General features: G+C 51.4%; 399 protein-coding genes, 4 tRNA genes, 1 other RNA gene, 4 pseudogenes and 5 riboswitches (2 of these 413 only partly in view). Of the genes and pseudogenes, 121 read left to right on the top strand and 287 right to left on the bottom strand.

Going from position 1 to position 461,373, the window contains the following annotated elements; all coding sequences use genetic code 11:
• Both B9T62_RS34770 and B9T62_RS34765 read right to left on the bottom strand, forming a co-directional pair.
• Positions 1 to 473, bottom strand: the 5' portion of a protein-coding gene (locus B9T62_RS34770) for a TrmB family transcriptional regulator (protein WP_087919429.1). Its footprint begins 358 nt before the window's first position; 473 of the gene's 831 nt are visible here — the first part of the coding sequence; the start codon lies at positions 471 to 473; its stop codon lies off the left edge, out of view.
• A 37-nt stretch (positions 474 to 510) separates the two neighbouring features.
• On the bottom strand, positions 511 to 1,338 hold the full coding sequence (locus B9T62_RS34765; protein ID WP_087919428.1) for a zinc ribbon domain-containing protein: 828 nt from the start codon (positions 1,336 to 1,338) through the stop codon (positions 511 to 513).
• 295 nt (positions 1,339 to 1,633) lie between these two features.
• Between B9T62_RS34765 and B9T62_RS34760 the strand changes: the two genes are divergently transcribed.
• The gene (locus tag B9T62_RS34760; RefSeq protein ID WP_245864211.1) at positions 1,634 to 2,359 is read left to right on the top strand and encodes a GTP pyrophosphokinase; all 726 of its coding nucleotides are present in this window, start codon (positions 1,634 to 1,636) and stop codon (positions 2,357 to 2,359) included.
• Between the two features lie 186 nt (positions 2,360 to 2,545).
• On the opposite strand, the gene B9T62_RS34755 is transcribed toward B9T62_RS34760, so the two are convergent.
• The gene (locus B9T62_RS34755; RefSeq protein ID WP_087919426.1) at positions 2,546 to 3,322 is read right to left on the bottom strand and encodes a hypothetical protein; all 777 of its coding nucleotides are present in this window, start codon (positions 3,320 to 3,322) and stop codon (positions 2,546 to 2,548) included.
• Between the two features lie 40 nt (positions 3,323 to 3,362).
• Positions 3,363 to 6,449, bottom strand: a complete 3,087-nt coding sequence (locus B9T62_RS34750) for a DEAD/DEAH box helicase (protein ID WP_087919425.1) — start codon at positions 6,447 to 6,449, stop codon at positions 3,363 to 3,365.
• Positions 6,450 to 6,782: 333 nt separating this feature from the next.
• Here B9T62_RS34750 and B9T62_RS34745 point away from each other — a divergent pair, with 333 nt between their 5' ends.
• Positions 6,783 to 7,514: a hypothetical protein gene (locus B9T62_RS34745; protein WP_087919424.1), complete on the top strand. Its 732-nt coding sequence runs from the start codon at positions 6,783 to 6,785 to the stop codon at positions 7,512 to 7,514.
• Between the two features lie 751 nt (positions 7,515 to 8,265).
• Here the strand turns inward: B9T62_RS34745 and B9T62_RS34740 are convergent.
• Complete coding sequence (locus B9T62_RS34740; RefSeq protein ID WP_087919423.1) at positions 8,266 to 10,713, bottom strand: glycoside hydrolase family 31 protein; 2,448 nt, start codon at positions 10,711 to 10,713, stop codon at positions 8,266 to 8,268.
• Between the two features lie 200 nt (positions 10,714 to 10,913).
• On the opposite strand from B9T62_RS34740, the gene B9T62_RS34735 reads away from it, so the two are divergent.
• The gene (locus B9T62_RS34735) at positions 10,914 to 11,675 is read left to right on the top strand and encodes a TspO/MBR family protein (RefSeq protein WP_087919422.1); all 762 of its coding nucleotides are present in this window, start codon (positions 10,914 to 10,916) and stop codon (positions 11,673 to 11,675) included.
• A gap of 476 nt (positions 11,676 to 12,151) precedes the next feature.
• Here the strand turns inward: B9T62_RS34735 and B9T62_RS34730 are convergent, their stop codons facing one another.
• From B9T62_RS34730 to B9T62_RS34715, 4 genes are all read right to left on the bottom strand, one after another.
• Positions 12,152 to 12,532, bottom strand: a complete 381-nt coding sequence (locus B9T62_RS34730; RefSeq protein WP_087919421.1) for a RidA family protein — start codon at positions 12,530 to 12,532, stop codon at positions 12,152 to 12,154.
• 82 nt (positions 12,533 to 12,614) lie between these two features.
• Positions 12,615 to 13,280 (bottom strand): NAD(P)H-binding protein, encoded by a 666-nt coding sequence (locus B9T62_RS34725; protein WP_087919420.1) that lies wholly within the window; start codon positions 13,278 to 13,280, stop codon positions 12,615 to 12,617.
• Positions 13,281 to 13,300: 20 nt separating this feature from the next.
• Entirely contained in the window at positions 13,301 to 14,575 is a 1,275-nt protein-coding gene (locus tag B9T62_RS34720; RefSeq protein WP_087919419.1) for an MFS transporter, read from the bottom strand.
• Positions 14,576 to 14,694: 119 nt separating this feature from the next.
• On the bottom strand, positions 14,695 to 16,092 hold the full coding sequence (locus B9T62_RS34715) for an ATP-binding protein (RefSeq protein ID WP_087919418.1): 1,398 nt from the start codon (positions 16,090 to 16,092) through the stop codon (positions 14,695 to 14,697).
• Between the two features lie 288 nt (positions 16,093 to 16,380).
• Here B9T62_RS34715 and B9T62_RS34710 point away from each other — a divergent pair, with 288 nt between their 5' ends.
• The 5 genes from B9T62_RS34710 to B9T62_RS34690 all read left to right on the top strand — a co-directional run bounded on the left by B9T62_RS34710 (position 16,381) and on the right by B9T62_RS34690 (position 22,448).
• Positions 16,381 to 17,592 carry an IS701 family transposase gene (locus B9T62_RS34710; RefSeq protein WP_087913645.1) on the top strand — a complete coding sequence of 404 codons (1,212 nt, stop codon included), beginning with the start codon at positions 16,381 to 16,383 and terminating at the stop codon, positions 17,590 to 17,592.
• A 371-nt stretch (positions 17,593 to 17,963) separates the two neighbouring features.
• Complete coding sequence (locus B9T62_RS34705) at positions 17,964 to 18,881, top strand: FMN-binding protein (RefSeq protein WP_087919417.1); 918 nt, start codon at positions 17,964 to 17,966, stop codon at positions 18,879 to 18,881.
• A 46-nt stretch (positions 18,882 to 18,927) separates the two neighbouring features.
• Positions 18,928 to 20,808, top strand: coding sequence for an FAD-dependent oxidoreductase (locus B9T62_RS34700; RefSeq protein ID WP_087919416.1), 1,881 nt, complete (start codon positions 18,928 to 18,930; stop codon positions 20,806 to 20,808).
• 191 nt (positions 20,809 to 20,999) lie between these two features.
• A complete protein-coding gene (locus tag B9T62_RS34695) occupies positions 21,000 to 21,449 on the top strand; it encodes a hypothetical protein (protein ID WP_087919415.1) in 450 nt (149 codons plus the stop codon).
• Positions 21,450 to 21,467: 18 nt separating this feature from the next.
• Complete coding sequence (locus B9T62_RS34690; protein WP_087919414.1) at positions 21,468 to 22,448, top strand: polyprenyl synthetase family protein; 981 nt, start codon at positions 21,468 to 21,470, stop codon at positions 22,446 to 22,448.
• A gap of 1,075 nt (positions 22,449 to 23,523) precedes the next feature.
• Here B9T62_RS34690 and B9T62_RS34685 read toward each other — a convergent pair.
• From B9T62_RS34685 to B9T62_RS40335, 10 genes are all read right to left on the bottom strand, one after another.
• Positions 23,524 to 24,405 carry a UbiA-like polyprenyltransferase gene (locus tag B9T62_RS34685; RefSeq protein ID WP_087919413.1) on the bottom strand — a complete coding sequence of 294 codons (882 nt, stop codon included), beginning with the start codon at positions 24,403 to 24,405 and terminating at the stop codon, positions 23,524 to 23,526.
• Positions 24,392 to 25,693 (bottom strand): aspartate aminotransferase family protein, encoded by a 1,302-nt coding sequence (locus B9T62_RS34680; protein WP_087919412.1) that lies wholly within the window; start codon positions 25,691 to 25,693, stop codon positions 24,392 to 24,394. The genes B9T62_RS34685 and B9T62_RS34680 overlap by 14 nt, the downstream gene beginning before the upstream one ends.
• Positions 25,694 to 25,832: 139 nt before the next feature.
• Positions 25,833 to 27,758 carry a peptidase U32 family protein gene (locus B9T62_RS34675; RefSeq protein ID WP_087919411.1) on the bottom strand — a complete coding sequence of 642 codons (1,926 nt, stop codon included), beginning with the start codon at positions 27,756 to 27,758 and terminating at the stop codon, positions 25,833 to 25,835.
• A 38-nt stretch (positions 27,759 to 27,796) separates the two neighbouring features.
• Positions 27,797 to 28,588, bottom strand: a complete 792-nt coding sequence (locus tag B9T62_RS34670; RefSeq protein WP_087919410.1) for an energy-coupling factor transporter transmembrane component T family protein — start codon at positions 28,586 to 28,588, stop codon at positions 27,797 to 27,799.
• Entirely contained in the window at positions 28,585 to 29,484 is a 900-nt protein-coding gene (locus B9T62_RS34665; protein ID WP_087919409.1) for an ATP-binding cassette domain-containing protein, read from the bottom strand. Before B9T62_RS34665 ends, B9T62_RS34670 begins: the two co-directional genes overlap by 4 nt.
• Positions 29,475 to 30,332 carry an ATP-binding cassette domain-containing protein gene (locus tag B9T62_RS34660; RefSeq protein WP_087919408.1) on the bottom strand — a complete coding sequence of 286 codons (858 nt, stop codon included), beginning with the start codon at positions 30,330 to 30,332 and terminating at the stop codon, positions 29,475 to 29,477. The genes B9T62_RS34665 and B9T62_RS34660 overlap by 10 nt, the downstream gene beginning before the upstream one ends.
• A gap of 16 nt (positions 30,333 to 30,348) precedes the next feature.
• Positions 30,349 to 30,912 carry a Gx transporter family protein gene (locus tag B9T62_RS34655; RefSeq protein ID WP_087919407.1) on the bottom strand — a complete coding sequence of 188 codons (564 nt, stop codon included), beginning with the start codon at positions 30,910 to 30,912 and terminating at the stop codon, positions 30,349 to 30,351.
• Positions 30,896 to 31,285 carry a NusG domain II-containing protein gene (locus tag B9T62_RS34650; protein WP_087919406.1) on the bottom strand — a complete coding sequence of 130 codons (390 nt, stop codon included), beginning with the start codon at positions 31,283 to 31,285 and terminating at the stop codon, positions 30,896 to 30,898. Before B9T62_RS34650 ends, B9T62_RS34655 begins: the two co-directional genes overlap by 17 nt.
• 791 nt (positions 31,286 to 32,076) lie before the next feature.
• Positions 32,077 to 33,057 (bottom strand): alpha/beta hydrolase, encoded by a 981-nt coding sequence (locus tag B9T62_RS34645; RefSeq protein WP_211296388.1) that lies wholly within the window; start codon positions 33,055 to 33,057, stop codon positions 32,077 to 32,079.
• A 607-nt stretch (positions 33,058 to 33,664) separates the two neighbouring features.
• Positions 33,665 to 37,207: a choice-of-anchor A family protein gene (locus B9T62_RS40335; protein WP_211296387.1), complete on the bottom strand. Its 3,543-nt coding sequence runs from the start codon at positions 37,205 to 37,207 to the stop codon at positions 33,665 to 33,667.
• A 101-nt stretch (positions 37,208 to 37,308) separates the two neighbouring features.
• A riboswitch (cyclic di-GMP riboswitch) is annotated at positions 37,309 to 37,398 on the bottom strand.
• Between the two features lie 601 nt (positions 37,399 to 37,999).
• On the opposite strand from B9T62_RS40335, the gene B9T62_RS34610 reads away from it, so the two are divergent.
• Positions 38,000 to 38,401 (top strand): YhjD family protein, encoded by a 402-nt coding sequence (locus B9T62_RS34610; protein ID WP_087919404.1) that lies wholly within the window; start codon positions 38,000 to 38,002, stop codon positions 38,399 to 38,401.
• Positions 38,402 to 38,539: 138 nt separating this feature from the next.
• On the opposite strand, the gene B9T62_RS34605 is transcribed toward B9T62_RS34610, so the two are convergent.
• The 60 genes from B9T62_RS34605 to B9T62_RS34340 form a co-directional block, all read right to left on the bottom strand.
• Positions 38,540 to 39,409: a family 43 glycosylhydrolase gene (locus tag B9T62_RS34605; RefSeq protein WP_087919403.1), complete on the bottom strand. Its 870-nt coding sequence runs from the start codon at positions 39,407 to 39,409 to the stop codon at positions 38,540 to 38,542.
• Between the two features lie 13 nt (positions 39,410 to 39,422).
• Positions 39,423 to 40,301 carry a carbohydrate ABC transporter permease gene (locus B9T62_RS34600; protein ID WP_087919402.1) on the bottom strand — a complete coding sequence of 293 codons (879 nt, stop codon included), beginning with the start codon at positions 40,299 to 40,301 and terminating at the stop codon, positions 39,423 to 39,425.
• Between the two features lie 36 nt (positions 40,302 to 40,337).
• Positions 40,338 to 41,228: an ABC transporter permease gene (locus B9T62_RS34595; RefSeq protein WP_087919401.1), complete on the bottom strand. Its 891-nt coding sequence runs from the start codon at positions 41,226 to 41,228 to the stop codon at positions 40,338 to 40,340.
• A 40-nt stretch (positions 41,229 to 41,268) separates the two neighbouring features.
• Positions 41,269 to 42,909: an extracellular solute-binding protein gene (locus tag B9T62_RS34590; protein WP_087919400.1), complete on the bottom strand. Its 1,641-nt coding sequence runs from the start codon at positions 42,907 to 42,909 to the stop codon at positions 41,269 to 41,271.
• A gap of 166 nt (positions 42,910 to 43,075) precedes the next feature.
• The gene (locus B9T62_RS34585; protein ID WP_169834481.1) at positions 43,076 to 44,215 is read right to left on the bottom strand and encodes a response regulator; all 1,140 of its coding nucleotides are present in this window, start codon (positions 44,213 to 44,215) and stop codon (positions 43,076 to 43,078) included.
• The gene (locus B9T62_RS34580; protein WP_157794129.1) at positions 44,193 to 45,989 is read right to left on the bottom strand and encodes a sensor histidine kinase; all 1,797 of its coding nucleotides are present in this window, start codon (positions 45,987 to 45,989) and stop codon (positions 44,193 to 44,195) included. The genes B9T62_RS34585 and B9T62_RS34580 overlap by 23 nt, the downstream gene beginning before the upstream one ends.
• A 310-nt stretch (positions 45,990 to 46,299) precedes the next feature.
• Positions 46,300 to 46,386: transfer RNA gene (locus tag B9T62_RS39730), tRNA-Leu, on the bottom strand.
• A 138-nt stretch (positions 46,387 to 46,524) separates the two neighbouring features.
• Positions 46,525 to 47,232, bottom strand: coding sequence for an N-acetylmuramoyl-L-alanine amidase (locus B9T62_RS34575; protein WP_087919397.1), 708 nt, complete (start codon positions 47,230 to 47,232; stop codon positions 46,525 to 46,527).
• A complete protein-coding gene (locus B9T62_RS34570) occupies positions 47,232 to 47,498 on the bottom strand; it encodes a phage holin family protein (protein WP_087919396.1) in 267 nt (88 codons plus the stop codon). Before B9T62_RS34570 ends, B9T62_RS34575 begins: the two co-directional genes overlap by 1 nt.
• A gap of 4 nt (positions 47,499 to 47,502) precedes the next feature.
• The gene (locus tag B9T62_RS34565; protein ID WP_087919395.1) at positions 47,503 to 47,787 is read right to left on the bottom strand and encodes a hemolysin XhlA family protein; all 285 of its coding nucleotides are present in this window, start codon (positions 47,785 to 47,787) and stop codon (positions 47,503 to 47,505) included.
• Between the two features lie 83 nt (positions 47,788 to 47,870).
• On the bottom strand, positions 47,871 to 48,074 hold the full coding sequence (locus B9T62_RS34560; protein WP_087919394.1) for a hypothetical protein: 204 nt from the start codon (positions 48,072 to 48,074) through the stop codon (positions 47,871 to 47,873).
• A 64-nt stretch (positions 48,075 to 48,138) separates the two neighbouring features.
• The gene (locus B9T62_RS34555) at positions 48,139 to 48,696 is read right to left on the bottom strand and encodes a hypothetical protein (RefSeq protein ID WP_087919393.1); all 558 of its coding nucleotides are present in this window, start codon (positions 48,694 to 48,696) and stop codon (positions 48,139 to 48,141) included.
• A gap of 45 nt (positions 48,697 to 48,741) precedes the next feature.
• A complete protein-coding gene (locus tag B9T62_RS34550) occupies positions 48,742 to 50,451 on the bottom strand; it encodes a phage tail protein (RefSeq protein ID WP_087919392.1) in 1,710 nt (569 codons plus the stop codon).
• A gap of 182 nt (positions 50,452 to 50,633) precedes the next feature.
• Positions 50,634 to 51,239, bottom strand: a complete 606-nt coding sequence (locus tag B9T62_RS34545) for a serine O-acetyltransferase (protein ID WP_157794128.1) — start codon at positions 51,237 to 51,239, stop codon at positions 50,634 to 50,636.
• Positions 51,226 to 53,235 carry a glycosyl hydrolase family 28-related protein gene (locus B9T62_RS34540; RefSeq protein WP_087919390.1) on the bottom strand — a complete coding sequence of 670 codons (2,010 nt, stop codon included), beginning with the start codon at positions 53,233 to 53,235 and terminating at the stop codon, positions 51,226 to 51,228. The genes B9T62_RS34545 and B9T62_RS34540 overlap by 14 nt, the downstream gene beginning before the upstream one ends.
• Positions 53,236 to 53,250: 15 nt before the next feature.
• The gene (locus B9T62_RS34535) at positions 53,251 to 54,054 is read right to left on the bottom strand and encodes a distal tail protein Dit (RefSeq protein ID WP_087919389.1); all 804 of its coding nucleotides are present in this window, start codon (positions 54,052 to 54,054) and stop codon (positions 53,251 to 53,253) included.
• Positions 54,054 to 58,616 (bottom strand): phage tail tape measure protein, encoded by a 4,563-nt coding sequence (locus B9T62_RS34530; RefSeq protein ID WP_087919388.1) that lies wholly within the window; start codon positions 58,614 to 58,616, stop codon positions 54,054 to 54,056. The genes B9T62_RS34535 and B9T62_RS34530 overlap by 1 nt, the downstream gene beginning before the upstream one ends.
• An 11-nt stretch (positions 58,617 to 58,627) precedes the next feature.
• Positions 58,628 to 58,768, bottom strand: coding sequence for a hypothetical protein (locus tag B9T62_RS39725; protein ID WP_169834480.1), 141 nt, complete (start codon positions 58,766 to 58,768; stop codon positions 58,628 to 58,630).
• A 29-nt stretch (positions 58,769 to 58,797) separates the two neighbouring features.
• Positions 58,798 to 59,112, bottom strand: a complete 315-nt coding sequence (gene gpG, locus B9T62_RS34525) for a phage tail assembly chaperone G (protein ID WP_087919387.1) — start codon at positions 59,110 to 59,112, stop codon at positions 58,798 to 58,800.
• A gap of 75 nt (positions 59,113 to 59,187) precedes the next feature.
• Entirely contained in the window at positions 59,188 to 60,072 is an 885-nt protein-coding gene (locus B9T62_RS39720; RefSeq protein ID WP_157794126.1) for a major tail protein, read from the bottom strand.
• 2 nt (positions 60,073 to 60,074) lie between these two features.
• On the bottom strand, positions 60,075 to 60,449 hold the full coding sequence (gene gp17 / locus B9T62_RS34515; RefSeq protein ID WP_087919386.1) for a tail completion protein gp17: 375 nt from the start codon (positions 60,447 to 60,449) through the stop codon (positions 60,075 to 60,077).
• Positions 60,446 to 60,835 carry an HK97-gp10 family putative phage morphogenesis protein gene (locus B9T62_RS34510; protein WP_087919385.1) on the bottom strand — a complete coding sequence of 130 codons (390 nt, stop codon included), beginning with the start codon at positions 60,833 to 60,835 and terminating at the stop codon, positions 60,446 to 60,448. The genes gp17 and B9T62_RS34510 overlap by 4 nt, the downstream gene beginning before the upstream one ends.
• Positions 60,828 to 61,148 (bottom strand): phage head closure protein, encoded by a 321-nt coding sequence (locus B9T62_RS34505; protein ID WP_087919384.1) that lies wholly within the window; start codon positions 61,146 to 61,148, stop codon positions 60,828 to 60,830. Before B9T62_RS34505 ends, B9T62_RS34510 begins: the two co-directional genes overlap by 8 nt.
• The gene (locus tag B9T62_RS34500) at positions 61,145 to 61,417 is read right to left on the bottom strand and encodes a hypothetical protein (RefSeq protein WP_087919383.1); all 273 of its coding nucleotides are present in this window, start codon (positions 61,415 to 61,417) and stop codon (positions 61,145 to 61,147) included. Before B9T62_RS34500 ends, B9T62_RS34505 begins: the two co-directional genes overlap by 4 nt.
• Complete coding sequence (locus tag B9T62_RS34495) at positions 61,417 to 61,701, bottom strand: hypothetical protein (protein WP_211296386.1); 285 nt, start codon at positions 61,699 to 61,701, stop codon at positions 61,417 to 61,419. Before B9T62_RS34495 ends, B9T62_RS34500 begins: the two co-directional genes overlap by 1 nt.
• Positions 61,702 to 61,739: 38 nt before the next feature.
• Positions 61,740 to 63,026 carry a phage major capsid protein gene (locus B9T62_RS34490; protein WP_087919382.1) on the bottom strand — a complete coding sequence of 429 codons (1,287 nt, stop codon included), beginning with the start codon at positions 63,024 to 63,026 and terminating at the stop codon, positions 61,740 to 61,742.
• 11 nt (positions 63,027 to 63,037) lie between these two features.
• A complete protein-coding gene (locus B9T62_RS34485; RefSeq protein WP_211296385.1) occupies positions 63,038 to 63,688 on the bottom strand; it encodes an HK97 family phage prohead protease in 651 nt (216 codons plus the stop codon).
• The gene (locus B9T62_RS34480) at positions 63,672 to 64,925 is read right to left on the bottom strand and encodes a phage portal protein (RefSeq protein WP_211296384.1); all 1,254 of its coding nucleotides are present in this window, start codon (positions 64,923 to 64,925) and stop codon (positions 63,672 to 63,674) included. Before B9T62_RS34480 ends, B9T62_RS34485 begins: the two co-directional genes overlap by 17 nt.
• A 10-nt stretch (positions 64,926 to 64,935) precedes the next feature.
• Positions 64,936 to 66,648 carry a terminase large subunit gene (locus B9T62_RS34475; RefSeq protein ID WP_087919381.1) on the bottom strand — a complete coding sequence of 571 codons (1,713 nt, stop codon included), beginning with the start codon at positions 66,646 to 66,648 and terminating at the stop codon, positions 64,936 to 64,938.
• Positions 66,645 to 66,971 carry a hypothetical protein gene (locus tag B9T62_RS34470; RefSeq protein ID WP_087919380.1) on the bottom strand — a complete coding sequence of 109 codons (327 nt, stop codon included), beginning with the start codon at positions 66,969 to 66,971 and terminating at the stop codon, positions 66,645 to 66,647. The genes B9T62_RS34475 and B9T62_RS34470 overlap by 4 nt, the downstream gene beginning before the upstream one ends.
• 139 nt (positions 66,972 to 67,110) lie before the next feature.
• Positions 67,111 to 67,794: an HNH endonuclease family protein gene (locus B9T62_RS34465; protein WP_087919379.1), complete on the bottom strand. Its 684-nt coding sequence runs from the start codon at positions 67,792 to 67,794 to the stop codon at positions 67,111 to 67,113.
• Positions 67,794 to 68,540 carry a phage terminase small subunit gene (gene terS, locus B9T62_RS34460; RefSeq protein WP_157794125.1) on the bottom strand — a complete coding sequence of 249 codons (747 nt, stop codon included), beginning with the start codon at positions 68,538 to 68,540 and terminating at the stop codon, positions 67,794 to 67,796. Before terS ends, B9T62_RS34465 begins: the two co-directional genes overlap by 1 nt.
• Before the next feature lie 243 nt (positions 68,541 to 68,783).
• Positions 68,784 to 69,344, bottom strand: a complete 561-nt coding sequence (locus B9T62_RS34455; protein ID WP_087919377.1) for a tyrosine-type recombinase/integrase — start codon at positions 69,342 to 69,344, stop codon at positions 68,784 to 68,786.
• 422 nt (positions 69,345 to 69,766) lie between these two features.
• Positions 69,767 to 70,144, bottom strand: a complete 378-nt coding sequence (locus B9T62_RS34450; RefSeq protein ID WP_087919376.1) for a hypothetical protein — start codon at positions 70,142 to 70,144, stop codon at positions 69,767 to 69,769.
• A 93-nt stretch (positions 70,145 to 70,237) separates the two neighbouring features.
• The gene (locus B9T62_RS34445; RefSeq protein ID WP_087919375.1) at positions 70,238 to 70,447 is read right to left on the bottom strand and encodes a hypothetical protein; all 210 of its coding nucleotides are present in this window, start codon (positions 70,445 to 70,447) and stop codon (positions 70,238 to 70,240) included.
• Complete coding sequence (locus B9T62_RS34440) at positions 70,444 to 70,839, bottom strand: hypothetical protein (protein ID WP_087919374.1); 396 nt, start codon at positions 70,837 to 70,839, stop codon at positions 70,444 to 70,446. The genes B9T62_RS34445 and B9T62_RS34440 overlap by 4 nt, the downstream gene beginning before the upstream one ends.
• A gap of 271 nt (positions 70,840 to 71,110) precedes the next feature.
• The gene (locus B9T62_RS34430) at positions 71,111 to 71,602 is read right to left on the bottom strand and encodes a hypothetical protein (protein ID WP_087919372.1); all 492 of its coding nucleotides are present in this window, start codon (positions 71,600 to 71,602) and stop codon (positions 71,111 to 71,113) included.
• A 24-nt stretch (positions 71,603 to 71,626) separates the two neighbouring features.
• Positions 71,627 to 71,779, bottom strand: a complete 153-nt coding sequence (locus B9T62_RS39715) for a hypothetical protein (protein ID WP_157794124.1) — start codon at positions 71,777 to 71,779, stop codon at positions 71,627 to 71,629.
• Positions 71,766 to 71,918 (bottom strand): hypothetical protein, encoded by a 153-nt coding sequence (locus B9T62_RS39710; protein ID WP_157794123.1) that lies wholly within the window; start codon positions 71,916 to 71,918, stop codon positions 71,766 to 71,768. The genes B9T62_RS39715 and B9T62_RS39710 overlap by 14 nt, the downstream gene beginning before the upstream one ends.
• A complete protein-coding gene (locus tag B9T62_RS34425) occupies positions 71,908 to 72,216 on the bottom strand; it encodes a hypothetical protein (protein WP_087920540.1) in 309 nt (102 codons plus the stop codon). Before B9T62_RS34425 ends, B9T62_RS39710 begins: the two co-directional genes overlap by 11 nt.
• Positions 72,217 to 72,514: 298 nt before the next feature.
• Entirely contained in the window at positions 72,515 to 72,991 is a 477-nt protein-coding gene (locus B9T62_RS34420; protein ID WP_087919371.1) for a hypothetical protein, read from the bottom strand.
• Between the two features lie 170 nt (positions 72,992 to 73,161).
• Entirely contained in the window at positions 73,162 to 73,596 is a 435-nt protein-coding gene (locus tag B9T62_RS34415; RefSeq protein WP_087919370.1) for a hypothetical protein, read from the bottom strand.
• 67 nt (positions 73,597 to 73,663) lie between these two features.
• Positions 73,664 to 73,978, bottom strand: a complete 315-nt coding sequence (locus tag B9T62_RS34410) for a hypothetical protein (protein WP_087919369.1) — start codon at positions 73,976 to 73,978, stop codon at positions 73,664 to 73,666.
• A 90-nt stretch (positions 73,979 to 74,068) separates the two neighbouring features.
• Complete coding sequence (locus B9T62_RS34405; protein WP_087919368.1) at positions 74,069 to 74,533, bottom strand: hypothetical protein; 465 nt, start codon at positions 74,531 to 74,533, stop codon at positions 74,069 to 74,071.
• A gap of 169 nt (positions 74,534 to 74,702) precedes the next feature.
• On the bottom strand, positions 74,703 to 74,942 hold the full coding sequence (locus B9T62_RS34400) for a hypothetical protein (protein ID WP_087919367.1): 240 nt from the start codon (positions 74,940 to 74,942) through the stop codon (positions 74,703 to 74,705).
• Between the two features lie 2 nt (positions 74,943 to 74,944).
• Positions 74,945 to 75,310, bottom strand: coding sequence for a hypothetical protein (locus B9T62_RS34395; RefSeq protein WP_087919366.1), 366 nt, complete (start codon positions 75,308 to 75,310; stop codon positions 74,945 to 74,947).
• Positions 75,307 to 75,456, bottom strand: a complete 150-nt coding sequence (locus B9T62_RS40090) for a hypothetical protein (protein ID WP_169834479.1) — start codon at positions 75,454 to 75,456, stop codon at positions 75,307 to 75,309. Before B9T62_RS40090 ends, B9T62_RS34395 begins: the two co-directional genes overlap by 4 nt.
• Before the next feature lie 79 nt (positions 75,457 to 75,535).
• A complete protein-coding gene (locus tag B9T62_RS39705) occupies positions 75,536 to 75,703 on the bottom strand; it encodes a hypothetical protein (protein WP_157794122.1) in 168 nt (55 codons plus the stop codon).
• A gap of 26 nt (positions 75,704 to 75,729) precedes the next feature.
• A complete protein-coding gene (locus B9T62_RS39700; RefSeq protein WP_157794121.1) occupies positions 75,730 to 75,906 on the bottom strand; it encodes a hypothetical protein in 177 nt (58 codons plus the stop codon).
• Complete coding sequence (locus B9T62_RS40085; protein ID WP_169834478.1) at positions 75,906 to 76,064, bottom strand: DUF6906 family protein; 159 nt, start codon at positions 76,062 to 76,064, stop codon at positions 75,906 to 75,908. The genes B9T62_RS39700 and B9T62_RS40085 overlap by 1 nt, the downstream gene beginning before the upstream one ends.
• Before the next feature lie 11 nt (positions 76,065 to 76,075).
• Complete coding sequence (dnaB, locus tag B9T62_RS34390; protein WP_087919365.1) at positions 76,076 to 77,446, bottom strand: replicative DNA helicase; 1,371 nt, start codon at positions 77,444 to 77,446, stop codon at positions 76,076 to 76,078.
• Positions 77,412 to 77,759 (bottom strand): hypothetical protein, encoded by a 348-nt coding sequence (locus B9T62_RS34385; RefSeq protein ID WP_087919364.1) that lies wholly within the window; start codon positions 77,757 to 77,759, stop codon positions 77,412 to 77,414. The genes dnaB and B9T62_RS34385 overlap by 35 nt, the downstream gene beginning before the upstream one ends.
• Complete coding sequence (locus B9T62_RS34380; protein ID WP_087919363.1) at positions 77,737 to 78,546, bottom strand: DnaD domain protein; 810 nt, start codon at positions 78,544 to 78,546, stop codon at positions 77,737 to 77,739. Before B9T62_RS34380 ends, B9T62_RS34385 begins: the two co-directional genes overlap by 23 nt.
• Positions 78,547 to 78,550: 4 nt before the next feature.
• Positions 78,551 to 78,775, bottom strand: coding sequence for a hypothetical protein (locus B9T62_RS34375; RefSeq protein WP_169834477.1), 225 nt, complete (start codon positions 78,773 to 78,775; stop codon positions 78,551 to 78,553).
• Positions 78,776 to 78,801: 26 nt separating this feature from the next.
• Positions 78,802 to 79,104, bottom strand: coding sequence for a hypothetical protein (locus B9T62_RS34370; protein ID WP_087919362.1), 303 nt, complete (start codon positions 79,102 to 79,104; stop codon positions 78,802 to 78,804).
• Between the two features lie 254 nt (positions 79,105 to 79,358).
• A complete protein-coding gene (locus tag B9T62_RS34360) occupies positions 79,359 to 79,580 on the bottom strand; it encodes a hypothetical protein (RefSeq protein WP_087919360.1) in 222 nt (73 codons plus the stop codon).
• Positions 79,577 to 79,867 (bottom strand): hypothetical protein, encoded by a 291-nt coding sequence (locus tag B9T62_RS34355; protein ID WP_087919359.1) that lies wholly within the window; start codon positions 79,865 to 79,867, stop codon positions 79,577 to 79,579. Before B9T62_RS34355 ends, B9T62_RS34360 begins: the two co-directional genes overlap by 4 nt.
• On the bottom strand, positions 79,864 to 80,118 hold the full coding sequence (locus B9T62_RS34350) for a helix-turn-helix domain-containing protein (protein ID WP_157794120.1): 255 nt from the start codon (positions 80,116 to 80,118) through the stop codon (positions 79,864 to 79,866). Before B9T62_RS34350 ends, B9T62_RS34355 begins: the two co-directional genes overlap by 4 nt.
• Positions 80,119 to 80,272: 154 nt before the next feature.
• Positions 80,273 to 80,485 (bottom strand): hypothetical protein, encoded by a 213-nt coding sequence (locus tag B9T62_RS39695; protein ID WP_157794119.1) that lies wholly within the window; start codon positions 80,483 to 80,485, stop codon positions 80,273 to 80,275.
• A 27-nt stretch (positions 80,486 to 80,512) separates the two neighbouring features.
• A complete protein-coding gene (locus B9T62_RS34340; RefSeq protein WP_087919356.1) occupies positions 80,513 to 80,782 on the bottom strand; it encodes a transcriptional regulator in 270 nt (89 codons plus the stop codon).
• A 186-nt stretch (positions 80,783 to 80,968) separates the two neighbouring features.
• Here B9T62_RS34340 and B9T62_RS34335 point away from each other — a divergent pair, with 186 nt between their 5' ends.
• Together B9T62_RS34335 and B9T62_RS34330 are read left to right on the top strand one after the other, a co-directional pair.
• Complete coding sequence (locus B9T62_RS34335; RefSeq protein ID WP_087919355.1) at positions 80,969 to 81,706, top strand: type 2 periplasmic-binding domain-containing protein; 738 nt, start codon at positions 80,969 to 80,971, stop codon at positions 81,704 to 81,706.
• Positions 81,707 to 81,909: 203 nt separating this feature from the next.
• Positions 81,910 to 82,125: a helix-turn-helix domain-containing protein gene (locus B9T62_RS34330; RefSeq protein WP_087919354.1), complete on the top strand. Its 216-nt coding sequence runs from the start codon at positions 81,910 to 81,912 to the stop codon at positions 82,123 to 82,125.
• Positions 82,126 to 82,292: 167 nt separating this feature from the next.
• On the opposite strand, the gene B9T62_RS34325 is transcribed toward B9T62_RS34330, so the two are convergent.
• Complete coding sequence (locus B9T62_RS34325; RefSeq protein WP_087919353.1) at positions 82,293 to 82,622, bottom strand: LytTR family transcriptional regulator DNA-binding domain-containing protein; 330 nt, start codon at positions 82,620 to 82,622, stop codon at positions 82,293 to 82,295.
• Between the two features lie 105 nt (positions 82,623 to 82,727).
• On the opposite strand from B9T62_RS34325, the gene B9T62_RS34320 reads away from it, so the two are divergent.
• The gene (locus B9T62_RS34320; protein WP_087919352.1) at positions 82,728 to 83,960 is read left to right on the top strand and encodes a tyrosine-type recombinase/integrase; all 1,233 of its coding nucleotides are present in this window, start codon (positions 82,728 to 82,730) and stop codon (positions 83,958 to 83,960) included.
• Positions 83,961 to 84,041: 81 nt separating this feature from the next.
• On the opposite strand, the gene B9T62_RS34315 is transcribed toward B9T62_RS34320, so the two are convergent.
• The 4 genes from B9T62_RS34315 to B9T62_RS34300 all read right to left on the bottom strand — a co-directional run bounded on the left by B9T62_RS34315 (position 84,042) and on the right by B9T62_RS34300 (position 86,115).
• Positions 84,042 to 84,113, bottom strand: a tRNA-Thr gene (locus tag B9T62_RS34315).
• Between the two features lie 500 nt (positions 84,114 to 84,613).
• Positions 84,614 to 85,468 carry a beta-ketoacyl-[acyl-carrier-protein] synthase family protein gene (locus B9T62_RS41390; protein ID WP_087919351.1) on the bottom strand — a complete coding sequence of 285 codons (855 nt, stop codon included), beginning with the start codon at positions 85,466 to 85,468 and terminating at the stop codon, positions 84,614 to 84,616.
• Entirely contained in the window at positions 85,446 to 85,802 is a 357-nt protein-coding gene (locus tag B9T62_RS41385; protein ID WP_087919350.1) for a beta-ketoacyl synthase N-terminal-like domain-containing protein, read from the bottom strand. The genes B9T62_RS41390 and B9T62_RS41385 overlap by 23 nt, the downstream gene beginning before the upstream one ends.
• 4 nt (positions 85,803 to 85,806) lie before the next feature.
• On the bottom strand, positions 85,807 to 86,115 hold the full coding sequence (locus tag B9T62_RS34300; RefSeq protein WP_087919349.1) for an MTH1187 family thiamine-binding protein: 309 nt from the start codon (positions 86,113 to 86,115) through the stop codon (positions 85,807 to 85,809).
• A gap of 336 nt (positions 86,116 to 86,451) precedes the next feature.
• Positions 86,452 to 86,686, top strand: a riboswitch (cobalamin riboswitch).
• Between the two features lie 192 nt (positions 86,687 to 86,878).
• On the opposite strand from B9T62_RS34300, the gene B9T62_RS34295 reads away from it, so the two are divergent.
• The 4 genes from B9T62_RS34295 (at position 86,879) to B9T62_RS34280 (ending at position 93,068) form a co-directional block, all read left to right on the top strand.
• The gene (locus B9T62_RS34295) at positions 86,879 to 88,864 is read left to right on the top strand and encodes an anaerobic ribonucleoside triphosphate reductase (protein ID WP_087920538.1); all 1,986 of its coding nucleotides are present in this window, start codon (positions 86,879 to 86,881) and stop codon (positions 88,862 to 88,864) included.
• The gene (gene nrdG, locus B9T62_RS34290; protein ID WP_087919348.1) at positions 88,861 to 89,376 is read left to right on the top strand and encodes an anaerobic ribonucleoside-triphosphate reductase activating protein; all 516 of its coding nucleotides are present in this window, start codon (positions 88,861 to 88,863) and stop codon (positions 89,374 to 89,376) included. Before B9T62_RS34295 ends, nrdG begins: the two co-directional genes overlap by 4 nt.
• A gap of 56 nt (positions 89,377 to 89,432) precedes the next feature.
• Positions 89,433 to 91,766 carry a ribonucleoside-diphosphate reductase subunit alpha gene (locus B9T62_RS34285; RefSeq protein ID WP_087919347.1) on the top strand — a complete coding sequence of 778 codons (2,334 nt, stop codon included), beginning with the start codon at positions 89,433 to 89,435 and terminating at the stop codon, positions 91,764 to 91,766.
• Between the two features lie 270 nt (positions 91,767 to 92,036).
• Positions 92,037 to 93,068, top strand: coding sequence for a ribonucleotide-diphosphate reductase subunit beta (locus tag B9T62_RS34280; RefSeq protein ID WP_087919346.1), 1,032 nt, complete (start codon positions 92,037 to 92,039; stop codon positions 93,066 to 93,068).
• A gap of 611 nt (positions 93,069 to 93,679) precedes the next feature.
• Here B9T62_RS34280 and tnpC read toward each other — a convergent pair.
• Complete coding sequence (gene tnpC / locus B9T62_RS34275; protein ID WP_245864716.1) at positions 93,680 to 94,954, bottom strand: IS66 family transposase; 1,275 nt, start codon at positions 94,952 to 94,954, stop codon at positions 93,680 to 93,682.
• On the opposite strand from tnpC, the gene B9T62_RS41050 reads away from it, so the two are divergent.
• Positions 94,841 to 95,167 (top strand): hypothetical protein, encoded by a 327-nt coding sequence (locus tag B9T62_RS41050; protein WP_245864746.1) that lies wholly within the window; start codon positions 94,841 to 94,843, stop codon positions 95,165 to 95,167. The two genes, tnpC and B9T62_RS41050, sit on opposite strands and share 114 nt — an antisense overlap.
• Before the next feature lie 543 nt (positions 95,168 to 95,710).
• On the opposite strand, the gene ssuE is transcribed toward B9T62_RS41050, so the two are convergent.
• Positions 95,711 to 96,265, bottom strand: a complete 555-nt coding sequence (gene ssuE, locus B9T62_RS34270) for an NADPH-dependent FMN reductase (protein WP_087919344.1) — start codon at positions 96,263 to 96,265, stop codon at positions 95,711 to 95,713.
• A gap of 413 nt (positions 96,266 to 96,678) precedes the next feature.
• Here ssuE and serS point away from each other — a divergent pair, with 413 nt between their 5' ends.
• The 3 genes from serS to B9T62_RS34255 all read left to right on the top strand — a co-directional run bounded on the left by serS (position 96,679) and on the right by B9T62_RS34255 (position 101,524).
• A complete protein-coding gene (gene serS / locus B9T62_RS34265) occupies positions 96,679 to 97,977 on the top strand; it encodes a serine--tRNA ligase (RefSeq protein WP_087919343.1) in 1,299 nt (432 codons plus the stop codon).
• A gap of 1,080 nt (positions 97,978 to 99,057) precedes the next feature.
• Complete coding sequence (locus tag B9T62_RS34260) at positions 99,058 to 99,978, top strand: ArsR/SmtB family transcription factor (protein ID WP_087919342.1); 921 nt, start codon at positions 99,058 to 99,060, stop codon at positions 99,976 to 99,978.
• Positions 99,979 to 100,243: 265 nt separating this feature from the next.
• Positions 100,244 to 101,524, top strand: coding sequence for an MFS transporter (locus tag B9T62_RS34255; protein WP_087919341.1), 1,281 nt, complete (start codon positions 100,244 to 100,246; stop codon positions 101,522 to 101,524).
• Positions 101,525 to 101,589: 65 nt separating this feature from the next.
• Here B9T62_RS34255 and B9T62_RS34250 read toward each other — a convergent pair whose 3' ends face one another.
• The 9 genes from B9T62_RS34250 to B9T62_RS34210 all read right to left on the bottom strand — a co-directional run bounded on the left by B9T62_RS34250 (position 101,590) and on the right by B9T62_RS34210 (position 115,327).
• Positions 101,590 to 102,231 carry a histidine phosphatase family protein gene (locus B9T62_RS34250; protein WP_087919340.1) on the bottom strand — a complete coding sequence of 214 codons (642 nt, stop codon included), beginning with the start codon at positions 102,229 to 102,231 and terminating at the stop codon, positions 101,590 to 101,592.
• Between the two features lie 33 nt (positions 102,232 to 102,264).
• A complete protein-coding gene (locus B9T62_RS34245) occupies positions 102,265 to 103,815 on the bottom strand; it encodes a response regulator (protein WP_087919339.1) in 1,551 nt (516 codons plus the stop codon).
• Positions 103,812 to 105,713 carry a cache domain-containing sensor histidine kinase gene (locus tag B9T62_RS34240; RefSeq protein ID WP_245864210.1) on the bottom strand — a complete coding sequence of 634 codons (1,902 nt, stop codon included), beginning with the start codon at positions 105,711 to 105,713 and terminating at the stop codon, positions 103,812 to 103,814. Before B9T62_RS34240 ends, B9T62_RS34245 begins: the two co-directional genes overlap by 4 nt.
• A gap of 90 nt (positions 105,714 to 105,803) precedes the next feature.
• Complete coding sequence (locus B9T62_RS34235) at positions 105,804 to 107,483, bottom strand: type 2 periplasmic-binding domain-containing protein (RefSeq protein ID WP_087919337.1); 1,680 nt, start codon at positions 107,481 to 107,483, stop codon at positions 105,804 to 105,806.
• A 110-nt stretch (positions 107,484 to 107,593) separates the two neighbouring features.
• Complete coding sequence (locus B9T62_RS34230; protein ID WP_087919336.1) at positions 107,594 to 108,484, bottom strand: carbohydrate ABC transporter permease; 891 nt, start codon at positions 108,482 to 108,484, stop codon at positions 107,594 to 107,596.
• A gap of 18 nt (positions 108,485 to 108,502) precedes the next feature.
• Positions 108,503 to 109,492, bottom strand: coding sequence for an ABC transporter permease (locus tag B9T62_RS34225; protein WP_087919335.1), 990 nt, complete (start codon positions 109,490 to 109,492; stop codon positions 108,503 to 108,505).
• Between the two features lie 531 nt (positions 109,493 to 110,023).
• On the bottom strand, positions 110,024 to 113,248 hold the full coding sequence (locus B9T62_RS34220) for a cellobiose phosphorylase (protein WP_087919334.1): 3,225 nt from the start codon (positions 113,246 to 113,248) through the stop codon (positions 110,024 to 110,026).
• 527 nt (positions 113,249 to 113,775) lie between these two features.
• Positions 113,776 to 114,792 (bottom strand): LacI family DNA-binding transcriptional regulator, encoded by a 1,017-nt coding sequence (locus tag B9T62_RS34215; RefSeq protein WP_087919333.1) that lies wholly within the window; start codon positions 114,790 to 114,792, stop codon positions 113,776 to 113,778.
• A gap of 52 nt (positions 114,793 to 114,844) precedes the next feature.
• The gene (locus B9T62_RS34210) at positions 114,845 to 115,327 is read right to left on the bottom strand and encodes a hypothetical protein (RefSeq protein ID WP_211296383.1); all 483 of its coding nucleotides are present in this window, start codon (positions 115,325 to 115,327) and stop codon (positions 114,845 to 114,847) included.
• 418 nt (positions 115,328 to 115,745) lie between these two features.
• Between B9T62_RS34210 and B9T62_RS41045 the strand changes: the two genes are divergently transcribed.
• On the top strand, positions 115,746 to 116,588 hold the full coding sequence (locus B9T62_RS41045; RefSeq protein WP_245864209.1) for an HNH endonuclease: 843 nt from the start codon (positions 115,746 to 115,748) through the stop codon (positions 116,586 to 116,588).
• Positions 116,589 to 116,784: 196 nt separating this feature from the next.
• On the opposite strand, the gene B9T62_RS34200 is transcribed toward B9T62_RS41045, so the two are convergent.
• Positions 116,785 to 116,979 (bottom strand): YwbE family protein, encoded by a 195-nt coding sequence (locus tag B9T62_RS34200; protein WP_087919331.1) that lies wholly within the window; start codon positions 116,977 to 116,979, stop codon positions 116,785 to 116,787.
• A 552-nt stretch (positions 116,980 to 117,531) separates the two neighbouring features.
• On the opposite strand from B9T62_RS34200, the gene B9T62_RS34195 reads away from it, so the two are divergent.
• A complete protein-coding gene (locus tag B9T62_RS34195; RefSeq protein WP_087919330.1) occupies positions 117,532 to 117,834 on the top strand; it encodes a hypothetical protein in 303 nt (100 codons plus the stop codon).
• Between the two features lie 36 nt (positions 117,835 to 117,870).
• Here B9T62_RS34195 and sdaAA read toward each other — a convergent pair whose 3' ends face one another.
• The 3 genes from sdaAA to B9T62_RS34180 form a co-directional block, all read right to left on the bottom strand.
• Positions 117,871 to 118,752 carry an L-serine ammonia-lyase, iron-sulfur-dependent, subunit alpha gene (gene sdaAA, locus B9T62_RS34190; protein ID WP_087919329.1) on the bottom strand — a complete coding sequence of 294 codons (882 nt, stop codon included), beginning with the start codon at positions 118,750 to 118,752 and terminating at the stop codon, positions 117,871 to 117,873.
• Complete coding sequence (gene sdaAB, locus B9T62_RS34185) at positions 118,749 to 119,459, bottom strand: L-serine ammonia-lyase, iron-sulfur-dependent subunit beta (protein WP_087920537.1); 711 nt, start codon at positions 119,457 to 119,459, stop codon at positions 118,749 to 118,751. The genes sdaAA and sdaAB overlap by 4 nt, the downstream gene beginning before the upstream one ends.
• A 163-nt stretch (positions 119,460 to 119,622) precedes the next feature.
• Complete coding sequence (locus tag B9T62_RS34180; protein WP_245864207.1) at positions 119,623 to 120,042, bottom strand: GNAT family N-acetyltransferase; 420 nt, start codon at positions 120,040 to 120,042, stop codon at positions 119,623 to 119,625.
• Positions 120,043 to 120,259: 217 nt separating this feature from the next.
• Between B9T62_RS34180 and B9T62_RS34175 the strand changes: the two genes are divergently transcribed.
• Positions 120,260 to 121,159: an SDR family oxidoreductase gene (locus tag B9T62_RS34175; RefSeq protein ID WP_087919327.1), complete on the top strand. Its 900-nt coding sequence runs from the start codon at positions 120,260 to 120,262 to the stop codon at positions 121,157 to 121,159.
• A gap of 69 nt (positions 121,160 to 121,228) precedes the next feature.
• On the top strand, positions 121,229 to 121,693 hold the full coding sequence (locus tag B9T62_RS34170) for a hypothetical protein (protein WP_087919326.1): 465 nt from the start codon (positions 121,229 to 121,231) through the stop codon (positions 121,691 to 121,693).
• Between the two features lie 8 nt (positions 121,694 to 121,701).
• Here B9T62_RS34170 and B9T62_RS34165 read toward each other — a convergent pair whose 3' ends face one another.
• From B9T62_RS34165 to B9T62_RS34150, 3 genes are all read right to left on the bottom strand, one after another.
• Complete coding sequence (locus B9T62_RS34165; protein WP_087919325.1) at positions 121,702 to 123,678, bottom strand: NAD(P)H-hydrate dehydratase; 1,977 nt, start codon at positions 123,676 to 123,678, stop codon at positions 121,702 to 121,704.
• A 337-nt stretch (positions 123,679 to 124,015) separates the two neighbouring features.
• Positions 124,016 to 124,648: an NAD(P)-dependent oxidoreductase gene (locus B9T62_RS34155; protein WP_087919323.1), complete on the bottom strand. Its 633-nt coding sequence runs from the start codon at positions 124,646 to 124,648 to the stop codon at positions 124,016 to 124,018.
• Between the two features lie 48 nt (positions 124,649 to 124,696).
• Positions 124,697 to 125,134: a GNAT family N-acetyltransferase gene (locus tag B9T62_RS34150; RefSeq protein ID WP_087919322.1), complete on the bottom strand. Its 438-nt coding sequence runs from the start codon at positions 125,132 to 125,134 to the stop codon at positions 124,697 to 124,699.
• A gap of 252 nt (positions 125,135 to 125,386) precedes the next feature.
• Between B9T62_RS34150 and B9T62_RS34145 the strand changes: the two genes are divergently transcribed.
• Positions 125,387 to 125,695 (top strand): hypothetical protein, encoded by a 309-nt coding sequence (locus B9T62_RS34145; RefSeq protein ID WP_087919321.1) that lies wholly within the window; start codon positions 125,387 to 125,389, stop codon positions 125,693 to 125,695.
• Positions 125,696 to 125,767: 72 nt separating this feature from the next.
• Here the strand turns inward: B9T62_RS34145 and B9T62_RS34140 are convergent, their stop codons facing one another.
• The 4 genes from B9T62_RS34140 to B9T62_RS34125 form a co-directional block, all read right to left on the bottom strand.
• Positions 125,768 to 126,001: a YezD family protein gene (locus tag B9T62_RS34140; RefSeq protein ID WP_087919320.1), complete on the bottom strand. Its 234-nt coding sequence runs from the start codon at positions 125,999 to 126,001 to the stop codon at positions 125,768 to 125,770.
• Between the two features lie 101 nt (positions 126,002 to 126,102).
• Positions 126,103 to 126,966: a sulfate ABC transporter permease subunit CysW gene (gene cysW, locus B9T62_RS34135; protein ID WP_087919319.1), complete on the bottom strand. Its 864-nt coding sequence runs from the start codon at positions 126,964 to 126,966 to the stop codon at positions 126,103 to 126,105.
• Between the two features lie 668 nt (positions 126,967 to 127,634).
• Positions 127,635 to 128,474 carry a sulfate ABC transporter permease subunit CysT gene (gene cysT / locus B9T62_RS34130; protein WP_087919318.1) on the bottom strand — a complete coding sequence of 280 codons (840 nt, stop codon included), beginning with the start codon at positions 128,472 to 128,474 and terminating at the stop codon, positions 127,635 to 127,637.
• 93 nt (positions 128,475 to 128,567) lie between these two features.
• Positions 128,568 to 129,680, bottom strand: coding sequence for a sulfate ABC transporter substrate-binding protein (locus tag B9T62_RS34125; RefSeq protein ID WP_087919317.1), 1,113 nt, complete (start codon positions 129,678 to 129,680; stop codon positions 128,568 to 128,570).
• A gap of 1,440 nt (positions 129,681 to 131,120) precedes the next feature.
• Here B9T62_RS34125 and B9T62_RS34115 point away from each other — a divergent pair.
• Positions 131,121 to 133,448, top strand: coding sequence for an alpha/beta hydrolase family protein (locus tag B9T62_RS34115; protein ID WP_087919315.1), 2,328 nt, complete (start codon positions 131,121 to 131,123; stop codon positions 133,446 to 133,448).
• Positions 133,449 to 133,595: 147 nt separating this feature from the next.
• Here B9T62_RS34115 and B9T62_RS34110 read toward each other — a convergent pair whose 3' ends face one another.
• A complete protein-coding gene (locus B9T62_RS34110; protein ID WP_087919314.1) occupies positions 133,596 to 134,645 on the bottom strand; it encodes a lactonase family protein in 1,050 nt (349 codons plus the stop codon).
• A gap of 403 nt (positions 134,646 to 135,048) precedes the next feature.
• Here B9T62_RS34110 and B9T62_RS34105 point away from each other — a divergent pair, with 403 nt between their 5' ends.
• On the top strand, positions 135,049 to 135,309 hold the full coding sequence (locus tag B9T62_RS34105; protein WP_087919313.1) for a GlsB/YeaQ/YmgE family stress response membrane protein: 261 nt from the start codon (positions 135,049 to 135,051) through the stop codon (positions 135,307 to 135,309).
• Positions 135,310 to 135,643: 334 nt separating this feature from the next.
• Here the strand turns inward: B9T62_RS34105 and B9T62_RS34100 are convergent, their stop codons facing one another.
• The 7 genes from B9T62_RS34100 to B9T62_RS34070 form a co-directional block, all read right to left on the bottom strand.
• On the bottom strand, positions 135,644 to 137,167 hold the full coding sequence (locus tag B9T62_RS34100) for a S8 family serine peptidase (RefSeq protein ID WP_087919312.1): 1,524 nt from the start codon (positions 137,165 to 137,167) through the stop codon (positions 135,644 to 135,646).
• A 28-nt stretch (positions 137,168 to 137,195) separates the two neighbouring features.
• Positions 137,196 to 137,456 carry a calponin homology domain-containing protein gene (locus B9T62_RS34095; protein WP_087919311.1) on the bottom strand — a complete coding sequence of 87 codons (261 nt, stop codon included), beginning with the start codon at positions 137,454 to 137,456 and terminating at the stop codon, positions 137,196 to 137,198.
• 79 nt (positions 137,457 to 137,535) lie between these two features.
• Complete coding sequence (locus tag B9T62_RS34090; RefSeq protein WP_087919310.1) at positions 137,536 to 138,633, bottom strand: TIGR04066 family peptide maturation system protein; 1,098 nt, start codon at positions 138,631 to 138,633, stop codon at positions 137,536 to 137,538.
• Entirely contained in the window at positions 138,630 to 140,054 is a 1,425-nt protein-coding gene (ccpM, locus tag B9T62_RS34085; protein WP_087919309.1) for a Cys-rich peptide radical SAM maturase CcpM, read from the bottom strand. Before ccpM ends, B9T62_RS34090 begins: the two co-directional genes overlap by 4 nt.
• An 84-nt stretch (positions 140,055 to 140,138) precedes the next feature.
• A complete protein-coding gene (locus tag B9T62_RS34080) occupies positions 140,139 to 140,282 on the bottom strand; it encodes a CLI_3235 family bacteriocin precursor (protein WP_087919308.1) in 144 nt (47 codons plus the stop codon).
• Positions 140,283 to 140,343: 61 nt separating this feature from the next.
• Positions 140,344 to 142,047 carry an ABC transporter ATP-binding protein gene (locus B9T62_RS34075; protein WP_087919307.1) on the bottom strand — a complete coding sequence of 568 codons (1,704 nt, stop codon included), beginning with the start codon at positions 142,045 to 142,047 and terminating at the stop codon, positions 140,344 to 140,346.
• 111 nt (positions 142,048 to 142,158) lie between these two features.
• Complete coding sequence (locus tag B9T62_RS34070; RefSeq protein WP_087919306.1) at positions 142,159 to 142,539, bottom strand: hypothetical protein; 381 nt, start codon at positions 142,537 to 142,539, stop codon at positions 142,159 to 142,161.
• A gap of 338 nt (positions 142,540 to 142,877) precedes the next feature.
• On the opposite strand from B9T62_RS34070, the gene B9T62_RS34065 reads away from it, so the two are divergent.
• Positions 142,878 to 143,627, top strand: coding sequence for a LytR/AlgR family response regulator transcription factor (locus tag B9T62_RS34065; protein ID WP_087919305.1), 750 nt, complete (start codon positions 142,878 to 142,880; stop codon positions 143,625 to 143,627).
• A 181-nt stretch (positions 143,628 to 143,808) separates the two neighbouring features.
• Positions 143,809 to 144,315: a CcdC family protein gene (locus B9T62_RS34060; protein ID WP_087919304.1), complete on the top strand. Its 507-nt coding sequence runs from the start codon at positions 143,809 to 143,811 to the stop codon at positions 144,313 to 144,315.
• A gap of 200 nt (positions 144,316 to 144,515) precedes the next feature.
• Here B9T62_RS34060 and B9T62_RS34055 read toward each other — a convergent pair whose 3' ends face one another.
• Positions 144,516 to 145,526: an NADP-dependent oxidoreductase gene (locus tag B9T62_RS34055; protein ID WP_087919303.1), complete on the bottom strand. Its 1,011-nt coding sequence runs from the start codon at positions 145,524 to 145,526 to the stop codon at positions 144,516 to 144,518.
• Between the two features lie 247 nt (positions 145,527 to 145,773).
• Here B9T62_RS34055 and B9T62_RS34050 point away from each other — a divergent pair, with 247 nt between their 5' ends.
• Positions 145,774 to 146,742 (top strand): L-lactate dehydrogenase, encoded by a 969-nt coding sequence (locus B9T62_RS34050; protein ID WP_087919302.1) that lies wholly within the window; start codon positions 145,774 to 145,776, stop codon positions 146,740 to 146,742.
• A gap of 116 nt (positions 146,743 to 146,858) precedes the next feature.
• On the opposite strand, the gene B9T62_RS34045 is transcribed toward B9T62_RS34050, so the two are convergent.
• On the bottom strand, positions 146,859 to 149,135 hold the full coding sequence (locus B9T62_RS34045; RefSeq protein WP_087919301.1) for a heavy metal translocating P-type ATPase: 2,277 nt from the start codon (positions 149,133 to 149,135) through the stop codon (positions 146,859 to 146,861).
• Positions 149,136 to 149,380: 245 nt separating this feature from the next.
• Between B9T62_RS34045 and B9T62_RS34040 the strand changes: the two genes are divergently transcribed.
• The 6 genes from B9T62_RS34040 to B9T62_RS34015 all read left to right on the top strand — a co-directional run bounded on the left by B9T62_RS34040 (position 149,381) and on the right by B9T62_RS34015 (position 156,786).
• Positions 149,381 to 150,406 carry a cation diffusion facilitator family transporter gene (locus tag B9T62_RS34040; RefSeq protein ID WP_087919300.1) on the top strand — a complete coding sequence of 342 codons (1,026 nt, stop codon included), beginning with the start codon at positions 149,381 to 149,383 and terminating at the stop codon, positions 150,404 to 150,406.
• Between the two features lie 94 nt (positions 150,407 to 150,500).
• A complete protein-coding gene (locus B9T62_RS34035; RefSeq protein WP_169834476.1) occupies positions 150,501 to 151,046 on the top strand; it encodes a PadR family transcriptional regulator in 546 nt (181 codons plus the stop codon).
• The gene (locus tag B9T62_RS34030) at positions 151,027 to 151,788 is read left to right on the top strand and encodes a CPBP family intramembrane glutamic endopeptidase (RefSeq protein ID WP_087919299.1); all 762 of its coding nucleotides are present in this window, start codon (positions 151,027 to 151,029) and stop codon (positions 151,786 to 151,788) included. Before B9T62_RS34035 ends, B9T62_RS34030 begins: the two co-directional genes overlap by 20 nt.
• 241 nt (positions 151,789 to 152,029) lie before the next feature.
• Positions 152,030 to 153,463, top strand: coding sequence for a 6-phospho-beta-glucosidase (ascB, locus tag B9T62_RS34025; RefSeq protein ID WP_087919298.1), 1,434 nt, complete (start codon positions 152,030 to 152,032; stop codon positions 153,461 to 153,463).
• Positions 153,464 to 153,783: 320 nt separating this feature from the next.
• On the top strand, positions 153,784 to 154,614 hold the full coding sequence (gene licT, locus B9T62_RS34020) for a BglG family transcription antiterminator LicT (RefSeq protein WP_087919297.1): 831 nt from the start codon (positions 153,784 to 153,786) through the stop codon (positions 154,612 to 154,614).
• A gap of 234 nt (positions 154,615 to 154,848) precedes the next feature.
• A complete protein-coding gene (locus B9T62_RS34015; protein WP_087919296.1) occupies positions 154,849 to 156,786 on the top strand; it encodes a beta-glucoside-specific PTS transporter subunit IIABC in 1,938 nt (645 codons plus the stop codon).
• Between the two features lie 85 nt (positions 156,787 to 156,871).
• On the opposite strand, the gene B9T62_RS34010 is transcribed toward B9T62_RS34015, so the two are convergent.
• From B9T62_RS34010 to B9T62_RS33970, 9 genes are all read right to left on the bottom strand, one after another.
• A complete protein-coding gene (locus B9T62_RS34010; RefSeq protein ID WP_087919295.1) occupies positions 156,872 to 157,582 on the bottom strand; it encodes a DUF421 domain-containing protein in 711 nt (236 codons plus the stop codon).
• 117 nt (positions 157,583 to 157,699) lie between these two features.
• The gene (locus B9T62_RS34005; RefSeq protein ID WP_087919294.1) at positions 157,700 to 158,206 is read right to left on the bottom strand and encodes an SRPBCC domain-containing protein; all 507 of its coding nucleotides are present in this window, start codon (positions 158,204 to 158,206) and stop codon (positions 157,700 to 157,702) included.
• Between the two features lie 263 nt (positions 158,207 to 158,469).
• A complete protein-coding gene (locus B9T62_RS34000; RefSeq protein WP_087919293.1) occupies positions 158,470 to 158,835 on the bottom strand; it encodes an ArsR/SmtB family transcription factor in 366 nt (121 codons plus the stop codon).
• Between the two features lie 200 nt (positions 158,836 to 159,035).
• Complete coding sequence (locus B9T62_RS33995; RefSeq protein WP_087919292.1) at positions 159,036 to 159,770, bottom strand: ABC transporter permease; 735 nt, start codon at positions 159,768 to 159,770, stop codon at positions 159,036 to 159,038.
• Position 159,771: 1 nt separating this feature from the next.
• Entirely contained in the window at positions 159,772 to 160,488 is a 717-nt protein-coding gene (locus B9T62_RS33990; RefSeq protein WP_087919291.1) for an ABC transporter permease, read from the bottom strand.
• Complete coding sequence (locus B9T62_RS33985) at positions 160,485 to 161,399, bottom strand: ABC transporter ATP-binding protein (RefSeq protein WP_087919290.1); 915 nt, start codon at positions 161,397 to 161,399, stop codon at positions 160,485 to 160,487. Before B9T62_RS33985 ends, B9T62_RS33990 begins: the two co-directional genes overlap by 4 nt.
• A gap of 59 nt (positions 161,400 to 161,458) precedes the next feature.
• Positions 161,459 to 162,865 (bottom strand): sensor histidine kinase, encoded by a 1,407-nt coding sequence (locus B9T62_RS33980; protein WP_169834474.1) that lies wholly within the window; start codon positions 162,863 to 162,865, stop codon positions 161,459 to 161,461.
• Positions 162,866 to 162,879: 14 nt separating this feature from the next.
• Positions 162,880 to 163,554, bottom strand: a complete 675-nt coding sequence (locus B9T62_RS33975; RefSeq protein WP_087919288.1) for a response regulator transcription factor — start codon at positions 163,552 to 163,554, stop codon at positions 162,880 to 162,882.
• Between the two features lie 269 nt (positions 163,555 to 163,823).
• The gene (locus tag B9T62_RS33970) at positions 163,824 to 164,264 is read right to left on the bottom strand and encodes a pyridoxamine 5'-phosphate oxidase family protein (RefSeq protein WP_087919287.1); all 441 of its coding nucleotides are present in this window, start codon (positions 164,262 to 164,264) and stop codon (positions 163,824 to 163,826) included.
• A 178-nt stretch (positions 164,265 to 164,442) separates the two neighbouring features.
• Here B9T62_RS33970 and B9T62_RS33965 point away from each other — a divergent pair, with 178 nt between their 5' ends.
• Positions 164,443 to 165,894, top strand: coding sequence for a hypothetical protein (locus B9T62_RS33965; RefSeq protein WP_087919286.1), 1,452 nt, complete (start codon positions 164,443 to 164,445; stop codon positions 165,892 to 165,894).
• Between the two features lie 28 nt (positions 165,895 to 165,922).
• Here the strand turns inward: B9T62_RS33965 and B9T62_RS33960 are convergent, their stop codons facing one another.
• Entirely contained in the window at positions 165,923 to 167,674 is a 1,752-nt protein-coding gene (locus B9T62_RS33960; protein ID WP_087919285.1) for an ATP-binding protein, read from the bottom strand.
• A riboswitch (TPP riboswitch) is annotated at positions 167,671 to 167,782 on the top strand. Its footprint overlaps the gene before it by 4 nt.
• Before the next feature lie 178 nt (positions 167,783 to 167,960).
• Between B9T62_RS33960 and B9T62_RS33955 the strand changes: the two genes are divergently transcribed.
• From B9T62_RS33955 to B9T62_RS33940, 4 genes are read left to right on the top strand one after another with little or no spacing between them, the layout of a single operon-like run.
• Positions 167,961 to 169,025 carry an ABC transporter substrate-binding protein gene (locus B9T62_RS33955; protein ID WP_087919284.1) on the top strand — a complete coding sequence of 355 codons (1,065 nt, stop codon included), beginning with the start codon at positions 167,961 to 167,963 and terminating at the stop codon, positions 169,023 to 169,025.
• A gap of 30 nt (positions 169,026 to 169,055) precedes the next feature.
• Entirely contained in the window at positions 169,056 to 169,349 is a 294-nt protein-coding gene (locus B9T62_RS33950; protein ID WP_087919283.1) for a thiamine-binding protein, read from the top strand.
• Positions 169,346 to 170,107 carry an ABC transporter permease gene (locus B9T62_RS33945; protein ID WP_087919282.1) on the top strand — a complete coding sequence of 254 codons (762 nt, stop codon included), beginning with the start codon at positions 169,346 to 169,348 and terminating at the stop codon, positions 170,105 to 170,107. Before B9T62_RS33950 ends, B9T62_RS33945 begins: the two co-directional genes overlap by 4 nt.
• Positions 170,108 to 170,125: 18 nt before the next feature.
• Entirely contained in the window at positions 170,126 to 170,953 is an 828-nt protein-coding gene (locus B9T62_RS33940) for an ABC transporter ATP-binding protein (protein WP_245864205.1), read from the top strand.
• An 805-nt stretch (positions 170,954 to 171,758) separates the two neighbouring features.
• Here the strand turns inward: B9T62_RS33940 and B9T62_RS33935 are convergent.
• Positions 171,759 to 172,190 (bottom strand): anthrone oxygenase family protein, encoded by a 432-nt coding sequence (locus tag B9T62_RS33935; protein WP_245864203.1) that lies wholly within the window; start codon positions 172,188 to 172,190, stop codon positions 171,759 to 171,761.
• Between the two features lie 124 nt (positions 172,191 to 172,314).
• Positions 172,315 to 173,202 carry a MerR family transcriptional regulator gene (locus B9T62_RS33930; RefSeq protein ID WP_157794116.1) on the bottom strand — a complete coding sequence of 296 codons (888 nt, stop codon included), beginning with the start codon at positions 173,200 to 173,202 and terminating at the stop codon, positions 172,315 to 172,317.
• A 169-nt stretch (positions 173,203 to 173,371) separates the two neighbouring features.
• Here B9T62_RS33930 and B9T62_RS33925 point away from each other — a divergent pair, with 169 nt between their 5' ends.
• Positions 173,372 to 173,914, top strand: coding sequence for a hypothetical protein (locus B9T62_RS33925; RefSeq protein WP_087919279.1), 543 nt, complete (start codon positions 173,372 to 173,374; stop codon positions 173,912 to 173,914).
• An 18-nt stretch (positions 173,915 to 173,932) separates the two neighbouring features.
• On the opposite strand, the gene nfsA is transcribed toward B9T62_RS33925, so the two are convergent.
• The 8 genes from nfsA to B9T62_RS33885 form a co-directional block, all read right to left on the bottom strand.
• Entirely contained in the window at positions 173,933 to 174,688 is a 756-nt protein-coding gene (gene nfsA, locus B9T62_RS33920) for an oxygen-insensitive NADPH nitroreductase (RefSeq protein WP_087919278.1), read from the bottom strand.
• A 120-nt stretch (positions 174,689 to 174,808) separates the two neighbouring features.
• On the bottom strand, positions 174,809 to 176,041 hold the full coding sequence (locus tag B9T62_RS33915) for a polysaccharide deacetylase family protein (protein ID WP_087919277.1): 1,233 nt from the start codon (positions 176,039 to 176,041) through the stop codon (positions 174,809 to 174,811).
• A 130-nt stretch (positions 176,042 to 176,171) separates the two neighbouring features.
• Positions 176,172 to 177,335 (bottom strand): hypothetical protein, encoded by a 1,164-nt coding sequence (locus B9T62_RS33910; protein ID WP_087919276.1) that lies wholly within the window; start codon positions 177,333 to 177,335, stop codon positions 176,172 to 176,174.
• Positions 177,317 to 177,865 (bottom strand): RNA polymerase sigma factor, encoded by a 549-nt coding sequence (locus tag B9T62_RS33905; RefSeq protein WP_087920534.1) that lies wholly within the window; start codon positions 177,863 to 177,865, stop codon positions 177,317 to 177,319. The genes B9T62_RS33910 and B9T62_RS33905 overlap by 19 nt, the downstream gene beginning before the upstream one ends.
• Positions 177,866 to 178,744: 879 nt before the next feature.
• Positions 178,745 to 179,962: an IS4 family transposase gene (locus B9T62_RS33900; RefSeq protein ID WP_087919275.1), complete on the bottom strand. Its 1,218-nt coding sequence runs from the start codon at positions 179,960 to 179,962 to the stop codon at positions 178,745 to 178,747.
• A 668-nt stretch (positions 179,963 to 180,630) separates the two neighbouring features.
• Positions 180,631 to 183,081, bottom strand: a complete 2,451-nt coding sequence (locus B9T62_RS33895; RefSeq protein WP_087919274.1) for a heavy metal translocating P-type ATPase — start codon at positions 183,079 to 183,081, stop codon at positions 180,631 to 180,633.
• Between the two features lie 143 nt (positions 183,082 to 183,224).
• A complete protein-coding gene (locus tag B9T62_RS33890) occupies positions 183,225 to 183,425 on the bottom strand; it encodes a copper ion binding protein (RefSeq protein ID WP_087919273.1) in 201 nt (66 codons plus the stop codon).
• Positions 183,426 to 183,519: 94 nt separating this feature from the next.
• Complete coding sequence (locus tag B9T62_RS33885) at positions 183,520 to 183,867, bottom strand: metal-sensitive transcriptional regulator (protein WP_087919272.1); 348 nt, start codon at positions 183,865 to 183,867, stop codon at positions 183,520 to 183,522.
• Between the two features lie 261 nt (positions 183,868 to 184,128).
• Between B9T62_RS33885 and B9T62_RS33880 the strand changes: the two genes are divergently transcribed.
• From B9T62_RS33880 to B9T62_RS33855, 6 genes are all read left to right on the top strand, one after another.
• A complete protein-coding gene (locus B9T62_RS33880; RefSeq protein WP_087919271.1) occupies positions 184,129 to 185,649 on the top strand; it encodes an MDR family MFS transporter in 1,521 nt (506 codons plus the stop codon).
• A gap of 12 nt (positions 185,650 to 185,661) precedes the next feature.
• On the top strand, positions 185,662 to 186,219 hold the full coding sequence (locus B9T62_RS33875; RefSeq protein WP_342746134.1) for a PadR family transcriptional regulator: 558 nt from the start codon (positions 185,662 to 185,664) through the stop codon (positions 186,217 to 186,219).
• A gap of 548 nt (positions 186,220 to 186,767) precedes the next feature.
• Entirely contained in the window at positions 186,768 to 187,745 is a 978-nt protein-coding gene (locus B9T62_RS33870) for an aldo/keto reductase (RefSeq protein WP_281257663.1), read from the top strand.
• Between the two features lie 212 nt (positions 187,746 to 187,957).
• Complete coding sequence (locus B9T62_RS33865; protein ID WP_087919269.1) at positions 187,958 to 188,551, top strand: RNA polymerase sigma factor; 594 nt, start codon at positions 187,958 to 187,960, stop codon at positions 188,549 to 188,551.
• A 91-nt stretch (positions 188,552 to 188,642) separates the two neighbouring features.
• Positions 188,643 to 189,701 (top strand): DUF4179 domain-containing protein, encoded by a 1,059-nt coding sequence (locus B9T62_RS33860; RefSeq protein ID WP_342746133.1) that lies wholly within the window; start codon positions 188,643 to 188,645, stop codon positions 189,699 to 189,701.
• Between the two features lie 22 nt (positions 189,702 to 189,723).
• Positions 189,724 to 190,026, top strand: a complete 303-nt coding sequence (locus tag B9T62_RS33855) for a hypothetical protein (protein ID WP_087919267.1) — start codon at positions 189,724 to 189,726, stop codon at positions 190,024 to 190,026.
• A gap of 121 nt (positions 190,027 to 190,147) precedes the next feature.
• Here B9T62_RS33855 and B9T62_RS33850 read toward each other — a convergent pair whose 3' ends face one another.
• Positions 190,148 to 190,909 (bottom strand): hypothetical protein, encoded by a 762-nt coding sequence (locus B9T62_RS33850; RefSeq protein WP_087919266.1) that lies wholly within the window; start codon positions 190,907 to 190,909, stop codon positions 190,148 to 190,150.
• 852 nt (positions 190,910 to 191,761) lie between these two features.
• Between B9T62_RS33850 and B9T62_RS33840 the strand changes: the two genes are divergently transcribed.
• From B9T62_RS33840 to B9T62_RS33820, 5 genes are all read left to right on the top strand, one after another.
• Positions 191,762 to 192,994, top strand: a complete 1,233-nt coding sequence (locus B9T62_RS33840) for a hypothetical protein (RefSeq protein WP_169834297.1) — start codon at positions 191,762 to 191,764, stop codon at positions 192,992 to 192,994.
• A gap of 3 nt (positions 192,995 to 192,997) precedes the next feature.
• A complete protein-coding gene (sipW, locus tag B9T62_RS33835; protein WP_087919263.1) occupies positions 192,998 to 193,585 on the top strand; it encodes a signal peptidase I SipW in 588 nt (195 codons plus the stop codon).
• Between the two features lie 96 nt (positions 193,586 to 193,681).
• Positions 193,682 to 194,263: a TasA family protein gene (locus B9T62_RS33830; protein ID WP_087919262.1), complete on the top strand. Its 582-nt coding sequence runs from the start codon at positions 193,682 to 193,684 to the stop codon at positions 194,261 to 194,263.
• Between the two features lie 50 nt (positions 194,264 to 194,313).
• Complete coding sequence (locus B9T62_RS33825) at positions 194,314 to 194,913, top strand: TasA family protein (protein WP_087919261.1); 600 nt, start codon at positions 194,314 to 194,316, stop codon at positions 194,911 to 194,913.
• Between the two features lie 269 nt (positions 194,914 to 195,182).
• Complete coding sequence (locus B9T62_RS33820) at positions 195,183 to 195,515, top strand: helix-turn-helix domain-containing protein (protein WP_245864714.1); 333 nt, start codon at positions 195,183 to 195,185, stop codon at positions 195,513 to 195,515.
• Between the two features lie 194 nt (positions 195,516 to 195,709).
• Here the strand turns inward: B9T62_RS33820 and B9T62_RS33815 are convergent, their stop codons facing one another.
• Positions 195,710 to 195,865, bottom strand: coding sequence for an anti-repressor SinI family protein (locus B9T62_RS33815; protein ID WP_087919259.1), 156 nt, complete (start codon positions 195,863 to 195,865; stop codon positions 195,710 to 195,712).
• Between the two features lie 27 nt (positions 195,866 to 195,892).
• Positions 195,893 to 195,977, bottom strand: a riboswitch (cyclic di-GMP riboswitch).
• A 311-nt stretch (positions 195,978 to 196,288) separates the two neighbouring features.
• Here B9T62_RS33815 and B9T62_RS33810 point away from each other — a divergent pair.
• The 3 genes from B9T62_RS33810 to B9T62_RS33800 all read left to right on the top strand — a co-directional run bounded on the left by B9T62_RS33810 (position 196,289) and on the right by B9T62_RS33800 (position 201,807).
• Positions 196,289 to 199,156 carry a 2-oxoglutarate dehydrogenase E1 component gene (locus B9T62_RS33810; RefSeq protein ID WP_087919258.1) on the top strand — a complete coding sequence of 956 codons (2,868 nt, stop codon included), beginning with the start codon at positions 196,289 to 196,291 and terminating at the stop codon, positions 199,154 to 199,156.
• A 53-nt stretch (positions 199,157 to 199,209) separates the two neighbouring features.
• The gene (gene odhB, locus B9T62_RS33805) at positions 199,210 to 200,520 is read left to right on the top strand and encodes a 2-oxoglutarate dehydrogenase complex dihydrolipoyllysine-residue succinyltransferase (protein WP_087919257.1); all 1,311 of its coding nucleotides are present in this window, start codon (positions 199,210 to 199,212) and stop codon (positions 200,518 to 200,520) included.
• Positions 200,521 to 200,829: 309 nt separating this feature from the next.
• Positions 200,830 to 201,807 carry an aldo/keto reductase gene (locus B9T62_RS33800; protein ID WP_087919256.1) on the top strand — a complete coding sequence of 326 codons (978 nt, stop codon included), beginning with the start codon at positions 200,830 to 200,832 and terminating at the stop codon, positions 201,805 to 201,807.
• 785 nt (positions 201,808 to 202,592) lie between these two features.
• On the opposite strand, the gene B9T62_RS33790 is transcribed toward B9T62_RS33800, so the two are convergent.
• The 4 genes from B9T62_RS33790 to B9T62_RS33775 form a co-directional block, all read right to left on the bottom strand.
• Positions 202,593 to 203,846, bottom strand: coding sequence for an L-lactate MFS transporter (locus B9T62_RS33790; protein WP_087919254.1), 1,254 nt, complete (start codon positions 203,844 to 203,846; stop codon positions 202,593 to 202,595).
• 125 nt (positions 203,847 to 203,971) lie between these two features.
• Positions 203,972 to 204,700 (bottom strand): LytR/AlgR family response regulator transcription factor, encoded by a 729-nt coding sequence (locus tag B9T62_RS33785; RefSeq protein ID WP_087919253.1) that lies wholly within the window; start codon positions 204,698 to 204,700, stop codon positions 203,972 to 203,974.
• Positions 204,697 to 206,358 (bottom strand): sensor histidine kinase, encoded by a 1,662-nt coding sequence (locus B9T62_RS33780; protein ID WP_169834473.1) that lies wholly within the window; start codon positions 206,356 to 206,358, stop codon positions 204,697 to 204,699. Before B9T62_RS33780 ends, B9T62_RS33785 begins: the two co-directional genes overlap by 4 nt.
• A 251-nt stretch (positions 206,359 to 206,609) precedes the next feature.
• Positions 206,610 to 208,040, bottom strand: coding sequence for an NAD(P)/FAD-dependent oxidoreductase (locus B9T62_RS33775; protein WP_087919252.1), 1,431 nt, complete (start codon positions 208,038 to 208,040; stop codon positions 206,610 to 206,612).
• Between the two features lie 458 nt (positions 208,041 to 208,498).
• Positions 208,499 to 208,598: riboswitch (purine riboswitch) on the bottom strand.
• A 213-nt stretch (positions 208,599 to 208,811) separates the two neighbouring features.
• Between B9T62_RS33775 and B9T62_RS33770 the strand changes: the two genes are divergently transcribed.
• The gene (locus B9T62_RS33770) at positions 208,812 to 209,906 is read left to right on the top strand and encodes a GGDEF domain-containing protein (RefSeq protein WP_087919251.1); all 1,095 of its coding nucleotides are present in this window, start codon (positions 208,812 to 208,814) and stop codon (positions 209,904 to 209,906) included.
• A gap of 123 nt (positions 209,907 to 210,029) precedes the next feature.
• On the opposite strand, the gene B9T62_RS33765 is transcribed toward B9T62_RS33770, so the two are convergent.
• Positions 210,030 to 213,161 (bottom strand): EAL domain-containing protein, encoded by a 3,132-nt coding sequence (locus tag B9T62_RS33765; RefSeq protein ID WP_087919250.1) that lies wholly within the window; start codon positions 213,159 to 213,161, stop codon positions 210,030 to 210,032.
• A gap of 301 nt (positions 213,162 to 213,462) precedes the next feature.
• Between B9T62_RS33765 and B9T62_RS40080 the strand changes: the two genes are divergently transcribed.
• Positions 213,463 to 213,606, top strand: coding sequence for a hypothetical protein (locus B9T62_RS40080; protein WP_169834472.1), 144 nt, complete (start codon positions 213,463 to 213,465; stop codon positions 213,604 to 213,606).
• A gap of 171 nt (positions 213,607 to 213,777) precedes the next feature.
• The gene (locus tag B9T62_RS33760; protein ID WP_157794113.1) at positions 213,778 to 216,066 is read left to right on the top strand and encodes a TPM domain-containing protein; all 2,289 of its coding nucleotides are present in this window, start codon (positions 213,778 to 213,780) and stop codon (positions 216,064 to 216,066) included.
• A gap of 163 nt (positions 216,067 to 216,229) precedes the next feature.
• Here B9T62_RS33760 and B9T62_RS33755 read toward each other — a convergent pair whose 3' ends face one another.
• The 26 genes from B9T62_RS33755 to B9T62_RS33630 all read right to left on the bottom strand — a co-directional run bounded on the left by B9T62_RS33755 (position 216,230) and on the right by B9T62_RS33630 (position 245,812).
• Positions 216,230 to 217,018, bottom strand: a complete 789-nt coding sequence (locus tag B9T62_RS33755) for a formate/nitrite transporter family protein (RefSeq protein WP_087919248.1) — start codon at positions 217,016 to 217,018, stop codon at positions 216,230 to 216,232.
• A gap of 595 nt (positions 217,019 to 217,613) precedes the next feature.
• The gene (locus tag B9T62_RS33750) at positions 217,614 to 218,711 is read right to left on the bottom strand and encodes a toxic anion resistance protein (RefSeq protein WP_087919247.1); all 1,098 of its coding nucleotides are present in this window, start codon (positions 218,709 to 218,711) and stop codon (positions 217,614 to 217,616) included.
• 11 nt (positions 218,712 to 218,722) lie between these two features.
• Positions 218,723 to 219,442, bottom strand: coding sequence for a hypothetical protein (locus B9T62_RS33745; RefSeq protein ID WP_087920531.1), 720 nt, complete (start codon positions 219,440 to 219,442; stop codon positions 218,723 to 218,725).
• Between the two features lie 34 nt (positions 219,443 to 219,476).
• Complete coding sequence (locus B9T62_RS33740; RefSeq protein WP_087919246.1) at positions 219,477 to 220,532, bottom strand: ATP-grasp domain-containing protein; 1,056 nt, start codon at positions 220,530 to 220,532, stop codon at positions 219,477 to 219,479.
• Complete coding sequence (locus tag B9T62_RS33735; protein WP_087919245.1) at positions 220,529 to 221,365, bottom strand: HAD family hydrolase; 837 nt, start codon at positions 221,363 to 221,365, stop codon at positions 220,529 to 220,531. The genes B9T62_RS33740 and B9T62_RS33735 overlap by 4 nt, the downstream gene beginning before the upstream one ends.
• Entirely contained in the window at positions 221,362 to 222,516 is a 1,155-nt protein-coding gene (locus B9T62_RS33730; protein WP_087919244.1) for a cysteine protease StiP family protein, read from the bottom strand. The genes B9T62_RS33735 and B9T62_RS33730 overlap by 4 nt, the downstream gene beginning before the upstream one ends.
• Positions 222,503 to 223,807, bottom strand: a complete 1,305-nt coding sequence (locus B9T62_RS33725) for a phosphoribosyltransferase family protein (protein WP_087920530.1) — start codon at positions 223,805 to 223,807, stop codon at positions 222,503 to 222,505. The genes B9T62_RS33730 and B9T62_RS33725 overlap by 14 nt, the downstream gene beginning before the upstream one ends.
• Positions 223,808 to 223,883: 76 nt before the next feature.
• On the bottom strand, positions 223,884 to 225,092 hold the full coding sequence (locus B9T62_RS33720; protein WP_087919243.1) for an HpcH/HpaI aldolase/citrate lyase family protein: 1,209 nt from the start codon (positions 225,090 to 225,092) through the stop codon (positions 223,884 to 223,886).
• A 222-nt stretch (positions 225,093 to 225,314) separates the two neighbouring features.
• Complete coding sequence (locus tag B9T62_RS33715; RefSeq protein WP_087919242.1) at positions 225,315 to 226,055, bottom strand: TerC family protein; 741 nt, start codon at positions 226,053 to 226,055, stop codon at positions 225,315 to 225,317.
• Positions 226,056 to 226,081: 26 nt separating this feature from the next.
• On the bottom strand, positions 226,082 to 227,380 hold the full coding sequence (locus tag B9T62_RS33710; RefSeq protein WP_087919241.1) for a TerD family protein: 1,299 nt from the start codon (positions 227,378 to 227,380) through the stop codon (positions 226,082 to 226,084).
• Between the two features lie 244 nt (positions 227,381 to 227,624).
• Positions 227,625 to 228,206 carry a TerD family protein gene (locus B9T62_RS33705; RefSeq protein ID WP_087919240.1) on the bottom strand — a complete coding sequence of 194 codons (582 nt, stop codon included), beginning with the start codon at positions 228,204 to 228,206 and terminating at the stop codon, positions 227,625 to 227,627.
• A 53-nt stretch (positions 228,207 to 228,259) separates the two neighbouring features.
• Entirely contained in the window at positions 228,260 to 228,835 is a 576-nt protein-coding gene (locus tag B9T62_RS33700) for a TerD family protein (protein ID WP_087919239.1), read from the bottom strand.
• A gap of 30 nt (positions 228,836 to 228,865) precedes the next feature.
• Positions 228,866 to 229,462 carry a TerD family protein gene (locus B9T62_RS33695; RefSeq protein WP_087919238.1) on the bottom strand — a complete coding sequence of 199 codons (597 nt, stop codon included), beginning with the start codon at positions 229,460 to 229,462 and terminating at the stop codon, positions 228,866 to 228,868.
• 125 nt (positions 229,463 to 229,587) lie between these two features.
• Positions 229,588 to 230,034: a tellurite resistance TerB family protein gene (locus B9T62_RS33690; protein ID WP_087919237.1), complete on the bottom strand. Its 447-nt coding sequence runs from the start codon at positions 230,032 to 230,034 to the stop codon at positions 229,588 to 229,590.
• A gap of 155 nt (positions 230,035 to 230,189) precedes the next feature.
• Positions 230,190 to 230,912 (bottom strand): amino acid ABC transporter ATP-binding protein, encoded by a 723-nt coding sequence (locus B9T62_RS33685; protein WP_087920529.1) that lies wholly within the window; start codon positions 230,910 to 230,912, stop codon positions 230,190 to 230,192.
• A gap of 14 nt (positions 230,913 to 230,926) precedes the next feature.
• Positions 230,927 to 231,574 (bottom strand): amino acid ABC transporter permease, encoded by a 648-nt coding sequence (locus B9T62_RS33680; protein ID WP_087919236.1) that lies wholly within the window; start codon positions 231,572 to 231,574, stop codon positions 230,927 to 230,929.
• An 85-nt stretch (positions 231,575 to 231,659) separates the two neighbouring features.
• Complete coding sequence (locus B9T62_RS33675; protein ID WP_087919235.1) at positions 231,660 to 232,475, bottom strand: transporter substrate-binding domain-containing protein; 816 nt, start codon at positions 232,473 to 232,475, stop codon at positions 231,660 to 231,662.
• 241 nt (positions 232,476 to 232,716) lie between these two features.
• On the bottom strand, positions 232,717 to 233,592 hold the full coding sequence (gene aguB / locus B9T62_RS33670) for an N-carbamoylputrescine amidase (RefSeq protein WP_087919234.1): 876 nt from the start codon (positions 233,590 to 233,592) through the stop codon (positions 232,717 to 232,719).
• 42 nt (positions 233,593 to 233,634) lie between these two features.
• The gene (locus B9T62_RS33665) at positions 233,635 to 234,663 is read right to left on the bottom strand and encodes an agmatine deiminase family protein (RefSeq protein WP_087919233.1); all 1,029 of its coding nucleotides are present in this window, start codon (positions 234,661 to 234,663) and stop codon (positions 233,635 to 233,637) included.
• A 106-nt stretch (positions 234,664 to 234,769) separates the two neighbouring features.
• Entirely contained in the window at positions 234,770 to 235,315 is a 546-nt protein-coding gene (gene yfcE / locus B9T62_RS33660) for a phosphodiesterase (RefSeq protein WP_087919232.1), read from the bottom strand.
• Between the two features lie 98 nt (positions 235,316 to 235,413).
• Positions 235,414 to 236,898: a glutamate synthase subunit beta gene (locus B9T62_RS33655; protein WP_087919231.1), complete on the bottom strand. Its 1,485-nt coding sequence runs from the start codon at positions 236,896 to 236,898 to the stop codon at positions 235,414 to 235,416.
• Between the two features lie 286 nt (positions 236,899 to 237,184).
• Positions 237,185 to 238,162: a permease prefix domain 1-containing protein gene (locus B9T62_RS33650; RefSeq protein WP_087919230.1), complete on the bottom strand. Its 978-nt coding sequence runs from the start codon at positions 238,160 to 238,162 to the stop codon at positions 237,185 to 237,187.
• A 5-nt stretch (positions 238,163 to 238,167) separates the two neighbouring features.
• The gene (locus B9T62_RS33645) at positions 238,168 to 238,494 is read right to left on the bottom strand and encodes a PadR family transcriptional regulator (RefSeq protein WP_087919229.1); all 327 of its coding nucleotides are present in this window, start codon (positions 238,492 to 238,494) and stop codon (positions 238,168 to 238,170) included.
• A 1,031-nt stretch (positions 238,495 to 239,525) separates the two neighbouring features.
• The gene (gene pulA, locus B9T62_RS33640) at positions 239,526 to 241,481 is read right to left on the bottom strand and encodes a type I pullulanase (protein ID WP_087919228.1); all 1,956 of its coding nucleotides are present in this window, start codon (positions 241,479 to 241,481) and stop codon (positions 239,526 to 239,528) included.
• 207 nt (positions 241,482 to 241,688) lie between these two features.
• The gene (locus tag B9T62_RS33635; RefSeq protein WP_087919227.1) at positions 241,689 to 242,300 is read right to left on the bottom strand and encodes a C39 family peptidase; all 612 of its coding nucleotides are present in this window, start codon (positions 242,298 to 242,300) and stop codon (positions 241,689 to 241,691) included.
• A complete protein-coding gene (locus tag B9T62_RS33630; RefSeq protein ID WP_157794112.1) occupies positions 242,297 to 245,812 on the bottom strand; it encodes a PAS domain-containing hybrid sensor histidine kinase/response regulator in 3,516 nt (1,171 codons plus the stop codon). The genes B9T62_RS33635 and B9T62_RS33630 overlap by 4 nt, the downstream gene beginning before the upstream one ends.
• Before the next feature lie 292 nt (positions 245,813 to 246,104).
• Here B9T62_RS33630 and B9T62_RS33625 point away from each other — a divergent pair, with 292 nt between their 5' ends.
• A complete protein-coding gene (locus B9T62_RS33625) occupies positions 246,105 to 246,920 on the top strand; it encodes a hypothetical protein (protein ID WP_087919226.1) in 816 nt (271 codons plus the stop codon).
• Between the two features lie 22 nt (positions 246,921 to 246,942).
• Here the strand turns inward: B9T62_RS33625 and B9T62_RS33620 are convergent, their stop codons facing one another.
• The gene (locus B9T62_RS33620) at positions 246,943 to 247,719 is read right to left on the bottom strand and encodes a YheC/YheD family protein (RefSeq protein WP_087919225.1); all 777 of its coding nucleotides are present in this window, start codon (positions 247,717 to 247,719) and stop codon (positions 246,943 to 246,945) included.
• Positions 247,720 to 247,897: 178 nt separating this feature from the next.
• On the opposite strand from B9T62_RS33620, the gene B9T62_RS33615 reads away from it, so the two are divergent.
• Complete coding sequence (locus B9T62_RS33615; RefSeq protein ID WP_087919224.1) at positions 247,898 to 249,010, top strand: glycosyltransferase family 4 protein; 1,113 nt, start codon at positions 247,898 to 247,900, stop codon at positions 249,008 to 249,010.
• Between the two features lie 213 nt (positions 249,011 to 249,223).
• A complete protein-coding gene (locus B9T62_RS33610) occupies positions 249,224 to 249,550 on the top strand; it encodes a P-II family nitrogen regulator (RefSeq protein ID WP_087919223.1) in 327 nt (108 codons plus the stop codon).
• Between the two features lie 119 nt (positions 249,551 to 249,669).
• Here B9T62_RS33610 and B9T62_RS33605 read toward each other — a convergent pair whose 3' ends face one another.
• A complete protein-coding gene (locus tag B9T62_RS33605) occupies positions 249,670 to 250,911 on the bottom strand; it encodes a DUF445 domain-containing protein (RefSeq protein ID WP_087919222.1) in 1,242 nt (413 codons plus the stop codon).
• A 394-nt stretch (positions 250,912 to 251,305) separates the two neighbouring features.
• Between B9T62_RS33605 and B9T62_RS33600 the strand changes: the two genes are divergently transcribed.
• Positions 251,306 to 252,184: a Cof-type HAD-IIB family hydrolase gene (locus tag B9T62_RS33600; protein WP_087919221.1), complete on the top strand. Its 879-nt coding sequence runs from the start codon at positions 251,306 to 251,308 to the stop codon at positions 252,182 to 252,184.
• Positions 252,185 to 252,320: 136 nt separating this feature from the next.
• Here the strand turns inward: B9T62_RS33600 and B9T62_RS33595 are convergent, their stop codons facing one another.
• Entirely contained in the window at positions 252,321 to 253,676 is a 1,356-nt protein-coding gene (locus B9T62_RS33595; RefSeq protein ID WP_169834470.1) for a sugar phosphate nucleotidyltransferase, read from the bottom strand.
• Positions 253,677 to 253,757: 81 nt separating this feature from the next.
• Entirely contained in the window at positions 253,758 to 254,570 is an 813-nt protein-coding gene (locus tag B9T62_RS33590; protein ID WP_087919219.1) for a DUF6492 family protein, read from the bottom strand.
• Between the two features lie 1,045 nt (positions 254,571 to 255,615).
• Between B9T62_RS33590 and B9T62_RS33585 the strand changes: the two genes are divergently transcribed.
• Positions 255,616 to 256,215, top strand: a complete 600-nt coding sequence (locus B9T62_RS33585) for a hypothetical protein (protein ID WP_087919218.1) — start codon at positions 255,616 to 255,618, stop codon at positions 256,213 to 256,215.
• 99 nt (positions 256,216 to 256,314) lie between these two features.
• Here the strand turns inward: B9T62_RS33585 and B9T62_RS33580 are convergent, their stop codons facing one another.
• From B9T62_RS33580 to B9T62_RS33565, 5 genes are all read right to left on the bottom strand, one after another.
• On the bottom strand, positions 256,315 to 256,899 hold the full coding sequence (locus tag B9T62_RS33580) for a lysozyme (RefSeq protein ID WP_087919217.1): 585 nt from the start codon (positions 256,897 to 256,899) through the stop codon (positions 256,315 to 256,317).
• A gap of 150 nt (positions 256,900 to 257,049) precedes the next feature.
• Positions 257,050 to 257,247 (bottom strand): helix-turn-helix domain-containing protein, encoded by a 198-nt coding sequence (locus tag B9T62_RS33575; protein WP_087919216.1) that lies wholly within the window; start codon positions 257,245 to 257,247, stop codon positions 257,050 to 257,052.
• Between the two features lie 4 nt (positions 257,248 to 257,251).
• Entirely contained in the window at positions 257,252 to 257,410 is a 159-nt protein-coding gene (locus B9T62_RS33570; protein WP_081758636.1) for a YvrJ family protein, read from the bottom strand.
• Complete coding sequence (locus B9T62_RS41965; protein WP_144424572.1) at positions 257,411 to 257,506, bottom strand: hypothetical protein; 96 nt, start codon at positions 257,504 to 257,506, stop codon at positions 257,411 to 257,413.
• An 11-nt stretch (positions 257,507 to 257,517) separates the two neighbouring features.
• The gene (locus B9T62_RS33565; protein WP_087919215.1) at positions 257,518 to 257,805 is read right to left on the bottom strand and encodes a hypothetical protein; all 288 of its coding nucleotides are present in this window, start codon (positions 257,803 to 257,805) and stop codon (positions 257,518 to 257,520) included.
• 1,856 nt (positions 257,806 to 259,661) lie between these two features.
• Between B9T62_RS33565 and B9T62_RS33560 the strand changes: the two genes are divergently transcribed.
• Complete coding sequence (locus B9T62_RS33560) at positions 259,662 to 261,983, top strand: ATP-dependent helicase (RefSeq protein WP_087920528.1); 2,322 nt, start codon at positions 259,662 to 259,664, stop codon at positions 261,981 to 261,983.
• Between the two features lie 95 nt (positions 261,984 to 262,078).
• Here B9T62_RS33560 and B9T62_RS33555 read toward each other — a convergent pair whose 3' ends face one another.
• From B9T62_RS33555 to B9T62_RS33545, 3 genes are all read right to left on the bottom strand, one after another.
• Complete coding sequence (locus tag B9T62_RS33555; RefSeq protein ID WP_157794111.1) at positions 262,079 to 262,678, bottom strand: 50S ribosomal protein L25; 600 nt, start codon at positions 262,676 to 262,678, stop codon at positions 262,079 to 262,081.
• A 68-nt stretch (positions 262,679 to 262,746) separates the two neighbouring features.
• Positions 262,747 to 263,694, bottom strand: coding sequence for a DUF1861 family protein (locus B9T62_RS33550; RefSeq protein ID WP_087919213.1), 948 nt, complete (start codon positions 263,692 to 263,694; stop codon positions 262,747 to 262,749).
• A 27-nt stretch (positions 263,695 to 263,721) separates the two neighbouring features.
• Positions 263,722 to 263,979: a helix-turn-helix domain-containing protein gene (locus tag B9T62_RS33545; protein WP_211296382.1), complete on the bottom strand. Its 258-nt coding sequence runs from the start codon at positions 263,977 to 263,979 to the stop codon at positions 263,722 to 263,724.
• Between the two features lie 210 nt (positions 263,980 to 264,189).
• Between B9T62_RS33545 and B9T62_RS33540 the strand changes: the two genes are divergently transcribed.
• The 3 genes from B9T62_RS33540 to B9T62_RS33530 are packed head-to-tail and all read left to right on the top strand — an operon-like array spanning position 264,190 to position 267,552.
• Positions 264,190 to 265,371: a glycosyltransferase family 4 protein gene (locus B9T62_RS33540; RefSeq protein ID WP_087919212.1), complete on the top strand. Its 1,182-nt coding sequence runs from the start codon at positions 264,190 to 264,192 to the stop codon at positions 265,369 to 265,371.
• Positions 265,371 to 266,480 carry a glycosyltransferase gene (locus B9T62_RS33535; protein ID WP_087919211.1) on the top strand — a complete coding sequence of 370 codons (1,110 nt, stop codon included), beginning with the start codon at positions 265,371 to 265,373 and terminating at the stop codon, positions 266,478 to 266,480. The genes B9T62_RS33540 and B9T62_RS33535 overlap by 1 nt, the downstream gene beginning before the upstream one ends.
• The gene (locus B9T62_RS33530) at positions 266,473 to 267,552 is read left to right on the top strand and encodes a mannose-1-phosphate guanylyltransferase (RefSeq protein WP_087919210.1); all 1,080 of its coding nucleotides are present in this window, start codon (positions 266,473 to 266,475) and stop codon (positions 267,550 to 267,552) included. Before B9T62_RS33535 ends, B9T62_RS33530 begins: the two co-directional genes overlap by 8 nt.
• Positions 267,553 to 267,884: 332 nt before the next feature.
• Here the strand turns inward: B9T62_RS33530 and B9T62_RS33525 are convergent, their stop codons facing one another.
• The 9 genes from B9T62_RS33525 to B9T62_RS33485 all read right to left on the bottom strand — a co-directional run bounded on the left by B9T62_RS33525 (position 267,885) and on the right by B9T62_RS33485 (position 278,662).
• Positions 267,885 to 268,121 carry a DUF6953 family protein gene (locus tag B9T62_RS33525; protein ID WP_087919209.1) on the bottom strand — a complete coding sequence of 79 codons (237 nt, stop codon included), beginning with the start codon at positions 268,119 to 268,121 and terminating at the stop codon, positions 267,885 to 267,887.
• A 114-nt stretch (positions 268,122 to 268,235) separates the two neighbouring features.
• Positions 268,236 to 269,111 carry an alkaline phosphatase family protein gene (locus tag B9T62_RS33520; protein WP_087919208.1) on the bottom strand — a complete coding sequence of 292 codons (876 nt, stop codon included), beginning with the start codon at positions 269,109 to 269,111 and terminating at the stop codon, positions 268,236 to 268,238.
• Between the two features lie 51 nt (positions 269,112 to 269,162).
• Positions 269,163 to 270,194, bottom strand: a complete 1,032-nt coding sequence (locus B9T62_RS33515; RefSeq protein WP_087919207.1) for an ABC transporter ATP-binding protein — start codon at positions 270,192 to 270,194, stop codon at positions 269,163 to 269,165.
• On the bottom strand, positions 270,187 to 270,993 hold the full coding sequence (locus B9T62_RS33510; RefSeq protein WP_087919206.1) for an ABC transporter permease: 807 nt from the start codon (positions 270,991 to 270,993) through the stop codon (positions 270,187 to 270,189). The genes B9T62_RS33515 and B9T62_RS33510 overlap by 8 nt, the downstream gene beginning before the upstream one ends.
• A complete protein-coding gene (locus B9T62_RS33505) occupies positions 270,990 to 271,916 on the bottom strand; it encodes an ABC transporter permease (protein ID WP_087919205.1) in 927 nt (308 codons plus the stop codon). The genes B9T62_RS33510 and B9T62_RS33505 overlap by 4 nt, the downstream gene beginning before the upstream one ends.
• A gap of 13 nt (positions 271,917 to 271,929) precedes the next feature.
• Positions 271,930 to 273,039, bottom strand: a complete 1,110-nt coding sequence (locus B9T62_RS33500) for an ABC transporter substrate-binding protein (protein ID WP_087919204.1) — start codon at positions 273,037 to 273,039, stop codon at positions 271,930 to 271,932.
• A gap of 2,214 nt (positions 273,040 to 275,253) precedes the next feature.
• On the bottom strand, positions 275,254 to 276,369 hold the full coding sequence (locus B9T62_RS33495; RefSeq protein ID WP_087919203.1) for a hypothetical protein: 1,116 nt from the start codon (positions 276,367 to 276,369) through the stop codon (positions 275,254 to 275,256).
• A 134-nt stretch (positions 276,370 to 276,503) separates the two neighbouring features.
• On the bottom strand, positions 276,504 to 277,970 hold the full coding sequence (locus tag B9T62_RS33490) for a sensor histidine kinase (protein ID WP_087919202.1): 1,467 nt from the start codon (positions 277,968 to 277,970) through the stop codon (positions 276,504 to 276,506).
• Positions 277,967 to 278,662 (bottom strand): response regulator transcription factor, encoded by a 696-nt coding sequence (locus B9T62_RS33485; RefSeq protein ID WP_087919201.1) that lies wholly within the window; start codon positions 278,660 to 278,662, stop codon positions 277,967 to 277,969. The genes B9T62_RS33490 and B9T62_RS33485 overlap by 4 nt, the downstream gene beginning before the upstream one ends.
• 200 nt (positions 278,663 to 278,862) lie before the next feature.
• Here B9T62_RS33485 and B9T62_RS33480 point away from each other — a divergent pair, with 200 nt between their 5' ends.
• On the top strand, positions 278,863 to 279,252 hold the full coding sequence (locus tag B9T62_RS33480; protein WP_087919200.1) for a hypothetical protein: 390 nt from the start codon (positions 278,863 to 278,865) through the stop codon (positions 279,250 to 279,252).
• Positions 279,253 to 279,560: 308 nt separating this feature from the next.
• On the opposite strand, the gene B9T62_RS33475 is transcribed toward B9T62_RS33480, so the two are convergent.
• Both B9T62_RS33475 and B9T62_RS33470 read right to left on the bottom strand, forming a co-directional pair.
• Positions 279,561 to 280,571, bottom strand: coding sequence for an AI-2E family transporter (locus B9T62_RS33475; protein ID WP_087919199.1), 1,011 nt, complete (start codon positions 280,569 to 280,571; stop codon positions 279,561 to 279,563).
• A 115-nt stretch (positions 280,572 to 280,686) separates the two neighbouring features.
• Positions 280,687 to 281,232, bottom strand: a complete 546-nt coding sequence (locus B9T62_RS33470) for a GbsR/MarR family transcriptional regulator (RefSeq protein WP_087919198.1) — start codon at positions 281,230 to 281,232, stop codon at positions 280,687 to 280,689.
• A gap of 165 nt (positions 281,233 to 281,397) precedes the next feature.
• On the opposite strand from B9T62_RS33470, the gene B9T62_RS33465 reads away from it, so the two are divergent.
• The 6 genes from B9T62_RS33465 (at position 281,398) to B9T62_RS33435 (ending at position 290,252) form a co-directional block, all read left to right on the top strand.
• Positions 281,398 to 282,276: a carbohydrate ABC transporter permease gene (locus B9T62_RS33465; protein ID WP_087919197.1), complete on the top strand. Its 879-nt coding sequence runs from the start codon at positions 281,398 to 281,400 to the stop codon at positions 282,274 to 282,276.
• Positions 282,277 to 282,322: 46 nt separating this feature from the next.
• Positions 282,323 to 283,165 carry a carbohydrate ABC transporter permease gene (locus B9T62_RS33460; RefSeq protein WP_087919196.1) on the top strand — a complete coding sequence of 281 codons (843 nt, stop codon included), beginning with the start codon at positions 282,323 to 282,325 and terminating at the stop codon, positions 283,163 to 283,165.
• A gap of 54 nt (positions 283,166 to 283,219) precedes the next feature.
• The gene (locus B9T62_RS33455) at positions 283,220 to 284,581 is read left to right on the top strand and encodes an ABC transporter substrate-binding protein (RefSeq protein WP_087919195.1); all 1,362 of its coding nucleotides are present in this window, start codon (positions 283,220 to 283,222) and stop codon (positions 284,579 to 284,581) included.
• A 52-nt stretch (positions 284,582 to 284,633) separates the two neighbouring features.
• Positions 284,634 to 286,589, top strand: a complete 1,956-nt coding sequence (locus tag B9T62_RS41040; protein WP_245864200.1) for an HAD-IA family hydrolase — start codon at positions 284,634 to 284,636, stop codon at positions 286,587 to 286,589.
• Between the two features lie 768 nt (positions 286,590 to 287,357).
• A complete protein-coding gene (locus B9T62_RS33440; protein ID WP_157794110.1) occupies positions 287,358 to 289,169 on the top strand; it encodes a glycosyltransferase family 2 protein in 1,812 nt (603 codons plus the stop codon).
• Positions 289,170 to 289,412: 243 nt separating this feature from the next.
• Positions 289,413 to 290,252: an SDR family oxidoreductase gene (locus tag B9T62_RS33435; protein ID WP_087919194.1), complete on the top strand. Its 840-nt coding sequence runs from the start codon at positions 289,413 to 289,415 to the stop codon at positions 290,250 to 290,252.
• 309 nt (positions 290,253 to 290,561) lie between these two features.
• Here the strand turns inward: B9T62_RS33435 and B9T62_RS33430 are convergent, their stop codons facing one another.
• The 5 genes from B9T62_RS33430 to B9T62_RS33410 all read right to left on the bottom strand — a co-directional run bounded on the left by B9T62_RS33430 (position 290,562) and on the right by B9T62_RS33410 (position 295,517).
• Complete coding sequence (locus B9T62_RS33430; protein WP_087919193.1) at positions 290,562 to 291,116, bottom strand: GNAT family N-acetyltransferase; 555 nt, start codon at positions 291,114 to 291,116, stop codon at positions 290,562 to 290,564.
• 295 nt (positions 291,117 to 291,411) lie between these two features.
• A complete protein-coding gene (locus tag B9T62_RS33425) occupies positions 291,412 to 292,521 on the bottom strand; it encodes a GerAB/ArcD/ProY family transporter (protein ID WP_087919192.1) in 1,110 nt (369 codons plus the stop codon).
• A gap of 21 nt (positions 292,522 to 292,542) precedes the next feature.
• Positions 292,543 to 292,785 (bottom strand): hypothetical protein, encoded by a 243-nt coding sequence (locus tag B9T62_RS33420; protein ID WP_087919191.1) that lies wholly within the window; start codon positions 292,783 to 292,785, stop codon positions 292,543 to 292,545.
• A 17-nt stretch (positions 292,786 to 292,802) separates the two neighbouring features.
• Positions 292,803 to 293,972, bottom strand: coding sequence for a Ger(x)C family spore germination protein (locus tag B9T62_RS33415; RefSeq protein WP_087919190.1), 1,170 nt, complete (start codon positions 293,970 to 293,972; stop codon positions 292,803 to 292,805).
• A gap of 30 nt (positions 293,973 to 294,002) precedes the next feature.
• Positions 294,003 to 295,517 carry a spore germination protein gene (locus tag B9T62_RS33410; RefSeq protein ID WP_087919189.1) on the bottom strand — a complete coding sequence of 505 codons (1,515 nt, stop codon included), beginning with the start codon at positions 295,515 to 295,517 and terminating at the stop codon, positions 294,003 to 294,005.
• Positions 295,518 to 295,811: 294 nt separating this feature from the next.
• Between B9T62_RS33410 and B9T62_RS33405 the strand changes: the two genes are divergently transcribed.
• A complete protein-coding gene (locus B9T62_RS33405; RefSeq protein WP_087919188.1) occupies positions 295,812 to 296,006 on the top strand; it encodes an aspartyl-phosphate phosphatase Spo0E family protein in 195 nt (64 codons plus the stop codon).
• A 62-nt stretch (positions 296,007 to 296,068) separates the two neighbouring features.
• Here B9T62_RS33405 and B9T62_RS33400 read toward each other — a convergent pair whose 3' ends face one another.
• From B9T62_RS33400 to B9T62_RS33385, 4 genes are all read right to left on the bottom strand, one after another.
• Positions 296,069 to 296,986, bottom strand: coding sequence for a DNA-3-methyladenine glycosylase family protein (locus B9T62_RS33400; RefSeq protein ID WP_245864198.1), 918 nt, complete (start codon positions 296,984 to 296,986; stop codon positions 296,069 to 296,071).
• A complete protein-coding gene (locus B9T62_RS33395; protein ID WP_087919187.1) occupies positions 296,949 to 297,512 on the bottom strand; it encodes a methylated-DNA--[protein]-cysteine S-methyltransferase in 564 nt (187 codons plus the stop codon). The genes B9T62_RS33400 and B9T62_RS33395 overlap by 38 nt, the downstream gene beginning before the upstream one ends.
• On the bottom strand, positions 297,499 to 298,080 hold the full coding sequence (locus B9T62_RS33390; RefSeq protein WP_087919186.1) for a bifunctional transcriptional activator/DNA repair enzyme AdaA: 582 nt from the start codon (positions 298,078 to 298,080) through the stop codon (positions 297,499 to 297,501). Before B9T62_RS33390 ends, B9T62_RS33395 begins: the two co-directional genes overlap by 14 nt.
• A gap of 86 nt (positions 298,081 to 298,166) precedes the next feature.
• A complete protein-coding gene (locus B9T62_RS33385; RefSeq protein ID WP_087919185.1) occupies positions 298,167 to 299,126 on the bottom strand; it encodes a helix-turn-helix transcriptional regulator in 960 nt (319 codons plus the stop codon).
• 113 nt (positions 299,127 to 299,239) lie between these two features.
• Here B9T62_RS33385 and B9T62_RS33380 point away from each other — a divergent pair, with 113 nt between their 5' ends.
• The gene (locus B9T62_RS33380; RefSeq protein WP_087919184.1) at positions 299,240 to 299,659 is read left to right on the top strand and encodes a VOC family protein; all 420 of its coding nucleotides are present in this window, start codon (positions 299,240 to 299,242) and stop codon (positions 299,657 to 299,659) included.
• 996 nt (positions 299,660 to 300,655) lie between these two features.
• Here B9T62_RS33380 and kdgT read toward each other — a convergent pair.
• From kdgT to B9T62_RS33365, 3 genes are all read right to left on the bottom strand, one after another.
• Positions 300,656 to 301,663: a 2-keto-3-deoxygluconate transporter gene (kdgT, locus tag B9T62_RS33375; protein WP_087919183.1), complete on the bottom strand. Its 1,008-nt coding sequence runs from the start codon at positions 301,661 to 301,663 to the stop codon at positions 300,656 to 300,658.
• A gap of 171 nt (positions 301,664 to 301,834) precedes the next feature.
• Positions 301,835 to 302,797 (bottom strand): tripartite tricarboxylate transporter substrate binding protein, encoded by a 963-nt coding sequence (locus B9T62_RS33370; RefSeq protein ID WP_425436716.1) that lies wholly within the window; start codon positions 302,795 to 302,797, stop codon positions 301,835 to 301,837.
• 189 nt (positions 302,798 to 302,986) lie between these two features.
• Complete coding sequence (locus B9T62_RS33365) at positions 302,987 to 305,305, bottom strand: helix-turn-helix domain-containing protein (protein WP_087919181.1); 2,319 nt, start codon at positions 305,303 to 305,305, stop codon at positions 302,987 to 302,989.
• Between the two features lie 330 nt (positions 305,306 to 305,635).
• On the opposite strand from B9T62_RS33365, the gene B9T62_RS33360 reads away from it, so the two are divergent.
• Both B9T62_RS33360 and B9T62_RS33355 read left to right on the top strand, forming a co-directional pair.
• Positions 305,636 to 307,285: an SWIM zinc finger family protein gene (locus B9T62_RS33360; RefSeq protein ID WP_087919180.1), complete on the top strand. Its 1,650-nt coding sequence runs from the start codon at positions 305,636 to 305,638 to the stop codon at positions 307,283 to 307,285.
• Positions 307,282 to 310,308: a DEAD/DEAH box helicase gene (locus B9T62_RS33355; protein WP_087919179.1), complete on the top strand. Its 3,027-nt coding sequence runs from the start codon at positions 307,282 to 307,284 to the stop codon at positions 310,306 to 310,308. Before B9T62_RS33360 ends, B9T62_RS33355 begins: the two co-directional genes overlap by 4 nt.
• Before the next feature lie 257 nt (positions 310,309 to 310,565).
• On the opposite strand, the gene B9T62_RS41960 is transcribed toward B9T62_RS33355, so the two are convergent.
• The 3 genes from B9T62_RS41960 to B9T62_RS41950 are packed head-to-tail and all read right to left on the bottom strand — an operon-like array spanning position 310,566 to position 311,603.
• Positions 310,566 to 310,964, bottom strand: coding sequence for a methyl-accepting chemotaxis protein (locus B9T62_RS41960; RefSeq protein WP_245864196.1), 399 nt, complete (start codon positions 310,962 to 310,964; stop codon positions 310,566 to 310,568).
• Positions 310,898 to 311,335: a hypothetical protein gene (locus B9T62_RS41955; RefSeq protein WP_157794108.1), complete on the bottom strand. Its 438-nt coding sequence runs from the start codon at positions 311,333 to 311,335 to the stop codon at positions 310,898 to 310,900. The genes B9T62_RS41960 and B9T62_RS41955 overlap by 67 nt, the downstream gene beginning before the upstream one ends.
• On the bottom strand, positions 311,319 to 311,603 hold the full coding sequence (locus B9T62_RS41950; protein ID WP_157794107.1) for a hypothetical protein: 285 nt from the start codon (positions 311,601 to 311,603) through the stop codon (positions 311,319 to 311,321). Before B9T62_RS41950 ends, B9T62_RS41955 begins: the two co-directional genes overlap by 17 nt.
• A gap of 486 nt (positions 311,604 to 312,089) precedes the next feature.
• Between B9T62_RS41950 and hflX the strand changes: the two genes are divergently transcribed.
• The gene (gene hflX / locus B9T62_RS33345) at positions 312,090 to 313,358 is read left to right on the top strand and encodes a GTPase HflX (protein WP_087919178.1); all 1,269 of its coding nucleotides are present in this window, start codon (positions 312,090 to 312,092) and stop codon (positions 313,356 to 313,358) included.
• A 1,088-nt stretch (positions 313,359 to 314,446) separates the two neighbouring features.
• Here hflX and B9T62_RS33335 read toward each other — a convergent pair.
• From B9T62_RS33335 to B9T62_RS33305, 7 genes are all read right to left on the bottom strand, one after another.
• Entirely contained in the window at positions 314,447 to 316,660 is a 2,214-nt protein-coding gene (locus B9T62_RS33335) for a hypothetical protein (protein WP_087919176.1), read from the bottom strand.
• Entirely contained in the window at positions 316,660 to 318,381 is a 1,722-nt protein-coding gene (locus B9T62_RS33330) for a glycoside hydrolase family 3 protein (protein ID WP_087919175.1), read from the bottom strand. The genes B9T62_RS33335 and B9T62_RS33330 overlap by 1 nt, the downstream gene beginning before the upstream one ends.
• Positions 318,382 to 318,472: 91 nt before the next feature.
• Positions 318,473 to 322,255 (bottom strand): hypothetical protein, encoded by a 3,783-nt coding sequence (locus tag B9T62_RS33325; RefSeq protein ID WP_157794106.1) that lies wholly within the window; start codon positions 322,253 to 322,255, stop codon positions 318,473 to 318,475.
• Positions 322,256 to 322,428: 173 nt separating this feature from the next.
• Positions 322,429 to 323,976, bottom strand: a complete 1,548-nt coding sequence (locus B9T62_RS33320) for an ABC transporter substrate-binding protein (RefSeq protein WP_087919173.1) — start codon at positions 323,974 to 323,976, stop codon at positions 322,429 to 322,431.
• A gap of 50 nt (positions 323,977 to 324,026) precedes the next feature.
• Positions 324,027 to 324,920 carry a carbohydrate ABC transporter permease gene (locus B9T62_RS33315; RefSeq protein ID WP_087919172.1) on the bottom strand — a complete coding sequence of 298 codons (894 nt, stop codon included), beginning with the start codon at positions 324,918 to 324,920 and terminating at the stop codon, positions 324,027 to 324,029.
• Positions 324,921 to 324,956: 36 nt separating this feature from the next.
• Entirely contained in the window at positions 324,957 to 325,943 is a 987-nt protein-coding gene (locus B9T62_RS33310; RefSeq protein ID WP_425436619.1) for an ABC transporter permease, read from the bottom strand.
• A gap of 650 nt (positions 325,944 to 326,593) precedes the next feature.
• Positions 326,594 to 328,066, bottom strand: coding sequence for an ABC transporter substrate-binding protein (locus B9T62_RS33305; protein ID WP_087919171.1), 1,473 nt, complete (start codon positions 328,064 to 328,066; stop codon positions 326,594 to 326,596).
• A 133-nt stretch (positions 328,067 to 328,199) separates the two neighbouring features.
• Between B9T62_RS33305 and B9T62_RS33300 the strand changes: the two genes are divergently transcribed.
• Entirely contained in the window at positions 328,200 to 330,053 is a 1,854-nt protein-coding gene (locus B9T62_RS33300; RefSeq protein WP_087919170.1) for a cache domain-containing sensor histidine kinase, read from the top strand.
• Positions 330,028 to 331,680 (top strand): response regulator, encoded by a 1,653-nt coding sequence (locus tag B9T62_RS33295; protein WP_087919169.1) that lies wholly within the window; start codon positions 330,028 to 330,030, stop codon positions 331,678 to 331,680. Before B9T62_RS33300 ends, B9T62_RS33295 begins: the two co-directional genes overlap by 26 nt.
• A gap of 68 nt (positions 331,681 to 331,748) precedes the next feature.
• Here the strand turns inward: B9T62_RS33295 and B9T62_RS33290 are convergent, their stop codons facing one another.
• From B9T62_RS33290 to B9T62_RS33270, 5 genes are all read right to left on the bottom strand, one after another.
• Positions 331,749 to 332,471, bottom strand: coding sequence for a protein-glutamine gamma-glutamyltransferase (locus B9T62_RS33290; RefSeq protein ID WP_087919168.1), 723 nt, complete (start codon positions 332,469 to 332,471; stop codon positions 331,749 to 331,751).
• 75 nt (positions 332,472 to 332,546) lie between these two features.
• Entirely contained in the window at positions 332,547 to 333,800 is a 1,254-nt protein-coding gene (locus B9T62_RS33285; RefSeq protein ID WP_169834469.1) for a PucR family transcriptional regulator, read from the bottom strand.
• Positions 333,801 to 334,534: 734 nt separating this feature from the next.
• Positions 334,535 to 335,470, bottom strand: coding sequence for an Rpn family recombination-promoting nuclease/putative transposase (locus B9T62_RS33280; protein ID WP_157794104.1), 936 nt, complete (start codon positions 335,468 to 335,470; stop codon positions 334,535 to 334,537).
• A 189-nt stretch (positions 335,471 to 335,659) separates the two neighbouring features.
• Entirely contained in the window at positions 335,660 to 336,793 is a 1,134-nt protein-coding gene (gene ald, locus B9T62_RS33275; RefSeq protein ID WP_087919165.1) for an alanine dehydrogenase, read from the bottom strand.
• A gap of 346 nt (positions 336,794 to 337,139) precedes the next feature.
• Positions 337,140 to 338,387, bottom strand: coding sequence for a Zn-dependent hydrolase (locus tag B9T62_RS33270; RefSeq protein WP_087919164.1), 1,248 nt, complete (start codon positions 338,385 to 338,387; stop codon positions 337,140 to 337,142).
• Positions 338,388 to 338,685: 298 nt separating this feature from the next.
• Between B9T62_RS33270 and B9T62_RS33265 the strand changes: the two genes are divergently transcribed.
• From B9T62_RS33265 to B9T62_RS33245, 5 genes are read left to right on the top strand one after another with little or no spacing between them, the layout of a single operon-like run.
• Positions 338,686 to 339,600, top strand: a complete 915-nt coding sequence (locus tag B9T62_RS33265; RefSeq protein WP_087919163.1) for a glycosyltransferase family A protein — start codon at positions 338,686 to 338,688, stop codon at positions 339,598 to 339,600.
• A 33-nt stretch (positions 339,601 to 339,633) separates the two neighbouring features.
• The gene (locus B9T62_RS33260) at positions 339,634 to 340,686 is read left to right on the top strand and encodes a glycosyltransferase family 2 protein (RefSeq protein WP_087919162.1); all 1,053 of its coding nucleotides are present in this window, start codon (positions 339,634 to 339,636) and stop codon (positions 340,684 to 340,686) included.
• Complete coding sequence (locus tag B9T62_RS33255; RefSeq protein ID WP_087919161.1) at positions 340,683 to 341,813, top strand: polysaccharide pyruvyl transferase family protein; 1,131 nt, start codon at positions 340,683 to 340,685, stop codon at positions 341,811 to 341,813. Before B9T62_RS33260 ends, B9T62_RS33255 begins: the two co-directional genes overlap by 4 nt.
• A complete protein-coding gene (locus B9T62_RS33250) occupies positions 341,788 to 343,335 on the top strand; it encodes a lipopolysaccharide biosynthesis protein (RefSeq protein WP_087919160.1) in 1,548 nt (515 codons plus the stop codon). Before B9T62_RS33255 ends, B9T62_RS33250 begins: the two co-directional genes overlap by 26 nt.
• 32 nt (positions 343,336 to 343,367) lie before the next feature.
• Positions 343,368 to 344,684, top strand: coding sequence for a glycosyltransferase family 2 protein (locus B9T62_RS33245; RefSeq protein WP_087919159.1), 1,317 nt, complete (start codon positions 343,368 to 343,370; stop codon positions 344,682 to 344,684).
• Positions 344,685 to 344,738: 54 nt separating this feature from the next.
• Here B9T62_RS33245 and B9T62_RS33240 read toward each other — a convergent pair whose 3' ends face one another.
• Positions 344,739 to 345,833, bottom strand: a complete 1,095-nt coding sequence (locus B9T62_RS33240) for a threonine aldolase family protein (RefSeq protein ID WP_087919158.1) — start codon at positions 345,831 to 345,833, stop codon at positions 344,739 to 344,741.
• A 175-nt stretch (positions 345,834 to 346,008) separates the two neighbouring features.
• On the opposite strand from B9T62_RS33240, the gene udk reads away from it, so the two are divergent.
• The 4 genes from udk (at position 346,009) to B9T62_RS33220 (ending at position 350,026) form a co-directional block, all read left to right on the top strand.
• Positions 346,009 to 346,644, top strand: coding sequence for a uridine kinase (udk, locus tag B9T62_RS33235; RefSeq protein WP_087919157.1), 636 nt, complete (start codon positions 346,009 to 346,011; stop codon positions 346,642 to 346,644).
• Positions 346,645 to 346,837: 193 nt separating this feature from the next.
• Positions 346,838 to 347,488, top strand: a complete 651-nt coding sequence (locus B9T62_RS33230) for an N-formylglutamate amidohydrolase (RefSeq protein WP_087919156.1) — start codon at positions 346,838 to 346,840, stop codon at positions 347,486 to 347,488.
• A 1-nt stretch (position 347,489) separates the two neighbouring features.
• Positions 347,490 to 348,623: a hypothetical protein gene (locus B9T62_RS33225; RefSeq protein WP_087919155.1), complete on the top strand. Its 1,134-nt coding sequence runs from the start codon at positions 347,490 to 347,492 to the stop codon at positions 348,621 to 348,623.
• A gap of 14 nt (positions 348,624 to 348,637) precedes the next feature.
• Entirely contained in the window at positions 348,638 to 350,026 is a 1,389-nt protein-coding gene (locus B9T62_RS33220) for a bifunctional folylpolyglutamate synthase/dihydrofolate synthase (protein ID WP_087919154.1), read from the top strand.
• On the opposite strand, the gene B9T62_RS33215 is transcribed toward B9T62_RS33220, so the two are convergent.
• Positions 350,021 to 350,827, bottom strand: a complete 807-nt coding sequence (locus B9T62_RS33215) for an ATP-grasp domain-containing protein (RefSeq protein WP_087919153.1) — start codon at positions 350,825 to 350,827, stop codon at positions 350,021 to 350,023. The genes B9T62_RS33220 and B9T62_RS33215 overlap by 6 nt on opposite strands.
• 1,407 nt (positions 350,828 to 352,234) lie before the next feature.
• A pseudogene (locus tag B9T62_RS33210) lies at positions 352,235 to 353,520 on the bottom strand (Gfo/Idh/MocA family protein).
• A gap of 128 nt (positions 353,521 to 353,648) precedes the next feature.
• Between B9T62_RS33210 and B9T62_RS33205 the strand changes: the two are divergent.
• Positions 353,649 to 354,473, top strand: a complete 825-nt coding sequence (locus B9T62_RS33205; protein ID WP_087919152.1) for a helix-turn-helix transcriptional regulator — start codon at positions 353,649 to 353,651, stop codon at positions 354,471 to 354,473.
• 1 nt (position 354,474) lies between these two features.
• Here the strand turns inward: B9T62_RS33205 and B9T62_RS33200 are convergent, their stop codons facing one another.
• Complete coding sequence (locus B9T62_RS33200) at positions 354,475 to 356,232, bottom strand: sensor histidine kinase (RefSeq protein WP_087919151.1); 1,758 nt, start codon at positions 356,230 to 356,232, stop codon at positions 354,475 to 354,477.
• Complete coding sequence (locus B9T62_RS33195) at positions 356,229 to 356,984, bottom strand: response regulator transcription factor (RefSeq protein WP_245864194.1); 756 nt, start codon at positions 356,982 to 356,984, stop codon at positions 356,229 to 356,231. Before B9T62_RS33195 ends, B9T62_RS33200 begins: the two co-directional genes overlap by 4 nt.
• Before the next feature lie 250 nt (positions 356,985 to 357,234).
• Here B9T62_RS33195 and B9T62_RS33190 point away from each other — a divergent pair, with 250 nt between their 5' ends.
• From B9T62_RS33190 to B9T62_RS33180, 3 genes are read left to right on the top strand one after another with little or no spacing between them, the layout of a single operon-like run.
• Positions 357,235 to 358,578 carry an ABC transporter substrate-binding protein gene (locus B9T62_RS33190; protein ID WP_087919150.1) on the top strand — a complete coding sequence of 448 codons (1,344 nt, stop codon included), beginning with the start codon at positions 357,235 to 357,237 and terminating at the stop codon, positions 358,576 to 358,578.
• Positions 358,579 to 358,616: 38 nt separating this feature from the next.
• On the top strand, positions 358,617 to 359,528 hold the full coding sequence (locus B9T62_RS33185) for a carbohydrate ABC transporter permease (protein WP_087919149.1): 912 nt from the start codon (positions 358,617 to 358,619) through the stop codon (positions 359,526 to 359,528).
• Positions 359,525 to 360,370: a carbohydrate ABC transporter permease gene (locus B9T62_RS33180; RefSeq protein ID WP_087919148.1), complete on the top strand. Its 846-nt coding sequence runs from the start codon at positions 359,525 to 359,527 to the stop codon at positions 360,368 to 360,370. The genes B9T62_RS33185 and B9T62_RS33180 overlap by 4 nt, the downstream gene beginning before the upstream one ends.
• A 104-nt stretch (positions 360,371 to 360,474) precedes the next feature.
• Here B9T62_RS33180 and B9T62_RS33175 read toward each other — a convergent pair whose 3' ends face one another.
• The gene (locus tag B9T62_RS33175; protein ID WP_211296381.1) at positions 360,475 to 361,872 is read right to left on the bottom strand and encodes an MATE family efflux transporter; all 1,398 of its coding nucleotides are present in this window, start codon (positions 361,870 to 361,872) and stop codon (positions 360,475 to 360,477) included.
• Positions 361,873 to 363,036: 1,164 nt separating this feature from the next.
• On the opposite strand from B9T62_RS33175, the pseudogene B9T62_RS33170 reads away from it, so the two are divergent.
• The 5 genes and pseudogenes from B9T62_RS33170 to B9T62_RS33150 all read left to right on the top strand — a co-directional run.
• Positions 363,037 to 363,198, top strand: a pseudogene (locus tag B9T62_RS33170) (helix-turn-helix domain-containing protein); the annotation flags it as partial.
• 69 nt (positions 363,199 to 363,267) lie between these two features.
• Entirely contained in the window at positions 363,268 to 363,654 is a 387-nt protein-coding gene (locus tag B9T62_RS33165; protein ID WP_211296380.1) for a BlaI/MecI/CopY family transcriptional regulator, read from the top strand.
• A gap of 2 nt (positions 363,655 to 363,656) precedes the next feature.
• Positions 363,657 to 365,105, top strand: coding sequence for a M56 family metallopeptidase (locus tag B9T62_RS33160; RefSeq protein ID WP_087919146.1), 1,449 nt, complete (start codon positions 363,657 to 363,659; stop codon positions 365,103 to 365,105).
• A 368-nt stretch (positions 365,106 to 365,473) separates the two neighbouring features.
• Positions 365,474 to 365,836 carry a BlaI/MecI/CopY family transcriptional regulator gene (locus tag B9T62_RS33155; protein WP_425436715.1) on the top strand — a complete coding sequence of 121 codons (363 nt, stop codon included), beginning with the start codon at positions 365,474 to 365,476 and terminating at the stop codon, positions 365,834 to 365,836.
• Positions 365,833 to 367,491 carry a M56 family metallopeptidase gene (locus B9T62_RS33150; protein WP_087919144.1) on the top strand — a complete coding sequence of 553 codons (1,659 nt, stop codon included), beginning with the start codon at positions 365,833 to 365,835 and terminating at the stop codon, positions 367,489 to 367,491. The genes B9T62_RS33155 and B9T62_RS33150 overlap by 4 nt, the downstream gene beginning before the upstream one ends.
• Positions 367,492 to 367,731: 240 nt before the next feature.
• Here the strand turns inward: B9T62_RS33150 and B9T62_RS33145 are convergent.
• The 3 genes from B9T62_RS33145 to B9T62_RS33130 form a co-directional block, all read right to left on the bottom strand.
• A tRNA-Leu gene (locus B9T62_RS33145) sits at positions 367,732 to 367,815 on the bottom strand.
• A 480-nt stretch (positions 367,816 to 368,295) separates the two neighbouring features.
• A complete protein-coding gene (locus B9T62_RS33135) occupies positions 368,296 to 372,639 on the bottom strand; it encodes a bifunctional 2',3'-cyclic-nucleotide 2'-phosphodiesterase/3'-nucleotidase (RefSeq protein ID WP_087919142.1) in 4,344 nt (1,447 codons plus the stop codon).
• 412 nt (positions 372,640 to 373,051) lie between these two features.
• Positions 373,052 to 373,945 carry a GNAT family N-acetyltransferase gene (locus B9T62_RS33130; RefSeq protein ID WP_169834468.1) on the bottom strand — a complete coding sequence of 298 codons (894 nt, stop codon included), beginning with the start codon at positions 373,943 to 373,945 and terminating at the stop codon, positions 373,052 to 373,054.
• A 180-nt stretch (positions 373,946 to 374,125) separates the two neighbouring features.
• Between B9T62_RS33130 and B9T62_RS33125 the strand changes: the two genes are divergently transcribed.
• Together B9T62_RS33125 and B9T62_RS33120 are read left to right on the top strand one after the other, a co-directional pair.
• Positions 374,126 to 374,404, top strand: a complete 279-nt coding sequence (locus B9T62_RS33125) for a helix-turn-helix transcriptional regulator (RefSeq protein WP_087919140.1) — start codon at positions 374,126 to 374,128, stop codon at positions 374,402 to 374,404.
• Between the two features lie 128 nt (positions 374,405 to 374,532).
• A complete protein-coding gene (locus B9T62_RS33120) occupies positions 374,533 to 375,177 on the top strand; it encodes a GyrI-like domain-containing protein (protein WP_087919139.1) in 645 nt (214 codons plus the stop codon).
• Between the two features lie 62 nt (positions 375,178 to 375,239).
• Here the strand turns inward: B9T62_RS33120 and B9T62_RS33115 are convergent, their stop codons facing one another.
• Positions 375,240 to 377,603 (bottom strand): PEP/pyruvate-binding domain-containing protein, encoded by a 2,364-nt coding sequence (locus B9T62_RS33115; RefSeq protein ID WP_087919138.1) that lies wholly within the window; start codon positions 377,601 to 377,603, stop codon positions 375,240 to 375,242.
• Between the two features lie 404 nt (positions 377,604 to 378,007).
• Here B9T62_RS33115 and B9T62_RS39655 point away from each other — a divergent pair, with 404 nt between their 5' ends.
• Entirely contained in the window at positions 378,008 to 378,259 is a 252-nt protein-coding gene (locus tag B9T62_RS39655) for a hypothetical protein (RefSeq protein WP_157794100.1), read from the top strand.
• Here the strand turns inward: B9T62_RS39655 and B9T62_RS33110 are convergent.
• Positions 378,237 to 379,280, bottom strand: a complete 1,044-nt coding sequence (locus B9T62_RS33110; RefSeq protein WP_087919137.1) for a LacI family DNA-binding transcriptional regulator — start codon at positions 379,278 to 379,280, stop codon at positions 378,237 to 378,239. The two genes, B9T62_RS39655 and B9T62_RS33110, sit on opposite strands and share 23 nt — an antisense overlap.
• A 122-nt stretch (positions 379,281 to 379,402) precedes the next feature.
• Between B9T62_RS33110 and B9T62_RS33105 the strand changes: the two genes are divergently transcribed.
• Positions 379,403 to 380,674, top strand: coding sequence for an FAD-dependent oxidoreductase (locus tag B9T62_RS33105; protein WP_087919136.1), 1,272 nt, complete (start codon positions 379,403 to 379,405; stop codon positions 380,672 to 380,674).
• A gap of 101 nt (positions 380,675 to 380,775) precedes the next feature.
• Here the strand turns inward: B9T62_RS33105 and B9T62_RS33100 are convergent, their stop codons facing one another.
• Positions 380,776 to 381,654, bottom strand: a complete 879-nt coding sequence (locus tag B9T62_RS33100; RefSeq protein ID WP_245864707.1) for an SDR family oxidoreductase — start codon at positions 381,652 to 381,654, stop codon at positions 380,776 to 380,778.
• 299 nt (positions 381,655 to 381,953) lie between these two features.
• Here B9T62_RS33100 and B9T62_RS33095 point away from each other — a divergent pair, with 299 nt between their 5' ends.
• On the top strand, positions 381,954 to 382,322 hold the full coding sequence (locus tag B9T62_RS33095) for a hypothetical protein (protein ID WP_087919134.1): 369 nt from the start codon (positions 381,954 to 381,956) through the stop codon (positions 382,320 to 382,322).
• Between the two features lie 957 nt (positions 382,323 to 383,279).
• Here the strand turns inward: B9T62_RS33095 and B9T62_RS33085 are convergent.
• From B9T62_RS33085 to B9T62_RS33035, 11 genes are all read right to left on the bottom strand, one after another.
• On the bottom strand, positions 383,280 to 386,072 hold the full coding sequence (locus tag B9T62_RS33085) for a glycoside hydrolase family 3 C-terminal domain-containing protein (protein ID WP_087919132.1): 2,793 nt from the start codon (positions 386,070 to 386,072) through the stop codon (positions 383,280 to 383,282).
• Between the two features lie 205 nt (positions 386,073 to 386,277).
• Complete coding sequence (locus tag B9T62_RS33080) at positions 386,278 to 386,688, bottom strand: hypothetical protein (RefSeq protein WP_087919131.1); 411 nt, start codon at positions 386,686 to 386,688, stop codon at positions 386,278 to 386,280.
• Positions 386,685 to 387,131, bottom strand: coding sequence for a LytTR family DNA-binding domain-containing protein (locus tag B9T62_RS33075; protein ID WP_087919130.1), 447 nt, complete (start codon positions 387,129 to 387,131; stop codon positions 386,685 to 386,687). The genes B9T62_RS33080 and B9T62_RS33075 overlap by 4 nt, the downstream gene beginning before the upstream one ends.
• A gap of 183 nt (positions 387,132 to 387,314) precedes the next feature.
• Positions 387,315 to 387,701, bottom strand: a complete 387-nt coding sequence (locus tag B9T62_RS33070) for an OsmC family protein (protein WP_087919129.1) — start codon at positions 387,699 to 387,701, stop codon at positions 387,315 to 387,317.
• Between the two features lie 17 nt (positions 387,702 to 387,718).
• Positions 387,719 to 388,702 carry an ABC transporter ATP-binding protein gene (locus B9T62_RS33065; protein WP_087920519.1) on the bottom strand — a complete coding sequence of 328 codons (984 nt, stop codon included), beginning with the start codon at positions 388,700 to 388,702 and terminating at the stop codon, positions 387,719 to 387,721.
• Complete coding sequence (locus B9T62_RS33060) at positions 388,683 to 389,708, bottom strand: ABC transporter ATP-binding protein (protein WP_087919128.1); 1,026 nt, start codon at positions 389,706 to 389,708, stop codon at positions 388,683 to 388,685. Before B9T62_RS33060 ends, B9T62_RS33065 begins: the two co-directional genes overlap by 20 nt.
• Positions 389,709 to 389,733: 25 nt before the next feature.
• Positions 389,734 to 390,639: an ABC transporter permease gene (locus tag B9T62_RS33055; RefSeq protein ID WP_087919127.1), complete on the bottom strand. Its 906-nt coding sequence runs from the start codon at positions 390,637 to 390,639 to the stop codon at positions 389,734 to 389,736.
• A 13-nt stretch (positions 390,640 to 390,652) separates the two neighbouring features.
• Positions 390,653 to 391,603 (bottom strand): ABC transporter permease, encoded by a 951-nt coding sequence (locus B9T62_RS33050; RefSeq protein WP_087919126.1) that lies wholly within the window; start codon positions 391,601 to 391,603, stop codon positions 390,653 to 390,655.
• 192 nt (positions 391,604 to 391,795) lie between these two features.
• A complete protein-coding gene (locus tag B9T62_RS33045) occupies positions 391,796 to 393,376 on the bottom strand; it encodes an ABC transporter substrate-binding protein (protein ID WP_087919125.1) in 1,581 nt (526 codons plus the stop codon).
• Between the two features lie 228 nt (positions 393,377 to 393,604).
• Complete coding sequence (locus tag B9T62_RS33040) at positions 393,605 to 395,989, bottom strand: phosphoketolase family protein (RefSeq protein ID WP_087919124.1); 2,385 nt, start codon at positions 395,987 to 395,989, stop codon at positions 393,605 to 393,607.
• Between the two features lie 250 nt (positions 395,990 to 396,239).
• On the bottom strand, positions 396,240 to 396,962 hold the full coding sequence (locus B9T62_RS33035) for a GntR family transcriptional regulator (RefSeq protein ID WP_087919123.1): 723 nt from the start codon (positions 396,960 to 396,962) through the stop codon (positions 396,240 to 396,242).
• A gap of 181 nt (positions 396,963 to 397,143) precedes the next feature.
• On the opposite strand from B9T62_RS33035, the gene B9T62_RS33030 reads away from it, so the two are divergent.
• The 6 genes from B9T62_RS33030 (at position 397,144) to B9T62_RS33005 (ending at position 401,490) form a co-directional block, all read left to right on the top strand.
• The gene (locus tag B9T62_RS33030; protein ID WP_157794099.1) at positions 397,144 to 397,596 is read left to right on the top strand and encodes a DUF3788 domain-containing protein; all 453 of its coding nucleotides are present in this window, start codon (positions 397,144 to 397,146) and stop codon (positions 397,594 to 397,596) included.
• Between the two features lie 348 nt (positions 397,597 to 397,944).
• Positions 397,945 to 398,208 carry an AbrB/MazE/SpoVT family DNA-binding domain-containing protein gene (locus tag B9T62_RS33025; protein ID WP_087919121.1) on the top strand — a complete coding sequence of 88 codons (264 nt, stop codon included), beginning with the start codon at positions 397,945 to 397,947 and terminating at the stop codon, positions 398,206 to 398,208.
• Positions 398,205 to 398,606 carry a type II toxin-antitoxin system death-on-curing family toxin gene (locus B9T62_RS33020; RefSeq protein WP_087919120.1) on the top strand — a complete coding sequence of 134 codons (402 nt, stop codon included), beginning with the start codon at positions 398,205 to 398,207 and terminating at the stop codon, positions 398,604 to 398,606. Before B9T62_RS33025 ends, B9T62_RS33020 begins: the two co-directional genes overlap by 4 nt.
• A 308-nt stretch (positions 398,607 to 398,914) precedes the next feature.
• Positions 398,915 to 399,499, top strand: coding sequence for an RNA polymerase sigma factor (locus B9T62_RS33015; RefSeq protein ID WP_087919119.1), 585 nt, complete (start codon positions 398,915 to 398,917; stop codon positions 399,497 to 399,499).
• Complete coding sequence (locus tag B9T62_RS33010) at positions 399,460 to 400,446, top strand: hypothetical protein (protein ID WP_087919118.1); 987 nt, start codon at positions 399,460 to 399,462, stop codon at positions 400,444 to 400,446. Before B9T62_RS33015 ends, B9T62_RS33010 begins: the two co-directional genes overlap by 40 nt.
• A gap of 102 nt (positions 400,447 to 400,548) precedes the next feature.
• The gene (locus tag B9T62_RS33005) at positions 400,549 to 401,490 is read left to right on the top strand and encodes a hypothetical protein (protein WP_087919117.1); all 942 of its coding nucleotides are present in this window, start codon (positions 400,549 to 400,551) and stop codon (positions 401,488 to 401,490) included.
• Between the two features lie 736 nt (positions 401,491 to 402,226).
• Here the strand turns inward: B9T62_RS33005 and B9T62_RS32995 are convergent.
• Positions 402,227 to 403,186, bottom strand: a complete 960-nt coding sequence (locus tag B9T62_RS32995; RefSeq protein WP_087919116.1) for a GNAT family N-acetyltransferase — start codon at positions 403,184 to 403,186, stop codon at positions 402,227 to 402,229.
• A gap of 202 nt (positions 403,187 to 403,388) precedes the next feature.
• On the opposite strand from B9T62_RS32995, the gene B9T62_RS32990 reads away from it, so the two are divergent.
• Together B9T62_RS32990 and B9T62_RS32985 are read left to right on the top strand one after the other, a co-directional pair.
• The gene (locus B9T62_RS32990) at positions 403,389 to 404,231 is read left to right on the top strand and encodes an AraC family ligand binding domain-containing protein (protein WP_087919115.1); all 843 of its coding nucleotides are present in this window, start codon (positions 403,389 to 403,391) and stop codon (positions 404,229 to 404,231) included.
• Positions 404,231 to 405,133 carry a DMT family transporter gene (locus B9T62_RS32985; RefSeq protein WP_087920518.1) on the top strand — a complete coding sequence of 301 codons (903 nt, stop codon included), beginning with the start codon at positions 404,231 to 404,233 and terminating at the stop codon, positions 405,131 to 405,133. The genes B9T62_RS32990 and B9T62_RS32985 overlap by 1 nt, the downstream gene beginning before the upstream one ends.
• A 303-nt stretch (positions 405,134 to 405,436) precedes the next feature.
• On the opposite strand, the gene B9T62_RS32980 is transcribed toward B9T62_RS32985, so the two are convergent.
• The 6 genes and pseudogenes from B9T62_RS32980 to B9T62_RS32955 form a co-directional block, all read right to left on the bottom strand.
• The gene (locus tag B9T62_RS32980; protein WP_087919114.1) at positions 405,437 to 405,709 is read right to left on the bottom strand and encodes a DUF6809 family protein; all 273 of its coding nucleotides are present in this window, start codon (positions 405,707 to 405,709) and stop codon (positions 405,437 to 405,439) included.
• A gap of 225 nt (positions 405,710 to 405,934) precedes the next feature.
• Positions 405,935 to 406,321 carry a retropepsin-like aspartic protease gene (locus B9T62_RS32975; protein ID WP_087919113.1) on the bottom strand — a complete coding sequence of 129 codons (387 nt, stop codon included), beginning with the start codon at positions 406,319 to 406,321 and terminating at the stop codon, positions 405,935 to 405,937.
• The gene (locus tag B9T62_RS32970) at positions 406,318 to 406,575 is read right to left on the bottom strand and encodes a hypothetical protein (RefSeq protein ID WP_087919112.1); all 258 of its coding nucleotides are present in this window, start codon (positions 406,573 to 406,575) and stop codon (positions 406,318 to 406,320) included. Before B9T62_RS32970 ends, B9T62_RS32975 begins: the two co-directional genes overlap by 4 nt.
• Before the next feature lie 56 nt (positions 406,576 to 406,631).
• Complete coding sequence (locus tag B9T62_RS32965) at positions 406,632 to 406,973, bottom strand: recombinase family protein (protein WP_245864191.1); 342 nt, start codon at positions 406,971 to 406,973, stop codon at positions 406,632 to 406,634.
• Positions 406,974 to 407,165: 192 nt separating this feature from the next.
• Positions 407,166 to 407,941 (bottom strand): annotated as a pseudogene (locus B9T62_RS32960) (Rpn family recombination-promoting nuclease/putative transposase).
• A pseudogene (locus tag B9T62_RS32955) lies at positions 407,925 to 408,425 on the bottom strand (Rpn family recombination-promoting nuclease/putative transposase); the annotation flags it as partial. The pseudogenes B9T62_RS32960 and B9T62_RS32955, both read right to left, overlap by 17 nt.
• Before the next feature lie 121 nt (positions 408,426 to 408,546).
• On the opposite strand from B9T62_RS32955, the gene B9T62_RS32950 reads away from it, so the two are divergent.
• Positions 408,547 to 410,991 (top strand): TOTE conflict system archaeo-eukaryotic primase domain-containing protein, encoded by a 2,445-nt coding sequence (locus B9T62_RS32950; protein WP_087919110.1) that lies wholly within the window; start codon positions 408,547 to 408,549, stop codon positions 410,989 to 410,991.
• A gap of 257 nt (positions 410,992 to 411,248) precedes the next feature.
• Here the strand turns inward: B9T62_RS32950 and B9T62_RS40330 are convergent, their stop codons facing one another.
• Positions 411,249 to 412,454 (bottom strand): SEC-C metal-binding domain-containing protein, encoded by a 1,206-nt coding sequence (locus tag B9T62_RS40330; protein ID WP_211296379.1) that lies wholly within the window; start codon positions 412,452 to 412,454, stop codon positions 411,249 to 411,251.
• Positions 412,455 to 413,071: 617 nt separating this feature from the next.
• Between B9T62_RS40330 and B9T62_RS32940 the strand changes: the two genes are divergently transcribed.
• Entirely contained in the window at positions 413,072 to 413,560 is a 489-nt protein-coding gene (locus B9T62_RS32940) for a TroA family protein (RefSeq protein WP_087919109.1), read from the top strand.
• 215 nt (positions 413,561 to 413,775) lie between these two features.
• On the top strand, positions 413,776 to 413,949 hold the full coding sequence (locus B9T62_RS40070) for a hypothetical protein (RefSeq protein ID WP_169834467.1): 174 nt from the start codon (positions 413,776 to 413,778) through the stop codon (positions 413,947 to 413,949).
• Positions 413,950 to 414,101: 152 nt separating this feature from the next.
• Here the strand turns inward: B9T62_RS40070 and ssrA are convergent.
• The 10 genes from ssrA to B9T62_RS32890 all read right to left on the bottom strand — a co-directional run bounded on the left by ssrA (position 414,102) and on the right by B9T62_RS32890 (position 426,278).
• Positions 414,102 to 414,466: a transfer-messenger RNA gene (ssrA, locus tag B9T62_RS32935) on the bottom strand.
• A gap of 186 nt (positions 414,467 to 414,652) precedes the next feature.
• Positions 414,653 to 415,132, bottom strand: coding sequence for an SsrA-binding protein SmpB (gene smpB, locus B9T62_RS32930; RefSeq protein WP_087919108.1), 480 nt, complete (start codon positions 415,130 to 415,132; stop codon positions 414,653 to 414,655).
• A 305-nt stretch (positions 415,133 to 415,437) separates the two neighbouring features.
• Positions 415,438 to 418,305, bottom strand: a complete 2,868-nt coding sequence (gene rnr, locus B9T62_RS32925; RefSeq protein ID WP_087920516.1) for a ribonuclease R — start codon at positions 418,303 to 418,305, stop codon at positions 415,438 to 415,440.
• 379 nt (positions 418,306 to 418,684) lie between these two features.
• Positions 418,685 to 418,918, bottom strand: a complete 234-nt coding sequence (gene secG / locus B9T62_RS32920; RefSeq protein ID WP_087919107.1) for a preprotein translocase subunit SecG — start codon at positions 418,916 to 418,918, stop codon at positions 418,685 to 418,687.
• A 207-nt stretch (positions 418,919 to 419,125) separates the two neighbouring features.
• Positions 419,126 to 420,412 (bottom strand): phosphopyruvate hydratase, encoded by a 1,287-nt coding sequence (gene eno / locus B9T62_RS32915; protein WP_087919106.1) that lies wholly within the window; start codon positions 420,410 to 420,412, stop codon positions 419,126 to 419,128.
• A gap of 55 nt (positions 420,413 to 420,467) precedes the next feature.
• Positions 420,468 to 422,012 carry a 2,3-bisphosphoglycerate-independent phosphoglycerate mutase gene (gene gpmI / locus B9T62_RS32910; protein WP_087919105.1) on the bottom strand — a complete coding sequence of 515 codons (1,545 nt, stop codon included), beginning with the start codon at positions 422,010 to 422,012 and terminating at the stop codon, positions 420,468 to 420,470.
• Positions 422,013 to 422,014: 2 nt separating this feature from the next.
• The gene (gene tpiA, locus B9T62_RS32905; protein WP_087919104.1) at positions 422,015 to 422,767 is read right to left on the bottom strand and encodes a triose-phosphate isomerase; all 753 of its coding nucleotides are present in this window, start codon (positions 422,765 to 422,767) and stop codon (positions 422,015 to 422,017) included.
• 25 nt (positions 422,768 to 422,792) lie between these two features.
• Positions 422,793 to 423,974 (bottom strand): phosphoglycerate kinase, encoded by a 1,182-nt coding sequence (locus tag B9T62_RS32900; RefSeq protein WP_087919103.1) that lies wholly within the window; start codon positions 423,972 to 423,974, stop codon positions 422,793 to 422,795.
• A gap of 124 nt (positions 423,975 to 424,098) precedes the next feature.
• Positions 424,099 to 425,109, bottom strand: coding sequence for a type I glyceraldehyde-3-phosphate dehydrogenase (gene gap / locus B9T62_RS32895; protein ID WP_087919102.1), 1,011 nt, complete (start codon positions 425,107 to 425,109; stop codon positions 424,099 to 424,101).
• Positions 425,110 to 425,225: 116 nt separating this feature from the next.
• Positions 425,226 to 426,278, bottom strand: coding sequence for a sugar-binding transcriptional regulator (locus B9T62_RS32890; protein ID WP_087919101.1), 1,053 nt, complete (start codon positions 426,276 to 426,278; stop codon positions 425,226 to 425,228).
• Positions 426,279 to 426,505: 227 nt separating this feature from the next.
• Here B9T62_RS32890 and B9T62_RS32885 point away from each other — a divergent pair.
• Positions 426,506 to 426,580: transfer RNA gene (locus B9T62_RS32885), tRNA-Arg, on the top strand.
• 193 nt (positions 426,581 to 426,773) lie between these two features.
• Positions 426,774 to 427,370: an ATP-dependent Clp endopeptidase proteolytic subunit ClpP gene (clpP, locus tag B9T62_RS32880; RefSeq protein WP_087919100.1), complete on the top strand. Its 597-nt coding sequence runs from the start codon at positions 426,774 to 426,776 to the stop codon at positions 427,368 to 427,370.
• A 160-nt stretch (positions 427,371 to 427,530) separates the two neighbouring features.
• Here clpP and B9T62_RS32875 read toward each other — a convergent pair whose 3' ends face one another.
• The 27 genes from B9T62_RS32875 to B9T62_RS32740 form a co-directional block, all read right to left on the bottom strand.
• A complete protein-coding gene (locus B9T62_RS32875; RefSeq protein WP_245864190.1) occupies positions 427,531 to 428,169 on the bottom strand; it encodes a GDSL-type esterase/lipase family protein in 639 nt (212 codons plus the stop codon).
• Between the two features lie 126 nt (positions 428,170 to 428,295).
• On the bottom strand, positions 428,296 to 429,390 hold the full coding sequence (locus B9T62_RS32870; RefSeq protein ID WP_087919098.1) for a PdaC/SigV domain-containing protein: 1,095 nt from the start codon (positions 429,388 to 429,390) through the stop codon (positions 428,296 to 428,298).
• Between the two features lie 242 nt (positions 429,391 to 429,632).
• Positions 429,633 to 430,388: an SIMPL domain-containing protein gene (locus B9T62_RS32865; protein WP_087919097.1), complete on the bottom strand. Its 756-nt coding sequence runs from the start codon at positions 430,386 to 430,388 to the stop codon at positions 429,633 to 429,635.
• A gap of 148 nt (positions 430,389 to 430,536) precedes the next feature.
• Entirely contained in the window at positions 430,537 to 430,806 is a 270-nt protein-coding gene (locus B9T62_RS32860; RefSeq protein WP_019914358.1) for an HPr family phosphocarrier protein, read from the bottom strand.
• A gap of 99 nt (positions 430,807 to 430,905) precedes the next feature.
• The gene (gene whiA / locus B9T62_RS32855) at positions 430,906 to 431,835 is read right to left on the bottom strand and encodes a DNA-binding protein WhiA (protein WP_087919096.1); all 930 of its coding nucleotides are present in this window, start codon (positions 431,833 to 431,835) and stop codon (positions 430,906 to 430,908) included.
• A gap of 40 nt (positions 431,836 to 431,875) precedes the next feature.
• A complete protein-coding gene (locus B9T62_RS32850; RefSeq protein WP_169834536.1) occupies positions 431,876 to 432,811 on the bottom strand; it encodes a gluconeogenesis factor YvcK family protein in 936 nt (311 codons plus the stop codon).
• A gap of 54 nt (positions 432,812 to 432,865) precedes the next feature.
• Positions 432,866 to 433,768 carry an RNase adapter RapZ gene (gene rapZ, locus B9T62_RS32845; protein ID WP_087919094.1) on the bottom strand — a complete coding sequence of 301 codons (903 nt, stop codon included), beginning with the start codon at positions 433,766 to 433,768 and terminating at the stop codon, positions 432,866 to 432,868.
• Positions 433,769 to 433,815: 47 nt separating this feature from the next.
• Complete coding sequence (locus tag B9T62_RS32840; RefSeq protein WP_087919093.1) at positions 433,816 to 434,766, bottom strand: ROK family glucokinase; 951 nt, start codon at positions 434,764 to 434,766, stop codon at positions 433,816 to 433,818.
• Positions 434,767 to 434,981: 215 nt separating this feature from the next.
• A complete protein-coding gene (locus B9T62_RS32835; RefSeq protein ID WP_087919092.1) occupies positions 434,982 to 436,241 on the bottom strand; it encodes a DUF438 domain-containing protein in 1,260 nt (419 codons plus the stop codon).
• A gap of 29 nt (positions 436,242 to 436,270) precedes the next feature.
• Positions 436,271 to 436,498, bottom strand: a complete 228-nt coding sequence (locus tag B9T62_RS32830; protein WP_087919091.1) for a DUF1858 domain-containing protein — start codon at positions 436,496 to 436,498, stop codon at positions 436,271 to 436,273.
• Between the two features lie 321 nt (positions 436,499 to 436,819).
• Positions 436,820 to 438,310: a UxaA family hydrolase gene (locus tag B9T62_RS32825; RefSeq protein ID WP_087920515.1), complete on the bottom strand. Its 1,491-nt coding sequence runs from the start codon at positions 438,308 to 438,310 to the stop codon at positions 436,820 to 436,822.
• Between the two features lie 38 nt (positions 438,311 to 438,348).
• Positions 438,349 to 439,818, bottom strand: coding sequence for a tagaturonate reductase (locus tag B9T62_RS32820; protein WP_087919090.1), 1,470 nt, complete (start codon positions 439,816 to 439,818; stop codon positions 438,349 to 438,351).
• Positions 439,819 to 439,925: 107 nt separating this feature from the next.
• Positions 439,926 to 440,930, bottom strand: a complete 1,005-nt coding sequence (locus tag B9T62_RS32815) for a LacI family DNA-binding transcriptional regulator (protein WP_087919089.1) — start codon at positions 440,928 to 440,930, stop codon at positions 439,926 to 439,928.
• 61 nt (positions 440,931 to 440,991) lie between these two features.
• The gene (gene uxaC, locus B9T62_RS32810; RefSeq protein WP_087919088.1) at positions 440,992 to 442,416 is read right to left on the bottom strand and encodes a glucuronate isomerase; all 1,425 of its coding nucleotides are present in this window, start codon (positions 442,414 to 442,416) and stop codon (positions 440,992 to 440,994) included.
• A 952-nt stretch (positions 442,417 to 443,368) separates the two neighbouring features.
• Entirely contained in the window at positions 443,369 to 444,160 is a 792-nt protein-coding gene (locus B9T62_RS32800) for a class I SAM-dependent methyltransferase (protein ID WP_157794098.1), read from the bottom strand.
• 140 nt (positions 444,161 to 444,300) lie between these two features.
• Complete coding sequence (trxB, locus tag B9T62_RS32795) at positions 444,301 to 445,254, bottom strand: thioredoxin-disulfide reductase (RefSeq protein ID WP_087919085.1); 954 nt, start codon at positions 445,252 to 445,254, stop codon at positions 444,301 to 444,303.
• Positions 445,255 to 445,290: 36 nt separating this feature from the next.
• Positions 445,291 to 447,036, bottom strand: a complete 1,746-nt coding sequence (locus B9T62_RS32790) for a tetratricopeptide repeat protein (RefSeq protein ID WP_087919084.1) — start codon at positions 447,034 to 447,036, stop codon at positions 445,291 to 445,293.
• Positions 447,037 to 447,302: 266 nt separating this feature from the next.
• The gene (locus B9T62_RS32785) at positions 447,303 to 448,250 is read right to left on the bottom strand and encodes a ribose-phosphate diphosphokinase (protein ID WP_087919083.1); all 948 of its coding nucleotides are present in this window, start codon (positions 448,248 to 448,250) and stop codon (positions 447,303 to 447,305) included.
• Between the two features lie 36 nt (positions 448,251 to 448,286).
• Entirely contained in the window at positions 448,287 to 449,114 is an 828-nt protein-coding gene (gene hisJ / locus B9T62_RS32780) for a histidinol-phosphatase HisJ (protein ID WP_087919082.1), read from the bottom strand.
• 15 nt (positions 449,115 to 449,129) lie between these two features.
• Positions 449,130 to 449,837 (bottom strand): bifunctional phosphoribosyl-AMP cyclohydrolase/phosphoribosyl-ATP diphosphatase HisIE, encoded by a 708-nt coding sequence (gene hisIE, locus B9T62_RS32775; protein ID WP_087919081.1) that lies wholly within the window; start codon positions 449,835 to 449,837, stop codon positions 449,130 to 449,132.
• Positions 449,834 to 450,592 carry an imidazole glycerol phosphate synthase subunit HisF gene (hisF, locus tag B9T62_RS32770; RefSeq protein ID WP_087919080.1) on the bottom strand — a complete coding sequence of 253 codons (759 nt, stop codon included), beginning with the start codon at positions 450,590 to 450,592 and terminating at the stop codon, positions 449,834 to 449,836. The genes hisIE and hisF overlap by 4 nt, the downstream gene beginning before the upstream one ends.
• A 1,845-nt stretch (positions 450,593 to 452,437) precedes the next feature.
• Positions 452,438 to 453,175 (bottom strand): 1-(5-phosphoribosyl)-5-[(5-phosphoribosylamino)methylideneamino]imidazole-4-carboxamide isomerase, encoded by a 738-nt coding sequence (gene hisA, locus B9T62_RS32765; RefSeq protein WP_087919079.1) that lies wholly within the window; start codon positions 453,173 to 453,175, stop codon positions 452,438 to 452,440.
• A 142-nt stretch (positions 453,176 to 453,317) separates the two neighbouring features.
• Positions 453,318 to 453,941 (bottom strand): imidazole glycerol phosphate synthase subunit HisH, encoded by a 624-nt coding sequence (gene hisH, locus B9T62_RS32760; RefSeq protein WP_087919078.1) that lies wholly within the window; start codon positions 453,939 to 453,941, stop codon positions 453,318 to 453,320.
• Between the two features lies 1 nt (position 453,942).
• Complete coding sequence (hisB, locus tag B9T62_RS32755; protein WP_087919077.1) at positions 453,943 to 454,551, bottom strand: imidazoleglycerol-phosphate dehydratase HisB; 609 nt, start codon at positions 454,549 to 454,551, stop codon at positions 453,943 to 453,945.
• The gene (gene hisD, locus B9T62_RS32750; RefSeq protein WP_087919076.1) at positions 454,541 to 455,848 is read right to left on the bottom strand and encodes a histidinol dehydrogenase; all 1,308 of its coding nucleotides are present in this window, start codon (positions 455,846 to 455,848) and stop codon (positions 454,541 to 454,543) included. Before hisD ends, hisB begins: the two co-directional genes overlap by 11 nt.
• 50 nt (positions 455,849 to 455,898) lie before the next feature.
• Positions 455,899 to 456,546 (bottom strand): ATP phosphoribosyltransferase, encoded by a 648-nt coding sequence (hisG, locus tag B9T62_RS32745; protein WP_087919075.1) that lies wholly within the window; start codon positions 456,544 to 456,546, stop codon positions 455,899 to 455,901.
• Between the two features lie 81 nt (positions 456,547 to 456,627).
• Complete coding sequence (locus B9T62_RS32740) at positions 456,628 to 457,845, bottom strand: ATP phosphoribosyltransferase regulatory subunit (protein ID WP_087919074.1); 1,218 nt, start codon at positions 457,843 to 457,845, stop codon at positions 456,628 to 456,630.
• Positions 457,846 to 458,181: 336 nt separating this feature from the next.
• Between B9T62_RS32740 and gnd the strand changes: the two genes are divergently transcribed.
• The 3 genes in view from gnd to gntK are tightly spaced (at most 35 nt apart) and all read left to right on the top strand, a layout consistent with a single transcriptional unit that may run on beyond the window.
• Entirely contained in the window at positions 458,182 to 459,102 is a 921-nt protein-coding gene (gene gnd / locus B9T62_RS32735) for a phosphogluconate dehydrogenase (NAD(+)-dependent, decarboxylating) (protein WP_087919073.1), read from the top strand.
• Between the two features lie 25 nt (positions 459,103 to 459,127).
• Complete coding sequence (locus B9T62_RS32730) at positions 459,128 to 459,805, top strand: GntR family transcriptional regulator (protein ID WP_087919072.1); 678 nt, start codon at positions 459,128 to 459,130, stop codon at positions 459,803 to 459,805.
• Positions 459,806 to 459,840: 35 nt separating this feature from the next.
• A protein-coding gene (gntK, locus tag B9T62_RS32725) for a gluconokinase (RefSeq protein WP_211296378.1) crosses the window boundary here: on the top strand, positions 459,841 to 461,373 show its 5' portion. It continues 15 nt past the right edge of the window; only the first 1,533 of its 1,548 coding nucleotides appear in the window; its start codon is at positions 459,841 to 459,843; its stop codon lies off the right edge, out of view.

Raw genomic sequence — 461,373 nt, 5'->3', positions numbered from 1 at the left:
CACAGCAGCCGCACTCCGCGCAGCTCGGCCTGTTCCAGCTCGCTGCGAAGATGAGACGCCTCCTCGCGCCAGACATCGACCACAACCTCCTGCCCGGCCAGATTAAGCTGGCGGACCAGCTCACCCATCACGTTGCGGTCACCCTCCACGTTATAGAAGGAGGGACTTACCGGTCCTCCGCGCGGCATTTCATTCTCCATGTAAGCCAGAGAGGCCTGAACCCGGCCGGAGATCATGGTTGCCAACTCCTCCGGCTCCAGCACGCTGTAGCGCGCAGGCTCACCTTCCCCACATCTCACATAGCCCTGCTGTGTAAGTCGCTGAAGCGCAGCATATACATTGGACCTTGATACACCAAGCTGTTTCGCTACCTCGTAGCCAGAGGCCTGGCCTTTGGTTGCCAGCTCCACCATGATTTTGGACTCCATCTCCGTGAAGCCCAGATTGCGCAGATGCAGCAGCAGCTGTTCCATCCTGTTGTCCCCCTAGCTGACTGTTCTCTATGACTGACTAAATTTGCTCGGATCCGCAGCGCGGGCACCACATGGAGCCTTTGGGCAGATCGGCGCGGCAGATCTGGCATTTCACCATATCCCTCACCCCGTCCTGCTCATTGCCTGCCGCTTCTTCGTCATGCCCATGTTCACTGTTCTTCCAATCACGGATGCGGCGGTCCAGCTCCAGCTGTCTTTCCCGCTCCCGTTCCAGCTCATCGGCATGGCGGCGTTCCCGCTCGGCATCTGTTGGCTGGTTATCCACTGAGCCGTTATATTCTTCCGGCAGAAGCATATCCTCTTCATGCACGGCTTCGGTATATCCGCTCCGCTGTGACTGCGCGGACCGCATGGCCAGTTCTTTCTCAGCCTCGGTAAGCTCTTCAGCCCCATAATATTGGTCTTCATCCTCTTCCTCGATGGGCACATGCTGCACCTGCACGCTGGCAGCGGCAACCGGTGGCTGCTGAGAGCTTCTTCTGGCGGCCGAAGGCGCCTCCAGCTTACGTCCGCAATGCGGGCAGAAGTTGGCTTCCAGGGCAACGACGTGTCCACATGGACACAGGCGTTCATTCTTCAGCTCGGCAATCCGTGAACGCAGGTCGTCGATCTTCTCCTGAAGCTTGATGCAGTTGCGTGACAGCTCAATCATCTGGCCTTCAGCAACCGACATATCCCGCAGACGGTACCCTTCATAGAACAGCTTCCCCATTTTGGCAAATTCAATCTCCATCTCACGTTCGATATCGGTAATATGCCCGTTCAGCTTGCCGATCTCTACAGAGCTTTGTGCTTTCTCGGTAACCTTGCTGGCACCCTGTTTAATACGCTGGATTAAATTCATTGCAGTTCCTCCTTCTCAGGCTGTGCCTGAAACGTGACTCTATCATACCAAATGTCCCGAACAGATTCATTATTTGTCGTTCTGTGAACCGTTCTACTCACCCATACTTACGTGTCCGAGTACAGCTTTATGTGCGTTTATACGCAGCTTCCGCAGAAATGTTCCCTTAAATGTGTCTACCCACCATATACTTTCAGAGGACAACGAAGCCGTTTTTTCTTGCGTTTTTTTGCTTCCGGGACCTCCTATCGGTTAAAATAGAGAAGTCAAAAATAACGAAACCGGGAGAGTATCAGTGGAAGAAGAGGATAGTACAGATATGACGCTGAAGCAACTGCAAGTACATGTGAAGGATCTTAAACAGTGGCAGACGGATGAAGATTTCGTCCAGCAGATCAATGAATTCAAGGCGTTGCCGGCGCTTTATCGCCATGCTCTCAATGAGCTTGAGAATAAAATTGATGTGATCAAGACCGAATGGGCGATCCGCGACGGCTTCAGTCCGATCGAGCATGTGAAGTGCCGCATCAAGGAACCCAAGAGTATATTGCAAAAAATGCAGCGCAAGGGCCACAAGTTCAGCCTGGAAAATATGGAGCAGCATATTCACGATATCGCGGGCATGCGGATCGTTTGTGCTTTTGTGAAGGACATTTACCGCCTCGTCGACCATCTGTCCTCGCGTGAGGACATGCGTGTGCTGGAGATCAAGGATTACATCGCCCATCCCAAGCAGAACGGTTACCAGAGCCTGCATGTTATCGTAGCGGTGCCGCTGGTGCTGCTGGACGGAACACGCTGGGTGAAGGCCGAAATCCAGCTGCGGACCCTGGCTATGGATTTCTGGGCCAGCATGGAGCATATCCTGTATTATAAATTCGATAAACAGCTGCCCGCACATGTCGCCGCAGAGCTGAAGGATGCAGCCCGGGCTGCCGATGAGCTGGACCAGAAGATGCTGCGGCTGCGCCGCGAGATCCTGGAGCTCTCTGAAGGCGACACGGCCGGGAGCGGCGCATAATAAACAGATCAGGCACAGAAGGTCGCTATCCAATATTTGTTTAGCAGTAAGAAGAAGCGGCTTCCCCGTCCTATGCAAGAGGCGTTGCGTTATCCGTTTCTGCGATATGTTCTTATCTTTTCAAAAAGGCAGTCCCGCGATCAGCCAATGCTGTGCGGGACTGCCTTTATTGTTCCTCCGGCGCTGTCAGCGCTGCGGCTTGCCTTCTTTGCCCGCCCGCCTTGCGGCGGCTTGAGCCACCCGCTGCACGATCAGGGTCAAGCCCTGGCGGGCCTTCGGCGTGTTGGGCAACAGTTCCTCCCAGCCTTCGCTCACAGGAGCCACAACGGGTGAAGCGGGGAAGGGACGGGCCGCAATCTCATGAAACTGCGGCCCCGGCTGATGAAGCGAGCCTTCGGCAGCTGCCTCGGCCAGCCATTCCCCCGAGGAGACAGCCGGGCCTTTGCGTTCCAGCCGGGCCAGTTCGGCTGCGAGCACCCCGGTTCCCACAGTGGCAGGGTTTCCTCCCTCTGCTTCGGCCGCTTCATCCTCGGGCTCTGCCCACAGGGCAAATATACCCTCCAGCAGCTCCCCTTTGCCAAAACCTCTTAGCGAAAGAGCCAGCATCGGCTCCTCCGCCAATCTTGTTCTCACCAGCTTCGCAGTTTCTCCATCGTCCTTATGCCCCTTGTCCGCAGTCCCTTCACGAAGCTCTGCATCGGTAGGCAGCAGATCAAGTGCCGCAAGGCCTCCGGTCAGGCGGCCCTGAAGCAGAGCATAGACTTCCGCCGGGGATAAGGCCAGGCAGCGCACTACCTCCTGCTTGCGGCCGGCTTGCCACACCGGAACATTCAGCGAGAATAGGTTTGGCTGCTCTTTATCAAGCTGCTTTCCGGCTGCTTTCCCGGATGGCGGCAGCGGCAGCCAAGCCGCCCGGACCACACCGGGAGCAACCTCCAGCCGAAGCTCCGACCGTTCACTCATGGTTACATCGCTCCCTTAAATTCTGACTCCACTTCTATCCTTACATCCAATCCTGTCCCTGCAGCTCAATCAGTTCCTTCAGCTCATGGTTGGACATTTCCGTCAACCAGGTTTCACCGGAGCCGACTACCTGCTCCGAGAGGCTTTTTTTGCGCTCGATCAGCTCATCGATCCGTTCCTCAAGTGTTCCTTGGCAGATCAGCTTGTGCACCTGCACATTCTTATGCTGGCCAATCCGGAAGGCACGGTCGGTGGCCTGATTCTCGACGGCCGGATTCCACCAGCGGTCATAATGAATCACATGATTCGCCTTGGTCAGATTCAGCCCTACACCGCCTGCCTTCAGTGACAATACGAAGAACGGCGGACCTTCACCTTCCTGAAAAGCATGCACCATCTCATCGCGTTCCCGCTTGGGAATGCCGCCGTGTAGAAACAGCGGCACCGTGCCGTAGCGCCGGGACAGCCTGCTCACCAGCAGTTCTCCCATCGCGACATATTGCGTGAAGATCAGTGCCGACTCTCCAAGCTCGGCAATGCTGTCCAGCACTTCGTACATCATATCCATTTTGCCCGATTGCTCGCTGCGCAGCCCCCTGCCTTCTTCCTTGCGGAACAGCTGCGGATGATTGCAGATCTGCTTCAGCTTAGTCAACGAAGAGAGCACCAGCCCGCGGCGGGCCATTCCCGAACGCTCGCCGATCACGCCGAGCATTTCATCCACCACACCCTGATACAGCGCAGCCTGAGTTTCCGTCAGCGTACAGTAGGCCTTCAGCTCCAGCTTCTCCGGCAGGTCCTTGGAGATGTCCGGATCACTTTTGAGCCGCCGCAGCAGGAAGGGCGATACCAGACGATGCAGCTCACGCAGCCGCTCGCCCGCTTCCCCGGACACATACCTCTGGCGGAAAGAGTGATACGTACCGAGGTAACCCGGGTTGAGAAAATGAAAAATCGACCATAACTCGCCGAGCCGATTCTCCACCGGCGTGCCTGTCATGGCAATACGGTGCGGCGCTGACAGCTTCATCACGCTCTGCGCCTGCTTCGTGCGATGATTCTTGATGTACTGGGCTTCATCCAGCACTACGGTGGACCAGGACACCGCCGCCAGATCCTCGCTGTCCCGGCCTGCCAGATGATAGGTCGTCAGCACAATGTCATGGCTTCCGGCCAGCTCCAGGAAGCTGCTGCCGCGCACGCGGCGGCCGCCATGGTGGATATGCACCGCAAGCGAAGGCGCGAAGCGCTGCAGCTCCCGCTGCCAGTTGCCCAGCAAGGAGGTCGGGCACAGGATCAGCACAGGCTCCTGCTTCTCCTCTGCAGGAGCCGCCATGGCGCGGTCAAGCAGGCAGGTAATGACCTGCACCGTCTTGCCCAGACCCATGTCATCGGCCAGGCATACACCGAAGCCCAGGCCGCTGAGCACCGACAGCCATTGATAGCCCCGCTCCTGGTAAGGTCTGAGTGTGCCTTGCAGGCTTTCCGGCACAGGGCGTATTGGAAGATTGCGCAGCACATCCCCCTTCATCAGCGAAGCCATCAGACCGGAGGTCTCCATCCCTGTGACCGATATCCCTTTCCAGAGGCGCTCCTCGCCATCCTCTGCCTCCAGGCGCATCCATTCGGCGGCCGTCATCTCTCCGCTCTCATGCCGTTTCATATATCTCAGCACCTGGCGGATCTCCTTCGGATCCACCTCGATCCATTCTCCCCGGAAGCGGACTAACGGGACGCCCGCTTCAACCATCGCATTCAATTCCTCTTCCGTAGCTGAGCTGTCTCCGAGCGAGGCTTCCATCCGGAAGGAGATTAGTTCCTCCATCCCGAGCGCCACCGGAGCCGGGCCTTCCATGGTGCCCGCAAGCGTCTGCATCTTCATCTTCAGGCCAATCCGGCGCCGACCTTCCCGGCTCCAGCGTGACGGCATCTGCACCGTGAACCCGCTCGAGGTCAGCTGCTGCACCGTTTCCTTCAGGAAGTAGTAGAGCTGCTCAGGCGCTAGCTCCGCACCGGAGGGGGCCGGCTCCGCAAGAGCACGCCGAATATCCGCCGAGAGCGCCGCCGCCCTTCCCAAGGCCGTCAGCAACTGCTGCTGGATATTACGGTAGCGGATTCCCCATAGGGTGAACTCCCGCTCTCTGCTGTCCCATATTGCCTTCGCCGGCAGCCAGAAGCCGCCCTCTTCGCTGCCTTCCGCCCAGAAGGTCAACCGCCAGATCTCATCCTCTTCCGCAGGCGGCTCGAGACGAAGCCCAAGCGCCAGCTGCCCGCTGCGCTCCTCCTCCGGTTCGGACAGCGGCATTTCACTTCCGGCCGTTTTGTTTACCGTCTCCAGCAGTTCAATGACCTCGGCCGGGGTTCCCTGAACGGGAATATCCCGGCTACCCGTTAGCAGACTGTTCCACCATAGCTCAGCGAGCGGCGAATAGCCGCGCCGGTAGGCCGTTTTGTAAGGAGACAGCTCCCCTTCGATCCCGGCGGTCACCTTCTTAATCTCCGCGCTCATCACAGCCTGCAGGAAGGAATACAGCACATAGGCGCCCGCTTCTTCACGTGAAGACGAATCTCCCGCTTCCGCAATATGCGTACCCAGTGCAAGCACCGGCATCGAAGCCGCCAGCTGCAGGAAAATCTCCTGGTCCTCCGGTTTGCGGAAGACTGGCGACCAGCAGACCGCCGCCGCCTGTTCACCGCCGCGGCGGCGCGAACCTACCGGCCGCGGCGGCAAGGCTCCCGGCGCAACTGCGCCGGTGCCCATCAGCTCCAGCGCAAACCGCGCTGCCGCCGCCCAGTATCGCAGCTCGCCGCCCGGCTCTATCTCTTGGCTGCGGCAAGCCTTCTCATCCCACGCCAGCAGCAGCTCATAAGCATCTCCCGGCTGCAAGGCCAGCCCTTCGAGGGTACGCCCGGGCATCCCTCTGCGTGCCGTCTTTCCCTCTACTGGAGCAACGGGGTATTTCACTTCCGCCAATCGCAGCGCTGCCCCAGCGAAAGGGCGCATTCCTCCCGTCAGCTCCATCCGCTTGACCACACGGGTCCACGCGTCAACCTTAGGCTCCGAAGTTTCGCCTGAGAAGCAGAATAAAACGTCCCCTAACCATATTGCATACAGATGCTTAGTCATTGGTGATCTCCTGTCTATATAGCAAGTAAGAAGAAACGGCTTCGCCGTCCTCTGCAAGAGGCGGCATCCGTTTCTGCGAAAAATAGAAGGATAAAGTATCAAATGAAACTTATACTTTCTTATATTTTAAGAAGAAACGGAATGGCGCCCCTTTGAAGGAGGGTATCCGTTTTTGGTGAAAATTCTATTTGATACCCGCAAGGCCCGTCCCTATAGAACGTCTGCGGTTATTATTACAAGCTCAATCTTCATCTCTTCATCTTATACGAAAAACCGCGGATTTAAAAACGTTTCTGCGGATTTTCTGCAGTTTTTAACGTAAAAGGGAACGAAATGGAAATATTCCCTATCTCCTATGCTATAATTGAGATCATTTGGAAGGAGGTAAGTAGGATTAAACCACCTGTTCCATTCATCCAGAGCAAACGTTCTTTCGTCCTTGTCCTTGGTCTGCTGGCTCTGTTTATCGTATTATTCATCCGATATCCGGGTCCCGATCCATGGATCGACGTATGGATGCGTTCCATCGGCCTGCCGCTGTACTCCCGTCCGGAGACTGAGTCGGGCTTGCAATATTCCGGAATATTGGCTGCGGTATTATTGATCTTTTTATTCACCAATTTCACCCTGGCCTTTTCACGGCACCGGTTCATTCTCTTCTTCGTTATAATTATTCTGATTGCACAGACACCCGGATGGCTCACCACTGGCTATCAGCGCCTGTTCGCGTCTGGAGTGTACGCGCTGAAGCTTGATCCTCAGCAAGTCCGTTGTAGTTATGCCTACCTAAAAGATAACTATGAGGGCAACTGCAGTCTTCAGATGACGAACCATAGCAGCCAACCTGTAACGGTGGATGCTGTTCTGGAGCGGCCGTCCTATACTAGACACCCGCTGTCAACAAGGCCGATCACTCTGTCCGGGCTGGTTCTGCAGCCGCGCACGCTTAATTCGTTCAATGCCACTTTTACGCTGCCAGCAACCGGAGCCGAGGGTGACAATGGGAATATTAACGGCTTTGTCATAACCTTAAGCGACGGCAGCAACAGCCGCTCTTGGAAGTAGGCTCTACTCTCTGGAGATCGGATAAAGTCGACGATTTAGTTGCGAAAACGCATCTAATTAGCGGATTTTTTCCGTTTTAGAAGAAATAAGTGCCAAAAGGCATCTAATTTAGGCTTTTGAGTGTAAGATTCCTGTTTTACTCGAAATTAGTTGCACAATCGCACTTATTCCCCATTTGTTAACGTTCCAGCTGAAATTAGTTGCACTTTCGGTTACTACTCAGGACCCTGCGAGGATATAGAAGGTTTACTTGCGAAGGTTAGGGGATCGCACTACCGTAATCCAAACCCTCCCCACCCGAACTTCAGGTAACCCACGTGCTAACGGACCGTATAGCTCCAATTTCCGCATTCCTGCGATGGTTTGGAGTCTAGCGGACCGCATAGCCTCTATATTGGAAAAACAGGCCCTAACTAGTGGGTTTTTGCCTGAATAGAGGCTCCTGAGTCCGTTAGACCTACAAAACAGCCTTTTTTCAGCAAATAGAGGCTCCTGAGTCCGTTAATAGTCTGAAAGTTAAGCGCTGGTTACCGGCGACAGCCTTCCTTTGGTATGCTTAGCCCTTGTCGCGCGGTGTGGTAGACAGGCTCGGACGAGTAATACATGGAGAACAAGGGGGCTCTAAGTAATAACCACTTTCGCATCTATTTGCTCCGAACGCTCCAGTAAATACAAAAGGAAAAGGTGCCTCACCATTGAAGTAATCCATGGTGAGACAGCTTTTTTTACTTGTTTTATTTTACAAATAATACTATTCCTCCGCTTCAATCACCAGTTGCCCGCCCTCGGACACATCCTGCACCTGCACGATGATCGCCCCGTTCTTCCCGTTGCGGCCCCAGCCTTGCTGCCCCTCCTCCAGTTGCTCCATGCTGATCTCGGAGAGTCCGCTTATCCGCGCAGGCTGGAAGAATGGATAACACAAAGCAAAGCGCAGCCGCTCCCGTTCAGGCTCATATTCCCGGTAGGCATACGTCCAATTGATCTTAAGGCAGCCTGCCTCGCCCGCAGCTGTAACCACCAGCTCCGAGTAGCTGCCCTTCCGGTAGTTGAAGCTGTGGCCGTCATCCTCATACAGAGTGTACCCGGCTTCAAAGCCCTTCCGCGCCTCTGCACCGTAAAGATGGAAGGTCACCATCTCCTCAACCTCTTCCTGGGCATATTGCTTAAGCGGTCCTTCGGCCACGAAGGTGCCCGCCTTCACATACATCGGCATAATATGCAGCGGTGCAGCGTCCAGGATATGACGCCCGCCTTCCTGAACCGCCCCATCCCAGTAATCAATCCAGCAGCCTTCCGGCAAATAGATCGAGCGGTGATCTGTATCCGGCCGATAGACCGGAGCAACCAGCACATTCTCACCCAGCAGAAACTGGTCGCACAGATTAGTCAAATGCGGGTCGCGCGGATACTCCAGAATCAGCGGACGAATCACCGGTAGGCCACAGTCCTCCGCTTCATGGAACAGGTTGTACAGATGCGGCATCCAGCGGTACCGCAGTCCGATGAATTCACGCAGAATGTTCTCAACCTCCTCTCCGAAGGACCATGGCTCCTGGCGCATGGTGCCGATGGAGGAGTGGTTGCGGCAATAGGGGAAGAACACTCCCATCTGCGTCCAGCGGACCAGCAGCTGGGCCGAGGTATGGTGGGCGAAGCCGCCGATATCCGGTCCGGCAAAAGCAAGGCCGGACAAGCCCATATTCAGCGTCATCGGAATCGCCATCGCCATATGCTCCCAGAAGCTGCGATTGTCGCCTGTCCACACAGCCGCATACCGCTGGATACCGGCATATCCCGCCCGGGTCAGCACGAAAGGGCGCTCCCCTTGCAGATGCTCCGCCATTCCTTCATAGGTAGCCTTGGACATCATCATTCCGTACAGATTGTGATACTCCTCATGTGTGACCGGACGACCATTGTTAAAGTGCATCACATCCAGGTCCATCGTCTTGCTCTCATTGAATACCGCCGGCTCATTCATATCATTCCAGATTCCCTGAATGCCGAGGTCCGTATAATATTTGTGGAGATCGCCCCACCATTCAGAGGTCCGGCTGTCACTGAAATCAGGGAAGGCGCTGATTCCCGGCCACACTTCGCCGAAGAAAATATCCCCCTCCAGCCGGCTGCAGAAATGCTTGTCCAGCACACCTTCCTTGTACACCTTGAACTTGGGATCTTTTTTGACACCGGGATCTACAATCGGCACAATCCGCACACCCAGCTCTGCCAGCTCGGCAATCATCTTCTGCGGCTCAGGGAAGTTAACAGGATCAAAGGTAAACACCCGGTATTCATCCATATAGTGAATGTCCAGATAGATTACATCGCAGGGGATCTTCTTCTCTCGGAAGGTCCGTGCCAGCTGCAGCACCTCCTGCTGATTCATATAGCTATAACGCGATTGATGATAGCCTATGGACCATTTGGGTGGAAGGGCAATCCGTCCCGTCAATGCCGTATAACGTTTCACCACGTCCTTCATCTCCGGACCATTAATGAAATAGACATCGTATGCCCCCGTATCACAGCCAATGGTAAAAGCTACCCCATGCGAACGCATGTCGAAATCACTGCGCCCCGTATTATCGAGAAAAAGACCGTAGGAGAGGTCACCGTGCATATGGATCAGAAGCGGGATCGTAACATACAGCGCCTCAATTTCCGGCAGATGGGGAGCGAAGACATCGGTATTCCAGTTGGTATAATGCTCTCCGCGTTTGTCGAGGAAACTCGACTTCTCTCCCAGTCCATAGAAATGAGACTCCGACTGCATATCATACTCCGTATGGCTCGCTCCGCGCGGGCTCCAGCTGATCAGATTCTGCTGCATAATGACCTTGCCCGTCATATTCTCTACCTTGATCCCAAAGGAATGTTTGTCCAGAATCAGCCGGATGGTGCTCGTAGTGAAGATCAGCTGCTCCTCCGTCTCCTCCACCGGAAACAGGTGCGGCACACAGCTCTCCAGCATAATGGCAGCGGTGGTAGTCAGATCCGGAATCCGGTTCTGGAATACCTTCATGCGGAACATCTCGTCATTCAGAAACACGATCACAATGCCCCCGCGCTCTCCTCGGCAAATATAAATATTGTCCGCACGTTCCCAGGTAACCAGACTGCCCGGGGTGTTCCAGGTCTCCTTCATTACAATCGGTCCCATCTTCTCGGGACGTATGGCCTCACTGCTCTCCATCTATCCTTGCCCCCTTCGGCTTGTTAGCATTCGTTAATAATACATATTACCCCGCAGCACGCTTCTGCTATCCAGCAAGCTTATGACCCGCAAGTCATTTTTTTGGCAAATAGCGTCTTATCTCCAGAGAATGAGGGTATATTCTATTTAGGCAAACACATAACTTAACCAAGTTACTATAAATCTGGGGAGTGAATTCGATGAGTCGCAATAATCCTTATAAGTGGTGGAATCTTCTGTTCTATCTGGCTATGATCGCTGTCAACGCACTTTCTGTTCTGCTGCCGCTCGGCGGGAACAGCACCGCGGAGATATCAGACAGGTATAAGACCTATCTGACGCCTGCCGGTTATGCTTTCTCCATCTGGTCACTGATCTATGTGCTTCTGGCCGGGTTTGTGATCTATCAATTCCGTTCAGATACAAGCCCACGGGGTTCTGTACAGTCGATTGGCTTCTGGTTTATCCTTAGCTGCGCATTTAATATGAGCTGGCTGTTCCTCTGGCATTACCTGTACATTGAGCTATCCTTTGTGGCCATGCTGCTGATGCTGGTCACTCTGATTGTCATCTACCTAATCACGCGCCGGATCCCGGACCCTACGACAGGTGAGAAATGGCTGATCAAGCTGCCCTTCAGCATCTATCTGGGCTGGATCTCAGTAGCTACTATTGTTAATTTCAGTGTAATCCTCAAAAAGAACGAGTGGGACGGCTTCGGCCTCAGTGACACCACCTGGGCCGTAATTATGCTCTGTGTCGGCGCCCTGCTTGCCATTCGGGTCAGCTATCCCTTCCGGGACAGCATCTATCCGCTGGTGTTTGTCTGGGCTTTCATTGCGCTTGCCCTTGAACACAAGGACGCGGGCAATGTATACCTCACGGGTCTTATCACGGCCGGACTGCTGCTGCTCTACAGCATCTGGCTGTTCCTGAGCCCGCGCCGCCGCCGCGCCTACTGAACTGCGGGGTGATTCTTTATCAACGGAGAAGAAACAAGAATAAGACAAGCCGCATAAATATCGGCTTGTCTCTTTGCTACATATTCGTTACTAACCTAGTCCCAGCAAGGATTTGGAATGTTACACTGGAACGTTCGGAGCAAATAGATGCAAACTGGTTACTACTTAGGTTCCAGCCAGGATTTAGAGTGTTGCCCTGGAACCTTAGGAGTAATTAGATGCGAAACTGCAACTAAATTCAGTAGAAACGTCCATTAGCAGGCGAATAAGTGCAAATCTGCAACTAATTTCGAGTAAATCACTCCTGAAACGCCCAAAGGTCCAAAATAGATGCGTATTCGCACTTATTTCCTCCAAAACGGAAAAAAACTGCTAAATAGATGCATTTTCGCAACTAATTGTTCGGCTCCCTAATGATGGAACTGAGTCTGTATAGTTCCTATTATAAGAGTCCTAAGTATTAACGTATAATCAAGCTATTTCTTGCGCGCTACAGCCTCAATCTCCACCAATCCGTCTTTAGGCAGACGGGCAACCTCAACGGCACTGCGGGCCGGATAAGGCTCAGTGAAGAAGCTGCTGTAAATTTCGTTCACAGCGGCGAAATCGTTCATATCCTTAAGATATACCGTAGTTTTCACCACATGATCCAAGGAAGCGCCTGCCTCCTCCAGAATCGCCTGAACATTCTGGAGTGCCCGGCGTGCCTGCTCCTGCACACCCTCCGCTAATGTTCCGTTCTCCGGATCAAGCCCCAGCTGGCCGGAGGTATATACCCAGTTACCTGCTGAAATGGCCTGGCTGTAGGGACCGATAGCCCCCGGTGCCTGTTTTGTTGCTACTTGCTTCTTCGTCATGATCTTGCTCCTCTCCACCTGTAGCGCTTTTACTGCTTATTGTACATCCTGCTCTTCGGCCTTTGCAACTATATAAAAGGATTCAGCCTTTGCCGATCACATGGATGACATCGTTGCTGTAAACATGAACGCCGCGTGTATTCGCCAGCGAGATGTTAACCATCGCCCTGGCAACCACTTTATCCGAAACAGCCCGGTACCGGGCTAGCTTGCCCACCAGCATGAAATCCAGCGCTTTCATTACCACGGTGCTGATCCGCTCAGCAAGCCTGAACTCCTCCCGCTGGCCCAGCAGCAGCGAAGGCCTGAACAGATGCAGGCCTTGAAAATCAGCGGCAATCAATCCCTCCTCAGCCCGTCCTTTGGTGCGAATATAGAAGTTGCGCGATTTCGCGCTTGCTCCCATGGCCGTGACGGCCAGAAATTGGCTTACGCCGGATCGAACCGCAATAGCGGCGGCTGCAAGCGGATAATCCAGATCCACCCGCTCGAACTGCTGCTGGGACCCCGCTTGCTTAATCGTTGTGCCCAGACAGCAGAAGACCGAATATACTCCGGTGAATTGATCCTCAGCCTGCTCCAGCTTCTCCCAATCGATAATCGTCTGTTTCAGTTTGGGATGCTCCAGGGTTAGCGGCTTTCGCACCAGCACCCGTACCTCCTCCCATTCCTTGCGCCGGAGCAATTCTTCCGTAAGAGCACGGCCTACCAGTCCGGTCGCTCCCAGCACTAATGCTACCTTAGGCATTCAATGGCCCCCTTTGCTTTCTATTGATCCTTCAGGATACGTCTGCCGAGCAGGAAGGCCAGCAGGATCATGAGTGTACCGACGAGCAACTGCATGCCGTACACCTGAACCCATTGCGGCCAGTGCTCAATTCTTTCGTAGATCTGCCCTCCGATCAGAGGGCCAAAAAACGAAGCCAGACCTGTAAGCGCGGCATACATAGCCATATACATCGGGCGTTCCTTCTTAGGGGTGTCGCCAATAATGAAATTGAAGGCAAGCTGGTTAAAGCCCCCCACACCTACACCGAACACGATATGAGCCGCGAACAGCACCAGCAGCAGCGGCAGCACCGATATGAGCCCCCATAGCAGCGAAGAAGCCGCAATAATCGGCAGCGTGTAGAAAAGCAGTCTTTTATTGCTGTATTTCGCATTCAGATTGCCCCAGACGTAGAAGCTGGCCATCATAAAAATCGTCTGGGAAACATTCAGCAGCGATAACGTTTCATAATTAATATCGAGCAGCTGCAGCATTACATACGAATACAGGGGAACCGTCAGATTCTGCAGCAGCAGCCAGCCGGACAGAAATAGCGTCGATTTCATAAACAAGGTGTCATGGAGCGGCTTCTTGAACATCGGCAGGAATTTGCGCTCCTCCGACTTCTCGAAATGAACATCCGGGTAGAAGAAGAAGACAAGCACATTGCAGGCGGAGAATATCCAGACCACAATATAAAGGATCAGGAAGCCGTCTCCACCCGGATAACGGTCCAGAACCACCCCTCCTCCGTACATCACCAGACTGCCCAGTGCGTTCAGAAAAGTATTGCGGATGCCGAAATACCGTCCCCTGACCCGCGGCGGAACCAGGTCGCTGATTACAGAGTTCCATAATACCCCGCCTGCGGTATTGGCAATAAATGCAGCCGTATACAATCCGATAAAGGCTATAACCCACTGCTCCTTGGGGAACAGAAAGGGGACAAGCCCTGTGGAAGCCCACAGAATCCGGTGCAGGCCGATAAAAGTAACCATCGCCCACTTGCGGCTTGGCAGCTTCTGAATCAGAAAGGCTACACCGATCTGTCCCACGTTGACCAGGGTAGTAAGCGCTAGCACAAAGCCGATTTGGCTTGAGGTTGCGCCCAGATACAGCAGAAAGCCTGTAAGAAACTGCCCCTGGAGCAGCACCTGGAAGATCGTTGAAGGTATCCCCTCCAGTGTAGCAATCTGTAAATTTTTGCGGTGTAATGAGGTTCTACGGATACGCTTGGGACGAAGAGCCGGCGGCCGGTTTCTCATGATGTTCATCGGGCAAAAACACTCCTTAGATGCGGCATTGGCTCTATTCTACTCGGCATCAACCTGCTGTCAATACGGTAAAATCACAAATAATGTTGGAGCTGCCCGCCTGCTATGCAGCTGCGCTGCTAAACAGGCAAATAAAGGGAGAACACACTGCCGTGGCCTACTTTGCTCTGAACCGTAATATACCCGCCGAGCAGTCTGGATAGGTCATTGCTGATCGACAGTCCCAGCCCGGTTCCTCCATAATTACGGCTGATGGTGGGATCAGCCTGACGGAAGGCTTCAAAGATCACCGCATGCCTCTCCGGCGGGATGCCCATGCCGCTGTCCTTCACCTCAAAAACCAGCCAGTCCTGCCTGATTCGGTCCGAGCGCTGCTGTTCCAGACGGACATTCAGAGAAACCCGCCCTTCCTTAGTGAATTTAAACGCATTGGAGAGCAGATTGCGCAGAATCTGCTGAACCCGCTGCGGATCAGAATGGAGCGTGGGCGGTAGCGATTCACCAAGGGAAGTGGTAAATTCAAGCCCTTTTTGCCTCGCTGTCACCGCGAACTGCATAGCAAGAAGCAGCGGAATCTCGCTGACATTAAGCTCTTCCTTGATAATGTCCAGCTGGCCCGCCTCCACCTTGGACAAGTCGAGAATATCGTTAATCAGCGTCAGCAGGTCTTCGCCCGAGCGGTGGATAATCGCTCCGAATTCACGCACCTCCGGCTGGCTGAGGGAATCTTCATTCTCTTCTATTAATTGCGAAAGATTAATAATGCTGTTCAGCGGAGTTCTAAGCTCATGCGACATCGTCGCCAGGAATTCCGACTTGAACTGGGAGGCGATCATCAACTGCTCCGCACGTTCTTCCAGCACGATCTTATTCTTCTTCAGCTCCTCAGTCTGGGTCGACAGCAAGGCATTGGCCCTTTTGATTTGTTCATTGCGCAGCAGTTCCTGCTGGAAGTCAAGGATAATCAGAGCGAAGACCACGCTCAGCAGCAGCCCGGCGGGCAGTGTAACCGGCATAATCTCCAGCAGATATTCCCTGTAAGGAATTACACCAAACACAGCAATATTAATGGCATTTATCAGGTTTACCAGCAGAATAACTACCCCACCCTTGAAGCGTACAGATGCGGCTGAGCGCCGTACCCAGAAGCTGAGCGCCGCGCAGCAGATACCCAGTAAAGATAAATTGATGACGCCCGCCCAAGCAGCTTCAGTGATTCCGAAGGTTAACCGCAGCAGCCCTGTCGCCACACCAATTAAGACAAGCACCAGCGGCTGCGGATAAGCCAGCGTTGCGATAATAAGCGGCACAAACCGCAGGTCAAAGATTACATGCTCACCCAGCCGGTAACCAAAAAAAGAACTGATCCATCCGGCGAAAATCGCCAGCACGATCCAACTCAGCCTTTTCAGGTAATCGGGTGCATGTGTAATCGTATGTTTATAGATAAGATTAGCCAGATAAGCCACTGTGATCAGCAACGCCGTATTTACAAAAAACATCTTGAGATAATCCATAGCTTCACTCCCGCAGCAATCCCTAATATAAAAAGGCTTAATTTCTTCTATATTATCATAGAGCACCGGCAAAAAAAGCATCCGTCGGTGCGGTTTATCACTTTTTGAGACAGCGAAGATTTAATATGATAAGAAGTAGAATACAGTCGTATCTTGTCACATAATAGCTATAAATGAGCAAATTCGCTTCCAGTAAACTGTAAAATCAAAAAGAATAGAGACAAAGTGCTCTCCTTGTGTTAAAAAGTAGTCACCACAACACACTTTTTAGCCGAAGGAGAACTCACAATGTCCCATACCGCCATCGTACCTGATCATCAAATGCTTCGCAACTATTTATTGCAGCACCGGTTGCCTTTATATTTCTCTAAACCCGTGATGAATCATATCCTATCTTACATGGCAGCAGCAACGTCCAAAGGATTTCGGGGTAAGGTCGTAGATCTAGCCGATTATAGCCCGTGTCACCGCACTGCTCTCGGGCACTTTTTGACTCACGGGCACTGGGACGAAAGGATTCTTCAACATAAAGTGAAGCAAGAATCTATTCGTCATGTACTCCGCGAGTCCACACAAACGGCGGAGCCTCTATTTGTGATTCATGATGATTCGATTTGCAAGAAGACCAAGCCTTCGTCACAGGCCAAGTCTCCCATCGAACAGACTGGATATCATCATTCGCATCTCGAAGGTAAAACCGTCTGGGGCCATCAGGTTCAGGCCACTATCGTACAATGTGGTGCAGCGGCATTGATTCATTCTATAGATCTATACGACAGAAAAAAAGTTCATCCGGATGGCTCCGTCTATACTAAAATCGATCATGTGTGTGACATGGCTGCGACGATGCCTTTGCCTCCATATGGGGGATATGCGCTTGTCGATTCCTGGTTTACTTGCTCCCGGATCATTGACAGCTACGCGACTGCAGGATACCACCTGATTGGCGCTTTAAAAACCAATCGTATTCTCTATCCGCAAGGCATCCGGATCTCGGTTCAGCATTTTGCCGCGCATGTGTCCAAAAAAGACGTTCACCTCGTGACCGTGAATGGTTCTTCGTACTGGACGTACCGATATGAGGGAGCCTTAAACGACATCCCGAATGCAGTCGTACTTCTCTGTTGGCCTGAGCAAGCCTTTGGTCAGCCGAAAGCTTTACGCGCCTTTTTGTGCACGAATGTGTCTTTAGAGACAGAGACGATTTGTACGTATTACAGCAAAAGATGGCCGATTGAAATCTTCTTTAGACAATCCAAAGGTAATTTAGGATTCGAGACGTATCAAGTTCGCTCGGCCACTGCGTTTATTCGTCTATGGGCACTACTCGCCTGGACACATTTGTTCTGTACCGTGGGGCTTGAACAGCCTTGTTCCTTTGGCGATGGGCTACGCACCGTTCGCAAGCAAGTCAAACAAGATATCGCCCAGTTTATCTATGACTGCGGCCGAAAGAACATTCCTTTTCAAGTGATTCAAAAACGATTAAAATTAGCATGATCTTTGATTTGGAATTTTTTGTATCCGTTTTTGCTCATTTATAGATAATAGTCTATTAAACTAGGTATCTATATATTTAAAAATTTGATATAATTCAACTGAGAAATAACTTTTGGTGATATTAGTGATTATTTTCACGTAATATAACGTTAGGTTGTGTTAGAATGCCATGTAGTAACAAACGAAATAATTAAATTTTTTCCTATGTACTACCGATATATGTCATGTGCTTGCTACAAAAAGCCGGACGACGCCTTGACAAATGTGATAAATATCATTTATAAAGTGATAAAAATCACTTCCAATTAATATTAAAATGTTTTACATTTTAATATATATATTTTAAACTATATTTTTGGGGGTTATATCAAATGAAAAAAGCTTCTGTGATCTTGTCGAGTGCTCTGCTTCTTGGGATACTATCAGGTTGTGGCAACAACGCGAACAATGAAACTGCCGCAACCAATGCTCCAGCTGGAACCAATGCCGCTGCTGAAACTGCTGTTCCTGCAGCAACCGATGCTCCTGCAACAGACGCTGCATCCGAGTACAAAGACGGAACCTACTACGGCACGATCGAAGCTGACCCGGAAACAGGCTGGCAGACTTATACCCTGTTGACTGTAGAAGGCGGTAAAATCACCAAGGCTGACTGGAATGCCTTTAACGTCAAGAATGCTGGAGATCTGAAGAAGAAATTCTCCGAAGACGGTAAATATGGCATGAAGGAAAAAGGCGGCGCTCAAGCAGAATGGCACGAGCAAGCAGCTACAGCTGAAGCTTTCCTGATCGAGAAACAGGATCCAGCGGCGATCACTTTTGATGCTGAAGGACATACAGATGCTATTTCCGGCGTATCTGTACACGTTAATGATTTCGTTGCCTCAGCTCAGGCAGCCCTGGCTGCAGGTCCGGTAGAAGCTGGTGCTTATAAAGACGGCGGATACCATGCTGAAGGCGAAATGGATGCTGAATCCGGCTGGAAATCCACTGTTGATCTGACTGTTGCCAACGGCAACGTAGTAGCTGCCAAGTTCAGCGGTGTCAATGCTGCTGGCGACGACAAACAGCAGTTCTCAGTTGATGGTAAATACGGCATGAAAGAAAAAGGCGGATCACAGGCAGAATGGCATGAAGAAATCGCCAAGGCTCAGGATTACTACCTGCAAAACAAAGGCGTAGCACCTGCTATTGATGCCGAAGGCAAAACCGATGCCATCTCTGGGGTAACAGTCCACGTTGGCGAATACTTTACACTGGCAGAAAAAGCACTCGAAGGCGCGAAGTAAATCGCACACCTCTTGCAGCTAAACAGATGAATGGAGTGAGTTTCTCTTGAAGAAAATAGTCATTTTGGGCGGCGGCTACGGCGGCGTACTCACGGCTAAGAAACTGGCAAAGAAATTTAAAAACAACAAAGATGTAGAAATTAAGCTGATCGACCGGAATCCCTACCACACTCTATTAACTGAGCTGCATGAGGTTGCTGCAAACCGCGCCCCTGAGGATTCAATTAAGATCGATCTGAAGAAAATCTTTGCCGGTCTTAAAGTAGATGTTGTACTTGATGAAGTCAGCAATATTGATTTCAAGAGCAAGAAGCTTAAATCCGAAAAAGCTACCTATGCTTATGATTACCTTGTAATCGGCACAGGCAGCAAGCCAACCTTCTTCGGTATTCCGGGCGCGGAAGAGAACACCTTCTCCTTCTGGTCCAACGACGATGCTGTTGCCCTGAAACGCCAGATCCGTGACATGTTCACTCTGGCAGCCAAAGAGAAGAACCCGGCTGTACGGCGTTCGATGTTGACCTTCGTTATTATTGGCGCAGGCTTCACAGGCGTAGAGCTTGTTGGTGAAATGGCAGAATACCGTGAAGAGCTGTGCAAGGAATTCTACATTGCCCCATCCGATGTGCGGCTAATTGTTGCCGATATGGCGCCGAAGATTCTGCCTATCCTGCCGGATAAGCTGATTCAGAAGGCTGAAGCATACCTGCGCAAGCTGAACGTAGAGATCGTTACCGGTGCCAAGATTACCGAAGTAGGCAAAGGCAGTGTGGCTCTTGGCGAGAAAAATGTCGTTGATGCGCACACGGTTGTCTGGACTGCCGGTGTTGAAGGCTCCGAAATCGTGGGCAACCTTGAAGTTGAACAGCAGGGACGCAAACGTATCGTTACCAATGAACACCTTGAAAGTGTTGATCATAAGAATGTATATGTAGTCGGAGACAACATCTTCTTCATTCCTGAAGGCGAAACCCGTCCTGTACCGCAGATGGTTGAGAATGCCGAACAGGCTGCTCCGGTAGTTGCCGGCAACATTGCCGCAGATATCAACGGCACAGCCAAAAAAGCATACAAACCAGCTTTCCATGGAACAATGGTATCTATCGGCAGCCGCTATGGTGTAGCGAACGTTGGTCTTCCAGGCAAACTGTTCATGCTTACCGGCTTCATGGCTATGCTGTCCAAGCATGCGATTAATATGTTCTATCTGTCCCAGGTTGTTGGCTTCAACAAAGTATGGACATATATGATGCATGAATTCTTCCATGTAGAGAACCGCAAGAGCTTCGTTGGAGGTTACTTCTCCAAGCGTTCCCCGAACTTCTGGCTCGTTCCGCTGCGTATGCTTCTGGGGGGAATGTGGCTGTATGAAGGGATCGACAAGATGAAGAAGATCTGGGAAGACCCGGATAAGATCTTCCTGATTCCTGCCGCCCCTAATGCTACAGATGCCGCATCGGCAGCCAGTGTGGCCGTTGATGCTGTAAAAGATACGGTAGATGCACAATCTGCAGCGTCGGCAGTCGTTACTGCCAAAGAAGCGGTTGAAGCTCTTCCGGTTCCAGGCTTCGTTTATGATGTCACCAACTGGTTCATGGATTTGATGTTCTACAACCCGGATGGTACTTATACCTTCCTGGCGAAATGGTTCCAGATCGGTATGGTATGTGCCGAGATGGTGTTTGGCGTTATGCTGATCGTTGGTCTGTTTACAGCACTGTCCTCTATTGCTACCATTGGTATGGCTGTAATGATCTGGTCCACCAAGATGGCTTCGACCGAAATGCTCTGGTATGTTGCAGCAGCTATCGCTTGCATCGGCGGATCGGGCAGCGTGTTTGGTCTCGATTATTATGTTCTGCCATGGCTCAAGAAGCAGTGGAAGAGAATTCCTATTGTCCGTCGCTGGTATCTCTACACCGACTGATAAGACCTCTACAGCTAAACTGCATTTCATATCATGTAATTTAAATAGGTTCCACTTAAGAGTAATGTGTCCCCGGACACATTACTCTCCTTATTTATCAAGAAGAAAATGTTTCTTCTGAACGAATGGTTTTGGAGGGACGATCAGGGAATGGTGTCTTCCGGCAAAACCGACAAGAAGGAGAGAATCATATGAACAGAACTCTCATCGTAGATACCCTCCGGTTGCTGCAGGCTGAAATGTCACCCATCGCCGGCATCGAGCTTGACCTCATGCCTTCCGATTGGGAGCCGCTGCTCACGGTACTGGAGCGCCATGATCTGGAATACGACCGCAAAGTCCATTTGCTCGGTATATACACGATCCTCACTGTGGCCGCGAAACGCCACATGGAATGTGTCCCGCATCATCAAGACCTTACGCGCAGCATTCTGGATGGAGACTATTTGTACAGCTTTTACCTTCAATTTGCGGTGAAATGCCGTGAGCTGGATCTGGTTGCTTATTTGGCTCCTTCAATCAAACAGCTGCAGATCAAACGGGCCAATGGAGATTTAACGGAACATCAGCCAGCGGCCGGAATCGATCAGTTCCTGCTGCAGGAGCGCAAACCGCAGAGCCGTACAAGCAAAGCCATTTGACAGGTGGGAAACCATAACATGAAGCTGCATGAAGTCTTAACGATTGACCTCGCTCAGATTAATAAAGAAATAGAACAGCTGGTGACCCGTGACAAAGATGTGCCCAAGGATTCTCAGCTGTCGCACAGCATTCTGCAGCTGATCGGCTCCGGCGGCAAGCGGCTGCGGCCGATTATGGTCATGGTCGGCAGCCGTTTCGGGCGTAAAGCTCCCGGCCGCCGGACCTACCAATTGGCTGCGGCGGCTGAATTTATCCATGCCGCTTCCCTGATTCATGATGATATCATCGATGATGCCGAGCTGAGGCGTGGTGTACCTGCACTGCATATCGGAACAGGCACTCTTGCTGCCGTTCATATCGGCAACTATATGTCCGCCCGGGTCATTGAGCTGTTAAGCAAATATAGAGGTGACAAGAACCGCTATGTCCATGACCTGTCCTCTGTGGCAACCGCCCAGCTCTGCCTGGGTGAATACCAGCAGCTGGAGCAGGCATTCAACTACGATATCTCCATGGCGCAGTATCTGGAGAAATCACGCAACAAGACGGCCCTCTTGATGGCAACCTGCCTGCGGGTAGGTGCGCTGTCCTCGGAGAGCAGCAGAGAGCTTGCCGATCTGCTGTACAGCTTCGGCGAAGCCTTGGGGATGTCCTTTCAGATTCAGGATGATCTGCTGGACTACACCCAGGCTACGGACGTGCTGGGCAAGCCGGCTGGCAGTGACCTGCGCCATGGCCAGGTCACGCTGCCGGTGATCTTCGCGCTGCGGGACCCGGAGCTGGCTCCCGCCATCCGCGGTATTACCCCCGGCTCCTTCAGCGCCGAGGTGGGCCATGTGCTTGAGCTGATCAAGCACAGCACGGCCCTTCAGCAGGCGGAAGCGGTCAGCCGGGATTACCTGGAGCAGGCTGCGGCGATAGCCGGCCAGCTCTCCGCTTACCCGGCCCACGCCGATCTTCAGACGCTGCTGCAGTATTTCGCCGCGCGTGATCACTAGGCGCGGCGAAATGGGCCTTGGCCCATAAGCAAGTAGAAACGGCTTCACCGTCCTCTGCAAGAGGCGGCATCCGTTACTGCGAGAAATAGAAGGATAATTTATAGCGCGAAGCATATAAATTCTTATATTTTAAAATATTCATCCAATCTACTGAATTAGTTGCGAATCTGCATCTAATTTGCCGTTTTTTTCCGTTTTAGAGCAAATAAGTGCGAAAACACACCTAATTTCGGATTCTGAGCGTTAAACAAACGTTTTACTCGAAAATAGTTGCAGATTCGCACTTATTTGCCCGATAACAGGCATTCCAGCTGAAATTAGATGCACCTTCGCATCTAATTTCTCTGAAAGCTCTAGTGTAGCATTCTACATCCTTCAGTGGGACCTAAGTAGTAACCAAAAATGCATCTATATAAGATGAACTTAAGAATGTTACATCAGGAGTTGGCAGAATGCCTTATACACTTGGCTTTATGCCAACTCCGCTGCTTCATTCTTAAGTTCACGTTCTATATTTACTCGAAAAATACAAAAGAAAATAAATCAGCGCTTCTCCAATAAATGGAGAAGCGCTGATTTATTTTCTCGGTTCGATTAGGAACTTGGTCCACCCAAAAGCGCGGAGAGAACGAAAGCGATTGTGGAACAGCGGAGCGGTCACCTGGGTCTGACGGACAGCGATTGGAACGACGGTTCGTTCGCGCAGCGTCCACACAAAGTGCCCCAAGTCTGTCCCCTCCAAAAAACCAAGGCTGTCCCAGCGGCCATTTCACGGCTTTACGGGACAGTCTCTTGTGGTGAACACTCTGCTTATTTCAAAGCTCTGTTACGTTGTTGATTCAGGAGCCATAAGGAAGCTATCATCGTCGTAAAGAACGCAGACAGCTCTACTATTTCGGTGCCTGATTTGATTATGGCTCCTAAACTTACCACATTTAGAACAATAAGCAGCCTAATGATCCATTTGTAACTCAAATCACTCACCTTCCGCTTGTATTTTCAATATTATTCCACAAGCTAGGAGATATAACCATATGAAATATCACTTTAATGTCTTAGATCAATCATGCTGCAGTTATAGATAGAAATAATCCAGCAGCGTACAGAGCAAGATAACCATGCTGATCACCTGATTGAGATTATAGGAGGCTACCTTCATCATCCGCCGGTTGGCAGGCTTGATGATCTTGTGTTCGGTCATCAGAAGCAACGTCGCGATTCCGATGCCCACAAGATAGATCCAGCCCAAATCGCGCCAGAGGTACAGGAACAGCAGCAGCATAACCATGATGAAATGCAGTCCTTTGGCAATCCGCAGCGCATTCTCCAGTCCGAAGAAGCTCGGGATCGACCAGAGGCCATGACGGCGGTCGAATTCAATATCCTGGGTGCCGTAAATAATATCGAAGCCGGCGATCCAGAGCATCACTACCGTACCAATCACAAACGGCGTGAAGGCGATATTGCCTGTAACGGCGAACCATGCCCCAATCGGTGCAGAAGCAATCACAAAGCCCAGATACAGATGGCTGAGAAAAGTAAACCGTTTCGTATAGGAATAACTGGAGATCAGTGCAATCGCTACCGGTGAGAGCAGCAGACAGAGCAGATTCAGCATCCCTGAAGCCACAATGAAAATGGCATAGTTGATGATAACGAACAGCACCACTTCTTTCTCCGCAAGCAGGTGCTGCGGCAGGTGGCGGTGTGCCGTGCGCGGGTTCAGCCGGTCGAAGGTACGGTCGGCCAGGCGATTGAAGGCATTGGCCCCATTGCGCGCCCCAATCAGCGCGATTAGACCCCAGAGCATCACATGGCCTGAAGGCCAGCCACCGGCTGCCCATACCATAGAGATGATAGCAAAGGGTAAAGAGAATAAAGTATGGGAGAACATCACCAGCTCGCTGAACATTTTTAGCTTCAGGGCAGCTTGCTTGAACACATTATAGAGGACCATCTGTCTTGTCCTCCTCCGCCAGAACCGAATCCAGTACGCCCAGCATACCGTCAATATCGGCTTCCGTAATGATCAGAGGAGGCTGGAAGGCCAGCACGTTGCGTCCTATTCCGTTTTTGCCGATCAGGTATCCGTGATCCTTCATCGCTTCCAGCACCCGGTCCGTGAGCTGAGCCGCTTGATCAGCGGACGCCCCGGACAGCTCGGCACCCAGCATCAGACCCGTTCCGCGCACATGGGAGATTACTGCCGGATAACGCTGCTGAAGTTCCAGCAGTCCGGCTTTCAGTCGCTCTCCGAGCTGTGCTGCCCGTTCCGGCAGCTGCTGATCGCGGATATAATCCAGCACAGCCAGTGCTGTGGCCGCTGATACGGGATTGCCACCAAAGGTCGAAGCGGAAGGCCGGTTCAGCGAGAGCGCAATCTCGTCCGTGGTGGCAAAGGCCGCTACCGGTACCCCATTGCCCAGCGCTTTGGCCATGCTGACGATATCGGCGGTCACGCCGTAATGCTCCATGGCGAACATCCGGCCGGTCCGGCCGAAGCCGGTCTGAATCTCATCGGCAATCAGCAGCACGCCGTATCTTTCCAGCAGCACCTTGACCTGCCGGAAGTAATCCGGCGCAGGCATAATCATTCCGCCATTGCCCTGGATCGGCTCTACAATCATGGCTGCGATCGTATGGCCCTTCTCTTCAAGCACCCGCTCCAGTGATTCCAGCGACAAGGAAGCTGCTTCCTCCAGGCTTAGATCCTCCTGGTACGGCCGCGGGATAAACACCACGTCCTTATCCAGATATTTATCGGTCCGCCACATCGGCAGGCCGGTTACGCTCATGGTCAGATTGGTCCGTCCGTGCAGACCGCTCTCCAGGGCAATGAAGCCTTTGCGGCCGGTATGCATCCGGGCCAGCAGCAGCGCGCCTTCATTGGCCTCAGAGCCGCTGTTTACGAAAAAGGTCCGTCGCAGATCACCCGGCAGCACCTCTTCCAGCCGCTCTGCCAGATCTACGGCAGGCTGGGTCAGATAGACGGTTGTGGTATGCTGCAGCTGCTGCAGCTGCGCGATTGTCCGCGAGGTAATAGCCGGATTGCAGTGACCGCAGGCGACCACGGAGACACCGGCGAAGAAGTCGGTGTACTCTTTTCCCAGCTCATCATATACATATTGCATGGAGCCGCGCACCAGCTGGGGAGAATTGCGGTAGAAATGCTGTGTACAAGGATAGAAATATTGCTGCCGCTTCGCCTCAACCTGCGTGCGCCCGATAAAGAGTTCAGTTTTCATGTAGAATGCCTCACTTTCCTTGCTTCCATCATAAACCTGATGGTTATATCTTGGATAGAGTCTGATGGATTGTGAAAATAATAACTTAGTATCGCGTAAAAATATCCTTTTTCAAGTCGCGTATATATTTAAAATTTAATTAATTGAATTGCAATGCGCCCAGCGTATATCCTGCGTACAGAGGTTTCATTCCACCCAGCAGGTCTTTCTCTTCCGCACCACCGTCCAGCTTGTGCTGATACGCTTTGATGATCTGTTCCAGCTGATCCACGGTATAGGTAGCCGCTTCAATCCGGAAGCTGGATATCCCCCGCCCACTCATCTCTCCCAGCATCGGCAGGAAGCATAACTCCTTGGCAAACAGCAGATGGCAGCGGCCATGCTGGTCACGGTATACGGGATTCTCACCTTTGTCGGTCTTCAGTACCAGCACTCCTCTCGGAGCATACAGGTTGTCCTCTTCGGCAATCGGCTCCATCACTTCGGTGTTCTCATACAGGTCATGCTCCATGTACATCAGCGCTGGTGTGCCATGAACAACAACCTCCAGCGGACCGTCATAATGGGCGGTGAACTCGGCAAAGTGCTCCATCGTCATTTCCGGTGATACTGTAAGCCGCTCTACTCCCAGGCCTGTATAGAGTGCAGCTGAAAGATGGTTGTATACGTTAAGGCTGGCATCGCCTATCATCGGATATCCCGAGGTTCTATAGCGGCGGATTGCCCCCAGATTGGTCACCAGCAGTCCGTCAATCGGCAGGCGTTCTCCGCTCAGCAGCTGATCATATTGGTCAAAATGCAGCTCTGTCATCATCCGCGGCATGCCAAGGTACAGTTTGGTCTCGCCCTTACGCTCACCCAGCTCCTGAATATCCGCCTTCGAGAACGGACGGTCCGGCTCAAACACATCGCCTGGCAGATACAGATTCTCCACGCCCAGCTCCAGCACCAGTCGCGCCTGCTCCATGTTGTTCACACGTACGGCAAGCTCCGGCTTATGCTGCCCTACACGTCTGTCCCGTGACAGCCGTTCCCGCAGTTCCGCCACACGCTGCTCTGATAGCTCCCGCTCTGCGGTCGGTGTACTGAATACCTTGCCTGTACTGTAGAATTTGCCTGTCCCCTCATAACGGCGGTTAATATTGGACAATCCCGGTTTGCCAAAAGCATACGCTGTGGAGAAATCGCGTTTCCGGCTGCGGTACAAGGCCTTGGAATCCACTGTACGATCGAATCCGATCGGGTCTGCGATGTAACGGTCAATTGCAGCGCCGTAGCTGTTCACCAGTGATACAATAAATTCTTTATCCCGCATCCGGCCTTCGATTTTGAATGAGGTAATTCCCGACTCAATCAGCTCAGGCAGATGCTCATACATAGACATATCTTTGACAGCCAGCGGATATTCGGCTGGGAAGACATACCCGTCCTTCTTGATCCGGTAATCCCAGCGGCAAGGCTTCATACATTTGCCCCGGTTGCTGCTCATGCCGAAGACCTGGGAGCTGAAGTAGCAATTCGCCCCGTGCACCGAGCACATATCCCCATGAATGAAATATTCCAGCTCCATGCCGCTGCGCTGTCCCAGCAGCTTCGCAGTCTGCAGATCCATTTCACGCGAGGTGACTACCCGGCTGACGCCAAGCTCCCCAAGCGCATGAATCATCTCCAGGTTGTGCACGTTCATCATCACCGAAGCATGCACAGACAGGGTGAGATCCAGCTCACGGATCAGCTCCAGTACAGCCATATCCTGCACAATCAGCGCATCCGGACGCACCCCGTCCAGGAAACGCAGATATTCCTTGGCTTCTTCCACATCCTCTTCGCTGAAGAGGTTGTTGACGGTGATATATACCTTTTTGTCCAGCCGATGAGCTATATCTAGGGCCTGGACAATTTCCTCATGAGAAAGGTTGTAACCCTTGCGCATCATCCGCATATTTAGCACCGGACCGCCGAAATAGACCGCATCACAACCGGAAGCAATCACTTCTTTGAAGATTTCAAATGTCCCCGCCGGAGCGAGCAATTCAACCTCTTTACCATTAAAATAACGTGCCATTACTGTTTCCCCCTACTAAATTACAACTTGAGTACCTTTTATAATAACGCTACAGCGATACCTATCCCCACGAACAGGCAGATAAAAACAGTATCCGTCCCGCCCCATTTCGGAGTATGATACCGGCTGCGCGGAGCATCCATGCGGAAGCCGCGGGCTTCCATGGAGTAGACCAGGTCCTGCGCCCGCCGGAAGGCACCGGCAATCACCGGGACCAGCAAGGAAACCAGCAGCCTTCCCTTCTCCTTCAGCGGCAGCTCCTGCAGATCAGCCCCCCGCGAGGCTTGGGCCTTCATAATCGTCTGCGCTTCTTCGAGAATGGTTGGAATGAAGCGCAGGGCAATGCTGATCATCAGCGTGATCCGATCCGGCGACAGACCCAACTTCTTGAAGGGTGCAAGAATGCCCTCCAGGCCTTGATTGAGCTTGCCAGGCGTAGTTGTGAAAGTCAGCAGCGCGGTAAAAGTGATTAGAAAGAACATCCGGATGACCGAGAAGGCCCCCAGCCGCAGACCGCCCTCATACAGATTAAGCGAACCCAGAGACAGCCAGACCGCCCCCTCCTTCACAGACAGCAGCTGGACGATGAAGATAAACAGCATCAGATACCGCAAGGGTTTTGCCGCTTTGAGGAAATATTTCAGCGGAATCCGGGTGGATGCCATAACCGTCACAGAGAAAAGCGCCAGCAGCGCCATGTCCGGCCAAGTGCGGGACATTAGAATCACGGCGACATAGAACAGCATGCCGATAATTTTGCCCCTGGCATCCAGCTTATGAACCCAGGAGCCGGTTTCAATGACGCGGCCAATCACCAGCTTCTCATTCATCGGCAGCCCTCTTCTCTCGCGGATGCCGAATTGCCGGCTCCTGCCGGTGAGAGGGCGGCAATCCGCGCCGCCAGACTGGCGGCGGTCAGGCAGGGCCGCTCGTGCTCCAGACCGAAGCGGCTGGCAAGAGCATGCCAGTAGCGCAGCGATTGCGGCACAGTCAGGCCGCACCGCTCCAGCACAGAAGGGTCCTGCCCCAGCGCCTGCGGACTGCCCTCAAAGGTGATCGCTCCATCCTTCAGCAAGAGCCAGCTGTCGGCAAAAGGCAGCAGCTCATCCATCCGGTGGGTTACGATGATGATCGTCCGCCCCTGCTCGCGGCACAGCCGCTCCAGCAGGGTAATCAGCTCGCCGCGGCTGACCGGGTCCAGGGTGGCCGTCGGCTCATCAAGCACCAGCACCTCCGGGTCCATCGCGAGCACGGAGGCAATGGCTGCCTTGCGCATCTGGCCGCCGCTCAGCCGAAAGGGATTCCGCTGCAGCAGCTCCAGCGGAAGACCCATATCCTCCATCGCCTGGGCCGCACGCTGCTTGGCTTCCTCAGGGCTCATCCCGAAGTTCTGCGGGCCGAAGATCAAATCCTTCTCCACCGTATCTTCGAACATCTGCTGCTCGGGAAATTGGAACACCAGCCCCACCCGGCGGCGCAATCCCAGCAGCTTCGGCGATTTCTCCCCTGCCTGAATGGTCACATCCAACACCCGGACCTTGCCTTCGGTCGGCTTGAGGATACCGTTGAACAGCTGCAGCAGCGTTGACTTGCCGGAGCCGGTAGCTCCGGCGATTCCGACCATGGTGCCGGGCTTGATATGAAGATCAAGCTTATGAAGCGCGGTATGCCTCCATAGGCTCCGGTCAGCATAGGTATAACTTACTTGTTGAAGTTCTACGGCCATAACGTTTCTATAAGCTCCTTTTCACTCGCAGGCACATCTGCCCGAATGCCCAGGCTGCGCAGCTCACGGGCAAGCTGCCAGGTGTAAGGATCCCGCAGGTGGCATTTCTCCAGCAATAGGGCGTCCTGGAATAGCTCGGCAGGGGTCAGATCTGCCGCAAGACCACCTCCATGCAGCGCCAGCACCCGATCGGAGGCCAGAATCTCGTCGGCATCATGGGTAATCATCAGAATCGTGTATTTCCCTTCCGCCTGCATGCCCTTCAGAATAGCCAGCAGGTCATTTCGACTGCCTTCATCCAACATTGAAGAGGCCTCGTCAAAGATGACGATGCCTGGCTCCATAGCAAGAATGGACGCAATGGCCACCCGCTGCTTCTGGCCTCCCGACAGCTCGCCGGGATGCTTGGACATCAGAGAGGCAATCCCCAGTCTATGGCTATATAATTGCAGGCGCTGCTCCATCTCGGCGTAAGGCAAACACATCCCCTCCAGCCCAAACAGCAGATCCTCCTCTACCGTTGCCCCGATAAACTGGTTGTCCGGATTCTGGAAGACCATACCGATGATCTGGCGGATACTGCCGATATTGGCCTCCATCAGCTTAAGGCCGCAGATCTCAATCTCTCCGCTACTAATCGGCAGCAGCGCATTCAGCAGCTTCACCAGAGTTGATTTGCCGCAGCCATTCGGACCGACTACACTCACCCACTGTCCCTGAGGAATCTCAAGCGAGATATCATGCAGAATCGGCTGTGTGGGATCATAGCCAAACGATACTCCATTCAGTGCAATTACCGTCTGCGCCTTTCCTTGCCCGTGATCTTCTTGTGTGTGCAATTCATTCATGTTAGTCATCCTTCCGCTATTGTGACCGGGCGTCCAGGAATTCTTCAAACAATGATATTTTGGATAAAGAATCTACCAAATAACGGACCGCAAAACCAACGGCAATCCCCGTGACCACACCGCTAATCAGCAGTACCGGCAAATAATACAGAATGCTCGCGGAATCAAACACCATAGCTGCACCCAGCAGTTGTCCCACATTATGAGCCAGGCCTCCGGCAATGCTGATCCCGATCAGGCTGAATTTCTTGCCGAACAGCTTCAACAGCAGGAACATAACCACGAAGCTCAGCAGGGAACCTAACAAGCTGAACAGCAGGCTGGAGAAGGTACCCAGCAGGAAGGCGGTGAGCAATGTCTTGAGGATAACCAGGACTAACGCATCCCGGCCACGCAAAAAATAAATGCAGGTCAAAACCATAATGTTGGCAAATCCCAGCTTCGCACCAGGCATGAAGCCCATGCCCACCAGTGGAATCTGGGCTTCTATAAGTCCCAGCACTACGGCAACTGCAGCGAAGATGGCGATAATTACCGTTCTTTTGAGAACGGTAGCCGATTCACTACTGGACATAGGCATCTACATCATCCTCCCCCGACGCACTCGCAATCTCCACCAGTACCCGATGCGGCAGACATACGATCGTCTGCTTGGGCAAGGTAATAAATCCAAAACCTAAACATACTTTATCCGGGCAGTCGGCATCATACATCTCAACACCGTAATCATACACCTTCAGAATGTTATAGCCCTGATCCGTGCGGATCTCAATAGTTTGTTCTTCTTCAGTCAGTTCAATCGTCCGGAACAGCTTGCCGTCCACCGTCACATTGGCTACAAGCTTGTTGTCGGGCCCACCCTTGTTGCTGTCGCCAGCTAACCATCTCGGTGCGAGAAAAGCAAGCGCAGCAATCAGGACGATCGAAATCAGCAGCACATCTGCGCGTTTCATAGAAATCTCCCTTAAGTTTTAATTAAAATCCAGACTTATTAATTATAACGGTCTGCCTGGAATCCTTCAATCAATGTAGTCGTTAATTGTCGCTTTTCAAGAGCTGTTCACAAAATAGGCACGCAAAACAACCTCCACATCTTACAGCCTGTCGAAGCTGGAACATTACGGGCTGTATGCGGAGGTGCTTCAGCATATAATCTGGAAATTCAGCCCGTCTGACTGGTGTAGTCGGTATGGCTGACGGAGCTGGGCCTGCCGAAATAGTCGAGTCTGTTTCTTTAGAAATGTTGCATATAATCCCATGTTTGCCCCGATCCGTCTGACTGTCTGCTGTCTGCCACAATCAACAAATTTGCTTTTTTGATGATTATATGTTATATTATAATAATATTTGATTTCCCGTATATACATCCCCATCAAGAAGATGTCAAGCCGATGTTTCACTCTTACTTTTTTATCGGCATTTTGGACACAAAATCTTACGTTTTCTTGCAGTACTCTTCCTTTTTATGAGATGAAATTCAAACATAGCATTCCGATTCACACTGGCGCGGCCACGGAGCCGCAAGGGCAAGAGAGAGGTAGGGTTCTTGTCGTTTTGGAAGGATTACTCTCGCCACACGGCTGCTGGAAATAAACAAGGAATTATGACACCCGTCACTCACGGACGGCGGGGGATAACGATACAGGAACCGAACTATGGTGGACCTTAAGGTTCGTCTGCCATGTGTGGAAATATAAGCGCCCGGGTAACCGCAATACTGCGGATACCCGGGCGCTGTCTACATTTAAGGGCTACTTTTTACATATTGATTCACAAAAGAAGTTACTTTGCGGGCATATTCCCCTTTATCCGTATCATAGGCCAGACCATGCCCTGCGCCCGCCACCGTATATTTCTGTTTAGGACTGTTGCAGGCCTCGTATAACTCATCCATCATCTCATATGGCACGAATGTATCCGCGTCCCCATGAATAAATAGAATCGGAACTTTGGCCTTGCCCACCTGCTTCATGGCAGAGGCTTCACCGAAGAAATACCCTGCCTTCAGACGGGTAACCAGGCTTGCAATCTGCACGAACGGAAAGCTTGGCAGACGATACATTCTTTTCAGCTGATAGGCAAGCTGCGCTTTCACCGAGCTAAAGGCGCAATCCGCCACAATAGCCTTCACCTGCGACGGCAGCGATTCACCCGAGGTTGTAAGCACCGTCGCGCCTCCCATGGATACCCCATGCAGTACAATCTGCGCCTGTGGCCCCGTACGTTCCATCACATAATGAATCCATTGCAGATAATCCCGGCGCTCCGGCCAGCCAAAACCAATATAATTGCCTGCGCTTTCGCCATGCCCTCTGGCATCCGGCAGCAGCACATTATAGCCAAGCTTCTCGTAATATAGCTTCGCGTACGCCCCCATGTCTTTGGCTTTGCCGGAATAGCCGTGGGCCACAATCACTGTACGTCCCTTAGCCTGTTCCGAAGCGATAAAATAGCCCTGCAGCTTCAAACCGTCCTCCGAGATCAGCTCCACCTTATCCAGGTCATGCCGGGCGACCCAGTCCTTGCCTTCCCCCCACGATGCACCCGCTACCGGAGGGTCAACCTTTAAATCCGGAGTTTTGCTGAGAAATTCCTTCGGCGCCCGCTTTATAGCTACCCCGTAGAAGAAAAATCCCGCATACGTGACCACTCCGGCAAGAATAACCAATACCGCTATTAATATAATGCTCCATATCACTGTCTGCTTCACCCGGCCTTCCGGCATATTTCAACTGCTCTATGGCAGTATAACACGGCTATACCGATATCAAGAAGAAACGGCTTCGCCTTCCTCAGCAAGAGGCGGCATCCGTTTCTGCGAGAAATAGAAGGATAATTTATGGAGTTAAACCCATGCAAAAGACCAGAAAAAGTTTATTATTTAGACCTTAGTATGCTACCCCCATGGAAGTTCCAGCTCCATGGGAGTTCTCTAAATTCGAACCATTGATTTAGTTGCAAAAGTGCATCTAATTATCCGTTTTTTTCCGTTTTGGAGCAAATAGTTGCAAAAAGGCACTTAATTCCATCGTTTGAACGTTGAGAACTTGATTTACTCAAGATTAGTTGCAATATCGCACTTAATCGCCTTCTGACAGAGGCTTCAGCTGAAATTAGTTGCACTTTCGCATCTATTTGCTCCGAACGTGCCAAAGCAATCTGCTAAATCCTCACCGCGACCTAAGCAGTAGCAGAAAAAGCCGCTATACGGAGGACAACTCTTCCATATAACGGCGCTCTAAATGATTCTTATTTCTCGCAGAAACGGATGCCTTCTCTTTTAGAGAAAGGCATCCGTTTCTTCTTGTCAGCAGCCAAGCTGCTTTACCTATTTAGCGTCTGCGTCTTGCAATTCCAGCTTTTCTGCGGAGCAGCAAGCCGAAGCCAACAATCGCGAGACCAGCGGCATAATAAGGAGCCGGGCTGGACTCTCCAGTCTGTGGCAGTTTGTCGCTTACCGTTACTGTTCCCAGAGGAATCTCCTCGTCAGGGATGAGGATTTCCGGCTCAGGATCTGCAGCCGGTGTAGGCTGTGGCGTGACAGCTGGCGTTGGCTTAGGTGTTGCAGTAGGTGCCGGTGTCGCTGTAGGTGCAGCCGTGGCTACAGGTCCCAGTGGCACCTCTTCATCCTCAATCAGGACTTCATCGTCAACAATTGTTCCAATTGTAGTCAGACCTGTAGGGGCTGGCGGTACAAATGGTGTGAATCCAGGATCATTTGTTGGTGCTGGTGCAGGTGTTGCTGTTGGTGCAGGTGTTGCCGTTGGTTCTGGTGTTGCTGTCGGTGCTGGTGTTGCTGTTGGTTCTGGTGTTGCTGTCGGTGCTGGTGTTGCTGTCGGTGCTGGTGTTGCTGTCGGTGCTGGTGTTGCTGTTGGTTCTGGTGTTGCCGTTGGTTCTGGTGTTGCCGTTGGTTCTGGTGTTGGTGTTGCTGTCGGTGCCGGTGTTGCTGTTGCTGTCGGTGCCGGTGTTGCTGTTGGTGCCGGTGTTGCTGTTGGTGCCGGTGTTGCCGTTGGTTCTGGTGTTGCTGTCGGTTCTGGTGTTGCTGTCGGTTCTGGTGTTGCTGTTGGTTCCGGTGTTGCTGTCGGTGCTGGTGTTGCTGTCGGTTCCGGTGTTGGCGTTGCTGTCGGTTCCGGTGTTGGTGTTGCTGTCGGTTCCGGTGTTGGTGCTACCGTCGGTGTCGGCGTTGGTGCTACCGTCGGTGTCGGCGTTGGCTCTGCCGTCGGTGTCGGTGTTGGTGCTACCGTCGGTGTCGGTGTTGGCTCTGCCGTTGGCGTTGGTGTTGGTGCTACCGTCGGTGTCGGTGTTGGTGCTACCGTCGGTGTCGGTGTTGGCGTTGCTGTCGGTTCCGGTGTTGGTGTTGCTGTCGGTGTTGGTGCTACCGTCGGTGTCGGTGTTGGCTCTGCCGTTGGCGTCGGCGTTGGTGCTACCGTCGGTGTCGGTGTTGGCTCTACCGTCGGTGTCGGTGTTGGTGCTACCGTCGGTGTCGGTGTTGGTGTTGCCGTTGGTTCTGGTGTTGCTGTTGGTTCTGGTGTTGCTGTCGGTTCTGGTGTTGCTGTCGGTGCTGGTGTTGCTGTCGGTTCTGGTGTTGGTGCTACCGTCGGTGTCGGTGTTGGTGCTACCGTCGGTGTCGGTGTTGGTGCTACCGTCGGCGTCGGTGTTGGCTCTGCCGTCGGTGTCGGCGTTGGTGCTGCCGTCGGTGTCGGTGTTGGTGCTACCGTCGGTGTCGGTGTTGGTGCTACCGTCGGTGTCGGTGTTGGCTCTGCCGTTGGCGTCGGCGTTGGTGCTACCGTCGGTGTAGGTGTTGGCTCTGCCGTCGGTGTCGGCGTTGGTGCTACCGTCGGTGTCGGCGTTGGTGCTACCGTCGGTGTCGGTGTTGGTGCTACCGTCGGTGTCGGTGTTGGTGCTGCCGTCGGCGTCGGTGTTGGCTCTGCCGTCGGTGTCGGCGTTGGTGCTGCCGTTGGTGTCGGTGTTGGTGCTACCGTCGGTGTCGGTGTTGGTGCTGCCGTTGGCGTCGGCGTTGGTGCTGCCGTTGGCGTTGGTGCTACCGTCGGTGTCGGTGTTGGCTCTGCCGTCGGCGTCGGCGTTGGTGCTACCGTCGGTGTCGGTGTTGGCTCTGCCGTCGGTGTCGGCGTTGGTGCTACCGTCGGTGTCGGTGTTGGCTCTACCGTCGGTGTTGGCTCTACCGTCGGTGTCGGTGTTGGTGTTGGTGCTATCGTCGGTGTCGGTGTTGGTGCTGCCGTCGGCGTCGGTGTTGGCTCTGCCGTCGGTGTCGGCGTTGGTGCTGCCGTCGGCGTCGGTGCTACCGTCGGTGTCGGTGTTGGCTCTACCGTCGGTGTCGGTGTTGGTGCTACCGTCGGTGTCGGCGTTGGTGCTACCGTCGGTGTCGGTGTTGGCTTTACTGTCGGTGTTGGCTTCACTGTCGGTGTTGGCTTCACTGTCGGTGTCGGCTTCACTGTCGGTGTCGGCTTCACTGTCGGTGTCGGCTTCACTGTCGGTGTTGGCTTCACTGTTGGTGTCGGCTTCACTGTCGGTGTTGGTTTCACCGTCGGTGTTGGCTTCACTGTTGGTGTCGGCTTCACTGTCGGTGTTGGCTTCACCGTTGGCGTTGGCTTTACTGTCGGTGTTGGCTTCACTGTTGGTGTCGGCTTCACTGTCGGTGTTGGCTTCACCGTTGGTGTTGGCTTCACTGTCGGTGTTGGACACGGCGTAGCCGTTGGCTTCGGCGTGGCCGTTGGTTTCGGCGTAGCCGTTGGTTTCGGCGTAGCCGTTGGTTTCGGTGTTGCCGTTGGTGCTGGTGTTGCTGTTGGTGCTGGTGTTGCCGTTGGTGCTGGTGTTGCTGTTGGTGCTGGTGTTGCCGTCGGTTTTGGTGTTGCTGTTGGTGCTGGTGTTGCTGTTGGTGTTGCCGTCGGTTTTGGCGTTACTGTCGGTTTCGGCGTTACCGTTGGTGTTGCCGTCGGTTTTGGCGTGGCCGTTGGTTTTGGTGTTACTGTCGGTGTTGGTGTCGGCGTTGTTCCCGGATCATCGCCATCATACGGGTGATGGTGGAACTCTCCGTAGGCTCCTTTTATTGAAGCGGCGACCATCGTGCCATTAATCTGTCCATTGTTGAATTCAACCGCTGCACGCGGAGCAAGCATACTGCCCATAATATTGATGCCGCCTAATTCCATCTGGCTGGCCTGGTACACATTAAACAAGATTTTTCTGCTGTTGAGAGTGTTGTTGGGAAGAAAAGCAAAATTCTTCATATTTACGCTGGAACCGCTGATATTAATAATTGCTGTAGAACCTGAAGGAATGTTGATGGTGAAGCTAGTACTGCTGGATACATTGCTGCCCAGTACATCAAAGACATTAACACCTGGTTCGGTACCCGTTAAGGTAAGACCGCCATGTTTGAATTCAGTGCTGCCCGTTGCGGGATGAGCTGCAAGCTCATCTGACTTCGCACGCAAGGATTGGAAGGCAGCGGAGAAATCAATCGGGTAGCCCGTCGTCCTCGTTCCACCCTTCATAAGCGTTACATCACCGCTAAACTTCCCCCCATGCACAATGTTTCCATACACAGATCCGCCATTAAAAGCGAGATCCCCGCCTACAACAAGTGTGTGTGCCGATGGAATCTCGCCATCTGACAACCTGTCGCCCACGCTATAATTAGAAACATGCACATTGCCACCCGCAGCCATCCTCCCCTCTGTGTCTGAAAGGGTGGTGATATCCCCCAGCACAAACACATTGTATTTGCCGGCGATTCCCAGCAACGAAGAACCGCTTGCTCTGACAACACCATTACCCAGAGTGAAAAAACCACTGGTCGCCAGAACTATAGCCAGCGTTAACGAGAGCGCCGCTTTCAATTTTTTTCTCAGCATGAACACCTCCTAATAAAATATAATATTCGGAACAATGAATAGAACCGCCCGTCTCTTAAACTGCAAAATAAAAAGACTGCCACGAAGTAGATTTCTCTCTTCATGGCAGTCGGACGATCATTGCGCTAATACGGCGCTTTAGACTCCTGGCTTTGCGTCCCGTCCTTTCGAACGGTTTGCGATTATACATGATTATGTTATGGAGTCGCTTCAATTATGTATGAAATCATCGGGTCTATGACATTTGTTACTTTTGAACTAAACATAGTGTATCTGCTCTCCCCATGTATTGTCAATCTATTCCTTTTAAAACTTTTTCGCAGGTGTAATCCTTGCTCCCTCGGAAAATAAAGCGCTTCCAAAACTATCGCTGAATCCTTATTATATCCCTATTACCCTGGAATTTCGTCAGCGTCCTACAGCATGAGCAGGAGTCAACAGGTCCAAAGTCTCATCCAATTAAGTGCCGCCCACTTCCCAAGCGAACTGCTTATTAGAGCAGCTGGAACCAGCCAATCAACGACATCCACAGCGGAACGCTCAAGCACAGACCAAACATTAATCCACGGCGAAGGTTGCCTTCATGATTCATCCTCATTTTCTTTTTGCTCCTTTGGCCCATCAGCCCGATATATATTACTTTTTATTATTTCAATTTTAATATAAATGTATTCAACACTATTTGTTGTGAACAATGTCACATTATTTGAACTGTTTAGAAATACCATTGATTATTTTTCAGCAAAGAGGTTATGATACGAATATACGTTCGTATATTAGGTGGTGAAGGTTATGCACAGAGCAGACAGCAGGGACCATATGCTCGTGAAGTCCTATATTCTGCTTCCGCTGATCTTAAGTGCTTTTGAGCGGGATAGCGCCATCATGTCGGCACATCTGCGTACACCCGCCCCCTACCTGGAAGCCCTGAAGATCGCATCGTCCACAGCTACGGTAGACCTAAGAGACGTCCGGCAAGAAATGAGAACACGCGGAATCAAAGTATATGAGCAACATCGGCTTAAGATCGGCATTGAAGCAAAGTTTATCTGCAGGGGGTACCATGACCGCATGCTGCTGCTGAACGATATTATCGCCGCCCAGGCCGCAATCCATATGCGCCGCTATCTGGGTCTGGATATTTCTTCTTACAAGAGCTATGAGGAGCAATATCAGCTAAAGTCAAAAAAATAGGCCCCACCTTCTCCGGCAGGACCTGTCAACTATATACAAAACACTGGGGGTGTTTGGTAGTTCTTAGTATATCCCCCTAACCTGAAAACAAGCTGATTATCACATGAAAATAACATTAATTTTTTGAGTCCTAATTACCTAATCCACAGCTACAAAAGGACGTCCATCAGCAAACTGCACCACTGCCACACAGGTTTCACGCATCAGGCTGTGCTCGGGATCGGCAAGCCGGTGGTAGACCAGGTACCAGTCCTCTCCATGAGTGGTTAGTGAGGCATGTCCTGTACCCACCGCCTGCTCTGAAGCGAGCGTCAGCCGATTATTCTCGGGAACCTCGTAAGGACCGTAGATATGGCTGCTGAACGCATAAGCAATCTGGTAACGCGGATCACGGGTATCGTAATTGCTCCAGGTCAGCCAGTATAATCCGTCTTTTCTCTGCAGATGCGGCCCTTCATTGTAGATGGAAATGTCGAATTGTGCCGGATCGGCGCCCTTCGCCCGGTAGATCTGGTCCGAGAGCGGCAACGGCTCGCCTGCAAAAGAAATCATATCCTCCGCCAGCGGCGCAATCCAGCATTTCCCCTGGCCCCAGAGCAGATAAGGCTGTCCGTCCTCGTCCACGAACAGATCGGCATCAATGGATTGGCAAGCGTATTGGTCCTTGGTAATCAGCGGACGCCCCAGCAGATCCTTGAAGGGACCGGTAGGCGTATCGGATACGGCCACTCCTATCTGTGCTTCCGCCGTGAAATACATATAATATTTGCCCTTGTATTTGTTCACCCCCGGCGCCCAGGCCTGCGAGGAGGCCCAACTGACCTCCTGCAGATCAAGCGTTACCTGTGGCCCCTCCCAGTGGATCAGATCGCGGCTGTGGAACACATGAAACTTCTCATACTGCCAACCGTCGCTGTCCTTGGTCGGGTACAGATAATAATCGTCACCGTCACGCAGAATGAATGGGTCCGCCCAATAACCGGGTAAGACGGGATTATGGATATCCAAGTTGAGGTCCTCCTTATTCTTTCACCGAGCCCAGCGTAATGCCGGATACGAAATATTTCTGCAGGAACGGATAGATCACCAGGATCGGCAGCATGGTTACGACAATTTTGGCGGCATTGAAGGTGCGTTGCGAGAAGTTGATCAGATCCTCCGCCCTAGTTGTCGATGAAACGACCGGCTGCACCACCAGCTGCTGGATATACGTCTGCAGGGGAATGTTGCTCTGCTTGTTCATCAGAATCATTCCGTCAAAAAAGGCATTCCAATGGTTCACCACACTGAACAGCGTAACTGTGGCAATCGCCGGCAGCGCCAGCGGCACGGAGATGCGCAGCAGCATCCGCCAAGGACCGGCCCCATCCACCGTCGCCGCCTCCGAAATTTCTTTAGGCAGATTGCGGAAGAAGTTCATCAGCAGAATGACATTGAAGATCGGCACGGCCGTTGGCAGCGTAAGCGCCCAGATGGTATCGGTCAGCTGCAGATTCTTGATCACCATATACCAGGGAATCAGACCGCCGTTGAACATCATGGTGAAGACGATAATCCAGATATAGAGGTTCCTGCTCTTGAATTCCGAACGTTCCTTAGCCAGTGGGAAGGCCATCAGGATCGTAAGCACGAAGTTGATCGCTCCACCGATCAGCACCCGTTTGACCGAAACGCCAAAAGCATCAAAGAACCGGTGGTCGCTGAGCATATATTTGTAGGAATAGAACGTGAAGTCCACTGGAAACAAGGTCACCTGGCCGGCCGCCGCCGCCGATTTCCCGCTCAGCGAGAGCGAGACAATGTACACCAGCGGCAGCAGGCAGAGCAGTGTAATAACTATCATTAGCAGCAGCAGCAATACGTCTGTTGTTCTTATACGCCGTTTGACTGAAGGCAGCATGAGCGAACCCTCCTTTCCCTGCAAGCATAGCTTGTTCTAAAAAATACGATAGTTGGCATACTTGGCAGCCAGGCGGTAGGAGATGAAGATCAGCACAAAGCCGACCAGTGATTTCATGCTGCCGACGGCAGTAGCAAGCCCAAATTGGTATTGCACCAGCCCTATCCGGTACACATACGTATCAATAATATCGCCCGACTGGTAGACCAGCGGATTGTACAGGTTATAGATCTGATCGAATCCGGCGTTCAGCACCTGGCCGATATTCAGGGTAGTGATCAGCACAATCGTCGGCAGGATGCCGGGCAGCGTGACACTCCACATTTTGCGCAGCCGTCCGGCCCCGTCAATCTCTGCTGCTTCATACAGCGAGGGGTTGATCGCAGTCAGCGCGGCCAGGAAGATGATCGCATTGAAGCCAAATTCCTTCCACACATCACTGAGCACCACGACAATCGGAAACCAGAAATTGCTTCCCAGGAAAAATACCGATTCGCCGAACACCCCTTTTACCAGCTTGTTCACAATCCCCTGTGCGGACAGCATATCGGTCAGAATGCCGGCCAGAATGACCCAGGACAGAAAATGAGGCAGATAAATAATCGTCTGGAACCAGCGCTTCATGCGGTTGAACATCAGCTCATGCAGCAGGAGCGCCGTTCCTACAGGCACGATCACCTGCATAATCATTTTCAGAATCGAAATATACAGGGTGTTGAACAGAATTCGCTTGCTGTCATCCAGCTGGAACATATAGACGAAGTTATCGAATCCCACCCATTTAGAGCCTGATATGCCTTTGACCGGAATAAAATCCTGGAACGCGATGGCGATGCCGAACAAGGGGATGATGCCAAAAATGATAATAAACAGCATTCCCGGAGCAAGCATCAGGTGATAATGCAGCGCATTGCCCTTCTTCCCCATGTTTTCCCTCCATTCCTTACTCTATTTAATGGTGCGGGGTCTACTTCTCAATTTCGGCCTGAACCTCTTCGGTGATCTGATCGCCGCCTTGGGATTTCCACTTCTCTACGAAGCTGTCGAAATAATCGACCGATTCCGAGCCCATAATAATCTTCAGCATGGTTTCGTCCTCAAGCTTCTGCAGATTGGCCCATTTGCCCCGCATCGTATCGGTCTGGTCATAGAAGACACCCTGCTCCTGATGAACCCCGTCTCCGGCCAGCACCAGCGCTCCTGTCAGGAAGGCGTGGCGTTGTGACCAGGCAGCCATATCCTTTTTGGGTGTTTCCTTGTCCTTCAAGTAAGACTCGTATATCTGCTTGGCTTCACCCTGAAGCGTATCGGCGGCCGCACTGCCGTCAATAACGGCTTGAACCGCAAGTGCTTTTTTCTCCTTGTCGTCATAATTGCTGAGCAGCAGCGAGAACGGCATATTTATCCATTGGTACGGGTCCTGGTCCACAATGCCTTCGCCTTGCAGCTGGTCCACGTCAAACTGCAAATTTAAGGTTTTCAGCACGGCTTCGGGATGCTCATATCCTTTGCGGACGACCAGGTAGCTGCTGCTGGCGGCGCCCATATGGGTGTTAAGCTTGCCCTCCGGTCCGGCAGGGGCGAGATAGGCTGTCCATTCTGCTTTGGAGTCCTGGCTGACTGCATCATTCAGAGGCGAAAACGGCAGCCACCACGGTCCGAAGAAAATTCCCGCTTGCCCGTTGACCACAAGCTCTGTTGCCTGCTCCGGCTTCTTGACGGCAAATTCCGGATCGATCAGCCCTTCCTTAACCATGCTCTGCAGCTTGGCGAGCGCTTCCTTCATCTGCGGCTGAACAGAGCCATAGGCGGCTTTGCCCTGCTCGTCCCTCATCCACAGCTCAGGGTAGGCACCGAAGGAGCTGAAGATGGTGTCGAAGCCATATTGGCTGGTGCCGACATTCACTATCTGCTGGGTGCCGAGAATACCGGATGCCCCTTTTTTATCCTGAAAAACCTTGGTTACGGCAATAATGTCATCCAGCGTCTTCGGCGCTGTCAGGCCCAGCTCATCGAGCCAATCCTGGCGCACCCAGAGCAGATTCTCGGCATCGGCGCCGGGGCTAACGTTCGGGAACGCTCTCAGCTTGCCGTCGAAGGTTGCCGAATTCAGGCTGTAGCCATTCGTTGAGTCATACGCAGCCTTCAGATTGGGGGAGACATAATTCTCATAGACCGCTGTCAGGTCTTCCAGCATGTCCGCGTTCACCAGTTGAACCAGTTGCTGCTTATCGACCACCATCACGTCGGGAAGATCGCCGCCGGTAAGGCTGAGGCTAACCTTCTGTCTGTAAGCATCTCCCGAGTTCGTTGCCTGCCAGGCATTCTCATATTTGACGTTCAGCTTCTCCGAGAAATAACGGGTCAGCTCGTTGTCCTCCACCGTTGAACCATCCGGCAGTTTCGGGTCCACCGCCGCCTCTTTGCCGATGGTTATCGTCACCGGCTCCGCCATGGGCGCATACGGATCTTGTTTGCCTACAACGTTCTCTTTTCCATCATTGCCGGAATCGGCTGTATTGCTGCCCGAATTGTCCGCGGCATTGGAGCAAGCCGACAACACCAATATGGAGCCTAGCAGAATCGCAGCCAGCCTATGTTTTTTCATGATTTGTCTCCCCCTGTAGCTTATTGAGATTACTCTTCAAGTATAAAGTCAAACCCCCGAAAGCCGGGTCAGAAACGCGTTCCCGGTTCGAGGGTTATTGTATCCGCTTTCAATAAGATCAGCTACCTCCCTCTGACCATTTTCAGAGGTGCAGCTTACCAGATTCCTACTCGACACGCAGCGGGTTCTGGTTTCTGTAAGCCGAGGGCAGCATTCCGTATTGCTGCTGGAACATTTTGCTGAAATATTTCTCGTCTTTGAAGCCAACCTGCTGGGCGATGCTGTAGATCGGCTTGCTGCTCTGCAGCAGCAGCTGGCGCGCCTTGTACAGGCGCAGTTCCTTCACATAATCCTGGAAAACCTTGCCGGTAACTCCCTTGAAGCTCTGGCTGAAATAGGTGCGGCTCATATTCGCTACATCCGCCACTTCATTCTGGCTGAAATCCAGTTCTTCCTTGCCATGCATATATACGACAGCCTGCAGAATGCCCTGAACTACCTCAGCCGCGTGTTTCTCGCGGAACAGCAGGTTGCGCAGATAACTCCGCTCCTCCTGCAGCACCTCGCGCCATTCCTCCCAGCGCCGGCTCTGCTCCAGCCGCGAGATCCAGCGCAGCGAATGCTCCAGTGACAGCAGCAGATAACCGGACTTCAGCAGCACCGGGAACACCATGTCCTTCAGCTGCGACTGCGGCAACCGCAGCTCAGCGGTCAGAGTCAGCAGCTGCTCAAACGATTCGTCCTCATACAGCCAGCGCATTCCTTGCCACAGGGCTTGGCAGACTTCTGCGGAAGCCTGCTGCGCGCTGTCGCCATGAGGCATAAGCTGTGCTTCAGTGCCGGGAATCCCGTGTAGGCGTACCGGTGATTCCCCCTCATAGAACAGCGGATGCAGCGAAGCTTCCTGCTGCTCCGGCCGATTGTCCGCCCGGCTCCGCACACTGGCCGCAATCCGTTCCAGCACCTCGTCCATCACATCGGTCTCCAGATCATTTTTGACCACATAATCGATGGCACCGCGCCGGATCGCCTGCTGGGCGAAGGCAAATTCCTCATGGCAGGACAGCACCACTACGGCAGTCCGGGGATACTGCAGCTTCAGCTGCTCCATCAGCTCAAAGCCAGACATTTCCGGCATCATTAGATCGGTGAACACGATGTCCGCCGGCTCAGCGGCCATACATTCCAGCGCTTTGGTGCCGTTCATCGCTTCCGCGATTACCTTCATCCCATATCTGTCCCAGGGCATCATCGAGATCAGCCCTCTGCGCACCAGCTTCTCATCATCCACGACCAAGACCTTCATGTCCTGCACCATCCCTTCCTCTGTCTGCATCCAGCTTCGGCAATATGATCGATACGGTGGTTCCGCCCGGATCTGCGCTGGTAATGGCAAGCTTGCTGCGGCCCTCTGTGAAGCTGCTCAGACTGCGGACGACATAATTCAGCCCGATCCCCATACCTGACGATTGGTGGCTGTCCTTGTCACCACTCAGCATATCTTCAATCTGAGCAGCCGTCATGCCTTTGCCATTATCCCTGACCTCAATCACAATATGGTCCAGCCTGTCTTCTGCGCTCACCACAATCACGCCGCCCGTCTCGGGAAGGCCATGATAGAGCGCATTCTCCACAATCGGCTGCAGAATGAAGCGCGGCAGCACCACCTCCATAATCTGCTGCGGAATGTCGTAGCGCACATCGAATTCATAGTCATACCGAATCTGCTGCAGCTCCACATAGTCGCGCAGTGACTGGATCTCATCCTGCAGGGTGACAATTTTGCCCGATTTGGCCAGGTTGTATTTCAGCACCTTGGTGAACAAGGAGAGGAAGCGGTCAATCTCCTGCTGCCCGTTCATCCGCGCCAGCCACTGCGCCGTGTTGACTGTATTATAGAGAAAATGCGGATTGATCTGCGCCATCAGCTTCTCCATCTCGATCTCCTGCTGCTCCTTGACCTTATGCTCCACCTCCAGGATCAGCTCGCCGATCTGATGCTGCATGCCATTGAAGCGGTCAATCAGATAATCGAACTCCTTCAACCCTGTGGCCGGAAGGCCCACCTGCGCACGCCGGTTCGTCAGATCACGCAGCCCCCGGTGCATGCCCTGCAGCGGCCCAAGCACTACCTTCCAGATACGCAGCGCGAGCAGCAAGGAGATAATCAGCGCCAGCCCGGCCACCAGGGAGAACCCGACCATCCAGGTCCGGCTCTCCCGGTGATAATCCTGCTTACTAATGAAGACAACCAGGTTCCAGCCCTGCTGCGCCGTCTCCTTGAAATCATAATAATCCTGCCGCTGCTGATCGTGGTACACACTTCCGTCCGGGAACCACTCCGGCTTGTCGCTGTAGAGCACAACCCCGTTTTTGTCCGTTAGCAGATGGAAGGCATTCATCCCGTATTGCTCCTTATTCAGCACCTGCTGCAGCACTTTTGAATTCGTTTCCACATAGGCATAGAGCGGATGCTCGGCATCGCCCATTTTGCGTACAATCGAGAACACCGGGGTATCGTTGTATTTATATAGGGTCAAATGAGGACTGTTATAGGTGATATCCCCCCGTACAGCCATCACGGGAAGCTTCGATAGATCGGGCTGCTTGTCCCGGGTCAGCAGGGTCTCATACCGCAGCCGCTGCTCTTTGCCGTCGTAATAGAACATCAGGCCGGTATTGAGGTTGGAGGCGTTCAGCAGATTAACATTGCGCTGGATATCGTTGTTGATCTGGGCTGCTTCAAAAGGGTCATTCGTCTCCAGCAGCCGTTTCATATCGGCTCCGACGAACCCTTCAAACGACATTTGCTGGGATACATCATACAGATTGCTCAGCGTGGTCTCCAGTGTCTGCAGCACGCGCTGCAAATTGCCTTCGATCCCCTTTTCTATTTTGTTGTCGAGAATCGAAGTCATAGAGTACAGCGCAAGCGTACCTGTCATAATCAGCGGAATCATGGCGCTGGTCAACAGCGTCCAGTACATCTGCCCGCGCAGCGTATCCCTGCCGAAGGACTTGCGGAGGGGTCCGGTGTTTAGCTTCATCTCTTCATCTGCCTTCTGTGATTTCTGCCTCAATGATCATTAGCCTAAAGCGTTTATCCAAAATATAAGCGTTACCAACAGACTCAATCCGGCTACCGGAAAGACGATCTTTCTGCTCACCCTATCTTTGAACGTATAGATCCAACATGCTATACAAATCCACGCAATACATAAATTTGCAAATCCCATCGAGAATCCTCCTCCTTACAGGTAAACTTGACTTCACACTTTTATTATAACAATGAATTATAGATATATCTTTACTTAGGTGGGTAATGGATATGAGAAAAAGGCGAGGCCCCCGAAATCCCGGAAAGCCCCGCCATGATTGAGTTGTTAAGGATGCTGGTGAAGGGAATTGAACCCCCGGCCTACGCATTACGAGTGCGGACAATGCGGGTTTTTTATGGTTTTATAAGGTCACATTAGCCTTCAACCCCTTATGAAACCTACGTTTAAGGTTCCGCAAGTTGTTGTTAGGTATTTCATGACGGTAGAAGAATCGGTAGAAGCGCAGGCTATGAGAAATAAAAAAAAGCCTCTGCGCTTGGCAGAGACTTCGCAATAATTACTTGGTTACACTGGCCGTCTTTGTAATGTTGTCCCATCCAATCTCAGCACCTAACGCTTCGGTTACGGCACGCAAAGGAATATAGGTTGTCCCGTCAATCAGCAGAGCATCAGCCTTCAGCTTCTGGCCGTTCACAGTTACTTTCGCTTTAGTCGCTTTCACTTCAAATCCCTCCTTCGCTTTCAAATCGCCGTACAGCCGCGCCCATGGAAATTTAGGTCCAGGACAATAGGGCTTACGAATTGGGTCAATCTGAAAATGGCCGACTATATGCTTGCGGTCCAGCGTGATAGGCTTGCCATACAGACGTTCTACCTCGTTGCTAATGAATGTGTGTAACCAGACCGTTGCAGCATACTGAGCCTCCGTAAGCATACCGTCCGTGCCTTCATGCTCAATACTGACACTATACTTGTTCGGATTGACCGGAGCCATTTCCTTAACAAGCGCTGATGGGGCCTTGCGTGTGTCAGCAGCCACTAATCCGTTTCCCCATGCCATTCGCTGGATATCGACGTACTGGTGGATTGCTCCGGCTTTGGATACACCAAAATGGGCGCTGCTGACCTCGTTGCCTGAAGACTGGAACCAGTTGTCCATGCTGCCCATTGACCCGCCGCTGATATGATCCACTATCATGATAGGTATATGGCCGTCTCGGCTGCTGCTGTTGGTGTACTTATTCCCCTTTTGGATAATCTGCATTACTCATCAATTCCTCTCTTGGTCTGCTGGACAAGCTGATTACCATATACGGCTACTGCGCCGCACAAGATGCCTTGCAAGAAGCTTTCGACAGTGAACCCCAGCATAAAAAATACAATGATGATGGACACCAGCGTAACAGCATAGATGATTGTCCAGTTCGGCACTCGCGGCGTTTGCTTCAGGATATATCCAATAATCCAGCATGCCGCCACTACCATGAGCAATTCAGGCTTAATAAATTCAGATACAATGTTCCATTCCATTCGACTAACCTCCAGTAAGTTTAATAGCTGCAATGATAGCAGCAATAACAACGGTAATGATTGATCCCCCAATAGTGCGCCACAGCCATCGCTGGCCGTCCTCGATCCGATCCAGCCGGTGATGCGCCGATTTAGTAGACTGCATCGCCTCACGAGCTAGATCGCGTGTAAGCTCAATTGTCGTTGTCAGTGTCGGTACTACTTCAAGCGTCTTTTCCATTCGCGCCAATTGAATCTGAATCTCAACCAGCTTATCCTCAGCAGCCACTGTTCCTCCTCCTCCCGGCATTATCCTTCCCCCTCTCTTGTGATCTCCCTGAAAAGCAAAAGACACGCCTACTTGGGCGTGTCCTCTATTTTGTAGTATTCAATTCAGGCTTCCACCTCCTTGTCAGAATCACCTGAAGGCTCCAAGGAATTAATCTCGGCTATCCGCTTACTCAGTGACTCCCTGATGCCTTCTAAGACCTTGACTTCTTGCCCTGGATAATAAGCCATCACCGCTGAGATCACCGCGCATACCTCCGGGACGGTTGGTTCAATTTCAATGGATAGCTTGTTTCTGATTATGGCCATCTTTGTTTTCCTCCTATGGACAAAATAAAAGAGCCTCACGATATCGAGACTCTTTACTGAACATTTATTTTTGGACTTCGGCAATTTGGGCATCGAGATCGGATAGTTGCTGCTGAAGACTGGTCAGTTCAGCTTTTATCTCTTCCAGTCTTGTGTTTCCTTTTTTCTCAGCTGCCTGCCAATCGGGAATCGATTTAGAATTTGGGTTTTCTTTGATCAGCGTTGTATAAAAATCCACTTGATGATTTCTGTATTCCTCCACATGGGCTTGTTTCTTGTCAATGGCAGTAACCAACAATTCCCGCTCTGCACTTAATCCCTCCGCTGTTGTAGGGGTTGCAGTCGCTGTTGGAGATGACTCGCTTGTTAAAGGTATTTTTTCCTCCATGATAATTTTCTTCCCCTCCAGGCTCAGTGTAACTCCAGCAGCATCAGATACGGCTCTGACCGGAGCATAAGCCGATCCATTAATAACTACTGCATCAGCCACTTTCTTACCATTCTTCTCGACTGTAAACAGACCCTGCACCTTCTGCCCGATGAGACTTGTTGGTGCGGCAAAGGCTGATGCACCAGCGAACAGCATAACGCCGACGATTATGCCAGATACAAACTTTTTCATAATATAACAACCTCCGATGGTATTTTACCCCATCATACCATTACGTCATGATACTGAGAAGGTGCCACCCCAGTTAACTGCACCAGCAATGCCATGGTTATGCGATCCAAGATTTACAGTGTGAGAATGGGATATGCTCGCCTTATTACTTATTGCTGCATATAGGTCATCTATTACATCCTGAAGGCTCATTGCTTCGTTATCGCTACGAAATTGTGACCATGAGGGAATAAAAACGTTGCCGGAAGGGGCTAGAACCACTTTTGGTCCAGCTAGCCTTGTCTCGGCAAAACCGGATAGCACCAGCCCAAGGCTCGGTGAATTATAAATGGTGGACTCGTTGCCATTTGACAGGAATTGAATCTTGCTGACTCCCCCATCAAACGCAGGGATCAATACACCGTTGTTCTCATCTGCGTAAACCCCGAACGCAACGCTTGAAGGGTCAATCTCCACTCGTGGGTATACCCCATTCAAGCCAGTCCGTATCAACGCGCCTGTCACTCGGCCGCCGTTAATATCCGTCCCGTTGATCTCGCCGCCATTAATCTCTGACGCTGTGATCGTACCGCTGAACTCAGCGCCAACCGCCTTCATGTGACCGGCAGGGTTGACGCTGAACGGCGCATTCGCGAATGCTTCATTCCCTAGCCATATGCCCCAATCACTGGCGCGGAAGGCGTTGTGTCCGCTGCCGATCATGATGGTGCCGCCTTCGAAGGACGATGCAATGATTTTACCTGAAAATACCCCATTTCCTTCGGTGTCCAGATATATAACATCTGTCCAACCAGACCCACTTCCGTTGCCCTTCTGAATCTTGATTCCCTCGGTGGCATTCATCACGGTCCGGGCCATCTTGTCGCTGCGGATCGCCTCGAATCCAACCTCCGGGCCGATCCGGGTACCGTTATACACTTTGTCTTTGACGATGGTTGTCTTCTTCAGGCTGACTACTGCGTCCTTAATGCCGGTGATCGCATTGGATATGACCACTTTACTGTTGATCCGGCGGCGCGGGCTGTACGTGTACCCGATGATCCGCTGCTCCTCATCGATCCCAAGCTCCGGGTCCACGATAAACACGGAATCCCCCAAGTCGAACTCTTCCAGCCCCGCGAACTCCGGCAGCTCCCGCAGCTCCTGCACATCCACCTCATAGGCTGTGATGATCTCGCCGGAACGGGTGTCTACGTCTTTGATAATGCCCTTTAGGTTTTTGCCAAGCAGGAATTGAACACCTCTTAGCTGCCCACGTGGAGCCAACAGCGATATCGTGTGGCGTTCAAACAGTAGCTCCCCACCAGATAGCGCCGCAATCTCCATCATAATGGCCCTGGCGTTGATATTCTCCTCAGCCAGATCCACAGAGATATAATTCCCGACCTCCACGGTACCAACGGTGAATCCGGTACCGTCCAGGATCATCGCCAGCAGATCCGCAGGCGTTCCCGCGTGAACGAATCCGTCCGCCCACTCAAACCGCAGCAGATTATAGGCCACCTGTTCACAGTCCACTGCAACAATTAAGGACCCGCCTCCATCGCGGGTCCTTCGGTGATGAACTATGTTAAATAATTGATCTTCTACCTCAACCAAATTGCCATCGACTAGGTACTCGCTTTTGCCATCCTCATCAATTATCGCCGTGAAGGACAGTTTGTATTCGCCGTTGATTGTCTCCTGAATGGAGTCGTTCAAGTAATGGTCTATGATAGCCAATGCCCCATGATCAGGGCCTAATATTGTAAGCAAGGGTTAAACCTCCTTTGCTGCGCAGTATGCGGCGTTCTGACTATTGTTCTGATTTATACCTAATCCAAGCATTTGAAAAAACGGACTTAGCTGCTTTCCAATATGGCGAGAGAAAATAGCCTAAAAAAATACCGCTCAAAAACGTTATCATTTTCATCCTCCCTTTGTTGCGCAGTATGGTCCTACTCCGTGACATCATTTCCAATAACTACACCAGGATTTCCGACAACAGTACTATTGCCAGGCACATCCTTAGTAACAACGCAGTTGGCACCTATTTTTACGGAGTTGCCAATTGTCACCCCTCCGATAATCACAGCTCCTGCTCCTACTATGCAGTTGTCACCGATAGTCGCAGCTTTACGGTCTGCTCCCTCCGCAATTGTGACACGTTGGTATATGGTGCAGTTTTTCCCGATTTTTGCAAAATGAGAAACTACTATCCCATTTAGTCCATGATAGAGCGTAGGTGGTCCAGAAAACTGCGCACCAGAACCTAAGTCTGTTCCCATAGATGCATTGTTAAAAGCATCCATACGTTTTATTCTCAGCAAGTAAATTAATCTGGTAATTTTCGAACGATTTGATGTTGAGCTAACCACTTCATTTCTCATGCGCCAGTATTGCTTATGATTATATCGTTGAACAGTATTAATAACTGACCTAACAAATGGATGACCCATATCTACGTTCACAAAGACCACCGCTTTCCAAAAGGTATAATGTATCACTACAAGTCTATAGTTTACTTCATGGTAGGTAGTTTTGGGAAGATTAAACTGTTGCACCACTTGCATCCTTCCATACTGTACCATTGCCACATATCTGTTTTTGCAGAGTATCGTCGAAATATTGAAAACCTTTGATTGGTTCGGGTCTTGCTGATGTGGCACCACTCAATATTACATTTCCCCCAATAGGAGTAATTCTCACATACTTCACTATTAAATACGAGCCTGCTGGGAGGCCGTTTTCGTTATTAAGGTACATCTGAAGTCGACGAGTACCTTTTTTCATCTGACCACTATTATAAACATATTGTTTTTTGATAAATGTCAAAGACTCTGGAAGTGACGCGGAAAACTTTGCTCCTCCGTCAGTGTTTGGAAGTTGTTCTTCGCTGTCCAAACCTAGGCGATTAAATTGGAACACTGCCTGGCCTGCTACCCCACCCTTGTTACATTTATACTCGATCTCTATTAGGTAGTCCAAATACGGGTTAATATACGTGTAGTTATTGTCTCCATATTCCAGGAAACCGCCTAATTCTGGATTTATAATGAGGCATTTAAAACCCTCGCATTCCGCAAGGTCGCTCCTCACTCTTGCGGACGAATAAGGGTAATAATTAAAGTCAAAAGTTTCGTTTGGCTTAATAGATACGCGTGAGTACCCTATCTCTGCCTTATTATTTGTGATGTCATAAATTCCGTTAATGTTAATTGTTGGTGACAGGGGCACTCTTTCAATGACAGCAGTATTACCGTAAAGTGGGGTGAGCGAATTACTTGGGAGTGGGTAAGGATCTGAAAATGATGAACCAGATACACTAATATTATCCCATGCAGCGCCCCCCCAATTAACTACAGTTCGTGCGTATTTGTTTTGCTCATAATACCCTCCCTCAACCACTAAACCTCTGAGTGTGTAGCCTGTAGATTTATCTAAATATAGGCCAGCGCCTGTGTTATACTCGAACACATAATCCCGTATCCTGATCCCTAAACCCCCGTCAATATACATTGCGTGCCCACTAGAGGGAGTAGCCTCGGACGAAAGATTATCTGCATCAAACCCATTTTTTGCGATATATAAGCGATTTAAACTCACATCATTGATTTGTGAAATTCCGGTGCTTTTTAAATAAATCCCCCCCAGTTTGTTATATGCAATTGTTACAGAATCAAGATGGGTAGTAATAACATGATTAGTCGTACAGAACTCGACCCCATACCCTGCGGAAGTGTATAAATGTATATTTTCAAGATTACAACCGTGCTTAATGTACACATTGCTCCCGGTGCCATCGTATTTACTCTTTATAAGTAAATTTTTAATTGTTGCGCGAGCTTCAACCGAAACAGCATGACCGGCTCCCTCAAACAAGAGTATAGTATCTGGGCTTGCTCCCGATAATATAAATTTATCCTTACTTAACACAAGCGTAGTGGTGTATCGATACGTCCCAGGAGGCAGGTATACGTACATCTCACTGTCGCACATAGCCTGCAACCCAACTGAGTTATCATATACCCCATCGCCAACTAACCCATAGTCGTCAATTGACACGGATAATTGAGCTGTAGTTACCTTCGCAATATCCGCCAACTGCGCAGTATGCTTCTCGTACTCATCGTTCAGCCGATCTCCCAAAGTAGAGTAGGTTTCTCCAGAAACACTCACCCGGGCTGCAGCAGCTTCAGGTCCGCTGTCTCCCGATATGATGGCTTGATCCAACTGATCCTTCACGATATCTACAGCCTGCTTCAGGTTGTCGGTTCCAGTTACCGCGCCCTCATAGGTGATGTGCTCGGCAGCATGCGCCACACCTGAAGCTTTATGCTGGTCAATATCCCCCTTAGCCTGTGTAATCCGTACCTCATGATTGTCCAGCTCGCCCTGCGCGGACAAGATCCGCCCTTCATGGTTTGTAATGTTTTGACCGTGCACCGCCAGTTCACTGTTCGCCCTTTGGAAGTTCCGGTTGATCTTCGGATAGGCGGCAGACAGTTTGTCCGCCACATTCCCGTTGTCCGCGCCTTTGATTAACTCAATTTCTGCCATCACATTCACCTCAATTTATGCATATTTCGCGTGCAGACCAATGGACAGAGAGCAATTTATTCCGCTGCCGTTCACCACGATGATCGAATCGCCTACCGGCAGCGCCCCAAACCTCCGATTGGTATTGCGCAGGACATTCGTAGATCCAACCCGCGCTGTCTTCCGCGCGAAGTCGAGAACCAGTGTGCCGGACAAAGCCGTGTTATAGATTGTCTCCACTCCGCCGATAGTAATGGACAAATAGGAGAACGCCCCCGATATCTGAAGCACCGGTGCACCGTTCAGCGTCCCGAAATTTGTAAACGGGATCGCCATCGGCCCCGTCACCGAATACGTGGAAGCTAGATCCACTGATACATCCATGTCCACCGGGATCAGGCTATCTACGTCGATCTCATCCAAATCATAGATGCTGTAGGCATATGGATCATGTGCAATCAGCGGCAGCATGAAAGGGCCAAAGCCTGCCACACGGTCAATCGGCAGCGAACCTGAATACCGGACCATATACTGCCTGTCCGGCTGTGCGCTGAAGATCAACGGCATTGTTCGCGGCCTGCCGAATCCATCCAGTAAATAAGCAGCAAAGGCGGATACCCGCTCCTGCAGTTGGATGGAATTCCGGGCCACGAACGCACACTCTATGTTGAATGGTTTCGGCCCCAAGTCTGCACCAAAATCATAAGCACCGGGCATATATGGTACAGCGGCCGTCCGATCTACCGTCGAAGAGAGGATAGGACGGTCCGTCTTGCGGAATGTCCCGAATCCCAGCTCTCGCGGTGTTTTATCGCCAAAATAAGCAACGACACTCATCATTACACCCCCGTACCGCGTAAAGCATCTGTAATTTGCGTACCGATCAGCTGTCCTATCTTCACTGCCTCATTCTCATCCCGGACGTTGAAGGTTGATCCCTCGAATAGTCCACGCATAATGATTTGGGTAATAGCAGCAGCCGGAGCCGATGCTGTCCCGCCACCGGCGAAAGTCGCCCCACTAATGGAAGGCGATTGAATAGCGGGCATAGCTGCGGCTGCCATCGCCGCCGCCTGTCGCTGAATGCTTGCCATCGTCCCGGCCAGCCCCTCGACCAGTCCGGCCCCGGCCATTCCGCCAATCCACGACAGCTCACGCGAAGGCGAATGAATATCCAGTGCCTTCTGCATCGTCTTGGTGACCGATTTGGCAATCTCATTGGCTTTTGCTGTGACCGCCCCCTGCATCCCGGCCATACCGTCAATCAACCCTTGCATGGCCTGTTTGCCTATCGTGGGCAGATCCGCCTTCATAGCGTTGAACTGTTTTGTACTGTCGCCGCGAATGGCCTTCACCTTGGATTCGAAGTCTATCCGCAGCTTATCCAGCTCTGTGACAGCATCCGTATGCAGCAGGCCAATTTGAGTATTGGTGTCCTGACGTAATCCGGTCAGCTCTGTAACGGCTGCGGTCCGGGCAGCGGAAGCCTTCGTTTTCCACAGTCCGGAATACTCCTGCAACTGCTCGTCGGTGAGTTGATTCAGCGCTGCGAGTTCAGGTGCCGCCTGCGGACCCATCTGCCGCAACTCTTCCAGCAGCCCTTTGTCGATTCCCTTGGCCGATAATGTGCGGATATTGTCCGCCCACTTGTCCAGGTATTCGACTTGGCCGCGAAGGTTGTCCAGCAGATCCTGCCCGCTGGTTTCCGAAGCAAGAGTAACCTGGTCAAAGAGTCCAGCAAAGTCATTGATCGACTTGGCACGCTGTACCACTGCCGCTTCATACTCTGCATTCAGGCGCTTTTCCTCAGCAGCCACATTTGCATTGATCTCCTTGGTCTTCGCAAGGAATTCTTCGCTGGCTGTCGTCAGTTGAGTATAAATCGCAAGCCGAACCTGACCGGCTGCTTCGTCTGCCGCTACGCGTTGCTCAGTACCAACCTTGTATTTTGCTTGCACCCGTTCCCATGCCGCAAGCTCCTCGACCAAGGAAAGCTCCTTCGCCTGCTTGGACTTCTCAATCCATGTCTTGGATGCGTCGAACCCAGCCTTGGATATCTCTTGCTGCACGCGATAGACCTCTTTGTCTGCCGCAATACGCTGGGCACTGCCAGCCTTGTACTTCGCTTGCACCTGCTGCCACAAGGACAGCTCCTGCGCCAGGGAAGCCTTCCCAGTGGAAACGCGAGCATCAATGTAGGTCTTGGATGCGTCGAATACTTCTTTAGCCTTCTTGATCTGATCCGCAGCCAGCGCCTTGTTATTCTTACTGATCTCCTCCGTCACCTTTCGGCGTTGATCCGTTGTCTTGGCATATTGTGCCTGAATGGTCTTCAGAGACTTCACATATCCAGTCGTGTCCACAGCACCGATTTTGTATTGATGCTGCGCAGCCGCAAATGCTTCTTTAAAAGCAGAGTCAACGCCCTTAGCAGCCGTTGCAGCTGCCTTCTTCGCTTCACCGCTTTCATTATCCATTCCTTTTGCAAGACCTTGGATGATGTATTCGCCGTATTCGGTGGTTAGTCGGGACGGTGAATGGATGCCGAAAAAGTCACGAATGGATTCCCCGATTTTTGACGATATGTCCTTTGCGGCCTGACCCAACTCATTCGCTTTGCTCTTAATTCCATTCTTCAAACCATTCATGATATCCGCGCCGATTTGGGTTAAATCAATGTCCTTGAAGAATTGAATCATTTCATCCCATTGCCGCTGTACATCCACCTTGATTGTTTCGGTAACATCGGTGATGGACTTCCACATATCCCCGAATACTTCAGCAGCCCACTTTTTAAGCTCATCCCATTTCGCCTTCACGGACGTTTTGAAGGTATCCCACTTGGTGAGGATTTCTCCGGTTTCCCAATCGACCTGATTAATATGCTCCCCGGCCTGCTTCTTGGCAGCGTCCACCACATCGGTATACATACCATTAGCAGCGTTTACTGTATGGTCACGCTGCCGCTTAGCTTCGGAGATCAGCTTGTCGGCCTGTTCGGCAGTAATGGTTCCCGCTTCATCCCGCTGCTGAATAATAGTCTTAATGACATCGTTGTACTGCTCATCGGCGGCGGCGATGGACTCGTCCCGCTGCTTCACGCTATTCTGTACAACTTCGGCAGCTTGTCTGGCGGATAGATCTCCAGCATTCTGGCGCATACGCTCCATGATGGCCTTCTGCTCTAACTCATTATCAGACAGGTGTTTGATGCCCGTCTCAACCATCTGCTGCTGAATGCGATTTATCTCCAGCCGCTCCCATTCGGTAATTCCACGCTTCTCTTCCCGGGCCGTTTGCATGATCGCTGCAATCTTCCGCTGAGACTCGCCCACATATCCTTCCTGTGCGGCTTGGTTAGCCTTCATCTTCTCCAGCGCTGCCGCTTCTTCCTGGTCAGTCAGTGACTTAGAGGATGCAAAGAACTGCCCCATGGTCTGTAACTGAGCAGCGTGGTCTTCTTGCATTGCAGTAAGGACTTGATCCCCCATGAGAGAGAATGTTTCGGTAATGCTTGCCGCCATTTCTCCAGTTATCGTCTGGCCGGACCAACGCAATTGATCTAGTGCAACGGTGGCCTTATCGTTTAGATCCAAAAATCCACCTACGGCCTTCTGAGTATTGGCAGAGACTTCGCTACCAAATCGCTGAATTTCAGGAATCATGTCGGCGCTGAAATGCTTGTACAGCGCGACACCAGCCACTGTAAGCCCCCCAATTGCTGCCACAGCTATTCCTATAGGTCCTGTTGCTACGGCCAGCAAAACAGCCCCTAGGCCTCCAGCTGCACCAATTGCCACGCTGACCGCGCCCACCGCAGAGACCACCGTCCCAATTGCGCTTACTACAGCACCGAGTCCGATAATCACCGGACCTGCTGCTGCAGCCGCCAAACCAAATGCCACCGCTGCTTTGATCTGTGCCGGAGACATATCGTTGAGAAATCCTGTCAGCTGCTCGACCTTCGCGCCGATCTTCGGCAACGCATCCTCTGCGATACTGACCAACTGCTGACCAAGGGGCAGGAGGGATGTTTGCGCATTGCGCACCAATGATGACCAACGCGCCCCCAGGTTGTCCGACAAGGCGGCTCCGGCCTTGTTGGCCGCGCCCTCAAAGTCGCCCAGGTCAGTATTAGCCGTGGCGAAGAAGTCCCGGAACGATGGCCCTAGATCCTCCAGCGGAGATCCCATTAATGCCAAGGCAACCTGTGATTGCTTCGCAGGGTCCTTGATGGCGGCGATGGACGATACAACAGCCATAAATGCACGCTGTGTCGATTCCCCACCGGCAGCAATATCCGCTTCCACCTTTTTGAAATCCAGATTCATGGCCTTCAGCGCATCGCGGGAACTGGCACTGCCGTCCCCTACACGCAGGAACGACTCTTTGGCTGCATCCCCGATTTTATCCAGGTTGAACGCACCTTTTTCAGCCCCGGATATGAGCAAGGCAGTAAATTCGTCCGCAGAGTATCCAAGACCCTTAAATTGAGGTGCATACTCGCGCAAGGTGTCCAGCAGCTCATCACTGAAGTTACCTCCGCGCTGGAATCCGACCGTAATCAGATCCATAGCCTCGTCGCCTTCGATGCCAAATTGCTTCATGAGTACGCTGGCCGTCCGGGTGGTCTCATTAACCTCAGCGTCGAAAGCATCCCGCAAAATGAGTGCCTGAGTCGTCAGCCCCTTCAGTTCAGTATCATTTAGGCCCCGGACGTTCTGCGCGGTGGTGATCAGTGCGGCATTGACGTCCTCCAGGCTTTCGCCCCAGTTATCTGCCCAAATGGTCTTGGAGGTTCCGGCCATCTTATCCGCCTGCGCCTCTGTGACTCCCAAGGCAGCCTGTATCTTGTCGGAAGCACTCTCTACATCAATAGCCGCTTTCGCAGCCGCTACGCCAATTCCAATGATCGGAGCCGTTACACCAACGGACAACCCTTTGCCGACACTCTGCATTTTACCGCCGACAGCTTTGATCTTATCTCCGGCTTCTTGCAGCTGGCGCCCCAGAACCTTCCACTTATTGGTTTGGTCCTCGATCTGGTCATTGGTAGAATCTAGATCCGTCCGCATCCGCCCGAGAGCAGCACGGGCATTGTTGAGCTGGATCTGCAGCCGCTGCGTGGCCGCTGCGTCCTCACCATTAGCCGCAGCAGACTGCGCATGGGCTTGGGTCAGTGCATCGATGCGCTGCTCTTGGATAACGACCTGATCCGCGAGTGAGGACGACCTCAGCCGCAGTTGCTCCGTGGAGTCACCAAGCCCACCCGCTTCAGCAGATGCCGCTCGAAGCGAACTTTGCGCCAGTTGCATCTGCCGGTTTAAATTTTGCATGCCTGCTTTGAAGGAGGTATCCTCCATACCTATTCGGACAACTAAATCACCAACGTTATCAGCCAATTCCTCACCCCCTATAAGACCTGATCAATATATCCAGTGACAACGCCGTCTGCTGCCTTCCCCTTACCCTTGCGCTTGATCAGCCTAAAATATAGACCAATATCCATATCCTCGATCTGCTGCAATGTCATGCCCTCTTCCAGGCGAATCACATAGAACTGCTCCAAAAAATCAAGAGGGTCTATGCCCTCGCTCTCACGTTTGGGTCCTCATTACCGCCAGCATCATCATTCACTTTGGATACAGCCGCGTTCATCAGGTACATTACGGTTGGGATGAATTCATGACTGGACAGCCCGTCATAAACGTTGTCCCGCGTGAATTGTGCACCGAATAAATCAACCGTGTAGTCTGCCATTTCATCCAAATCTTCAGGACTCAAATCTGAAGTGTTTCTTGTCTTGCTAAATTCCACCGATTTACGCAGCATGCGAGCAGAGACGAACGGGACCGTGAATGTCTTTTCCTTTTTATCTATAACTAACTTAATTTCCAACGTAATCACCCTCTCATTTTGTTAAACCATGAAAAAAGAGCACCCCTCGCTGGAGTGCTCCATGAACCGGCTAATCTATGCCGTTGTAAACTTGGTAATGATCGGCGCTGCCAGCGCATTGCCGGATTGATCCCGAACACCCACGCCAGCCAACGCCAGATACAGCGTAGCCGCCGAGAGATTGGCAGCAGGGGTAAACGTGACCACCTTCTTAGCAGAATCCAGAGAGAGCGCCCCAGCCACCACGCCGCTGCCGTCCGCCTTTTGGACGACAAAGTTTGCAGCATTGACTGTATTGTCAGCCAGTGTTTTGTTGAATGTCCACTTCTGAGCTGCCGTAACCGCAACGGCCGTGGCATTGTTTGCCGGTACAACCGTAGCCGTTGGAGGCGTGCTGTCCGTGCTAATCGTCGGAACCGCATCAAACCACGTTTCCGCAGCTGTGAAGCCTGGAACATCTTCATCCCCGGTAAGCCTCCAGCGTCCATCGGAATCGCGAATGACAAAGTTTCCTGTAATTTCCGGGGTCTGGAACGCCGGGGTGTCTCCTTTGGTTTCGTAGGAATCCTCTGGAAGTGAGAACTTCCCTTTCAGCAGCCAAACGAAACGGTATTTCCCATTTGATTTGAGAGAACGGAAGCCGATAGCCACATAGGGGGCAATATCATCCGCTCCGTCGATTAGTACGCCGTTGACCAGTTCCTTGCCAAGCATATCGGACTGAATCGGAAGATCCAAATCATCCACGCCCAAAGCAACCTCAATCCCCCCAATAGACGATGCTGTTTCTGCTGGTCCGTCATCCGCAAACAGCGTTTCTGTATTCACTGTCGGCGTAACTGTACCGGAGATGGCCTTCGCAATCCTTTTCGGTGTCTCATATGTGGTCGTTCCTGACGCGAGATCCTCGATCAACTTTGCATAGAACAAATCTTTAAAACCAATACGTACTCCTGGCATGGTTAATCCTCCTCATACCTGCGGACCGTCCGGTACCGCAGGGCTTTATGATATATTTTTGTGTCCTCTTCGAACAGGTCCGCACCCGAATAGCGAGCGAAGCCAGATGCCTTCATGGCAATATCTACTTCAGTGCCCAGCGCTGCGGTAGCCGCCTTATGCCAAACGTCAACCTGAAAGTGAATCTCACTGGAATCTGCAGCATCTTCGGCATAACGATTGTCGTTGTTAATCATTTCAAAGAATGTAATTCGCGGAAACTGTTCAGCATAATCTTCAGGTACGAAATGCCGCCAGATATAATCCCCACCCAGCAGATCAATCAGCTCCGGTCTGCCACGCAAGGCAGATACGACCTCGGGGATCAGATCAATCATCGCATCTCCCTCCGTACGGCTTCGGCCATGGCTGTAACCATCTGAGGAGCACCCTCAACAGCAGCCGGACCCATGAAGGGGCGAGCTGCCATCTTCGATGTGCCAAATTCTTGGAACTTCCCGTAAAAAAATTTGTTATTGTCGCCCCGCTGCGGACCAACCAGGATATACTTGGCTCCAGCATCGGTTCGCACATTAGTGACCACGATGTTATCCGCCAGATGCTCCTTTTGGCTGCGGCTTCGGGGAGCACGCAACTCGGCAGCGTCCTTGATCACCAAGGCACCCGCTCGCAAGGCCTTGTTCTCGGCCTTGCCCTTCTTCTCAGCAAGTCCCTCCAGCATGCGGCGGATCTCATCCATACCTTCCAGTTGCAAGCTAACCACTAGAACCACCTCCATTGAACCGGCTAGTGCAGACAAGCTCCGTCTCCTTGCCATTTTTGTTAAACGTCCGAATGATGGAATAGGTCAGTCCGTTATATTCGAGCTTGGTTTCGCTTGCGTATTCAATAGTCCAGATAACAAACACCAGCTCCGGGTTAAGCTTTGCAGCAGCAGCTTGATAGAACTCGGATTGCCTTACAGACTGCTTCTCGCCCAATATGCGCCGCCGTAGTATCGTGATGATCGGATCGCCATTGACATCCTTGCCTGTCGTCCCGCTCTTCAGCAAATACAACTCACTGTCCATCCTCATGATCTCACCGCCAATTGGTAAGCAAGCGTGAAAAAAGCCGGGGAAAATTTAACCTCCCCCGACTTCACTTCCCATAGATCACTGACACCCATGACAATAACACCAACAGCAAGTGGATCTTGCAACATCTCCTCAGACACACCCGCACCGCGAAGATATGACTTCACCGCCAGCAGCTTCTGCTTCATCGGCTTATCAACCGTCTCATTTACATCACTGGAGTAACCAAGACCAATTTTGCACTCGATCAGCAGCTCCGCATCCGTCATTACTCATCCCCGCCTTGATCCGGTTCGGTTGGCGGATCCGGTTCTACTGCTGGTTCTATAACTGTCTCTGCCGCCAGCTCTTCAATCACTTCTGCATCAATGGACAACGGCACCAGCACGATTTTAATACCTGCATGCTCCTGCTCCTGCCGCAGTTTAACAGATAGCTGATCATGCTCCTCAGCAGACAATTCTCGTGTGGCTTTCCAGAGCAATACGGATTCACCCACTTTGTTGTTAGCCTCAACGCCGTCAATCTTTGCAACCTGTGTTTTCTTAGCCATCGTTTTCACCACCTTCATGGGCCATACGACCCCGTTTATTAGGATGCTGTACCCTTCTTGACAATGACCACACCGTTAGGGTCGATTAGCTTACCATCCGCGATCAGGATAGCCTTGTCCACCCATTCATTCGTATCGTGGTCAAAGTAACGAAACATTGTCATTTGCATGTTGGAGTTCCAACCGAAGTTTTTCAGGTTGAGCAAAATCGCGACAACATCTCCCGCCGCCGCCGACTCATAAGGTGCAATCACATCGTCCTCAACTTGAATAACTTCCTTTCCCGCGAACCTTTCCTGTGGTCCGTCTGCAATACCGTAGTTTACCCGACCGATAGGCTGGCCGTTATCATCAACCATGCCGTCAATGTATCCCTCGAACGTACCGGAAGCCATCAACCAAGTTGCTCCTGCTTTATAAGCAAGGGGAAGTTTTGAGGTGACTTTCTTTTTCCAACTCTCCCAAGAAGCAAATTCAGTTGGTGTCATTGTTACGATTTGTCCAGCTGGCACACGATCGTCAACGGTGATACCTTTTGGTTGTCCGATCCCAGTACCTTTGATGACAGACATATCAATGGCTTTGACCATAGCTTCCACGATTAGATCCGTGATTACCGTTTCAAATCCAGCAAGCGTCACCGTGTCAGCCAGGAGAGAAATGGCCACTTTGCATTCCAGACCGAAATAGGTAAAGGTCAGCTTTGTATTAGCTTGAACTTTTTGTTTGTCAGAAACTGCCGCCTCCCCGATCCATGTAGCCACCGGCTTCAGCGCCAGAATGGGAACCTCTACCCCACCCTTGATATTGAGCTTCCGAACACGACTGAATACTTGCCCATAAACGGTGACCTTCTTGATAATCTCATTCAAGATGGTTGTCGGGATAACCGCAGATACGTCTGCCGTGGTTGTTGTCGCATTAGCCCGAAGCTCCGGTTTGATCTCACCCGTTTTGGCATAGATCATAAAAGCATTCCGGTATTCAACTGTGCCGTATGGGTCAGCCGGTTCCTCGGAACGTTCTTGCGATTGCCCTCCGATGCCGAAAGACTTCAAAAACTGAGTCATCGCCGCATTTCCGACAGGTGGTTGTGCACCCCGTTGTTCTGGTGGTGTAGCGCCACCGGCAGGCGGTTCCTCTTCTTCATCTGGCATAGATTCGACGATGCCACGCAATTCTGTGATTTCGCCGTTCAACCCCTCCAGTTCGGTGTTGATACTGCGCAGTTCTGCTACGGCCTCCACAGTCGCGGAACGGGATACTAACCCCGCTTTCTTTGCTTCCAATTTCGCCAGCAGCTTCTGCAATTTCTTTTTATTCATATTCTTTCACCTTAACCCTTCGCTAAAATTTGGTTACGCAGTTTCAATACTTCAAGCTCGTCCTTCGAACTATCCAGTCCGGACCGCGCACTATCCAGTGCGGCGCGGGCGCTCTCCAGTGCCTGCTGGTCACGAGCATTTATATCAGTCCCGTCATAGGCCGGGAAGGATACCGCAGAGATTTCAATCACTCGACCAATGTCTTTAATGCGGCGAACGGGAAGTTCTGTATCAAGCCCTTCCCAGGACTCATCACGCACCGTGAAGATAAAGGACATTCCTGAAATGTCGCTCCGGCCTACAGCACTGTAAAGCGCCTTGGCCTCCATATTGTTTTCCACATCTAATTCAGCGCGTGTGGACAGCCCTTGCTGATCCACCTGCAGTTGAAGGGTAGAATTCGCATTGTTGTTCCGGCTGCGAGCCAGCGGTATCCGCTTCAGGTCATGGTTCACACTTAGAATCACATCCTTGAAGTCGGTAGAATCAAAAGCCCCCCGCTCAATAATCTCCTTGAACCAACCGCCTATAATCGTTTCCTGTTCGAATACGGCTGCATGTCCCTGAATGATATTGCCTGCCGGATCAGCCTGCAGATCGTTCATGGCAAAAGCCCGGCGCTCCGGCTCATGCATGGCCGGCAGCTTATTCTTCAGCATCATCTTTCACCGCCTTTCCAGATTTCGGGTTCGCTCCATTGAGCTGGTATATGTTGATGATGGATCGGTCCACGTAATTCAGAGATTGCGTGATCCGGTTACCATCCGGCAAAGGTGGGTATCCCAACAGCGCCAGCTTCTGGTTGTCACTCAGCAGCCCCTGTTCCCCAGCTGTCTTAATCAGGTTAAGTTTGGCCGCTGTACTGAGGTACATCATGTCCCGTTGAAAAAAAACGATCTCATTCCCCATATCCAGCTCGCGGGGCGTGAAGATCGTCTTGGTAAAGGCTTGGCTAAGCCCGATTAAAATAGGCTCCAGGGTACTCTCGTAAAACGCCTGGTACTGCTCATCATTGTAATCCCGCGCGAGCATCGGCAGTGAGACACCGAACCATTCCTGCACGCCCGTCTTCAAAAAGTCGAGCGTGTCTTTGTCCACCATTTTGGGATCAATGGAAATCGGCGTGAACTCGCCCTTCAAGTCAACCGGCAGGATGCCGGAGTCACCGGAGGACATCAGCTTCTCGAAGCGCTCCCGCTCCTTACGCTGAGATTCATCATCCATCATGGTTGCAATCTTCAGCACCCCACGAATCGACATGCTCGTCTTGATCCCCTTCTCAATCCCCTGGAGAACGGTATCGTTGATCCTCAGCATCTTTAGCAGTGCTTCGTTGTCCGGCTGTCCATTCGATCCGCCGCCCATGATCTCATTCACTGAATAACGTTTTCGGATATGGATCAAATCAGAATACGGCACAGTAAACTGATCCCCTGAGGCAAAATACATCTTGACGTACAATCGGCCTGTCGGGTCCTGTAGATAATCAACCTGATAGGGATTTAACGGGTATAGCGCAGTATAGCTGCGGATCTCTGATCCGTCTTCCCGTAGCTGCACGGTGTACACCGGATAAATGAACACGTTGAAGTTCATGTAAAGCAGCCAGATTATTTTCTCTAAGAAGTCCCGTGTGGTCATAAGCTCATTTGGGCCAAATTTAAAGAGACGGTTCAAGTTTCCCCGCGGCGTGGTCTGCATGCCGTTTCCGTCTGTCCGAATGTGCCGGGGTTGAAGCTTGCTGATCTCCGTAGCGATAATATCAATACAGTTCTGCACAATATCTGATGCATAAATGCTATTACCGAACTGGCTGAACACCGGCATGTAACCGCCCAGCATCTTCGCACGGACAAATTCTTTCGTTTTGGAGAGCAAGCCCTTAAAATTGTCTATCAATGCCACTATCTCACCCCGCTCTCTTCACAAGATCAAGGAATTCGGTTCGGTTATCGATGTACACCTTGTACACAAAGATCAAAGTAACGGTACCGTCGATCTTCTTCTCATCCTTGCCCTGAACCTTAACGGGCCGAATCTCCATCTTGCTGTTAATCTCAAACGCTGTATTCTCCAGGCACCAGCGGTCCATCGGATGCTGGTTGTAATTGATCAACTTGCTTTGCAGATCCGCCTTGACCAGCTTCATCGGCTCCGACAGGCTGCCATACTCCTGGCTAATCCGCACCATATCAAATCCGTACTCTTCCATTTCCTTCACCCAATAGGTAGCCGACCACTTATCGTAGCCGACCTTATAAAACCGGATGTTATAGTCTTTGAACAAACGAACAAACCAAGCTGTGACATGGCGGAAGTCATTCTCATTTCCATCCGAAATCGTAACTAGGTCGAGCGCTGTCCATTTCTCAAACTTCTCACGATCATCCTTAGAAAGTGTCGGGATCTTGGAAGCCGGGACAAAATACTGTTGACAGGTGAACTTCTTCCCGTCCTTCATCATCAGCGCCCTGGCGCATGCCAAGTCTCCAGACTTGGAAAGGTCAACACCTCCGATAGCAAATGCGCCACGGAACAGCTCAATGTCGAACACATCCTCGCTTGCAATATCCTGATCCATGAGCCAGGCAGCAGCATTATTCTGTTTGATGTTGAAATCCTTAGAAAGTACAAAGGCACGCATTTCCTGATTGGTCTTGGACTCCTCGACCATGCGCCGTAGGAAGCTCCACTTCTTGATGCTGCCCAGTCCGGGATTGCTCTTTGTCCAGGTCTTCTCATCCCGCCAGATCTCTTGCTCATTGTCCTGGGTATACATCCATACCAGCCAGCGCCGACGATCCAGCTCCCGGTTCAGCACCTGCCGCGCCTCACGCATGCGCCCGTCCAGGTATCCCTCATTGGTGAATCCTTCCGTGGTCAACTCAATATAAAGAGGCTCATCCTGAGTGGATAGAGCCTGGCGGATAGGCATGGTGCTGGTGTTGTCCTTCATTTCGTGAACTTCGTCCACTGCACCCACGCCGATATTCCGGCCTTCCTTGGCGCCGGTCTTAGCAGAGATTTTGCGAATAGATCCTTTGTTCCGGTATGAGAACTTTCCGGTATGAGTCGGCTTCTTCGGATTTCCGAAGTAAATGCCCTTGATGTTCTTCCGGGTCTTCCGCTCCAACGACTTGCTCTCTTCCCGCATAGAATTGATGGCCTGAAACATAAGGTCAGCCTGTTCATAGTCATTTGAGGAACAAAGCGCCTTAAGTCCCTCTGGCCCACAGAAGAACTCTGCTAGAATCAGAGCAGACACAAGTGGGGTCTTGCCATTTTTACGCCCAACCAAATACAGAATGTCCTGGTACAGCCGGACCATACGGCCAATTTCATCATCAAAGATTTTAAAACTGTAAATGGCCTCAATGAAAGCCTTCTGAAACAGCTCCAGTAGGAAGGGCTTGCCGGAGAACGGAGCTTCATAGTGCTTGCATTTGGTTTCAATGAGTTTAATTCGCTTATGGGCATCTGCTGTATCAAACTGGATGTCAGGATCACGCAGATTCTCCTCAAGGATGTCAAACATCTGCTGCAGTTCCTGCCCGACAATAATCTCCCCGGCCTTACATTTCGCAATATACTCATGTAGGAAGGAAGCATATGGAGCACTCATTCGAATTCATCCATATCATCTTCAGGATCAAGTGCATTCTTCGACAGCACCCCGTTCAGCGTCTTCACGACAACAGCATAAGCATTCACATTCTTAAGGTACTGCCGCGCTGCCTCCACCGGCTTCTGAAGATCAGGATTGCTCGGGTGAATCTTAACCATGCCCGTAGTCTTCAGCGCCTGCTTCAGAACAGAGTTTTCAGCCTTTAGGAAAGCGGCGTCCTCCATTAGTCCTTCCACAAGCTGAGCCTTGGCCGGATCAACGTCGGTGAAGATGGCTTGCAACTTCGCCAACTCTTGACTGTAGACCTCCGACTTTTCCATAGAATTCAACACCTCGATCCGATTTCAAATTTTTCGGTGTGTAACAAAAAAGGGTGCCCTCCTCGGTTCCCTCGGAAAAAAATATTTTATTTTTCTGGGGGGGTTTGGAAAAAAAATAAAAAATAAATTTTAAAAAATATTAATTTTGAAATTGTTCAAACCATTTTTCGATATAACCGCGCCATTCATCCTTCCGGTAGCGAAGCGCCTCTTCACTCTCTAATCGCGATAGACATTCCTCTCGACTCACTGAGCAAAAGATCAGTTCAGCACCAGTCTCTTCAGCCAAACGTTCTCGCTTAAACTTCTCGGCATACCCGCCGATGATCCAAGCTGTTCCCCATTTGCCAAGCCTGGTCTTGATGTTGTCCAGAAGAAGGTTCTGTACCCCTACCACGTTGGAATATAATGCATCCGGCTTATCATAATCCGGTAGGCCAGACAGCGCAGAGTATAGCAGATCCATGTTGACGATCAGATCACCTCTACTTATCTGCTGCCGCACAAGATCCATCATCCCGGCCAACGGCGGACCATATACCAAGTACACCTCTTTGGTATGCTGGTAGCCAAATCGCTTATGCTCCCTGTTATGACAGTCATAGCAGATCAGCTCAACCATTTCCGGGTTAAGACTGATTGCATGATCATGCACATTCTCCGGTGTTAGTTCTACCTTATGATGGCCGATGATATCAATGGACCTTGCAATGATCCCGCCGCAGTGCTGGCAACGGTTCCCCCGTTCGAGGATCAAGCCAAGCCGGAAAACTCGCCACTTCTCCGATGTATAGAACGTCTGGAGTATTGCATGCCTTGCCATCACCACGCCTCCGTTCTAAGCTTATTCACTTCAAGCTGCATGCGCTCGATCTTCAAGCGCAGTTCTTCATTGGTTAGCTCGTTACGATCAAACTGGTCAAGCAGCGCGATACACCGCATCTTCCTGCCCTGAACCGCCGTAAGCGCGTTATGTATCTGTAGGATACGTTCCAACTGCTGCGGCTCTTTGGTCTTCTCTTCAACGATCTGCTTGGACACAACCTTAACCGGCTTAAACTGCGGAACACCTTCCACAAACCTGAGCGACTCAGCGTCGCCTTCGGCTGCTTCTTCTTCGAAGAACTGGTACTTCCGCTCAATACTCAGCCGATCCTTGCCCTCTTCGATATCCTTCATGTTCTTCATCATCATGTACTCACGATGTTCAAGGAGCATGATTTCATTCAGCAGGATCTGGCGCGGATCTGTCTCCATCTTCATCAACTGTAGCTTATGCTCCACGGAAATCTGACTCATCCACATGGACTCATAGTTGCCGTTCCTCCAGCCATTCTTATTACCTGGAGGAGCACCGCCGCCTTTATTTCCTACGGCATTCTTGTTCCCCGGCTGACCGCCACGCTTACGACTTGGCCGCGCCTCCCATGCATCCTCATACTTCCACTTACGAACCAATGATGCCGATACACCCAATTGCTTGGCAATCTCGACCAGCGGCAAGGTTCTGCCACTCTTTTCCCACATTTGAAATGCTTTGTCGCGGTTCTCACTTCTGCCCCTGCTCACCTCATCACCACCACCTCCGCACGGCATTCGTGTTTGCGCAGTACACTTTTAACATTTAATTCCATGTGTAACTTTACTGTGCTAAAGGCTGCTGCTGCTAAACTGCTAAATACTGGGTTTTGAGTGAAACACAATGGTAATTCTGTTGCACTCATTCTGCTGCTCTAAAATCACGTTTCTTCATATATGCATTCCCCTGCTTAAACTTGACTTCGATAAAGTGCTGATTATGTTTCACTGAAATTAGCGCAAAGACATGATCGCCTTATCCATCATGTCTTGTGTGAGGCCAATATAGTCCAATGTGTCCGACGGATTGGTATGTCCGAACATCTCCATTAGTAACGCTAGGTTCTTTGAATCCTGCATATATAATCGATAAGCCCATGTCTTCCGCAAGGTATGGCACCCGATCTCTCTCAATCCAAACTCATGAGCTGCATCATTCAAGAATCGGTAAGCCGTTGTTCGGTCAATCGGCTGGTACTTGATCCGGCTAACCTTCTTGCGTTGCCTGCTGGCGAACAGATAATCTGAATCGCTCATGCCAGCAATGTATCGATTTAGATCCTCACGGATGCTGGGATGGATCACAAATTTCTTTGCATGCTTATTCTTCTGTTCTACCAGACTTACATGTGTACCCCGTACCTCGCCTACACGAAGCGTACATAAGTCGGATACCCGCAGGCCGGAATAAATCCCGATGCAGAAGAACAGGTAATTTCGCAAACTGCGATTTCTAAAGTAATACTTCATACCATCAATGATTCGCTCGTCCCGAATCGGCTGAACCTTCTTCATATCACCACCCCGATATTCTTCACAATAAAAAAGCCGCCCAATGATGAGCGACCCTGACTGGTTAACTTATTCGGCCTTGATGGATTCGAACCACCTTCACCATTAGGCCATGATATAAATGCCCGTACTTGCATTGGAATATCACAATGACCATAAATATGCGCCCGGGCGGAGCGCATTGAGAGCATCTTTAACTCTCATTCCCCGCATCCATACCGCCGCAACGTCTACTTGCTACTTGTGCTACAGCTCCGCCCTCTTGTCAGAAGTGCATCATCACCGCTCAGCATGGCCGAGTCCTACCGTGATAAGGGTCAGTAGGGACACCCGGACGATGTTTCCGTCCTATGTCCCTACTTTAAATCCAATATACAGACGCAATGTTGACGCTGAATAGACCCAAAGTAGACGTAATGTAGACATTAAATTATGCCGAGAAGCTTAAGTGTACCGGCCACTGCTTCCGTCCCCTCGTCGATCTTACGATCAAGTGAGCGGCCTGTGAAGGAACTCCACTTGATAACCGCCGCTTTTCGAGGGTGCCGAAGAATGAACCGGTACTGCATGATTTCTCTTATTTCTCTATCTATTATAGAATTTATCGCTAACTCAACATTTTGAACAACTGGACCCCACTTTTTAAGACATGCTGCTTCATCGGCTGTCAGCTCCGTTCTCTCCGACAGCGCTTGGACGATTTTAACCATATCGGGTTGTTTGCGAAGCAGCATCTTGGTCACCTGAATGTCACCCTTATTTGCGCGTGGAAACAGTTCCCCTTGCTCCCATACCATTGCCATTCCCCTCATTCCCCTTTGTGTTATAATGGGTTTGAGGGATTATTTACCGTTCATCGACCCCGCCCGGCCAAGGATTAGGGGTCTTTGATTTGCTTAGGCATATCTTCCGTTTCGCGGGATCTTGCCGTCCTCATTTAGTACAATGTCGCTTAATATGATTGCCGATTCCGCTGGAATGAACTGCCCTCTGAATTCTCCGAATGTGATGCTGTACCCGCCCCGTTCACGCTGCGCTCGGAATGAAACCCCCGAAACAATGCAGCCAACTTCTGAACTGATATTCTCTACTGTCTTGATGATCACACTTTTTCGCTCCTTTCCTCTGGATCAGTTAATTTGTTTTCTTCTAATAATCTCCTCAATCTCTCATTATCCGCCGTTGCGCTGTTCGCCAGCGTTACCCATTTATTCGTTTCTTCAACGGATAAATCCAGAGCTATATCCAATTCTTCGACGGTCTGCTGCACTTCTGCCAATGCAGATCCGCTGAACATAAATGATTTCCTCATTACGCCTAGTTGATTGTGGGCATCTTCCAGAGCCAGGAGCATATCGTCCATAATCGTATCTGCTTCCACAGCAAGCGGTATGGCTCCGGGCCGGGATGCTTGGAATAGCACTCTGTCTCCCGTATTCATTAATACCTCTGATCCATCCAACAGGGTAACCTTGATTTCGCGTTCTGGTGTACTCATATCGCCTTACTCTCCTTTGGCTGTCTAATTGTGACCCATGAAAATGCCTTGCCTGGATATTCTCGGATATAAGAGTATCCCTTTGGAATATAGTAGCTAGGTCGAACATGTAACTTGCCAAATGCCGTTTCGATGGCATCGTGTTGGGCAATCTCTGACTGGTAGCAAACGTAAAGGTGAAGTTCTGCGATTCTGCACCCTCTATATAGAAGAGGACGGATCGCTTGATTAATCAGGTCAATGGCTCGGGGATGGATTGGTACTAATGTGCTCATAAAGGTTTTCCCTCCTTCGCAGATTCTTCGTACTCAACAGCATCTTTGTATCGGTATTTCCGTTCCCCCACGAAGAGAAGTTGCACAATCATATGTTCATGAGGATCTACCACGTTGTTGGCTGCGTGAAGCACAGCGTCTGTCACTCGTTTATAGAGCATGTAGTTAAGATGGCGTGTCTCTTTTGCTATGAGTACGTTAGCCGGTAGATTGGAGATGTGGTCGCTTGTGCTAAGGCGTTTGACGGCTCCCTCAACTCCGGCCATGTCGAAATCGTTTAGACCGTTCTCTTGGGGTTGCTTGAGAACAAATTCATAACTGTCTACCAGCCCCTTGATGGTCCGATAACTGTTTAGTAGCCATAAGGCTTTCCGTATATCCTCTTCATCCGCATTCTTGAAGAATTGAACCTGATAGGCTCTCGTTATATCATCTAAATCATTCTTGGGGGTAAAGTCGTTTTGCGGCGCTGGAATCAACTCGATCATGGGCGTTACCTCCTTGCGGTTATCTTACATATTTACGATTAGTATAGAGTGGATATCGTGCGGTGTTACTACGGATATTTGGGTATCAGTAATGCCGAAGGATTCAAGACCCCGGCGCTGGAATTCTTCGAAGTCTTCGTCAATCAAGTCGAAGTCGCTTATATCACTTCTTTGCATTCTTCTTCACTTCCTTGTGTTGGTATGCTGGTTGAAGGATGTATATACGGCCATCCATGGAGATTACTGTTGGGAGACCTTTCTTGTTTTTAATGGTCATGATCTGCGCTGTATAGATGTCTCCTGGTTTAGTCTCCATCTTTTATTCCCTCCCCGGTGTCTGATTGTACTGGTGTGGGGTCAGCCAGTTCATAGGTCAGTTCGAAGATATCTGGTTTGCATGGGTAACGTTCACCTTGGACGCCAGTTATGATCCAGTCTCCCGGACTAACCTTCATCATGCCTTCCAGTGTGTTAACGACATATCTGCCATCTGCAGCCGTTTTGCTGTACCACGTTTCTGAGAGCGTCGCTAGATCCTGCACGCCTTCCACTTGATCACCTTCGAACCATTGCACGGCTTCGATCTCTACTGGCTTCTTTCGGTATTTAGGCATTGTCTGTTTCCTCCCCTGGTAGGTTGATGGGTGCCCAATGTGTAACACCAGTAATGCGATAACTACCACGAACATGCCATCCATAGCCATCCTTGCCGATCAATTTAGCGTGACATGCAAGTTCTCTCCTCACGCCATCTGTAACCAAATGCGGGACGTGACTTTCGATTTCTCTGCTATATGGGTCATACTTTATCCAAGGTATCATGTGGGTTGTTCCTTTCTTTATGGGGAGCAGATATCATATATCGGCCCCCGTAAACTGGGTAATTCGGTCGAATCGGAGCCCTTCGGCCAATCAAATCACTTCGAACTTTAACTTCTGCCTTTTCGCATCCATCAACTTCGTTTTTGCCTCTTTACGATCAATCGGATAAATAGGATACGCCAGCATTGAAATATATAAATCAGTGCTTTTCAGGTCAATCTCTGTGTACTCCATAATCTTGTAGGCTTCTCCGTGAACATGCACGGTCCGTCCGGGGATAAGAGTTCTGATATTTAAATCATCATGCTTGGCCTTGGCTTCGAGTTCTACCGTATGCGGCGGTCTGTACAACTTTCCTTTGCTCACAAACTCTGTAATCTCCAGCCTCTGAACCGTATACCAGACTTTAATAGTGTCATGCCTTACCTCGAAGCGTTCTATCCCGATTATCAGCAGCAACTCCCCATCTCGGTTCTCAATCGTTTCACCAATTTGCTTAGGCTTCCGGAACAACCGGGTTTCCATGGATACTGAGGTGATCAGGTTTGGGCGGGTCTTTTCGGTCATATCCTCTTCTCCCTCTACTTCTTATCATCCTTTTGGATGTCCTGATAGTTGTGATAGTGCTTATGGATGGTAATAAAATTGAACCCGTGAAACATGAACGCTACTCCTACCAAGCACGCCGGTATCATTAGCCACGCTGCAGCTGCCATTCCTCTTCTCCCCCTTATACCTCAGTCATTGAATTCCTTGATTAGATTGCCTTTGCGGTCAAAGTATTTTGTCTTCCACCATGGATGGCAGTTTTCAGCATAGTATCTTCCATCAAAGCACACATCCAGATTCATAGAGTTGTTAGCCCCCACAATTACTCCCGGCTGTCCGTTAACTTCGATCTTCATCCCTTGATATGCGAAGTCAATCGCACGGCGTTCGCATACCTCCCGGAAAGTAACTGGGCTGGTGAAAAGGTCGCTTACTTTGAACCCGCCGATCTTCCGGCAGCGCAATTTCTTGACCACTTCACCGAAAGGTTCTTCCCACAATCCATCCTGCAGGTATTCCCAGAACGAATATTTAGCCTTCCCAGCAGTTTCACCCTGTACCGTCTGCCGGCACCATGGATCGTCCCATTCGTTCCACTGGACCCAAACCTCATAAGTATTCACGTTGTATCCTCTCCCTTTGGGGTGTACCATATCGAGGATGTGCTCGGTATGGTATCTGCCCCCTAAATTATCGTTTTTGAGTGACTTCCACGTAACTCAGCAATGCATCATAGGCGGCGTCTGCGTCTTTCATATCTTGGTCAGTCAGTTCTCCCCGCCGAGTGATTTGATACAACGATTCGATGGTTTCCCGCGCAACCACGTAAATCCTTTGGAGTCTCATAATCTCAACAGCGAAGAGATCTGCCTTGGTTCTGCTTTCTATCAAAAGCGCTTCGCAATCCTTCAGATTGTAATAATTGTCCTGAGCCGTCTTCTCCAGTTCATCGTGTGAGTTCTGTAACTGCTCATATGTCATTGGTGGATATTTTGATTCTGGCATTGTCTCTGCCCCCTTATAAGTTAAGTACCAGACCTTATACGGCCTCCGCTACGCTAAGCTGATTCGGTCGAATCGGAGGCCTGACGGCCGTTATAAGCCAAGTACTGCCATTAGAGCAGCCTTACACCGTTGTTCAGGCGTTGCGTGTGCCAGTCTAAATGCTGGGCTGAATCCATGCTCTTTTCTAATCACGTCCATTAGGCTGTCTATATAATCATCAATAAGTCCTGGTTGTTCATTCAGATATAGTGCAAGGATTCTTTCTTCTACTTCCCATGCTGCGGATATGTCAGTTGACCAACCCTTGTCTCCGTAAACAGCATGAACCATTTCGTCGATATCAGAGTAAGCGATGATTGAGTATCTCTCTTTGGCGGTCTCCCAACGCTGAGTCCTCATGTATGGTTCACGTTCTCCGGGATTTTGGTATACGATCGCCGTATAATCGCCACGTCCCTCCTGCCAAGGGATCCATTTTAGAATGTGTTCCTGTACCAACCGATTCAGTTGTCTGCCCGGCTCCATCGCCAGTATCTCTTCCCTTGTGAGTGTCATTGTGCAGCCTCCTGTGCGCTTGTGGCCGGTTTCAAGTGCTTATCTGGGTCCGGCACTCTCTTTGACCAACTTCCACACCAAACATCTGCCCAACTTCTGTCTTTTGCCATGCGAGTGATTTTCCCGACTCCTCCAGCCTGAAATTCTATCCAGTCGCCTTTCTTGAGTGTCATTGGTTATCTCCTTCCTCAGACTGCTTCAAAATCTCGCGTTTTAAATCTATCAATTGCTGCCGGGCAAGCTTTTTCACATCGACAGAACGCCAGCAGTATTTGTTCTCATAAACGTTATCGCAAAGAGGTATTTGGATTACGATGTTGGCCTGCTCATAGGTCCTGTAATTGGCTGTTTGCTTGTTACAGACGACACATGGCTTTGATTCGGACGAGCTGCAGAATCCTTGTTTCACGACTATTCACCCTCCTTGGGTGCTGGGGTATCTGGGTAAAGGGTGTCAAGGATATCATTTAACACTTCGTCAATCTCAGTCATATTGGCTTCACTGCTGCGTCTGCGCGCGCCGTGCTTGTCTCTGGATGCACATGCCGCCTCGTAGGCTTCTGGTGTTGGGTATTGGCGTAACGCTTCCTCGCGCCATTTCTCAGCCTCAGCTTTCCAGTTGACTCGCCGTAGTTGATCTATTCCGTATCTCCACCCACTAATTCCCTTGAGTTGATAACGATTGTGGACATACTGGATATCTGAAATTTCTTGAATAACACCAGATGGCAACATAACGGATGATCCCGCTTTAAACCTCTTGGTTGTTTGTGTCATTGGGCTTCCTCCCCTACCTTGAAATGTTCTGAACGATACAATACTCCGTCAATCAGCAGCCATCCGGGCTTGTAACGGCTTGCCTGATACTCTTCGCCAACCACAAAATCGTAGTTGTTATGCCATTTCTTATATCTGACTTTCACGGCTTATATCCTCCCTTAGTGGGAGAGGAGGGCTGTAACCTCCTCTATCCCCTGATGTCATGTATCTTCGGAATACGCACTACTTTGACCTTTGTTTTTCTTCAAGTGTTCGAGCTTGTGCGACTAAACTTAATGCCTTTGTTTGAAGTCTCCCTGCCCGATTAAAGTCTCCCTTTGCGGCAGCTTGCTGTGATCTGGTCTGCCAAAGACCAGCTCTGTTATACAACTCGGTTACTTTGCTTGCCATTGCTCTCACTCCTTCATAGTTTGCGTCTACTGTTTATCCCTACCCACCACGAATTCATATTCCGCAATGGCTTCATCGATCTCCGATGCTCCCAATTCCTTGAATTCCTGCAGCAGTTCGTTCCGAACTGGCGCAGTGCCGGTATGCAGGAACGTTGTCACCATGTAGTGGTAGACATGCCAGTAATTCCAGCGGGTACCCATTAGACATTCCCGCGAAGATCCCGATCCTTGCCTGTCAGACGATTAATAACGATGAATTCAGTGGCGCAGTCCTTAGACACCAACCAGTTTTGCGGATTAAGTCCGGCTGCTGCAATCGTCTCCTGCTGGCGGCGGGTTGGTCGTTTTCCATTTTTCATGTAAATTCCTCCTACACCAATTGGCGTTTATCTATAAGATGAGCACGTTCATAGTTGACGAATTTATTGAATTGCTTCAGGAATACCAACTCCACCGTGCCCACCGGGCCGTTCCGCTGCTTAGAGATGATGATCTCGATGATGTTCTTTTTCTCGGTATCCTGATTGTAGTAATCGTCACGGTACAGGAAGGCTACGATATCAGCGTCCTGCTCAATGGAACCAGACTCGCGTAAGTCGCTCATTATCGGGCGTTTGTCCTGGCGTTGCTCAACATTCCGGCTGAGCTGGGACAGGGCAATCACCGGCACATCCAGTTCACGGGCAATTTGCTTCAGCACACGGGAAATTTCGGATACCTCTTGCTGCCGATTCTCACCACGCTTACCGCTGCTTCCCTGGATCAGCTGCAGGTAATCAATGATGATCAGTCCAAGCCCTTGTTCCCTCTTCAATCGGCGGCATTTAGCGCGAATGTCATGCACCGTGACAATAGGATCGTCAGCGATGTGAATGTTCTTGTCCGCAAGAGAGGATATACCTATCGTCAACTTTCCCCAATCATCATCACTCGTAATGTCGCCCATTCTTAGGTCGTTTGCATCAAGGTTGACTTCAGCACACACCATGCGTTGCATTAGCTGTTGCTCTGACATTTCTAAGCTAAAGACGGCTATAGGCTCTGTGCTTCGTGCTGCTGCATTCTGCGCTATGTTAAGAGCAAAAGCTGTTTTCCCCACAGATGGCCGGGCGGCTACGATGATCAGATCCTGCTTCTGGAATCCGCCAGTTAGCTTGTCCAGATCGGTAAACCCTGTTTCCTTCCCGCTGGTCGTGCCGTTCAGCCGATTGCTTACACGCTGATCTATCGTGTCAATGTATTCAATCCCAATTTCCTTGGTGGTTTTAAAATCCTTCTTAGGTGCTGTCTGATCAGACAATGCAGCGGATTTAGTTAAGGCGTGAGCAACAACTGTTCCTGCATCATCACTGGCATACACAAGGTCGATCTGAGCCTCTGCGTCCCTTATTGCCTGCCGCAGTGTGAATTTGTCTTTGATCGTTCCAATGAAAAATTCAATGTCGGCAGCAGTCGGTGAAGCGGAAGCTATTCGGGACAGATAATAAGTGCCGCCGATCCTCTGCAGACTCTTGTTATGATTGAGCATCACCACCAGTGACCGGATATCAACCTGCTCCCCAGCCTCGCGCAAGTCCCGCATGCCGGAGAAGATTGTCCGGTTATCGGAGTTGTAGAACATTTCAGGTAATACTGACATCGCCGTATCTATGGCATTTCCTGTTTCGTCCACCAGAATAGCGCCAAGCACAGCCAGTTCAGCCTCTTCATCGTGCGGCAGTTCCCTTATTGAGCCTTGCATACAGTTCCTCCTTCCAACCCGGAGGTACTGGCTTAGCAGCCGCTCGGGCCTTATCTCTCTCAGCAAAATAATCTGTTGTCTGTGATTTTGCGCGACCCTTTTCCCGTTGATCTCCTGCCCCACCACGGATCTGTGCGATCTTCGGAGGCCATGGGTTTGTAAGCATGTGCTGCCGGACGTTTTCACACGCGACATCAAATGGGAAATCTTTAAGATTTTCGTAGAGTCGGTCAACTTCTGGATCGCTTATGTCAATGTTGGCGTATTCCTCCGTCAACTTTGCCAAAAGGTCAATGACTTGCGCTCTCTTCAAGTTGCCTAGCCTCCTCTGCTCTGCGTTTTAATTCGGCAATTCTTGCCTGCTTGTCCGTCTGAGCTGGTGCCTTTTTGACCTTCGACACCTTAGCTGCCGACTGCTGGGAAGCATCAAACGCATTATCCAGCGCAATTGCCGCAACCAGTGTATTCGCACCAGCGTGAAAGTAATCATCCAGAATTTTGGTAATAAGTCCAAAGCTATAACGGGATGTTGCAAGCCCTGCACGTTCAATTGCTCGTATAACCACAGGCTCTTCAAGACCATCCTGGTCGATGTATACGCCTAGCTTGTTTGCCTGGATAGGGTTGCACTCGAACCCGAACACTCTCCTGTGAGCTTGGTAAAAGGACTCATATTCCGATTCGCCATCTGCAGAAGATGATGAAGATGCAGAAGAAGAATTAAGGTCTTTAAGATCTTTAAATAATACTGAACCTTTTACCGCACCTTTTACCTCATACTTTACCGCACCTTTTACCTCATGCTTTACCGCATTATTTGAGGTAAAGAAGGATAATCGGTACTTTCCAGCCTGCTGCTTGCCTTGATTCTTGTATTCGATCCGACCTTTTTGGATCAGCGTGTTCCTGTGCTTGGTCAGTGAGTTTTCGGAAATGCCCACCTTCGCCTGCAGGAGGGGATTGGTTACGGCAAACCACTCTGGATATCCACTCTTATTTGCAATCACCATGAGGTGCACCAGCAAAGTTTGTGCGGATGGCTCCAACGGATTTGTTTCGAGCCAATCTGTGAAGGCGGTCATTTCTTCCGCAAAATCCATAATCTCACCTCTGCTGTCGCTGCTTGTCTTTAAAATAAGGCTTCAACGGCCTGTCGTCCCGTAGGTAAAACGTTGGATTATCAAACCGCACGATAGTGCGGCCCGGATAACCAAGAGCAAAATACTCGATGGCCTCCTGCTCGAATGCCTCCGGGTCGCTGTCCAGCAGCGCCATGATACGGGGGCCGATGAGGCTCTGCGTCAATGGCCTGTCGTTAAATATGCTCACGGACTGGTTCTTGCTGAATAACGTACTCACCCCGCGTACCGAAGCCGGAGCGCCTTCAGGGCAATTTCTGTGTTGTTATCGTCCAGGCGATCAGCCTCAGACATGTCAACCTTGTTGCGCCCATTGAACAGGTGAAGCGCAAGAGCCAGCATGAATTTCTCGGACGTACTCCATCCAGCTGCAGCCTTCTTTAGCTTGGCTGTGTGGACAGTCATTTCTTCAAAATCAACATAATCCGGTGTCAGATAGCGCTGGAGCTTGGCGTGATTCTGAAAAATGTAAATAAGCCCTCTCCAGTAACGGTCTTTCTTTAACTCAGCAGGAATCATAGTGGTTACCTCCTTCAAGTTATTGCGGATATCCGCGACCCCTTGCGGGGTTTCGGCCCGTATCCCTCGGGCCATCATCAGGCGGTTATAGTGTGTTTCTGATTTTATCCAAAGCACTCCTGGTGCTATCGATCATTGTTTGAGTATGATTCGATGGCATTCCGCGGTCTTCAAAACTCTTCAGCCGTTCTTCTAGATGTTCTAATGAGTAGATCAAGGCGATCTGAACCGATACGCTCTCATCGGGAGTGAAATTATAGGGCATGATTACCCTCCTCTGAAATGAACGATTTAGTGAGAATCTTTATATCCTCCGGCAGCGTCTCGATCACTTCGGTCAGCTGATCTAGCTTAGCAGCCGCAATTTGTTTAAACGGGAACAAACCACGATCAATCGACGTAAACCATTCACTCCGGCGTAGCACATACATTACAGCCAGTTTTCTAGCCCAGGCTTCCTTCTCTTGATCTGTCAAACCGTTTCCCCCTTGCGCTTTTGCTGATCCACGGTTAAAATGGACGACAAGAGACTCTTTAATCGGGATCTCAACGAGGTCCGCCCAGCCAGGCGGGCTTTTTTCTGTTGTTCTTTGGCAAATGCCAGTTCGTGATTGTTCAGATCTATCATCATTTCTAGCCATTTAATGTTCCGGCTCAGTTTAACCGGGTCAATAAGACTCGCTTGATTATTGATCATTATCAAATTCTGTTTTGCATTGGAAGCTATGAATTTCGCTTCACCTATCCAATCCTCATTATTCAAATCGAAACCTCCCTTTGATTCATAATGTGCTGCATAATCTTTATTCCTTTTATCCCGTAAAGATAGGCCACAGCAACTTCCTGCGATTCGGTTTGATCCACCCACTCAACGAAAGTGGTCAAATCAGGCGTTTGCCGCCCGTTTTCAAAGCGGCTTATCGTTGCCTGATCCACTTCCATTAATCCCGCCATGTGCTCTTGCGTGTAGCCTTTTCGTTCACGGCATGCGCGCATTATTGTTCCAACTTTCATTTCCAGCCCTCCATCATGAGATATTCGCATATGCCGTATTCTCATGGATAAGGCGGAGCCTCTATGCTATTCTTTAGATAAGAGGTCACCAACCCTTATCCCCCATACGTTCCACCCCATCCCGCCGAAGACGGTACCGCTCGGCGGGATTTCCTCAACCTGCTGTTGCCTTAAAATTTGTTCTAAACCACACCAGAAAATCTCCCCAAATAATTCTTTTCTGCCTTTCACCGCCCAAGTCGTATACTGGACATCCACGAATAGAAACAATGTCATAGGCTTGCCCTTTAGCAACCTTCAAGCGCTTCGCTAACTCAGGTATCGTGATTACATCCGTTTCTGAAAATGGAACATCTACCGATTTCATGTATGGAACCACCCTTCTTAGCTAAAATTAAGCTGAACCTCTAATTCGTTCCAATACTTCTGCAGGAATTTTTTCTCTATAAGCAGCGGCCATCAGCTCTACCGGATCTACCGACAAAACCTCTGCCAATGCTTTATTCATCATGTCACTTGCTGGAGCTAACTTTCCATTTTGTAATTTACTCAAATATGATTTTTCTGTCTTCAACCCTTTGCTTTGAAGAAGCTTGCAAATCTGAGAAAGAGAAAGTTTAGAGTCCCTTATATACTGCTGTAGCTTCTCAGTATAAGTATTCATTCGGCACCTCCTTGACTCTATAATCACTAGTGACCTTAAAGGCACTAGTTTTGTTGACTTCATAGTACCAACGTGTGACTTCATTGTCAACACTTTTTTGGTACTCATTAGTCAAAACGTTGTATTTAAAGTCAACACTATAATATGATTGAGAATGAAAGTTTAAAATGAAAGGTAGGAGTGAGGGTGAAATATTCTGAACTATTATCAAAATACATTGAAGAGAGCGGTTTAAGCTTAGGGGAGATTGCAATTAGGCTTTCGAACAAAAACATTAAAATTGATCGCTCCTATATTAGCAAGCTCAAAAATGGAAACAAACCACCAGCATCAGAAGACATTAGCCGTGCATTGGCTGAAGTCACAGGAGGGAAGTCCCAAGAGTTACTAATGGCCTCCTATATAGAAAAAGCTCCTGAAGAAGTCCAACCGGCTCTTCAGGAGTTTAATAAATTTAGAATACTATTTTCAATTATTAGAAAATTGACTGAACTTTTAGAGTTTTATTGGAATTATGGTTTTGTTCAAAAAAACATTTTAGAAGTTATACTAAGCCTTGCCGATGATGTTAAAGACGAATTAAACATCTACATTCTTACAGAACACTTAGAAAATGACCCTGAATATGCTGCCGATATTATTGCTCAACTCAAACATAGTTTCTTTCCTTTTTCCGAATCCCTTGTATTCGGAAATTTCGAAATAAAATTTTCTGATTATGTAGATGAATATGGAAATGGAAAAAGAAAAAAGAGCAATAAAATTGTGTATGATGTTGAAGAACCTGTGATTGTTGAGTTTGCAACTGATCAAGTCATAAGAGAAGCAGAAGAAGAATATGGCGTTAATCTTCGTGATGATCCAGAAGTAATGTCTGCTGTACGTGAGATTGTACGTTCTTTTGCGAGAATGAAAAAGAAGTAACTCTAGAGATTAAAGACAAAAAATGTTCTGGTGTTTCATTGATGCCAATCTTTTTAATGATAAATAAGGATAACTCAGTAAGACGCTTCTGTTCATTATTCATAACCTCACCGTCCGATTCATGTCGAGTTATTAATCATATTAACATAGGAACTTATGTTCGTAAACGTTCCAGAAAAATAGTATAATGAGGTGGCAGTGCGATGGAGCTTGTTCCCATTCGCTGTCGCATACCTGAGTTACTGGTGCGAATGGGAAAAAATCAACAATGGTTGGCGGATAAGCTTGGTATCGGTAAGCAACAGATGTCTGACATCATTAAGATGAGATATCCCGATATGACCTTAAGCAGGGCGGCTAACATTGCCTATCATCTGGACTGCCAGATTGAAGATTTGCACCAATGGGATCTGCGATAGCGGGAGTAGCTATGCTGCTCTTGGGAATAAAGTAATGTTGTACACGTACTAGATGCCGATCCAGTTTGTTGATATACATAATATAGCAGGCTGTGTTAGAAAACGCTGTCGTAAAATGGCGAACGAAAGCGACCCTTCAGCACCAGTGAAGGGGTTGACAATTTAATTCAAACTTGCTTTAAAACATATAATTTCACTCCATCCTTGAATGTAATCAATGACCCATTGTTCTCTATGGATGTTATATCTTTGATTTTAGATTCTTGAACCAGCGCTGTCCTGCCGATAAGAACAAATCCATCCTCTTTGTATGCTTCTGCTGCGTCTGCCAAAGTATCTAAATCGTGAAATGATCCATCAGCATTATGATAAGCTAGCTTCGTGTTCGAGTTCTTCGTGCGATGCCATAGATCAATATAATTGACGTCCGCCAGATCTACTTCCATTATTTCGCCCACACCTGATCCTGTGTCTAATGTTTTCATTTTACGTTTCATGATGTCTCCTCTAAGGTGTTTTACAAAAAATCATACGACACAGATCGCAGCTTGGCATTGCATAAAATATTACAGTCTCAGTTAATTACAACTAGGAGGGGTACTATGAGAGGGCATATTGCACAAAAAGGAAAAAAATATTATATCGTGATCGAGACTAAACATGAGGTGACTAACAAGAGGGTGCGCAAATGGATTTCAGGACCGGATGGCGGCTTTGACAGAAAAAAGGATGCCGAAAGAGCTATGCCGGATATTTTAAGTGCCTTTCAAAAGGGGAAATACGTTGAGCCAACCAAGAAAACGTTCGGAGAGATTATGGAGAAATGGCTTGAAGATAAACGAACAGTAGTCAAACATAATACCTGGAAATCCTATGAATGGCTTGTGACTACTCATATTGTTCCGGCTCTCGGTAATAAAAAGGCTATTAGCCTAAAACCCCAGGACTTCCATGATCTATATCACAAGACATTGCTACCCAAACTAGCGACAGGATCTATCAAAAAAGCTCATGTGTTAATCATGGATGCGCTGAACAGAGCAGTAGTATGGGGAGAAATTAACCAGAACGTTGCCATGGCAGTCAGCCTGCCGCAGAGCAAGAAGGTTAAATTTGAAGTGTGGGATGAACAACAACTCAATCTTTTTCTGGAATATGCAGCTCAGGATCAGTATCATGTTGCATTCGAACTGGCCGCATCAACCGGAATGCGCCAAAGTGAAATTCTTGCGGTCAGACGCAAGGATGTAGACTTGAACAGGAATATGCTATCCGTACGTCAAGCTTATACGCTGGCTGAAGTTGGACATGACTTCGATGATACCAAAAATGAGAGCAGTCTGCGCTCCATAGCGCTATTCAAAAATACAGTCAACATGCTACGGGATCATTATGTCCGAATTGATGAATTATCGAAAGATAATCCCCTATACCATGACAGTGGGCTTGTGGTTCAGAGTGGTGTGGGCTCACCTCTCAATCCCCGGAATCTCATGCGTAATTACTATTTGATTATAGAGAAAATTCAGAAAGAACAGCAACAGCTTAAAGATGCTGGTCAGCCCTATATTGATTTCCCCCGCATCCGTTTCCATGATCTGCGGCACACTCATGCCACACTGCTGCTAAAGGCTGGTATACACCCTAAGATCGTCCAGGAGCGCCTAGGGCATTCATCAATCAATGTTACCCTAGACACATACTCCCACGTACTGCCGAATCTGCAGGAGGCAGTTTTAAGGAATATCGGCGACTCCATCACAGGAGATCGCAAGCCTGTTTTGGCGCCTGTTCTGGTAGAAGAATCTACCCCGAATGATACTTTAGTTGAATAAAGGGTAGAAGAATGGTAGAAGAACAAAAATGGCGCGGCCTCCAAAATGCTGGAAAGCCGCGCCGCATAAGGGATTTCAGTATGCTGGTGAAGGGAATTGAACCCCCGGCCTACGCATTACGAGTGCGTTGCTCTACCCCTGAGCTACACCAGCATGAATCTTGCTTCCAGATCAGGACTCCAATCTGCCAAGCAAAATCCATTATACTCCGTTCGGCGCAAAAGGCAATTTTTTTCTTGCAGCTGAATACGCAGAGCGAAACTGGTTACTGCTTAGGCCTCCGTATAATGAGAATATCGAAGATTTAACTTCGAAGTGGTTTCCTAAGCCCGAGCCAAATAAATTAGTTGCAAAAGTGCATCTAATTAGCCGATTTTTTACGTTTTGGAGCGAATAGTTGCAAAAAGGCACTTAATTCCAGCTTTTGAGCGTAGAAAACTTGATTTACTCGAAATTAGTTGCAATATCGCACTTAATCGCCCCTGATAGAGGTTTCTGCCGAAATTAGTTGCACTTTTGCATCTATTTGCGTTGAGCGTTCCGGAGTAACCTTCTACATCCTCGCTGACACCTAAGTAGTAACCGAAGCTGCAACTAAATCAACGGCTCCAACTATAAAAACTGCCTCCCCAAACATCCTTGTTCTATTGAATCTACTCCCGCGTCAGGTACACACAGGCATTGTTGCCGCCGTAACCGTGGCTGGTCACCAGCACTTCATTTGTTGCTTTATGTATAGTATCTAGGATGAGGGGAACCTGCTCGTAGCCATATTGATCGGTTCGGATCGTCTTGGGGATAAATTCATGCTGAAAGCCCAGCAAGGTGGCGATGATCTGAGCTAACCCGCTGGTGCTGAAGGGATGACCGATCAGACCTTTAATGGAGGTTACCGGAACCTTGTCCGCAAAAAAATCTGCCGAGAGTTTCGCTTCAATCTCATCATTGGAAGCATAACCCAGAGCCTGGCTGTTGTAATAGTCAGGGGTTCTGCCCTGCAGCACGGCCTCTGCCGCCAGCTTCATGTTCTCGCCGTGCTTGTCCTGGCCATTGATGGATTCGGCATCATTATTGGAGCACACTTCATCGACCACGCCATAGATCACCGCCCCGCGCGAACGCGCATGCTCCTCGGTTTCCAGAATCAGGGTCGCCGCACCTTCCGACAGAATAAACCCTTTGCTGCGCTTGCTGAACGGCGATCCGGCCTGCTCCACGCTTTGGTTAAAGGGCAGCCCGCGGATTTTGCCGAAGCCAAAGATCGTCACCTTGTTATTGCTGCTGTCCGAGGAGCCTACAATGGCCTGATGTATGCGGCCGGCGCGCAGATACATCATGGCGTCCTCCATCGCTTCGATCCCGGCAGTGCAGCCGGTCGTCAGTGTCTTGCTGATTCCTTTTAGCTGAAAAAAGCTTGAAATCGAGGAAGCCAGACTATGATAATGCACCAGTCCGCAGCAATACACCGGCATCTCGCGGAATCTGTCATTGGCGGAGTATTCGATCATCTCTTCCAGAGGCGTAGTGCCCCCATTGTAGTCCCGAAAAAAACACCCGTCCGCCGGTCCACCCCCCAGGGTCCAGACCGGCCATCGCAAGCGCTTCTATAGTAGTAGCTATTGCCAGCTTGGAGGTGCGGGGAAGCGTCCGGTACTGCTTCTGATCCAATTCTCCCAGGCCTCCTGTAACTTCTCCCAGCAGCAGAGTCTCTCCATGGGGAGTCAGATGGTCTGTGGCGGTAAAATGATAGCTTCCGCTCAGCAGATGCTGTAAATAGTCCTCATGGTCGTCCCCACCCGGGACCTTGATCCCGAACCCAGTGATTACTATCCGCTGTTCCATGACCCTAGTCCTCCCTCAGCTTACGTTCCACCGCTTCCAGCTTCCCGCGGCTGGTGGACGGTTTGTCCCGGCGGTCATCAATCTTCAGCGAGGTCGATACGCGCTGCGCACCGGCGGTGAACGGAGATTCATGGAGCGCCTCAGCGGCGGCCAGGATACGCGGGAGCGGCCCTTCGATTATGGTACCCATCGACGTAAGCTCATACGTAATTCCTTCTATGGTCTTCAGCACCCGCTGCATATCGGCAACATAGCTGCTTAGACTGGTGCTGCCCGTTCCAATCGGTATAACCGTAACTTCAGCAATCGCCATTATAATTCCTCCTGCTTTCTGAGTCTTTAGACCCTTCTATTGTAACAACTCCCATGCTCTCCCACAAACAATGATTCTGCGCAGACAGGCGAACGCTGTCGTTTGGTGGCAAGCTGCCGCTCAAGTGTCAGCCGTCACTATAATTATGGACTCTTTGTGGCATATTTTCAGAGAATTCATGAACCTTTCAGACTGTACTTGTGGATACATTGTGGATTACTCCGGGCTGCGCTGTGGATCAATTGTGGAGGATATACAGGGAACCCGCGCCAGACATGGGATTGCGAAAAAATGATGGACAAACACTATATATTGGGTTATCTTTATCAAACGACAACAAAATATAGTGAAATAGGTGCTCTGCTTCTGTAAGAGATTCAGAGCTTAATAGGGAAGCGCGGTGCGAATCCGCTGCGGTCCCGCCACTGTAACCGGATGGTTTCAGGGGAGCCTCAGCGGCTGCTCTAAGACCCCTTCTGCCGGCCAGGGCCACTGAGGGCTGTCAGCCCCTTGGGAAGGCGCCGGACAGCATGCCGGAAGCCAGGAAACCTGCCTGTTTCACCGACACCTATACGTTAAGATTAATCCTGCGAGGAACAGGGAAGGTGTCCGCATGCGGCCAGCTTCACCTGAAGACCACTGCAAATATCCGAACCGGGTATTTCTGCTGCGCATACGGGCATTCTCTGCTACCTCGGCAGAGGGTGCCTTTTTCTATGATTATATAGATGTTTGTTATATACCGAGAGGAGAGAGCAGAGTTATGACGTTGCTGGAGAAACGGTTAGGCGATACGAAGAATGTACAGGAAGTTCTATTGGAGGAAGTTATTGAGCTGGGACGCGGTATTATCGACAGTACGGATCTGGATATGCTGCGTGAGAACGCCAATTTGAACGGGGAAAGCTTCTCCGGTAAAATGAGCAAGTTCGGCAGTGAATACTCCAAATGGTATGCACGCAACTTCACCATGCCTCCACAGCTGGTGCAGGCGACACTCGATAATGTCGTTTATGTACATGACCTGGATCAGTACGCCATCGGAACGACCAACTGCATCTTTATACCGTTTGAGCGTCTGCTCCGTGAAGGCTTCAACACCGGCAATGGCAGCGTCCGGCCTCCGAACTCGATCATGACCGCCATGTCGCTGGTGGCGATTATTTTTCAGTCCCAGCAGAATGCACAATACGGCGGCGTATCGGCCAATAAGCTTGACTATGATCTGGCGCCGTATGTTACTAAATCCTTCGCCAAGCTGTTCCGCAAGGGTCTCGACTACTTCGAAGAAGGACAAGTCCATGACGTGACGGGCGAGATCTCCATGAGCCGCAGCGATCTGGCGGAGCAATATCCGCGTGCCTTCCGCTATGCACTGAAGGAAACGGAAAGTGAAACGCTTCAGGCAGCGGAGAGCATGATACATAACCTGAATACGATGTCCAGCCGGTCCGGTGGACAGATTCCGTTCACCAGCATCAACTACGGCACCTGCACCTCACCCGAAGGGCAGATGGTGATCAGCTCCCTGCTGAGCGCAACCATGAACGGGCTGGGCAGCGGCGAGACGCCGGTGTTCCCGATTCAGATCTTCAAGTGCAAGGAAGGGATCAACCAAAGACAAGGCGATGCCAACTATGAGCTGTTCCTGAAAGCAGCAGAATGCTCTGCGCGTAGACTCTATCCCAACTTCGCCAATCTGGACGCTCCGCTGAATATCCAGTATTATGATCCAAGTGATCCCGATACGGAATTCGCCACTATGGGCTGCCGCACCCGCGTGCTGGGCGACCGCTTCGGCCGCAACCACTGCTCAGGCAAAGGCAACCTGTCCTTCAATACGCTGAATCTGGTGCGTCTCGGGCTGGCCCACGGCACAATTACCGGCCGCCGCAGCACTGCCGACGAAGACGGCTTCTATGAGGACCTGAATTATTATATGGACATTGCCCTGGAAGGTCTGCTTCACCGCTTCCGCATCCAGGCGGCACAGAAAGCCAAAGCCTCCGACTTCATGATGCGCGAAGGTGTCTGGGAAGGCGGCGAGCAGTTAGCCCCTGAGGACAGCGTCGGCGAACTGCTGAAGCACGGCAGCCTCTCCATCGGCTTCATTGGGATGGCCGAATGCATGAAAGCCATGTACGGCAAGCATCATGGCGAGGATGACAGCATCCATGCCAAGGCCGTAGCCATCGTGCGCCATATGCGCGAATACTGCGACCGCAAGAGCGAAGAGCTGGATCTGAACATTACGCTGTTCGCCACTCCGGCTGAAGGCTTGTCCGGCAAGTTCACCAAGGTGGACCGTAAGCTGCTTGGCTCCATTCCGGGTGTAACGGACCGTGAATATTATACGAACTCTTTTCATATCCCGGTCTATTATGACCTCCCTGCAGCCCGCAAGATCAGCCTGGAAGCTTCGTTCCATGAGCATTGCAACGCAGGCGCTATTTCTTATGTTGAATTAAACGGCAATGCCCGCAGCAATCCGGCTGCTTTTGTCAAAATCATTAAGTATGCCCTGGAGCAGCAGATCAGCTACTTCAGCATCAATCACCCCATCGACCGCTGCTCGGCCTGCGGACATGAAGGTGTCATCGGCAGCCACTGCCCTTCCTGCGGAGCGGACGAGAACAAGGTTCATATCCGCCGCCTGCGCCGGGTAACCGGTTATCTGACCGGGGATTACCAGACCCGCTTCAATGCCGCCAAGCAGGCTGAGGTGCGGGACCGGGTCAAACATCTATGAACATCTGCGGTTATTATCCGGAATCCATTAATGAGGGCGAAGGCCTCCGGGCCGTCGTCTTCATCAGTGGTTGCCGCCACCGCTGCCCAGAGTGCTTCAACCCGGCAACCTGGAACTTCAACTATGGTGAAGTGTTCACCCTGGAGCGCCAGCGGGAGATCATCACCGAAATAGCTGCCAATCCCCTGCTGGACGGGCTGACCCTGGCCGGCGGTGACCCTTTTTTCTCGGCAGAGGAGACGGTAGAGTTCATTCATGAGCTGCGTACCGCGCTGCCGGGCTTCCCGATCTGGATTTACAGCGGCTACACCTATGAAGAGATTACCGCCGTTCCCGGCTCGCCCGAAGGGAAGCTGCTGGCTGAGTGCCAGGTGCTGATCGACGGACGTTTCGTACAAAACTTGAAGGATACCACCCTGCATTACCGGGGAAGCAGCAACCAGCGTATTATTGATATTCCAGCCAGCATAGCCTGCCATGAAGTCATTCATTGGCAGCCTTCTGCGCTGTGATAGATCAATTTTTGATATTGCAAATTTAGCCCACATCAGAAAGGATGAACTAACCCATGCCACAACTCGTAGTGAAACCCGACAACCGCCAGCTGGCCTTTGATGAAATCCGCCTCTCCGTGTACGCCGACCGTGTCCTCTCCGGCCTTGATCAGCTAAGCAAGGAAACCCTGCTGCGCGGGGTGAATTCCAAGCTGCGCCGCGACGAGGTCAGCGGAGAAGAGATCAGCACCGCTTTTACGATGAGTGCCCTGGAGCTGGTTACCAAGGAGGAACCCGACTGGAAGTTCGCCGCTGCGCGTTCCCTTCTGACGAATCTATATAAGAAAGCCGCCGTCAACCGCCGTTACAAAGCTTATCCCGACGAGCCATACGGTGAGCTGTACCCGCTGATTGCCGATATGGTCAAGAAAGGCATCTACCGCGAGGAGTTGCTGACCCACTACACCAAAGAGCAGATCGCCGAACTGGGCGGCTGCATTGACTATACCCGTGACCTGCTGTTCGATTACATCGGTCTGCTTACGTTGTCCGACCGCTACCTGGCCCATGATTTCGATGGCCGTGTGATGGAGCTTCCGCAGGAGCGTTACATGGTGATTGCGATGTATCTGATGCACACCGAGCCTGAAGCACGGCGGATGGAGCTGGTGAAGGAAGCCTACTGGGCAATGAGCAACATCTATATGACCGCAGCCACACCAACCATGTCTAATGCAGGTAAAAAAGTCGCCGGACAGCTGTCCAGCTGCTTCATTGATACGGTCGACGACTCGCTGGAGGGTATCTTCGACTCCAACACCGACGTAGCCCGCCTGAGCAAGATGGGTGGCGGCATCGGCGTCTATCTCGGCAAAATCCGGGCCCGCGGCTCCGATATCCGCGGCCACAAGAATACCAGCTCCGGCGTCATCCCGTGGATTCGCCAGCTGAACAATACCGCGGTCAGCGTGGATCAGCTGGGCACGCGCAAAGGCGCTGTCGCGGTCTACCTCGACGTGTTCCACAAGGATATTCTCGCCTTCCTCGACCTTAAGCTGAACAACGGCGACGAGCGGATGCGCGCCCATGACGTCTTCCACGGCGTCTGCCTGCCGGACCTGTTCATGGAGGCCGTGGAATCGCGCGGCCACTGGAGCCTCTTCTGCCCGCATGAAGTCAAGAAGGTCATGGGCTGGAAGGACGCGAGTGGCCGTCCGCTGGGCCTGGAGGATTATTATGACGCTGAGCTTGGCAACGGGGAGTTCCGCAATAAGTATGCGGAAGCCGTAGCCAATCTGGAGCTGTCGCGGATCACAGTTCCGGCGATTGATATCATGAAACGGATTATGAAATCGCAGCTGGAGACAGGAACGCCTTATATGTTCTACCGCGATACGGTTAACCGCGCCAACCCGAACCGCCATCAGGGAATGGTCTTCTCCTCCAACCTCTGCACGGAAATTATGCAGAATCAATCAGCTACCGTGATTGAGAGTGAGGAACTGGTTACGAAGGATGGCCAGACACGCATCATCATCTCCAAGGTGCCCGGCGATTTCGTTGTCTGCAACCTGAATTCGATTCACCTGGCCCGCGCTATTCCCGCCGGTGTGCTGGAGCGTCTGGTGCCGATCCAGGTCCGTATGCTGGACAACGTCATCGACATCAACAATATCGAAGTGCTGCAGGCGCAGTACACGAACAGCCAGTACCGCGCAGTCGGTCTCGGCACGTTCGGCCTGCATCATCTGCTGGCGCTCAAAGGCATTCGCTGGGAGTCCGAGGAAGCGGTGGAATACAACAACCACCTGTATGAGCACATCAACTACCTGCTCATCCGCTCCAGCATGGAGCTGGCCCGCGAGAAGGGCAAGTATCCGAAATTCGCCGGCTCCGATTGGGAGAACGGCAGCTATTTCACTTCACGCGGCTACACCAGCGGAGAACAGGAAGGCAAATATGTAACAGCTGAGCAATGGCGCCAGCTGCAGCAGGAAGTCGCCGAGGATGGCGTGCGCAACGCCTGGCTGTTCGCGATTGCACCCAACGGCTCGACCTCGATCATTGCCGGCTCTACAGCGAGCATTGATCCGCTGTATGAATTGCTCTCCTATGAAGAGAAGACAACCTATAAGATCGCCAATCCTGCCCCGGATCTGTCCGAGAAGACGATCTGGTATTATAAAACGGCCTTTATGATTGACCAGAACTGGTCGATCCGCATGGCCTCTGCCCGCCAGCGCCACGTGGACCAGGGCCAGAGCTTCAACCTGTACGTGCGTCCGGACATCAAGGCTACCGAATTTCTGGAGCTGCACCTGCACGCCTGGAAGGGCGGACTGAAGTCGACGTATTATGTACGGAGCCGGGCTTTAACGATAGAAGAATGTGATTCCTGCGCCAGCTGACGCTTGATAGATTTACAGTGATCAGCTGTCATTGCGAGAAATGTTTGGACTTCCGGTCGCTGTTGTCTCCAGATTTATTGATTTTGTACCGCTCCTAGCGGATTAAATCCGGAGACAGCTTATGCTTACGATGCGAGCTTTCCTTCAGAAAGCTTTAGGACGAACGCTAACGCTCCTACAGTTCCAAACTTCCTCTCCATGACTCTATCACTGGACAAGCAAAACCAACCAAGCAACTCTGGCTTGGCACAATAATGGAGGTAAGCAGATATGCAACTGCAAAAGATTTTTAATACGGAGGCCCCCAACCAGTCCACCCGCATCATCGACGGGGAGTGCTCGGGGATACTCAACTGGAACGATATCCGCATGCCGCATATGTACAAGCTGTACAAGGTGCTGCTGCTGAACCACTGGATCGCCGATGAGATCCCGATGTCCAAGGATGCCCAGCAGTTCCCGCAGCTGGACGCGGAGGAGCAGCGTGTGTTCAAAATCAACATTTCGCTGCTGGCGGTGCTGGATTCGATGCAGACGATGTTCGTCGGCGACGTGAAACGTTATTTCACCGACTCCTCGCTGGAGGCCATCTCGGCGATTATCGGACAGCAGGAGGTTGTGCACAACCAGTCCTATTCGTATGTGCTCTCTTCGATCGTATCGGACAGCGAGCAGAAGGAGATTTTTGAATACTGGAAGAAGGACCCGGTGCTGCTGGAACGCAACCAGTTCATCTCCGACATCTATCAGGAGTTCCGCGACAACCCGACGCATCAGACGTTTTTCCATGCGCTGGTGGCCGATCTGATCCTGGAAGGAATCTTCTTCTACAGTACGTTTGCCTTCTTCTACAACCTGGCCCGCGACCAGAAGATGATGTCAACCAGCCAGATGATCTCCTATATCCAGCGTGACGAGAACCAGCATTGCTACTTCTTCGCCGAGGTATTCAAGCAGCTGCTGGCCGATTTCCCGGAGCTGAACACGCCGGAGAACATGGATTACGTGTACCGTACCATTGACCGCGCCGTGGAGCTGGAAACCAACTGGGCGCATTACACGCTCACCAACGTGCGCGGCATCGACCTGAATGAACTGAGTGACTACATCAAATACACCGCCAACAAACGCCTGACGCTGATGGGAATGGAGAAAGCCTACGCTGGTGTGGACGTCAACTGCATGCCTTGGATCAAGCCGTTCTCCGATGATGCGCTCAATTCGACCAAAACCGACTTCTTCGAAGCCAAGTCCCGCAACTACGGCAAGGTCGGCGACGATAACGGGTTCGACGATTTGTAGGAAGCTTGTGATATAGCACATTTGGGCATTTGAGCGTAACAGGCCCGATTTACTCGAGGTTATAGAACGTGAACTTAAGAATGTTACACACGAAGCGGCCAGAAAGCCCTATGCATCAGGCTTTCTGACAACTCGACTACTCCATTCTTAAGTTCATCTTATATAGTTGCAGATTTGGTTACTACTTAGGACCCGGGTTTTTCCCATATAGATTTGAGCGTTCTAAGCCCAAACACATAGGTGGCTATGGGGAAAATCTACCGTTAACTCCCAGCTAGTGTTTGGTTTTCATGACATATAGGGAAAAGTTACCACTAAATTGGCTTTCGAGGGCATTATGAAGCGGATAGCACGTAATTAGCGGTAGAAACTCCCTATAACTCCATCGAATCCCCATTCTGAGACCAACTAGCGGTAGATTTTCCCTATAATTTTTCGTTAGGCCTAAGTAGTAACCAGATTTGTACTTATTCGCCTCCTGATAGGAGTTTCGGCTGAATTTAGTTGCCGTTTCGGTTGCTGCTTAGGCCTTCGTATGATGAGAGCATAGAAGATTTAACTTCGTAGTGGTTTCCTAAGTCGAGCCTTTGATTTAGTTGCAAAAGTGGTTACTACTTAGGACCCTCATCAGGAGTAAAGGAAAATGAGCCGGAAGAAGCCTGCACTAAGCTAGCCAGAACGGGACGTCCTTGCTTGGTCAAGGTAGAGATGAAACTGCGGATGGCCGCAAACCACTCGGGAGAATCGGAGGTACGGAAGCAGCCAGAGATTTTTTGTTTGACGACCACCATGCGTAAATCGCGCTCGGCTTGGTTGTTGTCAAACGGAACCTCGGGGTTGTGCAAGAACTTTAGCATCGCTTCCTTGTGTTTTATGAAGCGAGCGGCTAGATTGCCCGCCTTACTGTTGCTCTTGCGTCCTCGCGGACCCGTCTTGGCCGGGATCGGGACGTTCGCCAGTTCCTCCTGACTCTGCCCCAGGATCTCGTCGTAGCGCTCTTCCAGCTGGCGGATCGTTTCTTGGCTGAGCCGGCGATTCGTCAGACGCGCCTGTTCTTCCATTTGCCAGCTTCCCTTAAGGAAATCCAGCATCTCGCTCGCCCACTTCTGCTTGTCGTACAAGGCAATTCCCTTGCATTCCCGCATCAGGTGGGCATTGCACAAGGCATGGTCAAAGGCAAAGGTGTCTTGCTTGAAATAAGAGCCGTAGCAGTCATGAACCACCGTTCCCTGATACGTATCCAGCACCCGGAGGGTTTTCATGCCTTCGCTTCCTCGGCTGGTGGCTACGCCCAGGAGCGTCCATTCGGGGGTGCTGTTGACATGGACCCATTTCTCCTTCTGCTGGACTCGGGCGCCCGTTTCATCCGAATGAATGACGGGGCTTCCCAGCACGGCTTCCCGAATCTGCTCGATATAGGGTGACAACGTCCCGGACGTGGCTTCAATCTGTCCCAGCAGGGTCCTCTCACTCGGTTTGCATCCCGTCAGGACATGCAAGAGCTCGCTTAAACGAGCGAGCGGTAACAACTGGTATCCATGCAGATAGGCCGAAAAAGCCGTCAGCCGGGGGCCATATTGAACATACGCCCGCACGCCCTCTGGAAAAGACGCCTGTTGCTTCTTGTGGCAGCAAGGACAGCGCTTTTGCTCCACCCGATGCTCCGTGATATGGATTCTCGGCTCTGGCATCTCAAAGACCTGCCGCGACTGGTAGGTGGCAGAGGGGACGTCTGCTAAAGACGTTTGGCAGTCCGGGCATACCGTCAAGGGATGAGTGAGCGTTTCATCTGGTGTGGAAGAGAACTTCAGGGTCTGTCCGGGATGTCCTTTGGGCGCTCCTTTTTTCCCTCCCGGCGTGCGGTTGTTCTGTGGTTTGCGCTTCAAATCCCGGGAAGAGGGAAAGTGGCTGTTGGTCGAGTCTTGCCCGAGCCGCCGCTTCAACTCTTTGTTTTCGATCTCTTGTTCCTTGATTTTGGCATCCCGTTCTTGGAGCTGTGCGGTCAGGGTTTCAACTTTCGCAGTGAGGGCAGCGATGCGGACTTGCTGTTCGTCCAGTCTGACGAGAAGCTCGGCGATGGTACGTTCGGTACGTTCTAAATTATCTTGAAGAATCCGTTCCCTTCGTCTAGCGCCCAACATGCTCCCCTCCTTTCTTATGTATGAGTACTATTCATTACCCAGTTTTTAGGGCATGATATACATCGAGAAAAAAAGGGGGTCCTAAGTAGTAACCAAAAGTGCATCTATTTAGCCGTTTTTTTCTGTTTTGGAGCAAATAGTTGCAAAAAAGCACTTAATTCCGGAGTTTGAACGTTGAGAACTTGATTTACTCGAAATTAGTTGCAATATCGCACTTAATCGCCTCCTGACAGAGGTTTCGGCTGAAATTAGTTGCACTTTCGCATCTATTTGCGTTGAACGTTCCGGATTAACATTCTAAATCCTCGTTGGAACCTAAGTAGTAACACATAAGGGTACCATTATAAACAAACAGGCTGCAGCCACCTTGGGGGTGAGTGCAGCCTGTTTGTTGTGGGGTGAGGTCTGGTGCGCTGTCGGTAGAAAAAACGGCTGGGATGCGGGCGCGGATCGCGCAGATTCAAAGGCATTTTTGCCTTTGATTTCGGCTGCGGGCGAGGCTTACAGCTGCTCCTTGCGGGCCGCTTTATGGGCGGTTTCTTCCGCCAGCTCCTCCAGCACGCTGTTCAGCCGCAGCTTCAGCTCTTCTGCGATGGCAACTTCGCCTTGATCGCCCCGCACCACCTGGGAGTCCACGGTGTAGACGCCGCCGAGAATATGACGCGCGCCCAGCGCGGACAGCACCGGCTTCAGCGCATAATCAATCGTCAGCAAATGTGCCAGACTGCCGCCCATAAAGAGTGGGAGTATGATTTTTCCGGCCAGACCTTTTTGTGGGATTAGATCAAGAAATGTCTTCAGCACTCCGGTATAAGAGGCCTTGTACACCGGACTAACCACGATAACCGCATCAGCTTCGGCCACCAGGCCGTTCGCCTTGACGATATGTTCACTCTCGAATTTGGTGTGAATCAGATCCTCCGGCGGCAGCTCCGCGACATTAATCCGTTCCACTTCAAACCCGCGGCCGCTCAGATCGGCCTCTGCATATTCAATAACGGCATTGATTCGTGACACCAGGGATGGTGTTCCGTTGATTACAACAATTTTGGCCACTTCTCCACCTCTTCCATCTGCTTCAGCTTGTGTATCTGCTGCTAATGACTAATTCCGACATAAATACTTTAAATTATTAATAATCCTAACAAAGAGACAATTCCCTTGTCAAACCTTATTCTGCCTTGCATGAGCCGGCATCTTGCGTTATACTAGGCAACAATATTAAATCCAGATCAGGCCAATGACCGGCATCCAACCATGAGGCGTCTGCGACCGGAGGCTATTCGTGCTCCCTAAGTTCACCGGGTTTCGCCCGTTACCGCGAAGACCAAAGAGGATCGGATGATTCATGCAGCTGTTAGCTTCATGATATCCGGTCAACCTGGGTGGCACCGCGAGCTGACGCTCCTCGTCCCATGGATGAGGGGCGTCTTTGTGTTTTTTTAGAAGACAAAAAGGAGCGAAAACGGATGCTGGACATGAACTGGATTAGGGAAAATGAGGAATTGGTGCGGAATACCGCAGAGTGGAAACGGGTAGCTTTCCCGCTGGAGGAGCTGTTGGAGCAGGATGACACCAAGCGGCGACTGCTTCAGGAGACGGAGCAGCTGCGGGCTCAGCGAAACGCGCTGACCAAAGAGGTCGAGCAGGCTTTGCGCGGCGGTGATTCGGCTGCCGGGCAGGCCGCCAAGGAACAAGTGCGGGCGCTGAACGGGCGGCTCAGCAGCCTGGAGGCGAAGCTCGCCGAGGCACAGCGCCGCTGCGGCGAGCTGCTGCTGCTCGCGCCGAACCCGGTCTCGGCGGATACGCCGATTGGCTCGGGCGACAGCGACAATGTGCTGTTGCGTCTGGAAGGGCAGCCGCCGGAGTTCGGCTTCGCGCCGCGTGACCATGTGGAGCTGGGCGAGCTGCACGGGATTATTGATCTTCCGCGCGGCGTCAAAGCCGGCGGCCCCCGCAGCTATGTGCTGAAGGGGGCCGGGCTTGACCTCCACCTGGCTGTGCAGCGGCTGGCCGTGGATGTGCTCACCCGGCGCGGCTTCACCGTGATGGACGTGCCGGTTATTGTCCGTCCGGAGGCTCTGGAGCGGACGGGGTTCTTCCCCGGCGGCAGAGACCAGACGTATGAGCTGACCGGAGAAAACCGCTGGCTCGCCGGAACTTCGGAGGTCTCGCTGGTCTCGCTCTACAGCGACGAGATTGTGGAGCTGGAGACGCCAATGCGGCTGGGCGGCATGTCGGCCTGCTTCCGCAGTGAGGTCGGCTCGGCGGGCCGCGATGTGCGTGGCCTGTACCGGGTGCACCAATTCTCGAAGATCGAGCAGGTAGTCTTTTGCCGGAGCGATCAGGGAGCTTCGGAGCGTATGCTGCAGGAGATTCTGGCGAATGCCGAATACATTCTGCAGCTGCTGGAGCTGCCTTATCGCGTAATGGCGGTCTGTACGGGTGATATGTCGCTGAAGACGCACAAGCAATACGACATTGAGACCTGGATGCCCGGCCGTGAGGCCTATGGCGAGACGCATTCGGCATCGAATCTGCTGGACTTCCAGGCCCGGCGCTCCAATATCCGCTACCGTGATGAGCAAGGACGGCTGCAGTATTGCCATACCTTGAATAATACGGCGGTAGCTACACCAAGAATTCTGATCCCGCTGCTGGAGAACCATCAGCAGGAGGATGGCTCGATTTATATTCCACAGGCATTGCGTCAATATATGAACGGCAAGGAGAAACTGGACCTACCTCCCGCACAATATGAGCTTTAATTCGCCGCACTGGAAAAAAACACGTTAGTCGACAAGCAAGCCCCGAAGATGGGGCTTGCTTGTCTTAAGTTTCGGGCATTGGATATACTGCTGCGGTGATGAGAGCACTCCAGCCCCCGAGTAAGCAACCGAACAACTGCGATTCTGCAACTAATCTCCAGCAGGTCCGGCCAAATATGCTCGAATACCGCAATCTACTCGCTCTCTCCCGAAGTCTGACTGGTGCGTAGGAATGTGACTACTTAGGTTTACGAGGATGTAGATTGTTGCCCTGGAACGTTGGGAGCAAATAGATGCGAAACTGGTTACTACCTAGGTCCCCTAGCCCTCTTCGCTCGTAACCCTCGCTTCGATTTCAGACGGTTGCGGACTCAGGAGCCTCTATTTGCTGTACATAGGCCGTTTTGCAGGATTAACGGACCCAGGAGCCTCTATATCACAGAAAACCCTCGCTTTGAGCCTGTTTTGACGACTTAGGGGCTATACGGTCCGCTAGAATGCAGGTTACCTAGTTCAAGGGCTTGGAGTGTCGCAGGGTCCTAAGTAGTAACCGAAACTGCAACTATTTTCAGCTGAATTGCCAACTATGAGGCGAATAAGTGCGATTCTGCAACTATTTTGAATAAATCAGTCCAGTAAAACTCAAAATTCCAAATTAGATGCCTTTTTGCATCTATTTCCTCCAAAACACAAAAAATCAGCAAAATAGTTGCACTTTCGCAACTAAATCCGCAGATCAGTTGGGAAGCGTGCTGCCCCACCTCGGCAAGGCATTTATTCCATTTCTTTCGGCCGCAGAATCTGCAGAGGAGCAAGCAGCCTGAAGTCGAGGCATTATCCAGACGCAAATATATATTGAAATCACAAATCAGTTCGTATATGATAAAACCAGATATAGGTTCTATATTTATAGAACACAATATTATTAACAACATACTAATTACACCGTCCGCTCGTAGCAGCCAGTCCAAACCATAGTCATACCGAACCCACCCGGTGTTTCTGCGAGAAATAGAAGGTTAACGTATCGGATCACACTTATACCTTCTTATAGTTCAAGGATAGAAAGGATTCGTACCCATGGAATATACTCTTGAAGTTGATTTTGCACCAATTTATGAATGTGTAAGCAGCATGTCTGTTTTTATGGCGAAACAGAATCATAACGCGCTGGAGGCGGGCAAGCTCTGGGTGCGCGAGGTGCAGGACCGGTTCGCGCCGGTTACCCTGCAGAAGATGCGCAATAACATCAAAGCAGCCAATGATTACTCCCTCTCCCCCTGCATCTGGCGCTGTCCGGGAGAACGTACAGTTTCGGGGTTCCTGGATTGGTTCGAGGATTTGTCCGCCGGCCAGCTGTATGAAATCTATGCCGAATGCGGCCAGACCATCCCGGCCAACCTTCCCGAGCTGCGGGGGCTGGTATCTGAGGTGCTGCGTGAATGGGATGCGCATTATTTCAGCAGCGTCAACCCCGCTATTCTGGAGGGTCTGCAGCGGGAAGCGGATAACCGCAGGCTGCAAATACACCCAGGGGGCGTCATGGAGCTGTATGAGGAGGTTACCGGCGGCATGCGGCTGTATCCGAATGACAAGCTGAAGCATGTTGTCATTACACCTCAATACCATGCCCGCCCGCTGGTTACCTCGTCCTTCTTCGACGAAATGGCCTTTACCAGCTACTCTGCGGACGTAATCACTCCGGAGCCAGGCCGTCCAGCGCCGGGTCTGCTCCGGCTGACACGTGCTTTGTCGGATGAGACAAGGCTGTGCATTCTGCGTCTGCTGGCCCAGGAGCAGCTGACGTTCACCGATATCGTCCGCAGTATCGGCCTCTCCAAGAGCACTATCCATTATCATCTGATCGCATTGCGTTCAGCCGGATTGGTTATTGTACATTACAACAGCAGAAGTATGGAGTCCCGTAATATTGAATACAGCCTGCGGCTGGAGGCGTTGCAGGGATTGCCCGGACAGATGGGCGACTTCCTGCAGAGCTGATGCCCGGCTAAGTCTTTAGAACGGCTCTTCCAGACCAGAACGGCCCCCTCCAGGCCGTTCTGGTCTGGAAGGGTCTGAATTCTCCTCTCATGGAGGTTCAGGCCTGACCGGTCCGAATCTCAATCAGAGACTTCCCGGCACTCTCTAATCCGTAATTATAACGCAGCAAATTTTAAAATTAAAAAATGCAGATAACAACGATACTTACACTTTCGCAGGATTACATACTTAAGCACTACCAACTTAATTAAGGAGATGATTTCCCGTGCACAAACGCAGTTATTACAGTCTGCTTACTACGATTACCCTAAGTTCCTTTGGAGATACCTTTGGTCTGCTGGCCATGGAGTGGATGGTGTATGAGATCACCGGCTCCAAGCTGGCGATGGGCGCGCTGGCGCTCAGCTCTACCATTCCCGAGCTGCTGCTGCGCCTGCTTGGCTCGCCGCTGTCAGACCGGCTGCACCGCGGACGGCTGATGGCCAGCCTCGCGGCCGTGCGCCTGCTCGCCCTGGCGCTACCGCTGGCCATGGGGCTTGCCGGACAGCTCCAGCTGTGGCATCTGTTCGTGGCCGCTGGACTGAGCGGAGCCTGCTCCGCCCTGTTCATGCCGACGGCCATGGCCGTCCTGCCCGGCATTGCCGGCGAAGAGCGGCTGATGCGGGCCTTCGCCGTTATCGACGGCTGCAGGAATGCCGCCGCCCTGCTGGGCCCGGCGCTGGCCGGAACCTTGATCGCAGCTACAGGCGCGCTGCCCGCAATGGGGATTAATGCAGTCTGTTATACAGCAGCCATCCTCACACTGCTGTACCTGCCGAACCAGGACAGACCCGCCAAATCCAGTTCTGCCGCCTTCTCCATCACAGCGTATATCGGAGAGATTGGCGATGGTCTCTCCTTCTATAAGCAATTCCCGGCAATGCTGCTGATCATGGGCATGGCCGCTGTCAGTAATATGAGCTCTTTTGCCATCTGGACCCTAATGGTCCCTTATGTCAACGAAGTCCTCCACCGGGATGCCGCAGCGATGGGGACGTTATCCTCGGCCTTTGCGCTGGGTACCCTAGCCGGGCTGGGCATTGTCTCCTGGGTAGGCGAGATCAAGCAGCGGACTCCTGTCATGCTCGGCACACTGGCAGCCACCAGCCTGTCCGTCTCGTTCCTGGGCCTGACCGACAGCTACCCGCTGGTGCTTACTGCGTTGTTCCTCTCGGGAATTACCACCCCCTTCTTCAGCTCACTAAGCTCTTCCTTGCACGGAAGACTGGTCCCGAATCACCTGCAGGGCCGGGTGAATTCCATCCGTTTCCTGCTGTCCAGCAGCCTGCTTCCGGTTGGTGCACTGGCGGGAGGTGCAATTGCCCAGCATTACGGCGTACGGATCCTGGTTCTCTCTGCCGGCCTGATGCCCGCACTCTACTGTACAGCCGCATGGTTTGTTCCGAACCTGCGGATGCTGAATGGAGATCTCTCCGCCCTGAAGGCGGAAGTCCGGCGGAAGCTCCCTCCCGGCCCAGCTGCACCAACAGGCGATATCCCTGCTTGAAGGATATCGCCTGCCCAATACTCTATTGATCTTTCGCGATCCTTACACCATGCGCAGCGCAGTGGCTACCCCTCCATTCCGGCTTCACTCTCCTCATAATGGCTGGTGTCGCCGTGGAGCAGAATTCGCGGAGTCCCACCGGCGAATTCGATTTGGCACAAGCAGGTTGGGTAGATGTAGGGCAAATCCCAGAGCTGCAGCAGGTTCCGCTGTTCCCAGTACGCCATCAGCAGCTTGATTACCACCGTATGGGTAACAATCAAGACCGACTGGCCTTCATGAGCCAGCAGAATCTCCTGCAGCTTCTCCAGCGCCCGGGCCTGTACCTGCGCGAAAGTCTCTCCGCCCTCCACCTCGAATTTCCCGGGATCTTCCCAGAAGTTGCGGTATGGCTCAGCATATGCTTCCCTCAGTTCCGCTGTATTCCTGCCTTCCCACGGGCCCATGCCTATCTCCATAAAAGCTTCCGCCGGATACACCGGAATCTCCCGCTCCCCCCGTATAATTTCGGCCGTCCGCTGCGTGCGGCGGCTCGGGCTGGTATAGATCACGTCGATCGGCTCCCGGAGCAGCCCGCGGCTCAGCCACTCCGCCTGCTTCACTCCAAGCGCGGTAAGCGGTGAATCCTGATGGCCTTGCATACGCTGCTGCACGTTCCATTCCGTCTCCCCATGGCGGGTCAAATAAATGGTGGTGGTTAGATTCATTGGTCATCTTCCTCCCGTCTGAATATGCCGCCATTATAACATTAATTTGGCCCGGTATTCAGCGGGCGAGATGCCCTCCAGCTCCCGGAAGACGCGGGCGAACTGCTTGCTGTTCTCGATGCCTACCGCTTCCGAAACCTCTGCCAGCCGATGACTGCCTTTAGCCAGCAGCTGCTTGGCGTGCTCTATACGCACTTTTTTGAGATACACCACGAAGCTCTCTCCCGTGTAGGCCTTGAAGGCCTCACTGAAATAGGAATAATTCAGCGAAACATGATTGCTGACCATCGCCATATTCAGCGGCCGGGCATAGTGGGTGTTGATATAATTTAGCGCCTCCTTCATATCCGCATGCTCGGTATGCACCGATCTTACGCCCATAATATAATCGCCCACACTGATCAGCAGATGTTCAAGCGCCCGGTAGTAGTCATGGAAATGGCGAAAGTTATACATATTGCCTACGGTACGGTACAGCTTCAACACTTCAACCGAAGCCTCCCCATGAATGCGGAACACTTCATCCAGCACACGCTCATTCATACTGCGGCCCGCCGCCTCCAGGTAGGAGAGGTCCAGATCGTTCAGGTGCTCTGTCTGAAAAATCACCGCCAGCAGCTGCTTCATCTCCTTCTCCCGGCCGGTGCCCAGCATATTCAGCAGCTTGCGCAGTTCCTCCTCGGGCACAGGAAACCTTAGCCGGTTCTCCACAATCTCCTCGAAGTCGATAAATCCCGCCTGAGGGTACAGAAAAGCATATTGTAACGCCCGGCAGGCTTCCTTATAGCAGGTACGCAGCTCTGCCGGCAGCAAGCCCGTTCCGCTGATCCCGATTACAAGCCCCTTCAATTCCCTGGCTTCAGCCTTAGCAGCCAGCTCAAGGAAGCAGGTCTTGTCTTGCCCGATCAATACCAGCTTGCCCTCCCAGTCTGTCAGGATCTCCGTAAACCTCTGGTCGAGGCGTCCGGACAACCGCTCCAGCATGCCCTGCACCTCTCCCGGCTTCATGCGGGTGCCGTCAGTATAATGATAATTCAGCACGCCTACGATAAAAGGCAACCGAAGCTGCTCCAGCTCTGCCTGCACCTCAGGCTCCGGCTGGCCCTCACCCAGCATCAGCAGGCTGCGCAGCCTGCTGGTCCGCAGCTCCTTGCGGTAGCTCTCCGTCTCCAGTTCCATCCGGCGGGCCTCAAGTCCCTGCTGCTCCCGCTCCTTGATGATCCGTTCCAGACTGCCGAACAGCTCATCGCGGCGGATCGGCTTCAGCAGATAGTCCTTCACCCGGTAACGGATCGCGCTTTTGGCATATTCGAAATCATCATAGCCGCTCAGAATCACAACTGCCGGCTCCACTCCGTTTCCCGCCCCGGCAGCCAGACGTTCCAGCAGGGTAATTCCATCCATAACCGGCATCCGAATATCCGTAATCAGGATATCTGCCGGCTCTTGCCGGAACCGCTCCAGCGCCTCCGCGCCGTTTCCGGCCATCTCAATCCTGTACACACCGGGATATTCCCGCTCAATCATGGTTTTCAGACCCTGGCGGATCATTTTCTCATCATCTACAATCAGCAGTTTAATCATCGCTCTGGGTCTCCCGTCAAAAGAACTTTGGGCAGGGTCATAAAGACCGTTGTCCAGCTTCCCGCTTCGCTGTGTATTTCCAGCCCATAAACCTCGCCATAGAACAATTGCAGACGCTGGTGCACATTCCGTAGTCCAATGCCGCCAGCCCGGCGTCCGCCCTCCCGTGATCCGCTGAAATCGTCCGCCTGTTCCTCGGGAGCATAGAGCGTGGTGCGCAGCGCTGACAATTTCTCAGTCGCAAGACCGGTGCCGTTATCATGAACGGCGATGACAATCTCGCCATCCGCCTCTGACACCTCAATCCGAATCATCCGGTTCTCCGCTTCCTCGTCGCCCGTGGACCAGGCATGCTTCACACTGTTCTCCACAATCGGCTGCAGAGACATCTTCAGCACCTCCAGCTCCAGATAAATGGCTTCAATATGAAGCTTCAGCTGTACCGGATGTTCGAAGCGGATATTCATAACCTCAATGTAATTCTCGATATGGCGGATCTCATCCCGCAGCTTCACATATTCCCCGGACCATTTGAAGTTATAACGCATCATTCCGCCCAGAGAGGTGAGCGCATCGGAAATCGCCCGTTGATCTTCAATTTCGGCCTTCATCTTGATATTCTCCAGGGTATTATACAGGAAGTGGGCATCAATCTGATTATGCAAGGTCCGCAGCTCGGCTTCCTTGGACAGCGCCTGTTTGTGCACCGCCTGGGCTACCAGCGTGTTGATCGTATTCATCAGCTTCGAGAAGTGATGGGCCAGCTCGCCCACTTCGCCCCCGCCTTTAATCAGAATCCCGCTGTAGGCCTCTCCCCGGCGCACTTTTTTCATCGTATCAGTCAACAGACGCAGATTCTTCAGAATAAAAGCATTCAGCACATAGGCAATCACACTTAACAGCACAATAAATCCGACGTTGGCCCCGATAATCAGATTCCTTGTGTTGGAAATATCCTTCATGATTTCTTCCATGGAAACTACATTGAGCAGATACGCATGAATTCGATCCAGCGGGGTGAAGAGCAGCAGAAACGAATGGCCGTTCTCCGTATAGTGAATGTTCCATTCTCCGGTTTCCCTGTAGGCCTGCAGCCGGGTCTGGATCGCTTCAGCCATCCGTGGGTTATCCTTGAGAAAAGAAGGGTCCCGCCTGGTAAATATCTGCTGCTCCTCGTCCACCAGGAACATCTGAGTCTGGTTATCCTGTGCTGCAGCATACGTCCTCGGTGTAAACCGCTCCAGCAGCATGTCGACCTGAAACATGCCGATATGGTTGCCTGTCGGCCGGTTCATCTCCCGCAGCAGCGATACTTTGGGGGTGGGTCTGGACGTCTGACCTATGAAGCGCTGCATCAGATCGGGATCATTACTCAGATACGACCAGGACTGCCGCCCCTCCAGTTTCATCGCCTTCTGAAACCACGGCTCACCCGCTACACGCTCTTCCCGGAACACAATCGGTGAAATCTCATGCAGCTTCGTGCTTTTCGAATACAAGCGTAAATGCTCAATGTTGGGATTGTTATATTGGATGCGTGCCATATTTACTAGAGTTCCGGTGTTGAACTCCACCAGCTTCTCCAGTTCAGGCTCGCTTGCATTCGTAAGGTAATCAACAACTTCCTTGTCTTCATAGGCCATCTGCACGGCCCGCTCCATCGCTTCAACCTGATTAAAAATATGCTGCTTCTCCATGTCCAGCACATAGCTGTTCTTAGCGATCGCATCACGCATATACGTGTTATTAATCGCCTGGTAGGAATAGACCGACACCATCAGGCAAGGTCCAAGAACAATGAATATATATGCGGCCAGCAGCCGGCTCTGCAGGGAACGCCTCCCCCACCAGTACATAAATGAACTCCATACGGCGGCTCTGTCTTTGTTCGATTTCACGCTTCTGCCACCCCCGCTGTACCTGTTACTTCTGCATGTTACCCAAGAACCCAAAAGCCCGCGGGCAGCGGGCGTTTGGGTGAAGCTATATTACATACCGAGTTTCTTCTTGTTCTCTTCGTATTTCGTCTGTTGGAATGCCTGGAACTTGGACAGCCCCAGATCCTCTTGCTTCTTGATATATTCGGTCCAGATCTTGTCGAATTCCTCGTCGGATGCGGACATCAGCAGCTTCGGCAGGGTTTTGCCGCGCAGCTCTTTAATTTTAGCACCAATAATACCTTCAGGGGAATTGCCAAGTGGATCAATCTGGTCAAACTCGGAATTACTGTGGGTCTTGCCTTTCGTCCAGTCTTCCAGCTGTTTGAAGGGCTCCACCGATTTAGGTGCCCATTGATCGGTAATATTGGTATTCTGCAGCATCCAGAAGGTGAACGAGGAGCCATATTGCTTGTCGAATGCGGAGCGGTCTTTATTCATCAGCTCGAAGACTTCCGGCTTAAATTGGTCCTTGCCGTCAATCGTATCATAGCTGACGCCTTTTTCGCCCAGGTACAGGTCTTTATTGCCCTCTTCACTGTTCAGATAGCTGAGGAACTTAATGGCCCGCTCTTTATCCTTCACATCCTTGGAGATCAGGGTTACCGTCCAGCCGGAGATGCCGGGGCCGTTCAGACGTGGCGCATCCAGATTGGCGTTGGCCGGCCCGTCGACAGCGATATACACCTTATTCGGGTCTTGCTGATGCAGCGTTCCTAGCTGTGCTGCAAAATCAGTCCGTTGATACAGCATGGCGAAGTAGCGGCCTTGGGCAATCTTCTCTTCCATCTGCGGACGTTTGTCAATGAAGATGTCCTTGGCGAGCAGCCCATCCTGGTTCGCCTGGCGAAGCGTCTTCATCCAGCGGATATACTCAGGATCGGTCTCACGGTTATACAGCTTGCCGTCCTTCTCACGCGGAATAGCCAGATAGTTCTGAATATAAGCTTCCAGCGAGTCGTTGCCGGTTGCTGTGAATTCATGCAGGGCGAGCGGAATCATCGGCTGTCCATTAATATCCGGGAATTTCTCCTTCGCCAACTTAAGCGCATTCACAAATCCTTCCGGAGTGCGCATGTCCGGGCTTCCAATCGCTTCATAGATATCCTTACGGACCACGAAGGTCTGGTTGGATACATAGTTCTCACCGTATTTCTTATAATCTGCCGGAGAGGAAGAGGAGTTTGGATAAGCGTATACGTTACCATCCGTTTCAGTATACCAGCCCAGCTTGTCGGCATCGGATACCTTGAAGAAATAGGGATCATATTCTTCAGCCAGCTTATTGAGCGGCAGCACCAGCTCGCCTTCAACCATCTTCTTCACGGCATCTTCCCAGAAGCCCAGCGTGATGAAATCGGGCAGGCTGCCGGAAGCAATCAGCGTGTTCAGCTTCTCATTCTCATTGCCTGCAGGAACGATGAAATTCAGGTTAACCCCTGTTTTTTTGGTGATGTATTGGGAGGTTGGGTCCACTCCCCATTTGTTCGGGAACCAGGCGAAGTTCAGGTACCAGTCAAAAGTAATCGGTGAAGTGTCGGATTTCCAGCCAGGCTCATCTGCGTTAACCGGTGCAGCTGTAGCGTCAGCCGCTGTGGTAGCAGCAGGCTCATTGCTTGCCTTCGCTCCGTTATTCGTGTTATTGCCGCTGGAGCAGCCTGCTGCGCTCAGCGTCATCATCAGTGCCAGCAGTGTCACCAGCATTTTTTTGGGCTTACGATTTATCCCCATCTTTTTTACCCCTTTTCGTAAGATGTTTACTTTATAAGTTATAACTCCAGGACCGCTGCAATACGGCTGGAGGAGTTACCTTGTATGGAGGGAGGCCGGCTGGCCTCCGATTACCCCTTGATTGAACCAATCATCATCCCTTTGACGAAATAACGCTGCAGGAACGGATAGACGAAGACGATTGGCAGCGTGGTGACCACCATGGTCGCCAGCTTGATCGATTGGGAGGTGACCGTCTTGGTAGCGGCGCTGCCCTGCACAGCCACCATCATCTGGGACGAGCTGGACTGGGCCACAACGCGGTAGAGATAGGTCTGTATAGGCTGCAGACTCTCGTTGTTGATATAGATCATCCCCGTGAAATAATCATTCCATTGATAGACCCCGTGGAACAGCGCAATTGTGGCAATTACCGGCATCGACACCGGCAGGACCACCCGCAGAAAGATCGACCAGTCATTGGCCCCGTCAATTCTCGCTGCTTCCTCTAGTCCATCGGGAATCTCACGGAAGAAGGTCATGAAGATAATGAGATCAAAGAAACTGAACAATACCGGAATAATATACACCATGAAATTCTCCAGCAGGTGCAGATCGCGGATCAGCAGGAAGGAAGGGATCAGCCCGCCGCCGAAGAACATCGTAATCGTTCCCAGGATCATATAGAATCTGCCGCCGATCAGATTTCTGCGGGAGAAGGCATAAGCAACCATTGCCGTGAAAAATACATGGGCTACTACGCCGATCAGCGTCTTAGCGACCGTAATCCACATGGACTGCATAATGCCGGGACTTTCGAACACAGCCTTGAAGTTCTCCAGCGTAAACATCCGCGGCCACCAGTAGATGCCCCCCTGCATGGCATCATTGCCGTTGTTGAAGGCATTAACCAGCACATACCAGATCGGGTATAGCGTAATGAAGCAAATACATAACATCAGGATATTATTGATAATGTCAAACAGCGCTTCGCCTTTAGTCTTACGGTTCAGTGCAAACATGTGCAAGTCCTCCTATTCCTAGAACAACGAGGTGTCGTTGATTTTTTTGGATACCTGGTTGGCAATCACCAGCAGAACCATCGCGATCACCGACTTCAGCAATCCAACAGCGGTGGAATACGAGAAGCGGCCGTTCAGAATCCCGGTATAATACACGTAATAATCAATTACATTGCTGGCACTGTCATTCAAGGAGTTGCGCAGCACCAGAATCTGGTCGAAGTTGGAGTTCAGCACACCGCTGACCGCCAGAATGAACAGAATGCCGATGGTCGACTTGATGGAAGGCAGCGTCACATAGAACATTTTCTGAAAACGTCCGGCTCCGTCAATCGTCGCCGCCTCATACATCTCGGGGGATACCCCGGAGATGGCCGCCAGATAGATGATCGCAGACCAGCCCAGCTCTTTCCAGATATCCGAGGAAATCACGATCGTCCAGAAATAGCTCGGTTCGGCCAGATAGGATATCGGCTGATCAATCAGATGAAGCGCCAGCAGAATATTGTTGATAATTCCCACATCGGCCAACCACGTGGCCAGGATACCGCCAAGCACAACCCAGGAGAGAAAATGCGGCAGATAGGAAATTGTCTGAATACTTTTTTTGAAGCGCACATTACGGATCTCATTCAGAAACAGGGCAAAGATGATCGGCAGCGGAAAACCGATGAACAGCTTGATCAAGCTAATGCCCAGCGTATTGCGGATGACATTTACCAGATTATCATCGTCGAGAAATTCCCGGAAGTGTGTGAGCCCTACCCAAGGCGCTTCCGAGATGCTCTTGACGATGTTGAATTCCTTGAACGCGATGATGATCCCGTACATCGGAATGTAGTTGAATATAATCATCCAAACTACGCCAAGCAACGCCATGATCTGCAGATGCCTCTGGGCTACGAGCCTCTTCCACAGCGAACTCCGTTTACCTGAACCGGTTTCGAAATTAGGCGAAGTCAGCGGCGCCAGAGCCGGTTGTGCCCCGGCAACTTTTTTATTCTCCATCGTATGGACCTCCAAGCTCTCTCTGTCTTTTGTATATAAAGCGTTTACAATCTTATGTATTTATTGTACGGTGTTCCCCCTTGGGACGTAAGGCGGCAAATTTCGGTTTTGGGTCACATTATTTCGGATCGGGGCCAAGAAGAACTGGCTTCGACGTCCTCTCCAGGAGGCGGCATCCGTTACCGTCTCTGCTACAACAGCTATATCGCAATCATTAGAGGTATATCTGCAAGGGATGGAGATGATTTTTCAATCTTGCGATAAGAGTTCTCTAGTAGGAAAGTGGTTACTGCTTAGGTCCCAACGAAGAATGATAGGGAAAATCTACCGCTAGTTGGTCTCAGAATGGGGATTCGATGGGGTTATTGGGAGTTTTCTACCGCAGAGTTAGTCTTCGCTGTTCGCTATCTCTTTTGTTCATCTTACATAGCCATTTTTAAAAAGGCAGCGACTCCCGAAGGAATCCGCTGCCTTATCTCACCTTACATACGCTTCAGAGAATTAAGGTGAACAGTACACTTCCTTACACTCTTAGCCCAGCACTGCCATAATCGCCGCCACCTCACCCCGGCGCACAGCCTCTGCCTCCGCTCCACGAATTACGGCTCCGCTTACTTCAGTATGGCCCCCATCGCGGTAGCTCAGCTTCAGACTCTGAATAACGGCTCCATTCTCGCCGAAGGTATCAGCATGCAGCGCATTCTGATAGGTTACCTCTGTTCGACCAAGAAGCATGAAGGAGACGTTTCCTTGTTCGTCGAACAGCCAGCCTGGCAGCGCCGGGGACAGGGACAACACCAGTTCTCCGTTCTCCACCGTGAACAGATGGCTGCCCGCCATCATGCTCCGCCACATGCTGAGGAACTCTGCGGTCGAGCCGCTAAGTCGGGCTACGAATCCTCTGCCGTGGTTCCCCGGATCCGGATTGCCACCGGTTGCAATGAACGAGGAGTTCTCCAGCGTGCTGCGTCCGTAAACGGCCGGGTCCAGGAAGGGAATCAACGATGTCTTCATTTCAGCGTAGAACTCCTCATACAGTCCCGACTTCAGCAGCGCCAGCAAATATTTATAGGACATATGCAGGAAGTTGGATTCACGCTCCTGCCAGCCGGCGGTGAAGGCACGTATCCGTCCAATCTCGTTCGTCTCCTCATCCAGCGGCACAGAGGTGCGGTACATGGAGGTAACCGGATCAAACAGCTCGCTTCTCTTCACCCGCTGATAGATTTCTTTCGCCTGCACAGGATTCTTGAGTGTCTTCAGCCAGCGGGCCGGCCCCTCCAGGAAATACGGCAGCGCACGCACCTCAAATTCCTCAACCACAGCCTTCGGCAGGCCGTATCCGCTCAGTACCGGCTCTCCTTCAGCGTCCACCACCGGCTGGAAGCGTACAGCCTCGAAGCAGAGGTAGGTCGGCGCAAGTCCGTTGCCCAAGGCTACCGCACGCGTAATTCCCTCTTCAATCCGCTGCAGGAACCGTGACAGAATATCGCGGATCTTCCCAAGCTCCACTTCAGCCGTCACTCCGCTAATGCCGAAGCGAATCTGCTCCCGGTATATTTCGCGGGCGGAAGCTACGGTATCCCAATAGCTGAACTGGGCAAGCTCGCCGTCCAATACTGCGGATACCGCCTGATCCACCTGCTCCAGCAGCCGGGCCATCTCCTCTGGCATTACCGCTGCTTGCCCTCCTGCCGCAGTGTCCAACACATCCAGCATAAAGACGATCATCCGCTTCAGCTCAAAGGTTTCGCTCATCCCCGAGCCGAACAATCCCGGCAGTCCGTTCATGGCATCGTTCCAGCCCGGCTTATTGCCCTCCATCTCCACACCCATGCCATAAGGATCAAGAGTGGCGAATTTGGCTAGGGCAAGCGACAGCATCTTGACGAACAGATTCGTCTGATAAACAGCGCCATGTCCGCCTTCCGTACGCAGCCAATGCGTCTCGCTGGCCTTGCGTTTCAGCCGGTGCAGCTTCTCCTCATCCTCCAGCAGCGCCCCGTACTGGCGGACCTTCCCGCCGCTGATTACATACTTCTCACTGCGCGGCAGCACATAGGCCGGGCTGTCATAGAAAGTATAAGTCCCGTCTCCAAACAGCAGTTCCTGCTTCAACTCGGGGTAGATATCCAGATACCCTTCAATCAGATCCATGTTATAGGTCCAGTGATCCGACCAGAACCCCTCGCCGAAGGCGGCTTCGATATTCTGCTCGGAGAGGGACAGGATGCCAGTGAGGAATTCCTGCTCCTCCACCAGCAGCGCTATGCCATGATCGGCGATATAGTTGACCAGCGCGCCTGGCGTGAACCGGGAACCACACAGCTTCTCCAGCTCTTGCTGGTGATCGGCGGCCGAGTGGCCGATCCACTCCTTAAGCGCTGCCTGCTTGCCCGGCAGAATGGAGAAGGTCGTGCCCTGCACACTCAGCGGATTGTAGCCGTCCAGCTGGATCAGGCTGTAGAACATCCTGATATTGAAGCTGCCGACCTGCGGGTTGAAGAATACATCGTTGCGGCGGTTCTGGTTCATGTCCCTGAAGTTGCCATTGCCCTGCGAATAATATTCAGGGGCCAGCGAGAAGAAATTATAATCCCGTTCCATGTCGCCATGCTTGCGTGAATAGAGGTGAACGACGAAACCTTCGCCCCCGTTGTCAAAAACAAACGGGTAACCCCCGCGCAAGAAATTGTCTAGGTAGGACTGTCTGCAATAAGCATCGAACAGGGCTGACGAGGTACGGGTTGCAATGTCCGTGGTCAGCTCCTCCGTCAATTCAGCCGCCTCGCGGGCCTTCAGCGTGATGTATTCGTCACGGCAGAGGAAGTCTGCTTTGCGGTTGATCTTCTCGATGTCATTAACATGACCAATCAGGCTGTTAATGACCAGCTTGCCGCCCGGAGCCAGCTTGCGTGCCGTGCCGCTGAAGCCGCAGGGCACCTTGTTCACGGGATATTGCGGCAGACCGATAAGCTCTGCAAGCGGCAGAGCGGCGAAGCCGTCCGGGTAAGCGAGCGAGGTATTGCCGCCGAAGACCAATTCGAAATCTACCAGCGGCGTCAGCCGTTCGCCCTCCGCAGTAAACGGCAAATAGAAATGTCCATTCGTAATGGCATGCATCTCCGCCTCATCATTGGTACTGGAACGCAGCTTGTAGAAGGGGATGCCCAGCTCCAGATTGTACACATCCATCCAACTGCGCAGCAAATTGCCCATTTCTTTATATCCGCTGTTCTCCACGCCGTAAGGAAGAATCTCCGGCAGTCCGTCCAGCAACTCCAGCTCAATATCCGCTCCGCCAATATTCTCAACCTCCACCCGCCGTACCAGCGCAGCAAAATCCTCATGCGGCAGATTAAAATAATGAACGGTTGTTCTCAGCCCATGTCCTGAGTGGGTTTCTTCAATGGTCAGACCATTCTGCAGAATCGTCATCCGCCGTAGGGCAGACGGGTCTGGCCGGGCCGACTGGAACGGCTCATAGATTTCGGACTGCCTGGCAATTTTGATGAAGCTTCGGAAGCCGGAGGATGCCACATTCTTGTAAGAGATATTGGCGGGGGAGAATTCCATGATCGGCGAGTTCTTATCCCGCACGCCAAAACCGCATACACCCTGACCCCGGTTCACATAGAACGTCCACATCGGAATCCCCTTCAGACCGGCGATGCCCGGCAGAAAGCTGGCGAACGGCTTGCCTTCATGGAATTGCTCCATCACAAATGAACCTGAATCAAAATAATAATTGCTCATGCTTCATTCCTCCTCTTGTATTAGGTTCCGAAAAATCGAAACCGGTTTCGATTTGGTCTAAAAAAATAAGCCAAGTTGAAAATGCCGCTGCCAGTGCTGCTACTTGCTACTTAGGTTCCAGCGAGGATTTGAAGTTTACTCCCCAACGCTGATCCGCAGATTAGTGCTGTTTTATAGGATCAGCTAATGTATGGGGAAAAGCCTAGCATCAATCACCTATCACCTAAGCCCCCCGTCGTCTGTCCCCATCCTCCTGCTGCGAAATTTAGATGCGATTTCACACTTAATTTCAGCCAAATCGGGGTACAGAAGGCACTTAAGTGCGATTCTGCAACTAATTTCCGTCTTCAGAGCGCTGATCCGATAAATCGGCGGAATTAAGTGCCTTTTCGACAACTATTTACTCCCAAACCGTGATATCCCGCAGATTAAGTGCTGTTTCGCAACTAATTTCTGATGGAGCGTGATCCAGCGGGTGGATAAAGTGACTCTCTGCAACTCACGCCGGTAACTCAGGCCTCTTCCGCTCATTCCGCAGCCGGAGGCGCACAGGATTCTCTGACAACGACCTCTACCGGCAATACAACAGCTGCCTTCTCCCCGCTGCCCCCCTCAATCGCCGCCAGCAGCAGCTCCGCAGCACGGCTGCCCAGCAGCTCCGTATCCTGCCGCACCGTTGTCAGCGCTGGTGTAACATATCCGGCAAGCTCAACATCGTCATAGCCCATGACCGAGATATCTTCCGGAACACGCAGCCCCTGATCCTTCGCCGCCCTTACCGCGCCGAGCGCCATCAGGTCTCCTGACACAAACACTGCAGTCGGGCGCTCCTCCAGCTGCAGCAGCTTCAGCATCGCGCCATATCCGCTCTCCAGTGTGTACATTGGACCGATTACAGTATAATCGGCGTTCACCTCAAGTCCTTGCTGCTTCATGGCCATCTGGTAGCCGGATATTCTTGACCGCCCCGGAGCGGTATGCTCATCGCCGGAGATATGGGCAATTCTGCGATGTCCGAGCGCTGCCAGATACTCTACGGCAAGCCTTGCCCCCGTCTCATTATCCGAGGAAATGGTATGCGCCAGCGGGGAGTCATAATCAAGAATAACCGTGGGAATATCACTCTCCAGCAGCTCCTGGAAATACGGATCATTGTAGTCCGACAAGAACACAACCACTCCGTCCACTCCGCGAATCCGGCAGTTCTCCAGATAACCGCTCTGCTTGCCGCCGACATCCTTGGAGATGAACATCAGCGCATAACCCTTGGCTACAGCAACCTGCTTGAAGCTCTCAATCACACTGCTGAAGAAAGGATGGCGGATTCCCGCACCTGTCCCCTCAACGAACAGAACACCCAGGGTCCATGATTTCTTGGTCGTCAGCGTCCGGGCATGGGAATTGGGGACATAGCCCAGCTCCCGGGCTATCCGGAATATCTCCTGGCGCGTCTTCTCGCGCACATCGGAGTAGTTGTTGAACGCCTTGGACACGGTTGTCGGAGAGTAACCGGTTCGTTTGGCAATATCATAGATGGTGATCAACCCGCTCACTCCTTAGTTCCTAAATTGGAAGCCCTTTCTGTTCACAGACATTCTAATCTTTTTTGACCACACCGTCCAGCAGAAAATATCTTTGCACCACCGGCAGCAGGGTAACCACCTGGATCAGCAGCCCAAGGCTCATATAGACCAGATGAATCACCGATACAGAATTAAGCATATAAGTCTGCACCATGATCCAGATAATCTGTCCAAAACCGATATAAAGCGACAGCGCCCAAACGCTGTACAGCTCCTTGAACGGGTTCAGCAGGTCCGCCCAGCGCCATTGCTTTCTAGCGACCAGACCATATAATACAAGCAATGGCAGCAGGCCAAACACAAGGAATAGCAGAATACCGGGTATGAAGAAGTTCGGGAACGGCGATCTCTCTAACACGGAAACAGGTATCCCAATCGCCTCTCCGCTGGGATCGATAACCAGTCCCACTCCGCCAGCAACAGCACCGATTCCCAGAAAAGCCTGTAAAATGTAAAGAAGAATAACGGCAAAAGGTCTTGCTTGTTTGCGAACCATTCCCATTCCTCATTTCTGTTTAGGATAAACAGGGCATCGGGCATGCCGCCCGGCTCTGCTTCAGAGTTTACAATGCTGTCCTGCCTTTCTCCAAGGGCACAAATCACACCCCGGCCGGTAATTCAGCTTTTGGCGCTGGCGGTGTGAACCAGTGGACTTTGCGCTATACTAGAGTTGTGTAACTATAATCGCAGCAGCAATCCAACTACATTTCCTTGTTCATATCCCAAAAAGAAACGGCTTAGCCGTCCTCTGAAAAGCGTAAGCTTCCGAAGCAGCGATACTACGTATCGCTTTCAGGCATCCGTTTCTGCGAGAAATAGAAGGATAATGAATGGCGTGAAACATCTAAATTCTTATATTTTAAAAAAAATAGAGGAGACGGAAGCAGCGCCGAACAGGCTGTTCACTTCCAAACATGATTATGAGCGATACCGAGCTATTGACATCCAAACAGTGTATTTATTGCCGCCAGCTGAAGCCGCTCTCTGAATTCCGCAGACGCACAGGTAAACGCTCCAAGGGGCAGGCACGCCGGGGAGCTTGCCGGGATTGCCGCAAGTTGCGGGCAGTCCAGGAAGCGCAGACCCAGCCGCTGACGAAGCCCGCAGCGGTTATATCGCCTGTGCGCGTCTCGGATTCCAGAGTCCGCAACGCACCGCCGCAGCCCTTGACCGTATCCGCAGCGGTGCCCGCCGCTGCCAGACCCGCCGCGTCCCGGCCAGCGGCTTCCCGGCTTGGCGCAGCCGCTGCTCATCCGCGCTCGCTGCCGGAGCATGCGGGAGATGCCAAAGCCGGCGCAGCGGCTTCATCAGGGGCCAAGCCGAAGAACCGCACCCGCTCCGCCGAGCCGCGGCTTCGGCCCCCTCTGCGCGGGCCGAAGCCCGATCCGCACGATATCTCTGCCCTGGTGCCGTCCGGCAAAGGCATGATTCTCATGCGCGGCCACAGCGACAAGGGGCGACGCTGGCATCAGGAAATCGACCTGGAGCTAGCCATTACACTGGTAAAAGAGCAGGCAGCGGTAATTATCAACCGCCGGACCATCCGCCGGATCTACAGCAACAAGGATTTCCGCAAGTTCATTCTGACCCGGGATAACTACACCTGCTGCTTCTGCGGCTTATACGGCGATACCATCGACCATCTGCTGCCGCGCGCCAAGGGCGGGCATACTACCCCTGACAACTGTGTATGCGCCTGCAATCTGTGCAACCAATCGAAAGCTGATCTCTATGTGGAGGAATTTATCGGCAGATAGAGAGATTGAAGCAGATACAGAAACTCCCGGCGCTGCACACCCTGTTCCAAGGAACAGCGGAATGCAGCGCCGGGAGCGCTGGATAACTTCTCTCTATAGAACGTGAACTTAAGAATGTTACATACGAAGTGGCCAGAAATCCCTATGAATCAGGCTTTCTGGCCACTACACTATTCCATTCTTAAGTTCATCTTATTTAACCTGTAATATTCTTCACCCGTCCTACTTGTCCGTCCGCCAAACGAACCTTGATTCCATGCGGATGCCGGGGCGAGTTAGTCAGAATATCCTTGACCGTGCCATGCGTAAGCTTGCCTGTCGCCTGATCCTGTTTAAGCACAATATCGACCTGCAATCCCGGGCGGATATCCGCCCTTACTTGTCCATTCATGTTGCCAGCCTCCTTCCATTATAAATTTAGTTTACTACTGTGTTACTATGTTACTGCTTAGGCTGAGGTATGAGGGAAACTTCGAAGACTTAGCTCAGTTGCTACCTTTGCACGCTAAATTTAGTTGCGAAAGTGGTTACTTCTTAGGCCACGGTTATGATGAGAACATCGAATACTCCGCTCCATGACGGTTTCCTAAGTCCGATCGTGATTTAGTTGCAAAAGTGCATCTAATTTGCGAATTTTCTCCGTTTTAGAGGAAATAAGTGCAAATATGCATCTAATTTCGAATTCTGAGCGTTAAACAATCATTTTCCTCAAAAATAGTTGCAGATTCGCACTTATTTGACCGATATTTGGAATTCCAGCTGAAATTAGATGCACTTTCGCATTTAATTTTCTCTGAATGCTCTAGTGTAGCATTCTACATCCTCAGCAGGACCTAAGTAGTAACCAGTTTCGCATCTATTTACTCCGAACGTCCAGAGCAGCCTTCTACATCCTCGCCTGGACTCAAGTAGTAACACTACCGCAGATAAGGATGAGATAATTATGGCCTTCGGTATTAACAGGGAAGAATTAACCCGCTGGAAACAAGCGGTTTCAGCCGGAGAGATCGCCTATCTGACCCACTATTGGATAGATCCCCGGTTTCCCGGGATGAACACAGTCACCAAGGTAGGCTGCAGCGATCTGGAGCGGCTTAAGCACTGGTGCAGCCAGCACGGTCTGCCTGCAAAATATATTCACAACCGCTCCCCGTTCCCTCACTTCGATCTGATGGGACCAAAGCAGCGGGAAATTCTGCTCCAGGAAGGCCTGTTGGAGCAGCTGGAACGCTTCAGAATGCTGTAGCCTTATAGCGGGATACCACTAAGCCGCCGTCTCCCGCTAGGACTTCTTATTCCGCAGATCCTGCATAATCCGGCGTCCGGTAGGCGTCTGAGCTAATCCCCCGCCTGCGGTCTCGCGGTGTTTCTCCGGCATCGCCGAACCTACCTCCAGCATGACCTTGATCACTTCATCGGACGGAATAACGCTTCTCACCCCAGCCAGCGCCATATCGGCAGCAGCCAGCGCGGTCACTGCGCCGAAGCCGTTGCGGACGATGCAAGGAATCTCCACAAGACCGCCAACCGGGTCGCAGATTAATCCGAGAGTGTTCTTAAGCGCCAGACCTACGGCATGAACGGCCTGAGCCGGTGTTCCACCGCGCAGCTCGGTCAAGGCTCCTGCTGCCATGCCAATGGCTGAGCCAACCTCTGCCTGGCAGCCGCCCTCCGCACCGGACACAAAGGAATTGTTGGCAATGACGTAACCGATGGCCCCGGCCGCGAACAGCCCGGACACCATGTAGTCGTCAGCCCAGCCAAACCGCTCCTGGCAGCTAAGGAAGACCCCGGGAATAATGCCGCAGGAGCCGGCTGTAGGTGTAGCGATAATGCGTCCCATGGAGGCGTTCACTTCAGAGACAGCCAGCGCATACGCCATAGCTTGGCCCGCCGGGCCGCCCAGACAAGGCTCGGCTGACGTATTATAGGCACCTACCCGCTGTGCATCCAGCCCGGTCAGCCCGCTACGTGAGGTGGTATCCTCATTCATGCCGCGGTGGACCGCTTCTTTCATTACGCCATAATATTCGCGCATAGTGGCAAATTCCTGCGCTGCAGACCGTCCGGATTCTGCACTCTGCTCCTCCAGCATCAAAGCCCCAATGCCCAGGCCGCGTTCTTCACATAGTACAGCCAGCTGGCTTAATGTTTGAAAATTCATGGTGTATTTCCCTTTCCCTTCTCCGCTTGCTTGCTATCGTTCAGATTCACCAGCTTGACCGAGGTCACAGCCGGCAGAGCTGCCAGTTCCTCCAGCAGCTCGGGTGTAGCCGGTTCATCCAGCTCCAGCACAGTCAGTGCCGATCCGCTGCGGTTCTTGCGGTCCAGCGACATATGCCCGATATTGAAAGCTCCACTGCGCATGACATCCGTTACGCTCGCCAGCACACCGAGATAATCCATATGGCGGATTAGAACAGTCGGATACATGCCGGTAAGCTTCACTGCAAAGCCGTCGATATCTACAATCTCAATATTGCCGCCGCCGATGGAAATTCCCGTCAGTGTCAGACGGCTGCCTTCTTCCCGGCCGTCCAACTGCAGGCGGACCGTATTGGGATGAGGGAATAGTCCGCTGCCCTGGCGGAAGGAAATCTCCATCCCGGCTTCAGCCGCCAGCTCCAAAGAGTCAGGCAGCCGGTGATCATCGGTGGCATAATCCAGCAGTCCTCCGATGATCGCCCGGTCTGTTCCGTGTCCCTGGTAAGTGGCCGCAAACGAGCCAAAGAAGGTCACCTCCGCAGCAAGCGGCAGTTCTCCCAGCACTTGCCGGGCCGCCCTGCCAATGCGAGCCGCTCCCGCTGTATGTGAGCTTGAAGGCCCGACCATTGCCGGGCCTATAATAGAGAAAACATCTTTAAAACGCACCACCACTCACCCGCTTTCTAAACTGGGACCGCAACGCTGTTCCCCGGTCCGTCTTCTGTATTATACTGCACCCGCAGCTATAACTCACCACATTGGCAGCATCTGCCGCCTCTATGTATTCACTTCTATGTACTACACTTCTACACCTTTGCTTCTATGTATTTCAGGTATCGTGAGAATAGAGGACAATGGAATCTCTGTACTGCCAGCCAAGCTTCTCCCAGAACGTACGCCCCAGCTTATTGTCCCCAATCACCATCAGATGGCACTTCGTTATGCCGGCCTTTCTCAGCTGCTTCAGACATCTGGCCACCAGCTCACGGCCCACGCCAAACCCCCGGGATTCTCCGCTGACCGCAACATGATAGAGATAACCTCTGCGCCCATCATGACCGCACATGGCCGTGCCTGCTATTCTGCCGTCCTCATATTCACACAGCTGGCTGAAGCCTTGGTTCCGCTCCAGGTAACGGCTGATTTCAATTCTTGAATCGGCATCGCTTAGTGCCATCCCTGTCGTATGACTCCATAACTGGTAGACCGCATCATAATCCTCTACCAACATCTCTCTGTAATTCAACACGCTTCCTCCTCCGAATAGGCCCTTGCTTAATAAGCCGAGAGCGCTCGTTGGTCCTCCGGACTACCTTCTGTATTATACTCCACCCGCAGTCATTCATCACCGTGACATCCACTGTCACATCGGACAGCGACTTTCATTCCCGGCGGTGTGGGCACCCTTTTCTGGGCGGATGCATAGAAATATACGGAGAGCCAGCAGCAAGGAGGAATGCCAGGGAATGAACCCCACTTATCCCTATTACAGCCAACAAACCGTATGTACTGAACAGCCGGTAGCTTTTCCCCTGCAGCATCAGGAACGCCAGCCTGGTCTGGAGAGCCTGATGAATCCGCTGCCGATCAGTGAAGATAAGCAGCTGTGCGGCAGCGGCAGACTGAACAGCAAGGTCGCGCTCATTACCGGCGGAGACAGCGGTATTGGCAAGGCGGCTGCCATCGCTTTTGCCAAGGAAGGCGCAGACGTTGCGATCGCTTATTTATATGAAGACTCGGATGCTGAAGTAACGCAGCGCAGAATCGAAGAGCTGGGACAGCGTTGTCTGAGGATCGAAACGGATCTGCGCTACAAGGCCAATTGTACCCTAGCTGTAGAGCATACCGTCCGCACCTTCGGCAAGCTGGATATACTGGTCAACAACCATGGCGTACAGTATCCCCAGGACAGTATTCTGGATATTTCGGAGGAGCAGCTGTACCAGACGTTTCAGACGAATATTTTCCCATTCTTCTATCTGACCCAGGCTGCGCTTCCGCATCTGTGCCAAGGCTCCGCCATTATCAACACCGCCTCCATTACCGCCTATGCCGGCAGGAAGGATCTGATCGATTATTCCTCTACCAAAGGCGCCATCGTCAGCTTCACCCGATCCCTGGCCCTGTCGTTGGCCGATCAGGGCATCCGTGTGAACAGTGTAGCCCCCGGTCCGGTCTGGACCCCGCTGATTCCGTCGAGCTTCTCCGCTGAGCAGGTCAGCGTTTTCGGCACAGAAACTCCGTTTAAGCGGGCTGCCCAGCCCTATGAGCTGGCCGGTGCCTACCTCTATCTGGCCGGACCGGACTCCACCTATGTTACCGGCACGTGTATTCATGTTAACGGAGGGGACATGGTCACCAGCTAAAACGGTGCGGATATCCGCCATCGCTTAGCCCGACAAGCTGCACGACTCTCCATGAAAGGAAGCGAAACTATGAATAAACTCCATAACTATGACATTCCTCCGGTTCCGTCTGTCCGCCTGACCGCCGGTCTCTACGCACTGGGCAAGCTGGCCAGTGCAGGTCTGACCTTCGTGCTGCTGTCCCTGCTGATGCTATTCTTCCCCCAGCAGGGAGGAATACCCGAGGGCTGGCCGATTTCCGTACCTTATGCCATTTATGCCTACGGCCTGCCTGCTGCCCTGGTGGCCGACGCGCTGCTGCGCGTGCTTCGTTCCGGCTCCCACCTGCTCGCCTGGCCCATCTTCGCGGCTGCCGGCTTCGGCGCAGGCGTCTGGCTGGCCGCAGAGCAAGGAGCCGAGATGCTGCCCTGGGGTCTCGGCGGCATTGCCGGCCTGCTGTTGTTCCGGGCGGCTCAGCTGTTCGTTGAACGGTATCCGCTGATGATGCCTGTGTTCGCCCTGTTCATCCCGCTGCTCTGTCTGCTGCTGCTGTAGCAGCCGCTTCAGAGCGCCTCAATGATATCTCCGGCGATCAGTGACGCCGGATTCCCCCGCTCACAGGCTGCCTTCTCTCCTGCCTCTCCGTGCAGGTATACACCGAAGGCTGCCGCCTGTGCGGCATTCAGCCCCTGGGCCAGCAGGCCGCTGATCACACCTGTCAGCACATCGCCCGCACCGCCGGTCCCCATGCCGGGATGCCCTGTGGTGTTTACATAAGCTTGGCCTTCAGAGGTGGCGATGACGGTATGCGCCCCCTTGAGCACAAGGGTAACCTGATGCTCCGCAGCATAGGCCAGCGCGAGGCCGATTCGGTCAGCCTGCACCTCGGCGGTAGACCGTCCGGCCAGCCGGGCCATCTCTCCCGGATGCGGCGTAAGGATGACCGGATGCTTCCGCTGCGCCCAGCCGCTGTAATCGGCCTCAGCCAGGATATTCAGCGCATCCGCATCCAATACCAGCGGACAAGCCGTGCCCTCCCACAACCGGCGCAACCACTCTGTATCCCCGGCAAACCGGCCCAGTCCCGGCCCGATGGCGAGCACATCCCGCTGCCCGCTTAAGCGCAGCAGCTCATCAGCGGTGGCGGCGTTCCAGACGCCGGCCCCGCCATCCTCGGCAGGGGCCAGCATCAGCTCCGGCGCGGCTCCGGCAACATACGGCAGCAGCTGCTGCGGCAGCGCCCAGGTCACGAGGCCGGCCCCGGCTCGCAGCGCGGCCCGGGCCGACAGCAGCCCGGCGCCGCTCATGCGCAGCGTTCCGCCGGCCAGCAGCACATGGCCGTAGGTGCCTTTGTGCCCTTCGGGCGAGCGGCGGCGCGTCACATCCACACCAAGCCGCTGCTGCAGCACTTCCGGTGTCAGCAGGTGAGCGGACACGCCGTCTTCTTCCCCGGCCAGGGAAGACGGGATGCCGATCGAGCGGACCACCACCCGCCCCGCCGCAGCCGCGCCGGGGTACTGCACCAGGCCGCGCTTAAGCAGCGCGAGGCAGACCGTGACTGACGCCTGAATGCATGGCTCATGCGTCGCCCCGGTGTCCGCATCCAGCCCGCTGGGGATGTCCGCGGACACAATGGCTTTGCCGCTGCGGTTGGCTGCGGCAATCAGCTCCGCATAGGCGCCGCGCGGGGCACCCGCGGCGCCGGTGCCGAGCAGCGCATCCACGATGCCGCTGCCTTCGGCCAGGTCAAGCCGGTCCCGCCCGTACTGGAGGGCGGGCAGGCCCAAGGCTGCAGCAGCGTCGCGCTGCAGGGCGGCCACGCCGGTCAGCGACTCCGGCGGCACTGCATACACCAGCGTGGCGGCGATGCCCGCCTCGCGGAGGTGCCTGGCGGCGGCGAGGCCGTCGCCGCCGTTGTTGCCTTTGCCGACGAGGATGAACCATCGCTCGGCGTCGGCATGCGCAAGCGTCAGCGCGTTGTCGCCGCTGACCTGGAAGCCCGCGCGCTCGCCATGCGCGCGGGCCGTCTCCGCAGCGGCAGCATCCCCGCTGACGCCATTGCCTCCATTGCCGCCGCTGCTACTGCAATTGCTGCTGCCGTTGCCTCCATTGCCTCTATTGCCGCCGCTGCTACTGCAATTGCTGCTGCCGTTGCCTCCGCTGCCTCCATTGCCGCCGCTGCTACTGCAATTGCTGCTGCCGTTGCCTCCATTGCCTCCATTGCCGCCGCTGCTACTGCAATTGCTGCTGCCGTTGCCTCCATTGCCTCCATTGCCGCCGCTGCTACTGCAATTGCTGCTGCCGTTGCTGCTGCCATCGGCTCCGCCACCGCTGCCGCCGTCACCTCCGCTGCTTCCGCCATTACTCCAGCGATTGCCGCGGTCCCTTCCACCGCCGGGTCCCCGCCGCCGGCACAGTGCAACCACCTCCTCGGCGATGGCTCGGCCGGCATTCTCCATCAGCGCCACCGCCGGAATGCCCAGCTCCTCTATCGTCCGGCGGTCCAATTCCCGCATTTGCTCTGCAGTAACGAGATACATTGCTCCAGCCCCTTTCGAGTATACCGATTTTGCTCTGCTCTAATATTCATGCTCAAGGCTTATACATATTCCTACGAATATACATCTTTTCCAGCACCGAGGTCACTCCCCGCTCAAATTCCTGCAAATATACATCCTTTGGGAGCATAATCGTCTGTTAGAGTAATATCTGCTGTGAATACCTGCACATTCGCAGGCATTGGGCTGATTTCCGCGTAAATGCTCAAAAAACCTGCATTTTCGCAGGTATCTTCGTCGCTACTAGTATTTTGGAGGCTGGGTTGCCGAAGGGCCGGCTGCACTGCATACCCTCCCGCTCCACTTAACCAAGTTCGCCTCAGTAAGCCACAGTGAACCGCTCGCGGCTGTAATTGCCCTCCTCCAGCTCATCAATAACCGCCACCGCGAAATCCTCGATGCTGATCCCGCTGCGGCCGTCCTCGTCCACAATCAGCCGGTCCAGCCCAATCCGGAACTGGCCGGTGCGGCGGCCCGGATGAATAAATGCAGGAGGACTGATCACGGTATAATCCAGCTGCGATTTGCTGTAAGTTGCGTAAGCCTCCGCATGTGCCTCCGCCAGCGGCTTCAGCGTCTGCGGGAAATCCGCCGTGTCCATCAGCAGCTCGCCCGATTCCGTCTTCAGGCTGCCCGCGCCGCCAACCACCAGCAGCCTTGCCAGTCCCGCTTCCTGCAGCCCTTGCACCAGCGAATTCGCAGCAGTGAGCAGATCCTGCTCCCGGCCGCTAGGCGGTCCGAAAGCGCTGATAACCTCCTCATGCCCCCGGACCACAGCGGCAACCGAAGCCGGGTCCAGAATATCCACCGCCACTGTAGCCAGTCGTTCATGCGTTGCTGTTATCGCCTGCGGATTGCGCACCGCTGCGGTCACCTGATGTTTTCTTTTGAGCGCCTCCTGCACGATTGCATGTCCAATTCTGCCTGTTGCTCCTATAACTACAACATCCATTGTATAATCCCCGCTTTCTATAATAAGGCTGCAGAGCAGCCCTCATCTCTAATTTATCCCATCAGCAGAATTCAAAACACGCCGGGGCAGGAACATCCCCTGCGAAGCAGGCATTACCGGCTCGAAACCGAATTTCGCATACAGCCTCGCCGCATCCCCGTCAGCAATCAGGCTGATATAAGAGGGGTGCGGCACCGTATCCAGATATGCCCTGATTTCACGAACAATAACCGTTCCCAGACCGCGGCCCTGACAGGAGGGCTTCACCGCAATATCTGTCACTTGAAAAAAACAGCCCCCATCTCCAATCACACGCCCCATGCCGATCAGTTGTCCCGTTTCGTACAGCGTCACGGCAAAACAAGAGCGCGGCAGGCCCACGTCAGCCCCTTCCGCACTCATCTCACTAAGCCCGGCCTCACGACGCAGTGTCAAATACTGTTCCACCGTTGGCAGCTCATGGCGAACATCCAAGCTTGTCTCCATCTGTAGCTCCAGCCTTTCCGGGTCTCTGTTCCCTATATACTTGTTACTCTTACCAATATATACGAGTGTCCGGCAGACAACAAGGCAGCCAGGCTGCACATTTCCGCAAGGCAGATTGAAACGTATTCCCCTGCTGCACGTAGAAGAAATCAGACCCACGCAATAAACGGCCACAGCGTTTTTATACTTGAATGGTTAGACAAACTGTGGAATAGTATGCTTAACCTATAACTCCAAAAGGCTGGTGATTACATGTCTCCACTCGGTAAATTGTTAAAATGGGGCACCTTTGCGTACGAGGCTTTTCTTGCGCTTCCCTTCATTGGCGGAGCATTTGTCGTAGCTAACGCCTGGACTCCGCTGGGCATTGCTTTCCTGCTCCATGCCTTCGCTGTTATCGTATTATTGAAGGAGCGGGGACCATTCCTTGGCAATGCGCTTGGCATCGTAACCTCCGTTGTGGCGCTGATTCCTTTCGTGGGCTGGATTATGCACGGCATTACCGCCCTTGTACTGCTGATTGAAGGCATCTCCCGCTCTCGGCAAACCCCGCGCTATTAATCGTTCCATTCCTATGGCTGCATCACAAACAAGCCGGCTCCCCTTAGGGAGCCGGCTTGTTTGTGTATATTCTTATCCTCGGCCCGCAGAACGGGAATCAGTCCGCCGGTTTCCGGTTTCTCCACTATAACGTGCGGTCGTATTGGCATTCGCGCTGCCGTTCTCGAACCGTTTGCGTTCCGTACGCTCCATCTGGACAATCTGTCCTTCATGCACCACGATCTGCAGTGAGCCAAATTCCATATTGTCCAGCAGATCCGCGATCCGTGCCAGCCATACCTCATCCACCTTCAGCGGTTTAGCCATTCTCCAGCCTCCCTTTCCCCCAACCGGGAAATCCATATCCCAAAACCCCAATATCCAACCTGTATACTCAGGATTAACTTAGCATGGATGCAAAAGTAAAGTCAATACACATTTTTACGCGACAGCCAGCCTTTGATCAGCATGGTGAACAGAGCCAGCAGCAGCAGCAGCGAAGAGACGGCAAAAGACGCCGAAAATTGATATTCGTTATACAGAATCTCCACATGCAGCGGAAGCGTGTTGGTCTCTCCCCGGATATGGCCCGACACGACAGACACTGCGCCGAATTCTCCCATCGCCCTAGCGTTGCAGAGAATAATGCCGTACAACAGCCCCCACTTGATATTGGGCAATGTCACTCTGAAGAAAATCTGCCACCCGCGTGCCCCAAGTGTAATCGCCGCTTCCTCCTCCTCCGTGCCCTGGTCCTCCATCAGCGGGATCAACTCACGCGCTACAAAGGGAAAGGTTACGAACAGCGTGGCCAGGATAATGCCCGGTAGCGCGAACACGATTTTGATGTCATGAGCGCTCAGCCAAGGTCCGAACCAGCCGTTCGCCCCAAAAACAAGCACAAAGATCAGACCGCCGATAACCGGCGAGACTGCAAAGGGCAGATCAATCAGCGTGATTAGCCAGCCTTTGCCCCGAAAGCGGAATTTCGTCACTGCCCAGGCCGCTGTCACGCCAAAAATCGTATTCAGCGGAACGGTCACCAGCGCCACTAGCAGAGTCAGACGCAGCGCGGAGCGCGCATCCGGGTCAGTCAGTGCCGCAAGGTAGACGTCGAAACCTTTCTTGAGCGCCTCGGTCAGCACAATAACCAGCGGCAGCGCAATGAGCCACAGCAGCACGAGCCCGGCTGCCCCGACCAGTATCCACTGCACCGCCTTGGACTCGCTGGTTGCCGGGGTGACCCCGCCATTGCGGGGCCGCTGCGGAGTAAGGGGAAGGGTGCCCGCCATGATTTGTCCTCCTCAAATTTTTGTGAGCATTGCATCACTCGAATTCTCTTCGTACAAAAATACTTCGAAAGCATACGCTTAGTTTTGTCAGCATTACTTCTCACGATTAGACTTCGTACAAAACTCACTTCGAAAGCATACGCTTAGTTTTGTGAGCATTACTTCTCACGATTAGACTTCGTACAAAACTTACTTCGAAAGCATACGCTTAGTTTTGTGAGCATTGCATCACTCGAATTCTCTTCGTACAAAACTTACTTCGAAAGCATACGCTTAGTTTTGTGAGCATTGCATCACTCGAATTCTCTTCGTACAAAACTTACTTCGAAAGCATGTTACCACTTAAGCCACAGCGAGGATTTGAGATGTTACTCCAGAACGTTCAGCACAAATAGATGCGAAAGTGCAACTAATTTCAGCTGAAACCTCTGTCTGGAGGCAATTAAGTGCAATATTGCAACTAATTTGGAGTAAATCAATTACACTACGCTCAAAACTCCGAATTAAGTGCCTTTTTGCAACTATTTCCTTCAAAACGGGAAGAATCTGTTAATTAGATGCGTATTTGCAACTAATTCCAAGGCTCCGGCCTATTCTACAGAGGCCAAAAGCAGTAACGAAAACATACGCTTAAGTTTGTGAGCTATGCTTCTTTACTGCCGTCCCTTTTACCGCGAGGTCTTCCGCGCCCAGCGCTGCAGGGAGTTGATCACCAGCAGCATCAGGAACGAGATCAGCAGCAGAATCAGCGCTACCGCCGTAGCTCCGGCATAATCGTATTGCTCCAGCTTGGACATAATCAGCAGCGGAGCAATTTCGGTACGCATCGGCATATTGCCGGAGATGAAGACCACGGAGCCGAACTCGCCGATTCCACGGGCAAAAGCGAGCGCAAACCCGGTCAGCAGCGGCGGAATCAGCTCCGGCAGCACCACCGAGCGGAAGGTGCGCCAGCGTCCGGCTCCCAGCGTAGCCGAAGCCTCCTCTAGCTCCCGGCTCATATCCTCCAGCACCGGCTGGACCGTCCGTACGACAAACGGAATACCGATAAACATCAAGGCCAGCGTGATGCCGAGCGGCGTGAACGCTACCTTCAGCCCCAGCGGTGCAAGCCAGGAGCCGATCCAGCCGTTCGGAGCATACAGCGCGGTTAAGGAGACCCCGGCTACCGCTGTCGGCAGCGCAAAGGGCAGATCGATCAGCGCATCGAACAATCTTTTGCCGGGAAACTCGTAACGTACCAGCACCCAGGCCAGCAGCAGCCCGAGCACTGCATCCGCCAGCGCCGCCGCAGCGGCCGTGGACAGGCTGACCCGGTAGGACGCCAACACACGCGGATCCGTCGCCACATCCCAGAATTTGACCCAGCTGAGTCCCGTTGAATTAAACAGCAGCGCCGACAGCGGAAGCAGCACCACAAGGCTGAGGTACAGCACACTGAGTCCCATCGTAAGCCCGAACCCGGGCAGCACCTTGCGCTTTGCCGCAGCAGCTATGGTCACACCCATCCCCTTCCCATCCTTTCCTGCCTTCGGCTGATGTGCCGATCAGCACCCTCGCGGGCAACACTCGAAATGAAATGGCTTGGGCCCCAGCGGCTATTAGCTGCCCGGAACATAAATTTTGTCAAATACCCCGCCATCATTAAAATGCTTCTCCTGCGTTTCCTTCCAGGTGCCGAATTTATCAGCCAGTGTAAACAGTTTGATCTCCGGGAACTGGTCCTTGAACTGCTCCTTCACACTGTCCAGCGTAGGACGGTAGTAATTCTCGGCAGCAATCTTCTGTCCTTCCTCGGAATATAGGTATTTAAGATAAGCTTCGGACACCTCGCGGGTGTCTCTTTTGTCCACAACCTTGTCGACTACCGCCACTGGAGGCTCAGCCAGAATGCTTTCGGATGGATTGATAATATCGAATTTGTCTGGTCCCAGCTCTTTTACCGACAGATAGGCTTCATTCTCCCAGGCAATCAGCACATCGCCGATTCCACGCTCCACAAAAGTAGTCGTCGATCCACGCGCACCCGTATCCAGCACAGGCACATTCTTGAACAACTTCTTGACGAACTCCTCCGCCTTGGCTTCGTCGTTATTATTCTGGTCCAGCGCGTAGCCCCAAGCGGCCAGGTAGTTCCAGCGGGCTCCGCCCGAGGTTTTGGGATTCGGTGTGATGACCTCCACGCCTTCCTTCAGCAGATCCGGCCAGTCCTTGATGCCCTTCGGGTTGCCCTTGCGGACCAGGAATACAATCGTTGAGGTGTAAGGTGAGCTGTTATGCTCGAATTTGGCTTGCCAGCCTTCATTAATGAGGCCTTTTTCCTGCAGGGCATCAATGTCATAGCCAAGCGCCAGGGTAACCACGTCCGCTTCCAGACCGTCCAGCACGGCACGGCTCTGCTTGCCTGATCCGCCATGGGACTGTTTAATCGTCACCTTCTGCCCGGTTTCCTGCTCCCAATAAGCAGCAAAAGCCTTGTTATAGCTCTCATAAAGCTCACGTGTAGGATCATAGGATACGTTCAGCAGCTCTACCGGCTCCTTGGATGGGGCCTTTGTTGCTTCGGCTGCAGCAGGTGTGCTTGTGGTGTTGGTTGCTGCGTCGGTTGCTGCCGCTGAATTATTTGTGTTGGTATTGTTCCCGCAAGCGGTAAGCCCTGCTGTCAACAACAGTGTGAAACCAGTAAGAAGACCTTTTCTAATCTTGTTCTTCAACTTGACCACTCCCCCATTGAATAAGATGATTATGCTGCAAAAAAAGAACAGAGGAACCCCCGGGATACGCCAAGTCAAACCGGTCCTAGGGACGCGTGTCTGCCAGCCTTCACGGGTGTTCCTCCGTTCGTACGGTAAGAACAACTATTTGATTATTCCTACCTCTTTAGTAGGTTATGGAATTATAATACTGAAGCTCGCTGCTGCTGTCAAACCTTTTTTTACTCCAAAAGAGGCTGTGGCGCGGACTTCCCCGATTTGAGCATACCCCTGGCTGTTTCGCCACATAGTGCACAGGTCACACATAACATCGCTGTAGCTTGGCACTTGTTCGTCACGCTGAATTTATGGGATTTATCCCTTACTTTTGCTCGCATGTGGCTCCACACGCTAATTTTATGGGATATATCCCTTATTTTCGTTCGCATGTGGCTCTGCACGCCGATTTTATGGGATTTATCCCTTACTTTCGCACGCATGTGGCTCCACGCACCGATTATATGGGATATATCCCTTATTTTCGCTCGCATGTGGCTCCACACGCTAATTTTATGGGATATATCCCTTATTTTCGTTCACATGTGGCTCAGTTCGGCACAGCACGCTACTTTATCAGACATGTTGCTTGGGAACTTGTTGGCGATGTGGCTAAGTGCTGCAATTTGTTTACTGCTTAAGCTTCAGGAAGATGGGAGAGCGGTATTTTTTGCTCAGAGGTACATCAGGAGTGTTGCCCAGATTCCATCACATTAATTAGATGCAAAAGTGCATTTAATGATCTGTTTTCGTCCGTTTTCGAGGAAATAGATGCAAAATGGGTTACTGCCTAGGATTCAGCCACGATTTAGAGTGTTGCCCTGGAACCTTCGGAGTAATTAGATGCGAAACTGCAACTAATCTCCGCCGAAACACCCATTATTAGGATAATAAGTGCATATCTGCAACTAAATTCGAGTAAAGCAAGCTTAGTACGCTCAAAATCCTAAATTAGGTGCGTTTTCGCACTTATTTCCTCCAACACAGAAAAAGACGGCTAAATAGATGCAGTTTCGCAACTAATTCTTTGGACTGGACCTATGAGACTATATAAGATGAACTTAAGAATGAAACGGTGGAGTTGTCAGAATGCCTGGTGCATAGGCTACCCGGACAACTCGAATATAACATTCTTAAGTTCACGTTCTATCTCATGGAACTGAATCTGAAGTGTTCTTATCCTACGGAGTCCTAAGTAGTAACCAGTTTAGCATCTATTTGCTCTCCAAGTTACAGTGTAATCTTGCACCACCCGATCAGCGGTGCCTCCCTGCAGCTCGGCAACAGCTTGCTGTTCCTGTAACAACCACTTGTCATTGCTGCTCTAAAGTAATATCATTGCTACATCTTAAGGACAAATTATAGGTCACGAAGAAATCACCGATACTCTCGGGGGAGACAACTATGGGCATGGACTTGGAGTATATGCCGGCGCCAGCGCCGTCACCGGCACCGGTTAGACCACGGCGTCACCGCCGGCTGCTGGGAGCCATGGGACGACGGATTAAAGCAACCTATCAATATGATACAGCCCTGTGGCGAACGGCGCTTGCCGGACCGTGGGTGCTTTGCTTTTTGGCTTTTACCGTAGCGGTACTGGGTATTCCCACCGGACTTGGCAGTCCGGCGGATATTATGCTTGCGGCGGCGGCAGGAACGCTGATTCTGGCAGTGTCGGGCAATCTGCTGGCCGGACTGCTGGCTCTGCTCGGGCTGCGGGTACCGCGGCTGTTCGTCGGCTGCCTGCTAAGCGACATCGGTGCCATTCTGCTAATTCTGTATTTCGCCGACTTTGAGCTGGGTGCAGCAGCAGTCATTGCTGCACTACTAGGAATCGCCGGCGGACTGGCCGGACTGGCCTTGGGCCTGCTGCGGAGCAGGCGATTCTCCCCTGCACTGCTACTGGCTGCAGTGCTGATTGCCTCCCCGCTTGCTGTAGCCAGCGGGGTGCAGCAGCCGGATGCGCCGCCGACCGCCGCAACGAACAGTCCCGAAGCTGCGCTTCTGGACGCGCCGAATCCGGCTGAGCCGGGGGACTACCGCTTCCGCAGCTTCACCTACGGCAGCGGCACCGATCAGCGCCGGAGCGAATATGGCGCAGACGCGGAGCTTGTCTCGGCATCAGCTGACGCCTCAGCGCTGATCAAGAAATGGCCGAAGCTGCGCACCTGGTTCTGGGGCTTCGACCAGTCTGCCCTGCCTGTGGGAGGCAGGGTCTGGATGCCTGAAGGCGAAGGCCCCTACCCGCTGGTGCTGATGGTACACGGCAACCATATGATGGAGGACTTCTCCGATGGGGGTTATGCCTACCTGGGCGAGCTGCTGGCGAGCCGGGGATTTATCGCGGTATCGCTGGATGAGAACTTTCTGAACTATTCGGCCTGGTCGGGTATTCCCGACAATGATTTTAAAGCGCGGACCTGGATCATCCTGAAGCATCTGGAGCAGCTGGCTGTCTACTCGGATACCCCCGGCAATCCGCTCTATCAGGCCATTGATTATGATCGGACCGCCCTACTAGGCCATAGCCGGGGGGGACAGGCGGTTGCGATGGCGGCAGATGCGGAGCGCTGGTTCAAGAATGATCCTGTGCTCACGGCAGCCAGCCGCTTCCGGATCTCGGCAGTCGTTGCCCTGGCCCCTACTGACAAGGTTATCGACAACCAGCAGGCCCAGCTGAAAGATGTCAGCTACCTGACGCTGCAAGGGGCAAGAGACGGGGATGTACATGACTTCTACGGAGACCGCCAGTATATCCGCTCCTCCTATTCCGGGGGTTCACCAGCCTTCCGAAGCTCACTCTACATTGCCGACGCCAATCACAGCCAATTCAACAGCGACTGGGGTTCTTATGACCAGTCGCTGCCCTCCGGCCTGTTCCTGAGCCGCAGCCGGATCATGGACGCCGGGGAGCAGCGGCAGATAGCCAAAGTGTATGTTTCTGCTTTTTTGGAAGCTACGCTGCAGGGCAAGAATGAATACAGCTCCATGTTCCGCGACTACCGTAGCGGGCTGCAGTGGCTGCCAGATACGCAGTATTTCAACCGTTATCAGGATGGCGGGTATCGTCCGATAGCCGGATTCGACGAGGACCGCAGCAAGACCACCATCCAGAATGGGACGGCCGAGGCCATTGGCGTTGCCTGGACAGAAGAGCTGGCGGTGGACCGTGAATCCTCAAGCAAAGCGACCCACGCTGTCCTCCTGGAGCGCACAGCTCCCCCGGAACGGGAAGCTTATTATAGCATCCAGCTGAAGCCTAATGTAATCACGGATGCAGCGCTGTCCGGGGCCGACGGTCTCAGCTTCTCTCTGGCGAATCACAACCTGATGCCGGACGCCGACAACGAAGAGGGCAGTACGAAGGAAAGCACCGAAGAAAACGCAGAAGCCTCCGCGCAGGAGCCGCCCATCCAGCCGTCGCCGCAGGTCGAGATTGAGCTGACCGACCGCAGCGATCTTGCGGTCCGTCTGCCGCTCAGCGAGGTAATGGAGGTACAACCGCTGCCGCAGACCCAGTTCACGATAAGCCCTTGGCTGGAGGAACGGATGGCGGACGGGAAATATGGCGACCCTTCCGAGGCTGTATTCCAGACCTACGAGCTACCGTTTGAACAATTTCTGCAGCTTGAACCGGAATTTGATCCGGAGCAGCTTAGCGAAATCACCTTCTATCTGGAAGGCGAGGACGACGCTATTATGCTGGATGATATCGGATTCTATGCAAGATGAAACGGCTTGGCCCCCTGAATAAACCCAACAACGCTCAGGTTTCTTGCCCTCATATCTAAGTTTAGGCCCTCTCCCTCGGCAGCGTATGCTCTGAAGGAGGGGGTCTTTTATCGATGGGTACTCCTTATTTGGCAGGATTACGAAAACCTACAGCGCTGTAATGCAGACCGGTGAAGCAAGCTCCAGCTCATTGCCAGTAGGAATCAGCCTGCCGCTATCCGGGTCAATGCTGAAGGAGATAATATTCCCGCTGTTCTGATTGGCGGCCAGCAGCATCCCCTTGATTATAGAGAAATTGCGCGGGGTCCGGCCTCCGGTACTCTGCCAATCCTCGGCTGTCAACAGCCCTGTTTCCTGATCGATCAGGAACAGAACAATGCTGTCATGGCCACGGTTGGAGGCATAGAGATAACGTCCACAAGGCGATACATGGATATCCGCGGCTGTATCATCGCTACCCGCGGTATAGTGCTCAGGAAGCGTAGAGATATGCTGCAGAACTTTGAGGTCTCCCGACTGCTCATTATTGGCAAAAACGGTAACCGTGCTGTTCAGCTCATTGACCAGATAGATCCACTGGCCTGCGGGATGCACAGCCAGATGGCGCGGGCCGGATTCTGGCGGAAGATTGATCTCACGGTGCGTCGTCAGCTTGCCCTCCTCCAGCCGATAAATCACTACCTGGTCGAGGCCCAGATCACAGACAAGCACATGTTCTCCTGTGCTGTCCGGGATGACGGAATGCGGATGCGGAGCCTCCTGGCGGTCCTCCCGTGTTCCCGAGCCTTCATGCCGGACCTGTGCAGACATTTCCCCAAGGGAGCCGTCCGCTTGGACCGGAAACACATTCACATTCGCTCCGGAATAATTGGAGACGAACAGGTAATCCTCCCGTGGGCTGATCGAAACATAACAGGGGGCAGCGCCATCCGTCGGGCGGCTTCCCAGCATCCTCAGCGCCTTGGTTCCAGGGTCAATGGCGTAGGCATACACCTGCCCCTCCTCCTGCTCGCTGACTGCATACAGCACACTTCCTTCACCATTCATGGCCAGATACGACGGATTCTCAATGCCCACTGTTCCATCCAGTATCCTCATTTCTCCTGAAGGAACCTTCAAGGCGCATAGCTGGATTCCCTTCTTGTCTTCCGGGCTGTAGGTTCCTGTATAGAACAATACTTCATCAGGATGTTGCATGTCGGTTGCTCCTTCGTATATGTATTGGCATTCTTCATTTGGACAAAAGTACAGCAAATACTTGTCTATATAAGATGAACTTAAGAATGGAGTAGTGGAGTTGTCAGAAATCCTGATTTATAGGGCTTCTTGGCAACTCCGTATGTAATATTCTTAAGTTCACGTTCTATATGTCACTTAATTACCCTATACAGGGACCAAACTACACATCTGAAATTTATATTTTTCAGCTTATTCCCCCGCTGAAGCCTGTCCTGAAATTCTATTACATTATAGTGTTAAGCTGCGGTCTCCAGGACATACTAAAAGATATATCGGCAAATATTAACACATGGTTTAAACACCCTCCATGGGGTTAATAGTAACCATCGAAAGTTAACAACACTAAAGGAGCTGAAACAATATGAGTTTATTATGGATGTTGATTGTTGGAGGAGTTATTGGTTGGTTGGCTGGTCTGATTATGGGAAGAGACATTCCCGGAGGCGTAATCGGCAACATTATAGCCGGTATTCTGGGCTCTTGGCTCGGCGGCATGCTGCTGGGAAGCTGGGGACCGAAGGTAAGTGACTTCTACGTCTTCCCTTCACTCGTAGGTGCCATCGTGCTGATCTTCATCGTCAGCCTGATCCTTCGTTCGGTTGGCGGACGCAGCCGCTCTTAAGCTGTATTCCCATTCTGTAACGCAGCAAACAAATTTGACTTTTTAACGCACCGGAGCATGAATCGCGTATGCGATTCATGCCACTATTGGAATATAAGTCAAAGGATGGGAAATTAAAACCCGCAAAAAGCCTTGTGAATCAAGGGTTTTTGCGGGTTTTCTGATTCCCTCAAGTACCGAAAGGGGCTGCAATGAAAACGCGAATTGAAGACGTTTTTGGACGCTCGGAAGAACTCGGGGAGCATCTCATTCCCTCTGCATCTGTCTGAACAGAAGTTATCAGGAACCTTACTATCGGACCAGCGGACAATTGTGGGCTGTTTGACGCTTACCCCTATTTCAATGTCTCCACTAAAAACTCAAAAATTCCATATACATTTTCAGCAGTTATTGAATCTATTAAAAATATACGATCTTTAGTTTTGTTTTTATTCACAGAAATTTTCACCCTGCTATCATAATACTTCTCAACCTTTATAAAAACATCAGTATTTAATTGTGTTCTAAGTTTATTCAATATAAATTCCTTTTCTGCTATAAGACCAAATATAAAAATATCAGAGTTCTTTTCTACGATCATTTTACCTAAATATGAGACGGTTTCTTTAATTTTTTTCATATTAACTGGAACGTATTCAAGATCATATAGAAATGCAACGGCCTGGTCACATGCTACAAATGCATTATACATACTCTGGGAAAAAAAATTTTTCATTAAGCATAAAATTTCATACATTTCATAATTATTTGAAAAAGATATTAGAACTTGAGGAACAGAGATATTCTCTTTGTTTATTACTTCCATATCTATAATTCGATAAATCACGCTTTTATCCCATACCTTAATATTTTTTTCAACTATACTCTTTGATTCCTTGTTCCCTAAGATATCAATATAAACAACATTAGTGTTGTGCTTCCCACAAAGTTGATTTATAGAATTAAACAGGTTTATTTCAATCTGGAGTTTACTAAAAATAATAAGGGTATCTATTTCTTGGCTAATATCTGAAATCAACACATTTTCGACATAGGAGACTAGCGCCTCATGGTTTATATATAATTCACCAATAACATCAAAATAAAAAAATGTGGAATAAACAGATAAACTATCAACAACAAAAATAAATGCTTTATTTATCCAATCAGGTATTCTGTAACTATTTAAATGAGGATGTTTTAATTGATGGCTTTGGTAGCGTAATTTATTCTTTATCTCTTCGACGGAAAGATTTCGCCTTTGATATAGGATATCACTTGCCCGGGCTGTAACTAATGGCGTCGCAAAACTATTGAAGTTCTTTTGAATCTTAAATCCTTTTATTTCATGTTTTGCAAATGCAATTAAATCTACACCTGCACATAAATCGTGATTTTCTATACATTCTCCTTCTTTTAATAATCCATTAGAGTCACATTTCACTCCAATAACATTAGAAAATGAAGCCGGATAGGTCAGGAGATTATTATTATGCGCTGAACAAACTATTAATATATTTTTCCTGGCTAAACGGTTAATAATATTTCTTAATTTGTAATAATCCAAGAAATTGCAGCTACCTAAACTGATATTGATTACGTCAATATCGTTATCTTCACACCATTCTAGAGATGTACATAATTGTTCTACATCCCCTCTTCCATTCTCTAGTATTTTCACACTGCTTATACAAACGGAATTTGTATACTTACATAGAATTGCAGCGCAGATTGTACCGTGAGTATTCACTACTTGGTTCTCTTTCTTACATAATATAATCTCGCAGAACTTATTTATTTCAATGTTATGTGCCAACTTATTATCAAATATGTCTCCTGATATTCCATCATCAATAATTGCCACAGAAAGTATTTTCATAATATTATCTGTTCCAATCAGAATAAATTTAGTTATAGTTGGTTGGTTCTGAAAGTCTTTGTGTAATTAGCTTTGAAATATTACCAACTGAATCAAAATTCCCATTAGTTATATCTTCATTACTGATTTTAACCAAAAAGAACTCCTCTATTTGAACTAGGAGAGATGCCAACTCCACCGGTTTTAAATTAATATTTCTATTAAGTAATTTTTCATTAACATCAACTATTTTTTTACCGTAATTTTCTTCAATAATATTGAGAAGTTTTCTTTCAATCTCCAAATACAATGTATCGTCCCCCCCTTATCTTAAAGATAATTCACTGCGCTTATACCGTGGTGCAGATGCTCAGTTAGTTATATTCCAATTACATAATTCTAGTAGTTCCATAAGAAAGCAATTTATCTTCAATCATTTTACACATAGTAAATTTATGAGTATCATTTAGAGAGTTGAATATATTAATATTATTCACACTCTTAAGTGTACTTTCAATTTTCCCATCCAATAGTTCACTTCCAACTTTAGAAAACTGCAATTCCCCATCCGGCAGAGTAGATGTTAAATCAACATAAAAATTGGACATACTGAAACAGTCGACGTTCCATCCATACTTATACTTCATAATATTTCTTTTTAAATCAAATATTTTCTGGTTATAATCGCCATACAATATGTTTGCAATGATTGCGTCAGCTTCAATAGAATGCGATATAATGTTAGCAAAACTCCCGAAATGATAGTTATATCTATTGTTGAATGGTATTACAGATCCTGGAATGCCAATAATAATAAGATCTGGTCTTTCTTCTATTTCTATTTGTTTAACATAATTATTAAATAAAATAATTTTTTCACTATCTGAAATGCTTTCAAACATGAAAGCTGGAAACGATTTAAAACCAAACAATTCCGAGTATTTTTTAGTTCCAATTTGACTAATATTATATCCTTCTTTTGTAAAATATTCCCTTAAAGTAAGTTGCGTAAAAAATTTATTTGCCATTTCAGTGAATCCACATACGAACACAATTGGAACTGTAATATCCATCAATTTATTATGGTTCACAAACAAGTTCCTATCATAAGACATAACAGAACAAGGAACAGACAATCTCTCACACAACTCTTTTATGAAACTTTCGTTTTCATACCAGTTCAAAATTATTTCCTTTTTTTCTTGTATTTTAGAGATGATTAACGGAAGTACATTTTTATTAAAGTCTAGTGTTCGACAAGGCTGATTAATAATAAGCGTATCATAGTTGATAACACTATTTATTAGATCTGTTTCTATTGTCAACCCTTTTTCCCCACCGTCCACCATACTTATATCCTTGTTGATTCCCCAGCCTCTTGGTGAAAAGACTCCCATAAGGTCATAACTTCTAAGATATTCTTTATATCTAACAAGAGGAGCGCTTTCTATATCAAAAGGGTATATTGCAACCTTCTTATTATTCATCTCGCTACCTCCTCGTACTTATCAGAATTCATTTTTTTCAAAAAACAGTACTCCTTCATTTTTTCCTCAGCACTGTTTCTAACATTATCACAATACGAAAGTTTCTTTTTTGAAGAGAGTTTATCCATTCCATCCGAATGGACTAGACACAACATGCAGTATCTATAGGCCCAGCAATTTTTGCATTCATCTTCTGTTAATTTTCCTATATTTAAAATACTTTTCACTTTTTCTATATCGAATCCATTCTCAATATTTCCAATTCCGCAAACTTCAGAACATTCACTAACTTTTTCACAAGGGAAGAAATCGCCATTAACATTGACAAACAGTCTGTGTGCTCCTGGGATACAAGGACCTGAATGATGCCCATTCTCGGGAACTGTATCAGATGGTTTAGCCATTTCTGCACAGAATTTCTCAAGCTGCGAATCATACTGCCAAATTAACTTTGAATATGATCCGATCTTTAATCTGTTCATTTTCACTAATAAGTATTTGAATAACTCATATCTCTCCAATTCGAGACGATTACTTGTATTTTCCTTTTCTTCTTTTATATAATTGTTACTAACACTAGCAACTGATAATATTGAGTCTTTAACAAATTCGTTATTTATAAAAAATTCATTGCATTTTGAAAAATCAGAATCAGCATCTAAAACAACACTAAAAGTTAGGTTTTTATATAATTTGCTGTATTTATCTTTTATGATCTTTAAATTTTTGATTATAGTATCGAAACTCCCCACACCATTACTATTAAACTTCCTATTTTTATCATGGTTTTCCTTATAACCATCTAAACTTATCATTACTCCAAAATTATGATTGTCTAAAAAGGCAATAGCTTCAGGAGGCATGACTGTACCATTAGTCGTTATAGTGAAAACATATTCTCTTTCAGGATAGTTCTCAAGAATATAAGAAACGGTTTTTTTTATTAGGCTAAATTGAAGTAACGGTTCTCCTCCATAAAAACCTATTCCTAACTGATTTGTTTCACCGCTTCTATCAATGAAAAAATCCACTGCTTTTTTTGCTGAATCAAATGACATATTAATGTTTTGATGAGATCTATTGGTATAATTTCCAGAGTAAGCACAATAATCACATCTCAAATTACAATTTTGCGTAACCTGAAGAGATAACATTTGAAGCTTACTTTGAAGGTAGTATTCTACTTTTTCAGTAAAGGGATGCTCAATCCTTTTCATTCTATTCGTTAATAAGAAACCTTGCTTTTTTAGAGAAGATATAATGTCGTATACTTCGTTTGTTAGACAATCAGCTTCTTCATTCAAATAATCATATACCTCTTTAGAAATGCAAACTATCTTATTAGTGTTTACATCATACATATAAAATTCATCACTTAGCGAAAATAGATGTATAAATGGTTTTTCTAAATTATCAAGCATATTATTTATTCATCTCCCTAATAAAATGCTATGACATAAGTTGAAATTTACACTTATGCCATAGCATCTTAAAAATAGAATGATTTAGCTAAGACTCTCTGCAAATTGTTGGTAGTAAGAAATTTGATAATTACCAGGAGACGGGCACAAACCGTAACAATTACATGCAGCTGCACAAGCCTCAAGTGTCATCTTGTTCGATACCAATTTTTTACCAAGTTTTTTCATGATTTTGTTCTCCTTTTCAATTTTTTTATTTAATCTTCAATAGTGAAGGTTAAACCAACTTTTAACTTACCGAGAAAACATTCATTTGAAGTTTATTGTTGTTCATTAAATCTTTATAAGTTCCTACCTGAAGAATCTCTCCATTCTCAATCACGATTATTTTATCCATATATTTAAGAATTTCAGGTTTATGCGTCACTATTATTATTGTTTTTTCTCCAAGTCTCTCATTAATTAGATTCGCAAAATTAATTTCTGATATAACATCTAAATTAGATGTAGTTTCATCAAATATATATATATGTTTATCGTGGGATATAGCTCTCGCTAAGGCTAGTTTTTGTCGCTGACCTCCTGATAATTCAGCTCCATTAGTTCCTATTTTCATATTAAAATAATCAATAAATTCAGGTAATTGAACATCCTCAAGTAATTTGTTTATACTTTCTTCTGAAAAGTCAGAATGTAAACAAATATTTTCTTTAATACTCTTATTGAATAAAGAAAACCGTTGACTTACCAAAGCAAAAAAACTACGGTAAGTATCAATATCATAATCTCCTATATCCACTCCCCCCAATGTAATGGTGCCTTTATCGGGTTTGTGAAATCTAAGAATTAAATCCAGAAGTGTTGTTTTTCCAGATCCGTTTGTACCCATAACCGCAACTTTTTCTCCTTCTAATATACTAAATGTTATATTTTCCAAAGTAGGTTGCCGTCCATCATGAGAATAATAGACATTATGGAACAATATAGACTTATTTTTTATATTTTCGATTTTTGGGTTCAGTGTACATTCTTCTATTGGCAATTGAAAAAAATTAAATAAACGCTTCGCAGAAGGAATTATACCAGAGAACAAATAGCCTATATTAATTATTGCAGATATAGGAATGGTCACATAAGAAATATAAGTTACAAAAGCCACAATGCTTCCTACTGTTAATTCTGAATTGAATGTCATTCGTGCGCCAATAATATATATAAGCACAGTTATCAGTTGCATCATAATAAGCTCTGATGCATTGTTCCAAGAACTTAATACGGATGTTTTCTTTTCAGTATTAGTTAATTTACTTAGCTCACTTTCAAATTCATTTTTTTTCATTTTAAAAATACCAAATATTTTAATTTCTCTTATTCCATTAATTATTTCATCATACAAACGTGAAAGTTCACTATATTGATCCAAAAATAATTTAGCATAATTTTTACGAATCTTTGCGAAAATTTTCACAATAAAGAATTTAAACGGTATAAACATTAGCACCAGCATAGCTAATTTCCAATTGATTATAAATAAACCTACGATTCCTCCTGCAATACTCAAAACTTGAGAAAAAGCGTAGAATATGCTATTATCTGCTATCTTAGTGATATTTTCTATATCAACTCTTACATTATTAGTGATTTCAGTGCTACTAATCTTATTGAAATAAGCTATCTTCATCTTATGGATATGGTGATATACTTTCATATTAATTGCATTTGTAATCTTTGCTTTTACATTGGACCGTAGATTTTCCTTTACTATATCTATAATTCTATCAATAAGAGTGATTGAAAAAATTATTAACGAACATAAAAAAACCGTTTGAAAATTTTGTTTAATGAGTCCTTCATCGAAGATAGATTTGACGAGTAAAGGTATTAACAAATTCAGAATAGTAGATACAATCAAACAAGAAAATACAATTAGCATTGATTTCTTGTAAGGTTTAAATAACATCAACATTTTCTTTATGATAGCCAGATCACTCATAGCTTCTTTTTCACCTCTCTCTTAAAGAGGAATATTTCATATACCACAATTATTTTATTACAGGAGACATGTTATCATGCCTCCTGTAATAACGTCCGTCAGGAAAAAGATTTAATCTTCTTCCGCTTGATATATTCCCTTCAAAACATTAATTGGTATTCCGGCATTAAGATTTAATAATAACATCGTTTCTTTTGTATTTGCTGATGAAGCAGATTGTGCTTGCTTACCAGGAGATTTGGACGATAATAAGGGATTAGTGGCAGACGACTCTTTATCATTTCGAGTTTGTTTTGTCTCACTTAACATAATTTTGGTTCCGTCTTCTTTTATCAAATAAGATCTAACATAACCACCCTCAGTAGCCGTTACAAATTTGTTTTTACTTTCATCTTCTTTTTTAACCTCTGTTTTCTCCCCACCTAAATCAGCACTCACAAATTGATTTCTTCTTAAAAACAATGAACTGCTTGAATTTAATGTGCTTATCATACTGTCACCTCTTCTATTTTTTGAGTACAAATTTTGTTTCGGCATTTCCATCAAATTACATTAACAAGAAGTAATTTTGAATAATTGTATTTATATATAAATTTTAATATGTGATGAATTTCACTTAAAGTAAATATACATATCCTGTAAAAACACTATATCATAAGTATAAAAATAAGGGACAAATTGGTTGCCAATTAGCAAAAAAAGAGGTTAAACAACATGTATTATTAAATTTTAGATATCGCCGCCAATAATTTTGAAATAGCACAACTATAACTGGATAATAAAAGAATATAATGTATAATATTGGTTGTACAATGTAGAGGAGTGATCTTTTGTTCCAAGTAGCCGTTTGTGACGATAAAAAAGAAGAACATGCGCATTTAGAGCAGTTCTTCATGCAACTCACGAAAAGCACGCCCTTTACCTTTCATACCTATTACTTTTCTTGCGGAGAAGAATTGCTTCTGCATTACAAGAAGCATGACAAATTTCCATTTCATTTTCTCATTCTAGGCATAGAAATGAAAGGAATCAACGGAATAGAAACCGCAAAAAAGATTCGTTCTCTTCCTGATCGGGACGTGCAAATTATTTTTTTGAGCAGTTGCCCTAAATACATGATGGACAGCTTTGACGTTCAAACTTTTCAGTATCTTATTAGGCCCGTTTCCTTTGAATTGTTTAAGACGAAAATAGTGAAACTTTGCAATTATATCATTACATCTGTTAATAAATTTTTAACCATTAAAGTAGAAGGAGAATATATCGTTTTAAGAACTTTTGATATCATTGCTATTGTAAAAATCAAGCATTCTTTGATCAAGAACAAGCTTAAAATCATTACAGCAAAGCATCAATATATTATTACTGGTATACTCCTCGAGTATGCGAACAAGTTGGAGTACCCGTTCTTGCTTATTCACCGTTCAGTCATCGTTAACTTGGAGCATATTCGCAATTTTACCGCTGTCTCTGTATTTATGTCCAATGAAGATCAGTTTCCAATTGGAAGATCCCATTCAAAGAATGTTAAGGATACCTATGCCCGTTATATGCTTACACAATTCAAGGAAAGAGGCTAATTACATCACCCAAAGAACTATTTATGGCTACAACGTTGCTGCATTTTTTTGTTGAATAATTACTTTTTTTGTCTCGGCTCGATTCCACCGTCCGCCCGCCCCCCACCCGCGATGTTTTGCCATTCCTTTTCTGTTATAATGAAGAAAGTAAGTGACTTAAATCACAGAGAGGTCGTGAATTATGGGTAACATCAACCCCTCGTTATTGCATATCGGCTCCACTGTGGGAGCGGTGTTTATGGCACTGATGGTGATTTTTATCCGCCTGAAAGCAAGTGCCCGTCCCGTAACTATCCGCAAAATCTGGATTCCGCCGTTAGGCATGTCCACCGGCTTCGCCATGTTTGTGGTTCCCGAGGTCCGTTTTCCACTTTGGTGGGCCGCCCTGGCTTTCCTTGTAGGCTGGTTTATTTTTGCATATCCGCTGATCCGCAGTACCAAGTTTGAACACAAAGACGGACATGTCTATGCCCAGCGCTCCAAAAGCTTCGCTTTTATCCTGCTTGGACTGCTCCTGGTGCGCACGCTGCTGCATGAGGTCATCAACCGTTATGTGTCGGTGCCGCAATCCGGCGGTCTGTTCTTCATTCTGGCCTTCGGGATGATTGTACACTGGAGATGGTTTATGTATAAAAGATACACCGCTATGGTTCCGCCCCAGGCTCCACTTCCCCAGCCCCGGACTTAAGGTCCGGGCTATGCATTCCTTTTTATCCCTACAAACAAGAAGAAACTACTTCGGCGTCCTCTGTAAGAGGCGGCATCCGTTTCTGCGGGAAATAGAAGGATAATTTATGACATGCAACATATAAATTCTTATATTTAAAAACCCGCTTCTCCTGCGCATACGCAAGAAGAAGCGGGCTATTGGCCTTATATATCGCAATTCTATTCCACTTCCGCTACCTTCACCAGCTGTTTGCCAAGATTATCACCGCTGAACAAACCAAGAAAAGCCTCCGGAATCCGCTCAAATCCTTCAATGATATTCTCGGCATGCTTCAGCTTGCCTTCCTGCAACCAGCCGGCCAGCTCCTTCAGCGCTTGCGGAGAGTCCTTGGCATAATCGCCTACCAGAAATCCCTTCATCAGGGCTGTATTGGTTAACAAAATACTTTGCACCCTTGGACCTTGATCAGACTGCTTCAGGTTGTAGAGCGAAATTTGGCCGCAGATGGGGATACGGGCATTTTTGTTGATCCTCCGCAGGACTGCATCGGAGATCTCGCCGCCGACATTATCGAAATACACATCCACTCCGTCCGGGCAGGCCGCTTCCAACGCCTCCTCCAGCTCATCCGTCTTATAATTGACGACTGCATCCACACCCAACTCCTGCTTCAGATAGCTGTTCTTCAGCTCGGAGCCGGAGATACCCACAACACGCGCGCCCTTGATCTTGGCCAGTTGGGCTACAATCATGCCAACTGCGCCGCCCGCGCCGGATACTACCACGGTTTCTCCCGGCTGCGGGTCCCCGATAGCAAGCAATCCGAAATACGCGGTCAGCCCGGTCATGCCAAGCACGCCCAGAGCCGTTGAAATAGGCGCAAGTTCACGGTCTATGGGGCGCAGTGAAGCGGCCCCAACTACCGCCAGGGTCTGCCAGCCCCAGCCACCGCTGACGATATCTCCCTTGGAGAAAGAATCAGCAGCAGATTCGACCACCTGTCCGACGGCTCCTCCGCCCATAACTCCGCCTACTTCATAAGGCTTGGCATAGGATTTACCGGCGTTCATCCGCCCGCGCATATAGGGATCTACAGAAACATACAATGTCTTCACCAGCACCTCACCTGCCGCCGGAGCAGTCGCCGGTTCTTCTTGAAATGCGAAATTCCGGGGTTCCGGCATTCCCTGCGGTCTGGAGTCCAAAATAATTTTACGGTTCATTGACATGTAACATTCCTCCTGCAAAATTTTGCATACGTTAATGGTATAACCAATCCGCCGCTTTTGAAGCTGACTCTTCATGGAATTTGTGGCGAAATACGAGAGCTCCCGATTGATTTTCTGGAATCCATGTCAGGTAACTTACGGCTGGATACGTTAGAATATAAGCATACCTGACTGCAGGCTGCCGCTGCCTCTGTGCCGCTGAGCGAAGCAGTCCGGGTATAACTCTCAGAGAGCGGGGATAAGGCAATTGAAAAGTAAATCGAGAAAAGTGGCAATCGTAGGCTCCGGTATGGTTGGTTCCAGCTGCGCTTATTCCATGGTTAACCAGGCGATATGCGATGAGATTATGATGATTGACCGCACTTATGACCGGGCGATGGCTCAGGCGCTTGATCTTTCCCACTGTATGGACTTCACTGGATCACGCACCAAAGTATACGCGGGAACATTCAATGACTGCGCCGGAATGGACGTCATTGTTCTGACTGCCGGAGCCAATCCGAAACCGGGGCAGACCCGTCTGGATGTGCTGGATGATGCCGCGGTGATTACTCAAGAGATTGTCACCAATATTATGGCCAGTGGGTTCGACGGAATCTTCGTCATTGCCGCGAATCCGGTGGATATTGTCACTTATATGGTTTGGAAAATATCCGGGCTGCCCCGGCACCGCGTGATCGGTACGGGTACCTCCATTGACTCCTCGCGTCTTAAGACGCTGCTGTCGGATGTGTTCTCCATCGATCCGCGCAGCGTAAACGGCTATGCCCTCGGCGAGCATGGCGAGTCCCAGTTCGTGGCCTGGTCGCATGTAACCATCGGCGGCAAGCCGATCCTGCAGATTATGGAGCAGCACCGTGAGCGCTTCAGCCAGCTGGATCTGGAGGATATTGCCCGCAAGACCAAGGATGCCGGATGGGAGATATTCACACGCAAGGGCTCAACGCATTTCGGCATTGGCAGCGCCCTGGCGTACATTACCCGCGCCATCCTCAATGACGAGCACAAGATTATCGCCGTCTCTGCGATCCTGGAGGGCGAATACGGGCTGGACGGAGTATGCGCAGGCGTGCCCGCCATCATCGGCAGAGATGGAATCAAGGAGCTGCTGGAGCTGAACCTGAGCAGCGAGGAAGCGGAGAAGTTTAATGCGTCCTGCAGCATCATCCGTGCCGGGATCGACAGACTGCAACTGGCGGAACGAATAACGGAATAATCGGTAATAGACCAACCCATATCAAAAACCAGCAAGCCTCCGGTTGACGGAACTTGCTGGTTTTTTGTGTGCTGGACTATAACCACTTGCCTGCTGCCGCGCGGATTCAGAGGCATTTATGCCTGGCCCGGAACCTTTAAGGCGCGGATGCTGTTCAGCACCGCCAGGACGGTTACCCCCACATCAGAGAATACCGCTTCCCACATGGTCGCAATTCCGAACGCGCCCAACAGCAGGAAGATAGCCTTCACACCCAGCGCAAACAGAATATTCTGCCAGACAATCCTGCGTGTGCGCTTGGCAATCCCGATCGCCGTGGCAATCTTCGACGGCTCATCGGTCATAATGACGATATCGGCCGCTTCAATAGCAGCGTCTGATCCCAGTCCGCCCATGGCAATCCCGACGTCGGCTCTCGCCAGCACCGGAGTGTCATTGATGCCGTCGCCGACAAATACAATCTTCTCACGCGGCTGCTTCTCAGCTTCCAGACGTTCAATCGCCTCGACCTTATGCTGCGGCAGCAAGTCGCCAAACACTTCATCGATCCCCAGCTGCTTGCCGACATCCTCGCCTACGGAAGTGGCATCTCCTGTCAGCATAACTGTCTTGCGGATGCCAATCGCCTTCAGGGACTGGATGGTCCGCTGTGAATCCTCCTTCACCTCATCGGCAATTACCAGGTGGCCAAGGTATTGCTTCCCCACGGCCACATGGACTATGGTGCCCAGCTTCCCAGGCGCTGCGTAAGCAATGCCTTCGCGTTCCATCAGCCGCGCGTTCCCGGCATAGACGGTCTGTCCGTCCACGGTCACTTCAATGCCATGGCCGGATATTTCATTGTATCCCGTGGCTGCATCCTGCGGGATGTTCTTGGCATACGCCGTGCGGATCGAATCGGCTATCGGATGGTTGGAGTGGCTCTCAGCATATGCTGCGATCCGCAGCAGCTCATTCTCTGCCGTGCCTTCCGAAGGATAGAGGCCAGCTACTTCAAACTTCCCTTTGGTCAATGTACCGGTCTTATCGAAGACTACAATCTTCACATCATTCAGTGCTTCCAGGTAATTGCTGCCTTTAATCAGGATACCGTTCTTGGACGCCGCTCCGATTCCTCCGAAGAAGCCAAGCGGAATTGAAACCACCAGTGCGCAAGGGCACGAGATTACCAGAAAGACAAGTGCCCGGTAGATCCAGTCGGTGAAGGTGGCTCCGCTAAGCAGCAATGGAGGCAGCACAGCCAGCAATACCGCTGTGATGACTACAACCGGGGTATAGGCACGGGCAAACTTGGTGATGAAATTCTCGGTCTTGGCTTTGTTGGCCGAAGCATTCTGGACCAGCTCGAGGATCTTGGATACTGCCGATTCCCCGAAGGTCTGGGTAACCTCAACTGTAATCACACCGTTGCGGTTAATAAAGCCGCTGAGCACCTTGCTGCCTGGCTCCGCTGCACGCGGCACCGACTCCCCGGTGAGTGCCGATGTATCCATCATGGCCTTGCCCTCCAGGATCACACCGTCCAGCGGCACCTTCTCACCTGGCTTTACTATAATGATATCGCCGATTGCCACCTCTTCAGGCGAGACCTTTCTGAGGTCTTCTCCTTGCTTGAGGTTGGCAAATTCAGGACGGATATCCATCAGCGCCGTAATCGAACGGCGGGAACGGTTGACTGCCATCCCCTGGAACAGCTCCCCAATCTGATAGAAGAGCATAACCGCAACACCTTCCGGGTACTCTCCTATTGCAAAAGCGCCTATTGTAGCCAGTGCCATCAGGAAATTCTCATCAAACACCTGTCCGCGTACAATGTTGCGCAAAGCCCGCCAGACCACTTCGCCGCCCACAATTACGTAGGCGGCCAGGAAGAGCAGCAGCTCCGCCAGGCCGCTGACCGGCAGCAGCATTCCGGCGCCTGCGAGTATCCCGCCGCCAGCCAGACGCAGCAGAATGTTACGCGCACTGCCTTCCCCATGCTCATGAGAATGGCCATCCCCGTGATCATGCATATGCGCGTGTTCATGACCGTGATCGTGGGCATCAGGCTGCCCTTCACATCCCTCAGTATCCTGATGCATGTGAGGGTGCACATCTTCATGCACTGCAGGATTGGAAGCAGCTCGCAGCGGCTGCGGACGGCTTGCCGACGGTTTCTTTCTCAGCTTCACCCCCGGCTCCAGGGCAGTTACGGCGCGCTGTGCCTGGGCTGCCGCAGATTCGGCATAATCCTCCGAGGTTTCCATGGTAAGCGTCTTGGTTACGAAATTGACCGAACATGCCGATACGCCTTCAATCTTGGTTACTTTGTCTTCAATCTTTCTCGCACAATTTGCACAATCCAAACCATCGAGTATCCATTGACTTTTCACTTGTCCTTCTAAGCTACTCAAACTACTCAGCTCCCTTGATGAAACTATATATGAGCACTTGTTCATGTGTTGACTTTATCATATTATATTCCTCTTTTTCTTTAAGTGTCAATCCATTTATGGATAACCGCAGCTTTAATTTCAGAAACTATATTGTTGAAGTTCACTTGATATAAGCTGCCACATTGGTACTTGTAATTGCCTGTTCAGGAAGTTAATATAAACATATGAGCAATCATTCATATGTTATGAAGGGAGCAATACCAATGACTACATATTCTCATAGCCACCACGACCACGAGGGCCATGACCACGAAGAACACCAACACACTGGCAGCAGCCATGGGCATGATCATCCCGAACACGCAAGCAGCAATGATGGACACGATCATCACGGGCACGGCCATCACGGTCATTCTCATGCCCCCAATAATAAGAAGGGCCTGCTGATTGCCCTCTTGATCACAGGCGGGATCATGTTCCTGGAATTCTTCGGCGGATTAATTACGAACAGTCTGGCGCTGCTGTCCGACTCCGGCCACATGCTCAGCGACACCGGGTCGCTTGCACTCAGCCTAGTGGCGATGATCTTCGCTGTGAAGCCGGCCTCTGTGAAGAACACCTATGGCTTCTACCGCTTCGAGGTACTCGCGGCATTGTTTAACGGGGTTACACTGTTCGTTATTGCCGGATTCATCATCTGGGAAGCAATCCAGCGCTTTGCGGAACCTCCGGCGGTAGCCAGCGGTTCGATGATGATTATTGCTGCAATAGGCCTGCTCGCCAATCTGGTCAGCGCCTGGATGTTAATGCGCAAAAGCGATGTAAAGGATAATCTGAATGTCCGCAGCGCCTATCTTCATATTATCGGCGATGCACTCGGTTCGGTCGGAGCAATTCTTGCCGGGCTGATTATGGCCTTGTCCGGCTGGTATGCGGCTGATCCGATCATCAGTGTTCTGGTCGCTCTGCTGATCCTCAGAAGTGCCTGGGGAGTGGTGAAGCACGCTTTTCATATTCTTATGGAAGGAACACCCGGCAATATCAATGCTGCAAGAGTCAAGGCGGCGCTGCTTGAGCTTGAAGGTGTACTGGATGTCCATGACCTGCATATCTGGACCATTACCTCAGGCCTCAATGCGATATCCTGCCATCTGCTGGTTGAAGACAAGCCCAATGCCCAGCATATTCTGCAGCAGTCGGTGTCGCTGCTGGAGCAGCGGTTCAATCTTTCCCACGCCACCATTCAGGTTGAAACCTCTGAGCTGCAGCATGGTCTTTTGAAAGTTTAAATTTTGATTGTTGACAACAGAGGGAAATGATGGCATCATACAAATATAGCTAATCGATATATCGAACGGATACATTGATAAGGATGGTGAAACCGTGCTTGAGAATATTATCCTAGGAATGCTGATGGAAGGAACGATGAGCGGATACGATTTGAAGAAGACGATCGACAGCTCTGTTGGCATCTTCTACAAGGCTAGCTTCGGCAGCCTCTATCCTGCGCTTAAGCGGCTGGCCGAGAAGGAGCTGGTCTCCTTGAATGAGACCGACGACAGCAAGAACAAGAAGCTCTACACCCTGCTTCCCAGCGGGCGTGAAGCATTTCTGACTTGGCTGTCCGGCCCTCTACAGGCGGCACGCAACGAGCAGCTAATCCGTATTTTTTTCTTCGATTATCTGGATGAAGAACCCCGTCAGCGCCTGCTCGAGGAATACCTGTTCAAGCTGGAGCATGAGATCCGCACCCTTGAGGTGGTTAAAGGTATCGTCACCGGGGAGCTTGCAGAGATTGAGCATCCGGAGAATTATTATTACCGCGTGTCTGTGCTGGCATACGGACTGAGTCATGTCCAGATGGAGAAGCAGTGGCTTACTGATATCAAAGAGAGGAAGAACCTAAACCATGTCGAACCACAGAACTAACGAGAGCTTCTCAACCAAACACCCTGTCTGGGCTGTTGTCATTATTGAACTGCTTCTACTCCTGGCCGTTTCCGCTGCCGGAACCTATGCTACCCTTAAAGAGCTAAGCAGCAATTCACCTGTTCTGATCTCCTTTATTCCCATTGCCCTGGTACTGATCATCTACTTCACGCTCCGGCAGAAATGGGGCACACTGGGCTTCCGTTCTCTCGGCAGCATTCCCAGAGCCAACTGGGTCTATTATGCGCCGCTGGTCGTAATTCTGGTAACCATCTGCTTCAAGGGCTTCCGCCCTGTCAGCCTGTCCGAAATCCTCTTCTATCTTGGCTTCACCCTGTTGGTCGCCTTCGTGGAAGAGAGCCTCTATCGCGGATTGATTCTGCATACTCTTCTTGGCAAAGGCGTCAAGACTGCGGTGATCACCTCAAGCTTGCTGTTCTCTGTTACGCATGTACTGAATGCCCTCTCCGGCCAGAATGCGGCTGAGACGGTGCTCCAGATTGTGTACGCCTTGCTGATCGGCGCGGTGCTCGCTCTCTTGATGGTGAAGAACCGCAATATTATTCCGCTAATTCTGTTCCACTTCCTACATAACCTGATCCAGTTTGTCGGCAATGACAATACCAGCTCCTACCTGGCAGTAGACGTTGTGATCCTGGTATTCCTTGCTGCGCAGGTCGTATGGCTATCCCTGTCGTTCAAGAAGCCGGTAATTGATGCACCGCTCAGCCGCGTAAGTTGAACTGGACTTGTGACTCGTTGTCTCGATACAGCCAGCGACCCCGGATTGACATCGCAAGCAATCCTTGTTAAAGTTTTGTAATGAAGTGTATTACTTTATCATGAATAGGAATTCTAGGGATGTTACCATTCGGGCATAACCTGAATACTCCGCTTGCATAACCATGCAGCTGGAGTGTTCAGGTTTTTTGTTTTTTCGTGCCGGGGTTCCGCAGATTCCTCACTTTGAAAGGAGAATGAGCATGGCAAATTTCAAATTTCCGGATAATTTCTTATGGGGCGGCGCGATTGCCGCAAATCAAGCAGAAGGCGCCTACACTGAAGGCGGCAAAGGACTGACCTCGGTAGATTTGCTTCCATCGGGTGAGAAGAGAAGGGGTTTTATGAAGGGCGATATCTCTTCGCTCACTCCGCTGGAAGGCGAATTCTACCCTTCCCACGAGGCGATTGATTTCTACCACCGCTATAAGGAGGATGTCGCACTTTTTGCCGAGATGGGCTTTAAGGCGCTGCGCGTCTCGATTTCGTGGGCCCGGATCTATCCGACCGGTGAAGATGTTGTACCGAACGAGGCCGGGCTGCAATTCTACGACGACCTATTCGACGAGTTGCTGAAGCATAACATTCAGCCGGTCGTGACGCTCGCCCATTTCGACGTCCCGGTAGCCCTGATCGAGAAGTATGGTAGCTGGAGAAGTCGCAAAATGGTAGATCTATTCAAGACCTATTCGGAGACCGTGCTGAAGCGCTACAAAGACAAAGTGAAGTACTGGATGACCTTCAATGAAATTAACATGCTGCTGCATCTGCCGTTTTTGGGCGCAGGCCTGGTGTTCAAGGAAGGAGAGAATATCAAGCAGATTCAGTACCAAGCGGCACATCATCAGCTAGTGGCGAGTGCCTGGGCTGTGAAGACCTGCCATGAACTGATCGCGGATGCCAAAATTGGCTGTATGCTGGCAGCCGGCAGCTTCTATCCGTATACCTGCGACCCGGAGGATGTATACCAGGGGATGGAGAAGGACCGGGAATCGTACTTCTTCATTGACGTTCAATCTCGTGGTGAATACCCGGGGTACGCCAAACGATTCTTCCGTGATCATAACCTCGATATTGTCATGGAGCCGCAGGACGCAGAGCTCCTGAAGCAGAACACCGTCGATTACATCGGCTTCAGCTACTATTCCAGCCGGACGACGAGCACAGACCCTGAAGTGCAGAAAAACATGACGAGTGGTAATGTCTTCGGCTCGATTGCGAACCCTTACCTCAGCAAATCCGATTGGGGCTGGACCATCGATCCGAAGGGGATGCGCATCACGGCTAATCAGCTGCATGATCGCTACCAGAAGCCGCTGTTCGTAGTGGAGAACGGCTTCGGCGCGTACGATGAGCTTACCTCTGACGGGGACATCAACGACGACTACCGGATCGATTATCTGAAGCGGCACCTCGCAGAGCTGGGAGAAGCGATTCAGGATGGTGTCGAAATTCTAGGCTATACCAGCTGGGGACCCATTGACATTGTCAGTGCATCCTCCGGTGAGATGAGCAAGCGCTACGGCTATATTTATGTAGACAGAGATAACGCAGGTCAAGGCACTCTGAAGCGGATCAAGAAAAAGAGCTTTGCCTGGTACCAGCAAGTGATTCAATTAGGTGGCGCGAATCTATAGCCTGACGACAATCAGCTCCAAATTAGACATTCCCCGGTGAAGTCCTGATGATTCAGGGCTTCTCTTTTTTGGCTTCGTTGAAAGCGTTGACAACCATAGGGTCACCCGCTACACTGAATTTAATATTATAAGATGAACTTAAGAATGAAACGGTGGAGTTGGCCGAATTAACATTCCTAAGTTCACGTTCTATAGTTGACAGGATTGTTACTGGTCATGCAGGCAAAACCTAAGACGATAAAGCTCAGAGCCTCAGGGGCTCTGTATGAGTTTGTCGCGCTTTGGTTTTTTTTATTGTCATTACGAATGGGGGTGTTTAGATGAAAATAGCCAAGGTCATTAACAACAACGTAATCAGCGTCTACCAGGAGGATAAGACCGAGCTGGTCATTATGGGAAGAGGTATTGCATTTAAGAAAAAACCGGGTGACCCGGTAGACGAGAGCAGGATTGAAAAAGTCTTTGCGCTCAAGAATAAGCAGACCTCCGACAACTTCAAGATGCTGCTGCGCGAGGTCCCTACCGAGCTGATTGTCATTGTGGAGGAGATCATTCAGTATGCGAAGCAGAATCTTGGGAAACTGCTGAATGAGAACATCTACCTCTCATTGACCGATCATATTAACTTTGCGCTGGAGCGGCATCAGAAGGGGATCATCATCAAGAATGCTCTACTGTGGGAAACTAGACAGCTCTACAAGGAAGAGTTCAAGATCGGCCTGAAAATGCTGGAGCAAATTAAACAGAAGCTGAATGTTGAACTGCCCGAGGACGAGGCTGCCTTTATTGCGATTCATATCATCAATGCCGAGATCAATGGGGAAATGAATACGACGATCGATATCACACGATTCATCCAGCGGATTATCAACATCGTCAAATATCATTTCCGGACTGAATTCGATGAGGACTCCCTGAGCTATTTTCGCTTTATTACCCACCTGAAGTTTTTTGCTCAGCGTGTACTTAAGGGAACCCATTACGAGGATAACTACGATTCGCTGTTCATGATGATTAAGGAGAAGCATCCGGAATCTGCGGCCTGCACAGAGAAAATCAACATCTATGTGGAGAAGGAATATGGCCACAAGCTGACCAATGAAGAAATGTTGTATCTAACCGTGCATATCGAGCGTGTCGTAAACCGCTGAGCAATAAATGCATACAAAGTTAATGAATCCGTTGACATCTCGATGAAAGCGTTATATTATGAAATCAATAAAATTTAATAACATCCATTTGGGATTGTTACTGGTTATGCAGGCAAAACCTAGGTCGTTTGAAGTAGTGGGTTAAACACTCAACTATTCTTACGACTTGGGTTTTTTTATTGCCTAATCAATCCAAAAATTAACTTTTTTAATTAATAATGGAGGTGTCCAGCAATGAGTTACGAGAAAATAGCCAAAGAAATTGTACAGGGCGTCGGCGGAGAGAAAAATGTAGTATCACTCATCCACTGTGCCACACGGCTGCGCTTTACGCTGAAGGATAACAGCAAAGCTGACAAGGCGGCCCTGGAGAAAACGGATGGTGTCATTATTGTCAAGGAGAGCGGTGGGCAGTTGCAGGTTGTCGTCGGCAATACCGTTCCTGAAGTCTATAATGCCATTGGAAAAGTGTCCGGTATTCTTAAAGATTCGAACGCGAAGGAGAAAGTCGAGGGAGGCAAAAAAGGGATCGGCAGTCTCATTGATGTCATCTCCAGCATATTCGCACCTTTGCTCGGTGTCATGGCCGGTGCGGGTATTCTGAAGGGGATCCTGCTGATCGCCAGCAACTTCGAATGGCTCCAGAAGACGGATACGACCTATATTATCCTGTATGCCGCTGCAGACGCCCTGTTCTACTTCTTGCCTCTGCTGCTCGCGGTGACCACCGCCAGAAAGTTCGGCGGCAGCATGTTTACAGCTATGACTATAGCCGGTGCGCTGCTGTATCCGAGCATTCTTCTATTGAAGACGGATGGAATCGAAACACATTTCTTCGGCATTCCTGTCGTGATGATGAGTTACTCCTCAACGGTCATACCCATCATTTTGTCCGTAATCGTCATGAGCTATCTGGAGAAGATGTGCAACCGTCTGATTCATGAAAGTGTCAAGAACTTTATCACACCGCTTATTTCACTAGTCATCATGGTACCGCTTACCTTAATAGTGTTCGGACCGTTCGGTGTCTATGTAGGTAATGGCATTGCAGATGTGCTGCTCGCTGCATTCTCCTTCAGTCCTTTGCTGGCCGGGGCAATCCTGGGGGCATCCTGGCAGGTGCTCGTCATTTTCGGTGTTCACTGGGGTCTTGTACCGATCTTCATTAATAACATTGCTGTATACGGCAAAGATGGAATCAAGCCAGCGGCTACCGCATCTGTCTTCGCACAGACAGGTGCAGCCTTTGGGGTGATGCTGAGAACGAAAAACAAAAAGCTGAAAACACTCGCGGGCTCGGCGACACTGGCTGCCCTGTTCGGAATTACCGAACCGGCAGTATACGGGGTAACGCTTCCGCTCAAGCGTCCGTTCATCGCGGGCATTATCGGCGGGACAGTTGGCGGGGCCATTATTGGACAAGCAGGCACACAAGCCTTTGCCTCCGGGGCTCCAGGGCTGCTGACGCTGCCAATCTTCTACGGTCCGGGCGGTGAAGGCTTCCCTGGACTGATCATGGGGATTACCGCTTCGTTCCTGATCTCCGCAATTCTGGCCTATACACTGGGCTTTAAGGACCCGGTGGAAGAGGTCGAGAACGCGGACAGCACTGCCTCCGTTACTGCGGGCAATAAGCAGAACGCAGGCGCTGGTCGGATCAGTGAAAAAGCACTTAGCCCATTAAGTGGTCAGGTCGTTCCCTTATCCGAAGTACCTGATCCGGCTTTTGCCTCTGAAGCAATGGGCAAAGGAATCGCCATTGAGCCTTCCGCAGGACGTGTAGTGGCTCCGTTCGACGGAACCGTTACGGTAGCATTCAAGAAAAAGCATGCACTGGCCGTTGTCTCGGATCAGGGAGCGGAGATTCTGGTGCATGTTGGTATCGATACAGTGAAGCTGAATGGTGAGTACTTCACTTCGCATGTGAAGGAAGGCGACCGTGTCGCTGCTGGCCAACTGCTGCTGGAGTTCGATGTTGATCAGATACGGGCAGCCGGCTATCCAACCGTTACTCCCATAATCGTGACCAATACGATGGACTATGCAGACGTCCTTCCGCTTGTACAAGGACAAGTGCAAGAGCAAGAAGAACTGCTTAGAATTGTGGGTGAAGAGAGCGAAGCAGAGGCCGAAGTTGAACGGCATCCGTTTCTGCGTGAAATAGAAGGATAATTAATAGCGTGCAACATATGAATTCTTATATTTTCGGGAAGGCGGTGTAAGGGGACTCCCCTTCACCGCCTTTTTAGTAATGAGATCATTCCTGATCCAGCGGCTGTTGTATCCCATCCTCATAGAAATCAAACACTAGCTGCTGCTGCGTGCCCCTCACTGCATAGAATACGTCAGACAGCGTCTTCCCCTTCGCTTTGTGCTTTAGCTCCTTCTCCAACCACTCCCGGGTCAGTCCGTGCAGCTTCAGATTCTTCTCCACCAGCTTACCGTCCATAATCAGCTCCACAGGGAAAGCCTGCGCATGCAGAAGAAGCCCCATATCTTGCTTGGTTACGAGTTGGTATGCTTCCTTCTTCAGAACAGAGAGCTGACCGTTATCTTCAAGAACAGCATAATCGACCTCTTCGATATTAAAAATCTCCTTCTCCCTCAGCGCCTGGTCCAGTGAATCCAGCGTATAGTGGATCTTCCGCATGTTGGCTTCCAGGATTTTGCCGTTTTCGATCAGAACAGTGGGGGAGCCGGAGATCCAGCTTCGCATTTTGCGGCTTTTGAGGGCGATCAGAGAGAGTACAAAAGAGGTAGCTGTGATCACTACCAGAGAGAGAACAAGGTAAGAGGATTTCAGGCTGATGTTAAATGCCAGATTCGCCGCCAGGGAGCCCAGCGTAATGCTGGTCACGAAATCGTTAGACGTCATATTGGAAAGGGTCTGCTTTCCGAGGATTCGGGGAATGAGCAGCAGCAGCCCCACCGCGAGAATTGTCCTCATCAGAATTTCTACATAGTTCATTTTCATGCCTCCTCCCCCCATTATTTCCAAACGGATTCAAAAGAAACCCGCACAAAAAGAGGCTGCCCCAGCCAGTATATGGCTTTTGGGACAGCCCCCATGGTTCTTATGATCTGATTACTGAACCGACTGCAAATGCTCTTCAAGGCGGTCCCAGGTTTCGGTAATCCCTTGTTCCATCCCCATATCCATGACCGTTTTGAGTGCTTCGGCGGAGTCATATTTCGACCGGCTTACCAGCTTCGTTTTCCCGTCGTATTCTTCAAAGAGCATCGTAACCAGCGCGGACGGCATGCCTTCCACTGTGTTGCCTTCGGCATCCGAGAAGTAATCGGTGTAGACGATTTTCTCCCCATCAATGATTTCATGGTATACCCCTTTGCCCCAGGACTCCATTCCAAAGAAATCCCCCTGCTTCTCATCGACACACTTCATACAGTAATGCCAAATGCCGCCCGGACGAAGATCAACGCTGCAGACGGGGACCGTCCAGCCGCGGGGACCCCACCACTGCTTCAGATGCTCGGCCTCGGAGAAGACTTTGAATACAAGCTCGCGCGGTGCATCGAACACCCGTTCAAGAATCAGTTCTTGGCCTTCTACTCTGGAAATCATTTTGGACATTCAAAATCCCTCCTGAAATTATAGTTCGTCTTCTTTGGATTGCAGTTGTCGCAGGTAGTCTTCCAGATTGTCGAAGCGTTCAGTCCAAATCTTCCGATAGGCTTCAAGCCAAGCATTGAGTGCTTTCAGGTAATATACCTCAAACGGAATAATCCTTTCAAGAAATATTTGTGATTCAGATAAGCTTTTTTACGCTGGCAATTTCAAAAAAACAGCAAGCCTCCTCTACAAAGGGGGCTTGCTGTTGATCGTGTACAGTTATGTTATTCATGACGGATATGCTCGTGCGTCTGCAGGAAGATCTGCTCGACATGCGCATCATTCAGGGAATAATATACCGTCTTGCCTTCTTTGCGGCGTTTCACAATTCTCAGGTTCCGCAGGTAGCGGAGCTGATGGGACACGGCAGACTGCCCCATGTCCAGGATGACCGACAGATCATGCACGCACAGCTCCCGCTGGGACAGCGCATAAATCAGCCTTACCCGAGTCGGATCTCCCAGTGCCTTGAACATCTCGGCCATCTTATCCGTGATTTCCCGCTCCGGCAAGATCAGGGCAATAGATTCAGCTTCCAGCTCCGAACCTTTACAAGTCTGATCACATTCTTCAATGGCTGCTGGCTCCAAGCTCCCGCCTCCTCCATAACACGCCGGATGTCCGGCTGTTATCGCTATTTCACTTATAATCAATGTGGAACGTGAACTTCATCTTAACTAACATTATAAGAAAAACAGCTACGGATGTCCATGCGGCAGCGTCAGGCGTTCCGAAGTAGGCGACACTTCCGTAGCGCCACTATCAGCAACAAGCCAGCGATCAGCCAAGCCTAAACCGCCTTGCGCCGGAAGGAGAACAGTCCTGCTGCCAAGAAGAGAACCAGGCTGCCCAGCACGACGATCATCAAGGTCTCCATGGGCAGATTAAAGGCTCCGAAGCTCTCTTCCCCTCCGTAAGGAGACATGGCCAGCATAGGCTGCACCCAGGGATAATAAGGGCCATAGGTCGCAGAGTTGGCAATTAGCATATTGGGAATCGTTAAGCTGACGTTAAGTGCCAGTGGAGCGCCGAAGCTGCTCCAGCCCTGAGAGACTGCCAGCTGCAGTGCGGCCAGCGGCAGACAGGCGAACCAGCCGCCGAAGACGCTGGTCAGCAGGCCTCCCCATGGCACCGGACCAGCATCGCGCGCGAACCCTACACCAAGCAACACTCCCAGAAAGGCCAGCTGCACAGCGGCCAGCAGCGCGATAACAATCACAAATTTAGACAGATACACCGCTCCCCGGGTAACGGGAAGAGCAAGCAGCATCTTCCAGCCGCCGTCCTGGTGCTCATAGCGGCAGACCAGAGCCGCAAATATACCAGACAGTATAGGCAGGAACAGCATGGAATGAATCACGGACATCACGCTCTGCAGCAGCTCCCACATGCCCATGTCTCCATCTACCTGACTAAGCAAGCCGGGAACCACGGCAATCAACGGACTGCCGATAACGAGCAGCCAGATGTAAGACTTCGACATCTTAAGACGTTCCGCCGATAACATTCTCCAGAAGTACCCCATCTTAAGCCACATCCTTTCTGGCGAAATGAATGGCCCCGGGAACCAGCACCAATATACCAGCCATCAGCCCCGCACCTATGAACGTAAGCGGATTGGGAGCCGACCAGGCCAGAGAAGGCCAGCTTAACGGAAAGAACTCTGACATAAACATGGCGAACATGCTTCCTATGGACAATGTAATACCCAGTGAAACCGGCAGTGTCTGGTTGCGGCTGGACAAGGACAGCCACAGCTGCAGCGTGATCACCGGCAGCGCTCCGGCATAAGAGCCGAAGCCGATCCGCAGTACATCCGCATAAGGTAATTCTTCAAGCGGGAAGCCCAGAATCATTCCCAGAACCACCGTTCCTGCTGAGAGCAGCAGGCAGGATACAGCAACAAGCAGCAGGCAGAGCAGCAGCTTGGACAAGAATACCATGGTCCGCGAGACCGGCAAGGCGAGCAGCTGCTTCCAGGAATTCATCTCATGCTCCACATTTGCCAGCATAGAGCAGATGAGCGTCCCTCCAAGACAGAGGGCTACAGGCACGAAGTCAGCCAAATTAGCCAGAAGTCCACCCCACAAATCAGCTTTATATTGCTCAGTCAAGTAATCATAGCGGATCCCGAAGTTCAGCCCCTGCATCGCCAAGAGTCCTATCGGTCCCAGGAAGACCAGGAACCACAGCCCTTTGCCACGGATCTTCAGCCAGTCGCTGGACAGCACCCGGCCCATCATGACTGCTCTCTCCCAACCACCTGCAGGAAGAAATCCTCCAGCGATTGTCTGCGTTCCTCCACCCGGTAGATGGCATGCCCATTCTCCACCAGTTCCTTGACCAGCAGGGCCACCCGGGCATCACTCATTCTGGACACCACCAGTCTGCCATCCTGCAGTACCCCTTCGCAGCCCCGGCGGTTCGCAAGGAACATTGCCGCTTCCGGTTCAGATACCGCCAGCCTCATCTCTCCTGCAGCCTGCTGCTGCAGATTGACGATCGAATCCTGATAGACCATCTGGCCCTGGCGGATAATACCCACGGTCCCGGCCATCTGCTCAATTTCACTGAGCAGGTGACTGGAGACCATAACGGTAATCCCCTGTTCTCCCGGAAGGCTCTTAATCAGGCTGCGGATCTCCTGAATACCGGAGGGGTCCAGTCCGTTCGTCGGCTCATCCAGAATCAGCAATTCGGGATTGCCGAGCAGCGCAGCCGCGATGCCCAGCCGCTGCTTCATCCCCAGGGAGAAGCCCTTCACCGGCCGTTTCTCTTCACCCATAAGCGAAACAATACGCAGCACCTCAGGGATTCTGGATTTGGGCGCGTCCAGAATACGGCGAATCACTTCAAGATTATCCACAGCGCTCAGATGTCCATAATAGGAAGGTGATTCGACAAGCGAACCTACCTTGCGCAGAATCTGCAGCTTGTTCTTCCGCAGATTCTGCCCGAACACCTCGATATTGCCGGAAGTGGGGGTAATCAGCCCAAGCAGCATGCGGATCGTCGTTGTTTTGCCCGCACCGTTGGGGCCAAGAAAGCCGTATATCTCTCCCTTGGTGATATTCAGATTCAAGTTCTCCACCGCAGCCCGGCCACGGTATCTCTTTACCAGATTGGATGTTTTGATTATGGTTGTTTCGTTCATGTCCTTCACCTCGTAACCAAGCATAACGCCCCAAGGTTAAAACACGGCAAGCACGAAGGTTAAATTTTGTTTAAATTCTCAGGCCGGGGGTCAAAAAGAATAATCGAGGTCCCCTGCTTGGTGCTGTCCACCTTCCAGTCCAGGTCCATCTGCTTAAGCAGCAGATCGACAATGGACAAGCCCAGGCCGGCACCCTTCGCCTCCGAATGGCTGCCAATGCCCTTGCCGCGGTCCATGATAATCACCGCCCGGTGTCCATAACTGATTCCTGTATATAGCCCCACATACAAACCGCTGCCGGCGTGACGGACGATATTCTGATAGAGGTTGTCAAGAATGCGGCGGAACCAGACTTCATCCACCTGCCAGTACAGCGGCTCGGCCGTGAGACGAATATCGATTTCGAAGCCCTCCTTCTCCCAGACAGGATACCAGGCTGCTGCACTCTCCCGCAGCAGCCGCAGCACATCCTTCCGCTCCCGCTTCAGCGTAATCCGTCCGCTGTTCAGCAGATTGTATGACAAGAGGTTCTCGATCAGCACACTGAGGTCGGCGATCCGTTCATCCATCAGCTTCAGGGAAGCCCTGCCCTGCTCGCTAAGCTCCTCCTTGGTAATGACATGGATATGGCTGCGGAGTACAGTCATCGGCGTCCGCAGGTCATGGGACAGATTCGCCACCAGACGCTTGCGCAGCTCCTCCTCCTCTATTTCCCTACGTCTGCTGCTCTCCAGTCTGACTGTCATCGTATTGAAGGCTTCCTCCAGCCGTCCGATCTCATCGGACTTGCCTCTGTCTATGGGCGCAGGGATTCCTCCCGGCTCAACCACGGTCATTGCGGTCTGCAGCCGCAGCAGGCGCTTGCGGATGCCAATGAAGAACAATAAGGATACCGTAACGAATCCGATAAAAAACAGCAGCACCACCACCATGCTATACCAGGCGCTGAGACTCCGAGGGCTGTTTAATGTGAGGATAGCTGAAGGAATCTGCATCGCCATAAACCCTTGCCCGGCATCAGCCCGGTCTCCGATAAAGGCCATAATTGCCAATGGGTCGCGATTCATACTGCTTTTCATAAAAGAAATCGCTTCAGCGGCATCCCAGTGACTGGGAATGGGCATACTGCTGCCAGGCGAATCGTTGCCGACAGTTAAGCGGGTTGTGCCCGCTTCATCTACCCAGAACAGGCTGGCCCGGCTGTATTCGGCGCTTAGTTCAATAAGCCGTTGATCAATTTCATCAGCGTCCGCTCCCTCCAGCTGCAGAGCTTCCAGATGCCATATCTTCTCCAGCCTCGATATATTATCATAAGGCGTGACTTCAGCGACCTGCTCCTTGTCGTTCATATTGGCGAACAGGATTGCGCCAAGCATCGTTAAGGGAAACACCACCGGGATAAACAACAAGGCTCCTATAACAATAATGGCGTACCGGGACAAGAGAGAACTGCTTATCTTGCTCATCAAACGTCCCTTGCTCATGCCCTGATCCGGTAGCCGATGCCCCGGACGGTTTCAATAATCTCCGGTACCGCAGGATCAAGCTCCAGCTTCTCGCGCAAATAACGGATATGTACCATCAGCGTCTTGTCTCCCTCCATATAAGCCTCACCCCAGACGGATTCGTAGATCTGCTCTTTGGTCATAATCTGTCCGAGATGGCGCAGCAGATACGTGAAGATCTGAAACTGCTTGCCGGTAAGCATAATCTCTTCCCCTGTGTCCACCCTGATAATCCGGTTATCCCCTTCATGGACCATGAGATGCTTGAGCGCCAGCGCCTGTGTAACACCCGTTCCCGCCCGTCTGAGCAGCACTTCAATCCGCGCAGCCAGCTCATCCGGATGGAAGGGCTTCGTCAAATAGTCGTCTGCAAACTCCAAGCCCTGCAGCTTGTCATCAATGGACGATCTTGCCGAGAGCATCAGAATAGGCAGCTGGGGATAAGCCCGCTTCAGCCGCTGCCCGACCGTAAATCCGTCGAGTCCCGGCAGCATCACGTCCAGTATCACCAGCTGCACTCCCTCTGCCTCCTCCAGCGCTCGTTCTCCGCTCTGCAGCCAGCGGACAGTATAATTCCGGTCCCGCAAATCACCGGATACCACCTGTCCAATGTCCTGATCATCCTCTACATATAACAGTGTAATGCTCATGCCTGTTCCTCTCTCCTTATGTATCCGTTATCTCCTGGCCTGCCTTCCAAAAATCCCCGGGAAGCCAAAGCTCATGGCCGCACCCGGGGATATCAGATCAAATGTTAAGTTATTATATCATGTTTCACTAGAGTTATAGCTGCTAGAAACATCTGTATGTTCAAGTAGAGACGAGTCGGCTGTCCAGCCCAAAAAAAAGCCGGCCGCGGCCCCATGGGCCCGGCTGACTTTTTCTGAATAAGGTTGTCTGCTTCCAGATTCATCGCTCTTTATTTGCCAGAGGCCGCTCCTGCAGGTTCCCAAACCTCGTGTTTATGATCTTTGCCTTCATATTCAATCCGTGTTGGCGTCAGCTCCAGAATGACATAATCCGGGTCATCCGGGCCTTTGAACCATTTCTCCAGCTCCTTGTTCCATAGCTTGGAACGCAGGGTTTCATCCTTGGTGATGTCCACCGTAGCCTCGATTTCCAGCACATTCTTGCCTCCGCCGGCTTCATAGCCAAGCAGCAGGAAGGCGTTCGGATTATCCTTCAGCTCTTCTACCTTATGGGTCTTGCGATTGGTTGCCAGATATATATTTAGTCCGTCATGAAAGACTGCCATATACCGAACCTTTGGTTTGTTCCCGGCTTCAATGGTACCGAAGGAACCGAACTTGTTGTCATCCAGCGCCTTAATGATTGTTTGCTCCAGCTGTTTGTTATCCATTGACGAATGAACTCCTCTCTAGATCAAATAGGCTGTACTAATTATAGTGTGCCCGTCAGTACCGTATTGAATCCGGGACAACTCCACAAACTTATGATCCGCAGCTAAGTGTTGGCACAGAGGGAATAGGGTAATTAATGTAGTATTCAATCGTCAGGATAAAGGTGGATGAAGTGAAATGAGTGAGCTTTCCTCCGAACCGCAACTGCACACCGCACTCCTGCAGTTTATCTTCCCCTTCTCCGTGAAGCAGGAAGAGACCCATGAGCTGATCCGCAAGCTCGAAGGCAATGGGTTTACAAGGTTTTTTCTGGATAACACAACGCTGGAGGATGCTTATTACGGAAAGGGATATTGTGTATCCCACGAAAAGATGGAACGGACCTACCTCCCGTTTGCGGCCCATGTACTGTTTCCGCGCGAGAAGGATGAAGACTCCTTCCGCCGCTTCTCCATAGTCAACGACCTGGAATGTACCCTGACGATGGCACACCAAACCGTCCGCTTCCGGGTACTCTCGACAGATGTGTTTGTTTTGCCATTCCAGCTTGCCTTTCTGACAATCCGGGTGCAGCTTGAAGAGGAGGAACTGCCGTTCAGCGTCGCCGTTGAATTCGCCGATCGTTTCCGCACGCTGCAGGATACTTCGACTCAGGATGAGTATACTAGAATCAACTTTGGAGAACAGAGCTTTGATCAGATTGAAGACTTCGTCTTCAAACATCTGGCAAGCGGTCTGGAGGATTATATGGACCAGGCAGAGCTGAACGGGGCATACTTTGAGACGCTGCCTTTTTTTGTGGATGAAAGAATGCAGGTTCAGGCCTTCTACGGGTTCAAGCCGCAGGAGGATAGGGAAGCAATCAGCAGCGAGCTGCGCTACCGTGCTTCCCAACTGGACGGCCTGAATCTGAGAGGCGATCCTTATACAAGTGCCAGCGACCCTGAATATATTGAGCAATATTGTCAGGAGCACTGCTACAGCCGCTGGGGACCGGATACCTATTACATGACCAATGAGCAGACCTTCTGCTGCCTCAGCCAAGCCGAACCACAGATCGCGGTCAAGCTGGCCAATCAAATGTACGGTGAATATTATTACGGGCTGCTGCTAAGCCTTTTCCACAAAATCGTACTGCTCAAGCTGGCCAATATACATTCCCGGCTGCGCATCAACCATGATGTAGATGAAATTGAGAATCTGATCTTCTCGATCAATAAGTTCTCGGCCAAATTCTATTTCCTGGAGCTGATCTCCCAGTCGCAGGGACGGGAGATCTTCTTCCAGTTGCGTAAAGTGTACGGAAATGACGCCCTCTTCGGAGAAGTGAAGCAGACCTTGAACGACCTGTTCCAATACCAAGACAAATACCAGGCCAAACGCAGGGATACACTGCTGATGATCCTAACCGTATTTACCGTGGTAAGCGGAATCTATGGCATGAACCAGGTGATCGAGGACCTGAAGAGTCCGATTGACTGGAGCAAACTGCTGGAATATTCGCCGTTTGAATACTTGGCCTTATTCCTGACCTTCAGCGGGATTATGGTCAGCCTGGTGCTGACGGTTAGGGAGCTGTGGACGGGAGTCAAGAACCGACGGCGCAGGAAATTCAAATATCACGACTGAGAGGGAGTACAGCTTATGATCCCATCGTTCAAACCAGCTTATCCAGCTCCTTGCAGGCTTCCTCATGAGCCGGGGCAAGCTGGGGCAGAACCGCTGCCGCCGCAGCCAGATCACCGGCTCTGGCGGCATGCTCAATCCGTTCACACAAGGACGCCAAATATTGTGCCCCGATGCCCAGACTGCCTGACTTGATGCTATGGGCAGTGCCCTCGCTGGCAAGAGCATCCATGTTGCCGATGGCTTCCTCCAGTGCGGTGATTCTTGCCAGGGTATCGGTCTTGAACATCTCCAGCAACATGCGCAGCAGCCCCTGCTCCCCGTCTTCATCCAGTTCAAGGATGCCGCTAAGGGTCTCTTCATACAGGACAGGAGCGCGCGGCTTGCTCTTGAAACATTGATCCAGCAGCTGTTTAAGCTTGTCCAGTCCCACCGGCTTTAGCGCCCAGCCGTCCATTCCGGCCCGCCGGGAACTTTCCTCATCTGCGGAAGAACCGTCACCTGTAACCGCAATGATTGGCACCCGGAGCCGTCCTTCGGACTGTTCCAGCAAGCGGATTCTCTCAGCAGCTTCGGGACCGTTCAGTCCCGGCAGCCGGCTATCCATCAGTATCAGACCGTAAGTCCCCTGCCGCCAAGCCTCCACAGCCTCCAGACCACTGCGTACAATGTGAATATCGGTAATTCCCAGCTTCTGCAGCTGCAGCTGGAGCAGCGCGCTATTCAGGTGATGATCTTCCGCAATCAGTATCGGCAGGGGGCTGTATTCCGCTGCAGAAACGTTATTCTCCGTCTCCTGCAGATTTCTCTCAGCCGCAGATACCTTCTCCAGCAACAATTCGAACCAGAAGCATGAGCCTTGCCCCAACTCGCTGTCTACCGTGATCTGACCACCCATCAACTCCACCATCGTCTTGCAGATGGACAAGCCTAGACCCGTCCCTTCCGAAGTACTGTCCGACTCGTACTGAATCTGCGAGTAGGGCTTGAACAGTCCCTGGGTGGCCTCGACGGAAATACCAATTCCCGTATCCATGACTTCAAAACGGAGCCGCTGACTTGCGGGTTGATCCTCTATAAGTCTTACCCTGAGCTCTACCGTGCCGTCACGTGTGAATTTAATTGCATTACCGAGCAGATTAATCAATACCTGCTGGATCTTCGTGGCATCTCCCTTCAGTTCGGTCTCAATTTGCCCATCTACCCGGCAGTACAAAGCATTGCCCTGCTTCCGGACAGAGGGTAACAGAAGCTGCTGCACATGCTCCAGCAACGTACCGATCTGGACAGGCGTTTGCTCCAGCCTCATCTTGCCGGCTTCAATCTTGGAGACATCCAGCAGATTATTAATCTTCCGCAGCAAATATTGTGTCGATTCCTGAATCACCTCCACCAGCTGCCGCTGCTCAGAGGTAGCCTCGGAAGCCTCCAACAGTTCTGCCATTCCAATAATCCCGTTCATTGGCGTTCTGATCTCATGGCTGACCATAGCCAGAAACAGACTTTTGGCCTTGTTAGCCCGCTCCGCCTCTTCTTTGAGCGCCTGCAGCTCTGCATTGCTCTTAGCCAGCAGCCGGTGCATACTGATCAATTCATTGTTCATCGCAGAGAATTCGGCCAGCGCATGCCCCTCACGCTCCTGACCGAGTATAATCTGGATGGGAACACTTCGACAAAACTCGCCGGGAATTTGAGGGTGATTTAAATTAGGCCAATCTGCTGGACAAGCCGGTGGCTGGCGGCTATAATACAGCGTAAGAACGCAGAATACCCGATAACCCATAGAACCAGGGGTGCTGGAATTGGCCGGCTGAGATTGTATCCCGTAGAGATACTGACCCTTACACCTGATCTGGATAATGCCAGCGTAGGAATCGCCATTTAGTTCTGGTCCTCTGACCTTTACTATTCATGCGCTAAACCAGCGCCCCGGAGATCCGGGGCGCTTTTTGTATCGGCAGAAACTCAGTTTCACTGCAAAACTTCCGTCCGGTGGACAGTCACTAGAACGATTGCGGAAATATGCGAATAGGGTTTATATGGGTAATACTAAAGGAGAGAAGAAACAGATGGGAGTCAAAAAATCATTACTGTTATGCCTAGCCTGTCTGCTGGTCATCGCCATTGCGGGATGCGGCAGTAATAACGGGAATTCGGCCAGCCCAACCGGGAGCGCCGCACCGGAAGCCAGCCCTGAATCAGGCGCTGCGGCTACAGAAGCGCCGAAGGAGCTGACACCGGTCAAGATTGCTCTGGACTGGACGCCCAACACGAATCACACCGGCCTCTATGCAGCCAAAGAGCTGGGATACTACGCGGAAGAAGGATTGGATGTAGAGATTGTGCAGCCGGGCGCGGCAGGCGCAGACACCATGGTGACCTCGGGCGAAGCCGCTTTCGGCATCGGCGCCCAGGAGAGTCTGACCCTCGCCCGCCTTCAGGGCGTGCCGCTGGTCTCGATTGCCGCCATCATTCAGCATAATACTTCAGGATTTGCCGCACCGCAGGACCGCAATATCAAGTCTCCCAAGGACTTCGAAGGCAAAACCTATGGCGGCTGGGGTTCCCCTGCCGAAGAAGCGGCCATGAAGGCGATCATGGACCCGGAAGGCGGCGACGTCAAGAAGGTGAAGCTGATCAATATCGGCGAAGCTGACTACTTCACCGCCGTGAAGCGTGATATTGACTTCGCCTGGATCTTCTACGCCTGGACCGGGATTGAAGCCGAGCTGCGCGGTGAGCCGGTCGATATGCTCTACCTGAAGGATTATGCGCCGCAGCTGGATTACTATACTCCGGTGCTGACCACCAGCGAGAAGCAGATTGCCGAGAATCCGGAGCTGGTGAAGGCATTCCTGAAGGCTACCTCCAAAGGCTATCAATATGCGATTGACCAGCCGGAGGAAGCTGCCGCGCTGCTCAGCAAGGCTGTGCCGGACTTGGACGCCGAGCTGGTGCTCGCCAGCCAGAAATGGCTGAGCCCGAAATACCAGGACGATGCGCCGCGTTGGGGCGAGCAGAAGGCCGAGGTCTGGCAGAATTACGCCGACTGGATGTATGGTCTGAAGCTGCTGGATAAGCCTCTGGACGCTACAAGTACGTTTACGAATGATTTTCTGCCGGAAGGCAAGTAACATTCCCACACTCAGAGAGGATTGATAATTATGGCAAACACACTGCTCAGTATTCAGGTCATTCCGAAGACGCCAAACGGCGAGGATTCCATCCCCTATGTGGATACAGCGATTGAGGTTATTCAGAAATCGGGCGTCAAACACCAGGTCAATCCACTGGAAACCACGATGGAAGGCGAGCTCACCGAGCTGCTTGAAGTGGTACGCCAAATGCACGAGGCTCTGATTGAATCCGGCAGCCCCAGCGTGATTTCGCAGATCAAGATCGCCCATAATCCGACTGGCATCAGCATGGACAAGCTGACGGAGAAATACCGGCCGTGAGATCGTATTGGAAGCTGATATGGCCGCCCTTTGTGGCGGTCATCTTCTTTTTGGCCGTGTGGCAGCTGGCAGTAAGCTGGTTTCAGGTCGAGCAGTGGATTCTGCCCAGTCCGGGAGCCATTCTTCGTGAAGCTACCGGCAATGCGGCAGGTCTGTGGGATCACACGCTGGCTACGCTGCGTCTGACTCTGATCGGATTCCCGATCGGAACCGGCGTCGGCCTGCTTGTCGCCTTGCTGCTGCATCTGCTGCCCTGGGCACGGCGTGCGTTCTATCCGCTGCTGATTCTAAGCCAGAACGTACCTTCCATTGCGCTTGGCCCGCTGCTTGTCATCTGGTTCGGCTTCGGCCTGCTGCCCAAGATTGTGCTGATTACGCTCGTCTGCTTCTTCCCGGTTGCCGTCGCGGCTATGGGCGGACTTGCCCAGAGCGACCGGGTCATGATGAATTACATGAAGATGGCCGGGGCCAGCAAGTGGCAGATCTTCACCAAGCTGGAGCTGCCCCACTCCCTGCCAAGCATGTTCTCCGGGATCAAGATATCGGCGTCCTACGCCGTTATGGGCGCCGTGGTCGCCGAATGGATCGGCGCGGACAAAGGGATCGGTTATTATATGCTGCTGCAGAAGTCCGCTTACCGCACAGACCGGATGTTCGTGGCGATTACGGTTATTGTACTGCTCAGCCTCGTGCTGTTTGGCCTGATCGCCTTGCTGGAGCGATGGCTGGTACGCTGGAAACCGCGCCGCAATTCATAGGAAGGAAGGTGTATCCTCTTGTCATACTCAACAGAACAGTCTAATCCCGCTGCCGGTTCGCCTGCCCTTGAAGTGAAAGGTATATCCAAGGCCTTCTCGCAGCGGCGCCGCGTAACCAAAGTGCTGAACGATGTCTCACTGCGGGTAGAGCAGCAGGAGTTCGTCTCCATCGTCGGCCCTTCCGGCTGTGGCAAAAGCACCCTGTTCCACATCATCGGCGGCCTGGAGCTGCCGGATGCCGGAACGGTGCAGATGAACGGCCAGCCGGTCACAGGCCGGCGGGGCCAGATCAGCTACATGCCGCAGCAGCCGGCCCTGTTCCCCTGGCGGACCATTGAGGACAATGTCCTGCTCGCCGGGGAGATCAAAGGCCAGCCACAGGACGCCGCCCGTGAGGAAGCCCGCCGCTGGCTGGGCAAGGTCGGGCTCGGCGGCTTCGAGCGGGCCTACCCGCATATGCTCTCCGGCGGGATGCAGCAGCGCGCCGCCTTCCTGCGGGCGCTGCTTGCGCCCCAGGAGCTGATGCTGCTGGACGAGCCGTTCAGCGCACTGGATGCGCTGACCCGCGCTGAGATGCAGCGCTGGCTGCTGGAGCTGTGGGAGGAGAACCGCCGCTCTGTGCTGTTCATCACCCACAACATCGAAGAAGCGCTGCTGCTCTCCAGCCGCATCTACGTCTTCTCCGGCCGCCCCGGCTCCATCCTCCACACCGTGGAGGTGCCGTTTCCGCGCCCGCGCCGCGAAGAGATTACCGATGCGCCGGAATTCCTGGCGCTGAAGCGGCAGCTCTCGTTATGGATGCGCGAGGAGCAGGCCAAGGGCAAGATCCCTGCGGTAACTCCTTAGGCACCTGTACTTGGATGATACGTTAGCGGAGAGCCGCAATACTCCCTGGAGTGGATTAACGTTGAAGACTCAGCTCCATGATGGCTCCTAATCCAATCCATCGTTTTAGTTGCAAAAGTGGTTACTACTTAGGACCCCCTTTTTTTTCATGTGTTACTCGTCCGAGCCTGTCATACAACACGACAAGGAGGCTAAGAATAACAAATGAAGGCCGTCGCCAGTAACCAGCGCTTAACTTTCAGACTACTAACGGACTCAGGAGCCTCTATTTGCTGTAAAAAGGCTGTTTTGCAGGTCTAACGGACTCAGGAGCTTCTATTCAGGCAAAAAACCACTAGTTAGGGCCTGTTTTTCCAATATAGAGGCTATGCGGTCCGCTAGACTCCAAACCATCGCAGGAATGCGGAAATAGGAGCTATACGGTCCGCTAGGACGTGGGTTACCAGAAGGGGGAGTGTTTGGGGGTTAAGGTAGCGCGATCCCATAACCTTCTCGAGTAACCTTCTATACCCTCGCAGGGTCCTAAGTAGTAACCAAAAGTGCATCTATTTTGCTGAATTTTTCCGTTTTGGAGGAAATAAGTGCGAAAAAGCATCTATTTCGGCGTTTGAATCTTTAGAATCTTGATTTACTCGAAATTAGTTGCACTATCGCACTTAATCGCCCGATTATTGGACAGTCAGCTGAAATTAGTTGCACTTTTGCATCTATTTGCGTTGAACGTCCTATATTCCATATCTTCATGAATAAAAGAAAAACAGCCGGAGCATAACCAAGCCCGGCTGTTTCAGTATGCATAATTTACTCAGGAACTTCCCACCTGCCGAAATGCCATAATAAAGCAGGCTGCAGCCGCTAGTGTCGCTACGGTCCGCACATGATTCCAGGGCAGCCAGCGGGCAAGATACGGCTTCCACGCTTCATGGCCTGCACTTGAAGCGGCAGCGGCCAGCCTGTTGTTGAGCGGCACATGAACTGTTAACGTAATCAGAAACGAACCTGTCAGATACAAGAGACTGCCTGCCAGCAAATAGCCCGCTCCGTCTGCATCCCAGCTGACAATCGAGCCGAACGCCAAGATCACACTGGCCACAGCCGTTCCTGCAAATACCAGCCCAAATACGGGGTTAAGTATCGCCGCGTTGATTGAATTCATCGCCGCCATCCCTTGCGGTGGCGGGAGCCGGTCCAGAGCCGTCATCACAAACACTGAGAAGGCAAAAAACAATCCAGCCATCAGACCGGCGCCCAGTGCCGAGAACATCGTCAAATAGGGCAGTATGCGCTCGATTACATTCAGCTCCCATATATATAATTTTTAATATATTAATTTTATATATATCGGCTTCTCCAAGCAAGCTTCAGCTTTCAAACAGCCCTGCCGCTTCTGGAAATTCCGCCAGCAGCTGCTGGTTGGCCTTCTGCAGCTGCTGTTGAAACTCCCGATAGCTGCTGCTGAGAATCTGAAGGTTGGCTACAAAAATGTCGTAGTAGCCGCTGCTCTGCTGAAACTCAAGCAGCAGCTGCCGCATCCGGTAAGCAGGAGTTTCCTTGTATTCGGCAGAGCTGCGGTATTCCAGGTATGGCTCCAGCTCGCGCCTGTGAGCCTGAATAAAGGACGGAGCGTCCTTTATTGCCGCCAGATAGTCCAGATTGATAGCCTCCTGATGCTCTTCACTGGCCGGACCACCGGCTTCTGCGAAGTATTGCTGTAATTCCGCCGGGAACTGCAGCTCCGCCGTGCGGTCCAGAAATTCAACCACTGCGCTATATGCAGCCAGCTTCTCGGCAGAATCCAGCCGCTCATTCAGGAATCTGCCGAAATGCAGCCGCAGGTATTTGCCGAAATCGCCCGGAAAAGCCAACAGCAGCTTGTCTTTGATCCTCGCATGCTGATCCAGAATCTGCTCCAGTGGAGCAAAGGCTGCTTCCAGGCTGGAGCCGCTCTCCAGCAGGTAATTCAGAGCCTCCCGCTCCGCCTGGACCTGCCTTACCTGTGCCTCTTTGATTGCCCTGTAGTTCATCAGCGCCTGATGCTGATCGTCGCTCTCCAGAACCGCCTTCACCTCAGCCACGCTCATTCCCAGCCTTCGAAGCAGGGTGATCTCCTTCAAAGTCCTCACTTCTTGCTCGCCGAACTCACGGTATCCACTCTCATCCGCAGCCAACGCAAGCAGTCCCTGCTGCTCATAATAGTTGATCGCTTTCTTCGTAATGCCGCATAGCTGGGCGGCCTCACTGATCCGCATAGGTATCACCTCAAGATAAATTGTAAACCAATCCCTAAGGGAACAGTCAAGCACACCTGCACTGTATTTTCCACATCTATACAATGGCGCTAATTGTTCAAGAACACAAAATAAGTTACACTTGATAATATTCATCTATAATTTACCATTTATGAGGAGGTATACTTCTTTGCTTAAGACAACCAGCAAGCTCCTAAGAACGCTGTTAGCGCTTCTTGGTGTACTGTTTCTGGCTGCCCCCTTCCTGCTATACCGTTTCATTCATGAGGATTACGAACGTCATATGTGGCTGATTAAGGGGCCCGCCCCTATCGATTCTATTGACAGTGGACCGGTCCAGCTCTGGACATCCCTGCTGTTAGCATTTATAGGAGTGATGCTGCTGGCTTCAGCTCTGCTGCTGAACACAAGCGCGGCAAACACTCCACGCACCCGAAGCCGCCGGGCTAACACATTTTCGTTGTGGTTGTCCATTTTCTCCCTGCTGGTCTGCCTCTTCAACTTCTCCGGGATGGATGACAAGAATCTGTTGCTGTTCTTCACCAATCCGCTGCTGCTCCTGCTAAATCCCGTGGTGACCCGGCTTCTTGATACGATGAACTCGGAGGCATTGCAGCTGCTGCTGCTGTATATCACGCATCTCGCCTTCTGGTTATGCCTGGGCCTGCTGATTGATCTTCTGAGACGGCGCGCCCGCCATGCCCGCAGATAAGAGGAAGCGAATTCCGCGTTATTTACGCAGGAACCCTTTGCGGTCCAGGAAATCCTTCATATGCAGCCGGATCGGCTCCGCCAGGCGGGCAGCCATAAGCTCGGACCATGGCGTATCCTTTTGGCCTCCGGTCCGCTCACGCAGGTAGGTGCTTGTCACCTCGTCGTAGGATTTGACCTGCTCCGCCAGGATTCCGGCGTTGTAACGGTTGCGGTGCAGCACTGCGGGCTGCGGCAGGCGCGGACGCTGGCCGGTAGCCGCCGCCGGATAACCGAGGCACATCCCGAACAGCGGGTAGACCAGCTCAGGCAGGCCCAACAGCTCCGACACTTCAGCAATCCGGTTGCGGATTCCGCCGATATAGACAATACCCAGCCCCAATGACTCTGCCGCGATTGCCGCATTCTGGGCGGCCAGGGCCACATCAACGGTAGCGACAATGAAATTCTCCGTAGAAGACTCATGGGTGTCTGTATCCTGCAAATACGGTTTCGTCACCTCACGCAGCCGGTAAAGATCGGCGCACCAGACCAGAAATACCGGGCACTGCTCAACATAAGCCTGATTCCCCGCCAAGCCTGCGAGCTGCTTCTTTAGCTCAGGCTCCGTAACGGCAATCACGGTATAGGCCTGGACATTGCTGGAGGTTGAAGCCATCTGGCCTGCCTCAATAATAGCGGCAAGCTGCTCCTCGCTTACCGGTGTGTCCTGATATTGGCGCACGGATACATGCCGGTTCAGCAGTTCCAGCGTTTCATTCGTTGGTTTGGTCATATCATACGCCTCCACAGATCATAATTGGCGGCCTAACGCTTCGCCTGTCCTTCTATTATTAACACAAATAGCCGCAAAGCCCAAGGACCAACCCCGCGGATTACAGCTTGCTCCAACAGTTTAGCACACCCCGATTACAGCACAGACAGGCGAGTCTGTAGGCCCGCCTGCGTCTCTGGTCAGCTTAACCGTCCTCGCCGGACGGTCAATCACAATCTCAATTCCCAGCGCTTGGCACAGCCGGGCCAGCGGGATCATTAGCCGATCCTGCTCCTGCTCCTGCTCCTGCTCCAGCCGGACCTTGGACAGGGGAATGATCCGGTTATCCACCGTTAGCTCCATCGGCGGCTTCAGATGCTTAAGCCGTTCAATCGACAAGGCACCGGCAAGACCCCGGCCGCCCGCATTGATCCGGCAAACACTGGCATCCATTGCGCTGTTCATTCCCTCATGGATATTGAATGTCAGCGGGATACCGACCTGCTCGCTGGCCTTCAGCAGACGTTCATTAAAAGAGCCATAAGGAAAGGCGAGCGCCGAATCCTCATTGTCCAGCTCTTCCTTCAGCCTCCGCTCGGCCAATGCTAAATCGGCAGTCACTCTGCTGTAATACTCTTCATTTATCTCATTGCGGTTCTCGTCGGCAATATAGAGCAGCGAACTGGCTGCAGGACGCATAACACCTCCGGCATCTACCGCCGCATAATGGTGCAGATCATAAGTATGATTATAGAAACCCATCCCCGACCGCTTCATTTCCCGCATTTGCTCCCAGGTCAGCTTGGGGGCCTGATGCCGATCCGGGTGATCTATATCCGACACAATCACGAAATTAACCGCCGTGTACCCGTATTTCTGCAGAATCGGAAAAGCGACCGTATAAAAGCTCTCATACCCGTCGTCAAAGGTCAGCAGCACGGCATTATCCGGTATCGGACCCTGCTCCAGTTTAAAACGGCGGTATTGCTCCATCGTAATAACCTTGAAGCCGCCTTGCTTCAGCAGGCTAAGCTGATGCTCAAACTGCCCTGCCGTCAGCAGTCCCGGGTGCTGCCCGGGTTCGCCGGTAAGCTGATGGTACATCAGCACAGCCACGTCGTTTCTATAGTAGATACCTTCAGGCAGCGGAGGCTGCTGCGCAAGACCAATCTTTGTATCCAACACCTGCTCCGCCAGTTCCTTCGGCACCAGCACTTCATTGTCTAGAGATAGCACCGCGCCGCCGGCAGTAATCGTCTGTCCGTTCATGCCCGTAATTTGAATACCGGAGTCCTGCCGCATATAGTATATAACCGCAGAAATCAGCAACAGTAATGCGATCAGAAGCAAATAGTAGGCTTTATGAATTTTCAAATGTCAGATACTCCTTTAAAGTGAAATATTAGCATTATATCCCGTCTGTTTTAGATATAACACTTCAAGGACCCGCAACGGGACATTTGTGCAAAAATAATGTGCTGCCATTCCAGTTACTCTCCGGCATTTACTTCATTACACTCCCGGCTATTTGAATCAACTGTTCTTTGGTGAGCTGGCTGTCCCCACTGTCGTGCAGCTGGTAGGATACCTGTGCGTCACGATCCATCCACAGCAGCATATGCTTGAAATACACTTTATCGTCCGCAGCGGCTTCCAGGTAGATTAGCTCATGATCTTCGGTGCTGCCCGCATTCTGTAGTTGGATGCGAATATTCTCTGTGCTGGACATCCCATTTGTATAGAAGTTACTAGCTTGTCCCGGTTTGTAGGCAAATGCTCCAATCTTCAGGGTTTGCTGACCTTTCTTGAAGATAAGGTTGGCTCGCTCCGCCTGATCCCATTTGATATTCCTCCAGACAGTGAGCGTATCGCTTGGCTCAGTTCCTTCCGGGGAGGATGCCTCTCCCAGGAACATGATCGGATTCTTCTTCGAATTCCCTGCGCTATTCGTTCCGGAAGGCGGAGCAATCAAGCCTTGGGCGAACTTGTAACCCTCAGGCAGATTGTCCGGCACTCTTAATTCCGGTGCAGACCATTCGGCAAGCGCCGACTCATAATCCGAATACTTCTCATAGCTGAATGGCTGGGCTACATACAACAATGGAAGCTCATTCTCTGCTCCGGTATGGGTTGCGAAGGCGGCCATTTCTCCCGGCTGCAGTTGCTCCATCAGCTGTTTGACCTCTTCATTAGCTTCTTTTTGCTTTTCCTGAATAACGGGGTCAGCGTTTTGGGTCTGCTCCGTATAGTCGGCTTGGTCCTTCAGACTAATCTTAAAGTTATGCTCCTTGTCTATCAGCGGCTCGTAGGCTTTCTGAACATATGGAATGGCGGTAGCCTGACTGGTATCGTCCTGATAGTTATAGTAGCCGGTCCCCGCAGCCAGCAGCAGGACAGAACAGGCTGCAGCGATCGAGATTCTGCGGCGCAGCGCGGCGTTGCGGCGGCGCGGCTTGTGGCCGGCGGATAGCTCTACTTTTTCCATAATAGTAAGCTTCTCATCCTCTGGTATGGCTTGAACGCTCATGGGCACTATCCCCGGTTCCGATGTAGACTTAGTAGTAATTCTGGCCATTACCGCACTTCTGATATCAATGGAAGGAAACTCGCCCGCCGTATCATATTGCCTCAGCGCCCGCTCCTCTGCAGTCAAATCTCCGTCTCGCATAATGTTTCCTCCCTGATTTCCATGTTATTTTTGAGCTTCTGTCTGATCCGTCCATACCGTTTCTTGACCGCTTCCATGTTCTTGCTGAGAATGTCTCCGATTTCCTCGAATGTCTTCTCTTCAAAAATCCGCAGGATCAGCAAATTGCGCTCCTCCAGGGTAAGCGTGTCCAGCGCCGCAGCCAGCGGCTCGCTGAAAATCTTCTTCTCCACGGTCTGCTCCGCGCTCTCCGCAACCCGTTCGTGGCCCAGTATGCGCTTGACCTGCTGTTGAATCCGTTTTTTGCGCAGCAGATTGAGGCAGTGGTTATAGGAGACTTTATACAGCCAGGAAATAAATTTCACCTTGGGCTGGTAATATCTGATCTTCTCATATACTTTAAGGAATATATCCTGAACTGCGTCCTCCGCCTCTTCCCGGTTGTTCAATAAACGCAGACAATATTTATAAATCTGGTTCTGATAGACGGCAATAATGTTGGCATATAAATGTACTTCCCCCGCCTGTATTCTTCGGATGGTGTCTTCCATTGATTCCACGCGCGTTCTCCTTCCTGACAACCCCTGCCTTTATGTAACACCGCAGCCACTCCAATCGGGACATTTATGTAGTATAAAACGTGAATCTCAGAGAGTTATGCTTGAAAAGACGTAATTCCCTCTGTGCCAGGGCTTTACGTCCATTACATCCCGTCATTCTCAAGTACAGCTTATCTAAGTTTGCTAGCGCTTAGCTATGAAATTTTTAGTAAATATTATCATACAAAAGAAGACTTGTGGCCAGTCACGGCGGTGGATTGTGCAACTTATCCGCTGTTTCTGCTCATGTGGCTTCACGCGCGAAATTTATGGGATTTATTCCTTATTTCTGCTCGCATGTGGCTCCACGCGCTGAATTTATGGGATATATCCCTTATTTTCAGGTAACTACTTCAGTCTCAGGAGTGTGGGATGTCGAAGGTTAGCATAAAGGCAGCAATTTTCGCTGTTTGGAGACCCCTTAACCGATCCGCCAGAAGATTAGTTGCTTAATTTGTCACCACCTAGGTCCCAGCATGGATTTAGAAGGTTGACCCGGAACGTTCGGAGCAATTAGATGCGAAACTGCAACTAATTCCATCCAAATCCCCCACTAACGGTCGAATAAATGCGAATCTGCAACTAATCTCGAGTAAACTAGGTCTATAACCAGTAATTTTGCAAAGAACATCACACGAGGAGGCGTGGTAGGCTTATTTACTGTAAGTTACGTTTTGGGAGGGGCGTATTTTGTACACTTTCCCTGGCCCCAGGCGAACGCGTCTGGGGTCTACTCAAAAAAAGCAAAAAAAAGCCACCTCCACTTAAGCCTACACACACCTCATTTTTTTGGATTGGTCTAGCTTCAGTTGTTCATCACTTGTAACTTAACTAAAATTGGATAGGCTTAGGCTTCAACACTTTCGGGTGAGTCGCTGGTCTGCCTCCCTTGTTCCTTCGCCCTTTGCTCGTTCGCTCTTTCGGTCGGTTTAGATGCTTCAGGAAATCCGCCAACGTTCCTTTTATATACAAGCGGAACACGGCTAGCACCCGCCCGATTCGCTGCTTCGGTGCATAACACAGACGGAGCTCTTCGCAGAGCACATACGCAATCAGGTAGAGGTAGATCAGGTTCCATACGGCTTCCGGGTTCCGGCTGCTATAGATTTTTTTCAGGTGTAAGTTGGATTTCATACATTTAAAAAAGAGTTCTACTTTCCAACGGTAGCGGTACAGCTGTGCGACTTCGAGAGCCGTGATATCCCAGCGATTGGTGAGAACACGAACCAGGTGAACCTTCTTTTTCTTGTCCGTATACTTGTACTCCACGAGCCGAAATACACCGGTTTTCCCCGTCTTCGGACACGTCAGCTCCACATCCGCATCCAGCACCAGTCCCGCTGCCTTCACCTTCCGCGTTTTAAGCACCTTCACTTTGCTATTTTGCTTGAGGCGAGCGACGAACAGAATGCCTGCCTGGAGCCATTGTAGATATTGAGTGTAGTGAATATACCCCCGGTCGAACAAATACGTAATCCCTGTTTGCCCAACCAATGCCGCTAGCACATCGGTGTCCATATCGGCCACCGTCGCGGTAGAAAGCACCGGAGCCATGGGAATCGCCGAGTGCTCGCCCGTCAGGTGCAAGCAGGTATGCATCTTGACGGCGTTTTTTCCAGTTTGCTGGTAGGCCCATTGGCCGCGAACCCGCCCCAGCGTCAGGCTGGTGGAATCGACTGCTGCGAGGGGGCCCAACTTTTTCAGTTTTTTAGGCAGGGGCGGTCCTTCCTGTTCCAACAGATGCTCCAGGCGAGAGAGGTGTAGCTCACGGAGCACCTCCGGGGGCAGTTCGCCGAGCTTGCGGTTCAGGGACGACTGGTGAATGGATTGAATTCCGGTGCATTCTTGCATCCACGTAGAACTCTCTACATGATCTGCAATTTCTTGAGTCCCTTTTCGTCCTCTAAATATGGCCTCTAAAAAGAGAAACACCGTGTTGCCCCAGTGAAGTTTTTTGGCATAACGGTCGCCGAGCAGCAAGGAAGCATTGCGATCTAACCATTGGGTGACTTGACATAACAACACCTTTTCAGCTACTTTATTAACCAAGAGATCTCCTTTCGTGGGTGTGTGTATACTTCTACGATAATGGAGTCTCTTTTTTTTGTAAATATTCCCTGACTACTTTGATGTCAGGTTCTTTGCAAAATTACTGGTCTATAACGCTCAAAATGCCAAATTAGATTCCTTTTCGCATCTAATTCCTCTAAAACACAAAAATTCCGCTAATTAGATGCAGTTTTGCAACTAAATCAATCGTTCGAACTTATGAACTCCCTACGGAGCGGCGGGTAGGCAATTCGGCTAAATTAGTTGTACTTTTACACATAGATACTCTAGATGGAGCTAGTGTACAGGAGACAGCAAACGAAAGATTACGCAGCAATAAGACACCAAACAAAAAGACACCCCATGGGTGTCTTTAAATGTGCTATATAAGATGAACTTAAGAATGGGGTAGTGAAGTTTCCAGAAAGCCTGATGCATAGGGCTTCCCTGGCAACTCCGTATGTAACATTCTTAAGTTCACGTTCTATAATACCTGACTATGTTACTATTCAAATACATTCCACTATTTCACTATTTCACTATTTCACTATTTCCCTATTCAACTGTGCATTGTGCGACTTTCAGCTGTTGAGCTATTAGGCTGTTCAACCCGATTACCGTTCAACCGCTCATCCTTATAGCTTCAAATAGCCTACAGCTCCCACAACCTACAGCTTCACCCGCTGCAGACGCAGCGCGTTCAGCACCACGGAAACTGAGCTGAAGGCCATCGCGGCACCGGCCAACCAGGGGGCCAGGAAGCCCAGCGCTGCAATCGGAATGCCGATGGTGTTGTAGGCCAGCGCCCAGAACAGATTCTGCTTGATATTGTTCATCGTCTTGCGGCTCATCCGGATCGCATCCGGGATGCTCTTCAGATCGCCGCGCATCAGCGTGATATCCGCGGCTTCCATCGCGACGTCCGTGCCCGTGCCGATCGCCATGCCGGTGTCGGCTGTTGCCAGCGCAGGCGCATCGTTGATGCCGTCGCCGACCATCGCCACCTTCACGCCGCCGCTCTGCAGCTTGCGGACCTCCTCGGCCTTGCCTTCCGGCAGCACCTCGGCCAACACCTTGTGAATGCCTGCCTGCTTCGCGATGGCCCGGGCCGTAATCTCGTTGTCCCCCGTGATCATGACAACTTCGATGCCCATCGCCTGCAGCGACTCCACGGCTGCCTTGGAGGTCTCCTTGATCGTGTCGGCCACCGCCACGACACCGGAGATCTCCTCGCCTACCGCTATCAGCATCGCTGTTTTGCCTTGCTGCTCCAGCTCTTTCATGAGCACCGTCCAGCGGGCAATGTCCAGCCCGCTCTCCTCCATCATGCGGCGGGTGCCTACCCGCACCGCCTCATCGGCAACCACGGCGGAGATACCCCGCCCTGGTATATTCTCGAACGCTGCCCCTTCCGGCAGCGTCAGGCCGCGTTCCACGGCCCCGGCCACAATCGCCTCGGCCAGCGGATGCTCCGACAGCTTCTCGGCGGCGGCCGTCAGCGCGAGCAGGCGGTTCTCCGCCTCCTCCTTGCCCTGCGCGGCAATGCCCGGGGTGGTGCGGATATCGGTCAATACCGGTTTCCCGCGGGTCACCGTGCCGGTCTTGTCGAGCACCACCACCTGAATTCCCTGTGCGGCTTCCAGATGCTCGCCGCCCTTGAACAGAATGCCCAGCTCTGCCGCGCGCCCCGAGCCGGCCATAATGGAGGTGGGAGTCGCCAGTCCGAGTGCGCAGGGACAGGCAATTACGAGCACGGCAATCGCCTTCTCCAGCGCCTCCGCGAACTGGCCGGGGTCTGCCCACACATACCAGACCACAAAGGTCAGTGCCGCAATGCCAACCACAATCGGCACAAAAATCCCGGAGATCACATCCGCAATCCGCTGAATCGGCGCCTTGGAGCCTTGCGCCTCCTCAACCACGCGGATAATCTGCGCCAGCGCCGTATCCCGGCCCACCTTGCGGGCTTTGATCCGCAGCATCCCGTTCTTGTTCAGTGTAGCGCCGATTACCGTATCGCCGGGCTGCTTCTCTACCGGAATGCTCTCTCCGGTCAGCATCGACTCATCGACCGAGGAGAGGCCCTCCACCACTTCACCGTCCACAGGAATCTTCGTTCCCGGCTTGACCAGCACCAGATCGCCGGGGATGACCTCCTCCACCGGAATGCTGATCTCAATCCCATCGCGCATCACCAGCGCCGTCTTGGCCTGCAGGCCCATCAGGCTCTTGATCGCGTCCGAGGAACGGCCCTTGGCGAGCGCCTCGAACCACTTGCCGACCAGAATCAGCGTGATCAGGATGGCGCTCGTCTCATAATACATTTCCACACTATGATTCATTCCACTCATTCCCAGCGAGTCCACCGTCAGGTACAGGCTGTAGAAATAGGCCGCCGAGGTGCCCAGCGCCACCAGCACATCCATATTCGCGCTTCCGTTGCGAAGCGCCTTGTAGGCACCCACATAGAACTGCCAGCCGATCACAAACTGCACAGGGGTCGCCAGCGCCAGCTGGAACCAGGGGTTCATTAGAATATCCGGGGCCGGAATCCAGGACGTGAAGGAGAAATGCCCCACCATGGCCCAGAGCAGCGGCAGTGACAGCAGCGCCGAGATCATCCATTGATTTCGCTTGCGCCGGATCTCTGCCGCACGGTGATCGACACTCGGCTTGCGGTCCTCCTTGAGGGAAGCCTTATACCCGATGCTGCCTACCTTGTTCATAATCTCTCCGGGACTTACGGCACCCGCTCTATATTCCACATGTGCGGTCTCCAGGGCCAGGTTCACATTCACCGTCGTAATGCCGGGCATCCGCCCCAGTACCTTCTCAATTCTTGCCGAGCAAGCCGCGCAAGTCATGCCTGTAATATCGAAATCAGTCGATTCGTGGACCGTATCATAACCAAGCGAACGGATCTTCTCTTCGATCTGCGGCACACCCGCCAGCTGCGGATCGTAACTTACGGTGGCCTGCTCCAGGGCCAGATTGACGTTAGCGCGGGACACGCCCTCCATTCGTCCCAGCCCCTTCTCGATGCGCGCGGCGCAGGCCGAGCAGGTCATGCCTGTAATCTGCAAGGTTGCCTGCTCTGCAGCAGGTTCTGCTCTATCCATCTTTTTCACACCTCTCCATACCCCTTAGGGGTATACCACTCTGTAAAAGAAAAGGCATGGCGCTTCCCGGAACCCTACGGTCCTTCCCGCTCCAAGCCTTAACTCTGCAATCCTTGTCTTACCCCAATTCGTCAATTGCTTCCTTATACTACGTCATACCCCTGGTCCTCAATCGCTTCCTTGATCGCACCCAGGCTTACCTTGCTCTCATCGTAATCGACGGCCACCGTCTTGGCGGCAAGATCTACCTTCGCTGCGGCACCGACGCCACTGACCGCTTTCTCTACAGCACTCACACAATGTCCGCAGGACATTCCTTCTACTTGCAGTGTAACGTTCGACATGAATATTACCTCCTTGGATTATATAGAGCTGGTTAGCATACCCTCATCTTGATGATCCTTCAGATCGCTCGGAGTTCTTCCTAATTCACATGGTTTATCTCATCAGCTTGTTGACGGTAATCAGCAGCTCATCGATAACCTCATGCTCACCGGCTTCGATCCGTTCCACAATACAGCTCTTCATATGCCCTTCCAGCAAAAGCTTCCCGACGCTGTTCAGCGCCGCCTGAACAGCAGCCAGCTGGTTGAGCACATCGTCGCAGTACGTGTCTCGTTCAATCATGCCCTTCACTCCGCGGATCTGGCCTTCAATCCGGTTAAGCCGGGTGGTGAGGCCATTCTTGAATTCCGTCGAATGATGGCTCTTGCGTTCGCCCGGGTCGGCCGATTGGCAATCCTCCCCGCAGGTATGGGCGGCAGGTTCTTTCTTCTTAGCAGGCATAGAATAAACCCTCCTTGCCATCACTATAATATACCCCCCATGGGTATGTCAAGGTCTGTATGCTGCTTGCAGCGATAGTTCGACCACGCTGGTTTATCTTTGCTCTCCCCTGTCCAAACTGTAGGATGCCAAACGTAACCCATTATATTTTCAAAATAAATATTGCTACCCTACTCAAATTTGAATATAATATGATTTGCTTCTATTGAATTCGGCATTATCAATGAAGTTCATACTAGAGAACAAAGGAGCCAAACCAACATGCATTCCAAAGAAAGTAATCTTAAGCTTGTGGTCGTTGGCCTGCTGCTGGGCATTCTGATGTCAGCCATGGACAATACCATTGTAGCTTCAGCTATGGGTACCATCGTCTCCGACCTCGGGGGTCTGGACAAAATCGTCTGGGTCACCTCGGCTTATATGGTCATGGTGATGGCCGGCACGCCCATCTTCGGCAAGCTCTCCGACATGTACGGACGCAAACGTTTTTTCCTGTTCGGACTGGTCGTATTTCTGATCGGCTCCGCCTTGTGCGGAACGGCCCAGAGTATCACACAGCTCAGTATTTACCGGGCGATCCAGGGGGTTGGTGGCGGTGCGCTGATGCCGATTGCCTTCACCATTGTTTTTGATATCTATCCCGCCGAGAAAAGAGGCAAGCTGACCGGCCTCTTCGGCGCGGTCTTCGGGATCTCCAGTGTGCTTGGTCCGCTGCTGGGTGCTTATATCACCGAATACGTCGGCTGGCAGTGGGTATTCTACATCAACCTGCCGCTGGGCGTAATTGCTTTTGTGCTGATTGCCATGTCTTACAAAGAATCCATTGAGCACTCCAAGCAACGGATCGACTGGGGCGGAGCCTTCACCCTGGTGGCCTCGGTCATCTGCCTGATGTTCGCACTGGAGCTGGGCGGCAAGGAAGGGTATGCCTGGGATTCGGCCCGCATCCTTGGACTGTTCGCCGGCTTCGCTGTCATGCTGCTGGCCTTCCTCTTCATTGAGACCAAGGTGTCTGAACCGGTGATCTCATTTGCGATGTTCCGCAGACGCCTGTTCGCCACCAGTAGCATCATCGCCTTGTTCTATGGCTCGGCTTTTATTATCGCCACTATCTACATTCCAATCTATGTGCAAGGCGTACTGGGTGGCTCGGCCACCAATTCCGGGCTGATTCTGATGCCAATGATGATCGGTACCGTACTCGGCAGCCAGACCGGCGGACTGCTTACCACCAAAACCAGTTTCCGCAATATCATGATCCTGTCTGCTGTCTGCTTTGTAGCGGGCATCTATCTGCTAAGCACACTGTCGCCGGATACCTCACGCCTGCTGCTTAACACGTATATGGCTCTGACCGGGTTCGGAGTGGGCTTCTCCTTCTCTGTACTTAGCATGTCCTCAATTCATAATTTCGAGATGCGCCAGCGTGGCTCAGCGACTTCAACCAGCACCTTCATGCGCTCCCTGGGCATGACGCTGGGCATTACGATCTTCGGTATTCTTCAGCGCAACAGCTTCAGCAGCAGCATGACCAGCGCTTTTGGCAGCGGGGAGGCTTCTTCCTTCGGTGATCCGCGCGCAGCGCTGACTCCTGAAGCCAGAGCGCAGATTCCGGCCCCGGTGCTGGAGACAATCTCAAGTGCTCTCTCCTCGTCCATTGCCCAGACCTTTATGTGGGCGCTTGTGCCAGCCGTGCTTGGCCTTGTGTTCGTGCTGCTGATGCCGGGCGACCGGCTCTTGATCCCCGGCAAAACAGCCCAGCCTTCCCTTTCCAAAAGGTAAGCGGCGATGTCAATGAAACTGGTGATACTCGGGCTGCTGCTGGAACGCAATATGCATCCTTATGAAATTATGATTGTCATGAAGGAACGCTCCATGGATCGGATCACCAAAATGCAGATGGGCTCGCTCTATTACGCCGTTGATAAGCTGGCTAAAGAGGCGCACATTGAAGCCGTTGAAGTCATCCGCAGCAGCGACCGGCCGGACAAGACCATCTACCGGATTACCGCCAAAGGCAAAACGCTGTTCGAGCAGCTGATCCTGCAGCAGATCAAAAAAAATGAACCGGTCTACCATCCGCTCTACATGGCGCTCGCCATGTCGCGCCATGTAGACCAGGACAAGGTGGAACGGCTGTTGGCTGAGCGAATCCGCGAGACGGAGCACCAGGTCAATCTCGCTTATCAGGTGTATGAGGAGCATATCGCGATCGTTCCCCGTTCGGCGCTGCATCTGATGTACGGCAGATATGAGCATTCGCTCGTTGAACTGAAGTGGCTGAAGCGCCTGTATGAGGACGTTGCTGCACGCAGGCTGAGTGAGGTTGGATCTCCGCTGGACTTGTCCTGATGACCCTATTAAGCCACCGAATTTAGTTGCGAACACGATTACTACTTAGGACTCCATAAGATTAGAACACTTCAGTTTCCGTTCGTTGATCGTGTTCACCTATCCAATCCAATGATTTAGTTGCGAAATCGCATCTAATTAGCCGTATTTCCCCGTTTTAGAGTAAATAAGTGCGAAATCGCATCTAATTTACCATTCTGATCACTAAATAATCGATTTACTCGAAAATAGTTGCAGAATCGCACTTATTTGCCCGATAACAAGAGTTTCAGCTGAAATTAGATGCACTTTCGCATCTAATTTCTCTGATAACTTTAGTGCAGCACTCTACAACCTCAGTGGGAGCTAAGAAGTAACTATTTGTTTATCTATGGAGGCCCTCCGGGGTCTTTTTGCTGTTTAAATGGGCCAAGATATATTTATTAAGGAGCAACATCACAGGAAGCGACCAAACAACGTAGCTCCAGTGACAAGAAATACCATACCGGCTTCTAAAGGTGTACAATTATTTATGCATCTGCAATTACACTGTTACGGAGGGATAACCTGTGTTGAAACCGCTACCACTTCACAAGCACGGCATCTCGGCCAGCCGGCTTGCCCTGGGCTGCATGGGTCTCGGCGGAGACTGGGACCGCAGCCCCATTACGGCCGCAGAGATTAAGCAGGGGCACGAGGCTGTAGACGCCGCCCTGTCCATTGGCATTAATCTGTTCGATCATGCCGACATTTACACACGGGGCAAGGCCGAGAAAGTCTTCGGGCAGATCTTCAAGGATCGGCCCGGGCTGCGCGAAGAGATGATCCTGCAATCCAAATGCGGCATCAAGCTGATGGAGCCGGGTGACAGCACCAATTCGTTCGATTTCTCCGGCGGCCATATCCTCAGCAGCGTGGATGGAACCCTATCGCGGCTGGGTACCGAGTATATCGATATCCTGCTGCTGCATCGGCCCGATCCGCTGATGGACCCGGAAGAAGTAGCCGCCGCCCTGCAGCAATTGAAGAAATCAGGCAAGGTGCGCCACTTCGGCGTCTCCAATATGAGCGCTGCCCAGATCAAGCTGCTGCAGGCCTACTGCGATGAGCCGTTTATTGTGAACCAGCTCCATCTCAGCCTCAACCAGCTCAGTTGGCTGGACGCCGGGCTCAGCCTGAACCGGCCTGCCTTCAAGGATGTCACCTTCCCTGAAGGGACTATTGAATTCTGCCGGATGGAGAATATCCAGCTGCAGGCCTGGGGCCCGCTCGCCCAAGGCCTCTTCAGCGGTCGTGCGCTGGACGATCAGCCGGAGCGGGTGGTCAACACGGCGGCTATGGTTGCCGACCTTGCCGCAGAGAAAGGCACCACGCCGGAGGTGATTGTACTGTCCTGGCTGATGACCCATCCCGCTGCTATTCAGCCCGTCATTGGCACCGTGAACCCACAGCGGATCGCTGCCTGCGCCGATGCCGATATGTTTCCGCTCAGCCGCAAAGAGTGGTATGACCTCTATGTGTGCTCGCGCGGGGAACGCCTGCCGTAAGACTGCGGTATTTTAAAGGGTCAGCGTGTGTGCAGAACTGAGCAACTGACAGCTTTCTTATCCACAAGCTTCCTGACTGAAGGAAGCTTTTTTTTGCGGGGAATTCAGTCTGCCAGGCGGCCTAATCAAGTAAGATGCCTCTTATGCAAAATCATGTCACGAAATCGCATTTCGGGATTGTTATATAGGCAAACGAGCAAGGAGGTGAGAATTTGCAACCAACCATCCCCGGGGAAGCGGAATATAAGCTGAATGCGATTGAAACTGTTGTAAAGCAGGTCCAAGAAGGGGACAAGCAGGCATACGAGTCAATCATCACCAGTTTTGAACGACAGATGTATGCCTACTGCTTTTATATTCTTAAGAATCACGCGGAAACGGAGGATGCCGTACAGGAAATCTTCATCCGCGCCTATATGAATCTGCATCAATACAGCAGACAAGTTTCCTTCTCCGCCTGGCTCTACAAGATGGCTTACCATCATCTGATGAACCTGAAGAAGAAGCAGGGACGCTGGCTCAAACTGGTGGAGCACTACAAAGAGCAGCAGTCTATGCAGCCACTCTCCCACAACGAATCAGTAATCTATGAGCTGATGGCTTACCAGACAACAGAAGAGCGCCATATCCTGCTCCTTAAGGCGGTTGAGCAGTACACCTTCGAGGAAATTGGTGGAATTATGTGCCTTAATCCTGCCACAATCCGCAAAAAATACGAACGCTTGCGTCAAAAACTGATGGAGCACGTAAGCCAAGAAAGGAAGAGAGTGCATGGGACCATTGCCGGAACAAAGGGAGTTCGCTGAAATAAATACCCTCGAGAATATGCTTCGTGAATCATCATTTTCAAGACCAAGCATGAGCAAACAAATTATGAACAGGATTGGAGAGATTGAAATGAACAGAGAACCAAAAAAAACTGGATTCAGCGTTTTGAAAAAAAGTGTGGTGGCCGCATCAGTAACGGCTATGTTAGGTGCCGGAGTATTGGGGACGGGTTTTGTATCGCCAGCCATGGCAGATGCCCTAAAGAAAATACCGGGTTTCGGAGTCATTTATAATGGAACGAGCGATCAGGCCGTGGAGTCTGCCCGTAGTCAGGGAATCCTATCCGATCCCAAACAAAGTGTAACGCATAACGGCATTACTTTGAAGCTGGCCACCTACTTGTATGATGGTACCCGTCTATCCTTCGTATTGGAACGCGAAGGGGTAGATCTGGAGAATATGGCTCTGCCTTTGATTCTTAAAGATGCCCCTGAAGCTCAGCTGCCCAAAGGGTACATCGAAGGTGCAGATAATCTTACCCTTCTTGCTGACGGTCAAGAGATCAAGTACACATCAGGAGGATTTGGAGACGTGCCTTATCAGCAGAAAACCTCATTTAAGGGGGAATTGACTGGGGGGCTGAGCTTGCCCGACCAATTCGAGCTGACAATCCGGGCAAAGGTTACACAGGTGTCAGAGCCTTTTGAATTCAAGGTCCCGGTGCAGATAGATAACAAGGCCCTTGTGCTGAAGCCCAATATCTCCAAATCGGACGGGCTGTTTAGCTATACGGTACAGGAGCTGTATATCTCACCATTGACCACCCGTCTGGTTCTGGACAGCAAGGGGGCCGTTCCACAAACCTCGGAGCAGACAGGCGAATACAGCGCCAGCAGAGTGTATTACGAAATTGTGGATGATCAGGGTAATGAGCTTGAACAACACACATTGGGCTACTTTAACAGCAAACCAGGTACAGCCTATCACTTGGATGAGTTATACGCTCCGTTTGTAGGCACGCCAAAATCTATTACGATCAAGCCGTTTACCTTTACAGTGAAGAATAATGACTGGAGTGTTGTGGGAGAAAAGAAAGACAGTAAAGGAAATCATCTGCCTGGAAAGGACAGCCTGGGTACACGGACGTATCTGAAAGACCTGGAAATGACCCTTCCGGTAAATAGATAAAACACAGGAGCAGTACCAGCTCATGATGACACTGCACCAGAAAGGAGGAACGGTTGGGAAGCATTGTATTACTGACAGTATGAGAAGAATGAGCGTGGCTGTGAATGGACAAAAATCAACGGTTCTTCCCACTGTACCCCACTTAGAGGATGAGGCGCGCAGCGACACTCTTCTGTTCCCCTTCTCCGGGAAGGAACAGCAACAAATTCCTGATCATTTCAAAATGGATCTGAAGCTGTATGCCCGGAATATCAAAGATCCATTTAAATCGATCACCCTTAGATCTTTTACGTACACTTCTTACCAAAAAGCTTCCTGGCTATAAGGAAGCTTTTTTCTTCACCCGCCACACAATAGGTTGTTTATGCGGCTTGGCGATTGATTACACTGGCTAAATCCTCACAAAAAGGAAGCTTGCTCTATATTTCAAGAGCAAGCTTCCTTTTCTATTCTTCTACAGGCTTGACGTCAATTTGATCGACGACAAACTCATTTTTGTCACGATTGAATGTATAGGTGGCAGTAAATTCACATGCCGTAATGGGGGAAGTACCAACCGAGCCTGTGAAGTTTAATTTGATTGTTTGCTCTTCGACATAATAAATAATGATGGCTCCGAAACCTAGTTCCGATTGATTATAATCCGGAGAAGGATCAAAGTTATATTTTAATTTCTTTTTTTCCCCTTGGGTTTCCACGGTAATGGATAATGTACCGTCGTCATTTTTAGAAACCTGCGATTTAATGTTTTGAGAAACAATATCCTTAAAGTCTTGTACTTTGATTTCAGATAAATCCTTGGGATTCAATACATGAATATCATAATTATCTAGTTGTGTTCCGTTTGCTGTCTGCATGATAACTACGGCTTCCTCCGCACCATCTCCTGTAAGATCAGTATAGAGCGCAACCGGTTTAGATCCAGTGCTAGTAAAAGTCCAATCGAATTCTTTTGTTACTCCATTTACATCAAGCGTTACGCCGTTAAATCCTTTACCTTCTTCCTTGTTTGCATACAGTTTTACTTTTTGATCTTCAGAAGCAACAACTAAATTCATATTAGATTCTGCATTATCATTTTGTGCATTTATCTGAACACTCGAAGGCTGACTCATTGATCCTTGAGAGACTGGCGCTGACTTGTCCGGACCACATCCTGATAACAAAACACTTCCCACCAGCATTAACACACCAATTTCTTTTTTCAAAACTGTATCCCCTTTCATCTACGTGACAGAAATTATATCAAAGCAACTGAACAAATGAATGACCTATACTTCCCTTCCGTCCCTGTTTCTTCAGACAAGCCACATTCGAGTGGACTAAAGCGTATGGACGAATACTCACCCAGAGAGGAAATTCCTGCAAAAATACAGGCATTTCCTCTGCTCTTCTCCTTGTTCACCGAATTCCTGCATTAGTGCAGGTTTTCCGGCAGATAGTCCTGCGAACCCGCGCTGGAGTTGTAAAAGCCTGCACTTTTGCAGGCTTCGGGTCCCCATGACCGTTTTCACAAGAAAAAAACTGTAGAATTGCAGGCATTTGGAGCAGTAGCTGAGAGTATAGGGGCGCGCTGAGCTTGAGGCCGGCGGTCTTGCGCTGCTCCTGTGGTCGTCCTTGCTTATTGCCGGTTCCGGTTCCAAACATTATCCTCCCCCCTGCTTTACAGATCAAGGACATGCCGGGTATGAACTTCTGAAACGCTGGGCTATTCGTGACAAAGGGCAGAATCCGAAGTTGAAAAGATTACTTGCAGACAAACATTTTCGTTCTTTATTAAGAATATTTCATGTAAATTAATGATTATAGGAGATAGTACGCGAAAAACAGATATATTCGTTCTTTATAAAGGAATTTTAGCCTTAGATCGCGTTTTTCATTTCTTGGGTCTTTAGTGTATGCTTTGCTTACGAAGTTGTTCTTTATAAAGAACACTTATAGCGAATAACGAACTTTTGCATATCAGAACCATCACGAGAGGAGGCCTTCCTCTGTACCCAAGAGCAGCCAGAAAAAGAACACGCAAGAAGAAAACCGGCCTGCGGGTGCTGCAATCAGGCATGGCAGTCTCCATCCTTCTCTTCTATACTTCCAGCCAGATCGGGAGCACTTATGGCGGTTACAGTTCGGGGCAGCAGTTGGACAATCCGATAGAGCTGTGTGAAGTGTTCCCCGGTCAAATCAAGCAGCTGCTCAGCGAGTTCAGCGGCCATATCCAGCGGATCGCCCTGCTGAAGGCAGCACTCGCCGGACACTCACCTGCTGTAGACATCGGAGATGCTTCCGATATCAGCGGACTGTCCTTGGACGAATTAGAGCAGACCGCAGCGCTCCTTAGCTCGCAAATGTCTGCAGCCAATGCCGGTATAGCTGCCATAGAACAGCAGCGCAGCGTGAACAGGGACATTTGGCAGCAAATTCTGCAGGAGCTTGGCAGCGCAGCGCAGCTGCTGGCGCAAATTGGAGGATATATGATCGAGCTTGAGCCAGGCTGTCTGGAGATCCGTGACGCACAGTTCTTCCAGGAATTCGAGCAGCATGTCAATCAGAGCGGGGTGCTGTCCGAGCCGCTGATGGATACGCTGAACGGAATCCTCCGCTATTTAACCTCCATTCAGCAATGGGGCAGCGTTTCTCCCGGCATCATGTTCAGCGGCAACCAACCGCCGGATGAAACCACCGGCTACTTCAGTTCTGGAGCAGCTTATCCTTCAGCTATAAGCGCAGCGGGGGCCGAAGGCCCGGCAATGTCAGCACAGCTGCTCTCCAGTTATGAGCAACTGCAGGCAGAGCTGGAGAACAGCGGCAAGCGCCTGGCATCCAGCCTGGACAGCTTGCACAGCCGCCAGCAGCAAGTGGAGGAAGCCCGGACCGCACTACTGGAGCAGGAGAAGCTGGAGGAAGCCCGGAAGGCTGAAGAAGCTCGGAAAGCCGAAGAAGCCCGGAAGGCTAAGGAAGCCCGGAAAGCCGAAGAAGCCCGGAAGGCTGAGGAAGAGCAGAAATTACAGAAAGACAAAGACAAAGAACAGCCTGCAGCGGTGAACGAAGAACAAGCTGCGGACGACAACAGCAAACCAACTGTGACCCCTACTCTCGATGATGAACTGACCGTTCCTGAGCCCGTAGCTCAAGAACAGCCCAGCCCATCGCCCGGGACGGCAGCCGGCGAAACACCGAATGGACCGGCTGAACCAGCAGCAGACTTGGCAGAGAACACTCCACAGGCCACGCCTGCACCAGCCGAAGCTCCAACTCCAACTCCAACTCCTATTCCCGAAGAAGGCGGCGAATGAACGATGCGTGTCAAAAAAATAATTACCAATACCCTGACCACCCTGATGTTTATGCTGTTTCTGGTCCTGGTGGTTGCCGTGGTCATCTCCAAAGCCTCCGGCGGTGAGCCTTCGCTCTTCGGCTATCAGATCAAAACCGTACTATCCGGCTCCATGGAGCCTGGCATCCATACCGGTTCTGTAGTTGCGCTGAAGCCCGGCGGTGACATGACCCGCTTCCAGAAAGGCGATGTGATCACCTTCATGGATGAGGAGAGCCGGCTGATCACCCACCGTATTGTTGATGTGCAGATGAATTCCGCGCTGAATCAAGCTACCTATACCACCAAAGGCGATGCCAATGATGCCGCCGATTCTGCTCCTGTTTTCTCGACTAATGTCGTAGGCCAATATACCGGAATTACTGTGCCTTATGTCGGTTATGCCATGAATTTCGCCGTCTCCAAAGCAGGCAGTATTCTGCTGATGATTGTTCCGGGGCTGCTGCTGTTGCTCTACGCGCTTTACACCTCCTGGAAGGCCGTATCCGTGCTGGAGCGCAAAAACAGTGTGCCTGCCGCCGCAGAAACCGTGCCCGATCCGCTTCATTAATTCGTTGTCTCCTCCCGTTTACGTAACGTGGAGCACACATATGCATCGCCGCAAGACCAGTCTTATAATTCAGAAGCACAAGAGAGGGTTGAACAAATGAATGTAAAGAAAACACTGGGTCTTGGTGTCGTTTCAGCAGCTTTGGGCCTGACCCTGATCGGCGGCGGCACCTTCGCTTATTTCAGCGATACCGCCCAGACCAACGCTGCTTTTAACAACGGAACATTGAGCCTGACCTCCGATCCATCCATCTTCGTGAACCTCAACAATCTGAAGCCCGGGGACACCATTAACAAAACGTTCTGGCTGAAGAACGACGGCTCTCTGGACATCACCAAGGTGCTGCTTAAGACTGTACCTACCGTAAACGATCTGAACGGCAATAACGGCAGCCACAATCTGAAGGAAGATATCATTGTTACGATTATGATCAATGATGACAAGAACAGTATCCCTGTCCTGGTCAAATCGCTTGCCGATCTGGAGAAAATAACACCTGATCTGGTCAAAACCGGCTTATGGGGCGAAAAATCAGGGATCAAGGCAAATACCAGCGACAAGCTGTACGTGAGCTTTTTCTTCAAAGAAAACCTGACCCCGCAGAATTATTATCAAGGCGACGAGTTGAACCTGACCTGGACCTTCGAGGCAAGCCAAGGAGCAGGCGTCTACAAATAAAACAATACAAATTTAATAAATCAATATAAATCTAAGGAGGAAACATCAATATGGGTATCAAAAAAACACTGGGTCTTGGCATAGCATCAGCAGCTCTGGGATTGTCTTTAATCGGGGGAGGCACCTTCGCCTACTTCAGTGATACTGCACAAACAACCGCAACCTTCGCGGCCGGAACCCTCGACCTGAACACTGATCCTACCCAGTTTATTCCACTCAACAATCTGAAGCCCGGCGATATCGCCGTCCGCAGCTTCAAGCTTAAGAATGACGGCTCCCTGGATATCAAAGGGCTAAGCCTGAAATCGGAATATACGGTAACGAACCGCGAAGGTGCACCGGCCAATGCGGACGATCTAGGCAAACATTTCAAGATCCATATTCTCAAGAGCAGCTATACGAGCGGAGCAATTACTAACCAGATTGAGACTACCCTTACTTTCGCTGAACTGAAGGCCTTGAATACCTTGAATCTCACTACGCTGCCTGAATTCAGCAACGGCATTGCAGCCGGGTCCTCCAAGGATTTCAAAGTAGCCTTTGAGTTTGCCGACAACAACGCTGACCAGAATGAATTCCAGGGAGACGGCATCAGCCTGAGCTGGACCTTCAACGCCCTGCAGGGCTTGGGGGAAATTAGAACAAATTAATAACCCTCTTATAAAAAACGGCAGATCCAAGCCCTAGTCCGGGCCGGAGCTGCCGTTTTTTTAGCAATGATACGCGCATTACCTGAATTTCCACGCGCTTTGTCGGAATTGCCGATATTTGTTATACTAGACAAGTGGAAACGGCTTCGCCGTCCTTTTATAGGACGGGGCGTTTCAGCGAGAAATATAAGGATGATTTATAACGTAAAACATATAAATCCTTATATTTACAAAAAGTACGGAGGGGCGTTGTTATCGTGCCTGATCATATGGGAGGCCGCATCCACCATCTCCGTCTGGAGAAGGGGCTGTCGTTGTCCGAGCTTGCAGACAAGGCTAATGTAGCGAAATCGTATCTGAGCAATGTCGAAAGAAATATTCAATCCAATCCCTCCATTCAGTTCATTGAAAAGATCGCCGATGCGCTTCAGGTATCTGTACATGCTCTGCTATACGGCGAGGTGGCCGAAGACGGGGAGTCCCCGTTGGATGCCGAATGGTTCGGGCTGGTTCAGGAAGCGATGGCTTCAGGTATAAGCAAGCGGGAATTCAAGGAATTCCTCGACTATCAGAAATGGCGCCTGGAACACAAGGACAAGTAGAAACGGCTTCGCCGTCCTCTGCAAGAGGCGGCATCCGTTTCTGCGAGAAAGAGAAGGCTAATTTCATTGCGCGATGCATATAAATTCTTATCTTTTTAAAAATACTTCAGCCCTTGGTCGTAAACCGGAAGAGGCACAGCGACGAATCGCTGTGCCTCTTCTGGTATGCAACATCCCAGAGCTCTTCACCCGTCCTACACAATGACACGGCAAGCTTTCTCTGCAAAAAAGCGGCGGATCTCCTCTGCTTGTATGCCAGCCTTCTTGGCTACCAGCATGAGGTGAATCCATTCCGCATCCAGATCCATCGTCTTCAGAACTCCATCTTTCCCCTGGTTGGACTTATCCAAAAAATCTCCTCCTAGATTTCCGCGTCCCCAGGCAGTCCGGCTGTCTTAGTATTTCTACCTTAGACCCGCGACTTTGTGCCCCTGTCTTTCGGCAGGTTTACCCTTTACTGGACCCTTTGCATGAAAGGATCTGGCTAATGATTATAAAAAACCGTTATCCGCAAGTACATTATACAAGATCAATACGGAAAAGTGTGTCGTTTTCTGGAATTTTTTTCATTGATTCAAGCGGAAAATTCTATCATATTTTGGCATAGTTATAGAAATATAGAGAATGCAAGATGAACCATATCGTTTTGCGAACGGATTGGACGAAAGTATGAATTGATTACAGGGCCTGAAAGTAGCACAATAAGGTAAGGAATGAAACCGCAATCATTGCAGCTCCGAATATCGGAGTTCATCCGTTGGGAGGATCTATCCATGGCAGCTAATGAGCCCTATAACGAATCCGTTTGGACCAAGTATTATGGACCCAACCTGGGCTATATTCAGGAGAAATACGACCAGTTTCTTAACGACCCCGCCTCGGTAGAGGCCAATTACCGCGAACTGTTTATTCTATCAGGGCCACCGCCGCTTACGGCCGGTGCCGACCAGCCTCCTCAGCCTGTACCTACGGGCGATACAGCATGGCTGAAGAAGGCAGTCAAAGCCTCCAAGCTAATCACCAATATTCGAATATATGGCCATATGGCCGCTAATATCGACCCGCTGGAGCGGGATCACAATCCGATGGCCAAGTGGCTCGATCATGAGACCTACGAGCTGACCCGTGAGGACCTGATGGCCCTGCCTGCATCGCTGCTCTGGGAGAATGCACCCAAGAATGTGCGCAACGGCTGGGATGCCGTGCACCGCATGCGGCAGGTCTATACGCAGACGATTGCCTACGAGTTCGGGCATGTTCACGGGGAAGAGGAGCTGCGCTGGCTGAACAGCCAAGCCGAATCGGCCAGTTCCCCTGCTCCGCTGAACAACAATGAGCGCAAAGAGCTGCTGAAGCGCCTGATCGAGGTAGAACAATTCGAAACGTTCCTGCACAAGACCTTCGTGGGCCAGAAGCGATTCAGTCTGGAAGGCAACGACGCGCTTGTGCCGATGCTTGACGAAATCGTACGCGCCGCCGCCCATGACGGTGCAGAGCATATCCTGATGGGCATGGCCCACCGGGGACGTCTTAATGTGCTGGCCCATATTTTGGGCAAGCCTTATGATATTATTTTCTCGGAATTCCATCACTCTCCGAATAAGGAGCTGTTCCCTTCCGAAGGGTCGATGGGCATTAACTACGGCTGGTCCGGCGATGTGAAATACCATCTGGGTGCCGACCGTGCCGTACGTGAAGGCGAGACTGTCCGCACCCGGCTGACGCTTGCCAACAACCCAAGCCATCTGGAGTTCGTCAACCCTGTGGTCGAAGGCTTCACCCGTGCTGCCCAGGAGGACCGCAAGTCACCCGGATTGCCGAAGCTCGACACCAGCAAGGCTATGGCTGTGCTGATGCATGGGGATGCTGCTTTTCCAGGAGAAGGCATCGTAGCCGAGACGCTGAACATCGGCAAGCTGCATGGGTATCAGAATGGTGGAACGATCCATATCATCGTCAACAACCGCATAGGCTTTACTACAGAGAGCGAAGATTCCCGATCAACCCATTATGCAAGTGATCTGGCCAAAGGCTACGAAATTCCGATTGTCCATGTCAACGCTGACGACCCGGAGGCCTGCATCTCCGCCGTGCGGCTCGCCAGCGCTTACCGCAATCTGTTCAAGAAGGATTTCGTGATCGACCTGATCGGCTACCGCCGTCACGGCCACAATGAAATGGATGATCCGGAAACTACGCAGCCTGTCGTGTATGGCAAGGTGCGCAACCATCCTACCGTCTACAATGTGTACGCCGAGCGCCTGAAGCAGGAGAAGGTGGTTACAGAGGGCGAAGTGAAGCTTATGAATGCCGAAGCGGAGAAAGTCTTGCAGCAGGCTTATGATAGGATGAAGGAAGGCAAGCACAAGAATGCGGAAGCCAAAACAGCGGTAGCCATCCAGACGCAGCGTCCTGCTGAAGCTCCCACTGCTGTGCCGCTTCCCCAGCTGCAGCAGATCAACCGCGAGCTGCTGACCGTTCCAACCGGCTTCAAGGTCTATCCGAAGCTGGAGCGGATTCTGCAGCGGCGCAAGGATGCGCTGAATGAAGGCGAGAAGGTCGATTGGGCGCTGGCCGAGACGCTGGCCTTCGCCACCATTCTGAAGGATGGCACCCCCATCCGCCTCAGCGGCCAGGATTCACAGCGCGGCACCTTCGCCCACCGCCATCTGGTGCTGCATGACAGCGAGAACGGCGAGCTGTTCTCACCACTGCACCAGCTGAGTGAATCCCATGCTTCCTTCGGCGTGTACAACAGTCCGCTGTCCGAGGCTTCAGTGCTGGGCTACGAATACGGCTATAATGTATTTGCGCCGGAGACGCTGGTCATCTGGGAGGCGCAGTATGGCGACTTCGCCAATGCCGCACAGGTTATTTTTGACCAGTTCATTGCGGCTGGACGCGCCAAATGGACCCAGCGCAGCAATCTGGTAGTGATGCTGCCTCACGGCTATGAAGGCCAGGGGCCAGAGCATTCCAGCGGCAGGCTGGAGCGTTATCTGCAGTTGTCCGCCGAGGAGAACTGGACCGTAGCGAACCTGACCAGCGCCTCGCAGTATTTCCATCTGCTGCGCCGCCAGGCAGCCCTGTGCGGCAAGGAGAATGCCCGCCCGCTGGTCATCATGACGCCGAAGAGCCTGATCCGCAACCCGCGCAGCACTTCGCCGGGAACAGAGTTCGGCACCGGGCAGTTCCATCCGGTACTCCCTGAGGCTCTGCTGGGCCAGAAGCCAGCCGAGGTTACACGGCTGGTGGTCTGCAGCGGCAAGCTTGCCGTCGATCTGCAGACCGAGCTGGAGGCCGCGCGCGGCCAGGACTTCTCCTGGCTGCATATCCTCCGCCTGGAGCAGCTCTATCCGTTCCCGGAGCGAGAGCTTAATGCCTTCCTGAGCACATTCAGCGCACTGGAGGAAATTGTCTGGGTACAGGAAGAACCGAAGAATATGGGCGCCTGGAGCTACACGGAGCCAAGGCTGCGGGCTATAGCGCCGCCGAAGGCTCCTGTCCAGTACATCGGCCGACCGGAGCGTTCCAGCCCGGCCAGCGGTTACGCAGACGTCCATGCTTATGAGCAGCGGAGAATTGTCAGAGAAGCCCTGAAATTGAACTCGCAAGTACAAGCGCCTGTGCCGTCCACCTGAGGGAGGACGGCGTCACGATAACGTAATCTACTATATTTGGGGAGGTACGGCCTGTGTCCGAAATTAAAGTACCCGATCTGGGCGAATCCATTTCCGAAGGAACAATCTACAAATGGCTGGTCAAGGAAGGCGATACCGTCGGCCAGGGTGATGTGCTTGCCGAGCTGGAGACCGACAAGGTCAACCTGGAGATCAGCGCCGAGGAGGATGGCGTCATCTCCTCCATCCTGCGCCAGGCCGGCGAGAATGTAGCCGTTGGCGAAGCCATCGGCATCATCGAGGCAGCCGGCAGCGGCGGGAACACGGCGGGCAGCGCGCCTGCCGCAGGGGCCAGTGCAGCGGCGGGCGGTGCGCCTGCCGCAAGTGCGGCTAGCGTCGACGGTGCAGCCGCCGCAGCGCCGCAGGCCGCGCCTGCAGAGCCGGCGGCGGCTGACAGCGCAGCGGCCCTGGCTTCGCCGGGGGCGCGCAAGCTGGCCCGTGAGCGCGGCATTGACCTCGGCGAGGTCAGCCCGCGCGACACCCTCGGCCGGATCATCCAGGCCGATGTTTCGGGCCATGGGGCAGCCGCGCCGCAGGCTGCTGCCCCCGTCCCTCCGGCGGCGCCAGCCAAGCCGGAGGGTGCGAAGCCAGCGGCGGCGGGCGCGAAGCTGCCGGGCGATGGCAAGAACGTCGAGCGCAAGCGCATGTCGCGCAGACGGCTGACCATTGCCAGCCGCCTCGTCGAAGCGCAGCAGACGGCGGCGATGCTGACCACCTTCAACGAGGTGGACATGACAGCCATCCTTGACATCCGCAAACGCCGCAAGGATGCCTTCAAAGAGAAGCATGAGGTAGGACTTGGCTTCATGTCCTTCTTCACCAAAGCCGTAATCGGCGCGCTGAAGGCCTTCCCGATGCTCAACGCCGAGATTGACGGCGAGGATCTGGTGCTGAAGAAATTCTACGACATCGGTATTGCCGTCGCTGCCAAGGAAGGGCTTGTTGTTCCGGTGGTCCGCGATGCCGACCGGCTGAGCTTCGCCCAGATCGAACGCCAGATTGGCGAGCTGGCCTCCAAGGCACGGGCGAATACATTGGGTCTGCCTGATCTTCAGGGCGGCACATTTACGATCACCAACGGCGGGGTGTTTGGCTCACTGTTGTCCACCCCTATCCTGAACACACCTCAGGTCGGTATTCTGGGCATGCACAAAATCCAGCTGCGTCCCATCGCTCTGGATGAAGAACGCAGTGCCAACCGCCCGATGATGTATATCGCGCTCTCCTATGATCACCGGATCGTAGATGGCTCAGAAGCAGTAAGCTTCCTTGTCCGGGTTAAGGAACTGCTGGAGGACCCGGAATCTCTGCTGCTGGAAGGTTAGGTTGAAGACTTCACTAGCCACACAGTTGTTTTAGATGCCTCTCATATTAACTTGCCAGGGTATAACCTCTGCTCTCACATACAGCAGAGGTTATACCCTGGCTTTTGTTATAAGGAGTAAGTAGTTTCGCAGCTAATAGGCATACTACCGCTTTTTACCGCCCGCTTCTGTCTGCAATGCTAAATTGCATCCCTTTCCCGCTCCCGCCACATGATTCCCCTGAGCTGTTTAAGGGTAATAGGTCAGAGTGTGTATATAATTGGATACTGTAATAATTATTGGAAAATACGAATTAGAGGCGGCAAACTTATGAAGTATACCAAGCTAGGACGTACGGGACTGAATGTAAGCAAGCTCTGTTTGGGCACAATGAATTTCGGTCAAAGTACGGACCAGAAGGAAGCTTTTCGCATTATGGACGCCGCGCTGGACGCGGGCATTAATTTCTTCGATACCGCAAACGGCTATGGCGGAGAGAAACGCGGCTTCACTGAGGAGATCATCGGACACTGGTTCGCCCAAGGCGGCAACCGTCGGCAGCGTGTTGTGCTGGCCACGAAGGTATACGGGGATATGCAGGATGCGAATGACGGACCTAACTCGGAGAACGGACTGTCCGCCTATAAAATCCGCCGCCATCTGGAGGGTTCGCTGAAGCGACTGCAGACGGAGCATATTGAACTGTACCAGATGCATCATGTCGATCTGAGCGTCAGCTGGGATGAGCTGTGGGAAGTTTTTCAGTCCATCATCCAAAAAGGCTCTGCCGACTACATCGGCTCCAGCAACTTTGCCGGCTGGCATCTGGCTGTAGCACAGGCCGAAGCCAAAAAGCGCGGCATGCTGGGACTCGTCTCCGAGCAGCATAAATATAGCCTGCTGTGCAGAGAACCGGAACTGGAGGTCCTGCCGTCCGCCAAACATCACGGAATCGGCGTGGTAGCCTGGAGTCCCTTGGCTGGAGGTCTGCTTGGCGAGAATGCGCTTAAGCCGCAACCTGGCTCCAGATCTGCACAGGAGAGCGGCGCCATCGAGGCTAAACGCGGTCAACTGGAGGCTTTTGCCGGACTCTGCTCTGACCTGGGCGAGAGCCAATCCAATGTTGCTCTGGCCTGGCTGCTGGCGAATCCGGCGATGACCGCGCCAATTATCGGCCCAAGAACGGCAGAACAGCTGGAGAATTCACTCCGGGCCGTCGAGATTACTTTAGCAGAGGATACGCTGCAGGAACTCGACCGGATCTTCCCCGGACCCGGCAAACCTGCACCCGAAGCCTACGCCTGGTAAACCCACAAAAGACGAAAGATGAGAGCGAATGACAAGGATGAGGGGCGAAAGCAAAAAACGAATGGGAACGGCAAAAGACGCCTTCATTCCGTCAAGCACAACACCATTCATACCGGCAGGTTCAGCCAAGGCGCACCAATTGCCTTTTCACCTGCCTAGCGCCAGCATCACAAGCCCGGGTTCAGCGGCTTACGGACTCAGCAGCCGCTATTTGGCCGAAATGGCTTGCTTGGGGCACTTAACGGACTCAGGAGCCTCTATTCGCGGATATTGTTGCCTGCAACACCCTGTTTGCCCTGATTAAGGGCTCCTCGGTCCGTTAATGCTGAAAAATCGGCTCAAAACCGTAAATAGAGGCCATACGGTCCGCAGCAACATGACTTAGCTGCAACTGGCCCCGGCTAAGCGGAGCTAAGCCGCGCCACGTTGCGTACTACCGTCTCGCTATCCTGTCCTGTCCTGTCCTGTCCTGTCCTGTCCTGTCCTGTCCTGTCCTGTCCTGTCCTGTCCTGTCCTGTCCCGTCCTGTCCTGTCCTGTCCTGTCCTGTCCTGTCCTGTCCTGTCCTGTCCTGTCCTGTCCTGTCCTGTCCTGTCCTGTCCTGTCCTGTCCTGTCCTGTCCTGTCCCGTCCCGCCACCTTGCCGTCCTCCCATACTACGCTTAACCCGACACAACAAAAAGGGACACTCCGCAGCCATTTAACCGGCCTCGGAACGTCCCTTTTTTGCTGCATGTTTGCATCTCTATGTTTGTACTGCTAAGCCAACATCTTACTGCTATATATGGTTAAGCCGTGCGGCCATATGGCTTCAGGCTCATTCCCTTTGTTTCTTTGCGGCCGGAGACTGGCGGCTTCAGCGAAACCGCAATCAGGCAGGCCAGCAGGCACAGGAAGCCAATCACGATGAAGGTAGGCTTGAAGCCGCCCAGCGATGCCGCGATAAACGAACCGGATAACGCGCCGATTCCGAAGCCCTGATACACAATGCCGTAGTTCTTGCTGTGATTCTTCAGTCCGAAGAAGTCGCTGACAATGGCCGGGAACACTGTGATATTGCCGCCGAAGCAGAAGGCGATGGCTGCTACACAGGTGAAGAACAGGCCGAAGCTGAGCGGTGCGAAGCTAAGCGTCAGCATGGCTGCTGTAGTCACGGCCAGCGAAACGCCTACCAGCTTCAGGCGGGACATTTTGTCAGACAATGCTCCCAGAATCAAACGTCCGGCTGTGTTGAAGATGGCAATCATCGCTACGGCGTTAGCTGCCGTCTGCACATCCAATCCTGCCAGCTGCACGCCGATATCCTTGACGATCCCGATCAGATACAGGCCGCTCATGCAGGCAGTGAAGAAAATAACGAACAGCAGGTAAGCTTGCTTGGTGCGCAGCATTTCTTTTACCGTATAATCCTTCTGAACTACCTTGACCCCGGCAGCTGTTACCGACGATGGGACTGCCGCAGGTACCGGAGCTTCACGCACCAGCGTGGAACCGATGACGATCATCGCCATAACGATCAGACCCCAGTACAGAAAAGCACTGGATACACCCACCGACTCAATCAGTCCGCCGTTGATATATTTGAAGATCAGGCTGCCAGTTCCGTAGGCTCCTACGGACACCCCGGAGATTAAGCCTTTATGCTTCGGAAACCACTTAATCAGGTTCGACAAGGAAGTGATATAAGCCGTACCGTCCGCATAGCCGACCACAACACCCGCCAGCAGATAGAACATCAGAAGAGAACTGGCCTGTGAGCTTAGAATCAAGCCGAGCCCGAGCAGAATGCCGGAAGCGGCAGTCAACCGGCGCAGTCCGAAGCGATCCTGCAGCTTGCCGGCGAATAAGGTGGCAAAAGCCAAAGCAAAGCTGGTAATGGAAAACGTAATCGCAACCGAGCTTAGCTCCCATCCGAATTTGCTAACCAGATGCGCATTAAACAAACTCCATGTATAGATGGTGCCAAGGCCCATCTGCATAATTACAGTACCCAATACAACGAGCCAACGCTTGGTGCTTGTAGCGCCCTTTGCTGTCGTCATCTCTATTCCTTCTTTCTCTCCCGAGTTATCGCTGCGAGGTGTTCTTTACCTCTTTATTGTAGCGATAGACTCCCGGCTTGAGCGAAATACGGAATGAGATGACGTTCCTGCGGAATGAACTGCCTTTACAGGCGCATAATCTGCCGGAATTCCTTGACCTTGCTGCGGCTCACCGGCACCTCGAAGTCCAGATCATGCAGCCGCAGCAGGTACGTATTGTTAAACCAGGGGATGATCTCCTTGATTTTGGACAAGTTGACGAGGTAGGAGCGGTGACAGCGAAAGAACTTATCCTGCGGCAGCCGGCTGTGAAAATCACTGATGCTCAGCGCCATACTGTACTCCTCAGTGCGGGTCATAACCGCTGTGGTCTTCTCCTGCGCCGAAGCATAATAGATATCGTCAGCGTCGACGACGATAATCTTCTCATTTCTCCACAGATTGACCTTGTCACTTACGGCATGCTGCCCCTCTTCACTCTGGCGTCCACGCGCGGTATATACCCCCTCCAGCTTATGCAGCATAGCCTTGATCCGCAGCTCGCTGTATGGCTTGAGAATATAGTCCAAGGCTTCAATCTCAAACGCTTCCGCCGCATGCTCCTTGTAGGCCGTAATAAAAACAATATAGGGCTTCACCGAGAACCGGCTGAGGTTCTGAGCCAGCAGCACACCGTCAATGGAAGGAATGTTGATATCGAGGAACAGCACATCCACCTGCTCAGTCTGCAAATATTTCAGGGCGTCCAGTCCGTCCTCAAACTGCGCCACAATTTCAATCGCGCTATGCGTTTCAATCAGAAAAGCCAGCTCCTGACGTGCCAGCTCTTCGTCCTCTACAATAATTGCTCTCATATTCGCTCCTTTTTGACATCAAAAGAGATGTCCGTTCCTTGTTCCAGCCGCCGGATGGTCAGTCCATTCCCATAGATCAGCTTGACCCGCTGATGCACATTGTATAAGCCGATTTTGTTCTCCGGCATATTTCCGCTGTACACCTTGTCTATAGTCTCTTGGCTGATGCCCGCACCAGTGTCACGGATGCCGATCCGCACCGTATCGTCCTGCTCTTGCACCGAAATCGTCACGGTGCCCTTGCCCTTGCTCTTCAGAATTCCGTGCACAATCGCATTCTCCACCAGTGGCTGAATAATCAGACTGGGGATGCGCACCTGTACCTCATCAATTTCATAGAGCACTGTAAGCCGGCTGCCGAAACGGGCCTTCTCAATCTCGACATACTGCTGAACCTGCTGCAGCTCGCGCCGGATGTCAATGAACTCGTCCGTCAGCTCCAGATTGTATCTCATATAACCGGACAGATTGAGGATCAGCTCCCGCGCCTTGTCCGGATCAATGCGGATGGAGGAGATAATCGCGTTCAGCGCATTGAACAGAAAATGGGGATTAATGCTCGTCTGCAGCGCCTTCAGCTCCGCCTTGTTCGCCATCTCCTTGATGCCCTCCACCCGTGACACCTCCATCAGCGTCGAGATCATCTGCGACAATCCGACAGCCATCGCCTGCAGGGAGTAGGTGATTTTGTGGGCTTTGGTATAGTAGATCTTGAGCGCGCCGGTGATTTCGCCCTTCTCCTTCAGCGGTATAATAATCAGCGATTTAATCTCACGGTTGATGTAGTCGGAATCGTCGTCGCGGATCGTAATTTCGCCGCTGGAGATGGTCTGTTTGGTCTCCTCGCTGATAATCTCATTGGCTTCCATATAATATTCTTCTCCGACCCCCACATAAGCGAGGATCAGGCGCGTGTCCGTAATGGCGACGGCATCCGCTCCGATATCCTCTTTGATGATCTGGCAGATCATATGCAGCGACTCGGGATTGATACTGCGGAAATAAGGCAGCGTTTTGTTGGCAATATCCAGAGCCAGCTTCGACTGCTTGGCGGCAATCCGTTCCTTCTCCCCTTCCACACTCTGCACCAGCATGACAATCAGGCCCACACTGATCTGGCTCATAATCATCGGAAAAGCAATCTTGGATACAATCTCAACGCCCAGCGACACCGGATCAGCCATCACCAGAATCAGCACCATCGTCAGCGCCTCCGTAGCCATCCCGGCCAGAATACCGGCCATCCAGCGTTTCTCCCCCGATGTGCGGCGGTAGATGATGCCGGAGACAATCCCTGCGGTAACGCTGGTAATCAGACAGGGCACCGACGTAACCCCGCCGATATCAATCAGGAAGCGGTGCACCCCCGAGATCAGACCGGTAATCAGCCCTACCCACGGCCCGAACAGAATTCCACCGGAGACGATTGCGATAATCCGCACATTCACCAGCGACCCTTCCACATTGATCCCGCTATAGGTTCCGAAGAGCGCGAAGCCACTGAAAATCACCGTTGCGATCATCAGCTCCTGGGGTGTGTAGTCTCCTTTCTGAAAAATCTCCTTAAACCGCGGCAGCCGGGTCAGCACGAACAGACACATCAGCAGCAGCGCTGCCCGTTCGAACATTTGCAGCAGGATGGTAAACGTTTCTTGCATGGTCACAGCCTCCATAGGTTAATCTATCGGTTTATTATAATGATACCGCCTGCGGCTGTCCATTGAGCGGGCTGTAGCTATTCTTCAGGCACTTCATGGTGAGGTGGATTATACAAACAAAGGCCGCCTTACCCGCAGCAACCCTGCGGCCAAGACAGCCTTCACAACTCTAATTACACTCTGTCCATACTCACTTCTGCGGATACACTATTTAAGAGAGCCTGTACCACATTTCTTCCAGCGCTTCCCTTTTACATCGATTCGAGCATGCCCCGCGCAATCCAGACTCCTGCCGCACCGGCCTGTGCCAGCCCCCGTGTAATGCCTGCCCCGTCTCCGCCGCAATACAGTCCGGCAATTTCTGTCTCCAGCTTCTCCGTCAGTTTCGGACGGGCTGAATAGAATTTGGCCTCCACTCCATAGAACAGTGTGTGCTCAGAGGCGATACCCGGAGTTACTTTTTCCAGGGCTTCCACCATTTCAATCAGGCTCTTCATCGTGTTGTACGGCAGCACCAGACCCAGGTCACCCGGTACGGCTTCCTTCAGTGAAGGCTCCAGAAACCCTTCGCTGATCCGGGTCTCCGTAGAACGCCGCCCACGCAGGATGTCGCCGTATTTCTGCACAATCACGCCACCATTGGACAGATCATTGGCCCGCTTGCAGATCTCCCGCGCATATTCGTTGGGCTTGTCAAAAGGTTCGGTGAAGGTATGGGACACCAGCAGCGCAAAATTGGTATTCATTGAGCCAAGCTTCGGATCTTTATAGGAGTGGCCGTTCGCCGCCATGACTCCACTGTGATTCTCAACAACCACATGTCCGGAAGGATTGCTGCAGAAGGTTCGCACTCTGGTGCCCACGGAAGTATTATAGATAAATTTGCCTTCATATAAATGCTCATTAATCTCTCTCATTACAACATCCGAGGTTTCGACCCGCACCCCTACGTCCACCTGATTGTTGTACATTTTGAGGCGGCGTTTCTTAAGAATTTCGCTCAGCCAGGCAGAGCCGTCACGCCCCGGTGCAATCATTACCCGGTCCGCTTCATAGCTGTCACCGTTCTTGAGCTGAATACCTGTTATGCGGTGCTTGCCGTCTTCTTTTACCGTAACAATGTCCTGCACTTCCGCCTTGAACACCATATCAATGCGGGTCTTCAGATATTCATAGATTGATTTCAGAATCTCCAGATTCTGCTCAGTCCCCAGATGACGTACCTCGGCGCGCAGCAGTTTCAATCCTGCGGCATAACCCCGCTGCTCAATATCTCGGATACTCTCTGTCGTCGGGTCTGTAATCGTCGGCGTAGCCCCATGCTCCAGATTAATCTCGTCCACATAACGGATCAGCTCCAGCACCTTGGAGGGCGAAAGATAGTCTGTCATCCAGCCTCCGAATTCAGTGGTAATGTTGAATTTGCCGTCACTGTACGCTCCCGCGCCACCGAATCCTGCAGTGATGGAGCAGGCGGGCAGACACCCGGCGAATTCTTTACGGCCAGAGGCCGGCGGACACAACTTGATCTTCTCTTCCAGAATCGGACAGCTGCGGCGATAGATATCATGCCCTTTGTCCACCAGCAGCACCTTCAACTGCGGCGCCTTGCGCGACAGCTCATAACATGCGAAGATCCCGGCCGGCCCCGCTCCCACGACGATTACATCATAATTGCTCATTTTGTCCTCCTGAAAGTTTTGTTTAGGATAGCTTCATTGATTACGCTTCGTACAAAACTCACTTCGAAAGCATCCGCTTAGTTTGTGAGCGTATTCCTCACTGATTAATCTTCGTACAAACTCGCTTCGAAAGCATCCGCTTAAGTTTTGTTTAGGATAGCTTCATTGATTACGCTTCGTACAAAACTCGCTTCGAAAGCATACACTTAAGTTTTGTTTAGGATAGCTTCATTGATTACGCTTCGTACAAAACTCACTTCGAAAGCATCCGCTTAGTTTGTGAGCGTATTCCTCACTGAATAATCTTCGTACAAACTCACTTCGAAAGCATAAGCTTGAGTTTTGTTATAGCTCTACTTCACTGATTACGCTTCGTAGATTACACTCGCTCTTCTCACTATGTTTAACGGCTCCGATAGGATTTCCGGACGCAAAAAATCCCGGCTATTACATAGGTATGCAAAAAGCACCCTATCCGTAGCCAGGAATTTACGGTTCCCTGTAGAAACCCCCAAACCTTATCTTTGAGGATATACGAACAGCTGATCTTTATTGTTGAGCCAATAGGAAGTTTACCGGAAATAAGCGAATATGTCAATGAGTTAGCTCATTATAATTCGCCTTTGACTTATTTTATAACATTAATGCATATCACAAATAGTCTATCACACACTAAACACGAACATTAAACTTCTTACATCCTTTGGGAGGAAACTGTGGATTATTGTCGAATATAGTAAGTATATTGACACTGGAAAAGAGGAACAGCCCATGCATCCCCCCGCACAAACTCCTCGTCAAGCCTATTGGAACCGAGTGCTTCTTAACGCTTTTTGGGCAGTTCTGATTGTATATCTATGTACTCAGTTCCTTGTATCCAGGTCCATCTGGAGCGACCAGCCCAAGACTTCGACCCTGGATTATATGATCAGCCATATCCTGGTTCCCGACTCCCTGATCCTGATGATGATGATTCTGCTCGAATGTACCTATAGATGGAGACCCAGTTGGTCTGAACTGGCGATTAGCGCCGCAAGCCACCTGTATGCCCTCCTGATTATTATCCATTTAGGTTCGGAATTTCATGTGAAGCCGCTGATTATGCTGCTGCCGCTGCTGGTCTCCATGATCTATCTCAAAAGCAGCTATCTTCTGGCATCCTCATCCGTCTGTCTGGTGTATACCATAGCCCTGTTCATCCAGACCTCTCATTCCGATTACACGATGCGCACACAGATTATCATTATCGCTCTGATCTTCGCGGGCACTTCACTCGCAGGGTTCGGGATTATCGGACGCGGGCGGGATCTGAAGATTTCGCTGGAGAACTCCCTGAAGGCGGAGCAGGATTTGCGCATCCAGAATATCATCATGGACCGCTTGTCCAAGATTGACCCGCTGACGGATCTGTATAACCACAAGACCTTTCATGAATACCTTGGCTGGCTGATCGAACATCAGCAGAACAATCCGTTCCCGATGCAGCTGGCCGTAATGGATATCGATAATTTCAAAAAAGTCAACGATCTCTACGGGCACTGGGTTGGCGATATCGTGCTGAAGCAGGTGTCTGCCAGCTTGCTTGCGCATATTGGCACCGATGATTTCGCCGCCCGTTATGGCGGAGAGGAGTTCGTGGTCATTCTCACCGCCAAGACGCTGGAGGAATCGCAGGAAATTATGAACAAGGTATTGACCGGAATTGCCGGAACACCGGTAGCCGAAATGGAAGGCAAGTCGGTCACGGTAAGCATCGGCATGCACAACTATTCGGGAGCCGATTCCAAGAGTTCCATCTTCCAGCGGGCTGATGATGCCTTATATGAGGCCAAAAAAACGGGGAAAAACAAAATTGTGATTTTCTAGCAGCAAAAAGAAACGGATGACTTTCTCTGCAAGAGATGACATCCGTTTGTATTTCAAAAAAAGGGGCTGTCTGCACGCCAATCCGGCATGTGGACACCCCCTTTTTCATTATCCATCTCATACTCACATATCAGGAAACCCATATTGCTTGCGCTGGGCAAGCAGTACGTTCACCCCGGATTCCGGCAGCGGCTTGCTGACCAGATACCCCTGCACCTTATCACAGCCCGACTCCTTCAGAAAAGCCAGCTGGCCACTGTCTTCCACGCCTTCTGCAACAACCTCCAGCCCCATATTATGTCCCAACTGAATGATGGTCTGCACGAAAGCCTGGCTGTAATCCTTCTCCGACAAGGAATCAATGAAAGTCTTGTCCATCTTCAGCGTAGAGATCGGCAGCTGCTGCAGATAACCGAGCGAGGAGTAACCGGTTCCGAAATCATCGAGTGCGATCCGAATCCCCTGCGATTTGAGGAACTCCAGCTTGCTGACAATGCTGCCGAAGGACTTCATAAAGACCGACTCGGTAATCTCCAGCTCCAGCAGGCTAGGTACCAGTCCGCTAACCGCCAGGCTGTCCAGCACCATCTCGGTGAAGTCCTCCTGAAGCATCTGAATGATCGAGATGTTGACTGAGATTTTGTATGGATAGAGCATCCGTTCATTGACTTGCTTCATAAACAGACAGGCTTCCCGGAGTACCCATTCCCCGATATCAATAATCAATCTGGAATCCTCGGCAACCTTGATGAACGACAGCGGCGAGACGAATCCCAGTACCGGATTGTTCCAGCGGATCAACGCCTCGAATCCGGAGATCATCCCCGAGCGGATGTCCACCTGCGGCTGATAATGCAGCTCAAACTCCTGATTACCCAATGCACCGCGCAGATGCTTCTCGATATTCATCCGTTCATTAAATGCCGTATGCATGGACTTGTCATAGAGCACATAAGTGCCCTTGCCTTCTTCTTTGGCACGGTACATCGCCACATCGGCGTTCTTCAGAATTTCTTCCGTGCTCTCTCCATCCTCGGGATAGAAGGAAATGCCGATACTGACCGAGACATACAGATTGCTCTCCCCGATTAGAAAGGATTGCCGGAACGCCCCCAGAATGGTATCCGCCAAGTTCAGCACAGACTCGCGGTCCGTGATGTCTTTGATAAAAATAACAAATTCATCTCCGCCCAACCGTGACAGCAGCTCATTCCCGCTGACTACCGACTGCAGCCGCTCACTGGCCTTGCGGATCAGGATATCACCGGATTTGTGGCCCAGGGTATCATTGATATATTTGAAATTGTCTGTATCGACGAACAGCAGTGCCGCCTTGCCTTCCGGCCTCTGCAAATAATTCTCCATGGTTTCCAGCAGCGACAGCCGGTTGGGCAGATTGCTGAGCGAATCGACATAAGCCAGGCGGTGAATGTTCTTCTGGTTCTCCAGCAGCACATCATATTGTCCCACCAGCTCCTGCTGGGTAGCAGTTAACTGCTCATAGGTGGCTTCCAGCTCCTGATAGCTGTTGTTCAGCTTGAATTCAACCTGCTTGCGCTTGCTGATATCGATCAGCGAACCGATAAACAGCAGAATATTATCCCTTGGGTCCACAATCGCCTTGCCTCTTACCTCAAACCATACATAACCATTATCCCGCGTCCGCATGCGGTATTCCGTCTCATAGATCGGGGTTATTCCCGTGAGATGCTGCTGCCTTGCATTACGAGAGGATTCCTGATCATCCGGGTGAATGATGCTGAGCACTCCGCCTTCGAAAGAATTAATCTCCTCCTCGGTGTGGCCCATCACCTCATACCAGCGGTCCGAGAGCTTATACAAGCCTGTTTCCCAGTCCAGCTCCCACATATAGGCCCCGGAGCCTTCAGAAGCCAGGTGGAACCGGCGTTCGCTCACCCGCAGCTTGTCTAATTGATCCTGCAACTCCACTTCCGTAGCAGCCAGCTCTTCATAGGTGGCTTCCAGCTCTTCATAGCTGGACTGCAGCTTCAGTTCGTTCTGCTTGCGCTCATCCACATCCATGCCGACAAGCACATAAATATCGGCCGACTGATCATCCAAGCCTTTGATCAGCGTCGTACGGATGGAGAAGTAACGTGCATTAGGATGGTTATCCGGAAGCCTTAGCTCCACATTGCCAGCATAATCCTGAAGGACTGCACGTTCCAGCAGCTTCCGGAGCTGCTCGGCATTCGGCTTCAGCGGCTGAAGGCTGCCCAGGCTCTCTCCAAGCACGTCCCGTTCTCTTAGTCCCGTCAGCGTCTCGGCATATTTATTGAAGCGGGTAATCCTACTGTCAGTGTTGACCGCCCAGATCAGAATCCCGCTATGCTCAATAACATCACCCAGGAATTGCTGCTCAGAATGAATCGCACGCCGCAGATGCTTAATATACATTCGCACCGCAACAACCCCGAACACCAGCAGGCAGAAGATGATTACGGCACCTGAGATGATCCGGTTGCGGATCATGGTATTGTAGGCTTCCGAATGGACGAAGAAATACTGCTGATACAGGTCTTCAAAAGCCCCTGAGCGCTTCAGGTGCTCAAGCCTTGCATTGATGTAAGGAACCAGCTCCGGGGAGGATTTACTGATCCCGTAAGCCACATCTCTGGGGTAGAGATCACTTATTCTGCGGACAATCTTGCCAGTAAGACCCCGTTCCACAATTAAATAATCCACGACCTCCTGGTTCTCAAACAAAAGATCGATTGCACCGCTCTGAAGGGCCTCTAGCGCCTCAGGCACAGTGGGGTATTCTATGTATTCTTTAACTCCGGCCTTGCTATTCAATATTGTTTCGGCATATTGCTGCTTGCCTACACCAATCTTGTATTTGCCCATGTTGCCAAGGGTCACCTTATCCCTGAATGATTCTCTGGCGTAGACGGAGATGAAGCTGCCCAGCACAGGCTGAGAGAACAAGACATCCTGACTGCGCTCCTCACTGACGACCATCAGTCCTGTAGTCTCGATCTCCCCCTGAATCAGCTTCTCGTATGCATACTCCCAGGAGCCGGTGCTGAAGTCGAGCAGATAATCCTTTTTCTCGAAGATCATTTCGGTCAAATCGATATCGAAGCCGGCAAGGTAGCCATTGTGGATATATTTATATGGAGGATAGTCGAGTTCCGCCTGATATCTGATGTCCTCTCTTTCAGCATAAACGGCAGAAGCGGGTGCAAGTATAAGCAGTATACTAATCAGAAGCAAGAGGTTACACCGCTTCATCGCAAATTCTCCTTCTCAATCAAGTGGGGAGCTATGGACTTACATCCAGCTGTATTCGACAAAAAATGGTAGGTTTCCTGCTAGAGGCGCTTTCAACCCGACAAAATACGCAAATTCATCTGCCTGTTACATCCTTATTCAATAATATTCACAAATTTAAATAAGAATTTTTAACTTTTTATTGCTTTTTGAGCGGGAAATGTGGATAATAGCTTTAACGGTTGATAATGATTATCATTATTGAAATCTACTACAATTCAGTTTGTTCACTATAATTGAGCCTAAAGGAGAATGAATACCGATGAATGTTGCCACTACCCGGACGACTCTGCAGGTTGACGATTACCTGGATCTGCTCAATCTTGCTGTAAAGGTTGGAGATTTAAAATGGCAAAAAGAGATTAAATCCAGGCTGCAATATATTCTTTGTTTGCAGACCAGGTAACAGATCTTAGTATAAGAGGTATCCCACCCGCTTGTTCGGCGGCTGCGGGATACCTCTTTTTTGGGTTGCCCTGCCCATAAGTGTCTGAAGTCGGCGATAAGTTTAATGTTATAGTATAAAGATCAGCATAATATAGAAGAAGCAAAAGCCAACAGATCGGAGCGTGCCAGCTTGAAGAGATATATAACCTTGTTATTAATGTTCAGCCTGTTGTGGATTCCCGGTGTTTACGCTGCGGGGGTCCCCGCCCAGCAGGGAGTGATTACGGATGAAGCCGGACTGCTTACCTCTGCAGAAGCAGACGCTGTTGTCGCCATTGCTGCCGGAGATCAGGTAACCGTTCATGTGTTGACTGTGGAATCGCTCGGTAATCTCGCGGCGAAAGATTACGCGGAGCGTGTAATTAAAGACTGGGAATTAGCTACAAACGATATCTTGCTGCTTATCTCCTCCGGGGACCAGGAGATTGAGCTGAATGTAAGCAACAAGTTTCAGGCTTCCCTGAATACTTGGTCCTCTGCCCAGGGAGGCAGCACCGGAAGTGCAGCCACGACGAAATTCCTGGATACGTATTTCATCCCCTATGCCCAGGACGGCGACTTCGCGGGAGGAATTACCTCGGTGATTCAATCGATTCATTCCATTGCCGGGAGTGCGGCTGCGGGGGCAGGTCTTCCCGGATCAGCAGGGAGCGGCAGTACAGGAGCCGTGGCTGGCAGCGGAGGCGGAAGCAGTCCTGCTGCCAGCGGCAATTCCGGCTTCTCCCCGCTGACTTATGCGGCGATCCTGGGCGGAATTCTCCTGCTAGGCGCAGCCTTCCTGCTGCTCTCCGGACTGAAGCTGCGCAAGCAGCTTAGCGGGCTTCAGGATCAGCTGGCCAGCCTGATGGTGCGGGCCAATCAGGCGCTGGAGCTACTGAAGCCGTTTCAAGGCATCGTACAGGGTAAGACGGAAGAAATGGTTGAGGGCATCTCCGGAAGGCTGTCCAGCCAGTTGGTGCAGCTCGCAGCCCTGCAGAACGAAGGCCGCAGCTCACAGCCTGCCGTCTTCAGGCTTCGCGCTCTGAAGGCGGCGCTCGGGCAGCTGACCGAGACTGAAGCCACCTTCTCCTCTGCCATCGGAGAAGAGGAGAAGAAGATTGCGGTGGTCACCGAAGCCGACCGCAATGTCAAGCAACGAATTGCCGAGCTGAAGCAGGATGGACCGGAGCTTGACGGGCAATTCCAGAACATGATGAAGGAGACCGGCTTCCCGCTCCAAGAGATTGCGGAGGATCTTAAGGAGCTAACCGAAGACACCTCGCGGGCTGATCAGCTGGAGCTGTTCGACCCGATTGCGGCCCAGGAGATTCTTCAGGAGGCCCAGAAGCAACAGGATCAGATTGAGCAGGATCTGGCCGATGTCGATCTTTACGATGACAAGCTGGACCGGTTCTCCGCTGTACTGGGTGAAGCCCGCTCCAAGATCAGCGGAATCATTGCCCAGAATTCACTGCAGAACATGAAGGCTAAGCCTTATGACAGGCTGGAGCAGGCCAATACAGCGGCAGCCGCCATGAAGGCCCCGCTTGCAGCCGGAGACATGGATGAGGTGCGCAGAATCGGCGCCCAGATGGATCTTCTGCTGGACGAAGCCCTGGCGATGACCGAGGGGCAGGCGCTGCTGCGGAAGAATAACCGCCGGGATGTAGAAGCTGTGCGCAGCGGCTGGAGCCGTCTGAAGGAACAGCGGGACGGCCTGCAGGGCCGGATAGCGGAGGCACGTCAACGGTTCGCGGAAAGCCATGTGGCCAGCACGGACGAGCTGCTGAAGGAGTGGAGTACACGCCTGCGCGAGGGGGCAGCGCAGCTGCCGCAGATTGAGACCTGGACCAGTGATGAACGTGGTGAATATGACCAGGCCCGCAGCGGGCTGGATGAATTAATGAGATTGCAGGAAGAAGCGGGGAGACAATTTGGGCAGGTCGCCGACGGCCTGAGTTTACTAGATGAGCGATTAAATACGGTCAACCGGATCTTCAACGGGGGAGAGGGCCGGACGGAAGCAGCCTGGCAGCTGCTTCACAGCAGAAGGCTGGCCGCATCCAGCCACTTCGACGTATCCTTGCTGCCAGAGTACAGCGAGCTTGAGTTGCGGTTATCGCAGCGGCCGTACAACCTCGATGAGCTGGAGTCTCTAGGCCGAGCTTATGATTCGCGGATTACTGCTTACGAAGAAGAAGCGAGGCGCCTGGTCCGCCAACAGGAAGAAGCCGAGCGGCAGGCAGAGCTGGCCCGCCTGGCAGAGCAGCGGCGCAGAACACAGGCCCGCAAACGGATGTCCTCCGGGCCGTCTTCCTCTAACCGCTCTTCCGGCGGCTCCTCCTGGGGAGGCAGCAGCAGTAGACGATCCTCCGGCGGTTCCTCCTGGGGCGGCGGAGGCGGCAAATCGGGGCGTTCCTCCGGCGGTTCGAAATGGTAGCCTAATTTTAAAGACTTCTCTGGCCGCACCTTCGGCCGGGGAAGTCTTTTTTGCGATGAGCTAAGGAAAGGAGAATGCCAAAAAAGGTGCCCCGCAGTCGGGACACCTTCTTGTCGTTGTACGCCTTAATCATCTGCAGCTGAACTTAAGCCGGAGCTTCCGCTTAATGCGGCTCCTCATCCAGAAAAGGTTTGTTCACATAATAATACATTACACCCATCAGCACGCCCCCGCCAATCAGATTGCCGAGAGTAACAGGCACCAGATTGTGGACTACGCCACCCCACGAGATCGTCCCGGGATGATCCAGTACAAGCGCGATTGCAAAGGTACACATGTTGGCGATGCTGTGCTCATACCCTGAGATGAAGAAGCAGAAGACGAACAGGACCATGGCGAACATCTTCGCCCCGTCCCCTTTCATTGACATCGGGACAAAAAAGGCCAGACACACCAACCAGTTACAGAGGATCGCCCGGAAGAACAGCTCCATGGCCGGAGCCTCCATTTTGTGGGCAACCACATTCAGCAGAAAGCCGTTCACATTGGAATCATAGAACAGTCCGGTCAGAAAAATCAACAGCGCAAAGGCCGCAGCACCCAGAATATTGCCGATATAACTCATCGTCCACATCCGTACTACCTCGGTCCATTGCATTTTTCGGCGCAGAGCCGTGTACGTGTAATAAAAAGTATCTCCCGTGAACAGGTCGCCGCCCCCATAAGAGATCAGAATGATCGCTGCGCCAAACGTAATGGCAGCCATCGGGTACGTCATCGGCGATTGCTCCATGTAGAAGAAATTCCCGGTCTTGAAGGCTACAATAACGCCAAATCCGATAAACATACTCGCGAGCATCGCTCTGGCAATATAGCGCAGAACGCTTTGCCGGTAGATCTTTTGCTTCTTCAGAGCTAACCGTTCAACCTGCAGCAATGCTTCGTTCTCCATAGGACCTCCAGTGGTTTGCAGTATTTTCCAGCGGTAAAAGCCTTCTTCAGCTTCAGGGGTATTATACCCAATAAACCACTGGAAATTACTTGAACCATATATGATGAACTTAAGAATAAAACAATAGAGTTGCCAGGGGCGCCTGATATACAGGGCTTCTTGGCAACTCCGTTTATAACATTCTTAAGTTCACGTTCTACAGGAAGCCGCCTTATTCCCTGTCTTCATTCAGTTCTGCGATCGCTTCTGCTTTCTCACTGCTGGCTACGATGATAAGCACGAGTATCAAACCTCCCAGAATCATATGCCTACCCTCTCTTTCCTCCACAGATGCCCCAGTGACAACTTATGTGCGGGAATAGGGTTATATGTTTGCTGGGACGTAAGAAGAAACGGCTTCGCCGTCCTCTGAAAAGCGTATGCTTCCGAAGCAGCGATCCTACGTATCGCTTTCAGGCATCCGTTTCTGCGAAAAATAGAAGGATAAATAATAGTGTAGAACATATAATTTCTTATATTTCCAAAAAGCCTGCCGGGAAAATCCGGCCAGGCTTCATTCGTAACACTTGGGAACCGGCTGCAGGCTTGTCCCGAATCAGTTCAGGAAGCTGCTTAATCCGCTGTCCGACCCTTGCTTCAGTGCCGGTTGCTGCTCAGCCTCATTCAATCCAAGGCGGTTGCTTAGTTGGGTGTTGATCGTGGTCATCTTGGAGGTGTAGTCCTGGCAGCTCTCGATAATACGACGGTTGGACTGCTCCGAGGTGTCGAGCGCGCTCAGCAGATCACCAATGGCCTGGTTGACCGACTCCAGCGACATGGACGGTTTGGCCAGCAGCTCGGTAGTCTTCTCCGTAGTGGTGCGGAGCAGACGTGCGTTCTCCTTGAACTGGTCTTCAATCGTCTTGTTGGTTGCTTCCACGGCGGAAATGACATTCTCCTGATCGGCCAGCGACATCGCAATCATCGCTGATACGGTGATAAGATTGGAGGTTTTGTCAATCGCATTATTGACGGAATCAATCAGCTTGTCATTGTTGTCGTTGATGATATCCGTAGCGGCAATCGCCTGATTATAGAGCAGAATCATCTCGGTCATGGACTGAATCCGTACCATTACCTTGCGCAGGCCGCGTTCCAGATGCGCTTTGCGGAATTCATTCTCCGGCTTGGCGATCTCCACCTCGAACAGTTCCTTCAGCTTGTTGCCGAAGGCAATTTTGGTCTGGAGATTGTAAATTTCCTCCATCGAGGTGCGCTTCAGCTGGCGCATGTTGACGATGCTCTCCTCCAGCGTATCCCTGCCATCGCGCAGGCCGGTAATAATCGCGTCAATATTCGTCCTAACCGACTGATATTTGTAGACGTAATTCTTCAACGGGCTCTTGCGCATGATTTTGCCGAACAAGCTGACATTCTTGCTCTGCTGCAGCGTCTCGCATTCATTGCGCAGCTTCATAATCATATTGGGCACTTCGACCCGCTTGCCTGACATCAGGTCATTGACAGGACGATCCAGCAGCTTCAGGGTCTGACCGGCTTTCTCTTGCGTCTTGACCCCAAGCTTGCCTATATCATCCATCAACGAATCCAGAGTGACCGTATCGGTCTTGGCCACCTGCTCGATCAGCTGGGAGGCCTCCTGAATTACCTTCTGCTCGTCTTCCTTCTTAAGTTGGATCAACTGAGTGGACATGGGCTTCCCTCCTATAGTTCAGAGCTGCTGTAACGCTGGTGAATCAGCTCCGCCTTTGTCTGAAGTTCCATCAAGTCTTTATGCTCAATCGTCGAAGCGATATCCGAGATTTTGGCATCGACATCACGCAGACCGTTCAGCAGCATTCTCCGGTTCCGGGTCTTGGCTTCACCGCCAAGGCGCAGAAACGGATTGATCACACCATTGAGATCCTTCAGAATCAATCTGCGGACCGTATGGTTAATTTCGCCGTTGTTCAGCTCCTGCAGCAGCGGAATGACGCGCTGCAGTCTGGCGAACAGCGCCAGGGACTTCTCGACAATCTCATTGTCCAGGGTATCCTTCTGCCCTTCGGAGATAATCATATCCTCCAGAATGCTCAAATACTCCACCACTGGAGCAAATTCCGGTCCGATCTGCGGCGCAGCGGCTCCGTTAAGTACAGCGGCCGGACTCGGCGAAGCGGCGGTATTCGCGGCCCCGCTGTTGGAACCTGCCTTCTGTTCCGGGAGCGGGGGAGGCGCGGGTACCGTCTCCTGGGCCGGTCCAGCAGGAAGCACCTCAGCCGGCAGATTCGTTCGGGGCCGCTTCAGACTGGCTTCCACCAGGCCATAGGCGGCCCCGGCAACCGGCAGCAGCAGAGAGAGCAGCTCCGGCAGAAAGGGACTGGTTAATACGGCGGCGGCATACCCGGCGCCGGCATACAACAATACTTTCAGTTTAGCTTGAATGATCCTCACCTCTTGGGAGCGGGTTTCAAAGCGCTCAATTCACGGGGTCCGAGACCACGGACTGCCCGTCTATTCTCATAATCAAGGGCTGTTCCACATGACTGGCCAAGACATCATGGACGAACGCAGCCGGCTGCACTTCACCGCCGAGCGCGCTTTTGACAGCCAAATAGGGAAAGTTGATGCCCGACAGACAAGAGATATGCAACCCGCCTGACATTCGTGGGTTAATCTCCAACAGCTTGGGAATACTGCCGCTATATTTCATCTGAATGTTGTAATTAAAAGGAATCCGGTAGGCCTCCGCCACACTGGCGGCAATCTTCTCCAGCTCGGGGATATGCTCCATCAGCCGCAGCCTGCCTCCTGCCTTACGCCTGGGCACTACAGCCAACAGCTTGCCCTGCTCGTCCGCCAGACAATCTATGCTGTATTCATACCCTTCGAGCAGTTCCATCACCATCAGGTCGGGGAAGCTCTCCGTGCTCCCCAGAATCCGGCTAGCCTCTTCGAATGAGATGAGCGGCGTGACATGCCCGAACAATTCCTCCAGCGGACTGCGGGCGTTGTCAATAATGCGGAAGCCAAGACCACCTTCGGTTTCGGTTGGTTTGAAGCAGACACGGTGCCCTCTGGCAACCAGATCTTCATAGGCTGCTCTGAACTGCTGTACGTTGCTGACCACATGATAATCGGGAATAGTCATAAGGCCTTTGCTGCTTACGCTTTCATAGAATTTCCCCTTGTCCATAATCGTCTCCAGCAGATCCAAATCTCGGCAGACCAGCACCTTCGTTTCTATCTCATCAAACAGCTGCGCATGCAGCGCAATATCCAGCATATGCAGCCGGGGGATGAAGATATCAATTTCATGGGCGCGGCAGAACTCCACACAGAACTGAACATATTCGATCCCCTGCAGCGCAGGTTCGGTCTCAGCCACATCGGCCCCTTGGAGCGACATATGGCGAATATCGGGATGGGTGGCAAAAATCTGAAACGGAATGCCGTCCTCATTGTTGCGGATGAGATTCATATAATGAAAAGCCACGGAAAACCAGCGATTGAAATAAATGTTGACCTTTTTCATTGTGGCCCAACTCCCAGCACGGTTAAGTTATTATAAATCATGCGTACATACTGCAGAATCTCATCCCCGGCAAATACCCCCGACTGTTTCGTGAAGGGATAACTTGATTTTACTAAACCACTCTGCTGTTCGGCAAATATTTCTCCATGACAGGGTGCGATAGCATAGTCGGCACTGGCCAGCAGGCTTTTGTCGAGCAGAGAATCGCCTGAGGCCACCATTGGCTCTGAGCGGACCGTCCGGCGCACATGAAGAATGGCATCGCTCTTGTTGACAGCCACCGGCACGACGTAGAGCTTGCGACCCTGCAGCGACACCTTCCAGCCCAGAGTGGCCAGCCTGTCGGCCATGTGGGTTATCTCATCCATCGGCAGAAGATCACGGTAGACCACAAATGTATAAAATAATTCGTCGCAATACCGCTCGCTGATCAGCCATTCCTCCCGAACCACAGACCTTACCAGCTCCACAATCTCCGCTGCCGGGGCAGAGCCGCTTGCTACCAAGCTGCCAACTGCCGACCTCCATTCCTGGTCCACCACACCGCCAATCAGAATGTTGCCTCCATTGCTGGTAATCGCATAATCAGGAATAATTGTCTCCTGAAACAGATTGATCCGCTTGTATTGCTGGATGGTACGGGTCGTTACCGGCATAAACACCAGACTGGCCGCGACAAGCTCCTGCAGCTGCTCCAGGGCCTGCTGCGAGATATAGGATACAGTAACACCATCAATGATCTCAGCCGGTATAAGACCAGGGGAATTCTCGGGAACCCCGATGGCACTGCGTGAATAGATCAGTGTACGGTCAAGGTCACTGGCATAGATCATTCCGTCTCCCCTTTCAGCGGCTTAATGATCCCGCAGCAGGAGTACGTCAGTCCCGGGAATACCTCCACCGGTACCCCCCGATCCTCGGCCAACAGCAGAATATGGCGCAGATTGGGATTATCCATAGTATCGACAAGAATTTTCCATGGTACTCGGCGCAGCAGCACACGTGTGGTCTCTCCGACGCCAGGCTTGACCAGATTAATGTTGTCGATGCCGAACTGCTCCTGAATGCTCTTGATATCGCGCAGGCCTGCCCAAGTAATCTCAGGTGGCGCTTGCAGCATCACCTCAGCTGCAGGCTGCCCATCTTCGGCTGCCGTATCGAAATAAGCACAGACCGCATCAATGAACACATTGGATACATCCGTATCCAGCCACTCCTGATAGAACTTGGCCCCATGGAAGTCGTCCGGTCCGATCAGATCGTCCCGCAGTACTGTCCGGCTCATCAAGCCGGATACTGTCGAATTCAGACAGGCGCTGGGGATCAGATAATCCTCCCGGGTTCCGAATGTACCGGAGCAGTAGCCCGGATCAGCCAGAACAGCCAGATCGTCATTCAGCCGGATGCCATATTTGTTGTTGAAGCTCTCACAGGCTTCAATTAGCACCTGGCGGATCGCACCCTTGCCAGTCCAGCCGTCAATAAACTGCAGGTCGGCATCCAGCCCATGCTGCTGCAGCATGTAGATGACGGCGTTAACGTCGATCCCCTTGCCCCGGATAATTGAGATGCTGTAATGCGGCAGATCTACTGCATATTTATAGCTGATATAACGTTTGATCAGCACGCCAATCGGTGTACCGGCACGCGCCAGCGAGACCAGCACCACCTTCTCCAGACCCCGCTTGGCAACGATCAGTTCGGAAACAACCGCAACTGCCAGTGCCACCTTCTCCGCAGACTGCCCAAGCGTTTCGTGGAATAAGTCAATATATTGCTCTGTCGGCTGATACTCCACAGGAAGCATCTCCGAATAATGCACACCGGATTGGATAGCCTCTTCCCGTTCCGCCGTCGCCCGCTCCAAGGACACATTGCTGAGATCCTTCAGCAGGAAGGTTACATCCTCAGCCGGGTAGCTGCCCAGCGGGACTGGCGGAGTAATGCTTATATTCATCAATGCCTCATTATTAAGCTTGTTCATGTGCAGGACCTCCTTCCATAAGATTAGGGGTCAGCACAATCAGATGCACCTTGTGACGGGCCAGCCTCTGCAGAATAGCTGTCAGCGGCTGAATCCGGCCGGCCGGCACTTCGCGTTCAATCAGCACGAATATATCATCATACTGGCCCGGGTCGATGTTGTAGATGTAATTCATAATCCCCGGATCACCGGCTGACGGATGCGGCTCAGCACTGTGAACGCCATAATCCTCGCGGCGGTCCGGATGAATCGGGCTGCGGGTGGAGGATTGATAAGACACCCCTGCCCCCATCTCAGCAGCGATCCGCATCGGCAGATACATAAACTCGCCTACGCCCATAACCAGCGCCTTCGCTCCCTCGCGCAGTGCACTCAGCTGAGCCGCAACGCTGGATACGCCCCGGTCCAATTCGCCATTGTCCTGACAAACCAATCCGAAACGTCCGCTGTACTTCAGATAAGGAGCAAGATTGCGCTCTCCGGTGGAGTCCTTGGAGCACACCTTAAGGCGCTCCAGACCATCTTGAACATAGGTAGTGATTAGAGGGGCTTCCGCTGCAGGCGCAGCCGGTTCAGTATAACCGCCGCTCCCCAAATCAGGCGTTCCTTTCACTTCAATACTGCCCTGCAGCAGGCATAAAGAACGGATACGGATGCCCAGCTCCTGCTCCAGCTGGCTGTAGGTATCCAGGTTGCTGCCACTGCGCCAGTCCAGAATAGAAGCTACTACATATTCCTCACGCGGGAATTTGGAGTGGATGTCACGGATTGTATTGATCGCTGTGTTGCCGGTAGTAATCTCGTCATCCACCAGAATGACCGGCTCCTTGCCGGACAACAGCTCTGGCTTCAGCGCATAGCAGAGATGATCCACTGCATGGGAGTGCTCCTCCTCGAAGCTGATCACCGACTCCAGTTCAGGAATATCCTCACGGGTAGTATGAATATATGCTGCATTCCCGGCAAAAATGTTGTACATACTGTGCCCCAAAGCCGTTGCCGTCTCAGCAAAGCCGATAAAAAGCACCGGCTCTGGCAGCACCAGCTGCGCGGCGGCCAATGCCTGATACGCTTCTTGGGCGGCTTCGGGATGAAGCAGTCCATGAACTGCCTGGGCCATCAGCGGCTCCAGCAGCTCCGCATCCGCTGCACCGGCATTCAGCTCCCGGTAGAGCAGCAGACCCAGCGCCGCTCCGCTGAGCAGCGGGGTATACGGATTAACCGGAATATGTTTGCCCAGCACTTTGCTCACAAACAGGAACGAACGTTTGATATTAATCCGGGCAGCCATGGAGAACAGGGCATCGACCGGGATGTGAAAAGGATTGGAAGTTTCGGTTACAGTAACCTGAAGGTTCTCGACGATGTTATACGTGTGTATATTCGTTCTCGGGTAATAATCCGACAAAATGCTGTTGTTCATGTAACACCCCGTATATTTGAGATCGTAAAAGAATACGTTTCGCCCAGTTCAAATGCGGCTTGATTTCATTCATCTTGTTGTAATATTCGCTCTTGAATACCCCTCGGTTGCCGTTATTGCTCTCTACGATGCTTAACGCGTCGACATATTCCTCATGCATCACGGTATACATCGCCTGTACAGGTCTTAAATGCGAGGGATGGATAATGGTTTTACCTACGATTCCGTTCTCTTTATCCAGGATAACCTCATGGATCAACCCATCCATGCTGCTGGAAATATAACGGTTGCGCAGATTGCGGCCGTTCTTACCATACGTATCCTCAAAGGGAGTCTCCCGCAGCTGTGGCCGGAGCACCCGATGGCCTTTATTCGCAAAGTATTCCCAGACCGGACCGGAGATAACATACCCCTCCTCCACCCGCCCGAATACATTGATGATATCGGACATGCAGTCGCGGATCGGGGTCAGGTCATAGATGCTGATATCCGGGCTGCGGCGCAGTCCGAACAGGCTGGAGAAATCCGTAGCCCCAATTCTGACATTCAGCACATATTCACGGTAATTGCTCAGCAGGCTGCGGATGGCAAGCAAGGTGTCCATCCGGCTCTCCCGGTAGATAATCGGTGCGCTCTCCAGAATCGGCATGCCGTACAGCACAGGTGCATCATAGCTGCGCGAGCTGTTATAATCGGCAACTATCTCAAAATACTCCACACCGTTGTCTACCGAGAATTTAGGGAATACGAACCCGGTCAGCAAGGTAATTAACGAACCGAGTTGAAACACCAGCTGCCGCAGCTGGTCTGGATTGCGGACACGAACGAATAGGAGCGGCAGGCTCTGCTCACCATCAGCCCGAGTGTCTGCATAAGCGGCCAGGTAAGACAGATGGCGGATAAGGGAATGCTCGCCTTGTTCGACCTCATTGTCTCCAATCGCATCCTCCAAATCAATGATGACAGTCATTAGTCCTGAGCTCTTCAGCTTCAGGATATCTTCTGCAACTGTAGGGCGGGTAGCCGGCATATAGAGGGCAGCGCCGACGGCATAAGCCAGTAAATCCTTGCCAATGGTATGGTCAAAGGATATCGGCGGAGCGTGGAATAAGGACGTTTCTTGTTCTTTCGTCAGATAATCAAAGTATCTCAAGGCTCTTCCCCCTTATCGTTTTGCGAAGCCGGCAAAACTTACATGAGCCTTATTTCATATCAGCAGCAGAACCAGCGATGCCGTCCTGTCGGGGACGGCATCCGGCTCGCTTGACTACAAGCAAAGGCCACGCTTAAATATATACGGTTACCCTGGAGAAGAAATGGCTGCCCTGTTGTATCCCCGAAACAGCCGTCCTTTGGGGTACAACTGCTCTCTTGCTTAGGCTTTACGGTTGGCTTCTTTCTTCTTGCGTGCAGAGCTGTATAGAATGGTCCCCACGAACACAGCAATAAGAATCGTGAAGAAAATAGCATGGGATAATTCAAATCCGAAGGCGCCTGCAAGCATCTTGCCGGCAATAATAGCAATCAGCAGAAAGGCTGCCTGCTCCAGCTCAGGGAAACGGTCAATCAGCTTCAGGAAGACCTGAGCCACTCCGCGCATCATCAGCACGCCGAGAATCCCGCCCAGGAACAATACCCACACCTGGTCACTGAGTCCGAACGCGGCAATTACGCTGTCAATACTGAATGCAATATCCATTAATTCAACAAGGAGTACAGTTTTCCAAAAAGAGGTTCCCTTGTTCTCCCTCTGTTCTTCGGCACTACCCTTGAAAAGTCCTTTGTAAGCGATATAAAAGAGATAAAGTGCCCCGAGAACCTTAACCAGCGTAAACTTTATCAGGAACGTTCCGAGACCAATCGCCAGGAATCTGAAGATATAAGCCCCGAGGATTCCGTAGAAAAGCGCTTTTTTCTGCTGCTCCTTCGGCAGATGCCGAACCATAACGGCAAGCACCAGTGCGTTATCCGCAGACAGCAGCCCTTCCAGCAGAATCAGACTTCCGATAATGCCCCAGCTGACGGGGTCAGAGAGTGTTCCAACCACATCACTCCATGAGAAAAAATGCCCATAATTCTCGCTAATACTCCTAAATAAATCAGCGAACCAATCCATTGCCCTTGCGCCTCCGCTAAAATCGATTATTTATTGCCCGCTACCCAGCGCAGGCCCCAATTGTAGGCCTGGTCCATCTCTCGATGTCCGCTGTAATATTGCACAAGCCGTTCTATACTAAAGGTTTCGTTATTCACGTTACGGAACAGCGCAATCGCACACATGCCCTTGCGGTTGTTATGCTCGTCCATATTGACAATAATGTCCGGTCCGCCGCTCTGCTTAATTGTGACTACACCATCCGCTTCAGACCAGTTGGTGACTCCCTTATAAATAAAAGCAAAGATCAAAATACGTTCGATATTGGCTACCTTAGCCCCGTTGATCCGCAGGTTCTCACCAGTAGTCACCGATCCGGTACGATCGTCGCCATCAAGCATCATATAGGGCGGTTGATTCATCGAGCCAAAAGCGTTGCCCAGCGCCTGAACGACCCCTTTGCTGCCATCCTTAAGCTCGAACAGGCAGGCCAGGTCCAAATCTACGCCACTCTTGCGGCTGAATAATCCTCCGCCCTGCTTCTGATTCCAGTTCAGGTTGATCAGCAGTTCACCGAGACCCCCGGCGGATTTCTTGAGATTAATCGAATCGCCCTTTTTCTTCAGCTCGATCTTCTGCAGGTTCAGATTCGCACCCAGAGAAGGAGCAGGAGGTGCCGGGGGAGCGGCGGGCGGGCTCGGCGCAGGAGGAACTGGCGGCCGTGGCTTCAGTACCGGCGGCGGAGCCGACGGCACAGGTGGAGCTGGGGGAACTGAGGGAACCGGCGGAGCCGGGGTATCCTCTACCTCTATCCCGAAATTCCTGCACAGCTCGTTAAGTCCGCCCGCGAAGCCTGCAGCCACCGCACTAAACTTCCATTCGGCACCATATCTATATAATTCTCCAACCACAACGGCGGTTTCAACCGAGAATTGATTTCCAAGATTACAGCGCAGCAGCTCCGAGCCTGTCTTCTGATTGAGGATGCGGAAATTCGCTTCATTCACCTGCCCGAAGCTCTGGCCACGCTTCTCGCCGTCATATATAGTGAGCGTGAAAGCAATCTTCGCAATGCCTGCCGGGATGGCAGCCAGTTCAACTTCGAATCTCTTGAGTCCGCTGGCCCCGGGAACATCCTTATACCGAATATAAGGCGCCGTAGGATTATTATAGAATATCAGATCCTCATCCCTGCCGACTTTGCCGCCTTCCCCCAGCAGAAATGCCGAGGTATCAATCTCCAGCGCGGCCGGTGATTGCCAGGCAATCTCTATGACCAGCTCGCTTAGCCCGGGGTTGCCCTTGGTAAGATCAGCTTTTTGTCCTTTAACTACTTCAACAGCCATGCCCTACGCCACCTTTGCCCATGGAGTAAAATAACCCCACCTAGGAGGTGTCTTCAAACCCGATGATACGGAGGGCAAGACAGGTTGAAGCGGGGATTTGAGGGAAGCATTTCTCTAATGTTCCCCGCTTTACCTATCCAGCTTTCCGGCCACTTGGGTGTGAAGACATACTCTGAGTGGAGTTGATGCATCCTGAAAAAAATTAGAAAAAGGGCAGGATCGGTATGACCCCGCCCACAGGATGTTATTGCGCGTCCAGTCCATAATTCTTGGTCAGAGCGCTTAGGCCGCCTGCGAACCCGCTGCCGATCGCCTGGAACTTCCAATCCGCACCATGACGGTAGAACTCACAGAAGACTACAGCTGTTTCTGTGGAGAAATCTTCGCCAAGATCAAAGCGCAGCACTTCCCGGTTGCTGGAAGCATCCACCACACGAACAAACGCATTGGAGACTTGTCCAAAGTTCTGTGCGCGGGATTCATAATCATAGATCGTTACGGTGATGCCGATACGCTGGATATGGGCAGGAACCTTGCTGAAATCAACTTCAATCTGCTCATCATCCCCGTCGCCTTCACCTGTACGGTTATCGCCGGTGTGAACAACGGAACCAGCTCCGCCGTTAGGGTTATTGTAGAACACGAAGTCGTCGGCCCCTTTGGCCTTGCCGTCCTCATACAGCAGGAATGCCGAAGCATCGAGGTCGAAATCTTGACCTCCGCTGTATTTGTTGGTATCCCAACCTAATCCTACCATTACTTTTGTCAGACCAGGATTTGTCTTGGTCAAATCAATCCGCTGTCCTTTGGAAAGACTAATCGTCACTGATCATAACCCTCTTTCATAAGTGAATTATCTGGAAAGCCCCGCTTACAGAATTAGTTCAGTCCGTAGTCGCGGGTCAAGCCAGTCAAACCATCTTTGTAGCCGCTGCCGATTGCGTTGAATTTCCATTCTGCACCATTACGGTACAATTCACCTACTACAACTCCGGTTTCCACGGAGAAATCTTCGCCCAGGTCGAAACGGATCAGCTCTTCGCTGTTGGCATCATTTACGATACGTACATAAGAACGGGAGACCTGTCCGAAGTTCTGGCTTCTTGCTTCTGCTTCATAGATGGTGATGGTAAAAGCAATCTTATCCACATCCGCAGGTACGTTCAGAAGGTCAACCTGGATCTGCTCATCGTCGCCGTCGCCTTCGCCTGTACGGTTGTCGCCGGTGTGGACAACAGAAGCATTCTCATTCTGCTTGTTGTTGAAGAAGATGAAATTACTCTCTTTAGTAACCTTGTTGTTGGTATCCGTCAGGAATACGGAGCAGTCCAGATCGAAATCCTTGCCGCCGTCGTATTTATTGGTATCCCAGCCGAGACCTACCGTGATTTTAGAGAGCCCTGGATTGGTTTTGGTTAAATCGATCTTTTGACCTTTAGATAAGTTGATAGCCATGAGTGTGTGACCTCTTTTCCTAAGTTTATTTTAGATGTAGCGTTCAGCTAATTGATTGATATGAGCTGCATGGGCACCTTCACCGATGGCCGCGAACTTCCATTCGCTTCCATGGCGGTACAACTCGCCGCAGATTAGCGCAGTGAAACCGTTATAGTTCTCAGAAAGGTTAAACTTAATCAATTCAGTGTTGCCCACAGCATTCATTACCCGAATATACGCCGATTTGATCATTCCAAAGTCCTGCTTGCGGTTGACGGCATCATAAATATTAACCACAACCAATACCTTGTGCACATCGGCAGGAATTTTGCTCAGGCTAACCATAATCTGCTCATCATCGCCGTCGCCATCACCCGTGAGGTTGTCTCCCGAGTGAACAACGGAGCCGCAAGGACTCTGCTTATTGTGGAAGAAAATCAGATTCTCCTTGCGGGTCAGCTTGCCATTCTCGCTGAGCATCAGCGCGGAAGCGTCACAGTCGATGTTCGCCTGCTTCTTGGCGCCAAAGAATCCGCGTGCCGGCTCCGCCGGGTCCCAGCCCAAACCTACAATTACATTAGACAATCCTGCATTACCTTTAGTCAGATCAATCTTTTGACCTTTAACGAGATTAATTCCAGCCAAATTCACGTACCTCCGTTTCCGAGAAAGAATTACATTTCTGCAAGTCTAGCTTATGGGTGTTCTATCACTGATACGAATGAAAGGCCGTAACGTTTCAACCAAATTCCAGTGCGTATCCGGGCCAATTAAAGGCTGAATTCGCTTGGGCTAAGGCCAAGCACACCGCAAATATTACGGACTACGGCCTTCTCGTGCTCGTCGAAATCACCGTCAGCAGCACCGATTGCAGAGCACACAGCCACGATAATGCGGCCAACCTCAGGTTTGCCGGTAAATTTACCGATTGCTTTCAAGGCTTCCTGCTTACCGATCTCCGGGGAGAAGTCGAAATTGCCAACGTAGGTATTAAACTGGGCGATCACATCGCGCATGTCAAACACCTTAAGCTCATTGCTGAGATTCATATATCCTGCCATTTTGTTCTTCTCGGCTTCCTCAATCTTGCCGTCGGCAGCAGCCACCAGGGCGCACCCCGCAACTACCGCGTTCATGAAGTCCTTATTTTTAAATTTCTTCACTTGATCGGCGAGTCCGCTTTTCGTTGTGTTCAACCAGCTTTTAAATGTGCTCATCGTATTCTCCTTCTATCATTATAGGTTATGATAATCAAAAGATACCCCTGAGCCTCCTCTCTGCGTATCGGACAGATATTTGCATTAAATTCCTGAACCTTCGTTACTCTTCTAATATACCCGATTAAATAACAATATTCTACTTTGCCAGAATTCTACAATACCTTGGACAGAAATAGCTGGGTGCGCTCCTGGGTCGGACTGCCGAATAACTGCTCCGGTCTGCCTTCCTCCACAATCATGCCCTGCTCCATAAACAGCACACGGTCGCCCACTTCGCGCGCAAAGCCCATCTCATGGGTAACCACCACCATCGTCATTCCGTCGCGGGCCAGATCCTTCATCACCGCCAGCACCTCGCCTACCATCTCCGGGTCGAGCGCCGAGGTCGGCTCATCAAACAGCATAATCTTGGGCTCCATGGCCAGCGCTCTGGCGATCGCTACACGCTGGGCCTGCCCGCCAGACAAGGATGCCGGATAGACATCCGCCTTCTCGCTGAGACCCACCTTCTGCAGCAGCTGAAGCGCCTTCTCCCGTGCTTTCTCCGGCGTCCATTTGCGCACCTGGATTGGAGCCAGCATAATATTCTCAATTACCTTTTTGTGCGGAAACAGATTGAATTGTTGGAACACCATGCCCAGCTCGGTACGGATATCGTTAATCCTTGTGTTCTTGTCCATCAAGGAAGTGCCTTCAATTGTAATATCGCCGCTCTGCGGCTGCTCCAGCAGGTTCAGACAGCGCAGGAAGGTCGATTTGCCCGAGCCGGAAGGCCCGATTACCACCACAACCTCCCGGCTGTGGATATCGACGCTAATGTCGGCCAATACAGTATGGGCACCAAACGATTTGTACAGATTCTTCACAGAAATAATAGGCTCCATAACGTTTACATCCTCCGTTCAACATAGTTCAGCAGCTTGCTAAGCGAATAGGTAAGAATGAAATAGATCAGCGCAGCCGTCAGATAAGGCTCCCAGATCCGGGCATATTGCCCTTTCATCGTGTTACTCCAATACATAATCTCAGGTGCCGCTACCAGAGCAAGCAGGGAAGAATCCTTCACCAGCACAATAAATTCATTGCCAAAGGCCGGAACCATCCGCTTAATGGCCTGCGGAAGAATAATAAACCGCATCGCCTGGGTAGAGCTCATGCCCAGTGAGATCGCCGCTTCCTTCTGTCCCCGGTCGATGGACTGGATGCCGGCACGGAAGATTTCGGCAGAATAAGCCGCTGAGTTCAGCGAGAGCGCAACAAAGGCTGTCATCAGAGCGTTAGTCTTGCCGTAGAACGGAGGAATCAGGCCAAAGTGAACGATCAGAATCTGAACATACAACGGGGTGCCGCGAAAGAAGTTAATGTAGGAATGAAAAGGCCAGCGAAAATACCATTTCGGTGCCATTTTGCCAAAACCGATCCCCAAACCCAGAATGGAGCCAATTAGAATAGAGACGATGGAAATGCCAATCGTAAGCAGGGTGCCTTTCAGCAATACCGGTAAATACTGAATCACTATATCAAATCTGAAATCCATAAGACTCTTCCCTTCTCTTCTGCTTAAAAAAGAAGCATGCGCAATAGCTATCATTACGCATGCTTATCAATACCAGCTTCATTACTTACTTAGCGTTCAGGACATTCTCCAGATTAGGTTCTTCGCCGAACCAGGTTTTGTAGATTTCAGCATATTTGCCGTTCTCCAGCACCGCCTTGATGGCCGGGTCCAGCTTCGCTTTCCACTCACTGCCCTTCGGATAGAGGATGCCGTAATATTCGGAGCCGAAATTCTCCATGTCGGTGATCGTCTTGAACTTCTTGTCTGGATTGTTCTTCACGTATTCACGCACAATCGCGATATCAGCCACTACCGCATCCGCCCCTCCGGCATCCAGCTCCATCAGCGCCACAGCATTGCTGTCGAACCGTCTCAGGTTGCCATTGTCCACGCCCATAATTCCGCTCATCAGATCATCGGCAGTGGTTGCCCCTTGAATGGCTACAATCTTATCCTTGAGATCAAGCGCATTCTGAATGTCGCTGTCTTCCTTAACCAATATCATGTTCGTGGATTCAAAATAAGGAATGGAATAGTCATAGGTTTCCTTGCGTTCATCCGTAATGGAGACGGAGGACAGTCCGGCCTGATATTCCGTGCCCTGCTTTACGCTAGTCAGCATCGTATCCCAGCCTGTATTCGTCACATCGTAATCAATGCCCGCTTCTTCCATGACTACCTTGATGAAATCAATATCAAAGCCCTTGATTTTGTCCGTGTCCATAAATTCCATTGGCGCATAGCTGGCGTCGGTGGCGAATTTGATCTTCTCAACCGCAGCATTTTCGCTCCCCGCATTGTTATTGGAACCGCAGCCCACAATAGCCACCATCATAAGAGACATAAAAGCTGACATGATCCATTTCTTTTCGGCCTTCATCTTCCAATCCCCCCACTTATTCATCAAATACTTAAGGAGATTTTAACAGATTAAAGCGATAGTGACAATTAACTTTTCCCCATTATGTTATGTTATATGACATATTATCAATGGATTGTAACATTTACTGTCCATGGGTCAAAATTAGCGGACGCTTTCTTTATACGGAAACGCAAAGAAAGGCGCACTCTGGATTCCTAAGTCTCCAAAATGCACCTTCCATTAGATTCCATCCTTTAGCTTAAAAGGTCAGATCACCATCATAGGAAGCAATCAAGCGGTACAGCTCAGGACGGCGGTCACGGAAAATACCCCATTCGATCCGGCCAATCTCCAGCGCATCCAGGTCGAATTCGCTGACAATTACCGTCTGCTCCCCGCGCCCGGCTTCCACGATCTTGTTGCCCTGCGGCCCGGCGATGAAAGACGATCCGTAGAAATTGATGCTGGAATCCTCATCGACCTCCTCGCCGATCCGGTTCGAGGCCACGACAGGAATCAGGTTGGCGGCTGCATGGCCCAGCATGCAGGCCTGCCAGTGATCCTTGGAGTCAATCGATCCGTCTTGCGGCTCGGAGCCAATGGCCGTCGGATAGAACAGGATCTCGGCACCCATCAGGCTCATCACTCTGGCGGCCTCCGGATACCACTGGTCCCAGCAGATGCCTACGCCGATCTTGGCATAGCGGGTATTCCATACTTTGAAGCCGGTATCTCCGGGATTGAAATAGAACTTCTCTTCATAGCCCGGTCCGTCCGGAATATGGCTTTTGCGGTATTTGCCCAACACGGTGCCGTCGGCATCAATCACCGCCAGTGAGTTGTAGCGTGCGTAGTTCTTCTTCTCGTAGAAGCTGATCGGCAGTACAACAGCCAGTTCCTTAGCGATGGCCTTGAAATGATTGACCGCTTTATTATGCTCCAGCTCTGTGGCATAGGCGTAATAATCAGCCTTCTCCTTCTGGCAGAAATACGGCGTTTCGAACAGCTCCTGCAGCAGAATAATCTGTGCGCCCTGAGCTGCCGCCTCTCTGACCAGAACCTCGGCCTTGCGGATATTCTCGTCGATATCGCCGGAGCAGCTCATCTGTGTCGCAGCTACTTTTACATTTCTCAAGGTTCTTTCCTCCCTGTAAGTTGGTCTTGGTAGTTCGGGTTATTACTGCACAGCAGGCATCTGCTGGGTGGTACAATGTACATTTCCGCCTTCGGCAATGACCGCCATGCCGTCCACGGTGCGGATTCTGCGGTCCGGGTACAACTCGGCCAGCACCTGCTCGGCAAGCTTGTCCGTTGCTGCTGCAGCTCCTCCGAACACCGGCAGGATAATGCCGTCATTCACGAAATAGAAATTCAAGTAGCTCAGGGTCAGGCGGCTGTCTTCATGAAGCCGCTGCGGAGGCTGCTGAATCTTGATGATCGTAAGCTTCCTGCCCTGTGCATCGGTAGCCTGCTCCAGAATCTGCAGGTTCTCCTGTGAAATGGCGTAGTTCTCGTCCTGCGGATCATCGCAGACCTGGATGATGACTGTACCCGGAGCAGCGAAGCAGGCGATATTATCCACATGCCCGTCGGTTTCGTCGCCGCTAAGACCCCGTTTCAGCCAAATGATGGACTGTGTTCCGGTGTATTGCTGTACCAGCTGCTCAATATCCGCTTTCTTCAGCTGCGGATTGCGGTTCGGATTCAACAGACATTCCTCGGTCGTGATCAGCGTGCCTTCCCCGTCAGTATGGATCGAGCCGCCTTCCATCACAAGCGGCGCATCCATGCGGGTTAACTGCAGATGCTCCAGGATCTGCGCAGCCACCTTGTTATCCAGGTCCCACGGCGAATATTTGCCGCCCCAAGCGTTGAAGCTCCAGTTCACGCCAGCCAGCGTACCCTGGTCGCCCACCACGAAGGTAGGACCGTTGTCGCGCAGCCAGGCGTCATTGTGCTCAATCGGCAGCAGCGTAACATTTCCACCACCCACCAATCGGGCCACCTGCTCCTGATCATCAGGGTTGACCACAACCGTGACCGGCTCGAACTCGGCAATGGCACGGATGATTTCCGCATACCCCTGGCTTACTGCTTCATGGTTGTCTGGATATACCATGGACTCCCGCACAGGCCAGGAGATAAACGTGCGCTCATGTCTGCCCCATTCCGGCGGCATTGTATAGTTCAAATCCTTAGGATGCATATCATAACTACCTCTACTGTTGTATTTGGAGCCAGCTTACCCTTAAGCTCCTTACCCATAATACAATATAACGCCGCTTCGCTCAATTCGAAAGAAATTACATTTCTTATTTTAAGGATATCTGCTTGACCAGCTGACCGTCGAAGTCCTTAATCACAAACTCTCCATACTGAAGAATGGCGTAAGAATGCGGATTGTTCTCCTTGGGCAGCGAGATCGAGCCGGGATTCAGCACGTAGATGCCTTCTTTAACATCGGCTACGGGAAGATGAGTATGCCCTTGGATAAAGACATCTCCTGCAGCCAGCTGTGGCAGGTTCTCCATACTGTAGCCATGTCCATGGGTCACATAGATCCGTCTGCCTTCATGCAGCAGCATGACATAATCACCCATCATCGGGAATTGCAGCAGCATCTGATCCACCTCGGCATCACAATTGCCACGCACCGCAATTGGCATCTGGGCAAGTGCGTTCAATCTGGCCGCAACACCTTGCGGATCATATCCCTCAGGCAGTGGATTCCTAGGCCCGTGATACAGGAAGTCACCCAATATAACGAGCTGGTCGGGCCGCTCTTCCTCCAGCATCTCCAGCGCCCGCTCCAGCCAGAACAACGATCCGTGAATATCGGAAATAAACATCAGCTTCATAATTTCATCGACTCCTTCTGAATAGTTGGTATTCATGAGAATCCAACGCAAAGCGGACGCCCGGTTGGACGTCCAGCTTCTACTATATATAATTACCCTTAAAGCAGATTCGAAGCTCCCATCAAAAAGCGGTCCACCTCACGCGCCGCCTGGCGCCCCTCGTTAATCGCCCATACCACCAGACTCTGTCCGCGTCGCATGTCTCCGGCGGCAAAGACGCCTTCTACACTTGTCGCTTGAAGGCCGAATTCCGCTTTGGCGCTGCCGCGCTCATCGCGCTCCACGCCCAGCTGGCCCAGCACGGTTTCCTCCGGTCCCGTGAAGCCCAGCGCCAGCAGCACCAGCTGTGCCTTCAGCACCTCGCCGCTGCCCGGAACCTCCACCGGCATGATCCGGCCGTCTTCGCTGCGCTGCCATTCCATGCGGACCGTGTGCAGCTCCTGCACATGCCCGCCATCATCGCCGACGAACTGTTTCGTCGACACAAGATAACGGCGCGGATCTTCCTTATACAAGGACGCCGCCTCTTCCTGGCCGTAGTCAACCTTCAGCACCTTCGGCCATTCCGGCCAAGGATTACCCGGCTGGCGCGTCAGTGGAGACTGTGGCATAATCTCCAGCTGGATTACGCTATTGCAGCCGTGGCGGATCGAGGTCGCCACGCAGTCTGTGCCGGTATCGCCGCCGCCGATAACTACTACGTCCTTGCCTGCCGCCGAGATGTATTCACCGTCAGCCAGATTCGAATCCAGCAGACTCTTCGTATTCAGCGTCAGGAATTCCATCGCCTGATGGATGCCGAGCAGCTCGCGGCCAGGCACCGTCAGATCACGGGCCTGCGTGGAACCGCCGCACAAGACCACGGCATCATGTCCTTCCTTCAGCTGCTGGGCAGAAATATCCTTGCCTATCTCTGTATTGGTAACAAATTCTACGCCTTCGGCCGCCAGCAGATCCACCCGGCGCTGAACAGTCTTTTTGTCCAGCTTCATGTTGGGAATCCCGTAGGTCAGCAACCCGCCGATCCGGTCAGCCCGTTCGTATACCGTTACAGAATGTCCAGCTTTGTTCAGCTGAGCGGCACAGGCAAGCCCTGCAGGTCCAGAACCTACAACGGCTACGCTTCGGCCGGTCCGCACCAGCGGCGGTTCCGGTACAATCCAGCCTTCGGCGAATCCCCGGTCCACGATGGCCTTCTCAATGGACTTGATCGTTACCGGGTTGCCATGCAGACCTACCGTACAAGCCCCTTCGCAAGGTGCCGGGCAGACCCGTCCGGTGAATTCCGGGAAATTATTCGTCTTATGCAGGCGTTTCAGTGCTACCTCCCAGTTGCCCTTGTAGACCATATCATTCCATTCCGGAATCAGATTGTGCAGCGGACAGCCCGAGGCCATGCCTGACAGCAGGCGTCCAACGTGGCAGAACGGTGTGCCGCAGTCCATACAGCGCGCGCCTTGCTCCCGCAGCTTCTCCTCATCCATCTTAACCGCAAATTCATTCCAGTTCTTAATCCGTGTCAATGGCTCGCATTCGGCCGGTGTCTCCCGCTGATATTCCAGAAATCCTGTCGCTTTACCCATACCTGTCATCCTCCGACTCTCTCTAATTGGCCGCCGAATACATCAAGGGCGGCATTCTTGCCCCACTTCGGCTCCAAAAGACAGTTACTCTCTGTCACCGACTGATTATTTGTCACTGTAAAGCAGCAAAGCAAGGAGCTATAACGAGGCGGATTTCCGCATCGTGTACAGGTCCCTGCCAGGTTCTATTGGGATTGAAATGACTATATAGTATCATCAATCCGCTATAGCCTAAATGAGTAATGTCACATTTTTAAATAAAATTCCGGGGATGAGACAGGCGGGTCTAAGAGTGCTCTTTTCCTTTAGCAACATTGTATATACCATTGAACACACCAAGCAGAATGGCGGTCACAGGGAATATCAACCAGTTAATCTCCCAGGATCCGAAGACGAAACCGCTGATCAGGAACACACAGACGGCCAGCGGCCAGACAATCGCTGCGATAGAACCCGTGACGCGATTCTCCTCTTTCTTCTCCTTGCTAAATTCACCCTCCTTGAGCAGGAAGCTGAAGCTTTCCTTGATATTCCCATAGTAGATGAACAGGAACACAGCCAGAGCAACCAGCGCAAGCAGCGCGACCACACCGTAAGTAGTGGAATTGTCGTTGATTACATTTTCAATAATGATCGGAACCGGACTAATTACGCACAAGCCTACGCCCATAATGAGCGACAGAGTATAGGTAGGGGCAAAAGCGCTGCTGCGCTGCTGAATCTCGGCCCGCAGGTAATGCGGCAGATTAAAGCTTTTGTGCAAATGGCTGTATCTCTCCATCATTGTGCCGCTGTATATGAACAAGCCAACCGCCAGAGCCACCAGCATAAGTAAAACTACAACGCCGACAATTCCTGCAGCGTCCTCGGTGAGAATCCCTTGAAGAAAGCCGGACTCGGCCAGCGAGCTGAGCAGAATGAGCAAGGCAACACCGCAGAAGATTAACACCACACCTAAACCTACGATGAAACCCGATTTCTTCTTGGCAGCCATATAGCTTCCTGTGTCCTCTGGTGCAAGCATGGGAGCGTCGCTCTCCCCATCATCCTCCACCGTTATTCCCAGCTCGGCGACCAGCTCATCAATATTGCCAAACTCCGAAATGACGATGCCTACGGCTTCATTCTCTGTGTTACCATTCTGCTTCAGTTCATGATATTTCTCCTCCATATTTCCCAGCAGATCCTGCTTCAGCTCCTGCATCTGCACTGTTCTCGGCAGAGCGGCAAACATATTATTTAAATAACTGATGATGGTATCCATTCTTCTCACAGCCCCTTAATAAATTTGTTCACTACTTCCTGTGTTATCAGCCACTCGGCACACTTCTCCTGATAATAGCGCAGGCCTTCCGGAGTGATGCGATAGTAGGTGCGTCTCTTCCCCAGCGTCTCATCCTTATAGAAGGAGTAGATATACCCATTCTTCTCCAGCCGGGCAAACGCGGAATAGAGGGTGGTTTCCTTCATGACATACTTCTCATCCGACAGCTTCCTGATATTCTTTGATATTTCATAACCGTAAGACTCGCCGTCCAAAAGCATATACAGAATAAATGTATCGTTATATCCGCGAATGACATCACTGCTGATCAAAGGTTGAACCTCCTACTTCATCTGTCGTACTACATCTGTCGTAGTAGTTGTATTGTAGCATGATTACTACGACAGGTACAGTAAAATAATCGCTCCCTCCCAAACCCTCCCCTCCAAGGGAGGGCCCCAAAGGGTTGCACCCTCTGGACTCCTGCAATTTTGGCGAATGAGTCTGGCGGTACAGTGTTTAGGAGGTTGGGCCGTTGGAGCGCTTATCCCTACGGGACCGCTTGGACGCTGCATGGGCCGGCCGGCTGTTCCTTCGGAATCCGCGAGATGCCGAGTTACTCACCCGGCTCTGATCCCACAGCGCGCCAATAGGAGGCTAAAAACAACAAAAGAAGACCTCTTACCAGGGGCCCTCGCTGCTATTTCAGATGTTTGCGGACTCAGGAGCCTCTATTTGCTGTAAAAATGCTATTTCTCTGACCTAACGGACCGAGGAGCCCTTAGTTCAGAGAAAACCCTCGGTTTAGATCCTGTTTTGACGACATAGAGGCTATGCGGTCTGTTAGAAAGTGGGCTGTCTAAAGTTCAATTGCTCGGAGGGTAGGGTGAAGGTAGACGGTCCGCATCATGTTCTCAATCCGCATCCCATTCTCAATTCACCTTCTGTAGCCTCGCAGGGTACTAAGCAGTAATTTCCCCCTATAGCTTCTTTCCATATTAGGCGAACTTAAGAATGAAGCGGCGAAATTATCATTAAGTCTAGCGGCATAGAAGGTTCAGATAACTCCGGATATAACCTCCTTAAGTTCACATTCTATAATGGTTCTACTGAGCTCAAGATAGAGGTAGAATCTCCTATAATTTCTTGCTCTATAGGATAAACTTAAGAATGGAGCAGAAGAGTTTCCAGAAAGCCTGCAGCACAGGGATTCCCGGCAACCCCGTATGTAACTTTCTTAAGTTCACGTTCTATCGGCTACATTTTAATCTGACAATAACAAAGAAGACTGTCCCTCAGGCAGATGACCCCCACCTTTAAGACAGTCTTATTCCGTACTCCTATTAACGCTAGCTTAGCCCGTCTAGGGCTGGACCGCCAGCACAACCATGCCGATCCCTTGTACGGTCAGCCGGTCTGCTTCGACGGCTGCCAGCTCTCCGCCCAGCAGCGGCTCCCACATGCCCAGCGGCGGCAGCTGAAGCGTTGCTCCGCCCTGCTTCGTGTTGTACACCACATACAGATGCTGTGATGGATCGCCTCCGGCATGATTGCGCAGGGTATACGCGACTGTACCCGCCGGTGCTTTCTCGAACATCAGCTTGTCGCGGATTTCGTCCCTACTACGCAGGCGGAAAGCCGGATGCGAACGGCGCAGCGCGATCAGCTGCTTCATGTACGCCACATCCTCCGTCCGGGCGGCGCATTGCTCCCAATCCAGCTGATTGATCGCTATCGGCGACTTAAAGCTGTTCTCCACGCCTTTTTTGGTGCGCATAAATTCCTGGCCGGCATGGATAAAGGCAATGCCCTGGCTGGTCAGCACCATCGCCGAAGCCAGTCGGTGCATCGCACGCCGCTGCTCTCCGGGCACGTGGGGGGTAGAGAGGACAATCTTATCCCATAACGTATGATTGTCGTGACATTCCACGAAATTGACGCATTGCTGCGGCTCCTCGGCGAACTGCCCGATCCCCTGGCTGTAGACGATGCCTCCGGCAATGCCGGACTTCACCGCCTGCTCCAGCCCGGAACGGCCGCTGATGAAGCCGGGCTGGTCTTCGATGAAGATATTGCCTTTGATGGCATCGCGGAAGTCGTCATTGAACTGGCCGATCCCCGGCAGAACATCGGCATTGCCCTGATTGGCCAGCCGCTCAAGCGGCAGCTCGGTTTCCATAATCCAGCCCTCCCCGATGGTCAGAATCGAAGGGTCCAGCTCATCCAGACGGCGGCGGATTTCCTGCATGGTGTCAATGTCGATAAGCCCCATCAGATCAAAGCGGAACCCGTCGATATGATATTCCTTGGCCCAATACAGGACGGATTCGACAATAAAACGGGACATCATCACCCGCTCGGTAGCCGCATCATTGCCGCAGCCGCAGCCGTTGGAGAGGCTGCCATCCGGCTTGTAGCGTAGATAATAGCCGGGAACAAGCTTGGTGAAGTTCACGCGGTAGCCATCGTATAGATGGTTGTACACCACATCCATGATGACACGCAGACCCCGGTCATGCAGCGCCTGGATCATCGACTTCAGCTCACGGATACGCAGACCGGGCAAATAAGGATCTGTAGCATAAGAGCCTTCAGGAGCATTGTAATTCTTCGGATCATAACCCCAGTTATAGTGCGGCTGGTCCAGCCTGGTCTCATCGACACTCTCGGTAGCATAATCGTAGAAGGGCAACAGCTGCACGTGGGTTACGCCCAGAGCAGCTATATGGTCCAGTCCGGTGGCCAAGCCACCCGGCCCCCGTGTGCCGGATTCGGCAAGGCCAAGGTATTGGCCCTTATGGGTAATGCCGCTAGCCGGATGAACCGATAAATCACGCAGGTGCAGCTCATAGATTACCGCATCCACAGGATGCGCAAACGGCGGTTTATCTTCCGTCCAGCGCAGCGGGTCTGTCTTGCGTAGATCAAGAATGGCTCCCCGGTCGCCGTTTACTCCTACAGCCCGTGCATAGGGATCAACTGCCTCATTCCATTGGTCGCCTATCCGCACTCGGTATGTATAGAATTTGCCCTCCAGATCACCTTCCACGCTGAGCCGCCAGGTCCCTCTGACATCACGGGCCATCGGCAGCCGGTGCACGGCCTCCCCGTCCCACGTATCATAGAGCAGAACCTCGGCTTGCAGCGAGGTAGGCGCCCATAAGCAAAAAGAGGAGCGGGCGGCAGTATAGGTCAGTCCCAGATCATCGCCGCCATAGCTGAACATGAGGTCAAAATCTTCAGCAAAAACTGATATTCCGCCTGTAGCTGCCGGGTCGCCATAATCAATCCGTTCTTTCATTTCCCTTTGTACGGACAACGCAATCGATCTCCTTTACCCCTTGATGATGAGTATTATAGTAGGTTTATGGCAGTAGTGCAAACGTTTGAATTTCGCCTGAGAATAGCACACACCAGCTGCAACAATAGCATAAACAGTCTATAGTTGATTTTGCGGAGATCTGTGCTAGACTCTAAAACCAAGGGCTCCTATGATCCGGCATCCCCCATACCCTGTTTCCATCATTCAGTCGACCATCAGGCAGGCTATCATTGTAATAATCCGGCGATTGGGTGCATAGGGGATGCGGCGTTCCCTGCCGGGTGTATACGTTCCGTTCTTATGCCGTATTCCGTTGTCCTGGACAATCAACACTGTGCCGGAGTGGTCCTCCCGCTCCTCATAGCCGACGCCCAGCACCCAATGATAATCATAGGCGAAGTTTCCCCGCCAGCGGAGGCCGGACCATTTATCGAACTTGATCGCAACCGGCCGCAAGCTGTCAATCTCCTCCATATATCTTGGCAGATTGTTAAACACGGAGATCACAGGCTTAGCCACCCTGGTTCCAGCGGACTTCGTAGCAAGATAAGACTTCAGGCCTCGAATGAATCCACGCACGCTCATTCCCCAAGGTCGACCTCCATGATGGCTGTACAGAGCATTGATGTGAGCCGCCTGGGACGAGTAGTGGCTTAACCCACGGATATACGTTCTCCCCCTGCCAGTATGCCAATACTCCGTCAGCGCCGCCAGGGTTGCCGGACCACAGGCGGAAGCGGGAGAGGTTACTCCCGGCTCCCACTGTGTGTAAGGCTTAACATCCAGCTTATTGCCCCGCGTTCGGTTAGCGGTCATAGAGACACCTTGTCCCGCAGCTGTTTCAGGATACGCTCAATTTCGGCAGATACGTAGGGCTTGCTGATGAAATCGTTCATGCCTACCGCCTCACACCGCTCACGGTCCTCAGGTCTGGCATACGCAGTCACGGCCACAATCATCGGTTGCTGCCCGGATGGCAGCTGTTCCCTGATTCTTGCAGCAGCCGTCAATCCGCTCATCACCGGCATCTGCACATCCATAAATACAAGATCATAACGGTTCTGCTGGACTTCCTGCAGTGCTTCCTGCCCGTTCTCCGCCAGATGGGCCTGGTAACCCCGCTTCTGCAGCAGAGTCAGCAGCAGCTTCTGGTTCACCGGATGGTCTTCGGCAATCAGGATGTTAAGCGGCCCGAACTTCGGTGCAGGCAGCTTAAGCGGCTCTGCCAGCAGCATCCCCTGAAGATCCGCAGCTTCCCGGCCTTGTCTTGAGACCTCTGGGGTGTCCATTCTCTCTTCCACGGCAGCTGCCAGCTCGTTGTTAACCAGATAAGCCTCTCCGTATTCCAGCGGCAGGGTGAAGTAGAAATTCGAGCCACTGCCCTCACTGCTCTCCACTCCGATGGCCCCGCCCATAAGCTCAACAAGCTTCTTGCAGATGGCCAGACCGAGGCCGGTGCCTCCGTATTTGCGGTTAATGGATGGATGCAGCTGCGAGAACGACTGAAACAGCTGGGGTTGCTTGCCCACGGGAATACCGATTCCCGTATCCTGTATATTAAACTTCAAGATCAGCTTCTTCGTGCTTGAACAATCTTCCTTCTCGATGTAGATCCGGACCTCGCCTGAGTCTGTGAACTTGACGGCATTGCTGACCAGGTTAACCAATATCTGACGCAATCTGGCCGCGTCGCTAATAATCAATTCCGGGACTCCGGCGTTCAAGCTGTAGGCCAGCTTAATATTCTTCTCGGCCGCTTTGGCCGCGAACAGCTCCAGCACACTGTCCATTACCGTAATCAGGCAGACGGGCTCCTGGAGAAGCGTCATTTTGCCGGCTTCAATCTTGCTGAAATCCAGAATTTCATTCAGAATGTACAGCAGTGAAGCGCTGCTCTCACTGATTATCTCTGCATAGCCGCGCTGTTCCTCGTTCAGCTCCGTCTCTGCCAGCAGATCGGTCATGCCTATAATCCCGTTCATCGGTGTCCGTAGCTCGTGGCTCATAATTGCCAGAAACTCGGACTTGGCCTGATCCGCTTTCTCTGCCGTTTCCTTGGCGCGAATAATTTCCTTCTCATCGGTAATATCACGGAAGACGACCACAGCCCCCTTGCGTTCTCCCTTGTCAAACAACGGCGTCACCTGACATTCAGCGAGGAAGCTGGAGCCGTCCTTGCGCCAGAGCACCGCATCCTTGCTGAGATAAGATACGCCGGAATTGATGGCCTGAATCAGCGGTGATTGCTCCGGCTCATAATGGATGCCGTCCAGCGCCGTCTGCTGGAAATAGCCCAGATAAGGATGGCCCATAATTTCGTTATACTCAAAATCAAGCATATACATGCCCGCCGGATTGATGAAGGTGACCTTGCCTTCTAAATCAAGCCCGAAGATTCCTTCCGAAACGGCATTGAGGATCAGCGTATATTCATTGCTCAGCTTCTCAATCTGTTCGGTGTAGCGGATCCGTTCGGTGATATCGCGGGAGATTCCATAGACGCCAACTACCTGCTCCTCAATAATTATCGGAATATTGGTGGTGTTAATCTCCACGAAATGCCCGTCTTTATGAATTAATGTCAGATCATAGTTCTGCGGACGCCCCTGACTGGCCAGTGTAAAATGGTGCTGGGTCTTGTCGACATCCTTCTTATGCACAAGCAGACCATAATACATCCCGATCAGCTCTTCCAGCGAATACCCGCTCAGCTTCTCCAGATTAGGGTTCGCCGTCAAGTATTCACCTTCCAGATTCATCGAATATACTGCGGATGGGTTGTATTCGAACAAGGATTTGTAGCGCTGCTCACTCTCCTGCAGCTTCGACTCGAATTGCTTGCGTTCCGTAATATCGCGTCCAACCGAAATAATCTCTACACCGCGCCCTTCCTCGTCATAGATATAGCGGCTGTTGGACTCAAACCAGGTGTAGCTGCCATCCTTGCGCCGGTAACGGTAGGAGATGGCGGGAATAATGCCGGAGTTGCGGGCCTGCTCCATAAGTTCCATCATGCGCTCGACATCCTCGGGGTGAAGATAATCATATGCGCTGGTTCCGACCATTTCCTCAGGCTCATAACCTAACAGAGTGCGGCTGGCCGGCGAGCAATATAAGAAGACGCTTGCGTCTATGGCCATGCGCGAGATCATGTCCAGCGAATTATCTGACATCAGTCTGAAATTGCGTTCGCTGACCCGCAGCTGCTGCTCCATCTGCTGGCGCTCAGTGACATCCTGCATCATGCCGATCAGCTTCACAGGCTGCTCATCCGGCCCTCTTACAACATCCCAATGGGAATGCACGGCCAGCGAGAAGCCGTCCGGCAGGGTCAGCCGATAAGCCGCTTCCCCGGATTCACCGTTAGTCATAGCCCGTTCTACAGCTCCGTTTACCTGATTCAGATCATCGGGGTGGACCAATTCCTGAAAAGTACTGTAATCCACATCCGTTGCCCCAAGGTTGTAGCGCAGCATCCGCTGCAGTTCCTCGGAGAATGAGATGCGATCCGTGGTCAGATCCCAAATCCACGAGCCGATCTTGGCCACACGCTGTGCTGTAGCGAGTGCTTCTTGGCTCTCCAGACGGGCCGTTACATTGCGACCAATGCCCATAATGCGCGTAACCTCATTCTGTTCATTGCGGATCAGCAGAAAAGAGTTCTCAAACCATAAGTAATGTCCGTCTTTGTGGCGCAACCTGCGGATAAAGGTATTCGTATAGAGGCGATCATCGGTTTGGTTTAATCCCTCGATATCGTCGGGATGGTAGAAGCACAGCCGATTCTTCCCAACCATCTCCTCCACTTGATAGCCAAGCAAGGAAATCACTGACGGAGAAATGAAGCTTAACGTGCCGTCGGGCAGAGTGAACGAGATTATGCTCTGGTCGTCTTTGATGAAAAGATTATATAAATCACGGCTGTCCACCGTTAACTGATCAGCAATCTTGCGGTCCGTAATATCTTCGGCATAGACCATAATGTAGGGGAACTGCAAGCCTTCTGAGCGCTCAAATGAAAGCGAGAGCCATACCGCACGCCCTGCCCCGTTCATCACACGCAGTTCCTTAACGAGATAATCGCCTGATGCCTTCAGGTCATCTTTAATCTGCTGGAAAGAGCTGCTTCCATGCCCTTCTGGCTGAAGGTTGGTATGATCAAGCAATGCCCCGGACAGAAATTCCGCTTCCGTGAACCCGAGAATATTGCAAAAGGCAGGATTGACCTTTATCCACCGTTCCCCTTCCGAAGCAAGTATTGCCATCCCTCCTGGGGACTTCATGAAGACTTGATCCAGAATGCTGCAGTTCTCAGCCAAGTTGTCCATTAACGCAAGGCCTCCTTCATCATGAGCCATGTCAAGCCAGCTCTTGGTTGTCCTATTATTCCAGTATACGATAAGAGAACGGAGGAAAGAAATCAGTTTGCTTTAAAATTAATTTGGGAATATTTAAATTGTAATTATTGACGCGTGGGCGGGCTTGTCCTATAGTAAAGACAAACTTATGTTCGTGACCTGTTACGCCGGAAGCACCCGTAACAAAGGCTATTTGCCTTTGCTGCGGGTGCTTTTTTTGTGTGCGTATTCAGTGTTACGGATATCCGAGGAGGAAATAAAGATGAATAAGCTTAAACCGCTCACCTTGCTGCTGTCACTCCTGCTGGCACTGATTTCCCTGCCCGAAACCTCTGCCGCAAGCGCAGTGGAACTGACCCCTGCTGTTCAGGCAGCCTTCGACCTGACAGCAGCAACGGCTGTTCCCACTGTACGTGCGAGGCTCAATGAAGCCTATGCTGAGCTAGCGGCTCTGAAGGGACAATACGATGACAGGGAGGAGCAGATCCGCAAGCTCCATTACAGCAACCAACAGGAGCTGATTGTCGTCCGCAAGCAGATCAAGGGCATCGACCTCGCCAAGGTCAGTCGTCTGGAGACCGTCTACGCCACCGCCAAGCAGAAATATCAGCCGCTGTTCGATCAATACAGCGCGCTGAATCGGCGGATCAGGCTGGTCAAAGGCCTGAAGGATAAGACCTTAAATGCGGTGCTCCGCTCCCAGGCAGATGCCATGAAGCTTCTTGTGCAGCTGGCCCGCGAGGATATCAGCGGCAAGCTGAGCCAGCTGAAGGCCGCCAAGGATGCACGCAGCAAGAAAGTGACGGCGGTCCGCCAAACGCTGGCTGGCATGGAAAGCCCGCAAATTTCAATTAAATCCCATAAAAGCACCGTCACAGCGCTGAACAAGCGCGTCTCTGCGGACTGGAGCGATTTCAAAGCCGCCATCCGCAAGCAGAATACCGTTCTGACCTCACAGTCCTTATCTTCACTGGTTTCAGGCTACCGCCAGATTGCCGCAAGCAAACAGAAAATCATTGAGCTGGAGCAAAAAGTGGCCGGTGTCATCAGCAGTGCCAAGAAACAGGCGGAAGCTTGAGGATTTATGGGGCAGCTGTTATTTAGACAATATTTTTACGCTTCAAATGCGCTCTGCGGTAGGCCATCACTTTGCGGTACATGCTCTTATCAGCCAACTGGTTGAAGATATACGGGTCAGGATTGGTGTTCACTTCAATAATCCACGGCGTCATCGAATGATCCAGCCCCACGTCCACGCCAATCTGGGTAAATGCGGGATATTTCTTGTGGTAGAAACGGCCGGTATCCTCTCCAAGCTTCTCCAGTCTGCGTATCAACTGCGCCTGCTGGGCGGCATTCAGATGCGGCGCCAGCAGCTTCTGGGCAGCAGTGGGCTTGCCGCCGGAGTGGTAGTTGGTAACAATTTTGCCGCGCTGTGCAACCCTGCCGATCAATCCCGTCGTTTCCCATTTGCCGCGTGGGCTGAGCTGGACCATAACCCGCAGATCAAACCGCCGTCCACTGTATTTCAACAACGAAATGCCTCTCTGGATCAGATAACTGCGTCCATGCGTGGATTTGTGCAGAGACAGATAGAAGGCTTCGAAGCTGCCAAAGGTTCTGACCTTGGTTCCACTCTGGTATTTATACCCAGCATGCTGGACTTCTCTCGTCTGTTCGACCCGCATCACACCATTGCCATAGGTTCCGCGTTCAGGCTTCACATACACCATCCCGTATTTCTGCAGCATTTGCTGCAGGTGGGTTCGGGTAAACCTTACCGTCTCCGGAATCAGTGGCGAAATTTCTGCGCTCCGCATGAGCACCTTGGTCTTAATCCACTTGCTGGTCAGTGCTGACTTTGCTTTTGTTCCCAATGTCCTCTCCCCTGTTCCTCATATAATCAACCCTGCTCTCCAACCTTAGTATCCTATGCCGTCCCTGTGCTAATTGAATGAGCGAATCGCCTGCTTCGCTTCAGGTTGGGTGTCTGCGGCCTATGGAAATGCATATGGTAAGAAGAGGTCCTACTTGGGAAACAGAGGAGACATAGACATGCACATTTGTATCATTGCACCAGAACAGTTCCCGCTGCCGGGAGACGGCTCGGTTGAAATCTGCATCAACGCCATTGCCAGAGTGCTGGCGGAACGACATCAAGTAACGCTTATCAGCCGGAAGGCGCCGGGACTCCCGGGCGCTGCCGAAGAAGGGAAGCTGCGTTTCGTCCGGCTGGCTGCGGACAGCCCTGCCATCTACCAGAGTTCAGTACTGAACTATGTTCAGGGACAGTCCTTTGATCTGGTTCAGGTCGATAACCGCCCCCAGCTGATGGCTGCTGTTCAGGCCCGGCTGTTTTCCGTTCCGGTGGTGCTATTCCTTCACTCCCTTACGTTCGTTCCTCCTTCAGAAGCAACGGCGCGGGCACTGGCGCGGGCTGACTGGATCATCGTGAACAGCCGCTCCTTGCAGCATAGAATTGCACGCCGGTTCCCCGGGCTTGGCAGCGGTAAGCTGCGGGTCGTTCCGCTGGGAGCCGACCTGACACGCTTCACACCGGCGGATCCGCAGGAGATGCTGCGGCTCCGCAGCAGCTACCGGCTTCCCGGCAGCTTCACCGTGCTGTTCGTCGGCAGGGTCATCCCGCGCAAGGGTGTTCCGCTGCTGATCCGGGCCATGCAGCAGTTGAACAGACGCCTGCCTGCCCATCTGGTTGTCGCGGGCAGAGTGAAGCCCCCTTACCTGCGGCGGCTGAAGCGGCTGGCCCGCAAGCAGCGGGTGTCTGTGTCCTTCCTCGGGAGCATCGGCCATGAGGAGATTCACCGGCTGTACCAGGCGGCGGACTGTTTCGTCTGCCCCTCGCAGCGGCATGAAGCCTTTGGGCTCGTTAATGTTGAAGCGATGGCCTGTGGACTGCCGGTGATCGCCTCCAGCAATGGAGGCATCCGCGAGATTATAAGCTCCGGGCATAACGGCTATCTCATTGAGCACTACCGCGAGCCGCAACCTTTTGCCCGCCGCCTACTGGCATTGGCCCGGAATCCGCAACTGGCCGCCCGCATCGGCGCGCAGGGCCGCAAGGATGTGCTGGAAGCATTTGACTGGAGGCATACGGCAGCGGCACTAGAGGCTATCTACAACTCTGCCGTGGTGCATGTTCACGGGTAGGGCCCTACAGAGGGCTGGGGCTGCAGGCAGCGCCAGCCCTTGGCATGCGACAATGTGTAACAACGATTCTGTGATCTGGATCGCATGATTTAGCGAACAGTGAAACTATACTGAAATTGTAAGCGTTACCACATATCTGCTGGCTTGCTGAATATCCACACCAAGAGAAGCTGAACCCTTACACACTATCCGCTTCAGAAAGGGTGCATTGTTATGTTAATGATTAAAGCTATCGTAAGACCCGAGAAAGCCGATGAGGTTATGGCCGAATTAATGCTTGCCGGATTCCCCTCCATCAGCAAGATGGACCTGCTGGGCCGCGGCAAACAAAAAGGCATTCAGGTGGGAACCAATCATTATAATCAAATCTCGAAGAAGCTGCTGATTATTGTGATTCAGGATGACGAGAAAGACGATGTACTGAGCATTATTATGCGAACGGCAAGAACAGGTGACAATGGCTCCTTCGGTGACGGCAAAATTTTCGTCTTGCCTGTACAGGAAGCCTATACAATAAGCAACGGCAAAAATCAGCTGTAAGCAAACTTGCTTGTGGAAGGATATATACTCTTTGTCCATACAAAAAGGCAGCAGAGATGCTCCCGGAAGCCGTAGCTCCTTCCGAAAGGCATACTCTGCTGCCTTATTGTTGTTGCCTATTAGAACAGCTGTACTACCGTAAGCACTAGCCCGACTACAAATCCGCATAACGCCCCGTTCACACGAATCCACTGCAGGTCCTTGCCTACCTTATCCTCCAGCATGTTCACCAGGCTGTCATCATCCATCATGTCGAGGTTCTCTTTCACCAGCAGGCCGATCCGGTAGTGGTTGGCTTCCACAAAAGCAAGCAGCGAGCCACGGATACGCTCCTCCCAGCCCTGAATCCATTGCTGCTCCAGACTGATCCGGCGCACCAGCATGGCATACAGCCGGAACAGACGCCGGCCGCCTGTGGCCCTTTCCTCTTCCAGCAGGCTGATCAGCTTGCTGCGGACATGCCCGATCTGCGTCTGTAGGAAGGCGGTGGCCGCCTCTCCGCGCAGCTCGGCTTCCGCCCACTCCTTGACGCTTGCGATACGCTCCTCGTCATTGATCAGCTTGAAGATGGCTACGCGGATCTCGCGGATGATCTCCTCGCGGTACAGGCTGTCTTCCTGCTGGAAATCACGAATGCCCGATTTCAGCATGCCCTGCAGCATCTCACCCAGCATGTCGGCGTCCATGAAGCCGACAAAGGCCTGGAAGGCCATGCCCTTCAATCCGCCGAGCTTGACTTCGGCCAGCTTCTCGCTGGCGATCTTGCCCAGCATCGCCTTCGTCTCCGGCCGTTCGCTCCAGGCGGATACCCCTTCAAGCGCATAGTCCAGCGCGGCAATGTCCTTGCCGTCATTCATCAGCTTGGTGACGATCTGATCGGCTGCGGTGTCCAGATCTGCATGACGGATATAGTCTGCCGCAGCCGCCTGCACATAAGGAATCGCCTGCTCCAGCGGCAGCCGCTGCACAATACTGCCCAGCTGCTCCAGCATCTCCGTTCTTGCCTTGCGTCTGCTGAACAGACGGGTCAGCAGACTGGAGCCGATGGAGACGATGCGGATCTTACCCAGCTTCTTCTCAATGCTCTCCTTGTTCAGCAGCTCGTTTTCCATCGCGGAGATCAATGACTGAATGATTTTGTCACGGTTCTTGAGCAGCAGCGAGGTGTGCGGAATCGGAAGACCCAGCGGATGGCGGAACAATGCGGTGACGGCGAACCAGTCGGCAATCCCCCCTACCAGACCTGCCTCAAACCCGCCGCGCAGCAGAATAACACCCAGATTGTCCGGCAGAAATAACGTAATCAAGAAACCAATCGCCATCACAGCGAGTGATGTCGTGGCTAAATTTCTGGATTTCATGATGAATCCCCCTTACGGTATAACAACTTCCGTTTCGCTTCACAAGGCAGCCTAATACTGCCAAATCCAGTCGGCCGGTTTAAGACTCATTGTACCACGACTGAATGGCAATCGAAAAATACACCCTCCTCTGTGCCACGGCAGCAACGAGCTTTTTCATGAAAGCAATTATTAGTTTCAGAGAATTAATGATAAAATACAAGTAGAAACGGCTTCGCCGGCCTCTGCAAAGCCTATGCTTCCGAAGCAGCGATACTACGTATCGCTTTCAGGCCTCCGTTTCTGCGAGAAATATAAGGATGAAGAATCAGCTGAAACTTATACTTTCTTATTATTCCAAGGGACTTTCACGCCCCTTCGAGGGACAACTGCGATATGAAGGAGAATGTACATCATGCTGATTGCACTGGATATGGATGGAACGCTGCTGAATGAGAAAGGCCTGATCAGCCCCGCAAACCGCGAGGCGATTGTGGAGGCCCAGAGACAGGGGCATATCGTAATCATTGCCACGGGCCGCTCTTACATGGATGCGGAACGTCAGTTGCGGATCGCGGAGCTGGAATGCCCCGTGGTCAGCCTCAACGGAGCTGTAGTCACCTTGTCCGACCAAACCATCGCGGCAAGCCGGCCGCTGAATAAAGCGGATATCATCCCTGCGCTGCGCTGGATGAATGACAGCCCGGAGCTATATTATGAAGTCTACACACAGGATAACGTATACGTCGAGCTGGACAAGCGGGTAAGGCTGGAGAAGCTGTCCTCCTTAACGAACGATGAAGTGCCCGAAGAAGTCCGCTGGCTGCTGAAGGCCATGATTGACCAGCAGTTCCAGCAGGCAGCCGTTACTTATGTGGAGCGTATGGAAGAGGTCTGGAGCAAGGAAGCGAATCTGATCTATAAGACGCTTGCTTTCTCGCTGAACCATGAGGTACTGAAGGAAGCCTCCACCCGGTTCGCCGCCATCCCCAATCTGATCATCACAGCTTCTCATATCAACAACATTGAGATTAACCACAAGGAGGCCAACAAAGGCGCCGGTGTAGCCACATTGGCTGAGCACTACGGCATCCCGCTGGAGCAGGTTGCCGTTATGGGCGACAGCTATAATGATCTGCCGATGTTTGAGGCTGCCGGATATAAGATCGCCATGGCCAATGCAGCTCCGATTCTGCTGGAGACCGCCGATTTCATTACCCTCAGCAACGCGGAGGACGGCGTGGCTGCCGGCTTCAGGCATCTGTTCAGTCAAGCGCGGCAGCAGCTAAGTTGAAGCATAGGGCTTGTTGTCCAGCTGCGTTGCCCCGGGCTGGCGGTCCTGAACCGCAAGCCAAATAACCAGCAAGCTCAGGGGCGCCTGAGACTTGCTGGTTATTTGGGTTATTCGGATGCTGTCTTGAAGATTGCAGCTAGACATCCACCCACCCGTGGGCAAGCCGCACGATATCCTCGCCTTCTGCAGCAGCCGGATCACTGATCTCCACAACCACCAGCTCCAGCTGCGTCACGGCGCGCAGCGCATGAGGCAGGCCTACGGGCACCCTTACAGTAGTTCCGGCGACGAGCGGATGAACGGCATCACCCAATTGGTATTCACCGCGTCCGGACAGCACCGACCACAGCTCCACCGTCCCGCGGTGCAGATGGCGGCTCGTATGCCTGCCGGGCAGCAGCGTAACTCTGGAGGTGGTCTGCTCTGCTCCCTCCGCCGTATGCGAGTAGTCCAGAATCCGTGTATGGCCCCACCTGCGTTCGGCAATCATCGGCTTCGCCTTAAGCCCGCTCCTCTGCTCTTTAATCCGCTTCGCCTCTGCCTTCCCGGCTACCAGTATCCCGTCCGGCCCTGCGGCCACAATCAGGCCAGGTGCACCAATTACATGCACGGGACAACCCAGCTCATTGACCAGATAAGTCCCTGCCGAATCCTCCGAGATCTTTCCTTCTCCCATGACGCTGCCCGCCAGATGGGGAGCCAACGCATCCCAGCTGCCGATATCCTCCCAGTGGCCATTGTAAGGGATAACTATCTTGCTCCCCGTAACCTCCAGCACCTCACGGTCGAAGCTGCGCTCCTCCAGCTGCGGATACCGCTCCAGCAGCTCTGTATAGCCTTCCGGCAGCCCCCTCTGCTCCATACAGCGGAGCAGAAATTCGAGCCTGCAGGCGAATACCCCGCAGTTCCACATCGCGCCGCAGGCGATCAGCTCTGCAGCCACAGCTTCGTCCGGCTTCTCGGCGAACCTCGCTACCTTCAGGAAAGCGGCAGAGCCGCGGGCCTCTTCGGGTACGATATACCCGAACTGGGTGGACGGGTGCTGCGGAACGGCACCCAGCAGGGCAATCTCGGCTTGCGACTGTGCAAGCAAGGCCGGAAACAAGGCCAGCTGTTGGAAGAACGCTGGCTCGGTGAAGGAGTCGACGGGCAGGACGGCAACGATCTCACAGGGATCAGCCTTATGCACCGAATGCAGATAAGCTGCCGCCAGTGCCACTGCGGTGAAGGTTCCTTTTTTATGCGGCTCGGCCAGCAGTGGAATGGGCTCTCCGATCATCTTGCGGGTAATCTCAACCTGGGTCTGGTGCGTCACAATACAACTGGAAGCCAGCAGCCCTACCTTGTCTAGCTCACGGCACACTCGCTCGATCATCGATTCCAGGCCCCCGTCCTCCCGGGGCAGCAGCTTCAGAAAAGCCTTGGAGCGCACCTCGTTCGACAGCGGCCAGAGCCGCTTACCCGATCCTCCCGACAGCAGCACAACCTGCATGCTCATCCTCTCCTTCCGCCGCAGCCGGCCGGACATTCCAGCCACCGGCCTGACTGCCGCCGCTGCCTGCCGATCGCCTGGTCACTTCGCTGCCCTCGTATAATCCTTGCGTTTATGAAAAGACAGCGAGCGGTATTGTGCCGCAAGCCCCTTCAGCCGCTTCCGGGACAGCTGCCCCACGTTCAGATGCAGCCCTTTGTTGCGCGCCTTCAGAATCTTCATCCCCCCGCGGTCGGTGGAATAATGATAATTCCCGTACGTTTCAAATTCCGAGAAGCCAAATTGCTTCTTCCGGTTGATGCTGCGCAGGATCGCGGAATACCAGGGCATATGATGTTTCGCTTCGATCTCCCGTTTCATCCGGGCCAGCTTGCTGCGCTCAAACAGCATATAATGGGTCACCAAAGAGGATGCGCACGATGCCTTGCGGCCCATCAGCTTCCGGTAGGTGACGAAATATTCCGGCTGGCTCCAGCTCCGGCTGTAGAAGAGGGTTCTGCCGTTCGAACGGAACCGGTGGGGCGTGATCAGGACCGTATCAGCATCAATGACCAGAAAATAGTCAGCGGTACACAGCTTGTCACCGTTCAGCTTCAGCAGCTGCTGGAACAGCCAGCCCGAGCGTTCCCAGGTGCGGGAGCGGTAATGGATGTCTTTTTTGGAAATCGGCAGCACGGTGTTCTCATCAACAAAAGTACAATGCTTGTCACGGCAGAAATCCAGCAGCCGCTGCTTGCGCGGAGCAACAATCAAAATACGCCCAATCGGGTGCTTCACCTGTTCTCTGAGCGCATCAACGACGTAGGGCAGGGTAACCAAATCCTTCTCAATCGCAGGAATCAGCACATCTATCGTAACGGCATGCCTAATTTGGGCAGTATGGGACGAGGGCATAGGTTCATCTCCAGATTATGAATTTGCTTATAGGATATGAACCCTGCCCCGAAAGAGCATGGGCCTTCGTAAAAAGATGCGGATGTCCTGCTGTGGCGGGCACAGGTTAATCAATGGCCACTAAACTCTATTGATCCTGTTCCAAGCTTGGCAAAGATCTATACCTTGCTGTAGGTGATTCGGCAGCTCTCACCGGTAAGCTGGTGAATTTTACGCTGTCCTATGGATCGGCCCCGGTGACTGTGTGTGGACCAGCCGTTTTTGTGACTAGGGTTTGGGAGAGCGGCGGCCGCGAGACGTTAGATGAGTATAAGTCTCTGTTGGCCGGGAAAGCAGCGGCCATTGTTGAAATGATAAAGCGGAACCGAGAAGTGTTTGATCCAAATGAATTACATAGACTTTTAGGATGGAAAAGTAACGTTCGGTTTTTAAGACAGTTTGAATCCCCGGCCAGCTCCTGCAGCTAGCATATTTTTGTTTAAAACCCGAACGTTGGTATCATGGTCAACTTGCCAGCAGCATGTCAGACCCGAACGTTCTATGGGCAGCAATGCTTATCATGGCGATAGAGCTATAAGCATCATGGTATAATAAGGTAAAAATGGGGTGAGCTGATCGGTGTGTCCTAGGGACGAATGAGTCAGTTAATTCAAAAAATTGAATGAGATAGCCCAAGAAGATTCTGGATCGATGTGAACTATATTGCTTGAAGTGATGTTTGAGATTCGTTAACACAATTTTAACTTTATTCGTAAATAATGTTAATTTTATGTCATTCATCGCTTCAATTGCTCTGATATAATTTCTGCTAGGTAGATGAAAGAGGGATATAGTGTTGAAAAATGATAAAGGCATCGGAAAATAAAGAAAAAGTATCGCCCCATTTGTTATACAGCAGTGAAGGATTACTCGCTGTATGGAAGTAGCTTTTAGGCACATGGTGAATAAAAACGATGGAACAGGAGATTTAATCCAATCGGGGATTAATTCAGTTAGCAAGCGAGTAAACATGCGAAAACATAACTTTATAGTAGGAGTGTGAGATATGAAAAAAACATTATTGGCTTGTATTATGATAATGTTGATGCTAGCATCGGCTTGTGGAAATGTTGAAACGACATCAAATCCAAATACTTCTAATGAGCCTAAACCTGAAACGGAAGAGTCTATTATTCCAAAAAACACATCCGAACATTGTAATCTAGAAAGTATAAATTTGGATAGTGAAACTGAAAAATATTTCTATGGAACTTGGAAAGTTGAGAAGCATTTAGGATTTGCAAATTCATATAATGATGCTTCTGAATATCCCACAGGGCAAAAATTTATTGGAGATAAAATTATCATCGAAAAAGACTTTTTTTCATCAAAAGGACTTAAAAACTATAAGAAATATCAATATGAACTAAAAAATCCATTATATGAGATTACAGAGACATGCTATAACTCTGACTCTTTTTATAGATCATATAAAATAGATATCCCAGACTTAAAGATAAATGATGTATTAAAAGTAATAGGTATAAGTGACCCTTCTACAAAACTTAGAATACCTGTAAGTGTAACTTTTTTTGTTGTTAATAACGATAGGCTTATCTTGTTATCAGAGGCAACTATTTTTGAGCTTAAAAAAATTACTGATTAAATGAATGCGATTCTGAAAATGCCTGTGAATATAATTTTTTAAACAAGAAAGGTCAGCCTAAAGGCTGACCTTTCTTGTTTATGTCGTAAAACGATTAAACTACAGTGTGTATACTGGATATTTGTGAGTATACTTCATGCCTTTACAAAATAAAGTTGCTTCTTCATTTCTTCGTCTTTGTAATTTTCTGTCATATGAAAATGCTTTGCTGACCAATTTTGAACAAGTATCAAGTTGAGCTGTTGTCAATGGACCAATAAAAGTTGGATATATGTGACCATTGGCAAGCATAGCTTGTACATCATCGGTTGCTAGCACCCCAGAACCTCCATTAAAGGTGAGCGAAACCAGTGCATCAAACTGAGATTGTGAAAAATTCAGATTCAATTTATTCACTGCCGTTACAGCCTTTGCAGTATCTTCAGCAAAAAAAGTATTTGCCTTAGACTGAGAAATTGGTGAAGTATAACCTAGATTTAAAGAGCTTGATAAAGCATTAGCTTGTGCTTGGGATAGAAGAGACGTATTTGGATTACCTGTTGTATTTCTAGTATATGTTTTAGTATTTGTTATCAGATGTCCCCATCCAACTGTTGGATACCCAACAGGATCTCCATAAAATTTCAAGGAAAATCCCTCATGCGATTTGATAAGGTTTGCTCCACCAGTGCCTAGATTTGCCATAATAATCACTCCTGTAATTAATATTAGTAGAAGAACAATAAGGAGGAATCATAGACAGAGCACCATTCCCAAGTTTTCTGCAATGCCGTATTGCCTTCACATATGTATAAAGAGAAATGAGTCTCTTTATTTACAACCACTCTCCAAATTTTATTTCAATTCACTAATATCAAAAGTTTGTATAACCTCAATCATTTTGACATAGAGTTCCTGTTTTAAATCATCTCGATGATTGGCGGGTACTTGTCGCAAGGAGGCTTTGATCTTTGGTGTGAAAGATTCTAGGATATGTAATGTTGCCTCCTGATCGTGGTGTTGCTGTGCTTGTACTAAAAGTTCGGCCAACATAAAATCACCGCTTTACGTTTTTTTGTATTTCATTCTTCAAGCCATTAATGGCATCGCTTAGATCAGATATTTTTTTTTCAAAACGAATAAGTAGATACAAAGTAATTGCAATCGGGAAGCCTAAATTAGCAATAAAAGTAGCAATGTCACCCTCCGTCATCATTCATCCCCCTTCCGTTATTAAGCTACGCAATTTAGTTAGAGCTTTTAAGCGGTGTTTCGAGACATTTTGTTGGGATACTCCCAATATTCTGGCTATTTCCTTGTCATTTAGGCTTGTACGTAAGCAAAAGATAAAATCTGTTTTTGTTGTGCTGAGAGGGATTCATAAGCTTGATAAAGGGAGTGATCCGTAATGTGATCTTTTAAATTTGGTGGCACAGATTCTGAATCATGAACAGTAAGTAAGACAGATTCTAGGTTTTCATCGTTGTCTAAAGTCAGCGGGAATCGGCTGTCCTTCATTCGTCTCTTTTTGTCATAATTGATAGAGTTATAGTGAATAAGATTGGCCATATACTTGATAAAACGACGATTTACCTCATCATCCTTTTCCAATATAAGACCCCCCTTCCTTTGTTGAAGAGATCGCTCCTACCTAATAAAGAGATATGAAGTAATATTTTTACAACCTTTTATCAAAAAAAGAACAAATGTTCCCAAATATCATAAGTATACTGGATACAAAATATAGCGACGAAGCAAATAATCTTGCCTTTTGAGCTTACTCGCCTGATACTGCAACCTCCGCCAAATGCGATAAATTTCAGCTTTGTAACGGTTATACTCACTCTGTTTCAACGATGGTTTTTCCCCCTCTAGTATTTATATTATATGTAGGTAGGGAAATTTCGAGGGTAATAACAACCAAAAGGGAACTGATATTACTGACATTCATTTCTTTTTATGAGGTTTTTTGGTGAAGTAGAGGTCAAATTTTCTCTGACTGAAAAGAGGGATGAAAGGAGTGTTTATGAAGGAATTGACGGTGTTCATTCAAGAGATTTTGTAGATGAGGTAAGCGCATGCAGTGGGATAAAAAAAGGAGAGATAGAGCGTCCCATTATTAGTATTACTATATACTAGGCCGATTCTTTCTCTAGAAAGAGTTCGACCTTGCATATTTTCGGTATCTGCTTGTGCTGCCCAAGTGCTATCACTGTTTAGCGACATACTGATACCGTCTTGTGCCCAATACAAAGTTCGTTTTACTACAGCCAGTTCAGATGCGGACTACTCCTAATTCTAAAAAGCAAAAAAGTTTCCCCAGTGGGGAAACTTGATTAATCAATGGCCACTAAACTCTATTGATCCTGAGCATCTTTTTTAAAATAGTAGTATGGATTAGGGGTTCTTATGTTGTGTTTAAAAGCTTCTTTATATCTTCACTGTCCAGAATATCTTAATATTATGTAAAATGATCCCCATCCGCAGTATTTTAAATTAGCATTATATGTGCAGCAATCGGGCAAGAATGGTATATTGTAGATCGGCTAGATTACAGTGAGTAAAAGTCCGGCGAATTAGGTCACAACGAGGGGTAGGCTGTTCCCCTGGAACGTTCGAACGCCAATAGATGCCAAAGTGGTTACTACTTAGGAACCCTGCGAGATGTAGAAGTTTACTCGAGAATGTTATAGGATCGCGTTACCTTAACCCAAACTCTCCCCCACCCGAACTTCAGGTAACTCACGTCCTAGCGGACCGCATAGCTCCTATTTCCGCATTCCTGTGATGGTTTGGAGTCTAGCGGACCGCATAGCCGCTATATCAGAAAAACAAGCCCTAACTAGTGGGTTTTTTCCTGAATAGAGGCTCCTGAGTCCGTTAAACCTGCAAAACAGCCTTTTTACAGCAAATAGGGGCTCCTGGGGGCGTTAGTAGTCTTAAAGTTAAGCACTGGTTACTGGCGACGGCCTTTATTTGTTATTCTTAGCCTCCTTGTCGCGCAGTGTGGTATGACAGGCTCGGACGAGTAACATATGAAAAAAAAGGAAAACCTAAGTAGTAACCAAAAGTGCAACTAATTTCAGTTGAACTCCCATTAATCGAGCGAATAGAATAGGTCCGAATCTGGTTACTACTTAGAACCCAATATAATAGGAGCATCAAAGTCTGATCGCCACATAAGTCCAATCCACACCGAATTAGTTGCGAATCTGCATCTAATTAGAAGATTTTTTTCTGTTTTAGAGCAAATAAGTGCAAAAACGCATCTAATTTCGGATTCTGAGCTTTAAACAATCATTTTACTCGAAAATAGTTGCAGATTCGTACTTATTTTCCCAGTAATAGGAATTACAGAGAAATTAGATGCCTTTTTGCATCTATTTCCTCCTAAACGGAAAAAAATCGCGATTTAGATGCACTTTTGCAACTAAATCGATTTCAAGAGATAAACGAAGGTGAACCTATTGAACAGCAAGCTATTCTTTCAAAATAACCCGCGCGGCGCAGCCGCGGAACGGGTTCCCCAGGCAGCGGTCGCCTCAGCCCAGACCAGCCGGGAGCTGGTCGGACCGGGCGACGGCGACGCCGCCTATTTCCGCCGCCTGGAGCAGGGCGGCATCCTGCTGAACCGCCCGCAGATTGCAGCGGTGCGGCATGGCAAGGGGCCGCTGCTGACGCTGGCTGGCGCCGGCTCCGGCAAAACCTCGGTTCTGATCTGCAGAACCGGTTATTTGCTGTCCGTGCGCGGCATCTCGCCCGGACGTCTGCTGCTGCTGACGTTCTCCAGCAAGGCCGCTGCCGAGATGCGCGAGCGGATCACGCGGCTGCCCGGGGTGAACCCGGCAGATGCGCAGCGCCTGCAGGCGCGCACCTTCCACTCCTTTTTCCTCTATTTCCTGCGCAGGCAGGGGGTTTCGCAGGAAATCTTCCAGGAGACACGCCGCCAGCATATCCTGCTGAAGCAGATTATGCGTGAGCTGGGACTACCGAAGGATGCCTATCCGCCGGAGACCCTGCTATCCTGGCTGTCCGCTCACAAGATGAATAAGATTCATCCGGCGGATCTGCCGGAAGCGACCCCCGCCGAGCAGGAGATGAAGGCGGTGCTCGCCATCTATGAGCAGTGGAAGCAGGAGCATGCCCGGATCGATTTCGACGATGTGCTTCTGATCGCCTACCGGATGCTGACGGAGCGGCCGGACCTGCTGCGGGAGCTGCAGCAGACCTATGAATACGTCATGGTAGACGAATTCCAGGATACCAATGCGCTGCAATATGATCTGGTGAAGATGATCGCCCATCCGCAGCAGAATCTGATGGTGGTCGGGGATGATGACCAGACGATTTATTCCTTCAACGGCGCCCGCAGCGAATTTATTCTGGAGTTCGAACAATTGTATCCGCAGGCTAAGGTCATCACGCTGGACATCAATTACCGCTCCGGCCCCGCCATTGTGGGGCTGGGGAACAGCATTATCCGCCACAACAAACGGCGGCGCTCCAAGACCCTGCAGGCGGCGAAGGGCAGCGGAAACCCGCCCCGCTATATGCGGCCGCAGACGGCAGACGAGGAAGCCGAGCAGATGGTGGAGCATATCGTGGGCGAGGTGGCGGGCGGCAGACGGGAATACAGCGACTTCGCCCTGCTGTACCGGGCGACCAGCAGCAACCGGGCGATCCTGGAGCTGCTGCTGCTGCGCGATATCCCTTATATCGATTATGGCGCAGGGCAGCTGCTGTACGAACATTGGCTGATTCAGCCGGTGCTGGACCATCTGCGGCTGTCGCTGAACCGCCGCAACTTCTCCGCGATGGAGAATATTCTGCCCACCCTGTATATGAACCGGGAGAAAGGCATGGAGCATATCCGGCGGATGGAAGCCGTGCAGCCGAAACAGGGGCCGCTGATTCATCTGCTATCGCTGCCCGGCATGGAGGACTTCAAAGCCGGCAAGCTGAGAGAACGGCTGGACCTGATCCGTAATATGGGCGGACTGACCCCGCTGCAAGCCATCCGGCAGATCCGCAGCCAGTTCTACGATTATTTCATTGAGCTGAACGAACGGCAGCAGGCCACGCTACACCGCGAGATGCTGAAGGAAATGCTCGATGAGCTGGAGGCCTCGGCGGCGCGGTTCGACACCATTCCCGCGTTTCTCGACTTTATCACTCATATTACGGAACGGAGTGAACAGCACCGCCAGCCGGGAGGCGGGGAGCAGGGCAACCGGATTGCGCTGATGACAATTCATAAATCGAAGGGGCTGGAGTTCCCTGTCGTCTTTCTGATCGGTGCGTCTGAGGGTATCCTTCCCCACAGCTCCGCCCTGGAAGGCGAACGGCTGAAGGACCGAAAGAACGGGTCCGGCGGCACCCCGCAGCCCGAGCTGGCAGCAGCTCTGGAAGAGGAGCGCAGACTCGCCTACGTCGCTGTCACCAGAGCCAGGGAAGAGCTGTTCATCAGCTCCCCTGCCCAGCACCGCGGCAAAAAAGCGGAGGTATCCCGCTTCCTGCTGTCAGCCTTTCCCTTGGCGGCTGCGGCGGCAGCCGCCGCAACGGCAAGCAGACCCGTTACGGCGCGCGCGCTTCCGTCCACCCGAAGTGCCACAGCAAGAACCCACTCCATCCCTGTCTGGACCTGCACCGGCACAGCTGGCAAGGACGGCAGGAAGTGTCCGGGCTGGACACGCCGCAAGGCCGGAGGAGCCGAGGATCATCTGCCCTCCAAGCCCTGCCCGCTGTGCAGCTCTCCGATGGAGCAAGGCACCCGGGAGGTCCCGGTATAACGCGAAACAACCCCTTACAAGGAAGCAGCGTTTGGATTCATCGCGATGAATCCAAACGCTGCTTCTGTAAGGGGTTATTCATGTGGGGATTATAATTAAGCCGGAGTTACGGTCGCAGCAGGTGCTGCTGCATCTTCTTCAACTTCTTCCTGAACCAGTTTGATCTGGATCATAACTGTGGCTGGATCGGTCAGAACTTCGATGCCATCGACGAAGACCAGATCGGAAACAAGCAGCTGCCCGCCAACATCGAGGCCGCTGATATCCACTTCCATGGAAGTCGGCAGGACGTCTGGCATACAACGGACCTGAACCTCATAGATCTCTACCTGCTGAACGCCGCCGTTCTTCACACCGACAGGCTCTCCAGCATAATGGATCGTCACATTGCTGTCCATGCTTACTGACATGTTCACGTGCTGGAAATCGATATGCTTGATTTTGCCGGACATACTGTCCTTCTGGATATTCTGCACGATCACCGGCACAACCTTCTCATCCGATACCTTGCCCTGCAGAATAGCCCGGGGGTTCTTGCGCAGCATCTCAAGCATTTCCTTCTCATTCACTTCCACAGACACCGTTTCCTTACCGACACCATACAACACTGCCGGAATACGTCCAGCATGTCTGGCTGCCTTCATGTCCGACTTGGTTCCGGCTGCACGCACGTTCAGTTGAATAATCTTGCTCATTATTGAGTTCCCGCTCTCTTCGACCATAAATTCTTGTCACGTTATTATAACATGACCATAGAATCTAGTCAATTTAGCTCATATTCAATAAAAGGATCAGGGATCTCAATCTGATACGCCTCAGCATCACTTACTCCTACGGACAGAACTGCCCGTCCATTGCCGGAGCGGATCAAGCCGCCGCTGAATATAACATCCTTCAGTTCCGGCCGCTTGCCCGGCCCCACCGGGAAATCACCCCGGGTCGCGATGATCTTGATCGGAGTGGTCTCCAGCGTCTGCGGATTCAAGGAGAAGGCCATCGAATAATAATGCTTGTGCGCCTGATTGTCCATACAGGCGATATGGCCCAGCACCCCCACATGACCGTTGCTCAGCAAGTGGGCTTCGTTGGCCCCTCCCCACTCCTCGGGAACAAACTGGTCTTTCAGCAGATCGGCTTCTGCGAAGGTCTGTTCGTTCAGCTCCTCAAGAGAGCGAATAATTGTGAAGCCGATCTGGCCTCTTCCGCCTCTTATACCTTGTGGTCTTGTGAATACTCCAATCCGGCCGTCGGCCAGTTCAATCAGGCGGATATCCTTCATGGTCCCGGGACCGGACGAGAAATGGCATAGGGAATCGATATCGCGACCCCGGTAGAACTGCGTTACCCAGGATACGATGACTTCCGGCTGATCGGGTGCTGTAATCACCTCCACGCCGCCCACTATTAATTCACCATTGATCATAGTGACGCAGGGGTCCTGCAGGTTGTAAGTATGGGTATGTATGCGTGGACTCCAGACCTCATGCTCACAGGTGAAGAAAAAGACTTGCGAGAACTCGCTAGACCGCTCCTCCACTCTTCCAAGCAGGACTTCCTCCCCGCCGTAGTTAAACGGGGCTGTGATATTATAAACGTCGCGGTTGCCTACTCCGCTAAAAACGAGCTTCTTCACTTGTGTGGTACGCAGCTTGGCATAGAAGGTATCCAGCAGCTGCTCGCAGGTTTCCGGCTTGATCAGGTTGCTTGTCATTGCCGTCCTCCCTCAAATTCGTCCCATTCACTCTATCGTACTATCGCTACTATCACTACTATCGCTCGCTTCATCCGCTTCGATTCGAATGAGCTCCCCTGGCTGAACATTGAAATATAAACATAGCTTCAGCAATAAATCGCGGGGATACTGTACCATCTCATCCTTATACATACGCCGAACGGAATCAAAGTGATAATTCACATCCTTGGCCAGCTTGCGGATCGATAGTTTGGGATCATGCTGCTGCATGACCTCACTTAATTTGCTTCGTATAACCGGCATTCCTTCACCTCCACCATCAATATAAAGGGAGATGCAGGGTCAGTCAACAAAATTGACAAGAAAAAATGGTCATGGTATAGTATGGGCAGGAAATTATTTGCAACATTTGTATATTCAGATAATTTAATACCTTTCCCTATAGAAAATAAAGCCTGCTTTATTTTCTTTTTTTCATCGCAAAATCGGAATTATACTAGGGAGGCTCTTTGAATGTTAAATACAAGCAGCAAACGGAATATCGTGTTCTTGGGAACCAGTCTGCCCCGGGAGTGCGGCATAGCCACCTTTACACAGGATCTGATGGATCAGTTCGTCGACCTTCAAGGCTTCAACATACCGCGAATCATTGCCATGAACAACAATGAAACCTACGCCTATGGCGATCAGGTAATCCGTGAAATTAACCAGCACCAGCTGGCTGATTACATGGATGCAGCAGATGCCCTCAACAGCTCAACTACCGATTTGCTCGTCATTCAGCATGAATTCGGGATTTATGGCGGCGAGAGTGGCGAATACCTGCTCCCCTTTATTGAGAAATTAACTATTCCATACATTGCTATTTTTCATACCGTCCTCACAGAGCCCACGCCCAAGCAACAACAAATTATTACCCAGATTGCCAAGAGCAGCCTGAAGGTTGTCACTATGGCACAATCCACAGTTCAGGATCTGATTCAGATCTACGATATCGATGCCTCCAAAATCGCCTTCATCCATCACGGCGTGCCTTATGTCGCCACCGAATCCAGAGCGAAGCTTAAAGAGCAATACGGCTTCGAGGGTCGCAAGATTATCTCCACGTTTGGGTTTCTCAGCCCCGGCAAAGGAATTGAATATGCTATTGAGGCTATGCGCGGAGTAGTAAAGCAGCATCCCGAAGCACTCTATATTATTTGGGGCAAAACTCATCCTGTGGTCAAACTGGAGACCGGTGAGGTATACCGTCAAAAGCTGACTCAGCTGGTAGAACAATTCGAGCTTGGCCGCAATGTGCTGTTCGTCGACAAATTACTGACCCAGGAGGAAGTCATCCAGTCGCTGGTGATGTCGGACATTTATATGACCCCATATCTCGGCAAGGATCAAGCGGTCAGCGGCACGCTGGCTTATGGTGTAGGTTATGGCCGCGTAATTATCTCTACCCCTTACCGCTACGCCGAGGAGATGCTGGCGGAAGGCCGGGGACTACTGGCTGGCTTCCGTGACTCGGCTTCCCTGGAAGCCTGCATTCTGCAGCTGCTGAACAATCCTTCCGTCGTTCAGGAGATGGAGAAGCGTACCCAGAAGCTCGGATCCGCGATGATGTGGAGCGAAATCGCCAAGACTTATGCTTCCTTATTTCAGGAGACGCTGGCGCTGTCACAATTCTCCGGAAGGAGTGTGATTTAATGGAAGTTCAAAACCTTGCGAAGAAATTCAACCCGGATTATCTGTACCGGATTACGGATGACACCGGCATTTTTCAGCATACCAAGTTTGGCGTTCCTGACCGCGAGAAGGGCTACACTACCGACGATAACGCCCGGGCATTGATCGCAGCGGTCTTGTTATACGAGAACACCAGAGAACCTGCTGCACTCGGACTCATTAACACTTATATCGCCTTCATTCATCATGCCCAGAACAGGCAGGGGAACTTTAGAAACTTTATGGATTATAGCCGTTCGTTTATGGAAGACAGCGGCTCGGAGGATTGCCAGGGACGCACCGTTTGGGCCCTCGGCTTCGCGCTGTCCCGTTCAGCCGGCTTGCCGGATAATCTAATGAACACCTGCCGGTATCTGATCAATCAGGCCTTGCCGCATCTCGGTAGGCTGGAATCGCCGCGCGCAAGTGCATATGCCCTAATCGGCTTAACCAGCCTGATTGAGACCAGCGGCGCTTTAACCTATGCTTTTCCTTATCCCCATACGCCCGGCACTGAAGAGGAACTGGCTTTTCTGCCCCGGGAGTTCATCATGAACCTGATAGAAGACATGGGCGTCAAGCTGCAGCTTCTCTATGTAAACAGACGTGGCGAGGGCTGGAATTGGTTCGAGGACAGTCTGACTTATGGCAATTCCATGCTCCCGTGGGCGCTCCTGAAGGCCTACTCGCTCTCCGGCAATCTCAGCCTGAAGGAAGCAGCCCAGGAAAGTCTGGAATTCCTAGTCTCCATGACATTCACGGAAGCCGGCTACTACAAGCCGATCGGCAGCCATGGCTGGATGCTGCGCGGCGGAACGGCGGCACTCTACGACGAGCAGCCGATTGAAGCCTGCGAGATGCTGCTGGCCTGCAAGGAAGCGGCTATCGTACTGCATGATTCCTCTTACCTGAAGCTCGCCTCCATCTGTTACAACTGGTACACGGGATCCAACTCGTTGAATCTGTCCTTAATTGATCCTCAGACCGGCGCTTGCTATGACGGCATCCACAGCACAGGCCTCAACCTGAACCAAGGCTCGGAGAGCATCATCTCGCTGTCGATTGCCCATCTGGTGATGCATCATGAATAGATACGCAACTATTCTGGCCGGCGGAGGCGGCACCCGCTTCTGGCCGCTGTCCCGGCAGGAGACGCCCAAGCAGCTGCTGAACATCAGCGGCAACGATATTATGCTGAACGATACGATTGAACGCTTCAAGGGTATTATCCCGCAGGAGAATACGGTGATCGTCACCAATCGTTCGCAGGCAGTATTAATGGAGAGCATCATGCACAGCAGTGTCTCGAGCAGCAATATCCTGATCGAGCCGGTGGCGCGGAACACCTCGGCCAGCATTCTATTTGCGGCCTTGTCCATTGAGAAGGCCCATGGCGACTCCTTGATGGTTGTGCTGCCCTCCGATCATCATATTACCGATGAGGATCAGTTCCGGCTAACGCTGGATGAAGCTTGCACCGTCGCGGAGGAGACCGACAAAATCGTCACGATCGGAATCAAACCTACCTTCCCTTCTACGGGGTATGGCTATATTGATTTTGTGAAGGAGCCCCTTGTCCGGCAGCCTGTGGCTGTATATGAGGTGGCTGAGTTTGTGGAGAAACCTAACTTCAAGCAGGCCCAGGGGTATCTGGCTTCCGGGAATTATCTGTGGAACAGCGGGATTTTTATCTGGAAAACTTCGGTGATTCTCGACAATTTCCAGCGTTATCTGCCTCGGCTCTACAAAATGATGCTGCCGATCCGCGAGGCGCTTGGCACCGATCAGGAGGAAGCTGTGATTAACCAGATCTATCCGGCTCTGCAGAGTATATCGATCGATTACGGTATATTGGAGCGCTCGGATGATGTGGTCGTGCTCTCCGGCCAGTTCGGCTGGAACGACATCGGCAGCTGGGATGCGCTCGGAGCGATCTTCCCTCCGGATGACGAAGGCAATATAATCAAAGCCAATCATGTGGGGATTGATACCCACCATTCCATTATCTACGGCAACGGCCGGCTGATCACCACCATTGGTGTGGACGGCTTCATCATTGCCGATACGGGAGATGCGCTGCTGATCTGCCCCAAGGACAAGGCGCAGTCGGTGAAGGAAATCGTGGATCTGCTGAAAGAGCGGGGAATGCTGGAGTATATTTGAGCGGATAGTGTAGCGAGTCTGTAGTAATAAACACCCGCTGATGATCTTAACTGTATTTCATACACTTATTTCGGCCTGATTAGTCTCTCTTTTGGATATAGTTGTATTTAGTGCAGTTATATATTTCCAAAATATCATTTTAGGCCATTTATTGCATATTTAAATGTACAGAATACAGTTATAGCGCTCAGCAGTGGTAAATTTGAGATTATAAGTGCACGAAATGCAGTTAGGGGTTATCGGTCACGGCGCAGGTGGTTAAATTGCCTGCTGAACTTTCATATAAAATCCACACAAACAAGAGCCCCTTGCTGCCGCAAGGAGCTCTTGTTTCACGTCCAGGCCCATAGGAAGCCGTCGCGGTCCCAGGCAATTCTGCCGCCATGCAGCTTGCGGAAGGCCTTCTTCACCTCTTTGGACAATGAGGCATTGCCGTTCTCATTCACAAATACAAACTCTTCTCCGAAGTTGGCCTTCACATATTCAATCGCAGCCGTCTGATACAATGTCCCGGTAAATTGAATCTCCTTGACCATCCATTCGGCTACCGCTTGTGCTGTTGCTTCCATTTGATGCAATCTCCTTTGCCGCCCTGTATTTAAGATTCTCTCATTATACTACAGGATAGCGCAGCAAAAAATAAATCATGCAGACTGGCTACAATCCGTGTGCTCCACTGTACATTAATGAACAGGTTCATCCTCATATCGAAGGGATGCGGACGGAGGCAGCTCCGGCAGACCCACTTTACTCATTGCCTCCGCAGGTGCAAGACCCAGGCAATGGCACATTAAAGGGGCCAGCCGCAGCTGGGGCAGCGCCTGAATCTCCTGCTCCGGTGACAGCACGTTCTCTCCGAACGTATACAGTGGCACCTGGCGTTCCGCAGGGGATACCCCGCCATGATAGCCGTTCGCATTCATCCCGTGATCCGCTGTAACCAGAACGGTGTAGCCCTGCTCCATCCACTGCGGTAGTACGGCAGCAAGCAGTCCGTCCGCTTTTCTTACCGCCAGCTCATATTCCTTGCTCTCCCCGCCGCTATGGTGCCCGGCATCATCGATGTTCATCGAATGGATGTAGAGAAAATGCGGATCAAAGGCATTCCGCAAATATTCCGCATCGGCAAACACATGGCTGTCCGGATAATGATCCTCGAAATAGAAGCTGCCATGCTGGATCGGCTTCAGCACATTATGCTGATGGCGGTCGGTGACCGGGTTGAACGGAGCCGTCCCGTACAGCTCACTGACCCAGTGATAGGCAGCGGCAGCTGTGCGCAGATTGGCAGCTACCGCCAGGTGAAAGACACTCTGCTCCCGGCTGGGCCGGACGATGTGATTCGCCGTAATACCATTCTTCGCAGCCGGAGTGCCGGTAAGCAGCACCTCATACAGCGGACGGGACAGGCTGGGCAGCTCCGACTGGACTCTATAGCAGGAGAAGAGGCCCTGCTCCACCAAATGCTCCATGTAACCCATATATTTGCGCGCCGCATCATACCGCAGTCCATCGAGCACCACCACAATGAGCTTGTTCGCCACTTCTGTGTCCGTCATCCAATAATCCCGCCTTTCGAGTATAAAATGTTGGCAGCCTTACATGCCTTCTTACTCCAGATGCAGCAGCTTGCCGGAATCGAGCGCAAGGGTAACCTGCTCTCCTTCCCTGAACCGCAGCCCTGTTCCATCATTCAGGGCATCTACCGTCAGTTGAATGCCTGACACTTCAACCGTGCAGCGGATAATGTTGCCTAACACGGATATCGTGTGGACCGTTGCATCCGGGACCAGCCTTGCTCCCGCTTCTCCGGTGTGGGCATCGCCTGTGCGCAGCAGCACCAGCGCTTCCGGGCGGATGGCATAGCTGCTTGAATTCCCATGAAGACCGGGAAACAACCGCTCTGCCTCCCGCCGCGCCAGCACGTTATAGCTGCCCATGAAACGGGCGGCGAACTCTGTGCGGGGCGCTGTGTACATTGTCTCCGGCGAGCCGTCCTGCACGATCCGGCCCTCATTCATCAGGCAGACGCGGTCCGACAGGATCAGTGCCTCCTCCTGATCATGGGTAACGAACAGCGTCGTCATATTCAGACGCTTCTGGATATTGCGGATTTCCGTACGCAGATTCTTGCGGATTCTGGCATCCAGCGCGCTGAGCGGCTCATCCAGCAGCAGCACCTTCGGTTCGACCGCAAGCGAACGGGCCAGCGCGACCCGCTGCTGCTGTCCGCCCGAGAGCGCATGCGGATAGGCATTCACTTTGGCCTCCAAATCAACGAGGGCCAGTAGCTCTTCGGTGCGGCTGCGCCGCACTGCCTTGGGCATTCCGCGCATCTTCATGCCGTATTCCACATTCTGAAAGACGGTCAGATTGGGGAACAGTGCATAAGACTGAAAGACCATGCCCACCTCCCTGCTCCGCGGCGGCAGCTTCGCCAGGTCGTTGTGCTCCAGCACAATTCTGCCGCTGTCCAGCCCGGTTAGTCCGGCGATACAGCGCAGCAGTGTGCTTTTGCCGCACCCGGAAGGGCCAAGCAGGGTGACCAGCTCTCCCTGCCGAATCTCAAGATCTATGCGGTCCAGCACAGCTGTCCCGCCGAAGCTCTTGTGCACACCCTCCAACTTCAAATAATCATTCATGATGCCCCCCTCTTCCCATCCTGCCGCCCAGCTTCATCAGCACCAGCGATACCAGCAGAATCAATACGAAGTAAGAAATCGCAATCGCACTGGCCAGATGTCCGCTCTCGCCAACACGTTTATACAGATAGACCTGGATGGTCTGGATATGCCCGCCAACCAGCATGTTGGTCAGCACGAACTCGCCGAAGAGTACCGAGAAGGACAATAGAGATGAGACGATAATTCCCGGCCAGATGTTCGGCAGAATCACATTCAGCAGGGCGGTCCGGCGACGCGCACCCAGCAGCTCGGCCGCATTCAGCAGCTCGGCCGCAGAGACAGTCAACAGACTGCTGCGGATTCCCTGATACATATAGGGCAGGATGACTACGAAATAAGCCCCAATCAGTAAGTAGGCAGTTCCGGCAATATCTAGCGGCCCGGAGGAATAGGTGCGAATCAGCCCGACAGCAGCCACAACACCCGGCACGGCGTAGGGAAGCACCACCAGGCTCTTCATGAAATTCTCCCAGCGCGGAAAATACACCGTAATCACAAACACCGCCGGAAGCATCACGGCTAGGCTAAGCCCCACGCTGATCAGGCATAGATACAGCGATGTCCACAGCGCTTCCAGAAAGCGCAGATCCCTGAACATTTCGGCGAACCACTGCAGCGTCCAGCTTCGCGGCAGCAGGGTGTTCTGCCAATCCTCTGCGAAGGCATACAGACCTGTTGCCAGCAGCGGCAGCAGCAGATAAACCATCAGGCCCAGCAGCAAAGCTCGTGGCATAAGTCCGGTTCTGCGCCGATTCATTGGCCCAGCTCCTCTCCGGCGGCAGGTGCAAGCCGCGTGCGTACAGCTCGGCGCTCCGCCGTTGGCTTGCCGGACCAGCCGCTGCCGAATCGCTGAGCCCGCCGGACCATCCGGTGGTTCAGGAATACGGCCAGCAGCGTAGTCAGGGCCAGCAGCACGGCCAGCGTGCTGCCCATCTGCGGCTGGGTGACCACATCGCCAGCCACCAGTGAGCCGATGCGCACAGCGAGCAGATTATAGTTGCCGCCAACCAGCGCGTACGCGGTTGCGTAAGCGCCCATCGCATTGGCGAACAGAATGCCCAGCGTGCCGAAGATCGCCGGAGCCAGCACCGGCAGACCGATAGTGCGCCAGAACTGCCAGCGTCCGGCGCCCAGCAGGGCGGCGGCTTCTCTCCACTGCTCCCTGATTCCGTAGAAGGAAGGATAGAGCAGCAGCAGAGCCAGCGGAACCTGGAAATAGACATAGACCAGAGTGAGGCCGGACCAGCTATATAGATTGAAGCTGGAGAAGACTTCCCAGCCCCATTGTTGAAACAACAGCGTGAAGATACCGTTGTTGCCCAGCAGAATAATATAAGCGAACGCCAGCGGAACACCGGCGAAGTTGGAGGTCATATTGGACAGCATCAGCAGGCGGTCACGCACAGCAGGCGTAAATCGGGTGATGCAATACGCGCAGATCAGCCCTACTGTCAGCCCCGCCAGGCTGGAGAACACCGAGATCAGCAGGCTGTTCTTGATCGCCTGCATATAATAGGCGCTCTGCAGCACCTCCCAATAGTTGCTCAGTGTGAAGACGGTCCCATCTGCCGAACGGAAGCTGCCGGAGAGCATGGACAGCACCGGAACAAGCTGAAACGCCAGCACCATAAGTGCCAGCGGAATCAGGGCCAGAATTAAATTGCGGTTTCTTGAATTCATTGCAGCAGCTCCGTTAGTTCAGATGTACAAGAACACGTTCCTGCCACTGCTGCGGGATGCTCTTGGCCGTTTCTTCCCATACCTTGTAATCGCCGACCGGCTTGGCATTCACATATTGATCAGCGGCCAGCAGTTTGGCAGCCACGTCGTCCGGAAGGATGACCGTATCCCGGATGGGGCGCGCATACCCTTTAGCGAGATTAATCTGTCCTTCATCACTCAGGATGTACTCGCGTGTAACCTTGGCGGCATTGGGATGCGGTGCCCACTTGTTGATAATTGTCGCATAGCCACTGACTACACTGCCCTCCTGCGGAATGGCTACATTGAAGCCATCCTTGCCAATCTGGTCTCTATAGTTCAGGGCGTTGAAGTCCCATAGCAGCGTTACTTCCACTTCCCCTTTCTCAATGTTGGCCAGCGAAGCCTCTGCATTGGAGAGACGTCCGTTCTTGGCCAGCTCCTCGAAGAAAGCCAGTCCTGGCTCCATATTCGATTCGTCGCCACCGAAGGCGATGGCCGCAGCCAGCACAGCCATCTGGGCCTGTGCCGCTTTGGTCACATCGCCGACAATGATTTTATAGCTGCCGCTCTTCAGATCTTCCCAGCTCTGAGGCGGATCGGCCACCAGCTTGGTGTTGGTCAGAAACGCGATGGTTCCCTGATAGCCAACCACCCAATGTCCATCCTCGTCCTTGGCCCAATCCGGGAGCTGCTCCCAATAAGCTGTCTTGTAGGGCTGAGTAACGCCTTGGGCTACGGCAACCGGACCAAAAGCGATGCCCACATCGCCAATATCCGCCGTCGGTTTATCCTTCTCCGCTTCAAACTTGGCAATCTCCTCCGCACTCGACATATCTGTATCTGTATGTGAAATTCCGTATTTGCCGGTTACATCGGCCCAGGTGTCCTTCCAGTTCGCCCAGGAATCCGGCATACCTACGCTGACTATATTTCCTTCTTCTTTCGCCAGAGTCTCGATTTCAGCAAACGGCAGGGCTTCCTCCGCAGCACTTCCGGCATTCTCATCCGCATTGGCCGAATTTCCACAAGCTGCAAGCAACAGGACGAGCAAGGACATAATCAGACTCAGTAACCATTGTTTTTTGATTCCGTTTTTCATGATTTCCCGTTCACTCCCATTTCCTTATTTGCGGGCTTCTGGTGACCCAAGCTGTGCTCTACCCTCCTGCAGTATAGAAGCCTACTATTTCCGCGAAATAAAACAGGATAGTAATTTATGTAAATGCCGGCGAATCTCATGACTCTTATTGGAGCGATTTCTGCCGAATAAGAGTCATGAGATTCGCAACGCCAAAAAAGGCTGTCCCAGCCTTGGGCGGATTGCGAAGGTTGGCTAACGAAGCAAATGCTTGGGCGAACTACTGGGTTTCTCAACCCCGAAACGCACTAGGAGAAACCAACGTGTGCGTGAGGTGCGTGAGGAGTGTGCGAAATACCTGCAATAATACATCTTTTCCAGCTACCAGCACCGCCACAGCTCAAATACCTGCGAAAGTACATCTTTATTCGGGATAATCCGTCTTTGGAGTAATATAAGTCTGAAATACCTGCACAATTGCAGGTATTCTTCTTGAAAGCCATAATTTTAGCTAAAAGCCTGCACTTTTGCAGGTTTGGTTACTTGGATCAGAGGAGACACGGAGCAGGATACCGCTCCAAGGGGCGGATTGCGAAGGTTGGCTAACAAAGCAAATGCTTGGGCGAACTACTGGGTTTCTCAACCCCGAAACGCACTAGGAGAAACCAACGTGTGCGCGAGGGACGTGAGGAGTGTGAGGAGTGTGAGGAGTGTGAGGAGTGTGCGAAATACCTGCAATAATACATCTTTTCCAGCTACCAGCACCGCCACAGCTCAAATACCTGCGAAAGTACATCTTTATTCGGGATAATCCGTCTTTGGAGTAATATAAGTCTGAAATACCTGCACAATCGCAGGTATTCTTCTTGAAAGCCATAATTGTTGCTAAAAGCCTGCATTTTTGCAGGTTTTGGTTACTTGGATCAGAGGAGACACGGAGCAGGATCCCGCTCCAAGGGGCGAATTGCGAAGGTTGGCTAACGAAGCAAATGCTTGGGTGAACTACTGGGTTTCTCATCCCCGAAACACACTAGGAGAACCAACGTGTGCGTGAGGTGCGTGAGGAGTGTGAGGAGTGTGCGAAATACCTGCAATAATACATCTTTTCCAGCTACCAGCACCGCCACAGCTCAAATACCTGCGAAAGTACATCTTTATTCGGGATAATCCGTCTTTGGAGTAATATAAGTCTGAAATACCTGCACAATCGCAGGTATTCCTCTTGAAAGCCATAATTATTGCTAAAAGCCTGCACTTTTGCAGGTTTGGTTACTTGGATCAGAGGAGACACGGAGCAGGATCCCGCTCCAAGGGGCGGATTGCGAAGGTTGGCTAACGAAGCAAATGCTTGGACGAACTACTGGGTTCTCATCCCCGAAACACACTAGGAGAAACCAACGTGTGCGCGAGGGGCGTGAGGAGTGTGCGAAATACCTGCAATAATACATCTTTTCCAGCTACCAGCACCGCCACAGCTCAAATACCTGCGAAAGTACATCTTTATTCGGGATAATCCGTCTTTGGAGTAATATAAGTCTGAAATACCTGCACAATCGCAGGTATTCTTCTTGAAAGCCATAATTGTTGCTAAAAGCCTGCACTTTTGCAGGTTTTGGTTACTTGGATCAGAGGAGACACGGAGCAGGATACCGCTCCAAGGGGCGGATTGCGAAGGTTGGCTAACGAAGCAAATGCTTGGGTGAACTACTGGGTTTCTCAACCCCGAAACGCACTAGGAGAACCAACGTGTGCGTGAGGAGTGTGAGGAGTGTGCGAAATACCTGCAATAATACATCTTTTCCAGCTACCAGCACCGCCACAGCTCAAATGCCTGCGAAAGTACATCTTTATTCGGGATAATCCGTCTTTGGAGTAATATAAGTCTGAAATACCTGCACAATTGCAGGTATTCTTCTTGAAAGCCATAATTGTTGCTAAAAGCCTGCACTTTTGCAGGTTTTGGTTACTTGGATCAGAGGAGACACGGAGCAGGATCCCGCTCCAAGGGGCGGATTGCGAAGGTTGGCTAACGAGGCGGGCGGTTCAATCCTACATTAACAACAGCTTTCTTTCAGCTGCCGACTGTCTTTTGCCTGCTGATTGCTTTGAGCGTGTCTTCAAACTCAAATCTTAGGAGGACAATCACAGACTGAGCGGCATTTGATCGGGAGTTTCTCTCTATCATCGCCGCTTCAGTAGCCCTGTCCTTCCGTATATCGGGTTTGAAGACACCTCCTAGGATAAATTAATAATATACGTAGTCGACTTATACACATTATCCTTAAGTTCCCCGGTTGGAATCATCAGCTTCTTGCCGGAGGGACTCCACTGGAGCTGATCGGATACATCGTTGTTGCCCAGTACCTCCGTCTGCTCTCCCGTCTCCAGCTCCATAATGAAGAAACGGTATTGGTCGCCGTTCTCGGACACCGCATAGGCCAGCTTGCTGCCGTCCGGGGACCAGTTCGTCCCGAATACCTGCATGCCTGATGCCACGGTCGACAGCGTCTTGCCTTCAGCATCGCTGAGCAGCAGCTCCACCTTCCCCGGGCCGATCCGCTTGTGCAGTGCCAGCCGGCTTCCGTCCGGCGACGGAAGAACCGAGGTAACGTTCTCGGACAGCATCGCAGTTGTCTTGGTATCGCCATCCCAGGCAAACAGCTGCTGACCCGCTTCCCCGCCTACGATGTAATAGATCACATTACCCGATTGCACCGCTCCCTGTGCCCGCGCGCCTTCCACTTGAAGGATGGCCTCACTGGCCCCTTTCAGATCGGCTCTCTTCACAGCACCTTCCATATCCGAATAGATCACATGGGCATCATCCGCCCACACTCCTTCATCCATCATGAACTCCTTATCGTCAAGCTTTACCGATTGGCCGGAAGCCATATCCATAATGTAGCCCATTCCGGTGGACTCATACAGCTCCATATAGAACATATGCCGCTTGTCCGGGGAGAACTGTGCTGATCCGTAGGTATGATCTCCCTCCACTAGTGCACTCTGCGAAGCGGAAGCCAGCTCATACCGGTAGAGATTACGCGGATAACGCGCCTCCCCTTCTATGGTCTCCGGGTTCAGCTGACGGTTCTCTCTACTCACTACAAGCGTATCTTCATCTATCCAGTCCATTCCCCGCAGCTCATCGATCCGGTCGATCCGTTCCAGCTTAAGACTGGTATACACCGATTCAGCTGTGTTATCCAGGACCGTGATGGCAGTGCCGTCCTTCTGCACGACCTGGCGGGCTTCCGTATCTTTCGTACCGCAGCCGCTGATTAGCAGCACCACCAGTCCCAGGGCAATCCATGCCGTGGCGCTGTATATGCCTGTTGTACTTATCTTCATAGGGATTCCTCCTGCTGATTGATCCAGTTGCCGACTCTCCTCAGGCTGCTGCTGCTTGTGCTTGGAGAATAACAGAGAATGATCTCCAGAACATTGCCGCATGTTTCCAAGTTGTAAATTATACACTCACTTCTTCAAGGAATGGCCGGAAAAGACAGCTCAAAGGCCGTCCCTTCCTCCTCCGTCTCCAGCAGCGTGATGCTGCCCCCATGCTTCTCCACCAGATTGTGCACAAGCGACAACCCCAGGCCGGTCCCGCCCGACTGGCGGGACCGGTCACGGTTGACGGTATAGAAGGGCTCGAAGATTCTGTCCCTGGCTTCGCCGGGGATCCCGATTCCCGAATCCGAAATCTCAATTCGGACTACTCCACCGCCGGTCATGGTCCGTACATGAATAGTACCCTGCGGCACATTGTATTTGATCGCATTATCCAGCAGATTAATCACAATATGCTCCAGGCTCTCCCGGTCGACCCAGATGTACCCGGGCTGAGTATCGATCGTCATGGTGATTCCGAAGCGTTCGGCCTTGCCCTTCATCCGCCCGCAGATTTCCCGGATGCCTGCTGCCACCTCTACCCGCTCAGCCTGGGACTCGAAATCATACCGTTCAAGGGCGGTCAGCTGCAGCACCTTCTCGACCATCTCATAGAGGCGCTGCGTTTCTTTGGCGATGTTGACCTTGGCATCGAACAGCAGCTTGGGGTCATCGTCATACATATTCAGCAGATCCACATACGCCTTGATGGACGTCAGCGGTGTCTTGAATTCATGGCTGATATTGCCGATGTACTGCTTCTGCTGCTGCTCCAGCGCCTGGAGCTTCTGCACGGCCAGTTCAAGCTTGCGCTGCTCCTCGTCTTTGGCGGCAATGCTGCCCTCAATCTCCCGGCTCATGTAATAAATGCCCTCCGCCAGCTCGCCCAGCTCGTCCTTGCGCTTCAAGGGAGGCGCAGGAAGGTAATCCGCCTGGCGGATCGCCGCTGCTGCCGCTTTCAGCCGTGCAATCCCTGAGACGGCACGGTTGAAATACAGGTAGCCGATGATGAAACTGAAGATCACCACACCGATGCCCGTGTTGATGAACAACTGCTGCAGCGTCTTCAGGAAGCTCTGCTCGCTTGCCAGCGAATAGCTCAGCTCCACTACGCCCATCTGCCCATCCGGTCCTTGCAGCGGGGCCAGATAGAGCAGCGATTCGCCGGTACTTTGATAGGCAATTTTGTTCTGCAGCGCGTAGGTAAGCGGGCTGCCGCCCTGCTGTGGTTCTGCTGCCGCCGCTTGCTGTATCGATGAACCGACCTTGGAACCCAACATATCATACAGCGTTACCGCAAGACCGGTGAACCCGGCCAGCTCCGCCGCCAGCCCCCGGCCCCGCTGCTGCATGAAGGTCTGCGGCGCAAGCCGTGTCCCTGTATAGTAAGTCTGCTTCACACGCAGGTTCACAGTGTTAACGTGCTGGGCCAGATAAGTCTCGATCTGGGCCTGCTGATTCCGTTCCACGCCATGCAGCACCACATAACTCAGCAGCGTAACGGCCAGAATCAGCAGGACGGCCAGAAACAAACTGAATTTCAGCCTGATGCTGACTCTCATATCCCGTTCCCTGCCGGCACAGCCTTATAGCCTACACCGTAAACGGTCTGCAGCATATGCTGGTAGGGTTCACCCAGCTTTTTGCGCAGACGCTGGATATGAATGTCCACGGTTCTGGTGCCCCCTGCGTAATCCATCTCCCATACCTGCTCCAGCAGTTCCTCGCGCATATAGACGCGCTGCGGATGCGAGAGCAGCAGGAGCAGCAGATCGAACTCCTTCGGCGTGAATTCCAGCGGTTTCCCCTCCAACAGGACACTGCGGCGTTCCGGGTGGATCTGCAGGCCGCCATATTCGATCAGCTCCGGCTTGCTTTCGCCCGCGCTTTTATCCAGCCTACGCAGCAGCGCCTTCACCCGGGCCAGCAGCTCGCGGATTTCAAACGGCTTGGTCATATAATCGTCTGCGCCAAGCTCCAGCCCTACGATTTTATCAACAATATCATTCTTGACGGTCAGCAGGATAATACCGATATCATCACGGTTCTCCAGCTTGCGGCAGACATCGTATCCACTGAGCTTCGGCATCATTACATCCAGTACCAGCGCATCCGGCCTGAAGGAGCGTACTCTTTCCAGCGCCTCTTCCCCGTCCCTGGCCGTTTCCACTTCATAGCCTTCACGCCGCAGCGCATAGGCAATCGCATGGACAATACCCGGCTCGTCATCCACTACAAGAATTTTTTTGCCCATTCCTGCTTCACCTTTTCTCTTGTGGTTTATTTTAGTATAGCCTTATTTGGAATTCCGCCCTCAGTCTTTAGGTTATCTTAAAGTAGAATTAAGGTTGCTATCAGGTTTGTGCTTTACACTGAACTTAAGCTAGAGCTTGAATACTAACAATAATACATGAACCTGGAAGAATAAATATAACAAGAAGAGGGAGATTACATATGAATATCAAACGAGTGATGGTTGTCGGAACCATGATTGTAGCGATATCTTTCGGAGGAATCAACTGGAACAAAACAACGGTAAACGCCATGCCTGTGGCCAAATGGTCGTCTACCGGAGTGGCCGATAAGGATGAACTGCTGGATGCCTTGAATCAGGAATCTGAGGAGGAGCTGTACGCAGCGCTGTATGACGGCAAATCGCTGAAGGAGATTGCAGCGGCCAAGAACGGCGATCTTGAACGTGTCATTAATCTCCAGATCGCTGAACTGACCCGGCAGCTGGACCAGCGCCTTGCCAGCGGCAGTATCAGCAGTCTGCAGTATTCCGCACAACGGGCCGAGCTGAAGGAACTGGTCACGGAGAGCGCTTTGGCCACCTACGGCTAAACTCCCTGCATAATCGCAATTATTCCACACACTCATATACAACGCAGCAAATAGAAACGGCTTCGCCTTCCTCTGCAAAGCGTATGCTTCCGAAGCAGCGATACTACGTATCGCTTTCAGGCATCCGTTTCTGTGAGAAACTTATCATCAAGTGAAAACGGATTCCCCGTCCTTTTAAAAGGACGGGGACGTTTCAGCGAGAAAAGAAGGATAAAGGATAGTGGAAAACATATACTTTCTTATATTTTCAAAAAACAGCAAGCCACCGGAGACCCGGTGGCTTGCTGTTTCATTATCAGGAGACTGGGCTATAGCTTATTGTCGCGGTTAATCTCGAGAATATCCAGGAAAAAGACGAAGATCGGAATCCCCAGAATCAAACCCCAGACGCCCAGATAATGCTCGGAGAACAGCAGCACGATAAAGGTATAGAACATGGGCAGATTCATCTTGGAGGACATCAGCTTCGGATTAAGCAGATAACCTTCAATAACATGCAGCACGGCAATCATCACCAGCACGTAGACAACCATCATCAGGCCGCCCTGGTTATAGCCGATAATGCACAGCGGAATCAAGGAAATGACGAATCCGACCACCGGGATCAGACTGAGCATAAAGATCATAATGGAGAGTGCGATCAGATACGGGAAGTTAAGGAACCAGAGTCCAATCACGGTGAAGAAGGTATTGAACAGCGCAATTAGGATCTGGGCTTCGATGACCTTGCCGAAGGAGGCGATGAATTTGCGACCGAAATACTCCAGCTCTACGTAGAACCAGGAAATCTTACTGTCGCGAAGGCGCGAGGTGAAGCTCACAATCCGGTTCTTCTCCAAGATAAACACGAAGCTAAGGATGGTGGCCAGGGCGAAGCTGGTTCCCCAGTTGCTGATCTTCAGTCCATATTCCAGTCCCTGGTTCAGATAGGATTGGTAATTGAGATCCTTGACCATGCTGAACAAATATTGAACAATTTCATTCTTCGGAATGTCATCCTCCGTTAAATTACTCAGAAAGAAGACCAACTGCTTAATCTGGAGATATACCTTGGGTAAATATTGAACCAGTGATGAGATGATCAGGGCCAGCAGAGCCACGTACAGAATGACGATAATAACTTTGCTGTTCACCTTAACGTATTTGCCGATCCGTTTGGACAACAGCACTTGAAAGCTGTTCATGACATAAGCAATCAGAAACGTCAGCAGCACCAGATTAAGCATATCTCTGATACTGTACAGCAGCAGGGCGACGAGCGCCAGAATCAAAAAGCGCCGGACCGTTAAATTCGCAAAATAACGCTTAAACACTTCCATTGTTCCTCTCCATTCGCTTGCAATTAGGGCTTTAATTATAGTCTACAGTAACGAATTCAAATATAGCAACCAAAGTCACCTTATTGATGCAAAAATAAACGAATCCTGTCAGCTTTTATAGTTGAAAATAGTCACCTTCCTGAAGCCCGTCCACAAACTTCTGCAGCCAGTCATAATACTTCACCGCATGCTGCAGCTTCTCCAGATCCCGCAAACAGTACATGCGTTCTTCCTCCGGGGTATCGGCCGCTTCGCTCAGCTCCTGCAGTTCGGCCATCACCGAGCCCAACGCCTCCTTCATCACATCAATCTCACGCTGCAGCTTCAGGCTGAAGAAATTACGAAACGCCTCGAAGAAGTCCGTTTCTACAGCATACAGCTCCTTGCGCTCACGTTTCTTGGGAAGCTTGGTCACCATTTTGGAGGCCATCAGCGAACGGACACCGTAGCTCATATTGCTTTTGCTCATATTCATCAGATTCTTCATTTCCTCCAGCGTCATCGGCCGGTCCTCAAAAAACATAATTCCATATAACTGTCCGAACGAATAGTTGGCTCCATAGAGGTCCATTGTTTGAGCAATGGCATCAATCATCGGCCGCAGCAGCTGCTCCCGCCGGGACAAGTCCCGATTATCTTCGCCAAAAACCTCCTGCTTCACCCTCTGCACCTTCCTTTCCTTAAATTTTACACAATTACTTACGGATATTTACGTGCTTTTGACCATAAGGCTTCAGGATGAGTGTACAATTTTTTTTGAACAGAGAAGCTTTCATCAGCATTATAACGCAAAACTGAGAAGAAGAAATGGGGGTTTCACAGAATAATGACACGTTCGAAAGGGATGGGCAGTCTAAAGCCGGTGCTCTTCACCTTACCTGCGATGATTCCGTTTGCTGTATTCTGGCTTGCACCTTTGCTCTATGTATTCTATTTAAGCTTCACGGAATGGGATTTCATGAATCCGGAGAAAACCTTCGTCGGCTTCAGCAACTACACCGATTTGCTCAGTAATCCGGCCTTCTATAAAGCGCTGAGGGTTACCTTGCTGTTCTGCGCCGGCAGCGTAATTCCGGTCATCCTGATCGGTCTCTGCCTGGCCCTGCTAATGAATGTGAGACTCAAAGGCTCGGCGCTGTACCAGGTACTGCTGTTCTCCCCGTGGGTTACGCCGACCGTGGCCGTCTCCATCGTCTGGTCGTGGATTTATGAACCTGAGGTGGGACTGGCCAATACCGTGCTGTCTTGGGTCGGGCTTGCGCCGATCGGCTGGTTGCAGGACCCCAAATGGGCGCTGGTCGGCGTTCTGCTTGTGACGGTGTGGAAATCGGTAGGCTGGGCCATGATCTTCTATCTGGTGGCGCTGCGCAACGTACCTTCTGATCTGCTGGAGGCAGCCGGGCTGGATGGAGCCAACCCTTGGCAGAAGTTCATCCGGGTTACGCTGCCGCTGATCTCCCCGACCACACTGTTCCTGTTCATAGTGCAGGTCATTGGCGCGCTTCAGGCGTATGACCAGATCAATGTGCTTACCCAGGGAGGGCCTTCCGGGTCCACACGCACCCTGCTCTATATGTATTATCAATCAGCCTTCGAATCGTTTCAGATTGGCGAAGCCTCCAGCGTTGCCATGATTCTCGTCTGCGGCTGTATGCTGCTGTCGCTGCTCTCGCTGGAGGTCAGCAGACGGACAAGCCACTACTAGGAAGAACTCTTATATTGATGCAAAATCACGAAATGGAGGACTCTGGATGCTCGTTCTCAGACAATTTGGCAAAGTGGCCCGCCCGCTTTTTTTTGCCGCTCTGGCGCTGCTCATGGCCTTCCCTTTCTATTGGATGGTCACCAGCGCACTCAAAACCAATGATGAAATCTGGCAATCCCCGCCCACTCTGTGGCCGCAGGACCCGCTGTGGGGCAATTTCGCCGCCGCCTGGAATGAAGCACCGTTCTTCCGGTACATGGGCAACAGCATCTTTGTCGCCGGTTCCATTGTGCTGCTCCAGGTGATCAACTCCGGGATGATGGCCTACGCGCTTACCCATATGAAATTCCGCCTGAAGGGTCTATTCGCCGGCATTATCCTGTTCGGCTATATGGTTCCGGCCACAGCAGTCTATCTGCCGGGTTATCTCGTTCTCTCTGAGCTGCATCTGCTGGATTCATATGCCGGGCTGATTCTGTCGAACTGTGTGAGTGTATTCTCGATATTTCTGATCCGTCAGGCGTTTATCCAGGTGCCTCATGAGCTTGTCGAAGCCGGAGAAGCCGACGGAGCTTCCCATATGCGGATTCTCTGGACCCTGCTGGTGCCGGTTACACGGTCTTCGTTCGCCGTGCTGGCCTTGATTACCTTCATTGACCAGTACAACAACTATTTCTGGCCGATGCTGATCACCAAAGATCCCAACCTGCAGCTGGTGTCTGCCGGACTGCGCAGCTTCTTCGTTGAAGGAGGTGCCTACGGCCTGAAGTGGCCGCTGATTATGGCCGCCAGCGCCTTCACCATCGCTCCACTGCTGCTTGTGTTCGCCATCGCCCAGAAGACCATTATGCAAAGTGTCAACATGACTGCCGGTTCCAGCAAAGGATGATCCGGCCCATGCAGCAACTGCTCTGCACTATTATGATTCCAAAGGAGAATGATCATGACCTTATCCAAGAAGCTTACGGCCCTGCCCTTGATTGCAGCCTTCACCCTGCTTACTGCCTGCGGAGATAATTCAGCCGGAGGCAATGTTACAGCCGCTAACAGCCCGGCGGAGACCAGCGGTTCTGCGGTTGCCGCAGACAGCACTGCAACCCCCAAAGATCCGGTAACCATTGAATTCTGGTATGGACTCGGCGGCAAGCTGGGAGAGAACATGGATGTGCTGATCCAGAAGTTCAATGCCTCGCAGCAGGAGGTCATTGTCAAAGGCATCGTCCAGGCTGACTATACGGAAACCGAGCAGAAGCTTCAGGCAGCCATCGCCACCGGAAAAGTTCCTGCCGCCGTGCTGTCCTCCAATGTAGATTGGGCCAAAAAAGGTTATTTCGCCCCTGTCGACACGCTAATTGAACAGCAGGCAGATTTCAACCGTGACGATTTCGTCCAGACCTTCCTGAGTCAGGGCCAGGTGGACGGGAAGCAATATTTCCTTCCGATGTACGGAACTACGCAGGTGATGTATTACCGCAAGGACGCTATGGAGAAGAATGGTATTGATCCGGCGAGTCTGAAGACCTGGGAGGATCTGGCGGCAGCAGCTGCCCAAATGACGGTCAAGGAAGGCGGCAAAACAACCGTCTACGGCTGGGAGCCGATGTGGGGCTCCGGCAACATGATCGATGCCACCCTGAGCAAAGGCGGCAGCATTCTCAGCGAAGACGGCAGCCAGGTGCTGATCGACTCGCCGGAATGGATCGAAACCTGGGAATCCTTCCGCAAATGGATTCACGAGGATCAGATTATGCGGATTCATTCCGGCGGTCAGGGCTGGGAATATTGGTACAAAACGATCGATGATGTGATGAAAGGCCAGGCCGCAGGGTATACCGGCTCCAGCGGCGACCAGGGAGACCTGGACTTCAGCATCGTGTCGGCTATGGAACAGCCGGGCTGGGCAGGTGTCGGCGAAGGCAAGCCGGTAGCGCAGGCGATTATGGCCGGTATTCCGGCCAAGGCAAGTGAAGCCGAGCAGCAGGCGGCGATGAAATGGCTGAGCTATTTCACCAATACCGAGAACACAGCCTTCTGGTCGATGAATACCGGCTACATCGCTGTCCGCCAATCGGCACTGGAAGATCCTGCATTTGTTACGTTCAGTGAGAGCAATCCACAGAGCATGATCCCGCTGAAGCAGGCTGCCCATGGCTCCGAGCCATTCCAGGACCCTACCGGCGGCAAGATCAATGACGCTCTGACCATCGCGGCAGACAAGGTGCAGATTGAGAATATTCCAGCGGCGGAAGCGTTGAAGGAAGCGCAGGAAACTGCACAAGCTGCTCTGGACAAAATCAAGAAGTAAGCCTGAGTCTGAGCAAGTGGATGGACCCATCACCTATACCATGGAGGCATTTATGACTGAGCGATTAACTGAGCTTATCACCCCGCAGGGAAGCTACTCTGTATCGGCTATCCTGTTCGACAAGGATGGGACGCTGCTGCAATTCGTCTCGCTCTGGGGACGCTGGGGCGAGAGCTTCCTCGGCAGCTTCAGCCGGCAGCTGCAGCTGCGGGGCATGGCGGAGATCGGGACAGAGCTGCTGCCTTCCTTGTTAGGGACGGTTCATGGCAGCGATGGGCAGATCACAGATTATGACCGCAATGGCGCACTGGCGATGGGTACGATGGCTGATCTCTATGCCATTCTGGCCTGGCAGGGCTACCTGCGCGGAATGTCCTGGGCCGAAGCCATGGAACTGGTGGAACAGTGCCGCCGGGAAGCCGACGCTCTGATGGAATCGCAGCGGCCGGTGCGGCCGCTGCCCGGGCTTGAGCGCTTTCTTGGCGAATGCGCCAGCCGCGGACTGACGGTGGCTGTAGTAACCGCCGATGAGACCGATGCCGCCGAGAAGCATCTCAGCTGGCTGGGCATCCGCCATTACTTCACCGCCATCATTGGCACAGATCTGGTCGAGCGCGGCAAGCCCTTCCCGGACATGGTTCAGCTGGCCTGTGGCCGGCTTGGCGTTGATCCTTCCCGCGTAGCCGTCATCGGCGACACGAACGGTGATATGCGGATGGCCCGGGCGGCTGGTGCTGCGGCAGCCATCGGGATTACCGGCGATCCGGCTGGCGGGGTGAAACCTCATGTGCTGCAGGATGCAGACGTAATCATACATTCCTATGAAGAGCTGAGCCTCGGCGGAGAACCTGAGCCTCAGCTTGATCAACTCCACAACCTCAAAGGGGGAATTTCACAGATGAGCACACACGTCAACAGGCATACCGGTCAACAACCGATAATCACTTTTCAGATTATTACGGATACCCATGTTACCACCGATGCCAGCCATGAATACAACCTGAACTTCGAGCGGGCGCTGCAGGACATCGCCGCCCACGGCCAAGGCAGCAGCGGCATCATGCACATCGGCGATGTGACCGATCACGGCTTCCCCCAGGAGTATGAGGAGATGGTGCGGATCGTCAACAAGTACAAAGCCAAGCTTCCAGACATCACCTTCACACTTGGCAACCACGATGTCGGCCTTGGGCACTGGGAATCCCGGCTGGCGTTATACGAAGCCGAAACCGGCATGCCCGGCCCCTACCACGATCACTGGATAGACGGCTATCATTTCATCTTCCTGGGCACAGAACAAGGCCTGCCTTCCTTCTGCGACCTCTCCGAGCAGCAGCTCCAGTGGCTGGAGCAGAAGCTGGACGAGCAAGGGCCGGGGGGCGCGGTTGCTGACTGGCAGGATGCGGGAGGTCGGACCGCTGGCGTGGAGGCCGAGGGTGAGAGCGTTATGGCTGGCCGCGTTGCGGAGGTGTCGACTGCTGACGAGCAGGCGGCCGGTGTACGCGTTGCCGATGGGCGGAGTGCTGGCGAGCAGGCGGCCGGTGAACGAGATGCAAGCGAGCGTATGGCAGGTCAGCGGGTCACGAATGAGCAGACAGCGGGTGCCCGTCCCGTATTCCTGTTCCTGCACCAGCCGCTGAAGGATACGGTAGCAGGCTCATTGGAAGCTCAGGAATGGTACGGCGTGACCCAGGACCAGCAGCTGCGGTCCATTCTGGCGAAGTTCCCACAGACCCTGCTCTTCACGGGGCACACCCACTGGGAGCTGGAGGTGGACAATACAATGTTCCCCGGCCACGGCCGGACAGCCACCATGTTTAATGCGTCCTCGGTAGCTTACCTGTGGACCAATGAGGACAAACACAAGACTGGCAGCCAAGGCTATTATGTGGAGGTCTACTCTGACCGGGTTGTTGTCCGGGGCAGGGATTTCATGAATGCCGCCTGGATCGATTCGGCGCAGTATGAGGTGGCGTTGAACCTGGACACCGTGAGTTCCAGCAGCTGAAGCTTCTAACTTTTGATTCGACGATCTAACCTACATGCGATTAACAGTCGCCATACACAGCTACAGGCACTCCCGGGTTGATTCGGGGGTGCCTGTTTGGCTTAATGCTGTACCTTGTCGCTGTAACCGGGAGAGTAGCATGCAACGGAAGAAGACTGTAAAAAGAGGCTGCGTTACTACTCAAATCTCAGCGAGTTAAGTTAGAGAGTTAGGTTACAGAGTTAGGTTACAGAGTTAAGTTACAGAGAGGATTTAGAAGTTTGTCTGGCACGCTTGAAGCAAATAGATGCGAAACTGGTTACTACTTAGGTTCCAGCGAGGATTTAGAGTGCTGTCGTAGAGCTTTCAGAGAATTAGATGCAAAACTGCAACTAAATTCAACCGAAACGTCCATTAGCAGTCGAATAAGTGCAAATCTGCAACTAATTTCGAGTAAATCACTCCTGGAACGCTCAAACGTCCAAAATAGGTGCGTATTCGCACTTATTTCCTCTAAAATGAAAAAAACCGGCTAATTAGATGCGTTTTCGCAACTAATTAATTTTTCGAGCTTCTAGAATTGGGTCTGAGGACCCAATCTACTCATTTCGCATGAGAAACTCCCTATAAGTAACTTATTCGGCTGGAGCGACAGTTGGATCAGAATGGGTTAGCCCGGCGTCCTATATTCAGAAATAAACCGCTGTGCTCAGTCCCTGCCTGACTATATTGAATATGTTAAACACATATACTCTATAACAGCTATGGACAGGAGGAGTTAGGCCAGCGATGAAGGACAACAACACACGTGTGCTGCTCGGCAGCCCGATTCACCAGAAGCCGCATATTCTGCAGCCGTTTCTGGAGTCCCTGCTCCGGTTAGACACGGAGGGGCTTCAGCTTGACTATTTTCTGATCGATGACAATGAAGACGACGCCTCACGCCTGCTGCTGAAGCAGTTCGAGCCTCCGGGCAGCCATATACTGATTCAGCCCTCCGGCTACCGGGATGCCTATATCCGCAATGACACCACCCATTTCTGGAACTCGAATCTGGTCTGGAAAGTAGCCAACTTCAAGAATCTGATGATTCAGCGGGCCGGAACGCTGGAATATGATTATCTTTTCCTGATTGATTCCGACCTCATTCTTCATCCCGATACGTTGAAGCATCTCATCAGCACTGACAAAGATATCATCTCCGAGGTATTCTGGACCCAGTGGCAGCCGGGTACGCTGCACCAGCCCCAGGTATGGATGCATGATGAATACAATCAGTGGGAGCTGCTGCCCGGAGAACAGCTGAAGCCGGAGGAAATTAACCGCCGGTTCCATGAATTCCTGGCCAAGCTTAAAGAACCGGGCATCTACGAGGTTGGCGGCCTGGGCGCCTGCACCCTGATTAGCCGCAAGGCCATCCTCACCGGCGCCAGCTACCATCAAGTCAAGAATATCTCCTACTGGGGAGAAGATCGCCACTTCTGCATCCGCGCCGCCGCGCTTGGAATTCCGCTGTTCGTCGACACCCATTACCCCGCGCTGCACCTGTACAGGGACAGTGATCTGGGGAAGGTGGCCGATTTCATTAAGCAGAACGGCGGCGGGCAGCACGCCAGCGGGCTGTCCGAGCCGTTGCCTCAGTTGAACGCAGCAGCACTGGAATCGGAGCAGCCACAGCTGGCCTCCGAATCTGTAGCTGCTACAGATTCGGCCCAGCCAGAACTCTCCCTGGAAGCTGTGACGGACACAGATGCTGCCCCGTCAGCTCTCACTCCGGACGCTGCAGCCGCTACAGATTCGGCCCAGCCAGAACATGAAGCTGTGGCAGACACCACTCCGGCGCAGCCAAGCCCTGTTCCTGACACAGCCAATGAAATAACCGCCGGCACAGCTTCGGCGCTGACACGCCCCAAGCTGACGCTGACCATGGTCGTCAAGAAAGAGGGCGGCCGCTTCCTGCGCCAGGTGCTGGAGGAGCACCGCAAATACATCGACGCAGCGGTCATTGTCGATGATAGCAGCACCGATGACACAGCAGCAATCTGCCTGGAGGTGCTGGAGGGAATTCCTGTGCAGCTGGTGCGGAACACCCGCTCCAAGTTTAGCAATGAGATTGAGCTGCGCAAGCAGCAGTGGGAGGCGGTTATCGCCACAGAACCGGAATGGATTCTGAATCTGGACAGCGACGAGCTGTTTGAAGCGTCGTTTGCCACGGAGATTGATGACCTGCTGCGCGACCCGCAGGTCGATCTGTTCTGCTTCCGGCTGTATGATTTCTGGAACGACAGCCATTACCGCGAGGATGCCTACTGGCGTTCCCATCTGAGCTACCGGCCGTTTCTGCTCCGCTACAGAGGCGATTTCGATTATGTGTGGTATGAATTGCCGCAGCATTGCGGCCGGCTGCCGGAGAATATTTTTGAGCTGCCCCATCAGTTGAGCAATCTGCGGCTGAAGCATCTTGGCTGGTCGAAGCCGGAATACCGGCTGGAGAAATATTTGCGCTACATGCAGCTTGATCCTGATGGACAATACGGCTGGAAGGAGCAGTATGATTCCATTCTGGACGAATTCCCCCGGCTGGTGGCTTGGGTGGAATAAGGCACAACAAACAGGCTGCACACCGGCTGCCCTGATCCAGGCGGTGTCAGCCTTACATATAATTCCTCTTACCAGCAATGATCCTTAATCCAGCGTCATAACTGTCATTGGACATGCTGCTGTCTTTTTCCTGAATAGCCGGATCAGGACCCCTACGGAAGCTCGGAATGCCCGGAAGTTCCCGGGATATCAATATGTAATAGGGGTAATAGTATACAAACAACCAAGGAGGCATTCAGTTATATGAGCCAAATTATCTGCATTACCGGTGCTTCAAGCGGGATCGGTCTCGCTTCGGCACTAGCCTTCGCCCACGAAGGCTGGACCGTCTACGCCGGCACCCGCCACCTGGAACGCGAACAACAGCAGCATGGGGAAATCAAAGGGCTGCATTGGGTAGAACTGGATGTTACTGACCCAAATGCCGCACAGACAGTAGTCGAACGGATTGAGTGCGAACAGGGCAGACTTGACGTCTTGTTCTGCAATGCAGGCTACGGGTACTTAAGATCGCTTGGTCAGGCGCCGATGGAGGATGTCCGCAAGCTGTTTGATACCAATGTATATGGCGTGATGCATACGATTCAGGCAGCTCTGCCGCTGATGCGGCTCAGCGGGTCGTCACATATTGTAGCCACCTCCAGCGTAGGCGGGCTGGTCGGACAGCCGATGAACGAAATCTACTGCGCCAGCAAGTTCGCGCTGGAAGGGCTATTGGAGAGTATGGCTACCTACTACAAGCCATTGTTCAATATTGACATCACGCTGCTGGAGCCCGGGGCGATTGCTACAGAATTCAACAATACCGTAATGGGGCATGTGGCGAGCACCGGCGGGGTACTGGAGGATGAATACAAACCCATCCTTGATGCGTACAGAGCCACCTTCCTGGAGCGGAACGTTGAACCGCAGACGGCGGAATCCGTAGCAGAGGTGATGCTGGAGCTGGTGCGGATGGAGACCAAGCCGCTGCGCCTGCGCACCTCCGAGCGGGCCGAACAATTTGTGGCCTGCAAGGTGGCCACTGATCCGACCGGCCTTGAAGGCGTGCTCAGCACCCGCAAGCTTCAGCTGAATATGTAAAAAGGCAGCCCCACTGGATGGGGGCTACCCGGGAACCGCTAACGGACGTGCTGTGAGCCGCTGGGTGGAGGGTCGCAGAGAACCGTTGAACGGCGAGCATGCTGCAAGCCGCCATTCAGCGGTTTTTTCGCAGACGTTCCATAGCAACCGCTAAATCCTCGCTGGGATCTAAAAAGTAACCCATTCTACAGATCAATCGGCCGGATGATGTCCATCTACCGAGCAGCCATAGAGGATACTATCAAGGTTGCCGTGGAGACGGCCAGAAATTCCTGCACATTTGCAGGTTTACCTCTTTCACTGCTCACATTACCTCAAATAGCGCAATCTATACTCCTCCGCCAGCATCGACATCAGGATAACATCATGATATTCGTGGTTATAATACAGCGCCTGCCGCCGCACGCCTTCTCTAACAAATCCCACCTTCTCATATACATGGGCCGCACGCGGGTTGTAGGCGAATACCTCCAGCTCGACCCGGTGCAGATTCAGTATGCCAAATCCATAATCCAGCATCAGGAGCAGCGCCTCCTGCCCATAGCCCTTGCCCTGATGTTCCGGCTCATTGATCGCAATCCGCAAATTGGCCGTACGGTTATTGCGGTCCATATCCTGAATGGCGATATCGCCGATGACCTCCCCGTTTGCCCGCAAGGCAATTAACAGCAGCACTGATGTGTCATCCCCCGCTTTGGCCTCAATATACCGGGCGATTTGCTCCTTCGTATAATGTTTCTGTGTACCCGTCAGTCTGCGCGTCTCTTCACTATAAAAGCTTTCGTACATCCACTCCGCATCATCCGCATTCACCGGACGCAGAATCACCCGATCTCCTGTCAATAAAGCCGCTTGTCTACTCATAACTCTTCGCTCCCCTGTTTCTTTGATTGCTCGATCCTAGTTAATGTAAATATTAACACTAGTGCAAACTCCCGGGGAGTCCCAAATTTCCAATTATAGAACGTGAACTTAAGAATGTTACATACGGAGTTGCCAGGGAAGCCCTATGCATCAGGCTTTCTGGCAACCTCACTACTCCATTCTTAAGTTCATCTTATATAATTAGAGAATTCCCCCGAATGGTCTAGGGCATGTTACTCATGTGAACATATTCACATAATTTGGGATAAAATCAGAATGGGTCACGCCGATCCTCTCATTTGGTCGGCGTCTTTTTTAGGCCAAACCTTTTCTTCAGCAGATGAATTGTAACCACGAGTAACAGAGGAATTGTAAATCCGGTCAACTTCCAAATGGGAAGGACTACCGAGATGTGCTCGGTCAATTTTGTTTCGCTTCTTTGTAAAATAAAAGCACATATCATATTGATAAAAGCCAGAGGAAGTATAAACACTTTCTCATCCTTTAACTTACATATACGTACAATGAATTGATTTAATATGAAGAGTGTAATGCAAGCTTTCATGTAGGAACTTACGATTAAAGCTATCCCAACAATGAATTCTACCCGCTGAATAATAGGTTGTACATTAATTATTCGTGCAACCTCTACCATCGAATATTTTCTTTCCCCGGCTAAGGGTCCGAAAACAAGAATGGTTGATATCGTGACCGCAATCAATGTGATAACACTAATAACAAACGCAATAATCAGTTTTTTATGTAAACCCCGGGTCGGCCGACGAACAAAAGGAAGGAGAAGGGCAAGCAAGACCGGTTCTGCGTGGGTGAAACCATATGAAAGGTAGGCGCCATGTAATACAGGTTTGATTCCGTCAGGAAGAATAGGTAAAAGAAATTCGCTGTGATAATTAGGAAAGGACAACAACATAGTCAAGATGATGAACAGCAGCACGACGAAGATTAAAATGGTAAACATTCTACTCATGACTTCAATCCCTGCACGTACAGTTATGGCCACTGTGGTGAAGATAAACATATCGAATATGTATTGGGGAGTTTGCCTCATTAAAGAACTGTTAACATATTTACCTACTTCATGTACGATATCAGTACTCATTTCAAACAAGAGCGAAATAAACGGGATAGCAATAACAATGGCGGGCCATCTTCCCAAAACAGCTTGGCTATATTCACTAAAAGATCGTCCGGGATATTCCTTATCCAAGTAAAGGACAAGCAGCAATTGAATCATGGCAAACGCGCCGGAGAGCAGCAGAGATATCCACACACCGTTATGGGCGAATCCAATTAACGGACCGGGAAGGTTTACAATAACTGAGCCAGTCAAATAAACAAAAAACAATACGATCAATTGTTCTTGACTTATGATTTGCTTATTCATAAAGATTATTCTGCTCCTTTTCTAAGAATTTTTGTCTAAATACTCGACAATTCTATGACCCAAATCTTTATACAGCCATGATGCAATGTCATGAAGAATCGGCATTCCAAATTCCCCAACATACTCAATACCAAGATAAATAGAGACAATAACGGTCACTCCATATGTGATTTTGTCGCGCAGCATCATTTTCTTTGTTTTGGCAAGATTATAGAACGTCATTAACAAATAACCCGAAATCACAACAATCATTTTTTCAGCCATCCGTTAGTGCTCCTTCGCTACTTGTCCATAGAAAGCGGTTTTGGTATTGCAGTTCCGCTATTCTTTATTTCAACTTTTACTTTAATGTCGATTTGAGTATCAGCGAAACGCTCTCCCCAATTCCTCTTCCACCTTTTCCATTGGGCTGGATCTTTACGATAAATCCGGTCTCCTAATCCAATCAGGTCTAATTTCTTTTGTTTCATTTGGTCCAAAGTTTTTCTTAAAGATTGTTCAACTGTCCGAGCTGCAGTTTCAGCAAATTCTTTTTCATCTTCCGGAGTTTTTAATTTCGTGCACCTCATCTCTCCAATAGCTGCTGAAAACTGAACGAATACTTGAAGTTTGACTGCTTCACCTTCAATTCGCGGTTTTAGTTTGGAATGGAAAGATAATACTTCCAGGGAATTGTCGCTTGCATCGCTCGAATCGCTTTGAGTTTCGCACGGAACGCGGATAATTCCACCCTTATACTTATTAAGCAACATATGTATCATTCGCGAATCTTGAGAAGAAACGGTCCCCTTCCATTTTCCATTTTTTAAGACTGCCATTCCGTTAGCCACCAGCTCTTCTTCTTTTTCTCCGCTTTTTGTGATGTAAGGAACTAACGAAATCCCTGTCTGGCTGCGAAGACCGAGGAAAAGATCAAGTAAAGAAGTGTCGGTCGTTTTGTAATTGTGCCGATCGGAAAATTTTGTAATTTGCAATAACTGTTGACTTATTGTTTTTTCGATTAAAGGCTTCATTTCCAAATATTGCGACGCTTTCCCGTGGGCAATAAAAAACGAAGAACTAAGTCTAGCCTCATGACCCCGATAAAAGAGATCCAAAACCTCACCGACAGGATAAGTTTGTACTAACTGATCTTCAACAATGATAGCCTGCAAATGGCTCCATTGTGCTTTGCGTCCTGTATGAAGGATAATATCCCGAATCCCATCAAACATCGTTTTACCCTTAGTATGCACATTGATATAGGAAATATCTCCGCCTTGCTTTCCTTGTGAACCGCCGGAATGTACCGGCTTGTATACTTGCACAGTAAGATCAACCATTCCTTTATCGGCTTTGTCGATGGCAAGTCCTAAGATAAAGGACCGATCCGTAAGTTCTGTCTTGTCCCAGCAACCTGGCAACAATAGAACGCAGACCATCAGACAGCCGGCAAATGCGATTTTTCGCATAATTGAGCCTTCTTTCAAAGAAATTGCCTTTTATTTTTTAGATCCGAATAGCTTATTGCGTGGTGAACGCAGTAAAATTTTGAACGGGGCACGAAGGAGTGTATCCAATAATTGTTTAGGTTGAAGAGGCGCTAGAGGGTTTAGATAGGGCTGCCCAAGGGATCTGAGACTCGTTAAATGTAGCAAGATCCAGAGAAAACCTATCATCAGACCGAATCCGCCCAGGAATGTGCTTAAAATCATGAGCGGAATCTTTATAATTCTTATAGCGGTAGCCATGTTGTATTGAGGAATGGCAAAAGAAGCAATTCCGGTTAATGCAACGACCACGACCATCGTTGGAGAGGCAATACCTGCAGATATGGCTGCTTCACCAATAACGAGAGCGCCAACAATACTTATAGTGGCACCAATCTGTCTTGGCAATCGCGCTCCGGCTTCCCGAAGAAGTTCAAAGAAAAATTCCATGATGGCGGCTTCATAAAATGCAGGGAAAGGAATTCCCTCACGCGCATTCATGATGGCAAGTAAAAGGACGGTAGGAATCAATTCCGGATGAAAAGTCGTTAAAGCAATATATATGCTAGGCAAAGTTAAAGCAATAAAAAATGCAAATATCCTCATTAGGCGAATCAGGGAAGCAATCATACTTCTTTGGTAATAGTCTTCCGAGGATTGATGCATTTCTGTAAAAAGTCCCGGACATATTAAAATCGAACCTGTACCTTCGACGAGCACGATGATTTTACCATCCAACAAAGCGGCAGTAGCGGTATCCGGCCGTTCTGTATAGCGGTATTGAGGGAATGGAGAATAAGTCGAATCCTCAATCCACTCTTCAACAAAAGAGGTATCAAGAACATTAACTTGCTTCATTCCAGAAATTCGCTTTTTTAACTCAGCTAAGACTTCCAAGTTAACTACATTTATCAAATAAGCGATATTGACTTCAGTTTTGGTATCTACCCCAAGCGTAAACTTTTCTAATTTAAAATTAGGCGTTTTTAGCCGCTGTCGTAACATACCGATATTCTTTTGTAAATTCTCAACTGTACTCTCACGCGGACCATGAACTACGGATTCCGCACCCGGTTCGGTCACTTGCCTAGTTATTAGTGAAGCAACTTTGTAAGACAAAGCTTGCTCCCAACCATTGAAGAAGATAACAAGATGCCCTGTAACAATATCATCACTTGCTTCTTTTAGATCGTTTACAAGCTTGGCAGATTGCGAGGAAACACCGTGGTTGCTGAAAAAGCGAATTACGTCTTCAGGAATGACAGTAATTGCAGGGCCTACTTCGTGGGGGACAAGGTCCTGAAGCGAGGCTTTCATATAATTTAATGTTTTATTTTCAAATAACGAATCGAAATAAACGGAGAATGCTGTGTGTCGGAGCTCCGGTCCAAAGTGCCACTGAAAAACGGATAAATCATCGCAGTATTCAAAACGCGTTTCGAGCCACTTTAAATTAGACTCCAATAGGGGTGAAATCGGTTGGGTATCCATTTCTGAACGGGTATCGGCAAAGCTCGTTTGATTCATGTGGTTAACCTCCGGAAGTAAGAACTTTGCTTTAATTATCTTCAACTCAAAAAAGCTTTATTCATGCGTTTCGAAGTTATTTTTGATTTGAACCTTTTCTTCGCTGAATGATCGACAAAAGAACACCGCACATTTCGACACAATCTTCCAAAGAATAAAATGCAAAGACGCTCCGGTTAAACCGAGAGCGTCTTTTTATGGAAGCTGAACCTTAAAATTCTGTAATGTGCCAAGTCCAATACCCTATATTTTTACATTAATATCTAAAATATTACATAAGGAGGCGAATCCAACATGGACAGTCCGGTACCGATCCGAATTCGCATTGAAAGAGCACGATATAAGCTTCACCAAATGCAGATGCAGTATGGCAGCTTCAATCATCCCAAGGTACTTCGGCAATCTGTAGCGTTGGATGAGCTGCTGAACCAATATAATCTCTCTTACCAACAAGAAAGGCACACTGGGGACAGGCTGCGCACAATCTGATAGAGAGAAGCCGAATCCATGAGAGGAGTCTTAGAGTATCTGTCTATGATTCCTCGTATGGCTTAATACAAAGTCCGCCACAAATAAAATGTGGCATAGGCTTCCCAGCCCCGCCAGCCCACAGACAGCCCGACAAGCTCTGCCGGAGTTGGCTTTTTGTCCATTCCCGTCAGTACCTTCACGGCATTTTGCAGCCCTACATCCCCTACCGGAAAAGAAGAGGGGTCGCGCAGGCATCTCATCCGCACATACTGTGCCGTCCAGGGCCCAATCCCGCGAATGGCCACAAGCTCCTTCTCCGCAGCTTCAGGTGACGGCATGTCCAGCAGGGCCTCCCGGCTCAGCTCACCGCGGGCCAGCAAAGCGGCAACCTCAAGAATCGTGCGGGCTTTGCTGCGGGTCAGCTGAAGCGCGCATAGCTCCTCTACAGATACGCCCAGCAAATCTTCCGGACGGGCAAAACAATAATACGTATGCCCCTCCCATTCCATAGACCTTCCGTATTCCGCCGTGAGCCGCTGCTTAAGCCGGTAAGCAAACGCCAGGTTGACCTGCTGTCCCAGAATCGCCCAGCATAACGCTTCAAACAGGTCCGGTATCCCTACAATCCGCAAACCATGGAAGCGAACGGCGAGTGGCCCCAGCAACGGATCTGCGGCTGCCAAGGTATAAAAGGGCGTAAGATCACGGTCCAGATCAAACCATTCCGTGATATAACGGGCCAGCCGCTCCTGCTCCTCTATTCCGGGCACGCTGCCATGCAGCAGTCTGGCCTGTATGAAGCTGCCGTCCCTCATGGTCAACTTAATTAGCAGCGGCCCGCTGCCCAGCTCGAACAGCCGAGTAACCCCAGTGCTATCCGCCCGGTACAGGCATTCCAGCGCGGAACGTTCCATGTATTCCAGACAGGTGGCGTAGTCGAACAGTTCCGGCAGCAGCAGCTCAAAAAGCAAATCGTTCATGTCCGGCTGTCCCCACATGATGTATCCCCTCCAGCTGTAGTAGTTCCTGCTTCAGCACAAGTCCGCCCCGGTAACCGGTCAGGGTGCCATTGGCCCCGATGATCCGGTGGCAGGGCAGAATGACCGGCAGCGGATTCTGCCCGTTAGCTGCGCCTACGGCACGAACCGCCTGCGGTCTGCCGATTCGCTCGGCCAGCTGCTTGTAGGTAGCTACCTGCCCGTGGGCAATTCCGGCGAGGCCTGTCCAGACTTCCTGCTGAAAGGCCGTTCCCCACAGGTCCAGCGGAAGACTCGTGAAGCTGATCGGCTGGCCCGCGAAATAATTCTCCAGCAGCTGAATCACCCCCAGTTCGGTAAATACCTCCCTGTCCTCCACGAATTGGTGCGGACCGGCATAGCGGCTGAGCCAGGCCTGCGAGATCCGCTCCTCATCGTGGTAGAAGGACAGGCGCACCAATCCCTTGTCGGTGGCCCATAAGGTCCAGGACCGCTCGCCCAGCATCAGCTGATGGCGGTAGATCGTTGTTCGTTCACGTTGATTCATGGTCAAGTCCTCCTCTGATTTGCTTGCGGAATTCCGTCGGGGACACCCCCGTCTTGCGTGCGAACCAGGCCGCGAAATGCGACGCTCCGCGGAAGCCTGCCGCTTGGCCGATCTCGGCAATGGGCTGCTCTGTCTCCATAAGCTGCTGCCGCACCTTAGTCAGCCGCACCTCGTCCAGCTTGGCAGCCGGTGAGCGCCCTGTCACACGCGTGTAGGTCCGCTGCAGGTGGAACGGGCTGACCTTCAGTGGCGCAGCCAGGTCGGCCAGCGTTAGCCGCTCCGCATAACGCGCTTCCAGCAGCGCATCCGCCTGGGCTGCCAGCACCGCATCAGGACGCAGCTTCCCGCCCTCCTCCGGTCTGCAGCGCTTGCAGGGCCGGAAGCCTGCGCTTACCGCTTCCTCCAGTGAAGGATAGAATCTCACATTCACTGCCTTGGGCGTGCGCGCCCGGCAGGAGGGGCGGCAGACAATCCCCGTCGTCAGCACCCCTGTATAGAACACCCCGTCATACAGCGGATCATGCCGCACAACCGTTTCATATATTTGATCGAACAAGGCTTGTTCCATGGCTAATCACCTCATACCGCCAGTATATCCGATTGTCCGGGCCGTTTGCAGCTTATGGCAATAGGAGCGCAAGATTACGACAGCAGCTACATGTATTTCTCCAGCAGCCCGGCCAGCAGCTCTTTCAGCTTCTCCACCAGCTCCGGCGGCTTCTGCACAGTCACTCCCTTCCCCAGTCCGATGATGAATCCGGCAAAAAAGTCCAGCTCGCTCCCAGAGATTGTCCCTTCCAGCCAGCCTGTCCGGTCCTCGCGTACCTGTAGGAGAGACGAAGACCAGATTTCCCCTTCGCAGCGGTGAACGCCTTCCTTGTCCAGCTCCACATGCAGCATCAGAAGATGCGGGTCAAGCGCCTGTTCTTGCTTCATGAAAGATTCCTTGTTCCCCAGATGCACATGCCGCAGATTCAGCGGTGAAATGCCTGTAACCTCGGCAGCAGCCGCATGGATTCTGTCACAGCGGAAGATTCGTATTCCGCCACGGACGAAACAATGGGCAGGGCAATACCACAGGCCGTTGCTGGCATAAATCCCTATCGGCTGTATGGCTCTCTCCGTCCGGACACCCCTGGATTCATAATCGATATGAATTACGGTTTGCTGAATAGCTGCTTCCAGCAGGAGGGATAAATAAGGGAATCCCGCTTCTCTTGCCGGGGTCAGGAAATCAATCCGGTTCTTCATCTCATCGATACGGTCACGAACCTCTCCCGACATATAGTTATAGAATTTCTGCAGGGCTGCAGCAGCTTCTGTTTTAAAGGGCAGAGAGGTATAGTGACGCAGCGCATGGCTGGCAAAAAAAATCGCTACCGCCTCTTCCTCTGTAAAGGCAATCGGGGGCAATATCCGCTCTTTCAGCACCTGATACCCGCCATGCGGACCCACTTCCGAATACAAGGGTACGCCCAACTCACCCAGCTCCTGCAAATCTCTCAGGATTGTCCTGGAGGATACATTAAATTCGGCAGCAAGCTCTTTGACGGTAAATTTACGCTTGCGGTTAACCGTCATCATCAGCTCCAGCAGCCGTTTAGCCTTGGACATCATAATAGCCTCCTATTTAATTCGCTAACCATGACAATAGTTGTCACCATTATAAGCTAGAATAAACACAAGACCAACAGCACTATCCATATACCGATAAGGAGAGATCAACAATGACAACAAAAATGATTCCCTACATTACACTCGACGGACAGGCTGAGGCGGCGATAAGCTTCTATCAACAGGTATTTGAAGCCCAATTACTGTTCAAGCAGACCTTTGGGGAAGGCCCGGCAGACCCTGCCCACCCGATGGATGAAGCTACCGGACAGCGGATCGCCCACTCGCTGCTGAAGATTGGAGCCAGCGAGCTGTATATCGCCGATTCCGAGCCGGGACAGCCGCTTCAGAGCGGCAATATACTGACGATCTGCCTCACAACCGATGATGCCGGGACAGCCGCTGCCTTCTTTCATGCGCTAGAGGAGGGAGGACATGTGCTGCACCCGCTGGTACAAACCTATTTCAGCCCGGCTTACGGCATGGTTACCGATAAGTATGGCGTGACCTTTCAGATATTTACAAGAAAATGACAAATTACTCTATTCCAATCAAGTGGAAACGGCTTCGCCGTCCTTTTATAGGACGGGGCGTTTCAGCGAGAAAGAGAAGGATAATTTATGGCGTGCAGCATATAGTTAGCGATTCGGCTGAATTTAGTTGCAGTTTCGGTTACTACTTAGGTTCCCTAGCCCTCTTCGCTCGTAACCCTCGCTTCGATTTCAGACGGTTGCGGACTCAGGAGCCTCTATTTGCTGTACATAGGCCGTTTTGCAGGATTAACGGACTCAGGAGCCTCTATACCATAGAACAACCTTGGGTTAGGTCTTGTTTTGACGACTTAGGGGCTATACGGTCCGTAAGACGTCAAAAGATCGCAGATAGGAGGAAATAGGGGCTATACGGTCCGCTAGAATGCAGGTTACCTAGTTCAAGGGCTTGGAGTCTCGCGGGGTCCTAAGTAGTAACCAGTTTCGCATCTATTTGCTCCAAACGTTCCAGGTAACATTCTATATGCTCACTGGGATCTAAGTAGGTACACACATTTAACCTACAACAGCCCACCATCATTCACTTTACAAGTAACGCTCCCGCCGAAATCCCTGCGATTGTACATCTTTTTTCTGCAATCTTGGGCGCGGGGAACAGAATACCTGCATTTGTACATCTTTTCAGCACCCCAAGTGACATTTAAGCTGTATTTGCCCGAAAAGCCTGCACAATTGCAGGCTTTCTCTCTGAGCAGGTTACTCGCAGTTCAAAAAACTGTATATTTGCAGGTTTCGCTTCAAACTCCCTGCCCGCACTCCCACCCTTCTGGAAATCAGCACCAACCATCAGCACCACAAACAAGTAGAAACGGCTTCGCCGTCCTCTGCAAGAGGCGGCATCCGTTTCTGCGAGAAATATAAGGCTAATTCATTGCGCGAAGCATATACATTCTTATCTTTCAAAAAAGACCGCTCCGGCGCCGCTACAGCAGCAACCGGGACGGTCTTCAATGTTCTTATTACCGTTGTTAGCAGAGGTTAAACAACAGCTTTTTGGGGTGTGGAGACATCTATCTTGGTATCCGCAGCTGGCGGATTCTTTTTTCTCATGTAATCGGAGTAGTATGCCGTGATGATTGGCACCAGAATGGAAGTCACGATTACGGAGGCTGCTACCAATGCGGTAGCGGCTTCAGCGGCCGGCAGGAATTCCGGCTTCATGTTGGCCACCAGCATAGGATTGGCTACGGCTGCACCGGCTGTACTCGAAGCGGCAAGTCCGGCAGTCCCGTTTCCGCGGCCAATGAATTTGTCGGCCAGGATCAGCGGTACACCTGTGATAATAATAACGAACACACCCAGCAGAATACCCAACATACCTGTATCTACGATAACACCAAGGTCGATGGAGCTACCCAGCGCAAATCCGAAGAATGGAATCAACGTTTGTGTGGCTTTGCCGAAATAAGCACGCAGATCATGGTCGACGTTACCCAGAATGAAGCCAATCAGGAACGGAAGCACAGCACCAACGAACAGATGCGGTTCAAACACGGCAACACCGGTACTGCCCAGAATCAGCATCGTTACAAGTGGTCCGGACTCCAGAGACATCAGTACGAATGCCCCGGACTCTTCTTTGGTGCCATATTGCTGCATAATGGAAGCATACAGACCGCCGTTGGTCATATCCATGGCCGAAATGATGGCAAGCACGGACAAGCCAGCGAAGAATCCGCTCTTAACACCGCCCTCAGGCATGAACTGAATCGCAATCATCGCAACCACCCAGGCTACGGCGATTTTAGTCAGCACCAGTGTTCCCGATTTGCGCAGGACCGTTCCTGTTGCTCTTACATCAATAGCCGCTCCCATGCAGAAGAACCATACAGCCAGAATCGGCACGGTGCCTGTCATCAGGCCTTTGGTGAATCCGCCGAAATATTCTCCGGCACCAGGGAAAGCGGTGTGAATAATTGCCCCCAGGAATAAAGGAACCAGCATCATGCCGCCGGGAATCCGGTCTAGCGTTTTTTTAATTTTCATAAGTGTGTATCCTACCTCTCTTAACGTAATTAAGTCATTATTGCGGGTTCAACCCTCTCAAATCTTCTAAAAATAGGCGCAGGAAATCAGTCCCGGGGATATCCGCTCTCACCACATTCCTTCCTGGTGCCTGCGCTCCCGTGGGAAATTTGTCCTGACGACGCTTTCATCTTACTTACGGCTCAGCCCCAGCTCCGGAATCATCTTGGCGAACAAGTCATGACTCTCCTGTAGCTGCTGTCCGAATGCCTTGCCGTTCTTGACCTGCAGCTGCAATCCGTTCAATTGCATATAATTCTTGAATTCCTTGTCCTCTGTCCCTTTGATAAAAGCACTCGCCAACAGTTCTGCAATTTCATCCGGCGTGTCCTTCGGGACTGCGAGCCCTCTCCATGTGCTGGTAAAGTTCACGTGAATCCCGGTCTCTTCTTCCAGTGTAGGGACACCGGGCAGCGCTTCGGAGCGCTTGTCGGCATTAACTGCCAGGGTGCGCAGCTTGCCTTCATCCACATACTTCTTCACCTCAGCCGGACTCACAGGCACCGCATCGACAAAACCGTCCATCAGGGCAGAAACCGCAGGTCCCGCTCCTTCAAAAGGAATATGTGCAAACTTCACACCTGTTTCCCGTTCCAACGTCACAGCAGCTAAATGCCAAATGCTTCCCGTTCCTGCGTTTCCCATTTTCAGTTCACCTGGATGCGCTTTCGCAAAGTCGAGAAATTCATTCACGGTCTTGAATGGCGCTTCGGCTCTCACGGTAATGGCGGAAGGATCAAAATTCGTTTGGGCGATAGGCTTGAACTTCTCATAGGTAATCGGAAGCAACCCGAGATGCGGAAGAATGGTCAGCTCTGCCGGGAGAAAAGTAACGGTGTAGCCATCTCCCTTGGCGTTCGCCCCTTCCATCAATCCAACGGAACTACCGCCGCCCGTCCGGTTAACTACTATAATGGGTTCTCTCAGAACTTTCTCCGTGGCCTGGGCCAATGCTCTCGCTGTTAAATCTGTTCCGCCTCCTGCTGCATACGGCACAATCAATGTAATCGGCTTCTTGGGAAAATCAGCGCTTTCATCAATCCGGCTGTGTTCTCCGGCCATTCGGTATCCCGCCCAAATCAATAGTAGAACCATGAGGCCTGATGTAATCCAGATACCCATCTTTGTTGTTCTTGTCAACACTATCCCTCCTTGGCAGCGCTATTCGCTTCACCCCCATATTCGCTAAGCATCAGCTGTGATTGTGAAAATTTTCAGCAGCTGTGAAAGTTTTCTCAAGTAGAACTTTAACGCATATGGGAGCGTACGGGCAATCGTATAATCTTATTCTGAATCCTCAGAAACGCTGGATTGGCGCGGTTTTGGCGGATCTGCATACGTTTTGGAATATTTGCTGTTCTCCCGGAACTTGCCCGGTGTGATAGATTTGATCTTACGGAAGGCCCGGATGAAGCTGTTCTCATTCTGGTAGCCGACCAGCATCGCAATATCTGCAATTTTCATGCCGCTGCCGGACAGCAGCTCACAGGCTTTATCAATTCTCAGGTTGGTCAGATAGTCGTACACGGTTGTTCCGGTCTCTTCTTTAAAAATATTGCTGACAGAAGAGATCCCCATATTCACATGAGAGGCAATATCCTGAAGCCCGATATTATCCTGTAGATGATTCTCCATATATTGGATCATAGCCTGAGCCAGCAGATACTCCTTCGACTGGCGGTGCTGGCCCAGTTCCTCGGACATCCGCTCCACAATCCCGCAGAGCATCTGTTCAATCTCGGACAGATCCATCGTTGTCACCTGGTGACGGGTATAATTAGCCAGCTCTTCAGGCAGCGGGTGGCCGCCTGCGCCGGCTATGGCAAGCAGCTCCTCCAGCAGATCATCCACCATGCGGAATATTTTCTGCGGCTGTATGACTTTTTTGCGTGCATCTGCCGACCAGCGGCGAATCCACTCCACACCGGTGGTCGCAGCAGAGGATTTCAGGGCATGGAGCACTTCCTGCTTCCAGGTATCATCCACTGCCTGCAGGCTCTCCGCATACCGCGGCTCCTCGGCCGCATAATGGCGTACCCGGCCATACCCTTCGTACAGACGGTGGGACAGGGCAAGGTTGGCTTCGGCGTACGCGCGAGCGACCTTGGTGATTGCCGGGGCGGGGTTGCCGATCCCGACCGACACGGATATGTTGAGCAGATTCTGGATCATGTCTATTAATTGCCCGGCGTTCTCGGTAAGCTCCGTCTCTTGCAGCTCTCTAGGCTGCAGCAGTACGACCAGACTGTCCTTCTGCGGCGTAGCCGTCACCACCTGCCAGGCGGGTTGAAAGTATTCCACGATAATATTGTTGATGGCATATTTGAGCAGCATCTGATCCTCTTCCTGATACGCGGCGGCCCACTGGGTATGACGGTCGATCGACACAATCAGCACCTCGAAGGGACCTTCCTTCCAGCCCTCGAAATAATGCCCCCACTTGGCTCCGGTCTCCTGGGTGCCGATGCTGCGCGTAATCAGATCGTGGACAAATTTGCTGCGCAGCTCAGGCAGACTCCATTCCGCTACCAGCGACTTGCTCTGGAAATCGCCGACCAGCTTGCCGATCACCGGCTCCAGGTCATAGAGATTGCCCTGTCCTCCGGACTTCAGCCCGGGATTCAGCAGCTTATTAATCCGTTTGAGCGGACGGAAGGAAGCAAAGTTATAGTAATAAATCGCCGAGCAGCCTACTAGGATGGAGATCAACGACAGCGACAGCATCATATTGCGCGCGATGGTCACATTCTTCAGCAGCTGCTCCATCGGAACGAGTGAGATCAGCCGCCAGCCGGTAACGTTGGAGAAGGTTTGATTGGCCATGTAAGCCTGTCCTTCAATCTTCACATGGGCAAAGGGGCTTACATCGATGAGGGATAGGACTTCCTTCATATTCTCCAGGGGGAACGGCAGATTCAGCTTGGGGTAGATCAGCTCCCCCTCCAGATTATAGACGAATTGATAGCTGGACAAGTGGGTGTACATTTGGGAGAACAGCCAGTCATAGTCCAGGTCGACCACAACTGCGCCTACTGTCTGGCCATCCTGCACAATCGGTCTAGCCAGGGTAAGCAGCTCGGTCATGCCCAGCTTAGAGTTGGTACCGGTGTATTGCCTTCTTTTGATTAACAGCGGTTTCTCCTTGATCTCGCCGATCCAGGTGCTCCAGGCATAGTCTGCCGCCTCTTCCCAATCTGCCATATATCCGTCATTGCTCGAAATCAGGGATTGATCGCTGAATTTGAGCACTTTAATCGAATGGATATCCGGTTCGGTGGCAAGCGTGCGCAGATAGACCTGCGGCTCCTCGGCCTTCGCTGCATTGTCCTGCGTATCCGTATTCATATATTGAATGACGGATGGCTGAAAGGACACATCGACTGCTTTATTGTCGGCTTCCCGGAACGCACGGTTAGTCACATCAAGGTTAATCTGCAGCAGCTCCACGTTGGGGGTGTTAAGCTCCGTATCCAGCGCATCGCGGTACTGTCCGTAGGAGAAAAGACCAATCACAGTAATCAATAACGACACACTGAGTGTGAGCATCAGGATCAGCCGGGTTTGTTTGTTTTTGAACAGATATTTCAATCTAAATCGCAGCATGGGTGTAAATTCATCCTTCCGCATTTCTAAAGTGCCAACTTCCAGAGTAACACTTCCAGCCTTTTTTCAATATATAAAAAATTTTATATTCCACGCTATAAATTATCCTTCTATTTCTCGCTGAAACTCTCCGTCCTTTTAAAAGGACGGAGAAGCCGTTTCCACTTGATTGGAGCCTATCATATTCTTCACAGCCTGCAGCATTTCGTGTTATTGCAGCGATCATATAAGGGGATCAGGCTTCAAGAGAGGATCAGGCTTACGGTCTACAATGTTATATCTACAATGTTATAATAGAAGCTATCTGGATGTACAGGAGATTGATTGACCATGGAGAAGCTGAATGACTATACGCTTGATGACAACCGGTGGAACTGGCTTATACAGAATGTAGCCTATTGTTTCGATGATCTTACCCTTAAGCGGGGGTTCCAATACTATAAACAGCGGCGCGTGCGTACGATGCGCAGCAACGAGTTCGGACCTCCCGGCCTGAAGGCCATTGTTGAAGGCCGGGAGGATTATGTGGTGTCGGTCGATCTGACCGACCTGCGCCTCGGCCGCTGCAACTGCCCGGTCGGTGGCCCCTGCAAGCATATGGCGGCTTTGCTGATGTGTTATGCCGAACAGCAGAATCGCTCGGTAAACATGCTGGCTAACGCCAAAGCAGCCGTAATAAGGACCGTGCAAGACTCCGGCAGTGATTCCGGCGGCGCGAGCCGTCGCCCCACCAAGCAGCAGCTGAAGCAGCTGGCGAAGCAGCTTGGGAGCGCAACGGTCACACAGTGGCGCGAGTATTTCGCCACCGCTGTTGCACCGCTGGCACAGAGCGTCCGTAACTCTCAATATGTCGAGAAGGCGCTGGCGGCGATTACGGAGTACCAGCCTGAGCTTGGCCCTGCAGCAACGCTGCTCTTCCAGCTCAATTCCAGACTGTATGTACTGGAGACGCTGATTCCTGGAACCGGCATTTCTTCCCTGCCTCAGGGATATGGCTCCTCTTTAGGATATTACACCCAAATAGCCGTATCTGATCTTCAGGAATATATCGGAGAACACCTGCTGGAGCAAGACCTGCCACTAAACAGCGAACCGGACCAATTCACCCGGCTGATGGATACTGTGGCTCTGCTGCGTCAAGCCATGCTGACCGAAACCCGGGGACGGCGGGATGAACCTCCTTTCTCGCTATTCTATAGTCTGGTGTGGGACAACTGGATTGCCTACTATACAGCCGAGCCTGAGGTTTATCTCAACGAAATCTCCCTGCTGCGGCAGGCGGAGGCTGAGCTTGGCGCAGCACTCAGCAAGAATTCCTGGCGGCTCGCCCAGGGGCGGATGTATTTCTATCTGGAGGATGACCTCGCGGCTTGGGAGTTCCTGCAGCTGGCAGCGGAGCAGCCGGGAATTCAGCCTGGAGAATGGATGGATTTCATAGAGATTATCATCGCAGACGAAGAATGGGATCGGCTGGTGGACTGGCTGGTGCGGATTGGACCGCAGCTGAATAAGCATTATTATAGCTTGAAACGGTATTCCGAATGTTGGGAGGAGGCGCTCAGCCATCTGCCTGAAGAGGAGCCTAGAATGTGGAGCACTCTAACCGAGATGCTGCCCTTCTCCCGTGATTTATATGATGAGAAGCTGCTCGGCCGCGGCAAATGGCAGGAGTGGATGGATTACCAGATCTCCAGCGGCGCAGCCCCCTCGGACTTCCGGGTTCGCGACCTGCAGCCGCTGGAGAAGCATGCGCCTGAGCTGCTGCTGCCCTTCTATCACCAGGCGGTGGAGCGTTTCGTGATCGAGAAGAACCGTGACAGCTATAAGGCGGCGGTGAAGCTGCTGAAACGGCTGGCCAAGCTGTACAAAAAAATCAAACGCGAGGAACGCTGGGAGCTGTTCCTAAGCTCCTTCACGGCAAAGCACAGCAGACTGCGCGCACTGCAGGAGGAGCTGCGGAAAGGAAACCTGATTTCATGATCACACCTCTACGCAAGATTATCGTTCGGCTAACCCTCAGTGAGCATGGGGATGCCTTATTATATGGAACCACAGACAACGGAGACTTCATATCCGGCCTCATCCTCAAGCAGAAGCTGTTTGCCTGGCATGAGGAATCCTTCTATGGAACGGAATTAATGGTTCAACAAGCCGGAGAGTATGCCGAGCTGGTGCTGCTGCCTGCGGAGCAGGTAATTCCTTTCTTCGCGGAGCAGCAGCTGCTGCAGCATGTGGAATGGAGCTGGGAAGGTGAGGCGGCCCGCCTGACCGGACTGGCTCCCCTGCTGGCCGACTGCCTGACGCAGAAGAAATACATTCCGAGCCTGAGGGCTTACCGCGAAGGCCGGCTGCAGTGGATCTGGGAAGACGAGACGCTGCGCAAGGCAGCGGCGGAGAGCGGCGGCGCAGCAGCGCTGACCGGCCTCGAACGCGGCAGCTCTTATGGCGCGGGTGTCCGCGCGGCGTTCTCCGCCGCCGTGTCGGAGCGCTATTATGCGTCAGAAGCCGAAGCCGGCGATCTGCGCAGCGAATTCCCGCTGCTGTTCGAGCGCAGCGGTACAGCGGCGGCCGGGATGGATGAAGCCGGCTGGCTGATCTCCATCGGCTGGAAGGCCGACAGCGCGCCGTTCCGGCCCGCGCTGCAGCTGCTGGAGCCGGACGGGGAGGAGTGGCATTGGCGCCTGCAGCTGGTGCTGCAGGACAAAGCCGACCCCTCCGTCCTTGCTCCGCTCCGGCTCGCCGACACGGGCGAGCCGCTGGGCACATGGCCGTCCGGCTGGTCCGGCCATGTGGAGGAGCGCGCCGCCGGCTGGCTGGCGCGCCTGCAGGGTCTGCTGCCTGCGGAGCGCTTCGCGCCGGGCAGCGATGTGCTGTCAGTCCCGCTCAGCGACGAAGTCGCCTGGCGGTTCCTGACAGCGGACAGCCAGCGGCTGCTCGCGGCCGGCTGGCAGGTGCTGCTGCCGGCGTGGTGGCAGGCCGCCAGCCGCAAGAAACCGCGCCTGCGCGCCAAGGTCAGCTCCGGCGAAGGCAGCGAACGCGGCGGGGATTCGCTGTTCGGGCTGGATTCGCTGGTCGATTTCGACTGGCGGATCTCGATTGGCGATGCGGATCTCTCGGAGGCCGAATTCGCCGAGCTGGTTGCGCGCGGGGAACGGCTGGTCCAGTTCCGCGGCAAATGGATCTCGCTGGACCCTGCGCTGCTGAGCCAGATCCAGCGAGCCATGGCCGGGGTGGACAAGTCCAAGGGCTTGTCCTTCCAGGATGTGCTGCAGCTGCATCTGCTGGCTGCCGCCCAGCAAGACGAGCAGGCTGCTGAGGCTGCAGAAGAGCAGCAACAGGAGGAAGCAGCCCGCGTCCGGCTGGAGGTGGAGCTGAACGAGCATCTCGTGCGGCTGATCAGTCAGCTCGGCCAGCGCTCGCAATGGCCGCAGCCACCGGTTCCGGCCAGCCTGCGGGCGGAGCTGCGCAATTATCAGCATGAAGGATTCGCTTGGCTGGCTTTCCTGCGCCGCTTCGGTCTGGGCGCCTGCCTGGCCGACGACATGGGGCTTGGCAAAACCGTGCAGCTGATCGCCTACCTGCTGCATATTAAAGAGCAGTCCGGCGAGAGCGGTGCGGTGGGCCGCCGCCAGACCGATCCGCCCGGCTGGCCTGCACTGATCATCTGCCCGACCTCCGTACTTGGCAACTGGCAGAAGGAGCTGCAGCGCTTCGGCCCATCGCTGAATGTGATGCTGCATTACGGCAGCCGCAGGCTGGATGCCGGGTTCTTCTACGGCGCGGCGTCACAGGCGGATGTGGTGCTGACCTCCTACGCTACCGCGTCGCTGGATCAGGAACTGCTGAGAGAGTTCACCTGGGCGGCTGTCTGCCTCGATGAAGCGCAGAATATCAAGAACGCCCAGACGAAGCAGTCTGCAGCGGTGCGCAGCTTCCCGGCGTTGCACCGGATTGCCCTGACAGGTACGCCGATTGAGAACCGTCTATCCGAGCTGTGGTCGATATATGATTTCATTACGCCGGGATATCTGGGGAGCCCCAAAGCGTTCAACGACCGGTTCGTAGGTGCTATCGAGAAGGAGCATAACACGGACCGGACCGAGGATCTGCAGCGGCTGGTGAAGCCGTTTATGCTGCGTCGCAAGAAGAAGGACCCGGCCATTCAGCTGGATCTGCCGGACAAAAATGAAATGAAAACCTATGTTCACCTGACCGCCGAGCAGGCGGCGCTGTACGACCAGACGGTAAACGGACTGCTGGAGCGGATGCAGAAGCTGGAAGGTATCGAGCGCAAAGGTGCGATTCTCAGCGCCTTAACCGGGCTGAAGCAGCTGTGCGATCATCCGATGCTGCTGAACAAGGAAGCCCTGCCTGAACCCGAGCCGGGCATGGTGCTGGACACGGCGGCGCTGATCGAACGCTCCGCCAAGCTGGAACGGCTGCTGGCCATGGTCCGCGAGCTGCGCGAGGAGAATGAGCGCTGCCTGATCTTCACCCAATATATCGGCATGGGCAAGATGCTTCAGGCCGTGCTGGAGCAGGAGCTGCAGGAGCCGGTGCTCTACCTGAACGGCAGCACCTCCAAAACCGCACGCGACAAGATGATCGAACGCTTCCAGACGCCTCAACCTCCGGCAGAGCATGGGCCGCAGGCGGCAGCGGCCAAGTCCGATCAGCCGAATGTATTTATCCTGTCGCTGAAGGCAGGCGGTGTTGGCCTCAACCTTACCGCCGCCAACCATGTGTTCCACTTTGACCGCTGGTGGAACCCGGCTGTCGAGAATCAGGCCACGGACCGGGCCTACCGGATTGGTCAGACTCGCGATGTGCAGGTGCATAAGTTCATCTCGCTCGGCACGCTGGAGGAGAGAATCGACGAGATGCTGGAGAACAAGCAGCAGCTGAGCGACAACGTAATCTCCACCTCGGAGGGCTGGATTACCGAGCTGTCCACCGATGCGCTGAAGGATCTGTTCACGCTGCGGCGGGAGTGGATGGGCTGACCGGCCTGCTGTATTACCTGACCCCAGCCTGGTTGTCCCCTTATATTTTAAATACAAAAATGCCTTGTCATCCGCCCGTGAAGCATCTGCGGGTGATGAAAGGCATTTTATTTTTTGTCATGGCTTCCACTCTTGAAGTAGCACAGGCACAGCATCCTCACACCCCTCCAGCTAAGCTTCGCATTCTACATAGTATACAGCTCCGATTGGAAGTTTCTGTATGAATGACAGATTCGCTGCAAAAGGGGGCAAGGCGATTATATGCTTCTAGCGAAGTCTACCAGAGATTTAGACATACTGTTAATTTCATCCATCGAAGCATTAACCTGCTCGGCAAGCGCGGTCTGTCCATGGGTCAGAATCGCCATGTTATGAATATGGGCCAGAATCTCGTCAACATACTGCTTCATATCCGAGAGGCTTTTCTCGATATTGCCGCCAGCCGCAGCACTATGGTCCGCCAGCTTCCTCACTTCATCGGCCACCACGCCGAACCCCCGGCCATGCTCGCCCGCACGTGCAGCTTCAATAGAAGCATTAAGGCCAAGCAGATTGGTCTGATTGGCAATTTCCTTGATGAAATTGGAGATCAGCGAGGTTTCGTCTGCACTCTTCTTGATGTAATTGGCCGCCTCCGCAGACTTCTCCTGGGCCACGGCGACCTCCTGAGCCTGCTCCGTTGCCGCATTAATGCCCCAACCATTTCGTTAATGCAGTCTGACAACAGCTCCAGCCTGTTGGTCATCTCCTGAACGACCGTTTCTTTATTTTTCTCATAGGTAATATCACGGATCGTTCCCGCTACCCGCAGCGGCACCCCATTCTTGTCAACCGTTTCATCTGGAAACCCGAGTGTAGTCCGGAACTGCGACGACCACCAGAACGCATTGTCCGGGTTGACCACATCGCCGGCAACAACCACCATATCCCAAGGGGCCTCTACCAAAGCACGGTTGATTAGATCATACCTGGTGACAAGCGCGTGCAGCTGCTCTTCCTTCAGCTTCTTCTCATGAATATCGAACAAGCAGCCTGTAATTGAGATCGTACGGTGTGTTTCCTGAATAGTCCAGCATATGATCGGCAGAAGCCTGCAGCACATCCTCCTGTTCATCGGGATGAAGCGCAGCATTCACAATATTTGCGATCTCGACAAGCTCTGGAGGACCGTCGTCCAGCTGCAGCTGAAGCGGATACTTATTCTCCTCAAGCTGTTTCTGGAGCGCACGGCTGGCCTGCAGCAATACATCGGGCGATTGATTGTCGGGGGCGGATTTCGGTTTTCTGGCAAACAATAGTTGTAGCTCCTCTCGAATCCGAATTTAAATTTATCAAAATATTGCTCTGCCCGTTTGCCATCCCAAAAACCCTATGGTACACTCGACTTAACTTGAATTGAACGGAGGGGTACGTGTGATAGACTATATCCGAGTTAGAATTAATGCGCGCGGCTAATTAAATAGCGCCTTAAGCTCTGCCTTTTGTGCAGAGGACTCAGGATTTGGTCTGTACATTTTTAACGTTACCCGCAAGCCATAGCAATGAGAAGGAAACCACCCTATGGGGAGAAAAGCAGGAGTGTAGTCTCTAGCTTCCTATCTCCCCGAGGTTTCTTTATTTCATTTGTTATGGAAGACCATAAGGATACCCGCAGAGGTTCTGCCTCTTTGGGGTCTCTATTCTTGAAGTCCTCTAGCCCTACTGTTAACACAGGCAGATTGCCTGTGTTTTTTTGCGTCCACTTGGTGGAACAACTTAATTATTGGAGGTTGAATGAATAGATGGAATCCAAACAACAGCACGCGATTATTGTGGGAATACAACTGCAACAGGATGATAACTTCGCCTACTCCATGGAGGAGCTGCGCAATCTGGCCGATGCCTGCGGCATTGCCGTAGTCGGTGAATTAAGCCAGAAGGCCAGCCGGATTAATCCTTCGCAATACCTGGGTACCGGCAAAATCCAGGAGCTGTCTGTCCTGCTGGAGCAGCATGACGCTCCTATTGTCATCTTTAACGATGAGCTGTCCCCTTCCCAGCTGCGCAATCTGGAGTCTGCCCTGGACCGGCAGGTCATCGACCGGACGATTCTGATCCTTAACATCTTCGCCGAGCGCGCCAAGACGCGGGAGTCACAGCTGCAGGTGGAGGTGGCGGAGCTGCAGTATATGCTGCCGCGCCTGACCGGGCTGCGGGAATCGCTGGGCCGCCAGGGGGGTGGTGCGGGGTTGAAGAACCGCGGTGCCGGTGAAACCAAGCTGGAGCTGGACCGCCGCCGAATCGAGGAGCGGATCACTGTGCTGCAGACTGAGCTGCTGCAGCAGGTGGCACGGCGCCAGATCCAGCGCAAACAGCGGCACAAGAATGAAGTGCCTGTCGTTTGTTTTGTCGGCTATACGAACACTGGCAAGTCAAGCTTAATGAATGCGATGGTGGAGGCTTATCATCCCGGAAGCGGCAAGCAGGTGCTGGCCAAGGATATGCTGTTCGCCACCCTGGAGACTTCGGTCCGCAGCATTGAGCTGCCAGACCACAAAACCTTCCTATTAACCGATACCGTCGGCTTCGTCAGCCAGCTGCCGCATCATTTGGTCAAGGCTTTTCGCTCGACGCTTGAGGAAGTAACGGAAGCCGATCTCCTGATTCATGTGGTTGATATTTCCGATCCGCAGCATGAGCAGCATATTGCGGTGACTCAGGAAACATTGCTGGCGCTAGGTGCCGATCAGATTCCGACACAATTTGCTTATAACAAAACCGATCTGACCGACCTGCCTTATCCGCTGGTCGAGGACGGCAATGTCTACCTGTCCGCTAAGCGGGCCAAAGGTCTGGAGGAACTGACCGGACTCATCCGCAGCCATGTGTTCACCGACTACATCCAGTGCGAGATTCTGGTGCCGTTCGACCGTGGTGCGGTGGTGTCTTACTTTAACGAGCATGCCCATGTGCAAGCGGTCAGTTATGAAGAAACCGGCACACGGCTTACGCTCGAATGCAGAATCGCCGATTATGAGCGGTTCCGCGATGATTTCACGCCGCTTCAGTAGTCTAGCATTTCAGAAGTTTTTACCCGGCGCGTAATTGATTTAGAACCCGCAATAGACATGGATGGCGGTTAGAGCAGCGCAAGGTCCCGCGCTTTAAACTCAACGGGACATCTCTATCACCCCAGACACATATTCCTGCAATGGTGCAGTTTCTTCGTGTAAGAACAGCTGTCGGGACCCCAAGCCTGCAAAGGTCGTCCATTCTGCTGCGCGGCACCCATGAAGATGGAAATTCGTAATTTCTAGGGTAGAAGTGGAAATAGCAGTAGAAATGATGTTGTGGAGAGTAAATAGGGCAAGTAGGGGAGGAGAAATCGACGCAGCAGGGGTAGTGAGCGAGCTTAAGTGTATTTCGTACAGCTATTTATCATGAAATTGAACCGGAATGGGGTATAGGTGTATTTCGTACAGTTACATTCTCACCATTGCCCCTGAAGCGCTGTTTTCCGAGAATTTAGCTGTACAGAATGCAGTTAAAACGTCATTTGGCGCAAAATCGCTGCTTTTAGCTGTACAGAGCGCAGTTAAGTCTGAGGAACAGTGAGCACTTAGATCTCTCTACTGATGTAGAAGCCGTTTCGCAGAGCAACTCTTATGGACCAAGAGATCCGGATGCTCACCCGAAGAGAAATGCCTGTAAAAGTACAGGTTTTCCCTCTATTCTTCTCCTGGTTTGCTGAATGCCTGCAATAGTGCAGGTTTTCTCGGCAATGGGGCCTGTGAACTTTCCTGGAGGTGTATATTCCTGTATTTTTGCAGGCTTTGGGTCCCGAAAGCCGTATTTGCCCGAAAAAAACTGTAGTATTGCAGGCATTTGGGGAAAGGAGTGACTCCGTAGGCCGGTAAGATCTTCTGGGGCGCTGTAATAGCGTGCCTTGCCACATGGTACAGCAGTTATGCCGGGAGTACGAAACTGAGGCATCTACTTCTGCATCTGCTTCTGGCCGGAATTGAAGGAATTTATCCCATAAATTTGTGTTCAATGCTGATCGCAGCCAGCGAGAACTTCATACAAGCACCAAATAAGCCGGGTACATATAGGGTCCCGGCTTGTTTTGGTGTATATCCGGCAACACTGCGCGCCAGAATCACTCTGCCACGCGTGGCCGAAGGCTGAGCTCAAATGCTTCGGTTTCCCTGCCCGGCAGGCTGACGCTTACTAAGCCGCTGTCGCTGAACTTTAGCAGCGGTGCGGACTCCTCTGCCGCACTTCCCTCCGCCGCCAGCGTGCATATCACAGCCGCCCGGCTCAGCTGGCGGAAGTCGAGCGTACGCTCCGGTCCTGAGTACAATATCAGATCTATCTCGAATGTATCGGCTGATCTGTGAATCTCCCACGTCAGCGGCTGATCACTCCCCGTTGTTGCAGATGAAGCCGCTAGTTCGTCAAACGCTGCGAACCAGGTTCGCAGCCGAAAGACAACTTCTCCAATCTCAATTACCTTACTCTCCTCACCACATCGACCATGCGCATCATTCACACTGTACTTACTTCCGTTGTCATTATCACCACAGGGACTATACCCTTCATTCACACCGTTCTCTTTTACCTTACTCTCTTCAAAACATCGACCATGCGCATCATTCACACTGTACTTACTTCCTTTATCACTATCATCACATGGACTACACCCTTCATTCACACCGTTCTCTTTTACCTTACTCTCCTCACCACATCGACCATGCGCATCATTCACACTGTACTTACTTCCGTTGTCATTATCACCACAGGGACTATACCCGTCATTCACACCGTTCTCTTTTACCTTACTTTCCTCACCACAGTGACCATACCCATCATTCACACTGTACTTACTTTCCCTACCACCGTTATTACACTCCCTGTACTCACGACTCACACTAAGCATGTTCCCCTTACTTTCATCAGCCGCACCATATTCATTACCCACACCGTACGCCGGACTGCCCGCAGCTTCTCTGGCAGTCTCCACCCTGATGCCATCCAGATGGCCGCCGATCTCGAGCCGCAGGCGGAAGTCGCTGGCGCGGATCGTCCCGTCGATCCGGTCCAGATTGGGATGGGTGTCGCCACCGTCGGTGACGAAGTCGATGCCGAACAGCACCTGACCCTGCTGCTGCTGCGAATGAAAGCGGGCGGAGCAGTAGTCATAGCCCTCATGCAGACAACGCAGCCGCAGGTAAGCGGGCGCTCCGCCGTTGTCCACATAAGCGAGCAGCGGCCGCCGCTGATTCCAGAAGTCACTGTCTGTGAAGGAGCCCAGGCTGTAGGAGGGAGTCAGATATGCGGCAGCCCATTTGCCGCTGCCAGTACCGGCTCCCCCCTCATACAGCTGCTTCAGCTCACGCTGCCCCGGCAGCGTGAACAGCTCAAGATAAGCAGGCGGACAAGAGATTCCGCTCCGGTACCACTCCTCCTCATAAGGCAGCTGATCCCAGGGGAAGAACATCACCTGCCCCTCTGTCGCCACCTGCAGAAAAGCCTGCGCCTGCTCATCCAGCAGACTCCGGTAGCTGCGGGAATGCGGGCCGGACCACTGCCCGGTGGCAGGGTGGTAATGCTCGGCCACCGTCTTCCAGGTCATACCGAGCAGCGCGTCGCATAATTCGCCGACTCTGCTGTCCGTCGTCTCGGCCCGCAGCTTCGACAGCTCCACCACAGCAATGGCTGTGTAAACCGGGCTGTTGTATTCTTGAAAAGCCCCGCGCTCCCGGGTGTAGTCATACAGCTTCGCCAGCCGCTCCAGCCCATACTGCGCGAAGTGCTCCAGGCCCAGCTGTTCCCCGGCAAGCCTTGTCACCAGGGCACCCAGAATAGCGATATTGGTATAATGGGGACCCACATCCCGCTTCATAATCGCCTCGCAGGCGTATTCAACTGCCTGAGAAGCGGCTTCTCGAAGCTCCAGCGGGAACCGCGCGCCATGCCGTGACAACGCCTGGATCAGCCGGCTGCCGCAGAAATCCGCCCAATTCCAGTCCGGCGGAGCCATCTCGGCCAGCGGCTCCTCATAGAACCAGGACCAGAGGCCAAAGGTCACACTGCTGCGGTCCCTGTCCTGCAGCGACACCACCGCTGCGATAATGTCAAAGGCCCGCTGCTCATAAGCGGCCTGCTCCGAATCAAGCAGACCCAACGCATAGGACAACGAATCACGGGTGGAATGGATGAACTCCGCCTGCTTAATCGTTGTGTGATAACCTGGGCTGCTGAACGGTGAACGTAGCAGACGAAGCCCGGAATCGTAACGGGATTCCAGCGACTGCAGTTTTTGGACCAGCAGCTCCCGATGGTTAAGCACACCGTAATTCACATGCTGCATCACGACAACCCACCTGCCTTCCCTTTTATGAAAACACGAGGCAACTCCGTAGCTACCGGAGAAATCCCCTGAAAGGGAATTTCCCCGAAGATCGCCTGAACCGCAGCTTCCACAGTATCCTCATGCAGCGAATAGGCATTCACCAGCGTATCGAGGAACGGCATATCCTGCAGCAGATAAGGTGTGGCAAAAGAAATCCCAATCGGCTTAATCGTCTCCGCCTGCTGCATGGCCCAGATCGCCTTGGCTGCTTCGCCCACCGGGCGCGAGCTGTTCATCATGCCGTGCAGCGGCATGAAATAGGGCGCGAAGGCCGCATCCCAGCGGCTGCCTTCCTGCTCCCACTTCCGCAGCGTATCAAGCGGCTCGAATTCATCCAGAATGTCCACCTGGATTCCCCGCTCCCGCAGCAGCCGCACAAAGATATCCATTCGCTCGAAGGTGCGTCCCGCTGTAACCTTATTCAGCATAATCACCAGCACGCGGCGGGTCGCCTCCGCATCCAGCGGCAGCTGTCCGCTGCGGTTGCGCACCAGTGTCACGCAACGCTCGGCCAGCTGGCGGCTTAAGCCGCGCGCTTCCCGGTCCAGCTCCGGCGGCAGCTTGTCGTCCTCTAGCAGAATGGCCTCCGGATCTCTGCCTTCGGCATCGATCCGGTGCATTCCCAGGCGGGCCTTCATCTCCAGCACGCGGCGCACGCTGGCCGTAAGCCGCTCTTCCGTCACTTCCCCCTCAGCAATGGCAGCCTCCATCACCTCGAAATACCGCAAGCCCGGCCACAGCAGCACATCGGTTCCGCTGTTGAAGCAGTCGATCATCCGCTTGCGGTAATCGCCCCAGGAGAGAAAGCCGCCCATATCGAGCGCGTCGGACAACACAACCCCTTCGAAGCCCAGCCTTTCGCGCAGCAGCTCCGTGGTGATCTTCAGCGAAACCGTAGCAGGTACGGGCTTGCCGCCTGACGATGTCTCTTCGACCCACGGCAAGGCAATATGCCCCGTCATATAAGACAACACGCCCTGATCGATAAGCCGTCCCGCAACCAAGCCATAGGTGGCGAACCACTCCTGCTCGCTGAGATCATTAACCGTAGTGACAATATGCTGGTCCCGGTAATCCACCCCGTCGCCGGGAAAATGTTTCGCACAGGCAGCCAGCCCATGCTCCTGCATCCCGCGCATCACCGCGGCGGACAACCGCGCCGCCCTGGCAGCATCGTCGCCGAGACAGCGGGTGGTGATCACCGGGTTCAGCCAGTTGAGCAGCAGATCCACGCCCGGTGCAAGCGCCCAGGTGAACCCGGCGGCCCGCCCTTCCAGCGCTGTAAATCTGCCGTATTCATAGGCCAGCGCCTCATCGTCCACCGCGCCCAGCGCCAGCAGGGGCGGGAACGCCGTCAAGCTGCGCACAGCCGAACCGGCCCCGAACTCCAGATCGCCGGAGAACAGCAGTGGACAGCGGCTGGCTCGTTGCAGCCCTTCTATCCAGCTGCGGTAATCGCCTGCTCTGCCCTCTGCCTTCTGGATAATCTCACCGCCCACAAAAAAACTCCCTACCGGATACCGCTGCAGGTATGCCGTAAGCTCGGCACCTTCAATCCCCCTGAACGGTGCTCTGCCGGCATGGCCCTGCATCGTCTGCCCGATTCGCTCACGTAAACTCATGGATTCAAGCGTGTTCTCTACCCAATCCCGTTCCTGCGCTGTTAATGGTCTTAGCATACTGCTGATTCCTCCCGCTGCTTGTTACCCCAAGTGTAGCGAAGTTTGAGCCGGCCCTAAATAAAGCCAGCTATGAAATAAGTTCAATATTCTACAGACCTTCATCTCCCAAGCTGGAGCCGGGCAGTGCTATATCCAGCACTCTGCTTAAGGTATTGTTCTCTGTATCCATCTCGGGATATCGCTTGATGTCATTCACCAGGAAGCTGATGGTAAAATCACCAATCATCGGCACCGTCCATCTTGGCGTTCCCTGCGCACTGGCATTTGCTGTAAGAATGACCTCCTCACCTGGCTGAACAGCTGTATTATACGTATCTGTCCAGGACACTACGCCGCCATTGACCGAGAACGCTCCGCCTGTAATCTGCCCCAGCCCGGTGGTCGAATTCAAGGGAGTCGGACGGACGCCTATGTTCTTGATCTTAGCCCAGAAGATCAGGGAGTCGCCCAGCTGCGGGATGCTGTGGGCCGCTGGTGTACCATCGGGATTGACGATAGTCCAGCCTACTTCCGTAACGGTCAGATCCGCCAGCGGGACAGGCAGCGATGCTTCATAACCCTCAAATTCAAAACCATGCACCATAATCTCACCAGCGGCGTTGACCACCTGAATCCGGTGCAGTCCGTAAGGCAGCCCGCTTAGCTGATAGACGATTTTGTCCTCGCCTTCAAGTCCGGCTTGCGGAATAACTACCGTCTCCATCCATTGGCCGTCGACATACACATCCGCGCTGCCCATGTCAGCCTTGATATTGGATCTCCAGCGCACTCCGGTCCCCTTGAAGCTGAAGCTGGCAGAAGCATCCGGCGTATAGCTCACATGAGAAACCCCGTTCGGTGCGGGGGCGAATCCACCCGAATAATCAATATAGGCATGATCATGCTCGACCGGATACCAGGAGGAAACCGGCACATAGGAGCCTTCCACAAGCGTCAGGTAATCCAGATTGGCTCCATTGCCCGCAGCGTTCAGGCTGATCTTGTTGTATCCTGGCTGAAGCACGATGCCGTATGACTTCAGCACGATTGGCCCGTTCCAGCCTCCGGTGGAGGGCAGGGTTAGGGTGGACAGCTTCTGTCCGTTTACGTAGACGTTTTTCTTCGATTCCTGATTGGAGGCGTAGGCAATGCTCAGCGTATAATTGCCGCCAGTCTCCGAGTGATAACCCAGGATCGACAATCCGCCGCCGTGGGTCTGCTCCACTACCTTGCCCCCGGAGGCTAGTATATTGTTGCTGATTCTCAGCGGCAGCGCGTAAGCCGCTGCCTCGGCCTCGAATTTGCCCGGGTCACCTGGCACATGCGGTGTCACCGGCATCGCGGTCGTGACCGCTGCTACCGCCGGGGTCGGCTCTGACACATTGCCCGAACGGTCCACAGCCCGGATCGTGTAGCTGTAGCTGTGCTCCGGTTCAACGCTGAAGTCGCTCCAAAAGTTCAATTCAGCCGGTACAGTCATTACCGGCTGCGCTGAGCCATTCCGGTAGATCCGGTAAGCCTCTACCGCTTCATTGCCAGGTGCAGCGCTCCAGGTCAGCCGGATCTGCTCATGGCTGACGGCAGCCGCCGCTACGCCGGAAGGTACCGTTGGCGTTATATCCTCATAAGCATCCAGGATATATTGGACGGTCTCGCCGGCGCCCAGCACGACCGCAAGCGTCAGCTCGGGATCTGCGGTCAACAGCATGGCCGAGTGCGCAGCTTCATAGGAAGCACCTGCGCCAAAGCGTTCGGCAGCATAAGTGCCGGAATGCGGCAGAGTCACCTTCACCTGCATCGTGACCGGCTGCGCTTCAAAGTTGACGAAATTGAGCAGTATTTTGTCAGAAGCTGCGCCAATCGCTGTAGTTCCCAGCGCCGAGGTATCCACGGCACGGAAATAAGCCAACTTTCCATCAAGCGCTTCTGCATTAAGCACTTCGTAGGCCAGCGGTCGGCCATGGGTAGCATAAGCAGTCGCCAGTCTGCGGAACGTCTTCAGCCGCGTCTCTCCCGCTTCATTGGGATGGGCCGCTACGGCCTGCGTATCCTCGTAACGGTGGATATTCCAATGGATGGCCGAATTGAACAAGCCAAATTCGGTTCCGTCATTGAAAAAAGCCGCATGCTGCATGATATGGTCGGCATAGCCGATATCCCCGCGCAGCTCCCGGTCGAAGGCCGAAGCGAAACGGTAGGCGTAGGTGCCGTATTTCGTATTGTCGGAGTGGTTATCATTGCTGCCCGTTTCGCTCATGGCCATCTCTTTACCGAAACCTTCCTCGGCCCCGGAATATACGCGCAGATTCTCATACAGGCTTCCTCCGGGCAGCGGCTGCACCCCTGTTCCGCCATAGCTGTGCCCGTTGGTGATTTCCGACAGCTGCTCAATCGGCCTGCGCTGCTCGGCATCCCGCTCCCAACCGTCCGGCGTTCCATTATACGGCCAGTAAGCCCAGCCGGGAGCTACAATTGTTAAATATGGCTGAGCATTGGTCAACCTCTCCTCCCCAAACAGCTGATGGAGAGCAAGCACGGACGTCTGCGCCCAGCCGAACAGGCCCGGCTCATTACCGGTCTCGGCATACTGGTACAGATCGCCGAACTTGGCGACGAAATCCCTGTAGTAGCTTCTTAATGCAGGGCTGATCGTCCCGTTCACCAGCAAAGCTTCATTCTTCCAATTGCCGCCGATAATGTTCACCATCGGCTCCAGATTCAGCTCGCGCAGCGCCCCCAGATACTCCCGCCCGAGCGGGTCCCAGCCAGCCTTCGTATCCGACCAGAAGGAGGCGCGCATCCAGTTGCCGCTGTAGGCGATGCCCATCCATTTGGTCATCGGGGCGAGGTGGCGGATGGCGTTCTCGTCATATCTGAAGGTAGAGGAAGCAATCGTGCTGCCGAGATGGACATAACGCCCATGGATCGGCTCCTCAGCCGCGGTTTCCAGCGCTTCCAGCCGGAAATAATCCCATTCAAACCACAGATGCCGGTCCCCGTCATAGCCGGGAGCCTCTGCATCGGCGTATAGTCCGCGCTCTACCCTTAGCTGAAGCACATTCGCACCCGGCAGCAGCTGTTCCTTGGGGATGTACAGCCTGTAGGTTTCCTTCCAGGTCTGCTGCAATACCGTCTCGCCGTTATTCAGCCCGGTGATCTGCAGCAGCCCGCTCATCGCTCCGTTGGTGAAGATCGCCAGTTGAGGAATAGCCGTGCTAGCATCCAGCACCTTGAAGCTGAACTGTACCCCATCGGCGGGCAACTCTTCCAGCACAAAGGACAAGTTAATGGCTCTATTTGTATCCGCTTTCATTCCTGTAGGAAGAAGACTCCAGTCACCGGAAAGGACCGGCATGGAAATATTCCCTCCATATACATTCTGGGCGACGCTGAACTCAGCCGGGCTGTTGTCCGCCACTCCCGCCTGCCACAGCAGGGACAGCGGAGCATAAGTGGCCGCCGTGGCCGTCACTTTGCCTTGCGCCGATGCCCCCTTACCCGCTATAGCTGCCACTCTACCTTGCACCGATGCCCCCTTACCCGCCATAGCTGCCACTCTACCTTGCACCGATGCCCCCTTATCCGCTATAGCTGCCACTCTACCTTGCACCGATGCCCCCTTACCCGCCATAGCTGCCACTCTACCTTGCACCGATGCCCCCTTACCCGCCATAGCTGCCACTCTACCTTGCACCGATGCCCCCTTACCCGCCATAGCTGCCACTCTACCTTGCACCAATGCCCCCTTACCCGCGACCCGCTCCATCTCCAACGCCAGACTACCCGGCGGAGAAGCTGTGGATGCAGCGGCCTCCTGCAGCGGCGGATAGGCCAGGGACAGCACTAGCAGCACAACCAGCAGCAACCGAACACCTTTTTGCATACTCATCATTAGCACCCTCTTTGGACTCAAGATGCAGCAGCTTCTATTCCTCCTGATCCCTGATAACAGCAAAAACCCGATATCCCATAAGCGGTATAGTAACCACGTCAGCTTGGATATCGGGCGTATTGCCGTTTCTCTATTATAAATCTATTTGCTCATTGGCTGAATTGCTGCTGTGTTTATTTGGCTGCCAGGAACGCATCCATCTGCGTCTGGAGTTCCTTCATTACAGCGTCGACGCCGGCGGCCTTCAGCTTGCTGTTCATTTCCTTCAGCACAGGCTCAGGGTCCTTCTGTCCGGAGTACAGCGTATTCTTGTATTGCTTCGTGATATTGATCAGCGCCCCGATCTGGGACTGCACCTTGGTGGAGTCGAAGACGAATCCGATGACCGGCGAGGTCTGGGCCGTTTCGTTCCATTCCTTGTACAGCTCGACGCGTCTTGGGTCCTCATCCTTGTTCAGGTAGTTGAGCAGCACATTGCCGACCATCCAGGAGGATACGGAATTATATCCGCTGTCAGGAATGAATTCAACCGTATTGTTCTCCAGCTTCTTGTAGTGCTTACCTTCAATGCCGAAAGTCAGCAGGTTATACAGCACTGGGTCGGTGTGGATCAGGTTCATGAACATCATCGCCCGTTCCGGGTTTTTGGAGGTGCGGGAGATGGCCATCATGGAGCCCTGCAGGCTTTTGGTGCCTACTTTAACCGGGAGCAGCGTCTTGATCACCATCGGCTTCTCGGCCAAACGGGTCCAGTCGTTGGTTGAGGTCGGATTCATATTGCCGTAGACGAACCAGGCTTTACCGCTTTTAACCGCATCCTTCAGCTCGGTTTTGTCCGTAGCTCCGTTCTTGTTGATGTAGCCAGCTTCATACCATTTATGGATCATCTGCAGGCGGGCCAGAATCTCAGGCGTATCATATTCATTAAAAATCTTCATCGTCTTGTAATCGAGCAGTGTCGGTACATCCGAGCTGCCGTCGAGATCTTCACTGTCCGGGTAGCTGGTGAACCAGTTCAAGCTGTCCGTGTGGTTCATGAACAATGGCGAGATGCCCGGCTCCTTCTCCTTGATCGTCTGCAGCATCGGTTCAATATCCTTCAGCTCCTTGATGCTGTCGATATCGAAGCCGTATTTATCTACAATGGCTTTGTCAAAAGCGAACCCGACCGATTGCCCCAGCTCCTTCTCTGTAGGCAACGCGTACAGATGGCCGTTCACGGTAGCTGCCTGCAGATAGGCCGGATGAATCTGTGCTTTCGTTTCTTTGGCATAGGTGTCCAGCAGCTCTTCCAGCGGCTGGTACGCGCCTTTGGCCGCATTGTTCATGAAGTCCCAGGTGAACACCATATCGAACACTTCGCCGGATTGGATCATCAGATTGACCTTGTCGGCCGGTTTATCCCAGCTGAGCTGGTTGATCTTGATAGTGGCATTGATTTTATCCTTCAGGTACGTATTGATCTCCTGCTCCACCGCTGCTACATCCTTATCCGGTCCGCCCGGCAGATAGAGCGACAACTCAACCGGTGCAAGCCCTTCCGGTTCCTTAACCTCCGGTTCACTAGCGGTCGTGGCCGCAGGTGCCGTTGTGGCTGTGTTGTCCGTAGCGGTAGCGGTAGCCGCTGCTCCGCTGTTGTTGTTCCCGCCGCATCCGCTCAATGCCAGTGAAGTCATCAGAGCCAGTGAGAGCAGCAGTCCTGCACTTTTTGTACGTGCCATTATTTATCCTCCCCTTAGTAACCAATCTATGCTAATCGGGCAATCCGAGGTTAGCCTTTAATGGAGCCCAGCGTCAAGCCTTTGATGAAATAACGCTGGAAGAACGGGTACGCCAGCACGATCGGGCCAATGCCGATCAGCGCCATCGCCATGCGGATCGTCTCTCCCGGCAGCTTGGCGATTTCGGTAGCCGAGCCTTGGATTAACGCGCCGTTGCGGCTGAGGTAATCAGCCTGGGAGATCATTTTGTACATCAGGTATTGTAGGGAATAGAGACTCGTGTCGGTAATAAAAATCATGCTGTTAAACCAGTCGTTCCAGTAATGCAGCGTATTGAAGAGGCCAATAGTCGCAAACACCGGCAGGGATAGCGGAAACACAATCCGGAAGAATGTCCGCAGCTCCCCGGCGCCGTCAATCTTGGACGCTTCAATCAGGGCGGGCGGCACCGACATCTGGAAGTAGGTCTTCATGATCAGCACGTTGAAGGGCGAGAGCAGCATCGGCACGATCAAGGCCCAGACGGTGTTCTTCAGATCCAGCACCTGCGTGTAGACCATATACCACGGCACCAGGCCGCCGCCGAACAGCATCGTGAAGAAGATCAGGAACGCGAACACGCCGCGGTATTTGAAGTCCGTCCGTGAGATCGGGTAGGCATACAGCGAAGAGATGAAGACACTCAACAGCGTTCCGACCACGGTGACGAAGATGGATACGCCGTAGGCTTTTACAATGACTGCGTAGTCCTTAAAGATATAGGCGTAAGCCTCAAGACTGAATTTCTCCGGAAGAAACTGATAGCCGTTCAGCACAATGTAGTCGTAGTCCGTTATCGAGATCATAAACACCAGCACAATCGGCAGGATGCAGGCAATCGCCAGAAGTATAAAAATGATGTTCAGGATCAGGTTGGCAGTTCTGGATATTTCGTTGGTAGTCACGGATTCCCCTCCTCATAATCGCCCGTGTTCAGCGGGTTAAAAGACAGCCTGATCCTTGTCGACCTTGCGCACAATCCAGTTGGAGCCCAGCACCAGGAAGAACCCGACAATAGATTGATACAGCCCCGCCGCCGCCGACATGCCCAGGTTGCCCATGTTGATCAGCGCGTTGTACACATAAGTATCGATGACCAGCGTGGTCGGATATAAGGCTCCCGAATTCAGCGTAGTCTGGTAGAACAACCCGAAGTCGGAGCGGAAAATGCCGCCAATCGCCAGAATGGTGGTGATAATAATGACCGGCCGGATCAGCGGCACCGTAATATGCTTAATCTGCTTCCACTTGCTGGCCCCGTCGATCAGCGCTGCCTCGTAATACTCATTGTCGATGCCGATGATCGCCGCCAGATAGATGACACAGCCGTAGCCGACCCCTTTCCAGAGGTTGATCAGCGGCAGAATGAACGGCCAATATTTCGGCTCTGAATACCAGTTCAGCTCATCCAGCCCGAAGAGGGCGAATACCCCTTTGTTGATGAATCCGTACTCCACGTTGAGGAAAGCGAATACAAGATAACTCACCACAACCATCGACAGGAAATACGGGAAGAACATAATACTCTGGTAGAATTTGGCCGCCAGCTTATTCTTCAGCTCATTGAGGGCAATCGCGATCGAGACGGCAATGACCAGATTCAATATAATAAATACGAAATTGTAGAGCACCGTATTGCGGGTGATAATCCAGGCATCTTCGGTGGCGAACAGGAACTTGAAGTTGTCCAGCCCCACCCAGGGGCTTCCGAGAATGCCGTCCACGTAATTAATGTTCTTGAACGCAATGATGATGCCGAACATCGGCAGGTAATTGTTGATCAGCAGAAAAACAACACCAGGCAGCAGCATCAGCAGCAGCACTTTATTCTTCAGCAGATGTTTGAGTACAGAGCCTTTCTTGGTCCTTCTCCCTGTCGGCAGGGACTGCCCGGGGAGGGCCGTGCTCTTCTGTTCACGAGTAATCATGACCTACGCCTCCTGATTCCTTGAGCTTACGCTCCTGTGTTTCATGACTTAAGTGTAAAGGCTCAGGCAGAGAGACTAAATATGGCCATCTATAAAAAAAGTTAAAAATCCTACAGAGTTTCCTGGCGCCGCTCTCAAGTGACCGGGAGGACACAGCAGTGCGGGTTATTGAGGTAGGGCAGTCGTTAATAGCAAAATCCCCCCGCTTGCCAGCAGTCCGGACAGCGGGGGGATTGGTTACTACTTATGGCACACTGAGGATTTAGAGTGCTGCCCTAGAGCCTTCAGAGAATTTAGATGCGATAGTGCATCTAATTTCAGCTGAAACACATGTTATCAGGCAAATAAGTGCGAATCTGCAACTAATATCGAGTAAATCGATTCTTCAGCGCTCACAATCCGAAATTAGATGCCTTTTCGCACTTATTTGCTCTAAAACGGAAAAACCCAGCTAATTAGATGCAGATTCGCAACTAATTAGCTGGGTTGTACTTATGGCGATCAAGAAGCTTAGTCTCTGATGCTCATATCTTACGGAGGACAAGTAGTAACCAAAAAGGCATCTAATTTCGGCATTTCAACTAAATGATCCTGATTTCATCAAGATTAGTTGCAGCAGAAATGTATGGGGAAAAGTTACTGCTTTTCGCTTACTGCTGGGCTTCGCTCGCCCTATCGCTAAGGCTTGTGCTGTCAAGCGGCTGCTGCGGATCAAAGCCAGGAAACGTATACTCCTCGCGGTTGAACACATACCCGGTATCGGCAATATCCAGCATCTGATTCAGCCGCTCGCTCTCGCCCCGCAGCGCCTCCCGGAGTGGCTTCTCCCCGGAAATGATCTGCAAATACAGCTGCATGCGGGAGCGTTCGCCTGAATTGCGCGGTTCAATCGATACCGTATTCGGATCATATTGATCCATAATCTGCGGTGCCAAGGGATAGATGGAGTCGGCGGCGGTAGGGAAAAATTCCTGAAAATGGGCCAATCCGGACGGCGTGCGCGGCGAATCGAGAATACCCTCCACCACCGGCAGCGCCAGTCCTTGCTGGAAGAGGGTGGACAGGAAGTCTTCCGACTGCATGAACCGCCACACCTTCACCGCTGCTTCGCGGTCCGCGGTCTTGCTGTTCACGACCAGCGGCGATTGCGGGACCATCATCAGCGCTCCCGCTCCGCGGCTGGAAGAACTCGCCGCTGGCGGGAGCACAACCGCCCATTCGTCCTTGGGCTTATACTCCTGCAGCTTGGCATAATCCCTGCTGGTCACTGCCATCATGCCGATATTGCCGTCGGCGAACTGTCGCAGAGCAGTGTCCTTCTTCAGCAGCGATTCCCCCGGATAGAGGCTGCCCTCCGCCTTCATCGCCAGCAGCATCTGCAGCCAGGGGGCATAGACACCCAGATCGTAACGGCCAGTCTTGTAATTGTACAGATATTCCCCGCTGTAGGTGGAGGACATCTCAAGCCCTGCCTGCAGGCTGTCCTGGGTATCTCCGGCGGCAAGCGCGAAGCCGTAGCGGTTCACGCCGAACCCCGCCTCGCTGATCCTGCGCGCGGCCCGCTCCAGCTCGGCATAGTCCGCAGGCGGCTGTTCAGGGTCCAGCCCGGCGCTGCGAAACAGCTGCTTGTTGTAGATAAACCGTACCGTCTCCACACTAGAGGGGAGGAAGTACAGTCCGCCCTTGAACAGAGGATGGGCGGCGTAACGGACAGCCCACTGCGGGAAGCGGCTCAGGAAGGCGTTGTCCAGGCTGCCGGAGAGGTCAGCCAGATAGTTTTTGTTCACATAAGTCGCCAGCCAGGCATTGTCCACGCTGAACACATCCGGCCCTTGTCCCGCCGTCATCAGCATGTTCAGCGTATCGTTATAAGCATCGGTGGAAATATTCATGATCACAATCTCGATATGGTCGGCGTTGGTTCTGTTATATTGCTGAATTGCATTCTTGACCTCCAGATTCTCTGTCCAATTGTACAGCGCCACCTTAATCTGTGTTCTTGGGGCGCTGCCGTCCTCCGATATGGAGGCATAATCCGTGGTCAGCGGGCGCTCATAGAGCAGGGCATATCCCGCAAGCCCGCCCATGCACAGAATAAAGATCAGGGTCCAGATTCTTTTCAAGGCTGTAATCCCTCCGTTGACAGTGCGACTTTAACCGCCTTACAATAAGTACCAGCCAATCTGATTCATATCTTCCAATATTATTGGCGAATTGGCAAGCAGAGATTGCCAGCACCTGGCGGGGAGGGTACCTATGAAGCAATGGTTCGATACGCTGTCCAAGACCCTCTTTCTGTATAATTTCAGCATCCGCAGCCGGCTGATTCTCTATTTCCTGTTCCTTGTTCTGCTGCCTACAACCATTATTTCCGTTGCCGTCTATAACAAGTCCGCCAACATTATTACACGCAATGTGAGCACCTCGCTGAGAAACAACCTGAATCTGATTCAGGATAATATGGCTGAACGGTTTGAGAGCGCTAACAATGCGATGATCTCGCTCTATCTGAACAGTGAGTTCGCCGATCTGATCTCCTCCAACCGGCCGACCGACAGTACGGGAATAATAAATGAACTAACGTCCCTGAACAAAATGCTGGAGAATTTCCCGGCCAACGGAACCTCCGGCAGCCGGTTTGTCCCGATGCTCTATATGCTGAACCGCCCGGAATATACCCAATACAATTTCTCCAGACGGGTGTACAATATCGACCTGATCTCGCAGAAGCCTTGGTACCGGAGCATCCCGGCCCAGTCGGATTTCACCGTGGTGGGCGTCAGCTCGCTTGATTCCCAGTTCACGCTCAAATTCGCCAAGCGGCTGTTCGGTATCCGCCATACTCAGCTGCCTTATGCGGGGCTGCTTACACTGGATATTCCGGTTACGGAGTTCACCTCGCTGCTGGAGCATTATAAACCTACGCCAAACAGCCGGATCTATATCGCCGATCAGACCGGAACCATTGCGATCAGCCCGGAAGAAGCGCTGGTGGGTCAGAATATCAGCACCCAGAGCTACTATGGCAAGCTGGGCACAGCCGATATTGACCCGGGCGGCTTCCGGACCTTCACTCATCAGATCGGAGGCGAGGAGATGCTGGTCTCCTATAAGAATATGGATAGTGGCTGGACCATCCTCTCTTTCTCGCCGGTCCGGGAGTTGAACGGTGAGCTGGCTTCCTTCCGGCGGGTGATGTACATCGTCATCAGCAGCTGTATGCTGATCTCGCTAATGATGGCCCTGCTGCTGTCGGAGAATATCTCCGCTCCGATCCGCAAGTTCATCCAATCGATGTCGCATGCGGAGAGCGGAAATTTCAACATTACGATCCGCTACAAGCGCAAGGATGAGTTCGCTTACCTGTTCAACCGCTACAACAAGCTGCTGCAACAGATCAAGGCACTGATCGACAAGCTGTATGTCACCGAGCTGCGCAAGAAGGAAGCGGAGCTGAAGACACTCCAGGCCCAGATCAATCCGCATTTCCTGTACAACACACTGGATTCGATCAACTGGATCGCCATTAACCATGATATCCCCGAGATCAGCGAGATGGTCACCTCACTGTCCGACTTCTTCCGCTATAGTCTCAGCAAGGGACGCAACATCATTCCGCTGCAGGATGAGCTGCGGCAAGTGGAGAGCTACCTGCAGATCCAGCATTTCCGCTTCCGCGACAAACTGGAGTATGAGCTGGAGGCCATGGACCCGATGCTGGCCGGTACCTGTCTAGTGGTCAAGCTGACGCTGCAGCCGCTGGTGGAGAATGCGCTGATCCACAGCATCCAGCGCAGGCGCGGCAAGGGAACGATCCGCATTCGTGTGGAAGCGGCCGGCGAGGTGCTCAGCCTCTCGGTCTTCGACGATGGCGTGGGCGCCGACCCTCGGCGCTTGAATGCGCTTCTGGATGACAAGCAGCCCGGCAATGAAGCCTACGGCATCCGCAATGTGCACAGCCGGATTCAGCAATTCTTCGGCGAAGCCTATGGCATCCGCTATTATGAGAATCATGAGGATGGCTGCGGCCTGCTCGCGGTCATCCGATTACCGATAGTAACTACCTGGGAGGAGGAGCAAGGCGATGTTGACGATGATCATAGCCGATGATGAGCCGTTTATCCGCAGCAGCCTGGTGAAGGTGTTCAAATGGCGGGAAGAGTTCGGGATTGAGATTGTAGCTGAGGCTGCGGATGGGCAGGAGGCTTATGATCTATGCCTACAGCATCAGCCCGACATCCTGTTCACCGACATTATGATGCCGCTGCTGGACGGGCTGCAGGTAGCGGAGAAGCTGAAGGCTGCCGGAAGCGCCACGAAGATTATTATCATCAGCGGAGCACAGGACTTCGCTTATGCCCAGAGTGCCATGAAGGTCAATGCGGAGGGTTATATTCTCAAGCCAGTGAAGCTGAATGAAGTCCGCGACATCTTCCGCAAGGTTATTGACCGGCTGCACCACGAACACGACACCCATAGCCATATGGAACAGCTGAAGCAGCAGCTGCAGGAGAATATGCCGCTCTTGCGCGAGAAATTCCTGCAGAATCTGTTATCTGGATTGTACTGGAATGAAGAGGATATTTGGGACAAAATCGACTATTTCGCCCTCCCCTTCCAGCGGGGTGAACCCTTGACCGTTGGGGTGCTGCAGCTGGACGATTACCAGACCGCGATCGATAAATTCTCGGAGGAATACAAGCAGCTGCTCTATTTCTCGATCCAGAATATTATCAGCGAATGTCTGGCCAGCCACGGCTGCGGCATCTGCTGTGTAGCCAACGAGAATGAATTCGTGCTTCTATTCAGCCGGACAGCAGCCGGGGACCCAAATGCAGACGCGGATGCTAGCGTGGGGGCCAGCTCAGCACCGGACGCGCTCTCCGCCATCTGCGAACAGATAGCCGGCAATATCCAGAAGTATCTCCGGCTGACGGTGTCCGTCGGCATCGGCAGAACCTGCGAAATAGGTAGGCTGGAGAGCTCCTACAAGGAGGCGCTAAGCGCGCTCGTGTATAAATTCTATACCGGCCACAGCTCGATCCTCCATATCAAGGATATCCAGCCGGATACAGAGACACTGGAGAGCACTTTTGTCTACAAATTCCATACCCGGCTGATGAACGAACTGAAGGTAGGGCATAAGGAGCAGGTCCGTGAGTTGATCGAATCCCTGTTCTCAAGGCTGGCCCAGCCGAAGCTGCATATTGACTATGTACAGAGCATCTGCGCTGAGCTGATCTTCACAGCGGCTCGAACGCTATATGAGATTGTGGAGGAAACAGAGGCGGCTGCACAGAGCCGGTTGCAGCTGATGAACTCGCTGTATGCACAGCAGAATATTACGGAACTGAAGGCCTATATGCTGTCGCTGTTTGATGGACTGGTCTCCCAGGTGGCCCATAAGAACGCTTCCAAGAACAGCCGGACCATTCTGGCCATCAAGAAGCTGGTGCAGGAGGGGTATGCGCAGGAACTGTCGATTAGCCGGATCGCCGAGGAAGTATTTCTGACACCGAATTATATCAGCCTGATCTTTAAGAAGGAGACCGGTGAGACGATCACCGATTATATCACCGGAATCCGCATTGGCAAGGCGAAGGAGCTGCTGCTGGCTACGGATCTGAAGGTTATGGAGATTTCCGAACGTGTAGGCTACGAGAATCCCCATTATTTCAGTACCGTGTTCAAAAAAACGACCGGAGTCCACCCGCTGAAATTCCGTTCCGGGCAGTAAGCAGCAACCGGATAGCCGATGGATGGCTGCGCATCCTGCATGAGGACAGCTCTCTTCTCCTCTCCATCCTACCTGTAAATAGAGGTTCTTGCTCCAATTCTGGAGAAGATTCTGGAGCGTGACCCGCTGCTGCCTGGAACTGTATCCAGTCGTGTGGACAGCATCCGCAGATACTCGAAATCGGGATGCAGCGCCTCATCGGTGTAATAGGCACTTACCCGGCTGCCCGGGAACCGTTCTTCATTTAGTGAGGCAATAATTTGCTCCGCTGAAGTGATGCCGATGCCATGGCCGTAATAGAGGTCCGGACCCAGCTTCACTGCGTTCTCGCCCTGCCATTCCGGCTTGCCCGGATCATGATCAGGATTCTTGAAGTAGACGATGTCTCCCGGCAGAATCTCCTGCTTCGTATAAGTTGTAATCAGCCGCAGATTGCTGTCATAATTCCAATCCCACAGAAACAGATCGTTGAAATGCCGGTTGAACGCAGCCTCCCCGATGGACAGCAGCGTTGCCCGGTAAAGAACAATTACCATCGCTGTAGCACATTCAAAAGCATACATCCGGCCATTGGTGTATATATCCATAATCGCCTCAGACGGCTGTACTCCGCGCCGCAGCTGAAATCCCCCGTTATCTGTGCGGAGCCAGAACAGCGGATTGCAGCGGGATTCGTTGAAGACGGCAAAATCCGCGCCGCTCGCATTCAAATCCCTGGCTGAAGAAATAATCTGCTCCCGCATATTGCGCTCAAATGCCTGCGCTGCGGGGTTTCGCACAGCTCCTACCATGTTTCGTACCTCCCTATATTCCAATATAGGTTATTGTACGCCTGGCATCTGCCATTGGTGCGGGGCAATCGGGCATTATACCGGGCTGAACCACTGGTTCAGGTGCGCGGTCTCCTCTGTTAGCAGATCCAGATAGACCGAGGTACGATAAGCGGTATCCTTGAGGCTTTTGCCCGTAATTTCCGCTATGCGGTTTAAGCGATACATCAGCGTGTTGGTATGAATATGCAGATAAGCAGCCGACTGCTTCAGGTTCCCGTCCAGCGTCAGGTAGACCGCCAGCGTCTTGAGCAAATCGGCTTTATGCTCACGGTCATGCACTTTGAGTGGGAAGAGCAGCGGGCTGGGGCGGTTCCGGCTTCGCTTCAGCTCCAGAATGGCCGGAAGGTACGCCCAGAAGCCTGCCTCTTCATAGAGCAGCAGCTCACGGGCAGGATAGGGCAGCAGCTTCTTTAGCTCGAGAATCGTTGCCGCCTCCCGGTAAGCACCCGCCGCATGGATATATTCCGTATACATCAGACTGCAGCCCGCCGTCAGCCGGCCCTCTTCGTGCTTCGCGATCCCTTCTGTCAGCTTATGCATAAAAGCAATCAGCGCCTCCCTGCCGGGCAGCGGAAACAGGAAGCTGAACAGCAGAATCAGCCGATTCTGCTCCGTCGTTGCCAGCAGCAGCTGCAGCCCCGAGAAGGAGTCCATGCTCTGGCGGAATTTCAGCATAAAATGCTCATCCAGCAGCCTGTCGCTCTCCACCACAGCGATGTAATAACTGCCCGGCAGCGGAATCGACCACAGCTCTGCCTCCTGCCGGATAGCCGGCTCGCTCGCATAATGCGAGGTCAGCAGCTTCCAGAAGAAATCCTCATGCGTCTTCTCCTGCTTCATCTTCCAGCCCCGCTGCTTCAGCAGATATCTGCCCGCTATGGCGGCGGCCTTCTCCACAATGCTCTCGGCATGGCCTTCGGCCAGCTTGCCGGTGTCCACGACCCAGATATAACCGAGGACCTCCTTCTGGTGTTTGATGCAGACGGCTAGCCGCGGCCCGAGTCCCACCTCCATCACCGCCGGAATGCGGATCGGCACCACTGAGTTCTGAAGCTGGTGCATGACCCCTTTTTTGCGTAGACCAATAATTACTGCATTAGGCACACGTTTGCCGATAATGGTGGAGATTCGTGCCGGGTCACTCTCCGTTTGGTGGGAGCTATAGCCGATCACATGGTGATTGCTGTCCTCTATCGTCACCTGGGACTGCAGCGATTCGCTGATCGTATCCGCAAGCAATTCCATACTGTCAAAAAAACGATCAAATGATGGATCTGAATCTGTCAATAACCCCACCCCAACCTGCAGAATAACCGGATCTTGGTATAAGAAAGTGATTTCATTATAGTACGCATCCCGCAAGCTGACTATAGGGTTCTCTGGCGGACAGCTATTGTTCTGAAATAGATTGAGTTAGGTGCCCCTTCAGGCGCTTAATGTAGATACTTGGTGAACACGGACCGTTGCCCAATCGCTGAACTGCTTTAAAGAGGATAAGTCTTCAATTTAGTTGCGAAAACGCATCTAATTGGCGGGTTTTTAACGTTTTGGAGGAAATAAATGCGAAAAGGCACTTAAATTAGCATTTGGAGTACATCAGGCCATATTTTCTCGAAATTAGATGCAGAATCGGTTACTACTTAACAGCCCCCTTGTGTTCCATGTGTTCCTCGTCCGAGCCTGTCATACAACACTGCGCGACAAGGAGGCTAAGAATAACAAATGAAGGCCATCGCCAGTAACCTGCACTTAAATTTCAGATTATTGCGGACTCAGGAGCCTCTATTCAGGCAAAAACCCACTAGTTAGGGCCTGTTTTTCCAATATAGAGGCTATGTGGTCCGCTAGACTCCAAACCCTCGCAGGGACCTAAGTAGTAACCACTTTCACATCTAATTATTCTGACGATCCAGAATAACATTTTATTCACAGCAAAAAAGCCATTCTAAGTATTCTAGAATCGCTTCTTTGTTTGCTGTTTGCTATTTGCTTTTTTCATTTAATGTTTTATATAAGCACCACTACTGCAGCTTACGGATAACATCCACAGGAATGTCTACCGTTTTGGATACATCTTCTGCCGAGAAGCCCTTGTTCAGCAGCTTGCGGATGATTTCTTCACGGCCCTGCTCGATTCCCTGCTCAATTCCTTGCTCGATTCCTTGCTCGATTCCTTCTTCGTATCCCCAGCGTTTCCAGGCAGGCATCAGCTTCATGATTTCTTCACCCTCCTCGGGAAATTGTATGCTTAATTCACGCAATATTTCTTCATCCTGCGATTTATTCGGCTTAAAATAGAGATCAGCCACAGACATAATGAGCGCCAGGCGCGCATCGTCCAGCTGGTAACGCAGCTTAAGCAGCAGCCGCAGATAGGCCTTGCGAACCTCCTTGGCTTCACGATCAGTATACCCCATTTTCGCCAGAAGCGCAGCAGCCACGGGATTATCCGAATCTACAAATTTACGCCAGTTATGGCTGCGCAGCTCCACCTTCAAGAACTGGAAACGCAGAATATCATGCCCCGGTATGCCGACAGACAGCGTATGCGGTTCATCTTTGACATCATCGGCCGTAAAAATAGCAATTGGAATAATCATCTTATGCTCTTTCCGATGCCGTTCAAACAAACGGCTATAATAGATAAACATCCGCTCCAGAAAATGGACATCTTTGTACGATTGCGGCTCCAGATGGATCAGAATAAACGCATCCAGCGCCTTGTAGCGGGTCTCCAGCAGCAAATCAAGATTTCGCGCTTCCTCACCAACAATATCTACCAACAGCTCCTGCATCAGAAAACGTGTCTGGCTATGGTCCAGCAATTCATCCAGCTCAGGGAAGAACAAGGCTATAAATTCCTCAAAAAAAGTCTCCAGCAATTTCTTGAACGCTTCATCATGGGGAGTTGCCTGCGAGTTCCATAGCTTCTCCTTTTCTCGATTGTTTGGCCTCATACTATCACTCCTTTCTGCAGCTAATATTACACGCATAATATGGTAATGTCTGAGACAAATAGAACATACGTTCTTTATTTTCAAAATAAAAAACAGCCCCATGATCGCTCATGAAGCTGCAGAAGGACACTCTCTCTATTACCGCCGCATCTCTTTTCTCGGTTCTCTATTTGGTCTCTCTATTTATGCTTAAATCAGCGAAAACTTCTGCTCCAGTGCTTGCTCCACCGTATAGAACTCTTCCCCAAGAGCTTCCGAAACAGCTTCACAGGTAATTTTGCCATTGGCAACGTTGACACCGCTTTTCAGTCCGGCATCGTCGGCGATGGCCTGGAATACACCTTTGTTCGCGATTTGCAGCGCATAGGGTACAGTAACGTTGGTCAAGGCAATCGTTGAGGTTTTGGCTACAGCTCCCGGCATGTTCGCTACCGAATAATGCAGCACACCGTGTTTCTCAAACACCGGATTGTCATGGGTAGTTACTCTATCGATTGTCTCTACAATACCGCCTTGGTCGATCGCTACATCCACAATCACTGAACCCGGCTTCATGGTCTTCACCATGGCTTCGGTAACCAGCTTCGGCGCTTTGGCACCCGGAATCAGCACGGCACCCACCAGCAGGTCGGCTTCGGCTACAGCTTTGGCGATATTGTAAGGGTTCGAGATCAGCGTGTTGATCTGTGCGCCAAAAATATCATCCAGCTGCCGCAGCCGGTCTGCACTCAGATCGACAATCGTTACATCAGCTCCGAGGCCAATGGCCATCTTGGCTGCGTTCGCACCTACAACGCCGCCGCCGATAATGCTGACCTTCCCTCTGCTGACCCCTGGTACACCGGAGAGCAGAATGCCTTGGCCACCGTAGTTCTTTTGCAGAAATTGTGCACCCAGCTGTACGGACATCCGTCCGGCCACTTCACTCATCGGGGTAAGCAGCGGCAAGGTACGGCCATGAACAACCGTTTCGTAGCCAATGGCGAACACGCCGTTATCCTTAAGCGCGGCAGCCAGTGCAGGCTCGGGAGCCAGATGCAGATAAGTGAACAATACTAGGCCTGGACGGAAATAGTCATATTCACTTTCCAGCGGTTCCTTGACCTTCATTACCATTTCGGCTGAGCTCCATACCGCAGCTGCATCCTCGATCAGCTTGGCACCAGCCGCCGCATATTCCTCATTCGGAAAGCCGCTTCCAACGCCGGCGCCCACTTCCACCAGCACCTGGTGTCCTTCAGCAATCAGACTCACTACTCCGGCGGGGGTGATGGCCACCCGGTTTTCATTATTTTTAATTTCCTTCGGAACGCCAATAATCATCTGTAATCTCTCCTGTCTTATATGTTTCTCTTATGTAATGAATCATAACATATGATTACTTATTCCATTTTGTTAAAAAAAGAAAAGATTATCTGCCATGATTGTGTTTTTACACAACGCGCAGTGGATTCACACAATGATATTGGGTTAAAACCCTTGATATATGTGATATTTTGCACAAGTTCCCGATAACAAAAAGACACCACAGGGGTGTCTTCGCTCCAATCGATATCGTTTGCGTTACCGCAGCAAGATGATTTATTGCGTTATGTTTAGTGACATTCATCAGTTGGAGTGGTGGTTTATTCAGGATAAGAGACGAAATTCTTCCTCTCCTCACAAAAGCTTAAGTTGAGCTGAGAGGACTTCCCACCTCGCTGGACAGCAGCGCCAGCACCGCTGTGAGCAGCACGTTCACGCCCTTCTCGCAATCCTCGTAGGAGGTAAGTTCCTCCTCACAGTGACTTTTGCCGTTCACACTGGGTACAAACACCATCGCGGACGGCAGAAAGCCGGCCACGAACTGAGCGTCATGCCCGGCTCCGCTGGCCATGATCTTGCTGGAGTAGCCCAGGGTATGGGCAGCCTGCTCCACCAGAGCACACACGCCGGGATCGAACCATACGGTATCCCGTCCCCACAGCTTGCTGCGCTGCACACCGCAGCCTTCCAGCCCGGCGGGCAGGCTCTGGAGAATCGCCTCCACCTCGCGGACAACCTCCATATCCTTGTGTCTGGCCTCCACCGTGAACACCACCCGGTTCGGAATCACCGTGTGGATGCTTGGATACACATTCATCCGGCCCATCGTATAGACCAGCCCGGAATCGAGCGCACCCAGTCTGACGCGCAGCTCCGTGATCAGGTCCGTCGCCGCAAAAAGCGCATCCTTGCGCATATCCATCGGGGTCGTGCCGGCATGATCCGATTCTCCGGTCACCTCAATCTCGTAGCAGACCATCCCTACCACACAATCGACCAAGCCGATCGATAGCTGCTCTTTTTCCAGTACCGGGCCCTGCTCAATATGCAGCTCCAGGTAAGCGGCAGCTTCAGTTATGCGGTGGGCAGCCTCTCCTGCGTAGCCGCTGCTCGCCAAAGCCTCGCCGAAGGTTATACCTGCGGCATCCTGCTTGTTCAGCATCGCTGCCTTGTCGAACTTCCCGGCCAGCACCCCCGAGGCCATCATCGAAGGCTCGAACCGGGCGCCTTCTTCATTGGTGAAGTTCATCACGGTCACCGGCAGCCGCGGCTTGATCCCTTGCTCCACCAATGTTCTTACAATTTCAAGGCCCGCTATCACGCCGAGCACCCCGTCAAACCTGCCGCCCTTCTTCACCGTATCCAGGTGGGAGCCGATAACAACCGGGGGGCCCGGCTCCTCTCCAGCCAGGGTGGCAACCATTGTGCCCAGATCATCCATCTGCACAGTCATGCCCAGCTGCTCACAACAGGCGCGAAAATAACCCCGTACCTTCACATCCTCCTCAGACAGCGACAGCCGGGTCACACCGTTCTGGTCCGTCCGTCCAAAATCAGCAAATGCTTCAATAGTGTCCTTCAATCTTTCACCGTTCACAAGTAGGTTTGGCATTATGGCCCTCCGTTTCCAGGAATTCAGGGATGAATTGCTTTACTATCTATGTTAAACCAATTAAACCATTTTTCATTTTACACACTGTAATAATTATGTGAGGGAATACCTCACGTTATGTTACAAGCGACTCCAGCCCATATCTGCCCTGCGTCTGCCTGCTCCAATCGCCCCTCAATAAGTAAACTAAAGTAGTATATACAATGTTTTGATGCCAATAGTAAGCTTAAGCTAGCTAATATTCTCATGATACGTACGGCAGCGGCCGGGAGACAAGGATAACGAAGGAGTGGAGTTTATGCAAGGATTGTCAGTTGTTATCTGCACTAGGAATCGGGTACAGGACCTGACACGGTGCATTCATTCTATTGCTGCGCAGAACCTGGAAACTGCCGGTGACCCCGATATTGAAGTAATCATTATAGATGACGGCGAAATCCCGGAGCAGGTGCTGGGTGAATACGAAGCGCTGATCCACAAGCAGGGGCATTCGTTTATGTATTACCGCAAGAACACAGACCGCGGACTCTGGCTCTCGCGGGTCAAGGCGGTGCAGCTGGCCTCCAGGGAGATCATCCTGTTCCTAGACGATGATGTGGAGATCCCCGGCCATTATCTGGCCAGCTTGCTGCAGACCTACCGCGACTACCCGGACTGCGCAGGAGTCGGCGGGGTGGCCATAGGCATGAGCAACAGCTTCCTCGGCACGCTCCGCTGCCTCGCCTCCTTTCAGCAGTCCTTCTCCAGCGGCAAGCTCTCCCTCAGCGGCCAGGCGGGCTCCATGTACAACTGGCATAAGGCCAAGCGGACATTCAAAACGGAGTTCCAGCACGGCTGCAACATGTCCTTCCGCAGAGCGGCGATCCAGCATCTTGCCCCGGTTCCCTGGCTGAAAAGCTATAGCGTCGGCGAGGACATTCTGATGTCACGGATCGCCAGTCAGAGCGGGCCGCTCTACATCAATCCCGAACTGAAGCTGCTGCATCATGAATCTCCGGCCTCAAGGGACAATCTGGAGGATGTGGCTTACACCCGGGTACTGAATCATGTCCATCTGCTGAAGGACAAGAAATCCGGGCCGCTCGGCTATCTGGCCTTGCTGTGGACGACCCAATACCTTATTCTCCGCGAGCGTCCCCGCAAGAACGAGGCTGCGATCAGCGGCTACCGCAGAGGAATGAAGGAGATTTTTAACAAACAGACTGCCCAATAGATTGCGGCTAAGGCCCCGGAAAGGAGGACCGACATGAATCTAAGCATCGTGGTTCCTGTATACAATATAGAGAATTATGTAACGTATATGCTCGACTCGCTCCTGGGCCAGACGCAGCTGCAATTCGAGACGATCATCGTGGACGACGGCTCCACCGACCATACGCACCACACAGTGCACAGCATCCTGTCGCACGGCACTCCTTTTCCCTGGCGGATCGTACGCACTCGTAACCAGGGCGTAAGCGCCGCGCGGAACACGGGTCTGCGGACCGCAGCTGGGACCTATGTGCTGTTCCTCGACGGAGATGATTATGTCTCCGCAGAGCTGGTGCAGACCGTGCATGAGCATACCCGGGAGACGCAGCCTGATATCATCTGCTGGGGGTATGACCTGGTGCGTGAGGATAAATCATCGATCGTCAGCTTCCCGCCCGAAGGCGGCAGCCTAAGCGGAAGCGAAACGCTGGAGCTGATTCTCCGGCAGCAGCGTCTCAGAATCTGGACGGGCAGCGTGGCCTTCAACCGGGAATTCCTCCAGCGCAGTGGACTGCAATACACCGCAGGCTGCGTGAACGGAGAAGACCAGGAGTTCATCTACAAAGCGCTGGCGCGCGCAGACCGCGTCACTGCGATCCCCGATGTGCTGTCCTATTATGTGCAGCGGACCTCCTCCATTACCAACAGCTACAATGTGAAGAAGTTCGGCGTAGTGGACGCCTTCAAACGGGTAGATGCCTACTTCAAGGCCCATCCCTTCCGCGAGCAGAAGGCGATCTCTGAGCTGCTGCTGGGCCGCGAGCTGACGGAGAATTACTTTTACAATCTCAAAACTACGCTGAACAGCACCAGGGGCATTACGATTCAAGCCTTGCTGCAGGATATTGAGCAGCATTACCCCGGGATGAACCGGGACATGCGTGTGCTCATGAAAAGATATAACGGCACTGACAGGCTGCTGGCGCTGCAGATCAAGGCCTTTTTGCTCTCTCCGGCGCTATATCACAGGCTCATCCATTTAGACAACAGCTGGACCCAGTTCAAGCGAACCCTCAAAAGCATGGTCAGAAAGGAAATTAACGTATGAAGAAGCTGATGATTTATGCCTATACCGAATTTAATCTGGGCGACGATCTGTTTATCAAGGTGCTCTGCGAACGGTATCCGGATACCCGCTTTATGCTGATTGCTCCGGGTCTGTACAAACAGGCATTCCGGGAGCTGAAGAATCTGAAGGTTTATGCTTCCGACTCGATTTGGCTGCGCGGGATCAACTTCCTATTTCGCCGGACCGGACTACACAGTAACTTCACGCAGAAATTCCTTGTGGACCATTCGGACGGGATCGTTCATATCGGAGGGTCTATTTTTATGCAGGGTGAGCATTGGCAAGAATATGTGCAGAAGAATGAGGAGACGCGCAATCAGGCGAAACCCTATTATGTGATGGGCGCCAATTTCGGGCCTTACACCGATGAGGAATATTACAGCACGCACAAGCGGCTGTTCCGGGAATATGCGGATATCTGCTTCAGGGAGCAATATTCGTACGATTTGTTTGCCGGGTTGGACAATGTTCGTCTGGCGCCTGATATCATCTTCCAGCTCAAGCACCCGCAGGCCGCTTCCGGCCCAGGAGATTATATTGTTCTATCCGTGATCAAGCCCTCCTCCAAGGGACTGAACGGTTTTGACCCGCTTTATTATGAAAAAATGAAAGAGATCGCCATGGTTTTCATTGAAAAAGGCCATGTCGTTCAGCTGATGTCCTTCTGCCAGCATGAGGGCGATCAGGAGGCGATTGAGCATATTCTGGAGCTGCTCCCAGCAGAATACCGCAAGCAGACGAAGTCCCATTTCTACAAGACGGATATCGAAGCAGCCGTTGCCGTCATTGCCGGGGCTCAGTTCGTGGTGGCTTCACGCTTCCATGCAATGATTCTGGGCTGGGTGTTTAACAAGCCAGTGTTCCCTGTCGCCTACAGCGGCAAAATGATCAACGTGATGCAGGATGCCGGGTTCGACGGACTGTACACGGACTTCAAGCAGCTGGAGCACCTCCAGCCGCAGCAGGTATACGAATCGATGCGTACGAACGGCATTGATGTGTCGCGGCAGGCTAGGCAGGCTGAGCTGCATTTCCAGCAGTTGGACAGCTATCTGGCGCCGGGCGAAAGGGGGCTGCGCTATGAGAGCCAAACGGAGCATTCTTAATCTGATTTTTGGCATGGGCAGCCAGATCATCACGATTATACTGGGATTCTTCATTCCCCGCCTGATCATGGTGAACTATGGCTCAGAGGCCAACGGGCTGATCGCTTCGATCGTGCAGATTATCAGCTATCTGGCCCTGCTGGAAGCAGGAGTGGGCGCTGCGTCGATGCAGGCACTCTATAAACCGATAGCCTCCAACGACAAGAGCCAGATCAACTCGATCCTGGCAGCCACCTCCACCTATTACAGAAAAACAGGGATTTATTATTTCTTCGCCGTCCTGCTGCTGGCGGTGATCTATCCGCTGGTCATCAGCTCCGAGATCAGCAAGCTGAGCATCATGGTAATTATCCTGTTCACCGGGCTGGGCGGAGCGATCAACTATTATTTTCAGGGGAAATTCCGCATCCTGCTGATTGCCGAAGGTAAAAGCTATGTCGAAACCTCAATTGTGACAGCGGCCAATATCCTGAACAATGTGGTGCGGATCATCCTGCTGCTGCAGGGCGTCGATATCATCGCGGTACAGGCTTCATTCTTCGTGCTGACGCTGCTGCAGATCGTCGTATTCTACATTTATATGAAGAAGAACTACAGCTGGATTGACCTGAGCCTGAAGCCGGACTTCGCCGCCATTGGACAGAAGAACTCGGTGCTGGTGCATGAGGTATCCTATCTGGTGTTCCGCAATACCCATGTCATCATTCTGACGATCTTCACCAACCTGAAGGTGGTCAGCATCTATGTGATGTACAACATGATCTTCACCATTGTCGACAATATCGTGCAGATGATCAACGGCAGCGTCAAGTCGGCGTTGGGCCAGAGCTATCATGAGAGTAAGCAGGCGTTCATGAAATTGCATGATGCCTACGAGGTCTATTTCATGGGACTGATCTTCTCCATCCTGACCGTCGCTTATATTCTGATCCTGCCTTTTATGAAGCTGTATACGGCCGGGGTGACCGATGTGAATTATATTGATTATTGGCTGCCATTCCTGTTCGTAGCCGTCAAGCTGCTGACCAACGCGCGCACGTCATCCAATAATGTCATTACCATAGCCGGGCATTTCAAGAATACACAGAGCCGCTCGATTCTCGAATCAGTCATTAACCTGACGGCTTCGATTGTTTTTGTCACATTCATGGGAATCTACGGGGTGTTGATGGGAACGATCGTGGCTCTCTTGTACCGCTCGATAGATATCGTAATTTATGCAAATAAGGTGCTACTGGAACGCAGTCCCTGGATCACCTTCAGACGCTGGCTGACCAATGTGGCGGTATTCGCCGCCATCGTTGCGATCACGAACGCCTTCAACCTCAACATCACCTCCTATGCAGGGGTTATTCTGTGGGGAATGCTGCTGGGAGCCGTGATCCTTCCACTCTATTTCACAGTAGCTTCATTAATAGAGCGCGAAGTGTTCGTGTATACCGCAAGCCATCTCAAGCAATATAAAAACAAGCTCAGAGGCAAGTTCAGCCCTGCTGCCCCTGTTAACGAAATGTCGAAATAACCGGCCGTCTAATCGATAAAGGAGGATTGTACATGGATCATCAGGCACAGCTGAAACAAGCCTGCACATTATATCTGACCTGGCTGGCGGAGCAGGCTGCACCCGCTCCGCTTGCAGAGGCCCATGGCGCCGAAGTCTTGAACAGCGGCCGCACATGGATCGACAAGCAAGGAGATGCGGCCCTCCGGGAGCACCTGACTACCTTGTCCACCGTGCTGCTGGCCTTCTCGCAGGGCAGAGCCTCCCGGGACAGCCTGCTCTATTATCTGGCTGAGCAATTCGACACCCTGCCGGAGGAGCTTCCCGCTGCCTGGCAAGCCTGGCTGGACACCGTCGGCAACGCCTCAGTCGGGGTGAAGGACATCCTGCCCGGTCTGAACCCGGCCGATTATCCCAAGGTGAGCGTGATTATCACCACCTATAACCGCAAGGATTTCCTCTCTAAAGCAGTTCAGAGCATCCTCGGCCAGGACTACCCGAACAAGGAAATCACAGTTATTGACGACTGCTCCACCGATGGCACCGCCGAACTGATGGAGCAGCGCTTCGGAGCAGACCCACGTGTGATCTTCATGCGCAGTGAAACCAACAGCGGGCCGGGCAACAACCGCCGCAAGGCGTTCGCCGCCCATGCCGACGGGGAATTCGTGCATTTTCTCGACGACGATGATTATCTGGTAGATATGAATTATTACAGCAAAGCCGTCCGCTTTCATCTGCAGCATCCGGGGCTATCCTTCGTCGCGGCCAATGTGTTCATGCAATATTCCCAGAGCCGCAAGCTGGATGTATCCAGTCTCGGGCTCGCTCCTGTCATCGACAAGCGGGTGTATTTCATGAATTTCGAGCAGCAAGGGTATCCGAAACCCGCCTCCACATTGACCACCCTCTTCCGGCGCGAGGCGCTGATGGAGATGGATATTCTCGGGATGAACATGGTCAATGATGCATCGATCTACCTGCGTTCGCTTCTGATCGGCGATGCCGGATTCATCGATGTGATTGCCGGTGTGTACAGGGTGCATGGAAACAATATCACCTTCCATCTCAGCCAGGATTTCCTGATTGAGAACCTGGAGGAGAAGCGGCTGATCCGGGGCAAGGCCATCGACCAATATGGCTACAGCCCAAAGGAAATGAACGAGTGGTTTAACCATAATGTCTATGACACCATTTTCTATTATCTGATGAATTCCGCCAAGAGCCACACCGATTTCAAATCGATGTACACCTGGGCGGCCAAGCATAGTCCACCCAGCTACAGCCGGCTGAAGAGCCAGTTCCGGGTCAAATTGTTCAAAAAGCAGCTGCTGCGGGTCTCCCTGCTGCGTTCGCTGTTGGGCAAATAAGAAGAAGCGGAGGCCATCCTGTTAAGGACGCCTCCGCTTCTTCGCTTTCCTTTATTATCGTGACTCTGCAAGAAGCTTATGCAGCAGGGAGGCCGCTTCCTTCACCTTATCCTTGGGGATCGCTCCATAGCTGTCGCCAACGTTGATTTCGCAATACGCGGAGGATACGCCCGTCTCTCTTGCCGCCGGAGTGATCCCCACGCCGGTGGCTTCGTAAACGTCAGCGAGGATCGGCTCCAGCTTGCTTCGAGAGAGACCGAAATGCAGGTGGAACATATTGGAGACAGGAACCTCTGGCAGGGTAGATACTCCCTCAACCTGGTTCAGCATGGCGGCCAGCTCTTTGGCTTCTTCGTAATACTGCTGCATCCGCCCCACTCTCAGATGGTAATAGTAGCTTGCACTAAGAATGTAAGGGTACAGGCTGATCAGATCACCGCCATACCTGCGTTTCCACACCTTCGAGGGTTGGGTGAACTCGGCAGCACCTGCCAGCACAGCACCCGCAATCCCGCCAAGGCCTTTGTAGAACGAGATGTATACACTGTCAAAAAGCCCACAAATCTCAGCAGCCGTCTTCCCGTAATAGGGCAGCACTTCAAACAGCCTCGCTCCGTCCAGGTGCAGCCAGATTCTCTGCTCCCGGCAATAGGCCGAGATCGCCGCAAGCTCCGCATAATCGGGCAGCTGCCCTCCAATCTCGCGCTGCGGCAGCTCCAGCAGCAGGCAGGCCACATCGTCCGGCATGCTCTGCACATCCTGCAGGGTGATCAGGCTGTCCTTGTCGGCCAGCAGCACCGTTTCGATCTGATGCAGCTCCTTCAGCCCGTCCTGCTCATGAATTTCCAGATGGCAGAGCGGATGGTACGCCACCTTCTTTACGCCTGTGCGGTCACAGGCTAATCTCAAGGCAATTTGCTGCGCCATGGTGCCGCTCGGGAAGAATACAGCCGTCTCTTTCCCTAATACCCCGGCCATCTCCTGCTGGAACTCTTCAATTAATCGGCCTGATCCATACATATCGCTGTTCATTTCCGCATCAATTTGCCGAAACGCCTCTTGCAGTACCCCTATATTCCGCTGCCCATGGCCCGCCAATTTATAGGGTGTTTCCCGGTACAGCTCTGCCAGACTTCCGGATTTATTCATTAGCTCAGCTCCCTTATTCTTCTTCTACTGGAATGAAAATTCCTGTTTCTCTTATCTTAGCAGAGAATTTGCCGTTTAGCGGGCAGCTGTGCAGTTGCAGGATGAAAAAAAGTTGACGCTGTGCTACAATATTGGAATTGCAAAGGCAATTGCTTAGGGAGGATATAATTACACCATGCTTATAATCGGGATCGCCGGGGGAACCGGCTCCGGCAAAACAACGGTCGCCAGGTCTGTCATTGACCGCCTGGGCTCAGACAAAGTGACGTTCATATCTCAGGATAACTACTATAAGGATCATTCCCATCTCGGCATGGAAGAACGGGCGGCGATCAACTATGATCATCCGCTGGCCTTCGACACCGAACTGCTGATCGAGCACCTCACCTGCCTGCAGCAGGGACAAGCTGCTTATGCTCCGGTCTACGACTTCACCGTACATGCACGCTCCACGGAGCATACTGTGGAGCTGAAGCCGAACAACATTGTTATTCTCGAAGGCTTGCATGTGCTCTCCGACGAGAAGCTTAGAGAACAGCTGAACATCAAGGTATTCGTCGATACCGACCCCGATGTGCGCATCCTCCGCCGGGTGCTGCGGGATATTGAGGAACGCGGACGCACCATCCGTTCGATTCATTTGCAATATCTGACGACTGTGAAGCCGATGCACGAGGCTTTTATTGAGCCGTCCAAGAAATATGCGGATCTGATCATCCCCGAAGGCGGCGAGAATCAGGTAGGCATTGAGCTGCTGTCTGTATTAACCGCCAAATATTTATCGGGCGACCAACAGTGGACCCGGGCTTAAGCAGTGCAGAAATGTAGAAACCAGCAAGTCTCCGGAAGGAGATCTGCTGGTTTTTTGAAAATATAATACCAGCAAACAAGTGGAAACGGCTTTGCCGTCCTTTTATAAGGACGGTACCATTTCAGCGAGAAATAGAAGGATAAATTATAGCTTGCAGCATATCAATTCTTATATTTTCACAAAGGACTGGTGATTGCTTATCATAAATTCCATTACTGCCTGCGAGCAGCCATTCTCAAGAAACAGTTATTTCGGCGAGCTGGGAACAGAACCTCCTTATACCCTCATCGAAGGCTCTGTCCCGGTTCTGCTGTCGGCTCCGCATGCCATCAACCAATATAGAGAAGGCGCTATCAAACCGGCCGATATGTTCACCGGCGCGTTGCTTCTATGCGTACAGAAGCTTACCCGCTGCCACGCTATCTATTCGAGCAGCTTCTCTCTGGAGGACCCGAACTATATACTTGGCGGTGAATACAAGGCAGCTCTTGCCGGGCTGATCCAGGCCCATTCCATCCCTTATGTGATCGATATCCATGGCGCAGCGGAATCGAGAGACTTCGATGTCGATCTGGGCACCCTGCATGGAGCCTCGATTCAGCAGCAAGAGGTGAACCGGATCGTGCAGCTATTCCATACGAACGGCATCCGCATGGTGGAACAGAATCACACCTTCGCGGCTTCCCATCCGGGCACGATCACCTCCTTCTGCTCCAGAGAGCTGCAGGTTCAGAGCATTCAAATGGAGATTAACCGGAGATACCGCAACCCGGAAGCCCCCATGCTCCTGCAGAGCACAGTCGATTCTCTAGTACAGATTGTCAACCTGTTAGGAGGTGTCTGACATGGCCGCTGAGCATACCTTCCGTGTACAGGAGGATTGCAGCTTCCATCCGCTTCCGGCCATTACATTAAATGCGGAGCAGATCAATGAGCTGGGATGGAGACCTTATCTTTTTGTACAAGTTGCTCTGGAACAAGGGGCCCTTTCCGTAACCTGCCTGCTGCTAACCGACCCCAAGAAGCCTGTACCCAGAGAGGAGCTGCGCCTGTCCAAGCGGGCCCGGATGGCCCTCGGCAGCCTATCTCCCAGCCAATTAACGGTGACTCCGCCTGCCTTCGGGATCATTACGGCTAAGATGCCCCGAGTGGAGGAAATCTCCGGTTCACAGGTTAGAGCCTGCCCTGCTCTGATTGAAGCCTTCTCCGAGAACGTCGAGGTGGTGAACCCTGTGAATGGACACCGGCTGAACCTGACGCTGCAAGCAGACTCTGACGCCGCTCCTGACGCCCTCTATCTGAACCGGTATGCGAAGCTATTGCTGGGAACCCTAACGGCCGAAGACAAGTTGGTCATCACCATGGGCAGACACATCCCTAAACGGCGTTCCTGGCTGCGAAGAGGGCTTGAACGGGCGATCATTCGTCCGGTCTTCAAGCGGTTCTTCCCGTGGCTGGCGCAGCTGTTTATCGGCAAGCGGGAGCTGGAGCTGCGCACAGGCTATACCTTTCCTTTTGATGAGCATCTGAATCTGTGCCGGGTCCATCCCAATGTGCGGAAACTGCTGGGCCTGGAGGAAACCGATCAGCTGATCATCACGTATGGCGGCCACAGCATCAAGCTGCCTGTTCTCGATATCGATCCGGAGAATATTGACCAATTGGTAAAGGTGGATGATTCGGACTCGCAGCGGAAATTTATCGACAGCCACCTGTTTATCGGGATCACCGCTTTAGCGCGGAAGAAATTGGACATTCCTAATATGGGTACAGCAGTAATCGTGAAGCGCAGTATGTATTCCCTGCTGCTCAAGCATCTGAACAAACTGATCCTGCCTGTCATTGCGCTGCTGTTCACTATTATGCAGCTCTATAAGGACCTGAATTGGAGTATTTCATTTACCGTGCTGGTTTCGCTCGTTCTGCTTCCGGTCATTATCTATACCTCATTATCCGAAGAGCGGGCCAAAATCAAATAAAGGGAGGAATCACCATGCTGCTCCATTCCCAGTCCCAAGTAGAAGACATGATCTACCGATCCTATCTCAGAGCTGTGCCTAATCTTACGAAAACCCTTGATGAACAGGTCCGCAAGCCGCAGCTGACCCGAGCCTTATTGGATCTGTCCGGCAGCCCGGACCGTGATCAGCGATACATACTAGTTACCGGCAGCAAAGGCAAAGGCTCGACCTCACGCCTAATCTCCTCCCTGCTCGGCCATATGGGCTATAAGGTGGGATTGTTCACCTCCCCCCATCTGGTCGATTTCACGGAACGCATACGGGTTAATGGCCGGGCGATAGCTGCGGAGGATTTCGTAAGACTGGGGAATGCAGTGAGTGAAGGGTTCAACCGCATTGAGGGTGGGCTTGCTGAAGACGAATATCAAGGTCCGGTTGGTGTCGCTCTGGCCATTGCGGCCTTGTATTTCCGCGAGCAGCAGACGGACTTCACTGTGGTGGAATGCGGGCGGGGCGGGACATTCGACGATACCAACGTGCTGGACAACCGCTGGGCAGTAATCACCCCCATTATGGAGGAGCACACCGCCAACCTCGGGCCTGATCTGGAGAACATCATCCGGCATAAGCTGGGGATTATCAAGCCGGCAACAGAGCATCTGTATATCAGCCAACAGAAGCCGCAGATTCTTGGCATGATACAGAAGCAGCTGCGGGAGGATAGGGGCGGTTCTGCTGCTCATGCAGAGCAGACGAACGCCTTCGAACATTACTATGGCGAAGGGTTCAGGGCGCGGCAGGTCTCAACCCGTCCAGAGGGCACCTGCTTCGAGGTGGAGACGGCCCGGGCGGTGTATGAGGAGCTGACGCTCCCCCTGCTCGGGGAGTTCCAGGCCTTGAATGCGGCAGCCGCGATTGCCGTCTGCGAGGACATTGCCGACGGACCGCTGGACGCGGCTATGCTGCGCAGCTGCCTGGGGCAGCTGCAGTGGCCGGGACGCTGCGAGATCATCAGCCGGCAGCCGCTGACCATTGTCGACGGAGCGATTCACCGGGATTCGGCGCGTTATGTAGCCGAACTTATGCAGACACTGAACCCGAATGGGGGCATGCGGGTAACGGCTATCATCGGAGTGCCGCAGGATAAGGATTATGCGGGCGTAATGGAAGTGTTAAGCGGAGTCGCGGACCGCTTGATTGTTACCGCTCCCAACATCAGCCATCTCCATTTCCCGGAGGATGCGCTGGCAGCAGCCCGTACGCTGCAGGAGGAGAGTCTGGAATTCAGCTATTTATCCGAAGCGCTGGCTTATCTTGCAGAACATGATCCCAGCTCGGTCATTCTGATCGTTGGCACGCAGACCCTGATCGGGAATGCCAAACGCCACTACGGGCAGTCCCTGCTCGATATTGGCTTATAGGCCACCGAGCTGCCCGAAGCGCTGGAGCAGCACTTCCCGGTACAGCGCGGCAAGCTCAGGAATCCGCTGCGGATTCTGCTTGCAGTATTCATCCAGCATCACCTTCGGATTCACCTCAATCACCAGCAGTCCCTGCCCGGTTTCGAGGATGTCGATGGAACAGAATGCAAGCCCCATAGCCCTGGAGGCCTGAGCAGCCAGCTCGGCCAGGGCTTTGTGCTTGGCTTCATCTTCGATAACAACGGCTACAGCCCCGTTAATCAGGTTATGCTTCCAGGAAGCTCCTCGCCGTTTGCCCAGAATCACCCGAGCTTCATGGTTGAAGGTCACAATCCTGTATTCAAGCTCCGCCTCATAATACGGACCCACCGCCGCATTCAGCTGCAGGGCGAACAAGGAATCCAGCGTGTTTGTCAGCTCGGCCAGCGTGTGGATTCTATACACATGTCTCCCTTGCGCACCATCGTCCTGCTTCAGCACCACCTGTTGCCCGAAGCTGCGGAAACAGCTCTCTGCTACCTGGTAATCGTCGCTGCGGCTGAACCGCGAGTTAGGATTCGCCAGGTACCTATGCTCCACCGCAGGAACTCCTGCTGCATGCAGGACATCATAGGTTAAGGATTTGCTTAGGGCAAGCATCGCCGAAGCACTGTTATTGAGCCCCGTTTCGGCATCTACCATCACAAAGGATTGGCCGCCGCAGCTCACCCGGTACACATAATCAGGCGTTATCGCCTCAAAGGTAATTCCCTCCGCCTCTACGGAGCGCTGAATCATGCTTAAATACGGTCTGCCTGTCACCGGATTCTCTCCATTTCTTTGTATAATATAGACTCAAAACCAAGATCAGCAAATACAGTAAGCTCATCATACCATTCGATTGGTTCACCGAATAGCCGCAGTTGGCGCTCCCTAAACACACATTAACCTACAACAGCTAGCCATCATCTATTTTACACGTTACGCTCCCACCGAAATTCCTGCGATTGTACATCTTTTTTTCTCCAATTAGGACGATTAGGGCAGAATTCCTGCAATTGTACATCTTTTCAGCGCCCCAAGCGACATATAAGCTGTATTCTCCCGAAAAGCCTGCACAATTGCAGGCTTTCTCTTTGAACAGGGTTACTCCAGTTCAAAAAACTGTATATTTGCAGGTTTTGGCTTATAAACTCAAACTCTCCTCCTCGCACTCACATCTCCAGCATCAGCACCAACCATCCCAGTATAACAAATAGAAACGGCTTCGCCGCCCTCTGAAAGAGGCGGTATCCGTTTTTGCGAGAAATAGAAGGATAATGGATGGCGTGAAACATATACATTCTTATATTTCAAGTAGAAACGGCTTCGCCGCCCTCTAAAAGAGGCGGTATCCGTTTTTGCGAGAAATAGAAGGATAATGGATGGCGTGAAACATATGTATTCTCTAGAGTAAAGGACTGGCCTGACCAGCCCCTCCTCATCAAACCGTACGTGAGGTTTTCCCTCATACGGCTTTCCGATGTTCGTCATTCATGGGCATGCAGCCTATTGACTTTGGCCTCATGACCTAGTTTCCCCTTAGAGTTATTGAGCATTTTCTTGCGTGTCGTTAGCCTTTTGGCATTCACGAACTCGTACCTCTTGGTCAAACATGAACAAAGCAGGGCCCCTTCCCTCCCTAAGGTTATGTTGTCCTTAGGTTCTTCGGTACTATGAGCCCCTCGGACTCCCTTCCTGCAGACGGTTCACTTCGCCTTTTGGGCTTATAGAGCGTCTATTTACGGTTTCTAAAAAAAAAAAATAATCCCGTGCAGGGGAGGGTCTCCCCAGTTCACTGCGCTATCTTTCAACCCATGCCGTTCCCTATACGCCGGAAGGTTCTTCACTGTGGTTCCAAGTTCTATACAGTTTCCTTGGCCTTCGTCTAAATACACGAGACTCGGCTCCTTCTTTTCCCCTTTGCAGGGCCTTTTTGACGACGCGGCAGGATTCACTTGGTGTTGCGGCCTGGGTCGTTGCTCGCCCTATCTCTGACAGGTACTTTTGTCGATGCGCTTTTACACACAGATTTCGCCATGCGCAAGCATCCTAGCTACAAAGGTGGCTTGGCCCCTCCTTCGGTTGGACTTTCACCAACTAGATAACGCGTGCCTCTGGGCACGCTATATTTTAAATAAAACCCGCTCACTGAGCGGGTTCCACCATTTATTCAGGGTTGGAAACGTGCTACCCTTTCCAGATCTCGCTGACCTTCACCGGCAGGCCGGTCTTGATCGAGCGGTTCGCCGCGATCCCGGTCATAATCGACATGGCCCCGTCCACATGGGAAGCGGCGCGGTGGAAACGGTCCTCCTGCTGGCCCTCAAAAATATCGCGCAGCATCACCGGATCGCCGCCGCCATGGCCGCCGACACCCTCCTCGAACTCGACGAGGTAAGGCTCCTTGAAGTGGGGATAGACCATAATCTGTACGCCTTGCAGCGCGCCTTCGTTTTCTTTTTTGCCGCCGGAATTGACATAGGACTGCTCGGTAATCCGCACTTCCATCCGTCCCTCCGTACCGTTGAAGACAATAATGAAGCCCTCCCACGGCATATACGCGTTCAGCGAGTAGTTCATCACCGTCTTGTTCTTGTATTTGACCATGACGCTCATCGTATCCTCAATGCTGATATTATCCCCGAACACACTCTGGTCCCGCTGGTACCCGTCTTCATGCTCGGCATCCAGATACATGCTCTTCAGGTTCTCGTTGCGGTCCAGATGCAGAGCGAACGGATCATTCTCGGCCGCTTTGCTGCCGTAGGCCCGCTGGTAGAACTCCGTAACTCCACGTTTCTCCGCGTTCTCCCGTCCGTAGAAGCGGAGGTCGCCCATGGCGAACACCGTCTCCGGCTTCGAATCGAGCCAGAAGTTCATCAGGTCAAAATGATGGGTCGACTTGTGGACCAACAGCCCGCCGCTGTTGCGCTTGTCACGGTGCCACCTGCGGAAATAGTCCGCTCCATGCTGGGTATTCAGCAGCCACTCGAAGTTAACTGACAGGATCTCGCCAAGCGTGCCGTCCATGATAACCTCACGGATCTTCGTGTTATGGGGGCGTAGCGATAGTTGAAGGTTACCCGCAGGCTTCGGCCGGTGCGTTCGATCGCTTCAAAAATCTCCCCGCATTTCTCCTCATCCACCGTCATCGGCTTCTCGGAAATAACGTCACAGCCCAGCTCCATAGCACGGATAATATATCTGTGATGGGTGCGGTCAATCGTAGTGACGAGTACAATATCCGGCTTCGTCTCGGCGATCATACGGTCGAAATCCTCCGACTTATACGTCTCCACCGCGTGGTAGCTGTATTTCTCGGCCAGCATACGGTTGGCGTGATTCATCCGGGTCTGATTGACATCACAGAACGCTACCAGCTCCGAGGTTTCCTGATAGACGGTCACCAGCTGGCTGTAAAAGAACTCGGAACGCCCGCCGACACCGACGATGGCATATTTCTTTTTACTCACAATAATCACTCCATTTACATTGATATAGATCTATTTTATAGTATAGGAAATGCGAAATCTAAACGCTTTCTAACCAATATAAGCAGAAAACCTGCATATATTATCTTGTATTTGAAGAGGTGAGCCGAATGGAACCTATCCCCTTTTTTCAGATCGAGCAGTTGGAACGAACCAAGCCCTTCAGCATGGCCTCCAATCATTTTCATGACACCTATGAGTTCTATTATCTGCTGACAGGGGAACGTTTCTATTATATTCACGACCGGATTTATGCCCTTCAGCAAGGTGACCTCGTCTTCATTAACAAAAGCGAGCTGCACCGCACCACCGGCAAAGGCCGGTTCAACCATGAGCGGATTCTGGTCAATTTCGATGACCGGTTCCTTCAGCCGCTGGCTTCGCTGGGGCTGAGTGTGCAGCCGCTGTTCCAGGGTGAGAGCTTCCTGCTGCGCCCCGCCGCAGGAGAGCAGGAGAAGCTCACCGGACTCTTGACCGCGATGCTGCGCGAAGAAGCCGAGGGCCGGCTCAGCACCCGGGCCTACCTGCAGGCGCTGCTGCTGCAGCTGCTGATCCTGCTGGAGCGGATGCGCCGGGAGCAGCCTGAGCCGCTGCCCTCCGAGCAGAGCGAGCAGCAGCGCCGGGTGTACGGCATCATCAGCTACCTGAACGCGCATTACAGCGCGAAGCTGACGTTGGACCGGCTGGCTGAACACTTTTATATCAGCGCTACCTATCTCTGCCGCATCTTCAAGCAGACCACCGGCTTCACGGTGGTGGAATACCTCAACTTCGTGCGAATCCGTGAGGCGCAGACGCTGCTGAAGCAGACGGACTGGAAGATTACCCGGATTGCCGAGGAGACCGGCTTTGACAGCATCGCTCACTTCGGCCGCGTGTTCAAGCAGATCACCAGCCGCTCCCCGCTGCAGTACCGCAAGCAGATCCGGGTCTGATTCAGTTCCGGTTCCGCAAGGCGGGAAGCGTGAGACTGACTACGGTTCCTAAACCGGGCTTGCTTCGGATCCGCAGGCTGTAGCCGTTGTCATAGGTCAGCTTCAGCCGTTTATGCGTGTTGTACAGCCCGACATGCTCTGTTCGTTCCTCGTCCGAGCGTAGACGCTGCTCGATCTCGCGCATGGCCTCCGGCCCAATGCCGACCCCATTGTCAATGACCACGACGGAGAGCCGCTCGTCTTTGCGGTTGATTTTGACCTTAATCAACCCTTGACCGGCCTTCTCCTTAATCCCGTGATAGATACTGTTCTCAATGAATGGCTGGAGCACCAGCTTAATGGTGTACAGGGTGGCAATCTCTTCATCGTATTCAAGAATAATTGCAAACTTGTCCTTATAACGCTTCCTCTGAATGTTGATATAACTGAGCGTATTGGCCAATTCCTCCTCCCAGGTCACCGTCTCGGTAGGATTGCTGAAGGAATAGGATAATAGGTCCGACAGATCCTCAACCATCTCGCTAACCTTGTTGGGCTTGCCGGTGAAAGCGACCGCTTCCCAGTAGACCGAATGCAACGTGTTATAGAGAAAATGCGGGTTGATCTGGGACTGCAGTGCCAGCAGCTCCATCACCTGCAGCCGGTATTTCTTCTCCAGCAGCTGGGTGCGGATATAACGGTGCTCAATAAAATGGGTGATCATGCCGTGGATAATTGAGGAATATTCATCTTTGACCTTGCCCGGCGGCTTCAGGGGCATCCGGCTGTCATCAGCGGATTTGATCAGGGTGCGGATCATCTTTAGCTGCTTGTAATTGCGGCGAATTAGATAATAGGTCAGCACGAATCCACAGAGAACGGCAATCGCCACGAAGATCAGGGTGTAGCCCAGAATGCGCGTCGGTGTCCTGTACAGCTCGGAGTGGGGAATCATCGAGACATATTTCCACTTATAGCGCTCCGATTCCACCTTGGTGACATTCACCTTGCCCTGCGGCATGTCCATATCGAAGAAAGCCTGCGGACTGCGCGCAATCGCCCCAATATCCTCCGCTCTTAGCGGTTCCTTGCGGGAGTTCGAGAAAATCATCTCATTCTGCTCATTCAGCACAAACAGCTGCTGGCCTGGATAGGTGGTAATATGATCCAGCAGGTTCTCGAGATATTTGGCGCGGATATTAAGAATAATTGCGATTCTGCGCGGCTCCAGCACATTGTAGAAGGTCACCACTGACGTAGGCTGAGTCTCGAACGAGTAGAAGCGGATCTGGCGCGCAGTGGTCCACTTGGCGGGAGGACCGTCGTAATTCATAAAGGGCTTGTACCAGCCGGTATCAAAAAAAGAATCCAGCGTCACCAGCCCGTCCACCGAGGAGAGGAAGCGGTTATATGGATTGTCTACATAAAGATAAAAGGATTGGATATAAGCCTTCGAGCTGGTAAATGCATTCAAAAAGCTGGAAATAATCCGGTTGGAGGCGGAACTCTCATAGGTGTAGTAGGGATTCTTCAGCACAGCGGACAGCTCATTGAAGATATCGGCGTTGTCATAAAGCGCCAGATACAGCGTATCCAGCTCATTCAGGATCATTTCCAGCTGGGTCTGCGACTGGAGCAGCAGGAAGCTGCTGTTCTGATTAATGTCTCTTTTGATATCACGCTGGGTGGAGAAGGTGGAGAGTGAGCCGAGAATAATAATCGGGATGAGCAGCGGCAGGAGAAAGGTGGCGAGTTGTTTGATGAAGTATTTCTCTCTCATGGGGACAGCTGGCCGTTCCGGTATTCACTTGGCGTCTTGCCGTAATAGCCTTTGAAGGTGCGCGCGAAATTCTTGGCATTGCTGTAGCCGACCCGCTCGCTAATTTCGTAGGTTTTGTTGTTTGCATCCAGCAGCAGACTGGCCGCGGCCTCCATCTTGATCTTGATGACATAATCGGAGAAGTTCTGTCCGGTCTTCTGTTTAAAAAGCGAGCTGAGGTAGTTAGCGTTCATATGTACTTTCTTCGACACCTGCTCCAGGGTGACCTCACGGTAATGCTGCTGCACATGGGTCTTGATCTGCTGGATAACCGCGCTCTCGTCGCATCCTGGCCGCTCTGCCCCCTGCGCCTGCTGCCCGCCGGCATGCTCCGCCTCCAGCTCCTCACGGATCTTCACGAACACCTCCAGCAGCATCTGATATTTGGCAGGCTTCAGGATGTAGTTCATGACGCGGTAATGCAGCGCCTGCCGGGCATATTCGAAATCGCGGTAGCCGCTGAGAAAAACGATTCTGATATGGCGTTTGCTGTTGTATAGGTCCTCGGCCAGCTCAATCCCGTTCATTACCGGCATTCGAATATCCGTCAGCACAATATCCACGCGCTTATCCCCACCGATGAACTGCAGCGCCTCACGGCCGTTCCCGGCCTGCCCTACAACCTTGAACCCTACCTCCGACCACGGGAAATAACTCGATAAGGCCTCACGGGTTTCCGTCTCATCATCAACGATTAAAAGGTTATACATCATGCACCTCGCGCTCTCAGGATGTAATGAAACTGCTTACATTCAGTATATCAGATCATGTGACGCTGATAATAGCGGAATTGCCCAATCGCCGGAACACCTGTAATAATGATTCCTTTTACAAGATCAGGATACCCTGGCGGCTGTGGCGCTGTGGAATTGATACCTTTTCCCAAGATTGGCTACCTTAAAATCAGCACAGCCACAGGCTATACTAAGAGCGCTTACATAAAAGCTTAAAGGAGAATGATCCATGAAACAAACACAAAGAGGGGTTCGCTGGCTGGCTGTTGCGGTGCTGCTGACTTCATTGCTCAGCGGTTGCTCCAAGGATAATACGGCTGCTTCCGGCAGCAATACACCGGCAGGCAGCGATGCTTCCGCCAAACAGACCACGCTGCGGTTCAGCTGGTGGGGTGGAGAAGACCGCCATGCCGCTACCCTGGCTGCGATTGAAGCCTACAAGCAGGTCGAACCCAATGTAACGATAGAAGCAGAATATCAGGGCTTCGACGGTTACGAGCAGAAGATCAAGACCCAACTGGCCGGCAAAACCTCCGCTGACATTATGCAGCTGGATCTGCCCTGGCTGCAGGAGCTGTCCCGCAAAGGCGACTTCTTCGTCAATCTGAAGGATCAGCCTGCCTTTGATGCGTCGGGGCTGGATCAGGAATTCTTGAACAACTACAGTGTGTACAATGACAAGCTGATTGCCGTTCCTACCGGTGTGAACGCTTATTGCCTGATTATCAACAAGACACTGGCCGATCAGTTGGGCGTGCCGGCAGATACTGAATGGGATTGGGATACGCTCTATGAAGCAGGCAAGAAGCTGCATGAGCAGGACAGCTCGAAATATCTGCTGTTGACCGACCATGCGGCGATCCGCCAGGATATGGTGACCATGCTGAAGCAGCGGACCGGCTCCCAATGGGTCAAGGAGGATTACAGCCTCGGCTTCACACGCGAGGATGCCGCCGCCAGCTTCGATTGGCTGCTCAAAGCGATGGAGGCTGGTGTATACCAGCCGCTTGGCGAGAGTGATCTCTTCTTCGGCAAGATCGACCAGAACCCGAAATGGATCAACCAGGACATTGTGATGGCTCCGTCCATGAGCAGCATTCTGCTGTCGCTGAAGAACGTGCTGCCTGCCGATGTAGAGATCACTACCGGCCTGCCGATTATCGCCAAGGATGCCAAGGATTCCGGAGTGCTGGTTCGTCCTTCTCAGCTGCTAGCTGTCAGCAATGACAGCAAACATCAGGAGGAAGCAGTCAAATTCCTCAATTGGTTCATGAACGATAAGGAAGCTGCCGTGATTCTCGGCGATGTGCGTTCTGTTCCACCGGTTAAATCCTCCCAGGAAGCTGCCGTAGCCGCCGGGAAGATTGATGCCGCCATCACCCATGCCGTCGAGCTGGGTCTCAGCCGCGCCGGAATTGTCGACAACAGCGTCGCCAACAACTCGGAGGTTCAGAAGATCATGGATGACATTGTACAGAAGGTCAGCTATGGCAAGTCCACACCGGAGCAGGCTGCTGATGAGCTGATTGCCAATCTGACCTCTAAGCTGGCTGAATTGAAAGGCAGATCCTAGATATAAATAGCAATCGGGATAGGAAAGGAGCGTTACCCATGTCTGTAGGCAGAACACTGAAACCGCGCAAAAACTATAATCATATCGGCCTGCTGTATATTTTACCCTGGATCATTGGCCTGCTTATTTTTCAGTTGTATCCGTTCGTGTCTTCCCTGTATTATTCGTTCACGGATTACAACATGGTTACACCGCCCAAGTTCATCGGCCTGACGAACTATAAGAATATCTTTCTGCATGACCCGGACTTCTATCAGTCCCTGAAGGTGACCGGAATCTATGTCCTGCTTGCCGTGCCGGTGAAGCTGGCGTTCGCACTGTTTATCGCGGTGCTGCTCAGCGCCAAGTTGAAAGGCATCCATTTTCTGCGGACCGTCTATTATTTGCCTTCGATTCTGGGAGGAAGTGTGGCGATTTCCGTGCTGTGGCGTTTCCTTTTTATGAAGGAGGGCATTATTAACAGCATGCTGACTAAGCTTCACCTCGGACCTGTCGACTGGCTGGGAAGCCCAGATGTGGCGCTCTATACGCTGGGGCTGCTGACCGTCTGGCAATTCGGCTCCTCGATGGTGCTGTTCCTGGCCGGCATTCAGCAGATCCCCAGTGATCTCTACGAAGCAGGCTCCATCGACGGGGCCTCGAAGCCAAGAATGTTCCTGAAGATCACCTTGCCGCTGCTGACGCCTATCGTGCTGTTCAACCTGGTGATGCAGATGGTGAATGCGTTCCAAGAATTTACTGGCGCGTTTGTCATTACCAACGGAGGCCCGATGAAATCAACCTATCTGTTTGCCCTGAAGCTGTATGAGGAGGCCTTTACTTTTTTCAAAATGGGATATGCTTCTGCACTCTCCTGGATAATGTTTGTGCTGATCATGGCGGTGACCGCCATTATCTTCCGAACCTCGAACAGCTGGGTCTATTATGAGGACGGAGGTGACCGCTCATGAAACAGCAACGCCGCAATGCCAGAACCGGGCTGAATTACCTGTTCCTGATCCTGGTGGGCCTCATCATGGTCTATCCGCTGATCTGGCTGTTTGCTTCATCGTTCAAGACCAATGCCGATATCTTCGGCTCCAGCAGGCTGCTGCCAAGCACGTATGTGTGGGATTCCTACCGTCTGGGGTGGCAGGGTACGGGGCAATACGGCTTTCAGGATTTCTTCATCAATACATTGCTGCTGGTTATTCCGACGGTCATGTTCACGGTGATTTCCAGCGTCATTGTAGCTTACGGGTTCGCACGGTTCAATTTCCCGTTCAAAACCCTGCTGTTCTCGGTCATGATTGCCACACTGATGCTGCCGAACGCCTCTGTGCTGATTCCACGGTACATTCTGTTCAACAAGCTGGGCTGGCTGGATACGTATCTGCCCTTTATTGTTCCCGCAGCCTTCGCCACCGGCGCTTTCTTCGTCTATATGATGATCCAGTTCATCCGCGGCCTGCCCCGAGATCTGGATGAAGCGGCGACGATAGACGGCTGCAATTCCTTCACTGTGTTGACCCGAGTGCTGCTGCCATTGTGTAAGCCAGCGATCTTCTCGGTCGGGCTGTTCCAGTTCATGTGGACCTGGAATGACTTCTTCAACTCGATCATCTACATCAGCAGCGTTAAGAAGTTCACCGTTTCGCTGGGCCTGCGCCTGTCTCTTGACACTTCCTCGGCTGTCTCGTGGAATCAGGTGCTTGCGATGTCTGTGGTCAGCATCGTGCCTTGTATCCTGCTGTTCTTCTTCACCCAGAAGTATTTCGTGGAGGGCATCTCAACCACTGGGCTGAAGGGATAAGTTGCTGAATGGCCTGAATACTGAGCGTTGCTTGAACTGAACAGAACAAACAGCCCCAGGCCATCCCGGCCGGGGCTGTTTGTTGTTTGCTATTGCTGTTTGCTTCATATTACACGATGCCGCGACCACTTCTCGCCGAGGAACCGGCGCATGAAGATGATGCCGCGGACACCCCACTCGCAGTTCATTGCGATCCATACGCCAAGGATACCGAAGTCCAGCGCAATGCCCAGGATGTAGCCCAGCACGACGCGGAACAGCCACATCGACAGCATGGAGACCATCGAGGTGAACTTGGAATCCCCGGCGGCGCGCAGCGCCGAAGGCGTAATGAAGGCGATCGACCAGAGCGGAATCTGCGCAATCGTATTGATCAGCACGATCAGAAAGATATCGCCGACAATCTCATCCGGCGGATGGAACAGCGAAACCAGCGGCATAAAGAGCGGCAGCACCAGCAGGCCCATCAGCACAAAGGAAGCCGAGGACAAGACGATAAATGACTTGGTGAACTTGCGCGCATCCTTGACATGGCCGCTGCCCATACATTGGCCCACTACTGTAATAATCGTCAGGGACAGCGCACCGGCAGGGATCTGCATCATCCCGGCGAAGGTGGAGCTGATCGCATTGGTGGCAATCGCGTAGGTGCCGAGACTGACGATGAAGATTTGGGTCAGGATTTTGCCCCCGTTGAAGAACATTTGCTCTGCCGCGAACGGCATGCCGATGAACATGATCTTCTTCACCATCGACAGCTGGACTCTCCATAGGTCACGGATGCGGATGTGCAGGCTGCTGTCCAGACGCAGCAGATAATACAGCGCACACAGCGCCCCCAGATAGCGGGCGATATTGACCGAGAATGTCATCCCGAGCACGCCCATATGCAGCAGGTTGATGAACACAAGATTGAGCGCCACATACGTCAGATTCATGATCAGCGAGAGCACGAGCGACGCCCGGGTCCGTCCAATTCCGCGTAGCGCACCGCAGACCGCCTCCACTACCGCAATCCCCAGATAAGAGATGCTGCTGCCGATCAGATACGTACGCGCATTGGCCATTACCTCGGGCGAAGCCGCGCCAAACAGCAGATTCAGCAGCGGATTATGAAAAATAATCCCGAACAGTCCGATCAGCAGCGCCATCAGGGAAACAGACGACACCGCCCCCGCCGATGCTTTGGATACCATCAGCTCATTGCGGCTGCCTTTGTACTGGGCAACAACAACGGTTCCACCGGTGGATACCGCGATAAAAACACTGATCAGAAAGATATTCAGCGAGTCAATCATGTTCACCGCACTGATCGCCGCTACCCCCGAGGAGCTGATCATCGCCGTATTGACCAGGTTCAATCCTACTACAAAGGCCTGATCCACCAGAATGGGAATAAATAACGCAATCATCTGGCGGTAATCCATCGTTTCTCCGGAGAAATATTTGTCCAGCAGACGTTGACTCCGCTTCATCTTCACCTTCACATTAGGCTCCAGCATACCTTCACTTCTTTTACGTTAGATTATGTTCATGTAATTGCGGGCTGATTTCCGATTTATAGGCTACTAAAAGCCTATCACATTTTCTGGGGTTCTCCAATTATAAAAAATCGCTCCCTCCCAAACCCTCCCTTCCAAGGGAGGGCCCCAAAGGGTTGCACCCTCTGGACACCCGCAAGCTTGGCGAATAAGTCTGGCGGTACTGGGATTAGGAGGCTGGGATGTAGGAGCGCTTATCCCTGCGGGACCGCTTGGACGTCGCTGGGGGCGCTGGCCGCTATCCCTAACGGGATGCACGGCCGGGCGTTAAGGGCAAGGGCGGGCTGTTCCTGCGGAATGCGCAAGTTCTTAAGGGACAAAGCGGGCTGTTCCTGCGGAATGCGCAAAACCTTTGAATTCTGTTACTGCTTAGGACTCCTTATAATAAGAACTACACAGACTCAGTTCCATAATTAGGGGGCCGAACAATTAGTTGCGAAACTGCATCTATTTAGCCGTTTTTTTCCGTTTTGGAGGAAATAAGTGCAAATACGCATCTATTTTGGACTGTTGAGCGTTCCAGTATTGATTTACTCGAAATTAGTTGCAGATTTGCACTTATTCGCCTGCCAATGGAGAATTCGGCTAAATTTAGTTGCAGTTTCGCATCTAATTATTCTGAAGGTTCCAGGGCAACACTCTAATCCCGGTTGGAGCTGGAACCTAAGTATAGAACATGAACTTAAGAATGTTACAAACGGGGTTGCCAGGAAACTCTATGCATCAGGCTTTCTGGCAACCCCACTACTCCATTCTTAAGTTCATCTTATATAGTAACTAAATTCGTTACTACTTAGGTCCCCTAGCCCTCTTCGCTCGTAACCCTCGCTTCGATTTCAGACGGTTGCGGACTCAGGAGCCTCTATTTGCTGTACATAGGCCGTTTTGCAGGATTAACGGACCCAGGAGCCTCTATATCACAGAAAACCCTCGCTTTTGAGCCTGTTTTGACGACTTAGGGGCTATACGGTCCGCTAAAATGCAGGTTACCTAGTTCAAGGGCTTGGAGTGTCGCAGGGTCCTAAGTAGTAACCTAAATTCTTAATAAAAAAAACCCTTCCCGCTTAACAAACGGTGAAGGGATTGATAAATAAGGTATATGCTGGTTAATTCGAGAAGGCCCGGGAAATGCTGCTGCTGCCCAGCACCCTGGTGTCGGAAGCCGCCGAACAGACCGGATTTGCCGATCTCTGCTGCTTCAGCAGGGCTATTAAGAAGCAACACGGACTTAGTCCACAGAGCTACCGGAAACAATCGGCTCAGGCCAATCCGGAATCCATATATTGACATATTCATTCGACAAACGCAGAATTAAATAAAGTCATTCACCACTTGTCGAAAGAAGGTTGCCTGGGCGTGGATAAGAAAAATATGAGATTGCCTGACGCAGAGCTGGAGATCATGAAGATTATATGGGATACGGAGATAGCTGTTACTTCAGCAGACATCATGGAGCAGCTGCAGGGCAAGAAAACCTGGGGTGTAACCACTGTGTTGAATTTCCTCACCCGCCTGCTTGAACGAGGGTTTGTTACCAGCGAGCGCAAGGGACGCTTCAACTTCTATACAGCTTCTGTGGACGAGAAGACATACCTGGAGCAGGAGAGTCAGTCTATTCTGCAGAAGCTGTATGGAAACTCGATCAAAAGCTTCGTCGCTTCCCTGTATGACAGTCAGTCGTTGACCAAGGATGATCTGGATGAGCTTAGGAACTTTATCGACCAGCAGACGAAGGAGGAATAAGCTTGCTTGATTACTTGCTTACAACGATGGTTGAAATCATCTTAAGCACCTCCTTGATTATCGTTTTGGTATTGTTGCTTGGCAGGACTCTGAGCAGGAGATATGCGCCGAAGTGGCGGTATTGGATATGGCTGGCGTTGGCCGTGCGGCTGCTGATTCCGTTCAACCTCACCGCACCGCAGCCGCTTGTGCAGATCATCCCACCGATTCAGGAGGCCATGATCCCGCAGAAAACCGCTGTAGATAAAGCTTCTGCACCCATACAGAGCGATAAGAATGGCAACCCCGTGCCTGCTGTTACAGCAGCACCGAATAAACCCATGTCTGCACAAGCAGGCATAGCTCTCCTCTGGCTGTCCGGTGCGGGGGGTGTTCTGATCTATCACTGCGTGGGCCACCTGATATTTATGAGTTCCATCAGACGCTGGAGCCGTCCTGTTGGCGAGCAGCAGGTTCTGGAGCTGTTCAGCCACTCCTTAAGGGAGCTGAAGCTTGACAGTAGGAAGGTGAAGCTGCGAAGAAGCACTGCCGCCCCCAGCCCTATGCTGGCGGGATTACTGAAGCCGACGGTATGGCTGCCTGCCGAGTTATACAGCGACGAGGAATACCTGATGATTTTTAAGCACGAACTGATTCATTACAAACAACGCCATCTATGGTATAAGCTGCTGATGCTCGTTGTGAGAGCCGTGCACTGGTTTAATCCCTTGGTATACCTCATGGTCAGGGAAGCCAATAAGGAAGTTGAACTGGTCTGCGACAGCGAAGTGGTCAAGGGAACGGACATCGGCTATAGAAAGCGTTACAGCGAAATAATTCTTTCCATGATTCGCAGGCCCCCCTCTAATGCGGCATCCTTATCCACTCCTTTCAATGGAGGGAAGCAAATGATGAAACAGCGTTTTGCTGGTATTTTCGACAGAAGAAAGAAGCACAACGGGGTTGGAGCCATTGTAACGGCAGGTCTGCTGCTTGTTCTTGCCGGAGTGCTCGTAGCGTGCAGCACAACTGCACCCAAGTCGGATGCTATACAGGAAGCGATAGAGGCCGCCACCCAATACAAAAATACAGAATACGAGGTTGCATACTCCTCCGATATTCTGTCCGTAGAAACTATTCAACAACGGAACGATCAGATGGTGCCCTTCTTCACTGAGTATTTCGCTGAGAAAGCCGTCTCTACCCGCTATACCGGTTTACCACTGCAGGTGGCCGCTAAACAACAGGCTTCTGTAACCTCAGATAATCTTGAGCTTAGTCTTTCAGAGGATAAGGGAGATGTCATCGAACTGAAATATTATGTGGACCTGGTCCTGCTTGATCAGGCTGGGGCGGAACAGCAGCGTGTCCCTCTGGAGGGTATTCTGACGTTGTTTGATGTGGAGGATCAGTGGCTGGTACAGGGTGACCGATTTGATTCCAATGCTTTCATGAAGCTGGTTGTGCCGTAAATGTCGAGGACAATAAAGTTAGACTGACTCCAATAAAAGAAACAGTGGCAGCCTTGGACGAGAAAATAAAGTCCTGGACTGCCGCTGTTTTTTGTTGACTGCAAAACTTCAGCGCCATTGGTAATGTAATAAATTCTATCCTTCATTTTTTGGACATTAAACAAGGCATCCTAATAACCGTTTCTTCCCCTGCGCATAGCCATAAAACCTCTCGTTAGTCATGTTCCAGTTGCAGATAGAATACAAAAACGTCGCATAACAACCGTCCGAATCTAATTTCGTTATGTTTGACAGCAGTTGATTACAAGTGTAATATTAAATTGTATTACATTTGTAATCCAGATGAAGGAGGAAATCCAGTGAGCAAGATGTCCAATATTTCTGATGCAGAATGGGAAGTCATGAAGGTACTTTGGGCCAGATCGCCCAGTACAGCCAATGAAGTTATTAAAGCCGTGGAAGACCATACGGATTGGAAGCCAAAGACGGTAAGATCTCTGTTGAACCGGCTCGTTCAAAAGCAGATCATTGCATATTCACAGGACAAGGTGTATGCATATTACCCGCTTGTATCCGAGGAGGAATGCGTAGGGACGGAAACACGCTCATTTCTGAAAAGAATATACGGCGGGGCGTTCAAGCCTATGCTTGTGAATTTTTTGAAAGAAGAACAGCTGACGCCCGAGGACATCAACGAACTCAAAAAAATACTTGACGACAAAATCACATGAGCTGGCTGACAGAGGATCTTGTCCGCATCTCGGTGTGGATCTTTACTGTATCCTTGCTCGCAAGCGCCATGGTTCTGCTCATTGTCCTGCTGCAGCGTCTGCTCAAGGGACGATTAATTCCAACGTGGAGCTACATGCTGTGGCTGCTGGTGCTCGTGCGGCTAATTCTGCCTTGGAGTCCGGAAAGCAAGTTCAGTATCCTGAATGGCTTCGGTTATGCCCACAAGCTGGACTCCATCCGGCAGGTCAAGCAGCAAACTGGGGCGTTCGTCAATGTAGCGGTGCCGGAAGCCTCAGCCGGGTGGATTGGCCAGATGCTAGGGGCGGTATGGCTGGCCGGTGTTTGTATATGGGGAGGGTATACCCTCTGGAGCAGCAGGAAGTTCGTCCGCCAAATGAGACGGGAGACGGTGCCGGTTACAGATGTTAATGTGCTGGGTCTATTCGAACAATGCAGGTCAAAGATGGCGGTCCGCCGGCCGGCGGTCCTTGTTGAATCTCCCCGGCGCCGTACGCCGGCGTTGTATGGTATGGCGAAACCCCACCTCGTTATCCCGAAAGGCCTTTTGACAAGCCTGAATAAAGACCAACTGCAGCATGTTTTTTTGCATGAGCTGGCTCATGTGAAACGCCATGATATCGGGATCAACTGGCTGATGCATATTTTGTTGATAGTGCACTGGTTTAATCCCGTGATTTGGTACGCCTCCAGCCGGATACGGGAAGAACAGGAGATTGCAAGCGATGCCTTGGCCCTCAGTTACCTTGAGCCAGATCAGAGAAGCCGGTATGGATATACCCTTATTCAAATACTTGAACATTTCTCTCGGCCTGTCCGGACAGCAGGCAACGTCCATCTCACCGGCAACGCCAAACAATTGCAAAGGAGAATACAAATGATCAAACAGTATAAAAGACATTCGTTTCGCTGGACCATTCTAGGGGTCGCCGGGGTTGTTCTCATCAGCGGCTGCGCCTTGGCAAATCCGAAAGAGAGCCAATCCCCCGCTCAGGAGCAGGGGGCGATGACATCTACGCCGAAGCAGACTGTGACAGATCGTCCATCAGCCTCCGCCAGCATCGAGCCTTCGGATCGTCCGGCGGCCAGCGCCAGTGCTGCGTCAAGTCGGCAGCCTGCTACTGAAGCAGTAGCGCAGCCTGCGGAGGAGCACGCGGGAGCAGTGACGCGGCCCTTAGCGCCAAGTGAGCGGAATACGGGCGGCACAGTAGCGGAGCCGCAGCTTGTGGAGGAGCACGCAGGAGCAGTGGCGCGGCCCTTAGCGCCAAGTGAGCGGAATACGGGTGGCACAGTAGCGGAGCCGCAGCTTATGGAGGAGCACGCAGGAGCAGTGATGCGGCCCTTAGCGCCAAGCGAGCGGAATACGGGTGGCGCAATAGCGGAGCCGCAGCTTATGGAGGAGCACGCAGGAGCAGTGATGCGGCCCTTAGCGCCAAGCGAGCGGAATACGGGTGGCGCAGTAGCGCAGCCGCAGCTTGTGGAGGAGCACGCAGGGGCAGTGGCGCGGCCCTTAGCGCCAAGTGAGCGGAATACGGGTGGCGCAGTAGCGCAGCCGCAGCTTATGGAGGAGCACGCAAGAGCAGTGATGCGACCCTTAGCGCCAAGCGAGCAGAATACGGGTGGCGCAGCAGAGTAGTAGCGCAGTCGGTAGCACTCTCCGATAAATAACCCTGAGTGTACATTCCTGCGCAGCAGAGAGTCTCTTGTGATAGGCACTCCTGGAAAGACAACAGAACAGCGATCCCTGCTGCTCTGTTGTGTTGAGTGCACTACAGTTGTCTGTGCACGTAATAACGTATGTTCAAGATAGAATACAAAGAAGGATTATGAGATTGCTGCGAGAGCAATTTCATAATCCTTCTTTGTTACTTACGGATGCGGTCAAGAGGACTCGAACCTCCACGATATTGCTACCACTGGCACCTGAAGCCAGCGCGTCTGCCAATTCCGCCATGACCGCATATTAGGTTTGGCTATCCATAACTTGTAACAGCCACAAGAGATAATTTACCACATATCTTTGAAAAAGACAAGAAGAAAAATAAAAAATAATCGATCCCTCCCAAACCCTCCCTTCCAAGGGAGGGCCCCAAAGGGTTGCACCCTCTGGACACCTGCAAATTTGGCGAATAAGCCTGGCGGTACTGTGATTAGGCGGCTGGGTACTTGGAACGCTTATCCCTGCGGGACCGCTTGGACGTCGCCGGGCTGGCACGCTGTCCCTGACGGGATGCGCGCGCCGAGGCTAAGGTCAAAAGCGAGCTGTTCCTGCGGAATGCGCAAAACCTTAAGCACAAAAGCGAGCTGTTCCTGCGGAATGCGCAACACCTCAAGGGCCAAAGCAGGCTGTTCCTGCGGAATGCGCAACACCTTAAGAAACAGAAAAATCTCCGCCGCCCCGGCTAAGGGCTGGCGGAGATTTCTGTTGTGATGATAAGGATTAGTTGGCTAGCTCCAGCATACGGTAGATAATCACCGCTGCCTGGGCACGATTAGCAATGCCCTTCGGTGCAAATTTACCACTGTCTACGCCGTTAACGATACCTAACTTGGTCAGTTGGGCTATCGCCTGCTTCGCATAAGGAGCAATCTTGGCATTGTCGGTAAATTGGCTCAGCGCTGCATTGTCAACCGGCTGTAGCTGGCCTTTCATCGCGTTGGCAACCATAATCGCCATTTCTTCACGGGTAATCTCACGTTTCGGTTCAAATTTACCGTTGCCGGAGCCTTGAACAAGACCTGCATTCACCGCAATTGCGATCGGGCTGCTGTACCATACGTTTGATTTCACATCGGTAAATTTGCTGGCTGTTCCCGTTTCACTCAGGTTGAGCGAGCGGACCAGCATCGTTACGAATTCTGCACGTGTCACGTTTTTGGTTGGTGCGAAGGTATTCGCATCCAGTCCTTTGATAATACCCTTGGCAGCCAGATAATCAATGGCTGTCTGTGCCCATGCTACTTTGCCCAGATCCTTGAAGCCGGATGCCGGAATCACCGTTGGTGCCGGTGTAGTTCCCGGTGCCGGTGTTGCCGAAGGCGCAACCGTCGGGGATGGCGTTGGCGTTGCAATTGGGAAGTAATTCCCTCCGCCGGTAGACGCACTTGGCACCGGCGTTGCTGTCGGCTTTTCATTATTGATAATACGTCCTTCGATAGGAGCTTTAATCTGGCCTCCAGCGAATGTCTTCACAATATAATTATAGAATACATCCAAGTCAATCGGTCCAGGCACGGATACACTAGCGTCCACCAGAACCTTGTAGTTGTCGCCGCCCGCTGCCATAAAGTTATTCACCACAGCAGTGTAGCTCTGAGTTGGGTTAATCGGTGTTCCATCAGCAAGCGTCAGGCTTGCCACACGTTCTGCAACAGGAAGATACATATTAGCCGTATATTTTAGACCGGAAATTTGCAGGGTTTTGATATCCGCTGTACCATCGGCTTTTACTGCCCATTGCTGTTGCAAGAGAGTTTTGACCTGGGCACCAGTCAACGTCAGCTTCACCAACGTGTTACCAAATGGCTGAATCTTGGCCAGATCGCCGAAGGTCACATCGCCTTTCGGAAGGTCTGCACGGATGCCGCCCGGATTCATGAAGGCGAAATCTGCAGTCTTGCCATCTCCGAAGTCTGCGCTGCGCATAGCGTCAGCAATCAGGTTACCCAAGGAGGATTCCTTGCGGTAAGTATCTGTACGGGTAACAGTTCCGTCAGTAGTACCTACCGGCTTGGTCAGCTCAGGATGTTTCTTCAGGTAGTTGTCTACCAGAGCCACTGTCGCCGGGTCCGGCGTTACAGCTACACCTTTATTTGTGTGGAAGGTAGTTGTTACCACAGCTTCCTTGTGCTTAACATCGCCTGTTGTGTGGTCAATGATCAGCTTGATGTCTTCGAACGCCGTTCCGTAAGAGTAAGCTTGTACAACCAGCTTGCCGTTTACAGTCCCGTTAGCCAGCGCATGGTTGTCACCGGCAACGATAACGTCTACCGGGGAATTGGCCGGAAGAGCGTTCGCCAGATCGGCAGCTTCACCTGTAGTCGACTCACCTTTGGTCGAGGCTGGATCATGAGCCAATACAATAATGGTCTCTACACCCTTGTTTTGAAGCTCTTTGGCATATTTCTCAACAGCCGCCACCTCGTCCTGAGGACTCAGGAAGCTTACACCCGCCGTACCTGCCGGGGATACCTTGCTCGGTGTGGACTTGGTAACCAGACCGATAAACCCGATCTTCACGCCGCCCACTTCTTTAATGACATAAGGATTAATAATAGGTTGTTTCGTTTCCGAGTTCACGGCATTGGCATTGACGTAGTCGAAGTCAGAGCCCTTGTGAGTAACGGCCTTGTTCTTAGGATCTACTCCACCATAGAGCTGGGTCATCAGCGCGTCAACGCCTTGGTCAAACTCGTGGTTACCCAGTGAACCCACATCAAATTTCATCAGATTCATCCACTCATGCGTCGGCTCATCACGTTCCATCGAGGATACCGGTGCAGATGCGCCCACAGAGTCACCGTTATGGAACAAGAGCGAATTCTCGTATTTGGCACGGGTCTGATTCAGATAAGTTGCCAGAATTGCAGCTGTTCCAGCTGGCTCGTTGCTTACTGTAGATACCGTATCCAGCTGACCGTGGAAATCGTTAATGCCGATCAGATGCACTTCTACATCCGCAGTGGCCTTTGGAGGGGTCTTGGCTAGATTCAGCTCATATACTCCAAAACCTTTATCTTGTGTTCCAGTATCACTCATGTTGGCTGGAAGCACTTTTGCAGCTTCCGGCGCCGAGGTGAAGGTAACATTCACATTGCTCTTAATTGGAGCGATCGACCAGTTGCCGTCAGCTGTCGGGTCAATCGTCCCAACCTCTTTGATGTAATCCATCAGCACCTGGCGGTTCTCATCCTGAGAGTCAATAATCATTGGCGCGCCTTTGACACCAGGGAAGTTACCGCCACCGCTTGCACGGTAGTTGTTCGTAACCACAATAAATTCCTGGTTCATATCCAGCGGCAGGTCATTATAAGTAATTTCCGTTACCCGGCTTGCCGAAGCATCGTTAATCGTACCATCCGGTTTGTATTTCGCAGGCTGGGTCACATCAATCTTGTAATTAACGCCATCGATAACGTCGAAGTTAAACACCGAGAAAGCCGGATTCAGCAAGCTTTGCGGGGTTGAAATTGCCGGTTTGATGCGGTTGAAGGCACCTGCACTCATTTCCAGCCATTCCTTAACAACAGAACCGTTAACCACAATGGCTTTCAGCGTATTGTCATACAGATAGAGATCGCTGGCACTGCGGATGGTCAATGGACCTTCATCAATCACAGTATACTCAGCAGGACCATTTCTTCCTGTTTTGAACGGAGCACCCACACTCAGAATCGGCAGATCCTTGTACTCAGGCAGATTAGCTGCCACATAGTTCTGCGTGTACCATTTCTGCGCATAGGTTACGATCTGAACAGTAGGATCATCCTGCACCAGGGCAAAATAGCTGTTCATAGGAGCTTTCGTATAACCCAGCACCTGGCCGGTATACTCAATAGTAGCATTATGCTCAGCCGCTACAGCCTCGTCGATAGCAAGATCCGGCTCGACTGTCGAACTATTGATCTTGTTCTCCGTCTTGTAGATCGAGCGGGTTGAAGCCTTCGATTCTTCTTTGACTACCGTCCAGTCATGACCGGAACCCACGATCTTCAGATCGATTAGACCCAGATATGCTCCGCCGTAGCCTGCTTGTACAGCAGGAACGCCGTGAATTCGGCCGTTTACGTTGTCAACGAACGTATAAGGCTTTTTGCTTACGGGATCTTTGAAAGAGCCGTCCAGCGTATCCACGTTGCCTGTTGGGAAGACTTTATGTGTATGCGAGAATGTGATGGCATCAATACCAGGAACCTGGCTCAGCAGGCTGATCGAATTCTCGGCATTTGTACCCTCTTTTGCAGCTGCATCAAATCCGGTATGAGCCATAGCAACAATAACGTCTGCTCCCTTGGCTTTCATTTCGGGGATGAACTTAGCAGCGGTTTCGGCAATGTCCTTGGTGGTAACTTTGCCTTCAAGATTAACCTTGTCCCACTCCATAATCTGCGGAGTTACAAGACCAATCACACCTACATCAACGGTCTGCTCTACACCGTTGGCATCCTTAACCTTCTTAGGCAGAATGATATAAGGCGTATAAGCATTGGTGACACCATCCATTTTATATATGTTTGCATTTACATAATCGAAATTAGCTTTGGTTTCGTTTTTGAAGGAGGCGCTGCCGTTAATCGTACGGTCCAGAAATTTCAGCCCGTAGTTAAATTCGTGGTTGCCAAAGGTTGCAACATCATACTGCATAATATTCATTGCAGCGATCATCGGATGCAGACCTTCAGCCGAAGTTTCAAACCCCGTTTCCTTCGCTACATACGTACCCAGAGGAGTTCCCTGAATTAAGTCGCCGTTGTCCAGCAGGAGATTGTTCGGCTGCTCATTTCTGGCATTCTTGACCAGAGTAGCCGTCCGGTCCAATCCGACCGTCAACGATTTTGCATTCTTGAAATAATCCCAGCCGTACACATTGGTATGCACGTCCGTTGTGCTCATCAGCCGCAAATCAACGGTTTGTGCGCCTGCAGCAGGTTGAACAGTCTCCGCAGAAGCTTTCTCTGCCCCCCACACAGTGCCCACAACCACTCCACCCAGTACCTGCGCAGAGAGCACAGCAGTAGCCAGCACCGAAGCGATCGGCTTATTCCATTTCGACTTCAATCCCATAAATTAATAGTCCTCCCCAGTATTATTAAATATCCGGTGATAGTATATCACACAACTATCATTTAGTATCTTTAAATTTAGATATTTTCATAGAGTTGTGTTAAATAACCTGACGCACATTGGATAAATAAAGAAATAAATTCATAAATATTTAGCTAAAATCACGCAATAACGCAAAGAAGCTGCCACAAATAAGATGATTTCTCATCATAAGTTAAGCTTTGCCTGTAGGGCCTGGCCTCCTCTGATAGATTGTGCAATCTCTATCATTTTATAGTAGCAATGTTAAATCAATATTATCTCTACTTGCTGGTTATGTAATTGTTTAGCCATTTCCAGTATTTAGACGACAGCAACAGACCCGTCTCTTTATAACCTATACAGGCTGCTTTGAAACGGGTTTCTATATCTTTTATTCTACTTCTCTATCCATCGCACCGCTGATGACAATATGCTTCATGATTTGATCTCTGTTAAAAGCCAGCCGCTCGTAGAAACGCTGCGCATCTAGGTTGCTCTCACTGACAACCAGTTCCATGCTGCTGTAACGCATTGACCGGTAATGGTCAACGAGGTATGCAACCAGTGCTTTGCCGGTTCCTTGCCCGCGAGCCTCGGGCGCCATACAGATATACTCCAACTGAATGCTGCGCGTCAGCTCATTTCTTCTAACGATCATATAGCCGGAGCAAGTCTTCTGCTCTTGAACAGTATAAATATCGTATTCGCTGCTGCTGTCAGCCACTTCCCTTAACAGATCGTCTTCTGTGAAGATCGCATTCTGGAAATTCTGACGGTGTAATTCTATTAATGGTTCCAGCTCTTCCCTATCCGACCCACTCAGCTTCACAATGGACGTGTATAGCGGTGCTGGACTAACCACATATTTATGCATATTTAATGAATAATGATAATGTCCGTTACTTTTCAATTGGCGGTACAGCAACAGCTCATCAAGCAGCTGATGGTTGTGCTCGCTGATAAAGAAGTGAACGCTCCGGGCTTTATTGTGCCTGGCCAGAAGTTCTACTTGCTTCAACAGCTGCCGGATAACCTCCACATTACTGTTGGCCGCATACGGACCCCACACCTCAATATCCTGTTCTCCGCCGCTCCCAGCCTCATACACATCCGCGATGGCTGCTCCAACCAGCTCATTCCCTTCATACAATAAGCGGCTGGAAGCTTCTAGTCCGTCCATCAGGTCATGCCTGATATCCTCACTCGTGCTGCCCGCGTATCCACACCGCTGCTCCCCCTGATTATGAACATGGATAAACGCAGCCAACTCCGCAAGCCTGGTCAATTTGCTCACTCCCTTGAAGTTCATATCGGCTACCAGCAGATATTACCATTAATCGCATCCTCATCAATATTACCCTAGGTCAGCCAACCCAGCCAGCGAAAATATTCACATTCAGCCTATCCACGAAACGATATACTCAAAGGGGATTTAGATTATTTTACGAAGGAGGGAAAGGTTTCGATGGGCATGAACGGGAAGAACGCGTATCCTTTGAAATGGGCCATTGATTATATTGAGGAGCATTTGAATGAACCCATCCAGCTGGAGGAGCTTGCCAAGACCTGCTATATCTCACTAATGCAGCTGTACCGCGAATTCCAGCGTACCTCCGGGCATTCCATTAAAGATTATATTCGCAAAAGACGCATCAGCAACGCCTGCATAGAGATTAAATATTCGCCACTCCCAATCACCGGTACGCTCACTGCGGGAAGTTTTTGCGCTGTATACTGCGGATGAGAGCTATGAACAGGTGACTATGACCCTATACCTGCCGATTGCTGCACAATCTGTTATAAACGGACAACGGAACCGGACCGGGAATCCATATGCTGAAGGCAAGACCTATAAACAGGAGGATTAATCCTATGTCAGAGCACATACGCAATAACGAGATTGTTCGGGATACCGAAAGTTATGCCCCCAAGTCGAAACCCCGGGTGATTGAAATGATCCAGGCACAGCTAGCCCGGCAGCAGCTGAATACAGGTACCATCGGCGGCGAAACGCCGTATATTCTTGATCTGCCGGAGCTCCAGGTGATCGGCTGGGAGAACAGCGACGAAGCAGGAACGCCTTATTCCGATCTCTGGAGTCATGTGTTCGGAGAGTTTGATATTGATGCCCGATTTGATTCCATCCCGTCCAAGGTGCAGGGCAGCGGGTGTTACCTGGGTATTTTTCAGCAGCAAGTATCCGTTCCTCCGCTCTGGGAAGCCAGTGCATGGGACACCGGGTTTATGCTGGCAGTAGAGGTGGAGTCTGGCGGATGTATTCCTAAAGGGCTGATTAAACAGACGTTTGCGTCCTCCAAGTATGCTATTTTTATCGCCCGCGGTATCCCTGATCAGGCGTTCCAAACCACCTGCAAGCTGATAAAAGAGCAGTGGCTGCCTTCATCGGAATACAGGTTTAACCCAGACGGTGTGTTCTTTATCAATTATACGGAGAAGTCGGGACCCAGCGACGAACGGTTCGAAGCTCACCTCTGTGTTCCGGTAGTACGCAAATAGAGTCATGGGTTCACGGACAAGACACCCTGAAGGGGTGTCTTATTTCTTATTTTGTCATGCTGTCAGGTGTTCAGAATCCGTACCCGCCCCTGCCCTCCGTCTACTGCCACCCAATCACCTGTCCTCAGCCTGGAGGTGGCCGTCCCGCAGCCTACTACGGCAGGAATCCCCAGCTCCCGGGCTACAATGGCAGCATGGGAGAGCGGCGCACCAATATCGGTAATGATAGCCGCTGCTCTGGGAAACAACGGGGTCCAGCCCACATTGGTGGTGGAAGCGACCAGAATCTCTCCGGATTGCAGCAGCTTGCCGTCCTCCGGACGGTTCAGAACACGCACCCGTCCCTCGATCCGCCCGGCAGCTCCGGCGAACCCTTGCAGGCATTCGGTATCGGAACGCTCCTCCGGCCGGGAGGCATCATACATATCCAGCCTGCGATGAGGGTCCTTCACCCAGATGAAGGGATCGAACCTTCCCCTGATCATGGACGGCAACGGCGGCAGTGACTGATAGCGCTGGTACATCTCTTGACGCTTCGGAATCTGTGCAGCGGCAGATAGCTCACCTCCGGCCAGCCATCCAAGGATTTCATCCAGGTACAGAAAAAAAACATCCTCGCCAAGCCCCGACAATTCGCCTGCCTTCAGCGCAAACGCACGGTTGACACGAAACGTCCGCGTCCATTCTGAACGCGCCGCTTCACGCAGACGGGGTCCCTCCGCCGCCGCGGTAATCTGCCGGAACAGCCGCTTCGCCTGCCGGGGATACTCCCGTTCCAGCCTGGCCGAAGCCTCTGCCGTTCGGGCCTGCTGCTTACGCAGCAGCTCATTCACATCCGGCGCAGCCGTCTGGAATTCTGCGATCTGCTGCTCCAGCCAGCTGGTATCCTCTCCAGGGTCTGCAACCGACAGCTCGAACTCATGCGGCCCGCGATGCCCATATTCAGCGGCATACTCGCTGCGGCTAAGCTCTCCCTTCATGACCTGGAATATTCCCTTCATGGGCCCCAGGCTGGCCAGCTCCGCTCCCTCACCTGTGCTTGCCAGCAACAAGTGGGCATCCTCCTCCCCCATCAGCCTGCCCAGCTTCGCCAGCAGCTTCTCGGTTTGCTGCATTTTGGCGGCAGCAGCTTCAAGTCCCGACCACATCGCCCGTACATTCTGCGGCCATAGTTCGGTGTTCCATAAGCGTAGAAGCTGCTCCCGGCTATCGGTCTGCTGCAGCCTCTTCGTCATCTCCCTGCACCATGTCGGCGATGTCGACAGTTGCTGCGAAACACCGCGTACCGCTTCCCGCGTCCGCTTGATGCTGTACAGTATTCGGGGCAGGGCTGTGCGGATCAGCTCCCGTCTGGAGAATGGATACTGTGGCACGGACATGCCCTCAGGAATAACTCCGAAAACACGGCTCATCTTGTGCAGAATCGGCTGGGGATTCAGTCCAAAGGCAGAGAACATGGACACCGATAGGCTGACGTTGGCATACACTCTTCCGCATATATTACCGGAGAACATATGCTGCCCGGTAATTACAGTATGCTCCTCGTCAAGCGCACGCAGGACAGACCAGCTTAAGGGAGTACAGACATCGGCAATCGATTCGCCTACATTATTGTTGGTCCAGAGATAATCCCCGCTCAAGGAGTCGTTGATTTCATAAGTATCCCGATTGCCGGAACTCAGGGTTGTTATCGGCCTTGTCTGCAGAAGAAACACTTCCCCTCCGGCGACAGCCCATTCGATATCCTGCGGCGCGCCCAGCTCCCGTTCCAGCCGCGCCGCATAGGCCGCCAGCGTGGAGGCATATTTCTTGAATTCGCGGGGTCCTTCATATTTGCCGCCTTTTCTGGAGAGAGAAAAGGACATGGCATTGCTCTCCCCCGATACCAGTGGTTCCCCCAGTCCATAAACATAATTGCCCGGCATGGTGATCCGGCTTCCGGTAATCGGATCCGCAGTAAACAGCACGCCGGAAATTTCCGACTGGACCATCAGCTGGACTACCACCGCCAGTGGATGCTCAGCTTCCATCCCCTGGACTGCGCTGTAGACCTGCACCCGTTCGGCATCTTTGGAATGGAATACAGCGTAGATGGCTTTCAGGATATCGGCATCCGAATCCACACTCAGCACCGTTTCGAATTCTCCGGCAAAAGAAGCCCCTGCCGAATCCTCGCTAAACGCCGACGAGCGGACGGCAAACAAGGCATGAAGGCGGGAGCGGCGCAGCTGCTTCAGGCGCAGTTTGCACTCCTCCCAGGCTTCTTCTTTTAAATATTCGCCAGTGAACGCCGCAGGCAATACGACGAACCCTTCCGGAACGGGATAGTCGCCCTGAACCATTCTGGACAGCATCGCCCCTTTACCACCTGCCGCTTGTCGCAGCTCAGGCTCCAGCTCGGCAAATCCGCGAATCACCTTTTCCATTTCGCTCACTCCTTTTATATTTTCTTCGGATTATTATGACACTAACTTTCTTTTGACATTTTATATCTTTTTAATTGTTGTGTCAATTGTTAAAAGTTATTGTTCAATAAGCGAAAAAAGGCGACCCCGCTGCCAATATGATGGCTTATGGAGTCACCTTTTTTAATTTAATCTGCCCATTCTATAGGAGTCTGTAGGAAATGCCTGCAAAAGTGCAGGTTTTGTAGCTGTTATCAGCCGATTACGGAAAAAACCTGCAATAGTACAGGTTCTCCGGCCGTAATGGCTTCATCCAGCTGATCCTTGAAGAAATGCCTGCACTTTCGCAGGCTTTGGTACTCCATTGCCGAATGTCAGCTAAAAGCCTGCACTTTCGCAGGCTTTTGGCTAAAGCGGCGGGGCATATGACCAGACACTGCGTACTAAGGACATCCATAGCAGGTTCCCGGCCAGACGTACGCCAGACTACAGAAGCGCAATGGCGTGCAGCACCCAGAAGCGCAAGCGCAATTGCGTGCAGCATCCAGAAGCGCAAGCGCAATGGCGTGCAGCATCCAGAAGCGCAAGCGCAATTGGCGTGCAGCACCCAGAAGCGCTGCGATTTGCAGTTCGCGGGCCGCTTCCGGGGACTGCTTAGCTGCGCGGCAGCAGGCTGACACTGTCGCCGGCAATGAATCCGCCGGCCAGGCGGATATGCTCAAAGGGCTCGGCGGGATCCGCAATCCGCCGCAGCATCCGCTCCGCCGCACGGCAGCCGGCTTCCTTGACCAGCAGCGCCGGCCGGGCCAGGCTGGGATAGACGTCAGGCTGCCCAAGGTTCTCCAGGCCGATCAGTGAATAATCGGCCGGAACGGTATGTCCCCTGGTCTGCAGCAAGTAGAGCAGCGGATACAGATCCATATCAATCGCGCAGAGGATCGCGGTACAACCCGTATGCAGCAGCTTGGCGTACAGCTCCTCGTCCCAGCCTGAATGGAATGGCTTCGACTCGGTAAGATGGTCGCCGGGATCAACGGTGCAGCCGAGCTCCTGCATCGCGGACTGAAATGCCGTCCAGCGCAGTTGGAATCCCCGATGTTCATGAGTATTCCCGATATACAGGATCTTCCGGTGTCCATTGACCGCGAAATGGCGCACCGACAGGCGGATGGCATGCTCCACATCCCAAATGACACTGTCTACCTCGGCCAGCGGAGGCGGGTAGTTGATCAGCACCTTCGGAAGCGGCAGCGAGAGCAGCATCGCCTCCAGCTCGGGGTGAATCGTCGGCGGGATGAATAGGCCATCATTATAGAGCAGGTCCGTCTGCTCTACCCAGCGCTCCAGCCCCTGGCGGTCTTTAACAAAGGAAGGAAAGAAGGATACGGTAATTGAATGACCATATTCATGCAGCCGCTCCTGCAGTCCAGCCAGCTGCAGCTGAAAGAAGGGGGTGTCCTTGTTCAGCAGCAAGGTAAATCTTTTTCTACCGGTCATCAGCTTGGGGCTCTTCTCATACCATCCCCGCAATCCTTGTTCCTTGGTACGGTAGCCCAGCCGCCGCGCGGTTTCAATAACTTCCTCACGGGTAGCTTCCGACATCCCCGGCAGGCCGCGCAAGGCCTTGGACACGGTATGGATCGTCAATTTCAGTTCATCCGCTATATCCTGCAGGGTGACTAGCTTTTTCTTCCGCATCTCCAACCCTCTTCCCCAAGGTTCTTGTGCCTAAGCATTAACTTTGTAAGTAAAATGAAACTATATATGAAGCTTCACTCATTATTATAATGAATGTATTCCAACGAAGGAAGTGACGACCGATGCAAGCAGGGTACAGATTCGAACAGGAAGTCCCTCTTTACGCAGAGTCAGATGTTATTGTATTGGGAGGAGGACCCGCAGGAACGGCAGCAGCAGTCTCCGCAGCGCGTTGCGGCAAGAAGGTCATGCTGCTGGAGAAGTCCGCGCAGCTTGGTGGAATGGGCACGCTGGCAAATGTAAGCGTATTTATGCCGGTAGGCAATGTAACAGGCTTCTACCGTGAGCTGATCTCCGAGATGCTGGCTGCCTATTTACCCCCAGGGCATGATGAATCGATTGCGCCGCAGTATTCACCTTTTCTACTGCGCCATTATTTGAACGAGAAGCTGCACAAGGAAGGCGTTGCAGTCTGCCTCCATACGGAATTCATCGGTACAATTAAGGATGGCGACTCGATTCAGGCGGTAATCACCTCGACCCGGGAAGGCCTGAGAGCCTTCCGGGCCAAGCAGTTCATTGATTGTACAGGAGATGCAAGAGCAGCCATTGAAGCTGGCGTACCTTACACCTCTGGTAGAGACGGGGACGGAATGACCCAGCCGATGACGCTGATGTTCACGATGCAGGATACAGGCAAGCCGGTGCTGCGCCAGCTGCCGGAAGGCTGCGAAATCTATAATGAAGTAGAAGATCTGCCTCAGGGCAGACGCTTGTACTGGGAACAGGGGGCTGAAGGCTCCCTTCTGGTCAATATGTCGCGGGTCAAGGGCAACGGAGCCCGAATCGATGATATGAACCGGGCCGAACCAGAGGCGCTGCGCCAGGTCTTCTCGATCGTCGACTATCTCCAGCGCAGCGGATACGAGACCTATGCGCTGGCCCACGTGGCTGCACAGACGGGAGTCCGGGAGACGAACCAGATCGTCGGCCTCTATACGCTGACGGAAGAAGATATCCTGAAAGGTCACCGGTTCGAGGATGTGGTTGCCCAGACCACCTACGAGATTGACATCCATAATCCGGATGGCCGCAGAACTACTGATATTCGCCGCATCGACGGCTACGATGTGCCTTACCGCTGTATGGTCCCGGAGCAGTACGGCAACTTGCTGGTAGCCGGACGCGCCATATCGGCCACTCATGTCGCGATGTCCTCGATGCGGGTACAGGCCACCTGCTACGCGCTTGGGCAAGCTGCCGGAATCGCCGCTTCCCTGGCTATCGAGAAGTCCTGCTCCTTCCGAGATGTGCCGATCCCGGCGCTGCATGCCATTCTGGCTGAGCAGCAGGCGGTCTTCAAAAAGCCGGCCGCAGAGCAGGCTGGCCGTTAAATCTCTGCTTCCTGCTTAACACAAAAAACGAACCGCCCTATAAAGGACGGTCTGCTTAACGGTTTATTCTATTGCGCAAGGTGCTAAACAAGACTTGCCCCTTACGGTGTAGGCATTCCGCCATTGGCGTTCAGCGTTTCGCCGCTGATATAGCTTGACTCCTGGCTGGCCAGGAACACGTAGGCCGGGGCCATCTCTGCCGGCTGTCCCGGACGGCCCAGCGGCGTCTTCGCGCCGAACTCCTTCAGCACGTCCTGCGGCTGACCGCCGGAGATCTGCAGCGGCGTCCATACCGGACCAGGCGCCACAACGTTGACGCAGATGCCCTTGCTCGCTACCTGCTGAGCCAACGATTTGCTGAACGTATTGATCGCAGCCTTAGTGGTTGCGTAATCCAGCAGAATCGGTGAAGGCTGATAAGCCTGAATCGATGAGGTATTAATTATCGCGCTGCCCGGCTTCATCTGCTTCACCGCTGCTTTGCAGAGCCAGAACAGGGAGTACACATTGGTCTTGAAGGTATCGTCGAACTGCTCCGTAGTAAGCTCGGCGATTTCGGGAACAAATTGCTGCATCCCGGCAATATTGGCCAGAATATCCACTCCGCCCAGCTGCTCTACCGCAGCAGCAACCAGCTGTTCACAATAGTTCTCGTCCTTCAGGTCACCTGGCATAGCTATGGCCTTACGTCCGGCCTCCTGCACCAGCTTCACAACCTCCTGCGCGTCCTTCTGTTCCTCCGGCAGATAGGCCAGCACCACATCCGCACCTTCGCGGGCATAGGCAATAGCTACAGCACGGCCGATCCCGCTGTCTGCGCCGGTCACAATCGCTTTGCGTCCGGCAAGACGTCCGGTGCCAACATAGGTTTCCTGTCCCGCATCAGGCTTCGGAGTCATCTTCTGCTCGATGCCGGGAGGCGGCTGCTGCTGTTCGAAATCCGGTCCGGCTTTGCGGTATTGCTTGGTAGGGTCTTGCATTTTGTATTGTTCAGTCATGAGTTGTTGCCTCCTCAAGATGATTTGTCATTCAGCTTCCGTGGGTAAGGTTTGACTCCTTCTAATGTAACCTAGATGTCTTTCTTCTAAACAAAACAAATAGGAAAACAACAAGTGGAAACGACTGCGCCGTCCTTTTATAAGGACGGGGTGTTTCGGCGGGAAATAGAAGGATAATTTATAACGTATAACGTGGAACATATAAATTCTTACTATTTGCACAGGCACCTCCCGATGTTCTGAGTAAACTATAGTAAACAGAACAATGAGGTGATCCACGAATGGCTAATTCCACCAAGATCCGCAAGCAGGCCAAACAGCTGAAAGGACGGCCGGTCTGTGTGACCCTGCACGATGGGCGGTCATATGTCGGATGGATAAGCGGACTGGGCAAGGACAACCTGATGCTCTCCACCCCTCCACCGGCTAAATCAACCAAACGCAAAGCTGCACAAACAGCAGAGGTATCCGCGCTGATGCCGTTAATTGGCTCCTTCTTTGGAGGTGGCGGAGGCGGAATGCTTGGCGGCGGGATAAAGTTTTTTGGGATGATGCAGAAGGCCTGGCCGATGATGAAGATGGGCTACAACATGATCAAGACGGTCAGACCTATGCTGGGCAGCCTGAAAGGGCTTATGGGCAAGGGTTAAGCGAAACTTATTCTTCGTTATATTCACACACAAAAAGACACCCCAGGGTGTCTTTTTGAAAATATAAGAATTTATATGTTTCACGCCATGAATTATCCTTCTATTTCTCGCAGAAACGAATGCCTGAAAGCGATAGGCAGTATCGCTGCTTCGGAAGCATACGCTTTCGCGCTTAGAGTCAACCACTGATTTATAAATGGAGCCTTTTTATGTATTATAAATCAACAAAAAACACCTCTCGGTGTCTTTTGCCATCTCCCGCTTCCTACAGACATCTATTTCCGGCGTTGCTTCGTTATTCGGTTATACATCACAAAAGCGGCAACCAACATGGCAATCATAGCAACGTTGGCAGATGAATCTGGCGACATGCCAAACATCAGGCATAGGTTGGTAACCAAACTCCTGGTAAGCAGCGCAACCGCAATCAACATCAACGGACGCCATATACTATATCCTCTCATTCCTGCAACACTCCTGACCCATTAATGCCCCCTATTATATCATAAAAGAGAAGGCGGTTACATTTAAGGTTCCTGCTTAGACCCTTCATAAGGATGAGAATATCGAAGATTTAACTTCGTAGTGGTTAATCCTAATTTCGAGCCATTGAATTAGTTGCAAAAGTGCATCTAATTAGCGGTTTTTCTCCGTTTTGGAGGAAATAGATGCAAATATGCATCTAATTTGGGATTTTGAGCGTCAGAGACTTGATTTACTCGAAATTAGTTGCAATATTGCACTTAATCGCCTCCTGACAGAGCTTTAGCTGAAATTAGTTGCACTTTCCCATCTAATTGCGTTGAACGTTCCGGAGTAACACTCTAAATCCCCGCTGAGACCGAAGTAGTAACCTTATAAGAAGAGAGGCTTCGCCGTCCTCTATGAAGAAGCAGCAAAAAACACCCCTTCGGGTGTCCTCTGCTTCTATGCATCTGTAGTTCTGTGATCTACACTTTACACTTGTTTGAATTCGATCCAGTCGATCTGCAGGCCTGGCTTGACGAAATCCAGCTTCAGCTCGTAGAGACCCGCTTCCAGCTCAATCTTCACCAGCTTCTGTCTGATCCATTTGCCTTCCGTTCCATTCGTCTGAATGGTCGTCAGCATCTGCCCGTTCAGGGTCGCATTACATGCGCTCTGAGCCAGTTCGTTCTCCGTAGACATGATGTGGACAAAAATCCGGTAGTGTCCGGCCTGATCCACCCGGATATAGGTTGATCCGTCTGCATCAGGGTTAACCTGGGCGTTCTCGGACAGTGCCTGAACCTGCGCCGGCGCTGCTGAAAGAGCAGGGTTGGCCTTGAATGCTTCAACGGCTTCTACATGCTCATGCTTTCTGGAGAATACAGGAGCATGCATAATGAAATCGCAGATGTTCATAGCCGAACGCTGCAGCTCTCCGCGGGTCAAGGTACCGTTCTCCAGCGACTCGATGGTATTATCATCCCAGCCATTGATTTCCGCACCATAGTTAGGAACCACCATATACAGATCGTTCTGGGCACGAACCATCCAGTTCATGAATTTCCGGTCCGCCGGTCCGCCATCAACTACATCGTTCATAATCGCCCACCAGTCCGTCATTACGATACCCTTGAAGCCCCATTCGCCACGCAGGATGGTAGTGTTCAGATCATAATTGGACGCCGCCCAATGTCCGTTGACCGGATTATAGGAGGTCATAATCGAGTTGGCACCGCCTTGCTTCACAGCAATTTCGAAGCCCTTCAGGTAGATCTCGCGCAGCGCACGTTCGGATACTACCGCATCAACCTTGCTGCGGTGTTTCTCCTGGTTATTGCAGGCGAAGTGCTTCAGCGTCGCATTGGAGCCGCCCTTCATAATTCCACTGGTGCAGACGGCGGCGAATTGGCCCGAGATTAACGGATCTTCCGAGAAGTATTCGAAGTTGCGTCCGTTCAGCGGACTGCGGCGGATGTTGAGTCCAGGTCCAAGCAGAGCATCTACCTGATTGCTCAATAACTCCCGGCCTTCCATTACATACAGCTCTTCAACCAGTGCCGGATTCCAGGTAGCTGCAAGCAGCGTACCAATCGATACCTGAGTCGCCTTCTGCCCGCTGTCCATCCGAATCCCGGATGGGCCGTCAGCTGTACAAGCCACAGGGATACCGTAGTTGAACAGCTGATCGCTGACTCCACCGAAGGCCGAAGCCGTTCCTGGTGTAACCAGCGGACTGCTCATGCCCTCACCTCTGACGATTACAGCCAGATCCTGATCGCTCAGCTGGGCGATGAAGGTTTCCATAGTTACTTTTCCCTCAAAAACATCTCGCAACGTGTGACCTTGATCACCAGTCTGCTTAAGGGTAGCCGGAAGTCTGCTTTCAATCCGTTCCGCCATCGAAATCTTCCGCTGCGGCACTTCTTCGGTAGTCAGCTCATAGGTGCCATCTTCCTTGCGGGCGCCCGGTTTCATTCTGCTGAAGCTTTGAGTTGGCGCCATCGCCTCCTGCAGCTGCTCCACTACTTGAAGGCTGTCCAGAATGTAACCTGCTTGGCCTTCTACGCCGATTTCCTGCAGTTGCTTAACACTGGTTCCGGCGTAGAAGCGATAGGTTCCGGCTTCCAGCACATACGCAGAAGGATGTCCGGTTACCCCGGCATCATCATAAGAAGCCATCGAATGAATAGCGAAGCTTATTGTGAGGCGCTGCGATTCTCCCGGCTGGAGAACGCCCGTCTTTCCGAAGGCTGCCAATGCTTTGGCCGGCTGTCCCAGCTTGCCTTGCGGAGCTTCGTAATAGACCTGTACTACTTCTTTGCCCGCAAAAGTATTTCCCGTATTCGTTACATTTACGTCAATCTCAGCATATATTTCACCATCTCGGGTGACCAGCTTGGCTTCCTCCGGCTTGATTTCGAATGAGGTATAGGAGATCCCGTACCCGAACTCAAACTGAACCTTCTCCGGGCAGAACGTTTCGAAGTAACGGTATCCAACATAGATATCTTCCTCATAGAGGTTGCTGAATTCATTGCCATAATTGCGGGTCGATGGATAATCTTCAATGGAATAAGCAATGGTGTCGGTCAGTTTACCGCTTGGTGTGACTTCTCCTGCCAGTACGTCGGCAATCGCGTTTCCGCCTTCCATACCGCCCTGCCAGGAGTAGATCACGCTGCTGATCGGGTTAACATAACCGGCATCATCGAGCCAGCTCATATCAATAATGTTCGATACATTCAGCACAACCACGGTTTGATCAAAATAGGCCGCAACCTGCTTCAACATCTCCTGCTCATCCGCAGTTAACTTGTAGCTTCCCGGCGCGTCGGCATTGTCCTGATCTTCTCCCGCCGTGCGGCCGATGACAATAATAGCTTTGGTAGATTGACGTCTGGCCTCTGCCATCAGTTCATGGGTTAGAGGCATTTCCTTCTGGTGCCACGGCTCTGCTGCCCAGCCGCCTCCACCATTGTCAAAGGGATTCTGGGCAATCCACTGCTCATAGACAGCGGCCAGTTGCTCGTTGACTTGGAGGTTCTTCTTGCTGCGCAGACCATCGAGCAGGTTAGTTGTATAAGAAACATGGACGCTTCCGCCCGAACCTGTACCACTGCGGTAATAGTTGACTTGTGTTCTGCCAAAAACCGCCACATTCTCGCCGTTTCCAATCGGCAGCACCTGATGATCATTCTTCAACAGCACTGCACCTTCTGCAGCCACTGTCCGGCTAAACTCTGCAAACCCTGCTAATGGTATTCCAAAACTTTGTGTATTCAAGTGATTTCCTCCTGATTGTCATTTCCATACCTGTTGCTGGTTCTTATAGAAGGGCTTGTCCCTCCCGAAATTTCTAGTATTTCACGAACCATGCATGTTAACTATAAAGAATCTCATGTCAAGAATCAAAGGTATAATAGTAATATACAGGCGCAGCTGCTAAAAAACAAAAGCTCTTGCTTATTTAAAGGGAGGTTTTCATAATCTATTTCAGAATCCTATTCAACTCTTCGGCCTTCCGCTTGCTGTCCCTCCCAGCATAGACATAGAAAGCGAGGGTATGTAGGGCAACCGCCAATACCAGCATTCCCGGCCACCAAGGCAGGATGAACTCAACCATTTCGGCAGAGAATAACCACACCACGCCAAGCCCGCCCAGGATCGTGAACACGGAGGAAATCGCAATATTCAGCAGAGGCCTCAGCGTGAAATGATTCCACAGTGCGTTATACATCACCCCGTACAATCCGGCCGAAATCGCAGCAATCCCTGCAACATGCCACAGATAGAACATGCTAATATCCTGATTCTTGTAGAACACTGTCAGAAGCAGAGTTACCCATAAAGACGTCAACGTGAAGACTTGAAAAAAAGAGTGTTTTAATTGCTGAATCATATCAGATTCCCCCTAAAGTTTTTGATGTAAAAGCGGCTGACATAATAACTTAATTCATTGGTTAACACCACTTGCAGTCTGGCATTGTCCGTGGAAGAGAACTCCTTGATATAGCTCTTGTTAATAAGCGTCTGATTGTTGATTCTCAGAAAAAATGAAGGGTCAAGCTCTGCTTCAGCAGACTTCAGCCGTTGGTTAAGCAGATACATTTCTCCACTAATCACCCGTACGCTGCACATCCGGTCTTCCGATTCAATTACCGCAATGGAGCTTAATGAAATTTGCACATTGCGGTTATTCTTCGCGTTGAGTACTACCAGCTTCTGTTCCGCCTGCTGGATGGCTTCTTCCATATGCCTCCAGTGCTCTTGTTCCGCAGGATGGGTGATGACTTTGGCGATCCTTCGATCCATGGCCGCATCGGCCTCAAATGTGATTTTCAATGTTGCTGCCTCCTTTCACCACTCATATTATATGGAAATTCGCGTCTGAACTACTATATCTCGTTATGTTGCATAATCCTGCAGGTTTGTTGCAATAGGCCACGCAAATGCCGCCAAAATGCAAAAAAAAGCACCCACAAGGGTGCCCTCTGCCAGACATAAAGCCGGCTTAGCCAACTCTAATTATATTTCAATCGTTTCGATGATAACCTCTCCCTTGAGGGTATTCCCGATTGTACATGCACGCTCTACCACACTCATTAGTTTCTCTTTATAGGTTGAATCTAATGTTGAAGGCAGCTTAACGCGCACAGCGAAGTTGGTGAATCTGTTCGTTCCATCCGCAGCCTTCACAGCTGTAACTTCAACACCTATCGAGGATTTATCATATTCTTTCTTATCGTAATCCAGTATCTTTTGAAGCGAAATGGACACACATAAGCCTAAAGCTGCCTCTAGCAATTCTCTCGGAGACAAACCACTTTGGTTCGGCGCAGTACTTCCAATGATCTGCAAGCCCGCTTCATTATAAATTTCATTCTGACCTTCTGCAAATTTGACCGTTGTCATAATCACAACCCCTTTATTTAGATAAGATGACAGGCAACACAATGATTGGCTTGCACTTCCCTGAAAGCTGGCACTTCTACTTTGCATCGTTCTATCGCCATTGGACAGCGTGTATGGAACACACAGCCCGTGGGCGGAGATAACGGAGAAGGAATCTCACCTTTTAGAATAATCCGTTCCTTCAAACGATTGCGGGTAAAGTTAGGTACGGCCGAGAACAGCGCTTGGGTATAAGGATGTAATGGCTCACTGAATAAATCATCGGTTAGTGCCTCTTCTACAATTTTTCCTAAATACATAATACCGATGCGATCGGAAATGTAACGAACGACACTAATATCATGTGTGATAAATAAAAGCGTTAACTTTAAATCCTCTTGCAGCTGCTTCAGTATGTTGAGAATTTGCGACTGAATGGAAACATCCAACGCTGAAACAGGCTCATCACATATGATAATTTTAGGGTTCATAATTAGTGCCCGTGCCAAGCCTAATCGTTGCCGTTGACCTCCCGAGAATTCATGGGGATACCGAAAGTAATGCTCTGGCTGTAATCCAACTATTTTTAGAATGCTATATACTTGTTCCTCCCGCTCAGTCTGATTCCCGATCTTATGAATGATGAGTGGTTCTTCAAGAATATGGCCAATTCTTTTTCTAGGATTCAGAGAGGAGAACGGGTCTTGAAAAACAAGCTGAATGTCTTTGCGGAACTTGCGAAATTCATTTTTTGATATTTTCATTAAATCTTGATCCTGATAGATCACTTGACCAGAGGTTGCAGGAGTTAACCCTAATATCGTGCGTCCCGTCGTGCTTTTACCCGACCCTGATTCTCCAACCAATCCATACGTTTCTCCTTCATACAATCGAAAAGAAACATCTGTCACAGCGTTCACATGAGACTTTGTCCCGAACAATTTCCCGAATGTTCCATACACCGGAAACTTCTTCTCAAGCGAGATCACTTCTAGAATAGGATTATTCGTTGTTCGATTCACCACCTCTTGAACCCCTCTCCATATTATTTATTTCCGCGTAATGCCAGCATTTAACGCTATGTTCAGGATGCACCATTTCCATTACTGGCTCCTCATTTAGGCATTGCTGATCGGCAAAAGGACATCTTGTCGAAAAACTGCAGCCCCGTGGAATATTGGATAAGGAAGGGACCGTCCCTTCTATAACATGCAGCTTTTCATGACGGTTTTTTTCCAATTGCGGTATGGATTTGATCAACCCTTGCGTATAGGGGTGCAGCGGAGTTTGGAATAATCTTTCCGTCGTCGTTTCCTCAACAATCTGCCCTAAGTACATCACTTTCACACTGGTGCAAATTTCGGATACAACCCCTAAATCATGCGTAATAAACAAAACGCCCATCCCGAATTTCTGATTTAATTCAACGATTAACTCTAGAATCTGCGCCTGAATCGTAACGTCCAGAGCCGTTGTCGGTTCATCTGCAATTAAGAGCTTAGGCTCACAGGAAAGGGCCATAGCAATCATTGCCCGCTGCTGCATGCCTCCTGATAATTGATGAGGGTATTCATTCACCCGCATTTCCGGAGAAGGGATACCTGTGGCCCGCAGAATTTCAATCGCTTTTTTATGCGCTTCTTTCTTCGACTGTTTCTGGTGCAAGCGCAGTGTTTCTTCTATTTGATTCCCAATGGTATATACAGGGTTAAGCGAAGACAGCGGGTCTTGGAATATGATCGAGATCTTATCTCCCCGGATGGTTCGCAATTTGGAAAGCGGCAATGACAGCAGATCCTGATTCTCAAAAAGGACTTCGCCTTCATACTCAACCGAATCGGTATGATCAAGCAATCTTAGAATAGACTGAGCTACCACGCTTTTTCCGCAGCCTGACTCTCCTACTATGCCGATGATTTCTCCTTTGTTCACAGATAAATTAACTCCGTTTACTGCGGTCACTTTTCCTCGCTCTGTTTGAAAATGTGTTTTTAAATTTTTCACTTCCAATAGAGGCCCTTTGTTCATAGCAATACCTCCAACTTAATAACTGTCATGGCTTCTTTTGCTTATGTTTCACATGAGGATCTAAGAAATCACGCAGGCCATCGCCTAATAAATTCAAACTGAGAACAGACAAGATAATAGCTATGCCCGGGAATACAACCATCCACCAGGCTTTATAAATCACCAGCTTGCCTGCTTGTAGAATATTGCCCCAGCTTGCTTCGGGAGCGGGGATCCCCGCCCCCAGGAAACTTAAAGCCGCCTCAGAAATAATGGCCTCAGCAAATACAAAGGTAGCTTGTACGAGTAAAGGTGATAGAGTATTGGGTGCAATATGTGACCATATGATGCGGAAATTACTAGCCCCTTGAGCATGCATAGCTTCAATATAGGTCTGTTCACGAACCACTAGAGCAGTCGATCTAACGACCCGCGCAATATTTGGTGTGAATACAATCGTTAATGCAACAATGACATTTAATGCAGATCCCCCAAGTGCAGCCATTAATGCAATAGCCAGCAGAATACCAGGGATCGCAATCAATCCATCACAAATACGCATCAGGATATGATCCAATGTTCTATAATAAGTAGCATACAGCCCAATAATTAATCCGATTGCCGAAGATAGCAGCGCCACAATAAGGCCTACACTGATGGACACTCTTGCACCATAGATGATTCTTGTTAACAAGTCCCGGCCGAATTCGTCTGTACCTAGCCAATGATCCCTGCTGGGAGGCAATAATCGATCGATTACATTCATCCCATAGGGACTAAACGCTGTGAATAGCGGGCCAACTAGTGCGAGAACAATCAATAGCGTAATAATTATCGCCCCAACTAACAGTCCATAATTGGACTTCAGACGGCGATATCGTAAGGTACGTTGCTCTTTTTTTAATTGCCCGCTCATTTGAGCTATATATTCTTCCTCCTGATGTGTAATCATATTGAACCCCCCTCTATTTGCGGTCCAAACGAACACGTGGATCGACAAAACCGTATAATAAATCGATGATTAAATTAATGGCAACATATATGATGGTTACGAAAAGAACCACACCTTGGATAACAGCAAAGTCTCTTCTGGCAATCGAATTCAATATTAACTGTCCTAAGCCAGGAATATTAAAAATCGACTCCACTACAACTGCTCCTGTAACTAAAACGCCGAACGTTTGCCCGATCACAGTGAGAATCGGTAGAAAGGCGTTTCGAAAAGCATGTTTAAGCAACACTTTCAGCTCATTCAAACCTTTAGAACGAGCTGTTTTAATGTAATTCACGTTTAGAACCTCAAGCATAGACGAACGAGTCATTCTTGTAATAAGAGCAGCCTGGATCGCCCCCAGGGAAATACCCGGAAGGATTAGATATTGAAGATGTTCCCAGGTTCCACTACTAAGCGGTTCATAGCCTGCCACAGGCAGCCACTGAAGCTGAACACCTACAACTAGCATTAATAATAAACCTAACAAAAAACTTGGCACTGCCATTCCGAGCAAGAATACGCCCATAAGAGTGAAATCCACCATAGATCCCCGCTTATAAGCAGCAATAATACCAAAGGGGATGGCTAGAATAAGCGCTATGAATTGTGCCAGAATAGCCAGAGAAAGGGTTGGTCCAATATGCTCGACAATCGCTTCACTGACCGGTTGATGCATAAAGATGGAATCACCTAGATCACCCTGTAATACATCTGCAACCCAATTTATATATTGAATGTGGATTGGGCGGTTTAATCCGAGCTCCTGATTGAGTGCTTCCATTTCCGCTTGGGAAGCTTCAATCCCCAGAATTGCCGCTGCGGGATCACCAGGCGTAATATGAATGATCAAGAAAATAGCAATGGTAACAACGAACAATACAGGAATGAGCGATAAGATTCTTTTGGATATATAAGCTAGCACACAAATCCCTCATTTATATATTTTGTTTTCATCTAACAAGTGGAAACGGCTACGCCGTCCTCTGCAAGAGGCGGCATCCGTTTCTGCGAGAAATAGAAGGATAAATTATAGCGTGGAACCTATAAATTCTTATATTTAGAAAAAAGGGTGTTAAAAGTTACCGGGTAACTTTTAACACCCTCCTTAGGCTAATTACTTCGCTATTTTTGCATTCCAAGCTATAGGAGCCTCAAAATTCACAAAGCCTTCAATAGACTTGGATACGGCGACAATACCATTGTAATGTCCAATAACTGTGGAAGAACCAAGTTCATATAAGTAAGCTTGTAGTGTTTCCCATTCTTTCTTGGCGAGTTCCGGAGTAGATGCTCCGCGAATAGCCTTCAGTGCATTTTTCACGGTTTCATTATCCAATCCAGCCCAATCTGGATTCACAGCTAACAGTTGGGGTGGTGTTATCTGGTATCCAGTACTCGCTACGAACAAGTCCCATTTGCTGCGTTCATTTTTGGTCTCTAAGAAGGTAGGGAAATCATAGCTGTCAACCTTCACATTCATGCCAATGTTACGAAGCTGCTCTTGGATAACCAGTGTAGCTGCATACATTTCAGCGTAGTCCTTGGTCGTAAGCAATGTGATTTCTTCCCCATTATATCCGGCTTCTGCAAGCAATTCCTTGGCCTTTTCCGGGTTCGCTTGGTTGTAATATTCCTTACCGGCATCATTTGCCCATTGTACCTGGTTTGTGTTCAAGTAACCCGGTGACAAGGAATATAAATCCGGTTTTGCAAAACTGGCTAACAAGATTTCATCGTTATTTAGTGCGGCTAGTATAGCTTGACGGATCTTAACGTCCGCCAGCAGTCCTTCACTTGTGTTTAGGAATGCTGTTAAAGCGCCCCCCGGAAATGAAAGCAATTCAAGATCTTTTTCGATCGAAAGCTCGTCATAATTCTCAATTGGAATGCTATCAGCAATGTCATACTTCCCAGTCTTCACACCTGCAATTCGCGTAGAATGGTCAGTTACGAAATGGAAGATAAGATTCTCTGTCGGCGCATCCTTTCTCCCGGCAAACCCGCTTGGTTCTGAATCTACGGATTGATAATCCTCATACTTCACTAGTTGAATATATTGATCTTGCTTCCATTCCTTGAACTTATAAGGGCCTGTTCCGATATACTCAGTAATTCCTTCTGCTGGTGCAGCTTCCACGATCTCTTTAGGCATAATCGCCGGGAACTGTGCTTGAGAAGCAATTAATATTAATACGTCAGAGGATGGGCTCTCTACAGTTAACTTCACTTTATATGTATCCGCAGCCTCAAACTTCGCATTTGTTAGAAGAACCTTGGCACGGGATGATGTAACTACCCAACGATTCATTGATGCCACAACATCTTCAGAGGTCATTTCCTTGCCATTATGGAACTTCACACCTTGGCGAAGTGTAAACGTATAGATCAAACCGTCTTCACTTACATCCACTGATTCCGCAAGCATCGGCACTGGCTCATAATCAGCATTCAATGTGTACAGCTGTTCGAAGATATACCCTGCTGTATCTAACGCCACAGCAGACACAGTCATTGCAGAATCCAAGGTTGGCGGTTGTGCTGTAAGTGCTATATTCAATTCATTTTTATACTCTTGCGGGACTGGACTGGCTTCGTTTGCTGCACCCTTTTCTTTTGTATCTTCTTTGCCGCATGCAACAAGCAATATGCTCAACAATACAACAGGCACCAGTACATTAATCTTCTTGAATTTCATTTTTTTAATCCCCCTGATGAGTAATGATAAATTCCGGATTTAAAAACCAAGTTAACCCATTGGTATTATATATTAATGTCATACTAATGCTTAATATTTTATATGTCAATACGATATTATTAGATTGGGGATTATATTTTGACAATAAACAACAAAAAAAAGACGACATTTCATTCGAAATTGAAGAATGATGTCGTCTTTTTGCTGATTTCACTTTTACAATTTATTTTATTTCAAAGCCTTCCATACCCAGTTCTCGACTTCCGGCAAGTCCAAGCCTTCTTCACGGATGTAATGATGATGTTTCTTCACCATTTCGTCCATTTCATTCACAATGTCTGTGTACTTGTCAGCGCCTGGCAGGCTCAGCACAGCTTCTTTGACCAGATCGAAACGGTCCATCTGATTCAATACACGCATATCAAACGGGGTTGTGATATCGCCATTCTCGCGGTAGCCATGCACACGCAGATTATGATTGTGGCGGTCGAAGAACAAGTCCTTGATCAGACCTTCATAACCATGGAATGCAAACACCACCGGCTTATCCTTTGTGAAAAATTGATCAAACTCAGCGTCAGAGAAACCACGCGGATCGAGTTTCTGGCTTCTTAGCTTCAGCAGGTCCACCACGTTGATATAGCGGATCTTCAGCTCAGGCAGCTGTTCATGCAGGATAGAGATGGCAGCCAAGGCTTCGATGGTTGGTTCCGTACCGGATGAAGCAAATACAATGTCAGGCTCTCCGCCATTATCCGTACTTGCCCAGTCAATGATCTTGAGTCCCTTATCCACCAATTCTTTGGCTTCATCCGCAGTAAACCATTGCGGACGTGGATGTTTGGAGGAAACCACCAGGTTGATTTTTTGACGGTCGTTCAGAATCGTATCGAACACAGCCAGCAAGGTATTGGCATCGGCAGGCAGATATTCACGGATAAATTCCGGCTTCTTGTCAGCCAAGTGACCCAGCAAACCAGGGTCCTGATGTGTGTAACCATTATGGTCTTGCTGGAACACTGTTGAAGTGGCTACAACATTCAAGGATGGAATGTCTGCACGCCAGGTTTGATCAGTAGCTTTGCGCAGCCATTTGAAGTGCTGAGTAATCATCGAGTCCACGACACGCAGGAAAGCTTCATAGCTTGCAAAAAAACCATGACGTCCCGTCAACACATAACCTTCCAGCAACCCTTCCGCCTGATGCTCTGACAATTGCGAATCAATGACCCGGCCATAGGATGCCATGAATTCATCGTTAGGTTCGATAATTCGATCAAGCCATTGACGTTTGGTCACTTCAAAGACTGGACCCAAGCGGTTGGACATCGTCTCATCCGGGCCAAAAATCCGGAAATTCTTGTTCTCTTCATTAAGAAGAATAACCTCTTTCATATATTTACCGAGCACCGCCATATCCTGCGCTACAACTGTACCAGGTACGGAGTTATCAAGTGCATAGCTGCGGAAATCCGGCAGATTAAGTTCTTTAATGAGCTTGCCGGCATTGGTAACAGGATTCATCGCCATCCGTTTATCGCCAGTAGGCAGAATTTCGGCTATCTCAGCTTTCAGCGTGCCGTTGTCGTCGAATAATTCTTCAGGCTTGTAGCTGTTCATCCATTCCAGCAATGCAGGGGCGTGTTTCATATTATTTTGATCAACCGGAATCGGCACCTGATGGGCACGGAATGAATTCTCATTCGGCACATGATCCCATTCCTTCGGACCAGTCCAGCCTTTAGGGGAACGGAATACTAGCATCGGCCATAACGGACGGGTAGTATCCTTGTTCTCACGCGCATTTTTCTGAATGGCTGCAATTTTTTCAACAATCGTATCCAGCACCTTCGCCATTTCCGGATGCATATGCTCTGGATCTTCACCTTCCACGAAATGAGGCTCCCAGCCCATACCTGTGAAGTAAGCGGTAATCTCCTCTTTAGTCTGACGGGATAGAATCGTTGGGTTGCTGATCTTGAAGCCATTCAAATGCAGGATCGGCAGAACCGCACCATCTGTGATCGGGTTGATGAACCGGTTGGAGAACCACGAAGCAGCCAAAGGTCCGGTTTCTGCCTCTCCATCTCCGACAACAACCGCCGAGATCAAGTCCGGATAATCGAGAATCGCACCTACGCCATGAGACAGGGAGTAGCCTAATTCGCCGCCCTCATGAATTGATCCCGGAGTTTCGGGAGCCGCATGGGAAGCAACGCCACCTGGGAATGAGAATTGCTTGAACAATTTCTTCAGACCCGGGGTATCCTGTGTGATATGCGGGTAAATTTCGCTGTAGCTTCCATCCAAATACGAATTGGACACCATAACCTGGCCGCCATGACCTGGACCCTCAACGTAGAACATGTTCAGATCATATTTGTTAATAACACGGTTGAGGTGGGCATAAATGAAGTTCTGGCCGGGGATCGTGCCCCAGTGTCCGATCGGTTTCACTTTTACATCGGATTCCTTCAGGGATTCACGTAACAACGGATTGTCCTTCAGATACAGCTGGCCTACAGATATGTAATTGGTTGCACGCCAATAGGCGTCAAGTTTCGCTAAATACGTCTTAGATGAGTAGTTCGTTTCGATAACTGATAATCCCATTCCATCCACTCCCTAGATAATTTCTATGTTTTCTGACAAGGCAATTAGTTCTGCAAGTTCATCATACCTCTGCAGAAATTTAATTCAACCTTTTTGACAATTGATACGGTCCAATATTGTGAAATTTTGAACATAGTATGAAAATTGGAGAAAATTACTAACTAAAAAATGTTTATATTTATAAATATGTAAAATGTTTCACAGTAAAGAGCAAACAAAAAAAGACCGGGAACACTCCCCAGTCTTTAGATTATTGAACCGATACAAACGTATTAAATTTCAAATATTTATAATGGAACCGCATATGCGAGAACTCAAAGGGCGTGCCATTATCCAGGAAGAAGATCCCTTCCATGATGCCCACCGGTTCGTTTTCTTTCAGATGCAGCAGGTCTTGATCCTTAGCTTCCGAAGGCTCTGCAAAAATGGATAAAAACGATTTGGTGACCGCCAAATTACGCGATTCCTCCAAATAGTGAAAAATCGACCCCTCGATAATCGTCTGATTTAGATCCTGAACAATTTTGATCGGGATATAGCCGGTCTCAATCATAAAAGGCTCCTCATCGAACAAGCGCAAGCGTACAATTTTGTACACGAAATCATGCGGCTCCAGGAACAAATCCCGCTGCAGCTCCTCCGTCGGCTTAATGACCTCGAAATCCAGCACTTTGATCTTCGGCTTCTTGCCATGCATTTGGAAATTGTCGGTTACACCCAGATTGGAACCCTCGTAGTTAAAGATTGATTCATTTCTTATGTATAGCGGGTTGATAAAGGTCCCCGAACCACGTTTCTTAAAAATAATTCCGGAGTGTTCCATTTTGGTCAGCGCACGTTTAATGGAGCTGCGGCTAACCTGGTAGAGTTCACTGAGACTCCGCTCATCCGGCAATCTCATGTCGGCATACTGTCCTGCAAAAATTTTCATTTTGAGGTCATCGATAATTTGCTTGTAGACAAATGTTGTCATGTAATACTCCTTTTTCAGATCTGCCGACCATTCAAATTCCAATAATAAATATATCATAATAGTTACACGTAGATATAGTGGGAAATTTCATAACCTTATTCAGGTTAAGACGTTATATTTATACTAATACTAGTAAGCGAATTCCAGTTAAGATATCTATATGATCAAGGAGGATGGCCCAATGAACAACCCAAGATTATGTGATAAAGAAACTGTCCCTTCGTTTGAACTTATCTACTCCTATCTAGGTCCTCAAGCGACAGAAGCCTGGCTGCAGTTGACCCGTTTCGCTGAACAAAACTATGATCACGTATCCGAGTTGATTTTTGGCGGAAAAAATTATGGTTGGAATCTCAGGTACCGCAAAAGCGGCAAGACCTTATTCAGTATGTTTCCTGAGCAGGACCGTTTCACCGTTCTGCTTGTGTTGGGCAAAAAGGAGATTCAGGCCTACGAAGAAAGAATACATGAATTTGGGGAGTTTTTTAAACATGTATATGAGAGTGCCTCCCAATATCATGATGGAAGATGGCTATGGATTGGGATTGACTCTGTTGCGCAAATAAACGATATTGAAAAAATGATAATGATCAAGAGAAAACCTATTACTTCCGCAACAAAAAAACAATTATAGAACGTGAACTTAAGAATGTTACATACGGAGTTGCCAGGAAGCCCTATGCATCAGGCTTTCTGGCAACTCCACTACTCCATTCTTAAGTTCATCTTATATAGGAAAGAATGATGGCGATGCCTGAAACGGGGACAATTATTTATCCTGCTTAATCGTATACATCTGTTATTGATTGTAGACACAAAGACACCCTGGGGGGTGTCTTTTGCTTATACTGTGTATGGATGAGAGCGTCTGACCCCTGCCCGAAGATAATGGCATATAAGCTTCTGAGAAAGTTATTCTTCTATATAAAAATTAATGTATAATTGTTATAACAGTTGAATAATATAATGGGGAGGAAATTCGATGAATAGGGTGATTGAAATGGAACGTAAGGTTACCAAATTCGGAAATAGTTTGGGTATAACGATGACCGATGCTTTAAAACAAATTGGTCTTGAGTTAGGAGATACTGTTCAAATTGATGTGAACCCCTCCAGTGGGGAAATCATCATCAAAAAATCCACTAAAGTCACATTACCCGCCGGAATCAGTGATGATTTCATAGATTGTCTGTCTGAGGCTATAAGTGAGTATGATGAAACCCTTAAAGGACTAAAAGATAGATGAGTGAAATCCGTTACTTGACCATACAAGAAGCTATAGCAATTAACGTTGCCATGATACAGAGGTATAGTATAGGAGAGCAGATTGGAGTAAAAAATCCCAGCCTATTGGAATCTGCAGTTCTTCGTTGTCAATCATCCGCGTTCGGTAATGATGCCTACCCTACTTTATTTGATAAGGCAGCTGCTCTGTTCGGATCTCTTGGTCAAAATCATCCGTTTCATAACGGTAACAACCGTACAGCATTTACCGCAGTTGTGATCTTTTTGCGCTATAATCATTTGCGTTTTGTGATGGACACAAAACTTGCCGAGGATTTCACAGTCGATATGGTGAATCATAAATATACTATTGATGAATTAGCAGCAATGATCCTGGAACATAGTGTGAGATTAACGTAGTCAACCAACAAAAAAGACACCCTGGGGGGTGTCTTTTGCTTATACTCCATATAAAGTGATACTTGTTGTTTTCCCAATAAATGATTTCCTGTTGGTGAATCATAAAGTATGAGCAGCACACGAATATATTATTGGCAGGGCCTGCTATACGGTAGTATTACTACTACGAGCAGGCCTTTTATTGATATTTTTAGTATATTTTTGTGCAGGAAACTTATTTTATATAAGCGGTGATGGCACTTTTTCGGGTGGCCGGGTGTTATAGGGATATACAGCTTGAGGAGGTGTTAACAACGTCGGATGATGTGATGGACTCCAGAGAACTGGAGCAGTTGATCTTCGGAATTCAGAGCGGGAATAGCGGACAGTATGCCCTCATTGTCAGGGCTTTTCAGCAGCCGATCTACGGCTATTGCTGTCGTCTGCTCGGGAACAGGCAGGATGCCGAGGACGCGGTGCAGGATATACTGGTGAAGGCGTATCAGGCGATTCATCAGTACAAGCCTACTGTACAGTTCTCGGCCTGGCTGTACCGGATTGCCTATAATCATTGCCTGAATCTATTGCGCAGGCGCAGGCTGCACCGTCAGGTGATGCAGATCTTCCGGCCGGAAACGGTCGTGGCGAGTGCCGAGCAGGAGCTGGATGACCGGCTTTACAAGCCGTCTTTGGCGGCGGCCTTGGCCAAGTTATCGCTGGAGGAACGGAATATCTTGATTCTGCGGGTATTCGAGGAGAAGAGTTATGCGGAGATGAGTGAGATCCTGAAGATCAGCCCCAATGCGCTGAACAAAAGAATGAACCGCATCAAGCAAAAAGTGAAGCAGGTCATGGAATCGGAGGAGGAAAAGCTGTGGGACGAACCGCAATCAGCCATGAATACCAAGATATAATTGAAGCCTCTGCCGGGCAGAATCCGCTGGAGGAGATTGATGTAGAAGCGCAAGTGATGGAACGGGTGGAGCAGCTGTGGCTGATGCGCAATCGCCCTACGGCGTGGAAGGTACGGCTGCGCAAACCTACAGCAATGTTCAGTCTGCTGATGGTATTCCTGCTGCTCTCCGTGACAGCATATGCTGCCGCGGAATATATTCAGATCCGCAACAGCAGGGGAGAAGTGAAGGTGAAGTACATGGAGGCGGAACCGGTGCAACAGTCGGCCCATGTGGGGAATAACATGCTTAGGCAGCAGATGGAATCTAAAGCGCTCGCTTTTGCTAAACCAGGTGAACTGATTGCTTACTATGTCAAAGAGAACGCAGCAGAAAAATCGGCGGAAGCCTTAAAGTTTGTGCATAAAGAACAGCGCCTAACCGCCTATACGGATTTCTCTGCAGAGATTCGCCGAACCGGAGCACCTATGCTGCCCGAAGCACCGGAGGGATACTCTTTTCAATATGGTAACGTTGGACCCGACTTTCCTTATAATTCTCCTATGATGCAGCAGGAACTATACCGGGAAACGCTTAATGAGCTGCGGGCGCAAGCGGAACAAGCAACCGGAGAGCAGCGATTGTTCATGAAATCCGTGCCGTGGACAAGTCCACTTTCAGTCAGCGCTATGTATGCGAAAGGCGGCGGGTTTCTGGGGATTTCTGCTCAAATGATGCACGGCGGAGACATGATGGTACAGCAGGGTGCGGAGGAGCAGGCGAAGAAGATTACTGTAGCCGGAACAGATGTTGTCATCAACACCTTGGGAATAGGACCTGATAGGCAGCACCACTACCTGACCTGGTACAACGAAGAGTATGATGCATACTTCCTTCTTACCAGTTATGGCGACAGAACTTTGAGCGAGGAGAAGTTATTGAAGCTGGTGGAAGAGTTGTTGCAGTAGCGGCGGAAACCTATTGTTCCAACATTTTGAGGTTTGAAACCCCGATAATATAATCACGTACATACAAATGGAAATAATTATATCATCAGGGGGAAATGAAAATTGGAGAAAAAAATTGTTATTTGCTTACTCATCGCTTTTACTGCTCTCACGGGTTGCAGCTCGGACAAAAATGCGGCAGAGCCTACAGCCTCTTCGGCAGTTGCTCTGGCGGAATCACAGGCATCGGCAAGTCCCTCGGAAGCGCCTAAATCTGCAGCTAAAAAACTGTCTGACTCAGAAGCCGTAGCACTCGACTACGTCAATACCTTTTTGAATGGTTCGGACTTGGAAGCAAAAAAGAAATTTGTTACTGAAAACGTCCATCCAGATGCCCAGCCGCTGTTTCAGATGGCCCAATCGGTAGAAACCACTGATGACCACAAAGTTAAGAATCCTAAGGTCCTCGAATCGGAGGATTATACGGATGAGGAAGGTACGAAAGTTGAAGTTGTCTTAATCCAAGGAGAGGAAGCTTCTAATCCCACAAGCGAGTTGATTGTCTTCATTAATGACAAGCAGGTTGTCTATGCGATGGATTCATCTGACCAAGAATCGTTTAACAAGGTGAGAAGCTCCTTCAAAGAACCTATTCCGGAATCTTCGTTATCTGCAAGTGGTGCGACTCCTAATGAAATGCTAAGTGAAATTATGAATTTTGTGATCTCCGATGTATGGAACGACGCATTTGTTGACATTAGTTGGTATATCAAAAGTGGTACCAGCAGCACAGGAGGTAGTCTGGATGTTGACTTTACAGTCGAGCAATTATCCAAGACAATGGACAAGATGAAGGACTATGACAGCTATATAGAGAGCCTGGGTTCAGAGTACGATTCTCTTAAGAAGGTTTGGACAAAGCTTTCACCAGAAATTGATCGTCTATACGATCTAATTCAAAAAAATCCCCCTAAAGCTAACGACCAAAGTGCAAATTTTGATACGGGAATTTTTAATCAGTACATGGATGCCTTTAAAAAGGAAGTTGAAGCTGTGACAAAATAAAAAGGGCCTCCTAAACATGCAGTCCGTCCATCTTCGGGAGACGGGAGCATTGGAATATTGGAATTGTACTTGGGTAACCATTAAGCCAATTCTCGTAGCAGCCCGCGCCGGATTGTGGCTCTGCACGTCCACGACTCCTCCACATTGAGTATCAGTGAAGACGCCCTAATTGGTGTCTTTTTTATGTTTTCTAAGGAGATTCAAGGGTACGGATTTATCGTTTTGGCAGTCTGGTCAGGATCAATGATGATTCCGACGTCTCTTCTTTAAATTTATTCGCTCTTGTACCTCCATCTGAGGATTTGGAGAAATACAAAGATACGTTGCATGTCTTACGCAAGGGATTCCGATCTAAGTTAACACGTTCCTCCGCACTCTTGTTGAGAAGAACACTACGGATTGCAGCTAAGCAGTTCTATGATCAAAGTAATACCGTGACGCACCAAAAGTCGTTTCGAAGTAAGCTAAACTCGACAAACTACCTTCTGAGAATTCAGTAATCCAAATACAAAAAGACACCCTGAGGGGTGTCTTTTGCTTACTCCATATGGAGCGGAGGGGAGTCGAACCCTGTCCGAAGATAACGGCACATAAGCTTCTACGAGTGTAGTTACAGTTTTGATGTCACCCGAGTATCGCCCCGTAACCGGCTATACGTTGGGTCAGCCTGATTATCTTCTTCCGTTGACCCCAGGCGGAGACCAAACGGCGTATCAAGTTGCAGTTCCAAACACCATTAACAACTCCTGTTTTTCTGCAATATCTCGACGGGAATACACATATTCTGTATCTCCTGTACTCCAGGCACGAACCCCAGGTTAAAATAAACCGATTCCGCATCATTACCTTCCATAACATACAATCTCAGCATTGGGTATTTATCCTTCAGGATAGTCAGGGCTCTCTGCAACATACGTGTAGCCAATCCTCTTCCTCTATGTGCAGGTATAACCCCTATACTATACACCGCTGCCAGATTGTCCTGTAGACAAAGGCGGCAATTTGCGATGAGCTGACCCGTATCCTTATCAAAGACCAATGTGGAGGCCTGAACTAATATTTCATTCGAATAGTTAGGATCTTCATTTGGAATAAAATCTTCTAAAGAGAACTTTTTTCTCCTTACTGCTTCAAAACCTCCTGTAAAGCTATCGAAGTCACAACGAGCAATTTCATCTTCATGAGTATACCGCTTAGCACCCGCCTCATTTTCTTCAATTTGGGGACTCTTAATTATTAGGTTGTCATCCCAGATTACTTCAAAATGATCTGTAGGGCGCTGCATCCAGCGGCATCTGAACTCATCTGGCCAAAAGCCTGCCCGTGTATATAAATGAACTTGATCCGGAAGAACTTCAAAGGTCTTAATCGGCTTTGTTTTATCCGACCAAAGTAATAATAACTCTTTAAGCTGCTTCAATACCCCCAATGAATCGTTGAACGGAGGGATAAAAAATAAATGGTATATAACGTTTGGCGCGATCCTTACCCCGCCTATTTTAGTTTTTTCCTTATAAATCCAAAACGAATTCCGGCGCGAATTAGCATAACTTTCTTCTCTAAAAAAACCATTGTACTGCATGTTATAATAAACCGAACAATATACTCCCCATTCTTCAGGCTCTGCTCTTCGAATCGAATATTCAGTCGATAAATCATAAATAGTAGTATCCATAGACCGATCACTTACTTGCATACTCCATTCCCCCTTCTCAAGATGTCCGTGAAATCTACAGCTCACTTCTATTGAATGCTATTTGTCTAGAATACAATTGAGACTGACCCTTTTCAATTTATTGAATAATTATAAAAAAATTCTACCGCAACATTATCCAAGAAACCTGCGCCTAATTCATAATATAATTAGAACTACATCCCGGACAAAGAAGGTGCAGGCATTGACTCGTGAAGTAAGAACCGTCGTCTTCGACACAGACCTGAATTTTGAAGCCTATCAGTTTGAGGGGATTATGCAGAAGTTCCCCAACCATTTTCACGACTATTACGTGATTGGGTTTATTGAACAAGGCAAGCGGCACCTGGTCTGCAACCAGGAAGAATATATTCTAAACAGCGGGGATGTCATTATCTTCAATCCGCACGACCCTCACGCCTGTGCGCAGATCGACGGAAGCACCCTGGACTACCGCTGCATCAATATTCAGCCGGAGGTGATGCGTAAATACGTGCTGGAAATTACAGGCCAGGAGTACACGCCGCAGTTCACACAGAACGTACTTTACCAGAGCGAGCTGGCTCTTCCCCTTCATGATCTGCATCAGATCATTCTGGAGGACAAGGAGGATTTCCACAAAGAGGAGTTGTTTCTGTTCCTGCTGGAGCAGCTGCTGAATGAATATACGGATGCGGACTTCCCTCCTCCCGCACAGGAACTGGCCTTAGAGATTATGACCATTTGCGAATACATGGAGTCCCATTATACGGAGAGCATTACCCTCAATCAATTAAGCGGCTTAGTCGGATTAAGCAAATATCACTTGCTGCGGCTGTTCACCAGACAAAAAGGCATCTCCCCCTATTGCTACCTGGAGACCCTGCGGATTAACCATGCCAAGCGGCTGCTGGGGCAAGGCATACCCCCTATGGAGGTTGCCGGTCAGACCGGATTCAGTGACCAGAGCCATTTTACGAATTTCTTCAAAAAACTGATCGGTCTCACTCCCAAGCAATATATGCGTATATTCACTCAGCAAGCACGTGCAGTGGATACCCCCTCATGATGGAGGAACGCAAGACAACCAACGGGCACTTGCTCGCTTTGCTGACCATTCTGATCTGGGGAACGACTTTTATCTCCACCAAGATCCTGCTAATTGACTTTACGCCCGTGGAAATCCTCTTTTTCCGCTTCCTGCTTGGATATGTGGTGCTGATCCTGATCTACTCAGGTCCCGTGCGGACAGCATCCTTTCGGGAAGAGCTGCTGTTCATGGCGGCTGGATTATGCGGAGTAACCTTATATTTTCTCGTTGAGAATATAGCGTTGGTCTATACCCTTGCCTCCAACGTAGGCGTGATTGTGTCGATTGCTCCCTTTTTGACAGCAGTATTGGCACATTTCTTCTTGGAGGGAGAGAAGCTGCATCGGCAATTCCTCTTCGGATTCGGGATAGCCCTCACCGGGATTGTACTAATCGGACTGAACGGGAGTTTCATCTTGAAGCTTAATCCACTTGGAGATCTGCTGGCCTTCCTGGCCCCTGCGGTCTGGGCAGTCTATTCCGTACTAATGCGCACAATCAGCCAGCGGAACTACCACACCATCGGGAGTACACGCAGAGTGTTCTTCTATGGATTGCTGTTCATGATTCCTGCCCTCTTCCTGTTCGAATTCCACCTCGACCTGGGCCGCCTTGGCAAAATGGCGAATCTATCCAACCTGCTCTTTCTCGGCCTGGGAGCTTCGGCTCTGTGTTTTGTGACCTGGAACCGGGCCGTCGGCCTTTTGGGTGCGGTCCAAACAAGCGTGTATATTTATCTGGTGCCTGTCATTACCGTAGCCGCATCTGTGCTGATTCTGCAGGAGCAAATAACCTGGGTAACGGGGCTGGGGACGGGACTTACACTTCTGGGGTCGTTGATTTCGGAAGGAAAAACCAAAAAAGTTGCTTCTTCAGCGTAGGGATCGCTCTTCGTGAATAGGAACTTCAGAGTATAAGCAAAAAAGCGACCTCCCGAGGTCGCTTTTTTGCTTTATTTCATCCGAATCGATACTGACCCATTGATGCCAGGACTATATACCTCAGGTGTAATTTTCTACTGATCAGCCCATAAACAGAAAAAAAACCGCGATATAAGCGGGTTTACATGGTGGAGCCGATGGGAGTCGCAACCCCCTGTCCGAAGATAACGCCACATAAGCTTTGACGTACAGTCTTTATTTTTAATTAAAATGAGATAACATTCTAGGTGCACACAGACTACGCTATTCTGGATCGGAAAGAATTTCAATCATCATGGCTGCCCCAACTTTGAATCCATAAGTAAACGAAGTCGCCATCTCCATCCCTTGAACCTGGGAATACAGTTCCAATAAGGACTCTAACTCCTCAAAATCCCCATCGGACAGCCTCAGCTTCCAAGCCTCCAGGGACTCGGTGATTTGCCTGTTGATCGGGCGATAATTGGGGTCTTTGGGGATGACCTTTTCGTTAGGGAAAAGGCTGCCGTGGTATAGGGAATCGAGGATGGTTGGCATGGTGGGCCTCCTTTTGAAGGATATATACCTACAAACGATATAGATAAGCGTAGCATACTAAGAAAGTAGATGTGGTACGCTTATACGTAAAGCTTGGATTAACAAAAAAAGAGAGAACCGTTTTAAGGTACTCTCTAATGCTCAAACTCCATATGGAGCCGAGGGGTGAACTTGCAGAGCCGCAATTCGGCGGGGGTTGCTGCTGGAATTGTACGAGATAGCCGTTTAGCAAACGTTAGTTTTCAGTTGCAATTCTCCTGTGTCAATCACAGCCCCTGCTTGTTTCAAGAAATTAAAACCAAGGATGCCGTCGATTTCCATGCCATAATCCATATTCCCGATTTCCACTTGAAAATCATTAAGTATTGCTTCATCGACTATAATCGAATCCAGGTACTTGGTGTACACATACTCCACACCACCTACACCCCGTATTATATCAACGATATCATTTCCTTCAGGAACCATGCCAATCTCCTGTACGATATCCGCATTCAAAAGTGTGCTTGCAGAACCTGTGTCTAGCAATACCTTCTCCAGCTTTAATTCTCTCCCTCTAAACACAACTGTCATGCTTACGAAGGGAAGCCCATAGCTTTCCGTTATGTTCATCTTGGCCCTCGAACTCCCACATATCGTTCTCGCGCCACAACCTCAGGACGGGAGGTGTGAAAAAAACAATACTCGCGATGTGGATCTTCCTGGTGCAACTCACTGTACCGCTTCAATGCTTTGGTAGAGTCCTCATAGGAGTCGATCACGGACATCTCTTCAATATAACGCTGGCCTTCCTTAGAATAGGCCTTAGTCGCCTCAAGAACGACCCATTCATTAGGAAAACGCTCCTGAACTTCATCCCATCGCATCTTAGACACCTCCGGTTAAATAATTTCTATTATTATAGCATATCGGGTATTAACTTCTAAATCAGAGTCAGATCCGTAATCGAAATGACCTTCACCCCACATTGATTAAGCAATGCCTTGTAGATAACATGGTCGTCACGTTTACGGGAAAACCTGTCGAACTTATAGACGATCACCGCATCAAAAGGACGATTGGAGCGTTTAGCTAAAGCGATCATCTTCTGGAATTCCGGGCGATCGTCCGTTTTGGCGGATTTCCCTTTTTCAATAAATTCACTGACGATACTCCAACCCTTCTCCGTGCAATATTGCTGAATGGCTTTAATCTGAGCTGGGATTGATAACTCTTTCTCTGCTTGACGCTCGGATGACACACGGACATAATAGGCTACTCTCATAAGTACACTTTCCTCTCATATATCGAATTTTGGGCATAAAAAAGCAGACACACCCACGTAGGCATACCTGCTGATAAATGAAGCTATTATTATTTAGACTGTCTGCGACTCAATAAGGAAACCTGGGCAGCATTCTATAGCTCCAAGTCAATAATCGAAGGATGAGCATCTTCAGTTGCAAAGCTTTGAATGTTAATACTTTATAGACCTGATTTCATCCTCACTCAGACCGGTTGCTTTAGCGACAGCCGAATGATCCATCCCCATTGCCAGCAAATTGCGAGCCACTTGGAGTTTACCCTCAATAATGCCGGCGGACTTCGCTCCTTCAATCATGGATGCTTCAGCATGCAGATATTTCTGTCTGGCCTCATACAACCGTCTGGCGTCTGAATCCTGACTCAAGTATTGCAAGGTATCCATTGCCTTTTCCAAACCCGGCTCATTCATCTTCAGCACCTCCCAGTGTGATGTATTGGCACCTTTCAGAAACAACAGCCAATGGATCAATCCACCTTCAGAAGGAACGCTACGTTCATCCAGCTTCGGCAGCTCCAGGAAATGCACCTCAATGTCATCAATCAAGGATGGATATCCCTGTCCGGTATTCCCGCAAATGAAATACGTTATGATATTGCTCATTCTTCAAAAACGAATAGTTTAAAATGTTGATCGTCACACATTTCTTCAACTCCGGATATTTATCGCCCTCGCTGAGTTGACTCGCATACCGTTTGCTCCAATAAAAGAGCGTTCTTTTCTCTATATCGTACTTATTAAAAAGCTGCATCTCTATATCAATCAGTTTGCCTTCAGAGGTCTTGGCGTAAACATCAAAGATGGATTGTTTGTCGAGCGGATCGTCTTTATCCGTATAAGGGGTTCATCAAGATAATCTCGTTTATCCTGCAAATGAAATTTCGGAAGGCGCTTCTTGCAGAACGGAGATTTTCATTGTGACCTAACATCCTTGCTTAATAACTTAATTTCTTGCTCGGTCAACTCGGTAAGTTTAACCACAAAATCCACTTCATGCCCCATTGCCAGAAGCTTTCGAGCCATTTCTCTTTTTTCTCTAACCGCACCTTCCACAATGCCTTCCGATCTGGCCCCTTCCATTCGCGACACCTCATCACGTAGATATTTCATCCGGGACTCGTATTCCATCCGTGTAGCGGCATCCTGACTCAGAAATTCCAGTGTATCCATTGCCTTTTTCAACATCGGTTCATTCATAGTCAACACCCCCCAATTCGGTTTATCAACGCCTTTCAGGAACAACAACCAATTTACCAATCCGCCCGAAACCGGAACGGCCTGCTCCTCCAGCTTTGTTAACTCCATGACATGAATCTCCAGATCATTGTTAAGTAGAATCCCAGTATGATCTTCCCGCAGGTGAAAAACATTATGATAACGGTCATTGTGCAAACAGGAGTAGTTAATAATATTATTATAACAAAATACTTATGATCAAATCATTAACCTAGGTTCAGCTAGAAACCACCTAATTTATCAACTACAGTACGATATTTACAAGGTATAATAGAAATAAAACCACGAGGACCCATCAATGGATAATATGGAGGACAAATATAACGCCGCTCTAGCTCATATTGAAGAACTTAAGCAGGAAATCACCCGGTTGAGACATCTGCTGGGGCTTCCTGATGAGGACAATACAACAAGTACGAACGAACAAATGACGGTTTATTCCACCTCCCCGGTAAAAATAAACAATGAACCAACGATTGGAGAGAGTAATGTTCACCAGTATTCAACCGTAGAGGACAAGCTTGCCCTTTATAAAAGTTGTTTTCGTGGCAGAGACGACGTATACCCGATTCGCTGGAGCAACAAACAAGGCAAGACCGGATACTCGCCCGCCTGCGCCAATGAGTGGACTGCATTCTGCGAGAAACCGAGAGTGAAATGCTCCGTTTGCAAACACCAGAGCTTCATGCCCCTTACAAATGAAGTGCTGTCAGCCCATTTAGATGCAAGGCAGGACCGAACGATTGGCATCTATCCGATGCTGCCGGATGAGACCTGCTGGTTTTTGGCAATGGATTTTGACAAGCATGATTGGAAGAAGGACGTGGCCGCCGTAATGCAGCTATGCAAAAGTCATCACATCCCCGCACTGTTAGAGCGCTCACGTTCCGGCAATGGGGGACACATCTGGATTTTCTTCAGTCAAAATATTGCAGCGGCTACAGCCAGAAGATTGGGAATGGCCTTGCTAAGCCTATCCATGAACAAGAGATATCAGATCGGCATGGAATCCTACGACCGCCTGTTTCCCAATCAGGATACGCTGCCTAAAGGCGGATTCGGCAACCTCATTGCTCTTCCACTTCAGGGTGGACCACGCAAACTGGGAAACAGCGTCTTTATTGATGAACACTTCGAACCCTATGCTGACCCATGGAGTATATTATCCGGGCTTGGTAAGTTGAACGAAGACGAAGTGAAGCAATTTATATATAAGCACGGGGAGCGTGGGCTTTTTAATAATGATAGTATTACAGCGGTATCAGACCACGAAGCGGATGAATTGACCTTGTTACAAAAGAATCCGACTCAGCTAGAAGAGGTTCTTATGGAAGCTTTACCTGCTGAGCTACAGGTCTTGCATTCGGATCGTCTCTATATTCCTAAGTCTGGACTTCCTTCAAGTGCAATTCATGCTCTGATCAGAATAGCTTCCTTCTCCAACCCTGACTTTTATAAAACACAAGCGATGCGGCTCTCCACCTACGGTAAACCCCGGGTCATCTCATGCGCAGAGGATCTGGAGAGCTACGTCGTTCTTCCAAGGGGATGCTTGCCGGAGTTGTTATCCTTTTTTGAACATAATCACGTCAAAGTATCTCTTGTCGATCAACGTTCGATTGGGACAACAATTGCGGCAGAGTTCACTGGTACGCTGACCACACTTCAGGATACAGCAGCCAGAGCGATTCTGAACCGGGATATTGGCGTTCTCTCGGCGGCAACTGCATTCGGCAAAACCGTCGTAGCAGCCAGCATCATCGCTTCAAGAAAGACAAACACCCTCATTCTGGTGCATCGGCGGGAGCTTATGGAACAATGGCAGGAACGTTTGCAGACCTTTCTCGAAGTTCCTAAACATTCTATCGGTGTAATCGGCGGCGGCAAAAATAAACGAACCGGTATCATCGACATCGCTGTCATTCAGAGCCTCAACTATAAAGGGAATGTCAAACCCTTCGTAAGTGAATACGGCCAAGTCATTGTGGATGAATGCCACCACGTATCTGCCTACAGCTTCGAACAGGTTCTGCGGGAAGTCCAAGCCAAATATGTATTCGGTTTAACTGCCACACCTAAACGTCAAGACGGACAAGAAGCTATCGTACGATTCCAGCTTGGACCGGTGCTTATGAAGATAGATGGACGAACCTTAAGCAGCTCCAGAGGATTTTCATTAAGAGTGATTCCCCGATATACTCTTTTTCAGATCAAGCCAGGAGAACAGGTTACTGGTATTCAGGACATCTATCAGCAGCTTGTGGATAACGAGGAGCGCAACACCCTTATTTTCGACGATTTACTCACCTGCCTGGATGAAGGCCGCTCGCCGCTGCTGCTAGTTGAACGGACCGCTCATGCTGAATATTTTGCAGAGAGACTGCAGCCTTTTGCCAAAAACGTAATTGTACTGCGAGGCAGAATGGGAAAAAAGCAGCGAGAGGCTCTACGCGCTCAAATAGCCTCTATTCCGGACGATCAGGAACGGGTAGTTATTGCTACCGGCAAGCTGATTGGTGAAGGCTTCGATGATGCCAGACTGGACACCTTGTTTCTGGTCCATCCCATCTCTTGGTCAGGCACCTTGCAGCAATATGCGGGCCGCTTGCACCGAAGTCATGTGAATAAAGAGGAAGTCAAAATATATGATTATATCGACCTCCAGGTCCCTATGTTGATGGCAATGTTCAAGAAAAGAGTGAAGGGTTATCGGAAGATGGGCTATAAGGGTGCGGAGTTGTAGCGGAAATATATTGTCCGATGATGTATAAACTTCAATAGATGGAGTGATTGAAACATTACAAAGACTCAAAGATAAATGATGCCAATACGCTTTTCATCCGTCCAAGAAGTCATCATAAACAAAAAACAAGGACCTGGACGAACCCTCCAGTGTCCTTATTTATTTATTGAACTTCTTAAATTCAAATGGACGAACCGCTTGGTCCATAAGAGGCTCGCCCATCAATTAGCCATCATTCTTAAGTTCAGCTTATCTATCTACGCGCCGCAGCATTTTTTGTGCTTCTTCCCGCTCCCACAAGGACAAGGATCGTTACGTCCTACCTTATTCGGGTTCGTATACGGTTTGGGACTGCCTTTGAGAACCCTATTGGCAGCCATCTCATTCCATTCCACCTCGCGCCTGGACAGCCGAACCTTTTCCTTATCAAGCTCCTTCTTCCACTGCGGTAATGAAGGATGGGGCGTGCTCGAGATTACGCAGTAAGCATAAATCGACTTCGTGAGACTCAAATATCCACTGTCGTAGTCCCCTTCCACCATCGCCTCGACTAATGGGAGACCTTTGCTTGACCCCAGTTCGCAGAGACCGTGTGCCAGCTTAGTCGCGTAGGTAAGATCTTGCTCTTCAGGCAACAGTGTAAGCAACGCCTCCTCTGAGGCAGGCAGCTTAATTTTACCGAACACATCAGAGGCATACAGCCGGAAGTATTCCCCTTCAGCAGAGAAATATTGGTCAGTTAGCATCGTTACAACCGAGGTTGTCCCAATTCGAACAAGCGCTTCATTAGCCCGCTCCGTAAGCCAATCATCTTCTGCCCCCAAAAAACTACACAGAAAAGGAATGGCCGCTTCCAGCTTCAATGCACCTGCCAGTTGGACATAATAAGGAGTTTCATAGCTTAAATCTTCGGGATTATAATTGCCCAGCTTCTGCAGCACAACCTCGGGATCGATACATCTCCGACGAGACAACTCGTTAACCATTTCGTTTCCGTATGTCGTATCAAACTCATCCACAAATTTGCCGGTGCTTTGCTCAATGAACAATCTGAAGTTGTCTACAACTTCCTGATCGTCCATATGGGCAAGCTCATTCTTCTGCTGCACCCGCTTCTTCAAAAGCGGATCTTGCTCAATGAACTCCTGATATGAGATTAACAACTGGGGATTGCAATTACTTAACATTTTTCTCAAATGAAATTTCGTATTAGAATCGATAGACGACGACTGAGACAAGGCCAGCAACTCGCGGACTGTCTCTTCCGTTTGCGGGAAGCGATAGGCATGGAACAAATGAATAGCTTGCACATGCTTAGATTGCTTCAGTCTATCTATTACAAGCGGCATTAACGTGGTATCGTTCTCATATAGGAAGCTGTCGGCAAAATATCTGAGGGCAGTATTGCATACAATGTCCTCCGGATGCAGGATAAAGCCTTTTACTAGTTCAGAAGTAAACATCAATATTCCCCTTTCTCATCGTGATTTCATCGGCATCAGATTCGTTATTCTTATAGCATATTACAAGGATTCTGAGCCTTGTAAAGATGCGTAATGAAGCTGAATTGACTCAGGTTTCCATGAAATAGCCCATCCATTGGACTAGCGTACCCTTTTCCCAGATCAATTGTTGCACAGTATGACGAATCTTCTTCTGTAACTCAGGTCTATTCAAACGAACTACGTCTTTTCATTGAGAAAAGGATTATTATTATTATATTTTAGCAAAACTATTTCAATATGGACATAATTAAGGAGACAATATAGGACAAACCCGCTCCCTGTCTGAAGATAACGGCTAATGAACACAATTCGCCGACCAAAATTCCTAAATCAAATTAGCTAATGGTTGGGAATATTGGATTGAGTCTCAACATCATTGCGCATAAATCCGCCAGCGACCAGCACAAATAATCCAGTTAGTAATGCCAATATGGCTCCAAGCATAAACACGAATGAATAAGATGTCTTATCCGCGAAATTCCCCATTATAATGTTGCCCATGGATCGACGAATTATCACAGATTGCGCCTACTATACTGATTGACCGTGATGAACACACCTATACGAGTTTACTCATGATAGCTGATATTTTCAATAAGCAGGAGCAGGCACACTCCTGGATTCAACAACATAAACTCAAATGTGAAGAGTTCTGGACTCACTTCTCTGTTCATAAGGGGAACCATCAATCCGCAACTATATTTGTACTGGCCGAGGGATCTCTCTATATAATGGGCATGAAGGGTTTTGGCCTCACCATTTATCACCCTTTAGCATTTCAACCGTCAGAAAAGGTTAAAGAGCTAATTGAAACCAAATTGCCTTTTCGGATGATTCAATCTCATCAAACGGGAGAATATAGAGCGGATGTACATTTTCTGCTTGTAGACGAGGATCCACTTTCCAAACAAGAAGCTGTGCGGATCATGCACAGTCGCTTCTGGAAATCACTCAGTTCCAATCAAGCTTATGTTACCGAAGCAAAATGGAATTTTGATGATCCGATCACGATGGACCAGTTACTCATTCAATTGCCGCGTATATTGCAAACTTGTAACATCTAGGGCATGACGTTGTACTGAATGATGATCTTCGCCAAAAACATTTTGCTGAGCCCTATGTATCGTATATTCCTGCTGGCGGTGATACTGAGTTAGCTTAGGACTACTTGTTTCCTGGATATATCGATAGGCAGCATCCGTTCTTTACGAATAGCCACACAGTAACCAGCACATAATAAAATTCATAACCTATTAAGTAAACAGGGAGGAGCTTTCAATTGAGCACGAACCATCCAGACAAGAACCTAATCAACACGGTAAAAGAACTAGATGCCACACCCGTAAACAGCCAGGAGGCCCAACAGCAGCAGGCCCGTAATGATCGCCGCAAACAAGCTCTGCATGACAGCGATGGCAAATACTCGGAAAATGAATCCGGGAACTTTCATTAAAGTCGTCAGCAACGTCCGAACCTCAATAAACACACGTTTTTTAAGAGCCTTTCCAAAATGCAAAAACGTAAAAAGCGACCGAGACAGGTTGCTTTTTACTGTTATTGTGTGAAGAAAAAAGACACCCCTAAAGGTGTCTTTTAGTTTACTCCATATGGAGCCGAGGGGAGTCGAACCCCTGTCCGAAGATAACGGCACATAAGCTTCTACGAGTGTAGTTACAGTTTTGATGTCACCCGAGTATCGCCCCGTAACCGGCTATACGTTGGGTCAGCCTGATTGTCTTCTTCCGTTGACCCCAGGCGGAGACCAAACGGCGTATCCCACTACTTGTTAGCCCCTAGTCCTGTCACATGGGCGATGCAGGGTAGAAGCACGCACACAGTTTCTTAGGCTGCGAAAGCGTAGTTGTTTTGTTGTTTGCCGTTTAATAGGCTTTAGCGTTGATGAAGCGGACGCGTCCCCACTACTCGCTACTCATGCTCGAACTACCCCCGTCGAATCCAAGAACGGCCCCTCAATAGTACAAGGGCTTCTTCGGATCAAGCGGATCTGCCTTGCAAGAGAGATCCAATCCACAGCTTCTTACAGAAACTGCTTAGAAGCGTTACTTAAACAGTATAGCACATTCATCAACACTTTAACACGTGGGTTAAAGGAATTGAAGGGCAATGCTGGAATCATGCTGCAGCTCTTCTTGGCCTTATCTTGCAACTTTCTGCTTATCCCGCAGCACACGCTGAATGTCACGCTGGGCATCGCGCTTGGCGGCTGAATCGCGTTTGTCGTATTCTTTCTTCCCTTTACCGAGGCCGATCAGCAGCTTGGCGTACCCGTTGCGCACATAGATCTTGAGCGGCACAATGGTGAAGCCATCGCGTTTGGACAAGCCGAGCAGCTTGTGGATCTGCTCCTTATGCATCAGCAGCTTGCGGGTGCGGGTGGGATCATCCGGATTGGACCGGTTGCCCTGGGCAAACGGGCTGATATGCATGTTGTGGATATGGATCTCGCCATTGCGAATGGTAGCGAACGAATCGCCGATATTGGCGCGGCCATTACGCAGCGATTTAATCTCGGTGCCGGTTAGCACCAGCCCTGCTTCATAGGTATCCTCGATAAAATAATCATGGGACGCCTTTTTGTTCTGGGCGAGCACTTTCCCGTCTGCTTTTTTACCCATGAGAATCACTCCTTGAATCTATCATCGTCATATATGATGAACTTAAGAATGGAGTAGCCGGATTGCCAGAAAGCCTAGTGCATAGGGCCTCCTGGTAACTCCGTTTGTAACACATTCTTAAGTTCACGTTCTACAGATCTTTATTGTATCAAAAAAAATCAGGCAAACGCAAGGAAGGCTGGCTCTGCGCATGCTTTTCAAATTGACACCAATATGTCAGGTAGTTGTGTTTCGTGTATGCACTATACTGGTTATAAAAAAGCGCTGTTCCCGCCGGGAACAGCGCCTTATTTATGGGTTACGTCTTAAATGGTTGGTTTCTTTTTTCTTTTGCGGCGTGGCTTGCCTTCGGGTGAAGATGCGCCTGTATCCCCAGGTCTGAAGGAGTTAGGGTTCGTGGTTTCCACATTGCCTGGAGTTACGGAAGGATTAATAAAAACCCCGCCTTTCGGCTTCTTCCGCTTGCGTTTGCCTTCAGCCCCGAGGCTGCTTGGCTCTATGCTTGCAGCGGCAGGACCCCGGTCCTCACGGCTGCGGAACTTGGTGTTGCCGTCGACGGCCTTCGCCGCAGCGTCGGCGCTGTCTTCCGGCGTAGTGCTTGCCCCGCCGTAGCCGCCCTTGCCGGAGCCGAATGCGAAGCTGACTCCGCTCCGGAAGGCTCCGTACTTGTCGAAGCCGCGGTCACGGTTCCCGCCGCGGCCCTTCGGTGCGCCGCTGTCGCCGCTGCGGGCTACGCCCGCCTGGCCCTGCGGCGCCGCTGCCGGCCGGCTCGCCTCCTCGCCGGCAACGCCCTTGCGCTTACGCTTGCTGCGCGCGCTCGGCGCTGCAGGCGCTCCCGGGCGCCCTTCGGCGGCGCCCGCACCAGCGGCGGCTCTGCCTTTGCCGCCGCCAATACCCTTGCCCACGCTGCCTGCGGCTGCGCCGGGCTTGCCTTTGCCGCCGCGGCCGTTGCTGCCGCCGGCCTTGCCTCCGAACGGCTTGGCGGAGCCGCCGCCGCCCGGACGCCCGCCGCCGCGTCGTTCACCGGCGCTGCGTGGCTTCATGTCGACCAACTCGAAATCGATCGTATGGTCGTCCATATTTACGTTAGCGACTCGGATCTTCACCTCGTCGCCAATGCGGAACACCCGCGAGGTGCGCTCGCCGATGAGCGCCATATGGGCTTCGTCGAAGTGGTAATAATCGTCGCTTAATGCGCCGAGACGAATCAGCCCTTCGACGGTATTATCCAGCTCGATGAACATCCCGAAGCTGGTCACACTGCTGATCATGGCGTCGAATTCTTCGCCAACCTTATCCTGCATGAACTCCGCTTTCTTCAGCTGCTCGGTATCCCGCTCCGCTTCCACAGCCACCCGTTCACGTTCAGAGGACTGCTGAGCAATCTCCGGCATACGGGTCGCCAGATATTCCTGGCGTTTCTCACTGAGCGTTCCGCCGCCCATAATCACCTCGCGCATCACACGGTGGATGACCAGATCGGGGTAACGTCGGATTGGAGAGGTGAAGTGGGAATAGAATTCTGCTGCCAAGCCAAAGTGACCTGTGCTTTCAGCATCATATTTCGCCTGCTTCATAGAGCGCAGCATCATCGTGCTGATAACCGTCTGCTCCTTGGTGCCCTGGATCTGCTCCAGCAGGTCCTGCAGCGCACGTGGATGCACCGAGTTGCCCCGGCCTTTGACGTGATAGCCGAAGTTCGCGGCGAACGCCATGAAGTTCTGCAGCTTCTCCGGGTCCGGGTCTTCATGAATCCGGTACAGGAAAGGTACCTTCAGCCAGTGGAAATGCTCCGCTACAGTCTCGTTGGCGGCCAGCATGAATTCCTCGATAATCTGCTCTGCGACCGAACGCTCGCGTTTCACAATATCCACAGCCTTGCCGTTCTCATCGACGATAATCTTGCTCTCTTCGAAGTCGAAATCAACCGCGCCGCGTTTCATCCGCGCACCACGCAGCTTCATCGCCAATTCTTTCATCAGGCGGAAGTCCTCAATCAGCGGACTGTAGCGCTCCAGCAGCTCCGGATCTTCATCCTCAACAATTTTGCGTACATTCGCATAGGTCATTCTTTCTTTGGTGCGGATCACGCTGGAGAACACATCATGCTTCACTACCTTCATGTCCTCGTCGAATTCCATCTCACAGGACATCGTCAGCCGGTCCACCTGCGGATTAAGACTGCAGATTCCGTTCGACAGCCGGTGAGGCAGCATCGGAATAACACGGTCTACCAGATACACACTGCAGCCTCGGTCATAAGCTTCCTTATCGAGCGCGGAGCTCTCCGGCACATAATAGCCAACGTCGGCAATATGCACGCCCAGCTTGTAGTGTCCATTCTCCAGCCGCTCCACATTGACCGCATCATCCAGGTCCTTGGCGTCTGCGCCGTCGATCGTAACGATGTTCAGCCCGCGCAGATCGCGCCGCCCTTGTTCGATGATCTCTTCCTCCGTAATGGAGTCAGGCGCCTTCTCCGCCTCCGCCATCACTTCCTCAGGGAAAGCCTCCGGCAACTGATGCTTGCGGATCACGGAGAGAATATCTACCCCCGGATCATCCTTATGTCCGAGAATCTCAATAATTTCGCCTTCGGCCGCTGCAGCCCCTTCCGGATAATTCACAATGCGCACAACAACCTTCTCCCCATCGACAGCGCCTTTAAAGGAACCCTTGGGGATAAAAATATCGCGGTTAATCCGCTTGTCATCCGGCAGCACGAAACCGTAGGTTTCCAGGCTCTGAAACACCCCTACCGTCTGCAGCACGCCTCTGCGCACAATACGGTTAATCTCACCTTCCATCCGTCCACCGGACGGGCTGCGCGAAGTGACACGGGCCAGTACAATATCGCCGTTCATCGCACTCTTCAGATCATTGGCATTGATATATACATCAGGATGCTCTCGGTCATCGGGAATCAGAAAAGCAAACCCTTTGGCATGCACCTGCAGCCTGCCGCGCAGCAGATCCATCCGTTCCGGCACACCGTAAGCGGCGTTGCCGTTCAGTACAATTCGGCCATCCTCTTCCAGGGCGAGCAACAGCTGCTGCAGCGCCTGTAGGTCAGTTCTATCCTCCAGAGCGAATTGGATTACCAATTCGTCATAGGTTAAAGGTTTATAAGCGGGTTCCCGCATGAAATCTAATATTGTCTCTTGTGTTATCATCTTCGACACCTCGGCCCTCCGCGGTCTTAGCCGCTCTGCGTATATGTATGTGTTGTCCTACTTCTACAGGAAATACTACAAGTAAAATTTACCTACACTACTTCATACCCTAGTATACACGAAATCAATCCGTTACATCCCTATGTAGACCCTTGCGATTTAAGCAAATGATGCCGCCCCTCATCAGGACGGCATCGCTCACTGCTCTCTTTTTCCAAAATAGAAGAAAGTATAAGTTAAGTTTCACCTGGTTCTTTATCCTTCTATTTCTCACAGAAACGGATACCGCCTCTTTCAGAGGACGGAGAAGCCAATTCTTCTTGCAAAAAAGCCTTCGCTCATTCCATACGAAGGAGAGCGAAGGCTTACTGTTACCTAATTAGTCAATAAATACGGCAGCCAGGATCGACATAATAAAGAATCCTGCAGCCAAACCAACGGTTACACGTTGCAGTACGAGTTCCATACCCCGTGCCTTAGTTTTACCGAAAAGATGCTCAGCACCGCCGGAGATGGCACCGGAAAGACCCGCACTTTTCCCCTTTTGCAGAAGAACGACCGCAATCAGACCAACGGAAAAAATAAGGAGCATTACTTTCAAAAAGATATCCATTCACTTCCACCTCCTACGCCTAAGCATCACTATCTATGGTAAATTGAGAGTTCACGTTTCATAAACAGCATTTTAATTTTATCATAGCCCCACTTGTATTACAACTGCCATGTCTGCTATTAGTCATGCCCTTAGTTCTAAAAAAAGAAACCTGCCGATTAACGGCAGGCTCTTGATTTTATTTCGGCTTACAAGCTCAAGTTCAAATTATCTTTTGAGGTTGTAGAAGGATTTCATGCCGTTGTATTGAGCCAATTCGCCCAGTTCATCTTCGATGCGAAGCAATTGGTTGTATTTAGCGATACGGTCTGTACGGGAAGGAGCACCAGTCTTGATTTGGCCGGCATTGGTAGCCACGGCGATATCAGCGATTGTGCTGTCTTCGGATTCACCGGAACGGTGGGAGATTACTGCAGTGTAACCTGCGCGTTTAGCCATTTCGATAGCATCGAAAGTTTCAGTCAAAGTACCGATTTGGTTTACTTTGATCAGAATGGAGTTACCAATGCCTTCTTCGATCCCTTTGTTCAGACGCTCAGTGTTGGTTACGAACAGGTCGTCACCAACCAATTGGATTTTGTTGCCCAGTTTCTCGGACAGCAATTTCCAACCTTCCCAGTCATCTTCGGAGCAGCCATCTTCAATAGTGATGATTGGGTATTTATCTACCCAAGAGGAGAGCAGGTCTACGAACTCGGTTGGTGTGAACGATTTGCCTTCGCCTTCCAGGTGGTATTTACCATCTTTGAAGAACTCAGTGGAAGCTACGTCCATACCCAGGAATACGTCAACGCCTGCTTTGTAGCCGGCTTTTTCGATAGCTTCCATGATAGTGGACAGTGCATCTTCATTGGAAGTGAAGTTAGGAGCAAATCCGCCTTCATCGCCAACTGCAGTGTTCAGGCCTTTAGCTTTCAATACAGCTTTCAGAGCGTGGAAGATTTCCGCGCCGGTACGAAGAGCTTCTTTGAAGCTAGGTGCGCCAACTGGCAGAACCATGAACTCTTGTACGTCAACGTTGTTGTCGGCATGTGCGCCGCCGTTAACGATGTTCATCATTGGAACTGGAAGCTGTTTAGCGTTGAATCCGCCCAGGTATACATACAAAGGCACATCCAGAGCAGCTGCAGCAGCACGTGCTACGGCCATGGATACTGCCAGGATTGCGTTGGCGCCCAACTTGCCTTTGTTGTGAGTACCGTCCAGGGTAATCATCAGCTTATCGATGCCCAGCTGATCCAGAGCGTCCATACCGATAACTTCAGGAGCGATCAGCTCGTTTACGTTCTCAACGGCTTTCAGAACACCTTTGCCGAGGTAACGGGATTTGTCTTCGTCACGAAGCTCTACGGCTTCATGAGCGCCTGTGGAAGCGCCGGAAGGAACGATAGCGCGGCCTTTAGCACCGGATTCCAGATAAACGTCAACCTCTACTGTAGGGTTACCACGGGAGTCGAGGACCTCGCGAGCGTACACATCAGAAATAATAGTCATGTAATTTAATCTCCTTTTTAACAATGGTTTTGTATTGCTGGTTATGCTGGTAATGCTATTTGCGGCTGGCAATCATCGATTGTCCGGTCATTTCCGCTGGCTGCGGAAGTCCCATTAGATCCAGGATGGTTGGCGCCACATCTGCGAGAATTCCGGAGTCGCGCAGCACAACATTTTCATCCGTCAGGATGAAAGGAACCGGATTGGTTGTATGAGCCGTGAACGGACGTCCGTTCTCATCAAACACCATATCAGCATTGCCATGATCGGCGATAATAATCGCTACCCCGCCTTTGGCTACTACGGCGTCCACCACTTTACCCACACATTCATCCGTTACTTCCACAGCCTTGATGGTTGGTTCCAGCATGCCGGAGTGTCCTACCATGTCAGGGTTGGCGAAGTTCAGAATAATGGCATCCTGTCTTTCCGCTTCGATCTCGGCTACGCAGGCCGCAGCCACCTCGTAAGCACTCATCTCAGGCTGCAAGTCATAGGTTGCCACTTTGGGAGAGTTGATCAGAATCCGCGTCTCGCCAGGAAGCTCCTTATCGCGTCCACCGCTGAAGAAGAAGGTTACGTGCGGGTACTTCTCAGTTTCCGCGATACGCAGCTGCTTCTTGTTCTGCTGTACGAGCACTTCACCCAGGGTGTTGTCCAGATTCTTCGGCGAATAGGCTACATAACCCTGTACCGTTTCGCTGAAGGTAGTCAGACATACGAAATGCAGGTTCTGCGGGAACAGAGGTCCCCGGTCGAAGCCACGGAAATCCGCATTGGTGAATACCTGGGACAGCTGAATGGCACGGTCTGGGCGGAAGTTCAGGAAAATCACGGAATCTCCGCTCTCTACTGCTGTTACAGGCTTGCCTTCATTGTCCACAATTACGGATGGCTCTACGAATTCATCATACACGGAATTCTGGTAAGATGCAGTAATGGCTTGCAATGCATCGGTATATTTCGGGCCTTCGCCATAAACCATCGCACGGTAAGCCTTCTCTACACGCTCCCAACGCTTGTCACGGTCCATAGCGAAGTAGCGTCCGGATACCGTTGCAATGGTGCCCACGCCTACTTCTTCAATCTTGGCTACCAGATCCTGAACAAATTTCTGTCCACTGTCCGGAGGTACATCGCGTCCATCCATGAAAGCGTGGATATACACTTCATGCAAATCTTCTTTTTTGGCCAGATCAAGCATTGCGAACAGATGGTTAATATGGCTGTGTACCCCACCGTCGGATACCAGCGCATACAGATGAAGCTTCTTGCCGGTTGATTTCGCATTTCTTACGGCTGCAACCAGCGTTTCGTTGTCGAAGAATTCTCCGTCACGGATGGACTTGTCGATACGGGTCAGATCCTGATAGACGATCCGGCCAGCGCCGATATTCAGATGGCCCACTTCAGAGTTGCCCATCTGTCCTTCCGGTAGACCCACCGCTTCGCCGCAAGCGGTAAGCGTGGTATTCGGATATTGAGTCAGATAACGGTCATAGTTGGGTTTGTTGGCTTGAGCAACAGCATTGCCTTCATTCGTTGCGCGCAATCCGAAACCGTCCATGATAATCAGTGCTACAGGTCTAGGAGCTGACATCTTTACTTCGCCCCCTCAACCAGGGAGACAAAGGATGCAGGCTGCAAGCTGGCACCGCCGACAAGTGCGCCGTCGATATCGCTTTGACCCATATATTCCGTTACATTCTCAGGTTTCACACTGCCGCCGTATTGAATGCGAACCGCTTCAGCCGTTGCTTCATCATACAGGCCTTTGACAAGGCTGCGGATGTAAGCAATAACTTCATTGGCATCCTGGGAAGTGGAGGATTTGCCTGTGCCGATCGCCCAGATTGGCTCATAAGCGATAACCACCTTGGCCGCTTGTTCAGCGCTGAGGCCTTCAAATGCAGCTTCAGTCTGTACTTTGCAGACAGCCTTGGTCTGGTCAGCTTCGCGCTCTTCCAGCTTCTCGCCTACGCAGACGATTGGAGTAATACCGTGACGGAAGGCTGCGTGCAGCTTCTTGTTCACGATTTCGTCTGTTTCGCCGAAATAAGCGCGGCGCTCGGAGTGTCCGATAATAACATATTCCACACCCAGATCGCTCAGCATTACGCCGCTGATCTCGCCTGTGAATGCGCCATTGTCTTCGAAATGCAGATTCTGTGCGCCAATCTTGATGTCTGTGCCTTTCACTGCTGCTACCAGAGCAGGCAGGTTAGTGAACGGTGCGCAGATTACGGTCTCCACACCTTCAACTTCCGCTTTGCCTTTGATGTCAGCGATGAAGCTTTCAGCTTCCGGAACCGTTTTGAACATTTTCCAGTTGCCGGCAATAATTGGGGTTCTCATGGTTTGAATGGCCTCCTTCTACGTCTTACTTGTCGTTCAGTGCTTCTACGCCAGGAAGTACCTTGCCTTCCATGAACTCGAGTGATGCGCCGCCGCCAGTGGAGATGTGATCCATTTGGTCAGCCAGGTGGAATTTCTCTGCTGCAGCTGCGGAATCGCCGCCGCCGATCACAGTGTAACCTTCTGTAGTTGCACAAGCTTTGGCTACGGCAATCGTACCTTCGGCGAAGATATCAATTTCAAATACGCCCATCGGTCCGTTCCAAACAACCAGCTTGGAGTTTTTGATAATATCGGCATAGATTTCACGAGTCTTCGGTCCAATATCAAGACCTTCCCAGTCTGCAGGAATTTCGTCGACATTCACAATCTTGGTGTTGGCATCTGCGCCGAACTTGTCAGCAACCACTACGTCAACCGGAAGCACGAAGTTTTTGCCCAGCTTCTTGGCTTTTTCGATGAAACCAAGAGCGGCATCCAGCTTATCGTTGTCAACCAGCGATTTGCCGATTTCGTGGCCCTGTGCCTTGGTGAAGGTGTAAGAAAGGCCGCCGCCAATCAGTACGTTGTCAGCCAGATTCAGCAGGTTGTCGATAACATCGATTTTGTCTTTAACCTTGGAACCGCCAATGATCGCGGTGAAGGGACGTTCAGGTTTGGACAGAGCTTTGCCCAGTACAGACAATTCCTTCTCCATCAGAAGGCCGGATACCGCAGGCAGAAGGTGAGCAATGCCTTCAGTCGATGCATGGGCACGGTGAGCCGCACCAAAAGCATCGTTGACGAACAGGTCAGCCAGTTCAGCGAACTGCTTAGCCAGTTCAGGATCATTTTTCTCTTCGCCAGGATAGAAGCGTACGTTCTCAAGCACCAGTACATCGCCTTCAGCAAGCTTGGCAATTTGTGCTTTGACTGCTTCGCCAATGGCTTCATCAGCTTTGGCTACCGGTTTACCCAGAAGTTCGGACAAACGCTCAGCAGCGCCGGTGAGCCGCATGGAATCAACAAATTGGCCTTTTGGACGGCCCATGTGGCTCGCCAGAATGACCTTAGCACCGTTCTCAATCAAGTATTTAACTGTTGGGAGCGTTTCACGGATACGGGTATCATCCGTAATTTTGCCATCTTCCATAGGCACGTTGAAATCCACACGCACGAATACGCGTTTGCCTTTTACTTCTACATCACGGACACTTTTTTTGTTCATGATTAGTTCCTCCACACCCAATATTGGTTCAATCCGAAATCCGAGGGAATAACTTTAGAAAGAGCGGAAACAAGGAATTTCTGTTTCCGCTCTATAGAAGTTACCTACTTATAATAATCCGATATTATTGAGCCAGCTTAGCGAAGTGCTCCAAAGTACGAATCAATTGTGCAGTGTAGGACATTTCATTGTCATACCAAGCTACAGTCTTAACCAATTGTTTGTCGCCAACAGTCATAACCTTAGTCTGTGTAGCGTCGAACAGGGAACCGAAAGTGCTGCCCTTGATGTCGGAAGATACGATTTCATCTTCAGTGTAACCATAAGTTTCGGAATCAGAAGCAGCCTTCATAGCAGCGTTGATTTCTTCAACAGTTACTTTCTTCTCAAGAACAGTTACCAGCTCAGTCAGGGAACCAGTTGCAACTGGAACACGTTGAGCCGCGCCATCCAATTTGCCTTTCAGCTCAGGGATAACCAGGCCGATGGCTTTAGCAGCACCGGTAGTGTTAGGAATGATGTTCTCAGCAGCTGCACGCGCACGACGGAAGTCGCCTTTGGCATGCGGAGCATCCAGAGTATTCTGATCGCCTGTGTAAGCGTGGATCGTAGTCATCAAACCTTGAACGATGCCGTATTTGTCCTGCAGAACTTTGGCCATAGGAGCCAGGCAGTTCGTTGTGCAAGATGCGCCGGAGATTACAGTTTCGGAACCATCAAGGATATCATGGTTAACGTTGTATACGACAGTTTTCATGTCGCCAGTAGCTGGAGCAGAGATTACTACTTTCTTAGCTCCGCCTTTCAAGTGTTTCTCAGCGGCTTCTTTAGTAGTGAAGAAACCAGTACATTCCAGAACGATGTCAACGCCCAGCTCGCCCCAAGGCAATTCTTCTGGGTTGCGGTTCGCCAGAACCTTAACATCTTTACCGTTTACTTTGAAGAATCCATCATGTACTTCCACATCACCCTGGAAAGTACCTTGAGTTGTATCATATTTAAGCAAATGCGCAAGCATCTTAGCGTCAGTCAAGTCGTTGATTGCTACCACTTCGATACCTTCTACATTCTGAATACGGCGGAAGGCAAGGCGTCCAATACGTCCAAAACCATTAATTCCAACTTTTACACTCATTGAATAGTTCCTCCTAGATTTCGTTTTATTTATTCAAGACAGGCCGTAAAGCCTGTCAAGACAACAATGTTAAGTATAATGCATAATTACCATGAATGCTTCCCATATTATGGTGGCTACTCCATTTGCTGCAGCTGCTTGTCGATTTCCTTGTCGATTTCAAGAGCTGCCGCTTCGTCGGTGATAAGAATATTCTCTTGCCCGAAACGCAGCATCGCATGAATCGCCTTCGCTTTACGCTTGCCGCCTGCGATCCCTACAACCGTCTCCGTGCGCATAATATCCTCCAAGCGCAGCCCCATGGTAAGCATCGTATGAACGACTTCACCATCTTCATTGAAATAATAGCCGAAGGATTCTGCCACCGCGCCTTCTTCCTGAATCTGCGAGACCGTGGCCTCATCTAGCTTCCGGCGGCGGGTCATCTCTATGGCATCCCCGATTCCATGCACAATAATGCGCGAGCTGCGGATAATCTGCACAATCTCGCCTATGTTGGAGTCCACGCCCAGCGACTGGTAGGCATTCTCGCTGAGCAGGTCAGGGACATGCAGCAGCCGGTAATTGGCTCCGACGCGCTTGGCCATCGTTGAAGCAATCGTGTTGGCTTGAATCTCCATGCTCTCCCCAAGTCCTCCGCGCGCCGGTACAAACCAGGCATCCTTATAGGAAAGAGTTAGCGGCGGGGTGAGCTGATCGGCCATCTCGGCCAGTGTAGATCCGCCTGTGACAGCAACGGTATCTCCCGGCTGCAGAACGCTGAGCAGCGCTTTGGCGCCTGCCCGGCCAAGCTCACGTTTCGTGAACATCGAAGACTCGCAGTCTCCCGGTACAACAATCACTTTGTTCAGACCGTAGGTGCTACGAATCTTCTCTTCCAGATCATCCAGGCCAAACAGGCTCTTGGCGATCGGCTCCAGCAGGTCAAGCAGTCTGCGACCGGCATCGCTGATACGCATGCCGACGTTCTCGATCTCGATGAGCCCTTGCGATTTCAGAAGATCCGTCTCGGCACGCAGTACCCGCTCGGTCATATCCAGCGATGCGGCAAGTGTTCTGCGGCCGATAATATCGGACAACATGATCTGATGAAGAATCGTATACCGTCTCTTAAGGGTTTCCATGAGATCAGGCAAAAGCTGCTTTTGGATTTCTAATAAGTTACGCATGCTTTCACTCCTGCATCTTCGTCTTTCTCTATCCCTTAGTTCATGGTCTCAAAATGTCCCGGGTTAACTTTTTAAGTCCCACCCATATTCTACCCAAAACTTAGGTGAAGTGCAAGTCTTCCGAGAGTAGAATTCTCAATCCCTTTTCATCCTATGCATGTCCACTATTTATCGCATTGAATAACCCATTGCTTTTCGCGGAGAACTGTATTATAATAATTTCTGTTGCGCCCGTGGTCCAATGGATATGACGTAGGCCTCCGAAGCCTGAGATCCAAGTTCGATTCTTGGCGGGCGCGCCATTATTTACAAATTAGTGCATAATTTAGCACTGCCTATATTACTATTTAACCAAAGAGCCGGAACCCGGCTCTTTTTTTATTAACTAAGTTTGACTTTCTTTGACTTTTTGTTTGAATTTGTTTATCATGTGGTTAATACGGTAACAGTAAAAATGAATCCATTCGAAACACACATATCAAGGAGGTTTTCCACGTGAGTTATATTCCTATGGTAGTAGAACAGAGCAACCGCGGTGAGCGCGCTTATGACATCTATTCCCGCCTGCTGAAGGACCGCATCATTTTCCTTGGAACGGAGGTTAATGACGTGGTTGCCAATTCCATCATTGCCCAAATGCTGTTCCTGGCTGCCGAAGACCCGGAGAAAGACATTCATCTGTATGTAAACAGCCCAGGCGGCTCGATTACTGCAGGTATGGCTATATTTGATACCATGCAATACATTAAACCGGACGTCTCCACCATCTGTGTGGGTATGGCCGCTTCCATGGGAGCGTTCCTGCTTAACGCCGGTGCCAAAGGCAAACGCTTCGCCTTGCCTAATAGTGAAATCATGATCCACCAGCCGCTCGGCGGTGCCCAAGGCCAGGCTTCGGACATCGAGATCCGTGCCCGCCGCATCATCAAGCTGCGCGATAAGCTGAACCGCATCTTGTCTGAACGTACCGGCCAGCCGCTGGAGAAGATCGAGAAGGATACGGACCGTGATTACTTCATGAGTGCTGCAGATGCTGCGGTTTATGGTATCGTAGATAAGGTTATCGAGAAACCTATGCCTGTAGGCGTGTAAGCCATAGCTTGACCCTTGACCGTTATCCGCAGGAAAGTTGCGGATAGCGGTCATTTTTATGCGGGCATCATCACAAAGAACCAGTAAAGCTCCTGATGAACAGGAACTTTACTGGTTCTTTGTGTAATATTGTATTTTAGCCACATCCGTAATGCCAGACTCAATATAGCCGCCCATATCCAAGACCGTTCAGCTTATCAGCAATCACCCGGTAGCCCCGCCCGTTCGGATGAACATGGTCGATGGACAGCAGACCCCGTTCATTCCCGGCAAACTCGTTATAAATCGAAGCAAATCCGCAATCACGGCTGCTGCACTGGGAAGCATAGCGGTTGAACTGCCTTACCCAGTCTGTGGCCGCTTCCACCTGTGGATAAGGGTTGTATAACCCCACGACCCGAATGATATATGGACTGCGACCCGCACCTTTCCAGTGGTTAAGCATCGCCATAATTTCAGCGAAATTCCGTTTGCATTCCTGCAAGGCCTGCTGCAATAGCGCGGTGGCATTGCCCGGCTGCCCGGAGGAAGCCCTGGCTGCCCGTATCAGGTCGTTGCCACCGATAGACAGGGTAATAATCTCTGCGTTGCCAATCGCTTGTCTATACATAGGGTAGCCTTGCAGCCGCTGCTTCAGTCCCGCGGTGGTAAGACCGTTCACGCCCAGATTATTGGAGATTACCTCTCTGCGCAAACGGCCGGCTGCCATCCTGCGGTATACAGGAACGAAGCCGTTCCCTGGCAGGGCGCCAAAACCGGTGGTCAGCGAATCCCCAATCGCAACATAAAGATCAGTCATCACGTCACCTCCCTCCCATCCTAAGCTGTACCTTATTCAGCATATGATGGCTCTAGAGATCAGGCAACGGTGAGATGTCCCTGCCTGGAATACGCCCTGTTCAGACACCAGGACCATGCCGAGACTTTATTTATACGCGGCAAAAGGGCTGCTGCCGTCAGGCAGCAATTCCTTGAAGCTGAAGCTGTACTCAGGGGATCCTGCGGCATAGGCCGTATATTCATAAGGCTGGAAGAACAGTACAACCTGCCCTTCCTTCAGATAGAAGAATTTCTCGCTGGTTAGCCCGTTGAAACCGCCGAGATACCCGCCCTCAGCCTTAACAAGCTTATCAAGCTTGGCATTCAGCTGTTTTTTGTAAGAAGAATTGGCTCCAAACAGATCGCCCAGAAGCAGCCGTTTGCCATTCTTCAGCGAGAAGGTGTAGCCCTGACGGTACGTATTTCCATGCGCTCCACCCATATAGCTATATTGGTTGGTAATCAGACTCAGCACACCGTCCTGATTGTAGCTTACCAGATAGGACGATTCATATTCGTAAGGGTTCTCTTCCTTGCCGCGGTTCTTGATGCCTTTATCGGCAGCAGCTGCGAAGTTGGTAATGTCCTGCTTCAGCAGGCTGTTGATTCTGGCTTGGGCCGCCGCATTCGCCATTCCGCTGATCTGCGGATAATCCAGCTCTACAGTAACATCCTGCTTGTTATTGGAGATCGTCTGAGTCGTAATAGTCAGAGCATTGTTCGCTTTAGCAACTACGTTCAGACGGCCCGAGGAGGCACTCCAATCGGTCTTGTAGCCCAGATAGTCACTGAGCAGCCCAGCCGGGACATACAGGCGGTTGTTCAACAATTTCCCCTCATGGTCTTTAATATAGACGTTATTTACGGAGATGGAGGCAGATCCGTTATACAATGACAGTTTCACTTGTTTGACTCCGCTTCCCACCGTATAGGCATTCTCAGCCTTATCATAGGCGAGCGGCATCTTCAGCACATCACGCAGGAAGGTTACCGGCACCCATACTTCTCCGTTCACCACAACTCCAGTCTGCTGCGTAATTGCTCCGTTATACTTCAGTACGGCGATCGAAGCGGCTTGCTTCTGCGTAGTTGCTGCTGCATGGCTAGTTTCTGCGGGCAGCAATCCTCCTCCGGCCAGAAGGCCTGCGATCAGCAGACCGGTTCCCCATTGACGAGCGTGTTTTTTAGTAAAATAGGACATCTATATTTCTCCTTCCGCAGGTGCGATGTTTAAACTCTACCTCTTAGTATAACGAAGCCTAACTCCGTTAGAGTTACAAGGACGCTTACAGTTTCTTCGTTTTTCAGTGAAAATGAAGCACTTGTTATTACATTTCTTTAAACTTATTGAGAGATTTCAATCCATAGCCCAACTGAACTCTAGCAAAAAGACGCCCCTCCGCTGTCGCCAGCTGAAGAACGCCCCCTCTGTCATCCCTTAGCTTATTTCATCTCGTACATTACGCTAAGCTGGGTAGTGACTTTAACTTCTCCCGGTTCCACAGCCGATGAGGCAGCGCCGTCCGCTGCCACGTTCATCATTTCCTTCTGGGCAAAATAGATCGGATCATTGCCGCTATCATTCTGGCTCACGTTAATGACAAGACCCAAGCTGCGTCCCGCTGCCTTGGCGATCGCTGAAGCTTTTACTCCCGCATTGGCCATAGCCTTCTCAATCACCTGCGCTTCAAAAGCGGAAGTGTCTTCAATCGCAAACCGCGCATTGCTGATATTGTTGGCACCGGCTGCAGAAGCCGCATCCAGCAGCTGACCTACCTTGGCCAGGTCACGGTAAGATACCTCCAGCGTATGCTGGGCGTTGTAGCCTTTAACTTTCTGTCCGTCTTTTTCAGTATAAGTGTAGTTGGGCTGTACTGAGAACTGGGTGCTCTTGATGTCCTTCTCCGCAATTCCCCAAGTGGTCTTCAGCAGCTTGTTCAGCTTATCCATCTTGGCGGCATTGTTCTTCTGCGCTTCCTGAGCAGTTTCAGCCGAAGTAGTCACTCCGATCGACATATAGACGATATCGGGCTTGATCGACAGCTCGCCTTTGCCCACCACACTGATGATATCCCTTTGCACTTCGTCCGCAGCATAAGCCTTCTGACTACCCACTGCTCCTCCGTTCAACGCCATTCCTCCAATCAACAGACTTCCTGCCAGCAGTACCGCTCCGATCGATTTACCCCACTTGTTCATCTTCATTAACCCCTTTCATCATGGTTATATTGTTTGTACCCTCTAGACGGGACTGCTTGGAAAAAGTTGCATTAATCCGCTGGAGAAATATAAAAAAAAAGCCCGCGAAGGGGCTTAGGGTGCTGCAGTACACTTATTCCGGACAACCTTATTGGTTCTCTAGCTCTTCCTTGCTTACAAGACTGGTCAAAGCGGTTACAGCCTGATCTGCATCCGCGCCATCCGCGCTAATATAAATCTCCGTGCCGGAACTGATTGCCAGACTCATAATACCCATGATGCTTTTGGCGTTTACTTTTTTATCGTCTTTTTCCACGAAAATCTCCGACGAAAATTTGTTAGCTTCTTGCACGAACAATGCTGCCGGCCGAGCATGGAGCCCTGTCTTCAACCGAACAACTACCGGGTGCTTTGTCATGAAACGCTTACCCCCTATTTGAGATCTGCCCAATGAATTTCACATTAAATTTTATAATATTATATCATTATAACTTAATCCACACTAGAAAAAAAATATTCAGACGCCCCGCACCTTATCCGCCATTTCATCAATCTTGCGCAGCCGGTGGTTTACCCCTGATTTGCTGACGGTGCCCTTAAGCATTTCGCCAACCTCCTTCAGGTTGATATCCGGATGGGCCAGTCTGACCTCAGCCACCTCACGCAGCTTGTCAGGCAGGCTGTCCAGGCCCACTTCCCGCTGCAGCAGCTTGATGTTCTCAATTTGCCGCACCGCAGCACTGATTGTTTTGTTCAGATTAGCCGTCTCGCAGTTGACAATCCGGTTGACCGAATTGCGCATGTCCCGCATAATCCGCACATCCTCAAATTTGAACAAGGCCTGGTGCGCCCCGATCAAGCTGAGGAATTCGATAATCTTCTCGCCTTCCTTAATGTAGAGGATGAAGCCCTTCTTGCGCTCGATGCAGCGGGCATTCAGGTGAAATTCACCGGCCAGCTCCACCAAGGCCTTGCAGTGCTCCTCATACATGGAAGCGATCTCCAGATGGTACGAAGAGCCTTCCGGGTTGTTCACTGAACCTCCGGCCAGGAAGGCGCCGCGCAGATAAGCCCGCTTGCAGCAGTTCTTGCCGACAATGGCATCATCAATACCATCCGTGAAATTAAAACCCTCGGAGACAATATGCAGGTCACTTAAGATCTCCTGCACCCGGTTGGGAATTCTGACGATATAGACGTTATTCTTCTTCAAACGCATTTTTTTACGCACGAGCAGCTCGATATGGACCTGGTAATATTTCTTAAGCAAAGAATATACCCGTCTTGCAATCGCGGCGTTCTCCGTCGAAATGTCGAGTACCACCTTTTTGCTCGAAAGCTGCACTGAACCATTCATCCGGATCAGTGCGGACATCTCCGCCTTCTCACAGCAAGGCTGGCTCTCCACCATCGTCAGCTCTTTTTTGGTAAGGGCCGCAAAAGACAAGGGTCTCACCTCTTTCTTAATATCACGGTATTCGGAAGGCTCATCTGGAAATCCAGTCTTGAACGAGCTGGTAAATATGATGGCTTAGCTTATCTGTATCATGCCTTAAATAGGTACGGAATAATACCAGCTTATCAGCGATCACCTTATAGCTGCTGCCATCAAGCGCTTCCTGATCCACACGGACCGGACGAGCGCCTTTCTCCGCATATTTCACCTGCACCTGCTCGGGAATAACGCCGTCGTTAACGATTACATAATCGAACAGATGGATGCCTATATGGTCATAAACCGCCTGCAGGTGATCGCTGACCGAATAATTATCTGTTTCTCCAGGCTGGGTCATTACGTTGCAGACAAAAATCTTGATCGCCTTCGAGGATACCACAGCCTCAGCCAGCTTGGGGACAAGCAGATTGGGCAGGATGCTGGTATACAGACTGCCGGGACCCAGCAGAATAGCATCCGCGTTCTGGATCGCCTCCAGCGCCTCAGGAAGCGGCTCCACATCCGGCGGCTCCAGGAAGACCCGCTTGATAACCCCGCCGGCCTCAGGGATCTTGGACTCGCCGGTGATAATGGTGCCGTCGGCCATCTCGGCATGCAGCACCACAGCTTCTCCGGCTGCAGGCAGCACCCGGCCGCGGACAGCAAATAAGCGGCTAAGCTCCCGGACCGCTGTGACGAAATCACCGGATATATCGGTAAGCGCAGCGAGAATTAGATTGCCTAGACTATGCCCGGCCAGCCCTTCCCCGCTATTGAAGCGGTACCTCATAATATCAGCCATCAGCGGCTCCACATCGGCCATGGCCGTCAGCACGTTGCGGATATCACCGGGCGGAGGCATCTGCAGCTCACTGCGCAGAATGCCCGAGCTGCCGCCGTCATCAGCCACGGTTACAATGGCCGTAATATCCAGCGGCTTCTCCTTCAGCCCGCGCAGCATCACAGACAGACCGGTTCCCCCGCCCATCACAACAATGCGCGGACGCTGTCTTTGTTCTTCAATCACGATTGACCCCTTCTCTCATTGATGCCGATCGCGCTCGGAATCCCGGTGACTCACGGTCACCGATTCCGTCTCACTAACACCCAACATTTTACCCAAATATTCGGAAATCGCTACTGAGCGGTGTTTGCCCCCCGTGCAGCCGATCCCGATAATAATCTGGGATTTGCCTTCCTTGCGGTATTGCGGGATCAGAAAATGCAGCATATCCAGCAGCTTGGTCAGAAACACCTGAGTTTCGGACCATTTCATCACATAGTCATACACATCGCTGTCCTGGCCGGTCTTAGGGCGCAGATGATCCACATAATGAGGGTTGGGCAGAAAGCGGACATCGAACACGAGGTCTGCATCAATCGGAATACCGTACTTGAAGCCAAAAGAAGTAATGTTAACGGAGAGTGTGCTCTTGCCAAGGTAAGAGAAACGGGAGACAATCTTCTCCTTCAGCTGTGCCGGCTTCATACTGCTCGTATCCAGACACAGCGTTGCGGAGTTCTTCAATTCCTCCAGCATCTTGCGCTCCAGGCGGATACCGTCCAGCGGCATCCCCTTGGGGGCCAGCGGATGATGTCTGCGGCTCTCCTTGTAACGCTGAACCAGCACAGAATCCGTAGCATCCAGAAACAGAATTTCGCAGCCAATCGTTGATTCATCTTTAATGTACGCCAGTGATTCCGACAGGGCCGTGAAGAATTCGCGGCCCCGCAGGTCGATCACAAGTGCTACTTTGGCAATTTTGCCTTTCGACTGTTCAATCAGCTCGGCGAACTTGGGGATCAGTACCGGTGGCAGGTTGTCAACGCAGAAGAACCCCAGATCCTCAAGGCTCTGTACAGCGATCGTCTTGCCCGCACCTGACATCCCCGTAATAATAATCAGGGTGGCCCCAGCCGATGCAGCGTTCTCCACTTCGGTCATTCAAGCGTCCCCTCCCCAGATTGTAGTATATGAATAATTACGGTTGTTTAAGAACGCAGGAGCAGTCCGGCAGCGCCAACAATGCCGGCATCATTTCCGAGCTGTGCCGGAATAATCGTCACACCCGTCTGAAGCGGTGCTGGTGCAAGCTTCGCGAACACACGGCGGACTTCTTCGAACAGAATATCCCCGGCTTTGGAGACTCCTCCGCCGATGATGAAGACCTCCGGGTTCAGCACGGCGGAAACGGCCGCCAGCGATTTGCCGAGGTAGAAGGCCGCCCGGTTCACGATACGGATGGCAACCTCGTCTCCGGCTTTGGCCGCATCAAATACTTCCTTGGCGGCAATCTTCTCCACCTGGGACAACGAAGTACGGTCGCCGCGGGCCACAGCATCGTTGGCCATACGGATAATTCCCGTAGCGGAGGAAACGGTTTCCAAACAGCCCATATTCCCACAGCCGCATTGGATCGCTTCCAGATCCGGCACCACCGAGATATGTCCCAGTTCTCCGGCTAGACCGCCAAATCCCTGATAGATCTTACCATTAATAATAATGCCGCCGCCCACGCCGGTTCCCAGCGTATAGCAGACACAGTTCTCAACGCCGCGTCCCGCGCCGCTCCAGGCTTCACCCAGCGCTGCCACGTTAGCGTCGTTATCTATTTTGACCGGCTTATTTAGCCGCCCTTCCAGGATGGAACGGATCGGCACATCTTTGAATCCAATGTTAGGCGCAAGGATGATAATTCCTTCACGGATATTTGTAAATCCGGCGAGCCCTGCTCCTACACCGGCAAGCTGATCCCAAGTGTATGGGGAGTCTTCCACAATTTGACGCACATACTTCTCAATGTTATCGATGACAGCATCCACGCCGTCCGCGGTTCCAGTGGGTCCTTCATAAGTATGCAGCAGATTGCCATCGGCATTGCAGATCCCGACCTTAATGGTAGTGCCGCCCAAATCCACGCCAACGTAGATATTCTCAGACATGTAATAAGCCACCTTTTTCTATGCTAAAATAGTTAATCCTACGTACCCACTATAATAGAACCCCCCTCTGCGGTCAAGGAAAGGCGGCACACCCGGGAATAACAGTCATGAAACAGGCAATGCTTATTCAGGTGAAACTTATACTTTCTGATATTTTAAACAAAAAGCGCTCTTACGCGAGGTAAGAGCACTGTTGCGGTACAAGTACGGTAATCCTATTCGGACAAAATACGCTTCTGTCCTTCCAGCGCACGAATCGGGGCAATATTCTGGGTGAATTCCAGCGTGCCCATGTAAGTGCCCTCTGCATCGCGGACAGCGAAATAACGAATGTAGATAAACTTGTCTTTCATCGCAATCCAGAAATCCTCGGCGTCCTTGCGGCCTGCCTTGAAATCCTGCAGCAGCTTATCCACTACATGCATGCTCTGCGGGGGATGGCAGTTCTGCACAGTGCGGCCGATTACAGCCTTCGTACGGGCAAAGATACGTTCCTTGCCATGCGAGAAGTAACGCACGACATCATTCTCATCGATGAAAGTCAGATCGACCGGCAGATGATTCAGCACCGTCTCCAGCTGATGCAGCGACAGAAGCCCCGTCTCGAAGCGGATAAAGCCTTGCGGTGAAAGACCTTCCTCTGTCTCTTCCACAACGGCTCCTTCTGGCTCGGGAGCGCGCTCCGGAATCCATTCCTCCACTGGCGAAGTCAGGCAGAAGCCGATCTCATCGCTTTCACGGGCAATTTTGACCCATTCATCTTCCGTTAATTTGTCGAGAGCCATCGGCAGCAGGATGTTCTCCTCTTTGTAGACCATTTCATTGACTTCCTGAATGATCAAGGTCAGCATGGAGCCGATCTCCTCGCGGTTGCCTGTATAAGAACTGAGTGCCGCCTTGGCCTCTTTAATCATGCTGCGGATATTGTCGTCCACCCCCCACATCACTTTGGTTGGCCCATAGATGCCATAGCGCTCCAGGTATGGAAACAGCAGATTCTCCTTACGGCTATAATGCTTGTCAAGATCGAGCAGCAGGCTCAGATCCTCCAGCAGCTTGAAGATGATCTCTTCACTGTCATTTGTGGCGAATTTACCGGCATGCAGCTCCAATCGAAAGTTAACCAGCAGTTCCACCTCACGGTTCTCCTGCTTGAACGTGTGTACAGGATGCCCCGGCTGCTCCTCAGCCTTGGATGAACGGTGAATCTGTTCGATGGAGCCTTTAAAAATCGCCGTATGCACCGAACAGAGCCGCTGAACCTCAGCAACCGGAATTCCTTCCTCTGTCATCAAGGAATGCTCCATCGCCGAAATCTCTTCCACCGTAACATCCCCTACCGCTTCTGCGAAACGGGCCTTTACCTCTTCTACAGACTTGCCTGCGTGCAGTTCCTTAATGATCTCCTTCAGCATCGCCTGGCGGCGGCCTTGCTCAGGTACATCAACCTCACGGTTGTTAATCAGCTCACTCATGTGACTCATCTCCCTTATCGTTTAAGAACTTATATTTCAATCACGAAGCCTTGACGTTCGAAGGCCTGCTTCACGACAGTGGCATCCATCTTTTTCAGCTTGATTCCTTTGGCGAGTGTCATAAACCGGCCGGCCGTCTGCAGCATACCCGGTTTGGCAATATCATGAAAGCCCAGCTCCACCATAATATCGATGACTTCGGGATACTGGCTGACAAGATTGAAGATGGAATCGTTACTATCCAGCACTTTGTCCATATTCCTCTACCTTTCGTTTGAGAATTATTCTCAACAACAGATTAGCATAGTCCGCCTCACGGAATAGTGACTGCGCTCACTAATGAAGCAGGATTACCTGAAATGCAAGAAAAAACGGCTTTGCCGTTCTCTGCAAAGCATATGCTTCCGAAGCAGCGATACTACGTATCGCTTTCAGGCATCCGTTTCTGCGTGAAATAGAAGGATAATTTATGGCGTGCAACGGCAAACAGACCATCCCCGTCTGCGCCTCGCACAGTGGAAATAGTCTGCTGCTTAATTATTGTAGGATTGCTGTAGCATTGCTTCAGCCTTATAGGCTTACAGTGTTACACCTGTCTTAAAAATAGCAATTTCACGGAAATTGTTCTTCTCATTGTTCACCAGTTCACCGCTGGCTACACGGATAATATATTGGATGAAATCCTCCAGAACCTCTTCGGCCGAGCCATCCTCCACCAGCACACCGGCGTTGAAGTCTATCCAGTGGCGTTTGCCTTCAAACAGCGGCGTATTGGTCGATACCTTCATCGTAGGCACGAAGGTGCCGAAGGGCGTTCCGCGTCCGGTCGTGAAGATCACCAGCTGGCAGCCTGCGGCGGCGAGGGCCGAAGAAGCCACCAGGTCATTGCCCGGTGCGTTCAGCAGGTTCAGGCCCTTCTTGCTGATTGCTTCTCCGTATTTCAGTACGTCCATCACCGTGGAGGTGCCTGACTTCTGGGTGCAGCCGAGCGACTTGTCTTCCAGGGTTGTAATGCCGCCGGCCTTGTTGCCCGGCGAAGGATTCTCGTAGACGGGCTGCTTATAATCCATGAAATATTGCTTGAAATCATTGATCAGATCTACAACCTTATGGAAGACCTCTTCATCTGCGGCCCGTTCCATCAGGATTTTCTCAGCGCCAAACATCTCGGGCACCTCTGTCAGGACGGTTGTTCCGCCCTGGGCAGCCATGAAGTCGGAGAGACGTCCCAGCAGCGGATTGGCGGTAATGCCGGACAGTCCATCGGAGCCGCCGCATTTGAGGCCGATCTTCAGCTCGGAGAGGGCTACCTCTTCACGGCAATCCCCTTGTACATGGTTGTAGATTTCTTTTAGCAGCTTCACGCCTTCTTCAATCTCATTGCCCACTTCCTGGGAGACGAGGAATTTCACGCGGTCTTCATCATAGCTGCCCAAAGACTCTCTGAAAATCTCCAGATTGTTGTTCTCGCAGCCCAGCCCCAGCACCAGCACGCCACCCGCATTGGGATGCTTGACTGCATCGCCCAGGATCGTACGGGTGTTGTCATGATCATCACCGAGCTGGGAGCAGCCGTAATTATGCTTCAGCACCAGCAGATTGTCGAAGGGAGCGATATCGCCGACCTCAGCCTTGAAGATATTGATAATCTGTTCAGCCACGCCGTTGACACAGCCAACCGTCGGCACAATCCACAGCTCATTGCGGATGCCCACGGAGCCACCCTGACGTCTGTATCCCTTGAAGGTCAGATTCTCCGCCTTGAACGGGTTGGGCGCAAGCTTTTGTACGAAGCTGTATTCCTCAACTCCGGTCAGATTGGTCTTGGTATTGTGGGTATGCACCCATTGGCCGGGGGAGATTGTCACCGTGGCATGCCCGATGGGGTAACCGTATTTCATTACGTTCTCGGCTTCATTAATGCTTGAGAGTGCAATTTTGTGGCCTCTGGCGATATCCTCAATTATCTCTATCTCATTCCCGCCGATCACAATCTTGTCGCCTGCTTTATAATCCTTAAGCGCTACAGCCACGTTATCGGTATCATTGATCTGCAGTACCTCTTTCATGGTCTTGATCATTGCTTCACACCTCCGGAATATTGTACTTAGTTGTGGGCGGGCTGGTTCAATAAGTCTTGCAGCGCCTGCTGCATGCCCTTGCCCTGGATAGCAATCAAGCCTTCGGCCACCTTGTCGGTCAGACCAAATACCTCATTCAAATCACGTCCCCAGCGGTTCTGCGCAGCCAGCACTTCAGTGACCAAGGCACGCAGACCTGCTTCTGTACCATCCCAGCCACTCCACAGAGAAGCGAACCATTCCAGAATATCGGCATCATCCGCCAGTGGAATACTTTCTTCTCCCCGTTGTCCTTTATAAAAGCAGATCAGCGCGCTAAGCGAGAATACCAGCTTCTCCGGCAGCTTACCTGTAGATTCGGCATATTCCAGCAGGGACGGCAAATCTCTTGTTTTGAATTTGGAAATCGAATTGAGGGAGATGCTCAGCACATAATGCTGCACATAAGGATTCAGGAACCGTTCCAGCACCGCATCGGCAAAAGACTTTAGTTCCTCCACCGGCAGATCCAGGGTTGGAATTATTTCTTCATATATTAATGACTTCACGAACGGGCCTACCACCTCATGCTCGACAGCTTCCGCTACCGTATCCACACCATACAGATAGGCTACCGGGGTCAATGCAGTATGTGCGCCGTTCAGAATTCTCACCTTGCGGGTGCGGTAAGGCGTCATATCGTCCACGACCAGCACATTCAGTCCAGCCAGGTGAGCCGGGAATTCATCTTTGATCCACTGCGGTCCTTCAATAACCCACAGATGGAACTGCTCGCCAACAACTACCAGGTTATCCTTGTAACCCAGCTCCTCTGTAATTTCAGCGATGGAATCCCTCGGATACCCAGGGACGATCCGGTCCACCAGGCTGCAGCAGAAGGTGTTGGCTTCATTCAGCCAGCTGATGAACCCTTCTCCCAGATTCCAGAGTTCGGCATATTGCAGCACAACCTTTTTCAGCTCATCGCCGTTGCGGTCAATCAGCTCACAGGGAATAATGATGAACCCCTTGGAGGCTTCGCCTTGGAACAGCTCATAACGACGGTACAAGAGAGCCGTCAGCTTGCCGGGGAAACTCTGCTGTGGTGCATCCGTCAGCTTGTCGCCAGGCTCGAAGGCAATTCCCGCCTCTGTCGTATTGGAGACAATGAAACGCAGCTGCGGATTCTCGGCCAGCTTCATGTATTCATCATGCTCAGCATAAGGGTTCAGTGTGCGCGAGATACAATTGATTACCTCATGCTCCTTCACGGCCTCGCCGTCCTTGATACCCTGCAAATAAAGCGTATACAACCCGTCCTGATCATTCAGCATCTGGGAAAGGCCATTCGCCAGCGGCTGTACCACTACCACACTGCCATCGAAACCGGCCTGCTGGTTCATGGCATGAATCTGCCAGTCTACAAAAGCACGCATGAAATTGCCTTCACCAAATTGCAGTACCTTCTCGGGATATTGCTTGTAGGACTTCCAGGTTTTGCGGTTCAATTGATCCATGTCGATTCCTCCTGATTATTGAATGCACACGTTAAACTTAATGACCGGAGCATATCCCCGAGTAGCGGAATATGCCTCTTTGTTCTCTTCCTAATCACTTTACTGGATTAATCGTGAAGGGTTCTAACCGAGCGTCTGATAATCAATTCCGTGCCTATCGAGATTCGTCCATCCTCCTCGGCAGGCCGTTTGATCAAGCTGAGAATCTTGTGCGCACCCTGTTCGCTGATTTCTTCAATCCGCCGTTTCACAGTAGTCAGCGAAGGATTGGTGAATGCGGAGAAGCCACTGTCGTCGAAGCCGACAATGGAGACATCCGCCGGCACCTGCATCCCTTCTTCATATACCTTGTTCATCGCTCCGATGGCCATGTCGTCATTGGAACAGAAGACCGCGCTAGGCGGCTTATCCAGTGCAAGCAGGCTGCCCATGGCCTGGTATCCGCTCGGCATATCATAATTACCGCGTACCATATACTCGCTGCGCACCGGAATTCCGTGGTCTATTAATGCCTGAATGAAGCCGTCTCTGCGCTCCTGGGTTGATTTGAAGCCTTCTACCCCTTCCACAATGGCAATATCGGTATGCCCGGCTTCTATAAGGTATTTGCCTGCCTGATAGGCTCCCTCCCGGTCATTGGAGATGATATTGATGATAGAGCGGTCTTCAATCTGCCTGTTGAGCACGACGATCGGAATCTCCTGCTGCACCACATGGTAGATGAATTTGTTATCGGCTTCACTCTGGCTCATCAGAATGATGCCGTCGAATCTCTTGCGGTGGATGACTGAATAATCAGCATAGTCATCAATCCCGCGGATAAACAGATTGTATCCCACATCAATCACGCTGTTTACACCCCGGATCGTGTCGGAGAAGAAGCTCGCCGAAGTTCCTTTGGCGATGCTGGTAAAGAACAAGCCGATGGTGTGGGAGCGCTGCAGCACAAGGCTTTTGGCATTGTAATTGGGAACATACCCAACCTGGGCGGCTATTTCTGCAATCTTCTTGCGGGTAACCTCTTTGATCAGCGGACTGTTATTGAGTGCTCTGGACACAGTTGTATGAGAAACATTTGCCAATTTGGCGATATCTTTGATTGTAGGTGCCATGGAATTCACCTTCCTTATTAAGCGGGTTTGGCTCTTCCATGTAAGAATAGCATATTATGAATTACGTGGTCACCAGTACCTGCTCGAAATTGAAATATTGCTTCGCATTGGTATAGCAAATATTCTTGATCATACCACCGAGCAGCTCCATATCCTCCGGTGCTTCGCCATCCTCTACCCATGAGCCGACCAGATCGCAGAGAATGCGGCGGAAATATTCATGTCTGGTATAGGACAAAAAGCTTCTGGAATCGGTAAGCATCCCTACAAACTGGCTGAGTACACCCAGATTCGCCAGCGTCTTCATCTGCTCCAGCATACCGTCCTTGTTATCGTTGTACCACCAGGCGGTTCCGAACTGAAGCTTGCCGGCCACGCCACCGCCCTGGAAGCTGCCCATCAGACTGGCAATGACATGATTGTCATTCGGGTTCAGCGAATAGAGAATCGTCTTCGGCAGAGCGCCTTCACGCTCCAGTGCATCCAGCAGTCCAGCCAGCGGTCCGGCAATCGCCCCGTCGTTGATCGAGTCATACCCTGTATCCGGTCCGAGGCGTCCGAACATTACACTGTTGTTATTGCGCAGTGCATGGATGTGGAACTGCATAGCCCAATCCAGCTCGCTGTACAGCTTACCCAGGAATACAAGCGTGAACCCTTTGTATTGTCCTTCTTCCTGCTCACTGACCTTGTCGCCATTTAATCCTTTGGCAAAAATCACCGCCGCTTCTTCAAGCGTAGCCGGTGCATACCTGACCGCATCCAGTGCATGGTCGGATACACGGCCGCCCGAGCTGTGGAAGAATCTTACCCGGCTCTCCAGCGCCTCCAGAAACTGTCCGTAATTCTCTATGCTTCTACCGGCAGCCTCGCTGAGCTGTGCCACCCAAGGCTTAAAGGTCGCACGGTTGATTTCAAGCGCCTTGTCGGGACGGAAGCCCGGAACTACACTTGCCGCGAAACCTTTCAGACCGCTGATTTGACGATGATATTCCAGACTGTCAACGGGATCATCCGTCGTGCACACGGTGGTAACATTGGACTTCAGTATCAGATCTCTGGCCCCGAAGCCCTCTCCCTGCAGCTGGCGGTTTACGGTGTCCCAGATCATAGGGGCGCTCTCTTCACTCAGCAGCTCATGTACTCCAAAGAATCTCTGCAGCTCCAGATGGGTCCAGTGGTACAGCGGATTGCCGATAATCCTCGGCACGGTTCTTGCCCAGGCTAGAAACTTGTCGTAATCCGAGGCATCCCCGGTGATGAATCTTTCTTCCACCCCGTTCGCCCGCATCACTCTCCATTTATAATGATCTCCGGCCAGCCAGGCTTCCGTGATATTACGAAAGGTCTTGTTCTCATAAATCTCCTTGGGGCTAAGGTGACAATGGTAATCAATAATCGGCATATCACTCGCATAATTATGGAACAGCTGTCTTGCCGTCTCGCTGGATAACAGGAAATTTTCGTCCATGAATTTTTTGCCCATCTGCTTTGATACTCTCCTTTGGAATGAAATAATTATCAAGAAGTTTAACGTGAACATTAATCTTAATCCTCATTACCTAAAATATAAAACAATCTAAAATTATGCCTTTTACATTTGACTAAATTACTGAATGGTTAATTTGTTCACGTTAACATTTATATTTCTATTGTAAACGTTTTTACTGGATGCGCAAGCCTTTTTTTTGAAAAGGATCGATCCCTCCCAAACCCTCCCTTCCAAGGGAGGGCCCCAAAGGGTTGCACCCTCTGGACTCCCGCAAGTTTGGCGAATAAGTCTGGCGGCACGGTGATTAGGAGGCTGGGTGGTAGGACCGCTTATCCCTGCGGGACCGCTTGGACGCCGCAATGTACGGCGTGCGACCCCTGACGGGATGCACGCCGGAGGTTGAGGTCAAAGGCGGGCTGTTCCTTCGGAATGCGCGAGAGCCTAAGATCAAGAGCAGGCTGTTCCTTCGGAATGCGCAAGACCTTCACGCCAAGGGCGGGCTGTTCCTGCGGAATACGCAAGAGCCTAAGGTCAAGAGGCAGGCTGTTCCTTCGGAATGCGCGAGAGCCTAAGGTCAAGGGCGGGCTGTTCCTGCGGAATGCGCAAGAGCCTAAGATCAAGGGCGGGTTGTTCTCTTGTTAGGACGTAGCTACAGCTTAGATTACTACTTAGATCCCCTAGCCCTTTTCGCTCGTAACCCTCGCTGCAATTTCAGACGGTTGCGGACTCAGGAGCCCCTATTTGCTGTAAAAGGACCGTTTTGCTGGATTAACGGACCCAGGAGCCGCTATACCACAGAAAAACCTTGGGTTAGGTCTTGTTTTGACGAATTAGGGGCTATACGGTCCGTAAGACGTCAAAAGATCGCAGAAAGAAGGTAATAGGGGCTATACGGTCCGCTAGAATGCGGGTTACCTAGTTCAAGGGCTTGGAGTCTCGCAGGGTCCTAAGGAGTAACCAGCTTGGCTGATATAAATAGTCCGGTTACAAAATGAAAGGAGACTTGTCCGCCGTTTTTGGCTATAACTGCGCTGATCTCGGCCACCGCCCGGCTGCGTTCTTGCTCCGTCAGTATCAGATATTCGCTGCCTGTCTGCAAGAACCCGATGAAGCTGTCCGCGTCCAGCACGGTGCTCCACTGATAACGGTAAACCTCCGGTGCTGCGAAATATCCGCTGGCGGGAATCTCGGCTGAAGTTCTGTCGATCCGCTGATTAATTTCGTCCTCGCTGGCAAAGGAGAAGACCTGGTGCTCCCCGCAGATGCTGGCCAACTCCCGGTCTTCCTTGGTATCGCCGCATAAATAGAAATTCCAGAACAGGGCCAACCGCCCGTCTGGTTTCAACACCTCTGAACATTTTCTGTAGCCTTCAGGCTGCGGCACCCAATGAAAAGCCTGTGCGGAGAATACCAGATCATTCTCCAGGCGCGGCTGCTGCCAATCCTCGAATCTTGTGACTGCGTATTCTATTCTTTTGCCCTCATGCTTGCGTAATCCCAGCTCTGCCAGCTGCTGCCCCGGCTCGATACATAGCAGTCCGTAGCCGCGCTCCAGGAACAGCTCTGAGGCTTTGCCGCTGCCTGCCCCGATCTCAAGCAGCTTCGACTCCGGCTCTAGCGCTGCAGCCGAAATGATCGTATTTATCAGCTCGGGCGGATAGCTTGGTCTATACACATCATAAGTATCGGCCACTTCATCAAAGCTTTTGCTTTCTTGTATGTAATCGCGTTTTCTCATCTGAACCATCACTCCTTAACTGGTAATATTTCTGTTACGCAGGGATATGTTCAGAGTTTCACAAACTTATAACTGCACGCGAAGAAGCCGGACATCCTGTCTCAGGTGTCCGGCTTCTTCATTTAATCAGAAATCGAGGCTTATTTGTCCAGCGATTCGCTCCAGTCATGGACCATCGAGCCTTCCAGGTATTTCTCGGCATCCATCGCGGCCATACAGCCGGTTCCGGCTGCCGAAATGGCCTGGCGGTACCGGGTATCCTGAACATCACCACAGGCAAATACTCCGGGTATATTCGTTTCTGTGGTGCCGGGATTGACTACAATATACCCGTTAGGGTCTGTCGTAATCTGATCGCCCAGAAAAGCGGTATTCGGAGTATGTCCAATAGCTACAAACACGCCATCCGCTTCCACAAGCTCACTGTTGCCCGTCTCATTGTTGCGCACCATCAGTCCTTTGACACCCTTCTCGTCGGTAGCGACCTCAAGCGGTGTGCGGTCAAGCGCCCACACGACCTTGCTGTTATCGCGCGCGCGGTCCTGCATAATCTTGGAGGCGCGCAGCTCGGAACGGCGGTGAACCAGCGTAACGCTGGAAGCGAAGCGGGTCAGGAAGCTGGCCTCCTCCATCGCAGAGTCGCCCCCGCCCACCACGACGATCTTTTTGCCGCGGAAGAAGAATCCATCACAGGTAGCACAGGTGCTGACCCCGCGGCCCACATTCTCCTGCTCACCGGGAATGCCCATATAACGGGCAGAAGCGCCGGTTGAGATAATGACGGATTCGGCTTCCAGCACACCCAGCCCATCCACAGTCACTTTGAAAGGCCGCTGTGAGAAATCAACGGACTCCACCCAGCCATTCTTAAACTCCGCACCAAACCGCTCCGCCTGCTTGCGCATATTATCCATCAGATCAGGACCCAAAATTCCTTCAGGGAAGCCGGGAAAGTTCTCCACTTCTGTCGTCGTTGTCAGTTGTCCGCCTGGCTGCAAACCTTCAATTACCAGCGGGCTCAGGTTGGCGCGCGCCAGGTAGATGGCAGCTGTCAGCCCTGCCGGGCCTGTTCCGATTACAATCGTTTTGTACATATCAGTGACCTCCTCAGGATATTCAGGGTATTGTTATTAGATATTCTCGGTAAATGGCGACAGGCTGCCGCCCCTACTCTCTTTGAAGCTGCCGCACTCGTTCTCGATACGCCTTGCATAACGGCTTACCATCGAAGGAGATACTCCGTAACGCTGAGCTAACTCACGGTAGGTTACCGATATTCTATGCAGCTTGGCAACCAGATACTCCAATGCCGCACTCCAGGCTTCAGTATGGCGGATGTGGGGCACATCGGGATACAGGCTGCCCACGAATTGCTTCCAGAGCAGCTCGGCGTCTTTCCGCTGTGACGCTTCGTAACGCCGGTCCATCCCTGACATAGCCTGGTCGATGATCTTCTGCCATTCCTCTCTCCACTCCGGTGGAGTTTTGAATCTGGACGGCAGCGTCTTCTCATCCGTCTGAAGCTGCTCTGGATCTTCCGGGCCGCTGCCGATCAGCCGCTGCAGACTAAGCAGCGCCGTCTCATGCAGCTTATCCTCCTGTGCCGGCTGCTGCGCAAGCAACCCACGCAGCACTTCGGACATCTCCTCGTCCTCAATCCAGCATAATGCTTCCGTGACCTGATGCTTCGTGGCAGCATCTCCATAACGCAGCGCCCAGAAGAAGGACGAGCGTAGCAGCGGGTTGTTGCGCACTTCCTCGGTGAAGCTGTCCTTGTTGTTCTTCCACCGCTTCAGTTGCTCCTGAAACGGCAGCTGATAGTTGTAGCTCACAGAAGGCAGCGGTGTTCCCTCAGCCTGCGCTTGCACCAGCTGCGCCAGGAAAAAGCGCGGAACCGCCGATTCGGGGTCCAGCTTCAAGGCTTTTTGCCAGCAGCGCCGGGCTTCTGCGTACATTCCGCTGTTGCTGGCGGCCGCCGCACAATAATGATACAGCCCGGCGTCGCCGCCAACCTCCTCGTCCTTCAGCAGACGGCGGAAATGACTGTACGCCGTTCTATGGCGGCCCAGGATTCCCATTGTCGTAGCCATCTTGAATACATGCTCCTGGTGAAAAGGAACCGTGTTCTCAAGCATAGTTACCAGCTGCCCGAGCTGTCCGCCGTCCCCCTCATACTGCAGAAAGATAGCCATATTACAGAGCGCATGAAGATTGCCTTCATCCAGCTTCAGCACCTCAACTATACATTCCTTGGCTTTGGCGAAGCGTCCCATATAGAAATAGGCCAAGCCCAGATTGTTGTGCGCGGCCAGGAAGTCGGGTGTATTCTGCACAATTTCCTGCAGCAGGGCGACAGCCTGAGTGAACTTACCCTCTTCAAGCAACGCTCTGGCCCGTTCATGCTCGACTACTCCCTCACGGCTCTTGATCCGCACCAGCGGAGCAGGACGGTCCAGCTCATATTGCAGCAGTTCCATCAGTTCTTCCGACTCGGACAGAAATTCTCCGGCCACATCTTCCTCAAGATAAGTGACAAGCGAACGTTCCGCCTCTTCAAAGCTTTCCATATTGGCGTAATTGTTAGCCATATAGAAGTGACATTCCGTCATTGACGGGTCAATATGGTCCAGAACATGGATGAGAATCTGATTCGACGCCTCATATTTGCCCATCTCTGATAATATACCCGCCATATTGCAATGATTCACCGGATTATCCGGTTCATATTCTACAGCTTTGCGAAAATTTTTTAATGCCTTATCATATTGAAAGCGGTCAAGCGACCGAACGGCTCTTTCAAAGAAAAAACTGGCATCCAGAGTGACAGGAATTACATTGCCCAAATCCTCATCATTCTCTGAAGTAATCTCTATCATGGAAGCAAGGCACCCCCCTTGTAAAGCTAAAGCTTCCCTTATCCTTAGGCTAACACGAAACAGGAGATCGGCACCAAACCCGCATACCGAAGCTCCAAGCGTTCACGTTTATCCGTTCCCAGTTATGGTTCCGGCTGTCTTCACACAGTATACCACAGGTGAAGGGGGGATTCCCAAGTACGGATATCGGCTATTAAAGGAAATTGTGAGAGACAAGTAGAAACGGCTTCGCCGTAAATTCTTATATTTTAAGAAAAGACGGGGGATCAAATCCCCGCGTCTCTGAACAGCTTGTCTATTGAACCGCCTTCTATAATGATTCTTGTGGCCTGGGCCAGCATCGGTGCTACGGAGAGCACCGTGAACCGGCTGGAATGGTCAGGCGGCAGTGCGATGGAGTCGGTAATGACCACCTCATCGATGCAGGTATGATCCAGCCGCTGCAGTGCAGGTCCGGAGAACAGTCCGTGGGTTGCACAGACTATGCTGTTCTTCGCCCCTCTCTCCTTCAGGCCTTCGACCACATTGACTATCGTGGTGCCGGTATCAATCAGATCCTCGATGATAATCGGGGTCTTGCCCTCCACATCACCGATCACATGGGTAATGACCGATTCATTGTGGGCCGGGCGTTTCTTGATCATGATCGCAAATGGGGAGTCCAGCTTGTTGGCCAGCTTCTCGGCCATGGATGCCCGCCCCGCATCCGGGGAGACAATCACAAGATCAGACATGCCCTTCAGCTTCAGATGGCCGCTGATCAGATCCAGCGCAGTCAGGTGGTCTACAGGAATGTTGAAGAAGCCTTGAATGGCGGCGGCATGCAGATCAATCGTAATGACCCGGGTGGCTCCGGCGGTTGTCAACACATCTGCGACCATTTTGGCCGAGATCGGCTCACGCGGGGCAGACTTGCGTTCCTGCCGGGCATATCCGTAATAGGGAACAATAATATTCACCGTCCGCGCCGAAGCCCGTTTGGCGGCATCGATCATCACGAGCAGCTCCACAAACATCTCATTGATGGGGTGGGAAAGAGACTGCACCAGGAATACGTCACAGTTCCGGATGCTCTCTTCGTAATGCACGTAAATTTCACCGCTCAAGAAACGGGTCAGCTTAATCTGGCCCAATTCGACACCAAGCCGTTCCGCAATATCCTGAGCCAGCTTAGGATTCGATGTTCCGGAAAATATTCGCAATTGATGATGCATAACGCCCTCCTGCGGATTGAAATTAGATGAACTTTCTCATAATACGAACGCTACGGCTGTGCGGCGGCGCTCCTCGAATACGGACAGCTCACGGAAACCCGTCCTCCAGAGCAAGCTGCGGGCTTCCTCAAGACCGTCCCCAAGCTTGGCCGGATCATGGGCATCCGAGCCCAAGGTGAGCGGAATTCCGAGCGCCAGCGCTTCCTGCAGCAGATGCTCCGCCGGGAACATCTCGGCGCAAGGTTTGGTTAAGCCTGAAGCGTTCAGTTCCATCACCAGGCCGCTGGCCTGAATGCTTGTAAGAGTAGCCCGCTCCATTTCTCTGACCTCAGCTTGGCCTTCTGCCGTCACAGGAGCATAGCCGAAACGCTTAATGACGTCCATATGTCCTATAATATCATATAATCCGCATAACGCCGACTTCTGTACTGCATCATAATAGCGGCGGTATACCTCCACAGGGTCCTGCCCTTCCCAGCCATGAACCTGCCGGTAATCGGTAATATCCCACTCGCCCAGGAAATGAACCGACCCAATCAGATAATCCCAGGGATACGGAGCCAGCAGCTCACGAATCTGATCCTCATAGCCTTCAATATAATCAGCTTCCAGACCGAGCCGCAGCTCAATCGTTCCACGGTATTTCTCTTTGAGTGTGAGACATTCATCCACATAACGCGGCAGCTCCTCCAGCGGCATCGCCATCTCCGGATAATAGCTGGCCGGGTCCACATGAATCAGCGGCAGATGATCTGACAATCCCAGCTGCTGCAGCCCCAGCTCTACACCGCGCTGCACATATTCCTCCAGCTTGCCTACCGCATGGCCACAACGCTCGTGGTGCGTATGGTAATCAATATGCATCGGCCCCAGTCCCCCTTAGTCGCGGCGCGGCCGTTCGTGACGGGCACTCAGCTCTTCCATAATCTCATCCAGCGGAAGCTTGCGTTCCTGCAGCAGCACCAGCAGATGGTAGATCAGGTCGCTGATCTCCAGGCGCAGCTCGGCATTGTCTTTGTTTTTGGCGGCAATAATCGTCTCAGACGCTTCCTCGCCCACCTTCTTCAGTATCTTGTCGACTCCTTTTTCAAAAAGATAGGTCGTATACGCCCCCTCCGGACGTTCCACCTCACGCTGCGCAATCACTCGCTCCAGTTCACCGAGCACAGCGAAACGTTCCGCATCTGTAAGAAGGGCGGGTTTCTGCGCGGTCTCTGCTGGTACAGCCACAGAACGCTGCAGCGCAATTTCCCGATAAAAGCAGGAAGTCTCCCCGGTGTGGCAGGCCGGTCCTTCAGGGTTAACCTTGACGAGCAGAGTGTCGCTGTCACAGTCATAATGAAGCGAAACTATCGCCTGGGTGTTACCGGAGGTGCCGCCCTTATGCCACAATTCACCGCGCGAGCGGCTCCAGAACCAGGTCTGGCCGCTTTCCAGGGATAGTCGCAGCGACTCTTCATTCATGTAGGCCATCATTAGCACTTCCAGGCTGTTCGCATCCTGCACGATGGCAGGCACGAGTCCCGCGTCATCCCAGCGGATGCCCTCTATTGGATTCGTATCTGTATTATTTGGGGTTTGGCTCATCGGATTTCTACTCCTTTTTGCTTCAGATCTGTCTTCAAATCATGAATCGCTATCTCTTTATAATGAAAAATCGTCGCCGCCAGTCCGGCATCCGCTTTGCCTTCTGTAAACACGTCGTAGAAATGCTCCTTCGTCCCGGCTCCGCCCGAAGCAATCACCGGGATGCTCAGCAGGTCGCATACCGCCGCGGTAAGGTTCAGATCGAATCCGTCCTTCGTCCCGTCGGCATCCATGCTGGTCAGCAGGATTTCGCCTGCGCCTAGCTTCTCGGCTTCCTTGGCCCAGTGCAGGGCACGGATACCGGTCGGCTTGCGGCCGCCATGCGTATACACTTCCCATTCGCCAAAGGCCTCATTATATTTGGCGTCTATGGCCACCACAATACATTGGGAGCCGAACCGGCGCGCGCCCTCCAGAATCAGCTGCGGATTGACGATGGCCGCCGTATTTATGCCGATTTTGTCGGCTCCTGCCCTCAGAATCCGTTTCATATCCTCCGGTGTGGATATCCCGCCGCCGACCGTGAACGGAATTGCAATTTCGCCTGCCGTCTGGCGCACCACCTCTACCATGGTCGCCCGGCCTTCGACTGAAGCCGAAATATCCAGGAACACCAGCTCATCCGCACCCTCGCGGTCATACAGTGCAGCCAGCTCCACCGGATCTCCGGCATCGCGCAGATTAACAAAGTTCACGCCCTTGACCACCCGCCCGTCCTTCACATCAAGGCAGGGTATGATACGTTTAGCTAGCATGGAATGACCTCTCTTTTCGATAAATTTCGATAATTTTCGATAATTTTCGATCCCCCTAAATCCCCCTTAGCCAAGGGGGACCCCAGAGGGCCCCGGCCCTCTGGACACCCGGAAATTTCGGTGTGGTGCGGACGGGGGCGCTCCCGGGCAACAAGTGGCGGATGATCGCTATTCCCTGCGGGGCGCTTGGACGTTCGGCGCTCCTGCAAGGGCGAGAACCTTCGTGTTCCACGGGGCTCCTCCCTATTCTGGGGAGGCGACAGTAGGGCAAACCTTCGTGTTCCACGGGGATGCCTCTCTATTCTGGGGAGGCGACAATAGGGCAAACCTTCGTGTTCCACGGGTGCGCCTACGAGGCGAGAATCAAGACCTTCGTGTTCCACGTGTAACTCCCCAAGCAGCGGAAACAATATAACAGCCTGTTTCGGGATTGAGACTAAGCAGCTTTAATGTATAAAGTGGTTACTACTTAGGCCACCGTATGATGAAACCATCGAAGACTTAACTCCGTGATGGTTTCTTAAGACCGATCCGCCGAATTAGTTGCGAAAATGCACCTCATTCGAGGATTTTTTGTGTTTTGGAGGAAATAGATGTAAAAAGGGTTACTACTTAGGTCCCCGTGAGGATTTAGTATATTACTCCGGAACTCCTGTCAGGGAGCGCGAATCTGCAACTATTTCTGAGTAAATCGATTCTTTCTTTAGGATGTAGACTGTTACTCTGGAACCTTCGGAGGAAATAGATGCGAAACTGCAACTAATTTCAGCCGAAGCACACATGATCAGGCAAATAAGTGCGAATCTGCAACTATTTCGGGGAAAATTCATGCTATAACGCTCAAACCTCGAAATTAGATGCGTTATCGCACTTATTTGCTCCAAAACGGAAAAAATTGGTGAATTAGATGCGTTTTCGCACTTAAATATGTTGGCTGGACTCTTGGGCGATCAAGAAACCAAGTCTTGGATGCCCCTATCTTATGGAGGCCTGAGCAGTAACCAAAAAGGCATCTATTATAGCCTTCTGAGCGAAATAAGCCTCATTTACTCAAGATTAGTTGCAGATTTGGTTACTACTTAGGACCCGGGTTTTCCCCATATAGATTTGAGCGTTCTAAGTCCAAACACGTAGGTGGCTATGAGGGAAAATCTACCGTTAACTCCCAGCTAGTGTTTGGTTTTCATGACATATAGGGAAAAGTTACCACTAAATTGGCTTTCGAGGGCAATATGAAGCGGATAGCACGTAATTAGCGGTAGAAACTCCCTATAACTCCATCGAATCCCCATTCTGAGACCAACTAGCGGTAGATTTTCCCTATAATTTTTCGTTAGACCTAAGAAGTAACCAGATTTGCACCTATTTACTCGCTGGCAGGAGTTTCAGCTAAATTTAGTTGCACTTTCGCATCTAATTGATCCGAATGTTACAGAGCAACCTTCTCCGTCCTCGCTGGGTCCTAAGTAGGAACATAAAGTGCAGTTGTTTCCGATGAAAACTAGCATTTATAACTTTTAAGTGTATTTGGTACAGTTAAATTTAGAGTTATAGCCCACTTTCAGCGAAAACCTCATTTTCAACTGTATAAAATACAATTAAATACGGGAGAGTGCGAAAAAATCAACAATATAGCTATAGCTGCAAAATACAGTTACGCCAGTTGCAGCAGCAAAAGTACCACTCCGACGGCTAGCTGACCTGGAATAAAGGACTCAAAGAAGCAAGGTTACTTATCAACCCGAGCGTGCTGTTACATTCGGCTGAGCCCACCAGAACCACAGAACCCCCGGATCAACATCCGGGGACTTGCAGGCCAGCATTCAGTCAGCTGAGCAGATTGATTTACTTCTGATCCAGCGCCTTCAGCGCCTCGGACAGATCGATGTTGCCGGTATAGAGCGCCTTGCCAACAATCGCACCGCCAATGCCGCTGGCGCTGTGCGCATGCAGGCGCACCAGATCATCCAGACTGGTGACTCCGCCGGAGGCGATTACCGTACGGCCGCTGGTGGCGGCCATCGACAGGATGCCCTCCACATTCGGACCCTGCATCATCCCGTCGCGGGAGATATCGGTGTAGATGAAGGTCTGGGCGCCTTTGGCAGCCAGCTCTTTCGCCAAATCCTCGGCACGCACCTCGGAGGTGTTCAGCCAGCCATGCGTGGCCACGAATCCGTTCCTGGCATCGATACCAATCGCTACCTTGTCGCCGTATTTCGCCAGCACGGCTTCGGTAAACGCATGGTCGTTAATCGCAGCGGTGCCGATAATGACCCGGCTCACGCCCAGCCCGAGCAGCTTCTCCACATCGGCAAGCGTACGGAGGCCGCCGCCCACCTGAACAGGAACATTTGCGTTCGCAGCGATGGCGCCGATAATGTCATCATTGACCGGGTGGCCCGCCTTGGCACCATCCAGATCGACCAGGTGAATGAATTTCCCACCCTGCTCTTCCCACGATTTTGCCACCTTCAGCGGACTGTCATTGTAGATCGTTTCCTGATTGTAGTCGCCCTGCATCAGCCTGACGCATTTTCCATCCCGGATATCAATGGCCGGATAGATAATAAAAGAAGACATTTGGCGCTCCCCGCTTTCGTTACATTCTGTTTATATAAGATGAACTTAAGAATGGAGTAGTGGAGTTGCCAGAAAGACTATTGCATAGAGCATTCTGGCAGCTTGGATGTAACATTCTTAAGTTCACGTTCTATAGTACGGCTTACGCCTGCTCTGCTTTAAGCTTCAAGAAATTACCCAGCAGCCGGATGCCCAGCTCGCCGCTTTTTTCCGGATGGAACTGCATGCCGAATACATTATCCCGACCAACGATTGCCGTCACCGGCTGCCCGTAATCGGTAACCGCCAGCAGATCCTGCTGCTGCTCCACCAGCGCGTGATAGGAGTGAACGAAATAGACATGTCCCTCGTCCAGCCCCTCCAACAGCGGACTACCCAGCTGCCGGAAGCTCAGCTTATTCCAACCCATATGCGGCACCTTGTAGCCGTCGCGCGGCTCGAAGCGAAGCACTTCACCGGGCAAAATATCCAGCCCCTCATGAACCCCGTACTCTTCGCCTCTGCTGAACAGCAGTTGCATACCGAGACAGATGCCGAGCAGCGGCTGCTTGCCCGCCGCTGACTGCTTCACTACCACATCCAGCCCGCTCTCCCGCAGATGCGCCATCGCGTCGCCAAAAGCACCGACTCCCGGCAGAATCACACTGTCCGCAGCCCATATCTCCGCGGCATCGCCGGTGATCAGATACTCATACCCCAGCCGCTCGACCGCCTTGCTGACACTGTGCAGATTACCCATGCCATAATCGACGATGGCTACCGCCATGCTACAGCACTCCCTTCGTGGAAGGCACACCCTTCACACGGGGATCAATCGTTGTCGCTTCATCCAGTGCCCGGCCCAATGCCTTGAACACCGCTTCGATCATGTGGTGAGTGTTGAAGCCGTAGTGAACAATCACATGCAGCGTGATCCGCGCTTCCAGCGCGAACTTCCAGAGGAATTCCTGCACCAGCTCCGTCGAGAAGCTTCCCACCTGCTGGGACGGATAAGCGGCACGGTATTCGAAATGCGGACGGTTGCTGATGTCAATAACCACCTGCGCCAGCGCTTCATCCATGGGAACGAACACGCTCGCGTAACGTTTAATACCTTTTTTGTCGCCAAGCGCTTCACGCAGTGCATGTCCCAGACAGATACCAATGTCCTCGACCGTATGGTGGTCATCGATATCGATATCGCCCCGGCCCTGCAGGGACAGGTCGAACTGGCCATGCTTAGTGAACAGATCAAGCATATGATTCAGAAAAGGAACATCCGTCTCCAGCTCCGCCTGACCGCTTCCATCTATAGTAAGGGAGAGCGTAATGTCTGTTTCGTTAGTTTTGCGGCTGATACCCGCCTGGCGTTCCGTCTGTCCGTTATTATTCTCCATGGGTGTTCCCGCCTTCCGCTTCATTCTGCAATCGGATTTCAATGGCCCGCGCATGGCCTTCCAGCCCCTCACGCCGTGCCAATTCTATAATGGTCGCCCCGTCACGCAGGAGCGCTTCCTTGCTGTAATAGATGAGACTCGATTTCTTGATGAAATCATCCACGTCCACCGGCGAGGAGAACCGCGCCGTGCCGTTGGTCGGAATAATATGGTTCGGTCCGGCAAAATAATCCCCCACCGGCTCCGAGCTGTACGGCCCCAGAAAAATCGCGCCGGCATTCTCAATGCTGCCGGTCAGGCCCATCGGATCAACGGTCACAATCTCCAGATGCTCCGGCGCCAGCTGGTTGACTACGGAGATGCCTTCCTCCATCGACTCCACGACGATAATCGCGCCGTAATTCTCTACCGAAGCGCGGGCTATAGCTTGCCGCGGCAGTTCGAGCAGCTGCCGTTCCACTTCGGCAGCAACAGCCTCTGCCAGGCGCTGCGAAGGGGTGACGAGGATGGCAGAGGCCATCTCGTCATGCTCCGCCTGCGAGAGCAGGTCAGCCGCGATATAGGCCGGCTCTGCGGTATCATCCGCAAGCACGACAATCTCGCTGGGACCGGCAATGCTGTCGATATCGACTACCCCGTACACCTCGCGCTTCGCCAGCGCGACGTAGATGTTGCCGGGGCCGCATATCTTGTCCACAGGCGTGATGCTAGGCGTGCCGAAGGCAAGCGCTGCGATCGCCTGGGCTCCACCGACCCGGTAGATCTCGTTCACGCCCGCCTCTGCGGCGGCTACGAGAATGTACGGGTCGATGCCCGCGGTGCCGCCGGTAGACGGCGGCGTCACCATCACGATCTCCGGCACCCCGGCAATCTGTGCCGGAATCACGTTCATCAGCACGGAGGACGGGTACGCCGCCTTGCCTCCGGGCACATACACGCCCACCCGCTTCAGCGGGCGGATAATCTGGCCCAGCACGGTGCCATCCGGCTGCAGATCCATCCACGAATTGCGTTTCTGTCTGGCGTGGAAGGCACGGATGTTAGCAGCCGCTGCGCGGATAGCCGTGACGAACGATTCCTCTACCCGACTGTACGCAGCCTGCAGCTCCTCGGGGGTCACACGCAGCTGCCCTGGCTCCAGTACAGCGCCGTCGAAGCGCTCCGTGTATCGCAGCAGTGCTGCGTCTCCTTCTTGTTTGACGTCAGCTACAATCTGCTGAACAGCCTTGTTCTGCTCCGGGGTTCCATAATCGACTTCCCGCTGCAGCTTGAATTCCTTGCTCGACTTCACCTTCACCGCTGGTTTCCTCCCTTTCAATCGGCCTGTCCGCTAAGGCGGCAGAAGCTTCAGCTTCCTGTATGTACCTGCGGCTGCCCTATCACAGCCTGCAGACGGTCACACAGCAACTGGATCTCCACATTCTTCATCCGGTAGCTCACGCGGTTCGCCACAAGCCGGCTCGTGATCTCAAATATGCTGGTCATCTCAATAAGCCCGTTGTCCCGCAGCGTCTGGCCGGTCTCGACCATATCGACAATCCGGTCCGCCAGGCCGATCAGCGGCGCAAGCTCTATAGAGCCGTTCAGCTTAACGACCTCTACCTGCTGCCCCTGCTCGCGGAAATATCTTGAAGCTACATTGGGGTACTTGGTCGCTACGCGCTGCTGAATACCCGGCTGCCAGTCAGGCAACCCGATGATCGACATCCGGCAGCGGGCAATGCCCAGATCAAGCAGCTCATAGACGTCACGATTCTCCTCCAGCAGTACATCCTTGCCGACAATTCCGATATCTGCCACGCCATACTCAACGTAGGTAGGCACATCCACCGGCTTGGCCAGTATAAATTCCATACCTGCCTCCGGCAGCTCAATCACCAGCTTGCGGGAAGCTTCCCCATCCGGGGGGATCGGCAGACCGGCCATTCGAAACAGCTCGGCTGCCTTATTGTAAATCCGCCCTTTGGGCATGGCCACCTTCAGTATTTGCGCCATTCTCAAGTTCCTCCATTTCCGTCTGATATTTATCGGTTCAGCTCCTCTTATCCGGAGCGTTTCTGCTGTATTCGATCCTGCTTAGCCGTGCTCACTTACAAAAGACACAAACGTATACACCTCACCGTACCGTTCACCTTCTGCTTCTACCGTATCGGCAGTAAGGCGGTGCACCTGCTTCAGCTCCTCCGGCTCGTTGGCCAGCCGCGTAACAACAGCGTGGCCTTCCAAACGCAGCCGGGTGGCTTCCTCGAGTCCTTCCTTGCGTCGCAGCGCATCATACTGAATCAGAATCGGCAGCTCCTCGGCTTCCGGATCACCAGCCACACCGTCCAGAATCCGGTTGGTCTTCAGAGAGAAGCCTGTAGAGGGAATCGGACGCCCGAACTGCTGAAGCAGATTATCATAACGTCCTCCGCTGGCTACAGGGAAACCTAGCTCAGCCGCATATCCCTCGAAGGTCATGCCAGTATAATAGGAGAAATCGCCAATCATGGTCAGGTCAATCAAGACATGCTGGGATACGCCATAGGATACCAGCACCTCCCATACCTTGCACAGATGCTCTATGGAAGCACGGGCCAGCGGATGGCTGGTAAGCTCCAGCGCCTGGCCGCAGATCTCTTTGCCGCCGCGCAGCCGTAGCAGCCCGTCCAGCTCGTCCTTCTGTGCTCCAGGCAGCAGCAGCCGCTGCAGCGTCTCGCGAAAGGATACATAATCGCGGCCCAGCAGATGGCTCTTCAGCTCCTCCTGTGCCTCGGGGAGGCCAGGTACAGCCTCCTGGAACAGCCCGTTCAGGAAGCCGACATGGCCCATGGCGATTTTGAAGGATTTCACGCCTGCAGCCTGCAGCGAAGCAATCGCCAACGCCACCACCTCGGCATCCGCCTCCGGCGAATCATCGCCAACCAGTTCTACTCCGGTCTGGAAGAATTCCGCCTCTCTGCCTGCTTCCTCCTCAATTGCGCGGAATACATTCGCGTGATACGACAAGCGCAGCGGCAGCGGCTCGTCTTTGAGCAAGGAAGAGACCACCCGGGCCACCGGCGCGGTCATTTCAGAACGCAGCACCAGCGCCTGGCCCCGGTTATTCAGCAATTTATACAGCTTCTGATCCGATGTGGAGCTGGCTACGCCCACCGTATCATAATATTCCAGTGTGGGCGTCATCATCTGCCGATAGCCCCAGCGGCTCATGCAGAACAGCACATCCTGCTCAATTCTGCGCAGCTTGGTTACGGCCCGGGGCAGATAATCACGCACGCCGGACGGCTTCTCGAATCCCTTCGGTTTAGACATCTTCACGGTCACCTCGTCAGTTTCATTATAAGCTTATTTATTATTACTTTACTATGGTAAAGTGGTAGCAAATTAAAGGATTTACAATATCGTATCACGGACCCCACTTTTGCGTCAATATCAGGTCTATGCTTACAGCATACCATTGATCAGAGCTTTTATTAAATAAACGGCTTGGGACGCATGCTGCTACCGGATCTCGACCCGTATTCTGGTTCTGCTGGTCCAGGACAGTTTACAAGAATATCAGGTAAGGAGTATGATAATCACAAGTTGTATACAAGTATACTGAATAAGGTGCATAGGCAATAACATTCTATGAAGGAGTGAATGGCTATGAAATTAGGCATGATCGGTTTGGGCAAAATGGGCTTTAATTTGGTGTTAAACCTGCTAGAGCATGGACACGACCTGGTGGTCCATGATATTAAGCCACAAATTGCCGACGAATTGGCCAACAAGGGAGCGGTCGCCGCCGCTTCTATAGATGATATGGTCTGCCAGCTGACACCGCCGAGAGTGGTCTGGGTGATGCTCCCCTCAGGTACAGTGCTGCAAAGTGTGATTGATCAACTGGAAGTGCTGCTTGATGCAGGAGATATCATCATAGATGGCGGCAACTCGCATTATAAGGAATCTATCGCCCGTGCCGAGAAGCTTGGGGAAAGCGGTATTCAACTGTTCGACGCCGGCACTTCAGGCGGAATGGAAGGAGCAGAGCATGGCGCCTGCTTCATGATCGGTGGCAATCGGGAGAGGTTTGCAGAAGTTGAAGGGTTGTTCAGCGACCTGGCGGTCCGCAGCGGCTATCTCTATGCCGGGGAAAGCGGCAGCGGCCACTTCCTCAAAATGATTCATAACGGAATCGAGTATGGGATGATGCAGTCCATCGCTGAAGGCTTTGAGCTGCTGGAGAAGAGCAGCTATAATTTCAATTATGAGGATGTGGCCCGCCTGTGGTCGAGTGGTTCCGTGATCCGCGGCTGGCTGATGGAGCTTGCGCAGAGTGCTTTTGCCAAAGATCCGAAGCTGGCCGGCATTCGCGGAGTCATGCAGAGCTCGGGTGAAGGGAAATGGACGGTACAGACCGCACTCGATCTGGAGGTCAGCACTCCGGTCATTGCACTCTCCCTGCTGATGCGCTACCGTTCGCTGGAGGAAGATACTTTTCACGGCAAGGTTGTCGCCGCACTGCGCAATGAATTCGGCGGTCATGCCGTTGTTCCGGGGGATAACAGCCAGAACATACCGAACTAAATACAGGATGGAGGCGTCGTTTCACATGCAATTTCCAAAAGCCTGGCTGCAGGGTGTGTCCCTTGGGGAATATATCGCTTGTGAGCTGAGGCTGCAAATCATCAATGAAACGATCCCCCGCGGAGAGATCCTCTCCGAGAACCGGATCGCCGGGGAATTCGGTGCAAGCCGCTCCCCTGTCAGGGAAGCCTTAAGAACCTTGTCTACGGAAGGTCTGATCCGGCTGGAGCGGATGGGGGCTGTTGTGCTGGGCTTAAATCTGCAAGAGGTAGAAGAGCTGTACGATGTGCGATACTTGATCGAAAGCTTTGCACAGTCCAGATTAGCCGGGCAGCAGCAGGAGTCCCTGTTGTCCCGGCTGGAGCAATCCATCGACAAGATGAAGCTGGCCGTCAAATATGGCGATGTGGTTGAATTTGCCCTGCAAGACTTCACTTTTCACGAGAGCATAATTCTGGAGGCCCATCATACACGGATTCTGCATCTATGGAACAGCATTCGCCAGATGGTAATGACTGTTATGCTGATCACGAATCAGCGGAGCTTCCAGGCGGGTGCAGAGCATATGAACTGGGTAGCAGAGAAACATCACACGATTGTGCAGGCACTCCGGTCAGGAGATGCAGAGGTCATCCGCCGGACGGTGGAGACGTATTTCGCTGATTCTGCAGAAACGCTGGTCCGCAGCCTGCCGCATAGCTGATCGCGGACCGCATTCCAGACAGAAAGAAGGATCGTATGTTGAATAAACTGTACATGATTGGCATTGATATTGGCACCACCAGCACCAAAGCCGTGCTGTTTGAACGAAGCGGCCGGATTGTCACTCAGGCCAGCCAGGGATATCCACTGCATCAGCCTTCCCCCTCAGTCGCAGAGCAGGACCCGGAACAGATCAGACAGGCCGTGATGCATACGGTCTCCACTGTCATGTCGAAGAGCGCAATTGATCCGCAAGCCGTCCTCTTCATCGCCTTCAGTTCAGCCATGCACAGTGTGATTGCTGTTGATGGCCAAGGGAAACCGCTGACCGCCTGCATTACCTGGGCGGACAACCGCAGTGCCAAATATGCACTCCGTCTGAAGCATGAGTTGAACGGGCATGAGCTGTATCTGCGGACCGGAACACCGATCCACCCGATGTCGCCAATCACGAAGCTGATGTGGCTGCGCGAAGAGCAGCCGGAGCTGTTCAGCCGGGCAGTAAAATTCATCTCCATCAAAGAATATGTGATTGCCCGGCTATTCGGAGACTATGTGATTGATCATTCCATCGCCTCTTCTACAGGGATGTTCAATCTGGAGCAGTTGGACTGGGACCCGGCGGCGCTGAAGATCGCCGGAATTACACCGGACCGGCTATCCCGCCCTGTGCCGACGACAGAGATTCTACAGGGGCTGCTCCCCGGACTGGCGGAGGAGCTGGGGCTGCTTGAATCCACGCCTTGCGTAGTGGGCGCAAGCGACGGCGTGCTCTCCAATCTCGGAGTCGGGGCAATCCGCCCCGGCGTGATCGCTGCCACGATTGGTACCAGCGGCGCGATCCGCACGGTAGTCGACCGGCCGATTACGGATCCCAAAGGCCGGATCTTCTGTTACGCGCTCACCGATAAGCACTGGGTCATCGGAGGGCCGGTTAATAACGGCGGCATGCTGTTCCGCTGGGTAAGAGATGAATTGGCTGCCTCCGAGGTGGAGACAGCGAAACGGCTCGGGATTGACCCTTATGAAGTGCTGACCCGGATTGCCGAGCAGGTTCCACCGGGCAGCGGCGGCCTGTTGTTCCATCCGTATCTCAGCGGCGAACGGGCGCCGCTGTGGAACCCGGATGCACGGGGTTCTTTTTTCGGTCTGACCATGAATCATCACAAAGAGCATATGATCCGCTCCGTGCTGGAGGGTGTCATCTTTAATATGTATACGGTGCTGCTGGCGATGGAAGAGCAGATTGGGCGGCCCCGCCAGATCCTGGCGACAGGCGGTTTTGCCCGTTCCTCCTTGTGGCGGCAGATGATGGCTGATATTTTTGACCAGGAAGTTGTTGTTCCCGAGAGCTTCGAGAGCTCCTGTCTGGGTGCAGTTGTGCTTGGACTCTACGCTACAGGGCATACAGACTCGCTGGACATCGTGTTCGAGATGATTGGTTCTACGCATCAGCATGAACCTATTGAAGCACATGCCAAGGTCTATAAGCGGCTGCTTCCGATCTATATCTCCGTCTTCCGCAGCCTGGAGAGTCAGTATGAGGCGATTGCCGAGTTCCAGCGTGAA

This window comes from Paenibacillus donghaensis (assembly GCF_002192415.1).
GTDB lineage: Bacteria > Bacillota > Bacilli > Paenibacillales > Paenibacillaceae > Paenibacillus_AQ > Paenibacillus_AQ donghaensis.
Note: the sequence above shows the minus strand (reverse complement) of the source record. Positions and strands in the feature narration are given on the sequence as shown.

Excerpts from the sequence above, each read along its gene's own strand:
- B9T62_RS34765 (WP_087919428.1), bottom strand. The coding sequence starts at position 1,338 with ATGAATTTAATCCAGCGTATTAAACAGGGTGCCAGCAAGGTTACCGAG.
- B9T62_RS34755 (WP_087919426.1), bottom strand. The coding sequence starts at position 3,322 with ATGAGTGAACGGTCGGAGCTTCGGCTGGAGGTTGCTCCCGGTGTGGTC.
- B9T62_RS34750 (WP_087919425.1), bottom strand. The coding sequence starts at position 6,449 with ATGACTAAGCATCTGTATGCAATATGGTTAGGGGACGTTTTATTCTGC.
- B9T62_RS34745 (WP_087919424.1), top strand. The coding sequence starts at position 6,783 with ATGGAAATATTCCCTATCTCCTATGCTATAATTGAGATCATTTGGAAG.
- B9T62_RS34740 (WP_087919423.1), bottom strand. The coding sequence starts at position 10,713 with ATGGAGAGCAGTGAGGCCATACGTCCCGAGAAGATGGGACCGATTGTA.
- B9T62_RS34735 (WP_087919422.1), top strand. The coding sequence starts at position 10,914 with ATGAGTCGCAATAATCCTTATAAGTGGTGGAATCTTCTGTTCTATCTG.
- B9T62_RS34730 (WP_087919421.1), bottom strand. The coding sequence starts at position 12,532 with ATGACGAAGAAGCAAGTAGCAACAAAACAGGCACCGGGGGCTATCGGT.
- B9T62_RS34725 (WP_087919420.1), bottom strand. The coding sequence starts at position 13,280 with ATGCCTAAGGTAGCATTAGTGCTGGGAGCGACCGGACTGGTAGGCCGT.
- B9T62_RS34720 (WP_087919419.1), bottom strand. The coding sequence starts at position 14,575 with ATGAACATCATGAGAAACCGGCCGCCGGCTCTTCGTCCCAAGCGTATC.
- B9T62_RS34715 (WP_087919418.1), bottom strand. The coding sequence starts at position 16,092 with ATGGATTATCTCAAGATGTTTTTTGTAAATACGGCGTTGCTGATCACA.
- B9T62_RS34710 (WP_087913645.1), top strand. The coding sequence starts at position 16,381 with ATGTCCCATACCGCCATCGTACCTGATCATCAAATGCTTCGCAACTAT.
- B9T62_RS34705 (WP_087919417.1), top strand. The coding sequence starts at position 17,964 with ATGAAAAAAGCTTCTGTGATCTTGTCGAGTGCTCTGCTTCTTGGGATA.
- B9T62_RS34695 (WP_087919415.1), top strand. The coding sequence starts at position 21,000 with ATGAACAGAACTCTCATCGTAGATACCCTCCGGTTGCTGCAGGCTGAA.
- B9T62_RS34690 (WP_087919414.1), top strand. The coding sequence starts at position 21,468 with ATGAAGCTGCATGAAGTCTTAACGATTGACCTCGCTCAGATTAATAAA.
- B9T62_RS34685 (WP_087919413.1), bottom strand. The coding sequence starts at position 24,405 with ATGGTCCTCTATAATGTGTTCAAGCAAGCTGCCCTGAAGCTAAAAATG.
- B9T62_RS34680 (WP_087919412.1), bottom strand. The coding sequence starts at position 25,693 with ATGAAAACTGAACTCTTTATCGGGCGCACGCAGGTTGAGGCGAAGCGG.
- B9T62_RS34675 (WP_087919411.1), bottom strand. The coding sequence starts at position 27,758 with ATGGCACGTTATTTTAATGGTAAAGAGGTTGAATTGCTCGCTCCGGCG.
- B9T62_RS34670 (WP_087919410.1), bottom strand. The coding sequence starts at position 28,588 with ATGAATGAGAAGCTGGTGATTGGCCGCGTCATTGAAACCGGCTCCTGG.
- B9T62_RS34665 (WP_087919409.1), bottom strand. The coding sequence starts at position 29,484 with ATGGCCGTAGAACTTCAACAAGTAAGTTATACCTATGCTGACCGGAGC.
- B9T62_RS34660 (WP_087919408.1), bottom strand. The coding sequence starts at position 30,332 with ATGAATGAATTGCACACACAAGAAGATCACGGGCAAGGAAAGGCGCAG.
- B9T62_RS34655 (WP_087919407.1), bottom strand. The coding sequence starts at position 30,912 with ATGCCTATGTCCAGTAGTGAATCGGCTACCGTTCTCAAAAGAACGGTA.
- B9T62_RS34650 (WP_087919406.1), bottom strand. The coding sequence starts at position 31,285 with ATGAAACGCGCAGATGTGCTGCTGATTTCGATCGTCCTGATTGCTGCG.
- B9T62_RS34645 (WP_211296388.1), bottom strand. The coding sequence starts at position 33,057 with ATGCCGGAAGGCCGGGTGAAGCAGACAGTGATATGGAGCATTATATTA.
- B9T62_RS40335 (WP_211296387.1), bottom strand. The coding sequence starts at position 37,207 with ATGCTGAGAAAAAAATTGAAAGCGGCGCTCTCGTTAACGCTGGCTATA.
- B9T62_RS34610 (WP_087919404.1), top strand. The coding sequence starts at position 38,000 with ATGCACAGAGCAGACAGCAGGGACCATATGCTCGTGAAGTCCTATATT.
- B9T62_RS34600 (WP_087919402.1), bottom strand. The coding sequence starts at position 40,301 with ATGCTGCCTTCAGTCAAACGGCGTATAAGAACAACAGACGTATTGCTG.
- B9T62_RS34595 (WP_087919401.1), bottom strand. The coding sequence starts at position 41,228 with ATGGGGAAGAAGGGCAATGCGCTGCATTATCACCTGATGCTTGCTCCG.
- B9T62_RS34590 (WP_087919400.1), bottom strand. The coding sequence starts at position 42,909 with ATGAAAAAACATAGGCTGGCTGCGATTCTGCTAGGCTCCATATTGGTG.
- B9T62_RS34585 (WP_169834481.1), bottom strand. The coding sequence starts at position 44,215 with ATGAAGGTCTTGGTCGTGGATGATGAGAAGCTGGTGCGCAGAGGGCTG.
- B9T62_RS34575 (WP_087919397.1), bottom strand. The coding sequence starts at position 47,232 with ATGCAGATTATCCAAAAGGGGAATAAGTACACCAACAGCAGCAGCCGA.
- B9T62_RS34570 (WP_087919396.1), bottom strand. The coding sequence starts at position 47,498 with ATGGAATGGAACATTGTATCTGAATTTATTAAGCCTGAATTGCTCATG.
- B9T62_RS34565 (WP_087919395.1), bottom strand. The coding sequence starts at position 47,787 with ATGCCGGGAGGAGGAGGAACAGTGGCTGCTGAGGATAAGCTGGTTGAG.
- B9T62_RS34560 (WP_087919394.1), bottom strand. The coding sequence starts at position 48,074 with ATGGCCATAATCAGAAACAAGCTATCCATTGAAATTGAACCAACCGTC.
- B9T62_RS34555 (WP_087919393.1), bottom strand. The coding sequence starts at position 48,696 with ATGAAAAAGTTTGTATCTGGCATAATCGTCGGCGTTATGCTGTTCGCT.
- B9T62_RS34540 (WP_087919390.1), bottom strand. The coding sequence starts at position 53,235 with ATGGCAGAAATTGAGTTAATCAAAGGCGCGGACAACGGGAATGTGGCG.
- B9T62_RS34535 (WP_087919389.1), bottom strand. The coding sequence starts at position 54,054 with ATGATGAGTGTCGTTGCTTATTTTGGCGATAAAACACCGCGAGAGCTG.
- B9T62_RS39720 (WP_157794126.1), bottom strand. The coding sequence starts at position 60,072 with ATGCCAGGAGTACGTATTGGTTTTAAAGATTTGTTCTATGCAAAGTTG.
- gp17 (WP_087919386.1), bottom strand. The coding sequence starts at position 60,449 with ATGATTGATCTGATCCCCGAGGTCGTATCTGCCTTGCGTGGCAGACCG.
- B9T62_RS34505 (WP_087919384.1), bottom strand. The coding sequence starts at position 61,148 with ATGAGGATGGACAGTGAGTTGTATTTGCTGAAGAGCGGGACGACAGGC.
- B9T62_RS34500 (WP_087919383.1), bottom strand. The coding sequence starts at position 61,417 with ATGACGGATGCGGAGCTGCTGATCGAGTGCAAAATTGGTCTTGGTTAC.
- B9T62_RS34495 (WP_211296386.1), bottom strand. The coding sequence starts at position 61,701 with ATGGCTAAGAAAACACAGGTTGCAAAGATTGACGGCGTTGAGGCTAAC.
- B9T62_RS34490 (WP_087919382.1), bottom strand. The coding sequence starts at position 63,026 with ATGAATAAAAAGAAATTGCAGAAGCTGCTGGCGAAATTGGAAGCAAAG.
- B9T62_RS34485 (WP_211296385.1), bottom strand. The coding sequence starts at position 63,688 with ATGATGCTGAAGAATAAGCTGCCGGCCATGCATGAGCCGGAGCGCCGG.
- B9T62_RS34475 (WP_087919381.1), bottom strand. The coding sequence starts at position 66,648 with ATGAGTGCTCCATATGCTTCCTTCCTACATGAGTATATTGCGAAATGT.
- B9T62_RS34470 (WP_087919380.1), bottom strand. The coding sequence starts at position 66,971 with ATGGAAAAGTCGGAGGTCTACAGTCAAGAGTTGGCGAAGTTGCAAGCC.
- B9T62_RS34465 (WP_087919379.1), bottom strand. The coding sequence starts at position 67,794 with ATGGCAAGGCATGCAATACTCCAGACGTTCTATACATCGGAGAAGTGG.
- B9T62_RS34455 (WP_087919377.1), bottom strand. The coding sequence starts at position 69,344 with ATGAAGAAGGTTCAGCCGATTCGGGACGAGCGAATCATTGATGGTATG.
- B9T62_RS34450 (WP_087919376.1), bottom strand. The coding sequence starts at position 70,144 with ATGGCAATGGTATGGGAGCAAGGGGAACTGTTTCCACGCGCAAATAAG.
- B9T62_RS34440 (WP_087919374.1), bottom strand. The coding sequence starts at position 70,839 with ATGAGTACACCAGAACGCGAAATCAAGGTTACCCTGTTGGATGGATCA.
- B9T62_RS34430 (WP_087919372.1), bottom strand. The coding sequence starts at position 71,602 with ATGATCGAGTTGATTCCAGCGCCGCAAAACGACTTTACCCCCAAGAAT.
- B9T62_RS39715 (WP_157794124.1), bottom strand. The coding sequence starts at position 71,779 with ATGCAAAGAAGTGATATAAGCGACTTCGACTTGATTGACGAAGACTTC.
- B9T62_RS39710 (WP_157794123.1), bottom strand. The coding sequence starts at position 71,918 with ATGGAGACTAAACCAGGAGACATCTATACAGCGCAGATCATGACCATT.
- B9T62_RS34425 (WP_087920540.1), bottom strand. The coding sequence starts at position 72,216 with ATGCCTAAATACCGAAAGAAGCCAGTAGAGATCGAAGCCGTGCAATGG.
- B9T62_RS34420 (WP_087919371.1), bottom strand. The coding sequence starts at position 72,991 with ATGACCGAAAAGACCCGCCCAAACCTGATCACCTCAGTATCCATGGAA.
- B9T62_RS34410 (WP_087919369.1), bottom strand. The coding sequence starts at position 73,978 with ATGCCAGAATCAAAATATCCACCAATGACATATGAGCAGTTACAGAAC.
- B9T62_RS34405 (WP_087919368.1), bottom strand. The coding sequence starts at position 74,533 with ATGACACTCACAAGGGAAGAGATACTGGCGATGGAGCCGGGCAGACAA.
- B9T62_RS34395 (WP_087919366.1), bottom strand. The coding sequence starts at position 75,310 with ATGACACAAACAACCAAGAGGTTTAAAGCGGGATCATCCGTTATGTTG.
- B9T62_RS39705 (WP_157794122.1), bottom strand. The coding sequence starts at position 75,703 with ATGGCAAGCAAAGTAACCGAGTTGTATAACAGAGCTGGTCTTTGGCAG.
- B9T62_RS39700 (WP_157794121.1), bottom strand. The coding sequence starts at position 75,906 with ATGGGTACCCGCTGGAATTACTGGCATGTCTACCACTACATGGTGACA.
- B9T62_RS40085 (WP_169834478.1), bottom strand. The coding sequence starts at position 76,064 with ATGAAAAATGGAAAACGACCAACCCGCCGCCAGCAGGAGACGATTGCA.
- dnaB (WP_087919365.1), bottom strand. The coding sequence starts at position 77,446 with ATGCAAGGCTCAATAAGGGAACTGCCGCACGATGAAGAGGCTGAACTG.
- B9T62_RS34380 (WP_087919363.1), bottom strand. The coding sequence starts at position 78,546 with ATGGATTTTGCGGAAGAAATGACCGCCTTCACAGATTGGCTCGAAACA.
- B9T62_RS34370 (WP_087919362.1), bottom strand. The coding sequence starts at position 79,104 with ATGATTCCTGCTGAGTTAAAGAAAGACCGTTACTGGAGAGGGCTTATT.
- B9T62_RS34350 (WP_157794120.1), bottom strand. The coding sequence starts at position 80,118 with ATGAAAGTTGGAACAATAATGCGCGCATGCCGTGAACGAAAAGGCTAC.
- B9T62_RS39695 (WP_157794119.1), bottom strand. The coding sequence starts at position 80,485 with ATGAAATCGGTAGATGTTCCATTTTCAGAAACGGATGTAATCACGATA.
- B9T62_RS34340 (WP_087919356.1), bottom strand. The coding sequence starts at position 80,782 with ATGAATACTTATACTGAGAAGCTACAGCAGTATATAAGGGACTCTAAA.
- B9T62_RS34330 (WP_087919354.1), top strand. The coding sequence starts at position 81,910 with ATGGAGCTTGTTCCCATTCGCTGTCGCATACCTGAGTTACTGGTGCGA.
- B9T62_RS34325 (WP_087919353.1), bottom strand. The coding sequence starts at position 82,622 with ATGAAACGTAAAATGAAAACATTAGACACAGGATCAGGTGTGGGCGAA.
- B9T62_RS34320 (WP_087919352.1), top strand. The coding sequence starts at position 82,728 with ATGAGAGGGCATATTGCACAAAAAGGAAAAAAATATTATATCGTGATC.
- B9T62_RS41390 (WP_087919351.1), bottom strand. The coding sequence starts at position 85,468 with ATGATCGAATACTCCGCCAATGACAGATTCCGCGAGATGCCGGTGTAT.
- B9T62_RS41385 (WP_087919350.1), bottom strand. The coding sequence starts at position 85,802 with ATGGAACAGCGGATAGTAATCACTGGGTTCGGGATCAAGGTCCCGGGT.
- B9T62_RS34300 (WP_087919349.1), bottom strand. The coding sequence starts at position 86,115 with ATGGCGATTGCTGAAGTTACGGTTATACCGATTGGAACGGGCAGCACC.
- B9T62_RS34295 (WP_087920538.1), top strand. The coding sequence starts at position 86,879 with ATGACGTTGCTGGAGAAACGGTTAGGCGATACGAAGAATGTACAGGAA.
- nrdG (WP_087919348.1), top strand. The coding sequence starts at position 88,861 with ATGAACATCTGCGGTTATTATCCGGAATCCATTAATGAGGGCGAAGGC.
- B9T62_RS34285 (WP_087919347.1), top strand. The coding sequence starts at position 89,433 with ATGCCACAACTCGTAGTGAAACCCGACAACCGCCAGCTGGCCTTTGAT.
- B9T62_RS34280 (WP_087919346.1), top strand. The coding sequence starts at position 92,037 with ATGCAACTGCAAAAGATTTTTAATACGGAGGCCCCCAACCAGTCCACC.
- B9T62_RS41050 (WP_245864746.1), top strand. The coding sequence starts at position 94,841 with ATGAGTGAGCGTTTCATCTGGTGTGGAAGAGAACTTCAGGGTCTGTCC.
- serS (WP_087919343.1), top strand. The coding sequence starts at position 96,679 with ATGCTGGACATGAACTGGATTAGGGAAAATGAGGAATTGGTGCGGAAT.
- B9T62_RS34260 (WP_087919342.1), top strand. The coding sequence starts at position 99,058 with ATGGAATATACTCTTGAAGTTGATTTTGCACCAATTTATGAATGTGTA.
- B9T62_RS34250 (WP_087919340.1), bottom strand. The coding sequence starts at position 102,231 with ATGAATCTAACCACCACCATTTATTTGACCCGCCATGGGGAGACGGAA.
- B9T62_RS34245 (WP_087919339.1), bottom strand. The coding sequence starts at position 103,815 with ATGATTAAACTGCTGATTGTAGATGATGAGAAAATGATCCGCCAGGGT.
- B9T62_RS34235 (WP_087919337.1), bottom strand. The coding sequence starts at position 107,483 with ATGGGGATAAATCGTAAGCCCAAAAAAATGCTGGTGACACTGCTGGCA.
- B9T62_RS34230 (WP_087919336.1), bottom strand. The coding sequence starts at position 108,484 with ATGTTTGCACTGAACCGTAAGACTAAAGGCGAAGCGCTGTTTGACATT.
- B9T62_RS34225 (WP_087919335.1), bottom strand. The coding sequence starts at position 109,492 with ATGGAGAATAAAAAAGTTGCCGGGGCACAACCGGCTCTGGCGCCGCTG.
- B9T62_RS34220 (WP_087919334.1), bottom strand. The coding sequence starts at position 113,248 with ATGAGCAATTATTATTTTGATTCAGGTTCATTTGTGATGGAGCAATTC.
- B9T62_RS34210 (WP_211296383.1), bottom strand. The coding sequence starts at position 115,327 with ATGGTTCGCAAACAAGCAAGACCTTTTGCCGTTATTCTTCTTTACATT.
- B9T62_RS41045 (WP_245864209.1), top strand. The coding sequence starts at position 115,746 with ATGATTATGAGCGATACCGAGCTATTGACATCCAAACAGTGTATTTAT.
- B9T62_RS34200 (WP_087919331.1), bottom strand. The coding sequence starts at position 116,979 with ATGAATGGACAAGTAAGGGCGGATATCCGCCCGGGATTGCAGGTCGAT.
- B9T62_RS34195 (WP_087919330.1), top strand. The coding sequence starts at position 117,532 with ATGGCCTTCGGTATTAACAGGGAAGAATTAACCCGCTGGAAACAAGCG.
- sdaAA (WP_087919329.1), bottom strand. The coding sequence starts at position 118,752 with ATGAATTTTCAAACATTAAGCCAGCTGGCTGTACTATGTGAAGAACGC.
- B9T62_RS34175 (WP_087919327.1), top strand. The coding sequence starts at position 120,260 with ATGAACCCCACTTATCCCTATTACAGCCAACAAACCGTATGTACTGAA.
- B9T62_RS34170 (WP_087919326.1), top strand. The coding sequence starts at position 121,229 with ATGAATAAACTCCATAACTATGACATTCCTCCGGTTCCGTCTGTCCGC.
- B9T62_RS34165 (WP_087919325.1), bottom strand. The coding sequence starts at position 123,678 with ATGTATCTCGTTACTGCAGAGCAAATGCGGGAATTGGACCGCCGGACG.
- B9T62_RS34155 (WP_087919323.1), bottom strand. The coding sequence starts at position 124,648 with ATGGATGTTGTAGTTATAGGAGCAACAGGCAGAATTGGACATGCAATC.
- B9T62_RS34150 (WP_087919322.1), bottom strand. The coding sequence starts at position 125,134 with ATGGAGACAAGCTTGGATGTTCGCCATGAGCTGCCAACGGTGGAACAG.
- B9T62_RS34145 (WP_087919321.1), top strand. The coding sequence starts at position 125,387 with ATGTCTCCACTCGGTAAATTGTTAAAATGGGGCACCTTTGCGTACGAG.
- B9T62_RS34140 (WP_087919320.1), bottom strand. The coding sequence starts at position 126,001 with ATGGCTAAACCGCTGAAGGTGGATGAGGTATGGCTGGCACGGATCGCG.
- cysW (WP_087919319.1), bottom strand. The coding sequence starts at position 126,966 with ATGGCGGGCACCCTTCCCCTTACTCCGCAGCGGCCCCGCAATGGCGGG.
- cysT (WP_087919318.1), bottom strand. The coding sequence starts at position 128,474 with ATGGGTGTGACCATAGCTGCTGCGGCAAAGCGCAAGGTGCTGCCCGGG.
- B9T62_RS34115 (WP_087919315.1), top strand. The coding sequence starts at position 131,121 with ATGGGCATGGACTTGGAGTATATGCCGGCGCCAGCGCCGTCACCGGCA.
- B9T62_RS34110 (WP_087919314.1), bottom strand. The coding sequence starts at position 134,645 with ATGCAACATCCTGATGAAGTATTGTTCTATACAGGAACCTACAGCCCG.
- B9T62_RS34105 (WP_087919313.1), top strand. The coding sequence starts at position 135,049 with ATGAGTTTATTATGGATGTTGATTGTTGGAGGAGTTATTGGTTGGTTG.
- B9T62_RS34100 (WP_087919312.1), bottom strand. The coding sequence starts at position 137,167 with ATGAAAATACTTTCTGTGGCAATTATTGATGATGGAATATCAGGAGAC.
- B9T62_RS34090 (WP_087919310.1), bottom strand. The coding sequence starts at position 138,633 with ATGAATAATAAGAAGGTTGCAATATACCCTTTTGATATAGAAAGCGCT.
- ccpM (WP_087919309.1), bottom strand. The coding sequence starts at position 140,054 with ATGCTTGATAATTTAGAAAAACCATTTATACATCTATTTTCGCTAAGT.
- B9T62_RS34080 (WP_087919308.1), bottom strand. The coding sequence starts at position 140,282 with ATGAAAAAACTTGGTAAAAAATTGGTATCGAACAAGATGACACTTGAG.
- B9T62_RS34075 (WP_087919307.1), bottom strand. The coding sequence starts at position 142,047 with ATGAGTGATCTGGCTATCATAAAGAAAATGTTGATGTTATTTAAACCT.
- B9T62_RS34070 (WP_087919306.1), bottom strand. The coding sequence starts at position 142,539 with ATGATAAGCACATTAAATTCAAGCAGTTCATTGTTTTTAAGAAGAAAT.
- B9T62_RS34060 (WP_087919304.1), top strand. The coding sequence starts at position 143,809 with ATGGGTAACATCAACCCCTCGTTATTGCATATCGGCTCCACTGTGGGA.
- B9T62_RS34055 (WP_087919303.1), bottom strand. The coding sequence starts at position 145,526 with ATGTCAATGAACCGTAAAATTATTTTGGACTCCAGACCGCAGGGAATG.
- B9T62_RS34040 (WP_087919300.1), top strand. The coding sequence starts at position 149,381 with ATGACTACATATTCTCATAGCCACCACGACCACGAGGGCCATGACCAC.
- B9T62_RS34030 (WP_087919299.1), top strand. The coding sequence starts at position 151,027 with ATGTCGAACCACAGAACTAACGAGAGCTTCTCAACCAAACACCCTGTC.
- ascB (WP_087919298.1), top strand. The coding sequence starts at position 152,030 with ATGGCAAATTTCAAATTTCCGGATAATTTCTTATGGGGCGGCGCGATT.
- licT (WP_087919297.1), top strand. The coding sequence starts at position 153,784 with ATGAAAATAGCCAAGGTCATTAACAACAACGTAATCAGCGTCTACCAG.
- B9T62_RS34015 (WP_087919296.1), top strand. The coding sequence starts at position 154,849 with ATGAGTTACGAGAAAATAGCCAAAGAAATTGTACAGGGCGTCGGCGGA.
- B9T62_RS34010 (WP_087919295.1), bottom strand. The coding sequence starts at position 157,582 with ATGAACTATGTAGAAATTCTGATGAGGACAATTCTCGCGGTGGGGCTG.
- B9T62_RS34005 (WP_087919294.1), bottom strand. The coding sequence starts at position 158,206 with ATGTCCAAAATGATTTCCAGAGTAGAAGGCCAAGAACTGATTCTTGAA.
- B9T62_RS33995 (WP_087919292.1), bottom strand. The coding sequence starts at position 159,770 with ATGGGGTACTTCTGGAGAATGTTATCGGCGGAACGTCTTAAGATGTCG.
- B9T62_RS33990 (WP_087919291.1), bottom strand. The coding sequence starts at position 160,488 with ATGATGGGCCGGGTGCTGTCCAGCGACTGGCTGAAGATCCGTGGCAAA.
- B9T62_RS33985 (WP_087919290.1), bottom strand. The coding sequence starts at position 161,399 with ATGAACGAAACAACCATAATCAAAACATCCAATCTGGTAAAGAGATAC.
- B9T62_RS33980 (WP_169834474.1), bottom strand. The coding sequence starts at position 162,865 with ATGAGCAAGATAAGCAGTTCTCTCTTGTCCCGGTACGCCATTATTGTT.
- B9T62_RS33975 (WP_087919288.1), bottom strand. The coding sequence starts at position 163,554 with ATGAGCATTACACTGTTATATGTAGAGGATGATCAGGACATTGGACAG.
- B9T62_RS33970 (WP_087919287.1), bottom strand. The coding sequence starts at position 164,264 with ATGGATAACAAACAGCTGGAGCAAACAATCATTAAGGCGCTGGATGAC.
- B9T62_RS33965 (WP_087919286.1), top strand. The coding sequence starts at position 164,443 with ATGAGTGAGCTTTCCTCCGAACCGCAACTGCACACCGCACTCCTGCAG.
- B9T62_RS33960 (WP_087919285.1), bottom strand. The coding sequence starts at position 167,674 with ATGGGTTATCGGGTATTCTGCGTTCTTACGCTGTATTATAGCCGCCAG.
- B9T62_RS33955 (WP_087919284.1), top strand. The coding sequence starts at position 167,961 with ATGGGAGTCAAAAAATCATTACTGTTATGCCTAGCCTGTCTGCTGGTC.
- B9T62_RS33950 (WP_087919283.1), top strand. The coding sequence starts at position 169,056 with ATGGCAAACACACTGCTCAGTATTCAGGTCATTCCGAAGACGCCAAAC.
- B9T62_RS33935 (WP_245864203.1), bottom strand. The coding sequence starts at position 172,190 with ATGGCTGGATTGTTTTTTGCCTTCTCAGTGTTTGTGATGACGGCTCTG.
- B9T62_RS33930 (WP_157794116.1), bottom strand. The coding sequence starts at position 173,202 with ATGCGGATCAGTGAGGCCGCCCAGCTATGCGGCATTACGAAGAAAGCG.
- nfsA (WP_087919278.1), bottom strand. The coding sequence starts at position 174,688 with ATGACCAAACCAACGAATGAAACGCTGGAACTGCTGAACCGGCATGTA.
- B9T62_RS33910 (WP_087919276.1), bottom strand. The coding sequence starts at position 177,335 with ATGCGAGACGGAGATTTGACTGCAGAGGAGCGGGCGCTGAGGCAATAT.
- B9T62_RS33905 (WP_087920534.1), bottom strand. The coding sequence starts at position 177,865 with ATGGAAGACACCATCCGAAGAATACAGGCGGGGGAAGTACATTTATAT.
- B9T62_RS33895 (WP_087919274.1), bottom strand. The coding sequence starts at position 183,081 with ATGGATAGAGCAGAACCTGCTGCAGAGCAGGCAACCTTGCAGATTACA.
- B9T62_RS33890 (WP_087919273.1), bottom strand. The coding sequence starts at position 183,425 with ATGTCGAACGTTACACTGCAAGTAGAAGGAATGTCCTGCGGACATTGT.
- B9T62_RS33885 (WP_087919272.1), bottom strand. The coding sequence starts at position 183,867 with ATGCCTGCTAAGAAGAAAGAACCTGCCGCCCATACCTGCGGGGAGGAT.
- B9T62_RS33880 (WP_087919271.1), top strand. The coding sequence starts at position 184,129 with ATGCATTCCAAAGAAAGTAATCTTAAGCTTGTGGTCGTTGGCCTGCTG.
- B9T62_RS33875 (WP_342746134.1), top strand. The coding sequence starts at position 185,662 with ATGAAACTGGTGATACTCGGGCTGCTGCTGGAACGCAATATGCATCCT.
- B9T62_RS33860 (WP_342746133.1), top strand. The coding sequence starts at position 188,643 with ATGAACAGAGAACCAAAAAAAACTGGATTCAGCGTTTTGAAAAAAAGT.
- B9T62_RS33855 (WP_087919267.1), top strand. The coding sequence starts at position 189,724 with ATGATGACACTGCACCAGAAAGGAGGAACGGTTGGGAAGCATTGTATT.
- B9T62_RS33840 (WP_169834297.1), top strand. The coding sequence starts at position 191,762 with ATGGCAGTCTCCATCCTTCTCTTCTATACTTCCAGCCAGATCGGGAGC.
- sipW (WP_087919263.1), top strand. The coding sequence starts at position 192,998 with ATGCGTGTCAAAAAAATAATTACCAATACCCTGACCACCCTGATGTTT.
- B9T62_RS33830 (WP_087919262.1), top strand. The coding sequence starts at position 193,682 with ATGAATGTAAAGAAAACACTGGGTCTTGGTGTCGTTTCAGCAGCTTTG.
- B9T62_RS33825 (WP_087919261.1), top strand. The coding sequence starts at position 194,314 with ATGGGTATCAAAAAAACACTGGGTCTTGGCATAGCATCAGCAGCTCTG.
- B9T62_RS33820 (WP_245864714.1), top strand. The coding sequence starts at position 195,183 with ATGGGAGGCCGCATCCACCATCTCCGTCTGGAGAAGGGGCTGTCGTTG.
- B9T62_RS33810 (WP_087919258.1), top strand. The coding sequence starts at position 196,289 with ATGGCAGCTAATGAGCCCTATAACGAATCCGTTTGGACCAAGTATTAT.
- B9T62_RS33800 (WP_087919256.1), top strand. The coding sequence starts at position 200,830 with ATGAAGTATACCAAGCTAGGACGTACGGGACTGAATGTAAGCAAGCTC.
- B9T62_RS33790 (WP_087919254.1), bottom strand. The coding sequence starts at position 203,846 with ATGACGACAGCAAAGGGCGCTACAAGCACCAAGCGTTGGCTCGTTGTA.
- B9T62_RS33785 (WP_087919253.1), bottom strand. The coding sequence starts at position 204,700 with ATGAGAGCAATTATTGTAGAGGACGAAGAGCTGGCACGTCAGGAGCTG.
- B9T62_RS33780 (WP_169834473.1), bottom strand. The coding sequence starts at position 206,358 with ATGCAAGAAACGTTTACCATCCTGCTGCAAATGTTCGAACGGGCAGCG.
- B9T62_RS33775 (WP_087919252.1), bottom strand. The coding sequence starts at position 208,040 with ATGAGCAATTATGATGTAATCGTCGTGGGAGCGGGGCCGGCCGGGATC.
- B9T62_RS33770 (WP_087919251.1), top strand. The coding sequence starts at position 208,812 with ATGCATCCCCCCGCACAAACTCCTCGTCAAGCCTATTGGAACCGAGTG.
- B9T62_RS33765 (WP_087919250.1), bottom strand. The coding sequence starts at position 213,161 with ATGAAGCGGTGTAACCTCTTGCTTCTGATTAGTATACTGCTTATACTT.
- B9T62_RS40080 (WP_169834472.1), top strand. The coding sequence starts at position 213,463 with ATGAATGTTGCCACTACCCGGACGACTCTGCAGGTTGACGATTACCTG.
- B9T62_RS33755 (WP_087919248.1), bottom strand. The coding sequence starts at position 217,018 with ATGGAGAACGAAGCATTGCTGCAGGTTGAACGGTTAGCTCTGAAGAAG.
- B9T62_RS33750 (WP_087919247.1), bottom strand. The coding sequence starts at position 218,711 with ATGTCCACTCAGTTGATCCAACTTAAGAAGGAAGACGAGCAGAAGGTA.
- B9T62_RS33740 (WP_087919246.1), bottom strand. The coding sequence starts at position 220,532 with ATGAAAAAGGTCAACATTTATTTCAATCGCTGGTTTTCCGTGGCTTTT.
- B9T62_RS33735 (WP_087919245.1), bottom strand. The coding sequence starts at position 221,365 with ATGATCTATGCCAGTGACCTTGACCGTACACTGATCTATTCACGCAGT.
- B9T62_RS33730 (WP_087919244.1), bottom strand. The coding sequence starts at position 222,516 with ATGAACAAGCTTAATAATGAGGCATTGATGAATATAAGCATTACTCCG.
- B9T62_RS33725 (WP_087920530.1), bottom strand. The coding sequence starts at position 223,807 with ATGGCTGCCCGGATTAATATCAAACGTTCGTTCCTGTTTGTGAGCAAA.
- B9T62_RS33715 (WP_087919242.1), bottom strand. The coding sequence starts at position 226,055 with ATGGATTGGTTCGCTGATTTATTTAGGAGTATTAGCGAGAATTATGGG.
- B9T62_RS33710 (WP_087919241.1), bottom strand. The coding sequence starts at position 227,380 with ATGGCTGTTGAAGTAGTTAAAGGACAAAAAGCTGATCTTACCAAGGGC.
- B9T62_RS33700 (WP_087919239.1), bottom strand. The coding sequence starts at position 228,835 with ATGGCTATCAACTTATCTAAAGGTCAAAAGATCGATTTAACCAAAACC.
- B9T62_RS33690 (WP_087919237.1), bottom strand. The coding sequence starts at position 230,034 with ATGAGCACATTTAAAAGCTGGTTGAACACAACGAAAAGCGGACTCGCC.
- B9T62_RS33680 (WP_087919236.1), bottom strand. The coding sequence starts at position 231,574 with ATGGATTTCAGATTTGATATAGTGATTCAGTATTTACCGGTATTGCTG.
- B9T62_RS33675 (WP_087919235.1), bottom strand. The coding sequence starts at position 232,475 with ATGAAGGCCGAAAAGAAATGGATCATGTCAGCTTTTATGTCTCTTATG.
- B9T62_RS33665 (WP_087919233.1), bottom strand. The coding sequence starts at position 234,663 with ATGCATCCTAAGGATTTGAACTATACAATGCCGCCGGAATGGGGCAGA.
- yfcE (WP_087919232.1), bottom strand. The coding sequence starts at position 235,315 with ATGAAGCTGATGTTTATTTCCGATATTCACGGATCGTTGTTCTGGCTG.
- B9T62_RS33655 (WP_087919231.1), bottom strand. The coding sequence starts at position 236,898 with ATGGGTAAAGCGACAGGATTTCTGGAATATCAGCGGGAGACACCGGCC.
- B9T62_RS33650 (WP_087919230.1), bottom strand. The coding sequence starts at position 238,162 with ATGGATACCATCATCAGTTATTTAAATAATATGTTTGCCGCTCTGCCG.
- B9T62_RS33635 (WP_087919227.1), bottom strand. The coding sequence starts at position 242,300 with ATGACCGCTAACCGAACGCGGGGCAATAAGCTGGATGTTAAGCCTTAC.
- B9T62_RS33630 (WP_157794112.1), bottom strand. The coding sequence starts at position 245,812 with ATGGACAACTTGGCTGAGAACTGCAGCATTCTGGATCAAGTCTTCATG.
- B9T62_RS33625 (WP_087919226.1), top strand. The coding sequence starts at position 246,105 with ATGAATAAGCTTAAACCGCTCACCTTGCTGCTGTCACTCCTGCTGGCA.
- B9T62_RS33615 (WP_087919224.1), top strand. The coding sequence starts at position 247,898 with ATGCACATTTGTATCATTGCACCAGAACAGTTCCCGCTGCCGGGAGAC.
- B9T62_RS33610 (WP_087919223.1), top strand. The coding sequence starts at position 249,224 with ATGTTAATGATTAAAGCTATCGTAAGACCCGAGAAAGCCGATGAGGTT.
- B9T62_RS33605 (WP_087919222.1), bottom strand. The coding sequence starts at position 250,911 with ATGAAATCCAGAAATTTAGCCACGACATCACTCGCTGTGATGGCGATT.
- B9T62_RS33600 (WP_087919221.1), top strand. The coding sequence starts at position 251,306 with ATGCTGATTGCACTGGATATGGATGGAACGCTGCTGAATGAGAAAGGC.
- B9T62_RS33595 (WP_169834470.1), bottom strand. The coding sequence starts at position 253,676 with ATGCAGGTTGTGCTGCTGTCGGGAGGATCGGGTAAGCGGCTCTGGCCG.
- B9T62_RS33590 (WP_087919219.1), bottom strand. The coding sequence starts at position 254,570 with ATGCCCTCGTCCCATACTGCCCAAATTAGGCATGCCGTTACGATAGAT.
- B9T62_RS33585 (WP_087919218.1), top strand. The coding sequence starts at position 255,616 with ATGAAAAAAACATTATTGGCTTGTATTATGATAATGTTGATGCTAGCA.
- B9T62_RS33580 (WP_087919217.1), bottom strand. The coding sequence starts at position 256,899 with ATGGCAAATCTAGGCACTGGTGGAGCAAACCTTATCAAATCGCATGAG.
- B9T62_RS33575 (WP_087919216.1), bottom strand. The coding sequence starts at position 257,247 with ATGTTGGCCGAACTTTTAGTACAAGCACAGCAACACCACGATCAGGAG.
- B9T62_RS33570 (WP_081758636.1), bottom strand. The coding sequence starts at position 257,410 with ATGATGACGGAGGGTGACATTGCTACTTTTATTGCTAATTTAGGCTTC.
- B9T62_RS33555 (WP_157794111.1), bottom strand. The coding sequence starts at position 262,678 with ATGAGCAAGATTATTCAACTGAACGTGCGTGCAGCCGGAACCAAGTCG.
- B9T62_RS33550 (WP_087919213.1), bottom strand. The coding sequence starts at position 263,694 with ATGACAAGCAACCTGATCAAGCCGGAAACCTGCGAGCAGCTGCTGGAT.
- B9T62_RS33545 (WP_211296382.1), bottom strand. The coding sequence starts at position 263,979 with ATGCCGGTTATACGAAGCAAATTAAGTGAGGTCATGCAGCAGCATGAT.
- B9T62_RS33540 (WP_087919212.1), top strand. The coding sequence starts at position 264,190 with ATGTTAAATACAAGCAGCAAACGGAATATCGTGTTCTTGGGAACCAGT.
- B9T62_RS33535 (WP_087919211.1), top strand. The coding sequence starts at position 265,371 with ATGGAAGTTCAAAACCTTGCGAAGAAATTCAACCCGGATTATCTGTAC.
- B9T62_RS33530 (WP_087919210.1), top strand. The coding sequence starts at position 266,473 with ATGAATAGATACGCAACTATTCTGGCCGGCGGAGGCGGCACCCGCTTC.
- B9T62_RS33525 (WP_087919209.1), bottom strand. The coding sequence starts at position 268,121 with ATGGAAGCAACAGCACAAGCGGTAGCCGAATGGATGGTCAAGGAGATT.
- B9T62_RS33520 (WP_087919208.1), bottom strand. The coding sequence starts at position 269,111 with ATGACGGACACAGAAGTGGCGAACAAGCTCATTGTGGTGGTGCTCGAT.
- B9T62_RS33515 (WP_087919207.1), bottom strand. The coding sequence starts at position 270,194 with ATGAATGATTATTTGAAGTTGGAGGGTGTGCACAAGAGCTTCGGCGGG.
- B9T62_RS33510 (WP_087919206.1), bottom strand. The coding sequence starts at position 270,993 with ATGAATCGGCGCAGAACCGGACTTATGCCACGAGCTTTGCTGCTGGGC.
- B9T62_RS33505 (WP_087919205.1), bottom strand. The coding sequence starts at position 271,916 with ATGAATTCAAGAAACCGCAATTTAATTCTGGCCCTGATTCCGCTGGCA.
- B9T62_RS33500 (WP_087919204.1), bottom strand. The coding sequence starts at position 273,039 with ATGAAAAACGGAATCAAAAAACAATGGTTACTGAGTCTGATTATGTCC.
- B9T62_RS33495 (WP_087919203.1), bottom strand. The coding sequence starts at position 276,369 with ATGAAGATAAGTACAACAGGCATATACAGCGCCACGGCATGGATTGCC.
- B9T62_RS33490 (WP_087919202.1), bottom strand. The coding sequence starts at position 277,970 with ATGAGAGTCAGCATCAGGCTGAAATTCAGTTTGTTTCTGGCCGTCCTG.
- B9T62_RS33485 (WP_087919201.1), bottom strand. The coding sequence starts at position 278,662 with ATGGGCAAAAAAATTCTTGTAGTGGATGACGAGCCGGGTATTGTCCAT.
- B9T62_RS33480 (WP_087919200.1), top strand. The coding sequence starts at position 278,863 with ATGAATATCAAACGAGTGATGGTTGTCGGAACCATGATTGTAGCGATA.
- B9T62_RS33475 (WP_087919199.1), bottom strand. The coding sequence starts at position 280,571 with ATGGAAGTGTTTAAGCGTTATTTTGCGAATTTAACGGTCCGGCGCTTT.
- B9T62_RS33465 (WP_087919197.1), top strand. The coding sequence starts at position 281,398 with ATGACACGTTCGAAAGGGATGGGCAGTCTAAAGCCGGTGCTCTTCACC.
- B9T62_RS33460 (WP_087919196.1), top strand. The coding sequence starts at position 282,323 with ATGCTCGTTCTCAGACAATTTGGCAAAGTGGCCCGCCCGCTTTTTTTT.
- B9T62_RS33455 (WP_087919195.1), top strand. The coding sequence starts at position 283,220 with ATGACCTTATCCAAGAAGCTTACGGCCCTGCCCTTGATTGCAGCCTTC.
- B9T62_RS41040 (WP_245864200.1), top strand. The coding sequence starts at position 284,634 with ATGACTGAGCGATTAACTGAGCTTATCACCCCGCAGGGAAGCTACTCT.
- B9T62_RS33440 (WP_157794110.1), top strand. The coding sequence starts at position 287,358 with ATGAAGGACAACAACACACGTGTGCTGCTCGGCAGCCCGATTCACCAG.
- B9T62_RS33435 (WP_087919194.1), top strand. The coding sequence starts at position 289,413 with ATGAGCCAAATTATCTGCATTACCGGTGCTTCAAGCGGGATCGGTCTC.
- B9T62_RS33430 (WP_087919193.1), bottom strand. The coding sequence starts at position 291,116 with ATGAGTAGACAAGCGGCTTTATTGACAGGAGATCGGGTGATTCTGCGT.
- B9T62_RS33425 (WP_087919192.1), bottom strand. The coding sequence starts at position 292,521 with ATGAATAAGCAAATCATAAGTCAAGAACAATTGATCGTATTGTTTTTT.
- B9T62_RS33420 (WP_087919191.1), bottom strand. The coding sequence starts at position 292,785 with ATGGCTGAAAAAATGATTGTTGTGATTTCGGGTTATTTGTTAATGACG.
- B9T62_RS33415 (WP_087919190.1), bottom strand. The coding sequence starts at position 293,972 with ATGCGAAAAATCGCATTTGCCGGCTGTCTGATGGTCTGCGTTCTATTG.
- B9T62_RS33410 (WP_087919189.1), bottom strand. The coding sequence starts at position 295,517 with ATGAATCAAACGAGCTTTGCCGATACCCGTTCAGAAATGGATACCCAA.
- B9T62_RS33405 (WP_087919188.1), top strand. The coding sequence starts at position 295,812 with ATGGACAGTCCGGTACCGATCCGAATTCGCATTGAAAGAGCACGATAT.
- B9T62_RS33400 (WP_245864198.1), bottom strand. The coding sequence starts at position 296,986 with ATGTGGGGACAGCCGGACATGAACGATTTGCTTTTTGAGCTGCTGCTG.
- B9T62_RS33395 (WP_087919187.1), bottom strand. The coding sequence starts at position 297,512 with ATGAATCAACGTGAACGAACAACGATCTACCGCCATCAGCTGATGCTG.
- B9T62_RS33390 (WP_087919186.1), bottom strand. The coding sequence starts at position 298,080 with ATGGAACAAGCCTTGTTCGATCAAATATATGAAACGGTTGTGCGGCAT.
- B9T62_RS33385 (WP_087919185.1), bottom strand. The coding sequence starts at position 299,126 with ATGTCCAAGGCTAAACGGCTGCTGGAGCTGATGATGACGGTTAACCGC.
- B9T62_RS33380 (WP_087919184.1), top strand. The coding sequence starts at position 299,240 with ATGACAACAAAAATGATTCCCTACATTACACTCGACGGACAGGCTGAG.
- kdgT (WP_087919183.1), bottom strand. The coding sequence starts at position 301,663 with ATGAAAATTAAAAAAACGCTAGACCGGATTCCCGGCGGCATGATGCTG.
- B9T62_RS33370 (WP_425436716.1), bottom strand. The coding sequence starts at position 302,797 with ATGGTTCTACTATTGATTTGGGCGGGATACCGAATGGCCGGAGAACAC.
- B9T62_RS33365 (WP_087919181.1), bottom strand. The coding sequence starts at position 305,305 with ATGCTGCGATTTAGATTGAAATATCTGTTCAAAAACAAACAAACCCGG.
- B9T62_RS33360 (WP_087919180.1), top strand. The coding sequence starts at position 305,636 with ATGGAGAAGCTGAATGACTATACGCTTGATGACAACCGGTGGAACTGG.
- B9T62_RS33355 (WP_087919179.1), top strand. The coding sequence starts at position 307,282 with ATGATCACACCTCTACGCAAGATTATCGTTCGGCTAACCCTCAGTGAG.
- hflX (WP_087919178.1), top strand. The coding sequence starts at position 312,090 with ATGGAATCCAAACAACAGCACGCGATTATTGTGGGAATACAACTGCAA.
- B9T62_RS33335 (WP_087919176.1), bottom strand. The coding sequence starts at position 316,660 with ATGCAGCATGTGAATTACGGTGTGCTTAACCATCGGGAGCTGCTGGTC.
- B9T62_RS33330 (WP_087919175.1), bottom strand. The coding sequence starts at position 318,381 with ATGCTAAGACCATTAACAGCGCAGGAACGGGATTGGGTAGAGAACACG.
- B9T62_RS33325 (WP_157794106.1), bottom strand. The coding sequence starts at position 322,255 with ATGATGAGTATGCAAAAAGGTGTTCGGTTGCTGCTGGTTGTGCTGCTA.
- B9T62_RS33320 (WP_087919173.1), bottom strand. The coding sequence starts at position 323,976 with ATGGCACGTACAAAAAGTGCAGGACTGCTGCTCTCACTGGCTCTGATG.
- B9T62_RS33310 (WP_425436619.1), bottom strand. The coding sequence starts at position 325,943 with ATGATTACTCGTGAACAGAAGAGCACGGCCCTCCCCGGGCAGTCCCTG.
- B9T62_RS33300 (WP_087919170.1), top strand. The coding sequence starts at position 328,200 with ATGAAGCAATGGTTCGATACGCTGTCCAAGACCCTCTTTCTGTATAAT.
- B9T62_RS33295 (WP_087919169.1), top strand. The coding sequence starts at position 330,028 with ATGTTGACGATGATCATAGCCGATGATGAGCCGTTTATCCGCAGCAGC.
- B9T62_RS33290 (WP_087919168.1), bottom strand. The coding sequence starts at position 332,471 with ATGGTAGGAGCTGTGCGAAACCCCGCAGCGCAGGCATTTGAGCGCAAT.
- B9T62_RS33280 (WP_157794104.1), bottom strand. The coding sequence starts at position 335,470 with ATGAGGCCAAACAATCGAGAAAAGGAGAAGCTATGGAACTCGCAGGCA.
- ald (WP_087919165.1), bottom strand. The coding sequence starts at position 336,793 with ATGATTATTGGCGTTCCGAAGGAAATTAAAAATAATGAAAACCGGGTG.
- B9T62_RS33270 (WP_087919164.1), bottom strand. The coding sequence starts at position 338,387 with ATGCCAAACCTACTTGTGAACGGTGAAAGATTGAAGGACACTATTGAA.
- B9T62_RS33265 (WP_087919163.1), top strand. The coding sequence starts at position 338,686 with ATGCAAGGATTGTCAGTTGTTATCTGCACTAGGAATCGGGTACAGGAC.
- B9T62_RS33260 (WP_087919162.1), top strand. The coding sequence starts at position 339,634 with ATGAATCTAAGCATCGTGGTTCCTGTATACAATATAGAGAATTATGTA.
- B9T62_RS33255 (WP_087919161.1), top strand. The coding sequence starts at position 340,683 with ATGAAGAAGCTGATGATTTATGCCTATACCGAATTTAATCTGGGCGAC.
- B9T62_RS33250 (WP_087919160.1), top strand. The coding sequence starts at position 341,788 with ATGAGAGCCAAACGGAGCATTCTTAATCTGATTTTTGGCATGGGCAGC.
- B9T62_RS33245 (WP_087919159.1), top strand. The coding sequence starts at position 343,368 with ATGGATCATCAGGCACAGCTGAAACAAGCCTGCACATTATATCTGACC.
- B9T62_RS33240 (WP_087919158.1), bottom strand. The coding sequence starts at position 345,833 with ATGAATAAATCCGGAAGTCTGGCAGAGCTGTACCGGGAAACACCCTAT.
- udk (WP_087919157.1), top strand. The coding sequence starts at position 346,009 with ATGCTTATAATCGGGATCGCCGGGGGAACCGGCTCCGGCAAAACAACG.
- B9T62_RS33225 (WP_087919155.1), top strand. The coding sequence starts at position 347,490 with ATGGCCGCTGAGCATACCTTCCGTGTACAGGAGGATTGCAGCTTCCAT.
- B9T62_RS33220 (WP_087919154.1), top strand. The coding sequence starts at position 348,638 with ATGCTGCTCCATTCCCAGTCCCAAGTAGAAGACATGATCTACCGATCC.
- B9T62_RS33205 (WP_087919152.1), top strand. The coding sequence starts at position 353,649 with ATGGAACCTATCCCCTTTTTTCAGATCGAGCAGTTGGAACGAACCAAG.
- B9T62_RS33200 (WP_087919151.1), bottom strand. The coding sequence starts at position 356,232 with ATGAGAGAGAAATACTTCATCAAACAACTCGCCACCTTTCTCCTGCCG.
- B9T62_RS33195 (WP_245864194.1), bottom strand. The coding sequence starts at position 356,984 with ATGATGTATAACCTTTTAATCGTTGATGATGAGACGGAAACCCGTGAG.
- B9T62_RS33190 (WP_087919150.1), top strand. The coding sequence starts at position 357,235 with ATGAAACAAACACAAAGAGGGGTTCGCTGGCTGGCTGTTGCGGTGCTG.
- B9T62_RS33185 (WP_087919149.1), top strand. The coding sequence starts at position 358,617 with ATGTCTGTAGGCAGAACACTGAAACCGCGCAAAAACTATAATCATATC.
- B9T62_RS33180 (WP_087919148.1), top strand. The coding sequence starts at position 359,525 with ATGAAACAGCAACGCCGCAATGCCAGAACCGGGCTGAATTACCTGTTC.
- B9T62_RS33175 (WP_211296381.1), bottom strand. The coding sequence starts at position 361,872 with ATGCTGGAGCCTAATGTGAAGGTGAAGATGAAGCGGAGTCAACGTCTG.
- B9T62_RS33155 (WP_425436715.1), top strand. The coding sequence starts at position 365,474 with ATGTCCAATATTTCTGATGCAGAATGGGAAGTCATGAAGGTACTTTGG.
- B9T62_RS33150 (WP_087919144.1), top strand. The coding sequence starts at position 365,833 with ATGAGCTGGCTGACAGAGGATCTTGTCCGCATCTCGGTGTGGATCTTT.
- B9T62_RS33135 (WP_087919142.1), bottom strand. The coding sequence starts at position 372,639 with ATGGGATTGAAGTCGAAATGGAATAAGCCGATCGCTTCGGTGCTGGCT.
- B9T62_RS33125 (WP_087919140.1), top strand. The coding sequence starts at position 374,126 with ATGGGCATGAACGGGAAGAACGCGTATCCTTTGAAATGGGCCATTGAT.
- B9T62_RS33120 (WP_087919139.1), top strand. The coding sequence starts at position 374,533 with ATGTCAGAGCACATACGCAATAACGAGATTGTTCGGGATACCGAAAGT.
- B9T62_RS33115 (WP_087919138.1), bottom strand. The coding sequence starts at position 377,603 with ATGGAAAAGGTGATTCGCGGATTTGCCGAGCTGGAGCCTGAGCTGCGA.
- B9T62_RS39655 (WP_157794100.1), top strand. The coding sequence starts at position 378,008 with ATGACCAGACACTGCGTACTAAGGACATCCATAGCAGGTTCCCGGCCA.
- B9T62_RS33110 (WP_087919137.1), bottom strand. The coding sequence starts at position 379,280 with ATGCGGAAGAAAAAGCTAGTCACCCTGCAGGATATAGCGGATGAACTG.
- B9T62_RS33105 (WP_087919136.1), top strand. The coding sequence starts at position 379,403 with ATGCAAGCAGGGTACAGATTCGAACAGGAAGTCCCTCTTTACGCAGAG.
- B9T62_RS33100 (WP_245864707.1), bottom strand. The coding sequence starts at position 381,654 with ATGCAAGACCCTACCAAGCAATACCGCAAAGCCGGACCGGATTTCGAA.
- B9T62_RS33095 (WP_087919134.1), top strand. The coding sequence starts at position 381,954 with ATGGCTAATTCCACCAAGATCCGCAAGCAGGCCAAACAGCTGAAAGGA.
- B9T62_RS33080 (WP_087919131.1), bottom strand. The coding sequence starts at position 386,688 with ATGATTCAGCAATTAAAACACTCTTTTTTTCAAGTCTTCACGTTGACG.
- B9T62_RS33070 (WP_087919129.1), bottom strand. The coding sequence starts at position 387,701 with ATGACAACGGTCAAATTTGCAGAAGGTCAGAATGAAATTTATAATGAA.
- B9T62_RS33060 (WP_087919128.1), bottom strand. The coding sequence starts at position 389,708 with ATGAACAAAGGGCCTCTATTGGAAGTGAAAAATTTAAAAACACATTTT.
- B9T62_RS33055 (WP_087919127.1), bottom strand. The coding sequence starts at position 390,639 with ATGATTACACATCAGGAGGAAGAATATATAGCTCAAATGAGCGGGCAA.
- B9T62_RS33045 (WP_087919125.1), bottom strand. The coding sequence starts at position 393,376 with ATGAAATTCAAGAAGATTAATGTACTGGTGCCTGTTGTATTGTTGAGC.
- B9T62_RS33040 (WP_087919124.1), bottom strand. The coding sequence starts at position 395,989 with ATGGGATTATCAGTTATCGAAACGAACTACTCATCTAAGACGTATTTA.
- B9T62_RS33035 (WP_087919123.1), bottom strand. The coding sequence starts at position 396,962 with ATGACAACATTTGTCTACAAGCAAATTATCGATGACCTCAAAATGAAA.
- B9T62_RS33030 (WP_157794099.1), top strand. The coding sequence starts at position 397,144 with ATGAACAACCCAAGATTATGTGATAAAGAAACTGTCCCTTCGTTTGAA.
- B9T62_RS33025 (WP_087919121.1), top strand. The coding sequence starts at position 397,945 with ATGAATAGGGTGATTGAAATGGAACGTAAGGTTACCAAATTCGGAAAT.
- B9T62_RS33020 (WP_087919120.1), top strand. The coding sequence starts at position 398,205 with ATGAGTGAAATCCGTTACTTGACCATACAAGAAGCTATAGCAATTAAC.
- B9T62_RS33015 (WP_087919119.1), top strand. The coding sequence starts at position 398,915 with ATGGACTCCAGAGAACTGGAGCAGTTGATCTTCGGAATTCAGAGCGGG.
- B9T62_RS32995 (WP_087919116.1), bottom strand. The coding sequence starts at position 403,186 with ATGCAAGTAAGTGATCGGTCTATGGATACTACTATTTATGATTTATCG.
- B9T62_RS32985 (WP_087920518.1), top strand. The coding sequence starts at position 404,231 with ATGGAGGAACGCAAGACAACCAACGGGCACTTGCTCGCTTTGCTGACC.
- B9T62_RS32980 (WP_087919114.1), bottom strand. The coding sequence starts at position 405,709 with ATGCCAACCATCCTCGATTCCCTATACCACGGCAGCCTTTTCCCTAAC.
- B9T62_RS32975 (WP_087919113.1), bottom strand. The coding sequence starts at position 406,321 with ATGAACATAACGGAAAGCTATGGGCTTCCCTTCGTAAGCATGACAGTT.
- B9T62_RS32970 (WP_087919112.1), bottom strand. The coding sequence starts at position 406,575 with ATGCGATGGGATGAAGTTCAGGAGCGTTTTCCTAATGAATGGGTCGTT.
- B9T62_RS32965 (WP_245864191.1), bottom strand. The coding sequence starts at position 406,973 with ATGAGAGTAGCCTATTATGTCCGTGTGTCATCCGAGCGTCAAGCAGAG.
- B9T62_RS32950 (WP_087919110.1), top strand. The coding sequence starts at position 408,547 with ATGGATAATATGGAGGACAAATATAACGCCGCTCTAGCTCATATTGAA.
- B9T62_RS40330 (WP_211296379.1), bottom strand. The coding sequence starts at position 412,454 with ATGTTTACTTCTGAACTAGTAAAAGGCTTTATCCTGCATCCGGAGGAC.
- B9T62_RS32940 (WP_087919109.1), top strand. The coding sequence starts at position 413,072 with ATGATAGCTGATATTTTCAATAAGCAGGAGCAGGCACACTCCTGGATT.
- smpB (WP_087919108.1), bottom strand. The coding sequence starts at position 415,132 with ATGGGTAAAAAAGCAGACGGGAAAGTGCTCGCCCAGAACAAAAAGGCG.
- rnr (WP_087920516.1), bottom strand. The coding sequence starts at position 418,305 with ATGATAACACAAGAGACAATATTAGATTTCATGCGGGAACCCGCTTAT.
- secG (WP_087919107.1), bottom strand. The coding sequence starts at position 418,918 with ATGGATATCTTTTTGAAAGTAATGCTCCTTATTTTTTCCGTTGGTCTG.
- eno (WP_087919106.1), bottom strand. The coding sequence starts at position 420,412 with ATGACTATTATTTCTGATGTGTACGCTCGCGAGGTCCTCGACTCCCGT.
- gpmI (WP_087919105.1), bottom strand. The coding sequence starts at position 422,012 with ATGTCAGCTCCTAGACCTGTAGCACTGATTATCATGGACGGTTTCGGA.
- tpiA (WP_087919104.1), bottom strand. The coding sequence starts at position 422,767 with ATGAGAACCCCAATTATTGCCGGCAACTGGAAAATGTTCAAAACGGTT.
- B9T62_RS32900 (WP_087919103.1), bottom strand. The coding sequence starts at position 423,974 with ATGAACAAAAAAAGTGTCCGTGATGTAGAAGTAAAAGGCAAACGCGTA.
- gap (WP_087919102.1), bottom strand. The coding sequence starts at position 425,109 with ATGAGTGTAAAAGTTGGAATTAATGGTTTTGGACGTATTGGACGCCTT.
- B9T62_RS32890 (WP_087919101.1), bottom strand. The coding sequence starts at position 426,278 with ATGCGTAACTTATTAGAAATCCAAAAGCAGCTTTTGCCTGATCTCATG.
- B9T62_RS32875 (WP_245864190.1), bottom strand. The coding sequence starts at position 428,169 with ATGACTGATCTTTATGTTGCGATTGGGGATTCGCTGACCACCGGTTTT.
- B9T62_RS32870 (WP_087919098.1), bottom strand. The coding sequence starts at position 429,390 with ATGTCCTATTTTACTAAAAAACACGCTCGTCAATGGGGAACCGGTCTG.
- B9T62_RS32865 (WP_087919097.1), bottom strand. The coding sequence starts at position 430,388 with ATGAACAAGTGGGGTAAATCGATCGGAGCGGTACTGCTGGCAGGAAGT.
- B9T62_RS32860 (WP_019914358.1), bottom strand. The coding sequence starts at position 430,806 with ATGACAAAGCACCCGGTAGTTGTTCGGTTGAAGACAGGGCTCCATGCT.
- B9T62_RS32850 (WP_169834536.1), bottom strand. The coding sequence starts at position 432,811 with ATGGGCGGGGGAACCGGTCTGTCTGTGATGCTGCGCGGGCTGAAGGAG.
- rapZ (WP_087919094.1), bottom strand. The coding sequence starts at position 433,768 with ATGACCGAAGTGGAGAACGCTGCATCGGCTGGGGCCACCCTGATTATT.
- B9T62_RS32840 (WP_087919093.1), bottom strand. The coding sequence starts at position 434,766 with ATGTCTGAGAATATCTACGTTGGCGTGGATTTGGGCGGCACTACCATT.
- B9T62_RS32835 (WP_087919092.1), bottom strand. The coding sequence starts at position 436,241 with ATGAGTGAGCTGATTAACAACCGTGAGGTTGATGTACCTGAGCAAGGC.
- B9T62_RS32830 (WP_087919091.1), bottom strand. The coding sequence starts at position 436,498 with ATGGACAAAGTGCTGGATAGTAACGATTCCATCTTCAATCTTGTCAGC.
- B9T62_RS32825 (WP_087920515.1), bottom strand. The coding sequence starts at position 438,310 with ATGAAAGAGGTACTGCAGATCAATGATACCGATAACGTGGCTGTAGCG.
- B9T62_RS32820 (WP_087919090.1), bottom strand. The coding sequence starts at position 439,818 with ATGGATCAATTGAACCGCAAAACCTGGAAGTCCTACAAGCAATATCCC.
- B9T62_RS32815 (WP_087919089.1), bottom strand. The coding sequence starts at position 440,930 with ATGGCACCTACAATCAAAGATATCGCCAAATTGGCAAATGTTTCTCAT.
- uxaC (WP_087919088.1), bottom strand. The coding sequence starts at position 442,416 with ATGGGCAAAAAATTCATGGACGAAAATTTCCTGTTATCCAGCGAGACG.
- B9T62_RS32800 (WP_157794098.1), bottom strand. The coding sequence starts at position 444,160 with ATGAGAAAACGCGATTACATACAAGAAAGCAAAAGCTTTGATGAAGTG.
- trxB (WP_087919085.1), bottom strand. The coding sequence starts at position 445,254 with ATGTACAAAACGATTGTAATCGGAACAGGCCCGGCAGGGCTGACAGCT.
- B9T62_RS32790 (WP_087919084.1), bottom strand. The coding sequence starts at position 447,036 with ATGATAGAGATTACTTCAGAGAATGATGAGGATTTGGGCAATGTAATT.
- B9T62_RS32785 (WP_087919083.1), bottom strand. The coding sequence starts at position 448,250 with ATGCATCATCAATTGCGAATATTTTCCGGAACATCGAATCCTAAGCTG.
- hisJ (WP_087919082.1), bottom strand. The coding sequence starts at position 449,114 with ATGCATATTGATTACCATACGCACCACGAGCGTTGTGGCCATGCGGTA.
- hisIE (WP_087919081.1), bottom strand. The coding sequence starts at position 449,837 with ATGAGCCAAACCCCAAATAATACAGATACGAATCCAATAGAGGGCATC.
- hisF (WP_087919080.1), bottom strand. The coding sequence starts at position 450,592 with ATGCTAGCTAAACGTATCATACCCTGCCTTGATGTGAAGGACGGGCGG.
- hisA (WP_087919079.1), bottom strand. The coding sequence starts at position 453,175 with ATGTCTTCTTTTATTATCTATCCGGCCATTGATATCCGGGATGGAAAA.
- hisH (WP_087919078.1), bottom strand. The coding sequence starts at position 453,941 with ATGGCGGTAGCCATCGTCGATTATGGCATGGGTAATCTGCACAGTGTC.
- hisB (WP_087919077.1), bottom strand. The coding sequence starts at position 454,551 with ATGGAGAATAATAACGGACAGACGGAACGCCAGGCGGGTATCAGCCGC.
- hisG (WP_087919075.1), bottom strand. The coding sequence starts at position 456,546 with ATGGCGCAAATACTGAAGGTGGCCATGCCCAAAGGGCGGATTTACAAT.
- B9T62_RS32740 (WP_087919074.1), bottom strand. The coding sequence starts at position 457,845 with ATGTCTAAACCGAAGGGATTCGAGAAGCCGTCCGGCGTGCGTGATTAT.
- gnd (WP_087919073.1), top strand. The coding sequence starts at position 458,182 with ATGAAATTAGGCATGATCGGTTTGGGCAAAATGGGCTTTAATTTGGTG.
- B9T62_RS32730 (WP_087919072.1), top strand. The coding sequence starts at position 459,128 with ATGCAATTTCCAAAAGCCTGGCTGCAGGGTGTGTCCCTTGGGGAATAT.